The 421,227-nt window shown below is 67.2% G+C and carries 384 protein-coding genes and 9 pseudogenes; 215 read left to right on the top strand and 178 right to left on the bottom strand.

What is annotated here, in order from left to right; all coding sequences use genetic code 11:
- From HWX87_RS15135 to HWX87_RS15125, 3 genes and pseudogenes are all read left to right on the top strand, one after another.
- Positions 1-158 (top strand): annotated as a pseudogene (locus HWX87_RS15135) (3-hydroxybutyrate dehydrogenase); the annotation flags it as partial.
- The gene (locus tag HWX87_RS15130) at positions 155-1,372 is read left to right on the top strand and encodes a patatin-like phospholipase family protein (protein ID WP_176047854.1); all 1,218 of its coding nucleotides are present in this window, start codon (positions 155-157) and stop codon (positions 1,370-1,372) included. The pseudogene HWX87_RS15135 and the gene HWX87_RS15130, both read left to right, overlap by 4 nt.
- Positions 1,373-1,432: 60 nt before the next feature.
- The gene (locus HWX87_RS15125) at positions 1,433-1,897 is read left to right on the top strand and encodes a hypothetical protein (RefSeq protein ID WP_176047853.1); all 465 of its coding nucleotides are present in this window, start codon (positions 1,433-1,435) and stop codon (positions 1,895-1,897) included.
- A 43-nt stretch (positions 1,898-1,940) separates the two neighbouring features.
- Here the strand turns inward: HWX87_RS15125 and HWX87_RS15120 are convergent, their stop codons facing one another.
- On the bottom strand, positions 1,941-2,825 hold the full coding sequence (locus HWX87_RS15120; RefSeq protein ID WP_176047852.1) for a LysR family transcriptional regulator: 885 nt from the start codon (positions 2,823-2,825) through the stop codon (positions 1,941-1,943).
- A 122-nt stretch (positions 2,826-2,947) separates the two neighbouring features.
- Between HWX87_RS15120 and argC the strand changes: the two genes are divergently transcribed.
- Positions 2,948-3,889 (top strand): N-acetyl-gamma-glutamyl-phosphate reductase, encoded by a 942-nt coding sequence (argC, locus tag HWX87_RS15115; protein ID WP_176047851.1) that lies wholly within the window; start codon positions 2,948-2,950, stop codon positions 3,887-3,889.
- A 111-nt stretch (positions 3,890-4,000) separates the two neighbouring features.
- Here argC and HWX87_RS15110 read toward each other — a convergent pair whose 3' ends face one another.
- Positions 4,001-4,924, bottom strand: a complete 924-nt coding sequence (locus HWX87_RS15110) for a LysR substrate-binding domain-containing protein (RefSeq protein WP_176047850.1) — start codon at positions 4,922-4,924, stop codon at positions 4,001-4,003.
- A 117-nt stretch (positions 4,925-5,041) separates the two neighbouring features.
- Here HWX87_RS15110 and HWX87_RS15105 point away from each other — a divergent pair, with 117 nt between their 5' ends.
- The gene (locus HWX87_RS15105; RefSeq protein WP_176047849.1) at positions 5,042-6,127 is read left to right on the top strand and encodes a tartrate dehydrogenase; all 1,086 of its coding nucleotides are present in this window, start codon (positions 5,042-5,044) and stop codon (positions 6,125-6,127) included.
- A gap of 407 nt (positions 6,128-6,534) precedes the next feature.
- Here HWX87_RS15105 and HWX87_RS15100 read toward each other — a convergent pair whose 3' ends face one another.
- Both HWX87_RS15100 and HWX87_RS15095 read right to left on the bottom strand, forming a co-directional pair.
- Positions 6,535-7,014 (bottom strand): nuclear transport factor 2 family protein, encoded by a 480-nt coding sequence (locus HWX87_RS15100; protein WP_027781811.1) that lies wholly within the window; start codon positions 7,012-7,014, stop codon positions 6,535-6,537.
- Between the two features lie 63 nt (positions 7,015-7,077).
- Positions 7,078-7,683, bottom strand: a complete 606-nt coding sequence (locus tag HWX87_RS15095; RefSeq protein ID WP_176047848.1) for a TetR/AcrR family transcriptional regulator — start codon at positions 7,681-7,683, stop codon at positions 7,078-7,080.
- A gap of 169 nt (positions 7,684-7,852) precedes the next feature.
- Between HWX87_RS15095 and HWX87_RS15090 the strand changes: the two genes are divergently transcribed.
- Together HWX87_RS15090 and HWX87_RS15085 are read left to right on the top strand one after the other, a co-directional pair.
- Positions 7,853-8,491: a GNAT family N-acetyltransferase gene (locus HWX87_RS15090; RefSeq protein ID WP_176047847.1), complete on the top strand. Its 639-nt coding sequence runs from the start codon at positions 7,853-7,855 to the stop codon at positions 8,489-8,491.
- A complete protein-coding gene (locus HWX87_RS15085) occupies positions 8,488-8,904 on the top strand; it encodes a hypothetical protein (protein WP_176047846.1) in 417 nt (138 codons plus the stop codon). The genes HWX87_RS15090 and HWX87_RS15085 overlap by 4 nt, the downstream gene beginning before the upstream one ends.
- Before the next feature lie 394 nt (positions 8,905-9,298).
- Here the strand turns inward: HWX87_RS15085 and tdh are convergent, their stop codons facing one another.
- Positions 9,299-10,327 carry an L-threonine 3-dehydrogenase gene (gene tdh, locus HWX87_RS15080; protein ID WP_176047845.1) on the bottom strand — a complete coding sequence of 343 codons (1,029 nt, stop codon included), beginning with the start codon at positions 10,325-10,327 and terminating at the stop codon, positions 9,299-9,301.
- Between the two features lie 13 nt (positions 10,328-10,340).
- Positions 10,341-11,540: a glycine C-acetyltransferase gene (locus HWX87_RS15075; RefSeq protein ID WP_176047844.1), complete on the bottom strand. Its 1,200-nt coding sequence runs from the start codon at positions 11,538-11,540 to the stop codon at positions 10,341-10,343.
- 161 nt (positions 11,541-11,701) lie between these two features.
- Here HWX87_RS15075 and HWX87_RS15070 point away from each other — a divergent pair, with 161 nt between their 5' ends.
- The 3 genes from HWX87_RS15070 to HWX87_RS15060 all read left to right on the top strand — a co-directional run bounded on the left by HWX87_RS15070 (position 11,702) and on the right by HWX87_RS15060 (position 13,953).
- The gene (locus tag HWX87_RS15070) at positions 11,702-12,313 is read left to right on the top strand and encodes an XRE family transcriptional regulator (protein ID WP_176047843.1); all 612 of its coding nucleotides are present in this window, start codon (positions 11,702-11,704) and stop codon (positions 12,311-12,313) included.
- Positions 12,314-12,454: 141 nt separating this feature from the next.
- The gene (locus HWX87_RS15065; protein ID WP_176047842.1) at positions 12,455-12,832 is read left to right on the top strand and encodes a DUF2471 family protein; all 378 of its coding nucleotides are present in this window, start codon (positions 12,455-12,457) and stop codon (positions 12,830-12,832) included.
- Positions 12,833-12,933: 101 nt separating this feature from the next.
- Positions 12,934-13,953 carry a tyrosine-type recombinase/integrase gene (locus tag HWX87_RS15060; protein ID WP_176047841.1) on the top strand — a complete coding sequence of 340 codons (1,020 nt, stop codon included), beginning with the start codon at positions 12,934-12,936 and terminating at the stop codon, positions 13,951-13,953.
- A gap of 136 nt (positions 13,954-14,089) precedes the next feature.
- Here the strand turns inward: HWX87_RS15060 and HWX87_RS15055 are convergent, their stop codons facing one another.
- On the bottom strand, positions 14,090-15,271 hold the full coding sequence (locus HWX87_RS15055) for a DNA-binding protein (protein ID WP_176047840.1): 1,182 nt from the start codon (positions 15,269-15,271) through the stop codon (positions 14,090-14,092).
- Between the two features lie 1,822 nt (positions 15,272-17,093).
- Here HWX87_RS15055 and HWX87_RS15050 point away from each other — a divergent pair.
- Positions 17,094-18,461 carry a replication initiation protein gene (locus HWX87_RS15050; protein ID WP_176047839.1) on the top strand — a complete coding sequence of 456 codons (1,368 nt, stop codon included), beginning with the start codon at positions 17,094-17,096 and terminating at the stop codon, positions 18,459-18,461.
- 80 nt (positions 18,462-18,541) lie between these two features.
- On the opposite strand, the gene HWX87_RS15045 is transcribed toward HWX87_RS15050, so the two are convergent.
- Both HWX87_RS15045 and parA read right to left on the bottom strand, forming a co-directional pair.
- A complete protein-coding gene (locus HWX87_RS15045) occupies positions 18,542-19,603 on the bottom strand; it encodes a ParB/RepB/Spo0J family partition protein (RefSeq protein WP_176047838.1) in 1,062 nt (353 codons plus the stop codon).
- A gap of 23 nt (positions 19,604-19,626) precedes the next feature.
- On the bottom strand, positions 19,627-20,289 hold the full coding sequence (gene parA, locus HWX87_RS15040) for a ParA family partition ATPase (protein WP_059238301.1): 663 nt from the start codon (positions 20,287-20,289) through the stop codon (positions 19,627-19,629).
- A gap of 957 nt (positions 20,290-21,246) precedes the next feature.
- Here parA and arsC point away from each other — a divergent pair.
- Positions 21,247-21,606, top strand: coding sequence for an arsenate reductase (glutaredoxin) (arsC, locus tag HWX87_RS15035; RefSeq protein ID WP_176047837.1), 360 nt, complete (start codon positions 21,247-21,249; stop codon positions 21,604-21,606).
- Positions 21,607-21,730: 124 nt separating this feature from the next.
- Here arsC and HWX87_RS15030 read toward each other — a convergent pair whose 3' ends face one another.
- Both HWX87_RS15030 and HWX87_RS15025 read right to left on the bottom strand, forming a co-directional pair.
- Positions 21,731-21,946, bottom strand: a complete 216-nt coding sequence (locus HWX87_RS15030; protein WP_176047836.1) for a zf-HC2 domain-containing protein — start codon at positions 21,944-21,946, stop codon at positions 21,731-21,733.
- Positions 21,924-22,523, bottom strand: coding sequence for an RNA polymerase factor sigma-70 (locus HWX87_RS15025; RefSeq protein ID WP_176047835.1), 600 nt, complete (start codon positions 22,521-22,523; stop codon positions 21,924-21,926). Before HWX87_RS15025 ends, HWX87_RS15030 begins: the two co-directional genes overlap by 23 nt.
- A gap of 367 nt (positions 22,524-22,890) precedes the next feature.
- Between HWX87_RS15025 and HWX87_RS15020 the strand changes: the two genes are divergently transcribed.
- Positions 22,891-23,445, top strand: a complete 555-nt coding sequence (locus HWX87_RS15020) for an NAD(P)H-dependent oxidoreductase (RefSeq protein ID WP_176047834.1) — start codon at positions 22,891-22,893, stop codon at positions 23,443-23,445.
- A gap of 43 nt (positions 23,446-23,488) precedes the next feature.
- On the opposite strand, the gene HWX87_RS15015 is transcribed toward HWX87_RS15020, so the two are convergent.
- Positions 23,489-25,738 carry a hybrid sensor histidine kinase/response regulator gene (locus HWX87_RS15015; protein ID WP_176047833.1) on the bottom strand — a complete coding sequence of 750 codons (2,250 nt, stop codon included), beginning with the start codon at positions 25,736-25,738 and terminating at the stop codon, positions 23,489-23,491.
- 468 nt (positions 25,739-26,206) lie between these two features.
- On the opposite strand from HWX87_RS15015, the gene HWX87_RS15010 reads away from it, so the two are divergent.
- Genes HWX87_RS15010 through HWX87_RS15000 form a run of 3 tightly spaced genes read left to right on the top strand, consistent with a single transcriptional unit; the run spans position 26,207 to position 28,129 of the window.
- Positions 26,207-26,575, top strand: a complete 369-nt coding sequence (locus HWX87_RS15010) for a response regulator (RefSeq protein WP_034187557.1) — start codon at positions 26,207-26,209, stop codon at positions 26,573-26,575.
- Positions 26,568-27,194 carry a chemotaxis protein CheC gene (locus HWX87_RS15005; RefSeq protein WP_176047832.1) on the top strand — a complete coding sequence of 209 codons (627 nt, stop codon included), beginning with the start codon at positions 26,568-26,570 and terminating at the stop codon, positions 27,192-27,194. Before HWX87_RS15010 ends, HWX87_RS15005 begins: the two co-directional genes overlap by 8 nt.
- Positions 27,191-28,129: a diguanylate cyclase gene (locus HWX87_RS15000; RefSeq protein WP_176047831.1), complete on the top strand. Its 939-nt coding sequence runs from the start codon at positions 27,191-27,193 to the stop codon at positions 28,127-28,129. The genes HWX87_RS15005 and HWX87_RS15000 overlap by 4 nt, the downstream gene beginning before the upstream one ends.
- A gap of 16 nt (positions 28,130-28,145) precedes the next feature.
- Here HWX87_RS15000 and HWX87_RS14995 read toward each other — a convergent pair whose 3' ends face one another.
- On the bottom strand, positions 28,146-29,030 hold the full coding sequence (locus HWX87_RS14995; protein ID WP_176047830.1) for an alpha/beta fold hydrolase: 885 nt from the start codon (positions 29,028-29,030) through the stop codon (positions 28,146-28,148).
- A 192-nt stretch (positions 29,031-29,222) separates the two neighbouring features.
- Between HWX87_RS14995 and HWX87_RS14990 the strand changes: the two genes are divergently transcribed.
- The 5 genes from HWX87_RS14990 (at position 29,223) to HWX87_RS14970 (ending at position 34,635) form a co-directional block, all read left to right on the top strand.
- Positions 29,223-29,555 carry a hypothetical protein gene (locus tag HWX87_RS14990; protein ID WP_176047829.1) on the top strand — a complete coding sequence of 111 codons (333 nt, stop codon included), beginning with the start codon at positions 29,223-29,225 and terminating at the stop codon, positions 29,553-29,555.
- Between the two features lie 269 nt (positions 29,556-29,824).
- A complete protein-coding gene (gene hpnD / locus HWX87_RS14985; RefSeq protein WP_176047828.1) occupies positions 29,825-30,673 on the top strand; it encodes a presqualene diphosphate synthase HpnD in 849 nt (282 codons plus the stop codon).
- A gap of 13 nt (positions 30,674-30,686) precedes the next feature.
- Positions 30,687-31,940: a hydroxysqualene dehydroxylase HpnE gene (gene hpnE / locus HWX87_RS14980; protein WP_176047827.1), complete on the top strand. Its 1,254-nt coding sequence runs from the start codon at positions 30,687-30,689 to the stop codon at positions 31,938-31,940.
- 11 nt (positions 31,941-31,951) lie between these two features.
- Positions 31,952-33,925, top strand: coding sequence for a squalene--hopene cyclase (gene shc, locus HWX87_RS14975; RefSeq protein WP_176047826.1), 1,974 nt, complete (start codon positions 31,952-31,954; stop codon positions 33,923-33,925).
- Positions 33,926-33,927: 2 nt separating this feature from the next.
- Positions 33,928-34,635: a phosphorylase gene (locus tag HWX87_RS14970; protein ID WP_176047825.1), complete on the top strand. Its 708-nt coding sequence runs from the start codon at positions 33,928-33,930 to the stop codon at positions 34,633-34,635.
- Positions 34,636-34,751: 116 nt separating this feature from the next.
- Here the strand turns inward: HWX87_RS14970 and HWX87_RS14965 are convergent, their stop codons facing one another.
- Both HWX87_RS14965 and HWX87_RS14960 read right to left on the bottom strand, forming a co-directional pair.
- Positions 34,752-35,747 carry a VacJ family lipoprotein gene (locus HWX87_RS14965; RefSeq protein ID WP_176047824.1) on the bottom strand — a complete coding sequence of 332 codons (996 nt, stop codon included), beginning with the start codon at positions 35,745-35,747 and terminating at the stop codon, positions 34,752-34,754.
- Positions 35,740-38,373: an MMPL family transporter gene (locus HWX87_RS14960; protein WP_176047823.1), complete on the bottom strand. Its 2,634-nt coding sequence runs from the start codon at positions 38,371-38,373 to the stop codon at positions 35,740-35,742. Before HWX87_RS14960 ends, HWX87_RS14965 begins: the two co-directional genes overlap by 8 nt.
- Before the next feature lie 310 nt (positions 38,374-38,683).
- Between HWX87_RS14960 and HWX87_RS14955 the strand changes: the two genes are divergently transcribed.
- Entirely contained in the window at positions 38,684-39,280 is a 597-nt protein-coding gene (locus HWX87_RS14955; RefSeq protein ID WP_166955807.1) for an ABC transporter substrate-binding protein, read from the top strand.
- A gap of 414 nt (positions 39,281-39,694) precedes the next feature.
- Here the strand turns inward: HWX87_RS14955 and HWX87_RS14950 are convergent, their stop codons facing one another.
- The 11 genes from HWX87_RS14950 to glcD form a co-directional block, all read right to left on the bottom strand.
- Positions 39,695-40,030 carry a hypothetical protein gene (locus HWX87_RS14950; protein ID WP_176047822.1) on the bottom strand — a complete coding sequence of 112 codons (336 nt, stop codon included), beginning with the start codon at positions 40,028-40,030 and terminating at the stop codon, positions 39,695-39,697.
- Positions 40,031-40,274: 244 nt separating this feature from the next.
- Positions 40,275-40,868 carry a type VI secretion system amidase effector protein Tae4 gene (locus tag HWX87_RS14945; RefSeq protein WP_176047821.1) on the bottom strand — a complete coding sequence of 198 codons (594 nt, stop codon included), beginning with the start codon at positions 40,866-40,868 and terminating at the stop codon, positions 40,275-40,277.
- The gene (locus HWX87_RS14940) at positions 40,868-41,431 is read right to left on the bottom strand and encodes a PAAR domain-containing protein (protein ID WP_176047820.1); all 564 of its coding nucleotides are present in this window, start codon (positions 41,429-41,431) and stop codon (positions 40,868-40,870) included. Before HWX87_RS14940 ends, HWX87_RS14945 begins: the two co-directional genes overlap by 1 nt.
- A 162-nt stretch (positions 41,432-41,593) precedes the next feature.
- Positions 41,594-42,238 (bottom strand): response regulator transcription factor, encoded by a 645-nt coding sequence (locus HWX87_RS14935; protein WP_176047819.1) that lies wholly within the window; start codon positions 42,236-42,238, stop codon positions 41,594-41,596.
- Between the two features lie 32 nt (positions 42,239-42,270).
- Positions 42,271-43,653 carry a cache domain-containing protein gene (locus HWX87_RS14930; protein ID WP_176047818.1) on the bottom strand — a complete coding sequence of 461 codons (1,383 nt, stop codon included), beginning with the start codon at positions 43,651-43,653 and terminating at the stop codon, positions 42,271-42,273.
- 132 nt (positions 43,654-43,785) lie between these two features.
- The gene (locus HWX87_RS14925) at positions 43,786-45,351 is read right to left on the bottom strand and encodes a sensor domain-containing diguanylate cyclase (protein WP_176047817.1); all 1,566 of its coding nucleotides are present in this window, start codon (positions 45,349-45,351) and stop codon (positions 43,786-43,788) included.
- Positions 45,352-45,921: 570 nt separating this feature from the next.
- On the bottom strand, positions 45,922-48,096 hold the full coding sequence (locus tag HWX87_RS14920) for a malate synthase G (RefSeq protein WP_176047816.1): 2,175 nt from the start codon (positions 48,094-48,096) through the stop codon (positions 45,922-45,924).
- Between the two features lie 42 nt (positions 48,097-48,138).
- Positions 48,139-48,543 carry a heme-binding protein gene (locus HWX87_RS14915; RefSeq protein ID WP_176047815.1) on the bottom strand — a complete coding sequence of 135 codons (405 nt, stop codon included), beginning with the start codon at positions 48,541-48,543 and terminating at the stop codon, positions 48,139-48,141.
- Between the two features lie 20 nt (positions 48,544-48,563).
- Positions 48,564-49,784 carry a glycolate oxidase subunit GlcF gene (gene glcF / locus HWX87_RS14910; protein ID WP_176047814.1) on the bottom strand — a complete coding sequence of 407 codons (1,221 nt, stop codon included), beginning with the start codon at positions 49,782-49,784 and terminating at the stop codon, positions 48,564-48,566.
- Positions 49,785-49,808: 24 nt separating this feature from the next.
- Positions 49,809-50,885 (bottom strand): glycolate oxidase subunit GlcE, encoded by a 1,077-nt coding sequence (glcE, locus tag HWX87_RS14905; RefSeq protein WP_176047813.1) that lies wholly within the window; start codon positions 50,883-50,885, stop codon positions 49,809-49,811.
- Positions 50,885-52,384 carry a glycolate oxidase subunit GlcD gene (gene glcD, locus HWX87_RS14900; protein WP_176047812.1) on the bottom strand — a complete coding sequence of 500 codons (1,500 nt, stop codon included), beginning with the start codon at positions 52,382-52,384 and terminating at the stop codon, positions 50,885-50,887. The genes glcE and glcD overlap by 1 nt, the downstream gene beginning before the upstream one ends.
- A 218-nt stretch (positions 52,385-52,602) precedes the next feature.
- On the opposite strand from glcD, the gene glcC reads away from it, so the two are divergent.
- From glcC to HWX87_RS14870, 7 genes and pseudogenes are all read left to right on the top strand, one after another.
- Complete coding sequence (glcC, locus tag HWX87_RS14895; RefSeq protein ID WP_176047811.1) at positions 52,603-53,373, top strand: transcriptional regulator GlcC; 771 nt, start codon at positions 52,603-52,605, stop codon at positions 53,371-53,373.
- A 250-nt stretch (positions 53,374-53,623) separates the two neighbouring features.
- A pseudogene (locus HWX87_RS14890) lies at positions 53,624-54,058 on the top strand (DUF6306 domain-containing protein); the annotation flags it as partial.
- Positions 54,059-54,093: 35 nt separating this feature from the next.
- Complete coding sequence (locus HWX87_RS14885; RefSeq protein ID WP_176047809.1) at positions 54,094-55,542, top strand: DEAD/DEAH box helicase; 1,449 nt, start codon at positions 54,094-54,096, stop codon at positions 55,540-55,542.
- A gap of 474 nt (positions 55,543-56,016) precedes the next feature.
- Positions 56,017-58,917, top strand: coding sequence for a type VI secretion system Vgr family protein (locus tag HWX87_RS14880; RefSeq protein ID WP_176047808.1), 2,901 nt, complete (start codon positions 56,017-56,019; stop codon positions 58,915-58,917).
- 43 nt (positions 58,918-58,960) lie between these two features.
- On the top strand, positions 58,961-59,836 hold the full coding sequence (locus HWX87_RS38020; protein ID WP_244137676.1) for a hypothetical protein: 876 nt from the start codon (positions 58,961-58,963) through the stop codon (positions 59,834-59,836).
- Positions 59,821-60,444, top strand: coding sequence for an N-acetylmuramidase family protein (locus tag HWX87_RS38015; RefSeq protein ID WP_244137675.1), 624 nt, complete (start codon positions 59,821-59,823; stop codon positions 60,442-60,444). Before HWX87_RS38020 ends, HWX87_RS38015 begins: the two co-directional genes overlap by 16 nt.
- Before the next feature lie 28 nt (positions 60,445-60,472).
- Positions 60,473-61,105 (top strand): hypothetical protein, encoded by a 633-nt coding sequence (locus tag HWX87_RS14870; RefSeq protein WP_176047807.1) that lies wholly within the window; start codon positions 60,473-60,475, stop codon positions 61,103-61,105.
- Positions 61,106-61,419: 314 nt separating this feature from the next.
- On the opposite strand, the gene HWX87_RS14865 is transcribed toward HWX87_RS14870, so the two are convergent.
- The 5 genes from HWX87_RS14865 to ugpC form a co-directional block, all read right to left on the bottom strand.
- A complete protein-coding gene (locus HWX87_RS14865) occupies positions 61,420-62,271 on the bottom strand; it encodes a carbohydrate ABC transporter permease (protein ID WP_176047806.1) in 852 nt (283 codons plus the stop codon).
- Positions 62,272-62,292: 21 nt separating this feature from the next.
- A complete protein-coding gene (locus tag HWX87_RS14860; protein WP_176047805.1) occupies positions 62,293-63,237 on the bottom strand; it encodes a sugar ABC transporter permease in 945 nt (314 codons plus the stop codon).
- Between the two features lie 54 nt (positions 63,238-63,291).
- On the bottom strand, positions 63,292-64,551 hold the full coding sequence (locus HWX87_RS14855; RefSeq protein WP_176047804.1) for an extracellular solute-binding protein: 1,260 nt from the start codon (positions 64,549-64,551) through the stop codon (positions 63,292-63,294).
- A 67-nt stretch (positions 64,552-64,618) separates the two neighbouring features.
- Positions 64,619-66,604, bottom strand: a complete 1,986-nt coding sequence (locus tag HWX87_RS14850) for a beta-galactosidase (RefSeq protein WP_176047803.1) — start codon at positions 66,602-66,604, stop codon at positions 64,619-64,621.
- Positions 66,605-66,612: 8 nt separating this feature from the next.
- The gene (gene ugpC, locus HWX87_RS14845; RefSeq protein WP_176047802.1) at positions 66,613-67,764 is read right to left on the bottom strand and encodes a sn-glycerol-3-phosphate ABC transporter ATP-binding protein UgpC; all 1,152 of its coding nucleotides are present in this window, start codon (positions 67,762-67,764) and stop codon (positions 66,613-66,615) included.
- A gap of 188 nt (positions 67,765-67,952) precedes the next feature.
- Between ugpC and HWX87_RS14840 the strand changes: the two genes are divergently transcribed.
- Complete coding sequence (locus HWX87_RS14840; RefSeq protein ID WP_176047801.1) at positions 67,953-68,993, top strand: LacI family DNA-binding transcriptional regulator; 1,041 nt, start codon at positions 67,953-67,955, stop codon at positions 68,991-68,993.
- Positions 68,994-69,097: 104 nt separating this feature from the next.
- Here the strand turns inward: HWX87_RS14840 and HWX87_RS14835 are convergent, their stop codons facing one another.
- Entirely contained in the window at positions 69,098-69,739 is a 642-nt protein-coding gene (locus HWX87_RS14835; RefSeq protein ID WP_176047800.1) for a GntR family transcriptional regulator, read from the bottom strand.
- Positions 69,740-69,869: 130 nt separating this feature from the next.
- Here HWX87_RS14835 and HWX87_RS14830 point away from each other — a divergent pair, with 130 nt between their 5' ends.
- Positions 69,870-70,346, top strand: a complete 477-nt coding sequence (locus HWX87_RS14830; RefSeq protein WP_176047799.1) for an OsmC family protein — start codon at positions 69,870-69,872, stop codon at positions 70,344-70,346.
- 28 nt (positions 70,347-70,374) lie between these two features.
- Positions 70,375-71,019 carry a glutathione S-transferase family protein gene (locus HWX87_RS14825; RefSeq protein ID WP_244137674.1) on the top strand — a complete coding sequence of 215 codons (645 nt, stop codon included), beginning with the start codon at positions 70,375-70,377 and terminating at the stop codon, positions 71,017-71,019.
- Between the two features lie 182 nt (positions 71,020-71,201).
- Here the strand turns inward: HWX87_RS14825 and HWX87_RS14820 are convergent, their stop codons facing one another.
- The gene (locus HWX87_RS14820) at positions 71,202-72,152 is read right to left on the bottom strand and encodes a LysR substrate-binding domain-containing protein (protein ID WP_176047797.1); all 951 of its coding nucleotides are present in this window, start codon (positions 72,150-72,152) and stop codon (positions 71,202-71,204) included.
- Between the two features lie 114 nt (positions 72,153-72,266).
- Here HWX87_RS14820 and HWX87_RS14815 point away from each other — a divergent pair, with 114 nt between their 5' ends.
- From HWX87_RS14815 to HWX87_RS14785, 7 genes are all read left to right on the top strand, one after another.
- Entirely contained in the window at positions 72,267-74,018 is a 1,752-nt protein-coding gene (locus HWX87_RS14815) for an IlvD/Edd family dehydratase (RefSeq protein ID WP_176047796.1), read from the top strand.
- A gap of 130 nt (positions 74,019-74,148) precedes the next feature.
- The gene (locus HWX87_RS14810) at positions 74,149-75,078 is read left to right on the top strand and encodes a dihydrodipicolinate synthase family protein (protein WP_176047795.1); all 930 of its coding nucleotides are present in this window, start codon (positions 74,149-74,151) and stop codon (positions 75,076-75,078) included.
- A 25-nt stretch (positions 75,079-75,103) separates the two neighbouring features.
- The gene (locus HWX87_RS14805; protein WP_176047794.1) at positions 75,104-76,033 is read left to right on the top strand and encodes a Gfo/Idh/MocA family oxidoreductase; all 930 of its coding nucleotides are present in this window, start codon (positions 75,104-75,106) and stop codon (positions 76,031-76,033) included.
- An 83-nt stretch (positions 76,034-76,116) separates the two neighbouring features.
- Positions 76,117-77,130: an arabinose ABC transporter substrate-binding protein gene (locus tag HWX87_RS14800; protein ID WP_176047793.1), complete on the top strand. Its 1,014-nt coding sequence runs from the start codon at positions 76,117-76,119 to the stop codon at positions 77,128-77,130.
- A gap of 20 nt (positions 77,131-77,150) precedes the next feature.
- Complete coding sequence (gene araG, locus HWX87_RS14795) at positions 77,151-78,698, top strand: L-arabinose ABC transporter ATP-binding protein AraG (protein WP_176047792.1); 1,548 nt, start codon at positions 77,151-77,153, stop codon at positions 78,696-78,698.
- A 30-nt stretch (positions 78,699-78,728) separates the two neighbouring features.
- Complete coding sequence (araH, locus tag HWX87_RS14790; protein ID WP_176047791.1) at positions 78,729-79,748, top strand: L-arabinose ABC transporter permease AraH; 1,020 nt, start codon at positions 78,729-78,731, stop codon at positions 79,746-79,748.
- A 56-nt stretch (positions 79,749-79,804) separates the two neighbouring features.
- Complete coding sequence (locus tag HWX87_RS14785; protein ID WP_176047790.1) at positions 79,805-80,710, top strand: SMP-30/gluconolactonase/LRE family protein; 906 nt, start codon at positions 79,805-79,807, stop codon at positions 80,708-80,710.
- Positions 80,711-80,869: 159 nt separating this feature from the next.
- Here the strand turns inward: HWX87_RS14785 and HWX87_RS14780 are convergent, their stop codons facing one another.
- From HWX87_RS14780 to HWX87_RS14750, 7 genes are all read right to left on the bottom strand, one after another.
- Positions 80,870-81,829 (bottom strand): D-2-hydroxyacid dehydrogenase, encoded by a 960-nt coding sequence (locus tag HWX87_RS14780; protein WP_176047789.1) that lies wholly within the window; start codon positions 81,827-81,829, stop codon positions 80,870-80,872.
- A 29-nt stretch (positions 81,830-81,858) separates the two neighbouring features.
- The gene (tkt, locus tag HWX87_RS14775; protein WP_176047788.1) at positions 81,859-83,838 is read right to left on the bottom strand and encodes a transketolase; all 1,980 of its coding nucleotides are present in this window, start codon (positions 83,836-83,838) and stop codon (positions 81,859-81,861) included.
- 112 nt (positions 83,839-83,950) lie between these two features.
- Entirely contained in the window at positions 83,951-85,810 is a 1,860-nt protein-coding gene (locus tag HWX87_RS14770; protein ID WP_176047787.1) for a TRAP transporter large permease subunit, read from the bottom strand.
- A 4-nt stretch (positions 85,811-85,814) separates the two neighbouring features.
- The gene (locus HWX87_RS14765; RefSeq protein ID WP_176047786.1) at positions 85,815-86,858 is read right to left on the bottom strand and encodes a TRAP transporter substrate-binding protein; all 1,044 of its coding nucleotides are present in this window, start codon (positions 86,856-86,858) and stop codon (positions 85,815-85,817) included.
- A gap of 137 nt (positions 86,859-86,995) precedes the next feature.
- Complete coding sequence (locus HWX87_RS14760; RefSeq protein ID WP_176047785.1) at positions 86,996-87,760, bottom strand: SDR family NAD(P)-dependent oxidoreductase; 765 nt, start codon at positions 87,758-87,760, stop codon at positions 86,996-86,998.
- 57 nt (positions 87,761-87,817) lie between these two features.
- On the bottom strand, positions 87,818-88,819 hold the full coding sequence (locus HWX87_RS14755) for a transketolase family protein (RefSeq protein ID WP_176047784.1): 1,002 nt from the start codon (positions 88,817-88,819) through the stop codon (positions 87,818-87,820).
- Positions 88,816-89,661, bottom strand: a complete 846-nt coding sequence (locus HWX87_RS14750; RefSeq protein WP_176047783.1) for a transketolase — start codon at positions 89,659-89,661, stop codon at positions 88,816-88,818. Before HWX87_RS14750 ends, HWX87_RS14755 begins: the two co-directional genes overlap by 4 nt.
- A gap of 219 nt (positions 89,662-89,880) precedes the next feature.
- Between HWX87_RS14750 and gcvA (HWX87_RS14745) the strand changes: the two genes are divergently transcribed.
- The 8 genes from gcvA (HWX87_RS14745) to HWX87_RS14710 all read left to right on the top strand — a co-directional run bounded on the left by gcvA (HWX87_RS14745) (position 89,881) and on the right by HWX87_RS14710 (position 100,280).
- Complete coding sequence (gene gcvA, locus HWX87_RS14745; protein ID WP_176047782.1) at positions 89,881-90,771, top strand: transcriptional regulator GcvA; 891 nt, start codon at positions 89,881-89,883, stop codon at positions 90,769-90,771.
- A gap of 109 nt (positions 90,772-90,880) precedes the next feature.
- Positions 90,881-91,384, top strand: coding sequence for a MarR family winged helix-turn-helix transcriptional regulator (locus HWX87_RS14740; protein ID WP_176047781.1), 504 nt, complete (start codon positions 90,881-90,883; stop codon positions 91,382-91,384).
- A 218-nt stretch (positions 91,385-91,602) separates the two neighbouring features.
- Complete coding sequence (locus tag HWX87_RS14735) at positions 91,603-92,433, top strand: p-hydroxycinnamoyl CoA hydratase/lyase (protein ID WP_176047780.1); 831 nt, start codon at positions 91,603-91,605, stop codon at positions 92,431-92,433.
- 70 nt (positions 92,434-92,503) lie between these two features.
- The gene (locus HWX87_RS14730) at positions 92,504-93,952 is read left to right on the top strand and encodes an aldehyde dehydrogenase (RefSeq protein WP_176047779.1); all 1,449 of its coding nucleotides are present in this window, start codon (positions 92,504-92,506) and stop codon (positions 93,950-93,952) included.
- Positions 93,949-95,850: a feruloyl-CoA synthase gene (locus tag HWX87_RS14725; RefSeq protein ID WP_176047778.1), complete on the top strand. Its 1,902-nt coding sequence runs from the start codon at positions 93,949-93,951 to the stop codon at positions 95,848-95,850. Before HWX87_RS14730 ends, HWX87_RS14725 begins: the two co-directional genes overlap by 4 nt.
- A gap of 256 nt (positions 95,851-96,106) precedes the next feature.
- Positions 96,107-97,312 (top strand): 3-(3-hydroxy-phenyl)propionate transporter MhpT, encoded by a 1,206-nt coding sequence (gene mhpT, locus HWX87_RS14720; RefSeq protein WP_176047777.1) that lies wholly within the window; start codon positions 96,107-96,109, stop codon positions 97,310-97,312.
- Between the two features lie 66 nt (positions 97,313-97,378).
- A complete protein-coding gene (locus tag HWX87_RS14715; RefSeq protein ID WP_176047776.1) occupies positions 97,379-98,527 on the top strand; it encodes a porin in 1,149 nt (382 codons plus the stop codon).
- A 28-nt stretch (positions 98,528-98,555) separates the two neighbouring features.
- Complete coding sequence (locus HWX87_RS14710; RefSeq protein ID WP_176047775.1) at positions 98,556-100,280, top strand: tannase/feruloyl esterase family alpha/beta hydrolase; 1,725 nt, start codon at positions 98,556-98,558, stop codon at positions 100,278-100,280.
- Between the two features lie 73 nt (positions 100,281-100,353).
- Here HWX87_RS14710 and HWX87_RS14705 read toward each other — a convergent pair whose 3' ends face one another.
- Entirely contained in the window at positions 100,354-100,830 is a 477-nt protein-coding gene (locus tag HWX87_RS14705; protein WP_176047774.1) for an Lrp/AsnC family transcriptional regulator, read from the bottom strand.
- A gap of 182 nt (positions 100,831-101,012) precedes the next feature.
- Between HWX87_RS14705 and HWX87_RS14700 the strand changes: the two genes are divergently transcribed.
- Positions 101,013-102,245 (top strand): diaminopropionate ammonia-lyase, encoded by a 1,233-nt coding sequence (locus HWX87_RS14700; protein ID WP_176047773.1) that lies wholly within the window; start codon positions 101,013-101,015, stop codon positions 102,243-102,245.
- 29 nt (positions 102,246-102,274) lie between these two features.
- Entirely contained in the window at positions 102,275-103,450 is a 1,176-nt protein-coding gene (locus HWX87_RS14695) for a M20 aminoacylase family protein (RefSeq protein ID WP_176047772.1), read from the top strand.
- A gap of 21 nt (positions 103,451-103,471) precedes the next feature.
- Here the strand turns inward: HWX87_RS14695 and HWX87_RS14690 are convergent, their stop codons facing one another.
- On the bottom strand, positions 103,472-104,185 hold the full coding sequence (locus HWX87_RS14690) for a GntR family transcriptional regulator (protein WP_176047771.1): 714 nt from the start codon (positions 104,183-104,185) through the stop codon (positions 103,472-103,474).
- A gap of 172 nt (positions 104,186-104,357) precedes the next feature.
- Between HWX87_RS14690 and HWX87_RS14685 the strand changes: the two genes are divergently transcribed.
- From HWX87_RS14685 to HWX87_RS14665, 5 genes are read left to right on the top strand one after another with little or no spacing between them, the layout of a single operon-like run.
- A complete protein-coding gene (locus HWX87_RS14685) occupies positions 104,358-105,656 on the top strand; it encodes an MFS transporter (protein WP_176047770.1) in 1,299 nt (432 codons plus the stop codon).
- Between the two features lie 51 nt (positions 105,657-105,707).
- Positions 105,708-106,436 (top strand): aspartate/glutamate racemase family protein, encoded by a 729-nt coding sequence (locus HWX87_RS14680; RefSeq protein WP_176047769.1) that lies wholly within the window; start codon positions 105,708-105,710, stop codon positions 106,434-106,436.
- A gap of 10 nt (positions 106,437-106,446) precedes the next feature.
- Positions 106,447-107,859 (top strand): dihydropyrimidinase, encoded by a 1,413-nt coding sequence (gene hydA, locus HWX87_RS14675; RefSeq protein ID WP_176047768.1) that lies wholly within the window; start codon positions 106,447-106,449, stop codon positions 107,857-107,859.
- A 49-nt stretch (positions 107,860-107,908) separates the two neighbouring features.
- Positions 107,909-109,105: a serine hydrolase gene (locus HWX87_RS14670; RefSeq protein WP_176047767.1), complete on the top strand. Its 1,197-nt coding sequence runs from the start codon at positions 107,909-107,911 to the stop codon at positions 109,103-109,105.
- Positions 109,106-109,119: 14 nt separating this feature from the next.
- Positions 109,120-110,400, top strand: a complete 1,281-nt coding sequence (locus HWX87_RS14665) for a serine hydrolase (RefSeq protein ID WP_244137673.1) — start codon at positions 109,120-109,122, stop codon at positions 110,398-110,400.
- A gap of 137 nt (positions 110,401-110,537) precedes the next feature.
- On the opposite strand, the gene HWX87_RS14660 is transcribed toward HWX87_RS14665, so the two are convergent.
- Positions 110,538-111,896: an aspartate aminotransferase family protein gene (locus HWX87_RS14660; protein WP_176047766.1), complete on the bottom strand. Its 1,359-nt coding sequence runs from the start codon at positions 111,894-111,896 to the stop codon at positions 110,538-110,540.
- A 431-nt stretch (positions 111,897-112,327) separates the two neighbouring features.
- On the opposite strand from HWX87_RS14660, the gene HWX87_RS14655 reads away from it, so the two are divergent.
- Both HWX87_RS14655 and HWX87_RS14650 read left to right on the top strand, forming a co-directional pair.
- Complete coding sequence (locus tag HWX87_RS14655) at positions 112,328-112,906, top strand: hypothetical protein (protein WP_176047765.1); 579 nt, start codon at positions 112,328-112,330, stop codon at positions 112,904-112,906.
- 263 nt (positions 112,907-113,169) lie between these two features.
- Positions 113,170-115,167, top strand: coding sequence for a glycoside hydrolase family 28 protein (locus HWX87_RS14650; RefSeq protein ID WP_176047764.1), 1,998 nt, complete (start codon positions 113,170-113,172; stop codon positions 115,165-115,167).
- Between the two features lie 116 nt (positions 115,168-115,283).
- Here HWX87_RS14650 and HWX87_RS14645 read toward each other — a convergent pair whose 3' ends face one another.
- On the bottom strand, positions 115,284-115,793 hold the full coding sequence (locus tag HWX87_RS14645; protein WP_176047763.1) for a GNAT family N-acetyltransferase: 510 nt from the start codon (positions 115,791-115,793) through the stop codon (positions 115,284-115,286).
- A gap of 239 nt (positions 115,794-116,032) precedes the next feature.
- Positions 116,033-116,683 carry a glycine zipper 2TM domain-containing protein gene (locus HWX87_RS14640; RefSeq protein WP_059238436.1) on the bottom strand — a complete coding sequence of 217 codons (651 nt, stop codon included), beginning with the start codon at positions 116,681-116,683 and terminating at the stop codon, positions 116,033-116,035.
- Positions 116,684-117,147: 464 nt separating this feature from the next.
- Here HWX87_RS14640 and HWX87_RS14635 point away from each other — a divergent pair, with 464 nt between their 5' ends.
- From HWX87_RS14635 to HWX87_RS14625, 3 genes are all read left to right on the top strand, one after another.
- Positions 117,148-118,347, top strand: a complete 1,200-nt coding sequence (locus HWX87_RS14635; protein WP_176047762.1) for an amidohydrolase family protein — start codon at positions 117,148-117,150, stop codon at positions 118,345-118,347.
- 66 nt (positions 118,348-118,413) lie between these two features.
- A complete protein-coding gene (locus tag HWX87_RS14630) occupies positions 118,414-119,598 on the top strand; it encodes an amidohydrolase family protein (RefSeq protein WP_176047761.1) in 1,185 nt (394 codons plus the stop codon).
- A 56-nt stretch (positions 119,599-119,654) separates the two neighbouring features.
- The gene (locus HWX87_RS14625) at positions 119,655-120,128 is read left to right on the top strand and encodes a nuclear transport factor 2 family protein (protein ID WP_176047760.1); all 474 of its coding nucleotides are present in this window, start codon (positions 119,655-119,657) and stop codon (positions 120,126-120,128) included.
- A 106-nt stretch (positions 120,129-120,234) separates the two neighbouring features.
- Here the strand turns inward: HWX87_RS14625 and HWX87_RS14620 are convergent, their stop codons facing one another.
- A complete protein-coding gene (locus tag HWX87_RS14620) occupies positions 120,235-121,098 on the bottom strand; it encodes a LysR family transcriptional regulator (protein WP_176047759.1) in 864 nt (287 codons plus the stop codon).
- A gap of 185 nt (positions 121,099-121,283) precedes the next feature.
- On the opposite strand from HWX87_RS14620, the gene HWX87_RS14615 reads away from it, so the two are divergent.
- Entirely contained in the window at positions 121,284-121,958 is a 675-nt protein-coding gene (locus tag HWX87_RS14615; RefSeq protein WP_176047758.1) for an ankyrin repeat domain-containing protein, read from the top strand.
- A 3-nt stretch (positions 121,959-121,961) separates the two neighbouring features.
- Here the strand turns inward: HWX87_RS14615 and HWX87_RS14610 are convergent, their stop codons facing one another.
- Both HWX87_RS14610 and HWX87_RS14605 read right to left on the bottom strand, forming a co-directional pair.
- Entirely contained in the window at positions 121,962-122,651 is a 690-nt protein-coding gene (locus HWX87_RS14610) for a nucleotidyl transferase AbiEii/AbiGii toxin family protein (protein WP_176047757.1), read from the bottom strand.
- Entirely contained in the window at positions 122,648-123,127 is a 480-nt protein-coding gene (locus HWX87_RS14605) for a helix-turn-helix domain-containing protein (RefSeq protein ID WP_176047756.1), read from the bottom strand. Before HWX87_RS14605 ends, HWX87_RS14610 begins: the two co-directional genes overlap by 4 nt.
- A 464-nt stretch (positions 123,128-123,591) precedes the next feature.
- Between HWX87_RS14605 and HWX87_RS14600 the strand changes: the two genes are divergently transcribed.
- Entirely contained in the window at positions 123,592-124,395 is an 804-nt protein-coding gene (locus tag HWX87_RS14600) for an ABC transporter substrate-binding protein (RefSeq protein ID WP_176047755.1), read from the top strand.
- Positions 124,396-124,426: 31 nt separating this feature from the next.
- Positions 124,427-125,275, top strand: a complete 849-nt coding sequence (locus tag HWX87_RS14595; RefSeq protein ID WP_176047754.1) for a phytanoyl-CoA dioxygenase family protein — start codon at positions 124,427-124,429, stop codon at positions 125,273-125,275.
- A 73-nt stretch (positions 125,276-125,348) separates the two neighbouring features.
- Here HWX87_RS14595 and hutC read toward each other — a convergent pair whose 3' ends face one another.
- Together hutC and HWX87_RS14585 are read right to left on the bottom strand one after the other, a co-directional pair.
- Positions 125,349-126,086 (bottom strand): histidine utilization repressor, encoded by a 738-nt coding sequence (gene hutC, locus HWX87_RS14590; RefSeq protein ID WP_176047753.1) that lies wholly within the window; start codon positions 126,084-126,086, stop codon positions 125,349-125,351.
- Positions 126,087-126,116: 30 nt separating this feature from the next.
- The gene (locus HWX87_RS14585; RefSeq protein ID WP_176047752.1) at positions 126,117-126,659 is read right to left on the bottom strand and encodes an XRE family transcriptional regulator; all 543 of its coding nucleotides are present in this window, start codon (positions 126,657-126,659) and stop codon (positions 126,117-126,119) included.
- 134 nt (positions 126,660-126,793) lie between these two features.
- Between HWX87_RS14585 and HWX87_RS14580 the strand changes: the two genes are divergently transcribed.
- Genes HWX87_RS14580 through HWX87_RS14570 form a run of 3 tightly spaced genes read left to right on the top strand, consistent with a single transcriptional unit; the run spans position 126,794 to position 129,224 of the window.
- Complete coding sequence (locus tag HWX87_RS14580) at positions 126,794-127,576, top strand: aldolase (protein WP_176047751.1); 783 nt, start codon at positions 126,794-126,796, stop codon at positions 127,574-127,576.
- A gap of 50 nt (positions 127,577-127,626) precedes the next feature.
- Positions 127,627-128,523, top strand: coding sequence for a dihydrodipicolinate synthase family protein (locus tag HWX87_RS14575; protein WP_176047750.1), 897 nt, complete (start codon positions 127,627-127,629; stop codon positions 128,521-128,523).
- The gene (locus HWX87_RS14570; RefSeq protein WP_176047749.1) at positions 128,520-129,224 is read left to right on the top strand and encodes an MOSC domain-containing protein; all 705 of its coding nucleotides are present in this window, start codon (positions 128,520-128,522) and stop codon (positions 129,222-129,224) included. The genes HWX87_RS14575 and HWX87_RS14570 overlap by 4 nt, the downstream gene beginning before the upstream one ends.
- A gap of 17 nt (positions 129,225-129,241) precedes the next feature.
- On the opposite strand, the gene HWX87_RS14565 is transcribed toward HWX87_RS14570, so the two are convergent.
- Positions 129,242-130,003: an SDR family oxidoreductase gene (locus HWX87_RS14565; RefSeq protein WP_176047748.1), complete on the bottom strand. Its 762-nt coding sequence runs from the start codon at positions 130,001-130,003 to the stop codon at positions 129,242-129,244.
- A gap of 384 nt (positions 130,004-130,387) precedes the next feature.
- Here HWX87_RS14565 and HWX87_RS14560 point away from each other — a divergent pair, with 384 nt between their 5' ends.
- A complete protein-coding gene (locus HWX87_RS14560; protein WP_176047747.1) occupies positions 130,388-131,095 on the top strand; it encodes a YceH family protein in 708 nt (235 codons plus the stop codon).
- Positions 131,096-131,128: 33 nt separating this feature from the next.
- Here HWX87_RS14560 and HWX87_RS14555 read toward each other — a convergent pair whose 3' ends face one another.
- Genes HWX87_RS14555 through HWX87_RS14545 form a run of 3 tightly spaced genes read right to left on the bottom strand, consistent with a single transcriptional unit; the run spans position 131,129 to position 132,271 of the window.
- Positions 131,129-131,278: a hypothetical protein gene (locus HWX87_RS14555; RefSeq protein WP_176047511.1), complete on the bottom strand. Its 150-nt coding sequence runs from the start codon at positions 131,276-131,278 to the stop codon at positions 131,129-131,131.
- Complete coding sequence (locus tag HWX87_RS14550) at positions 131,266-131,688, bottom strand: hypothetical protein (RefSeq protein ID WP_176047866.1); 423 nt, start codon at positions 131,686-131,688, stop codon at positions 131,266-131,268. Before HWX87_RS14550 ends, HWX87_RS14555 begins: the two co-directional genes overlap by 13 nt.
- A 28-nt stretch (positions 131,689-131,716) precedes the next feature.
- Positions 131,717-132,271 (bottom strand): hypothetical protein, encoded by a 555-nt coding sequence (locus HWX87_RS14545; RefSeq protein ID WP_176047746.1) that lies wholly within the window; start codon positions 132,269-132,271, stop codon positions 131,717-131,719.
- A gap of 426 nt (positions 132,272-132,697) precedes the next feature.
- On the opposite strand from HWX87_RS14545, the gene HWX87_RS14540 reads away from it, so the two are divergent.
- The 3 genes from HWX87_RS14540 to HWX87_RS14530 all read left to right on the top strand — a co-directional run bounded on the left by HWX87_RS14540 (position 132,698) and on the right by HWX87_RS14530 (position 135,882).
- Complete coding sequence (locus HWX87_RS14540) at positions 132,698-133,996, top strand: lipase family protein (protein ID WP_176047745.1); 1,299 nt, start codon at positions 132,698-132,700, stop codon at positions 133,994-133,996.
- Positions 133,997-134,189: 193 nt separating this feature from the next.
- On the top strand, positions 134,190-135,320 hold the full coding sequence (locus tag HWX87_RS14535; RefSeq protein WP_244137672.1) for a 3-deoxy-7-phosphoheptulonate synthase: 1,131 nt from the start codon (positions 134,190-134,192) through the stop codon (positions 135,318-135,320).
- A gap of 133 nt (positions 135,321-135,453) precedes the next feature.
- Positions 135,454-135,882, top strand: coding sequence for a PRC-barrel domain-containing protein (locus tag HWX87_RS14530; RefSeq protein WP_176047744.1), 429 nt, complete (start codon positions 135,454-135,456; stop codon positions 135,880-135,882).
- Positions 135,883-136,016: 134 nt separating this feature from the next.
- On the opposite strand, the gene dapF is transcribed toward HWX87_RS14530, so the two are convergent.
- On the bottom strand, positions 136,017-136,847 hold the full coding sequence (gene dapF / locus HWX87_RS14525) for a diaminopimelate epimerase (protein WP_176047743.1): 831 nt from the start codon (positions 136,845-136,847) through the stop codon (positions 136,017-136,019).
- Positions 136,848-137,087: 240 nt separating this feature from the next.
- Between dapF and HWX87_RS14520 the strand changes: the two genes are divergently transcribed.
- Complete coding sequence (locus HWX87_RS14520) at positions 137,088-138,578, top strand: alanine/glycine:cation symporter family protein (RefSeq protein WP_176047742.1); 1,491 nt, start codon at positions 137,088-137,090, stop codon at positions 138,576-138,578.
- Between the two features lie 119 nt (positions 138,579-138,697).
- On the opposite strand, the gene HWX87_RS14515 is transcribed toward HWX87_RS14520, so the two are convergent.
- From HWX87_RS14515 to HWX87_RS14505, 3 genes are all read right to left on the bottom strand, one after another.
- On the bottom strand, positions 138,698-139,291 hold the full coding sequence (locus HWX87_RS14515) for a hypothetical protein (protein ID WP_176047741.1): 594 nt from the start codon (positions 139,289-139,291) through the stop codon (positions 138,698-138,700).
- A complete protein-coding gene (locus tag HWX87_RS14510; RefSeq protein WP_176047740.1) occupies positions 139,266-139,673 on the bottom strand; it encodes a hypothetical protein in 408 nt (135 codons plus the stop codon). Before HWX87_RS14510 ends, HWX87_RS14515 begins: the two co-directional genes overlap by 26 nt.
- A gap of 89 nt (positions 139,674-139,762) precedes the next feature.
- A complete protein-coding gene (locus tag HWX87_RS14505; RefSeq protein ID WP_176047739.1) occupies positions 139,763-140,161 on the bottom strand; it encodes a hypothetical protein in 399 nt (132 codons plus the stop codon).
- A 566-nt stretch (positions 140,162-140,727) separates the two neighbouring features.
- Here HWX87_RS14505 and HWX87_RS14500 point away from each other — a divergent pair.
- From HWX87_RS14500 to HWX87_RS14490, 3 genes are all read left to right on the top strand, one after another.
- Positions 140,728-142,806 carry a carbon starvation CstA family protein gene (locus tag HWX87_RS14500; RefSeq protein ID WP_122948294.1) on the top strand — a complete coding sequence of 693 codons (2,079 nt, stop codon included), beginning with the start codon at positions 140,728-140,730 and terminating at the stop codon, positions 142,804-142,806.
- Positions 142,807-142,818: 12 nt separating this feature from the next.
- Entirely contained in the window at positions 142,819-143,025 is a 207-nt protein-coding gene (locus HWX87_RS14495; RefSeq protein WP_006480280.1) for a YbdD/YjiX family protein, read from the top strand.
- A gap of 196 nt (positions 143,026-143,221) precedes the next feature.
- The gene (locus tag HWX87_RS14490) at positions 143,222-143,842 is read left to right on the top strand and encodes a hemolysin III family protein (protein ID WP_176047738.1); all 621 of its coding nucleotides are present in this window, start codon (positions 143,222-143,224) and stop codon (positions 143,840-143,842) included.
- Between the two features lie 24 nt (positions 143,843-143,866).
- Here HWX87_RS14490 and HWX87_RS14485 read toward each other — a convergent pair whose 3' ends face one another.
- From HWX87_RS14485 to HWX87_RS14475, 3 genes are all read right to left on the bottom strand, one after another.
- Positions 143,867-145,276, bottom strand: coding sequence for an MFS transporter (locus HWX87_RS14485; RefSeq protein ID WP_176047737.1), 1,410 nt, complete (start codon positions 145,274-145,276; stop codon positions 143,867-143,869).
- Positions 145,273-145,710 carry a nuclear transport factor 2 family protein gene (locus HWX87_RS14480; RefSeq protein ID WP_176047736.1) on the bottom strand — a complete coding sequence of 146 codons (438 nt, stop codon included), beginning with the start codon at positions 145,708-145,710 and terminating at the stop codon, positions 145,273-145,275. Before HWX87_RS14480 ends, HWX87_RS14485 begins: the two co-directional genes overlap by 4 nt.
- Positions 145,711-145,829: 119 nt before the next feature.
- Positions 145,830-146,183 (bottom strand): DOPA 4,5-dioxygenase family protein, encoded by a 354-nt coding sequence (locus HWX87_RS14475; RefSeq protein ID WP_176047735.1) that lies wholly within the window; start codon positions 146,181-146,183, stop codon positions 145,830-145,832.
- A gap of 497 nt (positions 146,184-146,680) precedes the next feature.
- On the opposite strand from HWX87_RS14475, the gene HWX87_RS14470 reads away from it, so the two are divergent.
- Together HWX87_RS14470 and HWX87_RS14465 are read left to right on the top strand one after the other, a co-directional pair.
- Complete coding sequence (locus HWX87_RS14470; protein WP_176047734.1) at positions 146,681-147,058, top strand: hypothetical protein; 378 nt, start codon at positions 146,681-146,683, stop codon at positions 147,056-147,058.
- A gap of 127 nt (positions 147,059-147,185) precedes the next feature.
- Positions 147,186-147,674, top strand: a complete 489-nt coding sequence (locus HWX87_RS14465; RefSeq protein WP_176047733.1) for a hypothetical protein — start codon at positions 147,186-147,188, stop codon at positions 147,672-147,674.
- 215 nt (positions 147,675-147,889) lie between these two features.
- Here the strand turns inward: HWX87_RS14465 and hpnH are convergent, their stop codons facing one another.
- Together hpnH and ispH are read right to left on the bottom strand one after the other, a co-directional pair.
- A complete protein-coding gene (hpnH, locus tag HWX87_RS14460) occupies positions 147,890-149,050 on the bottom strand; it encodes an adenosyl-hopene transferase HpnH (RefSeq protein WP_176047732.1) in 1,161 nt (386 codons plus the stop codon).
- 12 nt (positions 149,051-149,062) lie between these two features.
- Positions 149,063-150,004, bottom strand: a complete 942-nt coding sequence (gene ispH / locus HWX87_RS14455) for a 4-hydroxy-3-methylbut-2-enyl diphosphate reductase (protein WP_059238498.1) — start codon at positions 150,002-150,004, stop codon at positions 149,063-149,065.
- A gap of 402 nt (positions 150,005-150,406) precedes the next feature.
- Between ispH and HWX87_RS14450 the strand changes: the two genes are divergently transcribed.
- Positions 150,407-151,594 (top strand): glycosyltransferase, encoded by a 1,188-nt coding sequence (locus HWX87_RS14450; protein ID WP_176047731.1) that lies wholly within the window; start codon positions 150,407-150,409, stop codon positions 151,592-151,594.
- A 103-nt stretch (positions 151,595-151,697) separates the two neighbouring features.
- Here the strand turns inward: HWX87_RS14450 and HWX87_RS14445 are convergent, their stop codons facing one another.
- Both HWX87_RS14445 and hpnA read right to left on the bottom strand, forming a co-directional pair.
- Positions 151,698-153,101 carry a phage tail protein gene (locus tag HWX87_RS14445; RefSeq protein ID WP_176047730.1) on the bottom strand — a complete coding sequence of 468 codons (1,404 nt, stop codon included), beginning with the start codon at positions 153,099-153,101 and terminating at the stop codon, positions 151,698-151,700.
- 108 nt (positions 153,102-153,209) lie between these two features.
- Positions 153,210-154,217, bottom strand: a complete 1,008-nt coding sequence (gene hpnA, locus HWX87_RS14440; RefSeq protein WP_060315772.1) for a hopanoid-associated sugar epimerase — start codon at positions 154,215-154,217, stop codon at positions 153,210-153,212.
- Positions 154,218-154,371: 154 nt separating this feature from the next.
- On the opposite strand from hpnA, the gene HWX87_RS14435 reads away from it, so the two are divergent.
- The 3 genes from HWX87_RS14435 to HWX87_RS14425 all read left to right on the top strand — a co-directional run bounded on the left by HWX87_RS14435 (position 154,372) and on the right by HWX87_RS14425 (position 157,116).
- The gene (locus tag HWX87_RS14435; protein ID WP_166956050.1) at positions 154,372-154,668 is read left to right on the top strand and encodes an acylphosphatase; all 297 of its coding nucleotides are present in this window, start codon (positions 154,372-154,374) and stop codon (positions 154,666-154,668) included.
- Positions 154,669-154,684: 16 nt separating this feature from the next.
- The gene (gene rarD / locus HWX87_RS14430; RefSeq protein WP_176047729.1) at positions 154,685-155,584 is read left to right on the top strand and encodes an EamA family transporter RarD; all 900 of its coding nucleotides are present in this window, start codon (positions 154,685-154,687) and stop codon (positions 155,582-155,584) included.
- A gap of 407 nt (positions 155,585-155,991) precedes the next feature.
- Positions 155,992-157,116 (top strand): OpgC domain-containing protein, encoded by a 1,125-nt coding sequence (locus tag HWX87_RS14425; protein WP_176047728.1) that lies wholly within the window; start codon positions 155,992-155,994, stop codon positions 157,114-157,116.
- 46 nt (positions 157,117-157,162) lie between these two features.
- Here the strand turns inward: HWX87_RS14425 and HWX87_RS14420 are convergent, their stop codons facing one another.
- Positions 157,163-157,369: a hypothetical protein gene (locus HWX87_RS14420; protein WP_176047727.1), complete on the bottom strand. Its 207-nt coding sequence runs from the start codon at positions 157,367-157,369 to the stop codon at positions 157,163-157,165.
- 119 nt (positions 157,370-157,488) lie between these two features.
- On the bottom strand, positions 157,489-159,009 hold the full coding sequence (locus tag HWX87_RS14415; protein WP_176047726.1) for an oligopeptide:H+ symporter: 1,521 nt from the start codon (positions 159,007-159,009) through the stop codon (positions 157,489-157,491).
- 500 nt (positions 159,010-159,509) lie between these two features.
- On the opposite strand from HWX87_RS14415, the gene HWX87_RS14410 reads away from it, so the two are divergent.
- The 7 genes from HWX87_RS14410 (at position 159,510) to HWX87_RS14380 (ending at position 167,394) form a co-directional block, all read left to right on the top strand.
- Positions 159,510-160,091 carry a cupin domain-containing protein gene (locus HWX87_RS14410; RefSeq protein WP_021162455.1) on the top strand — a complete coding sequence of 194 codons (582 nt, stop codon included), beginning with the start codon at positions 159,510-159,512 and terminating at the stop codon, positions 160,089-160,091.
- Between the two features lie 179 nt (positions 160,092-160,270).
- Positions 160,271-161,881: a peptide ABC transporter substrate-binding protein gene (locus HWX87_RS14405; protein ID WP_176047725.1), complete on the top strand. Its 1,611-nt coding sequence runs from the start codon at positions 160,271-160,273 to the stop codon at positions 161,879-161,881.
- An 11-nt stretch (positions 161,882-161,892) separates the two neighbouring features.
- Positions 161,893-162,831 (top strand): ABC transporter permease subunit, encoded by a 939-nt coding sequence (locus HWX87_RS14400; protein WP_176047724.1) that lies wholly within the window; start codon positions 161,893-161,895, stop codon positions 162,829-162,831.
- Positions 162,832-162,844: 13 nt separating this feature from the next.
- Positions 162,845-163,747 carry an ABC transporter permease subunit gene (locus tag HWX87_RS14395; RefSeq protein WP_176047723.1) on the top strand — a complete coding sequence of 301 codons (903 nt, stop codon included), beginning with the start codon at positions 162,845-162,847 and terminating at the stop codon, positions 163,745-163,747.
- A gap of 1 nt (position 163,748) precedes the next feature.
- Positions 163,749-164,741, top strand: a complete 993-nt coding sequence (locus HWX87_RS14390) for an ABC transporter ATP-binding protein (protein WP_176047722.1) — start codon at positions 163,749-163,751, stop codon at positions 164,739-164,741.
- Positions 164,738-165,757: an oligopeptide/dipeptide ABC transporter ATP-binding protein gene (locus HWX87_RS14385; protein WP_176047721.1), complete on the top strand. Its 1,020-nt coding sequence runs from the start codon at positions 164,738-164,740 to the stop codon at positions 165,755-165,757. Before HWX87_RS14390 ends, HWX87_RS14385 begins: the two co-directional genes overlap by 4 nt.
- Positions 165,758-165,921: 164 nt before the next feature.
- Positions 165,922-167,394, top strand: a complete 1,473-nt coding sequence (locus HWX87_RS14380) for an OprD family porin (RefSeq protein ID WP_176047720.1) — start codon at positions 165,922-165,924, stop codon at positions 167,392-167,394.
- A gap of 55 nt (positions 167,395-167,449) precedes the next feature.
- Here the strand turns inward: HWX87_RS14380 and HWX87_RS14375 are convergent, their stop codons facing one another.
- The 3 genes from HWX87_RS14375 to HWX87_RS14365 form a co-directional block, all read right to left on the bottom strand.
- Positions 167,450-168,445 (bottom strand): DedA family protein/thiosulfate sulfurtransferase GlpE, encoded by a 996-nt coding sequence (locus HWX87_RS14375; protein ID WP_176047719.1) that lies wholly within the window; start codon positions 168,443-168,445, stop codon positions 167,450-167,452.
- 154 nt (positions 168,446-168,599) lie between these two features.
- A complete protein-coding gene (locus tag HWX87_RS14370; protein ID WP_034187650.1) occupies positions 168,600-168,869 on the bottom strand; it encodes a hypothetical protein in 270 nt (89 codons plus the stop codon).
- Between the two features lie 273 nt (positions 168,870-169,142).
- The gene (locus tag HWX87_RS14365; protein ID WP_176047718.1) at positions 169,143-171,494 is read right to left on the bottom strand and encodes a phospholipase C, phosphocholine-specific; all 2,352 of its coding nucleotides are present in this window, start codon (positions 171,492-171,494) and stop codon (positions 169,143-169,145) included.
- A 586-nt stretch (positions 171,495-172,080) separates the two neighbouring features.
- Between HWX87_RS14365 and HWX87_RS14360 the strand changes: the two genes are divergently transcribed.
- Complete coding sequence (locus tag HWX87_RS14360; protein WP_176047717.1) at positions 172,081-172,581, top strand: GNAT family N-acetyltransferase; 501 nt, start codon at positions 172,081-172,083, stop codon at positions 172,579-172,581.
- A gap of 249 nt (positions 172,582-172,830) precedes the next feature.
- On the top strand, positions 172,831-174,429 hold the full coding sequence (locus HWX87_RS14355) for a thioredoxin family protein (protein WP_176047716.1): 1,599 nt from the start codon (positions 172,831-172,833) through the stop codon (positions 174,427-174,429).
- Positions 174,430-174,468: 39 nt separating this feature from the next.
- Here the strand turns inward: HWX87_RS14355 and HWX87_RS14350 are convergent, their stop codons facing one another.
- Both HWX87_RS14350 and HWX87_RS14345 read right to left on the bottom strand, forming a co-directional pair.
- Positions 174,469-174,720: a DUF4148 domain-containing protein gene (locus tag HWX87_RS14350; RefSeq protein WP_176047864.1), complete on the bottom strand. Its 252-nt coding sequence runs from the start codon at positions 174,718-174,720 to the stop codon at positions 174,469-174,471.
- A 342-nt stretch (positions 174,721-175,062) separates the two neighbouring features.
- The gene (locus HWX87_RS14345) at positions 175,063-176,466 is read right to left on the bottom strand and encodes a GntP family permease (protein ID WP_176047715.1); all 1,404 of its coding nucleotides are present in this window, start codon (positions 176,464-176,466) and stop codon (positions 175,063-175,065) included.
- A 316-nt stretch (positions 176,467-176,782) separates the two neighbouring features.
- Here HWX87_RS14345 and HWX87_RS14340 point away from each other — a divergent pair, with 316 nt between their 5' ends.
- From HWX87_RS14340 to HWX87_RS14320, 5 genes are all read left to right on the top strand, one after another.
- Positions 176,783-178,270, top strand: coding sequence for a sigma 54-interacting transcriptional regulator (locus HWX87_RS14340; RefSeq protein WP_176047714.1), 1,488 nt, complete (start codon positions 176,783-176,785; stop codon positions 178,268-178,270).
- 54 nt (positions 178,271-178,324) lie between these two features.
- Positions 178,325-178,852 carry a BON domain-containing protein gene (locus HWX87_RS14335; RefSeq protein WP_176047713.1) on the top strand — a complete coding sequence of 176 codons (528 nt, stop codon included), beginning with the start codon at positions 178,325-178,327 and terminating at the stop codon, positions 178,850-178,852.
- A 61-nt stretch (positions 178,853-178,913) separates the two neighbouring features.
- Positions 178,914-179,186 (top strand): hypothetical protein, encoded by a 273-nt coding sequence (locus HWX87_RS14330; protein ID WP_176047712.1) that lies wholly within the window; start codon positions 178,914-178,916, stop codon positions 179,184-179,186.
- A 103-nt stretch (positions 179,187-179,289) separates the two neighbouring features.
- Positions 179,290-179,592, top strand: coding sequence for an H-NS histone family protein (locus HWX87_RS14325; RefSeq protein WP_176047711.1), 303 nt, complete (start codon positions 179,290-179,292; stop codon positions 179,590-179,592).
- A gap of 572 nt (positions 179,593-180,164) precedes the next feature.
- Positions 180,165-182,522, top strand: coding sequence for a GNAT family N-acetyltransferase (locus HWX87_RS14320; protein WP_176047710.1), 2,358 nt, complete (start codon positions 180,165-180,167; stop codon positions 182,520-182,522).
- A 643-nt stretch (positions 182,523-183,165) separates the two neighbouring features.
- Here the strand turns inward: HWX87_RS14320 and HWX87_RS14315 are convergent.
- Positions 183,166-183,717 carry a hypothetical protein gene (locus tag HWX87_RS14315; protein WP_034187659.1) on the bottom strand — a complete coding sequence of 184 codons (552 nt, stop codon included), beginning with the start codon at positions 183,715-183,717 and terminating at the stop codon, positions 183,166-183,168.
- Positions 183,718-183,904: 187 nt separating this feature from the next.
- Positions 183,905-184,726: an IclR family transcriptional regulator gene (locus tag HWX87_RS14310; protein WP_176047709.1), complete on the bottom strand. Its 822-nt coding sequence runs from the start codon at positions 184,724-184,726 to the stop codon at positions 183,905-183,907.
- 665 nt (positions 184,727-185,391) lie between these two features.
- Here HWX87_RS14310 and HWX87_RS14305 point away from each other — a divergent pair.
- Positions 185,392-186,240 (top strand): ureidoglycolate lyase, encoded by an 849-nt coding sequence (locus HWX87_RS14305; RefSeq protein ID WP_176047708.1) that lies wholly within the window; start codon positions 185,392-185,394, stop codon positions 186,238-186,240.
- Between the two features lie 187 nt (positions 186,241-186,427).
- On the opposite strand, the pseudogene HWX87_RS14300 reads toward HWX87_RS14305, so the two are convergent.
- Positions 186,428-186,715: pseudogene (locus tag HWX87_RS14300) on the bottom strand (VOC family protein); the annotation flags it as partial.
- Positions 186,716-186,923: 208 nt separating this feature from the next.
- The gene (locus HWX87_RS14295) at positions 186,924-187,907 is read right to left on the bottom strand and encodes a YafY family protein (RefSeq protein ID WP_176047707.1); all 984 of its coding nucleotides are present in this window, start codon (positions 187,905-187,907) and stop codon (positions 186,924-186,926) included.
- A gap of 120 nt (positions 187,908-188,027) precedes the next feature.
- Here HWX87_RS14295 and HWX87_RS14290 point away from each other — a divergent pair, with 120 nt between their 5' ends.
- Positions 188,028-188,636 carry a glutathione S-transferase family protein gene (locus HWX87_RS14290; protein WP_176047706.1) on the top strand — a complete coding sequence of 203 codons (609 nt, stop codon included), beginning with the start codon at positions 188,028-188,030 and terminating at the stop codon, positions 188,634-188,636.
- Positions 188,637-188,932: 296 nt separating this feature from the next.
- On the opposite strand, the gene HWX87_RS14285 is transcribed toward HWX87_RS14290, so the two are convergent.
- Together HWX87_RS14285 and HWX87_RS37885 are read right to left on the bottom strand one after the other, a co-directional pair.
- Positions 188,933-189,316, bottom strand: coding sequence for a VOC family protein (locus HWX87_RS14285; protein WP_059238558.1), 384 nt, complete (start codon positions 189,314-189,316; stop codon positions 188,933-188,935).
- Between the two features lie 61 nt (positions 189,317-189,377).
- A pseudogene (locus HWX87_RS37885) lies at positions 189,378-189,470 on the bottom strand (VOC family protein); the annotation flags it as partial.
- A gap of 96 nt (positions 189,471-189,566) precedes the next feature.
- Here HWX87_RS37885 and HWX87_RS14280 point away from each other — a divergent pair.
- The gene (locus HWX87_RS14280; RefSeq protein WP_176047863.1) at positions 189,567-190,208 is read left to right on the top strand and encodes an ABATE domain-containing protein; all 642 of its coding nucleotides are present in this window, start codon (positions 189,567-189,569) and stop codon (positions 190,206-190,208) included.
- Positions 190,209-190,253: 45 nt separating this feature from the next.
- Here the strand turns inward: HWX87_RS14280 and prpR are convergent, their stop codons facing one another.
- Positions 190,254-192,236 (bottom strand): propionate catabolism operon regulatory protein PrpR, encoded by a 1,983-nt coding sequence (gene prpR, locus HWX87_RS14275; protein ID WP_176047705.1) that lies wholly within the window; start codon positions 192,234-192,236, stop codon positions 190,254-190,256.
- 170 nt (positions 192,237-192,406) lie between these two features.
- On the opposite strand from prpR, the gene prpB reads away from it, so the two are divergent.
- The 4 genes from prpB (at position 192,407) to prpF (ending at position 198,485) form a co-directional block, all read left to right on the top strand.
- Positions 192,407-193,300 carry a methylisocitrate lyase gene (gene prpB, locus HWX87_RS14270; protein ID WP_166956116.1) on the top strand — a complete coding sequence of 298 codons (894 nt, stop codon included), beginning with the start codon at positions 192,407-192,409 and terminating at the stop codon, positions 193,298-193,300.
- A 115-nt stretch (positions 193,301-193,415) separates the two neighbouring features.
- Positions 193,416-194,588: a 2-methylcitrate synthase gene (gene prpC / locus HWX87_RS14265; protein WP_059238566.1), complete on the top strand. Its 1,173-nt coding sequence runs from the start codon at positions 193,416-193,418 to the stop codon at positions 194,586-194,588.
- A gap of 81 nt (positions 194,589-194,669) precedes the next feature.
- Entirely contained in the window at positions 194,670-197,267 is a 2,598-nt protein-coding gene (acnD, locus tag HWX87_RS14260; RefSeq protein WP_176047704.1) for a Fe/S-dependent 2-methylisocitrate dehydratase AcnD, read from the top strand.
- 24 nt (positions 197,268-197,291) lie between these two features.
- Positions 197,292-198,485, top strand: coding sequence for a 2-methylaconitate cis-trans isomerase PrpF (gene prpF, locus HWX87_RS14255; protein WP_176047703.1), 1,194 nt, complete (start codon positions 197,292-197,294; stop codon positions 198,483-198,485).
- Positions 198,486-198,543: 58 nt separating this feature from the next.
- Here prpF and HWX87_RS14250 read toward each other — a convergent pair whose 3' ends face one another.
- The 7 genes from HWX87_RS14250 to HWX87_RS14220 all read right to left on the bottom strand — a co-directional run bounded on the left by HWX87_RS14250 (position 198,544) and on the right by HWX87_RS14220 (position 206,064).
- Positions 198,544-199,482 carry an alpha/beta hydrolase gene (locus HWX87_RS14250; RefSeq protein WP_176047702.1) on the bottom strand — a complete coding sequence of 313 codons (939 nt, stop codon included), beginning with the start codon at positions 199,480-199,482 and terminating at the stop codon, positions 198,544-198,546.
- A 38-nt stretch (positions 199,483-199,520) separates the two neighbouring features.
- Positions 199,521-200,672: an acyl-CoA dehydrogenase gene (locus tag HWX87_RS14245; RefSeq protein WP_176047701.1), complete on the bottom strand. Its 1,152-nt coding sequence runs from the start codon at positions 200,670-200,672 to the stop codon at positions 199,521-199,523.
- A gap of 38 nt (positions 200,673-200,710) precedes the next feature.
- Positions 200,711-202,033: an MFS transporter gene (locus HWX87_RS14240; protein WP_176047700.1), complete on the bottom strand. Its 1,323-nt coding sequence runs from the start codon at positions 202,031-202,033 to the stop codon at positions 200,711-200,713.
- 10 nt (positions 202,034-202,043) lie between these two features.
- Entirely contained in the window at positions 202,044-203,096 is a 1,053-nt protein-coding gene (locus HWX87_RS14235; protein WP_176047699.1) for a porin, read from the bottom strand.
- A gap of 87 nt (positions 203,097-203,183) precedes the next feature.
- Positions 203,184-203,984 (bottom strand): enoyl-CoA hydratase-related protein, encoded by an 801-nt coding sequence (locus HWX87_RS14230; protein ID WP_176047698.1) that lies wholly within the window; start codon positions 203,982-203,984, stop codon positions 203,184-203,186.
- Positions 203,981-205,201, bottom strand: a complete 1,221-nt coding sequence (locus tag HWX87_RS14225) for a CoA transferase (RefSeq protein ID WP_176047697.1) — start codon at positions 205,199-205,201, stop codon at positions 203,981-203,983. The genes HWX87_RS14230 and HWX87_RS14225 overlap by 4 nt, the downstream gene beginning before the upstream one ends.
- 80 nt (positions 205,202-205,281) lie before the next feature.
- Positions 205,282-206,064, bottom strand: a complete 783-nt coding sequence (locus tag HWX87_RS14220) for a crotonase/enoyl-CoA hydratase family protein (RefSeq protein ID WP_176047696.1) — start codon at positions 206,062-206,064, stop codon at positions 205,282-205,284.
- Positions 206,065-206,198: 134 nt separating this feature from the next.
- On the opposite strand from HWX87_RS14220, the gene HWX87_RS14215 reads away from it, so the two are divergent.
- A complete protein-coding gene (locus HWX87_RS14215; protein WP_176047695.1) occupies positions 206,199-206,966 on the top strand; it encodes a helix-turn-helix domain-containing protein in 768 nt (255 codons plus the stop codon).
- A gap of 86 nt (positions 206,967-207,052) precedes the next feature.
- Positions 207,053-208,105: a CaiB/BaiF CoA-transferase family protein gene (locus HWX87_RS14210; protein WP_176047694.1), complete on the top strand. Its 1,053-nt coding sequence runs from the start codon at positions 207,053-207,055 to the stop codon at positions 208,103-208,105.
- A gap of 46 nt (positions 208,106-208,151) precedes the next feature.
- Here the strand turns inward: HWX87_RS14210 and HWX87_RS14205 are convergent, their stop codons facing one another.
- Positions 208,152-208,595 (bottom strand): PaaI family thioesterase, encoded by a 444-nt coding sequence (locus HWX87_RS14205; RefSeq protein ID WP_011353771.1) that lies wholly within the window; start codon positions 208,593-208,595, stop codon positions 208,152-208,154.
- A 270-nt stretch (positions 208,596-208,865) separates the two neighbouring features.
- Here HWX87_RS14205 and HWX87_RS14200 point away from each other — a divergent pair, with 270 nt between their 5' ends.
- Complete coding sequence (locus HWX87_RS14200) at positions 208,866-210,485, top strand: methyl-accepting chemotaxis protein (protein WP_176047693.1); 1,620 nt, start codon at positions 208,866-208,868, stop codon at positions 210,483-210,485.
- Here the strand turns inward: HWX87_RS14200 and HWX87_RS14195 are convergent.
- Positions 210,458-211,567 (bottom strand): AGE family epimerase/isomerase, encoded by a 1,110-nt coding sequence (locus HWX87_RS14195; protein ID WP_176047692.1) that lies wholly within the window; start codon positions 211,565-211,567, stop codon positions 210,458-210,460. The genes HWX87_RS14200 and HWX87_RS14195 overlap by 28 nt on opposite strands.
- 114 nt (positions 211,568-211,681) lie before the next feature.
- On the opposite strand from HWX87_RS14195, the gene HWX87_RS14190 reads away from it, so the two are divergent.
- From HWX87_RS14190 to HWX87_RS14175, 4 genes are all read left to right on the top strand, one after another.
- Positions 211,682-212,380, top strand: a complete 699-nt coding sequence (locus HWX87_RS14190) for an MgtC/SapB family protein (RefSeq protein WP_176047691.1) — start codon at positions 211,682-211,684, stop codon at positions 212,378-212,380.
- A gap of 92 nt (positions 212,381-212,472) precedes the next feature.
- Positions 212,473-213,798 carry a flagellar hook-length control protein FliK gene (locus HWX87_RS14185; RefSeq protein WP_176047690.1) on the top strand — a complete coding sequence of 442 codons (1,326 nt, stop codon included), beginning with the start codon at positions 212,473-212,475 and terminating at the stop codon, positions 213,796-213,798.
- Positions 213,799-213,972: 174 nt separating this feature from the next.
- The gene (locus HWX87_RS14180) at positions 213,973-214,128 is read left to right on the top strand and encodes a hypothetical protein (protein ID WP_167361908.1); all 156 of its coding nucleotides are present in this window, start codon (positions 213,973-213,975) and stop codon (positions 214,126-214,128) included.
- Positions 214,129-214,287: 159 nt separating this feature from the next.
- Positions 214,288-214,767 (top strand): GNAT family N-acetyltransferase, encoded by a 480-nt coding sequence (locus HWX87_RS14175; protein ID WP_176047689.1) that lies wholly within the window; start codon positions 214,288-214,290, stop codon positions 214,765-214,767.
- A gap of 171 nt (positions 214,768-214,938) precedes the next feature.
- Here the strand turns inward: HWX87_RS14175 and HWX87_RS14170 are convergent, their stop codons facing one another.
- A complete protein-coding gene (locus HWX87_RS14170) occupies positions 214,939-217,752 on the bottom strand; it encodes a heavy metal translocating P-type ATPase (protein WP_176047688.1) in 2,814 nt (937 codons plus the stop codon).
- Positions 217,753-217,943: 191 nt separating this feature from the next.
- Positions 217,944-218,267 carry a toxin-antitoxin system HicB family antitoxin gene (locus HWX87_RS14165; RefSeq protein ID WP_176047687.1) on the bottom strand — a complete coding sequence of 108 codons (324 nt, stop codon included), beginning with the start codon at positions 218,265-218,267 and terminating at the stop codon, positions 217,944-217,946.
- A 516-nt stretch (positions 218,268-218,783) separates the two neighbouring features.
- Between HWX87_RS14165 and HWX87_RS14160 the strand changes: the two genes are divergently transcribed.
- Positions 218,784-220,220: a DUF1254 domain-containing protein gene (locus HWX87_RS14160; protein ID WP_176047686.1), complete on the top strand. Its 1,437-nt coding sequence runs from the start codon at positions 218,784-218,786 to the stop codon at positions 220,218-220,220.
- A 148-nt stretch (positions 220,221-220,368) separates the two neighbouring features.
- Entirely contained in the window at positions 220,369-224,166 is a 3,798-nt protein-coding gene (locus tag HWX87_RS14155) for a DUF748 domain-containing protein (protein ID WP_176047685.1), read from the top strand.
- Positions 224,167-224,219: 53 nt separating this feature from the next.
- On the opposite strand, the gene HWX87_RS14150 is transcribed toward HWX87_RS14155, so the two are convergent.
- Positions 224,220-224,441, bottom strand: coding sequence for a hypothetical protein (locus HWX87_RS14150; protein WP_059238606.1), 222 nt, complete (start codon positions 224,439-224,441; stop codon positions 224,220-224,222).
- Between the two features lie 313 nt (positions 224,442-224,754).
- Between HWX87_RS14150 and HWX87_RS14145 the strand changes: the two genes are divergently transcribed.
- Positions 224,755-226,434: an alkaline phosphatase family protein gene (locus HWX87_RS14145; RefSeq protein WP_176047684.1), complete on the top strand. Its 1,680-nt coding sequence runs from the start codon at positions 224,755-224,757 to the stop codon at positions 226,432-226,434.
- Positions 226,435-226,515: 81 nt separating this feature from the next.
- Here the strand turns inward: HWX87_RS14145 and HWX87_RS14140 are convergent, their stop codons facing one another.
- Positions 226,516-227,412: a LysR substrate-binding domain-containing protein gene (locus tag HWX87_RS14140; RefSeq protein WP_176047683.1), complete on the bottom strand. Its 897-nt coding sequence runs from the start codon at positions 227,410-227,412 to the stop codon at positions 226,516-226,518.
- 162 nt (positions 227,413-227,574) lie between these two features.
- Here HWX87_RS14140 and HWX87_RS14135 point away from each other — a divergent pair, with 162 nt between their 5' ends.
- From HWX87_RS14135 to HWX87_RS14110, 6 genes are all read left to right on the top strand, one after another.
- On the top strand, positions 227,575-228,426 hold the full coding sequence (locus HWX87_RS14135; RefSeq protein ID WP_176047682.1) for an ABC transporter permease subunit: 852 nt from the start codon (positions 227,575-227,577) through the stop codon (positions 228,424-228,426).
- 7 nt (positions 228,427-228,433) lie between these two features.
- Positions 228,434-229,477, top strand: a complete 1,044-nt coding sequence (locus tag HWX87_RS14130; RefSeq protein WP_176047681.1) for an ABC transporter ATP-binding protein — start codon at positions 228,434-228,436, stop codon at positions 229,475-229,477.
- A gap of 26 nt (positions 229,478-229,503) precedes the next feature.
- Entirely contained in the window at positions 229,504-230,592 is a 1,089-nt protein-coding gene (locus HWX87_RS14125) for an extracellular solute-binding protein (RefSeq protein WP_176047680.1), read from the top strand.
- Positions 230,593-230,602: 10 nt separating this feature from the next.
- Entirely contained in the window at positions 230,603-231,433 is an 831-nt protein-coding gene (locus HWX87_RS14120) for an ABC transporter permease subunit (RefSeq protein ID WP_176047679.1), read from the top strand.
- A 76-nt stretch (positions 231,434-231,509) separates the two neighbouring features.
- Positions 231,510-231,965 (top strand): TIGR00725 family protein, encoded by a 456-nt coding sequence (locus tag HWX87_RS14115; RefSeq protein ID WP_244137677.1) that lies wholly within the window; start codon positions 231,510-231,512, stop codon positions 231,963-231,965.
- A gap of 98 nt (positions 231,966-232,063) precedes the next feature.
- A complete protein-coding gene (locus tag HWX87_RS14110; protein ID WP_048023552.1) occupies positions 232,064-232,258 on the top strand; it encodes a YqaE/Pmp3 family membrane protein in 195 nt (64 codons plus the stop codon).
- Between the two features lie 33 nt (positions 232,259-232,291).
- Here HWX87_RS14110 and HWX87_RS14105 read toward each other — a convergent pair whose 3' ends face one another.
- Positions 232,292-233,197: a LysR substrate-binding domain-containing protein gene (locus HWX87_RS14105; protein ID WP_244137671.1), complete on the bottom strand. Its 906-nt coding sequence runs from the start codon at positions 233,195-233,197 to the stop codon at positions 232,292-232,294.
- A 206-nt stretch (positions 233,198-233,403) separates the two neighbouring features.
- Between HWX87_RS14105 and HWX87_RS14100 the strand changes: the two genes are divergently transcribed.
- The gene (locus HWX87_RS14100; protein WP_244137670.1) at positions 233,404-234,006 is read left to right on the top strand and encodes a hypothetical protein; all 603 of its coding nucleotides are present in this window, start codon (positions 233,404-233,406) and stop codon (positions 234,004-234,006) included.
- Between the two features lie 73 nt (positions 234,007-234,079).
- Here HWX87_RS14100 and HWX87_RS14095 read toward each other — a convergent pair whose 3' ends face one another.
- The 3 genes from HWX87_RS14095 to HWX87_RS14085 are packed head-to-tail and all read right to left on the bottom strand — an operon-like array spanning position 234,080 to position 236,689.
- Positions 234,080-234,259, bottom strand: coding sequence for a hypothetical protein (locus tag HWX87_RS14095; protein WP_034187692.1), 180 nt, complete (start codon positions 234,257-234,259; stop codon positions 234,080-234,082).
- On the bottom strand, positions 234,231-235,238 hold the full coding sequence (gene cydB / locus HWX87_RS14090; protein WP_176047676.1) for a cytochrome d ubiquinol oxidase subunit II: 1,008 nt from the start codon (positions 235,236-235,238) through the stop codon (positions 234,231-234,233). The genes HWX87_RS14095 and cydB overlap by 29 nt, the downstream gene beginning before the upstream one ends.
- Positions 235,239-235,267: 29 nt before the next feature.
- On the bottom strand, positions 235,268-236,689 hold the full coding sequence (locus HWX87_RS14085) for a cytochrome ubiquinol oxidase subunit I (protein WP_176047675.1): 1,422 nt from the start codon (positions 236,687-236,689) through the stop codon (positions 235,268-235,270).
- Positions 236,690-237,190: 501 nt separating this feature from the next.
- Here HWX87_RS14085 and HWX87_RS14080 point away from each other — a divergent pair.
- The 3 genes from HWX87_RS14080 (at position 237,191) to ltaE (ending at position 239,213) form a co-directional block, all read left to right on the top strand.
- A complete protein-coding gene (locus tag HWX87_RS14080) occupies positions 237,191-237,517 on the top strand; it encodes a hypothetical protein (protein WP_176047674.1) in 327 nt (108 codons plus the stop codon).
- A gap of 13 nt (positions 237,518-237,530) precedes the next feature.
- On the top strand, positions 237,531-238,082 hold the full coding sequence (locus HWX87_RS14075) for a YMGG-like glycine zipper-containing protein (protein WP_176047673.1): 552 nt from the start codon (positions 237,531-237,533) through the stop codon (positions 238,080-238,082).
- Positions 238,083-238,199: 117 nt separating this feature from the next.
- Entirely contained in the window at positions 238,200-239,213 is a 1,014-nt protein-coding gene (ltaE, locus tag HWX87_RS14070; RefSeq protein ID WP_176047672.1) for a low-specificity L-threonine aldolase, read from the top strand.
- A gap of 114 nt (positions 239,214-239,327) precedes the next feature.
- Here ltaE and HWX87_RS14065 read toward each other — a convergent pair.
- Together HWX87_RS14065 and HWX87_RS14060 are read right to left on the bottom strand one after the other, a co-directional pair.
- Positions 239,328-239,538 (bottom strand): annotated as a pseudogene (locus HWX87_RS14065) (DUF1059 domain-containing protein).
- A 147-nt stretch (positions 239,539-239,685) separates the two neighbouring features.
- On the bottom strand, positions 239,686-240,591 hold the full coding sequence (locus HWX87_RS14060) for an HTH-type transcriptional regulator ArgP (RefSeq protein ID WP_176047671.1): 906 nt from the start codon (positions 240,589-240,591) through the stop codon (positions 239,686-239,688).
- A 143-nt stretch (positions 240,592-240,734) separates the two neighbouring features.
- Between HWX87_RS14060 and HWX87_RS38320 the strand changes: the two are divergent.
- Positions 240,735-241,007 (top strand): annotated as a pseudogene (locus tag HWX87_RS38320) (DNA adenine methylase); the annotation flags it as partial.
- 72 nt (positions 241,008-241,079) lie between these two features.
- Here the strand turns inward: HWX87_RS38320 and HWX87_RS14050 are convergent.
- The 5 genes from HWX87_RS14050 to HWX87_RS14030 form a co-directional block, all read right to left on the bottom strand.
- Positions 241,080-241,832, bottom strand: a complete 753-nt coding sequence (locus HWX87_RS14050) for an immunity 52 family protein (RefSeq protein ID WP_244137669.1) — start codon at positions 241,830-241,832, stop codon at positions 241,080-241,082.
- Positions 241,820-242,188 carry a Tox-REase-5 domain-containing protein gene (locus HWX87_RS38315; RefSeq protein ID WP_347880175.1) on the bottom strand — a complete coding sequence of 123 codons (369 nt, stop codon included), beginning with the start codon at positions 242,186-242,188 and terminating at the stop codon, positions 241,820-241,822. The genes HWX87_RS14050 and HWX87_RS38315 overlap by 13 nt, the downstream gene beginning before the upstream one ends.
- A gap of 106 nt (positions 242,189-242,294) precedes the next feature.
- A complete protein-coding gene (locus tag HWX87_RS14040) occupies positions 242,295-242,762 on the bottom strand; it encodes a hypothetical protein (RefSeq protein WP_176047669.1) in 468 nt (155 codons plus the stop codon).
- Positions 242,755-243,258 carry a DUF4123 domain-containing protein gene (locus HWX87_RS14035; RefSeq protein WP_176047668.1) on the bottom strand — a complete coding sequence of 168 codons (504 nt, stop codon included), beginning with the start codon at positions 243,256-243,258 and terminating at the stop codon, positions 242,755-242,757. The genes HWX87_RS14040 and HWX87_RS14035 overlap by 8 nt, the downstream gene beginning before the upstream one ends.
- 3 nt (positions 243,259-243,261) lie before the next feature.
- Positions 243,262-243,675, bottom strand: coding sequence for a PAAR domain-containing protein (locus HWX87_RS14030; RefSeq protein ID WP_176047667.1), 414 nt, complete (start codon positions 243,673-243,675; stop codon positions 243,262-243,264).
- 432 nt (positions 243,676-244,107) lie between these two features.
- Here HWX87_RS14030 and HWX87_RS14025 point away from each other — a divergent pair, with 432 nt between their 5' ends.
- The 3 genes from HWX87_RS14025 (at position 244,108) to HWX87_RS14015 (ending at position 246,736) form a co-directional block, all read left to right on the top strand.
- Entirely contained in the window at positions 244,108-244,761 is a 654-nt protein-coding gene (locus tag HWX87_RS14025) for a peroxiredoxin (RefSeq protein ID WP_176047666.1), read from the top strand.
- 124 nt (positions 244,762-244,885) lie between these two features.
- A complete protein-coding gene (locus HWX87_RS14020; protein ID WP_176047665.1) occupies positions 244,886-245,956 on the top strand; it encodes an MBL fold metallo-hydrolase in 1,071 nt (356 codons plus the stop codon).
- Positions 245,957-246,076: 120 nt separating this feature from the next.
- Positions 246,077-246,736, top strand: coding sequence for a glutathione S-transferase family protein (locus tag HWX87_RS14015; RefSeq protein WP_176047664.1), 660 nt, complete (start codon positions 246,077-246,079; stop codon positions 246,734-246,736).
- Positions 246,737-246,839: 103 nt separating this feature from the next.
- On the opposite strand, the gene HWX87_RS14010 is transcribed toward HWX87_RS14015, so the two are convergent.
- The 3 genes from HWX87_RS14010 to HWX87_RS14000 form a co-directional block, all read right to left on the bottom strand.
- On the bottom strand, positions 246,840-247,532 hold the full coding sequence (locus HWX87_RS14010) for a phosphatase PAP2 family protein (protein WP_176047663.1): 693 nt from the start codon (positions 247,530-247,532) through the stop codon (positions 246,840-246,842).
- A 519-nt stretch (positions 247,533-248,051) separates the two neighbouring features.
- Positions 248,052-248,690, bottom strand: a complete 639-nt coding sequence (locus HWX87_RS14005; RefSeq protein ID WP_176047662.1) for a 2-hydroxychromene-2-carboxylate isomerase — start codon at positions 248,688-248,690, stop codon at positions 248,052-248,054.
- 146 nt (positions 248,691-248,836) lie between these two features.
- Positions 248,837-249,655, bottom strand: a complete 819-nt coding sequence (locus tag HWX87_RS14000; protein ID WP_176047661.1) for an IclR family transcriptional regulator — start codon at positions 249,653-249,655, stop codon at positions 248,837-248,839.
- A gap of 172 nt (positions 249,656-249,827) precedes the next feature.
- Between HWX87_RS14000 and HWX87_RS13995 the strand changes: the two genes are divergently transcribed.
- The 4 genes from HWX87_RS13995 to HWX87_RS13980 all read left to right on the top strand — a co-directional run bounded on the left by HWX87_RS13995 (position 249,828) and on the right by HWX87_RS13980 (position 254,605).
- A complete protein-coding gene (locus HWX87_RS13995; RefSeq protein ID WP_176047660.1) occupies positions 249,828-250,814 on the top strand; it encodes a hydroxymethylglutaryl-CoA lyase in 987 nt (328 codons plus the stop codon).
- A complete protein-coding gene (locus HWX87_RS13990; protein WP_176047659.1) occupies positions 250,811-252,091 on the top strand; it encodes a CaiB/BaiF CoA-transferase family protein in 1,281 nt (426 codons plus the stop codon). Before HWX87_RS13995 ends, HWX87_RS13990 begins: the two co-directional genes overlap by 4 nt.
- Before the next feature lie 83 nt (positions 252,092-252,174).
- Positions 252,175-253,482, top strand: coding sequence for an MFS transporter (locus HWX87_RS13985; protein WP_176047658.1), 1,308 nt, complete (start codon positions 252,175-252,177; stop codon positions 253,480-253,482).
- A 1-nt stretch (position 253,483) separates the two neighbouring features.
- The gene (locus HWX87_RS13980; RefSeq protein ID WP_176047657.1) at positions 253,484-254,605 is read left to right on the top strand and encodes an amidohydrolase family protein; all 1,122 of its coding nucleotides are present in this window, start codon (positions 253,484-253,486) and stop codon (positions 254,603-254,605) included.
- A 15-nt stretch (positions 254,606-254,620) separates the two neighbouring features.
- Here the strand turns inward: HWX87_RS13980 and HWX87_RS13975 are convergent, their stop codons facing one another.
- The 3 genes from HWX87_RS13975 to HWX87_RS13965 all read right to left on the bottom strand — a co-directional run bounded on the left by HWX87_RS13975 (position 254,621) and on the right by HWX87_RS13965 (position 256,047).
- Positions 254,621-255,097 (bottom strand): SRPBCC family protein, encoded by a 477-nt coding sequence (locus tag HWX87_RS13975; RefSeq protein WP_176047656.1) that lies wholly within the window; start codon positions 255,095-255,097, stop codon positions 254,621-254,623.
- Between the two features lie 127 nt (positions 255,098-255,224).
- Entirely contained in the window at positions 255,225-255,710 is a 486-nt protein-coding gene (locus HWX87_RS13970) for an SRPBCC family protein (protein WP_176047655.1), read from the bottom strand.
- Positions 255,682-256,047, bottom strand: a complete 366-nt coding sequence (locus HWX87_RS13965) for a metalloregulator ArsR/SmtB family transcription factor (protein WP_176047654.1) — start codon at positions 256,045-256,047, stop codon at positions 255,682-255,684. The genes HWX87_RS13970 and HWX87_RS13965 overlap by 29 nt, the downstream gene beginning before the upstream one ends.
- A gap of 203 nt (positions 256,048-256,250) precedes the next feature.
- On the opposite strand from HWX87_RS13965, the gene HWX87_RS13960 reads away from it, so the two are divergent.
- Complete coding sequence (locus tag HWX87_RS13960) at positions 256,251-256,781, top strand: GNAT family N-acetyltransferase (protein WP_176047653.1); 531 nt, start codon at positions 256,251-256,253, stop codon at positions 256,779-256,781.
- Between the two features lie 11 nt (positions 256,782-256,792).
- The gene (locus HWX87_RS13955; RefSeq protein WP_176047652.1) at positions 256,793-257,578 is read left to right on the top strand and encodes a YhfC family glutamic-type intramembrane protease; all 786 of its coding nucleotides are present in this window, start codon (positions 256,793-256,795) and stop codon (positions 257,576-257,578) included.
- Positions 257,579-257,593: 15 nt separating this feature from the next.
- Here HWX87_RS13955 and HWX87_RS13950 read toward each other — a convergent pair whose 3' ends face one another.
- Complete coding sequence (locus HWX87_RS13950) at positions 257,594-258,511, bottom strand: DMT family transporter (RefSeq protein WP_176047651.1); 918 nt, start codon at positions 258,509-258,511, stop codon at positions 257,594-257,596.
- 259 nt (positions 258,512-258,770) lie between these two features.
- On the opposite strand from HWX87_RS13950, the gene HWX87_RS13945 reads away from it, so the two are divergent.
- Entirely contained in the window at positions 258,771-259,349 is a 579-nt protein-coding gene (locus HWX87_RS13945; protein ID WP_176047650.1) for a hypothetical protein, read from the top strand.
- Positions 259,350-259,370: 21 nt separating this feature from the next.
- Here HWX87_RS13945 and HWX87_RS13940 read toward each other — a convergent pair whose 3' ends face one another.
- Complete coding sequence (locus HWX87_RS13940) at positions 259,371-259,955, bottom strand: TetR/AcrR family transcriptional regulator (protein ID WP_176047649.1); 585 nt, start codon at positions 259,953-259,955, stop codon at positions 259,371-259,373.
- Positions 259,956-260,011: 56 nt separating this feature from the next.
- The gene (locus HWX87_RS13935) at positions 260,012-260,263 is read right to left on the bottom strand and encodes a hypothetical protein (RefSeq protein ID WP_176047648.1); all 252 of its coding nucleotides are present in this window, start codon (positions 260,261-260,263) and stop codon (positions 260,012-260,014) included.
- Positions 260,264-260,323: 60 nt separating this feature from the next.
- On the opposite strand from HWX87_RS13935, the gene HWX87_RS13930 reads away from it, so the two are divergent.
- Positions 260,324-261,028, top strand: a complete 705-nt coding sequence (locus HWX87_RS13930; RefSeq protein WP_176047647.1) for an SDR family oxidoreductase — start codon at positions 260,324-260,326, stop codon at positions 261,026-261,028.
- A 61-nt stretch (positions 261,029-261,089) separates the two neighbouring features.
- Here HWX87_RS13930 and fabV read toward each other — a convergent pair whose 3' ends face one another.
- On the bottom strand, positions 261,090-262,292 hold the full coding sequence (fabV, locus tag HWX87_RS13925; RefSeq protein ID WP_176047646.1) for an enoyl-ACP reductase FabV: 1,203 nt from the start codon (positions 262,290-262,292) through the stop codon (positions 261,090-261,092).
- Between the two features lie 161 nt (positions 262,293-262,453).
- Here fabV and HWX87_RS13920 point away from each other — a divergent pair, with 161 nt between their 5' ends.
- From HWX87_RS13920 to HWX87_RS13895, 6 genes are all read left to right on the top strand, one after another.
- On the top strand, positions 262,454-262,987 hold the full coding sequence (locus HWX87_RS13920; protein ID WP_176047860.1) for a MarR family transcriptional regulator: 534 nt from the start codon (positions 262,454-262,456) through the stop codon (positions 262,985-262,987).
- Positions 262,988-263,075: 88 nt separating this feature from the next.
- Positions 263,076-264,395, top strand: coding sequence for an SDR family oxidoreductase (locus HWX87_RS13915; RefSeq protein WP_176047645.1), 1,320 nt, complete (start codon positions 263,076-263,078; stop codon positions 264,393-264,395).
- The gene (locus tag HWX87_RS13910) at positions 264,392-264,862 is read left to right on the top strand and encodes a DUF2269 domain-containing protein (RefSeq protein WP_176047644.1); all 471 of its coding nucleotides are present in this window, start codon (positions 264,392-264,394) and stop codon (positions 264,860-264,862) included. Before HWX87_RS13915 ends, HWX87_RS13910 begins: the two co-directional genes overlap by 4 nt.
- Positions 264,863-264,964: 102 nt before the next feature.
- A complete protein-coding gene (locus HWX87_RS13905; RefSeq protein WP_176047643.1) occupies positions 264,965-265,834 on the top strand; it encodes a DUF393 domain-containing protein in 870 nt (289 codons plus the stop codon).
- Positions 265,831-267,330: a TIGR01777 family oxidoreductase gene (locus HWX87_RS13900; protein ID WP_176047642.1), complete on the top strand. Its 1,500-nt coding sequence runs from the start codon at positions 265,831-265,833 to the stop codon at positions 267,328-267,330. The genes HWX87_RS13905 and HWX87_RS13900 overlap by 4 nt, the downstream gene beginning before the upstream one ends.
- 72 nt (positions 267,331-267,402) lie before the next feature.
- Positions 267,403-268,026, top strand: a complete 624-nt coding sequence (locus HWX87_RS13895) for a glutathione S-transferase (protein WP_176047641.1) — start codon at positions 267,403-267,405, stop codon at positions 268,024-268,026.
- A gap of 88 nt (positions 268,027-268,114) precedes the next feature.
- Here HWX87_RS13895 and HWX87_RS13890 read toward each other — a convergent pair whose 3' ends face one another.
- Positions 268,115-269,527, bottom strand: a complete 1,413-nt coding sequence (locus HWX87_RS13890; RefSeq protein WP_176047640.1) for a serine hydrolase — start codon at positions 269,525-269,527, stop codon at positions 268,115-268,117.
- A 193-nt stretch (positions 269,528-269,720) separates the two neighbouring features.
- Positions 269,721-270,893, bottom strand: coding sequence for a hypothetical protein (locus HWX87_RS13885; RefSeq protein ID WP_176047639.1), 1,173 nt, complete (start codon positions 270,891-270,893; stop codon positions 269,721-269,723).
- 289 nt (positions 270,894-271,182) lie between these two features.
- On the opposite strand from HWX87_RS13885, the gene HWX87_RS13880 reads away from it, so the two are divergent.
- The 5 genes from HWX87_RS13880 (at position 271,183) to HWX87_RS13860 (ending at position 275,248) form a co-directional block, all read left to right on the top strand.
- Entirely contained in the window at positions 271,183-271,602 is a 420-nt protein-coding gene (locus HWX87_RS13880) for an HIT domain-containing protein (RefSeq protein WP_176047638.1), read from the top strand.
- A 253-nt stretch (positions 271,603-271,855) separates the two neighbouring features.
- Entirely contained in the window at positions 271,856-272,020 is a 165-nt protein-coding gene (locus HWX87_RS13875) for a hypothetical protein (RefSeq protein WP_176047637.1), read from the top strand.
- A gap of 156 nt (positions 272,021-272,176) precedes the next feature.
- Positions 272,177-272,836, top strand: a complete 660-nt coding sequence (locus tag HWX87_RS13870) for an isoprenylcysteine carboxylmethyltransferase family protein (RefSeq protein ID WP_176047636.1) — start codon at positions 272,177-272,179, stop codon at positions 272,834-272,836.
- A gap of 378 nt (positions 272,837-273,214) precedes the next feature.
- Positions 273,215-273,652: a hypothetical protein gene (locus HWX87_RS13865; RefSeq protein ID WP_176047635.1), complete on the top strand. Its 438-nt coding sequence runs from the start codon at positions 273,215-273,217 to the stop codon at positions 273,650-273,652.
- 759 nt (positions 273,653-274,411) lie between these two features.
- On the top strand, positions 274,412-275,248 hold the full coding sequence (locus HWX87_RS13860; protein ID WP_176047634.1) for a bifunctional allantoicase/(S)-ureidoglycine aminohydrolase: 837 nt from the start codon (positions 274,412-274,414) through the stop codon (positions 275,246-275,248).
- Positions 275,249-275,402: 154 nt separating this feature from the next.
- On the opposite strand, the gene HWX87_RS13855 is transcribed toward HWX87_RS13860, so the two are convergent.
- On the bottom strand, positions 275,403-276,329 hold the full coding sequence (locus HWX87_RS13855; RefSeq protein ID WP_176047633.1) for a LysR family transcriptional regulator: 927 nt from the start codon (positions 276,327-276,329) through the stop codon (positions 275,403-275,405).
- A 118-nt stretch (positions 276,330-276,447) separates the two neighbouring features.
- Here HWX87_RS13855 and HWX87_RS13850 point away from each other — a divergent pair, with 118 nt between their 5' ends.
- Positions 276,448-277,881 carry an aldehyde dehydrogenase family protein gene (locus tag HWX87_RS13850; RefSeq protein WP_176047632.1) on the top strand — a complete coding sequence of 478 codons (1,434 nt, stop codon included), beginning with the start codon at positions 276,448-276,450 and terminating at the stop codon, positions 277,879-277,881.
- A gap of 282 nt (positions 277,882-278,163) precedes the next feature.
- Here HWX87_RS13850 and HWX87_RS13845 read toward each other — a convergent pair whose 3' ends face one another.
- Entirely contained in the window at positions 278,164-278,961 is a 798-nt protein-coding gene (locus HWX87_RS13845; protein ID WP_176047631.1) for an aminoglycoside phosphotransferase family protein, read from the bottom strand.
- A gap of 241 nt (positions 278,962-279,202) precedes the next feature.
- Here HWX87_RS13845 and HWX87_RS13840 point away from each other — a divergent pair, with 241 nt between their 5' ends.
- Together HWX87_RS13840 and HWX87_RS13835 are read left to right on the top strand one after the other, a co-directional pair.
- Entirely contained in the window at positions 279,203-281,323 is a 2,121-nt protein-coding gene (locus tag HWX87_RS13840) for a PBP1A family penicillin-binding protein (RefSeq protein WP_176047630.1), read from the top strand.
- A gap of 8 nt (positions 281,324-281,331) precedes the next feature.
- Positions 281,332-281,943: a trimeric intracellular cation channel family protein gene (locus HWX87_RS13835; protein WP_176047629.1), complete on the top strand. Its 612-nt coding sequence runs from the start codon at positions 281,332-281,334 to the stop codon at positions 281,941-281,943.
- A gap of 31 nt (positions 281,944-281,974) precedes the next feature.
- Here the strand turns inward: HWX87_RS13835 and HWX87_RS13830 are convergent, their stop codons facing one another.
- The 10 genes from HWX87_RS13830 to HWX87_RS13785 all read right to left on the bottom strand — a co-directional run bounded on the left by HWX87_RS13830 (position 281,975) and on the right by HWX87_RS13785 (position 291,545).
- Positions 281,975-282,364 carry a VOC family protein gene (locus tag HWX87_RS13830; RefSeq protein WP_176047628.1) on the bottom strand — a complete coding sequence of 130 codons (390 nt, stop codon included), beginning with the start codon at positions 282,362-282,364 and terminating at the stop codon, positions 281,975-281,977.
- Between the two features lie 106 nt (positions 282,365-282,470).
- Positions 282,471-283,292: a heme ABC transporter ATP-binding protein gene (locus tag HWX87_RS13825; protein WP_176047627.1), complete on the bottom strand. Its 822-nt coding sequence runs from the start codon at positions 283,290-283,292 to the stop codon at positions 282,471-282,473.
- A gap of 19 nt (positions 283,293-283,311) precedes the next feature.
- A complete protein-coding gene (locus HWX87_RS13820) occupies positions 283,312-284,400 on the bottom strand; it encodes an iron ABC transporter permease (RefSeq protein WP_176047626.1) in 1,089 nt (362 codons plus the stop codon).
- Between the two features lie 15 nt (positions 284,401-284,415).
- Positions 284,416-285,333 (bottom strand): helical backbone metal receptor, encoded by a 918-nt coding sequence (locus HWX87_RS13815; RefSeq protein ID WP_176047625.1) that lies wholly within the window; start codon positions 285,331-285,333, stop codon positions 284,416-284,418.
- On the bottom strand, positions 285,330-286,421 hold the full coding sequence (locus HWX87_RS13810) for a ChuX/HutX family heme-like substrate-binding protein (protein WP_176047624.1): 1,092 nt from the start codon (positions 286,419-286,421) through the stop codon (positions 285,330-285,332). The genes HWX87_RS13815 and HWX87_RS13810 overlap by 4 nt, the downstream gene beginning before the upstream one ends.
- Before the next feature lie 49 nt (positions 286,422-286,470).
- Positions 286,471-288,741: a TonB-dependent hemoglobin/transferrin/lactoferrin family receptor gene (locus HWX87_RS13805; RefSeq protein ID WP_176047623.1), complete on the bottom strand. Its 2,271-nt coding sequence runs from the start codon at positions 288,739-288,741 to the stop codon at positions 286,471-286,473.
- 239 nt (positions 288,742-288,980) lie between these two features.
- Positions 288,981-289,208: a hypothetical protein gene (locus HWX87_RS13800; protein WP_176047622.1), complete on the bottom strand. Its 228-nt coding sequence runs from the start codon at positions 289,206-289,208 to the stop codon at positions 288,981-288,983.
- A 193-nt stretch (positions 289,209-289,401) separates the two neighbouring features.
- On the bottom strand, positions 289,402-289,794 hold the full coding sequence (locus HWX87_RS13795; RefSeq protein ID WP_176047621.1) for a DUF6232 family protein: 393 nt from the start codon (positions 289,792-289,794) through the stop codon (positions 289,402-289,404).
- A 124-nt stretch (positions 289,795-289,918) separates the two neighbouring features.
- A complete protein-coding gene (locus tag HWX87_RS13790; RefSeq protein ID WP_176047859.1) occupies positions 289,919-290,179 on the bottom strand; it encodes a DUF2866 domain-containing protein in 261 nt (86 codons plus the stop codon).
- 208 nt (positions 290,180-290,387) lie between these two features.
- On the bottom strand, positions 290,388-291,545 hold the full coding sequence (locus HWX87_RS13785) for a porin (RefSeq protein ID WP_176047620.1): 1,158 nt from the start codon (positions 291,543-291,545) through the stop codon (positions 290,388-290,390).
- Between the two features lie 592 nt (positions 291,546-292,137).
- Here HWX87_RS13785 and HWX87_RS13780 point away from each other — a divergent pair.
- A complete protein-coding gene (locus tag HWX87_RS13780; protein WP_176047619.1) occupies positions 292,138-292,944 on the top strand; it encodes a MetQ/NlpA family lipoprotein in 807 nt (268 codons plus the stop codon).
- A gap of 146 nt (positions 292,945-293,090) precedes the next feature.
- Here the strand turns inward: HWX87_RS13780 and HWX87_RS13775 are convergent, their stop codons facing one another.
- The 3 genes from HWX87_RS13775 to HWX87_RS13765 form a co-directional block, all read right to left on the bottom strand.
- The gene (locus HWX87_RS13775; protein ID WP_176047618.1) at positions 293,091-294,206 is read right to left on the bottom strand and encodes a succinylglutamate desuccinylase/aspartoacylase family protein; all 1,116 of its coding nucleotides are present in this window, start codon (positions 294,204-294,206) and stop codon (positions 293,091-293,093) included.
- 226 nt (positions 294,207-294,432) lie between these two features.
- Entirely contained in the window at positions 294,433-295,215 is a 783-nt protein-coding gene (locus HWX87_RS13770; RefSeq protein ID WP_176047617.1) for an ABC transporter substrate-binding protein, read from the bottom strand.
- Positions 295,216-295,441: 226 nt separating this feature from the next.
- Positions 295,442-296,362, bottom strand: coding sequence for a LysR substrate-binding domain-containing protein (locus tag HWX87_RS13765; protein WP_176047616.1), 921 nt, complete (start codon positions 296,360-296,362; stop codon positions 295,442-295,444).
- A gap of 46 nt (positions 296,363-296,408) precedes the next feature.
- Between HWX87_RS13765 and HWX87_RS13760 the strand changes: the two are divergent.
- Positions 296,409-296,762 (top strand): annotated as a pseudogene (locus HWX87_RS13760) (hypothetical protein); the annotation flags it as partial.
- 13 nt (positions 296,763-296,775) lie between these two features.
- On the opposite strand, the gene HWX87_RS13755 reads toward HWX87_RS13760, so the two are convergent.
- The 3 genes and pseudogenes from HWX87_RS13755 to HWX87_RS38010 form a co-directional block, all read right to left on the bottom strand.
- The gene (locus HWX87_RS13755) at positions 296,776-297,369 is read right to left on the bottom strand and encodes a hypothetical protein (RefSeq protein ID WP_176047615.1); all 594 of its coding nucleotides are present in this window, start codon (positions 297,367-297,369) and stop codon (positions 296,776-296,778) included.
- A gap of 216 nt (positions 297,370-297,585) precedes the next feature.
- Positions 297,586-298,974, bottom strand: a complete 1,389-nt coding sequence (locus HWX87_RS13750; protein ID WP_176047614.1) for an NCS2 family permease — start codon at positions 298,972-298,974, stop codon at positions 297,586-297,588.
- Positions 298,975-299,516: 542 nt separating this feature from the next.
- Positions 299,517-299,747, bottom strand: a pseudogene (locus tag HWX87_RS38010) (TetR/AcrR family transcriptional regulator); the annotation flags it as partial.
- Here HWX87_RS38010 and HWX87_RS38005 point away from each other — a divergent pair.
- Positions 299,742-299,987: pseudogene (locus HWX87_RS38005) on the top strand (O-methyltransferase); the annotation flags it as partial. The pseudogenes HWX87_RS38010 and HWX87_RS38005 sit on opposite strands and share 6 nt — an antisense overlap.
- 126 nt (positions 299,988-300,113) lie before the next feature.
- Here HWX87_RS38005 and HWX87_RS13740 read toward each other — a convergent pair.
- From HWX87_RS13740 to HWX87_RS13710, 7 genes are all read right to left on the bottom strand, one after another.
- Positions 300,114-300,632, bottom strand: a complete 519-nt coding sequence (locus HWX87_RS13740; RefSeq protein WP_176047613.1) for a DUF3455 domain-containing protein — start codon at positions 300,630-300,632, stop codon at positions 300,114-300,116.
- Positions 300,633-300,769: 137 nt separating this feature from the next.
- The gene (locus tag HWX87_RS13735; protein WP_176047612.1) at positions 300,770-301,732 is read right to left on the bottom strand and encodes a cyclase family protein; all 963 of its coding nucleotides are present in this window, start codon (positions 301,730-301,732) and stop codon (positions 300,770-300,772) included.
- A gap of 20 nt (positions 301,733-301,752) precedes the next feature.
- Positions 301,753-302,868, bottom strand: a complete 1,116-nt coding sequence (locus HWX87_RS13730; RefSeq protein ID WP_176047611.1) for an alkene reductase — start codon at positions 302,866-302,868, stop codon at positions 301,753-301,755.
- A 60-nt stretch (positions 302,869-302,928) separates the two neighbouring features.
- Positions 302,929-303,735, bottom strand: a complete 807-nt coding sequence (dkgB, locus tag HWX87_RS13725; protein ID WP_176047610.1) for a 2,5-didehydrogluconate reductase DkgB — start codon at positions 303,733-303,735, stop codon at positions 302,929-302,931.
- A 151-nt stretch (positions 303,736-303,886) separates the two neighbouring features.
- Positions 303,887-304,837 (bottom strand): LLM class oxidoreductase, encoded by a 951-nt coding sequence (locus tag HWX87_RS13720; protein ID WP_176047609.1) that lies wholly within the window; start codon positions 304,835-304,837, stop codon positions 303,887-303,889.
- A gap of 12 nt (positions 304,838-304,849) precedes the next feature.
- On the bottom strand, positions 304,850-305,173 hold the full coding sequence (locus HWX87_RS13715) for an adenylate cyclase (RefSeq protein ID WP_176047608.1): 324 nt from the start codon (positions 305,171-305,173) through the stop codon (positions 304,850-304,852).
- 28 nt (positions 305,174-305,201) lie between these two features.
- Positions 305,202-306,404 (bottom strand): MFS transporter, encoded by a 1,203-nt coding sequence (locus HWX87_RS13710; protein ID WP_176047607.1) that lies wholly within the window; start codon positions 306,402-306,404, stop codon positions 305,202-305,204.
- 101 nt (positions 306,405-306,505) lie between these two features.
- Here HWX87_RS13710 and HWX87_RS13705 point away from each other — a divergent pair, with 101 nt between their 5' ends.
- The gene (locus HWX87_RS13705; RefSeq protein WP_176047606.1) at positions 306,506-307,450 is read left to right on the top strand and encodes a LysR family transcriptional regulator; all 945 of its coding nucleotides are present in this window, start codon (positions 306,506-306,508) and stop codon (positions 307,448-307,450) included.
- A gap of 83 nt (positions 307,451-307,533) precedes the next feature.
- Here HWX87_RS13705 and zwf read toward each other — a convergent pair whose 3' ends face one another.
- Positions 307,534-309,009, bottom strand: coding sequence for a glucose-6-phosphate dehydrogenase (gene zwf / locus HWX87_RS13700; RefSeq protein ID WP_176047605.1), 1,476 nt, complete (start codon positions 309,007-309,009; stop codon positions 307,534-307,536).
- 202 nt (positions 309,010-309,211) lie between these two features.
- On the opposite strand from zwf, the gene HWX87_RS13695 reads away from it, so the two are divergent.
- Positions 309,212-309,790, top strand: a complete 579-nt coding sequence (locus HWX87_RS13695) for a TetR/AcrR family transcriptional regulator (RefSeq protein ID WP_176047604.1) — start codon at positions 309,212-309,214, stop codon at positions 309,788-309,790.
- Between the two features lie 163 nt (positions 309,791-309,953).
- Positions 309,954-310,829 carry an SDR family NAD(P)-dependent oxidoreductase gene (locus HWX87_RS13690; protein ID WP_176047603.1) on the top strand — a complete coding sequence of 292 codons (876 nt, stop codon included), beginning with the start codon at positions 309,954-309,956 and terminating at the stop codon, positions 310,827-310,829.
- A gap of 116 nt (positions 310,830-310,945) precedes the next feature.
- On the opposite strand, the gene HWX87_RS13685 is transcribed toward HWX87_RS13690, so the two are convergent.
- Positions 310,946-311,557 (bottom strand): NAD(P)H-dependent oxidoreductase, encoded by a 612-nt coding sequence (locus HWX87_RS13685; protein ID WP_176047602.1) that lies wholly within the window; start codon positions 311,555-311,557, stop codon positions 310,946-310,948.
- Between the two features lie 144 nt (positions 311,558-311,701).
- Between HWX87_RS13685 and HWX87_RS13680 the strand changes: the two genes are divergently transcribed.
- A complete protein-coding gene (locus tag HWX87_RS13680; protein WP_208456530.1) occupies positions 311,702-312,103 on the top strand; it encodes a helix-turn-helix domain-containing protein in 402 nt (133 codons plus the stop codon).
- 58 nt (positions 312,104-312,161) lie between these two features.
- Here HWX87_RS13680 and HWX87_RS13675 read toward each other — a convergent pair whose 3' ends face one another.
- On the bottom strand, positions 312,162-312,938 hold the full coding sequence (locus HWX87_RS13675; protein WP_176047600.1) for a hypothetical protein: 777 nt from the start codon (positions 312,936-312,938) through the stop codon (positions 312,162-312,164).
- 253 nt (positions 312,939-313,191) lie between these two features.
- Here HWX87_RS13675 and gcvA (HWX87_RS13670) point away from each other — a divergent pair, with 253 nt between their 5' ends.
- The 3 genes from gcvA (HWX87_RS13670) (at position 313,192) to HWX87_RS13660 (ending at position 316,880) form a co-directional block, all read left to right on the top strand.
- Entirely contained in the window at positions 313,192-314,109 is a 918-nt protein-coding gene (gene gcvA, locus HWX87_RS13670; protein ID WP_176047599.1) for a transcriptional regulator GcvA, read from the top strand.
- Positions 314,110-314,301: 192 nt separating this feature from the next.
- Positions 314,302-315,492, top strand: a complete 1,191-nt coding sequence (locus tag HWX87_RS13665; RefSeq protein ID WP_176047598.1) for a M20 aminoacylase family protein — start codon at positions 314,302-314,304, stop codon at positions 315,490-315,492.
- A 56-nt stretch (positions 315,493-315,548) separates the two neighbouring features.
- Positions 315,549-316,880: an MFS transporter gene (locus tag HWX87_RS13660; protein WP_176047597.1), complete on the top strand. Its 1,332-nt coding sequence runs from the start codon at positions 315,549-315,551 to the stop codon at positions 316,878-316,880.
- Between the two features lie 34 nt (positions 316,881-316,914).
- On the opposite strand, the gene HWX87_RS13655 is transcribed toward HWX87_RS13660, so the two are convergent.
- Positions 316,915-317,835 carry a LysR family transcriptional regulator gene (locus tag HWX87_RS13655; protein ID WP_176047596.1) on the bottom strand — a complete coding sequence of 307 codons (921 nt, stop codon included), beginning with the start codon at positions 317,833-317,835 and terminating at the stop codon, positions 316,915-316,917.
- A gap of 137 nt (positions 317,836-317,972) precedes the next feature.
- Here HWX87_RS13655 and HWX87_RS13650 point away from each other — a divergent pair, with 137 nt between their 5' ends.
- A complete protein-coding gene (locus tag HWX87_RS13650; RefSeq protein ID WP_176047595.1) occupies positions 317,973-318,746 on the top strand; it encodes a transporter substrate-binding domain-containing protein in 774 nt (257 codons plus the stop codon).
- A gap of 56 nt (positions 318,747-318,802) precedes the next feature.
- The gene (locus HWX87_RS13645; protein ID WP_176047594.1) at positions 318,803-319,918 is read left to right on the top strand and encodes a succinylglutamate desuccinylase/aspartoacylase family protein; all 1,116 of its coding nucleotides are present in this window, start codon (positions 318,803-318,805) and stop codon (positions 319,916-319,918) included.
- Positions 319,919-320,096: 178 nt separating this feature from the next.
- Here the strand turns inward: HWX87_RS13645 and HWX87_RS13640 are convergent, their stop codons facing one another.
- The gene (locus HWX87_RS13640) at positions 320,097-321,044 is read right to left on the bottom strand and encodes a LysR family transcriptional regulator (RefSeq protein WP_176047593.1); all 948 of its coding nucleotides are present in this window, start codon (positions 321,042-321,044) and stop codon (positions 320,097-320,099) included.
- Positions 321,045-321,186: 142 nt separating this feature from the next.
- Here HWX87_RS13640 and HWX87_RS13635 point away from each other — a divergent pair, with 142 nt between their 5' ends.
- From HWX87_RS13635 to HWX87_RS13615, 5 genes are all read left to right on the top strand, one after another.
- On the top strand, positions 321,187-322,167 hold the full coding sequence (locus HWX87_RS13635) for an amidohydrolase family protein (protein WP_176047592.1): 981 nt from the start codon (positions 321,187-321,189) through the stop codon (positions 322,165-322,167).
- A gap of 238 nt (positions 322,168-322,405) precedes the next feature.
- A complete protein-coding gene (locus HWX87_RS13630; protein WP_176047591.1) occupies positions 322,406-323,755 on the top strand; it encodes an aromatic acid/H+ symport family MFS transporter in 1,350 nt (449 codons plus the stop codon).
- Between the two features lie 85 nt (positions 323,756-323,840).
- Positions 323,841-324,917: a porin gene (locus HWX87_RS13625; RefSeq protein ID WP_208456529.1), complete on the top strand. Its 1,077-nt coding sequence runs from the start codon at positions 323,841-323,843 to the stop codon at positions 324,915-324,917.
- Between the two features lie 361 nt (positions 324,918-325,278).
- Positions 325,279-326,382, top strand: coding sequence for a PDDEXK nuclease domain-containing protein (locus tag HWX87_RS13620; RefSeq protein ID WP_176047589.1), 1,104 nt, complete (start codon positions 325,279-325,281; stop codon positions 326,380-326,382).
- 2 nt (positions 326,383-326,384) lie between these two features.
- Positions 326,385-326,561 (top strand): hypothetical protein, encoded by a 177-nt coding sequence (locus tag HWX87_RS13615; protein ID WP_176047588.1) that lies wholly within the window; start codon positions 326,385-326,387, stop codon positions 326,559-326,561.
- On the opposite strand, the gene HWX87_RS13610 is transcribed toward HWX87_RS13615, so the two are convergent.
- Complete coding sequence (locus tag HWX87_RS13610; RefSeq protein ID WP_176047587.1) at positions 326,562-327,350, bottom strand: IclR family transcriptional regulator; 789 nt, start codon at positions 327,348-327,350, stop codon at positions 326,562-326,564.
- 226 nt (positions 327,351-327,576) lie between these two features.
- Here HWX87_RS13610 and pcaF point away from each other — a divergent pair, with 226 nt between their 5' ends.
- Positions 327,577-328,779 (top strand): 3-oxoadipyl-CoA thiolase, encoded by a 1,203-nt coding sequence (gene pcaF / locus HWX87_RS13605; RefSeq protein WP_176047586.1) that lies wholly within the window; start codon positions 327,577-327,579, stop codon positions 328,777-328,779.
- Positions 328,780-328,878: 99 nt separating this feature from the next.
- On the opposite strand, the gene HWX87_RS13600 is transcribed toward pcaF, so the two are convergent.
- The 3 genes from HWX87_RS13600 to HWX87_RS13590 form a co-directional block, all read right to left on the bottom strand.
- Positions 328,879-329,406 carry a DUF523 domain-containing protein gene (locus HWX87_RS13600; RefSeq protein WP_176047857.1) on the bottom strand — a complete coding sequence of 176 codons (528 nt, stop codon included), beginning with the start codon at positions 329,404-329,406 and terminating at the stop codon, positions 328,879-328,881.
- Between the two features lie 74 nt (positions 329,407-329,480).
- The gene (locus tag HWX87_RS13595) at positions 329,481-330,041 is read right to left on the bottom strand and encodes an N-acetyltransferase (RefSeq protein WP_176047585.1); all 561 of its coding nucleotides are present in this window, start codon (positions 330,039-330,041) and stop codon (positions 329,481-329,483) included.
- On the bottom strand, positions 330,038-330,895 hold the full coding sequence (locus HWX87_RS13590; protein WP_176047584.1) for a class I SAM-dependent methyltransferase: 858 nt from the start codon (positions 330,893-330,895) through the stop codon (positions 330,038-330,040). Before HWX87_RS13590 ends, HWX87_RS13595 begins: the two co-directional genes overlap by 4 nt.
- Before the next feature lie 311 nt (positions 330,896-331,206).
- Here HWX87_RS13590 and HWX87_RS13585 point away from each other — a divergent pair, with 311 nt between their 5' ends.
- Both HWX87_RS13585 and HWX87_RS13580 read left to right on the top strand, forming a co-directional pair.
- Complete coding sequence (locus tag HWX87_RS13585; protein ID WP_176047583.1) at positions 331,207-332,751, top strand: PAS domain-containing methyl-accepting chemotaxis protein; 1,545 nt, start codon at positions 331,207-331,209, stop codon at positions 332,749-332,751.
- 409 nt (positions 332,752-333,160) lie between these two features.
- Positions 333,161-334,705, top strand: coding sequence for a PAS domain-containing methyl-accepting chemotaxis protein (locus tag HWX87_RS13580; protein WP_176047582.1), 1,545 nt, complete (start codon positions 333,161-333,163; stop codon positions 334,703-334,705).
- 116 nt (positions 334,706-334,821) lie between these two features.
- On the opposite strand, the gene gabD is transcribed toward HWX87_RS13580, so the two are convergent.
- The gene (gene gabD / locus HWX87_RS13575) at positions 334,822-336,291 is read right to left on the bottom strand and encodes an NADP-dependent succinate-semialdehyde dehydrogenase (protein WP_176047581.1); all 1,470 of its coding nucleotides are present in this window, start codon (positions 336,289-336,291) and stop codon (positions 334,822-334,824) included.
- A gap of 89 nt (positions 336,292-336,380) precedes the next feature.
- A complete protein-coding gene (locus HWX87_RS13570) occupies positions 336,381-337,664 on the bottom strand; it encodes a 4-aminobutyrate--2-oxoglutarate transaminase (RefSeq protein WP_176047580.1) in 1,284 nt (427 codons plus the stop codon).
- A gap of 126 nt (positions 337,665-337,790) precedes the next feature.
- Here HWX87_RS13570 and HWX87_RS13565 point away from each other — a divergent pair, with 126 nt between their 5' ends.
- Positions 337,791-339,299, top strand: a complete 1,509-nt coding sequence (locus HWX87_RS13565; protein ID WP_176047579.1) for a PLP-dependent aminotransferase family protein — start codon at positions 337,791-337,793, stop codon at positions 339,297-339,299.
- Positions 339,300-339,417: 118 nt separating this feature from the next.
- Here the strand turns inward: HWX87_RS13565 and HWX87_RS13560 are convergent, their stop codons facing one another.
- From HWX87_RS13560 to HWX87_RS13550, 3 genes are read right to left on the bottom strand one after another with little or no spacing between them, the layout of a single operon-like run.
- The gene (locus HWX87_RS13560) at positions 339,418-340,923 is read right to left on the bottom strand and encodes a YfcC family protein (RefSeq protein ID WP_176047578.1); all 1,506 of its coding nucleotides are present in this window, start codon (positions 340,921-340,923) and stop codon (positions 339,418-339,420) included.
- 29 nt (positions 340,924-340,952) lie between these two features.
- Positions 340,953-341,726 (bottom strand): IclR family transcriptional regulator, encoded by a 774-nt coding sequence (locus HWX87_RS13555; RefSeq protein ID WP_176047577.1) that lies wholly within the window; start codon positions 341,724-341,726, stop codon positions 340,953-340,955.
- Positions 341,723-342,622 carry an N-formylglutamate amidohydrolase gene (locus HWX87_RS13550; protein ID WP_176047576.1) on the bottom strand — a complete coding sequence of 300 codons (900 nt, stop codon included), beginning with the start codon at positions 342,620-342,622 and terminating at the stop codon, positions 341,723-341,725. Before HWX87_RS13550 ends, HWX87_RS13555 begins: the two co-directional genes overlap by 4 nt.
- 349 nt (positions 342,623-342,971) lie before the next feature.
- Between HWX87_RS13550 and HWX87_RS13545 the strand changes: the two genes are divergently transcribed.
- Positions 342,972-344,075 (top strand): porin, encoded by a 1,104-nt coding sequence (locus tag HWX87_RS13545; protein WP_176047575.1) that lies wholly within the window; start codon positions 342,972-342,974, stop codon positions 344,073-344,075.
- Positions 344,076-344,109: 34 nt separating this feature from the next.
- Here the strand turns inward: HWX87_RS13545 and HWX87_RS13540 are convergent, their stop codons facing one another.
- A complete protein-coding gene (locus HWX87_RS13540; RefSeq protein WP_176047574.1) occupies positions 344,110-344,946 on the bottom strand; it encodes a DMT family transporter in 837 nt (278 codons plus the stop codon).
- 115 nt (positions 344,947-345,061) lie between these two features.
- Here HWX87_RS13540 and selD point away from each other — a divergent pair, with 115 nt between their 5' ends.
- From selD to HWX87_RS13525, 3 genes are all read left to right on the top strand, one after another.
- Positions 345,062-346,126, top strand: coding sequence for a selenide, water dikinase SelD (gene selD / locus HWX87_RS13535; RefSeq protein ID WP_176047573.1), 1,065 nt, complete (start codon positions 345,062-345,064; stop codon positions 346,124-346,126).
- Between the two features lie 72 nt (positions 346,127-346,198).
- Entirely contained in the window at positions 346,199-346,789 is a 591-nt protein-coding gene (locus tag HWX87_RS13530; protein WP_176047572.1) for a LysE family transporter, read from the top strand.
- Positions 346,790-347,019: 230 nt separating this feature from the next.
- Entirely contained in the window at positions 347,020-348,099 is a 1,080-nt protein-coding gene (locus HWX87_RS13525) for a purine nucleoside permease (protein WP_176047571.1), read from the top strand.
- 208 nt (positions 348,100-348,307) lie between these two features.
- Here HWX87_RS13525 and HWX87_RS13520 read toward each other — a convergent pair whose 3' ends face one another.
- Both HWX87_RS13520 and ceoR read right to left on the bottom strand, forming a co-directional pair.
- On the bottom strand, positions 348,308-348,601 hold the full coding sequence (locus HWX87_RS13520) for a DUF4148 domain-containing protein (RefSeq protein WP_176047570.1): 294 nt from the start codon (positions 348,599-348,601) through the stop codon (positions 348,308-348,310).
- Positions 348,602-349,140: 539 nt separating this feature from the next.
- The gene (gene ceoR, locus HWX87_RS13515) at positions 349,141-350,145 is read right to left on the bottom strand and encodes a putative multidrug efflux transcriptional regulator CeoR (RefSeq protein ID WP_176047569.1); all 1,005 of its coding nucleotides are present in this window, start codon (positions 350,143-350,145) and stop codon (positions 349,141-349,143) included.
- 174 nt (positions 350,146-350,319) lie between these two features.
- Between ceoR and HWX87_RS13510 the strand changes: the two genes are divergently transcribed.
- From HWX87_RS13510 to opcM, 4 genes are read left to right on the top strand one after another with little or no spacing between them, the layout of a single operon-like run.
- Entirely contained in the window at positions 350,320-351,180 is an 861-nt protein-coding gene (locus HWX87_RS13510; RefSeq protein ID WP_176047568.1) for an alpha/beta hydrolase, read from the top strand.
- 32 nt (positions 351,181-351,212) lie between these two features.
- Positions 351,213-352,430, top strand: a complete 1,218-nt coding sequence (ceoA, locus tag HWX87_RS13505; RefSeq protein ID WP_176047567.1) for a multidrug efflux RND transporter periplasmic adaptor subunit CeoA — start codon at positions 351,213-351,215, stop codon at positions 352,428-352,430.
- Between the two features lie 45 nt (positions 352,431-352,475).
- Positions 352,476-355,661 carry a multidrug efflux RND transporter permease subunit CeoB gene (ceoB, locus tag HWX87_RS13500; RefSeq protein WP_176047566.1) on the top strand — a complete coding sequence of 1,062 codons (3,186 nt, stop codon included), beginning with the start codon at positions 352,476-352,478 and terminating at the stop codon, positions 355,659-355,661.
- 10 nt (positions 355,662-355,671) lie between these two features.
- Positions 355,672-357,207 carry a multidrug efflux transporter outer membrane subunit OpcM gene (gene opcM, locus HWX87_RS13495; RefSeq protein WP_176047565.1) on the top strand — a complete coding sequence of 512 codons (1,536 nt, stop codon included), beginning with the start codon at positions 355,672-355,674 and terminating at the stop codon, positions 357,205-357,207.
- A 104-nt stretch (positions 357,208-357,311) separates the two neighbouring features.
- Here the strand turns inward: opcM and HWX87_RS13490 are convergent, their stop codons facing one another.
- Positions 357,312-357,590, bottom strand: a complete 279-nt coding sequence (locus HWX87_RS13490; RefSeq protein WP_176047564.1) for a hypothetical protein — start codon at positions 357,588-357,590, stop codon at positions 357,312-357,314.
- Positions 357,591-357,636: 46 nt separating this feature from the next.
- Between HWX87_RS13490 and HWX87_RS13485 the strand changes: the two genes are divergently transcribed.
- The 6 genes from HWX87_RS13485 (at position 357,637) to HWX87_RS13460 (ending at position 364,721) form a co-directional block, all read left to right on the top strand.
- Positions 357,637-358,845: an RNA-guided endonuclease TnpB family protein gene (locus HWX87_RS13485; RefSeq protein WP_176047563.1), complete on the top strand. Its 1,209-nt coding sequence runs from the start codon at positions 357,637-357,639 to the stop codon at positions 358,843-358,845.
- A gap of 8 nt (positions 358,846-358,853) precedes the next feature.
- Positions 358,854-359,315 carry a Tautomerase enzyme gene (locus tag HWX87_RS13480; protein ID WP_244137666.1) on the top strand — a complete coding sequence of 154 codons (462 nt, stop codon included), beginning with the start codon at positions 358,854-358,856 and terminating at the stop codon, positions 359,313-359,315.
- 428 nt (positions 359,316-359,743) lie between these two features.
- Positions 359,744-360,169, top strand: coding sequence for a hypothetical protein (locus HWX87_RS13475; protein ID WP_176047562.1), 426 nt, complete (start codon positions 359,744-359,746; stop codon positions 360,167-360,169).
- A gap of 46 nt (positions 360,170-360,215) precedes the next feature.
- Entirely contained in the window at positions 360,216-361,850 is a 1,635-nt protein-coding gene (locus HWX87_RS13470; RefSeq protein WP_176047561.1) for a hypothetical protein, read from the top strand.
- Entirely contained in the window at positions 361,847-363,184 is a 1,338-nt protein-coding gene (locus HWX87_RS13465) for a DUF6765 family protein (RefSeq protein WP_244137665.1), read from the top strand. The genes HWX87_RS13470 and HWX87_RS13465 overlap by 4 nt, the downstream gene beginning before the upstream one ends.
- A 16-nt stretch (positions 363,185-363,200) precedes the next feature.
- Positions 363,201-364,721 (top strand): hypothetical protein, encoded by a 1,521-nt coding sequence (locus HWX87_RS13460; protein ID WP_176047560.1) that lies wholly within the window; start codon positions 363,201-363,203, stop codon positions 364,719-364,721.
- On the opposite strand, the gene HWX87_RS13455 is transcribed toward HWX87_RS13460, so the two are convergent.
- Both HWX87_RS13455 and HWX87_RS13450 read right to left on the bottom strand, forming a co-directional pair.
- A complete protein-coding gene (locus HWX87_RS13455; protein WP_244137664.1) occupies positions 364,684-365,601 on the bottom strand; it encodes an AraC family transcriptional regulator in 918 nt (305 codons plus the stop codon). The genes HWX87_RS13460 and HWX87_RS13455 overlap by 38 nt on opposite strands.
- A gap of 167 nt (positions 365,602-365,768) precedes the next feature.
- The gene (locus tag HWX87_RS13450; RefSeq protein WP_176047558.1) at positions 365,769-366,659 is read right to left on the bottom strand and encodes a LysR family transcriptional regulator; all 891 of its coding nucleotides are present in this window, start codon (positions 366,657-366,659) and stop codon (positions 365,769-365,771) included.
- 99 nt (positions 366,660-366,758) lie between these two features.
- On the opposite strand from HWX87_RS13450, the gene HWX87_RS13445 reads away from it, so the two are divergent.
- From HWX87_RS13445 to plcR, 3 genes are all read left to right on the top strand, one after another.
- The gene (locus tag HWX87_RS13445) at positions 366,759-367,208 is read left to right on the top strand and encodes a PACE efflux transporter (RefSeq protein ID WP_176047557.1); all 450 of its coding nucleotides are present in this window, start codon (positions 366,759-366,761) and stop codon (positions 367,206-367,208) included.
- A 349-nt stretch (positions 367,209-367,557) separates the two neighbouring features.
- Positions 367,558-369,711 carry a phospholipase C, phosphocholine-specific gene (locus HWX87_RS13440; RefSeq protein WP_176047556.1) on the top strand — a complete coding sequence of 718 codons (2,154 nt, stop codon included), beginning with the start codon at positions 367,558-367,560 and terminating at the stop codon, positions 369,709-369,711.
- Positions 369,711-370,310: a phospholipase C accessory protein PlcR gene (gene plcR / locus HWX87_RS13435; protein ID WP_176047555.1), complete on the top strand. Its 600-nt coding sequence runs from the start codon at positions 369,711-369,713 to the stop codon at positions 370,308-370,310. The genes HWX87_RS13440 and plcR overlap by 1 nt, the downstream gene beginning before the upstream one ends.
- Positions 370,311-370,390: 80 nt before the next feature.
- Here the strand turns inward: plcR and HWX87_RS13430 are convergent, their stop codons facing one another.
- From HWX87_RS13430 to HWX87_RS13410, 5 genes are all read right to left on the bottom strand, one after another.
- Positions 370,391-371,242 (bottom strand): alpha/beta hydrolase, encoded by an 852-nt coding sequence (locus HWX87_RS13430; protein ID WP_176047554.1) that lies wholly within the window; start codon positions 371,240-371,242, stop codon positions 370,391-370,393.
- 240 nt (positions 371,243-371,482) lie between these two features.
- Positions 371,483-371,812 carry a DUF3579 domain-containing protein gene (locus HWX87_RS13425; RefSeq protein ID WP_176047553.1) on the bottom strand — a complete coding sequence of 110 codons (330 nt, stop codon included), beginning with the start codon at positions 371,810-371,812 and terminating at the stop codon, positions 371,483-371,485.
- 25 nt (positions 371,813-371,837) lie between these two features.
- The gene (locus tag HWX87_RS13420) at positions 371,838-373,199 is read right to left on the bottom strand and encodes a sigma-54 dependent transcriptional regulator (RefSeq protein ID WP_176047552.1); all 1,362 of its coding nucleotides are present in this window, start codon (positions 373,197-373,199) and stop codon (positions 371,838-371,840) included.
- Complete coding sequence (locus HWX87_RS13415) at positions 373,189-375,075, bottom strand: ATP-binding protein (RefSeq protein ID WP_176047551.1); 1,887 nt, start codon at positions 375,073-375,075, stop codon at positions 373,189-373,191. Before HWX87_RS13415 ends, HWX87_RS13420 begins: the two co-directional genes overlap by 11 nt.
- Positions 375,076-375,205: 130 nt before the next feature.
- On the bottom strand, positions 375,206-376,570 hold the full coding sequence (locus tag HWX87_RS13410; protein WP_176047550.1) for a 2-hydroxycarboxylate transporter family protein: 1,365 nt from the start codon (positions 376,568-376,570) through the stop codon (positions 375,206-375,208).
- Between the two features lie 489 nt (positions 376,571-377,059).
- Here HWX87_RS13410 and HWX87_RS13405 point away from each other — a divergent pair, with 489 nt between their 5' ends.
- The 6 genes from HWX87_RS13405 to HWX87_RS13380 are packed head-to-tail and all read left to right on the top strand — an operon-like array spanning position 377,060 to position 383,211.
- Complete coding sequence (locus tag HWX87_RS13405) at positions 377,060-377,833, top strand: MetQ/NlpA family ABC transporter substrate-binding protein (RefSeq protein WP_226196178.1); 774 nt, start codon at positions 377,060-377,062, stop codon at positions 377,831-377,833.
- An 11-nt stretch (positions 377,834-377,844) separates the two neighbouring features.
- On the top strand, positions 377,845-379,263 hold the full coding sequence (locus tag HWX87_RS13400; RefSeq protein ID WP_176047548.1) for an LLM class flavin-dependent oxidoreductase: 1,419 nt from the start codon (positions 377,845-377,847) through the stop codon (positions 379,261-379,263).
- Between the two features lie 18 nt (positions 379,264-379,281).
- Positions 379,282-380,457: an ATP-binding cassette domain-containing protein gene (locus tag HWX87_RS13395; protein ID WP_176047547.1), complete on the top strand. Its 1,176-nt coding sequence runs from the start codon at positions 379,282-379,284 to the stop codon at positions 380,455-380,457.
- Positions 380,450-381,106 (top strand): methionine ABC transporter permease, encoded by a 657-nt coding sequence (locus HWX87_RS13390; RefSeq protein ID WP_152849614.1) that lies wholly within the window; start codon positions 380,450-380,452, stop codon positions 381,104-381,106. Before HWX87_RS13395 ends, HWX87_RS13390 begins: the two co-directional genes overlap by 8 nt.
- A 54-nt stretch (positions 381,107-381,160) precedes the next feature.
- Complete coding sequence (locus tag HWX87_RS13385) at positions 381,161-382,003, top strand: hypothetical protein (RefSeq protein WP_176047546.1); 843 nt, start codon at positions 381,161-381,163, stop codon at positions 382,001-382,003.
- Complete coding sequence (locus tag HWX87_RS13380) at positions 382,000-383,211, top strand: acyl-CoA dehydrogenase family protein (RefSeq protein ID WP_176047545.1); 1,212 nt, start codon at positions 382,000-382,002, stop codon at positions 383,209-383,211. The genes HWX87_RS13385 and HWX87_RS13380 overlap by 4 nt, the downstream gene beginning before the upstream one ends.
- Before the next feature lie 22 nt (positions 383,212-383,233).
- Here HWX87_RS13380 and HWX87_RS13375 read toward each other — a convergent pair whose 3' ends face one another.
- Positions 383,234-384,043: a hypothetical protein gene (locus HWX87_RS13375; RefSeq protein WP_176047544.1), complete on the bottom strand. Its 810-nt coding sequence runs from the start codon at positions 384,041-384,043 to the stop codon at positions 383,234-383,236.
- Positions 384,044-384,275: 232 nt separating this feature from the next.
- On the opposite strand from HWX87_RS13375, the gene zigA reads away from it, so the two are divergent.
- Genes zigA through HWX87_RS13350 form a run of 5 tightly spaced genes read left to right on the top strand, consistent with a single transcriptional unit; the run spans position 384,276 to position 388,971 of the window.
- Positions 384,276-385,484: a zinc metallochaperone GTPase ZigA gene (zigA, locus tag HWX87_RS13370; RefSeq protein ID WP_208456528.1), complete on the top strand. Its 1,209-nt coding sequence runs from the start codon at positions 384,276-384,278 to the stop codon at positions 385,482-385,484.
- A gap of 60 nt (positions 385,485-385,544) precedes the next feature.
- Positions 385,545-386,465, top strand: coding sequence for a GTP cyclohydrolase FolE2 (gene folE2, locus HWX87_RS13365; protein ID WP_176047542.1), 921 nt, complete (start codon positions 385,545-385,547; stop codon positions 386,463-386,465).
- Complete coding sequence (locus HWX87_RS13360; RefSeq protein WP_176047541.1) at positions 386,459-387,040, top strand: 6-carboxytetrahydropterin synthase; 582 nt, start codon at positions 386,459-386,461, stop codon at positions 387,038-387,040. Before folE2 ends, HWX87_RS13360 begins: the two co-directional genes overlap by 7 nt.
- Positions 387,037-387,597 carry a carbonate dehydratase gene (locus HWX87_RS13355; RefSeq protein ID WP_059238830.1) on the top strand — a complete coding sequence of 187 codons (561 nt, stop codon included), beginning with the start codon at positions 387,037-387,039 and terminating at the stop codon, positions 387,595-387,597. Before HWX87_RS13360 ends, HWX87_RS13355 begins: the two co-directional genes overlap by 4 nt.
- Positions 387,598-387,600: 3 nt before the next feature.
- The gene (locus HWX87_RS13350; protein ID WP_176047540.1) at positions 387,601-388,971 is read left to right on the top strand and encodes a dihydroorotase; all 1,371 of its coding nucleotides are present in this window, start codon (positions 387,601-387,603) and stop codon (positions 388,969-388,971) included.
- On the opposite strand, the gene HWX87_RS13345 is transcribed toward HWX87_RS13350, so the two are convergent.
- Positions 388,968-389,432 (bottom strand): Lrp/AsnC family transcriptional regulator, encoded by a 465-nt coding sequence (locus tag HWX87_RS13345; RefSeq protein WP_176047539.1) that lies wholly within the window; start codon positions 389,430-389,432, stop codon positions 388,968-388,970. The two genes, HWX87_RS13350 and HWX87_RS13345, sit on opposite strands and share 4 nt — an antisense overlap.
- Before the next feature lie 155 nt (positions 389,433-389,587).
- Here HWX87_RS13345 and HWX87_RS13340 point away from each other — a divergent pair, with 155 nt between their 5' ends.
- Positions 389,588-390,217, top strand: a complete 630-nt coding sequence (locus tag HWX87_RS13340) for a LysE family translocator (RefSeq protein ID WP_176047538.1) — start codon at positions 389,588-389,590, stop codon at positions 390,215-390,217.
- Between the two features lie 52 nt (positions 390,218-390,269).
- Here the strand turns inward: HWX87_RS13340 and HWX87_RS13335 are convergent, their stop codons facing one another.
- Entirely contained in the window at positions 390,270-391,118 is an 849-nt protein-coding gene (locus HWX87_RS13335) for a helix-turn-helix transcriptional regulator (protein ID WP_176047537.1), read from the bottom strand.
- Between the two features lie 196 nt (positions 391,119-391,314).
- On the opposite strand from HWX87_RS13335, the gene HWX87_RS13330 reads away from it, so the two are divergent.
- Both HWX87_RS13330 and HWX87_RS13325 read left to right on the top strand, forming a co-directional pair.
- Positions 391,315-392,259, top strand: a complete 945-nt coding sequence (locus HWX87_RS13330) for a DUF2167 domain-containing protein (protein WP_176047536.1) — start codon at positions 391,315-391,317, stop codon at positions 392,257-392,259.
- Positions 392,256-392,981, top strand: coding sequence for a site-2 protease family protein (locus HWX87_RS13325; protein WP_176047535.1), 726 nt, complete (start codon positions 392,256-392,258; stop codon positions 392,979-392,981). Before HWX87_RS13330 ends, HWX87_RS13325 begins: the two co-directional genes overlap by 4 nt.
- A 55-nt stretch (positions 392,982-393,036) precedes the next feature.
- Here HWX87_RS13325 and HWX87_RS13320 read toward each other — a convergent pair whose 3' ends face one another.
- Positions 393,037-394,431 (bottom strand): MFS transporter, encoded by a 1,395-nt coding sequence (locus HWX87_RS13320; RefSeq protein WP_176047534.1) that lies wholly within the window; start codon positions 394,429-394,431, stop codon positions 393,037-393,039.
- Between the two features lie 249 nt (positions 394,432-394,680).
- On the opposite strand from HWX87_RS13320, the gene HWX87_RS13315 reads away from it, so the two are divergent.
- A complete protein-coding gene (locus tag HWX87_RS13315) occupies positions 394,681-396,258 on the top strand; it encodes an aldehyde dehydrogenase (NADP(+)) (RefSeq protein ID WP_176047533.1) in 1,578 nt (525 codons plus the stop codon).
- A gap of 147 nt (positions 396,259-396,405) precedes the next feature.
- Here the strand turns inward: HWX87_RS13315 and HWX87_RS13310 are convergent, their stop codons facing one another.
- Positions 396,406-396,777, bottom strand: coding sequence for a type II toxin-antitoxin system VapC family toxin (locus tag HWX87_RS13310; RefSeq protein WP_176047532.1), 372 nt, complete (start codon positions 396,775-396,777; stop codon positions 396,406-396,408).
- Positions 396,774-396,971: a type II toxin-antitoxin system VapB family antitoxin gene (locus HWX87_RS13305; protein WP_069750386.1), complete on the bottom strand. Its 198-nt coding sequence runs from the start codon at positions 396,969-396,971 to the stop codon at positions 396,774-396,776. Before HWX87_RS13305 ends, HWX87_RS13310 begins: the two co-directional genes overlap by 4 nt.
- A gap of 268 nt (positions 396,972-397,239) precedes the next feature.
- On the opposite strand from HWX87_RS13305, the gene HWX87_RS13300 reads away from it, so the two are divergent.
- Positions 397,240-397,791, top strand: a complete 552-nt coding sequence (locus tag HWX87_RS13300) for a hypothetical protein (RefSeq protein WP_176047531.1) — start codon at positions 397,240-397,242, stop codon at positions 397,789-397,791.
- 148 nt (positions 397,792-397,939) lie between these two features.
- On the opposite strand, the gene kdgD is transcribed toward HWX87_RS13300, so the two are convergent.
- Positions 397,940-398,854 (bottom strand): 5-dehydro-4-deoxyglucarate dehydratase, encoded by a 915-nt coding sequence (gene kdgD / locus HWX87_RS13295; protein ID WP_176047530.1) that lies wholly within the window; start codon positions 398,852-398,854, stop codon positions 397,940-397,942.
- A 230-nt stretch (positions 398,855-399,084) separates the two neighbouring features.
- Between kdgD and garD the strand changes: the two genes are divergently transcribed.
- The 4 genes from garD (at position 399,085) to HWX87_RS13275 (ending at position 402,420) form a co-directional block, all read left to right on the top strand.
- Entirely contained in the window at positions 399,085-400,638 is a 1,554-nt protein-coding gene (gene garD / locus HWX87_RS13290; protein WP_176047529.1) for a galactarate dehydratase, read from the top strand.
- 211 nt (positions 400,639-400,849) lie between these two features.
- Positions 400,850-401,242: a nuclear transport factor 2 family protein gene (locus HWX87_RS13285; RefSeq protein ID WP_176047528.1), complete on the top strand. Its 393-nt coding sequence runs from the start codon at positions 400,850-400,852 to the stop codon at positions 401,240-401,242.
- Between the two features lie 79 nt (positions 401,243-401,321).
- Positions 401,322-401,777, top strand: a complete 456-nt coding sequence (locus HWX87_RS13280; RefSeq protein WP_176047527.1) for an RbsD/FucU family protein — start codon at positions 401,322-401,324, stop codon at positions 401,775-401,777.
- Between the two features lie 205 nt (positions 401,778-401,982).
- Positions 401,983-402,420, top strand: coding sequence for a DoxX family protein (locus tag HWX87_RS13275; RefSeq protein WP_176047526.1), 438 nt, complete (start codon positions 401,983-401,985; stop codon positions 402,418-402,420).
- A 99-nt stretch (positions 402,421-402,519) separates the two neighbouring features.
- Here the strand turns inward: HWX87_RS13275 and HWX87_RS13270 are convergent, their stop codons facing one another.
- Together HWX87_RS13270 and HWX87_RS13265 are read right to left on the bottom strand one after the other, a co-directional pair.
- Positions 402,520-403,830 carry an MFS transporter gene (locus HWX87_RS13270; protein WP_176047525.1) on the bottom strand — a complete coding sequence of 437 codons (1,311 nt, stop codon included), beginning with the start codon at positions 403,828-403,830 and terminating at the stop codon, positions 402,520-402,522.
- A 323-nt stretch (positions 403,831-404,153) separates the two neighbouring features.
- Positions 404,154-405,290, bottom strand: a complete 1,137-nt coding sequence (locus tag HWX87_RS13265) for a branched-chain amino acid ABC transporter substrate-binding protein (protein WP_176047524.1) — start codon at positions 405,288-405,290, stop codon at positions 404,154-404,156.
- Between the two features lie 629 nt (positions 405,291-405,919).
- On the opposite strand from HWX87_RS13265, the gene HWX87_RS13260 reads away from it, so the two are divergent.
- Positions 405,920-406,714 (top strand): AraC family transcriptional regulator, encoded by a 795-nt coding sequence (locus tag HWX87_RS13260; RefSeq protein ID WP_174940971.1) that lies wholly within the window; start codon positions 405,920-405,922, stop codon positions 406,712-406,714.
- Between the two features lie 88 nt (positions 406,715-406,802).
- On the opposite strand, the gene HWX87_RS13255 is transcribed toward HWX87_RS13260, so the two are convergent.
- Both HWX87_RS13255 and HWX87_RS13250 read right to left on the bottom strand, forming a co-directional pair.
- A complete protein-coding gene (locus HWX87_RS13255; RefSeq protein WP_006489463.1) occupies positions 406,803-407,066 on the bottom strand; it encodes a hypothetical protein in 264 nt (87 codons plus the stop codon).
- Between the two features lie 288 nt (positions 407,067-407,354).
- A complete protein-coding gene (locus HWX87_RS13250; protein ID WP_176047523.1) occupies positions 407,355-409,247 on the bottom strand; it encodes a sugar phosphate isomerase/epimerase and 4-hydroxyphenylpyruvate domain-containing protein in 1,893 nt (630 codons plus the stop codon).
- A 255-nt stretch (positions 409,248-409,502) separates the two neighbouring features.
- On the opposite strand from HWX87_RS13250, the gene aroQ reads away from it, so the two are divergent.
- Genes aroQ through HWX87_RS13235 form a run of 3 tightly spaced genes read left to right on the top strand, consistent with a single transcriptional unit; the run spans position 409,503 to position 412,182 of the window.
- Positions 409,503-409,958, top strand: a complete 456-nt coding sequence (aroQ, locus tag HWX87_RS13245) for a type II 3-dehydroquinate dehydratase (protein ID WP_176047522.1) — start codon at positions 409,503-409,505, stop codon at positions 409,956-409,958.
- The gene (locus HWX87_RS13240) at positions 409,955-410,809 is read left to right on the top strand and encodes a shikimate dehydrogenase (protein WP_176047521.1); all 855 of its coding nucleotides are present in this window, start codon (positions 409,955-409,957) and stop codon (positions 410,807-410,809) included. Before aroQ ends, HWX87_RS13240 begins: the two co-directional genes overlap by 4 nt.
- Before the next feature lie 32 nt (positions 410,810-410,841).
- The gene (locus HWX87_RS13235; protein WP_176047520.1) at positions 410,842-412,182 is read left to right on the top strand and encodes an MFS transporter; all 1,341 of its coding nucleotides are present in this window, start codon (positions 410,842-410,844) and stop codon (positions 412,180-412,182) included.
- A 102-nt stretch (positions 412,183-412,284) separates the two neighbouring features.
- Here HWX87_RS13235 and HWX87_RS13230 read toward each other — a convergent pair whose 3' ends face one another.
- Positions 412,285-413,394 carry a 2-aminoethylphosphonate--pyruvate transaminase gene (locus tag HWX87_RS13230; protein ID WP_176047519.1) on the bottom strand — a complete coding sequence of 370 codons (1,110 nt, stop codon included), beginning with the start codon at positions 413,392-413,394 and terminating at the stop codon, positions 412,285-412,287.
- Between the two features lie 258 nt (positions 413,395-413,652).
- Between HWX87_RS13230 and phnS the strand changes: the two genes are divergently transcribed.
- From phnS to HWX87_RS13195, 7 genes are read left to right on the top strand one after another with little or no spacing between them, the layout of a single operon-like run.
- Entirely contained in the window at positions 413,653-414,741 is a 1,089-nt protein-coding gene (gene phnS, locus HWX87_RS13225) for a 2-aminoethylphosphonate ABC transporter substrate-binding protein (RefSeq protein ID WP_176047518.1), read from the top strand.
- A gap of 34 nt (positions 414,742-414,775) precedes the next feature.
- Positions 414,776-415,879 carry a 2-aminoethylphosphonate ABC transport system ATP-binding subunit PhnT gene (phnT, locus tag HWX87_RS13220; RefSeq protein WP_176047517.1) on the top strand — a complete coding sequence of 368 codons (1,104 nt, stop codon included), beginning with the start codon at positions 414,776-414,778 and terminating at the stop codon, positions 415,877-415,879.
- Positions 415,857-416,777 (top strand): 2-aminoethylphosphonate ABC transporter permease subunit, encoded by a 921-nt coding sequence (locus tag HWX87_RS13215; protein ID WP_176047516.1) that lies wholly within the window; start codon positions 415,857-415,859, stop codon positions 416,775-416,777. Before phnT ends, HWX87_RS13215 begins: the two co-directional genes overlap by 23 nt.
- Positions 416,767-417,627 carry a 2-aminoethylphosphonate ABC transport system, membrane component PhnV gene (gene phnV, locus HWX87_RS13210; RefSeq protein WP_176047515.1) on the top strand — a complete coding sequence of 287 codons (861 nt, stop codon included), beginning with the start codon at positions 416,767-416,769 and terminating at the stop codon, positions 417,625-417,627. The genes HWX87_RS13215 and phnV overlap by 11 nt, the downstream gene beginning before the upstream one ends.
- Positions 417,624-418,931 (top strand): phosphonoacetate hydrolase, encoded by a 1,308-nt coding sequence (gene phnA / locus HWX87_RS13205; RefSeq protein WP_176047514.1) that lies wholly within the window; start codon positions 417,624-417,626, stop codon positions 418,929-418,931. Before phnV ends, phnA begins: the two co-directional genes overlap by 4 nt.
- Positions 418,928-420,382, top strand: coding sequence for a phosphonoacetaldehyde dehydrogenase (phnY, locus tag HWX87_RS13200; protein WP_176047513.1), 1,455 nt, complete (start codon positions 418,928-418,930; stop codon positions 420,380-420,382). Before phnA ends, phnY begins: the two co-directional genes overlap by 4 nt.
- A gap of 4 nt (positions 420,383-420,386) precedes the next feature.
- Complete coding sequence (locus HWX87_RS13195) at positions 420,387-420,938, top strand: phosphonate degradation HD-domain oxygenase (protein WP_176047512.1); 552 nt, start codon at positions 420,387-420,389, stop codon at positions 420,936-420,938.
- Positions 420,939-421,040: 102 nt separating this feature from the next.
- Here HWX87_RS13195 and HWX87_RS37880 read toward each other — a convergent pair.
- Positions 421,041-421,227: hypothetical protein (locus tag HWX87_RS37880; RefSeq protein ID WP_208456531.1), on the bottom strand; the 187-nt coding region annotated here is incomplete at its 5' end.

Raw genomic sequence — 421,227 nt, 5'->3', positions numbered from 1 at the left:
AAGAAGTGATCAAGAAGGTGATGCTCGGCAACACGGTCGACGGCGTGTTCACGACGGTGCAGGACGTCGCGCAGACGGTGCTGTTCCTGTCGGCGTTCCCGAGCGCCGCGCTCACGGGCCAGTCGTTCGTCGTCAGCCACGGCTGGTTCATGCAGTGAAGCCGCGCGCCCCCACCGAAAAGCAGGCCGTCGATGCGGCGGACCTGCATCACGAAGCCGGCGCGCCGGCCCCCGCGCGGTCGCTGCCGTACGAGACGATCGCGCTCGTCCTGCAGGGCGGCGGCGCGCTCGGCGCGTATCAGGCCGGCGTGTTCGAAGGGCTGCACGAAGCGGGCGTTCCGCTCGACTGGATCGCGGGCATCTCGATCGGCGCGCTCAACACCGCGCTGATCGCCGGCAATGCGCCCGAGCATCGCGTCGAGCGCCTGCGCGAATTCTGGGAAACGATCTGCCAGCCGGCGTTCTTTCCCACGATTCCGGCCGCGTTCGAATTCGCGCTGTTCAACAGCATCGACCAGATCCGCACGTTCTTCACCGCGTCGCAAGCTGCAAGCGCGATGATGCAGGGCCAGCAGGGCTTCTTCGTGCCGCGTTTCCCGCCGCCGCTGCCGGGCGTGTCCGACCATCCCGAGAAAATCAGCTGGTATGACACGTCGCAATTGCGCACGACGCTGCTGAAGCTGTGCGACTTCGACCGGATCAATTCGGGCGAAACGCGCGTGTCGGTCGGCGCGGTCAACGTCGGCACCGGCAACTTCGTGTACTTCGACAACTCGCGCATTCGTCTCGCGCCCGAGCACTTCATGGCGTCCGGTGCGCTGCCGCCCGCGTTCCCGCCCGTCGAGATCGACGGCGAGTACTACTGGGACGGCGGTGTCGTGTCGAATACGCCGCTGATGGAAGTGCTCCGCGCACGGCCGCGCCGCGACACGCTCGCGTTCCAGGTCGATCTGTGGAGCGCGCGCGGGCCGTTGCCGCGCACGATGGCCGACGTCGCCGAACGCACGAAGGACGTGCAGTATTCGAGCCGCACGCGTTTCGTGACCGACACGCTGCAGCGCGAGCAGCGCTACCGCAACGTGCTGCGCCATGTGCTCGACCAGGTACCGGACGAGCAGCGCAAGGCCGATCCGTGGTGCGTCGAGGCCGATGCGATGTCGTGCAGCAAGAAGTACAACATCCAGCACCTGATCTACCAGCAGAAAGCGTACGAGCATCACTACAAGGACTATCAGTTCGGTCTGTCGACGATGCGCGACCACTGGTCCGCGGGTCTCGACGACATCCGCAAGACGCTCGCAGTGAAGGACGGCCTCGCGCTGCCCAACAACGACGCGGGCTTCGTCACGCACGACATTCACCGCCGCCGGTAATGCCGTGTCCGGCGGCCCGGCGCGATGCATGCGCTGGGCCGTTCTCCTTTCAGATTCGACATGCCGATTTTCATTGCGCTATTCGCGCTCATCGCAATTGGATGGGGCGCGGTTCACCTGTTTCACGTCATCGCCGCACAGTTCGGCCAGCCGGTCGCGATCGCGGCCGCCGTGCTCGCCGCCGCAATCGTGATCGCACTGGTCGCGTGGTGGATCAAACGCCGCCGCGACATCGCACCGAATACGAAGGAAGAGGGCTGGACGCACATCGTGCATCGCGCGTGGGGCGAGTTGCGCCTGTCCGCGACACAAGGGCTGCTGTGGTTGTCACATGACGGCGCCGACGGCCGCTATACGCTGTCGCAGCTCGACGGCTGCCAGGTCGCGCCGATCGGCGGCCGCTGGCATCTCGTCGTGCGCGTGCGCGACGCCGTGCGCAGCGAATGGAAGCTGCCGATGACGGACAAGCGCGATGCACAGCGCTGGGCGCGCGTGCTGATGCTCGCGAAGGACAACCGGCTCTGAACGACGCGCGTTCGGCCCACACGGGCAACCGCGCCACAATCGGCTATCGCGCGCCGAGCGCCCCCAGCGCGTCGAGCACATGCTGCGTCGCCCGTTCGACGGGGCCGGCGCGATGGGCAATACCCAGTTCGCGCCACAACGCCGGGCGTAGCGGCCGCATGACGATGCGCGCATCCGGCAGCGGCGCACCGGCCTCGTGCGGCAGCAGCGTCGCACCATAACCTGCGGCGACCAGGCTCTTGATCGCATCGTTGTAGTTGAGTTCGATCCGCGGCTCGGGCCGGTGGCCGCCGAGCGCGAACCATTCCGTCGTGAGCCGTGACAGGCGCGTCGTCGCATCGTTGAGTATCAGCGGACGCGCTGCCAGATAGGACGGCGTCACGCGCGCCGGAAGCCGCCAGTCCGCGGGCAGGAAAGCCATCACCGGATCGCGCCGCCACGCGCGGATCGACAGCCCCGCGACCGCCGCCTGCGGCAACGCCACCAGACCGACGTCGAGCGTGCCCTGCGCAATGCGCGCCAGCGTGTCCTGCGACGTGAGCACCGCGATCTGGACGTCGATATCCGGATGCTGTTCGCGCAGCCGCGCCACCGCCTGCGGCAACAGGTGTGCGATCGCCCCGGTCGATGCGCCGAGGCGCACGCGTCCGGTCAACCCCTGCACCTGCCGCTGCACGTCGTCCAGCGTGGATTCGACCTCGGCCAGCAGACGCCGCGCCCGCTCCACCAGCACTTCGCCGATCGTCGACGGCCGCACGTTTCCGCGCGTGCGGGACAGCAATGGTGCGCCGACGCGGCTTTCCAGCTCGGCAATATGAAGACTGACGGTTGGCGGTGCGAGATGAAGCCATTGCGCCGCCGCGACAAAGGAACCCTGGTCGGCGATCGCGACCAGCGTACGCAGGCGGTCGAGACTGATCTCGCGCATCAAACACCTCTCGTTCAGGAAAGCTGAATCAGATAGTCAGTAAATTCAACTTTTCCTATTCTAGGCGTTCGGCGGACGATACGGCTTTCCCCCGACCACCGAACGCGAGGAACCCGACCATCATGAGCCTCCCCACTGTCTTCATCGACGGCGACCAGGGCACGACCGGACTGCTGATTCACGAGCGCCTGCGCGACCGTGCCGACTTGCGGCTGCTCACGCTTCCGGCTGCCGAACGCAAGGATCCCGTCCGGCGCACCGACGCGCTCAACGCATGCGATATCGCGATCCTGTGCCTGCCCGATGCGGCCGCGCGCGAAGCGGTCGGCTTCGTCCGGAACCCGTCGGTACGCGTGATCGATGCAAGTTCCGCTCACCGCACGCAGCCCGAATGGGTCTACGGCTTTCCCGAAATGGCCGAAGGACACGCGCAGAACATTGCACACGCAAAGCGCATCACCAATCCGGGCTGCTACCCGACGGGCGCGATCGGCCTGCTGCGCCCGCTGCAACAAGCCGGCCTGCTGCCGCGCGACTACCCGGTGAGCATCCATGCGGTCTCCGGTTATTCGGGGGGCGGAAGGGCGGCCGTCGAAGCGTTCGAATCGGGTGACGCCGCCGCACGCGGGCTGCCGCTGCAGGTGTATGGCCTGGCGCTGGAGCACAAGCATGCGCCCGAGATCCGGCTGCATGCCGGGCTCGCACACCGGCCGTTCTTCGTGCCGGCCTACGGTGCGTACCGGCAAGGCATCGTGCTCACCATCCCGATCGAACTGCGCCTGCTTCCGGCCGGCGTGACCGGTGAGCAGCTGCATGCGTGCCTCGCGCACCATTACGCCGGCGCACGTCACGTCGACGTCATGCCGCTTGCCGACGCACGCGCGATCACGCATCTCGATCCGCAAGCACTGAACGGCACCAATGACCTGCGGCTCGGCGTGTTCGTCAATGAAGACCACGGTCAGGTACTGCTGTCCGCCGTGTTCGACAATCTCGGCAAAGGGGCATCGGGCGCAGCCGTGCAGAATCTCGACCTGATGCTCGGTGCATCGAGCGCGGCCTGAGTCTCCCGCAGGCGCCGTCGAAGGTCCGCCCGTCGGGCCGCTCGGCGTCGCATCCAGCGCTGCTTCGGTGCCTGCGCACGCCCTCCCGCAAAAGCTCACCTTTAGACGATTTCAGGCCGTATCGTCGCCTGCTGCTGCGTTCAGGCCGGCCAGCGTCTCCACCAGAAAATCCACGCACACGCGCACCTTCGCCGACGCTGCGACGCGTTCCGGATACACGGCCCAGATGTTCGCGGGCTGGATCGCGTCCGGCAGCACGCGGCACAGGTCACCGCGCTCGATCAGCGGCGCGGCCTCCCAGATCGAGCGCAACACGATACCGCGTCCCGCCAGCGCCCACTGCACGGCCACCTCGCCATGATTCGTCGACAGCGCGCCGCCGACCTTCATCGTGACCGTCTCGCCGCGCACGTTCAATCGCCATACACCGAACGGATGGTCGCGCTCCTTGATTGCAAGACAGTCGTGCGACGCGAGATCCGCGAGCGAGCGCGGCGTGCCGCGTCGTGCGAGATAGTCGGGCGACGCGCACAGCACGCGATGGTTCGCGGCGAGGCGGCGCGCGATCAGGTGATCGGCGATCTCGTCGCCGATCCGCACGTCGAGGTCGTAGCCTTCTCCCGCGACATCGACGAGCCGGTCGAACAGATCGAGCCGCACGTTCAGTTGCGGATAGCGCGCGCTGAAGTCGAGCAGCGCCGGCGCAACGACATGCCGCCCGAAGCCGAAGCTGCTCGAGATGCGCAGCGTGCCGCGCGGCACCGTGCGGGTGGTCGACACGTCCTCGACGAGATGATCGACGTCGTCGAGAATCTTCTCGGCGCGCGCGAACACGCGTTCGCCTGCTTCGGTCGCGCTCACGCGACGCGTCGAGCGATGCAGCAGGCGCGTGCCGAGCTGCGCCTCGAGCAGCGCGATGCGCTTGCTGACGTACGCGGGCGACACCGCGAGCTGCTCGGCGGCCGCGCTGAAGCTCGCCAGGCGGACAACCAGGCTGAACACGCGCAGGTCGTCGAGATTCGGTGATTTGTTCACGATTCGTGGAAAGTCGATTAACCTTTCGCGTGATTTTAATCCGGATGGAAATAAATAGAATGACGTGACGGCCCGCTGCCTCCCTCGGCAGCCGGGCAACCAGCCAAGGAGATATGCATGACCGACAAGACCTACAGGATTGCCGTGATCCCCGGCGACGGCATCGGCCGCGAAGTGATGCCCGAGGGCCTGCGCGCGCTCGCCGCCGTCACCGCGCGCTTCGGCATCCGCTTCGACTTCGTCGAGATCGACTGGGCGAGCTGCGACTACTACGCACAGCACGGCAAGATGATGCCGGACGACTGGAAGGCGCAGCTGTCGGGCATGGACGCGATCCTGTTCGGCGCGGTCGGCTGGCCCGCAACGGTGCCCGATCACATCTCGCTGTGGGGCTCGCTGCTGAAATTCCGCCGCGAATTCGACCAGTACATCAACCTGCGGCCCGCGCGCCTGTTCGACGGCGTGCCGTCGCCGCTCGCCGGCCGCCGCGCGGGCGACATCGATTTCATGATCGTGCGCGAGAACACCGAGGGCGAATATTCGTCGGTCGGCGGCACGATGTTCGAAGGCACCGATCGCGAAGTCGTGATGCAGCAGTCGATCTTCACGCGGCACGGCACCGAACGCGTGCTGAAATTCGCGTTCGAGCTCGCGCAACGGCGCGCGAAGCGCCTCACCGTCGCGACGAAGAGCAACGGCATCGCGATCAGCATGCCGTGGTGGGATGCGCGCGCGGCCGAAATGGCCGAACGCTATCCGGAGATCGCCGTCGACAAGCAGCACATCGACATCCTGTGCGCACGCTTCGTGCTGCAGCCGGACCGCTTCGACGTGGTCGTCGCGTCGAACCTGTTCGGCGACATCCTGTCGGATCTCGGGCCGGCCTGTACGGGCACGATCGGCATCGCGCCGTCGGCGAACCTGAACCCCGACCGCACGTTCCCGTCGCTGTTCGAACCCGTGCATGGGTCGGCACCCGACATCGCGGGGCAATACATTGCGAACCCGGTCGCGATGATCTGGTCGGCGGCGATGATGCTCGACTTCCTCGGCAACGGCGCGGGCCGCGAACGTGAAGCGCACGACACGACCGTCGCCGCGATCGAGGACGTACTGCGCACGGGGCCGCATACGCGCGATCTCGGCGGTAATGCAGGCACGCAGGAAGTGGGCGAGGCGATCGCCGCGCGGATCGCGGGCTGAGCGCCGAGGGTCGAGGGTCGCGCCCGGCGCTCCGCCGGGCGGCACTTCACGCATCCGTCTGCGGTGAGCAACATGCGATGCGTTTGCGCACGCATGCAGATTCTTCGGAAGCGTGCGTGGTGATGTCGATCCGATCGGTGAGTGGCACGTCACGCTCACTCACACCGATCGTCAATGCTTCACCGGTGCGATCGGTGAGATGCATCACGCGGCAACGCACACCGCTCGCTGCGCGTCGACCTGTCTGCTTCACCCGTGCAATGACGCGTCGACCTGTTCGGAACACACAGTTCGACGCGACATTTCACCTCCTCCCGAAAAATCTCACCTTAGCGTTGCGACTCCCGAATTTCCTCACCATTGAACCTCGGTGAGGCGTTCACCGCTCCGCTGAATCGACGTGAACCTCACAGCCCGAGGTCGGACAGCCCCGGATGATCGTCCGGACGACGACCGAGCGGCCAGTGATAAAGACGGTCCGCCTCGCGAATCGGCAGATCATTGATGCTCGCGTGACGATGCGCCATCAGGCCGTTTTCGTCGAACTCCCAGTTCTCGTTGCCGTACGAACGAAACCAGTTGCCTGCGTCGTCATGCCATTCGTACGCAAAGCGCACCGCGATGCGATTGCCGCCGAACGCCCACAGCTCCTTGATCAGCCGGTAGTCGAGCTCGCGCGTCCATTTCCGCTGCAGCAGCCCGACGATCTCGTCGCGGCCCGTCACGAACTCGGCACGATTGCGCCATCGGCTTTGCGGCGTATAGGCGAGCGACACGCGTTGCGGGTCGCGCGTGTTCCATGCGTCCTCGGCGGCGCGCACCTTCTGGCGCGCCGTCTCGAGCGTGAAGGGCGGAACGGGCGGACGGACTTCGGGGGAAGCGGACATGGGTTGCTCCTGTTCAGGTTCTGGCTGCGAACGAACGCAGCCGGTTCGGATTCGCTGCACCGCCTACCGGGACACGGTATCGAGCAGCAGTTCGGCCGTCGCGCGCGCATCGCGCGCGGCGTTTGCATCGCCACTGACGAGCGCCACGCCGATCGCGCCGTCGATCAGCACGAGCCACTGGCGCGCGATGCGGGCAAGCCCGCGGCGCTCAAGGCCGACTTCATCGGCATACGCATCGAAGCGCTCGCGCACGAATGCCAGCAGCCGTGCCTTGTGCTCGCGCGCGACGACCCGCACGGGATCGTCGGCGTCGGGGATCTCGCCCGATGCGTTCAGGAACGCGCAGCCGTGAAAATCGGGCTGCCCGAACCAGTCACGCAACACGTCGAACATGCCGAGCAGCTGCGCGCGTGGCGCCTTGCCGCGCGCCAGCGTGGCGTCGACGAACCAGCGCATCCAGCGCGCGTCGCGACGTTCGAGCGCGGCAACCACCAGCGCCTCTTTCGATTCGAAATGCGAATAAAAGCTCTTTCGCGCCGCGCCGGATCGCTTGACGATCGCATCGACACCCGTTGCGTGGATGCCGCCCGAATAGATCAGCGCTTCGGCCGCGTCGAGCAGCCGGTCGCGAACGCCCGGTTCGCCGGAGGAGTCGTGAGGTGTGTTCATGGGTTTACGGTAGAACGATCGTTCTCCTTCGTCAATACCCATGTGAAAAAGCCCCATCGACGGGAGGGCTGAAGCGCGGCCTGGCGACGCGCGTTTACGACATTTTTTCTTGAAGCCGATACAGGACGCTCACTACACTTCGGTCACCCTGTCTGGGCACAAGGACATCATGCAGCGACCGGAATCTGCGCGCCCCGTGCGTGCCTATGCGGCTTATGCGAAGCGGCTCGACGGCCGCGTCGTCGTGCGGCGCTTCGACCCGCGCAGCGATTCGTACGATGCACTGACCGCGCTGCTGCATCGCGCGTTCGCCCCGCTCGGCGCACTGGGCTTCAATTGCCCGAGCATCGATCAGTCGGCGTCGGCGACGCGTGAACGCATGCTCACCGGCGAGTGCTTCGTCGCGCTCGGCAACGCGCATCTGGTCGCGACGATGACGATGCTGTCGCACGATCCCGATTCCCGCTGCGATCCGTATCGCAGCCGGTGCGTCGCGACGCTCGGCCAGCTGGCCGTCGACCCGGTCTGGCAGGATCGCGGCATCGGCCGCTCACTGCTCGCGTTTGCACAACATCGGGCCGCCGCGCGCGGCGCGACGCACCTCGCGCTCGACGCGCCGCATGCGGCGGTCCGGCTCGTCGATTTCTATCGCCGCGAAGGATTTCAGCCGGTCGACGTGATGCGTTTTCCGGGGCACAACTACGACAGCGTGATCCTGTGCAAGGCCGTCAGCATCGCGAACGACCGCATGCGTGCGTGCGGTACGACTCAGATCGAGGTCGCGCGGCACGCCGATGCGGTGTCATGAAACACGAGGTGCCGAAGCGCGAGGACGGCGAGGATCGCGCACAGCTCGACACCCGGCAGGCACGTGTGGGTGCAGCGCTTCGGCTGCGCGGTGTGATGAAGCTGACGATCGTCACGATCGCGGTTGCGCAGGCGCTGGCGTTCGCGTTCGAAGGCCTGCTGGGTGCCGCCGGTTTCGCGCCGGACGCCGCGACGGTACTGCTGTTCCGCTTCGTGACGTGCGCGCTCGTCAGCTTCTGGCTGCAAGCGGATGCGTTACGCGCGTATCAATTCGCGGCGCGGCACGGGTTCGTCACGGTTCCCGGCGCGCATGGCGATCCGGTCGACGTTGCGCCGCAATGCCCGAAGCGCTGGCTCGTCGTGTTGAATCTTCAGCTCGAACCGCGATGGTTGAAGGGTGAACGGAACAAGTAGCGATCTGCGCACCGTTGGACGCCGTGCGCGATGCGTATGAGTGAGTCGCAACGAGGCTCGTGCACTCACGGTTGATGTCGCGATTCAATTCGGTGTCGCATGCGGAGCGTCGCGAACGATCGCCCGGCCAGCGAAGCAGGGAAGCGTGTAGAAGGGGGAAAGCAAGCGCCGAACGGCGTGAAGAGGCAAAGCGAAGCAAAAGCTGACTGGTGAAGCAAACGTGCGATTGCAGGTCACCGATGTGCGATCGCGGCGTGATTCACGCATGCAAACACAGCTCCCGAATAATCTCACCTCAAGCGTCGCATCACGCGCTTCGATGTTGACGATGCGCGTGCAAACGAAAGCGGGGCAGGCGGCAAACGCGCCGCACTGCCCCGTCTCGACACTCGACTCAGGCCGTCCAGTCGAGAATCACCTTGCCGCTTTCGCCGGACAGCATCGCGGCGAAGCCTTGCTCGAAATCGTCGGCCGCGAAGCGATGCGTGATGATCGGCGACAGGTCGAGGCCGCTCTGCAGCATCGCGACCATCTTGTACCAGGTCTCGAACATCTCGCGGCCGTAGATGCCCTTGATCTCGAGCCCCTTGAAGATCACCTGGTTCCAGTCGATCGCCGTCTGCGCGGGCGGGATGCCGAGCAGCGCGACCTTGCCGCCGTGGTTCATCGCCTCGAGCATGCTCGTGAACGCGCTCGGCACGCCCGACATCTCGAGACCGACGTCGAAGCCTTCGGTCATGTGCAGGTCGGCCATCACGTCGCGCAGCGATTCGCGTGCGACGTTGACCGCACGCGTCGCGCCCATCTTGCGCGCAAGCTCGAGCCGGTAGTCGTTGATGTCGGTGATCACGACGTTGCGCGCGCCGACGTGCTTCGCGATCGCGACGGCCATGATGCCGATCGGGCCCGCGCCGGTGATCAGCACGTCTTCGCCGACGAGATTGAACGACAGCGCCGTGTGCGTCGCGTTGCCGAACGGATCGAAGATCGACGCGAGATCGTCGGAAATCTCCGGTGGAATCTTGAACGCGTTGAACGCCGGAATCGCCAGATACTCGGCGAACGCGCCTTCGCGGTTCACGCCGACGCCGACCGTGTTGCGGCACAGATGCCGGCGCCCCGCGCGGCAGTTGCGGCAGAAACCGCAGGTGATGTGGCCTTCGCCGGACACGCGATCGCCGATCGCGAAGCCGCGCACTTCCTGCCCCATCTCGACGATCTCGCCGACGTATTCGTGACCGACGTGCATCGGCACGGGAATCGTCTTCTGTGCCCAGTCGTCCCACTTCCAGATATGGATGTCGGTGCCGCAGATCGCCGTACGGCGGATCTTGATCAGCACGTCGTTGTGGCCGACTTCGGGACGCTTCACGCGCGTGAGCGTGAGGCCGGGGCCGCGTTCGAGCTTTGCCAGTGCTTTCATGGTCGCGTCTCCGTCAGATGATGCCGAGCGACTTGCCGACGCGCACGAACGCGGCGACCGTCTGGTCGATCTGCTCGGGTGTATGCGCGGCGCTCATCTGCGTACGGATGCGCGCGCGGCCGCGCGGCACGACCGGGAACGAGAAGCCGATCACGTAGACGCCTTCGCCGAGCAGCTTGTCGGCCATGTTCGTCGCGAGCTGCGCGTCGCCGAGCATCACCGGGATGATCGGATGCGCGCCGGGCACGAGCGTGAAACCGGCTTCGGTCATCTGCTGGCGAAACCGCGCGCCGTTTTCGCGCACGCGCTCGCGCAGCTTCGCGCCTTCATCGCTGCCGAGCAGTTCCAGCACCTTCAGCGAGGCCGCGGCGATGCTCGGCGTGAGCGTGTTCGAGAAGAGATACGGGCGCGAGCGCTGGCGCAGCAGCTCGATGACTTCGCGACGCGCGGCGACATAGCCGCCCGATGCACCACCGAGCGCCTTGCCGAGCGTGCCCGTGATGATGTCGACGCGGCCTTCGACGCCGCAGTGCTCGGGTGTGCCGCGGCCGTGCGTGCCGATGAAGCCGACCGCGTGCGAATCGTCGACCATCACGAGCGCACCGTAGCGATCGGCGAGATCGCAGATGCCTTTCAGGTCGGCGATGATGCCGTCCATCGAGAACACGCCGTCGGTTGCGATCAGCTTGTGGCGCGCGCCCGCCGCATCGGCTTCCTTGAGCTTCGCCTCGAGGTCGGCCAGGTCGTTGTTCTTGTAGCGCAAGCGCTTCGCCTTGCAGAGGCGAACGCCGTCGATGATGCTCGCGTGGTTCAGTTCGTCGCTGATGATCGCGTCGTTCTCGTCGAGCAGCGTCTCGAACAGCCCGCCGTTCGCGTCGAAGCAGCTCGAATAGAGGATGCTGTCCTCAGTGCCGAGAAACGCGGCCAGCGCGCTCTCCAGTTGCTTGTGGACGGTTTGCGTGCCGCAGATGAAGCGGACCGATGCCATGCCGAAGCCGTCCTGGTCGAGGCCGGCCTTCGCCGCGTCGATCAGGCGCGGATCGTTCGCCAGACCCAGATAGTTGTTCGCGCAGAAATTGAGCACGCCGGCACCGCCGGCGAGCCGCACTGCAGCCGCCTGGGGACTCGCGATCTCGCGCTCGGTCTTGTAAAAACCGTCCGCGCGGATCTGGTCGAGCGTCCCGCGCACCTGGGCGAGAAAGGCATCACGCATCGCAAAGCTCCTGACAGGGATTCGCATTCCGCAGCACACCGCTCGTGGCGGCGGCGCAACGGCCTGCTACTGTTATAGTCGGTCGTTCGGTTGACCGCATTTATCCGATATTCCGAACTAGAATTCGAAATATCGAACAACTCTAAGCGAACGGAATCCAAATGGCAAGTTCCTCCGGCTCGCGGCGCACACCTGCCGGCGCCGCACCGCAGCCGCCGGCCGTCACGCCGCCGCGTGTCGGCGAGCAGATCCAGCGGCTGCGCAACGAGCGCAAGCTGACGCTCGACGACCTGTCGCGCGCAGCCGGCGTATCGAAATCGATGCTCTCCGAGATCGAACGCGACAAGGCCAACCCGACGATCGCCGTCGCGTGGCGGCTGACGAATGCGCTCGGCATCACGCTCGACGAATTGTTCTCTCAGCCGAAGGCGCCCGAGACGATCCGGGTGGACGGCCCTCACGACATCCCGACGCTCGCCGGCCACGACGGCCGGTACCAGTTGCGCGTATGGGGCCCGATCGACCTCGCCGGCAAGTTCGAGTGGTACGAGCTGACGCTGCCGGGCGGCGGCGCATTGGTATCGAACGCACACGAACCCGGCACGCGCGAACACCTCACCGTGCTGCAAGGCGCGATGGAAATCGAGGCCGCGGCGGCCAGCCGGCGCCTGAAGGTGGGCGACACCGCACGCTACCCCGCCGACGAGCCGCACGCGATCCGCAACCCCGGCAAGGCCGAGGCGCGGGCATTGCTGATCGTGATCCATCGCTGACGGCGCGACTAGTCGGCCAAAAGGTCAATCGCAGGCCAGTTGCGGAAAACACTGTATGTTTGTACAGTATACGGACATTCCGCCATGCACGGGCCGGAGCCGGCGCACCGAGGCGCCCGCCCCGGTCGACAGGAGCCTGCAATGACAGAAGAACAAGATTTGGCCGCGCTCAGCTTCAAGGCTGCCGCGCACGATCTCGAGCTGATCGTCCGGCATATCGCCGGGCGCTACATCCGCCAGCGCGTGCCGCTGACGTGGCGCTTGCTGCACGCGATCGAGGCCGAGGCGCTCGCCGACCTCGGCTTTGCCAGCCGGCACGACGCCGGCATGCGTCAACTGTTCGAACGGCCGTCGGACATGACCTTTCCGGAAACGGACGATCCGATCGACTTCGGGCGCTCGAACGCGCTGCCCGCCGTCTTTTCGTTCGCGGTCCTCGCGTATGAAGCTGCAGCCACGTCGCACGACGCGGCGCCTCGCGAGCGCGCTCACCGTCAGTCCAAGGCGTGGGGCGACTGATGGCCAAGCCCCGGCTGCAGCGCACGGCGGCCGATCAGTCTCCAGCTGCCCGACATGTTGCGGAAAGGGCTACCATATACGCAACTAACGGAATAAACACCATGTCCCTTCCCGCCTCTCCCGACACCGCTGCACGCCCGGAAGAAAAGGATCTGTTCGACCGCGGCGCATCCGACTGGATCGTCTCGCCCGAAACCGCGTTCGACGCCTGGCTTGCCATGCAGGAGTATCGCCGCTCGTCGGCCGACGTCTATCGCGCGCAATGGGGCGCTTTTCTCACGTGGATGCGTGCGCATCAGAAGAATCTGGCAACGGTCGACACGGCCACCATCGCAAACTTCGTCGGCGAGTTGCCGATCAGGAAAACGCAGCGCATGCGCTATCTGCGACTGATCGAGCGCGTGCTCGATCACATCCGGCGCACCGAGTACGCATCGACCAACCCGGCCCGTTTCATTGCTCAGGATGGCGAAGCGAACTGGCGCAAGGCACGCGACAACGAGCCGACCGGTTTCCTCACGCCGGCCGAGCGCGCGACCTTGCTCGCCTATCTGTTTTCGCCGATCGGCGTGTCGGGTTCCGCTTACTGGAAAGAGCGGCGCGACCGCGCGCTCGTCGCCGTGTTTCTCGGTGCCGGCATCAAGACCGGCGAAGCGCGTGCACTCACGATTAGTTGCATCAATACGAGCGCCACGTCGTTGCAGATCGAGTCGACGCATCCGGATTACGCGCGCGAAACCCATCTGGCCTCGTTTGCGATCGCGCTGCTCGAAGCATGGCTGACCGAGCGCAAGCGCCAGGAGATTCCGGGAGAACTCGTGTTCCCCGCATCGCATGCCGGACGGCCGATGCACAAGGCGACGATGCTGCGCGCGATCGACGCGATCGTCGAATCGGCCGGGCTCACGTCATCGCGCACCGCGCGTGCCAGCCCGCAAACGCTGCGCAATACCTACGCGGCCGAGCTGTTCGAGCACGATGTGCCGCCCGAGCGCGTCGGCAAATGGCTGGGCTTCATGCGGCCGATCTCGTCGAACCGCTTGCATCGCGCGTGGAAAAACTGGCGCGACGGTTTGGCCGACCACAACGGTGACACAACCGACAGCGACGAAACTCACTGATCGGGAAACGGCTGCTCACGCACATGATCCGTGAGCAGCCTTGCGTGGCGCAGCCTCACCGTTTCACAGCTCCCGAAAAACCTCACCTCAAGCGTCCCGGATCGTCTCACCTGTGCAGGTGCTGCCGATCTTCGGGTCAGGAATGCGCAAAGCGCGCGACGGCTTCGAACCGGGACGGCCATGTGCCCGACGCGTGTTCACATTCCGGGCACGCCACTTCAAACCCCTCTTTACCGTGTGACAGCTCCGGCTCCCCGTCGCAATGCGGGCACTGGGTCGGCACCGGAATGTCGTGATCCAGCGCGGTGCCGATCGCGGAAAACGCTTCCGCATCCAGTTGCCCGGCATCGGCCAGGCGCCGGATCAGCGCGGAGACTTCCGGATTCATCCCTTGGCTCGCGCGCAGCGAGCTTACGTCGCGTGTCGAGCGTTCCAGCTCATCGCCTTGGGTGCGCAACTGTTCTTCGAGCCGATCCGCGCGGGCCTTGGCCGAACTCAATTGCTGCAGGAAATCGAATTCCTTGCGCTGAACGTCCCGCAAACCGCTCTGGTAGGTCGATGCCATGCTGCGCAACGAGTCGAGTTCGACCAGCATCGGTTTGACGCGACGTTCGGCTTCGGCCACGGCGTCCTTGATTTGCTGCGCATAGTGCTCGGTGCGCTGCTGCAATTCGGCTTGCAACGCATCGATCCGGTCGCGCAGCGTTGCGTTTTGCGTCTGCTCGGCGTCGATGCGGGCCGCTGCCGCAGCCAGTTCCTTCTCCAGTCGGGCGACTGTGGTGAGTAACGTCGCTTCGCTCGCCGAACCGTGCGTCGATTGCGACGCGAGTTGAACCTCGAGTTCGGTCACTCGGGCCTGCAACTGCTCGTTTCGGGTTTCGCCGCGGGCGAGCGCCCCTTCGAGCGTCTCCTGGCGGACGGTTGCGTCGCGCAACCGCTGTTCGGCGTCGGCCACGCCGGCGCGAACCTGCTCGCGATCGCCATCGAGACTGTCGCGGGCTGCTTTCAGCGCTTCTTCATAGAGTGCGCCGAGCAATGCGCCGGCTTTTTCCTCGACGGCCTTCGGAATGGCCGCACCGTCGAGCCGGATCTTGGACGCGGAACGGATGCGCTCCCAGAAATGGTCGATGTCTTTCGGAATGTCGCTGGCGCTGCCGGTCTGGGTGAGATCACGGACGTTGGCGGCCGACGGCCGGATGCCGAGATCGAAGAACAAACGCTTGCATGCATGCAGCGACAATTCCTGACGGCGTGCACCGCTGGCGCGCAGTGATTCCAGTTCGTCTCGAATGACTTGGCGTATTTCGTCCAGGGTCATGACCGTGCTCACAGACATTGAAGTGTGGCAATCATAACGAAATACGTATTTATTGATACTGGTTTTGTGCAGACGTGGTGAATTTACGTCGCTTCGCACAGAAATCGGATCTGTGAGCCGATCTGGTCGACTGTGCTCAAGGATTCCGTGAAACAAAGCGAAGAAGATCAGCCAAGTCCTTGTTGCACAAGCATTTTCCTGCAGACCCCGAATTTCGGTATTTGTTTCACATGACAGCGGATCCGATTGCCTGTGGGTGTTCAGGGGTTGGGGTGTCTGTGGAAAACTCGTCAGCCGATGTCTTGAGAGTATTAGAAGTAAACACCCTTGAACCCTTAGTTAAAAACGTTAACGCCACGGCACAGCCTTATGTAACAAGGCTTTCCGGCCGACAAGGTGAAGTTTTACGGGAGCCAAGGTGATCTTCTGCGGGAGCTGAAGTGATGGGGTTCAGGGAGCAGCGTGAGCCGTTGCAGGAAAGGTCGTGAGCGGATTCGGGATCACAGTGAAACACGAGATTTCCCAAAGGTGAGGTTTTTCGGGGCCGCACAGCCACAGAACCCGCGCGGTGCCTGACTGCACAGTTTTCTGCCTGTGCAGACACAGGTGAGCGTTTGCAGGACCTTCTTTGCGCCCCGATTCTGCCCATCTTTTGGGCAGTTTTGGCGAAAGGTGAGGTTTCACGGGACTCCGCGGGATTTTGCTGTGAGGATTTCCGGGAAACGAACGCCATTTTGCACAGCAAAAGTGCGCTCAGGGGCCTGTGATGCCCTAAAGGTGAGGTTTTTCGGGAGGGAAATGCGGGTTTTCCTGGCCTGATCCCGTTAAGGTGAGCTTTTTCGGGGCATGGATCACAGACTGTGTGCGCAGTCACAGGTGAGGCTTTTCGGGAATGGAATTTGCCCGAAAAATGGTCAAAGGTGAGGTTTTTCGGGACCTGTGAGCGGCCGGATTCGTCGAAAAGCCCACCAGGACTGGAAGAAATCTCGTTTTCGCTGTGCCACTTTTTGGCACAGGTGAGATTTTTCGGGGGCTGACATACCGTTGTCGTATGAAGGATTCCCGCCGAAAGGTGAGGCTTTTCGGGGGATGTCCGCGGCGCACAGCCAAATGCCGTCTGAGCATAAGTATCGGAACGCATTGAGGTTTTTGATACTGTGGCGGTTACGGTGAGGTTTTTCGGGAGCCACTTCCGTGCCCGTTGCGGCACAGCATTTTTTCGGAAAGGTGAGCACTTTCGGGATGCTTCGCCAGCCAATCCCGTGTGTATCGGGGATTCGTCGGCATCCGGACGAAAGAACAAGCTGTGCTCAAGGTGAGCATTTTCGGGACCTGATCCTGTTGGTGCGCTGTACAATGCGCGCCCGGGCCTGCAAATCAGGTTCGATCGGGCCGTGCGGGCCGGTTTCGGCAGCGTCTTTTCGTACGCCGGACCCAATCTCGATTCGCCCGCGAACCGTGCCTGTACATGCATACAGGCCGCCGCGGGGTGATCGGGAACGCACAGCGACGGACAATCGCAACCCTGTGCCGAACGCACGGCCGCGCAGTCGCAAAATTACGACAAATTGAAAGGTGAGCCGATACGGGAGCGAATTCCGCACGTGTCGTGCACAGGTGAAATTCTGTGAATCCGCGCATCCCGCGGCACGTCTGGAAGAGTCCGGAACGCTGCAATGGCGGACCGGTGAGGGTTTTCGGGAGTGGTTGGGGTGAGCACCGTTTTGCACGCGCGCTTCACCGGCTATGGTGAGCATGTCGTTCTGGACGCACATCACCGCAGGCGCTATCCTTCCGGGAAACTTCACCTCCGACCCGACGTATGGCCACGACGAAGCGCGCCAAGAAAACCGATGTGGATGTGGTGAGTGCCAGTTCAGCCGAATTGCGCAAGGCCGTCGAGGCGATTGCCATTCAGCCGAAAAGCGGCAAGATCACGCTCCTCACTCGCAAGCTGTTCAATGTCCTGCTGGCCGTCGCGCAGCAGGCCGACGACTCGGGCGATACGTATCGCGCGCTGCTGTCGGACATCGTCGCCAACTCCGCTTTCGACTCGAACGACACCGCGCTGGTGAAGGAACACCTGCGCCGCATGGTGTCGGTGCAGGTCGAATGGAGCACGGGGACGTCGAGCCAGAAGCCTGGCCGCAAGTGGGGGATCTCGACGCTGATCGCCGACGCGGAAATCCTCGAGGATCCGACGACCCGCCGCGTGTGGGTCGAATTCTCGTTCGCACCGAAGATCAAGAAGAAACTGCTGGACCCGGTCCAGTATGCGCGCCTGAGCCTGCAGTTCCAGAGCCAGCTGCGCAGCAGCGCCGGTCTCGCCCTGTACGAGATCTGCGTGCGCTACCTGACGAACCCGAGCCACCTGACGATGCGCGAACCGTGGGAATGGTGGCGGCCGATCCTGTCGGGTACGCCCGATACGGAAGCCGGCGACGAGGCAAAGCGCGAGTACAAGTACTTCAAGCGCGATTATCTGCGTCCCGCGATCGCGGAAGTCAACGCGGTCACCAACATCTTCGTCGAGCTGATCGAGCACCGCGAAGGGCGCCGGGTGGCCGAGATCCAGTTCCGCGTGACCGAACGCAAGCAGCCGATGCTCGCGCTCGACGAACACCCGAACGTATTCGACAGCACGCTGGTCGACCGGATGGTCAAGCTGGGGATCCCGCTGAAGGAAGCGCAGACGCTCTATGCCGACAGCGAGGAGAACCGGATTCGCGCTGCACTGCAGATGACCGAACAGCGGTTGCGCAGCACGACGCTGCCGCCGGTGCGCAGCGCGCCGGCGTTGTTCAAGGATGCGCTGAAGAAGGGCTATGCGCCGCCGGTCGAGTCGGTCGACGCGCTGCCTGCCGGCACGCCCTCTGCGAAGGTCGCAGCGGCCCAGCCGGACGATCTGAAGGCACGTCTGATGAGCGAGTTCGCGGCGTTCCGGCGCAAGGAAGCGAAGGTGCTGTACGAAGAGCAGGGCGACGCGGAGCGCGAAGTGGCGCGCGAGTCGTTCGAATCAGAGGCGCTGCCGACGATGGGCTCGCATCTGCGCGACGACTGGCGCAAGCGCGGCCTCGATTCCAAGCTGGCCGAGACGGCCTTTTTTGACTGGCTGGCCCAGAAGACCTGGGGCGAGCCGACCGACGGCGACCTGCTGTCGTTCACGCTGAATCAGTCGCGGGCCGCCTGAGGCCCGCTGACGGGCCGCTGCCGGCCTCGCCCTGAGCCGGCGGGCCCGGCGTCCTCACCGGGCCCTGCGGGCCGTTTCCATCACTCCGACAACAGCATCCGCTCGAGCTGCTCGAGGATCGCGTCGCGCTTGTCTTTCGGGAGACCGCGCAGGCGCAATTCGATGCGATCTTCGCCATACGACTTCAGGTCGCCGACCGATTTGCCGCCGAGCTTGATCTCAAGACGCTGCGCATAGCGCTGACGGCCTGCGACCTTCGGCGTCTCCTGAGCCGCAACGCGACCCTTGACGATGTCCGACACCTGGCGCGTGCTGAGATCGTCCGACACGATCTTGTTGATCAGCCGCAGCGTCGCCTCGGTACCGCGCGCGTTGTGATAGCGACCGACTTGATACGCCATGTTCGAGCCGAAGCGGTCGGGACGCACGACCATCTCCTGCATGATCGGCTCCGGCAGCTTGCCGATCGACAGTGCGACGGCCACCGTCGACTCGTCGAGGCCGAGATGCTCGGAGAGCTCCTTCTGGCTCTGGAAATGCTTGTCGTCGAGGAAGCGGCGCCACACGACGGCGTTGTCGAACACCGTCTGCGTATCGCGCTGGACGTTGAGATCGTAGCCGAGCTTGTAGCTCTGGATGCCGATCGGCACGTCGATCACGATCGCCTTGACCGACTCCTTGTTTGCTTCCTTCAACGCCCGCACGCGGCGACCGCCGTCGCTGACGAAATACGTGCCCGGGTTGTCGTAATCCGGAATCACGTGGATGGCCTGCTGTTGCCCCTGCTTCGCGAGGTTGACCGCGAGTTCGGCAATCGACGACTTCAGATAGAAGTGCCGCGGGTTGAACGGGCTATGCTTGATCGCCTTCAACGACAGCTCGATCACCTGGCCCGGTGCGTAGCGATTCTCCAGGCGCCACGCGCGATATTGCGGCGACTCGTCGATCGACGGATCGATCGTGAGCTCCGGAGCAGGCGGCGGCGCGATGTCTTTCTTTGCGGATTTGGTCGGCGCAGGCGTGGGCGTCTCGGACTTGACGATGCCGTCGATCGCGTTGAGCCGATCAAGCGCGGTGCGCTTCTCGCTCGTCGTGATATCCGGGCGCGCTTGGAATCCTTTGGCAAATTGGGAGGGTTTCATGTGACTCCTTTGTGCGCATAAAGTCAGGGCAGCATGGCGACGATTTCGTCGGCACATGCACGAATTTCGGCGGCGGCCAGCTTGCCGCCGCGATCGTTCATCTGCAGCACGGTCTGACCGAGCGCCATCGCCTGCTTGTACGCTTCCCGGGTCGGGATCTGCGTTTTCAGCAACGGGAAGCCGAGCTCCTCGAGCGCACGCTTTAGCTCGCGGGTCAGCATGCGCTTCTCTTCGGTCTTGTTCAGCAGGAAGACCGCGCGGAGGTCTTCGTTCATGACCTGCGCCTGCTGGATCAGCTTGACCAGCCCGACGCTCGACCAGTAATCGGCGGGCGACGACGAAGTCGGGATCACGGCAATCGATGCGGCCAGCAGGACGACGCCTGAGACTTTCTCGGTGATCGACGGCGGGCAGTCCACGACGATGATGTCGTAGTCGTTGATGAACTTCTTGATCTCGCGATGGATCTGGCCGTCGGCTTCGGCGAGGTTGACGACCGGAAACGGGATGCCGTTTTCGCTGTCGCCGGATGCGCTCGACCAGTGAACCAGCGTGTTTTGACGGTCTGCGTCGATGACGAGGACGCGCTTCCCTTTTTCATGGAACGCGGCGCCGAGGTGCATGGCAATCGTGCTTTTGCCGACGCCACCTTTTTGTTGAGTGACTGCAATGATTTCCGCGGCCAATTTTCACTCCTGTTTTGGTCGTTGGAATTCTACAGGACGATATTTGGATTTCAATGAAATTGTCGTTCGACAACTACGCATTAGCCATTCGGGCTATCGGTTTATGCGCATAAACGAGCCGGAGGAGATTGGTGGCTCGATTGGATCGTGTGGGCGATGCTTGGAGATGTCGATGGGCTGACGTTGGATGTGTCATCGCCAACGGTGTTGTCGGGGTGAATGATCGCCCTCCGCGATATCCCGATGCGCTGCCCTTTCGCTGGACGGGGGTGTCATGTCAGACGGCCGGCGAGTTTCTGCGCATAAACTCGGCAGAGGTTATGCGGTCAATCTCGTGGCGAAATGCCTGGGGCACGAGCGAGGGTTGTGCGCCGCTGCCTTGTCCATGCATGCCGCGTTGGTGGTGCGCGCCGTTGAACGCACGTCGATGTGCGTTCAACGGCGCGATGTTTATGCGCATAAACCAGCGACGCTCGATGGCGAGCAACGATGGGCCACGTGCAGCCCCGCCTGAATCCGATGCGCGATGATGCCGTGGCGAGGCTGCATGTCGATATAGCGCCCCCTCGGTGCCGTGATGTATCCACATGCGATCACGCGCCAAATTGCGACGCACCTCCCCCAGCGATCGCTGGCTTTATGCGCATAAACCACCTGGCTCACGCTATCCCCCGCACCACACGCTCACCTCGGAGGTAGTCACGATGCATTGGCTCGCAGAGACATAGCCTTCATCCCGCGATAGCGCACCGCCCGACTTTATGCGCATAAACACATCCATTCTTTGAAGCATGTGCCCCGGAGAGCGCTCCCCTCTCGCGGCTCCCTGCCATGATGCGCCGCCTCACCGACTGCCTCGGCGATACACCGAATCCACACCCGACTTCACCCCAGCCGCCCCCTCAGAACCCCTCGCACAGACTGGCTACAATACAGGGCTCTACCATCCAGGCCTGAATGATGATCACGATCTACCACAACCCCCGATGCTCGAAGTCGCGCGAGACGCTTGCGTTGGTCGAATCGCTGAATACCACCGGCACGCCGCTGAATGTCGTCGAGTACCTGAAGACGCCGCCGACGGTCGAGGAACTGGAAACGCTGCATCGGCAACTCGCCCGCCCGATGCGCGACATGCTGCGTGACGGCGAGGAGCCGTACAAGGCGCTGAATCTGGCCCGCGCGGATTTGACCGACGCCGAGGCCTATGCCGCGATTGCCGCGCATCCGATTCTGCTGCAGCGGCCCATCGTCGTGTATCGCGGCAAGGCGGCGATTGGCCGGCCGCCCGAATCGGTGAAAGCGCTGTTCGAATAATTCCTGGCCGGCGTATTTTTCTTATTGCATCAGTCCGACGCTCGCGCGGGCATTCGACGCCGACGCGATCGCCGGGCAATCCACCGCCTGCGACGCGAACGAGAGCGGCGACACGAACCGTATCCTAGCGTTCGCCGGACGACGTACCGTCATCGTCCGGCTCCTGCCCCGCCGCCGCTTTCGCGGCCGTCCGCAACAGCGAAATTTGCCCGCGATAGGCTCTGCATCCGCTGCAGGTCGGCAGATGAATGCGCACCTGCAGTCGTTCGTGCAGCGTCAGATGCCGGTCGAGCGCATCCGACAGCAGTCGCGTGATGTCAGTACATTTCCCCGGCAGCATCTTCGGTCGTCAGTCCTTTTTCACTCAGGCAGGTTCGCAGGCGCGTGCGCGCCCGATACAGCAGCACGCTGCAATGATTCGTCGTCATCGTCAGTTCGCTGCAGATTTCCGCAATCTCGACATCGAGAAATTCGCGCATCATGAACACGCGCCCGATCTGTTCCGGAAGGTGGTCGAGGCAGACCTGGAACAGCGTCCAGAACTGCTGCTGCTGCAACAGCGTCTCGGGCTTCGGCCATGGTCGCGGCTTCGCATGCGCGGCCCAATGCCCGTTCTCCTTGAACAGTTCTCGATCGAGCACCGATTCGCCGTCGAGTTCGGCGTCGAGCGCGGACAGGTTGACTGTCCGCTGCCGCGCGCGCAGCACGTCGATCAGCTTGTTGCGCAGGATGCCGAACACCCACGTCTTGTGGGCCGACAGCCCGGCGAAATCGCCCGCGTGCGACCACGCGGCGGCCAGCGCTTCCTGCACGGCGTCTTCGGCCGCGTCGGTATCGCGGAGCTGGAGTCGCGCGAAGCGCAGCAGGTCGCGCCGCAGTTGCGCGAGATAAACGGGATCGTCGTAGGCGGACGGCATGTCTGGGTTGCAGTGTTTCGAAACGATCGCGCTTGCGCCACCGGGCGCGCGCATCGCGGTGCGAGCAGCTTACTGGGCGCGCCGCCGGCCTGCAATGCATGTTCCGTCACGATTTCACGAAACCGGCCAGCGTGCTGCGCTATGCTTGCCGAACCCCGGCTTGCGCGTCGACGGCGTCGCGCGGCGGGCAATCTGTAACGTCAGAACATAACGGTCGAGTTATCCACAATTTCTGTGGAAAACCTTGTGGAAAGTCGGCCGGACGGCCCCGTGGGACGGCTCGCGGGCTGGCTTGCCTATAAACAGACCTTTATTGCCCGTTCGGAAGCAATTGATCCGATTCCTCACTCACCGGAAGGAGAATGCCATGTCCTATCGTATTGCGGTCGTCGTCGGCAGCCTGCGCCGCACATCGACGAACCGTGCGCTCGCGCATGCCGTGATTTCGCTCGCCCCCGCCGATTTTTCGTTCGAGTTCGTCGAGATCGGCGAGCTGCCGCTGTACAGCCAGGACTACGACGCGGATTTTCCGGAAGTCGCGAAGCGCTTCAAGCAGTCGATCGAAGCCGCCGACGCGCTGCTGTTCGTCACGCCCGAATACAACCGGTCGATTCCCGGCGTGCTGAAGAATGCGCTCGACTGGGGTTCGCGCCCGTGGGGTTCCAACTCGTGGTCGGGCAAGCCCGGTGCGGTCCTCGGCACGTCGCCGGGCGCCGTCGGCACCGCGCTCGCGCAGCAGCACCTGCGCAACGTGCTCGCATACCTCGACGTGAAGACGCTCGCTCAACCCGAGATGTTCATCAAGCACGATCCGGCACGTATCGACGATCAAGGCCAGATCGTCAGCGAAGACACCCGCAAGTTCCTGCAGGGCTTTGTCGATCGCTACGCGGGCTGGGTGCGCCTGCTGAAGTCGGCCTGAGCGTCACGCGTTCGGCCGTCGGCGCGGGCCCGCACGCAGCGGGTCACGCGCCGGCGTGCCGCGCGTCGCGCGCTTCGCGGATGCCCAGCAGGATTTCGTCGAGCAGCGCGATGTCGAACGGCTTCGACAGCACGCGGACGTTGACGGTGCGCGTGCGGTCGAGCTCCTCCGCGTAACCCGTGACGAGAATCACGGGCAGCTTCCCCGGCCGCTTGTCGACCGCTTCCGCGAGGTCGATGCCGTTCAGGCGGCCCGGCATGTGGATATCCGAAATCACGAGGTCGAACGCATCGTTCGCGGCCGCGCCCTCGATCAGGCGCAGCGCATCGTCGGCGCTGGGCGCATAGGTCACGCGGTGGCCGAGCAGCGACAGCAGCGCCTCCGTGCCGGCCGCGACTTCGCTGTTGTCCTCGACGAGCAGCACGTGCAGGCCCGCGAGTGCGCCCGTGCCTGCTTCGTGCGCGACGGCCGGCGGCCGCGCGACGACGTCTTCGGCGCGTGCGCGCGGCAGATAGAGGCGCACCGATGTGCCGGCCCCGACCGCGCTGTCGATCGTCGCCAGGCCGCCCGAGCGTTCGCAGAACGCGAACACCTGCGGCAGGCCGAGCCCCGTCCCCATCCCCTGCGCCTTCGTCGTGAACAGCGGTTCGAATGCGCGCGCGAGCACGTCGGGCGCCATGCCCGAACCCGTATCGTCGAGCGAGATCTGCACGAAATCGCCGGTCAGCGGGAAGCCGTCCTCACGACGCAGCGTCACGTTGCGCGCGCCGACCGTGAAGCGGCCGCCGGACGCCATCGCGTCGCGCGCGTTGACCGCGAGGTTGATCACCGCGAGTTCGAGCTCCGCGACGTCGACGCGGATCGGCCAGACGCCGGGCTCGATCGCGACGACCAGCGACGACTTCGAACCGAGCGACGTCTTCAGCAGTTCGCGGCACGTGCCGACCCATTGCCCGACGTCGATCGTCTCGTTGTGCAGCGGCTGCTTGCGCGCGACGCCGAGGAGCTGGCGCGTGAGCGACTGCCCGTTCTTCAGCGCGCGCTCGATCGCGCCGAGTTCCTTGTCGAGATGCTGGACGCCGCGCCGCCGTGCGATCTGCACGTTGCTCGAGATGATCATCAGCAGGTTGTTGAAGTCGTGCGCGACGCTGCCGACGAGGTTGCCGAGCGCCTGCATCTTGCGCGACTGCCGGTACGCCGACTCGATCGAACGCCGCATCGATGCTTCGGCCTGCCAGCGATCCCACGCCTCCTCTTCCGCCTTCAACCGCTTGAGCGACAGCCAGATCACCGACCACAGCGCGATCGACGGCGCGAACATCGAGATGAACAGCACGCTCAGGTGTTCGTACCATTCATGCCAGATCGCCGACGTGCGGTACGCGCACGTCACGTACACGGGATAGCTGCCGACCTGGCGGTACGCGACGATCTCGCTGCTCGCGCCGTCGTGGCGCACGCGCACGACGCCTGCGCGCGGATCGTTGCGCGCGTTGCCGAACGTGACCGAGCGATCGGTGTGTGCGAGCGACGGCGGCGGCGGATACGACGCGATCACCGCGCCGTCCGAGCGCGCGAGCGCCATCGTCATCGGCGTGCTCGCGCCGCCGAGGAGGTCGCGATAGAACGCATTGAAATACGACGACTTCAGCGCGATCGACACCATCCCGGCGAACGAACCGTCGCTGTGACGGCGCGCGACGCCCGTGTTGAAGACCGGAATGTTCTCGAGCTTGAGCGGCCCCATCATCAGCCGCGAGATGTGTTCGATGACCTTGCCGTCGCGGATGCCCGTGAAGTCGTCGCGGTTCGCGATCGACGCATACGGCGCCGGGTAGTAGAGGCTGTTGGCGAGCAGCATCCCGCTCGCGCCGAAGATCGACACGGCGGCCACCTGCGGATAACCGCCGCCGATCGTGTTCAGCGCTTCGTGGATGTCGGATTCCTTGGTGCGCACGGTGGCGTCGTCCATGTCCTGCACCAGGTCGACGATGCGCGCATCGAGTGTCTCGCTCAGGTCGAACACCTTGAGCGCGTGCTCCTCGGCAACCCGCACCGTGCGCATCGTCACGTCGCTCGCGGCGGCCTCGCGCGTATTCAGGTCGTTGTACGCCATCACCACCACGTAGATGCACGGCAGCACGATCGCCGCGACGAGCAGCACGATCAGCGTCACGCGGCGCACCGCGAAATCGTGTTCGGGGGCGCCGGACGCGTAGCTGCCGTCGTCCTGCCAATCGTCGGCGGGCGGGGAGGCGGGGGCGTGGGAGTCGGCAGGCCGGTCGGACGTCATCGAAGAAGCGGGTGAGGCGGAGGTGCCTGCCATCATAAACGAGTTGCGACGGCCCGCCGCGCAGCCCGCGGCGTCACGATCCTGTCGATTCCGACAGGGGGAAACTGTCAGATTGAAAACGCGACGAATCCGGCAGCGCAAACGTACACAAGGAAAAATTTTGCGTGCTTATCTCGAAAATGATCGCGGCTGTTTTCGGAATGGCGTGCGATCGGACCGATTCTGTTCGAAATGGTGAAAATGGCGAGTTGCATCGCCTCCGGTTTACTCCGAGAATCGCGCCTTGCTTTCCCTATGACAGATATATGCGCCCGCCGGCGATCGCCGCGCGGGCGTCGCGCGCACCTGCGTCGCGACGCCCGCGCACGGCCGCAAGGCGGTTGCCCGCGCCCGAACGCATGGCCCCTAAAGAAGTGCGCCGCGCGGTCGTTAACGCGAGAGAGACCATTCCGTATACCGCATCGCCCCATGCCTTTGCCGATTGTAATTGCCGACGATTCGCTGCTCGCTCGCAAACTTCTGACAAAGGCGCTGCCGGGAGACTGGGACGTTGAAGTCGCGTATGCAGCGAATGGTCGCGAGGCCTTGGCGCTCTATCGTGACGGCAAAGCTTCCGTGATGTTTCTGGACCTGACGATGCCCGACATGAGCGGATATCAGGTCCTGGAAACACTGCGCCACGAAGATCTGAACACGTTCGTGATCGTGGTATCCGCCGATATCCAGCCGCAGGCGCAAGCACGCGTGCGTGAATTGGGCGCGATCGCATTCGTTGCCAAGCCCGTGACGTCGGAGGCATTGCTGCCCATTCTCAAGGAGTATGGGTTGTATGCCTGAATCGGTGTTCACGGCGGAGCAACGCGACGCGTTGCAGGAGATCGCCAACCTTGCAATGGGCCGCGCCGCCGCGCGGCTTGCGTTGTTGCTCGGGCGCTTCATCGAGTTGTCGGTGCCGCGCGTGCGCGTCGTGCAAGCGGCCGACGCGGGCAACGCGCTGCGCGAGATGACGGGCATTCACGACAACGTGACCGCCGTGCGCCAGGGCTTCCGTTCCGACATCAAGGGCGAAGCGATCGTGCTGTGCCGCACGTCGGGTGTCGCGCGGCTCATGTCGGTCGTCGACCGCACGTTCGGCGACGGCGTCTACGGCGGGATGGCGACGCCCGACGAACTCGTGTTCGACGTCGCGAACGTGCTGATGGGCGCGTGCGTCGCATCGATCCTCGACGAGCTCGGCCGCAAGCCCGTGTTCTTCCCGCCGGGGTTGCTCGGCGCGAACGTGTCGTTCGACGACGTGTTCGAGCCGAACGTGCTCGCGTGGAGCGTCGCGCTGCTGCTCGAGGTGAATTTCGGGCTCGAGGACCACACGTTCCGCGCTCACTTCGTCATGCTGATGGCCGAGGATTCGATCCGGTTGATGGGCGACGCGCTCGACGCGTTGCTGTCCGCGCTATGACGGCCGCCGCCCCGTCGCTGAGCGACCTCGTGATCGAGCGGGTCGGCTTCGGGCTGTTCGTGCTCGACCGCTCGATGACCGTGCTGATGTGGAACCGCTTCATGCAGGATCACAGCGGCATTCCGGCGGCCGACGTGATCGGCCGCAACCTGTTCGACCGCTTTCCGGATCTGCCGCACACGTGGCTGTCGCGCAAGCTCGAGAGCGTGTTCCAGCTCGGCAGCTTCGCATTCAGTTCGTGGGAGCAGCGGCCCTACCTGTTCCGCTTCGAGCACGACCGGCCGATTACCGGCGGCGTCGACTACATGCAGCAGGACTGCACGTTCATGCCGCTCACGCGCGGCCGCGACGTCGAGGCCGTGTGCGTGACGATCTCGGACGTCACGCACGTGAGCGTGATGCAGCGCGAGCGCGAGGAAGCCGTCGCGAAGCTGCGCGAACACGCGAATCGCGACGGGCTGACCGGCATCGCGAACCGGCGCTTCTTCGAGGCGCGGCTCGGCGACGAATTCGCGCGCTGGCAGCGTTACGGCGGTGACATGTCGGTGCTGCTGTTCGACCTCGACCACTTCAAGACGATCAACGACCGCTTCGGCCATGCGGCCGGCGACGCCGTGCTGCGCGAGACGGCGCGCCGCGTCGCGTCGATCGTGCGCGCGCAGGATACGTTCGGCCGCTTCGGCGGCGAGGAATTCGCACTGCTGCTGCCGTGCACGAATCTCGACGAGGCGATGCTGGTGGCCGACAAGGTGCGCGACGCGATCGGCAGCCTGCCGGTCGATGCCGAGGGCGTCAGCGTGCCGGTGACGGCGAGCGTCGGCGGGGCATGCGCGAAGACGGGCGCGCCGACCAGCGACGTGCTGGTCAACGAGGCCGACGCCGCGCTCTATCGCGCGAAGCGGCTCGGGCGCGATCGTTCGGTGGCCTACGCGTAGACCGCGCCCGCCCCGCTCAGCTTTTCGCGATGTCGGCGAGCACGCCGGCCAGCACGGCCGGCTGCGACATGAACGGCGAATGGCTGCTGTCGAGCTGGTGCACGTGGGTCGGGTTGCCGGGCGCGAGCGCGTCGGCTTCGTCGATGAAGCGCTGCTGCAGCGCGGGCAGGATCACGCGATCCTCGAGACACTTGATGTAGTGACGGTCGATTGCGCCCCAGCGCGCGGCGGTGGTCGGGATCGCGGTCGCGAACGGAGCGGCCGGCACGTCGCAGGTCATCAGGTTCGCGACGGCGTCGAAGTCGGCCTGCGGCACGTCCTCATACAGCGCGCGCTTCATCGTGTCGCGATACGCGGCGTCGCCGCTGCGCGGATCGATGCGCAGCGCACCGGCGACGCGCGGACTCGCGAGCATCAGCGGGCCGAGCATCTCGCCCTTGTTCTCCGGCGCGCGCACGTAGTCGAGGCCCGGCACGCCCGAGCCCGGCATGAAGGCCGCGAGATAGACGATCTTCGCGATCTTCTCCGGTGCGCGCTCGGCGGCCGCCGTGATCGCGAGGCCGCCCATGCTGTGCCCGACGAGCACGACCCTGCCGCGGCCGAGCGCATAGGCGTCGTCGACGGCCTGCATCACTTGAGTCGCGTAGTCGTCGAGCGTCGTGTTCGCGACCGGCGACGGTTCGGCGCCGAACGCATCCTTGTCGAGCGGCCGTTCGAGATACGACGCGGGAAAGCGGGCGTTGATGCCGTGCGCGGGCAGGTCGCGCGCGATCGACAGGTGGCCGCGCGCGGCCAGCGCCGCCGCGACGTGCGCGTAGCACCAGGCGCCATGCCAGGCGCCGTGCACGAGCACGAAAACGGGATGGCCGGACTGCGGGGTGGCGGTGTCGTTCGTCTCCATGGTGTCCGTATTTTTTCGAGAAAGGTGTCATCTTAGACGAACCGGCCGGCATCCAGATGCGGACGCACGGTGCGGTTGCGTGGCCGGTCGCGGTCCGTCCCTCTTGTCTCGCGCAGGCCACATTTCGTCCGGATCTGATTTGAATTTGTGCCGAAGCACGCTAACTTGTTGCTTTGCTCGCGATTGCGCCCCATGAACGTCGACTATCTCTTCTACCGGAAGCCGGACAAACCCGGCCCCTATTCGCTCGACGACCTGGGCGACATCGCGCCGCCGATCGGCCCGGGCGACCTGGTGCGTGCGGGCATCGCACGCGTGTTCGAACAGATCGACTGGAAGGAATCGCCCGACGTGCCGGGCGCGTGGTTCGGCACCGGCGGCGCGGTGTTCCAGTTCACCGCGGAGCCCGACGGCCGCGTGACGAGCTTCATGGGCTCGCGCCTCGAACGCCGCACGATGCTGCAACTCACGCGTGAAATGGGGCTCATTGCGCTCGATCTGCAGCGCGACATCGTTTACGGCTGACGCGCCGCCGGCGCCGCGCGGCGCCGGTTCCCGCCGAGGCCGGCCGCACCGGGCTGCCGGCGGCCTCCGGTGCCCTGCCGGGCGTGGCGCGTGTCCGCCATCGAACTTCAAAGATTGCTATACTTTCGCCCAATTCCGGCTTCCGGCCGGTAATTTGTGCCTGTCTGCGTCGATCGTTCGCATATCTCGCACGCATTTGACACCCTGACCATCCCAGCCGGGCATGGCTTCTTCAATCGCCCCGCGTGGGTGTCTCCGTGGAGCTCGTCTTGGCCGTTTCCAATTCCGTCGTGGACGAACAAGAAACCGACGCCGCTGCCGTCACATCGGGCAGTTCTTTTTATCTGGCGATGCGCATCCTGCCGGCCGTGCAGCGCGACGCGATGTTCCAGGTCTACGCGTTTTGCCGCGCGGTCGACGACATCGCCGACAGCGACCTGCCGCGCGCGGAGCGCAATGCGGGCCTCGATCGCTGGCGCGCGGATATCGACGCGTGCTTCGCGGGCCGCCCGCCGCGCCACCTGGTTGCGCTCGACCGCGAGATCCGTGCGTTCAACCTGCAGCGCGCCGATTTCCACGCGATGATCGACGGGATGGCGATGGACGCGGTCGAAGACATCTGCGCGCCCGACGAGCCGACGCTCGACCTCTTCTGCGATCGCGTGGCGAGCGCGGCCGGCCGGCTGTCGGTGAGGATTTTCGGGATGCCGGAAGCCGAGGGGATCAAGCTGTCGCACCACCTCGGCCGCGCACTGCAACTGACGAACATCCTGCGCGACATCGACGACGACGCGGCGATCAACCGCTGCTACCTGCCGCGCGAACTGCTCGCGCGCGAAGGCATCGCGATCACCGATCCGGCGACGATCGTGCGCGATCCGGCGCTGCCGCGCGTGTGCGCGACGCTCGTCGAGCGCGCGCTCGAGCACTTCCGCCAGGCCGACGCCGTGATGGATACCTGCCCGCGTGCGCAGGTGAAGGCGCCGCGCATCATGTCGGGCGCGTATCGCTGCATTCTCGAAGCCGCGATCGCACGCGGCTTTGCCGCGCCGCGCGCGCCGCTGCGCAAGCCGAAAGCGCGCATGCTGATGATTGCCGCGCGCTACGCGCTGTTCTGAGTCGACCGAGTCGATGCCCAGAACCGTCCACGTGATCGGCGCCGGACTCGCGGGCCTGTCGGCCGCGGTCGAGCTGCAACGCCGCGGGCGACGCATCGTGCTGCACGACGCGCACGCGCATGCGGGCGGCCGCTGCCGCTCGTGGTTCGACGGGACGCTGAACACGACGCTCGACAGCGGGCTGCACACGGTTTTCGCGGGGCAAGCTGCGACGCAGCGCTACCTGCGCGCGATCGGCGCGGCCGATCAGCTCACGGGGCCCGCGTTGCCTGAATGCCCGGTCGTGGATATCGCGTCGCAGCAGCGCTGGACACTGCGCTTCGGCAACGGGCGCTGGCCGTCGTGGCTGTTCGATGCCGCGTCGCGCGCGCCGGGCACGACGCCGCTCGACTACCTCGCGCTCGCGCCGCTCGCGGTCGCGCGCACGGGCCGCTCACTCGCACAGACGATGCGATGCGATGGCGTGCTGTGGGATCGTTGGCTGCGGCCGTATTTCCTCGGTGTGCTGAACGTCGAGCCGCGCCATGCAAGCGCCGAACTCGCGCGCGCCGCGCTGTGCGGCACGTTTGCCGCGGGCGGCCCGGGCAGCCGTCCGCTCGTCGCGCGCCACGGGCTCGGCAGCGCATTCGTCGAACCGGCGCTGCGGATGCTGCAGCACGGCGGCGCGCAGATCCGGCTGAATTCGCGGCTCGACGCATTCGAATTCGGCGCGCACGGCAACGCGGTCGATGCGGTTTCGGTCGGCGGCGAGCGCATCGATCTCGCGCCGGGCGACGCGGTCGTGCTGGCCGTGCCGCCCGAGGTCGCGCGGCCGCTCGTGCCCGAACTCACCGCGCCCGACACGTTCAGCGCAGTTGTGACCGCGTATTTCGCGGTCGAATCGCCAGCCGGCCATCCGCAGCAGACGACCGTCGTCAACGGCATCGTCGACGCGGTGCGCACCGGCAGCGGCCAGCTCGCGGCGACGATCCGCGATGCGGGCCGCTGGCTCGACACGCCGCGCGACACACTCGCGCGGCGCATCTGGGAAGACGTCGCGCGCGTGACCGGCGCGAACCCGGAAACCATCCCCGCGTGGCAGCTCGTCGTCGAGCCGCGCGCGGGCTTTGCGGCGGTGCCGTCGCAGGAAATGAAGCGTCCGGCCGTGCGTACGCGCTGGACCAATCTTGTGCTGGCGGGCGACTGGATTGCCACCGGCTTGCCCGCCACGATCGAGGGCGCGATCCGTTCCGGCCAGCTGGCCGCGGACGTGCTCCAGACACAATAAGAGAGGGACCGATGAACGATCTCACCGAAATGGCTACCTTGTCCGCCGGCACCGCGCCGGCCGGCGTCGACGCGGCCGTCGCACGTGCGACCGATGCGCTGCTGGCCGCGCAGCAAGCGGACGGACACTGGGTCTACGAACTCGAAGCCGATTCGACGATTCCCGCCGAATACGTGCTGCTCGTCCACTATCTCGGCGAGACGCCGAACCTCGAGCTCGAACAGAAGATCGGCAAGTATCTGCGCCGCATCCAGCAGGCCGACGGCGGCTGGCCGCTGTTCACCGACGGCGCGCCGAACATCAGCGCGAGCGTGAAGGCGTATTTCGCGCTGAAGGTGATCGGCGACGACGAGAACGCCGAGCACATGCAGCGCGCACGCAAGGCGATCCACGCGATGGGCGGCGCCGAGATGTCGAACGTGTTCACGCGCATCCAGCTCGCGCTGTACGGTGCGATTCCGTGGCGCGCGGTGCCGATGATGCCGGTCGAGATCATGCTGCTGCCGCAGTGGTTCCCGTTCCACCTGTCCAAGGTGTCGTACTGGGCGCGTACCGTGATCGTGCCGCTGCTCGTGCTGAACGCGAAGCGCCCGATCGCGAAGAACCCGCGCGGCGTGCGCATCGACGAGCTGTTCATCGATCCGCCCGTCAACGCCGGGCTGCTGCCGCGCCAGGGCCACCAGAGCGCCGGCTGGTTCGCGTTCTTCCGTGTGGTCGACCATGCGCTGCGCGCGGTCGACGGCCTGTTCCCGAGCTACTCGCGCGAACGTGCGATCCGTCAGGCCGTGTCGTTCGTCGACGAGCGCCTGAACGGCGAGGACGGCCTCGGCGCGATCTATCCGGCGATGGCCAACGCGGTGATGATGTACGACGTGCTCGGCTACGCGGAAGATCATCCGAACCGTGCGATCGCACGCAAGGCGCTCGAGAAGCTGCTCGTCGTGCACGAGGACGAAGCGTACTGCCAGCCGTGCCTGTCGCCGGTGTGGGACACGTCGCTCGCCGCGCATGCGCTGCTCGAGACCGGCGATGCGCGCGCGGAAGAAGCCGTGCTGCGCGGCCTCGAATGGCTGCGACCGCTGCAGATCCTCGACGTGCGCGGCGACTGGATCTCGCGCCGTCCGCACGTGCGGCCCGGCGGCTGGGCGTTCCAGTACGCGAACGCGCACTACCCGGACGTCGACGATACGGCCGTGGTCGTGATGGCGATGGATCGCGCGCAGAAGCTCAAGCAGTCGGACACGTATCGCGATTCGATGGCGCGTGCGCGCGAATGGGTCGTCGGCATGCAGAGCAGCGACGGCGGCTGGGGGGCGTTCGAACCGGAAAACACGCAGTACTACCTGAACAACATCCCGTTCTCCGATCACGGCGCGCTGCTCGATCCGCCGACGTCCGACGTGTCGGGCCGCTGCCTGTCGATGCTGTCGCAGCTCGGCGAGACGCCGCTGAACAGCGAGCCGGCCCGCCGCGCGCTCGACTACATGCTGAAGGAACAGGAGCCGGACGGCAGCTGGTATGGCCGCTGGGGGATGAACTACGTGTACGGCACGTGGACCGCGCTGTGCTCGCTGAACGCGGCCGGCCTGACGCCGGACGATCCGCGCATGAAGCGCGGCGCGCAGTGGCTGCTGTCGATCCAGAACAAGGACGGCGGCTGGGGCGAGGACGGCGACAGCTACAAGCTGAACTACCGCGGCTTCGAGCAGGCGCCGAGCACGGCGTCGCAGACGGCCTGGGCGCTGCTCGGCCTGATGGCGGCCGGTGAAGTGAACAACCCGGCCGTGGCACGCGGCGTCGACTACCTGATCGCCCGGCAGAACGAAGAAGGCCTGTGGGACGAGACGCGCTTCACGGCGACGGGCTTCCCGCGCGTGTTCTACCTGCGCTACCACGGCTATCGCAAGTTCTTCCCGCTGTGGGCGCTCGCGCGCTACCGCAACCTGAAGCGCGACAACGCGACGCGCGTCACGGTCGGGATGTAACGGTGGGCGTATCACGACACAACGGCGCATTGCCCGTCATCGCGGTGACGGGGATGGCGTTCGAGGCGCGCATCGCGCGCGGTAACGGCGTCGAGGCTGTCTTCGCTGCGCGCGCCGACCGGCTCGAACGCGCGCTGGCGGACGCGACCGCGCGCGGCTGCGCGGGCATCGTCAGCTTCGGCACGGCGGGCGGGCTCTCGCCCGATCTGGTGCCTGGCGCGCTCGTGATCGCGAGCGCGATCGACGGGCCGTTCGGCCGCGTGGAGACCGATGCGGGCTGGAGCACGCGGCTCGTCGCCTCGCTGCACGACACGCCGGTGTGGGCGCGCGTCACGCGTGGCACGATCGCGGCCGTCGGTGCGCCGGTCGTCAGCGAGCAGGAGAAGACCTCGCTGCATCATGCGAAGGGCGCGCTGGCCGTCGACATGGAGTCGCACATCGCGGCGGCCTTCGCGGCGGCGCGCGGCGTGCCGTTCGCGGTGTGCCGCGCGATCGTCGATCCGGCGTGGCGCACGCTGCCGCGTGCGGCGACCGCCGGCCTGCGCGACGACGGCAGCACGGCGATCCTGCCGATCCTGCGTGAATTGCTGAAGCAGCCGTCGCAGCTCGGCCCGCTGCTGCAGGTCGCAAGCGACGCGCGCGCGGCACGCACCACCCTGATCCAGGCGCGCCACGCGTTCGAGCGTACGGGCGCGATGCGGATCGTCTGAGCGGCCTGCGCCGCGACTTTCTCCCCTCTTCCCGGTTTCCCCGTTTCGTACGGACAAAAAAAGAGCGCTGCATGTGATGCAGCGCTCTTTGTCTTTGCGCGGCTGCCGTCGCGGCGTTACTGCGCGGCCGGACTGCTTGCAGGTGCGGCCGGCGTGGCCGGCACGGCCGCCGAACCGGACGACGCCGGCACGGCGGCCGACGCCGCGGCCGGTGCGGCAGCAGGCGCACTTGCGGGCATCGCATTGTCCGCGCCCGGATCGTCGTACTGCGGCAACCCCGGCGCGGCCGGCGCGTTGTTCGGCGTCGTGCCCGATGCGCCGCCCGAGTCGCCCGGATCCTCGTAGTTCGGCAGCCCCGGCACGGCCGGCGTCGCGGCCGGCGCGGCGCCCGACTCACCCGGTTCGTTGTAGGTCGGCAGCGCGGCCGACGACGACTGGCTGCGGTACGTCAGCGACTTGCGCTGCTGCAGGTAAGCGTCGCGCACGAACGAATACGGATCGAGCGCGGCCTGCTTCAGCAGGTCGGTCGCGCCGAGCAGGTCCGAGCGCGCGCTGATGAACTGCGCGATGTACATCGGGTTGCGCGCGGCCGGCTCGATGTAGTTCAGCAGGTTGAAGCGCACGTCCACCGCGCGGCCGACGCCGTCGCGGATCGTACTCGGCCCGAACACGGGCAGCACGAGGTACGGGCCGGACGGCACGCCCCAGCGCGCCATCGTCAGCCCGAAATCCTGGTGGTGCTTCGGCAGCCCGGCCGGCGTCGCGATGTCGATCAGGCCGGCGACGCCGAACAGCGAGTTCATCGCCACGCGCATCAGATCCTGCGTCGCATCGGTGATGCGCAACTGCAGCAGGTTGTTCGCCATGTTGCCGAGATCGCCGAGGTTCGAGAAGAAGTTGCTGATCGCGGTCCGCACGGGTGTCGGCGTGATCTTCTGGTACCCCTTCGCGATCGGCTGGGCGATGTTCGTGTCGACCGTGTCGTTGAACGTGTACATCGCCCGGTTCATCGGCTCGAGCGGGTCGTTGGGATTGCGGTTCGGTCCCGTCGCGCAGCCGGACAGCATCGCGCTGGCGGCGACGGTCGCCGCAATGATTCGCACCTTATTCATTGATTCCTTGCGATTGGTTCTTGGCGCGTTTGACGCGCGGTTTGCCCATCAGGACGGGCTGGAACACCACGGCGCCGATCAGCGTGCAGGTCAGGGCCAGCGCGAGCAGCTTGCCCATGCTCGATGTGCCCGGATGGTGCGACAGCCACAGGCTGCCGAATGCGGTCGCCGTCGTCGCGGCGCTGAACAGCACGGCATGCGTGAGGCTCGAGTGCAGCAACCCCGTCTGCCCCGCGCGCCACGCCATCACGAAATACACCTTGAACGCGACGCCGACGCCGAGCATCAGCGGCAGCGCGATGATGTTCGCGAAGTTGAGCGGCATGCCGAGCACGACGCACATCTCGAGCGTCACGACGCCCGACACGAGCAGCGGCACCAGCGTGCGCAGCACGTCGCCGAAGCGGCGCAGCGTGATCCACAGCAGGATCGTGATCGAGATGATCGACCACAGCGCGGCATGCAGGAACGCGTTGATGATCGTGTCGGCCGAATGCAGGATCGAGATCGGCCCGCCGGTCGCGCCCGGTTCCGCGGCCTTCACCGTTTTCGCGAAACGGCGCAGCATCGTGTCGTCGTTCGGGTCGACGCCCTTCGGCACCTTCGGCGAGATCTGCACGAGCGCGTGGCCGTCCGGCGCGACCCAGTCGCGCACGAGTTGCGGCGGCAGCGATTCGCGCGTGATGTCCTGCGGCTGCAGCAGCGATGCGAGCTGGTTGAGCGCGAGGCGCAGCGTTTCGCCGAACGCGCGCTCGGCGCGATCGCGCGTCGCGCTGTCGGCGGCCGCGAGCTTCGCGAGCGATGCGGACAGGTGCTGCGCGGCCGCTGCGCCCGGGCCCGGGTGATCTTCGGCCGCGTAGCTCAGCAGGTCCGACACGCGCTTGAGCGCGGCGACGCGCTGCGCGTCGGTCGCGGGCGGCGCGGCCGGTTGCGTCAGCGCGGGCAGCAGGTCGCTCGCGGCGGCGGCGATCGCCGCGCGCTTGGCCGGCTGGTCGGCGGGGATGAAGGTCGACAGCGTGGTCGTGCGGCCGACTTCGGGCAGCGCGTCGAGGCGCTTCGCGGCCGCATCGGCTTCGGCGAGCGACGGTGCGAGCAGCGTGACGTCGTTGACGGCCGCTTCCGGCGAATCCTTCAGCGCGAGCAGCGTCGCCATCGATTCGCTGTTCGGATCCTTCAGGTGCAGCGGGTTGAAGTCGAAGCGCAGGAACGCGAGCAGTGGCAGTGCGCCGATCACGACGACGAGCGTGCCGATCAGGATCGGCTTGCGATGGCGATCGAGGTAGTCGTCGACCGGCGCGAGCCACGGGAAGCCCGGCGTCTTCGATTCGCCCGGCGGCGCGAACAGGCGCAGCAGCGCGGGCAGCAGCGTGAGCGTGGTCAGCAGTGCGACGAACATCCCGACGCCCGCGATCAGCCCGAGCTCGGACACGCCGCGATACGCGGTGGGGATGAACGAGAAGAAGCTCGCGGCGACGGCCGCGGTGGCCAGCGCGAGCGGCATGCCCATCGAGTGCGCGGCGCCGATCAGCGCGTGATCGATGCGCGGATCGCGGAAGCGTTCCTCGCGGTACTTCACGCCGTACTGGATCGAGAAGTCGACGCCGAGGCCGACGAACAGCACCATGAACGCGACCGAAATCATGTTCAGCGAGCCGACCATCGCGAGGCCGAGCGCTGCGGTCACGACGAGGCCGACGAACAGCGTGACGAGCACCGATCCGATCATCCGCTTCGAGCGCAGTGCCAGCCACAGGATCACGAGCACGGCGAGCAGCGTGAGCGCGCCGTTGAGCGCGGCGCCGTCCTCGACCGACGCGAATTCGTCGTCGGCGAGCGGCTGTTCGCCGGTCAGGCGCACGGCCGCGCCGTAACGCTTCTCGAGGTCGAGCGAACGCGCCGCGTCGCGGATCACCTGGCTCGTTTCCGCGCCGGCCTTCAGTGCGCCGTAATTGACCACCGGCTGCACGGTGACGAACGCGCGCGCGGGCTGCCGCGCGGCATCGCTGTCGACCAGCGCGCGCCACGAGAACGCGGCCGGCTTGCCGGCCAGCACGTCGTCGACCGTCGCCGCGCTGCGCGCGAGCAGCTTCGCCATCGTGGGCAGTTTCACCTGGCCGGTCAGCAGCGGCTGGCCGAGCGTGGTGGCCAGTGTGGTGGCGAGCCCGGTGAGGCTCGGGTTCTTCGCGAGTTCGTTGACGAGCGGGCGCGCGCTCGCGAGCTGCGACGTCGTATCGGAGACTTCCTGCGGCGACAGGAACAGCAAACCGTTGTGCTCGAAGAACGGCCCGCCGCCGGGCTCGGCGACCTGGCCGATGCGGCCGGCTTCGGCATCCTTCTGCAGCGCTTCGGTCAGCGCATGCGCGGCGGCGTTCGCGAACTCGGGCGCGGGCGCCTCGACGACCGCGAGGATCGTGCCGTTGCGTTGCGGGAACGCCTTGTCGACGGCCTCGCCGAGCGCGGCCCATTGGGGCTCCGCATCGACGAGCTTGCTGATGTCGGTGTTGATCTTGAAATGCTGCGCGACATAGACGCCGCTGAGCGCGGCGATGACGAGCGACAGGACGACGACCCAGACGGGGCGGCGCACCGACCATGCAACGAGTCGGACGATGAGAGATGTCACCATGTGGCGGTGGGGAGCGGCTGGCAAGGGCAAAGTAGCCAAGTATACCGGCGCGGCGTGGCGGCGGTCGTGACGTTGGGGGTTTCGGGGCGGGAAGGAGATTTGTTTGCGGTGGCGGAATCGGTACCGGTGACCGGTTCATTTGTATGGGGATATTTACATAGTCGGCGCGGGGCTGCGTTGCCTGTGACAAATGAAGCTGAAAGGTAACAGTCGGTCACCGTGCGGCAACCGGGCGTCAGGCCCGGTATACTTTGCCTCACCGGCCGATGCAAAGAGCCGGTCGTTTTTTCTCACCGAGTGCGATATCCGTATGAAACGTCATCTGTTTGCTTTCGTCGCGGCCGCCGCCGTGTCGGTTTCCGCTTTCGCGCAGAGCGCGCCGGTCGACATCGTCCGCAATGCGGTCGAGGGCACCGTCACCGCGATGAAGGCCGATCCGGCCGCACGCGGCGGTGATATGGCGAAGGTCACGCAGGTCGTCGAGCAGCGCTTCCTGCCCGCGACCAACTTCGAACGTACGACCCGCATCGCGGTCGGCGATGCGTGGAAGCAGGCCACGCCGCAGCAGCAGCAGGAGCTGTACAAGCAGTTCAAGCTGCTGATGACGCGCACTTACGCCGCGTCGCTCGCGCAGCTCGGCAGCCAGGACGCGAAGTTCTCGTTCAAGGCCGGCGGCGCGTCGGGCGCCGACGCGCTCGTGCAGTCGACGGTCTCGACGCCGGGCGACAGCCAGTCGGTCGGCTATCGCCTCGGCAAGGTCGGCAACGACTGGAAGATCTACGACATCGACATGTCGGGTGCGTGGCTGATCCAGGTCTACCAGGGCCAGTTCAAGAGCCAACTGGCGTCGGGCGGGATCGACGGCCTGATTGCGTACCTGCAGAAGCACAATTCGCGGACGAACTGACGGCCGTTGCAAGGCCTCGGTCCGGATGCATGAAGGGCGCCCTCGGGCGCCCTTTTTCGTTGCGGGTTGCACGCGTGATGTGACCGACTGGCAACGGATGCCGTAGTTCGTGATGACGGAGATCACGTCGATGCTGTTCGGGCGCATCGCGAGAATCGCGGCGATTGTCGAGAGGATGGAAGTCAGCCCCCATCCGACAAAGAAGGCATTCGCGATTTCAGGATTTGTATCGAAGAGACTGCCCGTTCGATGCAGTACGAATGTTCCGTAAGCGTGGAGTGCCCCCAACAGATCAGCGTCGCCAAAACGCTGCCTGCAAATGGGCTTGCTATAACGGCAACGATCGTCAATTGGAGGCGCGGGGTGAGGATCATGATGCGATGTCGCACGTCTTCCGGCGCTCATGCAATCGCGTTACCGAATCACATATGCGGCGATATGGATCAGCATCGTCGGGATAGCCAACGTGACCAGGGAAGACACCACTTTTTGCGGGGTGGCGCGGTGGCGGCTGATTCTCCAGCCAGCGAAAGCGAACACAAGCGATGGTCCGAACGAAAAACTGATCAGCAGAACAGTGATTGGCCACGGCTGCGGGCAGAGGTCGACTTCGCGGCAGTTACTTTTGATGAACTGCAGTCGTGAGCCGATATGAATGCGCCAATCGATTCGACTTCCTGTCCAGCAAGCAAGCCAAGTAGTAACCAGACCTGCGATCCAGTACAGGAACGAGAGTCCGGCACGTTTCATTTGAGCCACGTGTCTGGAAACTAACGCGATTTCCTGCGAGTCACGATAACCGCTGAGGCTATCGCGAAGATGGTGGTCAGCCCACCCCATCCTGCGAAAAATGCAATCGCGATCTCGGGGTTCGTATCGAAAAGACTGCCTCTTCCGTGCAGTACGAATGTTCCGTAAGCATAGAGAGATCCCCAACAGATCATCGTCGCGAAGACTCCGCCGACAAGTGCGCTCGCTATTGCGGCAACGATTTTCATTTGACAGGAAAGAACAAGATGGTTTTCGAGTTTCGGAGATCCGACCAGAAACCCGGTATGACAATATTCCATGAAACTCGAATGCCTGACGCGAAACCGGTGAGCTTGCTTCCGTTCCAGAGGTCGATATGGCCGCCGCTCAGATTGTCCGGCGAATCACCATCCTGCAACCAATAGCCGTTGAAAAAGACGATTCCGGTTCGACCGGTCACTTTGCTTGCCCAATCGGGCCCCGTAATGTTCTCCGGAGCCAACACGCCGGCGACCGGCCGCAGCTTCAACCACTCGGCGAACTCGTATGCGCGTGTGGCGGTTGCCTTACCGCCGATCAGAAGGCGACCCAGCGTCGGTTTTCCCGGCATCGGCCGAACCCGCTTCTGCGAAAACGACTTCATCTCGATGCCGACATTGTGCATCGTCACGCTCATCCGGATCGCGCATTGGTTTTGGTACTGCCCGTTCGGATCATCGTACGGATTCCCGTGAGCATAGTTGTTCCAGAGCTCGGAAAACGTCACGGACTTCAATTCGACTTCCTTGTGCGATTTCGGCACGGCAGTCGTCGTCACAGCTGTCCTTCCGTTCGGCATTACGCGTCCCCGCTCAATCGTGCGAGGGCTTCGTCGCCCCAGTAGACAAGGTATTCATCTTCGTTTGCGGTGTGAATGCGAGGCAGATACCCGCTGTCGTCCAGTTGACCCGAATGGATGCGGCCATCCGACGTTTCGATGACGTACGGATAGCCCGCCGACGCGCCACTTCCAACCGCGTGAACGGATTCGTCGTAAGTGCCCGCGATGATCGACACAACGCCCCCTTCCCGATTCTTCGCGGAGGCAACTACGCCGGCTGTTTCCACCATGTCGTCACACCATGATTCGCCGGCGAGCGTTGCCTTGATGCGTGGCGGTGTCGGGCAGCTGCACAAGACGACGTCTCCGTCGGCCGCGGTTTCACCCATGAACGTGAGGCGTCGTGGCCCGCCTGTCTTGGCAATTGGCCCGGTGCTTTGACATGTCTCGCAGTATGCGAGCCCGCCGATCAGCGCGACCTGGTGGCCGGAACGGCCGAATTTGAATGCCGGTCCCGCGTAGGCGAGAATGCTTCCCCCGGTTTCCAGCGCGTCGCCGACAACCGCGATACGGCGCATCATGATTTTTCCCCCCCGTTTGCGATCGCCAACCCATGTCGACGATGCCGTGTGCCGCTTGCCGCGACAAACGAAAGGATTCCATCGACCCGGGGGGCGGTCGATTGGACGAGTATGAAATTTGGACGACGTATTGCGAAGGTTCGGCGTCGTTGTCGCGCTGCCCTACCGCCGCCGATGCTCGACCGCGAACTTGATCAGCTCGGCCTGCCCTTCGATCTCCAGCTTGCGCTTCAAATTGAGCCGGTGCGTTTCGACCGTGCGCACCGATAGCCCCGTCTGCTGCGCGATCTGCTTGCTCGACAGCCCTTGCGCCAGCGCATCGAGGATGTCGCGTTCGCGTGGCGTCAGCCGATCCAGCGGCGACGCGGTCGCGCTCGCGTGGATCATCCGCGCGGCGAGCCCTTCGCTGAAGAACGTCTGCCCGGCCAGCACCGCGCCGATCGCGCGGACGATCTCGCTCGCGGGCGAATCCTTCAGCAGATAGCCGCTCGCGCCGGCGCGCACGGCCTGCGTCACGTATTCGGTGTTGTCGTGCATCGACAGCATCAGCACGCGGATGCCCGGAAACCGATCGTGGAACACGCCCGCGAGCGTGATGCCGTTCATCCCGTTCATGCCGACGTCCATCAGCGCGAGATCGGGTTCGAGCGACGCGGCGAGCGCGAGCGCCTCGTCGGCGTTGCCGGCCTCGCCGACCACCGACAGGTCGGCTGCTTCGAGCCGCATCCGCAAGCCGTCGCGCACGAGCGGATGATCGTCGACGAGCAGCAGTCGGGCGGCAGGCCGGGCGGTGTCGGGGGCGCTCATGCGTGAAAGGTCTCCTGTCATGGTGCGTGTCGTCACGCCACGCTGCGCAGCGGCACGCGCGCGGCGACGATCGTGTGGCCGACCTGCGACGTGATCGTCAGCATGCCGCCGAGCGCGTCGAGGCGCTCGCGCATGTTGCGCAGGCCGATGCCGCGGCGCGCGTCGGCCTGCGAGCGTTCGGCGTCGAAGCCGCAGCCGTTGTCGGCGATGGTGAGCGAGACGGCGTGCGCGCCGACGTCGAGCGTGACGGCCGCGCGCGACGCCTGCGCATGATGCACGATGTTGCTCAGCGCTTCCTGCGCGATCCGGAACAGCGCGGTGTTGACGGCCTCGGGCAGCGGCCGCGCGCCGCTGTGCGCGACCTGCGTATAGCCGATGTCGATGCCGCTTTCCGCGCCGAGTTCGCGCACGAGCTGTTCGAGCGCGGCCGCGAGGCCGAGATCGTCGAGCATCGACGGACGCAGCGCATGCGAGATGCGCCGCACTTCACGCAGCGTGTCGCCGAGCCGCCCGACACTCGTCGCGAGCGCCTGCTCGGCTTCGGGCACGCGCGCCGCGCCGCGCTCGAAGCGCGCGAGCGCGGATTCGAGCATCAGCTTCGCCGACACCATCATCTGGCTGATCCCGTCGTGCAGTTCGCGCGACAGCCGCGCACGTTCCTGCTCCTGCGATTCGACGACGCGCTGCGCGAGCAGCTTGAGCTTCGCGTCGGCGCTGCGCGACTCGCTGACGTTCAGTACCAGCGCGCACACGGCGATCGCCGCCGCGCCGGTCAGGGCGATCGCGGTGAGCCAGCTCATCGTGCGTTCGATGTTCGCGGAAGCGCGCGCGTCGATGCGTTGCAGCGCGGTGTCGACGTCGTCGAGATAGATGCCGGTGCCGACCATCCAGCCCCAGCGTTCGAGCGCGACGACGTAGCCGAGCTTCGGCGCGACGCGGCCCGTCGACGGCCGCTGCCATGCGTAGCGCACGTAGCCGCCGCCGCTCGACGCCGCGCCGATCAGCTTCTGGATCGTCAGCGCACCCTGCGGGTCGCGCATCGTCCAGTAGTTGTGGCCGACGCGCTCGGGCTCGCGCGGATGCATCAGCGAATTGCCGTGCAGGTCATACACGAAGAAATAGCCGTCCGGGCCGAAATCCATTTTCTGCAGCATCGCGAGCGCCTGCGTGCGCAGCAGCGCGTCGTCGCGTGCGTTGCGGCCGCTCGCGTCGTAGAGCGGCATGATCGCGCTCGTCGCGAGCTCGACGTAATGCTTCAGCTCGACTTCCTTGCTCGACAGATACGCGGCCTGGATCGTCGCGTGCTGCGTGCGCGCGAGCGACGTCGCCTGCTGGCGCACGCCGAAGCCGATGCCGGCGATCGCGAGCAGGAACGGCACGATGGCCAGAAGGAAGATCTTTGCCTTGAGTCTCATGGTGGTACGAGGCGGCCGCTTGCCGGCGCGGGCCGGCCGGGCGCGTCAGCCGCGCGGCGGCGCGGTGGCGTATCGAGCCGACATTGTCGGCGATTTTGCGCGCGGGCGGCAGCGGCCCGGGCACCCGGGCGCTCAGGCCCGGCGCGATTCGAGATGGCTGGCGGCCGCGGCCGTCTGCACGACGATGCGATTGCGCCCGGCTTCCTTCGCGCGATACAGCGCGTCGTCGGCGAGCTTCAGCGCGCCCTGCATGTCGTCGTCGCATTCGGGATAGCTCGTCGTCACGCCGATGCTCACGGTCAGGCGGCCGACCGTGCCGGCGTCATGCCGGATGCCGAGATCGAGGATGCCCGTGCGGATCGTTTCGGCGATCGTCACCGCGCCGTCCGTGTCGATGTCGGGCAACACGACGACGAACTCTTCGCCGCCGTAGCGCGCCGCATAGTCGGCCGGGCGGCGCAGGCAGCCGGCGATGCAGTGACCGACCGCGGCGAGCGCGTCGTCGCCGGCCTGATGGCCCTGCGTGTCGTTGTAGCGCTTGAAGTAATCGACGTCGATGAACAGCAGCGACAGCGCGTGCTGCGAACGGGCGGCGCGGCGCCATTCGCGCGCGAGCGTGACGTCGAGCATCCGGCGGTTGTCGAGGCCTGTCAGGCCGTCGGTGCGCGCGAGTGCCTGCAATTCGGTTTCCGCACGGTGGCGCTTGCGCAACTGTACGTCGAGCAGCAGCGACAGGCCGACGAAGCCGATCGCGAGCGCAGCCATCGCGGAGCCGATCGGGATCGCGCGGTCGTACCACGCGGCGTAGGTGTCCGCTTCCGAGCGCGCGACCATGATGATGAGCGGCAGGTGTTCGAGGTGCCGGAACACGTACAGGCGGCGCACGCCGTCGATCGACGCGGTGTCGGCGAAGCTGCCTTCGTTGGCCGTCATGAAGCGCCGGAACGTGCTGGCACGGCTGATGTCGCGGCCGACGATCTTCGGGTCGTACGGCTCGCGCGCGAGCATCCGGCCGTCGGTATTGATCAGCGCGATCGAGCCGCGATCGCCGAGCGACAGCCGCGAGAACAAGTTCTGGAAATATTCGAGCCGGATCGACATCACCGCGACACCGCCGAACGACCCGTCGGGTTTCGTGATCCGCCGGCTGAGCGCGATGCTCGGCGAGCCGCCGCGCAGCCGCGAATGATACGGCGGGCTGACGTACAGGCCGACGTCGGAGCGGTCTCGGTGCACGGCGAAGTACGGTTCGTTGCCGAAATTGGCCTTGCGCGGCACGTCGCTCTTGCCGTCGACCGCGATGTCGCCTTTCGCATCGAGCACGTAGATGCCGCCGAGGTACTTGGCCGTCGTCGCGCGGTCGAACAGCACCTGGCGGCGCAGCGCCATCGGCAGCTTGACGACCTCGGGGTCGTTCTCGCCTTCGACGACGGCCTGCAGCGACAGTGAATAGATCTCGATGTTGCGCTCGATGTCCCACGACGCCATCAGCGCCAGGTTCTGCTGCATCGCGATCGAGCGGTCGCGTGCGTCGATGCGGCCTTCGTACAGGACGATCCCGCACAGCAGCAGCAGGAGCAGCGCGATCAGCAGCCCGGTATAGAAGATCAGGTGCGGCAGCAGGAGCCTGCGCAAATGAGCGGCGACCCGGCTCGTCAGGCCGGATTCGCTGGGCATTGCGTAGTCGGTTTCTGCCATGGTCCGTGTGGATCGATGGGCATCGTCGCCAGGCGGCGGGCCGATGCGATTGTTCGTATGACGTGTCGGCGGCGATCCGGTGCGCGGCCCCTCCGGCGCCTCCCCGCCTTTCGGTGGAGAAAATGGGCACCGATTATCGGCAATCGCGGCCAGATAAACCGGTAAATCAACTATTCACCGGCGACATCTGCCGTGATTCGACGATCCGGCGAATCGGGCGGCGCGGATTCAACGGAGTATAACGCGCGTGTCCGCGTGCGCGGAAAATGTTGCGACCCGTTGATCCGGATCAAATTACCGTGAAATCCCGGACTTGCAAATATCGGGCAGAGCGTTGCAGCGTAAGGCTTTGCGGTATGGCTGACGCATCCGCGCCGCGCATGGCCGGCGATTCCGCCGGTTTAACGGCGGGCGCGCGCGAAACTTGAATGCGCGTGATACGTACCGATTATCGGATTCAACGGACGATTTCAACAGTCGTGTGAACGCGAATATGAAAACGGGCGGCCGCGAGGGCCGCCCGTTTCGTGACGCCGGCAGGCATGCGGGTCAGGCCCGCATGCGCGTGCTTCAGGCGCCGTGCTGTTGCGCCTTGAACGCGAGGCGGAACCGGTGCAGCAGCGGCTCGGTGTAACCGCTCGGTTGCGACGTGCCCTGCAGCGCGAGCGCGCACGCGGCCTTGAACGCGGTCGACTGGTCGTAGCCGGGCGCCATCGGGCGATAGTTCGGGTCGCCGGCGTTCTGCTGGTCGACGACGCGCGCCATCCGCTTGAACACGTCGAGCACGAAGGCCTCGGTGATCACGCCGTGGCGCAGCCAGTTCGCGATGTGCTGGCTCGAAATGCGCAGCGTTGCACGGTCTTCCATCAGGCCGACGTCGTGGATGTCGGGCACCTTCGAGCAGCCGACGCCCTGTTCGACCCAGCGCACGACGTAGCCGAGGATGCCCTGCGCGTTGTTCTCGACTTCGCTCAGGATCTCGGCCTCGCTCCACGCGGCGCGCTCGACGACCGGCACGGTCAGCAGGCCTTCGAGCAGCGTATCGCGTTCGCTCGCGTACGGCGTTTTCTCGAGTTCCTGCTGGACGGCCTGCACGTCGACGAGGTGGTAGTGCAGCGCGTGCAGCGTCGCGGCGGTCGGCGACGGCACCCAGGCGGTGTTCGCGCCGGCGCGCGGATGCGCGATCTTCTGCTCGAGCATCGCGTGCATCAGGTCCGGCATCGCCCACATGCCCTTGCCGATCTGTGCGCGGCCGCGCAGGCCGGCCGACAGGCCCGCGAGCACGTTGTTGCGCTCGTACGACTGGATCCACGCCGACGACTTCATGTCGCCCTTGCGGATCATCGGGCCCGCCTCCATCGCGGTGTGCATCTCGTCGCCGGTGCGGTCGAGGAAGCCGGTGTTGATGAACGCGACACGCGCGGCGGCGGCGGCGATACACGCGGCGAGGTTCACGCTGGTGCGGCGCTCCTCGTCCATGATGCCCATCTTCAGCGTGTTGCGCGGCAGGGTGTACAGATCCTCGATGCGTGCGAACAGCGTATCGGCGAACGCGACTTCGACCGGGCCGTGCATCTTGGGCTTCACGATGTAGATCGAGCCCGTGCGCGAATTGCGCTTCGCCTTCAGGTCGTGCAGCGAGCACAGCACCGTGACGACGCCGTCGAGGATGCCTTCCGGAATCTCGTTGCCGTCGCGGTCGAGCACCGCGCCGTTGGTCATCAGGTGGCCGACGTTGCGCACGAACAGCAGCGAGCGGCCGTGCAGCGACAGCGTGCCGCCGTCGGGCGTGGTGTACTCGCGGTCGGCGTTCAGGCGGCGCGTGAAGGACTTGCCGCCCTTCGCGACTTCCTCGACCAGCGTGCCTTGCATCAGGCCGAGCCAGTTGCGGTAGAGCTGGACCTTGTCGTCGGCGTCCACCGCCGCGACCGAATCCTCGCAGTCGATGATCGTGCTGACCGCGGCTTCGAGCACGACGTCCTTCACGTTCGCGAGATCGGCGCGGCCGATCGGCGTCGACGCGTCGATCTGGATCTCGAGATGCAGGCCGTTGTGCTTCAGCAGGATCGCGGACGGCGCGTCGGCCGCACCCTGGTAGCCGACGAACTGCGCCGGTTGCGCGAGGCCGACGATCCCCTTCGCGGTTTCGACGGCGAGCTGGCCGTCCTGCACGCGGTAGCGCAGTGCGTCGCGGTGCGAGCCGCTCGCGAGCGGCGCCGCGTTGTCGAGCACGTTGCGCGCGTAGTCGATCACGCGCTGGCCGCGCGTCGGGTTGTAGGTCGAGGTGCGTTCGGCGCCGCCGTCTTCAGGCAGCGCATCGGTGCCGTACAGCGCGTCGTACAGGCTGCCCCAGCGGGCGTTCGCGGCGTTCAGCGCATAGCGCGCGTTCGACAGCGGCACGACGAGCTGCGGGCCGGCCTGCGTGGCGATCTCGCTGTCGACGTTCGCGGTGGCTGCCGCGACGTTCGACGGGACCGGCACGAGGTAGCCGATTTGTTCGAGGAACGCGCGGTACGCGGCGTGGTCGCGTACGGGGCCCGGATGTGCGCGGTGCCACGCGTCGAGTTCCTGCTGCAGGCGGTCGCGTTCCGCGAGCAGTTCGCGGTTGCGCGGCGCGAGGTCGTGCACCAGGGCCGAGAAACCGCTCCAGAACGCGGCCTTGTCGATGCCGGTGCCCGGCAGCGCTTCGTTTTCAATGAACTGGCTCAGCGCTGGCGCGACTTGCAGTCCTGCTTGGTCGATCATCGTTAATCCTCCCGGGGAAAAATGCGCGCGCAGCTTGGCTGGCTAGGCCACGACGCTTTGTGTGCCGGCGCGGGCGATCTGCGCGTCCTGCTCGGACTTTACGCCAGACACGCCGATCGCGCCCGCGATCCGGCCGCCGACCGTGATCGGCACGCCGCCTTCGAGCAACCCCGTCAGCGGCACGCTGAGAAACGCGGTGCGGCCACCGTTGATCATATCCTCATACGCCTTCGTCTCGCGACGGCCGAGCGCCGCCGCGCGCGCCTTGTCCTGCGCGATATGGCTGCTGGCCGGCGATGCGCCGTTCAGCCGCGCGAACGCGAGCAGGTGGCCGCCATCGTCGACGACGGCGATCGACACGGCCCAGCCGTGACGCTCGGCTTCGGCGCGGGCGGCGGCGAGCATGCGATCGGCGTCGTCGAGTTCGAGTTCGGGTTTCGTTTGCATGGAGGTCCTCCGGAATCAGGTCAGTTGACGAGTCGGTTGTCGACGAGTTCGATCCAGTGGCGCACGGGCGTGCGCCCCGCGCCGTTCAGGTGAGTCTGGCAGCCGACGTTGGACGTGACAATCAGGTCCGGCTGCGCGGCTTCGAGCGCATCGAGCCTGTTGTCGCGCAGTGTCGTCGCGAGTTCGGGCTGCGTCAGCGAATACGTGCCGGCCGAGCCGCAGCACAGATGGCCGTCGGCGACATTCGTCAGATCGAAGCCGAGCCGCGTCAGGAGGCTCTCGACCGCGCCGCCGAGGCGCTGCGCGTGCTGCAGCGTGCACGGGCAGTGGACCGCGACGCGGCGCGGCGTCGCATCGGCCAGCGCGTCGAGCGGCTCGGCCGCAATGACTTCGGCGAGATCGCGCGCGAGCGCGCTGACACGCCGCGCCTTCTCCGCATAGACGGGGTCGGAGCGCAGCAGGTCGCCGTATTCCTTGACGAACGCGCCGCAGCCGCTTGCCGTCAGCACGATTGCTTCCGCACCGGCCTCGATCGCCGGCCACCACGCGTCGATATTGCGGCGCGCGCGGGCGAGGCCGGCATCCTGCGCGTTGAGGTGATATTCGGTCGCGCCGCAGCAGCCGGCTTCGCGTGCCGGCGTGACGCTGATGCCGAGCCGGTCCAGCACGCGCGCGGCGGCCGCGTTGGTGTTCGGTGACAGCGACGGCTGCACGCAGCCTTCGAGCATCAGCACGCGCCGCGCGTGACGCACGGCCGGGCGCGGTGCGGCTGCGGGAACGGCGGCCGGGATCTTGTCCTGCAGCGTGCCGGGCAGCAGCGAGCGCAGTGCGCGGCCGGCCTTCAGCAATGCGGCGAACGTCGCCGGGCGCGGCACGACGTGACGCAGCCCCGCGCGCAGCAGACGTTCGCGCGCGGGCCGTTGCACACGCTTCTCGGCTTCCGCGCGGCCGATGTCGAGCAGCGTGTGATAGCGCACGCCGGACGGGCAGGTCGTCTCGCAGTTCCGGCACGTCAGGCAGCGGTCGAGATGCTGCTGCGTGCGCTCGCCGCACGGCTCGCCTTCGAGCAGTTGCTTGATCAGGTAGATGCGGCCGCGCGGCCCGTCGAGCTCGTTGCCGAGCACCTGGTAGGTCGGGCAGGTCGCGTTGCAGAAGCCACAGTGCACGCACGCGCGCAGGATCGCTTCCGCTTCGTCGGCCCGGGCGAGGGCCTTGCTTGCTTCGCTGAGATTGGTTTGCATCGGCGGGTCGGGGTCGGGTTCGCGTCAGAAGTCGGCGTAGAGCCGGCCGGGATTGAAAATCGCGTGCGGGTCGAGCTGCGACTTGAGCTGCCGGTGGACGCGCAACAACGCGGGCGGCAGCGGCTGGAACGGCTCGCGTGTGACGCCCGGCGTGAAGCAGGTCGCGTGGCCGCCCCATTGCGCGGCGAGCCGCTGCACCTCGGCCGGCGCGGCGTCGCTCTTCAGCCAGCGCTGAGCGCCGCCCCAGTCGACGAGCTGCGCGCCCGGCAACGCGTCGAGCGGCGCGGCAGCAGGCACCGACACGCGCCACAGCGGGCGCGGATCGTCGAAGAACGGCAGCGTGAGGTCGCGCAGACGTACCCAGAACGCGTCGCCGGTGTCGTCCATCGGATCGCCGCCAATCGTGCCGCGCGCGGCCTTCACCGAGCCTTCGCCGCCTTCGATCCGTACGCGCAGCACGCCGTCCGCGTGGCATGCGCCCGCGAGCGGCAGCCCCGCGCGCCGCCATGCGGCGACCCGCTGCACGGCTTCGTCCGCTGCAAGCGGCAACGCGAGATCGCACGTCGCACGCGGTTTCGGCAGCACTTTCAGCGACACCTCGGTCACGACGCCGAGGCAGCCGAAGCTGCCCGCGAGCAGCCGCGACACGTCGTAGCCCGCGACGTTCTTCATCACTTCGCCGCCGAAACGCAGGTGCTTCGCGTGGCCGGTGATCACGCGGCAGCCGAGCACGAAGTCGCGTACCGCGCCGGCCCACGGGCGGCGCGGGCCCGACAGCGCCGCCGCGAACATCCCGCCGACCGTGGCGGCGCCGCCGAACGACGGCGGCTCGCACGGCAGCATCTGGCCGGCCGCGTCGAGCATCGCTTCGAGATCGGCGAGCGGCGTGCCCGCGCGCGCGGTGACGACGAGCTCGGTCGGGTCGTACGAGACGACGCCGCGATGCGTGCGTACGTCGAGCGTGCGGCCTTCGACGGGGCGGCCGAGGAATGCCTTCGTGCCGGCGCCGCGGATGTGCAGCGGCTGGCGGTCGTGAAGCGCGGCGTCGACCTGCGCAACCAGCGCCGCGCTGTCGTCGATCGATTCGATGTCGCGTCGCATCAGAAGCGCTCCAGTTCGGGAAACGGCAGCTTGCCGTGATGGACGTGCATCGCGCCGAATTCGGCGCAGCGGTGCAGCGTCGGGATGTTCTTGCCGGGATTGAGCAGGCCCTGCGGATCGAACGCGGCCTTCACCGCGTGGAAGAACGTGATTTCGTCGGCGTTGAACTGCACGCACATCTGGTTGATCTTCTCGCGCCCGACGCCGTGTTCGCCCGTGATGCTGCCGCCCGCCGCGACGCACAGCTCGAGGATCTTTCCGCCCAGCGCTTCCGCGCGGTCGAGTTCGCCCGGCCGGTTCGCGTCGAACAGGATCAGCGGGTGCATGTTGCCGTCGCCCGCGTGGAACACGTTCGCGACCGGCAGCCCGTATTCGGCGGACAGCGCGGCGATCCCTTCGAGCACGCGCGGCAGCTCGCGGCGCGGGATCGTGCCGTCCATGCAGTAGTAGTCGGGCGACATGCGGCCGACCGCGGGGAACGCGTTCTTGCGGCCGGCCCAGAAACGCTGGCGCTCGGCTTCGTCGCGCGCCACGCGGATCCCGGTGGCGCCCGCGTCGCGCAGCAGCGCGGCGACACGTTCGGCATCCTCGTCGACGTCGCTCGCCGCGCCGTCGAGTTCGCACAGCAGGATCGCCTGCGCATCGACCGGGTAGCCCGCGTGAATGAAATCCTCGGCCGCGCGGATCGCGAGGTTGTCCATCATCTCGAGCCCGCCGGGAATCACGCCCGCGCCGATGATCCGCGCGACCGCGGCGCCGGCCTCGGCGACGTCGTCGAAGCTCGCCATCAGCACCTTCACGCTCGGCGGTTTCGGCAGCAGCTTCACGGTCACTTCGGTGACGATGCCGAGCATCCCTTCGGAGCCGGTGAACAGCGCGAGCAGGTCGAAGCCCGGTGCGTCGAGCGCATCGGCGCCGAGCGTGAGCGTATCGCCGTCGATCGTCAGGATCTCGACCTTCAGGATGTTGTGCACCGTGAGCCCGTATTTCAGGCAGTGCACGCCACCCGCGTTCTCGGCGACGTTGCCGCCGATCGAGCACGCGATCTGCGACGACGGATCGGGCGCGTAGTAGAGGCCGTGCGGCGCGGCCGCCTGCGAGATCGCGAGGTTGCGCACGCCGGGCTGCACGCGCGCGATGCCGGCATCGGCGTCGATGTCGAGAATCCGGTTGAACTTCGCCATCACGAGCAGGAGGCCTTTTTCGAGCGGCATCGCGCCACCCGACAGCCCTGTACCCGCGCCGCGCGCGACGACCGGCACGCCGAGCGCGGCGGCGACGCGCAGCACCGCGCGCACCTGCTCGACCGTGTCGGGCAGCACGACCGCGAGCGGCACCGTGCGGTACGCGGCGAGGCCGTCGCATTCGAACGGCTTGAGCGCCTCGTGTTCGTGCAGCACGTCGAGGCCGGGCGCCGCCGCGTGCAGCGCGGCGACGAGCGTGTCACGGCTGACGGTCGCCAGCGGCCCGTCGATCCGTTCGTCGTAGATGAAACTCATCGATCTGTCTCCACCATGCGGGCGGCCGCGCGATGCGCGACACGCCGGAAGGAGGGGATTCTTGGCGGGCTGTGCCGGCGTGTCCAGACGTCTTGCAGGTGGTCATACCAGTTTTTATATCGGCGCTTGTGAGGTACTCCCGTCAGGTCATGGAATGCCAATCGGAACAAGGCATTGTGCGAAAATCACCGGTATCCGTCCAAAGTGGTCATACCAGTATGGAAATGCAGGATCGAGAAGGGCCGGCGCGGCGCGTGGCCGATGTCGTCGCCGAGCGGATCGAGCGGCTGATCGTCGACGGCGTGCTGAAGGCCGGGCAGGCGCTGCCGTCCGAACGCCGGCTGACCGAGAAGCTCGGCGTGTCGCGCACGGCCGTGCGCGAAGGGATGAAGCTGCTGCACGCGCGCGGGATCATCGACACGACGCACGGCAAGGGTTCGTTCGTCGCGAGCCTGACCCCGCAGCGCGAGATCACGCCGATGATGCATCTGCTCGGCTCGCAGCCGCGCACGCTGTACGACCTGTTCGAGGTGCGCGGGATGCTCGAGGCCGAGGCCGCCCGGCTCGCGGCGTTGCGCGGCACGCCGGCCGATTTCATCCTGATCCGGCGCCGCTACGAGGAAATGACGGCGGCCGACGCGCAGGATCTCGACCCTGCCGCGCGCGCGAAGCTCGATCACGCCTTTCATCTCGCGATCTGCGAGGCGTCGCACAACCCCGTGCTCGTCAACACGCTGCAGTCGCTGACCGACCTGCTGCTCAGTTCGGTGTTCGCGTCGGTGAACAACCTCTATCACCGCGAGCCGCTGAAGAAGCAGATCGACCGTCAGCATGCGCGGCTCTACAACGCGGTCACGGGGCGGCTGCCCGATCAGGCACGCAAGGCCGCGAGCGAACATATCCGCCAGTGCGTCGAGTATCTGCGCGAGATCGAGCAGGAAGAGCAGCGGCTCGTGCGTTCGACGTTGCGGCTCGAAGGGTGGACTTGAGCGGGCGCCGGTGCGTTCGTGCGATGACGTCGATCAAGCGAAGTACGTTGACGATGCGGCTTGATTGGTTATTGCATCATAATGTGATGTATTTGGCGGGCGGCATCCTCGGATATGCACGATCGTGCAACACGCGCCGTGTACCGTCGCATGTATTACGCCATCGATCCTGACAGGAGGATGCTGCATGTCGATTCCGACGCGTGGCGACGGGCCTGACGCCCGCGCCGACCCGACTCCGCATGAAGATCGCGCCGCGCTGCTGGCGACGCTCGACGAGCTGCTGGAGGCCGAGCGCGCAGGCGCGCGTGTCGCTTCCGAGACGGCGGTCGAGGTGCGCGACGATCCCGAACTGCATCGGCTGATCGCCCATATTCGCCAGGACGAGGCGCACTGGTGCAGCGTGCTCGTCGACGCGATCCGGTCGCTCGATGCGGTACCGACGCGCGCGACCGGCGCGTTCTACGAGCAGGCGATGGCGATCGACGATCTGGCGGAGCGGATGGCGTTCCTGAATCGGGGCCAGCGCTGGGTGGTTCGCAAGCTGCAGACGTTGCTGCCGACGCTCGCCGATCGGGACATGCACCACGCGCTGTCGTTGATGCTGGTGGCGCACGAGAAGAATATCGGGGCGGTCGATGTGCGGCTGCGCGGTGGAGCGGACGGGGCTCAACCCGCGCCGTAACCGCTAGAATTGCGGTTTTAGCCCGGAATACGTCCATGTCCTTTGCCTCGCTTGGCCTGATCGAGCCGCTGCTGCGCAACCTGCAGGGCCTCAATTACCAGACACCTACGCCGGTGCAGGCCAAGGCGATCCCTGCCGTGCTGAGTGGCAAGGACGTCATGGCCGCGGCGCAGACCGGCACGGGCAAAACGGCCGGTTTTGCGCTGCCGCTGCTGCAACGGCTGGTGCAACACGGCCCGGCGGTGTCGAGCAACCGCGCGCGCGTGCTGGTGCTGGTGCCCACGCGTGAACTGGCCGAACAGGTGCTGCAAAGCTTCGTCGAGTACGGCAAAGGCCTCGATTTGCGTCTCCTGGCCGCCTACGGCGGCGTGAGCATCAATCCGCAGATGATGAAGCTGCGCAAGGGCGTGGACGTGCTCGTCGCCACGCCGGGCCGTCTGCTCGACCTCAATCGCCAGAACGCCGTGCAGTTCGATCAGGTGCAGACGCTGGTGCTCGATGAAGCCGACCGCATGCTGGATCTCGGCTTTGCGCGCGAACTCGACGCCGTCTTCGCTGCATTGCCGGCCCGGCGCCAGACGCTGCTGTTTTCCGCGACGTTTACCGACGAGATCCGCGCGATGGCGGCCAACATCCTGCGCAGCCCGGTCGATATCAGCGTCAGCCCGCCCAATGCCACGGCCAGCAAGATCAAGCAGTGGGTGGTGACGGTCGACAAGCGGAACAAGCCCGATCTCTTCATGCACCTGGTGGCCGAGAACAACTGGGAGCACGCGCTGGTGTTCGTCAAGACGCGCAACGGCGTGGATTACCTGGCGGCCATGCTCGATGAAGCGGGCTATGCGGTCGACACCATCCACGGCGACAAGCCGCAGCCCGCGCGCCTGCGTGCGCTGGAGCGCTTCAAGGCACGCGAAGTCCAGATGCTGGTCGCCACCGATGTGGCGGCGCGCGGGCTGGATATCGACGATCTGCCGCTGGTGATCAACGTCGATCTGCCGATCGTCGCGCAGGACTATGTGCACCGTATCGGCCGTACCGGTCGCGCGGGTGCGAGCGGGGTGGCGGTGTCGCTGGTGTGTGCCGACGAGGCACCGCAACTGGCCGCGATCGAAGCGCTGATCCGGCAAACGCTGCGGCGAGAAGAAGAGCCGGGCTTCGAAGCCGAACACCGCGTGCCGGAAACGAGTGCGACGGGGCAGATCATCAAGAAGCCGAAAAAGCCGAAGAAGCCCAAGGTGCCGCAGGCGGTGCCGGTGGCCAAGCCGGTGGCCGGCAAGAAGCCGCGCGCGCAAGCGCTAGGCGGAGAAAGCAAGCGCAAGCTCGCCGCGCCGCACGCGAAGCCGGCCGGTAACGGACCGGACTACACGATCGGCAGCCCGTTCAGCGTGAAAAAGCCGCGCAGCAAACCTTCGGACAAAGCGGGTGGAGGTTCGGGCAGGCCGGCGGGCAAATCGGGTAGCCGTGGCAAAGCGTCCAAGTAGCATGGCGGATCCTCTGTGCACCGCCCCTTCAAAGCCTGTGTGCAGGTGATGTCGGCCTAGGCACCCGACTGTCCACGCCTGCCGGTACGATCATCGGTGCGACGATGGATGTCTGACCAATGTACGTCAGCAGAGAGTGTGGCGTATATATAGTTAGTTCTGCAACATTCTGTGATATTTAAAGTTGCCGTCCGATTTGAAGTACATGCCATGCAGGAAGGGGGCGGCTTTTAAATTGAGATAATTCCGGTGCGGAAACGGGGTTGCTGCGTTAATCTTTCTAAAATATTTGAGATTATGTATTGAGCGAAGAGGGATCCCCCTTTTCAGAGATAAACCACTTTCAAGTACTTGGCCGCATATATAGCTTCGCTCAATTCTGAATAGAATCGAGCGAGCGACTCATCGTCGCAATGGCTGACCGTCACCCGCGTCGCTTCCTTGGCGGTTGAACCTGAGAGACAAGGAAAGGAAATGGTTTTTCCACCCGTCGATCCCGCAAGATTGCGGGCGGCTACGCTATACGAATCGATACATCGTGGCTTGATGCAGCACGAGCGACTGCTTATGTTCCGCTCCTCGCTGGGGGCGCAAACGCTCATTCCAGTGCGCGCAAAGGGATGGTCCAGAGTCGGGCGAGGCTATCGCTGGGTGGTCGACGTCGTTTCGTTACGTGACGATATCGATAACCTGGAACTCGAGCATCAGCCTGTCACGCTGTTTATTCAGCAAATCTCCAAGCCATTTGTTGAATCAGTCTATCGACCGATTCATGGTTTCGTTCACAAATTCCACACGCTCGGGCAAGACGGAAATCTGACCGTCTACCAGGTTGAGTTCGAGTCGGCGCTTTTCTTTCTTGGCAAGGCGAGCAAGAACGATCATTGGTTCGACAGAGACTCACGGGAAATTCTCTCTGAGTTGCTGGGAGCCTATCCGCAGCTTGCCGGGCGAGTACGTTTCGTCCTGCGGGACGAGCCACGTGCGCGATCGTACACGCGGCAGAGCGAAACCGATCTGAACTTTCTCCATAGAATTCTCGAAGACGAAGGATGGTACTTTTATTTCGAACATGTGCCAGTCCAGTATGAGGACGATCCGCGCGTGTCAACACTCGTCATAGTCGACCGGCTTTCTGCCTTGCCTGATGCGAAGCCGGTCGAATTTTTCAACGGTGCAATTCGTGACGAGGTAGATGGCTTCACGCAATGGGCGGTGACTCAGACCGCACAAAGCCTCGCCTACGCGACAACCTCCTTCAATTACAAGAATCCGCAACAGAATTATTCGGTGCGCAGTGACCTGGGTGATAGCGCAAGCACCTATGTGACCGAAGAGCGACGTCAGCAGGTGAGGCGCAGCGTTCCCTATGCGCCCATGATCATTCGTGAAGCCCTGTCGTATGCCTACCCAAACTCGGACGACGGGCGACGACGTGCATCCAATCGGACCCAGGCTTGGACTTCCGCCGCCCGGCGATACATTGGCCTCGGCGGTGTGCGATGGCTCGACGCCGGATCGCGTTTCACGCTCGAGCATCACACGCGGCATATGACGGTCGATTCGAACCTTCGGGAGTTGATGGTCGTCGAGGTTGAGTGGATCATTGAGAACAATGTACCGCTATCCAATCATGCCGCGACCTATCCACTGAGTCTGCAGGGCGTATTGTCCGACTTGCGCCAGGACTATGGCACTCAGTTTGGCTCACGAGCCAATCCCGTCGATGGCTTTGGCGGCATCTACTTGGTCAAAGTAGAAGCGCAGCGGACCAACATCGAGTATCGCAGTCCGTTCGAGCATGGAAAGCCGCTGATGTATGCCGAGCACGCGCTCGTGAATGGTCCGGATAATGAGGAAGCATGGGCCGACGAGCGCAATCGCATTTACGTGATCTACCCGTGGGACGAGCGCGACGGAACGAACCAGACGCAAACGTCACCGCCACTGCTGGTGATGCAGGCCGACACCGGATATGGCTATGGTGGCGTTCATGTGCCGCGCAAAGACGAATGGGTCCTCGTCGACTACTTCCAGGGTGATTGCGACCGGCCGTATGTGCTCGGGCGCCTGCCGTCCCAAACGACGCTCCCGCAGTGGCATACCAACGTGCTCCTCTCGGGCCTCATGTCGAATGGCTTTGGTAAGAGTGGTGCTTACAACGCGTTCGTACACGACGATGCGACACATCAAGGGGCTACGCGACTGACCACCTACACGGGTAGGGTCGGGAACAGCTACAGCCTGTACCACCAAGGGGTTCTGATCGACCATGCGGGCAATAACAACGCTCGGGGCCGATACCTCGGAAAAGGAGCTTTGCTGCATACGGATGATTATCTCGGTATGCGGGCGAATCGTGGTGCATATATAGGAACGCACGCGAAGGCGCACAACGATGATCAGCTTGACGTCAAGGAAGCGCAGGGTCAATTGATTAGCGCCGAAAGCATCGTTGAGGCGCTGTCGAACGTTGGCGTGCAGCACCACGCGGACAGCTTGAAGGAGAGCCACGCTTCGCTCAAGCAATTCACGGACGCTACCCGGCAGTCGGAAACGCCGGAAGCCGGCGGCGGTCGTACTGCAGGGGGCGGGACTGGCAGTGCGAACGCGTTCAAGAAGGCCATTCTGCTACTCGCTAGTCCGTTCGGCATCGGCACGTCTACGCAAGACTCGCTGCACATGACGGCAGACCACCATATCAATTTGGTCAGCGGCCTGAACACGCATATCGGATCAGCAGGAGCATTTATCGTAAATGCCGCCAAAGCCATTGGGATGTTCTCACAGACTGCGATCAGGCTGTTCACCAAGGGACCCGTGCAGATCCAGTCACATGATTCAAATGTCGAGGTGATCGCTAAAGCAGTCCTCAAACTGCTGGCACGAGGTGACATCGAGATCGCAGCGGGTGGAAAGCTGGTGCTTACTGCGGGCGGCGCATCAATCACGCTTGAAGACGGCAATATCCGCGGGCATGCACCCGGGACCGTCGAGTTCAAGGGAGCGCAGCATGCGTTTAGTGGGCCGGCCAGTATGCGCTACTCCATCCCGCCGCTTCCTGTCAGCACGTTGCAGCAAAACCTGGCCCACGAGTATACGCAGACTTTCGACGTATCTTCGGTCATCGCCAATCTTGGTGTCGGGGAAGCGCTGCAAGCGCAGACATATCGCATCTATTTGCCGGACGGAACACTTCAGCAGCAGGGCGGGCTGCTCGACGGCGAAACGGCAGCTGTTCACACGCCTACGTCAACGAACGTGAAGTGTGAGATCGGTGACGGCGACTGGCACGCGATTGAAGATGCTTACGACCATGAAGAAGCAGTCGACGACGCGAGTGAGGACCAGGGCGATGAGCAAGAGGAAACTTGACCGATTCAACTTCTTATATCAGCGAAATCGATAGGGAGAATAAGTGTCGAAAGCACAACCCGCCGACGCACCGGCACCGAAGGCTAAGGCTCAACCCGTCGCTTCCGTGGTAGTAACCGTGGTCTTCCGGGATGTACTGCGAAAGCCCATCGAAGGCCTGTCCGTCCAATTGACGGCTGGCAAAGGCACCCCTCCCGCCCCTACTTGGCGAATCGGTCCGGACCCGACGACTGTCCAAGAGGCGCCTTCCGCATCGAACAAGGCCGAGGCAACGCCGCCCGCGCTGGCTCCTGCATCTGTACCAGCGTCCAGCCCGGCGCCCTCGAATGGCGAAACCGAACCGGCTACTCCGCCCTCGCCCCCGATTTTGGACAACAAAACGGAAGCCATCACCGACAAGGATGGTTTCGCGGTGACGGTCACAAATGCCGCTCGCAATCAGCCGATCGATGTGTTCGTGAGGAATCGTCGCGGAGAGTACGCCTGGAAAACAAAGATTGTCCCTACGAAGGATATCAGCGCGTTCACCATTGTCAGTCCCGAATATCATCTGGAGGCCACCACCAGACTCACGCCGAAGGATGAGTTTGAACAAGACCTCAATCTGCCGGTTGTAAAAGCGGGGGAAATCATGACGATCGAGAGGTTAATTTGTGATTTCGGTCCATATATAGGGTGGACTCAGAAAGTCACAGAGCAAGGTCGGGTAAATAAAGATTTCCCAAAGAAAAACAAGGAAGTTACAGTGGATCCGAAGTCTCATAAGAAGAAAACGAAGATCACAATTGAACACCGCTACAAAGTCGTCGATACGGGAAAGCCAAACACCGTAACGCTGAGCGTATTTGGCTCCAGGCTGAGTTATCCGAATCCGGATTTTTTTCTGATGCTCAGCAGCAGCATATGGCACGTGAGCTAAATGTCGAAGTTGCTGCAATTAAGGCAATTATCCAGCAAGAATCTCAGGGGTATCCATATTTGGACAACGGGTTGCCGTCCATTTTGTATGAGCGCACACTTTTTTATCGATTTTCAGTGCAAAAGATGGTCGACGCTGCGGCTGCAGCGGAGAAAATAGAGAAGAAAGACAAGAAATCAAAAGGGAGGAAGAAGGCCTTCGCTGTCATAAATCCATACCCGGCCCATCCGGATCTGTGCTTTCCAACACGAGCACCTTACGGAGTAGGTGGCCTGGGGCAGTATGAGAAACTTGCACGTGCATGTACTCTTGACTTTGAGCTTGCCTTGAGGGCTACCTCTTGGGGAGGTTTCCAAATTTTGGGAGATAACTTCAAGGCTTGCGGATACGCGACCGTCTTCGATTTCGTCAACGAATTCATGTCCGGAACGGATGGTCAAGTAAAAATATTTGTCGCATTTATGCAGAAGGTGAAGCCCCTGGCTCTTGCGGGACTGCGCGAACATGATTGGGTCAAAGTCGCTAGAGGCTACAACGGGAAATACTGGGAGACGGTGAATCCAGATTATCCGAAGAATCTTGGGAAATTTTATGATTCGTTTAAGTAGACGGCTGCTAATTGTAGCGATATTGACAATGTCTGGATCGGTATTTGCTGGGAGTGCTGTTCTATTTCAGCAACCATACTTGGTTGCGTTTGTGAATTCCAACCGTGTAACCGGGATTTACTCAAGAATCGGTGAAAATGGATCTTGCTATTTCTTATTCTATGGTGTGTTTGATGGAAAGTATCCTGGCAAGGCGGGTTACTCTGCCTTCAGGATCAACACCTTTCTTAGTGGAGATGGATCTCTCGATTTTGAAGATCGAGACAAAGATTACGACATCGATGGCTATTTATACAAAAAATATGAGGGATGGATTCTTAGAACAGTGAGCCCGCAGGCCGGTTGCAGCAGCGCGCAAGGCATCTTCTCTGCTGACCCACCGGATGTTTCGGCGCAGGAATTTTTCACTTCAAGTGAAGTTCCAGCATTAGGTATTCGATTGGTCACAAAAAAATCCCGCTTGCATGATATAAAAGGCGGAAAATTCATAGTCAAAAATTCTTACCTTGTAAGTGGCGATGCCGTCGTTGTTCTAAAAGTGAGCGGTGAGTTCTCATATATCCGCTACGTCAATACGGGGCCAAAGTTTGATGGTCGTGTCACGTTTGGATGGTTGCGCTCAAAGGATTTGGTTGATCCATTTCCCCGGGGAGCGCAATGAGGTCGACGCCGAAGGCCGTTCATTGAACCCCTTGCGTGGTGCACAAGCGGCGGATTCGGGTCACGGTCTTGCGGTTGATCTGGGGGCCAGTTGCAAGGTCGTGGATTGCAACCGATGGCTTGGGGCGTTGTGGTTGAGTGCTTATCCGATGCGGTAGGCCTGCACATTGTGATTGTTGAATTGGGTCTGTGGCGAAAGTTTGCGTCGCAGTGCCTGGCAACATCCACCCAACCTCGAAAAAATGAAAAAAGCCCGCCGAAGCGGGCAACCTCACGATGCGGAGGGGGAGATACGAAAACGCGTCCGGCGTGCGTTCAGCCTTTCGTCGCGCCGAACGTGAGCCCCGCGACGAAGTGCTTCTGCATCGCGAAGAACATCGCGACCGACGGCAGCGCCGCAAGAATCGACCCGGCCGAAACGAGATTCCACGACGTCGTCCATTGCCCCTTCAGCGCCGCGACGCCCGCCGTGATCGGCGCGGCTTCATCGCCCTGGGTGAGACACAGCGCCCAGAAGTAATCGTTCCACACGAACGTAAACACGAGAATCGCAAGCGCGGCCAACGCAGGCCGGATCAACGGCAGCACGATCCGCCAGAACACCGTCCATTCCCCGGCGCCTTCGATCCGCGCGGCCTCGATCAGCTCGAACGGCAACTGCTTGATGAAGTTGCGCAGGAACAGCGTGCAGAACCCCGTCTGAAACGCGACATGAAACAGGATCAGCGCTTCGACGGTATTGAACACACCGAGCCTCAGCGACAGGTCGCGCACCGGAATCATCAGCACCTGCACCGGCACGAAGTTGCCGGCGACGAACGTGCCGAACAGCGCGGCATTGCCGCGAAACCGGTAGGTCGCCAGCGCAAAGCCGGCCATCGCCGCGAGCGCGATCGAGCCGATCACCGACGGCACCGTGATCTGCACGCTGTTCCAGAAGTAATGCAGCATCGGCGACGTCGTCAGCGCGTCGCGGTAGTTCTCGACCATCGCGAAGTGCCGCGGCCAGCCCCAGTAGTGGCCTTCGACGAGTTCTTCCGTCGAGCGCACCGACGTGACGAACACGGCGATCATCGGCAATAGCCAGATCAGCAACGCGACGGGCAGCGACAGCTTGTACAGCCGGCGCGATACCGGCTTCCAGTGGGTAACGGGTGTCGGAAACATGATCGATGAATCCCCGGTAGGTCACTGCTCGTTGCGCAGCATGCGGCGCAACTGGAACACGATGTAGACGAGCATGATCGCGAACAGCACGACCGCGATCGATGCGGAATAGCCGAGCCGGTAGTACTTGATCGCCTGGTCGTACATGTAATACGCGAGCACGGTCGAACTCTCGAACGGGCCGCCGCTCGTCATCACCGAGATCAGGTCGAAGCTGCGCAGCGCGCCGATCACCGTGACGACGATCGCCATGAACGTGGTCGGCCGCAGCTGCGGCAGCACGACGTGCCACAGCAGCGCGAAGCCGCGTGCGCCTTCCATCCGCGCGGCCTCGATCTGTTCCGGGTTGATCGACGTGAGACCGGTCAGGTACAGGATCATGCAGTACGCCGTCTGCGGCCACAGCGCGGCGAACACGACGCCGAGCGTCGCGTAGCGCGCATCGCCGAGCACCGGGATGCCGTGCCCGGCGAGCAGCGCGAGCAGCCCGAACGTCGGATCGTAGAACCACGAGAAGATCAGGCCGACGACCACGCCGGACAGCACGAACGGCGCGAAGAACAGCGATTTCACGAGCCGGATGCCGGCGACCGCCTGGTTCAGGTACAACGCGAGCGCGAGCCCGAGCGGCGGCGCGAGCATGAAGAGCACGAGCCAGATCACGTTGTTGCGCAGCGCCGTGTAGAACGTCGGCGCCTGCAGCAGCTCGGCATAGTTCGCGAGGCCGACGAACGTGCGTTCGGTCATCCCGTCCCAGTTGTACAGGCTCAGCCACAGCGTCGACAGGATCGGCCAGATCACATAGACGGCAACCATTGCGCAGGCCGGCGCGAGAAACAGCCACGCGGCGCGTCGTTGCCGCCGCACGGCGGGCGACGGGCGGCGCGCGGGCAATGCGGTGGCGGATGTCCCGCGCGGCGGCGGCGCGGTGCCGGCGGGCGGGGTGGACGTGATCGGACTGGACACGGCAAGCCTCCTGAACGGACACGGCGGCACGCGGCCGCCGGTTGGGTCACGCGGTCACTTCTTGTAGATCCGCTTGCGGGTCTGTTCGAGTTGCGCGAGCACTGTATCGATCTGTGCGGGATTCGCGAGGAACTGCTGCATGCCCTTCATCCCTTCGTCGGCCATTTCCTTCGTCATGTCGCGGTCGTAGAACTGCGCGACGCCGCCCTTCGTGTCGGCGAGGATCCGGAAGCCGATGCGCGAGATCGGATCGGCCGGCTCGGGCGACTTGCTGTTCGCCGACAGCGAGCCGAGGCCCTCCGCGAGCTTCGCGCCCATCTCGGGCGTTTCGACGAATGCGAGGAACGTGTGCGCATCGGCCTTGTTCTTCGCCTTCGTCGGGATGTGCAGCGATTCGACCGGGCCGTCCTCGGCAGTCGGCACCTTCGGGTCGATGATCGGGAAGCGGTAGTAGCCCATTTCCTGCTTCACGTTCGGCGGAAAGCCCGCCGCGATGAAGGTGCCCATCAGCATCATCGCGGCCTTGCCCTGGAACAGGAACGGCTGCGCGCCGTCGAGATCGTAGGACAGCGCGTTGTCGATGAAGTAGCCGGCGTCGATCAGCGATTTCCACGTCGTGTAGACCTTCTTCACGCGCGGGTCGGTGTACGGCACGTCGCCGGCCATCAGCTGCTGGTGGAACGCGTTGCCGTTCAGGCGCAGGTCGAGATAGTCGAACCAGCCGGCGAGCGTCCATGCGTCGCGGCCGCCGATCGCGACCGGCGTGATGCCTGCGGCCTTCAGTTTCTTGCACGCGTCGAGAAACTGGTCCCAGGTCTTCGGTTCGTCGGCGATGCCGACCTTGCGGAACAGGTCCTTGCGGTAGAACAGGCCCCACGAGTAGTAGACGGTCGGCGCCGCGTACTGCTTGCCGTTGTACGACGATGCATCACGCGTCGACGCATACATCGCGCCCCAGCCATTTTTCGTCCAGTCGCCGCTCAGGTCCTCGAACAACCCGCGCTTCGCGTAGTACGCCATCCGCTCGCCCGCATGCCAGTTCACGACGTCCGGCGCGACGGTCGTCAGCCACGCGGGGAGCTGCACCTTGTACGCCTCCTCGTCGACGAAGGTCGCCTTCACGTCGATGTCGGGATGGGCCTTGTGGAATGCATCGAGCGTCGATTGCCAGACCGCGCGCTGGCTCGCGCCCTTGAACGCGATGTTGATCGTCAGCGTGCCGGCATCGGCGGGCGCCGTCATGCCGAGCGACGCGAAGGCGACGGCGGCGGCCGTGGCGAGCCGGGCGGCGGTGCGAAGGGGGCGATGTGTCATGCGTGTCTCCATTCCTGTGTGTCGTCTTGTGCGTGACCGGCCCGTCGTGGCGCCGGTGGCGGGGGGGCTATGAACGGCTTCGATACACGGCCACGTCCTGCGGCCCGACTTGCGCGGCGCCGAGCACGAACGCCGACGGCGGCACCGCGTCGATCGTGTGCGGCGCGTTGCCATAGTTGAAAACGTAGGTCAGGCCGCCGCGCCGGCTCACGCGCACGCCGTCGCCGAGCGGCGTCGGCACGAGGCCGGCTTCGGCCGCGACATCGGCGAACAGCTTCGCGGTGGTTGCATCGTCGAACAACGCGGCCCAGTAGTGCAGCGCGCCATGCGACACGCAGGCCGGATGACCGTCGGCGAAGCGTGCGCGCACGACGCTGCGCGTGTCGTCGTGCAGCTCGACGAAGTCGCGCCAGTGGCGCGCGTCGCCCGCGAACGGCGAACCGTCGCGCAGCGTGCCGTCGATCCGCTCGGTCACGTTCGGCCGCAGCGATTCGACGCGCCACACGCGCACCGGCAGGATCGACGCGAGCGCGCCGGGCGGCAGCGTCGGTGGAATCTGGAGGTCGACGGTCTTCGAGCCGGTACGCGGCCCGAACACCGCATGCGCGCCCGAGGCGGCGAGCCGTGCGGCGAAATCGTCCGGCACGACGGGCAGCGGCGGCACCACGACGAGACGGTAGCCGTCGAGCGGCGCGTGCGCTGAAACGATGTCGACGTCGAGGCCGAGCGAGCGCAGCGCCGAGTAGTACTCGAATGCGAAGCGCGGGTAGTGGAAGTCGGCGCCTTGCGGCTGCACTTCGAACAGCCACTTCGCTTCGTAATCGAAGACGAGCGCGACCGGTGCGCGCACCGGGCCGTCCGCATCCGCGCCGGCGTCGTGTACGGAAGCGATCTCGCGCGCGACGCGCTGCGCCTCGCGGCCGCCTTCGTCGAGCTGGTTGTCCGGCGTGTTCAGGCCCGCATGCATCTGCTCCTGCGCGAACGGCGCCTGCCGCCAGCGGAAGTACGACACGCAGCCGGCGCCGTGCGCGAACGCTTCCCAGCTCCACAGGCGCACCATGCCCGGCAGCGGCGCGGGGTTCCACTGCGCCCAGTTCACGGGCCCCGGCTGCTGCTCCATCACCCAGAACGGCAGCTTCGACATGCCGCGATACAGGTCGTGATTGAACGACGCGAAATCGGGATGGCCGGTGCGCAGCCAGCGCGCCTTCACGTCGGGCGCGAACCATTGCTCTTCGAGCGCGCCGAGCGGGTAGCTGTCCCACGTCGCGATGTCGAGGTCGCGTGCGACCTCGTAGTGATCGAACTCGGTGAACAGCTGCATGAAGTTGTGCGCGACGGGCCGGCCCGGCGAATGCGCGCGGATCACGTCGACCTGCATCCGGTGATAGCGCGCGACTTCGTCGGATGCGAAGCGCCGGTAGTCGAGGCGATGCGACGGATGGGCTTCGGTCACGGTGCCGACTGGCGCGTCGACTTCGTCGAAATGGCGATATTCCATGCTCCAGAACACGGTGCCCCACGCGCGGTTCAGCGCGTCGATCGTGCCGTAGCGCGCCTTCAGCCAGGCGCGGAAGCGCACGAGCGCGGCCGGCGAATAGCTGACGACCGTCTGGTGGCAGCCGAGTTCGTTGTCGGTCTGCCAGTAGCGCACGGCCGGGTGGCGGCCGTAGCGTTCGGCGACCGCCGTGCAGATCTGCCGCGACGCCTCGAGATAGGTCGGCGACGAGAAGTCGTAGTGGCGGCGCGAACCGAACGCGCGCGGCCGGCCGTCCGCGCCGATCGCGAGGATGTCGGGATGGCGGTCGACCAGCCATTTCGGCGGCGTCGCGGTCGGCGTGCACATCACGATCTCGAGGCCGGCCGCGCCGAGCACGTCGACCGCGCGGTCGAGCCAGCCCCAGTCGTATTCGCCCGGCGACGGCTCGATACGGCTCCACGCGAATTCGGCGATCCGCACCTGCTCGATGCCGAGCGCTTTCATCCGGCGGGCGTCGTCGGCCCACATCGATTCCGGCCAGTGTTCCGGGTAGTAGCAGACTCCGAGGCGCATGCCGATCCTTATGCGTAGTGGTGGTGGACGAGGACGTCGGCGCACGCGGGCACCGCGCGGCCGTCTTCGGTGAAGAGATGGCAGGCCGCGGCCGGCGCATGTACGTGCACGCGCTCGCCGGTGCGCACCTGTGCGTCGCCGGGTACTTTCGCGATCAGCGGTGCGCCGCCGGGCGTGTCGAGGTGCACGTAGGTCTGTTCGCCGAGGCGTTCGACGAGCGCGACGTCGCGTGCGAGCGTGGTCGCGTCGAGCGCGGCGCCGAGCGTCAGGTGTTCGGGGCGAATGCCGAGCGTCACGGCCACGCCGGCGCCGAGTGCCGAGCCGTCGCGCGGCAGCGTGAAGGTCTCGCCGGACGTCACGAGCGTGACGGTCGTGCGATGCGCGTCGCATGCCGTGACGACGGCCGGCAGGAAGTTCATGCGCGGCGAGCCGATGAAACCCGCGACGAAGCGGCTGGCCGGGTGGTGGTAGAGGTCGAGCGGCGCGCCGACCTGCGCGATGCTGCCGTGCTGCGCGGTGTCCGCGCCGGCGTGCAGCAGCACGATCTTGTCGGCGAGCGTCATCGCCTCGGTCTGGTCGTGGGTCACGTAGACGACGCTCGCGCGTTCGAACTGCCGGTGCAGCCGCGCGATCTCGATGCGGGTCTGGCCGCGCAGCGCCGCGTCGAGATTCGACAGCGGTTCGTCGAAGAGAAACACGCCGGGCTCGCGCACGATCGCGCGGCCGATCGCGACGCGCTGCCGCTGGCCGCCCGACAGCGCCTTCGGCTTGCGCTCGAGCAGTGTGTCGAGTTGCAGGATGCGTGCGGCGTCGCGCACCTTGCGGTCGATCTCGGCCTTCGGCACCCGTGCGAGCTTCAGGCCGAACGCCATGTTCTCGTACACCGTCATGTGCGGAAACAGCGCGTAGCTCTGGAACACCATCGCGACGCCGCGCTCGGCGGCCGGCACGTCGTCGACGCGGCGGCCGTCGATCGACAGCTCGCCCGCGCTCAGATCCTCGAGGCCGGCAATCATGCGCAGCAACGTCGACTTGCCGCATCCGGACGGCCCGAGGAACACGCAGAACTCGTGCGCGCCGATCTCCAGATCGACGTCGCGAATGACCGGCGCGTGATCGCCATAGGCTTTCTGCACGCGCCGCATCGAGATGCTCGCCATTGTCTCCGCTCCATGTTTTAATGCGCCGTACTGCTTGCTTAAGCGCTTAATCATCGCGATCAAAAAAAGGGGCGATGCGATCGCGGCCGAGTCGCGCCCGTCGGACGGGCGGCAAGGTGTGCGGCGATAGTGCGCCGCTTCGGTGAGCGAAGCAAATACTGGATCGACGTCTCATATAGTGAGCAAACATGGCGACACTGGATGAAGTTGCGCGCCGGGCCGGCGTGACGGCCGCGACGGTATCGAACGTGCTGCGCGACCGCGGCCGGGTGGGCGAAGCCACGCGCGCACGGGTGCTGGAGGCCGTCGAGGCGCTCGGGTATCGGCCGCATCTCGCCGCGCGGGCGCTGGCGGAAGGGCGCGCGCCGACGGTCGCGCTGATGGTATCGAGCATCGCGAACCCGTTCTATCCGGAATTCGCGCTGGCGGTCGAACGCGCGGTGCGCCGCAACGGGCAGTTCCTGATCGTCTGCAATACGAACGAAGATCCGTTGCAGGGGCGCGCTTATCTCGACCAGATTGCCGGCACGATTTCCGAGGGCATTCTCGTGACCAACGCGAACCTGCACCTGCCGGATCTGCTCGACGTCGCGCGGCGCGGCGTGCCGGTCGTGCTGTGTCTGTGGGAGCGGCCCGAGGCGCCGCCCGAAGGATTGCCGTGCGTGGCCATCGATTTCCGCGAGGCGGGACGGATCGCGACGCGGCATCTGGTCGAACTCGGTCACGAGCGGATCGGCGTGATCGTCGGCGGATCGGCGAGCGGCGTGCAGGCGGCGCGCTACGACGGTTTCGTCGACGTGATGCGCGCAGCGGGGCTCGACGCGTCGATCGTCGCGGCCGAGCCCGATTCGATCGAAGGCGGCGTGCGCGCGGCGGGGCGGCTGCTCGACGCGCATCCGCAGTTGACTGCGCTGGTGGCCACCAACGACCTGCCGGCGATCGGCGCGATGCATGCGGCGGCCGATCGCGGCAGGCGCGTGCCGGACGATCTGTCGATCGTCGGGATCACCGACATTCATCTCGCCAGCGACACGCGGCCCACGTTGACGACCGTCGCGATCCCGACCGCCGAGGCTGCGGGTCTTGCGGTCGAACTGCTCAATGCGCTGCGCGAGGCGGGCGAGCGCAGCGACGCGGCGTCACGCGTGCGGATAGCGTCGCTGCCGAAACTGGTGGTGCGTGGGACGACCGGCCGCGCACCTGACGGGAGCGTGGCGCGGTCGGATTGATGTTTGGATGCGTTGAATGTCGCGAGGGAGGTTGCCGGAATCGGCGCGGCAAGGCACGGCGCGGCCCACGCGCGGTGCAGCGAGCGGCAAATACAGCCCCGGCTTCAATCGCCTTCGACAAGCCGCATCACGATGTTTCTGGCCGATTCGAGATGCGCGACCGTCATCGAACGTGCCGCGCGCGCATTGCGTTCGCGGCACGCCTGCAGGATCTCTTCGTGCTCGACCTGGAACGACGGCGTATCGGCGAGCAGCGTCGTCTGCAGGCGCTCGTAACGTTCGACCTGGCTGCGCAATTCGGCAATCGACTTCAACTGCCTCGCGTTGCCGCAACACGAATACAGCAACGCGTGGAATTCGCGGTTCAGCTCGCCCTGCCGGCGCGGCACGCTCGCATCGCCGAGCAGGCGATGCACGAGCTCGGCGCGCGCGAGCGTCTCGTCGTCGAGCCGCTTCACGCTGCGATAGATCGCGTCGCCTTCGAGCAGCACGCGAAGATCGTAGATCTCCTGCACGTCGGACACACTCAGCATCCGCACGACGGCGCCGCGATTCCTGAAGATATCCAGCAAGCCTTCGCGTTCCAGCCGCTGGATCGCCTCGCGCATCGGAATCCGGCTGATGCCGAATCGCTCGGCCAGGTCGCGTTCGACGAGCCGTTCGCCGGCCGCAAGCTCGCCGTTGATGATCATGTCGCGCAGCGAGGCGGCGACCGCGTCCGCCGTGGAGTCGAGTTTGGCTTCCATACCTGCGTGTTTCGTCAATTTGGAATAATGGTATACCAAACGGAAATCCGGTGCCACAATGGCGACCACCGGCAGGCGCCGCACGTCGGCGTCCGGCAGGGTCGAAGCACCGACATCAATGGAGAGCGAGATGGCATCTGGCGAACACAAGTATCGCGTCGCAGTGGAGTGGACGGGCAATCGTGGCACCGGCACGTCGGGATATCGCGAGTACGGCCGCGATCACGTGATCCGCGCAGGTTCGAAGCCGGACATCCCCGGCTCGTCGGACGCGTCGTTTCGCGGCGATGCGGCACGCTGGAATCCGGAAGACCTGCTGCTCGCGTCGGCATCGGCGTGCCACAAGCTCTGGTATCTGCATCTGTGCTCCGATGCGGGCATTCGCGTGCTCACCTATGTCGACGATGCGGAAGGCACGATGGTCGACAGTTCCGAGCCGGGCCGCTTCACCGAAATCGTGCTGCGCCCGCACGTGACCATTCAGGCCGGCGACGATCTCGAGCGGGCAGAACATCTGCATCATGATGCGCATGCGAAGTGTTACATCGCGAACTCGGTCAATTTCCCGATCCGCTGCGAACCGGTGATCGAGTTCGCCGCCGCCTGACGCCGACACCAGCCGAATGAAATCGACGATGAAGCTTTTCTACTACCCCGGCAACGCCAGCATGGCGCCGCACTTCGTGCTCGAGGAAATCGGTGAGCCGTTCGAGCTTGAATACGTCGACCGCACGCACGATCAACACAAGTCGCCGGATTACCTCGCGCTGAATCCGAACGGACTCATCCCGGTGCTGGTCGACGGCGATCTCGTGCTGTACGAAGCCGCCGCGATCTGCCTGCATCTCGCCGATACGCATCCGCAGCAGCAGCTCGCGCCCGGCCTCGGCACGCCGGAACGTGCGCAGTTCTACAAGTGGCTCATGTGGCTCACCAACACGCTGCAGGCAACGCTGATCGCGTATTTCTATCCGGAGCGCTGGGTCGACGCGGGCAACGCGTCGGGCGCCGCGCAGGTCAAGGCGCATGCGGAGGCAAAGATCGCGACGCTGCTGGATCAGCTCGAGCATCAGCTGGAAACGACGGGCGGCCCGTGGCTGCTCGGTGAGCACTACACGGTGCTCGATCCGTATGCGCTGATGCTGTGCCGCTGGACGCGCGGCTTTGCCGAGCCGGCGCGGCAACGGCCGGTACTCGGCGGGTATCTGCAGCGGGTGCTCGCGCGCCCGGCGATCCAGCGGGCTTTGAAGACGGAAGGGCTCGCAGCGCCCTGGGTGTAACGCGTAACAGGGGCCGCATGCGCGTCACGCGGCGCGCATGCTTCCCGGGCAACCCGGGCAACCCGGGCAACCCGGCAACCCGGCAACCCGGCAACCCGGCAACCCGGCAACCCGGCAACCCGGCAACCCGGCAACCCGGCAACCCGGCAACCCGGCAAGGCAACCAGACCGCCGCCGCATCGTCACAATGCGACGCCGTACACCTCCCGCGCAGCCGCGCGAATCGCGTCGGCCATCACCGCGACGGCCGGCGAATGCAGCCGGTCGGTGCGCGTGATGATCCCGAAATCGTCCATCCGGCAATCCATCTCCAGCGGCAACACCGTGACGATCCCGTGCCGCGCGTAGTAGCGCGCGACGTCCTCGGCCAGCACCGCGATCATGTCGCTCTGCTCCAGCAGCTGCGTGATGAACAGCAGCGCGGCCGTTTCGACGAGGTTTGCCGGCGGCGCGAGGCTGGCACGCTGGAACACGAGTTCGAAGCGATGCCGCAGCACGCTGCCGGCCGGCGGCACGACCCACGCGGCGCGTTGCACGTCCGCGAGCGACAGCGGCGCCTGCGCGAGCAGCGGATGGCCGGGCCGCACGACGGCGGCCACCGGCTCGCCGGTCAGCGGCTCGTAGCGCAGGCGCAGCTTGTCGTGTTCGGCGGAGAGCCGGCCGAGCACGATGTCGATCTTTTCCTGCGCGAGATGCTCGAGCAGCACGTTGCTGGTGTCGATCTCGACCGACACGTGCAGGCCCGCGTGCGTGCCCTTCACCGCGGCAACGGCCGGCGGCACGAGCCGCAGCCCCGGCGACGTGATCGCGCCCACCGCCACGTGGCCGAGATGGCCGGCCTTCAGTGCGGCCAGTTCCTCGTGCGCCTGGTCGAGACTGCCGAGCGCCGCGCGCGCGTGGCGGATCAGCGCGTCGCCGTACAGCGTCGGCCGCATCCCGCGCGGCAGGCGCTCGAACAGCACCGCGCCGATCGATTCCTCGAGTTCGCGCAGCAGCTTCGACGCGGCCGGCTGCGTCATGTTCAGCGCGGCCGCCGCGCGGTGAATGCTGCCTTCGTCGGCAAGCGCGACGACCAGCAGGAGCTGGCGCGTCTTCAGGCGGCCACGGTTTCCCCACGGACTGGCTTCGGGCATCGTACGGGTTTATATCGATATCGGAATCGATATCGTAATCGCCAAAAACGTCATTAGCCAGTTATCAAAATTCTGCCTAGACTGCGCCGGTATCCCGTCACCACAGGACTGACGATGTCGGCAACAAAACCCAGGCTGCGCTCCGCCCAATGGTTCGGTACGAACGACAAGAACGGCTTCATGTACCGGAGCTGGATGAAGAACCAGGGCATCCCCGATCACGAGTTCGACGGCCGGCCGATCGTCGGCATCTGCAATACGTGGTCCGAACTGACGCCGTGCAACGCCCACTTCCGCAAGCTCGCCGAGCACGTGAAGCGCGGGATCTCCGAAGCAGGCGGTTTCCCGGTCGAGTTCCCGGTGTTCTCGAACGGCGAATCGAACCTGCGGCCGTCGGCGATGCTCACGCGCAACCTCGCGTCGATGGACGTCGAGGAGGCGATCCGCGGCAACCCGATCGACGCGGTCGTGCTGCTCGCCGGCTGCGACAAGACGACGCCCGCGCTGCTGATGGGCGCGGCGAGCTGCGACGTGCCGGCGATCGTCGTGTCGGGCGGCCCGATGCTGAACGGCAAGCTCGAAGGCAAAAACATCGGGTCGGGCACGGCCGTGTGGCAGCTGCACGAAGCGCTGAAGGCCGGCGAGATCGATCTCCATCACTTCCTGTCGGCCGAGGCCGGGATGTCGCGCTCGGCCGGCACCTGCAACACGATGGGCACCGCGTCGACGATGGCGTGCATGGCCGAGGCGCTCGGCGTCGCGCTGCCGCACAACGCGGCGATTCCGGCCGTCGATTCGCGTCGCTACGTGCTCGCGCACATGTCGGGCATCCGCATCGTCGAGATGGCGCTCGAAGGGCTCGTGCTGTCGAAGATCCTGACGCGCGCGGCGTTCGAGAACGCGATCCGCGCGAACGCGGCGATCGGCGGCTCGACGAATGCCGTGATCCACCTGAAGGCGATCGCGGGCCGCATCGGCGTGCCGCTCGAACTGGAAGACTGGATGCGCATCGGCCGCGACACGCCGACGATCGTCGACCTGATGCCGTCGGGGCGCTTCCTGATGGAGGAGTTCTATTACGCGGGCGGGCTGCCGGCCGTGCTGCGCCGGCTCGGCGAGGGCGGGTTGCTGCCGCATCCGGACGCGCTGACGGTGAACGGCAAGTCGCTGTGGGACAACGTGCGCGAAGCGCCGAACTACGACGACGAGGTGATCCGCCCGCTCGACCGGCCGCTGATCGCGGACGGCGGCATCTGCATCCTGCGCGGCAATCTCGCGCCGCGCGGCGCGGTGCTGAAACCGTCGGCGGCAAGCCCCGAATTGCTGAAGCATCGCGGCCGCGCGGTCGTGTTCGAGAACCTCGACCACTACAAGGCGACGATCAACGACGAAGCGCTCGACGTCGACGCCAGCTCGGTGCTCGTGCTGAAGAACTGCGGGCCGCGCGGTTATCCGGGCATGGCCGAGGTCGGCAACATGGGGCTGCCGCCGAAGCTGCTGCGCCAGGGCGTGAAGGACATGGTGCGGATTTCGGATGCGCGGATGAGCGGCACCGCGTACGGCACGGTCGTGCTGCACGTCGCGCCGGAGGCCGCCGCCGGCGGGCCGCTCGCGGCCGTGCGCAACGGCGACTGGATCGAACTCGACTGCGCGGCCGGCACGCTGCATCTCGACATTCCGGACGACGAACTGCAGCGCCGCCTGTCGGACGTCGATCCGAACGCGGCGCCGGGCGTGGCCGGCCAGCTCGGCAAGGGCGGGTACGCGCGGCTGTACATCGATCACGTGCTGCAGGCCGACGAGGGGTGCGACCTCGACTTCCTGGTCGGCACGCGCGGCGCGGACGTGCCGAGCCATTCGCATTGAGCGGCGGGCGGCGGGCGGCGAGCGGCGCGAGGTGCGGCGCAGCCGGTTGCGGACCTTGCCGGTCCGCGCTTCGTGAAACCGTGAACGCAAGACGGCCGGTCGCTACCGAAGCCGGCGCAGGACGCGAAACATGACATCGAGCAGCACGCCGCGCTATCGCGGCATCTTCCCCGTCGTCCCGACGACGTTCACCGATACCGGCGAGCTGGACCTCGCAAGCCAGAAGCGCGCGGTCGATTTCATGATCGACGCGGGCTCGGACGGGCTGTGCATCCTCGCGAACTTCTCCGAGCAGTTCGCGATCACCGACGACGAACGCGACGTGCTCACGCGCACGATCCTCGAACACGTCGCGGGCCGCGTGCCGGTGATCGTCACGACGTCGCACTACAGCACGCAGGTGTGCGCGGCGCGCAGCCTGCGCGCACAGCAGCTCGGCGCGGCGATGGTGATGGCGATGCCGCCGTATCACGGCGCGACGTTCCGCGTGCCGGAAGCGCAGGTCTTCGCGTTCTATGCACGCGTGTCCGATGCGATCGCCATCCCGATCATGATCCAGGACGCGCCCGCGAGCGGCACCGCGCTGTCCGCCCCGTTCCTCGCACGGATGGCGCGCGAGATCGAGCAGGTCGCGTACTTCAAGATCGAGACGCCCGGTGCGGCGAACAAGCTGCGCGAGCTGATCCGGCTCGGCGGCGATGCGATCGAAGGGCCGTGGGACGGCGAGGAGGCGATCACGCTGCTCGCCGACCTGCATGCGGGCGCGACCGGTGCAATGACGGGCGGCGGGTTCCCGGACGGCATCCGGCCGATTCTCGAAGCCTTCCGCGAAGGCCGCCACGACGACGCGTACGCCCGCTACCAGGCGTGGCTGCCGCTGATCAATCACGAGAACCGCCAGTCCGGGATCCTCACCGCGAAGGCGCTGATGCGCGAAGGCGGCGTGATCGCGTGCGAGCGGCCGCGGCATCCGATGCCGGAACTGCACCCGGACACGCGCGCGGAACTGCTCGCGATCGCGCGCCGGCTCGATCCGCTCGTGCTGCGCTGGGCGCACTGAGCGATTCGCGAAGGAGACAGGCACGATGAGTGATCCGATTTCGCTGGGTGTCGTCGGGATCGGCAAGATCGCGCGCGACCAGCATCTGCCGGCGATCGCCGCCCATCCGGGCTTTGCGTTGACCGCGTGCGCGAGCCGCCACGCGGAAGTCGCGGGCGTCCGCAACTATCAGGATCTGCGCGCGCTGCTGGCCGCCGAACGCGCGCTCGACGCCGTGTCGCTCTGTGCGCCGCCGCAGGTGCGCTACGCACAGGCGCGCGCCGCGCTCGAAGCCGGCAAGCACGTGATGCTCGAGAAGCCGCCGGGCGCGACGCTCGGCGAAGTGGCCGCGCTGGACGCGCTTGCGCGTGAACGCGGCCTCACGCTGTTCGCGACCTGGCATTCGCGCTGCGCGAGCGCGGTCGAGCCCGCGCGCGCGTGGCTCGCGACGCGGACGATCCGCGCGGTGCAGGTGCGCTGGAAGGAAGACGTGCGGCGCTGGCATCCGGGGCAGCAATGGATCTGGGAGCCCGGCGGCCTCGGCGTGTTCGATCCGGGCATCAACGCGCTGTCGATCGTCACGCGGATCTTGCCGCGCGAGCTCGTGCTGCGCGAGGCGACGCTGTTCGTGCCGAGCGACGTGCAGACGCCGATCGCGGCCGAACTCGATTGCGCGGATACCGACGGCGTGCCGGTGCGCGCGGAATTCGACTGGCGGCACGGCCCCGTCGAGCAATGGGAGATCGCGGTGGACACGGCCGACGGCGTGCTCGCGATCAGCCGCGGCGGCGCGCAATTGTCGATCGCGGGCGAGCCGGTCGAGATCGGGCCCGAGCGCGAGTATCCGGCGCTGTACGCGCATTTCCATGCGCTGATCGCGCGGGGCGAAAGCGACGTCGACGTGCGGCCGCTGCGGCTCGTCGCCGATGCTTTCCTGTTCGGCCGGCGCGTGCAGACCGACGCGTTCGGCCGCTGAGCGTGCGCGCTTCGCGCCGAAGCGCGCACGACGAATCATTACCGCATACATCACGGCACAAGCCGACACCCAGGAGACACCGCATGAACCGCACGACTCACACGATTCGCCGTCATACGTTGCGCGCGCTGCTGGCCGCGCTCTGCATCGCACCGCTCGGCATGCAGGGCGCCGCGCGCGCCGACGCGCCGCTGAAGATCGGCTTCCTCGTGAAGATGCCCGAGCAGGCGTGGTTCATCAACGAGCAGAACGCGGCGTCCGCGCTCGGCCAGAAGGAGAATTTCTCGGTCGTGAAGATCGGCACGCCCGACGGCGAGAAGGTGCTGGCCGCAATCGACAACCTCGGCTCGCAAGGTGCGCAAGGCTTCGTGATCTGCGCGCCCGACGTGCGTCTCGGCCCGGCGATCGCCGCGCGTGCGAAGCGCTACAACATGAAGTTCGTGACGGTCGACGACCAGCTCGTCGATTCGACCGGCAAGCCGCTCGTGAACGTGCCGCACCTCGGGATGTCGGCGACCAAGATCGGCAACCAGGTCGGCCAGGCGATCGCCGACGAGATGAAGCGGCGCGGCTGGAAGCCCGAGGAAGTCGGCGCGCTGCGGGTCACGAACTACGAGCTGCCGACCGCGAAGCTGCGCACCGACGGGGCGACGCAGGCGCTGCTCGCGAGCGGCTTCCGCAAGGAGAACATCTTCGACGCGCCGCAGAAGACGACCGACGACGAAGGCGGCTTCAGCGCGGCCGCGCCCGTGCTCGCGCGTCATCCGAACATCAAGAAGTGGGTGGTCTACGCGCTGAACGAGGAAACCGTGCTCGGCGCGGTGCGCGCGACCGAACAGCTGCACATCCCGTCGGCCGACGTGATCGGTGTCGGCATCAACGGTGCGGGCGAGGCGTTCGCCGAATTCCAGAAGAAGGAGCCGACCGGTTTCTACGGGACGATCGCGGTCAGCTCGACGAACCACGGCAAGGACAGCACCCAGAACCTCGTCGACTGGATCCGCAACGGCAAGACGCCGCCGGCCGACACGCAGACGAGCGGCAAGCTGATGACGCGCGCGAACTGGCAGGCCGTGCGCACCGAGCTCGGCATCTGAGCGCACGAGACGAGAACGCGATGACGATGCAGACGATGACGGCCGTGTCCGGCAGCAACGCCGAGGCGGTCACGCCGCCGGACGGCCCGCTGCTCGCGCTCGACGGCATCACGGTGACGTTCCCGGGCGTGCGTGCGCTCGATGGCGTGTCGCTGTCGGTGCGCGCGGGCGAGGTGCACGGGCTGATGGGCGAGAACGGCGCGGGCAAGTCGACGCTGCTGAAGGTGCTGTCCGGCGTGAACCAGCCGCAGGCCGGCACGCTGACGCTGAACGGCGCCGAACAGCGCTTCGCGTCGACGCGCGCGGCGCTCGAGGCCGGTATCGCGATCATCTACCAGGAGCTGCATCTGGTGCCCGAGCTGACAGTCGCGGAGAACCTGATGCTCGGGCAGTTGCCGAGCCGGCTCGGCGTGGTCGACGAGCGTTCGCTCGCCGCGCGCGCACTCGATGCGCTGGAGCGGCTCGGCGAGCACATCGATCCGGGCATTCCGGTGAAGTACCTGTCGATCGGGCAGCGCCAGATGATCGAGATCGGCAAGGCGCTGATGCGCGACGCGCGCGTGATCGCGTTCGACGAGCCGACGAGTTCGCTGTCGGCGCGGGAAACCACCCAGCTGTTCCGGATCATCCGCGCGCTGCGTGCGGAAGGCCGCGCGATCATCTACGTCACGCACCGGATGGAAGAAGTGTATGAACTGTGCGACCGCGTGACCGTGTTCCGCGACGGCCGTCGCATCGACACGTTCGATTCCGTCACCGATCTCGACCGCGACCGGCTGATCGGCTGCATGGTCGGCCGCTCGATCGAGGACGTGTACGGCTACCGGCCGCGCGCGGCCGGCGACGTGCTGATCGAGGCGAAGGGGCTGGCGGGGCCGGGGCTTGCCGAGCCCGTGTCGTTCACCGCGCGGCGCGGCGAGATCGTCGGCTTCTTCGGGCTCGTCGGCGCGGGCCGCTCGGAGCTGATGAAGCTGCTGTACGGCGCCGCGCGCCCGAGCGCCGGGCACGTCGAGCTGAACGGGAAACGCGTTGCATTCGGGAGCCCGCGCGACGCGGTGCGCGCCGGTCTCGCGCTGTGCCCGGAAGACCGCAAGCAGGAAGGCATCGTCGCGATCGCGTCGGTGGCCGACAACCTGAACATCAGCGCGCGCCGTCATTTCAGCCCGGCGCGCGTGCTGCTCGACGGGCGGCGTGAACGTGAACTCGCGCAACGCTACATCGAGCGGCTCGCGATCAAGACCCGCGATGGCGATACGCCGATCGGCGCGCTGTCCGGCGGCAACCAGCAGAAGGTCGTGCTCGCGCGCTGGCTGGCCGAGCGCATCGACGTGTTCCTGATGGACGAGCCGACGCGCGGCATCGACGTCGGCGCGCGCGCGGAAATCTACAACCTGTTCTACGAACTCGCGGAAGCGGGCCGCACGGTGATCCTCGTGTCGAGCGACCTGGCCGAGGTGATCGGCGTGTCGGACCGGATCATCGTGATGAAGGAAGGACGGATCGCGGGCGAGGTCGCGAAGGCGCAGGCGACGCCCGACGCGCTGATCAAGCTCGCGCTGCCGCGCTAGCGGCCTGCAGTCAACCGGAAAGCAAACGTTATGAGCCAGGCAATGCAACCCCAACGCACTTCCCCGTCCCCCGATGCCGCTGCCGCGCCCGTGCGAGCGCGCGGCGGCGTGTGGCAACTGATCAACCGCTCCGGCATCGTGATGGTGTTCCTCGTGCTGTTCGCGACGCTGTCGCTGACGGTGCCGGACTTCCTCACGCCGCGCAACATCCAGGGCCTGCTGCTGTCGGTCACGCTGATCGGCTCGATCGCGGTGACGATGATGTTCGTGCTCGCGCTCGGTGAGGTCGACCTGTCGGTCGCGTCGATCGTCGCGTTCTCGGGTGTCGTCGCGTCGACGCTGATCACCGCGACGCACAGCGTCGTGCTCGGCATCGCGGGCGGCGTGCTCGCGGGCGGTGCGGTCGGGCTCGTCAACGGCGTGCTGATCGCGCGCTGGCGGATCAATTCGCTGATCGTCACGCTCGCGATGATGGAAGTCGTGCGCGGGCTCGCGTTCATCACGTCGAACGGCGACGCGGTGATGATCTCCGAGGAGCGCTTCTTCGATCTCGGCGGCGGGTCGTTCCTCGGCATCTCGTATCCGATCTGGAGCAACATCGTCGGCTTCGTCGTGTTCGGCTTCCTGCTGCGCAAGACCGTGTTCGGCAAGAACGTGCTGGCCGTGGGCGGCAACGGCGAGGCCGCGCTGCTCGCGGGGCTGCCGGTGATGCGCATCAAGATCGCGGTGTTCGTGCTGCAGGGGCTCGTGACGGGTTTCGCCGGCGTGATGCTCGCGTCGCGGATGAGCCTCGGCGACCCGAAGACGTCGGTCGGGCTCGAACTCGGCGTGATCTCCGCGTGCGTGCTCGGCGGCGTGTCGCTGACGGGCGGCGTCGCGACGATCTCCGGCGTGCTGGTCGGCGTGTTGATCATGGGCTCCGTGCAGGACGCGATGAGCCTGCTGAACGTGCCGACGTTTTACCAATATCTGATACGCGGCGGAATTCTGTTGCTCGCGGTGCTGTTCGACCAGTATCGTCGCAACCAGCGGCGCGCGATGAAGATCTGACCCTGACGGACGCGCGGCCGCGGGCGAAGGCGACAGATCAGACATCGGGAGACGGCATGCAACAGATTCATCCGGGCGCGGCGGCGCTGCTCGTGGACAGCCGCAACACGCTCGGCGAAGGCGCGACGTGGTGCGACGCGACGCACGCGTTGTACTGGACGGACATCGAAGGCGCACGCTTGTGGCGCTGCCGCGCGGACGGCTCGGACGTCGCGCAGTGGCCGATGCCGGAACGGCTCGCGTGCTTCGCGCTGACCGATGAACCGGACGTGCTGCTCGTCGGGCTCGCCACGCATCTCGCGTTCTTCGACTTGCGCAGCGGCGCGTTCACGCGGATCGTCGACGTCGAGCCCGAGCTGCCGACGCGGCTGAACGACGGGCGCTGCGATCCGTCAGGCGCATTCGTGTTCGGGATGAAGGACGAAGGCAGCGAGCCGCCGCAAGCGGTCGGCGGGTTCTACCGGCTCAATGCTGACCTCACGCTGGAGCGGCTTGCGCTGCCGGCGGCGGCGATCGCGAACAGCATCGCGTTTTCTCCCGATGGTTCGAAGATGTATTTCTGCGATTCGCTGGTGCGCGAGATTCTCGTGTGCGATTACCGCGCGGGCGGCGATGTGGCCAACGTGCGGCCGTTCGCGCGGCTGACCGATGCGGACGGCGACCCGGACGGCTCGACGATGGACCGCGACGGCGGGCTGTGGAACGCGCAGTGGGGCGGCCGGCGTGTCGTGCGCTACGGGCCGGACGGCGTCGAGACGGAGCGCGTGGCCGTGCCGACCGCGCAGCCGAGCTGCGCAGCGCTCGACGGCGAAGGCCGGTTGTACGTGACGAGTGCGCGTGTCGGCTTGAGCGACGCCGCATTGGCGAGCGATGCCGATGCCGGCGGCGTGTTCGTCGCGCAGACGCGGCATGCGGGGATGCCGGCTGCGCGGTTCTCGTTCAGGCGGGCGGTGAGCGGCTGATTTCCCGGCGGACGAACCGTCGTGCATCCGCGCCAGGCCCACGAAGGCGGGCCGGTGCCGCGTGCGGTTGCCGGTTGCGTTCCACGTAACGCGGCCGCGCGGCCCGCGCAGCGCCGAACCGGCGTCGCACCACTCACCGCGCACCGCGCGCAGCCGTCGTCACGCCTGCACCAGATTCCTCGGCGATCCTGCGATAAACCGCTCGATGTTCCCGATCAACTGATCCGCGAGCGCCTGTTGCGCGTCGTCCGACGCCCACGCGACATGCGGTGTCAGGATCACGTTCGGGCGGCCGGCGATGCGCATCATCGGATCGTCGCCGGCCGGCGGCTCCGCCGACGCGACGTCGAACCCGGCGCCGCCGATCAGCCCTTCGTCGAGCGCCTCGACCAGATCGTGCTCGTTGACGAGCCCGCCGCGCGCGGTGTTGATGATCAGCGGCTTGCGTTTCATCGCGCGGAATTCCGGCGCGGCGATCAGGTTGCGCGTTTGCGGCGTGAGCGGGCAATGCAGCGTGATGATGTCGCTGGTTTCGAGCACGGTTTCCCACGGCGTGTAGAGCATGCCGGCCGTGCCGCCGCCCTTGTGCGCGGCGAACAGCGGGCGCATCCCGAACGCTTTCGCGAGTTCGGCGACGCGCTGCCCGAGCACGCCTTCGCCGACGATGCCGAGCGTCGCGCCCGACAGGTCGCGGATCGGATGGTCGAAGAAGCAGAACTGCCCCGATTGCTGCCAGACGCCGCGCAGCACGTCGTCGCGATACGCGACGAGGTTGCGCTGCAGCGCGAGGATCAGCGCGAACGTGTGCTCCGGCACGGTGTCGATTGCGTAGCCGCGGATGTTCGCGACCGCGATGCCGCGTTGCGCGCACGCGGCCTTGTCGACGCAGTCGGTGCCGGTCGCGGCGACGGCGATCAGCTTCAGGTCGGGTAGCTCGGCGAGCATGTCGGCGGTGATCGCGACCTTGTTGGTGATGGCGATGGTCGCGCCGGCGAGGCGTTCGACCACCTGTTCGGCGCATGTGCCCGGGTATTCGACGAGACGATGCGCGAATGCCGGCGCGGGCAGGGTGATCTGCGGCGCGAGCGTCGCGCGGTCGAGGAAAACGATCGTATGCATGGCAGTGGCTGGATGAATGACGTGACGGTTCACAGATGCCGCTTCGCGGCGGCGACGATGTGCTCGGGCGTGATGCCGAAATGCGCGTACAGCGTGTCGGCCGGCCCCGATGCGCCGAAGCCGCTCATGCCGACGAATTCGCCGGCGCTGCCGAGGTAGCGGTCCCAGCCGAAGCGCACGGCGGCCTCCACCGCGACGCGCACCGTGCCCGTGCCGAGCACGTCCTGCCGGTACGTGGCGTCCTGTTCGTCGAACAGTTCGCAGCATGGCATCGACACGACGGCGGTGCCGATGCCGTCCCGTTGCAGCCGCTCGCGCGCGGCCAGCGCGAGCGCGACTTCGGAGCCGGTCGCGATCAGCGTCACGCGCCGCGCGCCCGCGTCCGCTTCGGCGAGCACGTACGCGCCGCGCTCGCACGCATTGCCGGGGCCGGCCGACCGGCGCACGAGCGGCAGTGCCTGGCGCGCGAACACGAGCGTGCTCGGCCCGCTGCGATGCCGATACGCGAGCGTCCAGCATTCGGCGGCCTCGACCGCATCGGCGGGGCGGAACACGCGCATGTTCGGCATCGCGCGCAGCGACGCGAGAATCTCGACCGGCTGGTGCGTGGGGCCGTTGCGGCCAACGCCGATCGAATCGTGGCTGAACACGAACTTGACCGGCAGGCCCATCAGCGCGGCCATCCGCATCGCCGGCCGTTCGTAGTCCGAGAACGCGAGATACGTGACACTGAGCGGAATCACGCCGCCGTGCGCGGCCATCCCGTTCGCCATCGCGCCCATCAGGTGCTCGCGGATCCCGCAATGCACGTACGCGCCGGCCCGATCCGCGGCGGTGAACGCGTGCAGGCTGCGCTTGTGGCTCGTCGGCGCTTCGAGGTCGGCACAGCCGACCATGCGCTCCGGCAGCACCGGCGCGAGCAGGTCGTTGATCTCCGCGGAAATGACGATGCCGGCCTGCGCTTCGCCGGAATCGATCGCGTTGCGCTGGTAGCGCTCGAGGGTTTCCTGCCAGCCGTCGGGCAGTTCGCCCGCGATCACCCGCTCGAATTCGGCGCGCTCGGCGGCCGGCAGCGCGGCGACGCGCGCGCGCCACGCGAGATATTCGCCTGCGCTGCGCCGTCCGGCCGCACGCCACGCGGACAGCACGTCGTCCGGAATCTCGAACGACGCATGCGGCCAGCCGCGGTCGCGGCGCGCGGCATCGGCGTCGGCGTCGTACAGGCGTCCGCTATGCCCGCCGCGCTGGCCCTGCAGGCGCGCGATGCCACGCGCGATGTCGGTGCGGCACGCGATCATCGACGGCCGCGGGTCGGTGCGGGCGAGGGTGAGCGCGGCCGATACCGCGTCGATGTCGTGACCGTCGACGTCGACCACGTGCCAGCCGGCGATGCGGAACCGCTCGGCGACGTCCTCGGAAATCGACAGCGCGGTACTGCCGTCGTCGGTGATGCGGTTGTCGTCCCAGCACAGGATCAGCTTGCCGAGCCGCAGATGGCCGGCCAGCGAGATCATCTCCTGCCCGATGCCTTCCTGCAGGCAGCCGTCGCCGACAAACGCGTACGTGTAGTGATCGACGATGTCGTCGCCGAAGCGCGCGTTCAGGTATGCCTCGGCCACCGCCATCCCGAACGCGTTCGCGATCCCCTGGCCGAGCGGCCCGGTGGTGACCTCGATGCCGGCGGCCGGATCGTATTCCGGGTGGCCCGCGCAGTGCGAGCCGAATTCGCGGAACGTCCGGATCGCGTCGAGATCGATGCGCCGGTAGCCGGTCAGGTGCAGCAGCGCGTACAGCAGCATCGAGCCATGGCCGTTCGACAGCACGAAGCGATCGCGATCGGGCCACGCGGGATCGGCCGGATTGAACTTCAGGTGGCGTGTGAACAGCGCGGTCGCGATTTCGGCCATGCCGAGCGGCACGCCCTGGTGGCCTTCGCCGGCGCGCACGATCGCGTCGATCGCGAGAAAGCGGATCGCATCGGCGAGCGGCGGGGTGGCGGGAACGGACATGATGCAGGACTCCTCGGCGCCGTCCGGTCGTGGACGGCGCACACGATATGCGTTGCGGGGAAAGGGAAGCGGAGGTCCTCGCGCGCCGCGTCGGCAGCGCGAGGACGCGGGATCAATGCAGCAGGCCGATCGAGATCCACGGCACCGCGGCGACCACGATCAGGCCGACGATCAGCGCGGCGATGTAGCCGACGATCGGTTTCATCCCTTCGTCGGGATTGATGCGGCTGACCGCGCAGGCCGAGTAGTAACCGACGCCGAACGGCGGCGCGAACAGGCCGACACCCATCGCCAGGATCACGACCATCGCGTAGTGGACGTCGTGAATGCCCATCTGCCGCGCGATCGGGAACATCAGCGGGCCGAACAGCACGATGGCCGGGATGCCTTCGAGCACGCTGCCGAGCACGATGAACGCGACGATCGACGCGGCCATGAACATCGCGGCGCCGCCCGGCAGGCCGCCCATCGCGCTTGCAAGCTGGCTCGAGAAGCCGGACTGCGTGAGCGCCCACGCCATGCCGGTGGCCGCGCCGATGATCAGCAGGATCGCGCCCGACAGCGCGGCGGTGTCGACCAGCATCGGCTTGATCCGCCGCCAGTCGAAGCGACGGTAGATCAGCAGGCCGGCGACGACCGAATACGCGATGCCGATCGTCGACACCTCGGTCGCGGTCGCGATGCCCTCGACGACGGCCGCGCGGATCACGAACGGCAGCGCCAGCGCGGGCACCGCGACGAGCAGCTTGCGCAGCACCTCGGCGCGGCTCGCGCGCTTCACGTTCGACAGGTCGTCGCCGCGGTAGCGCCACCAGACGACCGCGCACAGCGTGATCGCGAGCACGATGCCCGGCAGCATGCCGCCGGTGAACAGCGCGGAGATCGACACGCCGGTGACCGAGCCGAGCGTGATCAGCACGAGGCTCGGCGGGATCGTCTCGGTCTGCGCGCCGGTCGCCGCGAGCAGCGCGACGAGGTCGCCGGGTTTCGCGCCGCGCGCCTTCATCTCGGGGAACAGCACCGGCGCGACGGCCGCCATGTCGGCCGCCTTCGAGCCGGAGATGCCCGATACGAGGTACATCGCGCCGACCAGCACGTAGGACAGGCCGCCGCGCACGTGGCCGAGCAGGCTCGCGAGGAACGCGATCATCGCCGCGGCCATGCCGGTCATCTCGATCAGCTGGCCGAGGAACACGAACAGCGGCACCGACAGCAGGATCAGGTGCGACATCCCTTCGTCCATGCGGCCGACGACCACGACGAGCGGCGTGCTGGTCGTGAGCGCGAGATAGCCGAACGTCGCGAGCCCGAACGAGAACGCGATCGGCACGCCGGACAGCACCGCGACCGCGACGAGGCCGACGAAGAAGATCAGCAGGTTCACGTTGCCGAGGTTCTGCAGCAGCGGCGCGGCGACGACGAAGCCGCCGGCGATCGCCGCGACTGCCGCGATCGCGCCGAGCGTCAGGTGCCAGTTCGCGCTGCGGATCAGCCGCAGGCACGCGACGAGCGCCATCAGCGTCGTGCCGACCGGCAGCGCGGCCGCGCGCCAGCTGTTCGGGATCTCCAGTGCGGGCGACGTGATGAACGCCTCGTCCTGCGCGAAATCGACGGCCGGCCCGATCACCAGCACGAGGAACGCGAGCGGCGCGGCGATCGCGACGACGTCGAGGAACGCGCGCACGCCCGGCGACGCCTTGCCGACGAGCGCGGTCATCCGCATGTGCTCGCCGCGCCGCAGCGCGACGACCGCGCCGAGCATCGCGAGCCACAGGAACAGCATCGACGCGAGTTCGTCGGACCAGACGAGCGGCGCGTGCAGCAGGTAGCGGCTCGTGACGCCGGCGAGCAGCACGACGATCTCGGCGACGACCAGGATCGCGGCGGGAATCTCGACCAGGTGGCCGAGCAGCGTGTCGAGGGCACCGGCGATGCGGCGCGGCGCCGGGTGCGGGAGCAGGATCGTCGTCATGGGGTTACACCAGCTTGCCAACGTTCTTTTCGAGCAGCGCCCAGGCTTCGGTGCCGTACCTGGCCTTCCAGTCGCTGTAGAAGCTCGTCTTGCGCAGCGTGTTGCGGAACGCGTCGTGATCGACGTCGACTACCGTGACGCCCTTGGCCGCCAGGTCGGCGCGCAGCGACGTGTTCAGGCGCGCGATGTCCGCGCGCTGCAACAGCGCCGCACGCTCGAACTCGCGCGTGACGATCGCGCGCATGTCGGCGGGCAGGCGCTCCCATGCGCGGCGGTTGCCGAGCATCCAGTACGCGTCCCACACATGCGACGTCAGGCTGATCGACTTCTGCACCTCGTACAGCTTCGCGGTCGCGATGATCGGCAGCGGGTTCTCCTGGCCTTCGACGACGCCCGTCTGCAGCGCGGAATACAGCTCGTTGAAGTTGATCGGCGCGGGGCCCGCGTCGAGCGCCTTGAACATCGACGTCAGCATCGGCGCCTGCGGCACGCGGATCTTGAAGCCCTTCAGGTCGTCCGGCTTGCGGATCACGCGCGTCGACGAGCTGATCTGGCGGAAACCGTTGTCCCACGGGCGCGACACGGACACGATGCCCGACTTCTCGATCTGCGCGCGCACGAACGCGCCGAGATCGCCGTCCATCGCGCGCCACACCGCGTCGTAGTTCTGGAACGCGAAGCCCGTGTTGACGATGCCGGCGGCGGGCGTCAGCGTCGCGAGGATCGACGACGCCTGGTTGAAGAACTCGACGCCGCCGCTTCGCACCTGCGACAGCAGGTCGGTGTCGGAGCCGAGCTGGTTCTGCGGAAACAGCTTGATGTCGAGCCGCCCGCCGGTCGCTTCGCGGATGCGGTTCAGCGCTTCCTGCGCGCGCACGTTCACCGGGTGCGTCGGGTCCTGGCCGGTCGCGAGCTTGTAGTTGAATTCGGCCGCGAACGCGCGACGCGTCGACACGCCCCAGAGCGGCACCGTCGCAGCCGCCGCGGCGCCTGCCTTCAGGAACGTGCGCCGGCCGATGCCTTTGGCTGCTTTCGAATCGATCGTCATGATGTCTTCCTCCAATGTGGTTTCGTTATCGTGTCGTCCGAGGCAACGCGCTCTGCGGCGGGTTTGCCGGGCGGCGCGCCGTCGGGGCGCGCTGGCGGCGGCCCCGCGCTGCCGGCGCGGGGTCGCGGCTCGGCTCGTCAGCCGTGGATCAGCATCCCGCCGTTGACGTCGATCACCGCGCCCGTCAGGTACGACGAAATGTCGGACGACAGGAACAGGAACGCGCCCGCGACGTCGTCCGGCACGCCGAGGCGGCCGAGCGGAATGCCCGCGAGGATGTCGCCGCGCTTGTCGTCGGGGATCTTGCCGGCGTTGATGTCGGTCTGGATCAGGCCCGGCGTCACGCAGTTCACGCGGATGCCGGCCGGGCCCAACTCGCGCGCCATCGCTTTCGCGAGGCCGAGCACGCCGGCTTTCGCGGCCGAGTAGTGCGGGCCGCCGAGGATGCCGCCGCCGCGCTGCGCGGACACCGACGACATGCACGAGATCGCGCCCGAGCGCTGCTTCTTCATCTGCGGCACGACGGCTTGCGACAGGTACAGCACGCCGCGCAGGTTCACGTCGAGGATCCGGTCCCAGCTTTGCGGGTCGATGTCGAGCAGTTGCGCCGGCTGCGTGATGCCCGCGTTGTTGATCAGCACGTCGATCTGGCCGAAATCGGCGACGATCTGCTCGGCCGCCTGCCTGCACGCGGGCTGGTCCGTCACGTCGCACGCATAACCGCGATGCTCGGGCCCGATCGACGCGGCGGCGTCGCGCGCGGCTGCCGCATCGAGATCGAGGATCGCGACGCGTGCGCCGTGTTTCGCGAACATGCGCGCGGTAGCCATGCCGATCCCGCGCGGGGATGCGGCACCGGAAATGACGGCGACCTTGCCGTCGAGAAGACGCGATTCGGACATGATGGGTTCTCCTGATAGGGGTAGATCGTTTTGATTGCGTGTCGGGTGGCGCGGCGTTCAGCCGAGCCAGCCCTTGATCGTGTCGCACATCGCCTGCGTGGAAATGCCGTAGCGGTCGTGCAGCGTCGGCAGCGCGCCGGCGTCGAGGAACGCGTCGGGCAGCGCGATCTGCCGGAACTGCGGCGTGACGCCGGCCGTGAGCAGCGCGGTGGCGACCGCCTCGCCGAGCCCGCCGATCACCGAATGGTTCTGCGCGACGACGACGAGGCGTCCGCTGCGCTTCGCTTCGCGCAGGATCGTCGCGGTGTCGAGCGGCTTGATGGTCGGCACGTGCAGCACGCCGACGTCGACGCGGTCCGCCGCGAGCGCCTTCGCCGTTTCGAGCGCGCGCATCGTCAGGATGCCGGACGAGATGATCAGCACGTCCGTGCCGTCGCGCAGCAGCTTCGCCTTGCCGAGCTCGAAGCGGTAGTCGTATTCGTCGAGCACGACCGGCACGTTGCCGCGCAGCAGGCGTGCGTAGACGGGGCCGCGGTGCGCGGCGATCGCGGGCACCATCTGCTCGATGTCGAGCGCGTCGCACGGATCGATCACCGTCATGTTCGGCATCGCGCGCATCAGCGCGAGATCCTCGCTGGCCTGATGGCTCGGCCCGTAGCCGGTCGTGAGGCCGGGCAGCGCGGCGACGATCTTCACGTCGAGGTTGTCCTCGGCGATCGCCTGGTGCATGAAGTCGTACGCGCGCCGGGTCGCGAACACCGCGTAGGTCGTCACGAACGGCTGCGCGCCTTCGTGCGCGATGCCGGCCGCCGCGCCCATCAGCAGCTGCTCGGCCATGCCCATCTGGTAATAGCGCTCGGGGAACGCCTTCGCGAAGATGTGCAGGTCCGTGTACTTGCCGAGGTCGGCCGTCATGCCGACGACGTCGGCGCGCTCGCGCGCGAGCTCGACGAGCGCGTGGCCGAAGGGGGCTGCGCGGGTCGCCTGCCCTTCGGCGGCGATCGACGCAATCATCGCCGAGGTCTTCAGGCGCGGTTTGGATGCGGTCGTGCTGCTCATGCGTGTCTCCCTGCATCCAGCGCGTCGAGGGCGAGCTGCCATTCGTGCGCGTCGACACGGATGAAGTGGTTTTTCTCGCGGGCTTCGAGGAACGGCACGCCGCAGCCCATCTTCGTATCGCAGACGATGATCCGCGGCTGCGCGCCCGGATGGCTGCGTGCGGCGTCGAACGCGGCGGCGACCGCGTCGATGTCGTTGCCGTCGATGCGCTGCGTGAACCAGCCGAACGCTTCGAGCTTGTCGACGAGCGGCTCGAACGCCATCACCTGCGTCGACGGGCCGTCCGCCTGCTGGTTGTTGACGTCGACGATCGCGATCAGGTTGTCGAGCTTCCAGTGGCTCGCGGACAGCATCGCCTCCCACACCGCGCCCTCGTCGAGCTCGCCGTCGGAGAACAGCGTGTACACGAATGCGTCGGCGTGCTTCCGCTTCAGGCCGAGGCAGCGGCCGACCGCGATGGTCAGGCCCTGGCCGAGCGAGCCGCCGGACATTTCCATGCCGGGCGTGTAGCTCGCCATCCCGGACATCGGCAGGCGGCTGTCGTCGCTGCCGTAGGTGTCGAGCTCCTCGGGCGGCAGCACGCCGGCTTCGAACAGCGCCGCGTACAGCGCGATCGCATAGTGACCGTTCGACAGCAGGAAGCGGTCGCGCCCTTCCCATTCGGGATCGTCGGGCCGGTAGCGCATCGCGTGGAAGTAGGCGACGGCGAGCACGTCGGCGATATCGAGGGCCTGGCCGATATAGCCCTGCCCCTGCACCTCGCCCATCCGCAACGCGTTGCGGCGGATGCGGTAGGCGCGTTCTGCGAGATGGGCGGCGTGCCCGGCTTCGCGCGTATTCAAGCGAGTCTCCTTGCTGCGGCGCACCGTCGAGCGGCGCGGCCGTCATGGGTTCGGTCTGGCCGGCCGCTGCGTCGGGGCGGCGGCCGTCGTCTGCCGCGGGTCGGGATAAACCCTCGTTTCCGGTGTGCGGCAGGTACGAAACAGCGTATCGACTTGAATTGGCGCGCTCAAACGAATTAAATAGGCCGACAGTTGAATTGAATTCATCCGGATCTTGCGATGCACAATCGGGTCACGCTCAAGTCCATACAAGCGTTCGAGGCGGCCGCGCGGCTGTCGTCGTTCGCGCTTGCAGCAGAAGAACTGTTCGTGACGCCGTCCGCGATCAGCCATCAGATCAAGCTGCTCGAGGAGCAACTGGACGTGCGGCTGTTCCATCGCGTGCATCGCGCTGTGATCCTGACCGATGCGGGCCGTGAATACGCGGAGGAAATCGCCGCGGCGTTCGCGCGCATCGACACGGCCACGCGCAACATCGGCCGCACGACGAAAAGCGACATCCTGACCGTGCATTCGACACCGAGCTTCGCGACGCAATGGCTGATGTCGCGGCTCGCGCGCTTCAGCGCGCTGAACCCGGATATCGACGTGCGGCTGAACGCGTCGGCGGAGTATTGCGACCTGACGACCGAAGCGGTCGATATCGACATCCGCTACGGCGCGCGCAAGCTGCAGCCGGCGGGCACGATGGTGCTCGAGCTGCCGGCCGAGACGATCGTGCCGCTGTGCTCGCCCGCGCTGATGGAAGGCGAGCACCCGATCCGCACGACGGCCGACCTGCAGCATCACGCGCTGATCCACAGCGAAGGCTGTCTGGTCGGCTGGCGCGACTGGATGCGCCAGCATCGCAAGGTGCGGCTCGACATCACGCGCGGCCCGCGCTTCGACCGGTCGTTCATGGCGATCAGCGCGGCGGCGGACGGCATGGGCGTCTGCCTCGAAAGCCTGCTGCTCGTGCAGCGCGAGCTGGAGACGGGGCGGCTCGTCGCGCCGCTCGGGATGGACGGGCTGCGGATCAACGGCTACACGCTGAACCTGCTGAAATCGCGCGCCGATCTGCCGAAGCTGAAGCATTTTCAGGACTGGCTGTTTGCGGAACTCGGCGCGTGAGGCGGCGGGCGCGATCGCGGCGCTCCGGGATCGTGGCAGCGCGTTCGGCATCGCCGGCCCGCGCGCGGTGTGCTGGTAAGATGGCCCGCAATCCCATCCTGCCCGCGCCATGAGCTCCACCCCGACCAAGCCCGCGAACCCGAAAAGCCCCGCGAAGCACCCCGCCCGCGCGACGGGCGACAAGCCGAAGGCGCGCGTGCGGCAGCGCCTGACCTACGTGATCGGTGGCCTCGACCGGCTGCTGCGCCGTCACATGACCGACGCGCTCGCGCCGCTTGGCATCACGCTTGCGCAATACACGGCGCTGTCGGTGCTCGAGGCGCGCGGCGCGTCGTCGAACGCGCAACTGGCCGAGCGCTCGTGGATCACGCCGCAGTCGGCGAACGAAGTGATGAGCGTGATGGCCGCCCGCGGTTTCGTCACGCGCGAAGCCGACCCGTCGCACGGCCGCATCATCCTGCTGACGCTGACCGACGAAGGTGCGGCGATGCTGCGCGAATGTGAAGCCGTCCTGCGCCCGCTCGAAACGCGGATGCTTGGCGACGTCTCCGCCGACGACGCCGCGCACGTGCAGCGCGCGCTCGAACTGTTCTCGCGCAACCTGCGCGGCTGATCCCTTCCTGACGCTTCCCGACGCGGGCCGTCCGGCCTGCGTCTGCTTCCGCGGCCCGCGCGGGTCACAACTTCTTTCCCCATTTCCCCGCTTTCCGCTCCGGGTTTACACCGCCGCTCGTGCCGCTTGCAATATCAGGTAGCCTGATATTAAATGAAGCCGTCCGCAGCAGGAATGCTGCGCACCGAATCGCACTGGAACGAACGACAGGAACAGACATGAGCAAGTACGACAACCGCTGGCAGACCGTGGAAGTGAACGTGGAGGCCGGCATCGCGTGGGTGACGCTGAACCGTCCGGACAAGCGCAATGCAATGAGCCCGACGCTGAACCGGGAGATGCTGGAAGTCCTCGACGCGGTCGAGTTCGACGACGAAGCGAAGGTGCTGGTGCTGACCGGCGCGGGCGCCGCGTGGACGGCCGGCATGGACCTGAAGGAATATTTCCGCGAGATCGACGGCGGCTCCGACGCGCTGCAGGAAAAGGTGCGCCGCGACGCATCGGAATGGCAATGGCGCCGCCTGCGGATGTACAACAAGCCGACGATCGCGATGGTGAACGGCTGGTGCTTCGGCGGCGGGTTCTCGCCGCTCGTCGCGTGCGATCTCGCGATCGCCGCGGACGAAGCGGTGTTCGGGCTGTCGGAGATCAACTGGGGCATCCCGCCGGGCAACCTCGTCAGCAAGGCGATGGCGGACACGGTCGGGCATCGCCGTGCGCTGCACTACATCATGACCGGCGACACGTTCACCGGTGTGGACGCGGCCGAAATGGGCCTCGTGAACAGCAGCGTGCCGCTCTCCGGCCTGCGCGACGCGACGATCGCGCTCGCCGCGCGGCTGATGGACAAGAACCCGGTCGTGCTGCGCGCGGCGAAGCATGGCTTCAAGCGTTCGCGCGAACTCACGTGGGAGCAGTGCGAGGATTACCTGTATGCGAAGCTCGACCAGGCGCAGCTGCGCGATCCGGAGCGCGGCCGCGAGCAGGGGCTGAAGCAGTTCCTCGACGACAAGACGATCAAGCCGGGCCTGCAGGCATACAAGCGCTGACACGAGCGTAGACGAACCGCCAACGCAACCGCCAACGCAACCGCAAGAGACAGGCAAGGCAGGAGACGACATGACCGACAGACGGATGCTGATCGCCGGCGAGTGGTGCACCGCCCGCGACGGCAGGACCTTCGACCGATTCAACCCCGCGACCGGCGCGCTCGCGTCGCGCGCGCCGGCGGCAGGCCTCGCCGACGCCGACGCGGCGATCGACGCCGCGCACCGCGCGTTCCCCGCGTGGGCGGCGCTCGCGCCGACCGAGCGGCGCCGCCGGCTGCTGAAGGCGGCCGACCTGATGGACGCGCGCATCGACGAGATCACCGCGACTGGCGTGGCCGAAACCGGCGCGACGCCGGGCTGGCTCGGCTTCAACGTGACGCTCGCGGCGAACATGCTGCGCGAGGCCGCGTCGATGACGACGCAGATCGCCGGCGACGTGATCCCGTCCGACGTGCCCGGCAACCTCGCGCTCGCGATGCGCGTGCCGTGCGGCGTGGTGCTCGGCATCGCGCCGTGGAATGCGCCGGTGATCCTCGGCACGCGTGCGCTGGCGATGCCGCTCGCGTGCGGCAACACGGTCGTGCTGAAGGCATCCGAAGCGTGCCCCGGCGTGCATGCGCTGATCGGCGCGGTGCTGGACGAAGCGGGGCTCGGCGCGGGCGTCGTCAACGTGATTACGCACGCGGCGGCCGATGCACCCGAACTCGTCGAGCGGATGATCGCGCATCCGCACGTGAAGCGGATCAACTTCACCGGGTCGACGCACGTCGGGCGCATCATCGCGCGCCACGCGGCCGCGCACCTGAAACCCGTGCTGCTCGAACTCGGCGGCAAGGCGCCGGTGCTCGTGCTCGACGACGCCGATCTCGATGCGGCCGTCGACGCGATCGCGTTCGGTGCGTTCTTCAACCAGGGGCAGATCTGCATGTCGACCGAGCGCGTGATCGCCGCGCGGCCGATTGCCGATGCGCTCGTCGAGCGTCTCGCCGCGAAGGCGCGTACGCTCGTCGCGGGCGACCCGCTCGCAGGCCATCCGCTCGGCACGATGGTCGACGCGGCCGCCGCCGCGCGCGCGGCGTCGCTCGTCGAGGACGCTCGCGCGCATGGCGCGCAGCTGCCGCTCGGCTGCCGTGTCGAAGGCGCGACGATGCAGCCTGCGATCGTCGACGGCGTCACGCGCGACATGCGTCTGTATCGCGAGGAATCGTTCGCGCCGGTCGTCGCGATCCTGCGCGCGGACAGCGACGACGAAGCGGTCGCGCTCGCGAACGACAGCGAGTTCGGTCTGTCGGCGAGCGTGTTCAGCCGCGATGTCGCGCGTGCGATGGCGGTGGCGCGCCGGATTGAATCGGGGATCTGCCACATCAACGGCCCGACCGTGCACGACGAGGCGCAGATGCCGTTCGGCGGCACGAAGGCGAGCGGCTATGGCCGCTTCGGCAGTCGCGCATCGATCGCCGAATTCACCGAGCTGCGCTGGATCACCGTGCAGACCACGCCGCGTCACTATCCGATATGAGCGAGCCGACGATGAATGGTGCGATGCCCGCGAGCGGGCCGGTGAACGACACGGGCGGCGTGCGCTATCGCGCGGCGGCCGTCGCCGTCGGTGCGGCCGAGATTCGTCGCGCGGATAACGGCGCGTGGTACCTGCGCTCGCACGAACCGCTCGGCGACTACCCGACGCGCCTGACCGACTGCCTCGTGCGCGGTGCGCAGGCGCACCCCGACCGCGTGCTGGCCGCGCGGCGCGGCGCCGACGGCCGCTGGATCGAGATCACCTATGCGCAGATGCTCGAACGCGCCCGCGCGCTCGGCCAGGGCCTCGTCGATCTGGGGCTGTCGGCCGACCGTCCGCTCGCGGTGTTGTCCGGCAACGATCTCGAGCATCTGCAGCTGATGTTCGCGGCGATGCTGGCCGGCGTGCCGTACTCCCCGATCTCGCCCGCGTATTCGCTGGTGTCGACCGACTACGGCAAGCTGCGTCACACGCTCGGCGTGCTGCGTCCGGGCGCGGTGTTCGTCGCCGAACGCACGCCGTTCACGCGCGCGCTCGACGCGACGCTGCCGGCCGATGCGGCGCTGATCGTCGCGCACGATGGCGACGTCGATGCCGAGGGCCGCGCGGTGCCGCTGTCACGCCTGCTTGCCACCGTCCCGCGCACGATCGATGCAATCCACGCGGCGGTCGGCCCCGACCATCTCGCGAAGATCCTGTTCACGTCGGGCTCGACGAAGCAGCCGAAGGCCGTGCCGACCACGCACCGGATGCTGTGCAGCAACCAGCAGATGCTGCGCCAGACGATGCCCGAGCTGACGCGCGAACCACCGGTGCTGGTCGACTGGCTGCCGTGGAATCACACCTTCGGCGGCAGTCACAACCTCGGCATCGCGCTGTACAACGGCGGCACGCTGTACATCGACGACGGCCGCCCGGTGCCCGGCCGCTTCGACGAAACCGTGCGCAACCTGCGCGAGATCGCGCCGACGATCTACTTCAACGTGCCGAAGGGCTGGGAAGAGCTGACCGCCGCACTCGAAAGTGACGCCGCGCTGCGCGACACGTTCTTCTCGCGCGTGAAGCTGTATTTCTTCGGCGGCGCGGGGCTGTCGCAGGCCGCGTGGGACCGGCTCGACCGCGTGACCGACGCGCATTGCGGCGAGCGCATCCGGATCATGGCCGGCCTTGGGATGACGGAGGCGTCGCCGTCGTGCCTGTTCACGACGGGGCCGCTGATGCGCGCCGGTTATATCGGGCTGCCCGCGCCCGGTTGCGACGCGAAGCTCGTGCCGTGCGGCGGCAAGCTCGAACTGCGCTTCAAGGGGCCGAACGTGATGCGCGGCTACTGGCATGCGGACGTCGATCCGCGCGACGTGTTCGACGACGAAGGCTATTACCGCAGCGGCGATGCGGGCGTGTTTGCCGATCCGGAGCGGCCGGAACTCGGGCTGCTGTTCGACGGCCGGCTGACCGAGGATTTCAAGCTGAGCAGCGGCACGTTCGTGAGCGTCGGGCCGTTGCGCGCGAACGCGGTGTCGAGCGGGGCGCCGTACGTGCAGGACGTGGTCGTCACCGGGATCAATCGCGACGACATCGGTTTGCTGGTGTTTCCGCGTGTCGATGCGTGTCGTGCGCTGGCGGGGCTCGCCGCCGAAACACCGGTCGCCGACGTGCTGCGCGCGCCGGCCGTGCGCGCGGCGTTCGCGGCGTGGCTTGCCGCGCTGAACCGGCATGCGAGCGGCGGCTCGACGTTCGTCGCGCGCATCCGGTTGATGGACACGCCGCCGTCGCTCGATCTCGGCGAAGCGACCGACAAGGGTTCGCTGAACCAGGCGGCCGTGCAGAAGCATCGCGCGGCGACGATCGACGCGCTGTACGACCCGGCGCGGCGCGATCCCGACGTGATTTACGCGTAAGCAGTTGGCAGGAGTCAGCAAGTACAAGCAGGCGTAACGACCGGCCGGCCACGGGACCGGCAGGCACGCTTGCGGCCACTGAATCAGGCTGCCTGATAAAAGCGGCCGTTCGGACGACACCTCGCGCGCCGCTTCGCCACTGGCCGGCGGCGGCGCGCGGCGGTCGTTGCAGGGCGAACGACTACAAGACATGGGAATGCGGTGCATGGGGCTGTGCTGAAGCACTCACTCCAGCCGACCGGAGACAGGAGACAGAATGAACACTTACGTTGCTGAAAAACCCACGGTCGCGACCACGCTCGCACTGTGTTTCGCGATCGCCCTTCTCGAAGGGCTCGACCTGCAGTCGGTCGGCGTCGCCGCGCCGCGCATGGCGCGCGAATTCGGGCTCTCCGTATCGCAGATGGGCATCGCGTTCAGCGCGGGCACCTTCGGGCTGCTGCCGGGCGCGATGCTCGGCGGTCGGCTCGCCGACCGGATCGGCCGCAAGCGCGTGCTGATCGCGTCGGCCGTGCTGTTCGGGCTGCTGTCGATCGCCACCGCGCAGGTGTCGACCTTCGCGATGCTCGTCGTCGTGCGCGTGCTCACCGGCATCGGGCTCGGCGGCGCGATGCCGAACCTGATCGCGCTGTCGTCCGAAGCGGTCGAGCCGCGCTCGCGCAGCAGCGCGGTGGCGACGATGTACTGCGGCATCCCGTTCGGCGGCGTGATCGCGTCGCTGATCGGCGTGCTGCTCGCCGGCGATACCGAATGGCGGCACATCTTCTACGTCGGCGGCGCGGGGCCGCTGCTGCTCGTGCCGCTGCTGGTGTGGTGCCTGCCGGAGTCGCGCGCGTATCTCGACGTCGCCGGCACGCAGGCCGCGCGCGCGAGCGTCGCCCGCACGCTGTTCGGCGACGGCCGCACGACGTCGACGGTCGCGCTGTGGGTCAGCTACTTCTGCACGCTGATCGTCCTCTACTTCCTGCTGAACTGGCTGCCGTCGCTGATGGCCGCGCGCGGGCTCGATCGCGAGCACGTCGGCCTCGTGCAGATCGCGTTCAACGTTGGCGCGGGGCTCGGCGCGCTCGGCATCGGCGCGGCGCTCGACCGGATGCGCGCGTCGCGCGTGGTCGGCGGCATGTATGTCGGGATCGTGCTGTCGCTCGCCGCGCTTGCCGCCGCGCCCGGCTTCGCGTCGCTCGCGGCGGCCGCGTTCGCGGCCGGGATGTTCGTGGTCGGCGGGCAGTCGGTGCTGTATGCGCTTGCCGCGATCTACTACCCGACCGCGATGCGCGGCACGGGCGTCGGCACGGCGGTGGCCGTCGGCCGGCTCGGTTCCGTCGTCGGGCCGCTCGCGGCCGCGACGCTGCTCGCCGCGGGCCGCAGCGCGCCCGTCGTGATCGGCGCGAGCATCCCCGTCACGCTCGTCGCGGCCATCGCCGCGCTGGTGCTGATTCGCCGCCCGCAAGCCGGCGACTGAAGTTTCGGTTTTTTCAATGCGCGCCGTCAGAGCGCGCAACTCACCAAGGTCTGGAGACGCAACGACATGAAGACGAAGACAAGGAACGGCCTGCTGGCCGCCGGCGCGTGCTGCGCGCTTGCCGCGCCGGCGGCGCACGCGCAATCGAGCGTGACGCTGTACGGGATCATCGATACGGGCGTCGAGTTCGTGTCGCACGCGAACGCGGCCGGCGACCACGTGGTGCGCATGCCGGGCGTGACGGGCGAGTTGCCGTCGCGCTGGGGGCTGCGCGGCGCCGAGGATCTCGGCGGCGGCTACCAGGCGGTGTTCACGCTCGAAAGCGGCTTCAACGTGCGCGGCGGCGATCTCGGGCAGGGCGGCCGGCTGTTCGGGCGGCAGGCATTCGTCGGGCTGAAGGGCGGCTTCGGCACGCTCGCGTTCGGCCGCCAGTACACGATGACCTATCTCGCGCTGCAGGGCGCGGACATCATCGGCCCCGACATCTACGGGCTCGGCTCGCTCGACGCGTACGTGCCGAACGGCCGCGCCGACAACGCGGTGACCTACGTCGGCACCTATCGCGGCGTGACGCTCGGCGCCGCGTATTCGTTCGGCCGCGACGGCGCGGGCACTGGCAACTCGCCGGGCCAGGGCACGTGCGCGGGGCAGGTGCCGGGCGACGCCACGCAGTGCCGCGACTGGTCGGTGATGCTCAAGTACGACAGCGCGTATTTCGGTGCGGCGGCGTCGTACGAGGAGCAGCGCGGCGGCACCGGCGCGGCCGCGAACTTCTTCGACGGCATTGCGCCGGTCGCCTTCACCAGCAGCGGCGGCAAGGACGCGCGCACGCACGTGAGCGCCTATGCGCAGGCCGCCGGCGCGCGGATCGGCGCGGGCTGGATCGGGCGGCGCGTGTCGACCGGTTCGCCGGCCGCGCCGGGCGCGCATTCGGACCTGTTCTTCGTCGGCGCGTCGTATGCGGTGAAGCCGGATTTCGTCGTCGACGGCGAGGGCTACCGGATCGTCAACAGCGCGCACGACACGCGCGCGACGATGGCCACGCTGCGCGCGACCTATCTGCTGACCAAGCGCACGGCCGTCTATGCGCAATCGTCGTATCTGTGGAACAGCGCGCATGCGCGCTACGCGGTCAGCGGCGGCGGGGCCGGCACGACACCCGGCGAAGGGATGGGGCAGCTCGGCGCGATGGTCGGCGTGCGGCACATGTTCTGATCCGGCAGCCTGACGAACGGGAGATACCTTGAACAAAAAATCTGCATTCCTCTGTATTGCGCCGCTGTCCGCGGCGGCCATGCTCGCCGGTTGCGGCGGCGACGATTCGGTCAGTTCCACGCCGACCCACCTGAGCGCCGCGACACCGGCCGCCATGGCGCAGACCTGCGACGCGCTTGCCGCGAAGCTCGCGTATGCGAACACGTCGTTCACGTCGGTGACGACCGCGGCCGCCGGCGCGCTGACGGTGGCCGGCAAACCGATCGCCGAGCACTGCGTGATCGATGGGAAGATGAACGAGCGCGTGAGCGCGGTCGACGGCAAGACCTACGCCATCGGCTTCGAAATGCGTTTGCCGAAGGCGTGGAACGGCCGCTTCTTCTACCAGGCGAACGGCGGGCTCGACGGCAACGTCGTGACCGCGACCGGCGAGATCGGCGGCGGCGGGCCGTTGAACGATGCGCTGAACCAGGGCTTCGCCGTGATCAGTTCGGATTCAGGGCACAGCGCCGCGCAGAATCCGCTGTTCGGCCTCGATCCGCAGGCGCGCATCGACTACGGCTACGGCGCGGTCGACGCGCTGACGCCGATGGCGAAGCAGGTGATCCGGCTCGCGTACGGCAAGGCGCCCGACCGCAGCTATTTCGGCGGCTGCTCGAACGGCGGCCGTCATGCGATGGTCACGGCGGTGCGCAACCCGGCCGACTACGACGGGATCATCGCGGGCGATCCGGGCTTTCATCTGCCGAAGGCGGCGATCGGCGAGATGTACGGCGCGCAGCAGTTCGCGAAGATCGCATCGGCGACCGGGACGAACGGGCTGCCGGACATCCGCAGCGGCTTCACCGATGCGGAGCGGCAGTTCGTCGGCGCGAAGATCCTCGAGAAATGCGATGCGCTCGACGGCGCGGCCGACGGCATGGTGCAGGACGTTGCCGCGTGCCAGGCGCACTTCAGCGTCGAGTCGGATATCCCGGCCTGCGCGAACGGCGCGCGCACGGGCGCCTGCCTGACGCCTGCGCAGAAGACCGCGCTCGAGAACGTGTTCACGGGCGCACGCAACAGCGCGGGCACGGCACTCTACGCGGGCTTTCCGTACGATCCGGGCATCGCCGGCAGTGGCTGGGCCGCGTGGAAGCAGTCGAATTCGATCACGCTCGATCCGGCCGCGATGGCGTTCACGTTCATGACGCCGCCGAAGACCGCCGCGACGCTCGCCAACCTGGCCGGTTTCGCGCTCGGCTTCGACATGGACAACGATGCGCCGGCGATCTTCGCGACCAACGGCACGTACACGCAATCCGCGTGGACGTTCATGACGCCGCCGGACGAGACCAACCTGTCCGCGCTGAAGTCGCGCGGTGCGAAGCTGCTCGTCTATCACGGCACGGGCGACCCGGTGTTCTCGTTCGACGACACGCGCGACTGGTACGCGAAGGTCGCGCAGGCGAACGGCGGCGATGCGTCGGATTTCGCGCGCTTCTATCCGGTGCCGGGGATGAACCACTGCTCGGGCGGGCCGGCGGCCGACCAGTTCGACCTGCTGACGCCGCTCGTCGCGTGGGTCGAGCAGGGGCAGGCGCCCGGCGCGGTGGTGGCCGCCGCGCGCGACGCGACGAACGTGGTGCCGAACGCGGACGTGCCCGCGTCGTGGGGCGCCGGGCGCACGCGGCCGCTGTGCCCGTATCCGCAGGTCGCGCGCTACAACGGCTCGGGCGACGTGAATTCGGCCGCGAGCTTCAGTTGTCGTTGAGGTAGCCGTCGATGGGAAGCGGCCGGCGCGTGCGATTGCGTGCCGGCCGCTTCATGTGTGTGCAACCGCTCACTTACTCGCCGGAATCGACCGGTACCTCGAGCCCGACCTTCACGCGGCTCATGCTCACCAGCGTCTTGAACCGCTTCACGTTGTTGTTCGCGAAGAACAGCTCGCGCGTGAGCGCGTTGTACTGATCCATGTTGCGCACGGCCAGGATCAGCACGAAATCCCATTCCCCCGTCACGTAGTAGCACTGCTGGATCTGCGGGCAGCGCTCGAACGCGCGCTTCATCGCGTCGAGCTGGTCGATCTGCTCGCTCTCGACCTCGACGTTCACGACGATCGTCAGCGGATGATCGACCTTGTCCGGCGCGATCACGGCCGTATAGCGCTCGATCACGCCGTCTTCCGCGAGACGTTTCAGCCGCCGGTTCACGGCCGCGGTCGACAGGTTGACGCGCGTGCCGAGTTCGCTCTGCGGCGTTTGCGCGTCGCGTTGGAGTTCCATCAGCAGCTTGCGATCGAACGCATCGAGTGGGGTCGTCATGATGGCGCGTGAAACCTCGAAAGAATGAGAAATTTTTGCGTCTGAGCGGTCGATTTGGCGATTTTGTTGACCGGCGTGCGCAATATTATTTTTCCAACCGACGGCGAGCGCAACCCGCGCTTGCCCGATCCGACCCACTCGCCAGGCCGCCCGCGCGCGGCCCTGCCCAGGAGCCACCCGCCATGCTGATCGCCAACCCGCGCGCGTCGCGCACCGCCTACCCGAACGCGCTGCGCCGCGTGATGAACATCGCGTCGGCCGATGAAAGCGGCGCATGGCTGTCGCACTGGCCGCTCGTCGGCAACGCGCGCACGCCGCTGCGCGCGCTGCCCGACCTCGCCGCGCGGCTTGGTGTCGCGAGCGTCAGCGTGAAGGACGAATCGTGCCGCTCGCCGCTCGGCAGCTTCAAGGCGCTCGGCGCGCCGATCGCGCTGGTGCGGCTCGTGAAGCGGCTGCGCCGCACGCAGGATCTCGATCCGCAAGGGCTCGTCACCGGCCAATACGCGTCTGAACTGGCCGACCTGACGGTGATCAGCGCGACCGACGGCAATCACGGCCGCGCGCTGGCCGCCGCCGCGCGCGCGATCGGCTGCGGGTGCGTGATCGTGCTGCACGCGAATGTCGACGCCGAGCGCGAACGCGCGATCTCGGCATACGGCGCGCGGATCGTGCGCATCGCGGGGAACTACGACGAATCGGTCGTCTGCGCCGCGCAGCTCGCGCAGGCGAACGGCTGGTATGTCGTGTCGGATACGTCGTACGACGGCTACGAGGCGATTCCGCGCGACGTGATGCAGGGCTATGGCGTGATCGCCGCCGAAGCGGCCGCGCAGGCGGCGCAGGACGACGGGCGGCCGTTCACGCACGTGTTCCTGCAGGGCGGCGTGGGCGGCCTCGCGGCGGGCGTCGCGAGTTATCTTTGGGAGCGCGACGGCGTGCAGCGGCCGCGCTTCGTCGTCGTCGAGCCGCGCCAGGCCGATTGCCTGTACCAGAGCGCACTGGCGGGGCGCGCGACGAAGGCGACCGGCAGCGTCGATTCGGTGATGGCCGGGCTCGCGTGCGGCGAGGCGTCGCCGCTCGCGTGGGATTTCCTCGAGATGTGCATCGACCACTTCATGCTGATCGACGACGAAGACGCGGTGCAGGCGATGCGCGGCCTCGCGGCCGGCAGTGAACGCGACGTGCCGGTCGTCGCCGGCGAATCGGGCGCGGCCGGCGTGGCGGGCCTGGCGGCGCTGATGCGCGACCCGGCGCTCGCGCGGCAGGTCGGGCTCGACGCGAACGCGCGCGTGCTGGCGATCAATACGGAAGGCGCGACGGCGCCGTCCGTGTACCGGAACTGCGTCGGCGAGACGGCCGACGCGGTGCTCGCGCGGCAGCGCGACTGGCTGAACCGCGCGGCGGTGGTGGCCTGAACGACATGACGACCGACGAGGCGAACGCAATGGACGCAATCGAAGAAAGCACGCTGCAGGGCCAACTGAAGACCTGGCGCCGCCATCTGCACCAGTATCCGGAAACGGGTTTCGAAGAAGTGAACACGTCGGACTACGTCGCGCGCATCCTGACGACGCTCGGGCTCGACGTGCATCGCGGGATCGGCGGCACGGGGCTCGTCGCGAACCTGACGGCCGGTACGGCCAGGCGCGCGATCGGCATCCGCGCGGACATGGACGCGCTGAACATCGCCGAGCACGCGCCGGGGCGCGAGCATGCGTCGCGCACGCCCGGCAAGATGCATGCGTGCGGACACGACGGCCACATGTCGATGGTGCTTGGCGCCGCGCAACTGCTGGCCGAGCGCAAGGATTTCGACGGCACGGTGCGCTTCATTTTCCAGCCGGCCGAAGAGCATGGCCGCGGCGCGAAGGCGATGATGGCCGACGGCTTGTTCGAGCGCTTTCCGGTCGACGCGATCTTCGGCGCGCACAACATGCCGGGCATGCGCGCAGGCACGTTCGCGACGCGCGCGGGCGGCATCATGGCGAGCGAGGACAATTTCGTGATCCGGATCGACGGGCGCGGCACGCATGCGGCGCGGCCGCACATGGGCATCGATCCGATCGTGATCGGCTCGCAGATCGTGCTCGCGCTGCAGACGATCGTGTCGCGCAATCTCGACCCAGGCCAGCAGGCCGTGATCTCGTGCACGGAGTTCATCACCGACGGGCTGCGCAACGTGCTGCCGTCGACGGTGACGATCAAGGGCGACACGCGCAGCTATTCGCGTGACGTGCAGGCGCTGCTGGAGACGCGGATGCGCGAGATCAGCGAAGGGATCTGCCGCACGCACGGCGCGGCCTGCACGTTCGAGTACACGCACGAGTTCGCGCCGACGGTGAATTCCGCGGAATGGGTCGACACGGCCGTGCAGGCGGCCGCACAGATTGCGGGCGCCGGCGGGGTGAACGCCGACGTGCAGCCGATGATGATCTCGGAGGATTTCGGCGCGTTCCTGCAGGCGGTGCCCGGCAACTTCGTGTTCATCGGCAACGGCGAGGCGGCCGGCCACGGCGGCGTGCCGCTGCACAACGCGACGTACGATTTCAACGACGCGATCCTGCCGGTCGGCGCGCGGTATTTCGCGGAAGTGGCGCGGCGCGCGTTGCGGGCGGCCTAGCGGAGCGTCAGTCGGCAGCCTTCACGCGCCGGCCGAGCGCTGCGCCGGCGCGTCGGCCGCGCGCGTGCGATCGAGGATCGCGAGCACCTCGCGCGCGGTGTTTTCCGAATGGCTGCGCAATACCTGCGGCAGCACCGCATGGTCGGGGTCGGCAAGCGCGGCCATGATGTCCTCGTGCTCGTGCAGCGACTCGGCCCAGCGCATCGTGTCCGTGTTCGCGGCGCCCCGTGCGCGGTGCACCTTCGACATCAGCGACGCATAGATGCCCGACAGCACGGGGTTGCCGGCCGCGTCGACGATCATCTGATGAATCTGCTGGTTCAGCCGGAAGTATTCGACGCGCTTGCCGGCTTCATGACACTCGACCATCTTCCGGTGCTTCGCCTGCAGCGCGGCGAGCGTCGCCGTGCCGATCCGCTGGCGCAGCAACTCGCCCGCCATCGCCTCGAGCCCGTGCAGCAGTTCGAACGTCGAGACCAGGTCGTCGAGGTCGATCGACGCGACGCGATAGCCGATGTACTGGCGATGCGTGACGGCGCCTTCCGCGACGAGCACCTTCAGCGCTTCGCGCAGCGGCGTTTTCGACACGTCGAACGCGAGGCTGAGTTCCTTTTCGTCGATCCGCGCGCCGGGCGGCAATTCGCCCTCGTCGATCATCACGCGCAGGCGTGCGGCGATCTCGGCGGCCATGCCGCGCGTGCGCAGAAGCAGGGGATTGCGGGGTGTCTGGCTCATGATGGTGCGAGCTTATCACGATATCGGGGCTTACCCTGCACCAACAGTGTGATGTGATAATCTCAATCAAACCAAGCGTTTACGATAACGGTAATTATAAATTTCTAATCTTATACTCGGCTCCACGTTGCGCGACGTCCTGACCATCCTCGTTCACTCCTGGAGTCCGTCCATGTCTTCAACCTCCGGTGTCGCCGCCCTGACGGTCGGCAAATCCGCTGTTCGCTGGAAGATATTCGTCGTCATGCTGAGCCTCATCGCGATCAACTACGTCGATCGCGCGTCGCTGTCCGTCGCCATGCCTTACATCTCGCAGGAGTTCAATATCGGGCCCGCGATGGAGGGTCTGATCCTCAGTTCGTTCTTCTGGACCTATGCCGTGATGCAGATCCCGGGCGGGATGCTGGCCGACCGGTTCAAGCCGCGCATCGTGATCGCGACGGCGACCGTGTTCTGGGGTTTCTTCCAGGCGATCGCCGCGCTGTGCACGAACGCACCGTCGCTGCTGCTCACGCGCCTCGGCCTCGGCGCGGCCGAAGCGCCGATCTACCCGGCCGGCGGCAAGCTCAACGCGATCTGGATGACGCAGACCGAGCGCGGCCGCGGCGCCACGCTGCTCGACGGCGGCGCGCCGCTCGGTGCGGCGCTGGGCGCGGTGCTGATCGCCGGGCTGATCGCGGTGCTCGGCTCGTGGCGGCTCGCGTTCGCGGTGGCCGGCGTCGGCACCGTGCTGGCTGGACTGCTCGCATGGCACTACATCCGCAACTCGCCGCGCGAGCATGCGGGCGTCAACGATCTCGAAGCCGAATACATCGAGGCGTCGCATGCGAGCGATCTCGCGGCCGAGCCGGCCGGCGCATCGGGCCGTTCGCGCGACTTCTTCAAGTACCGCTCGGTGTGGTGCATGTTCTTCGGCTGGATGTGCTTCAACAGCGTGTTCTACGGGCTGCTCACGTGGATGCCGAACTACCTGCACAAGGTGCACGGTTTCGACATCAAGCAGATGGGCGGCTCGACCTTCATCATCTTTTTCAGCGGCTTCGTCGGCGAACTGCTCGGCGGCTGGATCGCCGACAAGTGGAAGGCCGCGGGCGGCCGCCCGAACGTCGTGATGCGCACGCTGTTCGGCATCGCCGCGGTGATCGCCACGGTGTCGATCTTCTCGGTCGCGTATGTGAAGGACCCCGTCGTGTGCGTCGCGCTGCTGTCGTCGACGCTGTTCTTCCTGCGCTGGTGCGGGCTGTACTGGTGCATCCCGTCGTCGCTCGGCACGCGCAACAAGATCGGCTTCCTCGGCGGCCTGATGAACCTCGGCGGCAACATCGGCGGCGTCACCGTGCCGATCGTCGTCGGCGCGATCGTGCAGTTCACCGGTTCCTACTTCCTTGCGCTGATGGTGTTCGCGGCGGCCGGCGTCGGCCTGCTCGTGTGCTCCAGCGCGATCGACTACGAAAACAAGCTCCCCGTCTGACCGGCCCCTTTCATTGCATCGACTGCATTCACTGGTAGAGAGAAACCCATCATGAAGAAACGTACCCTGCTCGGCATGCTCACCCCGTCCTCCAACACGTCGCTCGAACCGCTGACGAGCGCGATGGTCGCCGGCCTGCCGGGCGTGTCCGCGCACTTCGCGCGCTTCCCGGTCACCGAGATCTCGCTGACGGGCCAGGCGCTCGGCCAGTTCGACGACGACAAGATCATCCAGGCCGCGCTGCTGCTCGCCGACGCGAAGGTCGACGTGATCGCGTGGAACGGCACGTCGTCGGGCTGGCTCGGCTTTGAGGCCGACGAGCGGCTGTGCGAGCGCATCACCGCGGCGACCGGCATTCCGGCCACCACCTCGGTGCTCGCGCTCAACGAGATCCTGAAGAAGACGAACGCGCACGAGTTCGGCCTCGTCACGCCGTATCTCGACGACGTGCAGACGAAGATCGTCGACAACTATCGCCGTTCGGGGCTGAACTGCATCGCCGAGCGCCACCTGAACCTGAAGGTCAATTTCTCGTTCTCCGAAGTAACGGGCGACGAGATCGGCCACATGGTGCGCGAAGTCGCGGCGGCCGGCCCGCGCGCGATCTCGATCTTCTGCACGAACCTGAATGCCGCGCACCTGGTGCCGGCGCTCGAGGAGGAAACGGGCATCCCGATCTACGACACGATCTCGACCGTCGTGTGGAAGTCGCTGCAGCTTGCCGACTACGACACGCGGCAGGTGAAGGGCTGGGGCCGTCTCTTCAGCGAAGTGATTTGAGGCGGTCGCCATGTCGAACGATCTCGATTTCGTGATCCGTCACGCCGACGTCGTCACGGCGGCGGACCGGTTCTCGTGCGACATCGGCATTCGCGCGGGGCGCGTGGCCATGCTCGGCCACGGGCTGCCGCGCGCGCCGCGCGAGCTCGATGCGAGCGGCATGCTCGTGATGCCGGGCGGCGTCGATGCGCACTGCCACCTCGACCAGCCGATGCCCGACGGGCTGCGGATGGCCGACGATTTCCTGTCCGGCACGCGCTCGGCGCTGTGCGGCGGCACGACGACCGTGATCCCGTTCGCCGCGCAGGCGAAGGGGCAGTCGCTGCAGGCGGCCGTCGACGACTATCACCGGCGCGCCGACGGGCGCGCGCTGGTCGACTACGGCTTTCACCTGATCGTCGCCGATCCGACGCCGCACGTGCTGGCAGAAGAATTGCCGCGGCTGATCGCGAACGGCTACACGTCGTTCAAGGTGTACATGACCTACGACGACCTGAAGCTGAACGACCGCCAGATGCTCGACGTGCTGTCGGTCGCGCGCGAGCACGGCGCGCTCGTGATGGTGCATGCGGAGAATTCGGACTGCATCGGCTGGCTCACCGAGCGGCTGCTCGGCGACGGCCACGTCGCGCCGCGTTTCCATGCGCATGCGCGGCCGGCCGTGGTCGAACGCGAAGCGACGCATCGTGCGATCGCGTTCGCGGAACTCGTCGACGTGCCGATCCTGATCGTGCACGTATCGGGTGCGGAGGCGATCGAGCAGATCCGCTGGGGGCAGTCGCGCGGGCTGCCGATTCTCGCCGAAACGTGCCCGCAATACCTGTATCTGACGGCCGCCGATCTCGGCCATGACGATCACGGCTATGAAGGCGCAAAGTGCGTATGCAGCCCGCCGCCGCGCGATCCGGCGAACCAGCAGGCCGTGTGGAAGGCGCTGAAGCAGGGCGTATTCTCGGTGTTCTCGTCCGACCATGCGCCGTTCAACTACGACGATCCGTGCGGCAAGCATCCGGGCGGGCAGGCCGTCTCGTTCGACCACATCCCGAACGGGATTCCGGGGCTCGAGACGCGGCTGCCGCTGCTGTTCGACGGCGTGCGTCAAGGGCGGCTGTCGCTGCACCAGTTCGTCGAGCTCACGTCGCTGCGCCCCGCGAAGCTGTACGGGCTGTATCCGCGCAAGGGGACGATCGCGGTCGGCGCCGATGCGGACATCGTCGTGTGGGATCCGGACAAGCGCGTGCGGATCGCGAATGCGTCGCTGCATCATGCGGTCGACTACACGCCGTACGAAGGGATCGAGGTGACGGGCTGGCCGCGTCATTGCTTCTCGCGCGGCGAGTTGCTCGTCGAGGACGGCCGGCTGCTCGCGGCCGAACCAGGGCGCGGACAGTTCGTGCCGGCCGGCAAGCCATGCCTCGATTGAGGTGCAGGCCCGCGCGCTGCCGCGGGCGCAGGTTTCAACAGGAGCGAGAATGAGCGTTTCCCACGCAATGCGCGGCATCGCGGCCGCGGCGATCGTCGCCGGGTCATGCGGCGGCCCGGCGCAGGCCGCCGGCGGCGCGCCGCAGGACATGCCGAGCGTCGTGCCCGAATCGGTCGGCGTCGATTCGGCGCCGCTCGTGCGGCTGTCGGCATGGCTGCGCCACGACCGGATGGACGTGCGCAGCCTCGTCGTCGTGAAGGACGGCAGGATCGTGTTCGAGCGCTACGGCGAAGGCCTCACGCGCGACCACAACTACGAGCTGTATTCGGTGACGAAGACGATTACCGCGCTGCTCGCCGGCGTGCTCGACGGCGAGGGCAAGCTCGGCCCGTCGACGAAGGTCGCGCCGCTGATCGCGGCCGCGCGGCCCGATCTCGCGCGTGAACTCGCGGACAAGCGGGACATCGAGCTGCGGCACCTGATGTCGATGTCGAGCGGATTGCACTACACGACGCGCGAAGGTACCGATCCGCTGTACTACGAAGCACCCGACCGGCTGAAAGTTGCCGTGACGAGCCGCGCGGCGCAGCCGCCCGGCACGCGGTTCGACTACATCGACGTGAACCCGGTGCTGGTCGGCACGGCCGTGTCGATCGCCGCGCGCGAACGCGAGGACGAGTTCGCGCGCAAGCGGCTGTTCGAGCCGCTCGGTTTCGCGCACTACCGCTGGAGCGGTGCCGACGGCACGGGCGCGGTGGCCGGCGGCTGGGGGCTGCGGCTGCGCGCGATCGACATGGCGAAGATCGGCATGCTGCTGCTCGACCACGGTCAGTGGAACGGCAAGCAGGTCGTACCGGCCGGCTGGGTGCGGCAGATGACGACACCGTCGCCGGCCGCGGACGATTACGGTTACTACTGCTGGATTCACCACGTGGTCGAGCACGGCACGCCCGAATTCGGCGCGATGGGCTTCAAGGGGCAGTTCATCACGGTGCTGCCCGCGCAGCGCGCGGTCGTCGTGATGACGAGCCTGTTGCCGACCGACGGCGGGCTGCGCGATGCGACCTACCTGAACCTGTATCGCCGGATGGTGAACGACTACATCCTGCCCGCGCTGACGCCGGCGCAGCCGCCGGTCGAGCGCGCGGAAACGACGCAGGCGCTGCGCGACGAGCTGGCGCGCAGCCGCGAGACGAAGGGCGTGCCCGGCACGGCCGCCGCATTCAACGATGCGCCGGGGATTTGATGAGGATGACGAACATGATCGCCAATCCGGATGCATGGCCCGGTTCGCGACGGCCCGCGTCGCGCGCCGTGCCTTTCGTGCGCCGGCTGCTCGCGCGGCTTGCGACGCTGCTGATCGGCAGCGGTGCGCTCGCGCCGGTGCCGGCGATGTCGGCGGCGCAGGCGGCCGATGCACGGCCGCCGCTGCATGAAACGGGCATCGAAGCCGCTGCGCCGGAGGACGTCGGCGTCGATTCGCGCAAGCTCGTCGAGCTGTCGCGCTGGATCCGCGAGCAGCAGCTCGACGTGTACAGCCTGCTCGTCGTGAAGGACGGCAAGCTGATCTTCGAGCGCTATGGCGCGAAGGCATCGCGCGATGCGACCTACGAGCTGTATTCGGTGACGAAGGCCGTGACGTCGCTCGTCGCGGGCATCCTGGTCGACCAGCATGCCGTGCAGCTCGACGATCCGGTGGCCGCGCGGCTCGCCGCGTGGCGTCCCGATCTGGCCGGCGCGCTCGCGGACAAGCGCGATATCGCGCTGAAGCATGTGCTGTCGATGTCGAGCGGCCTGCACTACGACTTCAGCCCGAAGGACGATCCGATCTATTACACCGCGCCCGACCGGCTGAAGCTTGCCGCGTCGGCCGCGCCGAAGGTCGCACCCGGCACCGCGTTCGAATACACCGACGTGAACCCGATCCTCGCGGCCGCGATGTTGAGCGCGGCCGCCGGCGAGCCGGTCGAGCGTTATGCGCAGACGCACCTGTTCGGCCCGCTCGGCATGCAACGCGCGGCGTGGGAGCGCGCGGATCGCACGGGGCTCGTGTCGGCCGGCTGGGGCTTGCGGCTGCGCGCGGTCGACATGGCGAAGATCGGCATGCTCGTGCTCGACGGTGGGCGCTGGCAGGGGCGGCAAGTCGTTCCGCAGCAATGGATCGCGGAGATGACGACGCCGCGCGTGTCGCCGCATTTCGGCTACTACTGGTGGATCAACAACATCGTCGAGAGCGAGCCCGAATTCGACGCGATGGGCTTCAAGGGGCAATTCATCACGGTGCTGCCGAAGCGCAACACGGTGATCGTGATGACGGGCGTGCTGCCGATTGACGGTGGCCTGCGCGATGCGGAGAACGTGAAGCTGTTCCGGCGGATGGTGAACGCCTACATCCTGCCGGCGCTCGATGGCGGGCGGGCGTCGGGGCCGGGCTCGGGCGGCGTCGACACGCGGGCGGCGCTGCGCGACGAGCTTGAAGTGAGTGCGCGCTCCACAGGCGTGCCCGGTACGCAGGTCGATCCGACGGATCTGCCGAAGTAGCCGCGGCGATACGCGTGACGCGCTGCGTGTGGAGCGGGAAGTGAGCGCGCGCTCCGACTGATCTGCGGAAGTCGCGCCGGGCGTGCGTCCGGCAGCGCCGCTGCGGGCGCGCCGGACGCGCGGTGCATCACGTCACGTCACACCAGTTCGCCGAGGCATGCGTCGAACTGCGCGACGAGCCGGTCGACATCGTCGGCCGTCGTCTGCGGGCACACGAGCATCATGTTGTGGAACGGCGTGATCAGCACGCCGCGATTCAGCAGGTACAGGTGCACGATGTGTTCGAGTTCGCTATCGAGCTGCGCGCCGGCCAGCGTGCCGTTGCGCGGCGGCACCGGCGCGAACTGAAACTCGGTGCGCGCGCCGATGCGCGTCACGCACCACGGCAGCCCGTGCTTCGCGATCGCCTGTTCGAGGCCCGTCGCCAGCCGCGCGGCGAGTTCGAACATGTGCGCATACGCGGCGTCGGTCGCGACTTCGGCGAGCGTCGCGCGCATCGCATGCATCGCGAGCATGTTCGCGGTGAGCGTCGTGCCGATGCCCGAATGGCCGGGCGGCGCGTTCAGCTTCGCCTGCTTCGCGCGTTCCGCGAAGTCGGCGCTGAAGCCGTACACCGCACAGGGCACGCCGCCCGCGATCGGCTTGCCGACCACCAGCAGGTCCGGTTCGAGATCGTGCGCGACCGCGTAGCCGCCGGGACCGCTGCTGATCGTGTGCGTCTCGTCGATCACGAGCAACGTGCCGTAGCGGCGCGTCAGTTCGCGCGCGGCTTCCCAGAAGCCCGCGTCGGGCAGCACCATCCCGATGTTCGTCATCGCGGGCTCGGCGAGCACGCATGCGACCTCGCCGTCCTTCAGTGCCGCTTCGAGCGCGGCCAGGTCGTTGAATTCGACGACGCGCGTGTTGGCGAGCAGGTCGTAGGACTGCCCGAGCAGGCTGTCGCGCTGCACCGGGCGGCCGTCGACGAGATCGACGAACACGTCGTCGACCGTGCCGTGATAACAGCCGTTGAACACGACGATCGTGTTGCGGCCGGTGGCCGCGCGCGCCCAGCGCAGCACGAAGCGGTTCGCGTCGCTGGCGCTCAATGCGAATTGCCAGACCGGCAGCTTGAAGCGGCGTGCGAGTTCGCGCGAGACCCATGCGGCGTCTTCGCTCGGCAGCATCGTCGTATAGCCGCGTGTGGCCTGTTCGACGAGCGCGCGGGCGACCGGTTCGGGCGCGTGGCCGAACATCGCGCCCGTATCGCCGAGACAGAAATCGACGTAGCGATGGCCGTCGACGTCGGTGAACGTTGCGCCGCGCGCCTCCTTCACATACAGCGAGAACGGTGTCGACCAGTCCTGCATCCAGTGCAACGGCACGCCGAACAGCAAGTGCTCGGATGCTTCCGCGGACAGGGCGCGGGAGACCGGCATGGCTTCGGTGAACGCTTGGCGCTCGCGATCGAACAAGGCGCGGGCGCGGATGAGGTCGACTCCGTGGCGGGAAGGCAAAGGCAGCTCCTGGGCTGTGAAGAAGGGGAAACGATAGCGCGGGCGGCAGGGGGCTGAACAGACGCGGAATTACCGAGGCGGGTGGGTGGCAGGGATTCGCCGGTGTGTCCAGTTTGATTTCAAGATGGCACAGGTGAATGAAAGACGCACCGGGACGTGAAGGTTTCCATGAATGTCTAACGGGTCTTTCGCGACCTATCGTTGTTGCATGCCGTGGCGCGACGGGTTCGCGCGAGCAGGCCGGTATTGGCCTGCGCGCGAGCCCGGTGCGTGGTCGCGATCGACTCGGGCCGACTCGATCGCGCGCGCACACGGCTGGGCGCAGCGAATTCGACGGGGATGTTGCCGGCTAATTTCGGGATAGTTGGATCCCGGATTGGCCGGTGATGGGGGGCGCCCGATTACAACTCTCCAGCATGCGGGGCAACACAATGAAAATCCGAACCCATCTCGCCGCATTCGTCGCCTGCAGCGCCTTGACCGGCATCGCACACGCAGGCCCGACGTCGCCACAAATGGTCGTCAAGAAAATCACGCTGACCGCGCATATCGGCGACAGCCTGTTCGCGTCGAAGCCGGACAACACCGCGTACGACGTGGTCGAGCTGACCGCGACGGACGGCGCGCAGCAGACGTTCGCGGCGACGCTTCCGATCCGCGTGCGCACGACGTATCCCGATTTCAACGTCATGTTGCTGCAGCCGCTGCGGCTGTCGAACGGCCGCGAAGACATGGCTAACGCAAAGGTCGTGCTGATGGCGGGCGGCGCAGGCAAGGCGGACATCGCGCCGGGTGACGCTCGCCCGATCACGCTGGTGAGCCGCGGACACGACGGATTCGACGGCTACGACGAAACCCGCAACGTGAAGATCAGCGCGCAAGCGCCGGTCGCCGGTGACGCGGCGTCACCCAATGGGCGTTATCGCGGCGACCTCGTGCTGGTGTTCGAGCCGGCGGCATCAGCGGGACGCGAGCCGGCGGCGGGGGCCGTCGCGGCGGCCGGCGAGTAGGAAAATCACCCCGGCGGGCATCGCCTGCCGGGGATTTTTAGTTGAAGTTTTTGCGCATAAACATACGACAACGTATCTCTAAAGAAGCGCATTCAAATGTGAGTGGGCGCACACATTCGTGGCGTTGAATCAATAGAAGTGGGGTAAACGACAAATACGTGTTCCGTACAGGTCGCGACTAGACTGCGCGATGTAGTACGACGACGTATGAATAGAGATCCGCCGCCCGGCGCATCGATACCCCCTACACTGAAGGAGTGCCCATGGCCGCCCACCGCCGCCGTTCGTCTTCATCCGCCCTGTCATCTTCGTCGAAGCGGGTGTCGCGCCGCGCCTTCATCGGCTGGACCGGCGCACTCGCCGGCGGCGCCATGTTCGGTGGACCGTTCTCGGCGACCCGGGCGCTGGCCGGAGGCCCCATGTCCGATACGTCGGCGGTCGATCTCGTGTGGGGCGAGCATGGCGCGGCGGCGCGCATCGCCGCGTCGCTCGCGCACGTGTCGCGGCTCGCCCGGCGCGGACGCGATTTCGACGTGACGCATTACGGCGCGCGCCCCTGCACGACGGTCGCGCAGACGTCGCCGTACCCGGCCGCGAAATCGCCGGTCAGCCCCGGTTCCGAACTGACGACCGCGCCCGGCGCGTTCGATTCGCGCCCGGCGTTCCTCGCGGCGATCGACGCGTGCCGGCGCGAAGGCGGCGGCCGGGTCGTCGTGCCGTCCGGCACCTGGTACTGCGCGGGGCCGATCGTGTTGCAGAGCAACGTCACGTTCCACCTGAGCGCGAACTGCACGATCTATTTCAGCCCGAACCCGGCCGACTACGCGAAGGACGGCCCGGTCGATTGCGGCGCGAACGGCCGCCTGTACTACAGCCGCTGGCAGGCGAACGATTGCCTGAACTACGGCGCGCCCGTCTACGCGCGCAACGCGACGAACATCGCGCTGACGGGAGAAGGCCCGACGTCGGTGCTCAACGGGCAGGCGATGACGCCGTTCTCCGGCAGCGGCGCGAACAGCGTCTGCTGGTGGACCTACAAGGGCTCGTCGGGCGCGTACGGCGCGAGTGCGTCGGTACCGAGCCAGGCGTACCTGAATCCGGGCAACGTCGACCTGCGGATCGTCGCGCCCGCGATTCCCGACGCGCTCTATGCGCTGCTGACGTCGCCGGTCACGCCGTGGCAGCAGGACCAGAACTACCTGCCCGCGCTGTCCGAGGCCGGCGTGCCGGTCGAGAAACGCATCTTCGGCCTCGGCCACTACCTGCGCCCGTGCATGGTCGAATTCATCGGCTGCACGAACGTGCTGATGGCGAACTACCAGACGCAGAACACGCCGTTCTGGCAGCACCATCCGACCGCGAGCCGCAACGTCGTGATCCGTGGCGTGACGACCAACAGCATCGGCCCGAACAACGACGGCTTCGATCCGGACGCATGCACCGACGTGCTGTGCGAGGACTGCACGTTCAACACCGGTGACGACTGCATTGCGATCAAGTCGGGCAAGGACCGCGACACCGAATACGGCCCCGCCCGGCGGCACCTGATCCGCAACTGCACGATGAACAGCGGGCACGGCGGCATCACGCTCGGCAGCGAGATGGGCGGCGGCGTCGAGCAGATCTATGCGACGAACCTGTCGATGCTGAACGCGAACTGGCAGACCAACCCGCTGAACATCGCGATTCGCGTGAAGACCAACATGAACCGTGGCGGCTACGTGAAGGACTTCCACGTGAAGGGCGTCACGTTGCCGAACGGCGTGACGCTGAAGGGCGGCGGCTACGGGAGCGCGCTACTCGCGGGCAGCCCGGTCAACGCGAGCGTGCCGCTCGGCGTCGTGACGCCGTCGGCCGGGAACCCGTCCGCGGCGCAGGGCGGCATCGTCACGTTCGACTGCGACTACCAGCCGGCGAACGATGCCGTGCGCACGCGTCCGCCGGTCGTGCAGAACGTGACGATCTCGGACGTGAAGGCGAGCAACGTGACGCTGAACGGCGTGACCGCGTCGTGCTTCCAGGCAATCGTCGCGCAGGGGCCCGTCGCGTTCGACTACAACGGCACGCCGCCCACGCCTGCCGTGCAGCCGATCTCCGGCGTGACGATCAGCAATTGCGACTTCGGCACGCCGGTCGCGTCGGGCACGCCGACGGTCACGTCGCCGGGGCCGATCTATGCGTTCAACGTGAGCGCGATGACGCTCACGAACGTGACGATCGCCGGGCAGGCCGTCAACACGACGATCACCGACAAGCGGTGACGCAATGAGGTGAGCGAGGAAGGGCGTTCGCGTGCGGGATGGTCGGTCGATGCACGCGAACGCAGCAGCAAAAGCAGAAGCGAATGCAGCAGCAAAAGCGCGCGAACGCGAACGCGTTACGCGAGCGTCTTGACCATGTAGTGCTCGTCGTAGAACTTGCCATCGACGAACAGCGAGCGCGGTTCCGTGCCGAACCGCACGAACCCTTGCGACGCATACAGCCGCTCCGCGGTGCCGTTGACCTCGTTCACGCACAGCATCAGCTGCTTGCACTGCCACGCCTGCGCGGCATGCCCGGTCGCACTTTCGAGCAGCGTCTGCGCGATGCCCTGCCCGCGATACGCGGGATCGACGAACACGCCCCAGATCGTCGCCTTGTGCGCGATCTTCGTGCGCGCATCGCGGCGCACGCCGGTGATGCCGACGAGCGTATCGCCGTCGAACGCACCGAACACGGCACGTTCGTGGGTCGGCGTGATGCGCGTCGCGAATTCGTCGACCGGCACCTGCGATTCCTCGTCGAGCGTCGGCAGGAAGGACGTGGGCGCGGTGTCGACCGCACGCAGGCGAACGGTCTGGAAGCGGGCGGCGTCGGCCGCATCGAGCAGGCGGGTCGTGATCGTCATCGGGTGAATTCCGGTTGAGGGTCATGCATGCCGGTGCGGGCTGCCGTAGCCGCAGGATGCATCGTCCTTATCGTAATAGGAATCCGGATGTCGCGTGGCGGTGTTCGGTGCAGTTGCGCATTCCGGCGGCGCCGGAACGTTGTGGTCGTGTGCGCGTGACGGTCACGCAGCCGTGCCGGCGTGACGAAAGGGGAGACGTGAGACGTGCGCGCGATCAGGTCACGCGCACGCAACGGAGATCAATAACGCGACAACTGATTGCCGTTGATCTGCACGCGGTCGCCCGGACGCAGGTTGCCCGGCGACTGCACGTCGAACGAGCGCATCGAGCCGTCGCTGACCTGCACGTCGATCCGGTAGCTGCTCGGGCCCTGCGCCGCGCCCATCTGCTGACCGATCTGGTTGCCGGCCACCGCACCGCCGAGCGCGCCGATCACGGTCGCCGCATCGCGGCCGTGACCGCGGCCGACCTGGTTGCCGAGTACGCCGCCGATGAGTGCGCCGACGACGGTGCCGGCCACGCCCGACGGGCCGACCGAGCCGTTGACCGGCTGGATGTTCGCGACGGTGCCGTATTGCGCGCCGTACGGGTTCGCGTATTGCTGTTGCTGATTGCCGTACTGGTCATACGGCTGCGTCCCGTACTGCGACTGGTTGCCATACTGATCGTACGGCTGCGGCGCCTGGTTCGGATACGCCGGTTGCTGCTGCACGTAGCCCGGTTGCGAGTACGCGGGCTGCGCGTAGCCGGGCGTCGCGTATTGCTGCTGCTGGGGATAGCCCGGTTGCGCGCCGTAGTAGCCGGGCGCGACACAGGCGGTCAGCGGAAGCGCCGCCACGGCGACGAGCGAGGCGAACAGAACGGTCTTCGTGGAAGGCATGCGCATCATGATGTTTCCTGCATCGGCAACGTGTCCGCCGACTGATTCCCGGATGGGTGGCGAACTCGGCGTGAGTATAAGGAATGGCCGGATGCGCGTCCGGTGCCGCCGGGTAACAACGTGTAAAGTCTGTTGCCGCGTAACTCGCCACCCGGGCGGGGCGTTCGAGCCATGCCCGACAAGGGCGCGAGACGGCTGCCGGCCGGCCGCGCGACGGTGATGCGGCCCACGTGTTTCGGGCGATGATTCCGTCGTCGCCACTGCGATCGAACCCCGTCGCCGCGTCACGCCCGGCGGGCGTGCGCGCCGCGCATCGCGAAATCGAATGCGCGGCATCGCGACATTTAATTGGTCTCGGGCGGCAGCGTCCGATATCGTGGCCGCATTCCCTGCCCAGGGTCGCGCCGCGCCGGCTGCGGTTCCTTCCCCTGTCCGCGCCGGTGGCGCGCCGCGACCGCCCCACATTCCAAGCCATGACCGAACGTTTCTTCATCAACGCCGTCGATGCCGGCGGCCAGCCCGTCAACCTCGTCGTCCGTGACGGCCGCTTCACCGCGATCGGCGCCGATTGCGCAGCCGCGCCCGGCGCTCAGACGATCGACCTCGACGGCCGCGTCGTGCTGCCCGGTTTCGTCGACGGCCACATCCACCTCGACAAGAGCTTCGTCGGCGATCGCTGGGTGCCGCACGAATCGGTCGGTTCGCTGCGCGAGCGGCTCGCGGTCGAGAAGCGCCAGCTCGCCGCTGCGCCGCCGATCGTGGAGCGCGCGAACGCGCTGATCGCACAGGCCGCCGCATTCGGCACGATCGCGATGCGCAGCCACGTCGACGTCGATGCGACGACGGGCCTGTCGAACCTGCAGGCCGTGATGGCCGCGCGCGAACAATGGCGCGGGATCGTCGACATCGAACTGGTCGCGTTTCCGCAGGCCGGCGTCGTGACGTGCCCGGGCACGGCCGAGATGCTCGACGCGGCCGTACGCGAAGGCGCGGACGTGGTCGGCGGGATCGACCCGACGACGCTCGACGGCGACGCGGACGGCCAGCTCGACATCGTGTTCGGCATTGCCGAGAAGCGCGGCGCGAAGATCGACATCCACCTGCACGAGCCGGGCGAAACCGGCATCGCGCAACTGCTGCGGATCGCGGCGCGCACGCGCGCGACCGGGCTCGGCGGGCGCGTGAACGTGAGCCATGCGTACGCGCTCGGCCAGGTGAGCGACGACGACGTGCAGCGCACTGCCGCGGCACTGGCCGAAGCCGGCGTGTCGATCCTGACGAATGCGCCGGGCGACTGCGCATTTCCGCCGGTGCAGCAACTGCGCGACGCGGGCGTGCACGTGTTCGCGGGCAACGACAACATCCGCGACGCGTGGTGGCCGTACGGCAACGGCGACATGCTGCAGCGCGCGATGATGGTCGGCTACCGGTCGGGTTTCTACACCGACGAAGCGCTCGGCGTCGCGCTCGACATGGCGACGCACGCCGGCGCACGCGCGATCGGCAAGGCGCACTACGGCATCGCGGTCGGCTGCGACGCGAGCTTCGTCGCGGTGCGCGCGCCGAACGCGGCGGCGGCCGTCGCGGGCGTGCCGGCCGAGCGCTGGGTATTCCGCCGCGGCGAAAGCGATACGGGTGCGCCGTTCGCCCCGTCGCTGCGCTTCACGCGCTGACCGACTGACCGGCGGCACGGCATGCGCCGTGCCTGCTTCGCACTGACCGACCACACCGGAACCGACATGACGAACCTGCTGATCCGCAACGTCCGCACGAGCGCCGACACTGCGCACGACATCCTGATCGAGGGCGACCGCATCGCGCGCGTCGGCCCGTCGCTCGACGCACCCGCCGGCTGCGCGATCGAGGACGGCGCGGGCGCGCTCGCGCTGCCTGGCCTCGTCGAAGGCCACACCCATCTCGACAAGACGCACTGGGGGATGCCGTGGTATCGCAACCAGGTCGGGCCGCGCCTCGTCGATCGCATCGAGAACGAACGCCACTATCGCGCGACGAGCGGCCATGACGCGGGCGCCGCGTCGCTCGCGCTGGCACGCGCATTCCTCGCGGCCGGCACGACGCGCATCCGCACGCACGTCGACGTCGATACCGAAGCCGGGCTGCGCCATCTGCACGGCGTGCTCGCGACGCGCGAGACGCTGCGCGGGCAGGTCGAGATCCAGATCGTCGCGTTTCCGCAATCGGGCGTGCTCAAGCGGCCGGGCACCGATGCGCTGCTGTCCGACGCGCTCGGCGCCGGCGCCGACTTGCTCGGCGGGCTCGACCCGTGTGCGATCGAAGGCGATCCGGTCGAGGCGGTGGACGTGCTGTTCGCGATCGCCGAGCGTCACGGCCGCGGGCTCGACATTCACCTGCACGAGCGCGCGTCGATGGGCGCGTACTCGCTCGACCTGATCCTGCAGCGCACGGCTGCGCACGGCATGCAGGGGAAGGTCACGATCAGCCACGGCTTCTGTCTCGGCGATATCGCCGAACGCGAGCGCGATGCGCTGCTCGCCCGGATGGCCGAACTCGGCGTGGGCATCGTCACGACCGCGCCGGCGGCGGTGCCGGTGCCGTCGGTGGTCGCGTGCCGCGCAGCGGGCGTGACGGTGATCGGCGGTAACGACGGCGTGCGCGACACGTGGTCGCCGTACGGTTCGCCCGACATGCTCGAACGCGCGATGCTGATCGGCATGCGCAACGATTTCCGCCGCGACGATGCGCTCGAAGTCGCGCTCGACTGCGTGACGCACAGCGCGGCGCGCGGCTGCGGTTTCGCGGATTACGGGCTGCAGCCGGGCAGCCGCGCGGATGTCGTGCTCGTCGATGCGCTGACGTTCGCCGAGGCCGTCGTCGCGCGGCCGGTGCGACGTCTGGTCGTGTCGTCCGGGAGGATCGTCGCGCGCAACGGCGCACTCGTCTGAGCGGGGCGTCGCCCCGGTATGATCCGGTTTTCAGCCGGATTTCCGGGGAGACGACGATGCGATGCACGACAGCGGCACGGGCCGCACGATGGATGGCGGCGGCCCTGTTCGCCGTGACGGCCGCGCATGCGGCGGCGGCCGGCCCGACCGACGCGCAGCAGGAAGCCAACCGGCGGACGGTGCTCGCGTTCTACGAGAAAGGCCTGAACGAAAAGGACGCCGATGCCGCGCTCGCGTATGTCGGCGATCGCTACGTGCAGCACAACCCGAATGCGGCCGACGGCCGCGACGGCTTTCGCAAGTTCGTCGCCTTTCTGCGCGACAAATATCCGCAGTCGCATAGCGAGATCAAGCGCTCGTTCGTCGACGGCGACTACGTGATCCTGCATGTGCACGCGGTGCGCGAACCGGGTACGCGCGGCAGCGCGATCATGGACATCTTCAAGCTCGAGAACGGCAAGATCGTCGAGCACTGGGACGTCAACCAGCCGGTGCCCGAGCAGGCCGCGAACGGCAACACGATGTTCTGACGGGTATCGGGCGCGCGGACGTGCGAGGCCCCCGCGATCGCGTCGCATCGGCCGTGCCCGCGGCGTCGCGCCGTCCGTTCCCTCGGCGCATCCGGCTTTCTCTTTCTTACTGCTCCTCGTGCTCCAGCATCGCCGCGAGCGTCTTCGTCAGTTCGCTGACCATCGGGTCGGCCGTCGGCCGGTGCAGGATCGCGATGTCCATGTGCTCGATCGGCGCGAAGCCCTGCTTCGCGGTCAGCACGACATGCTCGTCGGTCACCACGCGCGCGGGCAGCACGCTGATGCCGAGCCCGTCCGCGACGGCCGCCTGGATGCCGCTCAGGCTCGACGTCGTGAAGCTGATCCGCCAGCGGCGGCCGCGCTCCTCGATCGCCTTGATCATGTCGTCGCGGTAAAGCCCGCGCGGCGGAAACACGACGATCGGCACCGGGTCGAGATCGATCGACGGATGCTTCGCGCTGTCGATCCAGCGCAGCTTCTCGGGCCAGCGCACGACGGCCTCGCGGCTGTCGCGCCGCTGCTTGATCAAAACGAGGTCGAGTTCGCCGCGGTCGTACGCGGCGCTGATGTCGCGGCTCAGGCCGCACATCACTTCGAGCTTGACCTGCGGATGCTCGCGCTTGAACGCGGCGAGCGCATGCGTCGTGCGGCCCGCCGCGAAATCGTCGGGCACGCCGAGCCGGATCGTCAGCGCAACCGTGGCGCCCGACAGCGCCTCCAGCATTTCGTCGTTCAGCGCGAGCATGCGCCGCGCATAGCTGAGCACCGTCACGCCCGCGTCGGTCGGCCGGACGTCGCGCGTGCCACGATCGAGCAGGCGGTGGCCGGCGATTTCCTCGAGCCGGCGCACCTTCTGGCTGACTGTCGACTGCGTCGAATGCAGGCGTGCGGAGGCCGTCGTGAAGCTGCCGCAGTCGGCGACCATCACGAGCGCGCGCAGCAGGTCGATGTCGAACAGGGGTCTATTCATTTCTGCACTTTTGCGGATTCGAACATTTCATTTCCAAATGCGTGCGACGACTTTTAACATGACCGGACGCCGCGGGCAATCGCGGTTTCGCCGGACCCGGCGCGGCGTGGTGCGGCGCCGGGCCGGCGCCTGACGCATTGCATCGGCCGCGCATCGGCGTGCGCGGCGCGCAAGGAGGAAACGGAATGTTATTCAAACGGATCGCGATCATCGGCTCGTTTGCGTTGACCACGCTGACGTCGGCCGTGGCTGCCGCCGACGGCGGCGCGCCCGAGGGCCGGCTGCGCAGCGCGGCCGACCGCGGCGACGCGGGTGAGGTGCGTACGCTGCTCGAGCGCGGCGCGCGGATCGATTCGCGCGACGGGCAGGGCCGTACCGCGCTGTTGATCGCGACGCACGGCAATCACGTCGAGGCGGCGCACGTGCTGATCGACGCGGGTGCGGACGTCAACGCAAAGGATGCGATCCAGGATAGTCCGTACCTGTATGCCGGCGCGCGCGGCTATCTCGACATCCTGCGGATGACGCTCGCGCACGGCGCCGATCTGCGCAGCACGAACCGGTATCGCGGCACCGCGCTGATTCCGGCGGCCGAACGCGGCCATGTCGATACGGTGTGCACGCTGATCGACGCGGGCGTGAACGTCGATCACGTGAACCGGCTCGGCTGGACCGCGCTGCTGGAGGCGATCATGCTCGGCGACGGCAGCGAGCGCTACGTGCGGATCGTCCAGTTGCTCGTCGACGGGCACGCGAACGTCAATCTGGCCGATTCGAACGGTGTGACGCCGCTGCAGCATGCGCGGCAGCGCGGGTATGGCGCGATCGAGCGGGTGCTGGTGGCGGCGGGGGCGCGGTAGGGTTTAGCGGCGGCGCGATTTTGGTTCGGGCGTGCCGCCAGGAAGTTTCCGCAGGAATGCTTCGGCCAGTTCGACGCAATAGTCGAAGGACGGCGTGTAGCCGAGTGTCTGGATGTCGTCGAAACGCGGTTGTACGAAGGCGCGATGCTCGTTGAGCAGGCGCAGAAACGTGTCGCGATGCCGAACGAGGAACGCACCGGCCTCCATCAGGCTTTCCGGCTCGCGCTCGATGATCAGGCACAGATCGAACAGGTCCCGCGCGGTCGGACGATCACCACGATGCCACATCTTCTTGGCGACGATTTCCGCGGAAGTCTCGACCTTGACGATGCGATCCATCAGCATCCATTCGTCGTAGCCGGGAGACGTCAGATTCCGGGAGACCACAAAGTCGATTTCGCCGTCGGGCAGTACCAGCTTCACGAACCCGGCGTGTTCCTCATAGTTCGTCGTGACGTCGGATGCGGCGTCGCTGATGCGGGGATTCACGTATCCAAGATATTGCGGATCGGGTACGAAGATGTCGACGTCTTTGCTGACGCGATGGCCATGGCGCAGCATGAGAACGGTGCCCCCGCCAAACGTCCAGAACGGATTCGACGTGCCATGCTTCCGTATCTCTTCGATCAGTGTCAGTGCGTGGCGAAACAGACCTCGCCATGGGCCGTCGGGCAACGTAGATGGTGCGGTCATGCCCACACCTCCCTATACAGATGAAGGTCCTTCGACCAAGCGGCAAGATTTTTCCAGATGGCCCGAAGCGGGGTGCCCGAGCGCTCGGCGGCTTCCTCGGCCGCCTTCACCACGACGGGGAGCGGCACCTCGTCGAGGATGACGGAAAACTGCGATTCGTAGCCTTCCGGAATATGTCCGCTGATCAACGCGTCGGCCAGCAAGCGTTCGGTCAATTCGCCCTTGTAGCTCACGTTCGCGCTCACGACGGCCTTGTAGAGACCGTTTTGCGGCTGCCGCGGGAGTGCCAGGAGTTCGATACCGAGCACGCCGAGCAACGGGATCAGCTTGTTGATGCCGAGATCCTTGACCTTGCCGGCCTCGAGCTGATTGACGGTGAGGCGAGACAACCCGGCGAGCTTTGCGAGTTGTGCCTGCGTGAGGTCGAGTTCGGCACGCCGTTTCGCGACGGCCTGACCGATTTCATAGAGTTGCATGGCGACCTCCCGACGAGGATTCAGTGCTTCATGATGTAAGGTATATCTTACATCTCGAAGCGAGCGTTCGTCGCTGAAAAATGCCGTAGCGGTATAGGGCGCAATGCCTGTCGGGTCGAATGAACATCGGTCGGCGCATCGCCGCGGTCACCGGTATAGACATCCACAATTCGCGAACATCCGGAAAAACACGCTCTACGGCGGCCCTGCGTCTCGCAGGGTAAACACCCGGATCACCCGCTGAAAGGCCGTCAATCAAGCGTCACCCCATCTTCTCGGCCCCCATCTCCCCCCAATCCGCCGCGCCTCCTCGTTCCCCCGCTTGCGCTCGAAAATTGAGCGGTCTAGACTGCATCGCAGCTTCATCGAAGTCCCGTCTTTCGCGCACCGTGCCGGCGTCCCGGCGCGGCGCCTCCACCGGACGCCGGCGTCGCCCGCCGCGTCGAGACTTTCAAGGACACGCCATGAACCGCACTGCAAAGCTCCTCGTTACCGCGCTGGCGTTCGCGCCGCTCGTGTCGTTCGCACAGGACGCGTCGACGATCCGCTGGGGTATCGACCCCACGTATCCGCCGTTCGAGGCGAAGCAGCCCGACGGCTCGCTCGCCGGCTTCGACATCGACCTGCGCAATGCGATCTGCGAGCAGCTCCATGCGAAGTGCGTGTGGGTCGAGCAGGGCTTCGACGGGATGATCCCGGCGCTGCGCGCGCGCAAGTTCGACGTGATCATGTCCGCGATGACGGCTACCGACGAGCGGCTCAAGCAGATCGACTTCTCGAACAAGCTGTATGCGTCGCCCGGCGCGCTCGTCGCGCCGGCCGGCTCGAAGCTGCTGCCGACCGCCGCGTCGCTCGCGGGCAAGCGCATCGGGATCGACCAGGGTACGACGCAGGAGGCCTACGCGAAGGCCGAATGGGCGACCAAGGGCGTGACGATCGTCTCGTACCAGAACCAGGACCAGGTGTACCAGGATCTCGTCAACGGTCGCCTCGACGCAACCTTCCAGGACAAGACGCAGGCCGGCTACTCGTTCCTGAAGACGCCGCGCGGCAAGGGTTACGCGTTCGCGGGCCCCGACGTGACCGACGTGCGCATCACCGGCTACGGCGTCGCGATGGGCGTGCGCAAGGGCGACGACGCGATGAAGAAGCGGCTGAACGACGCGATCGTCGCGATCCGCGCGAACGGCACGTACCAGAAGATCGCCGCGAAATACTTCGACTTCGACATCTACGGCACGAAGCAGCAGCTGACGTCGGCGCCGTGACTCCATGACTCATTCCATCGACAGGCACACCATGACGAGCATCCACGACCGCGTCGCGCAAGCCGTGACGCCCGAACTGATCGCCGCGTTTCGCGAGGAAGGCGCGGTCTGCATCAAGGGCATCTTTTCGCCCGACGAAGTGGCCGCGCTGCGCGCCGGCATCGACGCGAATCTCGCCCAGCCGAGCGAGCGCGCGAAAGTGGCGAGCCGGCCCGACGATCCCGGCTGGTTCTTCGAGGATTTCTGCAACTGGCAGCACAACGACGCGTATCGCGACTTCATCGTGCGCTCGCCGGCGCCGTCGGTCGCCGCCGCGCTGATGGGGACCGAGAACGTGCGGCTGCATCACGACCACCTGCTCGTGAAGGAGCCCGGCACGCGGCAGCGCACGCCATGGCACCAGGACCAGCCGTACTACAACATCGAAGGCGACGACAACGTCAGCATGTGGATTCCGGTCGATCCGGTGCCGCTCGAATCGACGCTGGAATTCGTGGCGGGCTCGCATCGCGGGCCGTGGCTGATGCCGCGCACGTTCATGGACAAGGAGGCGAAGTGGTTCCCGGAAGGCAGCCTGGCGGACCTGCCCGACATCGAAGCCGACCGCGCGGCGTTCCCGATTCGCCACTGGGCGCTCGAGCCCGGCGACATGGTGTGCTTCCGGATGCTCACGCTGCACGCATCGGGCGGCACGCAGAACCGCCGGCGCGCGTTCTCGATCCGCTTCGTCGGCGACGATATCCGTCACGCGCCGCGCCGCTGGAAGACGTCGCCCGAGTTCCCCGGGCTCGCGGAACAGCTGGCCGATGGCGCGGCGCTCGACCACCCGCTGTTTCCGGTCGTGTGGTCGCGTGGCGCGGGGCAGGTTGGCGCGATCTGAGCCGTGCAGTCACGAACCCGGCGGGCGTTTCATCGCGAAACGGCCGCCGTGTGCTTGTTGCGGGTGACAAAGGTCAGGTCGGGTGGCGCCCGGCGCCCGGCTTGAAGCGCGAGCCGAGCCGGTAGCGGTTGCCCGGATGCAGGAAATGCACGAACGTGACGGGCAGCCCGTCCGTCCAGGTGCGGCGCGTGAGCGTGAGGCACGGCTCGTCGGCGCGCATGTCGAGCAGCCGCGCCTGCTCGACGGTCGGCAGCGACGCGTCGACCACGTGCTCGATTTCCAGTTCGTAGTGCGACACGTTGTTGTACAGGTATTCGGACGGCGGTTCGGTCTGGAAATCCTGGTCGATGAAGCCGGGTGCGGCGGCCGGGTTCACGTAGCGGTCCTCGAGCTGGATCGGGCGGCCGTTTTCCTCGTGCACGCACACCACATGAAAGACCGGCGTATTGACCGGCAGCCCGAACGCGGCCGCGACGTCGAACGACGCGGGTTCGCTCGACCGGCTCATTACGCGGCAGCGATATTCGTGCCCGCGTGCGCGGATTTCATCGCGGATATGCGCAATCATCAGCAGGTTCGATTGCGGCTTCACCTCGGCGACGAAGGTGCCGACGCCCGCGATGCGCTTCAGCACGCCTTCCTCGGTCAGCTCGCGCAGCGCGCGGTTGACCGTCATGCGCGCGACGCCGAACTGCGCGGCGAGATCGAGTTCCGACGGAATGCGGTCGCCCGGGCGCCAGTCGCCGGATTCGACGTTCTGGCGAACGAGCGTCTTGATCTGCTGGAACGGTGCGGTGGCCTTGGTGACCATCGGGGGTCCTTGCGCGAAGAAGTGACGAGGCTAGTCGTCGTGACTGACGATGACCAGGATCTCCGCCTGCGCGGTGCCGAGGCTGCGCGTGCGGTGCGGGATGAGTGCGTTGAAATAGACTGAATCGCCGGTCTTGAGTTGCACTGTCTCGTTCGGAAATTCGATTTCGACGCGCCCCTTGTGCACGAACAGGAATTCCTCGCCTTCGTGCTCACGGAACGTCGACGCGACGAACTCGTGCGGCGGGTGCACGACGAACGGCAGCATCTTCTTCGGCGCGACGCCGGCCGCGATGCTTTCGAAGCGGTGCGCGTGGCGGTCGGCCGACGCACCCATCGCCGTGCGCTCGCCGGCGCGCGTGACCGTGATCAGCTCGCGGTTGTGGCTTTCCGAGAACAGTTGCTCGACGTCGACGCTCAGCGCCTTCGACAGCTTCAGCGCGACCGCGATCGACGGCACGCTCAGGCCGCGCTCGACCTTCGACAGGTAGCTCTTGGTGAGGCCCGTCTCGTCGGCCAGCACATCGAGCGTCCAGCCCTTCTGTTTTCTGAGCAGCTTCAGGCGAATCGTCATGGGGCGCCAGGTGTCCTTCGAAAAACCGATTGTAACGCATGACACAAAGTGTCCTATGGTGTATTGTGTGTCTCGTGATGCCGGGGAAACGACCGTGGACGGCGCGGCGAACCCGATCCAGTCAGGAGGCGAACATGGCGGAAACGCTGAATTTGACGAAGGAAGCGCTGGTCGCGCTGGCCGAGCGGCGGCTTGAAAACGAGGTGGGCGACAGCGGCTGGTCCGCGCGGCAGAAGCTCGCGCTCACGTGCCGGATCCTGTTCGATGCCGGTCACGACTCGGGCCTGGCCGGGCAGATCACCTGCCGCGCGGGCGACGCCGGCACGTATTACACGCAGCGGCTCGGGCTCGGGTTCGACGAGATCTCGGCCGCGAACCTGCTGCGAGTGAACGAGGATCTCGACGTCGTCGATGGCGAAGGCATACCGAATCCGGCCAACCGGTTCCATACGTGGATCTATCGCGAGCGCCCGGACGTGAACTGCATCATCCACACGCATCCGGCGCATGTCGCGGCGCTGTCGATGCTCGAACAGCCGCTCGTCGTGTCGCACATGGACACCTGCCCGCTGTACGACGATTGCGCGTTCCTGAAGGACTGGCCGGGCGTGCCGGTCGGCAACGAGGAGGGCGAGATCATTTCGAAGGCGCTCGGCAGCAAACGCGCGATCCTGCTGTCGCATCATGGCCAGCTGGTGGTCGGCAAGACGATCGAGGAGGCCTGCATGCTCGCGCTGCTGATCGAGCGGGCCGCGAAGCTGCAACTGCTCGCGATGTCCGCCGGCGAGATCAAGCCGGTGCCGCCGGCACTGGCGCGCGAAGCGCACGACTGGATTTCGAAGCCGAAGCGCGACGCGGTGACGTTCGACTATTACGCGCGCCGCGCGCTGCGTACGCATCAGGACTGCGTCGCATGAATGCGTGCGTCATTTCAATCTCGTCAGTCAATCATTGAGGAATACACATCGTGTCCATCCTGCTGCAAGGCATCATTGCCTACCCGGTCACGCCGTTCTCCGCCGACGGCGGCGTCGACCTGAAAGCGCTCGATGCGCTGATCGAGCGGCTCATCGCCGATGGCGTCCACGCGATCGCCCCGCTGGGCAGTACGGGCGAGAGCGCGTACCTGTCCGACGCCGAATGGGAGGCGGTCGCCATCGCGTCGATTCGCGCGGTGCGCCGCCGCGTGCCGACCGTCGTCGGGATTTCCGATCTCACCACGGCAGGCGCGGTGCGCCGCGCGCGCATGGCCGAGCAGGCAGGCGCCGATGCGGTGATGGTGCTGCCGGTGTCGTACTGGAAGCTCGGCAACGACGAGATCGTCGCGCACTATCGCGCGATCGGCGATGCGATCGGTATCCCGATCATGCTGTACAACAACCCGGCGACCAGCGGTGTCGACATGTCGCCCGACCTGATCGCGACGATCTGCCGGACCGTCGACAACGTGACGATGGTCAAGGAGAGCACCGGCGACATCGGCCGGATGCATCGGCTCGCGCAGTTGAGCGACGGGACGATCCCGTTCTACAACGGCAGCAACCCGATGGCGCTCGCCGCGCTGGCCGCGGGTGCGGCCGGATGGTGCACGGCCGCGCCGAACCTGAATGCCGCGTTGCCGCTCGCGCTGGTCGACGCGATGCGATCGGGCGACCTGACGCGCGCCAGGTCGGTATTTCACGCGCAGTTGCCGTTGCTGCAATTCATCGTCAACGGCGGGTTGCCGGTGACCGTGAAGGCCGGGCTGCGGCTGCGCGGCTTCGACGCCGGCGAGCCGAGGAGGCCGCTGCTGCCGCTGGGTGACGCACGCACGCGCGAACTCGAACGCCTGCTCGCGGCACTGCCGGACGGCGTAGCGGCATGAGCGGTCACGCACGGCCGGCGATCGCGGCCGCCATCGGCGCGGTGCGGGTCGGCACGAGCCGGCCGCTGGCCGGCACACCGCATGCGAGCGCGATCGACAAGCAGCCGGTCGATGCGCGTCTGTGGCTGGGTACGCTCGGTTTTCCCGGCGACGAGCAGGCCGATGCGCGGCATCACGGCGGCCCTGACAAGGCCGTTCACCACTATGCCCACGACCACTATGCGTGGTGGTCGGCGCAGATCGGCGCGCGCGACGTGCTCGCGCAGCCGGGCGCATTCGGCGAGAACCTGTCGACGCACGGCGTGACCGAGCGCGATGTCTGTCTCGGCGACGTGTTCACGCTAGGCCTTGCGGTGCTTCAGGTGACGCAGTCGCGGCAGCCGTGCTGGAAGCTCAACGCACGCTTCGATCATCCGCGAATGGCCGCGCTCGTGCAGCAGAGCGGCCGGACCGGCTGGTATTACCGTGTGCTGCAGGAAGGCTGGGTAGAGGCGGGCGATGTGCTGACGCTGCATGAGCGCCCGTATCCACAATGGCCGCTGTCGGCGGTGCTCGATGTCCTGTACCGGCGCACGCTCGACATGGCCGCGCTCGATGCGCTGTGCGACGTGCCGCTGCTGCCGCCCGGCTGGCGCAAGATGCTTGAAAAGCGCCGGACGGAGCGGCAGGTCGAAGACTGGACGAAGCGGCTCGAAGGGTGACGGGCCGCGTTTGCAGCTTATCGGGCCGGCAGGTTCCGCACGTCGGCCGTCGGCTCGGCGCCGAACGCGTCGCTCAGCGCATAGCCGATCAGTTGCCGCGCGGCTGCCTCGGGCGTCGCGAGCGCGCCGCTCGACTTCAACTCGTCGAACTTCTCGCGCATCGGGAAGTTGTCTTCGCGGGTCGCGCGGATCGTCGCCTGCATGCCCGTGTCGACGACGCCCGGCGCGACGCTGCAGATCCGCAGCGCGCCGTTCGCGTCGAGCGCGACTGCGCGTGCATGGTGATCGAGCGCGGCCTTGGTCGCGCAGTAGATGCTCCAGCCCGCGTATGCGTTGCGGGCTGCGCCGCTCGACAGATGCAGGATCCGGCATTCGGTCGTGGCCGAAGCCGCTTGCGCGAGCGCCGCCGACAGCATCAGCGGTGCCGCGACGTTCAGGCCGACCGCACGCGCGACGATCGCCGGGTCCTGCGCGGCGAGCGGGCTGATCGGATCGACGATGCCCGCGTTGTTGAACAGCAGCACGAGCGACGCGCCGTCGACGAAGCGGCGCAGCGTGTCGCCGGCGAGCCAGGTTGCGACGGCCGCGGAATCGGACAGGTCGATCTCGACTTCGGAGAAGCGGTCGCCGGCTTGCGACGCGAGCGACGGATGACGGCTGCGCGACACGCCGAGCACGGCGACGCCCTCCAGCAGCAGTTGTTCGGCGAGCGACGCGCCGAGGCCGCGCGTGTGTCCGGTGACGATGGCGCGCACGTGCGCGGAAGAAGATGCAGTCATGGCGGTGAACCGGTGAAGAGGTGAACGGTGTTGACGAGCGGCGGGCATGCGTGGCGGCAGCACGCCAAGGGCGGGCGATGCGTGGAACCGGCGTGCGAAGACGGTCGCACGCGGCGCTACGGATATCGGAGTGAACGCATATCGTAGCGCCGGCGCGCGCATCGCGCAAACGCCGGGGGCGTGCGCGCATGCATCGCCGTGCGGCACCGTGCGCTATCGGGCCCGCCGACAGGTTGGACGAAAGCCGGCTGCGGCAAGTGCGCACGCCGGCGCGGCGAGCGGCGCGGGGCCACGCGTCGCGAGCTATCATATGGCTCGCCCGTGCGCGATGCCGGACGGGCCGCGATCGTTTCCCTTCACCTGCTGCACGCTGCGACGCCACTCATGAACACCACGCCGGATACGCCCACGCCACGCGCCCTTCGCGAACTCACGCCCCTCGAGGCCCGCATTCTCGGCGTGCTCGTCGAGAAACAGCACACGGTGCCGGATACCTACCCGCTATCGCTGAACGCGCTGACCGCGGGCTGCAACCAGAAAACCGCGCGTGCGCCGGTGATGAGCGTCAGCGAGGACGAAGTGACAACCGCGCTCGACGAGCTGAAGCGCCTGAGCCTCGTGATGGAGGGCAGCAGCAGCCGCGTGCCGCGTTTCGAGCACAACATGAACCGCGTGCTCGGCATCCCGAGCCAGGCGATCGCGCTGCTGACGATCCTGCTGCTGCGCGGCCCGCAAACGGCCGCCGAGCTGCGCCTGAACAGCGCACGCCTGCACGGCTTCGCGGATATCTCGTCGGTCGAGGCGTTCCTCGACGAACTCGCGGCGCGCGCGCAGGCGCTCGTCATCCGGTTGCCGCGTGCGCCGGGCGCGCGTGAGAACCGCTGGATGCACCTGATGTGCGGCGAGGTGAACGTGGCCGACTTCGCGAGCGCGGATGCCGGCGGTGCGGATTCGGTGCCGCCTTCCGAGTTCGAGGCGCTGAAGGCCGAGCAAAAGCGCCTCGCGGATGAAGTGGCGCGGCTGAGTGCGCTGGTTCAGCGGATGGCGAGCGAGCTGGGAATCGACGTCGACGCGCAAGGCGACGCGTCCTGAAGCAAATGAAGGCGGTGCTTGCGCACCGCCGCGTTACTTCAGCTTCACGCCCGGCACGAGATGACGTGCACCCTCCGATCTCACGATCGGCGCGTCGAGCAGCGGCCCGAGACAGGCTCCCGCCGCATAGCCGATCCCCGACACGGCGAATGACAGTTTCGCCGGGTACATCACCAGCGACACCCGGTTCGCTCGGACGCGTCGACATCCAGTGCGCGGCCGAACGAAGTCTTCTTGCCGGTGCGCGCGGAGGTGTAGACCATCGAATAGATCATCGCGCCCTGACTCATCATTTCGTAACGCCCGTTGATCCTGCCGTCGACCAGTTCGACCCAGGTCGTCGTGTACTGATGCGGGCGATCTTCCGCGAGCACTTCGTCCTCTTCATGTTCGATCACCAGAGGGAGCGCTGTTTTCGCGTTCGCGTACCGGACCATGCCTCCCGACCATTTGACTGCATCGTCGTAGTAGGTGCGCATCTCGAAGCGCACGGGTTTGTCGCCATCCGACTTGAAGCAAAACACTTCGGTGGACACCGTGGCGAGTGCCGGGAACGAGCTGCACAGCAGCAGTGCGGCGAGCGCTTTCTTCATGAGCGTGCGTGAACGATGAAGCGCCATTTCAACCAACGCTGATCCGCGAAGCACCCGCATCGACGAGCCGGAACAGCAGATCCTCGACGGCCGTCCCGGGTGCGGAACCGAGATCTGCATTGACGCGCCATCCGTGTTCCGTGCGAACCGGTTCCGACAGGTAGTGCACGATGCCGTGCAGGCCGTCTTCGGCCGGCTCGTTATCGTCGTCGGCATCGAACCACGCGAGGAACCACGCCTTGAACGCATCGACCGCCACGCTTTCGTCGAGACCGTCAGCCTCGATCGCGGCCCAGTCCCACACGAACGGGCGGATTGACACGGCCGCGGATTCGAGATCGAACTCGAACGGGTCGAAATCCAGCTGCGTGGTCGAATCGATCATCACGGGCTGGCCGGCCGCTTCACCTTCGGCCGTGATGGTGTCGGCGCGACACGGCAGCGCGAGCGGCCCTTCGGTGGCGAGCGCGCCGTCGGCCTGTCGGTAGGCCGGCTCGACGATCGCCGACGGTTGCGTGGCCGCTTTCGCGAGCAGGTCGGCGTAGGGTTGGCGGATGGCGCGGAGCAGTTCGGATACGGTCATCGTGGCGTGTCGGTCGGGCAGGCAGGGAACGATCGGTTGCAGGCAGGCGGTGCACGGTGTGTCCGGCGTCGCACGACGGGCCGCTTCGTTACCGGACAGACGTGATCGTACGGTACTTCGGCGACACGCGAACAGTCGGCCGAACGGCCGGTGCGTTCGCATCGATCGGCCAGGGTTTTAGACGTTTACCTTCAAACAATCGAAAACGCCCATCGAACGTGTTCGCATTGTGCTTCAATTAATCCGGTTTGTACTCCTACTAAAATTACGAATTCAGAACAGGCCGGATCATTTACTCACAGGAGACAGTCGATGGCATGGAAACGGTTTTGATGCGGCAAGCACGATGGTCTGCAATACCGCCGAACTTCCTTCGATGAAAGCAGGTTATCCCAGGGGCCCCCACCCATGTTCTCCAGACGACTCATGACTGTCGCGGCCGCCGTGTGCGCCGCGCTGGCCATTGCCGCACCGTCGGCCGGCGCCGCTGCGCCGACCGTGTCCGATCCGTTCTACACGTACACCGGCGCCACGCCGCTGGCATCGATTCCACCGGGCACGGTGCTGAAGACGCGCAACGTCACCTATCACGTGGCCGGCATTCCGACCGCCGTGACCGCGCAGCAGTTGCTGTACCGCACCAACAACGCGCAGAACCAGCCCGTCGTCAACGTGACGTCGGTGATCCGCAGCCAGGTCAGCAACGGCCAGGCCATTTCGTACCAGTCGGCCTACGATTCGCTGAACCCGTACGACGAGCCGTCGCAGGTGATCGCCGGCGACCGCGACGTGACCAAGGTCATCAACGTCGGCACGCTGCTCTACAGTGCGGAGTCGATCCCGCTGTCGACGCTGCTGCTGCTCGGCTACAACATCATCGTGCCCGATACCGAAGGCCAGACGGCGGACTTCGCGGCCGGCCCCGAATACGGGATGACGACGCTGGATTCGATCCGCGCGGCGCTCAATACGCCGTCGACCGGCCTGAATCCGTCGAGCAAGGTCGCGATGATCGGCTATTCGGGCGGCGCAATCGCGACGAACTGGGCCGCGCAGCTCGCGCCGAGCTATGCGCCCGACATCAACAAGCAGCTCGTCGGCGCGGCGGAAGGCGGCGTGCTGGTCGATCCCGCGCACAACCTGCGCTATGTCGACGGCAGCATCGTGTGGGGCGGCGTTGCGGCGGCCGCGCTGGCCGGGCTGTCGCGCGGCTATGCGTTCGACCTGACGCCGTATCTCAGCGATACGGGCGTCGCCGTGTTCAAGGACATCCAGAACCAGTCGCTCGCGTACATCCTGCCGAAGTACACGGGGCTGCACTGGAGCACGCTGTTCAAGCCGCAATACGCGAACGACATCAACAGCATCCCGGCGTACGTGACGTATGCGAACAAGGTGAATGCGGGGCTGGCCGCGTCGCCGACGATCCCGATGTTCATCGGCCAGGGCACGGCAGGCGCGCTCGACGGCACCTTCAGCAGCCAGGTAGGCGACGGCGTGATGCTCGCGTACGACGTGCGCGCGCTGGCGCAGAAGTTCTGCGCCAGCGGCACGCCGGTCACGTACACCGAGTATCCGCTGGAGCATGCGGGCGCGATCGTGCCGTGGGTGGCCGGGATGCTGCCCTGGCTCTACGACCGCTTCAACGGGAAAACCGCGCCGAGCAATTGCTGGCTGACCTCGCTGCTGCCGAGCAATTCGCTGGCGCCCGAGACGCTGCACTAGACGCGACGGCGTACGACTCGACGAATGGCCGGGCGACCCGTTTGCGGTCGCCCTTTTTTTCGACGTCTCGACGCTCGTCGCGCGGCGGCGGTTGCCACGCGCCCGCGTTCCGCCGCCGTCACCCTCTGCCGCCTTCTCCGGGTGCCATAATCGAGGCTGCCCATCATTTGAGACGTCCCCCCGGAGAATCACCATGCAGAACCTCGACAATCCTTCCCATGATCGCGAGGTAGGCAGCGCCGACGCGACGCAGGACACCACGCGCATCGACGACGTCCGCATCGGCGCCGTGCGCCCGCTGATTTCGCCGGCGCTGCTGCTGGACGAGCTGCCGGTGCCGGCTGGCACGCAGACGCTCGTCGAGGATACGCGCCGCGCGATCGGCGACATCCTGCACGGCCGCGACGACCGGCTGCTGCTCGTCGTCGGCCCGTGCTCGATCCACGATCACGACCAGGCGCTCGACTACGCGCGCCGCCTGAAGGTCGCCGCCGACGCGCTGAAGGACGACCTGCTGATTACGATGCGCGTCTACTTCGAGAAACCGCGCACGACGGTCGGCTGGAAGGGCTACATCAACGATCCGCGTCTCGACGGCAGCTTCCGCATCAACGAAGGGCTGCGCGCCGCGCGGCAGCTGCTGCTCGACATCAACGCGCTCGGCCTGCCGGCGTCGACCGAATTCCTCGACCTGCTGAGCCCGCAGTACATCGCCGACCTGATCGCGTGGGGCGCGATCGGCGCGCGCACGACCGAGAGCCAGAGCCATCGCCAGCTCGCGTCGGGCCTGAGCTGCCCGATCGGCTTCAAGAACGGCACGGACGGCGGCGTGCAGGTCGCGTCGGACGCGATCGTCGCGGCCGCTGCGAGCCATGCGTTCATGGGGATGACGAAGATGGGGATGGCCGCGATCTTCGAGACGCGCGGCAACGACGACGCGCACGTGATCCTGCGCGGCGGCAAGACGGGCCCGAACTACGACGCCGAGCATGTCGAGGCGTGCTGCGCGGTGCTGCGCAAGGCCGGGTTGCGCGAGCAGGTGATGGTCGACTGCTCGCATGCGAACTCGAACAAGTCGCACGACCGGCAGGTCGACGTCGCGCAGGATCTCGCACGGCAACTGTCGCAGGGCGAGCAGCGGATCGTCGGCGTGATGGTCGAGAGTCATCTCGAGGCCGGGCGGCAGGATTTGAAGCCGGGCGTGCCGCTGAAGTACGGCGTGTCGATCACGGATGCGTGTTTGAGCTGGACGCAGACGGAACCGGTGCTCGATGTGCTGGCGGAGGCCGTGCGGCAACGGCGCGCGCAGTCGCGCGGCGCGTGACGCGGGCTGCGTCATCGCGTCCGATGCAGCGTTGCACGAGTGGCGCTAACATGGGCCGGTGCGCAGCGTCGCGCACGGCGGCGGCGAGGCCGGCCGCCGATACCGACAACAATTCACCGGAGTGCATAACAGCATGGCTTTCTACAAGACCCTCATCGCAGCAACCGTCCTCGCTTCGAGCGTCAGCGCACACGCGCAGATCGCGGGTGCGCAGCCGATCAGCGTGACCGTCGAGCAATCGCAGGCGCTGCTCGAAGGCTGGAGCGTGAAGAAGAGCGTGCTCGGCAAGACCGTGTACAACGACGACAACCAGAAGGTCGGCACCGTGCGCGACCTGATCGTCGCACCGGACGGCTCGGTGTCGGCCGCGATCGTGTCGGCCGGCGGCTTCCTCGGCGTGGCCGCGCATGACGTCGCGGTGCCGATCGCGTCGCTCGACGTGCGCAAGGGCAACATCTACCTGCCGGGCGCGACGAAGGAAGCGCTGAAGGCGACGCCGGCGTTCCAGTACGCGAAGGTGCCGTCGCCGCCGAAGCCGAAGAATCTCGACGACAAGCACTGATCGTCGATTCGATGCATCGCAGCCCGGCGCGCGTTGCGCCGGGGCTGGCGACCGCCGTCCGTCGGTTGCCATGCGAGCCGGCATTCACGGCGTGGTGATCCGCAACACGCCGTGAATGCCGCGCATTCCGCCGATCAGGTCGCCGGATTCTCTCCGTCTACCCACACCCCGTCGAAACCGAACGCGACCGGCCCGCTCAGGAACACGCTGCCGGTACCGTCCCATCGAACGGTGACGTCGCCGCCGTCGCAGGTCACCCGTACCGTATCGTCGAGCAGCCCGCGCCGGATGCCGTTGACGACCGCACCGCACGAACACGATCCCGAACCGAGCGGCACGCCGCCGCCGCGTTCCCAGATGCGCAGGCGAATATGCGTGCGATCGACGACCTGCACGAAATGCACGTTGGTTTTCTGCGGAAACAGCGGATGCGTTTCGATGGCCGGGCCGAGCGCCGCGACATCGATCGTGCGGAGATCGTCGACGAAGAACGTGCAATGCGGATTGCCCATGTTGCAGGCGGCCGGCGCGCCGGGCAGCGGCAGTGCGAGGGTGTCGAGTGCTTCGGCGACCGGCACGTCCCGCCAGCCGGTGAGCGGCGTGCCCATCTCGACGGTGATCAGGCCGTTCGCCTCCGTCGAACACACGAGATACCCGCGGCGGGTCCGCAGCACGAGCGACGCCATGCCGGTTTCCCGCATCAGTTGCCACGCGACGCCGCGCGTCGCGCTGCCGCAGGTGTCGAGCGGCGAGCCGTCGGCGTTCCAGAACGCGACGCGGGCGGCCGCGTCCTCGCAGTCCGACACGACCGCGAGCTGGTTGAAGCCGATGCCGTTGTGCCGGTCGCCCATGCGCCGTACGAGGTCGCGGTCGATCGTGTGCACGCGATCCTGATCCTGGCTGCGTACGTCGACGATGACGAAGTCGTCGCCATTCGCGTTCATCTTCTGAAATCGGATCGGCATGGCGGTTCCGGAATCGGGGCAGGCGAACCACTGTACGTGGCTTGCCGGGGCGGATCAATCGGCGCGGGACGGGGCCGGCGCATCGCTTGGGGCTCACCCCGATTCCGAAGCGAACCGTAAGGCATGTAATATAAATGAAAGATTCGGTTCGAATCTGTCCGCAGCCGGGTATCCCGTGGGCGCTTGCGCAGCGGTTCCGGCCCACCGCCACGCGTCCCCGGTCATCAACAGAAACGCCTCATGGAACAACTCGTCGATTCGATCAACGGTGTCATCTGGAGCCCCGCGCTCATCTTTCTCTGCCTTGCCGCGGGCCTGTACTTCTCGCTGCGCACGCGCTTCGCGCAGGTCCGCCACTTCATCGAGATGCTGCGCCTGATGCGCGGCAGCAAGGCATCGGCGGAGGGCGTGTCGTCGTTCCAGGCACTGGCGCTGTCGCTGTCGGGGCGCGTCGGCACGGGCAACATCGCGGGTGTCGCGACGGCCATCACGTTCGGCGGTCCCGGCGCGATGTTCTGGATGTGGCTGGTCGCGTTCCTCGGCGCGAGCACCGCGTTCGTCGAATCGACGCTGTCGCAGATCTATAAGGTACGGCGCGAAGGCCAGTATCGCGGCGGTCCCGCGTATTACATCGAGAAGGGGCTCGGCATCCGCTGGTACGCGGTGGCGTTCGCGATCGCCACCGTGCTCGCGTGCGGGCTGCTGCTGCCCGGCGTGCAGGCGAACGGGATCTCGTCCGCGATCGAGAACTCCTTCGGCATCGCAAAGCCCGTGACCGGCGCGGTGCTCGTGCTGCTGCTCGGCCTCATCATCTTCGGTGGCGTGAAGCGGATCGCGCGCGTCGCGGAAATCGTCGTGCCGTTCATGGCGCTCGGTTACATCCTAATCGCGTGCGTCGTGATCGCGCTCGACATCGAGCGCCTGCCCGGCGTCGTCAGGCTGGTGTTCGAAAGCGCGTTCGGCTTCGAGGCCGGTTTCGGCGCGGTGCTCGGCATGGCGATCCAGTGGGGCGTGAAGCGCGGTGTGTATTCGAACGAAGCGGGGCAGGGCACGGGCCCGCACGCGTCGGCGGCCGCCGAAGTGAAACACCCGGCACAGCAGGGGCTCGTGCAGGCGTTCTCTGTCTATGTCGATACGCTGTTCGTCTGTTCGGCGACGGGTTTCATGATCCTGATCACCGGCGCCTACAACGTGGTCGCGCCGAACGGCCGCGCGCTGTTCTCGGGCGCGGCCGGCATCGAGGCCGGCCCCGGCTATACGCAGATGGCCGTCGAATCGGTACTGCCCGGATTCGGCGCGGCGTTCGTCGCGATGGCGCTGTTCTTCTTCGCGTTCACGACCATCCTCGCGTACTACTACATCGCGGAAACCAACGTCGCGTACCTGAGCCGCGCGCGCAGCAGCGCCGCCGGCACGTTCGTGCTGCGCGCGGTGATCCTGCTCGCGACGCTGTACGGCGCGGTGAAGAGCGCGAGCGTCGTGTGGGCGCTGGGCGACATCGGCGTCGGGCTGATGGCGTGGCTGAACATCGTCGCGATCCTGTTGCTGCAGAAGCCGGCACTCAAGGCGCTGCGCGACTACGAGGCGCAGAAGCGCGCGGGACGCGAGCCGTCGTTCGATCCGGCCGCGCTCGGCATCGAGAATGCGACGTTCTGGGAGAAGCGGGTGGCGGCAAATGGCGAGCCGGACGGTCGAACCGCGTCGGTGGTGACCGCGGAACGGCAATCGTAGCGCTTGCACGGCGCGGCCGCGGGGCCGCCTGATCACGCATAAGCTCGTCGACAGGACCGAACTACAAGGAGCGCTGCCGACCACAGCATGCGAGTTTGGCTGATTGGGCGCGTCGCCTGCTACTTCTTGGTTTGAGTGAACGTGCTGCCGTTGTAGCGGTACTCGCGCGTCACGTGCGCAGTCTGGTCAATGAAACTCCAGTTGATCTTGAACCCGAGCGGATCGTCAAGCCACTCGATTGCAAGCCACGGTGATCGATTGTTCACGTAGGTATCGAGCGACACGGTGTGTAGGCAGCTTTGCACGGGCATTGAGTACCTCGAAACCGCGGCATTCCCATTGATCTGGATTGCGTACAGTGTGCTTTCCTCCCCTGCCCCACAATAACCCATCGGATTGTTGCTCGACGATTGACTCACGACAACCAGCACGAACTCCTTTCCGTCGACAACTTTTGAGTTTGCCGATGGAAATCCAATGCTCGACGCGGAGGTGACGGCCCGACGAAGTGCGGTCGGCAACTGCAACTTGATCGTGCGGTGATGGGCAGCGTCCACCTCAACCAGCCGCTTTCCATCTTCATCCTGCCGCAACTCGCGTCCATTCGACAACCGAACTGAGGTAGGTGCCTCTTCATCCGCGAACGCATTCACTGCACCGGCGAGAGCGACAGAAATGACGCAACATTTAATTACCGAAGATATGATCGACATAGCAGATTCCGGAATACATCCATCGATGGTCTTTGCCCTGACCGCCCTTCATTTTCTTGTACTCGTCCTTGTCACGGTCGTGTAGCTCCGCTTCAGTTTTCCCCACGTTCGTCGGATCTTTCATGTCCCAACCGATATTACCCGTCTGCGTGTCGCACTGCACGTCTCGACGTTCAAGCGTCTGCGTTTTCGTGTTCGCCTTGTAGTAGCTCCCGCCATTCCAGCGAGTGAACGTCTCGCGCCTCAATTGCTCTTCCGTGTAGGGCACCCCGTCGAAGCTGGCAATTGCAGCCTGTTGCTTCAACTGCCTCAGCGCAACCCCGGCCTTGATGTTCTCCTTCCAGCTCCAGACTTGTTCATACGTGGGCGCGGGATTCGTCATTTGGGTCATCCCGAAACCCTTGTCGCCCGCGACAACGGGTTCATTGCCGGCATTGATGAAGTTCTTGAAGCGACTTTCTTGCTCGAGAATCAGGTCGATAGGGGATGATGGATTTCGATATTTCTGAGAGTCCCACTCTGAGAAATCGGCTGCGGATAAACGTGCAGACGAGTAGTCACTCGAAGGATGGCGAGAATCTCTCGCATGCAAACTCCATTGAGGCAAACAACCGACGAGCGGGACAGCGCTTCGTGAAGTGCACGCGAGAGGTCAACCGTTCTCAGCGCTTTGACATACTCGCCCTGCTCGCGAACAACGTAGTGATTGAGCTCCAATCCGATCGCACCGAGTCTTTCGCAGACTTGGATGCAGGTCGTCGATTTGTCCGCCAGCGGACATCGATCAAAGGTGACGAGCCTCGCTTGCACCTGCCGGATGGCTGTTTCGAGTGTGTCCAATGAATGCACCTCAATGCGCGGGTGGCTCATCTCGTTCGCTCGTCAGGACAAACTAATTTGACGTGGGTCCCGCTGTGGCACGCCTCGCCGGCGTCACTTCCGTCGCGGCCCTGCGTATGCGAGCGATCACGGGGACTTCTACATCTTTGACCGTTAGCGCAAAGTCGAATGCCTCTAGTCCGTCTCGCTTGAGAGTCGGAATCGGCTCCCACACCGGCTTCCAACCGAGCTTCGTCGTGCGCGCGATCAACTGCCGTTTCGTTAATCCCGGCACGCACTGCGCGATGAACAGTGACACCGGTTTCGGCACCGATTCCGGTGGAAAACCGCACCTGACTAGATGTGGTAGTGCGCCATTCATCCACCTCAAAATACGGATTCCCCTTTTCCTTTCTTTCGAACGGCGAAAGTGTGCCTACGTAATTCTACGTAGCTCCGCATACGTAGTTAACCGCTTGTAAGCCGCCCCCATCGCGCGGAATACTACGGCCCATTGTCGCGGCCTCTGCGAGACTGCGGCACGACGCATCGACGTCACGTGTGTGCGGCTCCTGCGCCGCACGCCATCAAAACCACATTGGAGACCAGGAGACGCCATGAATCGGGCTTCCAGTACCCTGCTCTGGATCGCGGTCGCGCTGCTCGGCGCGTTCTCGTTCGGAACGATCGCACTCGCACACGGCGAGCGCGTGAGTGCCCTCTGGATCGTGATCGCCGCAGTCTGCGTGTATCTGATCGCGTATCGCTTCTACAGCCGTTTCATCGCCAGCAAGGTCATGCAGCTCGACGGGCTGCGGATGACGCCGGCCGTCAAGTACAACGACGGCCTCGACTACGTGCCGACCAACAAGTACGTGCTGTTCGGCCATCACTTCGCCGCGATCGCCGGCGCGGGGCCGCTGGTCGGCCCGGTGCTCGCCGCGCAGATGGGCTACATGCCCGGCATGCTGTGGATCCTGGCCGGCGTCGTGTTCGCCGGTGCGGTGCAGGACTTCATCGTGCTGTTCATCTCGACGCGCCGCGACGGCCGCTCGCTCGGCGATCTCGTCAAGATGGAACTTGGCACGGTGCCCGGCGTGATCGCGCTGTTCGGCGCGTTCCTGATCATGGTGATCATCCTCGCGGTGCTCGCGCTGATCGTCGTGAAGGCGCTGACCAACTCGCCGTGGGGCACGTTCACCGTCGCCGCGACGATTCCGATCGCGCTGTTCATGGGCGTCTATACGCGCTACATCCGCCCGGGCCGCATCGGCGAAGTGTCGATCATCGGCTTCGTGCTGCTGATGGCGTCGATCGCGTTCGGCCAGCACGTGCACGATTCGCCGACGCTCGCCGCGTGGTTCACGTTCACGGGCACGCAGCTCACGTGGATCCTGATCGGCTACGGCTTCGTCGCATCGGTGCTGCCGGTGTGGCTGCTGCTCGCGCCGCGCGACTACCTGTCGACGTTCCTGAAGATCGGCACGATCCTCGGTCTCGCGATCGGCATCCTGGTCGTCGCACCGGAACTGAAGATGCCCGCGCTGACGAAGTTCGTCGACGGCACGGGCCCGGTGTGGTCGGGCGGCCTGTTCCCGTTCCTGTTCATCACGATCGCGTGCGGTGCCGTTTCGGGCTTCCACGCACTGATCTCGTCGGGCACGACGCCGAAGCTGATCGACAACGAAACCAACGCGCGCTTCATCGGTTACGGCGCGATGCTGATGGAGTCGTTCGTCGCGATCATGGCGCTCGTCGCCGCGAGCGTGATCGAGCCGGGCATCTACTTCGCGATGAACGCGCCGGCCGCCGTGCTCGGCACGACGCCTGAAGCCGTCGCGAACACCGTCACGCAATGGGGCTTCGTGCTGACGCCCGACATGCTGACGCAGACCGCGAAGGCCGTCGGCGAAACGACGATCATCGCGCGCGCGGGCGGCGCGCCGACGCTGGCCGTCGGCATGGCGCACATCCTGCACCAGGTGATCGGCGGCGAAGCGATGATGGCGTTCTGGTATCACTTCGCGATCCTGTTCGAGGCGCTGTTCATCCTGACGGCTGTCGACGCCGGTACGCGCGCGGGCCGCTTCATGCTGCAGGATCTGCTCGGTACGTTCCACCCGGCGCTCAAGCGCACCGAGTCGCTGCCCGCGAACCTCGTCGCCACCGCGCTGTGCGTGGCTGCGTGGGGTTACTTCCTGTACCAGGGCGTGGTCGATCCGCTCGGCGGCATCAACACGCTGTGGCCGCTGTTCGGCATCTCGAACCAGATGCTCGCCGCGATCGCGCTGGTGCTCGGCACCGTCGTGCTGTTCAAGATGAAGCGCGAGCGCTATGCGTGGGTGACGATCGTGCCGACCGTGTGGCTGCTGATCTGCACGCTGACGGCCGGCTGGCAGAAGATCTTCGACGCGAACCCGAAGGTCAGCTTCCTCGCGCACGCCGCGAAGCTGCAGGCCGCGGTGGACGAAGGCAAGGTGCTGGCCCCGGCGAAGTCGATCGCGCAGATGCAGCGGATCATCTTCAACGACTACATCGATGCGGCGCTGGCCGGGCTGTTCATCTTCGTCGTCGTGGCGATCGCGGTGTACGGCGTGATCGCCGTGCTGCGCGCGCGTCGCGAGTCGAAGCCGACCGTGCGCGAGACGCCGTACGAAGCGATGCCGGCCGCGCAAGCGCTCGGCAGCGGACGCTGAGCGGAGGCCGCGATGTTCAGCGATCTTGGCAGCGACCTGCGCAGCGCGGGGCGTTACCTCGGGCAGGCGTTGCGGCTGATGGTCGGCCTGCCCGACTACGACACCTACGTCGCGCACATGCGCGAAACCCATCCGGACCGCGAGCCGATGACGTACGAGGAATTTTTCCGCGAACGCCAGAATGCGCGGTACGGGTCGGGAGCAGGGAAGTGTTGCTGAACCAGGCTGTTCAAGCCGTTCGGTAATCGAAAGGGAAGCGCCGCGATGGAGATCGCGGCGCTTTTTCTTTGGGGCCGCGGCGGCACGCATCGTGCGGCGGCCGCTTCGCCGTTTGCCCAGGCGCAGCACGGCGAAATCCGGCCGCCGGTATCATAGGGTTCTCTCTTTTCCCGATGGACCCGCAGGAGAACACGTCGTGCATGTCGGTGAGCGTTTCAACAGCATTTCCCACCTCGTCGGCGCGGTGCTGTCGGTGGCGGGCCTCGTGGCGCTCGTGACGATGGGCGCGCTCGAAGGCGATCCGTACAAGGTGGTGAGCTTCAGCGTGTACGGCGCGATGCTGTTCCTGCTCTACGCGATCTCGACGCTGTATCACAGCGTGCGCAACCCGCGCCTGAAGGCGATCCTGCAGAAATGCGACCATTCGGCGATCTACCTGCTGATCGCCGGCAGCTATACGCCGTTCACGCTGGTCACGTTGCGCGGCCCGTGGGGCTGGTCGCTGTTCGGCGTGAGCTGGGGGCTCGCCGTGTTCGGCATCGTGCAGGAGCTGACGCTCGGGCGCCGCACGCGCATGCTGTCGATGATCCTGTACGTGCTGATGGGCTGGCTCGCGCTCGTCGCCGTGCGTCCGCTGATCCACGCGCTGCCGCCGGTCGGCACCGCATGGCTCGTGGCGGGCGGCCTGATCTACAGCGCGGGGATCTACTTCTTCATCAACGACGAACGCATCCGCCACGGGCACGGCATCTGGCACCTTTTCGTGCTGGCCGGCAGCCTGTGCCAGTTCGTCAGTGTCGCGATGTATGTCGCGTGAACGGCGCGTCCGCCGCGCAATGCGCTAGCGGCGTGTGGCGGCCGCCTGCAGGTGCGCGGCCGATTCGCCGGTTGCCGGTGTCGACCGCGTCGTGATCCACCACGTTACCGCGGCGAGCGCCGACAGCGCGATCGCCAGGACCAGCGCCACCCGCATCGCAACCGGAAACGGCTGCAGCGTCGCGATGCACGCACCGAAGATCGCCACACCGAGCGCCGATCCGCTCTGCCGCGCCGCGTTCAGCGCTGCTGCCGCCACGCCGGCGCGGCGCCGGTCGACCGTTCCGAGCGCCGGCGACGTCGCGGCCGGCGAGATGAATCCCGATGCGAAGCCGATCGCGAGCATGGGCGCGACGGCGAGCCACGCGGGTGTCGTCGCCCCGATGGCCGTCATACCGAGCGCGCCGGCCGCATAAAGCCCGAACGCCGCGCACATCGTGCCGCGCGCGCCGAAGCGCGCCACCAGCCGCCCCGAACACAACCCGCCGAGTGCGACCATCGCGGTCATTGGCAGGAACGCAAGCCCCGTGTCGAGCGGGCTCGCGCCGCGAACCTGTCGATAGAACAGGCTGAGCACGAACAGCAGGCCGTAGAACACGAACGCCGACACCATCGACACGAACGTCGATCCCGCGAACAGCCGGTTGCGGAAAAACGCGAGCGGCAGCATCGGTTCGCGGCGCCGCGTTTCGATCGCGACGAACGCGATCCACGCGACGATGCTCGTCACGGCACCGCCGAAGATCGGCGCCGAGCGCCAGCCGAGTGACGGGCCTTCGATCAGCGTGCCGATCAGCGCCGCGATCGCGACGATGGCGGCTGCCTGTCCGCCCCAGTCGAACCGCCGCGACACGTCGGCGGCGCCGCGCGCGATCCTGCGGCCGAGCCAGATGCCGGCGAGCCCGAACGGCAGGTTCACGAAGAAGAGGCTGCGCCATCCGAACAGATCGATCAACAGCCCGCCAATCAGCGGGCCCGACGCCATCGCGATGCCGCCGCAGCCCATCCACAGGCTGATCGCCGATGCGCGCGCGGCCGGAGCGGGGAATGCCCGGTTGATCAGCGCGAGCGAGCAGGGCACCAGCATCGCGCTGCCGACGCCTTGCAACGCGCGGGCGGCGGCGAGTGCCGGGAGGGTCGGCGCGAGGCCGCACTGTGCCGACGCGGCGACGAATACCGCGAGCCCCGCGACATAGACGGTGCGGTCGCCGAGCCGGTCGCCGAGCGTGCCGCCCGTCAGCAGCAGGCTCGCGAACGCGAGCGTGTAAGCGTTCACTATCCATTGCAGGCCGGCCACGCGGCTGCCGAACGTGTGCGCGATGTCGGTGAGCGCGACGTTGACGATCGACGCGTCGAGCAGCACGAGCGTGTAGCTCACGCAGGTCGCGGCGAGCACACGGCGGGCCGCGGCCTGGTTCGGTGCGGCGGCCGTCATGCGCGGTTCGGCGCCGGCGCGGCGGCCCGCAGCGCGAGAAAGCCGACCCATCCCCAATACACGCGATGATGGACGATCAGCCCGTCGCGGAGATCCATCACCTCGACGAGATCGACCTGATCGCCTTCCGGCGTTTCGCGCGGATATTCCCACGTGAGCTGGCGGCCGTTCGAGAAGAACAGCCCGGTGCGGTACCAGCGCCCGAGCCTGTTGCCCGGATTGCGCAGGCCGGCCGTGAAGAACGCGCCGATCGCGGCCTTGCCGTGCAGTACGCCCGAGCCGTGCGCGGGCAGCGTGACGACGACGAGCGGTGTTTCGAGCACCGCGTCGTCGGTATACAGCGCCATCAGCGCATCGAGGTCGCGCGCGACGACGGCTGCGTGCCAGTCTTCATGGATGCGCCGGGCGTCGGCGTCGGTTTCTGCGGGTGTCATGGCGGGCGTCCGGAAGCGTCGTTGGCGGAAACCCACTGTATGGGCGCACCGCCGCGAGACGTTTCACGTCAACCCGAAACGTGGATGAAGCCTTGGGATGGCTGCACCGTGGACCGTGCTTACCCCGCCAGCGCGTCGAGATTCAGCCCATACGATTTTCCGATCCACACCGCGCAATCGCGGTGATCGCGCAGATCGTCGCCCGTATTCGGATGCAGGAAGATATCGAGCGCACCGTGGTTCAGCACGAGCCACGGCACGATCTCGTCGAAGCGCGCGGCATCGAACGCGATCTGGTACGACCAGGCCGGATGCGGACCGACGAGGCGCTCGTGAAAGCGGCCGAGCTCGATGACGGCGCCGAACCGCTCGTCGACGACCTGGCGAAACGCCCAGGCCGCGTCGCGGCTGGCCGCATCGAAATAGACGTGCGCGTGCCAACTGTCGATGGCGGTGGTGTCGAGGGCAGCCATGGAAGGACTCGATGAAAAAGGGAATGCATGAGAGGCCGTGCGAAACGATGCGAATGGCCGATGCGTGATTATCGCGCGTCCTGGCCGGGCACGTCGTGTCGCAATCCGGCAATTCGGCGCCGATGACTTGTCCTGTATCAGGGCACCGCTGATCCGACGAATTGGTTTCTGCGGTATCCGCGTGCGCGATATCACGCCGGAACCCTTGCCGGCAGGGGCGCAGACGGGGATCGCACCGGCAACACGTCATTTCGGAAATTGAAAAAGCGCGATGTGCGCCGCTTCCGGTCGCGCGTATAAACGCGATCAGGTCGTTGAATGAAATAAAGAAATTCCCGTTCGAAGCGATTCGCGAATGACGCGCTCGCATGCCGGCTTGCGAAGCTGAAAATATCAATTGCGGAATCGGCTATTCAAGTGGCATGCGGCACGACATACGATGATTTCAACGCATCGACGATCACGATCGATGCGGGGACAACCATCTGGAGGCCACTATGCGATCCCTCGTTCCCGTTGCTGTTTTTTCCTGCGCACTCGTTGCGCTGCCTGCCGTCAGCTTTGCGCAGTCTGCCGGCCCGGACTGGTCGTCGAATGCCGCGCAGTCGACCTGGTCGGCGGCGCGTGCCGAAACCAATGCGCAACTGATGCAGATGACGCGTGTCGGCTATCGCGCGACGACGGCCGGCAACCAGGACTATCCGCTTGCGATGCAGCGAGCGCTCGACCGTGTCCACAATCCGGTGCCTGACCGGTCGCGCGAGGAGCGCGCCGCGATGGAAGCGCGCGCCGCTCGCGACGCGCAGAGCGGCCATCCGGTGAAGGCGTTCTTCGTGAAGACCGCGTACTACCTGAAGGGCGAGAACACGTTCTGATGCAGGAGACGAGCATGGCATGCCCGAACCGATTGGCCGGCGACGTGCGCGCGTTGGCGCTGCGCCGGCTGCCGGACGCGCGAGCGGCGTCGCCACGCAGCGAAGCGCCCGCAAGCGGGCGCGAATCATGAAGGCCGCCCGGAAACACCGTCGCCACGTGCCGCTGACGCGCGAGTGGCTACTGCCGCTGCCCCCCGCGCATGCACGCGACATCTCGCTGAAATGCCACATGGCGCTCGTCGCGCTGCGTGGCGAGCACGGCAACGAAGCGCTGCTGATGCGGTTGCGCACGAGCGTCTACCTGGTGTTCCTCGCGCTCGACGATACGCGGTATGCCGAAGCGGACATCGACCTGTGCGTCCACGCGGAGCGCGCGCTCGAAGCCAGTGCGGCGCGCGCGGCGCAAAGCGGCGCATGGACGCTGCACGATGACGAATGCGCGGTGCTCGAGCGTGTGCTTGCCGCGCACGACGCCTGCGTTGCGACGCTCACGCGGCATCGGCTGGCGGAGCTGTGGCGTCATGTCTGCACGTTCGCGTCATGCGGCCAGCCGGCGCTCGTCGCGAGCGCGGCGGAGAAGATGCGCGCACACATGATCGACCCGCTGGCCGCATAGCGCCGCACACCGGTTTTGCAGGGAAGGTGGAGGAGACAGGGCCGGCCGCACCGGCACGGTCGATGCAATCGCGCGGCTTCGACGATTGCGCGGCCGTCGCGGCGACAGGGTGACGGCAAAACGCAGGCCCAAAGCAAAAGCGCCACGGAGCGAATCCGTGGCGCCTTATTTTTGTCACCTGCGCGGAGGCACAGCCCCCGCGTGGCGCAACGCGCTTAAGCCGCTGCTGCCGGCTTCGCCGGCTTCTGCAGCTTGCCCTTGCCGGCGCGCTGGATTTCCTCGAGCTTGATCTCGACGTGGCGCGAGAACACGTACTCGGCCGGACGCTGCTTCGCGATCGAGATGTCCGGTGCGAACGGACCGTCGGTCTTGATGCCCTTGCGGCTCACCTTCAGCGCCTTCAGCGGGTTCGAGATCGTGTCCATCACGGCCGTCGCCTCGAAGCCGCAGTGGACCATGCAGTCCGCGCACTTCTCGTAGTTGCCGACGCCGTAGTTGTCCCACTCCGTCGTTTCCATCAGTTCCTTGAAGGTCTTCACGTAACCTTCGCCGACCAGGTAGCACGGCTTCTGCCAGCCGAACACCGTACGCGCCGGGTTGCCCCACGGCGTGCACTTGTACGTCTGGTTGCCGGCCAGGAAGTCGAGGAACAGCGACGACTGGCTGAACGACCAGCGCTTGCCGCCTTCGCCGCGCTTCAGGATTTCGCGGAACAGGTTCTTCGTCTTGTCGCGGTTCAGGAAGTGCTGCTGATCCGGCGCGCGTTCGTACGCGTAACCCGGCGACACCGTGATGCCGTCGACGCCGATCGGGCCCAGCGTGTCGAAGAACTTCGCGACGCGCTCCGGCACTGCATCGTTGAACAGCGTGCAGTTGATGTTCACGCGGAAGCCGCGGCGCTTCGCTTCCTTGATTGCCGCGACGGCCTTGTCGTACACGCCATCCTGCGACACCGAGTGATCGTGCGCTTCCTTGTCGCCGTCGAGGTGGACCGACCAGACGAAATACGGGCTCGGCTCGTAGTCGTCCATCTTCTTTTCCATCAGCAGCGCGTTCGTGCACAGGTACACGAATTTCTTGCGCTTCATGATGCCCTTGACGATTTCCGGCATCTCCTTGTGGAGCAGCGGTTCGCCACCGGCGATCGACACGACGGGCGCGCCGCACTCGTCGACGGCCTGCAGGCATTCCTCGACGGACAGGCGCTGGTTCAGGATCGGATCCGGATAATCGATCTTGCCGCAGCCGTTGCACGCGAGGTTGCAGCGGAACAGCGGCTCGAGCATCAGCGCGAGCGGATAGCGTTTGTTGCCGGACAGGTGCTGGCGCACGATATAGGCGCCGACACGGACTTGCTGGAGCAGCGGAATAGACAAGGGATGTCCTCCTTAAACTTCGCGGGCGACAGCTTGCGTGAGCTTCGCCGGCAGCTTGAATTCGACTTTTTCCTCACGGCCCGCCATCGTCGCGACATCGACGGGCCCCAGCGCGCGCAGCGCGCCAATTACATCTTCGACCATCTCTTCGGGCGCCGACGCGCCGGCCGTCAGGCCGACCGTCTGCACACCCGCGAACCATTCGGCCTTCACTTCCGAGCCGTCGGCGACGAGGTAGCTCGGCACACCGCTTTCGGTGCCGATCTCGCGCAGGCGGTTCGAGTTCGAGCTGTTCGTCGCACCGACGACGAGCAGCACGTCAACCTGTTCGCTCAGCTCGCGCACGGCGGCCTGACGATTTTGCGTGGCGTAGCAGATGTCACGCGTGTCCGGGCCGACGATGTCGGTGAACCGGCGCTGCAGCGCTTCGATGATGCCGCGCGTATCGTCGACCGACAGCGTGGTCTGCGTGATGTACGCAACCGGCGTGTCGACGGGCAGCGTCAGCGTATCGACTTCGGCTTCGCTCTGCACGAGGATCACCTCGGCCGGAATCTGGCCGATCGTACCCTCGACTTCCGGGTGGCCCGCGTGGCCGATCAGGATCAGCCGGCGACCCGCCCCGACATACTGACGGCCCTGCACGTGCACCTTCGTGACGAGCGGGCAGGTCGCGTCGAGCACGTCGAGCCCGCGCGTTTCCGCGTCGCGCTCGACCGTCTGGGCGACACCGTGCGCGCTGAAGATCGCGACAGCGCCGTGCGGCACCTCGTCGAGTTCCTCAACGAATCGTGCCCCTTTATTACGCAGATTTTCTACGACGTGCCGGTTATGCACGATTTCATGGCGTACATAAACCGGCGCACCGTGCTGTTGCAGCGCGCGATCGACGATCTCGATCGCACGGACAACCCCCGCACAAAAGCCGCGGGGCTGGGCAAGGATGACTCGCATAGGTGAGCGAACTCCGACGACAGACACCGGGGTTCGAGGAGCTGGCACTCGCTCGCTCGCCCCGGCTTGATGTTATGAAGGCAGGAACGAACCGGCCGGCCAGGCCCCGGAACCCCGAATTAATCGCGCATTTTAACCCTATCGCGCCGTCCGTGCTTCGGTGCTGTATCGGCGCTGTTGCAATTGCGGGAGAGCCGCGTCGGCGCTGGCGCGCGCGGAACCCAGTAAACTACGCGGTTTCGCGGGCAGCCGCTCCGGCGGCCCGGCGTCGCGCTCATTTCAAGGCCATTCGATGACCGTCGATTTTTTTGCGTATTACCCGGCCGCCCGTGCGGTTTCGGGTGTTTTGTTCCTGACCCTTATTGAAATCGGGCAAGCCGGCGCCCGGCAGGAGGCATGCCGATGATGCTGGTGCTTGCTTTCCTGGTGTCCGGCCTGTCGCTGATGATCTGGATCGTGCTGCTCGTCGCGCGCGGCGGTTTCTGGCGCGCCCAGCCCGCGCGGCCGCTGCCGCCCGAGGCGCGCGGGGCGGCTGCCGAGGCCGGCTGGCCGGCCGTCGTCGCGGTCGTGCCGGCGCGTAACGAGGCCGACGTGATCGCCCGCGCGGCGACTTCGCTGCTCGAGCAGGATTACCCGGGCGAATTTCATCTGATCATCGTCGACGACCACAGCGACGACGGCACCGCCGATGCGGCCCGCGCGGCCGCACTCGCGATCAACCGCGCCGACCGGCTGACGGTGCTGAGCGCGAAGCCGCTGCCGTCCGGCTGGTCGGGCAAGGTGTGGGCGCAGTCGCAGGGGATCGCCGCAGTGCAGACGCTCGGCCTGCCAGCCGATTACCTGCTGCTGACGGATGCCGACATCGGCCACCCGCCCGACGCCGTCGCGCAGCTGGTCACGCGTGCGCAGGCCGAACATCGCGATCTCGTGTCGCTGATGGTGCGGCTGCGTTGCGATTCGTTCTGGGAAAAGGCGCTGATCCCGGCGTTCGTGTTCTTCTTCGCGAAGCTGTACCCGTTCTCGTGGATCAACAACCCGCGCAACCGCACGGCCGGCGCTGCCGGCGGCTGCATGCTCGTGAAGCGCACGGCGCTCGAGGAAGCGGGCGGCATCGAATCGATCCGCGGCGCGCTGATCGACGACTGCAGCCTGGCCGCGCAGATCAAGCATCGCGGCAGCGGCCGCCATCCGATCCGTCTCGACCTGGCCGATCGCAGCGTGTCGCTGCGCCCGTACGACAGCTGGCGCGACATCTGGAACATGATCGCGCGCACCGCGTTCACGCAGCTGCACTATTCGCCGTTGCTGCTGGCCGGCACGCTGCTCGGGATGACGATCATCTATCTCGTGCCGCCCGTCGCGGCGCTCGCGTACGGCGCGCGTGCATGGCCGGCCTGGCTCGCGTGGGCGTCGATGTGTGCCGCGTATGCGCCGATGCTGCGCTACTACCGTCGCTCGCCGCTGTGGGCGCCCGCGTTACCGCTCGTCGCGCTGTTCTATGTGGGCGCGACGTTCGCGTCCGCGTGGCGCTACTGGCGCGGCAAGGGCGGTCAGTGGAAGGCGCGCGTGCAGGCGCCGGTGGATCGCTGAGCGCGTTCCGGGAGGCGTGCCTCCCGGCGGCCGGAAAACAAACAGCCCGACCGGTGGAAACCGGTCGGGCTGTTTCGTTTCGGGCGAGGCGGCCTGCCGGCGCTTACCGCTGCGTCAGCATCATGTACATCTGGACCACGACGTCCGGCGAGAACGTGAACGGCACCCAGCCGTAGCCGGTGTGGCGGGCCACCAGCAGGCGGTCGCCGTTCGACTGCTTCTGCACGGCCATCATCGGGTTCTTCGTCGTCACGAAACGCCAGCCGGACGGGATGCCGGGCGGCGGCTCCGGCTGCATCGACGCGCGTGCGTGCGCGAGTTCCTCGATCAGCTGGCCCAGTTGCTCCGGATGCAGCGTGATCGACTGGCCGTTGACGGTCAGCGTGAGTTCGTTCTGCGTCGGACGCGACACGTGCAGCGTCGCCTTGTCGGCCGGCACGGGCGCGGCCTCGACCTCGACCACGGGTTCGGCTTGCGCCGCCGGCACGCGTGCGGTTTCGGCAACAACCGGTGCGTCGATGACGTCGAGCGTTTCGGTCGCAGCCGGCGAGGCCGCGTTCACGACCGCCTCCGCCGCCGGCGTATCCGCCGGTGCCGGGTCGACGACTTCGGCCGCTACCGCCCCGGCGGCAACCACGTTCGTCGCGGCTTCCTTGACGACGGCCTCGACCAGCGCCTCGGCGTCGGCGATGGCCTTCGCGTGATGCTGCGCGGCCGCTTCGGCCTGCGCGATCGCTTGCGTATGGCGCTGCGTGACGGCCTCGGCTTCGGCGGTCGCGTCGGCATGGCGTTGCGCAGCGGCTTCGGCCTGCGCGATCGCTTCGGCGTGGCGCTGCGTGACGGCTTCGGCCTCGGCGGCCGCAGCGGCGTGACGCTGCGCGGTAGCCTCGGCTTCGGCGATCGCCTGCGTGTGACGTTGCGCGAGCGCTTCGGCCTCGGCAATCGCGGCCGTGTGGCGTTGCGCGGCGGCTTCGGCTTCGGCGGTCACTTCCGCGTGGCGCTTCGCGGCGGCCCCGGCCTCGACGGTCGCGGCCGCATGACGTTGCGCGGCCGCATCGGCGTCGGTCGCGGCGGCGTGATGACGCTGCGCGGCGGCCTCGGCTTCGGCGATCGCAGCCGCGTGGCGCTGCGAGGCGGCTTCGGCATCCGCGTGACGCTGCGCGAGCGCTTCGGTCAGCGCGGTGGCTTCCGCATGGCGCTGCACGGCCGCTTCGGCCTGCGCGGCGGCATCCGTATGACGTTGGGCGGCAGCTTCGGCCGTGGCGGTCGCGTCGGCGTGGCGCTGCTGCGCGGCTTCCGCGTCGGCGGCAGCGGCCGTGTGGCGCTGCGCGGCGGCCTGCGCTTCGGTTTCCGCGGCGGCGTGACGTTCGGCCGCGGCCTGGGCTTCCGCCGCGGCGGCGCGCGCGAAGGCTTCCGCGCTGCGGGCCGCCTGCTGTGCGGCGTGGTGATCGTGGAGGAGCTGATCGACGCCCGTGGTGAGCGAAGCGATCTGATCGTTCAGGTTCATGCGTGTCTTCTCTGCGTAAGACCCGCGATTTTACCCGCTGCGCCGGCGCCGGTCCGCGCGGGACGTGTAACAAAGTGCGCAAAGCGGCGCGAGCAGCGCCGCTTTGTGTTACTTCAGGTAGCCCGCCGAGCCGAACCAGTCGAGCGCGTCGCGCAGTCCTTCGCGGTACGGACGCGCACGGTAGCCGAGCTCGCGCTCGGCCTTCGCCGACGTGAAATACATCTTGTTCTTCGACATCCGCAGCCCGTCCACGGTGACGAACGGTTCCTTCTTCGTGAACTTCGCGACGGCTTCGGCGCCGATCGCGAGCGGGTACAGCGGCCAGCGCGGCAACGCGATCGTCGGCGCCTTGCGGCCCGTCATCTGTGCGATGTCGGCGAGCATCTGCTGCAGCGGCAGGTTCTCGCCGCCGAGGATGTAGCGTTCGCCGATCCGGCCGCGCTCGAGCGCGAGGAAGTGGCCGTGCGCGACGTCGTCGACGTGCACGAGGTTCAGCCCCGTGTCGACGAACGCGGGAATCTTGCCGAGCGCGGCTTCGACGATGATGCGGCCGGTCGGCGTCGGCTTCACGTCGCGCGGGCCGATCGGCGTCGACGGATTGACGATCACGGCCGGCAAGCCTTCGTCGGCGATCATCCGCTCGACCGCGCGCTCCGCGAGCACCTTGCTGCGCTTGTACACGCCGATCGCCTGCTCGGCCGTGAGCGGCCGGTTCTCGTCGGACGGATCGCCGGCGCTCGTCACCTTCAGCGTTGCGACGCTGCTCGTGTAGACGATCCGCTCGACGCCCTCCGCGCGGGCCGCGCGCATCGTCGCGACCGCGCCCTCGAGGTTCGCGCGCTCGATCTCGTCGGGGTCCGGCGCCCACAGCCGGTAGTCGGCCGCGACGTGCAGCAGGTAGCGCACGCCGCGCAGCGCGGCGCGCATCGACGCCTCGTCGCGCATGTCGCCGGTGACGATCTCGGCGTCGAGATCCGCGACGTTCGTGCGCGGGCTGGTCGGGCGCACGAGCACGCGCACCGCATAGCCTTTCTGCTGCGCGATGCGTGCGACGGCCGAGCCGACGAAACCGGACGCGCCGGTGACGAGAACGAGATCGCGGGAGGTATCAGTCATGCGTTTCCTTCAGGGCCGCGCGCGGACGGCGCGGCGGTTGAGCGTCGGCGAGATTGTACGTGGTCGGCGCGCGCGGCGACGCCTGGCCGGCGCGTGTGCGAAGCGGCCGACGCGACTACAATGCCGGGCTTGAATGCAACGGGAGGGCGACGCGATGAGCCGCAATGAACTGGACGAACGGATCGAGACCTACTACGTGCGGGTGCGCGGCGTCGTGCAGGGCGTCGGTTTCCGTCACGCGACGGTGCGCGAGGCGCATGCGCTGAAACTGCGCGGCTGGGTCGCGAATCTCGAGGATGGCACCGTCGAGGCGATGATCCAGGGGCCCGGCGCGCAGATCGACCGGATGCTCGCGTGGCTGCGTCACGGGCCGCCGGCCGCGCGCGTGACCGAAGTGACGTTCGAGGAGCGCCTGACCGAAAGGCGCTTCGAGCGTTTCCAGCAGCAGTAAGAGGCGCAGAACAATCATGACGGGGTATCCGGAAGCCGGGCGCGGCCTCATGCTGTCGGTGATGGCGTCGACGCTGTTCGCGCTGATGTCGGCTTACGCGAAACTGCTCGCGCCGCTCACGGGGCTCGACATCTTCGCGTGGCGCGTATTGTGGACCGCGCCGGGCGCACTCGCGCTGATCGCGCTGCGCGGCCGCTGGCCGGCGCTCGTCGAACTCGCGCGGCGCACCGTGCGCGACTGGCGCCTGCTGATCGCGCTGCCGGTGAGCGCGGCGCTGCTCGGCGTGCAGCTGTGGCTGTTCCTGTGGGCGCCGCTGCACGGCCGCATGCTCGAAGTGTCGCTCGGCTATTTCCTGCTGCCGCTGACGATGGTGCTCGTCGGCCGCTTCTACTATCACGAACGGCTCGACCCGCTGCAGTGGGCGGCGGTTGCGTGCGCCGCGCTCGGCGTCGCGCACGAAGTGTGGGCGACGCGCGCGTTCGCGTGGCCGACGCTTGTCGTCGCGCTCGGCTATCCGCCGTATTTCGTGTTGCGCCGGCGGATCAACGCCGATTCGCTGGCCGCGTTCGCGGTCGAGATCGCACTGCTGTGCCCGATCGCGTTCGCGATGGTCGCGACGAGCACGACCCGCGTCGCGGAGCATCCGGTGCTGTGGGCGGTGTTGCTGCCGGGGCTCGGCGTGCTCAGCACGCTCGCGCTCGCCAGCTACCTCAAGGCGAGCCGGATGCTGCCGATGGCGCTGTTCGGGATCCTCGGCTACGTCGAACCCGTGCTGCTCGTCGCCGTGTCGCTGCTGCTGCTCGGCGAGACGCTGAGCGTCGCGAAGCTCGCGACGTACGGGCCGATCTGGGTCGCCGTCGCGCTCACCGCGTGGCACAGCGCGATGCTGATGCGGCGTCTGCCCGCACGCGGATAAGCGCCGGTCGCGATGCCGCGGCCGCACGGAACGCGCCGCGCATCGCGAATCGACCGACGATCGAACCGCGGTCGTTCAGCGGTCGAATGCATCGAGGCTGACCGCAAACTGGCGTCGCGCTGACGTGAATCTGGCGACGCCGACCGCTTTGCTCCACAAGGCTCGCGCGTGTAATCGAACAGAAGATTCGGTTGCACTTTGTTACTTAGGGTCTCCCCCGATCGGCCATTAGACTGGCCTGACCGACTTCCCTTCGTATGCAGCTTTTCAATGAACGGTCATCTCCGTGCCTGGCCAGCCGGGTTGGCGCGATGCGAGCATACGCGTATCGCCGCCGATCGCGCTCGCCTTCTTCTTCCCGATCCCTTCCACGGTGCGTGCCGCACCGCCATCGTGCCGGTGCGCTCATGTCGTTGAGCCCGCCGTCTTCCGCCGCGGTCCAGCCGTCACGCAGCGGCCGCCTGATCGAAATCGACTTTTTCCGCGGACTCGTGCTGTTGATGATCGTCGTCGATCACATCGGCGCGAGCGTGCTGTCGCGCGTGACGCTGCACGCATTCGCGCTGTGCGATGCAGCCGAGGTGTTCGTGTTTCTCGGCGGCTTCGCGACCGCGAGTGCGTACGGCGCGATCGCCGAGCGGCATGGCGCGCGCGCCGCGCAGCGGCGGTTCGTGCGTCGCGCGATGCAGATCTACCGCGCGTTTCTCGCGACGTCGACGCTGATGCTGGTCGTGTCGGCCGTGCTCGACCACTACGGAATCGATGCGCCGAACCTCGCGCTCGACGACGTCAGCGTGATGCTCGCGTCGCCGCTCACGGGCCTCGCCGAATTGCTGACGTTCCAGCGCCAGCCGTATCTCGCGTCGGTGCTGCCGATGTACGTGCTGTTCGCGCTCGCGTCGCCGGTGCTGGTGCCGTTCGCGCGCCGTCATCCGTGGCTGCTCGTCGCGCTCGGCGTCGCGTCGTGGATCGCGGCGGGCTGGCTCGGCCCCGAGCTGCTGGACACGGACGGTTTCCGCTGGAGCTTCAACCCGTTCGCCTGGCAGCTGATGTTCGTCGCCGGCGTGCTCGCGCGCTGCCAGCCGTTCTACCGGCACGTCGCGCTCGGGCGCTGGGGCGCGGCGGCGACCGGGCTCGCGTGCGCGGTCGTGCTCGGTTGCGCGAGCTACAAGCTGTTCTCGGGATTGCCGCTGCCCGAGGGCGTGTTCAAGCGCGACCTCGCGCTGCCGCGCGTCGTGAGCTTCGCGGCCATCGCGTGGCTGATGGCCGATTGCGTGCGCTTCGGCTGGATCGCACGGATCGCGCAGGGTGTGCGGCCCGTCGTGGCGGTCGGCCAGCGCGGGTTGATCTGCTTCGTGGCGGGCGCGGCGATTTCGCTCGTCATCGATTCGCTGCTGCATCCGGTCGTGCGCAGCGCCGATCTGCGGCATGTCGGCGTGGGCCTCGTGGCCGACGCGTGCGCGCTCGGGCTGATGATGGCCGTGGCCGGTTCGGGAACGTGGATCGCGCGGTGGCGCAGTGCGGCCGCGTAAGCGGCGCGGGAGGCGGTGCGTGCGGCACGGCGTGTGCCGCGCGGCGTCAGTGAGGTGAGCCGATACGGGAGCGGGGCACTGTGGGTGGGTCGTCGGATTCGGCGTCGTCGCGTTCGTCCTGCGCGGGATCGTCGTGTTCCGCGAGTACCGCGTCGGCTTCGGCTGCGGCCCGGGCGGCGCGCATCGCGGTGCAGCGCTGAGCGTGCCGGATGTCCGACAGTATTCTCAGCAGCCTCGTTGTCTTGCTTTTCATGGTTTTCTCCCGCCAGGCGCATCGCGCGAAGCGGATGCATGTCCTGCAACCAGTGTAGGACGCGTTCGCGTGCCTGGCGGGAGAATGTGGCGTGCAGGCCGCACGCCGAGGGATAGTACTTACTGGGCCGCTGCGACGCCTTGCGTCTGCAGCGCTTCTTCGCGACGCTCTTGCGCGCAGCGCTGATGCTGGCGCGACAGGCGGTTCATCAGCGGCAGCAGCAGCAGGGCGAGCACCATGCCGATCGCGGCGAGCCAGCCGAGCTTCTCGAACAGCGACAGGTAGAGCGGCAGCGAATCGGTGGCCGGCAGTTCGTGCGACGGCATCTGCGCGAAGTTCGCGACGACGCTGCCCAGATACTGCGACACACCCGTCGCGACGAAATACGCACCCATCATGAAGCCGCTCATGCGCGCCGGCACGTAGCGCGCGATCATCGCGAGGCCGAGGCCGCTCACCAGCAGTTCGCCGAGCGAGTAGAGGCCGTAACCCCACACCATGAACCACGACGACACGCGGCCGTCCACCGCATAGCGGCCGCTGATCGTGAACACCAGGTAGCCCGCGGCAACCGCGCCGAAGCCGAGCGCGTACTTCGCGGCGACCGGCAGGTCGCGGCCGCTTTTGGCGACGGCGTTGTAGACCCACACGAGCAGTGGGCTCAGCAGCATGATCCAGATCGGGTTCAGCGCCTGGAACTGCGCGGCGCTCCACGTGAACAGCGTCGTGTCGAACAGGATGAAGCGCGGATCGACGTTGCGCAGCGCGAACAGCGTCAGCGACGTCGACATCTGCACGTAGAAGATGAAGAACAGGATCACCTGGCCGATCAGCACGAGTGCCGCGATCAGGCCTGCGCGCTCCGAGCGTTCCGACTTCGCGATCATGTATGCGAAGATCGCGAGAATCGCGAACGCTGCCGTCCACACGCTGGCCACGGCGAGCTGCTTGTGCTGCAGCACGTACAGCGTGACCAGTGCGAGCGCGACGCCACCCAGCGCGACCGCGCCGAGGCGCTTCCAGCGGATCGGTTCGTCGTCCGGCTGCGAGCCGACGTGTGCGAGCGTGCGATGCATCAGCATGAAGTTGAGGATCGCGAGCAGCATGCCGCCGCAGCAGACCGCGAATGCGGCGTGCCAGCCCCAGTGATCCTTGATCCACGGCGTCGCGAGCATCGACACCGTCGAGCCGATGTTGACCGCCATGTAGTAGATCGTGAACGCGCTGTCGATGCGCGCGTCGTCGCCTTCGTAGATGCGGCGCACGAGGTTCGCCGCGTTGGCCTTGAACAGGCCGTTGCCGACGACGATGACGCCGAGCGACGCGTACATGTACGTCAGTTGGTCGTTCGGTACCGCGAGCATCAGGTAGCCGGCGCACAGCACGGTCGCGCCGATGATCATCGTGCGGCGGGCGCCCAGCACCTTGTCGCCGATCCAGCCGCCGATCGACGGCGCCGCATAGACGAGTGCGGTGAACGCACCCCAGGTCAGGTTCGCATGGCTGTCGGTGAAACCGAGCCGGTCGACCATGAAGAGGACCAGGAGCGCGGCCATGCCGTAGTAGCCGAAGCGCTCCCACATTTCGATGAGGAAGACCGTCGTGAACGATCGGGTTTGTGAAACAGGTGAATGCATCATCAATCTCGGTTGAAACGGACGGCACGGATCGCGCGTCGTCTTGGGGTCGAACTGGCGCCGTTGCGCAATTGGCCGGGTAAGCTTTGCGCTGGCGATGGAACAGTCGGGCGGGTTAGCCCGGGCCGGGGTCGGACACCGCCAGGTGGGGCGGGGAAGGTCCCCGACCGGCGCGCGCATGGTAACGGTTGCCGGTCCGGTGCGACAGGTGTGCGCCACCTAGGGAAACTCCCGATGTGGCAGCAGCTTTCAGGAACATTCGTCTCATCATCTATTTGTAAGAATCCGCGCAGGTCCTCCGAAGATTCCCGGAGAGCCGCTTGCAGCTTGCCTGTGAAGCCGGCGAGTCTGGCAAGATAGCGCGTCGTTTCGCTCGCCTCGTGCCCCGTTTAGTGCACCGGGCTCAACACCGAAGACGTGTGCGAACCCGAAGACTAAGCTATATCGATCTAACTTAGTTATTTTCCATCAAACATTTTTTGACGATCACTTTTCGGCCTGCTATGGTTCCCCCCACTGAAAACTCGCGGTCCGCAGACGCTGCCGCCGCACTGGGCAGCAAGATTCGCGCGTTGCGCCAACGACTCAAGCGCACGCTCGACGACACCGCTACCGCCGCGGGGATTTCGAAGCCGTTTCTGTCTCAAGTCGAGCGCGGGCTCGCGTCGCCGTCACTGACGTCGCTGGCCGGTATCGCGCACGCGCTCGGTGTGACGGTGCAGTACTTCGTGGATACGCCGAGTGAAGAACGCTCGGTCTGCCGAGGCGAGCAGCTGCGCTTCTTCGGGTTTGCCGATTCGGCGAACCTGTTCGCGAGGCTGACGAACGTGTCCGAAGGGCGCCAGCTGGAGGCGATCCTCGTGAGGATGCCGCCGGGGCAGAAGCGGTCGGAGGTGACGACCCATGCAGGAGAGGAGTTCCTGTATGTGATTGAAGGGGAAGTGTCGCTGACGCTGGAAGGCAAGACGTTCGTCCTGCAGGCCGGCGACAGTTCGCACTATCAGTCGACGGTGCCGCACAGCTGGGTCAACACCGCGAAGATCGAGTCGGTGGTGGTCTGGGTGGGTACACCGAGGCTGTTCTAACGCACAGGTATTCCTTCGTTTCGAAGACGGGATGCCTGTCGAAAGAAACGTAAGGAATACTAAAATGCTACACGAGAATCACGGGCCTCCTCAATCGCTGCACCCGTCAGCGTCTCACGCGTAATCCGCGGCATCCGCCGCGCGACGCTCACCGAACAACCCTTCTCAAGACTGCCACGATGAAATCCTTGCATGCCATGTCGGCCGTGCTGGCCGCGCTCGCCCTGACGCCTGTCGCCCACGCCGTTTCCGTTCCGTCGAACGTCGCGCTCGCTCCTCAACAGGACCTGACGCGCCAGGTGCCCGCCGAAGTCGAGTCGCTCGACCCCGCGCACATCGAATCGTGGACCGGCAACACGATCGGCCTCGACCTGTTCGAAGGGCTGGCCCGCATCGACGCAGCCGGCCAGGTCGTGCCGGGTGTCGCGCTGTCGTGGGAACGCAAGACGCCGACGACGTGGATCTTCAAGCTTCGCCATGACGCGAAGTGGAGCAACGGCCAGCCGGTGACGGCCGCCGATTTCGTCTATTCGTGGCAGCGCCTCGTCGATCCGAAGACGGGCTCGAAGTACACGATCCTCGTCGAGTTCGTGAAGAACTCGAAGGACATCATCGCGGGCAAGGCCGCGCCGTCGACGCTCGGCGTGCGCGCCGTCGATCCGTACACGCTCGAAGTGACGACCGACGTGCCCGTCGCGTTCTTCCCCGAGTTGACGGCGATGGTGCCGCTCGCGCCGGTGAACAAGGACACGGTGACGAAGCTTGGCGACGCATGGACGCGCCCGGGCAACATCGTCAGCAACGGCGCGTACCAGCTCGTCGACTGGCAGCCGAACAACCGCATCGTGATCTCGAAGGATGCGAAGTACTGGAATGCGCCGAAGGTCGTGGTCAACAAGGTCACGTACCTGCCGATCGAGAGCGACGAGACGGCGATGCGCATGTACCAGGCCGGCCAGATCGACTACAGCTACTCGATCCCGTCGGGGATCTTCCAGCAGGTCAGCAAGCAGTTCGGCGGCGAACTGCGCCAGGGCCTGCAGCTCGCGACTTACTACTACTACCTGAACAACAACGATCCGGCGCTGAAGGACAAGCGCGTGCGCCAGGCGCTGTCGATGGTGCTCGATCGCGACGTGCTGACGCAAAAGCTCACGCAAGCCGGCGAGAAGCCGATGTACGGCCTGATGCCGAACGGCACGAAGGGCGTGCAGCCGTTTACGCCGGACTGGGCGTCGTGGCCGATGGCCAAGCGCGTCTCGGCCGCGAAGGACCTGCTGAAGCAGGCCGGCTATTCGGATGCGAAGCCGCTGGCGTTCACGCTCACGTACAACACCAACGACCTGCACAAGAAGGTCGCGCTGTTCGCGGCGTCGGAATGGCGCACCAAGCTCGGCGTCAACACGAAGCTCGAGAACGTCGAGTTCAAGGTGCTGATGAAGGAGCGTCATGACGGCAAGGTGCAGATCGCGCGCGACGGCTGGTTCGCCGACTACAACGACGCGATGACGTTCTTCGACCTGCTGCGCTGCGGCAGCGCGCAGAACACCGTCGGCTACTGCAACAAGCAGGCCGACGCGCTCGTCGAGGAAGGCAACCAGAAGCTCGACGACAAGGCGCGCGCCGCGCTGCTCACGCAGGCGCACGACCTGGCGCTGAACGACACGCCGATGGTGCCGCTGTTCCAGTACTCGGCCGATCGTCTCGTGAAGCCCTACGTGGGCGGCTACTCGCTGAAGAACGTGATCGACATGCGTGCTTCGCAGGACATGTACCTGATCAAGCACTGAGCGGAGCGATCATGCTGGCCTACGCATTGAGGCGCACGTTGTGGGCGGTGCCGACGATCCTCGCGGTCGTCACCGTCTGCTACCTGCTGCTGCATTTCACGCCCGGCGGTCCGTTCGATACGGAAAAGCAGTTGTCCGCCGCGACGCTCGCGAACCTGAACGCGAAGTACCACCTCGATCAGCCGTTGTGGAAGCAGTACCTGATGTACCTCGATTCGCTGCTGCATGGCGATCTCGGTCCGTCGTTCCGCTACGTCGACTGGTCGGTGAACGACCTCGTGATGAAGGCGCTGCCCGTGAGCCTCGGCGTGGGCGGCGTGTCGATCCCGATCTCGATCGGGCTGGGCGTGCTGCTCGGCACCGTCGCGGCGGTGCGCCGCGACAGCTTCATCGACCGCGTCGTGATGCTGGTCGGCAACGTCGGCAACGTCGTGCCGCCGTTCGTGCTCGGCCCGGTGCTCGTGTGGATCTTCGCGATCCTGCTGAAGACGTCGGCCGGCAACGGCTGGCTGCCGGCGGGCGGCTGGGGCGACGGCGGCTGGCAATACCGGCTGCTGCCGATCGTGCTGCTGACCTTCATCAACATGTCGCTGCTCGCGCGCGTGATGCGCGGCTCGATGATCGAGACGCTGTCGAGCAACTACATCCGTACCGCGCGCGCAAAGGGCCTGCCGGGCTCGACGATCGTGCTGCGCCATGCGCTGAAGCCCGCGCTGATGCCGGTCGTGTCGCTGTTCGGCACGGTCTGCATCTCGTCGATCACGGCGGCCGTCGTCACCGAATCGGTGTTCGCGCTGCCGGGCCTCGGGCAGCTCGTCGTGAACGGCGCCATCAACCGCGACTACACGCTGGTGCTCGGCCTCGTCGTACTGACCACCGTCTGCGCAGTGCTGTTCAACCTGCTGGTCGACCTCGCGTATGCGTGGCTCGATCCGCGCATCCGTTATTGAGCGAGGCACCGCGATGACTCCGACTACTCCCGTCGTCGGTCTGCCCGTGCAGACCGATTCGCCGCCGCGTTCGCGCTCGCCGCTCGCGCTCGCGATGGCGCGTTTCCTTCACAACCGCGCAGCCGTGTTCAGCCTCGTGCTGCTGGCGCTGGTCACGCTCGCCTGCTTCGTCGGCCCGTGGCTGCTCGCGGCCGATCCCGCCGCGAGCGACTGGGGCGCGATCAGCCTGCCGCCGACCTGGGCGAACCAGCACTGGTTCGGCACCGACGAGCTCGGTCGCGACCTGCTCGTGCGCACGCTGATCGGCGGCCGCGTGTCGATCGAGGTCGGCGTGCTCGGCACGCTCGTGTCCGGCCTGTTCGGCGTCGCATGGGGCGCGACCGCGGGCTTCGCGGGCGGCCGCGTCGACTCCGTGATGATGCGCATCGTCGACATGATGTACGCGATCCCGTACCTGCTGATCGCGATCCTGATGATGACCCTGTTCGGCCGCTCGTTCATGCTGGTCGTGCTGACCATCAGCGCGTTCTCGTGGATCGACATGGCGCGTGTGGTGCGCGGCCAGACGCTGTCGCTGCGCAACCGCGAGTTCGTCGATGCGGCGCGCGCGATCGGCGTGACGCCGGCCTCGATCGTGCTGCGCCACATCGTGCCGAACCTGCTCGGCGTGGTCGTCGTGTACGCGACGGTCTCGGTGCCGGGCATCGTGCTGACCGAATCGGTGCTGTCGTTCCTCGGCCTCGGCGTGCAGGAGCCGATGACGAGCTGGGGCGTGCTGATCCAGGACGGCGCGCAGAAACTGGAATCGATGCCGTGGCTGCTGCTGGCCCCGGCCGTCATGCTGTGCGTGACGCTTTATTGCGTGAACTTCGTTGGCGACGGCCTGCGTGACGCGCTTGACCCGAAGGATCGCTGAAATGGCTGCACTGCTGGAAGTAGACAACCTCGGCGTGCGCTTCACGCGCAAGGACGCACCGCCGATCGACGCCGTGAGCGGCGTGTCGTTCTCGCTCGAAGCCGGCAAGACGCTCGGCATCGTCGGCGAATCGGGCTCGGGCAAGAGCCAGACCGTGATGGCGCTGCTCGGCCTGCTGGCCGGCAACGGCACGACGACGGGCGCCGCGCGTTACCGCGGCGACAACCTGCTCGACATGGACACGCGCGCGCTGAACGCGGTGCGCGGCGACCGGATCGCGATGATCTTCCAGGATCCGATGACGTCGCTCAATCCGTTCCTGACGATCGAGCGGCAGATGACCGAGACGCTGCAGCTGCATCGCAAGCTGTCGCGCAAGGAAGCCACGAAGCGCGCGATCGAGGCGCTCGAATCGGTGCGCATTCCCGACGCGGCGCGGCGCATCCGCATGTATCCGCACGAGTTCTCGGGCGGCATGCGGCAGCGCGTGATGATCGCGATGGCGCTGCTCTCCGAGCCGGAAATCCTGATCGCCGACGAGCCGACCACCGCGCTCGACGTGACCGTGCAGGCGCAGATCATCGACCTGCTGCGCGAACTGAACCGCGAGCGCGGCACCGCGATCGTACTGATCACGCACGACATGGGCGTGGTCGCCGGCCTCGCGGACGACGTGATGGTCATGTACTCGGGCCGCACCGTCGAATACGCACCGGCCGAATCGATCTTCTCGGCGCCGTCGCATCCGTACACGATCGGCCTGCTCAATGCGCTGCCGCGCCTGACGGATGCGGACGATGCGCCGCTCGTCGCGATTCCCGGCAACCCGCCGATGCCCGGCACCGCGCCGGCCGGCTGCGCGTTCGCGAAGCGCTGCACGTATGCGGAAGAACGCTGCGGCGCGGCGCGCCCCGCGCTCGAAACCTATGGCGCCGTGGGCGCGGTGCGCGCCTGCCACCGCCCGGTGGCCGATCTGACGGGAGGTTTGCGATGAGCGTCAATGAACGCCGCGATGCCGGCGCGACGGGCGACACGCTGCTGTCCGTCGACAATCTGAAGGTGCATTTCCGTGTGCCGCTCGGCGGCTATCCGTGGTCGCCGAAGGGCACGCTGCGCGCGGTCGACGGCGTGTCGTTCGACGTGAAGCGCGGCGAGACGGTCGGTCTCGTCGGCGAATCGGGCTGCGGGAAGTCGACGCTGGCGCGCGCGCTGATCGGCCTCGTGCCGATGACGGCCGGCACGGTGAAGTGGCGCGGCGACGCCGTCACGCCCGATCACCTGCGCGGCACCGCGATGCGGCGCGAAGTGCAGATGATCTTCCAGGATCCGCTCGCGTCGCTCGATCCGCGCATGACGATCGAACAGGTCGTGGCCGAGCCGCTCGTCACGCACCAGGCCGGCCTCGGCCGCGCCGAAGTGCGCCGCCGCGTGGTCACGATGCTCGAACGCGTCGGCCTGAATGCGCATCACCTGCTGCGTTATCCGCATGAATTTTCGGGCGGGCAGTGCCAGCGCGTCGGCATCGCGCGCGCGCTGATCGGCGAGCCGAAGCTCGTGATCTGCGACGAACCGGTGTCGGCGCTCGACGTGTCGATCCAGGCGCAGATCGTGAACCTGCTGCGCGATCTTCAACGCGAACTGTCGCTGTCCTATCTGTTCGTTGCACACGATCTCGCCGTGGTGAAGGCGATCAGCCAGCGTGTGCTCGTGATGTATCTCGGCCGCGTGATGGAGTTCGGCACGCGGCATGACGTGTATGGCGTGCCGCAGCACCCGTACACGAAGGCGCTGCTCGACGCGGCGCCGACGCCGGAGCCGGCGCGCGAGCGTGCTCGCCGTCCGATGCTGCTGGCGGGCGAGATGCCCTCGCCGCTCAACCCGCCGTCCGGCTGCGCGTTCCGCACGCGTTGCCCGGTCGCGATCGACGCGTGCGCGCAGGACGTGCCGCTGCCGGAGGTTCGGCAGGGGTCGGCGGCGCGTGTCGCGTGCATCCGTGCGGGCGCGGCGTGAAGTGAAGTAACGCGGCAAATAAAACCAGGCAGGTCAACAGGGGCAGTGGCGGCGCGAATGATCTTCGCGTCGCGGGTAAAGGCGCGTCCTTAACCGGGCGCGCCGGGGGGCCGGGAGCGGATCGCGACCGGCGTGGACGGATATCAAACAAGACGAGAATGACGATGAAAAAACAGAAGACGATCGGGACGGCATCGAAGATGCTGCTTGCATGGGGACTGCCGGCACTCGCAGGCGTCTCGCTGACGGGCGTGGCGCACGCCGACGACGCGGCGCCCGCGCCGCTGACGGTGGCGCAGGCCGCACCGGCCGCCGGTGCGGCCACGACCGTTGCGCAGGCATCGACCCCGAACGCCATCATCAATGCCGAAGCGAACCAGGCCGTCACGCCGCCCGACGAGCCGTCGGCGCAGTCGAAGTCGAAGGGCTTCATTGCCGACAGCCATCTCGACTTCCTGTTCCGCAACTACTCGGACGTGCTCGACAGCAAGGGCGGGCCGCATCGCCACGCGTGGGTCCAGGGCGCGATGGCGAACTTCGAGTCGGGCTATACGACGGGCCTGATCGGCATCGGCTTCGACGCATCGCTGTATGCGGCGCTGAAGCTCGACGGCGGCCAGGGCGCCGGCAGCATGGTGCACATCGCGAAGGGCGGCGGCGGCGGCAACCAGCTCGCGTGGGCCTACCCGGGCATCTACGACATCAAGGCGCGCATCTCAAACACGGTGATCAAGTACGGTCTGCAGGCCGTCGACAACCCGTTCATGGAGCAGCACGACAACCGTGCGCTGCCGCCGACGTTCCTCGGCACGACGATCGTCAGCAATGAATTCAAGAACGTGATGCTCGAGGCCGGCAGCTTCACGAAGACCAACGCGCGCGGTCATACGACGCTCACCAACCTGACGACGCAGTACGGCGGCACGCGCATCAATCGCCTGTCGTATGTCGGCGGCACGTGGGACTACTCGCCGAACGGCGAAGTCGCACTGTACGCGAACCAGGCCGACGACGTGTGGCACCAGTACTACGCGTCGGTGAAGCACAGCATCGGCAGCCCGCAGACGATCAAGTGGACCGGCTTCGGCAACGTCTACTCGACGCACGACACGGGCGATGCGCTGCAGGGCAAGATCGACAACAACGCATACAGCCTGTCGGTGGCCGCGCAGCACGGCCCGCACGAGCTGCTGCTCGGCTTCCAGCAGGTGCTCGGCGACCAGTTCTTCGACTACCTGAACGAAACGAACGGCATCTTCCTGACCAACTCGATGGACGTCGACTACAACGCGCCGCACGAAAAGTCGCTGCAGCTGCGTTACACGTTCTACGGCAAGGAAGCGGGCCTGCCGGGCTTCAAGGCGATGGTCTGGGGCGTGACGGGCTGGGGTGCGGACGGCAGCGCGGGTGCGGCCAACGACCCGAGCAAGTCGAGCATCTACTGGAGCAACGGCGCGCCGGTGCAGGGCCGTCACCACGAGTTCGGCTTCATCCCGTCGTACACGTTCCAGAGCGGCAAGCTGAAGGACACGAAGGTCACGTTCATCGCGATGTGGCACAACGGTTCGGCTCACTACTCGGACGCGACGAACCGCGAGTACCGTCTGGTCGTGAACCTGCCGCTGCACGCGTTCTGATCGAAGGGGGACACCGGTTCCCCCGCATCGCGCAGCCGGCCTGCCAGCAGTGCGCTCAGGCCGGCTTGTGCAGTCCCGCGACGGGATCGTTCGCAGCGGGCATCTCTTCCACGAGCGACGTGAGCTGGCGGCCCGTATCGCGCCATGCGTCGAGGCCGCCGCGCAGCGCGAGCGCATCGGTGAAGCCTGCGTCGAGCAGGCGCTTCGCCATCAGCGCGGCTGTCACTTCGTTCGGGCACGAGCAGTACACGACGAATTTCTGCGAGAGCGGATAGCGCGCGACGATGTCGCCGATCTTCCGGTCGTCGGCGAATTGCGCGCCGGGAATCGTGAACGGGTCGAGCTTGCGGTGCTCGGGCGAACGCACGTCGAGCACGACCGGCGCGGTGGTGTCGCGCAGCAGCAGGTCGAGTTCGTCGACACTGATCCGCGCGTTGGCGAGCTGGCGGATCAGCGCGCGGCGGCGCATCCAGCGCACGGCCGCATAGATCGCCAGCAGCGCGACGATGACCAGCAGCACCGCGCGGCCGAGATGGCTCGCGCCGGCGAACAGCCAGTCGATCTGCTGGCAGAACACGATGCCGGCGATCAATCCGACGATCGTCCACAGCGCGGCGCCGAGCGCGTCGTAGCCGGCGAACGTGCGATAGCGCGTGCCGAGCGCGCCGGCCATCGGCACCGACACCAGCGACAGGCCGGGAATGAAGCGCGCGACCGCGAGCACGCGCACGCCGTAACGGCCGAAGAAGCGTTCGGTCTTCCTCACGCAGGAATCGCGCGACAGCGACAGCCGGCAGATCGTCTTCAACGTCGTGCCGCCGTAACGCCGCCCGGCGACGTACCACACGGTGTCGCCGATCAGCGCGCCAAGTACCGACAGCGCCACCACCGTCACGAGCTGCGAGCCGATCATCTCCGGGTGCATCCCGGCCATCGCGCCGAACAGCACGAGCGTCGGCATCGCGGGCACCGGCAGGCCGATGGCCGCCGCGAGCACGTTGGCGAACACGAGAAGCGGCCCGTACTGGGCGACGAGGTCACGTAGGAGCATGACGGCTGGCCGAAAAGGAAACGCGTGGGCAGGAAACGCAGATGGGCCGATTATCGGCCTTTTTCAAGACAACGGCGGGAATGACCGAAAGCGCCTGACGGCGGCAGGGGGATGTTGGTGAGCCAGCGCGCTGCGCGCGGCTCACCGATCGGAATCAGGAGAGGGTGCGGGCGAGCGAGGCGGCGCCGTGGTTTTCGCCGGGCAGCTCGGCGCCGTGCGAGCGGATCGCCGCGATCAGTTCGGCCGGCGTGATCTCGTAGCGGACCTCGCGATGGATGCCGGGTTTGCGTTCGTCGATCTCGATCAGCAGCACGCTTTTACCGTCGCCCGTTGCTTCCAGCCGCAGCGAGCGCAGTTCGCGGCCGTCGGCCGGGTCGTGTTCGGTGAGCAGGGTCATTGCCCCGGATGAGCCGGTAGTGCGCATCGAACCTATCCTCGTATCGTGTCGTGGATGCCGTAACGGCAAAGATGTCTTTGTTGAATACAGCTTGACGCAGTTTAACGCGAACGGGCCGCAAGACGGAGCATTTTCGTGCGGCGAAATGAGGGCTACACCACCGATCCTTCTGATGTTTGAGCCAAGCCGGGCGGGCGTTTCAGCCGGATCGGCCGCCGCCGCGGCCAGCGCTTGACCGGCGTTCGCGGCCGCGACGGTGCGGGCGGCGACACGCGGTGCGATGCGTGTCGCCGGGAGGCGTCAGAAGCGGTCGGCGAGCCCCATCGCCGGGTCGCTGACCGAGTGGCGGCCGGTCTCGACGCGGCCGGCCATGCGGCGCGAGAAGCTCGCGTCGCTGTCGGCGGTGACGATGAAGTCGTACCAGTGGCCGGTCGAGTCGAGTTTCCAGTGCAGCTCGGCCTGGTCGCCGGCGCGGACCGTGACGGTCCACGTGGTACCGGTACCGTGGCCGTTACCGCGGCCCTGGCTGTTGCCGTCCTCGTTGCCGTGGCCATGACCGTGGCCGTCATTGCCGCCGCGGCCGGACAGCGGGCCGTAGACCTGGTTCGACTTCACCGTGAAGCGCACCGTGCCGCCGCCGTCGTTGCGCAGCCGCAGGTGGAGGTTACCGCTTGCGCCCGCGTAGCCGACACGCACTTCCGGCTGCGGCGCGCGGGCACCGGCGAGGCGGCTCAGGTCGCCGGTGAAGCGGCGGTGATAGCCGTTCGGACCGAGCACCCACAGGTCATATTTACCGCCGTTGTCGGCGCGCGCGGCCCAGTCGCCGTGCAGCGTCTTGCCCGGCTCGACGACGTAGCGCTGCGGCAGGCGGTCGAGGTGCAGCTTGTCATAGACATGAAACACGGCGGCGGCGCGGCCCGTGTTCGCGAACTTCAGCGTGACCGTCCCGGCGCCGGCATCGGTGCGCGCGCTCGCATGCAGCTCGTAGGGCAGCGCACGCGACGGGCGCACGCCGGTGGTCTGGGCGGGCAGGGCCGGGGAGGTCGGCGGCACGATCTTCGGCGCGGCCTGCTGCGCGGCGCTCAGCGCGTCGACCTGGCTTTTCGTCGTATGGCCCGCGAGCGTCGGCAGCGGTTCGTTGTTCGGCGAGCGGAAGTTGAATGCGCTCGTCAGGTCGCCGCACACCGCGCGGCGGTACGCGCTGATCTGCGGCTCCGCGACGCCGAAGCGCTTCTCGAGGAAGAGCAGCGTCGACGTGTGGTCGAACACCTGCGAGTTGACCCAGCCGCCGCGGCTCCACGGCGACACGACCCACATCGGCACGCGCGGGCCCGGGCCGTACGGACGGCCGTCGCTGGCCGGCTGGCTCGACGTGGCCGGCGTGAAGTCGTGGTATTCGACGGCGACGTCGGTATCGCGCAGCGTATGGCCGCCCGCGAGCGTGCCGTCGGCGTTGCGCGACGGCACGGCCGGCGACGGCATGTGGTCGAAGAAGCCGTCGTTTTCGTCGTAGTTCACCAGCAGCACGGTCTTGCTCCACACCTCCGGGTTCGCCGTCAGCGCATCGAGCACGGCCTGCACGTACCAGCCGCCCTGCGCGGGGCTCGACGGCCCCGGGTGTTCGCTGTACGCGGACGGCGGGATGATCCACGACACTTCCGGCAGCGTGCCGTTGCGGATGTCGTCGCGGAACGTTTCGAGAAAGCCGTACGGCATCGTGTTGCCGAAACCCTTCGCGAGCGGGCTCAGCGGATCGTCGATCGCCGGGTCGTAGAACGCGCCGGCTGCCGTCACCGGTTGCGTGATGTCCGTCGATGCGACGTATGCGGGCCGGCGCGCGGCCGGCATCTGCTCGATCGCCGCGCGCCAGTGGCGGAAGCTCATCATCTCGTTGCAGCCGAAGTTGTCGATCAGGCTCTGGTAGACCTTCCAGTTCACGCCGGCCTGCTGCAGCCGGTCGGCATAGGTCGTCCAGGTCCAGCCCTGGCTCGACGGGCCGATGTCGTTGCCGCCGTTGAACTGGTTGTTCAGCGCCGCGATCTTCACGCGGCTGCCGTCGGCCGGGCTGATGCCGTTCGGGCCGTTGGTGCCGCTCCAGTAGAACAGTCGGTTCGCGATCGTGCCCGTGTGCATCCCGCAGTGGTAGTGGTCGCACAGCGTGAACGCATCGGCGAGCGCGCGCTGGAACGGCACTTCCGCCGCGTCGTAATAGCCCATCGACAGCGGGGTTTTCGCGTCGGGCCAGCGGTTCATCCGGCCGTGATCCCATGCGGCCTGCGCATCGGCCCACGTGTGCGGCGTGCCGCCCGCGCGCTGCGCGTTGCCCTGGCTCGCGTCGAGGTGATACGGCGTCACGGTCGTGGCGGGCGTCGCCTTCGTGTACGACTGGTAGAACACGTCGCGGCCGTTCGGCGACGGCACCGCGAAGCGGTCGCCGTAGCCCCGCACGCCCTTGAACGTGCCGAAGTAGCTGTCGAACGCGCGGTTCTCCATCATCAGCAGCACGACGTGCTTGACGTCCTTGATGGTCCCCGTTTCATGAAACGCGGGAATCGCGAGCGCGCGGCGGATGCTCGGCGGAAACGCGGACAGCGCGGCGGCAGCGAGGCCGGAAGTGGCGGTCTGCTGAAGGAATTTACGGCGTGACGTCATGGCGTTCGGATCCTGTGATGGTGGGAGCGTTCGTGACTTCGTCTGGGGCGCCCGTGCGTCGTCCCCCTGGGACGATCCGCGCTGCGTGTGCGTTCGGGTGCGTCGGCTGCGTGTGGCGGAGGTGCGCGCATCGCGTTCGACACGCGGTGTCGAGCGAAGGCAGCGGCCGTCGTCGTGATCCCGTGCGCCGCGCGCTCGTGATGCGCGGTGCAGGGTGTCGGTGTCGGCACACACCGGCCCGGCGCATGCCGGGCTGGGCGGCGCCCAGTCTAGGGAGACGACATGACGTCGACGTGATGAAGGCGTGACACCACATGTCGCGTTTATGACGTTGCGTGCGCAACGATTCGCCCAGGCGCGATGCGTGATCGAAAAAGGCAAGAAATTACCGGGTGGAGTACGCGCGACCGGTCAGAATTTTCCGGATTCCGCTCGAATCACCGGGCCACGTTCGTTGCGGATGCAACTTGAAGTGAGTCGACGTGACACCCATGTTTCAAATGCGTGAAATCGGATAAGCTCGACACATTGCTGCGCACACGCGCAGTCCGCGCCTTCAGCGCGATTTTTCTGAACCGGCCCACCCATGACCGACATCACGATCCGGCACAGCGAGACGCACGACGTCGACGCGATCCGGCAAATCGCCGCGCATCCCGCGGTGTACAGGAATACGCTGCAGTATCCGTTTCCATCGCTCGAGAAATGGCAGAAGCGGCTCGCAAACGCGCACGAGCGCGGCGTGAGCCTCGTCGCCGAAATCGACGGCGCGGTGGTCGGCCATCTCGGCCTGGCGTTCGAACCGAATCCGCGCCGGCGCCATGCAGCGGGGCTTGGCATGATGGTCGACGCGGCCCGTCACGGGCACGGCATCGGCACACGGCTGCTCGCGGCCGCGATCGATCTCGCGGAAGGCTGGCTGAACCTCACGCGTCTCGAGCTGACCGTATTCACCGACAACCGCGCGGCAATCGCGCTCTACGAGAAGCACGGCTTCCGGATCGAGGGCGAATCGCCGGGCTATGCGTTGCGTGACGGCGTGCATGCATCCGTGTATCACATGGCGCGGGTCAAGGGCCGGGAGTGATGCGCGTGCGGACGCGCGCGCCGGTGCGATGCCGCGCGTCATATTCATTCGAGAATTCGTTCGTTTTCCACTGGTTTCACGCGTCGTATCGTTGAACGATTTGCCGGCCGTTTCGGCCGGCGTTCGCGTTTCCGATTCGACGCCGGCGTGGCGTTGCACGACGCGCCGGCTTCATCGTCGTCGCTTCACGGCCATCGTTTCGCGCGCCGCACTGTCCCGCAACCGTCTCTTTCAACGGAACCCGCTTCGATGAAAACCGCTCTCCGGAATCTGACCGCCGCCTGCCTGTTCGCCACCGCCGCGGGTGCGGCGTTTGCCGCTGCCACGCCCGCCGGCGCGCCGGTGGCGAGCGCATCGCCCGATGGCGCACATTTGCCGCCCGGTATCGCGTGGCAGCACGGCGACGTCGATGCCGCGTTCGCGCTCGCGAAACGCACCGGCAAGCCGCTGCTGCTGTACTGGGGCGCGGTGTGGTGCCCGTCGTGCAACCAGGTGAAGTCGACGATCTTCAGCCAGCAGGCCTTCAAGACGCGCTCGTCGTTCTTCGTGCCCGTGTATCTCGACGGCGATACCGAAAGCGCGCAGAAGCTCGGCGAGCGTTTCAAGGTGCACGGCTATCCGACGATGATCCTGTTCCGCCCGGACGGTACCGAAGTGACGCGGCTGCCGGGCGAAGCCGATCTCGACCGCTACATGCAGGCGCTGTCGCTCGGGATGACGGCTGCCCACCCGGTGCGGCAAACGCTGGCGACGGCGCTGAAGAACGGCGCGTCGCTGACGCCGGACGAATGGCGTCTGCTGGCCGACTATTCGTGGGACACCGACGGCGCGCTGCCGGTGCCGGCCGATCGCGTCGCCGAGACGTTGCAGTCGCTCGCTCAACGCGCGCGGGCGGCCGGTGCGAAGGCCGAAGCGGCACGCTTCGCGTTGAAGTCGGCGGTGGTCGCCGCATCGGACGATCCGGCGCAGGCCGGTGCGCTCGACAAGGCGGCGCTTGCCGATTCGCTGCGCACCGTGCTGCACGATCCGGTGCTGTCGCGGGCCGATTCGGACGTGCTGGTCGCGGCGCCCGCGCGCGTGGTCGCGTATCTCGGCAGCGACGACGCGCAGCGCGCGAAGCTGCGCGGCGCGTACGATACGGCGCTCGCGCGCCTGTCGACCGACACGACACTGTCGTCGATCGACCGGCTGATGGCATTGCACGGCCGCGTGCTGCTCGCGCGCGACGACGCGCGCAAGGGTGCGCCGCTCGCCGCACCGGCGCTGGCCGATACCGCACGCAAGCAGATCGCCGCGTCGGTGCAGGGCGCCGCGAACGCGTACGAGCGGCAGGCGCTCGTCAGCGAAGGCGCGGACACGCTGACCGACGCGGGGCTGTACGACGAGTCGGATGCATTGTTGAAGGCCGAGCTGCCGCGTTCGTCCACGCCGTACTACTTCATGTCCGGGCTGGCCGCGAATGCGAAGGCGCGCGGCGACAAGGCCGCCGCGCTCGACTGGTATCGCAAGGCATACGACGCGGCGAGCGGGCCGGCGACGAAGCTGCGCTGGGGCGCCACCTACTTTGCGAATGCGGTCCAACTGGCGCCGGACGATTCGGCACGTATCGAGGGGATTGCCGCGAGTGTGCTCGCGCAGGCCGACAAGACCCGCGACGCGTTCTACGGCGCGAACCTGCGCGCGTTGACCAAGGTCGTCACGCAACTGAATCGCTGGCGCGGCAGCGGCGCGCACGATGCGTCGGTCAGGTCGGTCGTGAAGCAGTTCGACGGCGTATGCGGCAAATTGCCCGCGGGCGATCCGCAGGCAGCGGCGTGCGCGAAGCTGATCCAGCCCGTGAAGGCGTAACGACGCAGGGATGCATCGTCGAGCGGGCCGGACGCTGGATTACTGGCCCGACTCCGACGACGCGCCGCGATCGCTGCCGTATCCGGCGTCGTGCTGGCGGGCAATCTTCGCTTCGGCGGACACGATGCTGGCCGGGTAGAACCAGTCGCTCGACTGGAAGCCGGCCTGCTTCAGCGCCTTGACTTCGGCGCGCACCTGCGCGCGCGTCAGCGGCTGGTTCGACTGGGCTTGCGCGGCGAGCGGGGTCGAGATGGCGAGGGTAATGGCAACGGCTTGGATCAGGCGCTTCATGATCGGGACCTCCAGGATTCCGGTGAATCGCTGCACTTCGTTCATCGAAGCGCCGTGCGACGTTGAACCCAGTGTAGGCCGGAGCACGCGTGCGAAAAATGCGATCGCGCCCAACGCAGTGTTTTGTTGCGGGTAACAATGGGTGCGCGCAGGCGGGCGCCCGGAGGCGGCGCGGGCGCTGCGCAAGCGCCCGGCGGGTACGGATTCGACCGGGTTCGCGAGCGGGAAAATGAAATCGGACCGGATGCGAATTCCGGAATCCATTCCGGTTCGCATGCGGTCCGATCCTGAAGCGCAGGTGCGGCGGGAGGCGGCGGACGAAACGCCGCCTCGGGCAGGCACTTACACGAGCCCCGTCGTGTAGTACACGGCGATCACGAAGAACACCGCGAGCGTCTTGATGACGGTGACCGCGAAGATGTCGCGATACGACTCGCGGTGCGTGAGGCCGGTGACCGCGAGCAGCGTGATGACCGCACCGTTGTGCGGCAGCGTGTCCATGCCGCCGCTGGCCATCGCGACGACCCGGTGCAGTACGTCCATCGGAATGTTGGCGGCCTGTGCGCCCTTGATGAACAGGTCCGACATCGCGGCGAGCGCGATGCTCATGCCGCCCGACGCGGAACCCGTGATGCCGGCGAGCGAGCTGACCGACACGGCTGCGTTGACGAGCGGGTTCGGGATGCTCTTCAGCGCATCGCTGACGACGAGGAAACCCGGCAGTGCGGCGATCACGCCGCCGAAGCCGTATTCCGACGCGGTGTTCATCGCGGCAAGCAGCGCGCCGCCGACGGCGGCCTTCGAACCGGCGGCGAAGCGGTCGCTGACGCGCTTGAACGCGGTCAGCACGACCAGCACGATGCCGAGCAGCAGTGCGGCCTCGACCGACCAGATCGCGACGACGGTCTTGATCGACGCCGTGACCGGAGCATGCACGCCCGGCAGCACGTCCGGCGCGACCGTGTACGACGCGGCGCCGTACCACTGCGGGATCAGCTTCGTGAACGCGAAGTTCGACACGCCGACGAGGATCAGCGGCAGGATCGCCAGCGCGGGATTCGGCAGCGACGTCGCCTCGACGCGCTCCGGCTCGTTGACGAGCGACGTGCCGTAGCCTTCGCCCTTCGCCATGGCCGACCGGCGGCGCCATTCGAGGTACGTGAGGCCGACGACGATGATGAACAGCGAGCCGATCGTGCCGAGCGCGGGCGCGGCCCAGGCAGTCGTCTTGAAGAACGTGGTCGGGATGATGTTCTGGATCTGCGGCGTACCGGGCAGCGAATCCATCGTGAACGAGAACGCGCCGAGCGCGATTGCGCCGGGCATCAGCCGCTTCGGGATGTTGCTCTGGCGGTAGAGTTCGGCGGCGAACGGATAGACCGCGAACACCACGACGAACAGCGAGACACCGCCATAGGTGAGCAGCGCGCACACCGCGACGATCACCGCATTCGCGCGCGAGCGGCCGATGTAGCGGATCGCCGCATGGACGATCGACTCGGAGAACCCGGACAGTTCGATCACCTTGCCGAACACGGCGCCGAGCATGAAGACCGGGAAATACAGTTTGACGAAGCCGACCATCTTCTCCATGAAGATGCCGGAGAAGACCGGTGCGACGGCGGCGGGTTCGGTCAGGAGCACCGCGCCGAGCGCGGCGATGGGCGCGAACAGGATCACGCTGTAGCCGCGATACGCGGCGAACATCAGGAACGCCAGCGCGGCGAGGACGATCACGAAAGACAAGGGAGTCTCCTAATGGCTTTGGTTGTTGTTCGATCGCGCGATGCGCCGCGGACCGGCTCAGGTTCGTGCAGGTTTCGTGCCATCGGCCGGATTGCGCCGCCGGACATGGGTCCGCCGGAGGCTGGCGGGCCCGCGCCGGCCTATGTCTGACGATTCTACATAAAACGTCTCCATCCGGAGACGAAATGGCCGTCCGGCCGACCCTTGGGATCGTGCAGGTCTTTCCCGGACAACGTATTGCGGCGTGTCTCCAGAGTGAGATAATCCGTCTCGTTCCGGAGACATCCGGTCGAAAATACACGGAGACGAAGACACGATGATGAACGACTGGGCCCGCCTGCCCGTCAACTACGGCGATGTGCTGCGGCGCGCCGCCGAGTCGCTGTTCCGGACCTTCGAGGATTCGAGCGCGGGCACGGTGGTCGTCGATCGCGATGCGCGCGTCGTGTGGATGAACGATCGTTACGCGGCCCGCTTCGGCTTCGCCGATCCGCAGCAGGCCGTCGGCCTCGACTGCGAAGCCGTGATTCCGAACAGCCTGATGCGCGAGGTCGTGTCGACCGGGCAGCCGATCCTGCTCGACATCATGGAGACGGGCCGCGAGCCGCTCGTCGTCACGCGCCTGCCGCTGAAGAACGAGGCGGGCGAGACGGTCGGCGCGATCGGCTTCGCGCTGTTCGACCAGTTGAAGACGCTCACGCCGATCATTTCCCGCTATGCGCAGCTTCAGCAGCAGCTGATCGCGACGCAGCGTTCGCTCGCGCAGGCGCGCCGCGCGAAATACACGTTCGCGAGTTTCGTCGGCACGAGCGCCGCGAGCCTCGAAACCAAGCGTCAGGCGCGGCGCGCTGCGCAGGTCGATTCGCCGGTGCTGCTGCTCGGCGAGACGGGCACCGGCAAGGAACTGCTCGCGCACGCGATCCACGCGGCGTCGGCGCGTGCGCTCCAGCCGCTCGTGACGGTCAACGTCGCGGCGATTCCCGATACGCTGCTCGAAACCGAATTCTTCGGCGCGGCGCCCGGCGCGTATACGGGCGCCGACCGCAAGGGGCGCATCGGCAAGTTCGAGCTGGCCGATCGCGGCACGCTGTTTCTCGACGAGATCGGCGACATGCCGCTGCCGTTGCAGGGCAAGCTGCTGCGCGTGCTGCAGGACAAGGAGTTCGAGCCGGTCGGCTCGAACCGCATCGTGCGCGCGGACGTCCGGATCATCGCCGCGACGTCTGCCGACCTGCCGGCGCTCGTCGCGGCCGGGCGTTTTCGCGCGGATCTCTATTACCGGCTGAACGTGCTGACGATCCACGCGCCGCCGCTGCGCGAGCGCGCATCCGACATCGCGGCGCTCGTCTACGCGACGCTCGAGGAACTGGCCGCGCAGCACGGGCGCGCCGCGCATTGCGAACTGACCGACGATGCGCTGCGGATGCTGTGTGCGTATCCGTGGCCCGGCAACGTGCGCGAATTGCGCAATACGCTCGAACGCGCGCTGATGCTGTCGGACCGTTCGGTCATCGATGCACGCGCGCTCGCGCCGTTTCTCGGGCCGGTGCGCATCTCGTCGGATGGCGCGGTGGCCGCGCAGCGGGTGACCGCGACGCCGGTCGAGCCGCGCGCGGGCGATGCATCGGGTGCATCCGGTGCGCCGGTCGCGTCGTATGCCGATGCGTTGGCGGCATGGGAGCGCCAGTTCCTGACCGATGCGCTGGCGGCCTGCGACGGGAAGGTCGTCGAGGCGGCCGCGCGCATCGGGATCGGCCGTGCGACGCTTTACAAGAAGCTGGCGGCGCTGGGCATCGACCGATAGGCCGATCGGCGATGCCGATCCGGCCGGACGTGAAACATCGAACAGGAGATCACGATGAAGCGGATCGGCATCGCAGGGTGGCTGACCATGTTGCTGGCGACTTCCGCGTTCGCGCAGTCCGGCGACGCCGACGCGCCGGAGGCGCGGCGCAACTGGTACAACGATCCGTTCGTCGCGCTGTCGCGGGACGTGGCCGAATGCCCGCTGCCGCTTGGCCCGTGGATGACGCACGCCGAGATGTCGGACGACGCGCATTACCGCGCCGAGCGCGGCACGACCTGCTGGCTCGCCCACCGCTGCACGAAGCCGAACTCGTATATGTATGACGCGTCGATCGCCGATGCCGCGAAGGCGCATTTCGCCGGTTCGGATCGCCTGCGCGGCACGAGCCTGTGGATCACCGTGCAGCGACGATTTATCTACGTCGAAGGATGCGCGGAGACGGCGTTCGATCGCCAGGCGCTGCAGCGCGAATTCGAGGCGCTTCCGGACGTCGAGCAGGTTTTCGTTCGCATCACCGACGATCCGCGCCGGAGCTTGCCGTACAAGGCGCGTGGGCAACCGGACCGTGCGCCGAACTGACGGTGGAAGGGCCGCGCATGGCATACTCGCGACATTCAAAAAAAGGTTGACGGGAAGAACAATGAAACACATGCTTACGTCGGTCTGTCGGCGGTCTCGGGCGGCCGCATTGTTGGCTCTGGTTGCCGGGCTCGGCGGGTGTGGCGGCAGCGCGCCGCTGTTCACTTCCGACGGGCGTCCGACGACCCAGGTGCAATGCACCGGCAGCGACTGGAGCAATTGCACGGACAATGCCCGGGCGATGTGCAACGGGGATTTCGAAGTGATCCAGCAATCGACTGATGACGCTGTGCGAAATCTTCTCTTCGCATGCAAGAAGAAAAGCGGTTATTGATCCTGGAATGACCGGCTGAGGCGACCGCGATCGGGCGAAGCGCTTTTCTGTTTGCTTGGTGTTACCTATTTTTCACGAATAACACTCACGGAGTCCCATCCATATGGCGACCTACAGGCAACTGTCCGTACAGCTCGAACGGCTTCAGCAAAAGATCGACAAGGAACGTGAAAAGGCGATTGCCGACGCGATTGCCGAAATCCGCGCGAAAATCGAGGAATACGACATTACGCCGGAGGAGCTCGGTTTTCGTCCGATAGGGTCCGCCGTCGCTGCCGCCGCGAAGCCGAAGCGGTCGCTGCCGCCGAAGTACCTGAATCCGAAGACCGGCGAAACGTGGAGTGGCCGCGGGCGGGCGCCGACCTGGCTTGGCAAGAATCGCGCGCGTTTCCTGATCAAGGACTGACTCCCGAAAATCCTCACCTTTGGTGTGCCGGCTGACGGTGCGAATGGCCATGCGGCCGTCGCACCGTTTTGTTTTTGCGCAGTCGCCGTGCGATTTTTCCTGGCGAATGGATGCGCAATGCCGCGCAATTAACGGATCCCGTTTTGCGAATTCGCCGCGATCCGGCCGCTTATCGCGGCGAATTCCCGTAAACAAACGTGCAATTACGCAGCGCATGTGCGTTGGCATTCGCGATTTTCGCGGTGCATGCGTGCCGCGGATTCTCATCACCTTTCGCGTGTTCGCGTGTTGCGTCGTGCAAATCCCGAAGATACTCACCATGGCTCCTGTAAATCCTCACCTTTGAGGAAGCGGCCGCAGCGTCGTGCCGCGTTGTCTGCGTCGTGCGGCGATGCGTTGCCGCGTGTGTTGCCGATCCATGGTGCGAGCGTTGACGCTCGTCGAATAGTCAGCCGTTCGGCATATAGGCAGCCGCATGCGCTTCGCCTATGCTTGGGGTTCGCGTCGATCGGCGCACGGCCTCTCAGGCCGCATGCCGATCGTGTCGTCTTTCGTCACCGCAGGGAGCCGATGTGACCGTTCGCCATCTCGATGCGTTGTTCCAGCCCAAGTCCGTTGCAGTCGTCGGCGCGTCATCGCGTGCGGGCAGTATCGGCGCGATGGTGTGGTCGCGCGTGCTCGACGGCGCGTTCCAGGGGCCCGTGTGGCCCGTCAATCCGAAGTATCGCGATTTGAACGGGCATGCGGTCGTGGCGGATGTCGACCGGCTGCCCGCGCCGCCGTCGGTTGCCGTGATCTGCACGCCGCCCGCGACCTGGGCCGGCATCGTGCGCAAGCTCGGCGAGCTCGGCACGCGCGTCGCGGTGATCGTCGGCGAGGCGCGCACGGATGCCGATCGCGCGGCGGTCGATCGCACGCTGAAGGCGGCGAAGCCGTTCGTGCTCCGTATCGTCGGGCCCGGTAGCCTCGGTGTGTTGTCTCCCGCGCGGCATGCGCATTTCGGTGCGCCGGCGTATACGGCGCGATCGGGCGGCGTCGCGTGGGTGTCGCAATCGAACGCGCTGACGAACGCGGTGCTCGGCTGGGCCGATGCGCGCGGCCTCGGCTTTTCGCATGTCGTCGCGCTAGGCAGCGAGTCCGACGTCGATGCGGGCGACGTGCTCGATTATCTGGCGAGTGATCCCGGCACGCGCGCGATCCTGCTCGAACTCGATACCGTACGCGCCGCGCGCAAGTTCATGTCGGCCGCGCGTGCGGCTGCGCGCAACAAGCCGGTCCTCGCGTTGCGCACCGGGCGTGCCGATCCCGGCGATGCACTCTATACGGCGGCGTTCCAGCGCGCGGGCATGGTGCGTGTCGATGCACTCGACGATCTGCTCGACGAGATCGAGACGCTGGGCGTCGGCCGCGTTACCGCGCGTGGCGCGGCGACGCTCGTCACCAGCGATGCAGGCGTCGCGAAGCTGGCGGTCGATGCGGTTGCGGAGGTGCGCGTCGCGCTGGCCGACTGGTCGCCGGCGGCAACGTCGGCCGTATCGGCCGCGCTGCCGCATCTGGCTGCGCCCGGCAATCCGCTGACGCTGGGCGACGATGCACGTCCCGAGCACTTTGCCGCGGCGATCAAGGCGCTTGCGCCGTTCCCGCAAACGGGCGCGCTGTTCGTCGTCCATTCGACGTCCCACAGTGCGCCGGCCGATTCGGTCGCACGCACGCTGATCGACTCGCGGCAGTACGCGCATCGCGGCATCCTCGCGTGCTTCTTCGGTGCGGTCGACCCGGCGACGCGCGATGCGCTGCACGCGAACGGTATTCCGGTCCATACGACACCGCAGCGGCTCGCGCGCGCGTATGCGCGTCTCGTCGACTACAACCTCGGGCGGCAACTGCTGATGCAGACACCCGAAGGCACGCCGCCGCAGCCGGCCGAATGCGTCGCTTCCGCGCAGGCGGAAGCACGCCGGATGGTCGAAGCCGGCCAGCATGAACTGGCTGGCGACGCCGCGTTGCGCTGGCTGTCCCATTTCGGCTTGCATGGCGAGCAGGCTGCCGAGCCGGCCGGTAGGAAAGTCGTCGATGTCACGGTCGACATGTACGACGATTCGAACTTCGGTCCGGTGTTTCGCTATGCCGTGCCGCCTGCGGACGGCGTCTCGGCGCCATTCGTCGTCTACGGCCTGCCGCCGTTGAATACCGTGCTCGCGCGCGCGGTGATGGAGCGCTCGCCGTATGCGCGCAGCACGCCCGTCGAGCCGACGCTCGACGCGTTGACGGCGCTGTCGCAGGTCGTTTGCGACGTGCGGGAAGTCGTCGCGCTGTCGGTCACGCTGCGCGTGCTGTCCGATGGCGCGCGCGTGATCGCGCCACGCATCACGCTGGCCACGGGTCGCAGCCGGCTCGCGATCATGCCGTATCCGCGGCACCTCGAACAGACGCTCGAGTGGCGCGGCGAGACGGTGACGATCCGCCCGATCCGTCCGGAAGACGAGGCCGCGCACAACGAACTGCTCGGCGCGATGACGCCGGACGATTTGCGGATGCGTTTCTTCGGCGCGGTGCGCAGCTTCGATCATTCGCAGGTGGCGCGCATGACGCAGATCGATTACGACCGTGAGATGGCTTTCATCGTGTCGTTCACCGATGTGTCCGGGCGCGACCACACGCTCGCGGTGGCGCGCGCGGTCGCCGATCCCGACAACGAGACGGCGGAGTTCGCGATCGCGGTACGCCCCGATCAGAAGGGCAAAGGGCTCGGCAGGCTGATGATGGCCCGCATCATCGACTACGCACGCTCGCGCGGAACGGCCTGGATGATCGGTGAGGCACTGCGCGAGAACTCGGCGATGATCTCGCTCGCGAAGTCGTGCGGTTTTGCGGTATCGAGCACGGAGGAGCCAGGCGTCGTGGGCTTCAGGATGAAGTTGCAGCCGTAGCGGTTGTCGGCTGCGTGAAGCCAGGAGGCATCGTATGCAGATGGATGTCTCCGGTCATTCACCGTGTTTCGAACGTATTCGATAAGGAATGCAAATCTTTTGAGCGGGCTTCTGAATAAGGCATCTGAGCGTATCGAACTGGCTTGTCACGCCGATCCAGGTGGCGTCCGAAGGGGCTTGCGGAGCGCCGCGTTGCCTTCCCGCGTGGCCGTTTTATGCGATGTCTTCAAGCGTTTTGCGTACCGCATTCCGGCCTCGCCAATTCGGATCGACCGTAAAGGTGAGATTTTTCGGGAGCTGCAAGTGAGCGTTTCCGGGAACGTGTGGTGAGCCGATACGGGAGCATGCGGTGAGCCTTCCCGGGAGCAGTCGGTGAGCCCCTGCGGGAGCCGCTGGTGAGCCTTTCCAGGACACATTGGTGAGCGCTTGCGGGAGCATCCGGTGAGCACATTCGGGAGACGTTGGTGAGCGTCTTCGGGAGCCTTCGGTGAGCTTGTTCGGGAGGTGTCGGTGAGCGCTTGCGGGAGGCTGAGGTGAGACTTTTCGGGAGCAGCTGGAGGCACTGCTCCCGGGAGCGCGGCACCAGCCAATGCGGGCGTCGCGCCGGGGTTCGGGCACGCATGAACCGTGCCCGAGGCCGCATTTATGCGGCGAGTTTCGACGCCGCGTCGTTCACCTGATCGCGCGAAATCGCGAGTTCCTCGAGGTGCGGATCGGCATAAACGGCGCCGGTTTCACGCTCGAGGCGGGCGATCGTCAGCGCACAGCGTGCGGTGTCTTTCGGCATCGCGATGAAGCGCTTGACCGACTCGCCGGACGTGAATGCGTCGAACAGTGCGCCGCGCACGTCGTCCGGAAGCGTCTTGGTCCATTGGTACGGCTTGCCGTTGAACGTGATCGACGGCGGCAACGTGCGTTCCTTCTTGGTCGCCGTGATGAGCCCGTAGGTGCGGGCCGCGTCGCCGATCTGTTCGGGCGAGAAGAGTTCGTCGGGCGTGATGTCGAACTGCTCGATGTAGTTTTCGATCGCCTGCATTGCGGCGGCACGATCGTCGCGCTTCTGCTGTGCGCGCGCGACGATATCGCGCAGCTCGTCCGCTTCGTCGGGCGTGATCGTGAAGCTTGCCTGCTTCTGCTGAAGTTCGGAGAAACGCTGGAATTCTTGATCGTTCAGAAGTTTGGCCATGACATCCATCGGACACGACGGCCGCGACAACCGGCCATCGTAGTTTTTGAGAGGGCCGCTATTTTAGCGTAGCGCCGCCGGCGCACGATATGGCACCGCATATGCGCCTCGCACGATGCATCGCACGAGCATCGCATGCAACCGGGGGCGGCGTCGCTGCGCCGCGCCCGGTGCGCTTCGTGGAGGAGTCAGCGGGTCAGCAGATCTCGGTGCGGCCCATCGACAGGTCGGCGGCCGTGTCACGCAGCCCTTCGACGACGAGGTCGACGGACGGGGCCATGTGCGCATCGATCCGGCGCATGAACGGGCAGGTCAGCACCGCAATTGCATGGCCGGACGGCCCGAGGATCGGCGCGGTCAGGTCGGTCACGCCATAGGCCTGGCGGCTGTCCTGGCGCAGGTAGCCATCCTGCCGGATGGACTGGCACGCATACGCGAGTTCCTGCTCGTTCAGCGGCGCCTCGCCCTTGACCTTGCGATGCTCGGTCAGCATGTGCGCGCGCTGCTCTGGGCCCTGGAACGACAGCATCACGCGTCCCGACGCCGTATCGGCGAGCCCGACGCGCGAGCCGAGCCGGACCGACACGCCCCACGAGCCGGGGCCGTCGACCTGGGCGATCACGAGCAGGTTGCCGCGATCGTAGACGGACAGGTGGCACGATTGTTCGGCCGCATCGGCGAAGCGCTGCATCGGCGGCAGCGCTTCGGCAATCAGCCGGTTCATCGGCGGATGCCGGTGCGCGAGCGCGAACAGCTTGAGGCTGAGCATGTAGCGATCGCCGCCGGTCGAGCGCATCACGTAGCGGCGTGCGACGAGGCGTTCGAGCATCCGGTAGATCTCGCTCGCGTTGCGGCCGAGTTCCTTCGTGATTTCCGTGCGGGTGAGTCCTTCTTTCTGCTCGGACAGGAGTTCGAGAATGTCGAGTCCCTTGTCGAGCGCGGGGGCGCGATACCGGTCGATAGCGGCCATCGATTCCCGAGCGTCGCAGCCGGGAAGCGGGTCGTTGGTTGTCTGCATTGTCGGTGTGAGGTTGGGGGATTACCGTCGATCGGCTGGCGACGCACGCTGGCCGGTTCTGCACGCGCATAAGGCGGGCCCGCGTATGGCGATGAAAGCCATTCGTGCGAGCTTAGCAATAAACATACAGTGTGCAATGCAGCGTCTTTTTACCGATCGTTACCGGATAAGAACGGATTGGCAAACGTTCTCGATGACAGGGGCACCCCGAATACCCAGTATCCATGGTCTGATGGCAGGCGATGCCGGTAATCCCGGCCGGTCGGTCAGTGCATGCGCATCCAATGCTGCGCCGCAGCGTCTGCAGGCGCACCAATAGTCGGTATCCGTCGCGTGTCATTTCAAGGCGCGCGGCCGATGGTACAAAGGCTGGCGGGCCAACGACGGCACGGCCGCGCGTGGAGCCGGCCGGCATGGGCCGGCACGCGTCGCGGGTGCCGGGCCGTCGTCGCCGATGCGCAGACCGGCGGCCGCCCGTTCGATGCGCGCCGTACTGTTCGTGCGGCGCCGCGATCGCTGCGCCCGCGCGACCCTCGCGCGTCGAATCGCCCGCCGGATGCGGTGTCGACGCGCGCATTCGACGATCGACAATCAGTCCGGCGCGCGGCCGCGAAAGGCCGCGTCGGCCGGTATCCTGTCCCATTCGACAACAGAGGTTGAGCACGATGAAACTGCTTCGCTATGGCCCGTCCGGCCAGGAAAAGCCCGGGATTCTCGACGCGGACGGCCGGATTCGCGACCTGTCCGCGCATGTGCCGGATCTTGCCGGCGATGTGCTGTCCGACGCGGGTCTCGCGCGGCTGCGCGCAATCGATCCGGCCACGCTGCCGCTCGTGTCGGGCGAGCCGCGCATCGGCGCGTGCGTCGGGCACGTCGGCAAGTTCATCGGCATCGGCCTGAACTATGCCGATCACGCGGCCGAAGCCGGCATGCCGGTGCCGAAGGAGCCGGTCGTGTTCGGCAAGTGGACGAGTTCGATCTGCGGCCCGAACGACGGCATCGATATCCCGAAGGGTTCGGTCAAGACCGACTGGGAAGTCGAGCTGGGCGTCGTGATCGGCGCCAAGTGCAAGGACGTCGCCGAAGCGAACGCGCTCGATTACGTCGCGGGCTATTGCGTCGTCAACGACGTGTCCGAGCGCGAATGGCAGATCGAGCGCGGCGGCCAGTGGGACAAGGGCAAGGGTTTCGACACGTTCGGCCCGATCGGCCCGTGGCTCGTCACGCGTGACGAGGTGCCCGATCCGCAGCGTCTCGACCTGTGGCTGGAGATCGACGGCCATCGCTATCAGAACGGCAACACGCGCACGATGGTGTTCACCGTCGCGCAGCTGATTGCCTATCTGTCGAGCTGCATGACCCTGCAGCCGGGCGACGTCATCACGACCGGCACGCCGCCGGGCGTCGGGATGGGCATCAAGCCGTCGCCGGTGTTCCTGAAGGCCGGCCAGACGGTGCGCCTCGGGGTCGAAGGGCTCGGCGAGCAGTTGCAGAGCACGCGCAACGCGCAGTAAGCATGTGCCCGGCGCGGGCTGGCTCGCGGGTGCAATCAGTCGCAACCCGGCCGGGCCGCCCGGTCATTGGCGTGCCTGTCTGCGGCGAGCGTCGCGAACCGAACCTCGATGCAGCAAACACAAGGGCCCGATTCCGCGGGATGCGGAATCGGGCCCTTGTCATTCACCCGCGTGCTTTCGAACCGGATCAGACGATGTTGTCCAGTTCGCAATGCGCTTCCAGCCGGTATCCGTCGGGATCGACGACGAACGCGGCGTGGTAGCCGGGGCCGTAGTGCTCGCGCTTGCCGCGCCCGCCGTTGTCCTGGCCGCCGTGCTCGAGCGCGGCGCGGTAGAACGCGTCGACCTCGACGGGCGAAGCGGCCTTGAACGACAGGTGCAACCCGGACTCGGGATCGGCGGCGATGGGGCGGGCAGCGTGCTGCAACCGCAGCTCTGGTTCGGTCGTGCCGTACCCGATGGCGCCGTCGTCACTAGTCGCCGGGTATTTCCAGGAAAGACTACGACGCCATGTCGGCCGCCGACAAGCTGAAGGTCGCCGAGAAAGTGTCATTGATGATGCTGCAGCTGTCCAAGGCCGACCAGGCCAAGCTGGCCAGCTGACCTCCTTACGGGGGTGACGCCACGTCAGTTCCGCCTTTCGGCACGACGTCAGCCTCCATTTCGGCGAGCCGGCTGCGCGCTCAAGTCTGGCCGCCCGTCTCGCGCCGTTGCAGCATGCGGGCGACACGTTCGCCCGCCGCCTGAAAGCGCAGCGCCAGCGAGTCGGGCGCCAGCACCTCGAATTCCACTTCCAGCGCCATCAGCCAGTACGTCAGCGATTCCAGCGATTGCCCTGTGCAGCGCAGCAGGCAGCGGCTGTCGTCGTCCAGCGCCTCGACCTGGCCGGCCGATGCGGGAATGCGCGCCGCCATCACCGCACGGGGCGCATGCAGCACGATGCGGGCTTCTTCGGCATTGGGCGCCTGGCCCACGGAACGCGCCACATACGCGCGCAGGTCGCCGCCTTCCGGGGGCGGCCGCGGCGCGAAGTGCGCGCCCAGCGCCACGGGGCCGGCAATACGGTCCAGCCGGAAGGTGCGCCAGTCGTCGCGCGCCGGGTCCCACGCCACCAGATACCAACGCCATCCCGTGTGCGCCAGCCCTTGCGGCTCGACCTGGCGCGTGCTGGCCTGGCCGCGGCTGTCGGCGTAGTCGAAATTCACGCGCAGTTGATCGCGGCAGGCGGCCGCCAGCGTGGCCAGCTGGCCGGCGTCCACCAATGGGCCGGCGCGCGGCAGCGGCACGATGGCCGAGCGCAGCGCATCCAGTTTGTGGCGCAGCCGCGTGGGCATGACCTGTTCCAGCTTGACCAGGGCGCGCAGCGCGGCCTCTTCCACCCCGTCGATCGACCCGGTGGCCGCCGTGCGCAGCGTGATGGCCACCGTCATGGCCTCGTCGTCGTCCAGCAGCAGGGGCGGCAGCGTGTTGCCCGCGCGAAACGCGTAGCCGCCCGCCACGCCGCTGCTGGCCTGGATCGGGTAGCCCAGTTCGCGCAGCCGGTCGATGTCGCGCCGCAGCGTGCGCGGGTGCACCGCCAAGGCTTGCGCCAGCTCGGCGCCGGCCCAATGGCGGCGGGTCTGCAGCAGGGAAAGCAGGCGGAGCAGGCGGTTGCTGGAAGTGAGCATGATGGGGCGACGATACCTCGTATCGAGGGCGGAAACTGTCCGCAATGGATTCTACAGTTCGTCCGTCGTCAGCGGCCACGGGGCCGCGGCACTCACCCCCCGAAATCCGGAGCCTTTTCCATGTCTATCGTTTTCTATTGGCACCCCCAGTCCAGCGCCTCCCCCATCGCCTGCGCGCTGGCCGAATTGCAGGTCCCGCACGAACGCGTCAAGGTGGATATCCGCGCGGGCGAACAGCGCCGCCCCGAATTCCTGGCCCTCAATCCCAATGGTAAGGTGCCCACGCTGACGGTGGACGGCGCACCGATGTTCGAGGCCCTGGCGATCCATCTGTGGCTGGGCGAGAACTGGGGCGTCAAGCAAGGCCTGTGGCCCGTCGCCGGTACCCCCGAGCGGCTGGCCGCCCTGTCGTGGTGCGCATGGGCCTACGTGACGTATGGCGCGGTGCTGTCGCGCCTGTTCCTCACGACCCACGGCGATGAACAGATTCGCGATGCCGGCCAGGCCGCGCGCGCCACCGCCGAACTGGATTCCCTGCTGGGGCTGCTGGACGCGCACCTGGCGCGCCAGCCCTGGATGCTGGGCGGCGAATACTCGCTGGCGGACCTGGTGGTCGGGTCGGTGGTCGGATATTCCGCCATGGTGGGCGCGCCGGTGGCCGCGCACCCGAAGGTGCAGGCCTGGCTGGGCAAGGTCAAGAGCCGCCCCGCGATGCAGGGCGACGTCTGAATGTGAAAACGCCGCGCCAGGCCGCTCGCTTGCCAGCCCCAGCAGGTGCCGGCGGCGGGCTTGCCGCAAGCGCGGTAGTTCACCGAATACCACAGCTTGCCTGCGGTGCGCCTCGGCATCGAAGGGCTCGGCGAGCAGTTGCAGCGCACGCGCGGCGCGCAATAACCGCGCATGCCACGATCCCGCTGGACGACCGCCTGCGGCGGTCGTCGGCAACCGGACGGCGATGATTCAAAAGCGAGGGCCCGATTCCGCATCAAGCGGAATCGGGCCCTTGGCGTTCGTACGCGAACGGGTCACACGATGTTGTCCAGTTCGCAATGCGCTTCCAGCCGATACCCGTCGGGATCGACGACGAACGCCGCGTAATAGCCGGGGCCGTAGTGCTCGCGCTTGCCGGGCCCGCCGTTGTCCTGGCCGCCGTGCTCGAGCGCGGCGCGGTAGAACGCGTCGACCTCGACGGGCGAAGCGGCCTTGAACGACAGGTGCAACCCGGACTCGGGATCGGCGGCGATGGGGCGAGCCGCATGCTGCAGCCACAGCACCGGTTCGGTCGCGCCGTAGCCGATCGAGCCGTCGTCGCTGTACAGCCGCTTGTAGCCGAGCGCGCCGAGCGTGCTGTCGTAGAACGTGCGGCTGCGGCCGATGTGGGCGACGCCGAAGGAAAGGTGATCGATCATCTGTGGGCTCCTTGAACTGAGGGGGACGTCAGTGCGGCAAACCGGCTTACAGGCACCAAGCCAGCCGCTTGTAGCGAAGCGCGCCGAGCGTGCTGTCGTACGACGCGCGGCTGCGGTCGTTGTGGATAACACCGAAGGAAAGTCGATCGATCATCTGTGTCTCCTTGATCCGAAGGGGGCAGTGCAGTCAATCCGTTCATAACCACCATGCTGGTTATGTTAGAAAGCGGCCGGAAGCTTGTCAACCGGCATGATGGTTAGATACGATCGCGTCATGAGCAAAACGCAACCTTCCGTCATGACGGACTGCCTGATTCCGGCGCCGCCGGAAACGCTGAGCATCGATTTCGCGAACACGCTGTACTGGCGCGGCGCCGACGCGCCGACGGAAACCCTCGGGACGCTGGACGACCTGGTCACGTGGTGCCGCGAGCAGGCGGGCGTACCGATCGGTCTGGCCGAAGCGTGTCGCATACGGGAGAGGGGTGAGGAACCGGCGACGCTCGCTCGCGCGCTCGCGTTGCGCGAGGCGCTGTATCGGCTCTTTCATGCGCAGGCCGAGCAGCGCGAGCCGCACGCCGACGACCTGGCGCTGCTCGGCGGTTTTCTTGCAGAAGCGGCGCCGCGCGTCGCGCTGGCGCGCATCGACGGCGCCTATGGGTGGCGGATCGGCGGCATGGGCGCCACGCTCGCGGCGCTGCTGAGCCCGGTCCTGTGGTCGGCGATCGACCTGCTCGGCGGGGCGCGGCTCGCGAAGGTCAAGCGTTGCGCGAACGACGCCTGCCAGTGGCTGTTCATCGACGACAGCAAGAACGGCAGCCGCCGCTGGTGTTCGATGTCGTCGTGCGGCAATCGCGCGAAGGCGTACCGCCACTATCACAAGGCCGAGTGACGGGCCTCTTCAGGCAAGCCCGCCGGCGCGTCGAATCCGGCCTGCCTATTTCACCGACAACTTTCGCCACAGCGTCGTCTTGCTGATGCCGAGCATCGCGCACGCGCGGTCGCGGTCGCCGCCGCACGCGTCGAGTACCGCGCGGATCTCGTCGGCTTCGGCGCGACGGCGGCGCGCGTGCAGCGTCTGCGCATCGTCGGTGTCGGCCGCGTCGGGCGGCGCCGCGAACAGCTCGGGCGCGATCGCCTGCAGCGCGTCGGGATCGAGCGCGCCGCAGGCGGCGGCCGGATCGTTTTCGTCGGCTTCCTCGGCCAGCTCTACCGCGATCCGTTCGATCACGTTCTGCAGTTCGCGGACGTTGCCGGGCCACCGATAGCGCGCGAGCGCGGCCTGCGTCGCGCCGAGCACGCGCGCGGCATCGGCGGCGTCGCGCAGGCGTTCGGCGAGGCGCGGCTCGCGTCGTGCGGCCTGCACGAGCAGCGTGGCCGCGAGCGCGGGGATGTCGGCCGCGCGCTCGCGCAGCGGCGGCAGGCCGACGTTCAGGATGTTGAGCCGGTAATAGAGATCCGCGCGGAAGGTGCCGGCCTCGACGGCCGCGAGCAGCGGACGGTGTGTCGCGGCGATCACGCGCACGTCGATGCGGATCGGCTCGGTCGAGCCGAGGCGGATCACCTCGCGCTCCTGCAGCACGCGCAGCAGCCGGCTCTGGAGCGACGGCGGCATCTCGCCGATCTCGTCGAGAAACAGCGTGCCGCGGTGCGCGGCCTCGAACAGGCCGGTCTTGCCGCCGCGCCGCGCGCCGGTGAACGCGCCTTCCTCATAACCGAACAGCTCGCTTTCGAGCAGCGCTTCCGGAAACGCGCCGCAGTTGACCGCGACGAACGGGTAGCTGCGCCGCGCGGACAGCGCGTGCAGGCTCTGCGCGATCATTTCCTTGCCGGTGCCGCTTTCGCCGAGCACGAGCACGGTCGCGTCGGATTTCGCGTAGCGGCGCACGAGGTCGCGCACGCGCGTCATCGGCGCGGAGGCGCCGACCACGTCGTCGAGCGCGTAGCGCGCGGCGAACTGCTGCGTGGTCGGCTGCGAACGCAAGGCGCGATCGAGCCGTTCGACCGCGCGCGATTCCTGGAACGTCAGCACGCTGCCCGACGTCACGCCGCGATCGACGAGCGGCCCGCGATGCACGACGTAACGCACGCCGCGTACGGTCGCGAGCGCGTCGCCGTCCTCGCCGCGCAGCGTACGCAGCTCGGGCCGCAGGTCGACGAGCGCGCGGCCCACGGCCGCCGCGGGTTCGACCCCGAGCGCCGACGCGAGCCGCTCGTTGATCGCCTCGACTCGGCCGCGCGCGTCGAGCGCAACGACGCCGTCGCGCAAGTGCTGCAGCAGCGTGTCGAGCCGCTGGCGGCGGAACGCCTCGGCGTGCGTCGCATACGCGACTTCGAGCGCCGTCTCGACGGCCTTGCGCACCGACGCATGCGAATACAGGAACACCGCGCCCATACCGGCACTCGCCGCGAGATCGGTGACGAGGCCCGGGCCGACGATCGTTTCGATGCCGCGATCGCGCAGGTCGTGCACGCAGGCTTCCGCTTCCTGCGCGGACTGATATGACGCAAACTGCACGTCGAGGCCGTACGCGGCGACGAAGCGACGCACTTCCGGCGGCGTTTCCCCGGCGCTGACGAGCGCGATCCGCGACGCGTCGCGCCGTGCGCGTGCGAGCGCCTGCATCACGTCGAAGCCGGTCGGCGATACCACCACCACCGGCACCTGCGCGCGCGTTTTCAGGAAGCCGCCGTTCGAGCCGGCCGCGACGATCACGTCGGGCCGCGTGGTGCCGGCCTCGGCGATCGCGCTGAGCGCATCCTCATAGGCGCGCGTCACGATGCGCACGTCGGCGCGTTCGTCGAATTCGCCGGCGATCTCGCGAAACAGGTCGCGCAGGCGGCTGATGCCCATCGCCCAGATGCGCGGGCGCACCGTGCGATCGGCCGGGCCGACGGGCTTGGTCGAGGAGAGGTCCATGACGATCGATTATGCGCGTGCGATTTCATTTTTGAAACACGAAATTGCCGAATTGAAATATCAGGTCGCAGCATCGCTCGTGCCGGTTGCTTAAGAATCAGTGGGTTAGCGACGTTTCGCGAGCTGGCCCGGTCCTTGCTGTTATCGGGCATTCCATCAGGAGGCCGTTCATGAGCAATACGCATCTTCAGAGCGCCGGCGCGAAATTCCGCGCGGCAGTCGCGGCGGAACAGCCGCTGCAGGTGGTCGGCGCGATCACCGCGTACGCGGCCAAGATGGCGCAGGCCGTCGGCTTCAAGGCTGTGTACCTGTCGGGTGGCGGCGTTGCCGCGAACTCGCTCGGGATCCCCGACCTCGGCATCAGCACGATGGAAGACGTGCTGATCGACGCGAACCGGATCACCAATGCGACCGACCTGCCGCTGCTGGTCGACATCGATACGGGCTGGGGCGGCGCGTTCAACATCGCGCGCACGGTGCGCTCGTTCATCAAGGCCGGCGTCGCGGCCGTGCACCTGGAAGACCAGGTCGGCCAGAAGCGCTGCGGCCACCGTCCGGGCAAGGAAGTCGTGCCGACCGACGAAATGGTCGATCGCGTGAAGGCCGCGGTCGATGCGCGTACCGACGACCAGTTCGTGATCATGGCGCGCACCGATGCGGCCGCCGCCGAAGGGATCGACGCGGCGATCGAGCGCGCGATCGCTTATGTCGAAGCCGGCGCGGACATGATCTTCCCGGAAGCGATGAAGTCGCTCGACGACTACCGCCGCTTCAAGGCGGCCGTGAAGGTGCCGATCCTCGCGAACCTGACCGAGTTCGGCTCGACGCCGCTGTTCACGCTCGACGAACTGCGCGAGGCGAACGTCGACATCGCGCTGTACTGCTGCGGCGCGTATCGCGCGATGAACAAGGCCGCGCTGAACTTCTACGAAACGCTGCGCCGCGACGGCACGCAGAAGGCGGCCGTGCCGACCATGCAGACGCGCGCCGAGCTGTACGACTTCCTCGGCTATCACGAATACGAACGCAAGCTCGACGAGCTGTTCGCGCAGGGCAAGAAGTAACGCGGCCCGCGTGCCGGGCACGGTTCCTGGAGCGCTTTGCATCGGTCGGGCCCGGCGCCGCGGCGCCGGTTCAACCGACCGCTGATACCCCCGATACAAATTGGAGAACGGAAACATGAGCGAGACGAAAGACGCAGCAGCACCGGCCGCCGCAGGCGCATTCAAGCCGAAGAAGTCGGTGGCGCTGTCGGGCGTGACGGCCGGCAACACGGCGCTGTGCACGGTCGGCAAGACCGGCAACGACCTGCACTATCGCGGCTACGACATTCTCGACGTCGCCGAATCGTGCGAATTCGAGGAAATCGCGCACCTGCTCGTACACGGCACGCTGCCGAACCTGACCGAACTGGCCGCGTACAAGACCAAGCTGCGCGCGCTGCGCGGCCTGCCGAGCGCGCTGAAGGTGGCGCTCGAGCAGATCCCGGCGTCCGCGCACCCGATGGACGTGATGCGCACGGGCGTGTCGGTGCTCGGCACCGTGCTGCCGGAAAAGGACGACCACAACCTGCCGGGCGCGCGCGACATCGCCGATCGCCTGATGGCGTCGCTCGGCTCGATGCTGCTGTACTGGTATCACTTCTCGCACAACGGCAAGCGCATCGAGACGGAAACCGACGACGACTCGATCGGCGGCCACTTCCTGCACCTGCTGCACGGCAAGACGCCGTCGAAGTCGTGGGTCGAGGCGATGCACACGTCGCTGATCCTGTACGCGGAGCACGAATTCAACGCGTCGACGTTCACGGGCCGCGTGATCGCGGGCACGGGCTCGGACATCTACTCGGCGATCACCGGCGCGATCGGCGCGCTGCGCGGGCCGAAGCACGGCGGCGCGAACGAAGTCGCGTATGAAATCCAGAGCCGCTACAGCTCGCCGGACGACGCCGAAGCCGACATCCGCCGCCGCGTCGAGAACAAGGAAGTCGTGATCGGTTTCGGCCACCCGGTCTACACGATCTCCGATCCGCGCAACAAGGTGATCAAGGGCGTCGCGCACAAGCTGTCGAAGGAAGCGGGCGACGTGAAGCTGTACAACATCGCCGAGCGCCTCGAATCGGTGATGTGGGACGCGAAGAAGATGTTCCCGAACCTCGACTGGTTCAGCGCGGTGTCGTATCACATGATGGGCGTGCCGACCGCGATGTTCACGCCGCTGTTCGTGATCTCGCGCACGTCGGGCTGGAGCGCGCACATCATCGAGCAACGCGTCGACAACAAGATCATCCGCCCGAGCGCGAACTACACCGGTCCGGAAGACCTGCAGTTCGTGCCGATCGAGAAGCGCTGATCGCCCGCCGCGCATGCCGGCGCCCGTGATGCGGGCCGCCGGCGCGTGCGGAACGTCATACCCAGATTCCCGCCCCACATCATGAATACCGCCAACCGCAAACCCCTGCCCGGCACGTCGCTGGACTATTTCGACGCGCGTGCCGCGGTCGACGCGATCGCGCCCGGCGCCTACGACACGCTGCCGTACACGTCGCGCGTGCTCGCCGAAAACCTCGTGCGCCGCTGCGACCCGGCGACACTCGCCGATTCGCTGACGCAGATCATCGAGCGCAAGCGCGAACGCGACTTCCCGTGGTTCCCGGCGCGCGTGGTGTGCCACGACATCCTCGGGCAGACGGCGCTCGTCGATCTCGCCGGCCTGCGCGACGCGATCGCCGACGGCGGCGGCGACCCGGCGAAGGTGAACCCGGTCGTGCCCGTGCAGCTGATCGTCGATCACTCGCTCGCCGTCGAATGCGGCGGCTTCGATCCGGACGCGTTCGCGAAGAACCGCGCGATCGAGGATCGCCGCAACGAGGATCGCTTCCACTTCATCGAGTGGACGAAGAAGGCGTTCGAAAACGTCGACGTGATCCCGCCGGGCAACGGCATCATGCACCAGATCAACCTCGAGAAAATGTCGCCGGTGATCCAGGTCAGCGACGATGGCGTCGCGTATCCGGACACCTGCGTCGGCACCGACAGCCACACGCCGCACGTCGACGCGCTCGGCGTGATCGCGATCGGCGTCGGCGGCCTCGAAGCCGAGAACGTGATGCTCGGCCGCGCGTCGTGGATGCGCCTGCCCGACATCGTCGGCGTCGAGCTGACCGGCAAGCGCCAGCCCGGCATCACCGCGACCGACGTCGTGCTCGCGCTGACCGAGTTCCTGCGCAAGGAAAAGGTGGTCGGCGCGTACCTGGAATTCCGTGGCGTTGGCGCGGCGAGCCTCACGCTCGGCGATCGCGCGACGATCTCGAACATGGCGCCCGAATACGGCGCGACGGCCGCGATGTTCTTCATCGACGGCCAGACGACCGACTACCTGCGCCTCACCGGCCGCAGCGACGAGCAGGTGAAGCTGGTCGAGACCTATGCGAAGGCGGCGGGCCTGTGGGCCGATACGCTCGCCAACGCGCAATACGAGCGCACGCTGACGTTCGACCTGTCGAGCGTCGTGCGCAACATGGCCGGCCCGTCGAACCCGCACAAGCGGCTGCCGACGTCCGATCTCGCCGCGCGCGGGATCGCCGGCCAGTGGGAAGAGAAGGCGGGCGAGATGCCCGACGGCGCGGTGATCATCGCCGCGATCACGAGCTGCACGAACACCAGCAACCCGCGCAACGTGATCGCCGCGGCCCTGCTCGCGCGCAACGCGAACGCGCGCGGCCTCACGCGCAAGCCGTGGGTGAAGAGCTCGCTCGCGCCCGGCTCGAAGGCGGTCGAACTGTATCTGGAAGAAGCGAACCTGCTGCCCGAACTCGAGAAGCTCGGCTTCGGCATCGTCGCGTTCGCGTGCACGACCTGCAACGGGATGTCGGGCGCGCTCGATCCCAAGATCCAGCAGGAGATCGTCGATCGCGACCTGTACGCGACGGCCGTGCTGTCCGGCAACCGCAACTTCGACGGCCGCATCCACCCGTATGCGAAGCAGGCGTTCCTCGCGTCGCCGCCGCTCGTCGTCGCGTATGCGATCGCCGGCACGATCCGCTTCGACATCGAGAAGGACGTGCTCGGTCACGATCAGGACGGCAAGCCCGTCACGCTGAAGGACATCTGGCCGACCGACGAGGAGATCGATGCGATCGTCGCGTCGAGCGTGAAGCCCGAGCAGTTCCGCAAGGTCTACGAGCCGATGTTCGCGCGCAGCGCCGATGCGGGCGAGCGCGCGGCGCCGCTGTACGACTGGCGCGCGCAGAGCACGTACATCCGCCGTCCGCCGTACTGGGAGGGCGCGCTTGCAGGCGAGCGCACGCTGCAGGGGATGCGCCCGCTCGCGGTGCTCGGCGACAACATCACGACCGACCACCTGTCGCCGTCGAACGCGATCCTGCTGGATAGCGCGGCGGGCGAATACCTCGCGAAGATGGGCCTGCCGGAAGAAGACTTCAACTCGTACGCGACGCACCGGGGAGACCACCTGACCGCGCAGCGCGCGACCTTCGCGAACCCGACGCTGATCAACGAGATGGCGGTCGTCGACGGCGCGGTGAAGAAGGGCTCGCTCGCGCGCGTCGAGCCGGAAGGCAAGGTCATGCGGATGTGGGAAGCGATCGAGACGTACATGAATCGCAAGCAGCCGCTGATCGTCGTGGCCGGCGCCGACTACGGCCAGGGCTCGTCGCGCGACTGGGCCGCGAAGGGCGTGCGGCTCGCGGGCGTCGAGGCGATCGCCGCCGAAGGCTTCGAGCGGATCCACCGCACGAACCTGATCGGGATGGGCGTGCTGCCGCTCGAGTTCAAGCCGGGCACGAACCGGACGACGCTCGGCATCGACGGCACCGAGACCTTCGACGTGATCGGCGAGCGCACGCCGCGCGCCGACCTGACGCTCGTGATTCACCGCAAGAACGGCGAGCGCGTCGAGGTGCCGATGACGTGCCGGCTCGATACGGCCGAGGAAGTGTCGATCTACGAAGCGGGCGGCGTGCTGCAGCGTTTCGCGCAGGACTTCCTCGAATCGTCGCAGGCGGCTTGACGGGCGCACAACGGGAACACAGACATGGCTCACATTCCTCAAATCAGGATTCCCGCGACCTATATCCGCGGCGGTACCAGCAAGGGCGTGTTCTTCCGGCTGCAGGACCTGCCGGACGCCGCACAGGCGCCGGGCGCCGCGCGCGACGCGCTGCTGCTGCGCGTGATCGGCAGCCCCGATCCGTACGGCAAGCAGATCGACGGGATGGGCGGCGCGACGTCGTCCACCAGCAAGACGGTGATCGTGTCGAAGAGCACGCGGCCCGGCCACGACGTCGACTACCTGTTCGGCCAGGTCGCGATCGACAAGGCGTTCGTCGACTGGACCGGCAACTGCGGCAACCTGTCGGCGGCCGTCGGCCCGTTCGCGATCAGCGGCGGGCTCGTCGATCCGGCGCGCGTGCCGCGCGACGGCGTCGCGACCGTGCGGATCTGGCAGGCGAACATCGGCAAGACGATCGTCGCGCATGTGCCGGTCACGAACGGCGCGGTGCAGGAGACGGGCGACTTCGAGCTGGACGGCGTCACGTTCCCGGCCGCCGAAGTGCAGCTCGAATTCATGGACCCGGCCGCCGAGGAAGAAGGCGCGGGCGGCTCGATGTTCCCGACCGGCAACCTCGTCGACGATCTCGCGGTGCCGGGCGTCGGCGCGCTGAAGGCGACGATGATCAACGCGGGCATCCCGACGATCTTCGTCGAGGCGGAAGCGATCGGCTATACGGGCACCGAGTTGCAGGATGCGATCAACGGCGATGCGAAGGCGCTCGAGAAGTTCGAGACGATCCGCGCGCACGGCGCGCTGCGCATGGGCCTGATCGATACGCTCGATGAAATCGCGACGCGGCAGCACACGCCGAAGATCGCGTTCGTCGCGAAGCCCGCCGATTATGTCGCGTCGAGCGGCAAGCGCGTGAACGCGGGCGACGTCGACCTGCTGGTGCGCGCGATGTCGATGGGCAAGCTGCATCACGCGATGATGGGCACGGCGGCGGTCGCGATCGGTACGGCCGCGGCGATCCCCGGCACGCTCGTCAATCTGGCGGCGGGCGGCGGCGAACGCAACGCGGTGCGCTTCGGCCATCCGTCGGGCACGCTGCGCGTCGGCGCGGAAGCGCAGCAGCAGGAGAACGGCGAGTGGACCGTCACCAAGGCGATCATGAGCCGCAGCGCGCGCGTGCTGATGGAAGGCTGGGTGCGGGTGCCGGGCGACGCGTTCTGATCGTTGCGGGCGGTATCGATGGAGATGCGGGCGGCTTCGGCCGCCCGCGTCGTTTTCGTCAGCCGTGCAGGAAGCGGCGCAGCGCATCGTGGCTCAGCCGGCGCGCCGTTTCGGACACACGTGCGCCGGGCACGATGTCGAAACCGTGCACGCCGCCGGGCAGCACGTGCAGTTCGGTCGGCACGCCCGCGCGCAGCAGGCGCTGCGCATAGTCGAGATTTTCATCGAGGAACAGGTCGAGCGAGCCGACCGACAGGAACGCGGGCGGCAGGCCGTCGAGGCGCGTGGCGCGTGCGGCGGCCGCGTAGGGCGACACGCCGTCGATGCCCGGCGCGTGACCGAGCAGCGAGGTCCAGCCGAACCGGTTGTTGGCCGCGTGCCAGACGAATTCGCCGGCATGCGGATGCGGCGTGCGCGTGCAGGTGCGATCGTCGAGCATCGGGTAGACCAGATGCTGGAACGCGAGCCGGTATTCGCCGCGGTCGCGAGCCAGCAGCGCCAGCGCGGCGGCGAGCCCGCCGCCCGCGCTTTCACCTGCCACGCCGATCCGCGATGCGTCGATGCCGAGCGTATCGGCGTGGCGGAAGACCCACGCGAGCGCCGCATAGCAATCCTCGATCGCGCCGGGAAACACGGTTTCCGGCGCGAGGCGGTAGTCGATCGAGATCAACGCGCAGCCGAGCTGCGTCACGAGTGACCGGTGCACCGCCTCCAGATCCTTCGCCTTGCCACGCACGAAGCCGCCGCCGTGCATGTGAACGATTGCCGGGAGCGGGCGCGCGTGATGGTCGGGCAGGTAGACGAGGACCGGGACGTCCGGTGCGCCGGCGGGGCCGGTTACCGCGCGGCGCTCGAGCGTGCTGCCGGCGAGGTCGGGCGGCGGCAGCGGCAGCACGCGTTCGCGCGACTGTGCGAGGTTGTCGGCGCCGAGCGTGACGGTCGGCCAGGTTTCGAGCAGCGGGCGGATTTCAGGATCGACGAGATGCAGGGTGTCCAACGCGTAGCTCCATCGTGAAGGTGGGCGGTGCACCGCGGTCAGAGCACGCTGCGCGCGATGACCCAACGGTGCACCTCGGTCGGGCCTTCGAAGATGCGCATCAGCCGCGCTTCGCCGGCCATCTGCTGCAACGGCATTTCCTTCGTCATGCCCATCGCGCCGAGCGTCTGCATCGCATGATCGATGACGCTCGACGCCATTTCGGTGGCGAACACCTTGACCATCGAGATCTGCGTGCGCGCATCCTGCCCGGCATCCACGCGCGCGGCCGCTTCGTAGGTCATCAGGCGGCACGCGTGGATCTGCGTGAGCGCGTCGGCGACCCACCACTGGACCGCCTGGCGTTCCGCGAGCGGCACGCCGAAGGTCTTGCGCTGTTTCGCATGGTCGCACAGCATCGCGACCGCGCGCTCGGCGCGGCCGACGCACCATGCGGCCATCTCCAGCCGCCGGTTCGCGAGCCGTGCCTGCATCGGCGCGAAGCCGGCGCCTTCCTGGCCCAGCAGGTGCGCGGCAGGAATGCGACAGTCGTCCAGCACGATTTCGTAGGTCGACAGACCGCCGATCATCGGGATCCGCCGTTCGATGACGAAGCCGGGCGTGCCGCGGTCGACGATGAACGCCGACATGCCGCGCTTGCCCTTGCTTCGATCGGTGAGCGCCATCACGATCGTCCAGTCGGCTTCGGGCGCGTGGCTGATCCAGATCTTCCGTCCGTTCAGCACCCAGCTGTCGCCGTCGCGTACGGCCGTCGTCGACAACGCGCCCGGATCCGAGCCGGCGCCCGGTTCGGAGATCGCCATCGCGGCACGCGTGAGTCCGCGTGCGTACGGTTCGAGATAGCGCGTGCGCTGCGCATCGTCGGCCACTTCGCACAGCATCCGCAGGTTCGGTGAATCGGGCGGCAGGATGTACGGCGTCACGGTCGTGCCGATCGCTTCGTTGACGCCGACCATCGCGACGGCCGGCAGGTCCGAGCCGCCGGCGTCGAGCGGCGCGTCGAGGCCCCACAGGCCGAGCTGCCGGGAACGCTCGTCGAGGTGGGCGCGTTCTTCGTCGAGCAGCCCGAAGCGCTGGCCGTCGGCCTCGCGGGCCATGACCGCTGCTTCGAGCGGAATCAGCTCGTCCTGCACGAAACGTGCGACGAGGTCGCGGATCATCCGGTGTTCGAGTTCAAGGTCGAAATTCATGGGAGTCGATGCGTGTGAGAAAAGGGAAGCCGATGCCGTCAGCCGGCGTGCGCGCGCGACACAGCGCGGGTGCGCAGCGTGCCGAGCAAGGCGATGGCGCCGGCCACGAGCAGCACGGCGTTGAAATAGAGCCCGCCGCGCATCGACCCGGTGGCCGTGTTGAGCACGCCCATCAGGAACGGACTCGCGAACCCGCCGATCGCGCCGGACATCGTGATCGCCGCGATCGCAACCGCCATCGAGCGCTTCGGCAGCGCGAGCCCCGGCAGCACCCAGAACGCGGGCAACGCCGCGGCATGCGTGGCGACCGCGACGCAGAGCGCGATCATCAGATGCGATGTACCGGTGGCGCTCGCCAGCCCGGCGAGCGCGGCCGCGCACGCGAGCATCGCGACTGCGCCGTGCCCGCGCCATTCACGCCGGCGTTCGGTGCGCCAGCCCATCGCGAGCATGCCGACGATGCCGCACAGGTAAGGCAGCGCGGATAACAGCCCGATCTGCATCGCGCCATGCAGGCCGCCGCGATGCAGGATCACGGGCATCCAGAACACGAGCGCGTAGCCGGCTGCCGCGATCGCGAAATTGGCCGCGCACAACAGCCAGAAGTCGCTGTGCGCAAGCAGCGGCCGTGCCGTGTTCACGTCCGGCGAGCCGGATTCGGCGTGGACGTGCGCGGCGCGCAGTGCGGCCTTGTCGGCGTCCGACAGCCAGCGCGCGTCGTCCGGCCGGTCGTCGAGAAAGCGCAGCGCGACGAGGCCTAGCACGCTGCTCGGCAGCCCTTCGACGACGAACAGCCACTGCCAGCCGCTCAGGCCGGCGGCGCCGTCGAAGTACGAGAGGATGGCGCCCGACACCGGGCCCGCGATCAGTCCCGCGAGGTACAGCGCGGTCATGAACAGCGCGAACGCCTTCGCGCGCTGCCGCGGCGGATACCACGCGCCGAGATAGAACAGGATGCCGGGGAAGAAGCCGGCCTCGAACACGCCGAGCAGGAAGCGGCACGCGTAGAACTGCGCGGGCGTCGTGACGAACATCGTCGCGGCCGAGCCGAGCCCCCACAGCACCATGATCCGGGCGATCGTCTTGCGTGCGCCGATTCGCGCCAGCAGCGCATTGCTCGGAATCTCGAACGCCATGTAGCCGATGAAGAAGATGCCCGCGCCGAGCCCGTACACGGCGTCGGAGAAGTGCAGTTCGGCGGCCATCTGCGCGTGCGCGAAACCGATGTTGATCCGGTCGATGAACGACAGCGTGTAGCAGAGGATCAGGAACGGCAGCAGCCGGCGCGAGATCCGGCGGTAGAGCGCCGGCGTCGCGCGATCGTCGACGGCGGCCAGGTGAGTGGAAAGGGTCGGGGTCATGGGCACTCCGTCAGAAGCGGTGAACGATGCCGAGCGCGAGCACCTGCTCGGTGCCGCCCGGTTGCGGCTGCATGCCGACGACGATCGTGTTGCGGGCGTCGCCGCCGTTCTTCATGTACAGGTAGCGCGCATAGAGCGACGTGCGCTTCGACAGCGGATGGTCGTAGCCGACGCCGAGCGCGGTCGCGTCGTTCGCCGAGCCTTTCACGTCGCGGCGCACGACCGAGACGAGCACGCGATCGAGCGCGCCGACGTTGATCGACGCGCCGACGCTCGCCGTCGAGAACGCGGGCAGGTGCGGCGCCGTGACGACGCCGTACAGAAACGCGGCGTACAGCTTGACGCGTGCGAACGCGTAGTTGGCCGCGAGCACGTAGTGGCGCGTCGTGGACGGCGCGACGACGGGCGTCAGGTTGCCGGCCGACGTGTCGCCCTGGAAGCCGGCGCCGAGGTAGAGCCCGCCGATCCGGTACTGAAGCCCGGCGCCGTAGTTGCGCCCGGCCTGCGTGGACAGCGTGTTCGGTGTCGGAAAGCCGTACGTGGCCATCACGCGCAGGCCGTTCCAGTCCGGGCTCAGATACGACGCCGCCTGGTTGAAGCGCGGAATCGGCGGCGTCGTGTTGCTCGTGATCGTGTCCGTCGACGTCGCGAGCAGCGCGAGCGGGGACAGCCGTTCGTTGAGCCCGAACGGATCGCCGTCATAGACGATGTAGAACGCGGGCGTGTATTGCCGGCCGAGCCGGAGGTTGCCGTAGCGCGTGTTCTGCAGCGACACGTAGGCTTGCCGGTAGAACAGCGTGCCGCCCTGGAACGATCCGTCGGCCGGCGAGAAGCCGCTTTCCAGCACGAACTTCGTCGATGTGCCGCCGCCGAGATCCTCGACGCCCGTCAGTCCGAACCGGCTCGTCGACGATCCGCCGCCGCTTTGCCGCAGGGTCGACAGGCTGCCGATGCGATCGAATTCGACGTAGCTGTCGACGATCCCGTACAGCGTGACTGACGACGCGTGCGCCGACGTGGCGCACAGCACGCACGCGCCGATCAGGAGTGCTTTCCGTTGCATGAAGGTGTCTCCGTTCCATGTCTTTTTTGTGGCGCGCCCGCGTTCTGGGAGCGGTTGCGCGCGTGGTGTGGCCTTGCGGTGCCGGGGTCAGCGTCCCTTGAACACCGGCTTGCGCTTCTCGAGAAACGCGCGGGCGCCCTCGATCCGGTCCTCGCTCGCGTAGACGTCGGGGCCGACGTCCAGCCGCAGCGCGGCGGCCACCGGCAGCCCCTGGCTGCGCGTCGCGGTTTCCTTGATGCGGCGGATCGTGAGCGGCGCGTTCGCGGCGATCGTCTGCGCCAGTTCGCGCACGGTGCCGTCGAGCGCGGCGTGGGGGACGACGCGGTTCAGCAAGCCGGCGCGCTGCGCCTCGTCCGCGTCGAAGCGGCGGCCCGTGAACAGCAGCTCCATCGCGATCGCGCGTGGCAGCATGCGCGGCAGCAGCACGCTCGCGAAGTTCGCCCCCATCCCGACCCGCGCTTCGGGCAGCGCGAAGGTCGCGTGATCGGCGGCGATCCGCAGGTCGCAGGCGAGCGCGATTTCGCAGCCGCCGCCGATGGCGTGGCCGTTGATTGCCGCGATCGTCGGCTTGCGCAGTTCGAGGATCAGCTCGTGCACGTTGCGGGCGGGCCCGCGCATCGGCTGCATCCCGCGTATCTCGGGATCGCCGAGATCGACGCCCGCGCTGAACGCGCGTTCGCCCGCGCCGCGGATCACGATGACGCGGATCGACGGGTCGTCGTCGAGCGTGACGAGTTCGTCGCACAGGCGCCGGATCGCTTCGGCGGACAGTGCATTGGCGACGTGCGGGCGATGGATCGTCAGCCACGCGATGCCATTGTCGTCGTTGCGCAGGATCGACGGCGCGTCGTCGTCCGTCAGCGAGGAAAGCGAGCTCGGTGCGGTCATGACGTGCTCCCGGTGGCGTCCGCGCGCGTGTCGTGGAGCACGCCTGCCTGCCGCAACGCGTCCCGGCGCGCCGCGTCGATACCGAATGCGTCGAGCACGGCGTCCGTATCGGCGGCGAACGGTTGGGGCGGCCTGCGTATCGAGCCGGGCGTGCGCGACAGCCTGGCGGGGATGCCTGCGCCGGTGTACGTGTCGGTGTCGACGAACATCGCATTGCGCGCGGCCTGCGGGTGGCCGAATGCATCGGCGACGGTATTCACCGGCCCCGTCGCGACGCCGGCCTGTAGCAGCCGCTCGACGACGTCGTCGGCACGCAGCTCGGCGGTCAGCTGGCCGAGCAGCGTGTCGAGCGCGTCGCGATGCGCGACGCGCTGCGCGTTGGTCGCGAATCGCGGATCGCGCGCCAGCTCGGGCACGCCGAGCGCGTCGACGAGCCGTGCGAACGTGCGGTTGTTGCCGGCGCCGGTCGCGACCGGCTTGTCCTTGCACGGATAGACGCCGTACGGCGCGATGGCGCCGTACACGTTGCCGGTCGCGACGGGCACCTCGCCGGTCGCCATCCAGCTCGTGCTGACCGGATGCAGCATCGACAGCGCCGTGCTGAACAGGTCGATGTCGACGTGCTGGCCGAGGCCGGAGCGCGTCCGTTCGACCAGCGCGAGCAGGATGCTCGAGACGGCGCTCAGGCCGGCCGCAAAATCGACGACCGGAAACGGCACCTTGAGCGGCATGCCGCCCGGCTCGCCGTTGATCGACATGAAGCCGGCGAGGCCTTGCGCGACCGCGTCGTAGCCCGGAAACCGCGCGAGCGGGCCGTCGGTGCCGTATCCGGAGATCGAACAATGAACGAGGCGCGGAAAGCGTTCGCGCAGGCAGTCGTCGTAGCCGATGCCCCAGCGTTCGAGCGTGCCCTGCTTGAAGTTGTCGATCAGCACGTCGGCCGTTTCGAGCAGTCGGAACAGCACGTCGCGTCCGTCGGGATGCGACAGGTCGAGCGCGAGATTGCGCTTGTTGCGGTTGAGCCCCCAGTAGTAGCTGGAGAGGCCGTTCGGCATCGCGGGCCCCCAGTCGCGTGTTTCGTCGCCCTGCGGCGGTTCGATCTTGATGACGTCCGCGCCGTGGTCCGCGAGCGTTTGCGCGCAGAACGGCCCCGCATAGACGCGGCTCAGGTCCACCACGCGCACGCCGGCGAGCGCGCCTTCGTTACTGCTGGTCATGACGATGTCTCCTTCGATGTGAATTCGATGCGCCGGCAGGCCGGCACGCGCCGGCTGCACGGCCGTGATGGGTCACGGGTTCAGCCGCGCGCGGCGAACAGCGCGTTCACCGCCGCGCGATGTTCGGGCGTCGCGTGCGCGAACGCCTGGTACGACGCCGACAGGTCGAGCAACGTGTCGAGGCTCGCGTGGCGGCCTTCGCGCAGCAGCCGCTTGGTCAGGCGCAACGCGGTGCCCGAGTGACGGGCGATGCGGCTGGCCAGTTCATGTGCGTGTGCCAGAAGGTCGCCGTCGGGCACGACGCGCGACACGAGCCCGCAGCGCAGCGCGGCTTGCGCGTCCAGCGCATCGCCCGTGAACGACATTTCCGCGGCGACGGCGGCGCCGACGATCCGCGGCAGGAACCATGCGCCGCCGTCGCCGGGCACGAGTCCGAGGGCGATGAAGCTCTCGGCGAAGCGCGCGCGGCCGGCAGCGATGCGGATGTCGCACATGCATGCGAGATCGGTGCCGGCGCCGATCGCCGGGCCGTTGACCGCCGCGATGGCCGGCACTTCGAGTTGCTGGAACGCCTGTGCAAGGCGCTGAATGCCGCGGCGGTAGCGGGTCCGGATCGCGGCAGGATCGTGCGGGTCCGATTCCATGAGCGCGCGCATTGCCTTCACGTTGCCGCCCGACGAGAACGTCGTGCCGGCGCCGGTCAGGACAAGCACGCGGATCGATTCGTCGCGGTTCGCGTCGTCGCAGCATTCGGTCAGCGCGTCGATCGCATCGGTGTCCGAAATGGCGTTGCGGGTTTCGGGACGGTTCATCGTGACGGTCAGGATCGTGCCCTGCCGTTCACGGATCAGAAAGGCTGCCATGGTGTCTCCGTGTGTTCTGTGCCGCGGGACTTCACGCCGCGGGCCGAAGCCTAGTATCGTCACGACGGTTGGCGGCGGGAAATTCCGTTCCACGTATGTGGAAGGCCCGTCCCGGTAGCTGCGGAGAGGGCGGGATGAGCGGAAACGTGGTCAAGAGCGCGGCGCGCGTGTTCGAGGTGCTGGAACTCTTCAGCGCATTGCAGCGGCCGCTGAGCGTGCGCGAGATCGCCACGCGGTGCGGGTATCCGGGGTCGAGCGCGGCGGCGCTGCTGACCAGCATGAAGACGCTCGGCTATCTCGCGTACGACGACGCGACCCACGCGTATGCGCCCACCGCACGGCTCGTCAATCTCGGCGAAGCGCTGGTCGATTCGGCGGCCGGCAGCCGGCGGCACTGGCATGCCGTCGCGAAGCGGCTGGCGGCACGCACGCATGAGGCGGTCGTGATCGCGGTGCAGAGCGATCTGTACGTGCAGTACATCGATGCGGTCGAGGGCTCGCATACGATTCCGATCCAGTTTTATGCGCCGATCGGCACGCGTCGCGAGATGTGCATGTCGGGGCTCGGCTGGGCGCTGCTGAGCCTTCAGCCGGACAGCACGATCCGCCGGCTCGTGTCGCGCAGCATCCGTCGGATCGGGAAGTCGGGCAGGACGATCGACGAGGACGTCGTGCTCGACAAGGTCGAGCAGACGCGCCGGCTCGGCTATTCCTATTCGGCGCATACGGTCACGCAGGGCGCCGCGATGATCTCGATGGTGATCGCGGACGGCTGGAACGGCCTGCCGCTGGCAATGGGGGTGGCCGGGCCCGTCGAGCGGATCGACGCGCGTCGCGATGCGATCGTGCGGGCGATGCGGGAGGCGCTGGACGCGCAGCGCCCGGAGGCGGCCGCCGGCTAGCCGGACGAGGCCGGCGCGCGCAGGCATTCGCATAGAATCGGGAGGTTTCGCCGCTCCTGTTCCGGCTGCATTCCAGCGAGGTCGCCATGTCATTGAACGCGCCGCTTTCCGGCATCCACATCGTCGAATTCGAAGGTCTCGGCCCCGGCCCGCTCGCGGGCTGGATGCTGGCCGGAATGGGCGCACGCATCACGCTGATCGCGCGCCCGTCCGGCCGTACGAGCGCACCGGACGCGCTGCGAGCCCGCGAAGGCGACCTGCTGCGCGAAGGCAAGACGATCGTCGAGCTCGACCTGAAGTCACCGGCCGGCCACGCCGCGGCGCTCGACCTGATCGCGCAGGCCGATGCGCTGATCGAGGGCCTGCGGCCCGGCGTGATGGAGCGGCTCGGTCTCGGCCCCGACGATTGCGCGCGCCGCCACCCGAAGCTCGTGTACGGGCGGATGACCGGCTGGGGCCAGCATGGCCCGCTCGCGGCCGCGGCCGGGCACGACCTGAACTACGTCGCGCTGACGGGGCTGCTGTCGCTATCGGCACCGAACGACGGCCGGCCGGGCTTGCCGCCGACCGTCGTCGGCGATGCAGGCGGCGCGCTCGGGCTCGCGTTCGGGATCGTCTGCGCGCTGTTCGACGTGCGCGGCGGCGGGCCGGGGCGCGTGGTCGACGGCGCGATCGTCGACATCGTGTCGATGCTCGGCTCGCTTGCGCTGTGGGCACGCGCGAACGGGCAGCTCGACGGCGCGCAGCCGAGCCTGTTCCACGATGCGCCGTTCTACGACGTGTATCGCTGCGCGGACGGCGAATGCGTGACGATCGGCGCGCTCGAACCGCCGTTCTATGCGTTGCTGGTCGAACGGCTCGGGCTGACCGACGTCGATCCGGCCTCGCAGTACGACCGCGCGCGCTGGCCGGCGCTGAAGGCGCGTTTCGCCGACGTGTTCGCGCGGCAGCCGTCCGCGCACTGGCGCGCGCTGCTCGAAGGCACCGACGCGTGTTTCGCGCCGCTGCTGAGCGTGGCCGACGCGGTCGCGCATCCGCATAACGTGGCGCGCGGGATCTATCGAACTGACGAGCACGGGAACGTGCGGGCGCGCGTGGCGCCGCGGTTTTTGCCGCTGGCGGGGGATGAGGCGGTCTAGCGGCGCGACTCACGCGCCGGACCGCCGGAAATCGCGTGCCGGCCGTTCAGGCCGTCTCTTCCGGCGCATCCGGCATCTTGCCGTCGCCGACGCGGTTGATCGTGCCTTGCGCGATCGCGACGAGCCGTTCGTGATCGCCGTCGATGACGAACACGTGACACTGGCAGGTCGCCTGGTGCCGGCCCGCGTAGACGAGCTTCGCACGCGCGACGAGCGTGCCGTTCACGGCCGGCCGCAGGTAGTTGATCTTGTATTCGGCGGTGATCACGCGCGGGCCGAGCACGAGCGCGCCGGCGAACGTCAGCGCGTTGTCCGCGAGATAGCTGATGACGCCGCCGTGCACGAAACCGTGCTGCTGCCGCAGTTCTTCGCGCACGGGCAGACACAGCGACACTTCATTGTCGCCGATATGCATCAGCTCCGTACCCAGCAGCATGCTGAACGGTTGCGCGCGCAATGCGCCGCGCGCGTGGTCCGTGATGTCGGTCATCGAACTTCCCTCGAAATGAGTGCCCGCTTGCGCTGAACTCTAGGAAGGGGGCTGCGGATAAGCAAGGAAATTCGTCCACGTTTCCTGCAAATTCCGGTGCGATGCGACGAGATTATTGCGTCAAATACCGAAGATCTCCCGGTTTGCGGGCGATTCCGCGGGAATGCGCGGGCAACGCGCACTTTGCCGCCTTCCGTTCCTAAAGTCCGACGAAGAAATGCCGCTAATGCCGGGGCATTGCCTCATCGTCCGCTCTCCAGGAATCTCCCCATGTTCGGAAAAATCAAGCTCGCGTCGGGTCTGCTCGGCGTGTTGACCGTGTTTTGCCTCTTCCTGCTCGCGATCGAAGCGCTCGGCTTCTGGGCGCTCACGTCGACGCGCAGCGGTGTCGACGACCTGTCGAACGTCGCGATCGCGCAGGTCGACGCGGCCAGCCGGGCGACCGAGCAGTTGCTCGACGCGCGCATCAACCTGTCGCGCGCCGGCACGCGGATGGTGCGCGGCGGCCCCAAGCCGGAAGACATCATTCGCCATGCGGGCGCGTCGCTCGCGGAAGCCGACAAGGCGTTCGCCGTGCTGACGGCCGCGCAGGCGGTCGACGACACGAACCGTGCGCGCGTCGCGGCGCTTGCCGAGCGCTATCGTGCGCTGCGCGGCGCGCTGGGCGAACTCGTGCAGTTCCTCGACGCCGACAACATCCAGGCCTTCCTCGACCAGCCGACGCAAAGCATCCAGGACGCCTATATCGCCGAACTGCACCGCTTCACCGACTACGGCGGCGCATCGAGCCGCGCGGCCCTCGACACGATCGACGGCGGCATGCTCTGGTTCAAGTCGGTCGGCATCGTGCTGCTGGTGGCGATGCTCGCAGCGAGCGCGGCGATCTACGCGGCCGCCCGGCGCGCGGTCGTCGCGCCGCTGGAGGAAGCCGGCCGCCATTTCGAGCGGATCGCGCAGGGCCGGCTCGACGAAGCCGTGCGTGCGGGCGGCGTGTTCGAGATCGACCGGATGCTGCGCGGCCTCGCCACGATGCAGACGAGTATCGCGGGCACCGTGCGCACGGTGCGCCACGCATCCGATGCGATCCACCTCGGCGCGGGCGAGATCGCGGGCGGCAACGCCGACCTGTCGGCGCGCACGGGCACGCAGGCCGCGTCGCTGGAGGAAACGGCCGCCAGCATGGAGGAACTGACCGCGACCGTCCGGCAGAACACCGACAGCGCACGCGCGGCGAGCGCGCTGGCCGATGCGGCGCTCGAAGCGACGGGCCACGGCGGCGGCGTAGTCGACAGCGTGATCGACCGGATGCGCGGCATCGCGCAGAGTTCGGGGCGGATCGCGGAGATCATCTCGGTGATCGACGGCATCGCATTCCAGACCAACATCCTCGCGCTGAACGCGGCGGTCGAGGCTGCGCGCGCCGGCGAACAGGGGCGTGGTTTCGCGGTGGTCGCGGGCGAAGTGCGCTCGCTCGCGCAGCGCAGCGCGCAATCGGCGAAGGAGATCAAGGCGCTGATCGAGGATTCGGTCGCGCAGATCAACGGCGGCGCGGAACTCGTCGAGCGCGCCGGCGACGCGATGCGGACGGTGTCGGCGTCGATCACGCGCGTCGTGCAGACGATGTCGGAGATCACCGCGGCGTCGGTCGAGCAGAGCGTCGGGATCGAGCAGGTGAACCAGGCCGTCACGCAGATGGATCAGCTCACGCAGCAGAACGCGGCATTGGTCGAGGAGGTCGCGGCGGCGGCCGCGTCGCTGAACGACCAGACCGCGCACCTGATGCAGGCGGTGTCGGTGTTCGACCTGGGCGACGGACGGGCCGCACGCGGCGAGCGCGCGGCGCCGTCATTCGCCGGCACGGGTTACGAACCGGCCGGCAGCGCCGCGTAGGCGGTCGCGAGGTGGTAGGGCGTCGTCGACGGCATGTCGGCGCGGGCTACCTGCCCGTCGGCGGTCTTGCACTCGAACCAGCCGCGCGGATGCAGGAAGCGCGCGGCGAAGCGTTCGATCTGCCGCGCGAGCGGCGCGGAGGTGGGCGTGCCGCCGTGCGTCGCGAGCGCGCGCAGGTATTCGGTCTGCGCCCAGATCCGTTGCGTGCCGTCGACGCACGCGCCGTGCGCGTCGAGCGCCGCGCAGACGCCGCCCGTCTGCGGATCGACGCCATATTGCTCCGCGAACGTGAACGCGCGCGACAGCGCGGCGGGGAGCCCCGTCCGCGCGAGCCGCGCGCCGGCCGCATCGACCAGGTAGAACCATTCGAACTGATGGCCGGGCTCGAAACGGTTGTCTGCCGCGCCGAGCGGCAGCTCGGCCACGCAGCCGGTCGCCGTGTCGACGAACGTGCGCTCGACGGCTTGCGCAGTGTGCGCGAGCGCATCGTCGAATGCCGCGTCGCCGAAGGCATCGGCGGCCGCGAGCCACGCTTCGGTCAGGTGCATCAGCGGATTCTGCAGCGCGCCGCTGCCGGATGACGAGAAGTCGGCGTGGCGTGCCGCGTCGAGCAGCGCGTCGCCGGGGCGCGGCGCGAAACGATCCCGGATCAGCGCGGCGGTCTCCTCGGCCACCGTGCGCGCGGCGGCGTCGCCCGACGCCGCAAACCACGCGGCGCACGCGAACACGATGAACGCGTGCGTATAGAGATCCTTGGTCGTATCGAGCGGCGCGCCCTGCGCGTCGACGCTGTAGATCCAGCCGCCGTGGCGCGTGTCGCGGAAGCGCCGGCACAATGCGTCGAACAGCGTGGCCGCGTGTGCGGTGTCGCCGGCCTGCGCGAACACGAACAGTTGCCGCGCGCACGCCATTGCGCGATAACGGGTCACGGGCAGCGGCGCGTGGGTGGCCGGATCGACGGCCTCGAACGGCAGTTGTAATGTCTGGTCGAACCCTGAACCCCGCCAGATCGGCAAGACGACGTGCGCGAAATGGTGGCGCAGCTGGGCGGCCTGGGCGGAAGCGGAGTCGGAAACGGGCATGACGGGGTTGAGCGCTTGGATCGAAACGTGTCGGCGCGGCCCGGAAGATCGGCGCGGCCGGGGCCAAGGATAAAACATTCCGCGCGGCCGGCACCAAAAAAGGAGAGAAATCGGATGCTCAGCAACCTGGAACTCGTGATGCGGCTGGTTCTCGCCGCGGCGCTCGGCAGCGTCATCGGCTTCGAGCGCGAGCGCCTGTCGTGGGCGGCCGGCCTGCGCACGCACATGCTGGTGTGCGTCGGCTCGACGCTGATCATGATCGTGTCGGCGTTCGGATTCGCCGACGTGCTCGGCAGCAGCGACCACATCGTGCTCGATCCGTCGCGGATCGCCGCGCAGGTTGTGTCGGGCATCGGCTTCCTCGGTGCGGGCTCGATCCTGCTGCGCGGCGAGATCGTGCGAGGGCTGACGACGGCCGCGAGCCTGTGGTCGGTCGCGGCGATCGGCCTCGCGGTGGGCGGCGGGCTCTACGTCGCGTCGATTTCGGCGACGATCATCATCCTGATCATCCTGGCCGGCATCAAGCCGCTGGAGCGCCGCTACTTCACGGTGCGCCAGCGGCGCCAGCTCGCGCTGACGGTCGTGAGCGGCACGCTGAACTTCGATTCGCTGCATGCGGCGCTCGGCCCGGACAGTGCGCGCGTGAAGCAGTTCATCGTGCAGCGTGCCGACGACACGGGCGAGCACGACGAAGTGCGCATCGCGCTCGCGCGGGTGTCGGAGCTCGAATACCAGGCGATCTGCGACAAGCTACGTACGCTGAAGGGCGTCACGCGTTTCGAAGAAGGCAACGGGCTGTCGGGCGACGAATAGGCTGAATCGGCAACGGAGCATGCGACAATGGCCGACCACCGATTCCGTTCGACATCCGGCTCCGCGCCTGCGGGCCCCGCCATCCGATTTCCATGACCGAATCCGTTTCCTCGCCTCGCCCCCGCTCCCGTTCCAGTCGTTCGTCGTCCCGTTCCCGCCAGCGCTCGGCCGCTGCCGCGGGCAGCACGTCCGCGAGGGCGACGGCGCGGCCCGGCAACGCGCCGGCCGGCGATGCGCCGCGCGACGAACGGACGCTCGACCTGTTCGGCGATCCGGTGCTCGAGCCGGGCGAGCGTGCGCCGGTTGCGGCGCGCGACGAGACGGTAGCGGAAGCTGAGGCGGCGGCCGCCGCGGACGGGCGACAGGCTACGCTGGACGGGTTCATCGCGCCGGACGGCGCGACTGCGGCCGGGCACGGCGCAGCTGAAGGCTCGGCGCCGCCGGAGGTAGGGGTGGCGGTCGAAAGTGTTTCGGTACCTGAAGGCGGTTTCGCTGCGAGCGTCGACGGCGCATCTGCCGGTGGTGGTGACGCGAAGGCAGCCGATTTGCCTGCGGTCGACGGCGCCGTAAAGGCGGCGACCGCGCTGCAAGCAGCCGACGGCGTCGCGGCGAAGGCAGCCGAATCGCCAGCGGCAGGTGCTGAAGTCGCGAAGTCCGCAGCCGAGGTTGCGGCCGTCAAATCCCGCGAAGGGAAATCTTCCGGCGACGCCGTGAAGGAGCGCCGCCCATCGTCGGGCGGCAAACGCCGGGCGGCTGCCGGCGCGAGCGAAGCGGCGGCGATGCAATCCGCGCCGGCTGCGACGAGCGTCGACGCGGTACCGGAAGCGGCTGAATCGACCGGCTCGCCGGAGGTTGTCGCTGCGCCTGTCGAGCCGCAGGCGCCGGTACAACCCGCCGAGCCGGCAATTGCCACGAATTCCGCGATCCCCGGTGAAGCGACCGCGCAGCCCCATGTTCCGCCGCCACTCGTTACGCAGCCGGTGGCTTCCGCTGCGTCCTTCGTGACGAAGCCGTCGGCGGAACGCGTGCAACCGGCCGCACCGGTCTTCGACCCGGACACGCACCTGCGCCCGCTGACCGACCGGTTCGCCGCGTTGCAGGCCGACGTGGACGGCTTGCAGCGCACGGCCGATCGCGAGATGCGCCGCGTCAATCGCCTGCTGTTGGCGCTGGCCGTCGTCGTGCTGGCCGGGCTCGTCGCGCTGGTGCTGCAAACGCGGCAGATCTCGCACCTGAAACAGGACGCGGCCGCCAAGCAGCAGCGGATCGATCGCCTCGCGGCCGATCTGTCGACGCAACAGGCGACGCTGATGACGCTCGAGGAACACCACGAAGCGCTCCTGTCGCAAGTCGACCGGCTGCAGCGTACGGCGAACCGCGAGGCGGCCGTCGCGAAGCGAACCCGTCGGGCGCGTTAATCGCTCCGACCCTATCCTGGAAGCCTTGCGGGACAAGGGGCGCTGTTTCGCGCCCGCGATCGGTGTCGCACGCATGCGGCAAACTGATGCGGTTCACTGGCAGAGTTCAGGGGAAACCCTTAGAATGGAGTCCATCTCAGGGAAAACCCTAGCCACATCTGTCAGGAGTCTCACATGAGCTTCATCTTCGCCCTGCTGCAAAAGATCGACGACCTGTTCGTGTCGCCGCACCTGCCCCTCGACGCCGAATACTCGTACGCTGCGCGTCGCGCCGAAGCCGAGCGCGTGCGCCGTGCGCACCTCGTGCCGATCGTCCTGTACCGTCGCTGATTCGCTGATTCGCTGATTCGCTGATTCGCTGATTCGCTGATTCGCTGATTCGGCGCGGCGCTCGCCGCACCTGCCTGCCCGCTTTCCACCGCCGCATTGCGCGCCGGTGCGACCGTCCCGCTACACTGGAAGTCTGAGTGTCTTTACGGTGACCGGGCCATGCTGCAGATGCGGCCGATGACGGCCGGCGAATTCCATGCGTACCGCACGCGAGCCATCGACGGCTACGCGCGCGATCTCGTTTCATCCGGACAGAACGCTGTCGAAGACGCTGCCGATCGTGCGCGCGCCTGTTTCGACATGCTGTTGCCGGACGGCCTGCTGACCGCCGGCCAGACCCTCGTGATGCTCATCGACGGCGCCAGCGGCGACGCGGTGGGCGACCTTTGGTACGCGATCGTGCCCGAAGGGCCGAACCACACGCTGTTCATCTACGATCTCGACATCGTCCCGTCCCGGCGCCGCCAGGGTTGGGCCACGCGCACGCTCGACGCACTCGACGCCGAGGCGCGCCGGTACGGCGTCACCGAGATCGGTCTGTCGGTTTTCAATCACAACACGGCGGCCCGTGCGCTGTATCGTGCGTGCGGCTTCGCGCCGATCACGACGACGCTGATCAAACCGGTCGTATCGGACTGACTTCACCGGGCCGGCGCCACGTCGTTGCGCAACGCCGGTTCGTCACGCTGCAACCGGCATATGCCGGCAATCCTCCCGATCCTTCCTGTTGGCCGATGGCCGATGGCCGATGGCCGATGGCCGATGGCCGAACGGCCATTCTGCCGTCCGGCCATCGGCCATCGGCATGCATCAGCGTGCGCGGCCTTTCCATCTCCGCAACAGCAACGCGTTGGTCACGACGCTGACGCTGGAAAACGCCATCGCCGCGCCCGCGATCACCGGGTTCAGCAGGCCGAGCGCCGCGAGCGGCACGCCGACCAGGTTGTAGACGAACGCCCAGAACAGGTTCTGCTGGATCTTCCGGTATGTGCGTTTCGAGATGTCGATCGCGTCGGCGACGAGCGCCGGGTCGCCGCGCATCAGCGTGATGCCGGCCGTGTGCATCGCGACGTCCGTGCCGGTTGCCATCGCGATGCCGACATCGGCCGCGGCGAGCGCGGGCGCATCGTTGATCCCGTCGCCGACCATCGCGACGACCCCGCCGTGCGTGCGCTTCAGCTCGGCGACGACGCGTGCCTTGTCGTCGGGCAGCACCTGCGCATGCACTTCGCCGATGCCGAGCGACGCCGCGACGGCCGCCGCGCTGCCGCGGTTGTCTCCGGTCACGAGCGCGCTGACGACGCCGCGTGCCGACAGCGCCGCGATCGCGTCGCGGGCGCCCGGCTTCACGGTGTCGCCGAATGCGATCAGCGCGAGCAACGCGCGCGGCGCATCGGCACGCATCAGCCACGAGATCGTGTTGCCGGCGCGTTCGAGTTCGGCCGCGCGGGCGTTCAGCTCGGGCGGCACCGCGATGCCGAGCTCGTCGCGCCAGCGTGTGCTGCCGAGCGCGAGCAGCTGCCCGCCGACGCGCGCTTCCACGCCGCGTCCGGCTACCGCGCGTGCATCGGCCGCGACGGCCAGCGGCGCGGTATCGCCGCGTGCGACAACGTCCGCATCGTGCGCGGCGACGACGGCACGCGCGAGCGGGTGGTCGCTCTGGCGTTGCACGGCCGCCGCGAGCGCGAGCGCCTCGTCGCGCGGCACGCCCACGGCCTCGAACGCCGTCACGGACGGCTTGCCTTCGGTCAGCGTGCCGGTCTTGTCGAATGCGATCACGGTCGTGCGCTGTGCGAGTTCGAGCGCCTGCGCATCCTTGATCAGCACGCCGTGCCGCGCCGCGACCCCCGTGCCGGCCATGATCGCGGCGGGCGTCGCGAGCCCGAGTGCGCACGGGCAGGCGATCACGAGTACCGCGACCGCGTTGAGGATCGCGGTTTCCATCCCGGCGCCGGCGATCAGCCAGCCGACCAGCGTCAGCACTGCGATGCCGAGGATCGCCGGCACGAACACTTCGCTGACCCGATCGACGAGCCGCTGGATCGGCGCCTTCTCGGCCTGCGCGGATTCGACGAGGCGGATGATGCGCGCGAGCGTCGTTTCCGCGCCGATCGCGGTGGTTTCGACGACGAGCGCGCCTTCGCCGTTGATCGAGCCGGCCGTGACGGCGTCGCCGTCGTCCTTCGGCACGGGCAGGCTTTCGCCGGTGATCAGCGATTCGTCGATGTGCGAGCGGCCCGACACGATCCGGCCGTCGACGGGTACGCGTTCGCCCGGGCGGATGCTGACCTGTGTGCCGACGCGCACCTGCGCCAGCGGTACGTCGCGCTCGACACCGTGCTCGATGACGCGCGCACGGTCGGGACGCAGCGCGTTCAGCGCACGGATCGCCTCGGTGGTCTGGCGCTTCGCGCGCGATTCGAGCCATTTGCCGAAGCGCACGAGGGTGACGATCACGGCCGACGCCTCGAAATACAGGTGGCCGGGATGCGCGGGATCGCGCAGCAGCATCCACAGGCTCAAGCCATATGCGGCCGACGTGCCGAGCGCGACGAGCAGGTCCATGTTGCCGGTGCGCGCCTTCACCGCGTGCCAGGCTGCACGGTAGAAGCGCGCGCCGAAGCCGAACTGCACGATCGACGCGAGCACGAGCTGGAGCCAGCCGGGCAGCATCAGGTCGATGCCGAACGGCGCGACGAGCATCGGCGCGATGAGCGGTGCGCTCAGCACGGCGGACCAGATCACGAGGTTGCGTTCGCGCACCGCTTCGCGGCGCTTGCGGGCGTCGGGGTCCGGCGCGGCGCTGGCCGGTTGCGCGTCGGCGCCGGCCGTTGCGCCGGCTGACGGCGCGGCGGCGAGCGATGCACGGTAGCCGGCTGTGGTGACCGCCGCGATCAGCGTGGCGGCGTCGAGTGCGCCGGCGCCATGCACCGACGCGCGCTCGGTCGCGAGATTGACGGAAGCGCGCGCGACGCCCGGTACGGCGGCCAGCGCTTTTTCGACACGGCCGGCGCAGGACGCGCAGGTCATGCCGCCGATGTCGAGTTCGAGGTCGAGGTCGGTGGAGGCGGCTGCAGGTGGCGGGGCAACGGCGACCGGAGTCGCACCGTAACCGGCTTGTTTTACCGCTTCGGCGAGCCGCGCGGCGGATACGTCGGCCGACGCGTCGACGGTGGCGCGTTCGGTCGCCAGGTTGACCGATGCGCGCGTGACGCCTGGCACCTTCGCCAGCGCCTTCTCGACGCGCGACACGCATGATGCGCAGGTCATTCCGTCGATATCGAGCGCGATTGTGGCGGCGGGGGGCGGAAGCGTGGCTGCTGCGGACGGCGTTTCGTTGCGCGGTGGATGTGCCGCAGGCGCGGTCGCGACGGCTTCCACGGCCGCGTCGCGCACGGTGGCGCGGTAGCCGGCCTCACGGATTGCGTCGACGAGCCGGCCGGGTTCGACCGTGTCCTGCGCGGTGACCGTCGCCGCCTGCGCGTCGAGGTCGACTGCCGCATCGACGACGCCCGGCACGGCGGCCAGCGCGCGCTGCACGCGGCCCGTGCAGCCGCCGCAATGCATGCCGTCGACGCTCAGTTCGATCGTTTGCAGCGCTGCGGAGGCAAGTGGTTCAGTCATGTCGGATTCCCCAAAAGCGCGGTTCGTGCCGCGAATGGTTCCAGTATCAACATTCCCATGATGGTAAGGTCAAGCGTCGGCGACAATGCGACGCATGTTGATGTCCACAGGGTGTCACAACGCGAAAGAAACAAGCGCCCGGCTTCCAGACGGATAGCCGGGCGGTCGCACCGTTGCGCTTGATTACGTGGTCAGGAACAGAGCTTGGCGCTCGCGAGGCGATTCAGGCTGACGCCTTGCTCGGCGGCCTGGATGACCAGCGCACGGTGCGTCTGCGGCGGGATGCGAACCTTGAATTCACCGCTGTAGGTCCGGTCGGCGATCGGTTCGGGCACCTTCCCGCCGTTTGCGGTCATGTCGCGCACGACATCGGCGACGAGCCGGCGAATGCCCGCGAGCGCGTCTTCCGGCGTGGCGTCGAGCCACGAAAGAGACGGGAACTCCGCACAGAGGCCGACGTGCTCCCCGTTCTCCGGGGACCACGTTACGCGGTACGTAAAGTGGTCTTGGGTCATGATTTCCGTTCCTTCAGTCGATCGGTCGCGTCGAGAACCTGCCGCACCTGATACGCGTTCGCTTCCCGCGATCATTCTGGATGTTCACTCGAGGATCGCCTTGCCACGGTGTCTTGAAAATGGCGTGGCTGGAACCCGATTGGCGGGCCGCTCCGAAGCGTGCCGCTCAGGCCTCGAACAGATCGTTGAAACGCACGTTCGCCGGCTCTCGCCTCATTTGATCGAGGATCTTCCATCCGCTCGCGCAAATGAATGGTGTCAATAATGACACCATTTGTCCGAGCTGGCCACGAACCCTCGGCCGCAGTTTTTCCCGACGGCAACCGAACCAGCGCCCGACCTGCTATTCGGCGTATTAGGGATTGCCCCGAGGCGCTATGATACCGGCCTGACATCAGCGCCCACCGTTGCGAAATGTAGCGAAACGGCATCCGGGCAGGCTGGGGTGCCTTGCATTCGCCGTTCGCAAGACGAACAAGGCGTTGACTGAAAAGAACGATATTCGGCCAGTAATCGATGATTGAAAACCTGCAGGAATCAGTTTCTCTGCGGCGCGCGTGCGCGTCGCTGGCCATGGCGGCGTTGCTCGCGGGGTGCGCGTCGCAACCGGACGCGATCCAGCGGAAAACCGGCTGGATGCGCGCGGAAGTCGCCGACTCCTATGTCTATGCGTATCCGCTCGTGCTGATGGACGTCGCGAAGGAAGCGGCGACGGGCGGCGACGGCGCGCAACCGGGGCAGGCGCCGCTCAACACGCTGCGCCATGCGCAGGCGCTGCCGCCTGTCGGTGCGGTCAATCCGCCGCTGCCGGGCGTCGATACCCTCGACTCGACCGGCTGGCTCGACATCGCCGCCGAACCCGTGATCGTCACGCTGCCCGACACGCGCGGCCGCTACTGGGACGCGCGCGCGCTCGACATGTGGACCAACGTGCTGTGGTCGTCGTCGAGCGTGGCCGCACGCGGCGCCCGCGGCGGCGCGCGATCGCAAACGATTGCCTTCGTCGCGAAGGACTGGCAGGGCGCGCTGCCGAAGGGCGCGCTGCGTGTCGACGTGCCGTCCGGCAACGCGTGGCTCGAAGTGCGGCTGCAGACGAGCGGCGGGCGCGACCTGACGAACGTGAAGAAGCTGCAGCGCGCGATCCGCGTGGTGCCGCTGTCTGTTTACACAGGCGCCGCGCGCGGCGCGTCGGTCGCGGTCCATGCGGGCAGCGCACCGTCCGAAGCGGTAGGCGGCGGCACGCCGGCCGAGCAGGTGGCCGCACTCGACCCGAAGGCGTTCTTCACGCGCTTCGCGCAGGCGCTGCAGGACAACCCGGCGCCGGTCGACGACGCGCATGCGCTGGAACTGCTCGGCGACATCGGCGTGACGGCCGGCTACCCGGTGCTGTGGACGGGCGACCGCCTGACGGCCGCGACGGCCGGCGTCGCCGAGGCGCGCGCGCGGCTCGCGACGCCGCCGTCGAACCTGCTGAACGCGAACGGCTGGAGCTGGATCGGCGACACGGCCGGCAAGTACGGCCAGGACTACACGCTGCGCGCCTACGCGGCTTACACGCAGTTCGGCACCGCGACGCGCGACGACGAGACGCTCGCGGTCGTTCGCGTCGACAGCGACGGCCATGCGCTGAACGGCGCGAACCGCTACGTGCTGCATTTCGCGCCGGGCGCGCTGCCGCCGGCCCGCGCGTTCTGGACGCTCACGCCCTACACGACGAACGGCGCGCTGCCCGACGTCGGGTCGGCGCGCCGCTCGCTCGGCGATCGCGACCGGCTGCGCCGCAACCACGACGGCTCGATCGACGTCGTCGTGTCGGCGTCGCCGGGCGGCGCGCATGCGGGCAACTGGCTGCCGGCGCCGCGCACCGATTTCGCGCTCGCGTTGCGCCTGTATGCACCGAAGCCGCAGGCGAGCGACGGGTCGTGGATGCCGCCCGTCGTCGTCCGGAAATGAACGGATGACCGGCGGCGCTGTCCGACCGGCGGGCGCGACAGCGCCCGAATCCCGTACCGTCACCTCCTGAGCCTATACTTTCGGGATAGCGTGCGCGGCCGTCCGGTTCTCCGGCGCGGCCCGGCATCCATTCCCGAGGCATTCAAGCATGGCAAGCGCAGACAAAGAAACCGTATCCTCGACCCTCCATGCCCTCGGTGGCGTTGCACGCTCGCGCCGGACCCGGCGTATCGGCATCGGCGTGCTGATCTTCCTCGTATTGTTCGGACTGCTCGGGTTCTTCGCGGCGCCGCCGCTGATCCGCCACGTCGCCGAACAGCAGTTGAGCAAGCAGCTCGACCGGCCGGCCACGATCCAGCGCATCGCGCTGAACCCGTACACGCTGAACCTCGAAGCCGACGGCATCCACCTCGGCGAGCGCGGCGGCCAGGGCGACTTCATCGACATCGGCAAGCTCGTCGTCAGGCCGTCGTGGTCGTCGCTGTTCCGCGGCGCGCCGATCGTCAACGAAATCCGGCTCGATTCGCCGCGCTTTCACATCGTCCGCTACGACGCGCAGCGCTTCAACTTCACCGACCTGATCGAGAAGTTCTCCGCGCCGTCGCCGAAGCCCGAAAGCAAGCCGACGCAGTTCTCGGTGTCGAACATCCAGGTCAACGACGGCCGGATCGACTTCGACGACCGCCTGCTGAATGAAAAGCACGTCGTCGACAACTGGACGCTCGGCATTCCGTATATCGCGACGCTGGCCTCGAAGACCGACATCTTCGTCGAGCCGAAGCTGCGCGCGCGCTTCGACGGCAGCCCGATCTCGATCGACGGCAAGACCAAGCCGTTCGCGCAGTCGCGCGAATCGGAGATCGCGCTGAAGTTCGATCGCCTCGACGTGCCGAAGCTGATCTCGTACGTGCCGGCAAAGCTGCCGGTGGCCGTGACGAGCGGCCTGCTGAGCAGCAACCTCACGGTCAATTTCGTGATGAGCGGCGAGACGCCTGCGCTGCGCGTGTCGGGTACCGTCGACCTGAACGATGCGAAGGTGACGGACCACGCGGCCGCGCCGCTGTTCGCCGCGCGCGGCGTGCACGTCGCGGCGGCCAGCCTCGAGCCGCTGCGCAACGCGATGCACTTCGACGAAATCAGGATCGACCAGCCGGTGGTCGACCTGGCGCGCGACAAGCAGGGCGTGCTGAACGTCGAGAAGCTCGTCGCGCAGCCGGCCGCTGCCCCGAAGGCCGAACCCGGCAAGCCGGCCGCGTCGGCCGCCGCCGCGTCCGGCGCCGCCGTCGCCGCAGCCAGCGGCGCGCAGGCCGAAACCGCCGCCGCCGCGAAGGAAGCGCCGCCGCTCGATCTGACGATCCGTCATTTCGCGATCGACGGCGGCACGGTCAACGTCGACGACCGCGTGCCGGCGACGCCGACCGCGATGTCGCTGACGAAGCTCGCCGCGACGCTCGACGGCTTCTCGCTGCTGGGCAAGACACCCGCGAAATACACGCTGTCGACGTCGCTGTCGCGCGGCGGCGACGTGACGGCCGAAGGCGCGTTCAATCTTGCCGACAAGCAGGCCGACACGAAGCTGACGGTTGCTGCGCTCGCGCTGCCGGCGCTGCAGCCGTATCTCGGCGAGGCGACGCGCGCACGCGTGCTCGACGGCACGCTCGGCGCAACCGTCAACGCGAAGACCGACTGGGGCAAGACGCCGCTCGCCGCGGAAGTCGCCGACAGCACGATCAGCCTGAAGTCGCTGAAGCTCGCGACGCCCGACAGCAAGGCGCCCGCGATCGTGCTGCCCGACGCGAGCGCGAAGATCGCGAAGGTCGACGTCGCCGCGCGCACCGCGGAGATTGCGAGCGTCGACGCGAGCGGGCTCGCGCTCGACGTGAAGCGCCTGAAGGACGGCAAGATCGACCTCACGTCGCTGGCCGGCCCCGCGCAGGCATCGGTGCCGAAACGCACGGTCGCGCGCAAGGCCGAGGCCGCCGCGCCGTCGTGGCACTACCGGATCGACGCGCTGAACGTGAAGGATTCGTCCGCGAACTTCACCGACCTGTCGACGCCGCGCCCGGTGAAGCTGGCGATCAAGCCGCTGGAGCTGTCGGTGCAGAAGCTGAGCGACGACATGACGAAGCCGCTGCCCGTGCAGTTGAAGGCGACCCTGAACCGCAAGGGCTCGCTGAACGTGACGGGCGACGTGACCGCGCAGCCGCTGAAGCTCGGCCTGAAGATCAACGGCAACCGCCTCGACGCCGCCGCGTTCGAGCCGTACTTCGGTAGCGCGCTGAACGCGACGATCGCGAGCGCGCTGCTCAACGCGCAGGGCAACCTGACGTTCGCGCAGGTGAAGGACACGCCGCGCGCGACCTATCGCGGCGACGTCGCGCTGGTCGACGTGCGGATGCTCGACAAGGCGACGTCCGACCCGTTCGCGGGCTGGCGCTCGCTCGCGCTGTCGAACCTGAAGGCGAACTACGACGAGAAGGGCACCGACATCGACGCCGCGCGCGTGACGTTCTCGAACTTCTACGGCCGCGTGCTGCTCGACGCGCAGGGGCGGTTGAACCTGAAGGACGTGGTCGCGAAGCAGTCGGGCCCGGCGCAGTCGCTGACGCGTGACGCGAGCAAGGGCGAGCCGGTGCCGCTGTCGCCCGGCATGACACCGCCGGCCGCCGCGCAAGCTGCGTCGGCTGCTGCGGCGTCCGCGCCGGCCGCTGCGTCGGCGACGGTCGTCGTGAAGGCCGCGACGCCGCCGCAGAATCCGGTGCGGATGCACTTCGGCCAGCTCGTGCTGCAGGATGGCCGCGTCACGTACACGGACAACTTCATCAAGCCGAACTACACGGCGAACCTCGTCGCGATCAAGGGCACGGTCGGCGCGTTCGGCACCGATTCGACGACGGCCGCGCCGGTCGACGTCGCCGCGAACCTCTCGGGCAACGGGCCGATCTCGATCAAGGGTTCGGTGAACCCGCTGATCGAGAAGCCGGCGCTCGACCTGACGGCCACCGCGCACGACATCGAGCTGACCAACCTGACGCCGTATTCGGCGAAGTACGCCGGTTATCCGATCACGAAGGGCAAGCTCAACGTCGATCTGCATTACGCGCTCGAGAACGACCAGCTGAAGGCGAACAACCACATCTTCATCGACCAGCTCACGTTCGGCGATCACGTCGACAACGACACCGCGACGAAGCTGCCGGTGAAGCTCGCGATCTCGCTGCTGAAGAACACGCGCGGCCAGATCGACGTGAACCTGCCGGTGTCGGGTTCGCTGTCGAATCCGGAATTCAGCGTGGGCGGGCTGATCTGGCGCGCGGTGCTGAACCTGATCGCGAAGGCCGTCACGTCGCCGTTCTCGCTGCTCGCGAACGCGTTCGGCGGCGGCGGCGAGGATCTCGGCTACGTCGAGTTCGCGCCGGGCTCGTACGAGCTGGCCGATGCGCAGCAGAAGAAGCTCGATACCGTCGTGAAGATGCTGACCGAGAAGTCGTCGATCCGTCTCGACCTGATCGGCCGCGTCGATCCGGCGCAGGACACGCCGGGGCTGCGCGACGCATACGTCGAGCGCCTGGTGCGCCAGCAGAAGCTGAAGGACGTGGTCGGCCAGGGCGAGAGCGTCGATCCGATGTCGGTGAAGGTCGACAAGGCCGAATACTCGAAGTACCTGACGCGCGCGTACAAGGCCGCCGACTTCAAGAAGCCGCGCAACCTGGTCGGCCTGCAGAAGACGCTGCCCGACGCGGACATGAAGCAGGCGCTCGCCGATCACGCGCCGGCCGACGACAATGCGCTGCGTGCGCTCGCGCAGCAGCGCGCGCAGGCCGTGCGCCAGTACCTCGACGGGAAGATCGATTCGAGCCGCGTGTTCGTCGTCGCGCCGAAGCTCGACGCGAAGGGCATCTCGGACAAGGGCGCGACGACCCGCGTCGACTTCGGGCTGCAGTAAGCCTTGCCGTCATCCGCCGCCGCGTCCGCACCTGCCGGGCGCGGCGGTTTTTTTCAGCGCGCGGCGATCGCCGGTTCGCGCTTGTCCAGTTCCTTCCTCGCGGCCAGCGGCAGACGCGCATCGTCCCACTGCGTCAGCCATTCGATTTCCTTCGCGGTGAACACCTGTCCGTAGTTGCGCAACGCGTACTGCAGCGCGTCGACGACGTGGTGGCGAATGATTTCGGGGGTGCGTGCATCGTCCAGCACGAACCGGAGAGCTTCCAGGGTCGACATTCTCGTGCTCCGGGTCAGGGAAAACCCTTTATCACACGCCAATAGTCGCGGGCCAAGCCGAAAAAAAATCGCGGCGGGGGCCGGTGACTCGACGGACGGTTTGACCGATGCACCGGCGCGGTGCCCGCCGGTGAGCACGCACGTCGCAACGTGCGCCAGGTCACGTTGCTTTGCGACCGCGTCGTGTCGCTTGCGATTGGTTACGTTTGACAGAAAACAGAAAGCCCCGCTTCATCCGAGCGCCCCACGATCCGGCGATATTTTGCGCGCCTGATGGCAAGTCACGCAGTTCAACATCAATCGATGAGGTGGGGTGATCATGTCTTTCCTTGGTAAGCAGCGGAAGTTGGTGGCGATGGTGGCGGGCGCGCTGGCGCTCGCAGGCGCAGGCGCGCACGCGGCGCAGCAGGACGGCAACAGTCAGGGCGAGGACCGCGGCCACGCGAACCGCGTCGTGAAGCACGTGCTGCTGCTGAGCGTCGACGGTCTGCACGAGCAGGATCTCGCGCGCTGCATCGGCGCGAACACGTGCCCGAACATCGCGGTGCTCGCAAAGAGCGGCGTGACGTACACGAATGCGTATACGCCGGGCCTGTCGGATTCGTTCCCGGGGCTCGCGGCGCTCGTGACGGGCGGCTCGCCGAAGACGGCCGGCCTGTTCTACGACGTGTCGTATGACCGCAACCTGTATGCGCCGGGCGATACGACGTGCTCGGGCAAGCAAGGCTGGAACGTCGTGTTCGACGAAACGACCGGCGTCGACGCGATCAACGGCGGCAAGCTCGTGCACCTCGACGGCGGCGGCGCGTTCAACCCGCAGGCGATTCCGCACGCGCGCGTGAACGGCCAGTGCGTGTCCGTTTATCCGCACAACTACGTGAAGACCAACACGGTGTTCGAAGCCGTGAAGGCCGGCGTGCCGAACGCGCACACCGCGTGGGCCGACAAGCACGCATGGGGCTACGACTGGCTGAACGGCCCGTCGGGCAACGGCGTCGACGACATGATGCGCACCGAGATCAACTCGATCGACCCGGCGACGAACACCGACTACACGGACGTCTATTCGCACACCGCGCGCTTCGACAACCTGCACGTGCAGGCGCTGATCAACCAGATCGAAGGCCGCGACTCGACGGGCACGAAGAGCGCGCCGGTGCCGACGCTGTTCGGCGGCGACTTCCAGACGCTGAGCGTCGCGCAGAAGTCGCCGGTCGCGAAGGGCGGCGGTTATCTCGATGCCGACTTCACGCCGAACGGGCAGGTCGCGAACGCGATCACGTACATCGACAACTCGATCGGCCATATCGTCGCGGCGCTGAAGCAGGCGAACCTGTATTCGTCGACGGCCGTGATCGTCACGTCGAAGCATGGCCAGTCGCCGTCCGATCACACGAAGCTCGTGAAGAACGGCGATACGCTGACGAAGCTGCTCGAAACGAACAATTACCTCGACCCGAACGGCAACTTCGGCCAGAACAACACGACGACGGGCAACCTGAACGACGGTTCGGGCCTGGTCGGCACGGGCTTCGTGCAGACCGACGACGTCGGCCTGATCTGGCTGCGCGACCGCAGCCAGCGCACGGCCGTGGTCGAGACGCTGAAGGCGAACCTCGGCTGCAACGCGCCGGGGATCTGCGCGGACGGTGCGCAGGCGTACGTCCTGTACGGCGCGGCGCTGGCCGACCGCTTCGGCGATCCGGCCAACGGCCGCACGCCGGACATCATCGTCCAGCCGAATCCCGGCGTGATCTACACGTCGAGCACGAAGAAGGACGAGGAACACGGCGGCAACGCACCGGACGACAGCCACCTCGGCCTGCTCGTGTCGTATCCGGGAGTCCATCGCGCGCGCACCGTGAACGATCTCGTGGGCACGAAGCAGGTCGCGCCGACGATCCTCGAGCTGCTCGGCGCCGACCCGCACCTGCTGCATGCGGTCGTGGCCGAGAACACGCGCGTGCTGCCGGGGCTCGGTATCGGGCGCTGACGCAGCGTGCCGGATGCCGCCGTCGGGCGGCGTCCGGCGCAGGGCGCGCGCGGCCGTGCGGCGGCGCGCGCCGTTGCCGCCCTACGCGCGCGCCGATTCGTCCAGCATCCAGTCCCTGAACCGCCTCAACGCATCGCTCGTGTCGAGACGCTCCGGCGCGTAGCAGAGGTAGTGGCCCTGCGCGTCCACGTCGACCGGCGCGTCGAACGGCTCGACCAGCGTGCCGGCCGCGAGATTGTCGAGAATCAGGAAGCGCGGCACGAGGGCGATCCCGAGCCCGGCCTGCGCGGCCTGGATCAGCACCGAATACTGCTCGAAGCGCGGCCCGGCCAGCGCGTTCATCTGCGACGCGCGGTGACGCTCCGCCCATGCGGACCAGGCGATCTCCGCCTGCTCGTGCACGAGGCGCGGTGCGGCCACGACATCGGCGGGCGCGTGCAGCACATGCCGGTCGGCGAATTCGCGCGAGCAGACCGGCACGAACGTCCGCCCGCCCAGATAGTCGCTTCGCACGCCTTCCCATCCCCCGTCGCCGTAGCGGATCGCCGCGTCGAGCCCGAACGGAAACACGTCGCCGGGCGCGAGGTGGCGGCGAAAACTCAGCGTGACATCCGGCGCCGTGGCGAGAAAGCGCGTGAGCCGCGGCAGCAGCCACTTGGTCGTGAACGTCGGCACGCTCGCGATCGTCAGCAGGTCGCTGTTCTCGCGTGCGCTCAGCAGTTCGATCGACGCGTTGCCGATTTCGCGCAACGGCCCGACGACGCGCGCGTGATACACCTGGCCCGCCCGCGTGAGCGCGAGGCCGCGCCCCTCGCGCACGAACAGCTTCACGCCGAACAGTGCCTCGAGGTTCGCAATCTGGCGGCTGACCGCGCTCGGCGTCAGGCCCAGTTCGCGGGCCGCGTAGGAGAAGTTCAGGTACTTCGCGGAAGCGGCGAATGCGTGCAGCTCCGCCACGTTCGGATACAGGTGCTTCATGGCGGGCTGTTCCGTCCTTGCACAGATCGATGCGCGCTTTTTACGTTTTTTTCATGACGATGCCATGTCGAAACCGCACACTGCGCCGGCTTCGACAACGCATGCGGACCACGTCCGGCGGGCGTTGTGCGATGTTTTCCCCGATCGTCAGCGAGTGTGTTCATGCATCCGTCAACCGCCCCGGCATTGGCCGACGGTGTTCCGATTCGTCGTAACAGACCGGCGCATCCGCGTGTCGGCCGCCTGTTGCTGCAGGCGCTGCTCGCGGTGTTCGCGCTCTACCTGCTGCTGCCGATCGTGTTGCTGCTGATCGGCGCCGTGGGCGAATCGTGGACGAACACGTTGCTGCCCACCGGTGTCACCGGGCACTGGTTTGCCGATCTGGCCGCGAACCGGAGCTTCACCCGCGCGTTCGGCACGAGCTTCATCGTCGCGCTGGCGTGCTGTGCGCTCAACGCGGCGATCGGCCTGCCGCTCGCGTACGCGCTGCACCACCGCGCGCAGGCCGGCGGCGGGTTTGCGACGCGTGTCGTGATGCTGATGCCGGTTGCCGTGCCGGCGCTGACACTCGGCTTCGGCTACATCGCGATCTTCAGCGGCGACACGCTGCCGTGGCTCGGCACGTTGCCGCTGATGATCGCGGCGCACGCGGTGCTGACGTTGCCGTATCTGCTGCAGACGCTGCTCGGCGACCTGCGTCACCTCGGCCTCGCGCGGCTCGAGGCCTGCGCGGCGACGCTCGGCGCGACGCCGCTGCGCCAGTTCGTCACGATCGTCCTGCCGAACCTGCGGCACAGCCTGTTTTCCGGCCTCGTGATGGTGGCCGCGCTGTCGATCGGCGAATTCCAGATCTCGAACCTGATCGCCGGCTTTCGCTACCGGAATTATCCGATCGTGTTGCTGCAGGCGTTCTACGGTGCGACGGGGATGGCGTGCGCGGCCACCGTCGTGCTGCTCGTGCTCGCCGTGCTCGCGACGCTCGTCTCCGTCGGCACCGTGCAACGTCTGAAGTGAGTCATCCATGAGTCTCGAATTCGAACACGTCAGCTTCCAGTATCCGGGCGCCCGTCATGGCGTCGACGACGTCACGCTGTCCGCCGCGCAGGGTGAACTGCTCGCGGTGATGGGGCGCAGCGGGTCCGGCAAATCCACGCTGCTGAGGCTCGCGGCCGGGCTGCTCGACGGCTGGCGCGGCCGCATCGCGATCGGCGGCGACGACGTGGCCGGCGTGCCCGTGTGGCGGCGCGAAGTGGGGATGGTGTTCCAGCACTACGCGCTGTTCCCGAACCTGTCGGTCGTCGACAACGTCGCGTACGGGCTGAAGATGCGCGGCGTGGCGGCCGACCTGCGGCGCCGGCGCGCGCTCGACATGCTCGAGCGGGTCGGGTTGTCGGCCCATGCGACGCGCGGCGTCGCGATGCTGTCCGGCGGCCAGCAGCAGCGCGTCGCGCTTGCACGGGCGCTCGTGATCGAGCCGAAGCTGCTGCTGCTCGACGAGCCGCTGGCGGCGCTCGATGCGGGCATCCGCCATCAGCTGCGCGACGAGATCCGTGCGCTGCAGCGCGCGTGCGGCGCGACGACGCTGTTCGTCACGCACGACCAGGACGAAGCGCTGAGCATGGCCGACCGCGTCGCGATCGTCGACGGCGGTCGCGTGCTCCAGGCCGGCACGCCGCGCGACCTGTACGAGCGTCCGGCCACCGCGCAGGTCGCGCGTTTCGTCGGGCATTCGACGCTGCTGCGCGGGCGGGTGCTCGCGCACGGCGAAATCGACGTGCGTTTCGCGACGCTGCGCGCGGACACGGGAGCGCATCGACCGGGCGAGGAAATCGCGGTGCTGGTGCGGCCCGAGCATGTGCAGGCCGATCCGCCGGCGCAGGGCACGAATCGCATCGAGGGCCGTTGCGGGGAAGTGCGTTATTTCGGCGCGACGCAGCGCTATGACTTCATGCCGGACGGCTCGGCCGACGTGTTGCTGTGCGAGGGGCGCGAGCCCGCCGCGCACAGCATCGCGATCGACCCGCGTCATCTGCTCGTGCTGCCGGCATCGCCGGACGCGCACTGATTTCTTTCGTTCAACGGAGATTCACGATGCTTGCAGGCTCCCCCCTTGTGAAGGCCATGCGCGCCCGCGTGCTGGCGCTGTGCGCGCTCGCGGCGCTCTCTTGCGCGGCAGCGCAGGCCGCGCCGCTGTATCCGGGCGAAGACGCGCTGTACGCGAAGGCGGCCGACGAAGGGCTCGTCGTGTCGTTCGATACCGGCCCCGAGTGGGCGAACTGGAAGGCGCTGTTCGCCGAATTCCGCAAGCGCTACCCGAAGGTCGAGATCACGTACAACGACATCGGCTCGGCCGCGACCGTCGTTGCGCTCGACAAGTCGCGCCGCCGTCCGCAGGCCGATACCGCGTACTACTTCGCGGCGTCGGCGCTCGATGCCGCGGGCAAGGACGTCGTCGCGCCGTTCCGGCCGGTCAACTTCGACAAGCTGCCGGGCGTGTTCCGCGCGACCGACGGCCGCTGGTTCGCCGTGCATTCGCTGAACATCGCGTTCCTCGTCAACCGGAAGCTCGTCAAAAACGTGCCGCAGCGCTGGTCCGACCTGCTGAAGCCCGAGTATCGCAACGCGGTGGTCTATCTCGATCCGCGTTCGACCGGGCAGGGCCAGGTCGCGGTGTTCGCGGCCGCGTATGCGAACGGCGGCAGCGTCGACAACCCGAAACCGGGCGCGGACTTTTTCGGCAAGCTGAAGCAGGCCGGCAACGTGCTGCGCGTCGAGGGCACGACGCCGTACGCGAAGTTCGTGAAGGGCGAGATTCCGATCCTGATCGGCTACGAGAACGACGGCCTCAAGGCGAAGTACGCGGACGGCATGGGCGATGCGGCCGACGTCGTGATTCCGCAGGACGGCAGCGTGTCGGCGCCGTATGCGATGAGCCTCGTGAAGAACGGCCCCAACCCGTCCGCCGCGCAGCTCTGGCTCAACCTCGTGATGAGCGACGTCGGGCAGGCGCTGTTCGCGCAAGGTTATGTGCGCCCGGCGGTGCCCGGCACGCCGGTCGCACCGGAGGTCGCGGCGAAGCTGCCGAACGCGCCGCAGGTGCGCCCGCTCGATGTCGCCAAGGCAGCGGGGCGCAAGGCCGAGGTCGACCAGCTCTGGTCGCAGGCCACGCTCGGCCAGTAAGGGGCGCGGGATGCAGGCTTCCTTGACGCAACGCGGCGTACTGCGCCGCTTCGGCGCGCTGCCCGCCGCGGCCTTGCTCGCAGTGTGCTTCGTGCTGCCGCTGGCCGCGCTGGTCGAGGCGGCGTGCGCGGACGGCGGTCGTGCGTTCGCGGCGGTGTGGCGCGATCCGCTCGTCGTCGATGCGATCGCGCGCTCGCTGATGCTGGCGATCGGCGCCGGCACGCTGTCGGTCGGCGTGGGCGTGCCGGTCGCTTTCGCGCTGGCCGGGCAGTCGCCGGCGCGCCGCCACTGGTCGCTCGCGCTGCTCGGCGTGCCGCTGGCGTTTTCCGGGCTGGTGATCGCGTACGGCTTCATCCTCGCATTCGGCCGCGCGGGCTTCGTGACCACGCTGCTGGCTGCGCTGGGCGCCGATCCGACCGTGGTCGGCGGCGCGATCTACACGATGCCGGGGCTCGCGGTCGCGTATGCGTACTACCTGATTCCGCGCGTCGCGCTGATGATCTACCCGGCGCTCGCGAATCTCGACAGGCGGCCGCTCGAGGCGGCGCTGACGCTCGGCGCGCGGCCGTGGCGTGCCTGGCTCGACGTTGCGTGGCGCGAGCTGTGGCCGTCGGTCGCGTCCGCATGGTGCCTCGTGACCGCGATCGCGCTCGGTACCTACGGCACGGCGATTGCGCTGGCCGGCACGCAGATCAACATCCTGCCGCTGCTGATGTACCTGAAGCTGTCGGACGGGCAAACCGATTTCTCGCAGGCGGCCGTGCTGTCGATCGTGCTGACGGCCATCTGTACCTGCGTTCTGGCACTGGGGGAAGGTCTTGTTCGCCAACGACGTCATTGAATCCGCGTGGTCCGGGCCGGCGCGCGACGCGCTCGCGCGACTCGCGCAGCGGCAACGCGGCGCACGCCGGCACCGGATGCCGGTCGGCCTGATCGGCCCGCGCGACGCGACGGATGAGCAGATGCGGGTCGCGGAACGGATTGCGCACGCGGTGGCGTCGACGGGCGTTGCGCTGGTCGGCGGCGGCAAGCAGGGCGTGATGGAGGCCGCCGCGCGTGGTGCGCACGCGGCTGGCGGCTGCGCGATCGGGCTGTTGCCCGAAGACGATGCGACGCTTGCGAATCCGTACCTGAGCGTCGCACTGCCGACCGGACTCGGCATCACGCGCAATGCACTGGTCGCGCGTGCGTCGCTGTGCCTGATCGCAGTCGGCGGCGGGCTCGGCACGCTGTCCGAAATCGCGCTCGGGTTGCAGTGGGGCAAGCCGGTATTCACGATTTGCGGTGCGCCACAGGTCGCGGGCGTCGAGCGCTTCGACGACGCGGACGCGCTCGTCGCGCGCGTCGCGCAGTGGCTGGCCGATTCGGCGTAGCGCCGGCGCGCGCGTCGGGCACGGGCTTGAAATGAGGCGCGCAACCCGCCATATTAGGTGCGCATCACCCGTTCAACGACGTACCGAGAGGATTGTTCATGCGCCTTCTGCTTGCCCTGCTGCTGCCGTGGTTCCAGTTTTTCACGATCGGCCGCCCGATCGCCGGGATCATCTGCCTGGTCCTGCAACTCACGATCATCGGCTGGCTGCCGGCCGCGATCTGGTCGGTGTATGCGCTGAGCCAGTACAAGACCGACCGCAAGATCGACGCGGCGTTGCGCGAGCGGCGGTGACGCAGGCGTTACCGCCCAACTGCCCGTCGCCGGTTACTGCGGCGGCGGCCCATCCAGCGCCTCGGCCCGCGCGAACAGCCAGTCGATGAACGTGCGCAGCGCCGGATCGTCGTCGTTGCGATACAGGCAATGAAACGGCGGCCCTTCCAGGTGGACTTCCGGAAACAGCGCGACGAGCCGGCCGCGGGCGAGATCGTCGCGCACCACCGCGCGCGGCGCGAGGCATACGCCGAGCCCGCTCGCGGCGGCCTGGACCAACAGGAAAAACTCGCGATAGAACGGCCCGCGCAGCGTCTCGGTGGCGTCCGTGCCGGCCTGGTGGAACCAGTATTGCCACGCCTGCGGCAACCCCGCGTAGTGGAGCAGCGGCGCATCGCGCAGGTCCGCCGGCACGCGCACCCGTTCGAGAGCGGGATGGCCGGGCGCACACACGGGTAACGCGACATTCGCGAGCAGCGGGCGCGACACGAAACCCTTGCGACGCAGCTCCGGCGTATAGCGGCGGATCACGATGTCGCACGTCTCGTCGAGCTGGTCGCGCTCCATGTCGGCGCTCGTGACGAGCTGCACGTCGATGTCGGGATGCGCGGCCTGGAACACGGCCAGTTGCGTCAGCAACCATCCATGCGCGAATGACACGGATGCATTGATGCGGATCGAATGGCCGCCGACAGGCTCGAACATCTGCCCGGTCGCCTGCGCGAGCCGGCCGAGACAGCTCGCGACGTCGACGAGGTAATGCCGCGCGCGCGGCGTGAGCCGCAGCGAACGCCCGTCGCGTTCGAACAGCTTCTGCCCGAAGAACGATTCGAGCACGCGGATCTGCTGCGCGATCGCGCTCTGGGTCACGTTCAGTTCCTCGGCAGCGAGGGTGAGGCTCTGCAGGCGGCCGGCGGCTTCGAAGCTGCGCAGCGCGTTCAGGGGCGGCAATCGGCGCATCGTGAGATCGCGAAGAAAAGCTACACAGTGGGTCAAAAAATGTCGTTTGTGGCGGCTGCGGCGCGTCCCTATGATGGCGCCGACAGGAGAAAACCGCGATGACGATCATAGCGCCACCCGATTGCCGATCAACCGGAATTCGCCGCCGTCTTCACGAGCGGCGAGCGGCGCGGCGCGCGACGCGTCACGTGGCAGCGGTGCCGCCGGTGTCATCGCTGCCATCGATGCGCGGCCGCGGCGCGCTGGCGCTCGCCTGCGCCGGGCTGCTCGCGATGCTGACGGGGTGCGCGGCGAAGCCGCAAAACGAACGCCAGACCGGCAGCGGCGGATCGCTGGTGCGCTACAGCTCCAGCCAGACCGAAGTCGACCTGACGGACAACGAGCAACAGACGCTGCGCATGATCACCGATCGCCGCTATGCGGGCGCGACGCAGGCGCGCGCGCTCGACGCGGTGGCGGCCGTGCTGCGGGCGCAAGGTTATGCGCCGGTGACGGTCGACCGCGATATGGGGCTGATCGAAGGCGGCCGCAGCGACACGCTGATTCCGAAGTGGCGGCAACTGCTGCGCGGCGCGCTGAAGGCGAAGATCGGCGGCTTGCCCGCGAAACCGGATCACGAGCGCGTGGCGGCCGTCGTCTCGGTCCGCGTGACGTCGGCGCGCGACGCGATCGTGCGGGCGCGCTTCGACCGAACGGTGTGGGACAGCAACGGCGATTCGAGGATGAAGACCGTCGTCGAGCCCGATTACTACCAGACCTTCTTCAGTGCAATGGACAAGGCGATGTGTACGACGTCGTGCGAACGGTGACCGGTGCGAAGCCGCGGCCGTGAATGAGAAAACGGCCGCCCGGATCGTCTTTCGACCGGGGCGACCGTTTCGGTTATTTCACTGCAAACAGCGTCAGGTTCATGAAGATCTTGAACGCATAGCCGAGCGTGACGGCGCCGATCACGCCGCCCGCCCACAGAACGACGAACCACATCCAGCCGCGCATGCGCGGCCGTGGCGCCTCGGGCGGGCGATCGGCGGAATCAGTGGTGGTAGTAATGCTGGTCTTCATGGCGCACCTTGCCTCGGAATACCCAGTAACCCATCGTCGTGTAGGCGATGATGATCGGGAGGATAACCGCTGCGCCGACCAGCGTGAAGGTCTGGCTCGAACGCGGCGCGGCCGCTTCCCAGATCGTCATCGTCTGAGGAATCGCATACGGGAACAGCGTGACGAGCAGGCCGACGTAGCCGAGCAGCACCAGCGCAAGCGCGAGCACGAACGGCGTCATGTCGTGCCGGTTACGCACTGCGCGGCGCATCCATACCGCGCACGCGGCGACCAGGAACGGCACCGGCAGCAGGCGCCAGAACAGCCCCGAATCGAACCAGCGCTGCGCGATGGCAGGATCCTGCAGCGGCGTCCACAGGCTGACGACCGCGATGAAGCCGAGCAGCACGACCGTCAGCGGCCACACGACGCGATGCAGGCGGCGCTGCAGGTCGCCTTCCGTCTTCGCGACGAGCCAGCAGCAGCCGAGCAGCGCATAGGTCACGATCAGGCCGAGGCCGGTCAGCAGGCTGAACGGCGTGAGCCAGTCGAACGCGTCGCCGGCGAACACGCCGTCCTTCACGTTGATGCCCTGCAGGAACGCGCCGAGCGCGATCCCCTGGAACAGCGTCGCGCCGGCCGAGCCGCCGATGAACGCGAGATCCCACAGCTGCTTGGTGCGCCGCGCCTTCGCGCGGATCTCGAACGACACGCCGCGGAAGATCAGGCACACCAGCATGAAGATCAGCGGCAGGTACAGCGCGGACAGCACGGTCGAGTAGACGATCGGGAACACCGCGAACAGCCCGGCGCCGCCGAGCACGAGCCACGTCTCGTTGCCGTCCCACACGGGGGCAACCGTGTTCATCATCAGGTCGCGTTCCTTCTCGTCCGGGAAGAACGGAAAGACGATGCCGATGCCGAGGTCGAAGCCGTCGAGCACGACGTACATGAAGAGCCCCAACGCGATGATCGCGGCCCAGATTACGGTGACGTCCATAGGTTTTCTCGTATGCGGAATGGGTGGGCTCAGACGGTCTCGAGCGGCTCGTCGACGGCCGACAGCGGGCGGCGCGCGGTGTGATCCGGGCGCGTGTCGGGCATGTCGTGTTTCGGGTCGTGCTTCACGTCGGGCAGCGCGGGGCCGGCCTTCATCAGCTTCAGCATGTAGTACACGCCGGTGCCGAACACGAGGAAGTACACGATGACGAACGTCATCATCGACAGGCTGACCTGCTGCACCGACAGCGGCGACACGGCCTGCGCGGTGCGCATCACGCCATAGACCACCCACGGCTGACGGCCCGCTTCGGTCGTCACCCATCCCGCGAGCAGCGACACGAAACCGGTCGGGCCCATCACGAGCGCGAAGCGCTGGAACCACTTCGATTCATACAGGCGGCCGCGGCGGCGCAGGAACCACGCGAGCGCGGCGAGGCCGATCATCGCGAAGCCGAGGCCGACCATGATCCGGAAGCTCCAGAACACGACCGTCGAGTTCGGACGGTCTTCCGGCGGGAAATCCTTCAGCCCGCGGATTTCGCCGTCCCAGCTGTGCGTGAGGATCAGGCTGCCGAGGTGCGGCACCTTCACCGCGTAGCGCGTCGTTTCCGCCTTCATGTCCGGGATGCCGAACAGGTTGAGCGGCGTGCCGCCCTTTTCGGTTTCCCACAGCCCTTCGATCGCGGCGATCTTCGCGGGCTGGTGTTTCAGCGTATTGATGCCGTGCTGGTCGCCGATCACGGCCTGCAGCGGCGCGAGCACGAGCAGCAGCCACAGCGCCATCGAGAACATCTTCTTCACGCTCTTGTCGCGGCGGCCCTTCAGCAGGTGCCATGCGCCCGTTGCTGCCACCACGAGCGCGGCGACGATGAACGCGGCGATCGCCATGTGGAACAGGCGGTACGGGAACGACGGGTTGAAGATGATCGCGAACCAGTCGGTCGGCACGACGCGGCCGTCGACGATCTCGAAGCCCTGCGGCGTCTGCATCCAGCTGTTCGATGCGAGGATCCAGAACGTCGAGATCAGCGTGCCGATCGCGACCATCAGCGTCGCGCCGAAGTGTGCGCGCGGGCTCACGCGGTTCCAGCCGAACAGCATGATGCCGAGGAAGCCGGCTTCGAGGAAGAACGCGGTCATGACCTCGTACATCAGCAGCGGCCCGGTGACGGCGCCGGCGAAGCTCGAGAAGCCCGACCAGTTCGTGCCGAACTGGTAGCTCATCACGACGCCGGAGACGACGCCCATCCCGAACGCGACCGCGAAGATCTTCGACCAGAACAGGCAGAGGGTTTTGTAGTACTGCTTGCCGGTTTTCAGCCAGCGATATTCGAGCACGGCGATGAAGCTGGCGAGGCCGATGCTCAGCGCCGGAAAGACGATGTGAAAGGAGACGGTGAACGCGAATTGCAGGCGGGCCAGATCGAGGGCCGAAAGTGCGGTGTCCATACAGATGACCGAAGCTGACGATACCCGCCGGCGGGTGCCGGCGGACCCCGGCAGACAGGCGTCGGGGTTGGCTGGAGTATGTGCCGCGATGTTGCACCGCGAAATGCGCCAACTCGTCGCAGATGTCCAGCCCGCCTCGTGCGATTTCGGGATAAATCGTTGATTCGTATCAAGAAGGCCGTTCGCGGCGCGCGCGGGCGCGGCGTGGCGGTCTGACGCACGTGCGGCAATATGGCGCGTCGCATCATCGGAACGGTTTCGCGCATGCGGACGCGGGCTCCCGGCCGGCCGCCGCGCCGCCGCCGGCGGCCGATCCGTTGCGACGCGTTAGCCGCGTAACACGCGTGTCCGTGCGGCCGGGGTGTCGCAGGTGGGGTCTGTCACGGTGGTAACGTCGCGCAACATTCGCGTGACGGCCCGTAATGGATGGCGGATCGCGCGCGGCGTAGCGTTCCGGGTGTCGGGTTCGCATCGGCGAACCGGCCTGACGGAGAACGTGACGTGAATGGATCGAAGCTCGCGCTGGGCGCGGCGGCCGCGGTGGTGCTCGCGACGGGCGGCGTGGCGCATGCCGCCCGCGTCGGGGTCTACATCGGCCCCGGCTACCCGTATTACTACCCCGTCGTTCCCGCGCCGTATTACTACCCGCCGCCCGTCGTCGCGGTGCCCGTCGATCCCGGCCCGCCGCCCGAGTATGTCGAGAAGGGACAGCCGCAGGGCGACGGCGACGCGAACCTCTGGTACTACTGCGACGCGTCGAAGCACTACTACCCGCATGTGAAGACCTGCAAGTCGGGCTGGCGATCGGTGCCGGCGCGGCCGCAATAATGGAGCCGCGACGATGACATCCGCATTTCGATTCTTGCGCGTGCCGGCCGCGCTGGCGCTGGCCGGCCTGCTCGGTGCCTGCGCGTACCTGCCGACCGGGCCGAGCGTGATGGCGCTGCCCGGCACCGGCAAGTCGTTCGACCAGTTCCGCGCCGACGACGGCAGTTGCCGCCAGTACGCGTTCGAGCAATCGGGCGGCGTGAGCGCCGGGCAGGCGTCGACCGCGAGCGCGGTCGGCAGCGCGGCCGTCGGTACCGCGCTGGGCGCGGCGGCCGGCGCCGCATTCAACGGCGGCACCGGTGCGGCTGTCGGCGCCGGTGCGGGGCTGCTCGCGGGCAGCGTCGTCGGCGCGGGCGCCGCGCAGGGCTCGGCCTACGACGTCCAGCGCCGCTACGATTACGCGTACCTGCAATGCATGTACGCGACGGGCAACCGCGTGCCGGTGCCGGGTGGAATGAGCGGCGGCAGTGGCGGCGGGTATGGCGGTGGCGGATACGGCGGTGCGCCGCGCGCGGCGCCGCCGATGCCGCCGGCAGGCGTTCAGCCGCCGCCGCCGCGATACTGACGCGTGCGATTGCGGTGCTGCGGCCGGCACGCGCTGCGTGAATTGCGTACACTCTGAGTCTCGTTTCGGCAGGGCCGGGCGCAGGGATGCCGGCCCGCGTTTACTCAGGGCATAGCGATGATCGATTTACGCAGCGATACCGTGACACGTCCGAGCCAGGCAATGCTGGCCGCAATGACTGCCGCCGAGACTGGCGACGACGTCTGGGGCGACGACCCGACCGTGCTGCGCCTGCAGGCGGTGACGGCCGAGCGGGCCGGCAAGGAAGCCGGCCTGTTCTTCCCGAGCGGCACGCAGAGCAACCTGGCCGCGCTGATGTCGCATTGCGAGCGCGGCGACGAGTACATCGTCGGCCAGCTCGCGCATACCTACAAGTACGAAGGCGGCGGCGCGGCCGTGCTCGGCAGCATCCAGCCGCAGCCGATCGAGAACGCACCGGACGGCACGCTGCCGCTCGCGAAGATCGCCGCGGCGATCAAGCCGCTCGACAATCACTTTGCCCGCACGCGCCTGCTCGCGCTCGAAAACACGATCGGCGGCCAGGTCTTGCCGGAAGGCTATGTGCAGGAAGCCGTCGCGTTCGCGCGCAGCCGCGGGCTGTCCGCGCACCTCGACGGCGCGCGCGCGTGCAACGCGGCCGTCGCGTCGGGGCGCCCGATCGCGGAGCTGTGCGCACCGTTCGACACCGTGTCGATCTGCTTCTCGAAAGGGCTCGGCGCACCGGTCGGTTCGGTGCTGGTCGGCAGCCGTGCGCTGATCGAGCGCGCGCAGCGCTGGCGCAAGGTGCTCGGCGGCGGGATGCGGCAGTCGGGCATTCTCGCGGCCGCATGCCTGTATGCGCTCGACCACAACGTCGAGCGTCTCGCCGACGATCACGCGAATGCCGCGCATCTCGCGGCGGGCCTCGCGCGCATCGATGGTGTGAAGGTGCTGTCGCATGCGACGAACATGGTGTTCGCGCAATTCCCCGAAGCCGATTGCGCGCCGCTCGAGGCGTGGCTCAAGGAACGCGGGATCCTCACGCAGATGCTGTACGCGTCGCGCTTCGTCACGCACTGCGACGTGTCGCGCGCGGACATCGATACCTTCATCGAAGCGGTCGGCGCGTATTTCGCACAGCGCCGCGCGTAAGGTGGAATGCGCCGGCCGGCGGAGGCGCCGGCGCGACGTGGCGCGAAGCAGGGAGCGAAGAGGCGACGGGGGCGACGTGGCAACCCGTCTGTCGATATCGGGCGAGCCGGCGGGTTACGCTTGCCGGGGTGCGTCGGCCGGCGGCGTACCGTCGCGGAACAGCGCTTTCAGTTGCGTGCGCAGTTCGGCGCTGTCGGTGTGCTGGTGCACCAGCACTGCATGTTGCACGGCGGCTTCCAGCAGTTCGTTGTCGGAGTCGGCGGAAATCGCGACCGAGCAGTTCATCGCTGGGAAACTCGCGGCAATCGATATAGCGGCGGGACATGATGTTCTCCTTGCGGGAAAGGGAACGGGCGGATTGGCTTGATCGGCCGCGCGGCGCGTTCGCGAGGCCGATGGAAAAAGTATAGGCGGCGCGGCAGGGATTCTCGCCGCGTCGCGTACCGCGTCGGCGGTGTCGATCATCCGCGCGTCACGGCAGCGGCGCGAGCAACCGGCGCGCCGCCTCGACGACGCGTTCGGACAGCGACGCCATCGTCGGCGACTGCACCGTCCATGCGTGCCAGTACAGCGTGACGTCGGTCGGATGCGCGGGCGCGAGATCGACGAGCCCCTGTGCATCGAGCGGCGTCGCGCCGATCAGCGGCTCCGGCACCATCGCGTAGCCGAGCCCGTGCCGCACCGCCGCAAAGTGCGAATGCGTGCCCGGCACGTAGTGGCACGGGTAGGCGCCGTCCGGCAACCCGAACTTCTCCTTCAGGAACGACGACTGCAGCGTGTCGCGCCGCGAATACGCGACGACGGGCGCCTTGCGTGCGCTCGCGCGGTTCAGCCCGCGCGGAAACCAGCGCACCGCGAACGCGGCGGCCGCGAGCAGCCGGTAGCGCATCGTGCCGAGCGGCGTCGCGATGCAGCCGCGCATCGGCTTCGGCTCGGTCGTCACGCAGCCGACCGCCATCCCGCTTTCCAGCAGCGCGAACGTGTGGTCCTGGTCCTCGATGATCAGCTCGAACAGGATGCGCTCGCCCGCGAGCACGGACGTCAGCGCGGGCAGGAACCAGGTGCCGAGGCTGTCGGCGTTCAGCGCGATCGTCACGGAGATCGGCGATTCGCGCTCGGTCGCGAGCGTGCTCTGCAGGTCGGCCTGCAGCAGCGCGACGCGGCGCAGGTGCTGCAGCACGCGCTGGCCGGCCACCGTCGGGCGGCACGGCCGCGTGCGCAGCACGAGCGGCGTGCCGAGGCTCGCCTCCAGTGCGCGGACCCGTTGCGTGACGGCGGATGCGGTCACGTGCAGGCGCACGGCCGCCTGCTCGAAGCTGCCGGTGTCGGCGACGGCCAGCAGCGCGGCGGCCTGCTTCGGATCGATCGTCAGAGACATGTATTAGGTGGACCGAGACAGAACATGATGCTCAAAATGATGAAGTCTTGCTAGTCATGGCGTTGTGGCCAGTCGCGAAACTTGGTGATCAAGTGTGGCATGGAAATCCAACCCGCCTTGGGGCCAAACCGGATTGCACGGCCTGTATCGATCGATACGACTGGCCGCATATGCTGTTCTATTTGGGCCCGCCGTATTACGAGACTGAAGAGTAAGGCGCGGCGCTTCCGCTCGCGGTGTACGAGGAGATGGCGCAGCGCTTGTGATCGATCAAGGAGCATGCGATCGTGAGCCTCAACGACCGTCCCGACATTCGGCGCGTGTTCTACGGATTTCATATCGAGACCGTGCCCGTTCAATACGTGGTCGGTGATGGGAGGGGCGTCGAGAGAAATCAGTTGATCCTCTTCAGTTGAGACGACGCTGCGCAGCCTGTGGGGCTGTTCTAACCGACGGTGACGACGCGGACTCTCGCGCCGGCACCGTGCTTACAAGTCAGCGAAGTTGGGCAGAAGATCCTGGTCGACGAGCCGAATTTCGATACGGTTGGCAACTTCGACGTGTTCGGCGTTGTCCACTGAAAAAACGGCATCTGGGACGCTCACAATGATCGTGCCAGTCTGCTTCCGACCGGCTTCGGGAACCGGAATTAATTCGCGTGCTTCCGGGACTTGCTGAGCCGTGAGGAGCTTCGGGAGATACAGCATCCAGCCAACGCCAGGCTTGTCATCAAATACCTGCCGGGGAAAATACTCTCGTGGTGAAACAGAGACATACATCGGGTCATATACCGAGACCATCGCGGCTACTATCTTAGCCACGCCGTCACAGCTGCGCTCGTTCGCCGAGACAGCACCCTGTGCCGGTAGCCCAATTTCTACCTCGCTGGGCCGCCCCTTCGCATCGATGGCTAACTTCAGCCTCGCGCTGTCAGCCGCGTCCATGCGGCCATTCCAGAAGCCAAATACTTTAGAACGGTCCATCTTTTTTTCGTACCGTTGCGCCAAGACTGCCAACACTGCCGTCGAAGGTATGCCGGGTGCTTCGTACATCGGATACAGACGCGCTTCTTCCTCGGTATCCGCCTTCAGCCACCACTGTCCTAAACGTTCGTCCTCGCGTGACATGACTTCAACCACCGGCCATAGACGGACAAGATGAGCCGAAAAATCTCCAAGCTGGGCGAAATCGGCAGGGCTACGAAATTGCGTGACTATTTCCATGTTTTTCAGGGCACCCATTCTGATTCGACTTGAAGACGGATAAGCGGCGTTCTCATGTATTTCCAAGTCCGCTCCGTCTGAAAATACCATTTCAACCTGGCAGGAGGATGATCGCGTATAGCGTCGACCTGCTCTCCAGCCTGCTCCTCCATGTCATCAAAGGCTTTGGTGTACGGTACATCGAGCTTGTTCAAGAACTGATCGTATTTTCCCTTTGCTTCTATCAACAAACAGCTTTCCGGTCGAAAGCCGTCGAAGTCGCGCTTCCAGATCCACTCCATGCTCCACGCTTCTTCAACGCTGTAGGGGAATCCAGTAATTCGCCCTTGATACTCTCGGGAATTCGCACTCATGCTCCAGTTGCGGCGCTGCATGCTCCCCGCCTCAGGTGGGCACTTTTTGCAACTCTCTCCTGTACGCGGTATGGCACGGACGGCAGGCTCCGCCTTACTTGTGTCTTTCGATGTGTCTCCCGACAGACTAGCCGTCCCGGCCGCTGCGGCCCCGCCCAATAAGGCGGTTCCAGCGCGAGCCAAGACTGGTCCAAGTTCCACTATCGCCGCTTCGATCGCCGGCACCGCCAATCCCCCCATGCTCAGCCTCCCCCTTGTCGTCCTGATGTTCGATGCGCCATTTCATGACGCGTAGATAATCGTGAAAACGTTCGTCGGCCGAGCGTCCGGACCGAGTCAGCCACGCGCGCGTCGCAGGTCTCTCGTAAAACTTCGGAGCGTATGCCTCGATACGAAGAAACGCAGCGACATTCTCGTCGGACTGAATGCCGAGCCGTCGAGCGGCGATGTATGCGTTCCATAGGCGCGTCGATAGCGTGCCGTCTTCGGCCAGCTTCGGGTCCGCTTTGACGAGATCCTGCCGAGCGTGTTCGACATATCCGCGTGCGTCGATCTCGGCAAGGCCGGCGACCTGTTCGCTTGTCAGCTCAAGCATGCGGGTGCACTCCCTTCAGTTTTCCATTGGTTTCGACGAGCCAGTCGAATGTCGCCACGAAGAACTGCATGCGCTGTGTGAATTCCATCAGTGACGTCATGTCGGCCATGATGCGGGCATCGTAGAAGCGGAGCAGAGCCGTGCTTCCATCCGGCAAGCGTACGTCGAGGCGGCTGCGCAGCTCGTCAGCGAGTGATTCGATCGGATATGCGCTGATCAGCCAGGACACGCCGGTGGAGCTGCTGGCCATTATGGAGAGAGTTCGCCGGATATTGCCGGCCGCAGCCTCGTAGGCAAAAAGCCATGGGCCGGCGTCGGCGAGTGATGCGTCCTGCGTGCCGTCGAACACAGCTATGGCCGACCGCGATCGTTGGGGCGATGAACTGCCGGCCGCATCAGCGTATAGAAGGCCGTCGACAAGGGCGTACAGATGCACCTGCATGGTCAACTGCTGTTGACGCTTGACGAAGAAAGCCTCGATCGAATTTTCGGTCATGGGCTATCCGCGCGCGATCATCGTCGCGGCGTTCTCGGCCGCAGCTTTCAGGCATTCGAGACAGAGCGTGGGTGAGGGGGCAAGCGCTGCAGCCGTGGGTGCGACAGCTGCGACTGCGCCGCCAGACGTCGCTTCGCCTGATCCTACGTCGTCGAATGTCGCGGACGACTGCGAGGCGATCAACGTCGCTCCGCAGGCGGTTTTCATGCCCTCGATGGCGGTTTCTCGTCCGTTGAACGTGTGCGAGTATTGCCGCCCCGTCGGCAGGATCGGAAAGACGCCTTTGCACTGCGGGCAAAGTACCTTGTGCCCGACGCCGGCAATGGGCTTTCCATCAATGGTCGCGGTCGCGCTGCCCTCCAGCACGCGGCCGCCATGCGTCGTCGTGTCGCCGACGCAAATCATGGCTCGGGCCATATGTTCTCTCGTAGGTGTGGTTTTCGTATGAATTTACCATTTCCGGGAGAACGGCTGACTGTTGGCTAACTCGCGCGTGAGACTAATGGTTAAAGATCATTGGCTTATATACCTTTGTCCGTGACCGATCGTCATCGACATGTCGATGGCATTCCTGTGAACGTAAGACGAGAACAGCCGCTAGTGTAAGGCAGCCCGCACACGCGCCCGGTCGGGCGCATCGTGCAGCTGTGCCGCATTCGTCATTGGAATCGGCCGGGGGATGACGCATGCCGTACGCCGCATGCCGGTAGTGCGCGCATTTTGAACTAGGCTATATAAACGCGCGAAACCCGGCATGTGCCATGCCTGCCCTTCGTGCGTGGACGATCGCGCGTCGCGCGCAAGCCGCGGCGCGGGCGTCGTGACGATTCCCATTTGACGGAGACGAACATGTCGATTCGACTAGGCGAGGACGCGCCCGATTTCACCGCGGAGACCACCGAGGGAACGATCCGCTTTCATGAATGGATCGGTGACCACTGGGCGATCCTGTTTTCCCATCCGAAGGATTTCACACCGGTATGCACGACCGAACTCGGTTACATGGCCGGGCTCAAGCCGGAATTCGACAAGCGCAACACGAAGATCATCGGGCTGTCGATCGATCCGGTCAGCGATCACCGGAAGTGGGTGGCGGATATCGCCGAGACGCAGGGTCACGCGGTCAACTATCCGCTGATCGGCGACGACGAGCTGAAGGTCGCGAAGCTGTACGACATGATTCATCCGAATGCGGGCGGCGGCCCGCGCACGGCGGTCGACAACGCGACCGTGCGCTCGGTGTTCGTCATCGGGCCGGACAAGAAGGTCAAGGCGATGCTCGTTTATCCGATGAGCGCGGGACGCAATTTCGACGAGGTGCTGCGGCTGCTCGACGCGTTGCAGCTCAACGCGCAGCATACGGTGGCGACGCCGGTCAACTGGCGGCCCGGCGACGATGTCATCATTCCGACGTCGGTGTCGGACGATGCGGCGAAGCAGAAGTATCCGCAAGGCTTCCGGACGCTGAAACCGTACCTGCGCTACGTGAAGCAGCCGGGCTGACGCGCCGTGCCGGCCGGATGCCGGCAGTGCAGGACCACGACGGGGCGGCCCGCGCGGCAGCCGCAGCGATAGCGGTGGCGCGGGCCGGACAATACGCATCAACCTGCGACGGAGCACCTTCGCGATGATCTTCCGGCAACTTTTCGACCCGCAATCGTCGACGTATACGTACCTGCTCGCCGACCGCGCGTCGCGCGAAGCGCTGCTGATCGACCCCGTGTTCGAGCAGGTGCGCCGCGATGCGGCGCTGCTCGACGAACTCGGGCTGCGGCTCGTCGCGACCGTCGACACGCACGTGCATGCCGATCACGTGACAGGCGCGTGGCTGCTGAAGCAGCGCACGGGCAGCGCGATCGCGATCTCGGCCGCGAGCGGCGCGCAGGGCGCCGACCGCTACCTGAACGACGGCGACCGCTGCGCGTTCGGCGCGCGCTACCTGACCGTGCGCACGACGCCCGGCCACACGAGCGGCTGCATCAGCCTCGTGCTCGACGACGAATCGACGGCCTTTACCGGCGATTGCCTGCTGATTCGCGGCACCGGCCGCACCGACTTCCAGCAGGGCGACCCGCGCGCGCTGTATCGCGCGGTGCACGGCCGGCTCTTCACGCTGCCGGCCGCGTGCCTGCTGTATCCGGCGCACGACTATCGCGGGCTCACGGTGACGAGCGTGGGCGAGGAGCGGCGCTTCAATCCGCGCCTCGGCGGCGATCTCAGCGAAGACGATTTCGCCGGTTACATGCGCAACCTCGGGCTCGCGCACCCACGCCAGATCGACGTCGCGGTGCCGGCGAACCTGCAGTGCGGCGTTGCCGCGAACGCGCCCGACGTGCAGGCGGCGCCCGACTGGGCGCCGCTCGTCTATACGTTCGCCGGGTTCTGGGAAATCGATCCGCAATGGCTCGAGGATCATCTGCCGGCCGTGCAGGTGGTCGACGTGCGCGAGCCGGACGAATTCACGGGCCCGCTCGGCCACCTGCCCGGCGCGACGCCGATCCCGCTCGGCGAGCTGGCCGCGCGTGCCGGCGAGATCGCGCGCGACCGGCCGGTCGTGACCGTGTGCCGGGCCGGCGGGCGCTCCGCGCAGGCGACCGTGATCCTGCTGAAGGCCGGCTTCGACGCGGTCGCGAATCTCGGCGGCGGGATGCTGCGCTGGCGTGCCGAAGGGCGCGTCGTGAGGGACGGCCGGTCGTAGCGATCCGAAGCAGAAAACAATTTCCGGACCGATGTCGAAACGGCCCGGCGCCGTTCGTCGTCAAGGTATCCGACCACATGGCGCCGCATGACGCGACGCCGCAACCCTGAGAGACACGCGATGATGCCGACGCTTTACGCCCATCCCTTTTCGTCCTACTGCCAGAAGGTGCTGACCGCGCTGTACGAGAACGGCACGCCGTTCGAGTATCGCCTGCTCGCGCACGACGATCCGAAGCCGATGCAGGAGCTGACCGCGCTGTGGCCGCTGAAGCGCTTTCCGGTGCTGGTCGAGGCCGGCCGTACGGTGATCGAGGCGTCGATCATCATCGAGTATCTCGGCCTGAACCATCCGGGCCCCGTGCGCCTGCTGCCCGACGATCCGCACGCCGCGCTCGAGGTGCGGATGATGGATCGTTTCTTCGACAACTACGTGTCGACGCCGCAGCAGAAGGTCGTGCACGACGCGCTGCGCCGGGAAGCCGAGCGCGACGCACGCGGCGTCGCCGATGCGCGCGCGATGCTCGATACGTCGTATGCGTGGCTGGACAACAAGATGGCCGATCGCGAATGGGCGGCCGGCGATCATTTCAGCCTCGCCGATTGCGGCGCGGCGCCATTCCTGTTCTACGCGGACTGGACGCACCGCATCGATCCGAAGTTTGCGAACGTGATCGCGTACCGCAAGCGTTTGCTGGCGCGGCCGTCGTTTGCGCGCGCGGTCGACGAGGCACGCCCGTTCCGCTCGTTCTTTCCGCTCGGCGCGCCCGATCGCGACTGACGTTCGCGGCCGTCGCGCGGCGTGCTGCCGCCGCGCATGGCCGGCAGCGCGTACCAGGGCGACGGAACGACAGCAGCAGGGGCAGCATCGCGGCACCGGTCCGTTACATCGTATGCGTGACCGACTGCGCAAGCGTCAGCAGTTCGTCGAACTGCGTGATCAGCTCGAAGCACAGCAGGAACGCGAGCGTATAGGCCGGCGCGGGAAAGCGCCGGATCATCTCCAGCACCTGCGGCGCAAAGCGTGACCGGATCGCGTCGCGCGTCAGCAACCACGCGATCGCGATGCCGATCGCGGCGCCCGCGATCAGGTCGGTCGGGTAGTGAAAACCGAGATACGCGCGCGGCAGGCAGATGAAGACGACCGAATACAGCAGCGCGACGATGCCGATGCGGCGCGCGATGATGAAGATGCCGGTCGCGATCGCCATCCACAGCATCGCGTGATCGCTCGGAAACGAACTCCATGCCTGCAACGTCGCGGCGCGCAGTCCGGCCGACGGGAAGTGCAGGTGCAAGTCGGGGTTGTAGATCGGCCGCACGCGGAACGGCAGCACCTGGGCAAGCACCCGGCCGATGGCGAGCGCGACGAGCCCGCTCGCGATCGTCGCGACCACCAGTTCGCGTTGCCGCTCGCGGTGCGGGCCCGGCTGGAACCATAGCCAGCACAGGACGGGAATGAGCACGAAGCCCTTGAACGTGTACAGGCCGGCGATCACGCGGATCGCGTGATTCATCAGCGGGCCGAACGTCACGTGGGTGAGGAAGATCTGGATCGTGGTGTCGAAATTGTTCATGTTCTGCGACCCCGGCGGACCGCAGCGCATGACGCGCGGCCGGCAGGATCTGGAAGCGCGCTCGCCCGGAGCGCAACGGGGGGCAAGTATGTCACCCGTTATTTCGAAGAAAATGCGAAAAAATACCGGGAATCCCCTGATAAAACGGGGCTGTGTGGTGGGGACGGATGGGAGAGCGCCGTGCGGTGCGGCAGGGTCGAATCGTCCGACGTTTGCGCGCGAACGGGTACGACCGTTGTAAAAATAATTGGTTGAACTGGACAATTCGTCAGGGCGGCGCGGACCTTGCACCGGATGAACGATTGCCGTGCGCCGTGCGAGCGAATCTGCCGGGCCGCGCGGAGTCATGCATGCGCCGATCGAAAATAAAAGAAAAGGCGGGCAAGCCCTGTGGGCCTGCCTGCCCGGCTGCGCGACGGGCTCGCGCGGTGCGCAGCATTGATGTGCGAGGTCGTACGGCTCGCATCGATGGACGCGACGTTCGAGGCAGGAGAAGAAGGCGGCTCCGGATGGCTGCCGTCAGCCGCGCCGGATCCCTTCCGGCAGCGCGCTGATGCGGCGCACCTCGGGCGAATCGAGCCACGTGCGCGACGTCGCGCAGTCGACGAACATGTCGGTCGCGTCCTCGCCCCAGAACAGGTCGCCGTCGAGGGCGAAGGTCGGCACGCCGAATACGCCGTCGGCGATCGCCTGATCGGTGTTCGCGCGCAGGGCATCCTTCACGGGCTGGGCTTCGACGGTCGTCACGCCGTCCGGAAAACCGACGGCTTCGCACAGCGCGGCGAAGCCTTCCGGCGTCGACACGTCGTGGCCGTCGCGCCAGATATGACGGAAGATCCGCTGGATCGCGTCGCGCGAACTGCCCATCGCGATCGCGAGGCGCAGCGGCTTGATCGGGTTGAACGGGTGCGCGGGCGGCATCCGGAATGCGATGCCGAGCTTGCCCGCGCGGTATTGCGCGTGGCGATAGGTGAAGACGCGCTTGGCTGCGATCTCAGCCGGCGCTTTCTGCCCCCAGTGCGTGAGCAGCGCGCCGAGCACGATCGGCCGCGGTTCGAACGCGGCGGCCGGCGGCAACCGGTCGAACTGTTCCTGCTGCAGATAGGCGAACGGCGAAACGAAATCGAAATACCAGGTGGCGGGGCGTGCGGCGCTCATCGAGCGTGTCTCCTCGTGCGGGTCCGGTTGACGGTGGCACGCGTGGTGCGCTCGCAGGCGGCGCGCGCGATGCGTGCATCGGCGGCCAGTGTCGCATGCTGCCGCCATTCGCGTTGCCTCATTGGCGGCCGGGCGCAGCCGGCTCCCTACGACCGTGCCGCGTCGTCCGCTGACGACGCGAGCCGCGCGAGACTGTCGCGCACGGCCGCTGCGTCGTAGCGTGCGCCCGCGCCACCGAGCGCGACGGTCGCCTTCTGTGCGAGCGGCAGCAGCATCGCAAGCGCCGCGGCCATCGCTGGCGCGGCGGCGAGCCGCGACTTCGGGCCCGACACCGTCAGCGCGCCGACGCATTCGCCGGCCGCGCCGAACACGGGCACGGATGCCGATGCCGTCTCGGGGTCGCGCTCGCCGTACGACACGGCCCACAGCTGTTCGCGCACGTCATCCCAGCGGGCGTCGTGCGTGTCGGTGAAGGCCAGCAGCACTTTCCCGGACGCCCCCTGGCGAACCGGAAATTCCTCGCCGACGCGAATCGACACGCGCACCGCGCGGGCGGGCTCGACGCGATAGAGCACCGAACGCATGTCGCCCTGGCGCACGTAGAACGACGCCGTTTCGCCGAGTTCGCGGCTCAGCGTCTCGAGCAGCGGCTCGACCACCGGGCCGACACGGAACGAACGCTGGTACAGCGCGGCGAGCCGCAGCGGCTCGTGGCCGATCGCGTACTGGCCGTCGTCGAGCTTGCGCATGAAGCCGCCATGCTCAAGCGCGGCGAGCAGCCGCAGGATCGTGCTCTTGTACAGCCCGGTGCGGCGCGACAGCTCGGCGAGCGACAGCCGGTCGTCGGTCTGGCCGAACGCACGGAGGATCGCGAACGCGCGATCGAGCACGGCGACGCCGCTGGACGCTTCTTCGGCCGCCGGATCGGGTCCGTCGCCGGCGTGATCTGCTTGATTCGTGGGCACTGCCTGTTTCCTTCGAATGATGATCGGTCGACTATATCGTTCTGTCTGACAGAACTCAAGTTCCAGAAAATCGCAATTTAGCGGGTATACCCCGCTTACCGCTTACTCACTGTGCGCCTAAAGTTCTGTCAAACAGAACGATGTTCTTTCAGATAGAACGATGAGGTGTCGAATGAATGTTTCCGAAATGCCGAAGGTGCTGGTCAGCGAGGTCGGTCCGCGCGATGGATTGCAGAGCATCAAGGCCGTGATGCCGACGGCCGGCAAGCTGCGCTGGATCACCGCGCTGGCCGCGGCCGGCCTGCGCGAGATCGAGGTCGGGTCGTTCGTGCCGGCCCGGCTGTTGCCGCAAATGGCCGACGTGCGCGAAGTCGTCGCGCATGCACTGGCGATCCCCGGGCTGCACGTCGCCGCGCTTGCGCCGAACCTGCGCGGTGCCGAGGGCGCATTCGAAGCGGGCGTGCACAAGCTGACGCTGCCGGTCTCGGTCACGGAAGCACATTCGCTGGCGAATATCCGCAAGACGCCGGCGCAGATGATTGACGAGGTGCGCGCGATCGTCGCGCTGCGCGATGCGCGGTTTCCGTCGGTGCAGATCGAGGCCGGCGTGTCGGTTGCGTTCGGCTGCACGATCGCGGGCGCCGTCAGCGACGACGAGACGATCGCGATGGCAGTCGCGATGGCTGAATGCGGTGTCGACGAGATCGGCTTGTCCGACACGAGCGGCTATGCGAACCCGGCGCAGGTGCGCCGGCTGTTCACGCGCCTGCAGCGCGAGGTCGGCGACAAGGCCGGCGGCGCGCATTTCCACAACACGCGCGGGCAGGGTCTCGCGAACGTCGTTGCGGCGCTCGATGCAGGCGTGACGACGATCGACGCGAGCCAGGGCGGCCTCGGCGGTTGCCCGTATGCGCCGGGCGCGACCGGCAATATCGTCACCGAGGATCTCGTGTTCCTGCTCGAAGCGATGGGGGTCGACACGGGCATCGACGTCGACGCGTTGCTCGCCGCGCGCGCGATCCTGCACGCGGCGCTGCCGCTCGAGGCGCTGTACGGCCACGTGCCCGACGCCGGGTTGCCGAAGGGGTTCCGCTATGCGGATGGCCGCGCGCCGACGGCGGCGCAACCGGAAGGATGCCTGGCGGGAGCCGCGCAATGAACGATCGCCAACCAGCTTCGGCGCTGCCGTACGCAGGCGTGCGCGTGATCGAGATGACGCACATGGTGATGGGCCCGACCTGCGGGATGCTGCTCGCGGATCTCGGCGCGGAAGTGATCAAGATCGAACCGATCGCGGGCGACAGCACGCGGGCGCTGCGCGGTTCCGGCGCGGGCTTCTTCGGGATGTTCAACCGCAACAAGAAGAGCCTCGCGGTCGACGTGAAGGATCCGCGCGGGCTCGAGATCGTGCTGCGGCTCGTCGCGACGGCGGACGTGTTCAGCGAGAACTTCAAGAGCGGCACGATGGAGCGCATCGGCCTGGGTTATCCGGCGCTGTACTCGCTGAATCCGCGCCTCGTGTACGTGTCGCACAAGGGTTTCCTGCCGGGGCCGTACGAGCATCGCACCGCGCTCGACGAGGTCGTGCAGATGATGGGCGGCCTCGCGTACATGACGGGCCCGGAAGGGCGGCCGCTGCGTGCGGGCGCGAGTGTGAACGACATCATGGGCGGCATGTTCGGCGCGATCGGCGCGATGGCCGCGCTCGCGCAGCGCGAGCGCACCGGCCGCGGCCAGCAGGTGCAGAGCTCGCTGTTCGAGAACAACGTGTTCCTCGTCGCGCAGCACATGATGCAGTTCGCGGTGACGGGCCAGGCCGCGTCGCCGATGCCGAGCCGGATTTCCGCGTGGGCCGTCTACGACGTGTTCTCCGTCAAGGACAACGAACAGATTTTCCTCGCGGTCGTGTCGGACACACAGTGGGCGCTGTTCTGCGATGCGTTCGGCCTGGCCGCGCTGAAGGACGATCCGCGCCTCGCGACCAATAACCTGCGCGTGCAGGCGCGCGAATGGCTGCTGCCCGAGTTGCGTGCTTGGCTGGCGTCGTACTCGGCCGCGGAGATCGGCGCGATCTTCGAATCGACCGGCCTGCCGTACGCACCGATCACGAAGCCGCAGGACCTGTTCGACGATCCGCATCTGCTCGCCACGGGCGGCCTCGAGGCCGTGACGCTGCCGGCCGATGCGAGCAGCGCCGGGCGACCGGTCGACACGCGCACCGCGCTGCTGCCGCTGACGCTCGCGGGCGAACGCCTGCGGTTGCGCTCGGCACCGCCCGCGCTCGGCCAGGACACGTGTGCGCTGCTCGGCGAGCTCGGCTACACGCCGGAAGACGCGCGTGCGCTGATCGATGCCGGTGTCGTCGCGGGTCGCCATGGCGCGGACGATGCCGCGCCGGGCGGCGCGCCTTCGGCGAACGAAGTGGCGAGTGCGTAGCGCGGCCGCGATCCCCCGAACGAACAAAGGCGTCCCGGCCGCGCACCGCGCGGACGCGGATCGCCGTATCCACGGAGACAACCATGACATCCGCTTCCCCGGCGCTGGCCGCCGATCGCGAGACCGACGCATCGGTCGAGCAGCGCGCCGTGCGCAAGGCCGCGTGGCGCTTCATCCCGCTGCTCGCGCTCACGTATTTCTTCAACTATCTGGATCGCACGAGCGTCGGGTTCGCGGCGCTCACGATGAACCGCGATCTCGGGCTGACCGCGACGCAGTTCGGCTGGGGCGCGGGGATCATGTTCGCGGGCTACTGCGTGTTCGAGGTGCCGAGCAATCTCGCGCTGTACCGCTTCGGCGCGCGGCGCTGGCTCGCCCGCATCATGATCACGTGGGGGCTGATGGCGGCCGCGACCGCGCTCGCGACCGGGCCGACGAGCTTCTACGCGATCCGGCTGCTGCTCGGCATCGGGGAAGCCGGGTTCTTTCCGGGCGTGATCTTCTTCCTCGCCGTGTGGTTTCCGGCGAGCTACCGCACGCGCGTGCTGGCGTGGTTCACCGTGTCGACGCCGCTGTCGTCGCTGATCGGCGGCCCGCTGTCGACGTGGCTGCTGCAGCTCGACGGCACGCTCGGGCTCGCCGGCTGGAAGTGGATGTTCATCGTCGAAGGGCTGCCCGCGTGCGCACTCGGTTTCCTCGTACTGAAGCTGCTGTCCGATTCGCCGGCGAATGCCGCGTGGCTGTCGGACGACGAACGCACCGCGCTGCAGCGGGCGTTCGAGCGCGAAGGCGCGGCAGCCGGCCGCAAGAAGCGCTTTGGCGTCGCGCTGCGCGACGTGCGCGTGTACGTGCTGGCGCTGATCTCGTTCGGCTTCACGATGGGCTCGTACGGGATCGGCATCTGGCTGCCGCAGATGCTGAAGGCGCACGGCATGTCGACGATGCAGACGGGCTGGGTGTCCGCGGTGCCGTACTTCTTCGCGACGGTCGCGCTGCTGTGGTGGGCGAAACGGGTGGACCGTCGAGGCGGGCCCGTCGCGAACCTGGCGGTCGGGCTGTTCATCGGCGCGGTGGCGCTTGGCGTGTCGACGCATTTCCTGACGCTCGGGCCGGCGCTCGTCGGCATCACGCTCGCGCTGATCGGCACGATTGCCGGCCGTACGATCTTCTACACGTTGCCGTCGCGCTTCCTGTCCGGCCAGGCGGCGGCCGGCGGGCTGGCGCTGATCAACTCGATCGGTGCGCTCGGCGGCTTCGCGGGCCCCTATCTCGTCGGCTACCTGAAGGACAGCTTCGGCACCTTCACGGCCGGCATGCTCGGCCTCGCGGTCGTGCTGGCGATCACGACGCTGCTCACGCTGTCGCTGTACGCGTTCGACCGGAGCGAATGACATGGACACGATTTCGACCAAGCGACGCCGGCTGCTCGGCGCGGCCGCGGCCTCGTTCGCGCTGCCCGCGTTCGCCGAGACGCCGGCCCACGATGGAGCTTCCCGCATGACGACGCAAGGCAACTATCTCGCCGTCCGCCCCGACTGGCTCGCGTCGGCGCTCGAACCCGCGCTCGAGCCCGACCTGCCGATCGTCGACGCGCATCATCATTTCTATGAACGGCCGGGCTGGATCTACATGCTCGACGACTATCTGCAGGACGCGCGCTCGGGCCACGACATCCAGGCGTCCGTCTACATGCAGGCGCAGACGCGCTATCGCGACTCGGGCCCGGCCGAACTGAAGCCGGTGGGCGAGACGGCCTATGTCGCCGGCGTGACCGAGCCGCTGCAGCACGGCCCGGTGGCCGTCGCGAAAGGTATCGTCGGCCATGCGGACCTGCGGCTCGGCGCACGCGTGCGCGACGTGCTGGAGGCGCATCTCGAAGCCGGGCGCGGACGGTTTCGCGGTGTCCGGCACCTCACCACGTGGGATGCCGATCCGACGCTCGCCAATCCGTTGTCGGCGGTGCCGCGCGGGTTGCTGCTCGATCCCGCCTATCGGGCCGGCGTCGCTCAGCTCGCGCCGCTCGGGCTGTCGTACGATGCGTGGCTGTTCTTTCCGCAACTGCCCGAACTGTTCGATCTCGCGAAGGCGAACCCCGACACGCGCATCATCGTCAATCACTGCGGCGGCGTCGTGCGGATCGCCAGCTATGCGGACAAACGGCCGGAGGTGTTCGAGCGCTGGTCGGCGTCGATGCGCGCGCTCGCGAAACTGCCGAACGTGTACGTGAAGGTCGGCGGCCTGGGGATGCGCATCAACGGGTTCGATTTCGAGAAGGGCGCGAAGCCGCCGTCTTCCGTGCAGCTCGCCGACGCGTGGAAGCCGTGGATGATGACCTGCATCGACGCGTTCGGCCCCGGGCGCTGCATGTTCGAGGGCAATTTCCCGGTCGACAAGGGCTCGTATTCGTTCGTGAACGGCTGGAACGCGTTCAAGCGGCTGACCGCGCAGGCCAGCCCGGACGAGCGCGACGCCTTGTTCCGCGGCACGGTCACGCGCGCCTACCGGCTCGGCTGACGCGCGTGCGTGCGGTCACCCGGCTTCCACCAGCGCCGCGAGCCGCGCCAGCGCCATCTGCCAGCCCGTTTCGTTGTCGGCGGCCGGCACGCCGGGCGGTACGCCGTCGTGCACGGCGTCCACGCGCGTGCCGCCGGCTTCGTCGGACAGCGTGATCGTGATCGTCATGGCGCCGCGCAGCATCGGATCGTCGGTTTCGAACACGTCGATCTCGACGATCTGCTCGTCCGGCACGAGCGTGACGAAGCGGCCGTGATACGTGTCGGTGCGCGCGCCGGACTTGCCGGTGCCGGCCGACGGCGCGTCGTAGCTCAGCGACACGCGCAGCGCGCCGCCTTCGCGCGCATCGTACGCATGCACGCGGCACGTCATGCCGTCGGGCACCTTCCACTGCTCGACCGCGTGCGGATCGAGCAGTGCGCGGTAGACGCGCCCGCGCGGTGCGTTCAGGTGCTGGCTGACCCGGGTCGAATGTGTGTGCGTGTGCAACATGTGGCCTCCCGCGGAATGTGCGCGACGGTGCACGCCGGCGGCCGGCGTGTCGTCATGCTTCCTTCAGGAATCCTAGGCGCGGGCGCGGCGGCATGCAATGGCCGCCTGCGCGGGCGCGCTCAGCCGCTCAGCGCAGATCGGCGGCGAAGGCGTCGAGCTGCGTGATGCAGGTGTTCCAGCCCTCGAAAAATCCGAGCGCTTCGTGACGCTCGCGCGTCGCGGCATCGGGGTGCATCACGCGCGCCTCGTAGCGGCTGCCCGCATCGTCGTCGGCCATCGTGATGATTGCCGTGAAGCCCATCCACGGCGCCTGCGGCCGCCAGCCGCCGGTGAGCATCGACGTGAACGCGATGCGCGATTCCGGCACGATGTCGAGGAAGCAACCAGGATTGTCGCTCGTGCCGCCGTCGGGGCCGCGCATGAACGTGTGGAAAGCGCCGCCCGGCCGCAGGTCGAATGCGCGCACCTCGGTGGTCCACGGCTTCGGGCACCACCATTCCTTCAGCAATTCGGGGTCGGTCCACGCGCGCCACAGTGCGTGGCGCGGCGCGCGCAGCGTGCGCGTGATGACGAGATCGTGGGCTTCAACGGGTTCGACGTGGCTTGCTGACATCGTGCTCCTCCTGATGGTGGCGTTCGACGAATTCGACGAGACGGTCGGAGCGCGCTTCCCACAGCGCGCGTTGTGCGGCGAGCCATGCCTCGGCCTCGGTCAGCCGGCTGCCGACCAGCGCGCAGGTGCGCGAGCGGCCGGTTTTCCGGGTCTGCACGAGGCCGCTGCGCTCGAGCACGGCGACGTGCTTCATGAACGACGGCAGCGCCATGTCGAACGGCGCGGCCAGCGCGGAAACGGTCCGCTCGCCCTGGCCGAGCGCGCTGACGATCGCGCAGCGCGTCGGATCGGCGAGGGCGTGGAAGACGTCGCTGATGCCGGGTTGAAAGTTAGCCATATGGCTAAGTGTAGACGATGCCAGCGCCGATGCAGCGGAAATTTTCGTCGCGTAGGATGAAGGGGCGGTAACGCGCGCCGACCGGGCGCGACGTTGCCGGACGCCTGCCGTCGGTGTGCACGCTTCGACGATCGGGTGGCGCGCTTTCTATCCCGGCCCATGCCGAACCCGTGCATGCGGCCCGCCTGACTACTGGAGATGGCATGACCGAATCCGTTACCGTCCGCCGCGTCGATGCGCGCGAAGCGATGGCCTGTGTCGACGCGTTGGCCGACGTGCTGATCGATTGCGTGGAGGGCGGCGCGTCCGTCAGTTTCATGTTGCCGATCGAGCGTTCGACCGCTGTCGCGTTCTGGACGCGCGTGGCCGAGGGTGTCGCGAACGACGAGCGCATCCTGCTCGTCGCCGAGGATGCGGCCGGCCGGATCCTCGGCACCGTGCAGGTCGTGACCGCGCAGCCGGAGAACCAGCCGCATCGCGCGGACATCGCGAAGATGCTCGTGTCGCGGCACGCGCGCCGGCAGGGCATCGCCGCGCGGCTGATGGCGGCGGCCGACGCGGCCGCGCGCGACGCCGGCAAGACCGTGCTCGTGCTCGACACCGTGACGGGCGGCGACGCCGAGCGGCTGTACGAGCGGGCCGGCTGGCAACGCGTCGGCGTCGTGCCGAACTTTGCGCTGATGCCCGACGGCGCGCCGTGCGCGACGACGTACTTCCACAAGCAGCTCGCGTAGCGGCAGCCGTCATGCATCCGGTCGCCCCGGTGCTGTTGTGCTTCACGCTCGCGGCGGGTGTCGTGGCGCTGATCGCGCCGGTGTGGCTCGCGGCCGCGTGGCGGCGCCGCACGCAGGTGCCGTGGCGCGTGTTTTGCTACGGCATGCTGACCTTCTTCGTGTTCCAGCCGGTGCTGCGCCTGTCGTGGCAGGCACCGCTGTTCCACTGGCTCGGGACCGATCCGCGCTGGCACCTGCCGATGCTCGTGTTTGCGGCATTGACGGCCGGGCTCTTCGAGGAGTGCGGACGCTGGGTCGCGTTCCGGTATCTGCTGCCGAAGCGGCGCGATGCGCAGACGGCCGTCATGCTCGGGCTCGGGCACGGCGGGCTGGAAGCGATGCTGCTGGTCGGCGTCGGGTTCGTCGCGCTCGGCACGGGCTACCTGCTCGCGCATGCGGGTGTCGTCGTGCCTGTCGGCATGCAGTCGCTGATCGGGTCGCAGTTCGCGGGCATGACGCTCGTGTCGCCGTTTCTCGCACTGTTCGAGCGCGTGAGCGCGATGGCTGCGCATGTCGGGCTGTCGTTGATCGTGCTGCAGGCGTTCGTTCGTGGCACGAAGCGCTGGCTTGCGTATGCGATCGCGTGCCATTTCATGTTCGACCTTGCCGCGGTGCTGCTGACGCGCTACTGGCATGTCGAGACCGTGCTGGTCGAGATGCTCCTGTTCGTGTGCAGCGTCGCCTTGCTGTGGCTGGGCGTGCGCGTGAGCCGCAGGGGAGCGGGTGCCGGCGCTACGCGCACGGGGCATGCCGCGTGACGCGTGTGGCGCGTTTCAGCCGTGCGCGATGGGGTTCGGTCGACGGATGGGCGTGCGTTTTCCCGAGCGCCACCGGCTCACGAGACTCAAGCCCATCCCGACCGTGACGATCGCGATGCCCGCGAGCGCCGCTGCATGGGGTCGTTCGCCAAGCAGCAGCATCGCTTCAAGCGTGGCAAGCAGCGGCATCAGCGCGGCGAAGGTCGCGCCGATTGCCGGGCCGAGCGCGACGACCGCCTGGCTGAAGCAGTAGAGCGCCAGCACCGACATCAGCACACCCTGGTAAATCGCCTGTGTGGCGATGGCCGCGACCGGCGCATGCAGCACGGCGCCGCCGCGCATCGCCAGATAAAACGGGCAGTAGAGCACCGCGGAGCCGACCGCCACGATGGCCGTCGCGTGCAGTGCGCCGGTGGCGGCGCGTTTTGCCGTGACGTTATAGAGGGCCCACAGCAGGCCGCCGAGCGCGAACAGCAAGAGGGCCGGCAGCCCGATCGCACCGTGCAGTGCATCGGACGCGGTCAGCGCGATGCCGGCGAGGATTGCGACGATGCCGGCGACCTGCACGGCGTTCAGCCGTTCGTGCGCGACGTGCCGGCCGAGGATGGCCGTGAACGCGATCATGCTGCCCGGCGTCAGCGCGAAATAGCCGACCGGCGCGCGGCTGAGTGCCGCCGCGACGGTCAGGATGTACGGCGCACCGGCGCCGATCACCATCAGCGCGACCGCTGCCGGGCGGAGCGTGCCGAGGCCATGACGCAGCAGGACGGGCAGCAATAGCGTGCCCGATACGGCGAAGCGAATGAACGCGATGTCGTAAGCATCAAAGGCAGCGTGCGTGACGCCGACGCGCGTGACGACCGGGAAGCCGCCCCAGATGAGCGCCGCGAGCAATCCGTAGCCGATGCCGGCGAGCCGTTCGTTGCTGTTCATGTGCAGTCCTTGCCGTGTCCGTGTGGCCGCTGCGTGAGCGGTGGAGCGAGCCGATAGGGGGCAAGGATGCGGCGCTTCGAATCATGCGTCCAATATATTATTCAGCCGCTATTAGGTCGAAAAAGATCTTTATCGAGTTGCGATCGTGAACCTCGGCGACCGGGATCTCGGCGGAAATAAAATCCGGGCCGGAAGCGTCGCCGGTCCGATATATTCACGCCAGAAGACTTCGACGAAACGCCACGGAACCGCCGCCTCGATGAAACGCTCCCACGTCGCTTTTGCCCTCACGGGCCTGCTTGTCGCGCTGCCGATTGCCGCATACGCGCTCGTCAAGCCGCTGCGCATCGTCGCGCCCGCGCTGATCCCCGGCGTGTCGTGCCCGAGCGCCGACATCTGCACGGACGATGCCGCGAAGCTCGGCGATGCACAGCAGCTCTATCGCGACGGCTATGCGCGTGCGGCGGCGGCCGTGGGCCCGTTTCACGAGGCGCCGCGCGTCGTGTTCTGCTCGACGCGTGCGTGCGCCGACGCATTCGGCCTCGGCGCGCGCGCGGCGCTGACGCTCGGCAATTTCGGGGTGGCCGTGGCGCCGCGCGGCTGGACGACCTACTTCATCGCGCACGAGCTGATCCATCATCGCCAGGCCGAAGTGCTCGGCAACCTGGCTGTCGCGACCAAGCCGCGCTGGTTGATCGAAGGGATGGCGTATTCGCTCAGCGACGATCCGCGCCATCCGCTCGCGCAGCCATTCGAAGCATGGCGCACGCGTTTCGACGCCTGGCATGCGGCGCTCGGCGGGCAGCCGCTGTGGGATGCCGCACGGGCGGTCGAGTAGCGCGGGAGGGGCGGTGCGGCGTTACGCAGGCGTGCCCGGGCCGGTGCGTCCGCCGGCCAGCGTCTGCCGTCCCGCGTCGAGGATCTCGTCGGCGAGCGCGGAATCGGTGCCCGCGATCGCGCGCGACAGCACGAGCGCGCCGACCATCTGGCTGAAGACCGCGAGCGCGTCGCGACGCGTCTGTTCCGGCGTCGCGCCTTCGGTTGCCACCATCGGTTCCAGCCGGTCGAGATAGGCGGCCAGGCCGTGCGCGTAACATGCGCGCGCTGCGTCGGTCAGTCGCGGCGCGTCGCCGGCGAAGCCGGACAGCGGGCAGCCGGCTTCGACGTTGTCGCGATGCGCGGCGGACAGATACGACGTTACCTGCGCGTCGAGACTGCCGGCGTTCGGCGAATCGGCGCGGTCGTGCATCGCCTTTTCCATTACTTCGGCGACGAGTGCGTCTTTCGACTTGAAGTGGTTGTAGAAGCCGCCTTGCGTGAAGCCGGCTTCCTTCATCAGCTCCGTCAGCCCGACGGCATCGACGCCGCGCACGCGGAACAGCCGCTCGGCGGCCGCGACGATCGCGCTCCGGTTCTCGGCAGCCTGCTGTCTTGAAACGCCCATCGATTCCTCCCTGATTTTGCCGACCGCGTCTGGCCGACCGCGTCTGGCCGATCGCGTCAATTGAAAAACACAATGGCAATCACCATTGACATGCCGGTGTGGCGCGAACACAATGCATCGCAAAGACAATGGTGATCGACATTGATATCGAGTGTAGCCGACTTGGCAGGCAATGCAAAGCCACGGCCCGGACACGGATGGCAATCGGTCGGCGTCTTTGGCGCTGCGGGACAACGGGCAGCGGACGGCTCGCCGTCTGCCACCGGCGGCGCACCGGTCAGGTACGCAATGACAACCTCGTTTTCCACCGGATCTCATGCGCGCGGCGAGCCGGCGCGCAGGCGATTCATCATGCGAAAGGAAAGATCATGAAGATCGAAGGAGCAGTCGTGTTCGTGACGGGCGCAAACCGCGGGCTCGGGCTCGAGTTTGCGAAGCAGGCGCTCGCCCGAGGGGCGCGCAAGGTCTATGCGGCGGCGCGCGATCCGGCCAGCGTGACGCTGCCGGGCGTCGTACCCGTCAAGCTCGACGTGACCGATCCGGCGGCCGTCGCGGCGGCCGCCGACGCGGCGCGCGACGTCACGCTGCTGATCAACAACGCCGGCATCGCGCGGTTCGGCAGCCTGACGGACGACGGTGCGCCCGACGCGTTGCGCGACCACTTCGAAACGAACGTGTTCGGGATGCTGGCGACGTCGAGGGCGTTTGCGGGCATCCTCGCCGGCCATGGCGGCGGCGCGATCCTGAACATCCTGTCCGTCGCGAGCTGGGTGAACCGGCCGATCCTGTCGGGCTACGGTGTGTCGAAATCGGCCGCATGGGCGCTGACCAACGGGTTGCGCCATTCGCTGCGCGAGCAGCACACGCAAGTCGTCGGGCTGCATGCAGGGTTCATCGATACCGACCTGACGGCCGGTCTCGACGTGCCGAAGGCGACGCCGGCCGACGTCGTGCGCCAGGCGTACGAAGCGATCGAGGCGGGAGAGGAAGAAGTGTCGACCGACGAGTTCACGCGGCAGGTGAAGGCCACGTTGTCGTCGGGCGTCTATCTGGAAGAACCGGCGCCGCGTTGACGCCGGCAGTAACGCGAACCCGCCGGCCGCCCGGTGAGCGCAGCGGCGGCGGGGCGTTTCGTCAGACCGTCGTGTCGATGATGCCCGGGATCTTCACGTCCGGGTTCACGTCCGCGTCGTAGTCGACGCCGGCGATCTCGAAGCCGAACAACCGCAGGAAGTCGGTCTTGTAGCCGGCGAAGTCGGTCATCTCGTACAGGTTCTCGTTCGTCACGTGGTCCCACATCGCGACGACCTTCGCCTGCACCTGCGGATCGAGTTCCTTGTAGTCGGCGCGCAGGCGGCCTTCTTCGTCGATGTGCGGCGTCGCGCCGTACAGGCTGTCCTTCAGGAGCCCGTACACCTGCTCGATGCAGCCTTCGTGCGTACCGGTTTCCTTCATCACCTTGAACAGCAGCGACAGGTACAGCGGCATCATCGGGATCGCCGAGCTGGCCTGCGTGACGACGGCCTTCAGCACCGACACGCGTGCATCGCCGCCATGCGCGGCCAGCTTGTCGCGGATCGACAGCACCTTCTTGTCGAGATCCTTCTTCGCTTCGCCGATCGAGCCGTTCCAGTAGATGTCGTGCGTGATCTGCTCGCCGAGATACGTGAACGCGGTGGTCTTCGCGCCGTCGGCCAGCACGCCGGCTTCAGCCAGCGCGTCGATCCACATCTGCCAGTCCTCGCCGCCCATCACGGCCACGGTGCCGTCGATCTCTTCCTGCGTCGCCGGTTCGAGCGCGACGTCGCGGATCACTTCCTTGTCGGTGTCGAGGCCACGGAACGTGACGGCCTTGCCGATCGGCTTGAGCGTCGAGCTGATGGTTTCGCCCGTCTTCGGATGCGTGCGACGCGGTGCCGCGAGGCTGTAGACGACCAGGTCGACCTTGCCGAGATCCTGCTTGATGGTGTCGATCGTGACCTGCTTGACCTTGTCGGAGAATGCGTCGCCGTTGATGCTGCGCGCATAGAGCCCCTTTTCGGCGGCGAATTTCTCGAACGCGGCGCTGTTGTACCAGCCGGCCGTGCCGGGCTTCGTTTCGCTGCCGGCGCGCTCGAAGAACACGCCGAGCGTGTCCGCGCCCGAGCCGAATGCGGCCGAGATCCGGGCGGCCAGGCCGTAGCCGGTCGACGCGCCGATCACGAGCACCTTTTTCGGGCCGTTGGCGATCGGGCCGTGCGAAGTCACGTAGTCGATCTGTTCCTTGACGTTGGCTTCGCAGCCGACCGGATGAGTCGTCACGCAGATGAAGCCACGCACGCGCGGTTTGATGATCATGGAAACCCTCTAGTCAGAAAGGCAGAAACGGCCTGAAATCGGAAAAATCCCGCGCATTGTAATGGAAGCGGCCGATCGCGGGCGGGCGCGGCCGGAACCTGGCCGATCGTCCAGTTATTTCTCTCTTGACAGAAATAACTGAAATGCCTAAATTTCACGGCATGGAACTCACACCGATAGCCGAACGATTCATTCTCCACTGGGGCGAAATGGGCTCGCGGTGGGGCGTCAACCGCACCGTCTCGCAGATGCACGCGCTGCTCTACCTGGCCGGCCGGCCGGTCGCGGCCGACGAGATCGCCGAGACGCTCAACGTCGCGCGCTCCAACGTCAGCACGAGCCTGAAGGAACTGCAGGCGTGGCGGCTCGCGAAGGTCGTGCACGTGCTGGGCGACCGCCGCGACCACTTCGAGACGTCGACCGACATCTGGGAGTTGTTCAAGCTGATCGTCGAAGGGCGGCGGCAGCGCGAGATCGAGCCGACGCTCACGGTGCTGCGTGATTGCCTGACGAATCCGGAGATCGCGAACGAGAGCCGCGAGACCGAACAGCGCATCCGCGACACGCTGCAGTTCGTCGAGACGCTCACGACCTGGTCGGACGAGATGCTGCGGCTCAAGCCCGATACGCTGATGAAGGCGCTCGGCATCGGCGCGAAGATCAGCCAGACGGTCAGGCGCAAGCCGTCGAAGTAAGCGGTGACGGAAGTGCGGGCGGACAGCCCGCTTTTTTCGGGGTTGATATTTCTGTCTGTACAGAAATAACTGTAAATAGAGGATGAAAATGAACGCAGTCCTGCCGTCGACCTGCCAGCACGATCGCACCGGCGCGCGCAGCATGACCGTCCTCGTCTGTGGCGCGAACGGCTTCATCGGGCGGGCGCTGTGCGCGCAGCTCGAAGCCGGCGGCCATCGCGTGCTGCGCGGCGTGCGTCATGCGGACGGCCCGCGCGACATCGCGATCGACTTCGCCAGGGACGTCGATCCGCAAGCGTGGCTGGCGCGGCTGAACGGCGTCGACGTGGTGATCAATGCGGTCGGCCTCCTCGCCGATCGACGCGGCGCGACGCTCGACGCCGTGCACCGCGCCGCGCCGTGCGCGCTTTTCACCGCGTGCTGCCGCGCCGGCGTGCGGCGCGTGATCCAGATCTCGGCGCTCGGCGTCGAGCGCGGCGATACGCGGTACTTCGCGAGCAAGCACGCGGCCGACTGCTTCCTGCAGACGCTGCCGATCGATTTCCGGATCGTGCGTCCCGCGCTTGTCTACGGTACGGACGGCACGTCGGCGCGTTTTTTCCGGATGCTCGCGAGCCTGCCGGTGCAGGTGCTGCCGGCGGGTGGCCGTCAGCGGCTGCGCCCCGTGCATGTCGACGATCTCGCCGAAGTCGTCGCGCGGCTCGTCGTGCAACCGGGCGATGCGCAGCCGGCCGGTAGCCAGGTGATCGACGTGGTCGGCCGCGACGAAGTCGAATACCGCGAGATGCTGGCCGGCTACCGTGCCGCGCTGGGATTTGCGCCGGCTGCCCGCGTGTCGCTGCCGGGCCCGCTGGCCGGCGCGGCGGCCGTGCTGTCCGGCGTGCTGCCGGGCGCGATGTTCACGCGCGACACGTGGACGATGCTGCGTGGCGGGAACACCGGCGACCCGGCGGCGACCGCGGCCGTGCTTGGCCGGCCGCCGCGCGGCATCGACAGCTTCATTGGCGCGCAGGCCGCCGCGCTGCGCCGCGATGCGCTCGCGATGTGGCGGCGCCCGTTGCTGCGGGGCGCGCTCGCGATCGTGTGGATCTGGACGGCGATTGCGAGCGCGTTCATTCATCCGCTGCATGCGAGCCTCGCGCTGCTCGCGCCTGCGCACCTGACGGGGCTGCCGGCACTGATCGCGCTCTACGCGGCCAGCGCGCTGGACTTCGCGTTCGGCATCGCGACCGTCGCTGCACCGTCGCGGCGCCTGTGGGCCGCGCAAGCGGCGCTGATCGTCGCGTATGCGGCCGTCATCGCGGTCACGATGCCGGGCCTGCTGGCCGAACCGTTCGGCCCCGTGCTGAAGAACGTGCCGATTCTCGCCATCCTGTTGATCCTCTTTTCAGAAGAAGAACAAGCATGAATACCTATCTCGTCATCAAGGCGCTTCACATCCTGTCCTCGGTGCTGCTGGTCGGCACGGGGTTCGGCACCGCGTTCTACCTGTTCTTCGCGAACCGCACGCGGTCGGTGCCCGCGATCGCGGCCGTGTCGCGGCTCGTGGTGCGCGCGGACTGGTGGTTCACGACACCGGCCGTGATCTTTCAGCCGGCGTCCGGGCTGTGGCTCGCGCATACGGCCGGCTGGTCGTGGGATACGCCGTGGCTGCTCGCGTCGATCGTGCTGTACACGATCGCCGGTGCGTGCTGGCTGCCGGTCGTGTGGCTGCAGCTGGAACTTGCATCGATGGCGAAGCTCGCGCATGCAAACGGCGACGCCGCGTTGCCCGAGCGCTACTGGCGCTATGCGAAGCGCTGGGAGCTGCTCGGCTATCCGGCGTTCTTCGCGATGCTCACGGTCTACTTCCTGATGGTGGTCAAGCCGATGTAAGCATGTCGCCGCCGCGCGGAAGCGGCGCGAGGGCGATACATGCGTGAAAGCAGTCAATCGATCGATTCATGATGCTTGCGAAAACAGGAAGGAGTGCAAAGCATGAGCGCAAGTGAATTGGTTCTTTACTTCGACGGACGCTGTCCGTTATGCGTCGCGGAAATCCGGCGTCTCGAGGCTCGCGACGTGCGACACCGGCTCGCGTTCGTCGATATCGCCGAGCCGGGCTTCGACCCGGCGCCGCTGGGCGTCGGCCTGCCCGCGCTGAATCGCGAGCTGCACGCACGCCTGCCCGACGGGCGCATGCTGACCGGCGTCGACGGCATCGTGGCCGCCCATGCGCTGGTCGGGCGCCGCTGGCTCGTCTGGCTGCTGCGCGTGCCGGCCATGCGCGATGCGCTTGCGCCGCTGTATCGCCGCTTCGCACGCAACCGTCATGCCGTTTCGCGCTGGCTCGGGTATCGCGCCGACGCGCGCTGCGACGATGCGGCGTGCGGTACCGGCGAGGCCGGCGAAAGCAGGGAAGCGGGCCGCCCCGCGCGCGACACGCTGCGCCGCATCGTCGTGAACTGGATGGCGGCGGTGGCGATCGCGCACCTGCTGATCGGTGCGGCCGTGCCGTGGGTGGCCGGCGCGCCGTGGCTCGACGCGTATCACCGCGGCATCGAGCTGCATTTCCGGGCGGGAGTGGCGCCCGACGCCGCGCGTGCCCAGCAGATCTGGTGGATGTCGCTGATCGGCGCGACGGTGCAGTGCGCGTCGGTCTGGATGCTTGCGCTCGTCCATCTCGGCAACCGGTTGCGGAAACGGGAAGTGTGGGGCTGGCTGCTGGCCGGCCTGTTGATCTGGGCGCCGCAGGACATGCTGTTGTCGTGGCAGGCGCAGGTGTGGGGCCACGTGGCGATCGACATTGCCGCACTCGTCGCGATGGTGCCGCCGCTTGTCTGGCTGTGGAGGAGGGATTCCGTATGAACACGTTGCCTGCTTTCGACTGGGCGCTCAACCTGCTGATCGTGCAGGGCGCGATGGGCGCGTTCGACACGCTTTATCACCATGAACTCACGCAGGACCTGCCGCACAGCCCGCGCGCGCGGCTCGAACTGGCGATTCATGCGGTGCGTTCCGTGCTGTACGGCCTCGTGTTTGCATCGATCGCGAACGTCGCGTTTCACGGCGCATGGGTTGCGGCGCTCGCGGCGGTCGTACTCGTCGAAGTGGTACTGACGTTGTGGGATTTCGTTGTCGAGGATCAAAGCCGCAAGCTGCCGGCGACCGAGCGTGTGCTGCACACGCTGCTGGCCGTCAACGGCGGCGCGCTGTTCGGAATGATCGCGATGCAGCTGGCCGTGTGGGCGCACGAACCGACCGCGCTGCGGTCGATCGATCTCGACTGGCGCGGCTGGCTGCTCAGCCTGTTTGCCGTCGGCGTGACGGTGTCGGGTATTCGCGACGGGATTGCCGCGTGCCGGATCGCGCAACGTGCGCCTGCCGCCAATCCGTTCGCAGGGCAGCCAGCCGGCAATGTGCTCGTGACCGGCGGGACCGGCTTCATCGGCGAAACCCTCGTGAACCAGCTGCTCGACGCAGGCCATACGGTCACGTTGCTGGCGCGCGATCCGCTGCGCGCGGCCTACCTGTTTCACGGCCGCGTGCGCAGTGTGACGTCCGTCGAACAACTGCAGCCGCACGAGCGTTTCGACACGGTCGTCAATCTCGCCGGCGCGCCGGTGCTGGGCGCGCGCTGGAGCAAGCGCCGGCAGGCGGTGCTGCTCGCGAGCCGCGTCGGCGTCACGCAGGCGCTGATGCGCTGGGTCGACTCCGCGGAGGTCAAGCCGCGCACGTGGATCCAGGCTTCGGCGATCGGCTACTACGGCGTGCGTCCGGCCGACGAGCGGCTCGACGAGGGCAGCAGTGCCGGCGCCGGCTTCATGTCCGACCTGTGCGGGCAGTGGGAGCAGTCCGCGCATCCGCTCGAGCGTTACAGCGTGCGCACGGTCGTGCTGCGGCTGGGCATCGTGTTCGGCCCCGGCGGCGCGTTGCGCCCGATGCTGCTGCCGCATTACTTCGGGATGGGCGGACGATTCGGCGACGGCGCGCAGGTGATGAGCTGGATTCACCGTGACGACGTGCTGCGGATCGTCGCACGCGCGATGTCGAACGCAGGCATGCACGGCGCCTACAACGCGGTCGCGCCGGTGCCTGTGACCCAGCGCGAGTTTGTGCAGGTCGTGACGAAGGTGCTGCGCCGCCCCGCGTGGCTGCACGTGCCGGCCGCGCCGCTGCGCGTCGCGATGGGCGAGATGGCCGAGCTGCTGCTGGACGGGCAGCGCGTGATGCCGGCGCGGCTGCATCGGGACGGCTTCATGTTCCGCTTCCCGACGGTCGAGCACGCGCTGCGTGACCTGACGAATCGGCCGCATGGCGATTTTGCGCACGCGGCCTGTCGTTTGCCGCGAGGTCGTGTATAAATTCGGCGTGAACGTGTCCGGGACGCGTCGTGCGCCCCGGACACTCCGCATCCGACCTCACAAGGAGACTGCATGCTGCACATCCTCGGCAAGATTCCGTCCATCAACGTCCGCAAGGTGCTGTGGCTGTGCACCGAACTGAACCTGCCGTTCGAACAGGAAGACTGGGGCGCGGGCTTCCGCACGACCAACGATCCGGCCTATCTCGCGCTGAATCCGAACGCGCTCGTGCCCGTCATCAAGGACGACGACTTCGTGCTCTGGGAATCGAACACGATCATCCGCTACCTCGCGAACCGCTACGGTGGCGATGCGCTGTATCCGGCCGAGCCGCAGGCGCGCGCACGGGTCGACCAGTGGATCGACTGGCAGGGCGCGGACCTGAACCGCTCGTGGGTCGGCGCGTTTCTCGGCCTCGTGCGCAAATCGCCCGATCATCAGGATCCGGCCGGCATCGCGCAGTCGATTGCAGGCTGGACGAAGCACATGCACGTGCTGAACGCGCAGCTCGAAAAGACGGGCGCGTACGTGGCCGGCAACACGTTCACGCTCGCGGACATTCCGATCGGCCTGTCGGTGAACCGCTGGTTCGGCACGCCGTTCGAGCATCCGGATCTGCCGGCGGTGTCGCGCTACATCGAACGTCTCGCGACGCGCGAGGGCTTCAAGCAATACGCGGGCAGCGCGAATCCGTAAGGCCAGGCGGGTCGCACGTGAAGCGGCAGTGCTGCGATCGCTGCCGCTTCACGCCTGATGCATCGATCCACGTACCCGCCGTCACACGTCACGCGCCTGGCGCCGGCACCGCATCGAGCACGCGCGCGAGAAACGCCTCGTGATTCCACGCGGATTCCGGCCGCGACAGCCCGAGCCGCACGACCACCAGCTGACGGCTCGGCACCACGCTCACGAACTGGCCTTCATGGCCGACCGCATGAAACGCGTCGGCCGGCATCGCGCGCGCTTGCGGATCGCGATCGTTGAACGGCTCCGGCACCTTGACCCACAGCTGCGCGCCGAACTCCTGCCGCTCCGACTGCGGCGTCGCGCGCGTCAGGTAGCGCACCCAGCCTTCCGGCAGCAGCCGCTGCCCGTTCCACGCGCCGTCCTGCAGCAGAAGCTGTCCGAAGCGCGCCCAGTCGCGCGCGCTCGCATACATGTACGACGGGGCGACGAGCGTGCCGGACGCATCGGGCTCGAACACCGCGCTGCGCATCCCGAGCGGCGCGAACAGCGCGCGGCGCGGATACGCAAGGTAGTCGTCCTCGCTGCCGCCCAGCGCTTCGCGCATCACGCGCGCGATGATCGCGCTCGTGCCGCTCGAGTAGTACCACTGCGTGCCGGGCGTCGCGGCGAGCGGTTTTGCCGCAGCGAACCGTGCCATGTCGGGCTGCGTGAACAGCATCACGGCGACGTCGGACAGCGGGTCGTCGTAATCCTCGTTGAATTGCAGGCCGCTCGTCATCCGCAGCAGTTCGTCGAGCGTGATGGCCGTGCGCGGGTCGCCGCTGCCGCGCCAGTCGGGCAGCAGTGCCGACGCGTCGGGCGACAGCTTGTGCTGCGCAACCAGCGTGCCGATCAGCGCGGCCGTCACGGTCTTCGTCATCGACCAGCCGGGCAGCGGCGTGTCGGCCGTGAAGCCGGGCGCATAGCGTTCGGCGATCACCTGGCCGCGCCACATCACGACGACCGCGCGCGTGCGCCGCGGCCGTGCCGGATCGGGTTCGTCGAACGCGCGGTCGAGCGCGGTCTGCAGCTTGCGCGCATCGATGCCGGCGGGCGGCGTGGCCGGCGCGGGCGGATCGGACGGCGGATCGGCGAGCGGCGGCAACGCGGCCGGCAAGGTGGCCGACGTCGCGCCGGGCGAGGCGCCGGGCGCGAGCGTGCAGCCGAGCCCCGGCCGGAAGTCGGCTGCGCGTTCGGCGAAACCGGCGAAGGTCGCCGTCGCGCGATGGTGGTCGCGGTCGAGCGACGGGCGCACCAGCTTCAGCAGCGGATGGACGCCGGCCATGATGTCGACGTCGATCACGGACGCGGCTGGCCGGCCCGACACGAACACGCCGGAACACAGCGCCTTCGCCGCATAGCCGGTCGCGATCGGCGCGAGCCGGGACAGCATGTAGCCGGTGTAGCCGACCGCGGCAACGAGCGCGAGCGTGACGCCGCGCAGAATCAGCTTCTTGAGGGGGATCGTCATGCGCGAGCGTCCTCGGTTGTCTGCAGGCAGGCCAGGAACCGGCAGTGTCGCAGGTTCGGGCAAGCGGTGGCAATCGCGGGGGCGGGCGACGCCGGGCCGTGTCAATCGTGCGCATGGTGCCCGGCGTGTGCGACCCGGTTGTGTCGGTCGCGGAGGGGCGAACGGGCCGCGTGCGGCCCGTTCCGGCGACGTGTCATTGCATGTTGCTGTCCGGTCGCAGGGTCCAGACCGTCGCGGTATTCGTGTTGTCGTCGACGGCCGCGAACTGCGGCTGGCCTTTGCTGCTTTGCCCGAACGCCAGGCCGAATGCCGACCCCGGCGCGGTATCGACCTGCATTTGCGCGATGAAGCGGCCGTCCACCGTGAATTCGACGATCTCGCTCGGCTGCAGCGGGTCGGGATTGACCGCGTCGCCGTTGGCGGTCACGAGATGGCCGTTCGGCGCGAGCGCCAGCGCGAGCGGCCCGTGCAGGTGTGCCGCGTCGAAGTAGATCATCCGTCCGACGCCGCCGTTACGGTTGGTCGACGCGGCGTTCTGGATCGCGAATACCGCGTTGTCGCCGGTGGAGGCGACATACAGCACGTCGCTGTTCGGGTCGTACGCGAGACCGGTCGGGCCGACGACGAGCGCGCTGGGATCGGTCCGGTTCACGTAGCCCGACGCGATGATGCGCGAGCCCGGCAGCATCGTGACGCCGTCGCTGCCGATCGCCAGCTCGATCCGCGCGACCGTCCCGTTCAGCACGTTCGACACGAATGCGGTGACGCGCTGGCCGCGATCGATCACGGTCATGTCCCACGGCCCGTCGAGCAGCGTGGCGCTGACCAGTTGCGTGACGAGGCCGCCTTGCGGATTGATGACGAGCAGCGAGCCCGGGGGGACCACGGTCTTGCCGTCCGGCGCCGGGACGTTGCCGACCAGCACGAAGCCGCTGCGCAGCACCGCGAGCGCGGTCGTCAGACCGACATTGCTGCCCTGGAAGAACGTCGCCGGCGTATGGCCGGGCGACAGCTTCACGATCGTCGTGCCGGTGCCTTGCGCGTTCGACGCCGAGTTGAAGTTGGACACGACGACGTCACCCGGTTTCAGCGTGCTCCACGACGGCACGCCGCGCGGCACGAACGCGATGCCGTACGGATTGACGTCGCCGTTGGCGGGCACGGTCGACGCGGTGACCGACGAAATCGGCAGGATGACGTCGTTGCCGCCGGCCCATGCGAAAGCCGACGACAACGCGACGAGTCCGGCGCCGCAAGCCGCGCGGCATAGCGTGCGCGCCATCGTGCGACAGGCACGCGCGACGCTTGGCCGATGAGCGGTGAAGTCGGTCGGGGCGGGCGAACGACAGGAAGGGAGAGGGTCCATGGCATGTCTCCGGTTGATGATCGCGAGCAGTCATCCCGGCTGCCGGCCTGCGCAGCCGACGGGTGTCCGGTGCGGTTGCGCGCGCTTGCCGAGCGAAACCGCACTCGAAATAAACGGATGGCGCCGGCCGGATATTCCATTCGGCGACACACGTTGCGCGCGCGTCGTCGTCGATTGTTCGCTGCGTTGACGCCACGGCCTGACAAGTTGAAATCCGGCCCGCCATCGGTCGATAATCGTCCGGCATTGCACTCCCGGTCCCACTGTCCAACCGATATCGGAAAACGCCATGTCCTATGACAACAACAACCCGTTCGCCAGGATCCTGCGCGGCGAACTGCCTTGCGTGAAGGTCGCGGAAGACGACGCGACGCTCGCGATCATGGATCTGATGCCGCAGGCCGACGGTCACGTGCTCGTGATCCCGAAGGAGCCGGCCGCGCAGATCTTCGAGCTGTCCGGCGACGCGGCCGCGGCCGGCATCCGCATGACGCAGCGCGTCGCGGCGGCGGTGCGCGCGGCGCTCGAGCCGGACGGCGTGTTCATCGGCCAGTTCAACGGCGCGGCGGCCGGCCAGACGGTCGCGCACGTGCATTTCCACGTGATCCCGCGCTGGGAAGGCGCCGAGTTGCGGATGCACGCGCGCGAGATCGCCGACGCGGCGACGCTCGAAACGCTCGCGCAGCGCATTCGTGCGCGTTTCGTGTAACGGGTCGATTGCACGCGGCACGGCAATGGCCCGCCGGCCGGACGCCGCGCCGCCCCCGGTTGTTTCAGCGGTCACGCGAGGTAACACGTGTAACCGCTGGCGAAACTCGGCCGGCCAGGCCCGGCGCTAGACTCCGCGCATTGCATCATCGAGCGACAGGAAGGGCGGATTGCCTCTTCGTGCCGGCCGCCGCCAGTTGCGGCGGTGCGGCTTTCGCGAGGTGCCATCCGTCTTTCGCGCCGGGAATCGAGCCATGACCAGACTTCTCATCACGCTTGCCCTGATCGGCGGCCTGTCCGGCTGCTACATCGCGCCGCCGTACGGCTACGCGCCCGCGCCGGGCTACTACGGCTATGCGCCTGCGTATTACGCGCCGCCCGTCAGCGTCGGGATCGGCGGCAACTTCCGCATCCGCTGATCCGGCATCGCGCGCGAGCCTTGGCCGCACCGGCCCGGTTCGCCGCCTTGCGCCGGAGGATTCGTACGGATTCGCGCGCCGCATGACGGCCGCGCACGGCACTTCGTGCGCGCACTTCCTATACTTCACAGGAAAGCGCATCCCCGCGAGGCCGTCATGACCGTCACCCGCAAGGTCGCCGTCCTGTCGGGCGTCTCCACGCTCGTCTATCTCGGGCTCGCCGTGCTCGGCAGCGGCGGGTTCAACGCGTTCTTCTCGCATCCCCCGCTGACCGTCGTCGTGATCGCGACGCTCGTGATGGCCGTCGCCGCGCTGTTCACCGAAGGCAACCTGAGCAGCGGCGAGCGCGAGAATCGCGACAACCGCTGGGTGCTCGCCGCATTCGCGGTGAGCGGGTTCCTGCTCGCGTACCTGCCGGCGCTGACCGACCGGCTGGAGGTCTGGACCTTCGGCGGCGACACGGTGCGCTGGATCGGCGTCGTGCTGTTCATCGCGGGCGGCGCGCTGCGGATCTGGCCCGTGTTCGTGCTCGGCAAGCGCTTCAGCGGGCTCGTCGCGATCCAGCCGGGTCATACGCTCGTGACCGACGGCATCTACCGCCACATCCGCAATCCGAGCTACCTCGGCCTGCTCGTCAATTCGGTCGGCTGGGCGCTCGCGTTTCGCTCGGGCGTCGGCGTGCTGCTGGTCGTGCTGACGCTGGTGCCGCTCGTCGCGCGCATCCGCTCGGAGGAGGCGCTGCTGCGTGCGCAATTCGGCGCCGAATACGATGCCTATTGCGCGCGGACCTGGCGGTTGCTGCCCGGCGTGTACTGACCCCGTCATCTCTCCCTGATCGCCGCCCGGGGCGCACGCTTGCGACGCGTGCCCGATGTGTTGCCACGTGTGTCTCGAACGCGCGACGCCGCGCATGGCGGGACTGTCGCCGCACGGGTCCGGCCCCTTGCCGGAGTCAATGCCGGCGCGGGTTTCAGGCGATTTCGGGGTGCCCGTCCGACATCCTGTATTCGTAAACAACTTGTTACCAGAATGTCCACGGCAAGGGGGCGGGACCGGTGCTATTCTTCGCCGCAAGCTCATTGAAATGAATTGGTCCGCGGTTCGGCACAATGCCTGACCGGATGTCGATCGATTCAGATCGTCGTACCGAGCGGACCTTCAATAACCAGATCGTGAACAAGGAAGAATACGGGAATGTGGAAGAAAATCGCCCCCACTCTCGTCGTCGCCGTGCTGACCGGCGCGACGTCGTTGCCGGCACTGGCCGGTGACCTGAACAACGCACTTGGCGGCGCGCTCGGCGGGGTTGCCGGCGCAGCAGTCGGTGGTGCAGTCGGCGGCAGCACCGGCTCGGTGATCGGCGGCGCGATCGGCGGCGGCGCCGGCGGCGCGGTGACGTCGAATCGTCGCGAGCGCACCGGTGCGATCATCGGCGGCGCACTCGGCGGCGGTGCAGGTACCGCGGCGGGCAACGCGATGGGCGGCCGCACGGGCGGCCTGCTGGGCGCGGCCGTCGGCGGCGGCGCCGGCGCGGCACTCGGCGGCAACATGTCGCGCAGCTCGTACGAGCGCGATCACGGCGACCGCGGCTATCGTCACCGCAAGCATCGTCATCACCGCGACTGGGACTGATCGCCGCGGGCGCAGCACGGTGCGCGACATGCGCACCGGCGCGCCGACGGCGTCGGCACCCGACGCGAGATTCGGCCCGGCGGCCTGCCGGGCCGTCATCGCCGGCCTCACCGGCGATCCCTCCCGGCTTCATCAGCCGCTGCCATCCGCCCGATCGACGGGCCGGCAATCACCCTCCCGCAGCGCTTCCCCATTGCTCGACGACCTGACCTGCCGCGTATGAACGCGCCCGGGCAGAATCCGCGTGCGTCATCACGAATCGTTCATCCGTCCGTTCCGGCCTGACGACCCCGTCGCTTCCCTCTCGATTCGCACGGCCGGATGGGTCGCGGCCCCAGCGCGGCCGTCAGGATTTCCCTGATAGCCAGCGCGCCTCGTAACGCCCCTTCGCCGCGCATCGCGGGCGCCGGCAGGTAGTGGGAAATCGAATGGATATCATCGCAACATTTAATTGGTCGATCTCGATCGACTTCGCTATCGTCAACGATGCCCGCGTACGGAGTCGAACGTGCCGCCGGCCGCGCCTCGCCGCATGATCGCGAGCGCCGCGGCCCGGCCACCGGACCCAACAACCTGGGCCGCCGCGTCCGATGAACCGGACGGACCCGACGCGAAGCCTGGCCGACCGAACGAAGGCGCATGCGCTTTCAAGCCACCCCGGCAACGATGTCCCGCCGCCGCATGCGTGCCCCACGCGCGTGCGAACCGCCCGATGCCGTTTGCGCCAGGGGCCGGACCAACCCATTGCCTGGATGCAATATGTCTAAGACAACGTATTACGCGCCGCATGGCGGCCACCCGCCGCAGACGGATCTGCTGACCGATCGCGCGATGTTCACCGAGGCGTACGCGGTGATCCCGAAGGGTGTGATGCGCGACATCGTCACGAGCTGGCTGCCGTTCTGGACGAACACGCGCCTGTGGGTGATCGCCCGCCCGCTGTCGGGTTTCGCCGAAACCTTCTCGCAGTACATCGTCGAAGTGAATCCGGGCGGCGGCAGCGACAAGCCCGAGCAGGACAAGAACGCCGAAGCCGTGCTGTTCGTCGTCGAAGGCGAAGCCGAGCTGACGCTGCAAGGCACGAAGCACACGCTGAAGCCGGGCGGCTACGCGTTCATTCCGCCGGGCGCGGACTGGACGCTGCACAACGTGAGCGATGCTGCCGTGCGCTTCCACTGGGTGCGCAAGCATTACCAGGTCGTCGACGGCATTCCGCTGCCGGAAGCGTTCGTGACCAACGAGCAGGACGTCGAGCCGATCCCGATGCCGGGCACCAACGGCGCATGGGTGACGACGCGCTTCGTCGACATGAGCGACATGCGTCACGACATGCACGTGAACATCGTGACGTTCGAGCCGGGCGGCGTGATTCCGTTCGCGGAAACGCACGTGATGGAGCACGGCCTGTACGTGCTGGAAGGCAAGGCCGTCTATCGCCTGAACCAGGACTGGGTCGAGGTCGAAGCGGGCGATTTCATGTGGCTGCGCGCGTTCTGCCCGCAGGCATGCTATTCGGGTGGCCCTGGCCGCTTCCGCTACCTGCTGTACAAAGACGTGAACCGTCACATGAACCTGACGCTGAACCCGGCGCGCTAAGCGCTGCGTCCGCGGTCGAATGTGAAAGCCCGCCGGTGCATGCCGGCGGGCTTTTTTCATGGGCGGCGGTTGTACGCCGCGCCGGGACGCGCATGTCGATGGCAACGCCGTAACCGTGCCGTCGCCCGAACGGTGGCGCGCGCCACCCCGTGCGTCATCCCTTGTGCCCGTCGCGCAACGGTGCAGCGGTCAGGCGCAGCTCATGCGCCAGGTCGATCAGCGCGCGCAACCGCGCGGGCACGAAGCGATGGCCCGAATAGTAGAGCCGCAGCCCGCCGAACGACGGGCACCACGGCTCGAGCACCGGCACCAGCGCGCCGCTCTCCAGTTCTTCCTCGATGAACCATTCGGAGATGAAGCCGATACCGAGCCCGAACAGGGTCGCCTGCTTGATCGCCGCCATTTCGTTGAGCACAAACCGCACGGGCAGGTCCATCTGCAGCTTCTGTCCGTGGCGTTCAAGCTCCCAGTGGTAGATGCCGCCGTGGGCCATGCGCATGCCGATGCTCTGGTGCTCGAGCAGGTCGCGCGGATGGCGCGGCGTGCCGTGGCGCTTCAGGTACTCGGGCGTTGCGACCACCAGCATGCGGATATCGCGCGACAGCGCCACGGCGATCATGTCCTGCGGCACGGCTTCGGCCAGGCGGATGCCGGCGTCGAACCCCTCGGCGACGATGTCGATCAGGCGCGACTCGCTCACGATGTCGATGCGAACGTCGGGGTAGCGCTGCGCGTACGGATGGAACAGCGGCCCCAGCAACAGATGCGCGGCCCCCTGTGGCGCGTTGATGCGCAGCGTGCCGCTCGGCGTGTCGGGCCCGGTGGCGGCTTCCTCGCCGGCGCTCCTGATCTCGGCAAGCGCGGGCGCGATGCGATCCACGTAGCGCTGGCCCGCATCGGTCAGTGACACGCTGCGTGTCGAGCGGTTGAAGAGGCGCACCTTCAGGCGCGCTTCCAGTCCGGCCACGGCGCTGCTCACCGCCGTCGTCGACATGCCCAGCTCCAGCGCCGCGCCGCGAAAGCTTGCGCGGCGCGCGACGGCCAGGACCACTTCCAGCTCGGTCATTCCGGTGCGGTGCATTGATTGTCCTGATTTTCGGGATGAGTCATCAGCGATAAGGCGGCTTATCAGAACAGTAATGTATTCCTAGACTGCGTGTCATGACGGCTTGTCGGATACGCACACAGGAGTACGCACCATGCAACGCATCGAACAGATCTACATCAACGGCGAATTCGTGACGCCGCACGGCCAGGAATGGTTCGACCTGCACGACCCGAGCACCGAGCAGGTCGTCGGGCAGGTCCGCCTCGGCGATGCGCAGGATGCCGAGCGGGCGATCGCCGCGGCCAAGGCTGCGTTTCCGGGCTGGTCGCGCACCACGCGGGCAGAACGGATCGCCGCGCTCGAGCGCATGCGCGACGCCGTCGTCGCGCGGGAAGACGACCTGATGGAGGCAGTCGTGACCGAATACGGCGCGCCGGCCGAGCGCGGCCGCTGGATGGCGACCTATCCGGCCGACACCATCCGGCAGGCCATCGCCGCGCTGGAGACGTTTGCATTCGAGGAGCAGGCCGGCTCGGCCCGCGTGATCATGACGCCCGTCGGCGTGGCCGGCCTGATCACGCCGTGGAACAGCGATGCGGGGTTCATCTGCAACAAGCTGGCTACTGCGCTGGCGGCCGGCTGCACCGCGGTCATCAAGCCCAGCGAGATGAGCGCGATGCAGACGCAGGTCATCACCGAGGCGCTGCATGCGGCGGGCTTGCCCAAGGGGGTGTTCAATATCGTCAACGGGCGCGGCGACGTGGTCGGCGATGCGATCTCGCGCAGCCCCGACGTCGCGAAGATTTCGTTCACCGGCTCGTCGGCGGTGGGCCAGCATCTGGTGAGCGCCGGCGCGGCCACGATGAAGCGCGTGACGCTGGAACTCGGCGGCAAGTCGCCGACGGTGGTGCTCGACGATGCGGATTTCGCGAGCATCATGCCGCTCGTGCTGCAGGCGGGATTCATGAACAGCGGCCAGGCATGCATCGCAGGTACGCGCGTGCTGGTGCCGCACCATCGGCTCGCGGAATTCGAACACGTGATCACGCAGGCGGTGGCGCGCGTGCGCTCCGGCAATCCGCGCGATGCCGGTACCGACATCGGGCCGATGGTCAGCGCGAAGCAATGGGAACGGGTGCAAAGCTACATCCGCATCGGGCAGGAAGAGGGCGCGGTGCTGCTGGCGGGCGGCGAAGGGCGACCCGAAGGCCTGCAAGCCGGGTGGTTCGTGAAGCCCACGGTGTTTTCTCGCGCGAACAACCGGATGCGGATCGCGCAGGAAGAAATCTTCGGCCCCGTGCTGACCATCATCCCGTACGAAGACGACGCCGATGCGATCGCCATCGCCAACGATACGCGCTACGGCCTGAGCGCAATGGTGCTGGGCAAGGACCCCGAACGCTGCGAGCGCGTGGCGCTGCAGATCGATTCCGGCCGTGTGCTCGTCAATACGCTGGCCCACGAGCCGCTTGCGCCGTTCGGCGGCTTCAAGCATTCGGGGCTCGGGCGGGAAATGGGCCGATGGGGCATCAGCGCTTATCTGGAACCCAAGACCCTGATCGGGAGCGCAAGCCGCGGTGCGTGAGCAGGTACTCGCATTCGATGCCCCTGTACGCCGTGCAGGGGCGTTTGCGTGTCTCATACTGCTGCATCACACACGTATCGCCGGTGATCGGGAGCGCGAGCCGGGTCGCGTGAGCCGGCACTCGCATTCAATGCCCCTGTACGCCGTGCAGCCGCGTTTGCGCATCTCATGCGGCTGCATCCCGCACGTATCGCAGGTGAAAGGGCGCTGCCGGTGATTGCAAGTCTCGGCGGTGGAACGGGCGCATGCGGCGCGTCCTGACGATGCGCGTGCGTTGCGTGCCTACAAGCCGGATGCGCGCGCGGCGAGTTGCGCGACCGCCAGCGACGTATCGGGCGGCAGCCCGTCTTCCATCGACCACACGGCCGACAGGCCCGCCCACGCGAGAATCCATTGCAGCAGCCGTTGCCGTTCAAGCTGCGCGGCGTCGGCCACGAGCGCGACGCGCCGCTCGAAACGCACGGGATCGACCGCAATGTCGCGCGCGGGATTGCAGAACAGGTTCGCGTAGTCGAACGTGCGCTCGCCGCGCAGCGCTTTCGGGTCGATCGCGAGCCAGCCGCGATCGCCGAAATGCAGGATGTTGTCGTGATGGATGTCGCCGTGGAGGACGGTTTCGTCGAGCGTCGGCGCTGCCAGCAGCGTGCTCGCCGTTGCGGCCGACCGGCGCAGCACGCCGTCGGGGCCGCCGTATGCCAGCAGTGCGCGAAACCAGTCGTGCAGCGGCACGACCTGCGAAGGCGGCTGCGGCGCACGATACGCGTGCAGCCGTGCGACGACATCGCATGCGATGTGCATCGTGTCGTCGTCGTGGCCCGCTGCCGACAAGACGGCCAGCGACGGCGACGGCTGCGCGCGTTCGAGCAGGATCGCGTCGCCGTCGTGCTGCCACACGCGGGCGGCGCCGTGCCCGTTCCACCACGCCATCAGTGCGTTGCCGCGCCGCTCTTCGTCACAAGTGGCGACCTTCAGCATCGCCGGCCGGCCTTGCCAGGCGACGGGCAGCAGGCCGCCGTTCGCGGTCAGGATCGGGCCGCCGTCGGGAACGAGGCTCCACAGGCCGAGGTATCGATCGAACATCGCACGATGGTACAAGCGAACCGGATCGCTTGCCGCGTGCTTTGCCGCGACGACATGCCGCAGGCCCGCACATGCCGCGCGAACGGCCCCGGGCGCGCCTTCCTAAATAAAATTTAGCCAGCCAAACTTTGGCTAAAGAATGTTCCGGTTTCGGGCCATCCCTTCGACAATGCGCGCCTTCCGTGACCGGTCGGCGCCCATCTTGCGCCGGCCGTCGCGGGCACTGAAGAAGGAGCCCGACATGACCGACCACACCGCCAACTCTCCCCCGCAACCCGCGCCGCCGCCGCGCCGCCGACGCGTGTGGCGCACGCTCGCGGGCGCGCTGCTGGGCCTGACGCTCGCGTGCGCGGGCATCGGCGCATGGACGATCAATCGCATCTGGACGCAACTGCCGTCCGTCGAGCATCTGGCCGTCTATCGTCCCGCGCTGCCGCTGCGGATTTTCTCGCGCGACGGCGACTTGCTCGCCGAATACGGCGTCGAGCGGCGCGAGTTCGTGCCGCTCGAACGCATTCCGCCGCTGATGCGACACGCGCTGCTCGCGGCCGAGGACGCGAAGTTCTACGAGCACGGCGCGGTCGATATCGGCGGCCTCGCGCGCGCGACGTTCGCGAACGTCGTCACGGGGCAGCCGGGGCAGGGCGGCAGCACGATCACGATGCAGGTCGCGCGCAACTTCTACCTGACGCGCGACAAGTTGCTGAGCCGCAAGCTCGCCGAGATACTGATGGCGGCGAAGCTCGAACGCGAATACAGCAAGGACAAGCTGCTCGAGCTGTACATGAACGAGATCTACCTGGGCGAGCGCGCGTACGGTTTCGCGGCTGCCGCGAACGTGTATTTCGGCAAGCCGCTCGACGCGCTGAGCGCGGGCGAAGCGGCCGTGCTCGCGGGGCTGCCGAAAGCGCCGTCCGCGTTCAACCCGGTCGTCAATCCGGCGCGCGCGACCGCGCGGCGCAACTACGTGCTCGGGCGCATGCATGCGCTCGGCCAGCTCGACGACGCGACCTATCGCGCGGCCGTCGACGCACCGATCGCGCTGGCGACCACGCCGCCGCCGGGGATCATCGCGGCGCCGTACGTGGCCGAGCGTGCGCGCCGGATCATGGTCGAGCGGTTTCATGACGATGCATACACGCTCGGCCTCGACGTGACGACGACGATCTCGATGCGCGACCAGCGCGCGGCCGAAGCGGCGCTCGAGCGTACGCTGAACCGGCAGCCACGCGCGAAGCGCGATGCGCGCAACGGGCTCGAAGGCGCGCTCGTGTCGCTCGATGCGGCCACCGGCGACATGCTTGCGCTGGTCGGCGGCGCGGATTTCAATCGCAACGTGTTCGACCATGCGCTGCAGGCGTATCGCCAGCCGGGTTCGAGCTTCAAGCCGTTCGTGTATTCGGCGGCGCTGGAGAAGGGCTACTTCCCCGGCGTGCTGGTCGACGACACGCAGCGCACGCTCACACGTGCGGAAACCGGCGCGCAGCCGTGGCGTCCGCGCAATTTCGGTAACCACTACGAAGGCTTCATCCCGGTGCGGCGCGGGCTCATGCGCTCGAAGAACCTGGTTGCGGTCAGCCTGATGCAGGCCACCGATGCGCGCTACGTGCAGCAGCACGCGGTGCATTTCGGCTTCGACGCGCAGCGCAATCCGGCGTCGCTGCCGCTCGCGCTCGGCGCGGGCGCCGTGACGCCGCTCGAACTCGCGAGCGCCTACGGCGTGTTCGCGAACGGCGGCACGCGGATGGAGCCGCGCCTGATCCTGTCGGTGAAGCAGCGTCACGGCGGCGCGATGTACGAAGCGACCGCGCCGTCGGGCGAGCGCGTCGTATCGGCGCGCAACGCGTTCGTGATGGACAGCATGCTGCGCGACGTCGTGCGAGCCGGCACCGCGCGCGGTGCGCTCGCGCTGCGCCGCGACGACGCGGCCGGCAAGACGGGCACGTCGAACGGTTCGAAGGACGTGTGGTTCGCCGGCTACTCGTCGGGCATCGTCGCGGTCGCATGGCTCGGCTACGACACGCCGCGCCCGATGGGGCGCGCGACCGGCGCGACGCTGGCGCTGCCGGTCTGGCTCGACTACATGAAGACGGCCGTCGACGGACGGACGCCGGTCGCTACGACGCCGCCGCAGGACGTCGCGCTCGTCGACGGCGATTTCGTCTACGCCGAATACACGCGCGGTACCTGCACGGCCAACGTGCCGGCGTATATCCGCAGCCGCTTCGCGTGCGGCGGCATGGCAGCGGCCGATGCGCTCGACGCATCGGGCGACAGCGGCAAGCATGACGAACCGATGCCGGCCGCCGTCGATGCGGCCGAGCGCGAACGCGTGCTCGACCTGTTCCGGACCGACGATTGACGCGCACCATGCATACGCTTTATCTGATTGCAATCGTCGCGGAAGCGATGTCGGGGGCGCTGATGGGCATGCGCCGCGGGATGGACCGCTTCGGGCTCGCGCTCGTCGGCGCGGTGACGGCGCTGGGCGGCGGCACCGTGCGCGACGTGCTGCTCGGCCACTATCCGCTCGGCTGGATCGCGCATCCGGAATACCTGATGATCACGCTGGTCGCGGCGACTGTCGCGTCGTGGGTGGCACGGCATGTCGCACGGATGAAGACGCTGTTCGTCGCCGTCGACGCGATCGGCCTTGCGGCGTTCACGATCATCGGCTGCGACGTCGGCGCGTCGACCGGCACCGCGCCGATCATCGTCGTGCTGGCCGGCGCGATCACGGGCGTCTGCGGCGGGATGCTGCGCGACCTGCTGTGCAACGAAATGCCGCTGATCCTGCGCGAGGAGCTTTATGCGAGCGTCGCGTTCGTCACGGGCGCGCTGTATGTCGGCATGCAGCATCTCGGCATCGACGCAGGGTTCGCGACGATCGTCGCGCTGGCAGCCGGGTTCTCGATGCGGATGCTCGCCGTGCGGTTCGGATGGAAGATGCGAACGTTCGGCGCGGCGGACCTGGAGCACTGAGTGCTCGCGGCCGCGCCTGCCGTGCCGGCGTTCAGTCGGGCTGCATCACCTGAAAGACGTTCCCTTCCGGATCGATGCCGTCGAGCAGCTGGTACGGGAAGCCGTCGAAGCGCTTGATGTCGCGCACGGTGACGCCGTCGCGGGCGAGCCGGTCGCGATATGCGTCGATGTCGATGTCGGCGTCGATCCGGAAGACGAGTTTTACGTTGTTCGTCACCGGGTTCGCATTCGCCGGCGCGGCCGCATGGCGGAACGCCGGGCCGGCCAGATGCAGTGCGAGTTCGATTGCGCCGGCGTCGAGCACGGCCCATTCACCGTCGATTTCCTCGATGACGGGCAGATCGAAATGGCGCTGATAGAACGCCTTCAGCAGCGTGACGTCCTGGACGTACAGGATGATGCGGGTCATCGGAGCGGGCATGCGAGGTTTCCTCGAAGGGGATGCGCGAAGCGCGCATGACGCTGCCTGAAAGTTCGGCATGCTGATCGAAGGCCGTGTAACGGCCGCTCGGCGTACGCCCGCAGCGTCATGCCGGGACCATCACCGGCGGTGCTCCGTCGCCGGTTTCCACCATCTTCACCGCGAATCCATAGCACTGCGCGATATGCGCGGGCGTCATCACGTCGCGCGGTGCGCCGTGCGCGACGATCGTGCCGTCGGCGAGCATCGCGATCGTATCCGCGTGCCGTGCGGCGAGGTTCGGATCGTGGACGATCGCCAGCACGCCGAGCTGCCATTCGCGCGCGACCGCGCGCACGGTGTCGAGCAAACGATGCTGGTGCGCGAGATCCAGCGCGGCAGTCGGTTCGTCGAGCAGCAGGTAGCGCGGGCCGTTTTCCGTCGCCTCGTCGTCCGGCCACAGCTGCGCGAGCACGCGGGCGAACTGCACGCGTGCGAGTTCGCCACCCGACAGCGTGGTGACGTCGCGGCCGACGAGCGCATCGGCGCCCGCGCGTTCGAGTGCGCGCCACGCGATGTCGCGATCGTGGTGCGACGTCGCGCCGCTGCGTCGCGCATGCGGATAGCGGCCGAGCAGCACGATTTCGTCGACGCTGAACGGGAAGGCTGGCTGGGCGGCCTGCGGCAGCACCGCGCGCAGGCACGCGAGCCGCGGCGCATCGATGCGCGCGAGCGGTTCGCCGTTCAGCGTGATGTCGCCCGTCACGCGCACACCGGTCGGCGCGACGCTGCCGGTCAGTTCGCCGGCGAAGGTCTTCAGCAGCGTGCTCTTGCCCGCGCCGTTGCGGCCGAGCAATGCGGTCACGCGGCCGGGTTCGATCGACAGCGACAGGTCGCGCAGGATCGCGTTGTGCCGGCGGGCAACGTCGAGGTGATGGGCAGTCAGCATGGTCGTCGTGAAGAAAGGATTACCCGCCGAGCGCGCTGCGGCTCTTCCACAGCAGCGCGAGGAAGAACGGCGCGCCGAGCAGCGCGGTCAGCACGCCGAGCGGAATTTCGGCCGGTGCGGCGACCGTGCGTGCGGCGAGATCGGCGGCGAGCGTCAGCAAGGCGCCGAGCAGTGCGGCGCCGGGCAGCACGATGCGCTGGTCGGGGCCGCATGCGAGCCGGACGCAATGCGGCGCGACGAGCCCGATGAAGCCGATGATGCCCGCGCACGACACCAGTGCGCCGACCGCAAGCGCGACCGCGACGAGCACGCGCCGCTTCAGCCGTTGAACGGGCACGCCAAGATGCAGCGCTTCGGTTTCGCCGAGCTGCAGGGCGTTCAGCGCGTCGCGTTCGCGCGCGAGCAGCACGCAGCCGATCGCGACGCACGGCGTGACGGCCGCCAGCGCGGACCATTGCGCGCCGCCGAGGCTGCCGAGGCTCCAGAAGGTCAGCGAGCGTAGCTGGGCGTCGTCGGCGACGAACGTGAGCAGCCCGATCGCCGCGCCGACCAGTGCGTTGATCGCGATGCCGGCAAGCAGCAGCAGCGGCAGCGCAAGCCGGCCACGCGACGCGGCAAGCCGGTAAACGAGCGCGGCGACTGCGAGCGCGCCCGCGAACGCGGCGACGGGCAGTGCGGCCGCGCTCACGTGCGTGGCAAAGAGCGCGGGGCCGAGCACGATCATCGTCGTCGCGCCGAGTGCGGCGCCGCTCGACACGCCGACGAGGCCCGGATCGGCGAGCGGATTGCGGAACAGCGCCTGCATCGCGGCGCCGGTCGCGCCGAAGCCGCCGCCGACCAGCAGCGCGAGCGCGACGCGCGGCGCACGGATGTCGAACAGCACCGCGCGCGCCTGCTGCGCGGCGGCATCGCCGGTCAGCGCGGCCCAGGCTTGCGCAAGCGGAATGCGATACGCGCCGACACACAGCGCGACGACGGACATCGCGCACACGAGCACGGCGAGCGCGGCCAGTGCGAACGGCGCAAGGCGGCGCGACGTGCCGACGCGCGCGGCGCCGGAGCGCGAGGCGGGCGACGGCGCGGAGAAGGGCGAAGCGTGAGCGGGCATCGGGGGGATCCGGAATCAGGCGAGCGCATCCGACAGGCGTCGGTGCAGGGTCGTGACGGCGAGCGGCAGGCGCGGGCCGAAGCCGAGCAGGAACAGCGCATCGAGTGACACGACGCGTTGCGCGCGGCCGGCCGGCGTCGCGCTGAAGCCGGGTGTGGCGAGCAGCGCGGCACGACCGCCGACGGCGGCGAGCCCTTCATCCGAGATCAGCACGATGTCGGGCGCGGCTGCCGCAAGCGCCTCGGTCGTCAGCGGCTTGTAGTGATCGAAGCCCTGCATCGCGTTGCGTGCGCCCGCGTAGCGGATCATCGCGTCGGCAGCGGTGCGCTGGCCGGCGACGAGCGCCTGGTTGCCGGTATGGTTCAGCACGAACAGCACGCGCGGCGGCTGCGCGCCGCCGGGCACGCGCGCGGCGACCGTGTCACGCGCGCCCTGCCAGTCGCGATCGAAGCGTTGCAGCAACGCGGTACCGGCATCGCGTACGTCGAGCGCCTGCGCGACGCCGGTGATCTTCGCGCGCACCGATTCGACGTCGTGGCGTTCGTCGAACGTCGTGACCGCGACGCCTGCGCCTTTCACCTGCGCGATCGCGGTGGGCGGGCCGGCTTCCGCCGACGCGAGCACGAGATCGGGCCGCAGCGACAGCAGCCCTTCGGCCGACAGCGCGCGCTGGTAGCCGACCTTCGGCAAACGCTTCGCGGCGTCGGGATACGTGCAGGTCGTGTCGGCGCCGACGAGCCGGTAGCGCGGCGTCTCGGCGCCGCCGAGCGCGAACGCGGTTTCCGCGAGCGCGCCGCCGATCACAACCACGCGCTTCGGAGCAGCTTGCGCAACCTGGGCGAGCACGCCGGCGGGCAGCGCGCCCGCCAGCGCACCGGCCGCCGCGCCTGCGAGGACTGCGCGGCGGCGCGGATCGAACGACCGCGCGCTCACCGCGCGTCACCGTATGCGGCTGCCGGCAGCGTCGCGACGAGCGCGCGCCAGTCGTCACGTTCGACCTTGCCGGGCTTGCGTTCGCCGAACAGCAGCGCGACGTGGTCGCCCTGCCGGTCGAACAGTTCGAGCGACGTGACGATGCCGTCGCTCGTCGGCTTCTTCACGACCCAGGCGGCGGCGATCAGGTCTTCGCGCACGTGCAGGTTGAAGTTCGGATCGAGCACGTTGATCCACGCGCCGACTTCACGCACGTTCGCGACGGGGCCCGTGTGGATCTGGATCATCCCCGCGTTGCCGACGAACACCATGATCGGCTGGCCGCTTTGCGCTGCCTGCTGGAGCACGTGGCGCAGCGCGTGCGCGGTCTCGACCGGATACGCATATTGCGGATCGGCGAGGCGCAGCGCCTGCATGCGGCTCACGCCGAAGCGCTGCGTGATGCCGAAGAACTGGTGCGTGTCGGTCATCGCGTCCCACGCGGCGCGAAAGCCCGCGACGTCGATCTCGGTGTCGGCGCGCTCGGGTGTCTTCGGTGCGGCGGGCGCGACGTCGAGGCCCGGCTCCTGCGATGGCGCGCGCCAGCGTTCGACGAACGCGTCGTACGCGGCGTGGTCGCTGTGCGCGCGCAGGTAGACCTTGTGGATCGCATGGCCCTGCGCGTCGAAGAACTGCAGGCTCTTGAGCGGGCCGTGCGCGGTCTCGTCGCGCACCGCGAACGCCGACACCCAGTGACGATAGAAGATGCGCAGGTCGATGTCGCCGAGCGCGAGGCCGACGGGCCCGTCATGGCTCATCTGCGCATATTCGCCGTCCTTCTCGTGGACGGCCGTGTCGTTGCGCGTGAGCGCCATCACACGGCCGAGGCGCGGCATTTCCTCGAACATCGCCGGAAAGCGCGCGTCGAGCCGCACGACATGCTCGCCGACGAATGCGGCGAGCGCCTCGCCTTCGCTGACGCCGAGCGCCTGCGCGACATCGCGGTTGCGCAGCTGACGCTCGGTCTTGAGCTTGATGAACGCGTCGCGCAGCGCGGCGGCTGCGCGGGCCGGGCTGGCCGATTGACCGGGAAGGGCGGATTGCATCATGTCGGACTCCTTCAAGTAACGGTTGGGGTGGTTGCGCGGGCGGCGCGCATCAGAAATCCACTTTCATGCTGACGGCGACCGTGCGGCCGGGCGACGAATACGCATCGAGCACCTGAGAATCGGCCGCGATGCCGCGCACGTCCGACCAGTTCCAGTACTTGCGGTCGAACAGGTTGCGGATGCCGATCGTCGCGCTCACGTGCTTGTTGAAGCGGTAACCGCCGCGCAGGTCGACGACGAACGACGACGGCGGCGTGAAGCAGGCCTTGTTCGAGCAGTCGGACTTGTCGATGTCCTTGTCGCGTTTCGCGGCCTGGAACAGCAGGTCGGTCTGCACGTACCAGCGTTCGGTCGGCTCATAGCGCACGCCGAACACGGCGGAGAACGGGTTGACGGTGTTCAGCGGCTGGCTGGCCGCGCCGTTGTTCTGCGTCGAGCCCTTCGTGAACGCCATCGCCGTCTTCAGCGTGATGCCGTTGGGCATCACCCATTCGGCGCGGCCTTCGAGGCCGTGAATGCGCGCATCGGCGAAGTTCACGTACTGGAACACGAACGGGTCGGCCGGCCGGCCGCTGCCGGCGATCGTCGTGCGCGAGATGAAGTTGCGGTAGCGACCCGTAAACGCGGCCGCGCTGTAGCGCACCACGCCGTAGCCGGTGCCGGCCTTGCCGCGCAGGCCGGCTTCGAACGTGTCGCTCGTCTCGGGCTTCAGGTTCGGATTGCCGATCGACGTGTAGCCGTACACCGGGTTCGAGAAGCTGCTGTTCACCTGGTCGGGCGTCGGTGCGCGGAAGCCGTGCGCGTACTGCACGTACGGAATGACCGCCGGCGTGATCTCGTAGAGCACGGCGACGCGGGGCGACAGTTCGTTCGCGCTCGTCGACACGGCCTTGCCGGTGAACAGCGGATCGTTTTCGGTCGGGCTCAGCCGGTACGTGTCGAAGCGCAGGCCCGGCGTGACGAGCAGGCGGCCGTAGCCGATCTGGTCCTGCACGAACGCGCCGAACAGCGTGTAGTCGGTGTCGGGGAACGCCTTGTTCGGGAACGCCTCGCCCACGCCCGGCACCGTGCCGTCGCGCAGGTTCGTCACGCGCGACAGGCTGCCGTCGACGCCGTACAGCAGCTTGTGCGCGAACGGGCCGGTCGCGAAGCCGCTTTCGGCGAACGCGGAGCCGCCGAACGTGCGTTCCTTGTACTGGTTGTCGCGCGAACGCGATTTCAGCGGCGCGCCGCGCGTCTCGAACGCGTACTGGTCCTGCTTCGCGTCCTGGTAGTAGAACTGCACGTGCGCGGTCTGGAACCAGCGGAACGCGTCGTCGCGGAAGTCGTAGTCGACGCTGAAGCGGTTGCGCTCGAGCCGGTCGTTCGTCGTGAGGCCGAGCGTGTTCGGCGGATTGATCGCCGACAGCACATCGGTGCTTACGCGCCGCTGCACCGTTTCCGCAGTGAACTTGATCGTGTCGCGCGTGGTGGGCGTCAGCACGAGCTTGCCGAGCAGCGATTCCGAGTAGACGTCCTGCGGATTCGACGTGGTGCGCAGCGTGCTCGCCGAGTTGTTGCTGCCGCGCGTGTCGACTTCGTGGCCGCGCCGGCCGTCGGCGATGATCATCCCCTGGATGCGATCGTTGCCGCCCGCGGCCGACACGGTCGCGCCGACGCTGCGGTCGGTCGAGTCGTAGCTCGGCCGGAACGAGAAGTAGTAAGGCTTGTTGTAGATCGACAGCAGGTCGCGCGGATCCTTCGTGATGAAGTTCACCGCGCCGGTCAGGCCGTCGCTGCCGTACAGCGCCGACGCCGGGCCGAGCAGGATCTCGATGCGCTTGAGCGTGTCGAGATCGGCGTAGTCGCCGCGCCCCGCTTCGAGCGGGCCGAACGAAAACGCGTTCGGCAGGCGGATGCCGTCTTCCATCAGCAGCACGCGATTGCCTTCGAGGCCGCGGATGTTGATGCTCGAATCGCCGTCGCGGCCGCCGCCGAGCGCGGCGCTGCCTGGCCGGTACGCGGTGCGGCGCACCGTGATGCCCGGCTCGTAGCGCAGCGCGTCCTTGATGTTGGTGGCCTGCTGTTCCTCGATATCCTCGTCGGTGATCACCGACACGGACGCCGCCGTGCGGCTCACAGCGCTGGCCGTACGGGTGGCCGTGACGGTGACGGGGTCGAGCAGCGCCGCATCGCCGCGTGGAGACGCGGCGACGAGGACGGTGGAAGGCGGGGTGGCGCCTTGCGGCGACGAATCGGCGTGAGCCGTGGCGGCGGACAGGCCGAACGCGCCGAACAGCGCGGCACAGATCGGCCGCCGCGCCAGCGTATAGCAATGCACAGGTGGTCTCCCATTGACGATAACAAGCCCGAAGGCTGGCTGGGTGACGCGTTCACCTGGCTGGCCCGTTCGCGCGCGACAGGCGGCAAACGGCAAATTGAAAGGCAACTGACAACTTTACCAGTGTAAATGAGAATTATTATCAATACAAGAACGAAACGCGGTGCGCGTGAGTGAGCGCTCGCCTGCGCGGCTCGTGCGAGCCGCGGCGGGAATTTCGGGAGAAATGTGCGGGCCGGTCAGGCCAGCGCTTCGATGCGGATCAGCAGGTTGCGCGCATGCGAGATGAACGCGTCGTGCGTCGCGCGATCGCTGTGAATATCGAGGCCCGCCTGTTCGGCGAAGACGATCTGCTCGGTGTAAAGGTCGACGAGCGCACGTCGTGCGTCAGGGGGAAGCGCGCGGATCATCGACACGATCAGCAGCTCCTGCGCGCGAAGCATGCCGGACAGCGATTGAGCGTTCATGCTGGCCTCCTCGGACGATGCGGCGGCGAGCCGCTCTTTCCATACTAGGCGGTCGGCGGTCGCAGCGCAGGTGCGGGACGGGAGATGACGCGCGGGAATACGATTCGACGAGGCACCCGCACGCACGCGCCGAAACGCGCCGCGTGCGTACCGCCGCAGCCGCGAATCAACGCGTGCAGCCGGGAGCACGGAATCAGCTGGCGGTACTGGCGCTCTTGGCGGCCTGCGCATCGCGCACGACCTGCGCGACGCGTTCGACGAACTCGGCGTCGGTGCTCGACAGCGCTTCGCGCTTGCCGTCGGGCATCTCGACCATCAGTCGGTACGTGACGTCTTGCGTGGCCCAGGCGAGGTAGCCGACGACGGCGAGCATCACGCCGACGACGAGCGCGGCGCTCGATGCGCCGATGCCGCCTGCGACGGCGATGGCCGCGCCGATCAGCGAGATCAGCGACGGAACGAGGCGGTTCTTCGGAATCTTGACGACATCGACGTGGCGGATGTCACGCAGTGCGAATACCTGCCCGGCGGCCGACAGGCCGTTGCGCGTGACCATGACGCCACGTTCGTTGAATGCGTTTTCCATCGTGTGTTGCGTGGACGAAAACGCGCAGCGTAGCAGGTTTCGTTGCCGCGTCAAACGAGACCGACTGCCGCACGACGCGTGCGGCATGGCCGAAAGACGGGAAGCGGGTGGCGGGGGAACGCGTTCAGAACTGCAGCCGGCCGTCGCCGTAAAGCCGGCCCGGCATGTGCGAGGCGACGACCTCGGCGATCTCTTCGTCGGTCGATTCGGCCGGCACGATCTGGCGCCGCGCGGGCGCGTCGAGATGCATCGTCCATTCGACGAGACGATACGGGCGGCCCCATGGACGCTGCATTTCGACCGATACGCGGCAACTCTGGACCGGCATCGAGTGTTGGCACGTCAGAATCGCGTGCAGATGGCTGAAAACGGTATCTTCGATCATCATGGCCTCCGATCCTGTCTTGTGGGCAATCGATGGTGGCGCCGTCGGCGTGTCTAAAAAAAAAGCCGCCGATGCTCAGGCGGCCAACAGGGGGGGTGAGAGCATCCTCTCAGCCCAGAATTAAGCGAAACTTAAAAGCACATAAAAAAGCGCCCCGCGTGGAGCGGGGCGCTTCTTGCCGTCGTGATCCGCGAGTTAAGCGGATGCTTTAGAACTTGTGACGGATACCGATACGTGCGGCGATCTGGTTCTTCGAACCCGTGCCCGACGTGTTGAAGTAGCTCGTGCTCGAGCCGATCTGCGCTTGCACGCCCTTGCCCGAAGCTTGCTGGTACACGACCAGGCCGTACACGTCCGTACGCTTGCTGAGTGCGTAGTCGGCGATACCGTTGACCTGGTTCCAGTGCCACGAGTTGCCGCTCTGCGTCGCGTTCGTGTACGTGTAGCCGAGGCCGCCCGACAGAGCCGGCGTGAACGCGTACTTCGCGCCTGCTTCGTACGCGTTGTAGAACGTGCCGCCCGCGCCCGACACCGTCGAGAACTGCGTACGCGTCCACAGCAGCCATGCCGTTGCCGGGCCCCACACGTAACGGCCACCGACGCCGTACGTACGCAGGTCGCGGACGTTGCCCGTGCTGATGTTCGCGATCGTCGTCGAGAATGCCGGCGACGACTGGCTCGGGAAGCGGATGTCCGTGTACGCTGCGCCGACCGACAGCGGGCCGTTCGCGTAGTTCAGGCCGAAGCTGTATGCGCGCGACGAGCCTGCGGTCGTCGTCGTGCCCGACGTCGTCGCGGCTGCGCCGGCGAAGTCCGTCGAGTTCGAGAAGCCGTACAACGCGCCGAACGTGAAGCCCGAGTAGTTCGCGCTCTGGAATTTCACGGCGTTGTTGATGCGGCTCGACGTGAGCTGGTCGATGTCGTTCACGTGGTACGCGTAGTTACCCGCGACCGTGTTGCCACCCGTCGAGTAGTTCGAACCGAGGATGTCGGTCGAGAACGAGTACTGGCGGCCGAACGTGACCGTGCCGTATTGCGACTGGCTCAGGCCGACGTAAGCCTGGCGGCCGAAGATCGCGCCACCCTGGCCGAGCGTGCCGTTGCCGCTGTTGAAGCCGTTTTCGAGCACGAAGATCGCCTTCAGGCCGCCACCGAGGTCTTCGGTGCCGCGCAGGCCCCAACGGCTGCCCTGGGCAACGCCGTCGTCATACTTGAACAGCTTGCCCGAGCCGCCGTTGGCGGTCTTGCTGTGGTTCACGTAGCTGATACCGGCATCGATGACGCCGTACAGCGTCACGCTGCTTTGTGCGTGCGCCGTGCCGGCCGTTGCTGCCAGGGCGGCGATGGTCAACAGTTTCTTGTTCAAAGGATTCTCCGAGCGAATAAATGGCGTGTCCAGTTGCGGTTCCGGCGCTCTCTGTGGGCGCTTTCACGTACCGGACGCAACTTTATCGAGAGGCCACGTAATGAATATGACAGCGACTGTCATATGAAGAATGTGTGGCGTCGATGCGACATTAGGGCCTGCTTGCATATGGAACGTGCATGCGTTGCCACGAGAACGGCCGCTCGCGAGGCGCGTGACGCCGCGAATACTTGTGTATTCGCAAGGAGCGCAACGCGGCGAGCGGCCGTTCTCGTGGCAACCCCAAACTAAAAATTCAATCCACGGGAATGCCCGAAATCGCCCGCATGGCGGCGTCGCTCGTCGCTTGTTTGGCGCGGCCAAACGGCGCTCCTCACTTCTTGCCCTGCGAGCGATTTCGGGCATTCGCATGTACGTTCCATATGCAAGCAGGCCCTAAATTCTGCCCGCTTGTATAGCCGGTGGTTATACCGATTCAGACTGAGATTCGATCGGAATCAGGAATATGCACATGAAATAAGCTTGGTTGGTCGCGTTCGGGCCCCATGCCACGATCCGTGTTCCAACAAACGACACGGGACAAGAGGACACCATGCGACGTTCATTCCTGACCGGCCTCGGCGCGCTCGCCGCAGCGCTGGCATTCGCGGCGCCCGGCGCGCACGCCGATTCGCAAACGCTGAAGATCGGCACGATGAGCGGCCCCGATGCGCAGATCTGGACCGAGGTGACGAAGGTCGCCGCGCGCGAAGGGCTCGCGATCAAGGTCATCGAATTCAACGACTACGTGCAGCCGAACGCGGCGCTCGATTCCGGCGATCTGGACGCGAACGGCTTCCAGCACCAGCCGTTCCTCGACAGCCAGATCAAGCAGCGCGGCTACAAGATCGTGAACGTCGGGCTCACCTATACGGCGCCGATGGGCTTCTATTCGAAGAAGATCAAGTCGCTGAAGGATTTGCCGGTGGGCGCGAAGGTCGGGATCCAGAACGATCCGTCGAACGGCAACCGCGCGCTGCTGCTGCTGCAGAAATACGGCGTGATCAAGCTGAAGCCGGGCGTCGGCACGAACGGCGTGAATGCGACGCCGCTCGACGTCGCGGAGAACCCGAAGAAGATCAAGATCGTCGAACTCGACTCCGCGCAGTTGCCGCGCGCGCTGCCCGATGTCGACGCCGCGTCGATCAACACCGACTACGCGGTGAAGGCGGGGCTCACGCCGGTGAAGGATGCGATCGCGATCGAGGACCTGCGCGGGCCGTATGCGAACCTGATCGCCGTGCGTGCGCAGGACAAGGACAAGCCGTGGGTGAAGAAGCTCGTCGCGGCCTATGAATCGGACGACGTGCGCAAGTTCATCGACCAGAAATTCGGTGGCGCGATCGTGCCGGCATTCTGAGCGGTCTCACGCTAAACGTCCGGCGGCCGATCGCCGGCCGCCGACGCACCCTCCGGAAAGCAAATCGCCCGCGCAAGCGGGCGATTTCGTTGGTGCGTGCGGGGAGCGCGCAGTACGCGCCGTGCCCCGGCGCGCGGGCCGGCCGCTCAGGCCGACAGCAGCGAGCCCGTGCGGATCGCGGTCGCGCCGGCGATTCGCGCGACTTCCATGCCGGCCGTCGCGAAGCGCACGATCTGGCGCGCGTACAGCACGCCCGATACGCTGCTCTTCAGCGTGACGACGCGATCGGTCAGCGGGTCGACGATGTCGGCCACGGCCTGGCCAACCTCGATCATCGCGCCGACCGGCGTGCGGAACACGATCACGCCCGATACGGGGGCGACGAGCGGATCGGTGCCCGCGAGCGGCGTGGCCGGATGCGCGAGCGGCGGCAGCGGCGCCGGCGTGCCGTCGACGACGCCGCGCTCGGTCAGGTATTCGACGATCGCCTGCGCGTCCTTTTCGGCGAGCTCGTACGACACGTCGCGTTCGCTGCGCAGTTCGACCGTGACGGAAATCGCGCCGTTCGGGATCGGGAAGCGGTCGCCGAAGCGGTTGCGCAGATCCGACCAGCAGAAGCTGTGGATTTCGTCGAACGGATTGCCGACCGAATTCAGCGCGAGCAGCGACGCCTGTGCGTCGAGATAGCGCGACAGCGGCTCGACGTCCGGCCACAGGTCGGGATTCGTGTAGAGGTGCATCACCGCATCGCTGTCGCAATGCAGGTCGAGCACGATATCGGCGTCGAACGACAACTTCTGCAGCGCGAGGCGCTGCGAATCGAGCTCGGTGCGCGGCTTCTGCTCGTCGAGCGCTTCGCGCATCGCGGCGCGCACGGCGACGAGGTTGCGCTGCGCGTCGTTCGTGAGGTGGTGTTCGACGCGCGGCAGCACCAGCGCCGCGAGATCGTAGAAATTGCGGTTGAAGTTCTGCATCGAGCCGAGCTCGAAGCGGCCGAGGTGATCGCCGAATACGTGTTGCGACAGGCCGATCGGGTTCGGCACGGGCACGATCACGACTTCGCCGCGCAGCTTGCCGGCCGTCTCGAGCGCGGCGATCTTGCGGCGCAGCAGCGTGGCGACTAGCATGCCGGGCAGTTCGTCCGCGTGCAGCGACGACTGGATGTAGACCTTCTTGCCGCCGCGCGGGCCGTAGTGGAAGCTCGTGATCTGGCGTTCGGTACCGACGGCGGGGGAAATCAGCGGATGGGTCTGCGTTTGCATGATGAGGGGAGTGCGGCGCAGCCGCGAATGATCCGGTGTGCGTGGAAGATCGATTGTACGTTGCCTTCCTCACCGCCATCAAACCGGCGCCAGAGCATGCCGTTTTCCGTTGAGAATCATCAGGTTGGCACGGAAAAAATAACGTTGCGCCCGCCGCGCGCGCAAAAAAAACGGGCTCCTCGCGGAGCCCGTTCGGTTGCGGCGCGTGGTGCGCCGGCTGGCCGTATTACTTGCCGTAGACGTCGAAATCGAAGTACTTCTTCGCGATCTTGTCGTACGTGCCGTCCTTGCGCATGCCGGCGATCGCGCCGTCGATCTTCGACTTCAGGTCGGCGTCTTCCTTGCGCAGGCCGATGCCGGCGCCGTTGCCGAGCGTCTTCGGATCGTCGATATCCTTGCCGGCGAAATCGAAGTTCGCGCCGCGCGGCGTCTTCAGGAAGCCGATCTCGGCCTGCACCGCGTCTTGCAGCGCGCCGTCCAGACGGCCCGAGATCAGGTCGGCGTAGACCTGGTCCTGGTTCTGGTAAGGCACGACGTTCACGCCCTTCGAGGCCCAGTACGTCTTCGCGTAGGTTTCCTGGATCGTGCCCTGCTCGACGCCGACCGACTTGCCCTTCAGCGATTCAGCCGTCGGCATCAGGCCCGTGCCCTTCTTCGTGACGAGGCGCGTCGGCGTGTTGAACAGCTTCGCCGAGAAGGCGATCTGTTCCTGACGCGCCGGCGTCATCGACATCGACGACAGCACGCCGTCGAACTTGCGGGCCTTCAGCGCCGGGATCATCCCGTCGAAGTCGTTTTCGATCCACACGCACTTAGCGTTCATGCGGCGGCAGATTTCGTTGCCGAGATCGACGTCGAAACCCACAACCTTGCCGTCAGCGCCTTTCGATTCGAAAGGCGGGTAGCTTGCGTCGACGCCGAACCGCACGGTCGACCAGTCCTTCGCATACGCGCCGCCAGCCGATACGGCGAGCAGGGCAACGGTCACAGCCGCAAGAATCTTTTTCACCAGGTGACTCCTCGTTTTGTTCGATGGGTGCGCGGTTGTGCCGCGCCGTAAGCCTTCGGCCCGCCGCGGCTTCGCGTCGGACTGTCCGTTTCGCCCACCCGATGCGGGCGCGCGACGTGCGCAAGATTATCAAGACAAAATACCGGCAGGGCGCCTAGGACAAGCCCCGATACCGGGCCCGGCGGCGGTGCGTTGCGGGCGCCGCCGTTTCAGACACAGGAACGATTCAGCCGAGCGTTTCGTTGACCGCGCGCTGCAGGCACGTGACGAATTGCGTGACGGCGGGCGTGGGCAGCAGGTCGCGCCGCGCGATGATCGACAGGTCGAAGCGCGGCATGCTTTCGTCGAGTTCGGCCGTGCGGATGCCGAGCGGCGCGACCATCTCGGCCAGCGGGCGCGTGAAGCAGCCGATCACGTCCGAGCGCGCGACGAGCCCGAGCGTCACCGCGAACGACATCGGCGAGCGCAGCAAACGTTTCGGCAGCGGCAGCCCGTGCGCCTCGAACATCCCGACCATCACGCTGTGCGGAAACTGCTCGGCGCCGACGGTGACGATCCACTCGGCATCGAGCAGTTCCTCCAGACGGCGCGCATGCGCGAGCGGGTGGCCGTCGCGCATCACGATCGTGAATTCGGTCGACAGCAGCGGCGATTGCGTGAAATCGCGGTCGAGCGCGGGCACATGGTGCATTGCAGCGATGTCGAGCGTGCCGTTGCGCAACTGCGCGAGCGCGTCGGGCACCGTCACTTCCACCAGATGCAGGCTCACGTTCGGCATCGACTGGCGGAACGCCGTGACCGCATGCGGCAGCGCGGTCAGCGCGATCGACGGCATCGTGCCGACCGCGACGCGCCCCGACATCTCGCCTTTCACGTGCTCGACGGCCTCGACCGTGCGGCGAATGTCGCCGAGCAGTTGCTCGGCGCGCGGCAGCAGCGCCTGACCGCACGCGGTCAGCTCGACGCCGCGCACGCTGCGCGCGAGCAGCTCCGCATTGAGCGCCGTTTCGAGTTCGCGGATCGTGTGCGTGATCGCGGGCTGCGTGACGCCGAGTTCGCGCGCGGCGGCGCGCAGGCTCTTGAGGTGCGCGGCGGAGACGAACGCCTGGAGCTGCGCGATGTTCAGGGGGTTGCGGATGCGGGTCATCGGTCAGGTCCGGTTGGCGCGAAAGGGGGCAGCGGTTCGATGCTTCAGGATCGCGAACCTCGTCGTGCATCGCGCGGTGCAGCGCCGGGATCGCACGGCGACGGCGCCTGCCCTCGCGATCGTCTGGATCACGGGGATCGCGATCGCGCTGCGCGGTTACTGGTTCGGCGTGGCGTGGCTGTCGGTGAAGCTTGCGGTCGCTGCCGCGCTGTCGGCGCTGCCGCCCTGCCGCCCTGCCGCGCTGTCGCGCTGTCGGCGCTGCACGGCGCTGCACGGCGCGCTGCGGCGCATGGAGCGCGACGATCTCGTCGTCGTGCCGACACCGTGGCTCGGGCCGGCAGCGGTCGCGGTCGTGGCTGCGACGGCGCTCGTCGTCGGGCTGGCCGTGATCAAGCCGTTCCGACGGCGTGCGCCTAAGCCAGCGCCATCTCGACCGCCGCCAGCGTCCGGCGCCGGATCCAGCCGCTTCCCAGCCGGATCGTGAGCCAGTACGGCGTGAACAGCCAGCGCGCCCGTGCGCTCGGGCAATGAACGAAGGTTTCGGTGCGCAGCATGTGCGCACCCGATGCGAGCCCGACGACCTCGAAGCGCAGCACCAGCTTCGCATCGAGCGGGTCGTCGTGGCGCACGAAGGCCGTTGCATCGGCGATCGTTCGCACGTCGGGTGTCGGACGCCAGAAGCGGCCGACGAGGCCGAGCGACAGCGACGTGTCGTCGCGATGGAGCAGCGTGAACGAGTCGAAGCCGAAGCGTGCGCGTTCGGGGCGGACCGGCCCGTTGCGAAGCGCGCCGGCGACGGCGGCCGGGAATTCGCGCACCATCATCAGCGCGTCGATGACGGGATCGGCGCGCATGTCGAGCGACGCGACGGCGTCGATGATGCGCGCGGGCGGCGCGCCGATCGGCTGCGATTCATGCACTTCGTGAAACCCGAACGACGGAATGAACGGCGGCTTGCGCGCCGAGGTCCGGGTGCTCGATTCGGAGACGATGCCGAGCGCGTTCATCGCGGCTCCTGAAGGGGCAAAAGCGCGATCGTAGCACCGGGCGCGGATTTGCGTCGCGCCGTTGCGACGACGCGCATCATGCTGCGCCGCACGCACAAAAAAAGCCTGGAAACTTGCGTTCCCAGGCTTGGAGACCATCAACGATGATGGTGGAGGAGACGTTGTCGTCCCGATGCGCGCCGCCCTTCTGCAGGCGACGTCGCGCATGTCTCGCGGTCAGATCGCCCAGCCGCCGAGATAGAAGGTGACGAGCACGGCCGCGATGAGCACGGTGCCGACGTTGAGCTTGCGGAATTCGCCGCTGGCGATGCGGCCGATCACGAGCGTCGAGAAGCCGAGCATGATGCCCGTCACGATGTTCGCGGTCAGCACGATGAACACCGCGCACACGAGGCCCGACATCGCGTCGACCATGTCGTCCATGTGCAGCTTGCTCACGCTGCCGAGCATCAGCAGGCCGACGTACATCAGCGCCGGTGCGGTGGCGTACGACGGCACGAGGCCCGCGAGCGGCGAGAAGAACATCACGACGAGGAACAGCAGGCCGACGACGGCGGCCGCGAGGCCCGTCTTCGCGCCGGCGGCCACGCCGACGCTCGACTCGATGTAGGCCGCCGCCGGCGCGCCGCCGAGGAAACCGGAGAAGATCGAGCTGATCGAATCGGCGGTCAGCGCGCGGCCGCCGTTGATGATGCGGCCGTTCTCGTCGAGCTGGCCGGCTTGCCCGGCGACCGCGCGGATCGTGCCGGTCGCGTCGAACACGGCGGTCATCACCAGCGCCAGCACGCTCGGCAGCACGGCCATCGACAGGGCGCCCTTGATGTCCATCGCGCCGATCAGCGATGCGTGGCCCGGTGCGCTCAGCGACGGCAGCGCGAAGATGCCGTGGTACTTCACGGCCGGATCGAAGATCAGGCCGAAGATCGAGATCGCGATCACGACGAGCAGGATGCCGCCCGGCACGCGACGCTTCTCGAGGCCGAAGATCGCGGCGAGGCCGATGACCGACATGATGACCGGGAGTGCGGTGATCTGGCCGAGCGAGACCGGCAGGCCGGCGCCCGGGTTCTTGATCACGAGGCCGACGTCGTTCGACGCGATCAGCAGCAGGAACAGGCCGATGCCGATGCCCGTGCCGTGCGCGACGCCCGCGGGCAGGTTGCGCAGGATCCACGAACGCACGCCGGTGACCGAGATGCCCGTGAACACGAGGCCCATCAGGAACACGGCGCCGAGCGCGACCGTCGGATGCAGGCCCTTGCCGAGGACCAGGCCGAACGCGGTGAACGCGGTCAGCGAGATCGCGCAGCCGATCGCGATCGGCAGCTTCGCCCACAGGCCCATCAACAGCGAGCCGAACGCGGTGGTGAGGCAGACCGCGACGAACACGGCGCTCGTGTCGAAGCCCGCCTTGCCGAACATGCCGGGCACGACGAACACGGAATAGACCATCGCGAGGAAGGTGGTGACGCCGGCAACGATCTCGGTGCGCTGCGTGCTGCCGCGCGACGAAATGCCGAAGTACCGGTCGATGACTCCCTTGGTGCCAAAGTCCGTTTCTGCCGAGCCGACGTCGACCGTCGGCTGCACCGGGGTATCACTCATGAGCTTGCTCCTTTATCAGCATGCTGAAACGGCCCGTAGCGAGCCGTCGTCAGGGTGTCTCGTATCTAGTTGGGATTTGTCGGCAACGTCGTGGGGACGAATGACGCGTGATGCGTGTCGTTACGTGCGAATCGAAACGATCGCGAGGGTGTCGCGTCGGACGACGCGTGGTGTGGTCGACCCCGTCACGTGTGCTTTGCCGTAGCGAAGGTTAGGCGAGCCGCCCATCACGTCCCATCGGGGGAAGAGCATGCAGCGCATGTCGCAGCGCTTATATCGGCGTGCAACGGGGCTTCGTTGCGACGACACGCGTGTATACGCCTAGTTCGAATCCGTTAAGGCGACTATTTGAATGCGGGGTCGGCGGGCAGGGCGGAAGCGGGTGAGGCATTGAATCTTACGAATATCTTTCATTGAGGCTGCGCACGCGCGTGAAAACGGCGGCGTGCGACACGATGCGCGGCCGTGCGCCAGCGGCACCCGGATGATACCGGTGCCGCGCGCCGGCTGCGCTCGCGCTCGTTCCGGCCTTCGTCGCGTCGATCGCCCGTGAGATGTGCAAGGTACGCGCAGAACAGGTCGGCCATCGCGGTCGGATTGGCGTCGATTTCCGCCGGCGTGCGCGCGGTTTCGGAGAACGCCTTGCCGCCCGAGGTAAGGGTCGTCTTGATCAGCTCGCAGGCGAGCGCATGCGTGGTGCCGGGCACGCCGGGCAACGCTTCGCGCATGAACGCGCGGAAGACCCGGTCGCCTGCGGCTCTCACTGCCTGCGCACGCTGGCCGCCGATCTTCCGGATGCGGTCGACCTGTTGTTGCTCGGCGGTGCGAAGGCGCTGTATCCGGAGATGCCGGCGTTGGTCGAACCGCCCCTGAGGGCGGGGGTGTTCGTCGCGGCCGACAACGCGGAATACAGCCTCGATTACCTCGCTTGCCTCGCTTACGTGCGCGCACCGGAACACGGCTATCTGTCGGTGCCGTTCGGCGGCGACGTCGAGTTGTCGATGCGGGTACGCCGAGCAGCGCGGAACGCAGGTGCCGACGATTTCACGCGCCCACGCATGAAAAACAGGAAGGCTGACTGAGTGGAGGCATGAGGGAAGGCACCGCGAAGACGCCCGGTGCCGGTGAAGCCGCGCACGTCACTTCAGGAACACGTAGCGCGCGAAGTACGGAAAGCGGCCGACCGCATGCTCGGTCGCACACGTCGTGGCCGGCGGCGTGCCGCCCGCCGTGTCGAGCCGTTGCACGAAGCGCACGCCGGCGAGCGTGCCCGTGGCGGCCGGCGTCGTCGCGAGCAGCAGTTGCGGAATGCTGGCCGGGCTCGCGCTCGGTGCTTCCGCGAGTTTCTTGCCGGTAATGCGGCTGCCGTCCAGCGCTTCCCACGACGGCCCTGCGCCGTGCCGCACGACGAGCGTGCCGCTGCCGTCGAACAGCATCGCTTCCGGGCGTTGGAAGGCCCACGCGAGCCGGTGGTCGGCATCGTATTCGCACGAGTAGATCTGCGCGCCGGTCGCGGTGGTCGCCAGCACCGGCGTGGCCGGCGCCGGCGGCGTGAGGCCGGCGGCCTCGTCAGCCTGCGCGGGCGCGGTGAACGCCGCCAGGGAAAGACCGGCCGCAACGGCCAGCAGCATGTCGCGTGTCGGGGAGCGGCTTGGCATGGCGGGGCGTCCTTTCAGGTCGGGTGACGGTCGGGCGGAGTCGATCCCGTCAACGTTAGACGCCGAATGCGCCGGCTGCAATTCGGAAATGACAATCGCGGCGATAGCGGCCGCGATTGTCGCGGGCGGATGCGCGATCAGCGGATCGCGACCGGGTTGATGTTGACCTGCGTGGAGCCGACGTACAGCGGCTGGCCGAGCACGAACAGGAATTCCCACGCCTTGTCGCGCACCAGCGCACGGCTGTCGATCAGCTCCAGGTTGTAGATGCCGCGCTTCGCGAGCATGTACTGGTTGATCGGGAATTCGTCCTGCGTGTGCGGATTCGGATAGACCTCCGACGCCCACGTGTCGCCGCCGAACGCGACGATCCCCTGGTCGGCCAGCCACTTCGCGGCTGCCATGCCGATGCCGGGCTCGACTTCGAGGAACTGCTTGTTGTCCTTGCCGATCAGCTCCAGCCAGCCGGTGTTGAACAGCACGACGTCGCCCTTGCGCAGCGTCAGCCCCTGCTTCTTCAGCACGGCCTGGATGTCGGCGACCGTGAACTCGGTGCCGCCCGGCACGATCGGCTTGCCGTAGTAGGCGGTCATGTCGAGCACGACGCCGCGCGTGACGATCGGCGGCACCTTCTCGACGCCGAGCTTCTTCACGCCGTCGACGGTCACGAAATCGGCCGCCTGGTTGCCGTTGTAGTACACGTTGTCGATGCCGATGTGGCCGATGCCGTTGAGCTGCGTGCCGACGCCGGTCCACGCGTTGACGAGCTCGTCGTTGAACGTGAACTTGTTCGGGCCGAGGCTCTTGCCGGCCTGCTGGCCGACCTGCACGTTGTACAGCCGGAAGCTGCGGTGGCGGAACGCCGGCAGGTTCTTGTCCACCGGCACGGCCAGCGGGTAGGTCTTGCCGGCCTTCACGAGGCCGACGGCCTGCTTGACGACGTCGGGCGTCAGCAGGTTGGCCGCGCCGATTTCGTCGTTCGCGCCATAGGCGGATGGATACCAGTCGGCCGCCGGTGCGGACGGGGCGGCGTGGGCCGCCTGCGCGGCCGCGAACGGCAGGATCGCGGCGAGTGCGAGCCGGGCGAGCGTTGCTTTCATGTTGGATTCCAGTAAATCGTTCAGGCCGCGGCTTGCGCGAGCGCCGGATAGTCGGTCAGGCCCTGGGCGCCGCCGCCGAACAGCGTGTTGCGGTCGTGCGGCGCGAGCGTGGCGCCGGTGCGCAGGCGCTCGGGCAGGTCGGGGTTCGCGACGAACGGCCGGCCGAAGGCGACGAGGTCGGCCCAGCCGGCGGCGATCGCTTCGCGTGCGCGCTCGGCGGTGTACGCGCCGGCGTAGATCAGCACGCCCGGGTAGGCGGCGCGCAGTTGCTGCTTGAAGGCGACCGGCATCAGCGGCGCGTCGTCCCAGTCGGCTTCCGCGATGTGCAGGTAGCCGACGCCGAGTTCGCCGAGCAGCGTCGCGGCCGCGAGGTAGGTCGTTTCCGGATCGTCGTCGACGCAGCCGTTCAGCGTGGTCAGCGGCGCCAGGCGGATGCCGACGCGCGATGCGTCGCCGGTGCCGTCGATCAGCGCCTGCGTGACTTCGCGCAGGAAACGCAGTCGGTTCTCCAGTGAGCCGCCGTATTGGTCGGTACGCGTGTTCGCGTTCGAATCGATGAACTGGTTCACGAGGTAGCCATTCGCGCCGTGCAGCTCGACGCCGTCGAAGCCGGCCTCGATCGCGTGGCGCGCGGCGGCGCGGTACTGGTCGACGATCTCGCGGATTTCGTCGACGGACAGTGCGCGCGGCTCGGAGGCCTGCACGAAGCCCGGCGTGCTGCCGTCTTCACCGGCGACGAACACGTTCACGCCCTTCGCCTGGATCGGCGACGACGAGACGGGTTGCGCGCCGCCGAGCAGGCTCGTGTGGCTCAAGCGGCCGACGTGCCACAGCTGCGCGAAGATGCGGCCGTGCGCGGCATGCACGGCGTCCGTCACCTTGCGCCAGCCGGCGACTTGCGACGGCGTGTGAATGCCGGGCGTCCATGCATAGCCCTTGCCGAGCGGCGCGATGTAGGTGCCTTCGCTGACGATCAGGCCCGCACTCGCGCGCTGCGCGTAATACGCGGCCATCAGTTCGTTGGCTTCGTCGCCGGGCTGGCTCGCGCGCGAACGCGTCATCGGCGGCATCACGATGCGGTTCGGCAGCGTCAGCGCGCCGAATTGCAGCGGTTGGAAAAGCGGGTCCTGGGTCATGATGGTGTCCTGTCGGTGCCGCGGCCGGCTGGCCGCGGACGGGTCTGTTAAGAGGGGCGCTTAGTCCCACTTCGGCGCGAGGCCGGCCGGGTCGACTTCGCGGCCGTTGCGCTCGAGCGCGGCGATCTGCGCCATGTCGTCGTCGGTCAGGCGCAGCGTCTGCGCGAGCAGGTTGCTTGCGAGGTTCTCGCGCTTCGTCGACGACGGGATCACCGAGTAGCCGAGCTGCAGCGCCCAGGCCAGTGCGACTTGCGCCGGCGTCGCGTTGTGACGCTGCGCGATCGCGCCGATCACCGGGTCGCCGAGCACCTTGCCGTACGCGAGCGTCATGTACGACGTCACGTGGATGCCTTCGGCGTTCAGGAACTCGACGAGCTTGCGGTTCTGCAGGTACGGGCTCAGTTCGATCTGGTTCGTCGCGATCGCATCCTTGCCGACGGCCGCGATCGCTTCCTTCGTCAGTTCGATGTTGAAGTTCGAGATGCCGATCTGGCGCGTGAGGCCCTTCGCCTTTGCTTCAGCCAGCGCGGTCATGAACGCCTGGATCGACACGCCGTTGCCCGGGGCCGGCCAGTGGATCAGCGTCAGGTCGACATAGTCGGTGCGCAGCTTGCGCAGGCTTTCTTCCAGGCTTGCAGCCAGCTTTTCCGGTGCGTAGTTGTCGACCCAGATCTTCGTGGTCAGGAACAGGTCTTCGCGGCGCACGCCCGAAGCGGCGATCGCTTCACCGACTTCGGCTTCGTTGCCGTAGATCTGCGCGGTATCGATCGCGCGGTAGCCGACGTCGAGGCCATTGCGGACCGAGTCGATGACAACCTGGCCTTGCAGGCGGAAAGTACCGAGGCCGAATGCGGGAATCTTGCTCATCGTGTGCTCCTGGGGGAGGTGGAACGGTTGTGGTATGGGAGTCATTCTGGCGCTTGAGACTGATGAGATAAACGCCTTTAGAGGTCAAAAATATTTGATTTAAATTCAAATATCGGTCGTGCCGCGGGCTCGCCGAAGGCCGTTGCCGGCCTTATGCGGCGCGCGTCTGTGCGTTCATCTTCGGATGGAATTCGGGCAGCACGTCCGACGCGATCTCGGCCATCGTCTCGTCGAGCGGGCGGCGGTTGCGGCGGAAATGCAGGCCGATGTGCCGTACGCCCGCGTCGCGCATCGCCGCGAGTTCTTCCGTCAGCGCGAGGCGGCCCGCACGGGCGCCGAAGCGGTGCCGCTGCAGCGGCTCGTGCGGATCGTCCGCGAGGTCGAGGTGGATGAAGCTCACGTATGGCTTGTCGCCGGCCACCGCGCGCCAGTTCGCCGCGCGCTGCGCGTGGTCGGCAGGCGTGCCCGGATACGCGAGGCAGCCGTCCATGTGCTCGCCGATCCACGCGGGCGTCTGCTGCGCGAGACCCGCGACGAGCAGCGGCACCGGCGAACGGGCGGCCGGCAGCACGTCCAGGCCCGGCGGCAGGTGTCCGCGCGCGCCGTCGCGCAGCAGCGCGACCTGGTCGCGGAAATTCGCGCCGCGCGTCGCGAAGTCGCGGCCGAACAGCGGATATTCGACCGGCCGGTCGCCGCTCGCGACGCCGAGCATCAGGCGCCCGCGGCTCAGCTCCTGGATCGTCGCGGCCGATTTCAGCGTCAGCAGCGGCTCGCGCAGCGGCAGCACGACGGCTGCCGTGCCGAGCAGGATGTCGTTCGTGATGCCGGCGAGGTAGCCGAGATACGAGAACGTTTCGAACACCTGCGCGGCGTCGCCGAACGACGGGTCGTACACCGGCACGTCGCGCACCCAGAGCGCGCGGAAGCCGAGCGTGTCGGCCAGCTGCGCGAGCTCCGCGTGGATCTCCAGGTCGGGCACGCCGGGGCGGCGGCCCTGCTGCTGGCGTTTCGCGTCGCCGGCCGGCGACCAGTCGTTGTCGAGCGGCAGCTCGATGCCGACGCTGAAGCCGCCGTCGGCGAGTTGGTCGAGTGAAGTGGACATGTCGGGCTCCGTTCAGACCGCGCGCAGGCTGCCTTCGAGGCGGTAGAAATCGAGCGACGCCGCGGTGAAGAACGAGCGCGACGTGCCGGCGGCGAAATCGTCGATGTGCACGACCGTCGCGCGGTCGGCTTCCTGCCACGAGATCGCGTAGGTGTCGCCGGCGACGGGCTGCCACGTGTATTCGACTTCACCCTGCGCGCCCGCGTACGGGCCTTCGGTGATCTCGTAGCGCATGTGGCGGCCGTCTTCGTCGTACGCGTTGAGCGCGGTGAGGCCGTCGTAACGGACTTCGAAAGTCTTGCCGGCGAACGGCGGACGTTGGGTCGATGCGTTCATGCTGGTTGGCTCCTGCAAATAGTGATGTTCAATGGGCGAGTTCGACTGGTTCGGCCGTGCGTTCCGGCAGCCCGTGGCGGTGGTCGAGACGGCCGCTCAGCGCGGTGAGCGCGAATGCGCCGAGCGTGACGACGGCGGCGATCCACGGCGTGTGGCCGAGGCCGGCGTTCGCGACGATCAGGCCGCCGAGCGACGAACCGCCGGCCACGCCGAGGTTGAAGGCGGCGATGTTGAAGCCCGATGCGACGTCGGTGGCGTCCGGCGCGAAGTGGCGCGCCTGCTTGACGACGTACACCTGCAGCCCCGGCACGTTGCCGAACGCGACCGCACCCCAGGCGAGCATCGTCAGCACCGCGAGCCATTTCACGTGGATCGTGAAGGTCAGCGCGAGCAGCACGATCGCGAGGAGCAGGAAGATCCGCTTGAGCGCCTTCACGGGGCCGACGGCGTCCGCGAGCTTGCCGCCCCACACGTTGCCGAACGCGACCGACACGCCGTAGCCGACGAGCACGAGGCTGACCTGCGACGGCGTGAAGCCGGCGATCTGTTCGAGCAGCGGCGCCATGTACGTGAACGCGATCAGCGAGCCGCCGTAGCCGACGGCCGTCATCGCGAAGACGAGCAGCAGGCGCGGCTGGGCCAGCACGCGCAGCTGGCGGGCGAGCGGCGCCGGCGGCGTCTGCGGCAGCCCGCGCGGCACGAAGGCGACTGCGCCGAGGAACGCGACGAGGCCGAACAGCGCGACGATCAGGAACGTCGCGCGCCAGCCGAAGTGCTGACCGATGAAGGTGCCGAGCGGAATGCCGGCGACGAACGCGACGGTCATCCCGCTGAACATCGTCGCGATCGCGCTGGCGGCCTTGTCCTTCGGCACGAGCGTGGTCGCGATGATCGAGCCGACCGAGAAGAACACGCCGTGCGCGAGGCCGGTGAGGACGCGCGCGACGATCAGCGATTCGTAGCTCGGCGCCTGCCAGGCGACGAGGTTGCCGACGGTGAAGAGCGCCATCAGCCCGGCGAGCAGCGTCTTGCGCGGCACGCGGCCGGTGAGGGCGGTGAGCAGCGGCGCGCCGATGGCGACGCTCAGTGCATAGAGGCTGACGAGCAGGCCGGCCGACGGCAGGCTGACGCCGAGATCGGCGCCGATCGTCGGGATCAGCCCGACGATCACGAATTCGGTCGTGCCGATGGCAAAGGCGCTGATGGTCAGCGCGAGCAGGGCGAGTGGCATGATGGGATCCAGGTTCCAGTAAGGATGGATCGCAGTGTGCCGGCTTTACTTTTGCGGAAAAACTGGTCTATAAACCAAATAGTTTTGATTTCAGATCAACAATGAAGATCACGCTCGACGAACTCCAGGCCTTTGCCGCCGTGGTCGACACCGGTTCGATCACCGCCGCGGCCCAGCATCTCGACCTCACCGTGTCGGCGACGAGCCGCACGCTCGCGCGGCTCGAGGAGAAGCTGAAAACCACGCTGCTGCGCCGGACCACGCGCCGGCTCGAACTGACCGAGGAAGGGCGTGCGTTCCTGCAGGACACGCGCGCGATCATCGAATCGGTCGAGAACGCGGAGGAGCAGATGCTCGCGCGGCGCGAGATGCCGTCGGGGCGGCTGCGCGTCGACGCCGCGACGCCGTTCATGCTGCACGTGATCGTGCCGCTCGTGCGCGGCTATCGCGAACGCTTCCCGAAGGTCGAGCTGGAGCTGAACAGCAACGAGGGCATCATCGACCTGCTGGAGCGACGCACCGACGTCGCGATCCGGATCGGCCGGCTGAAGGATTCGACGCTGCACAGCCGGCGCATCGGCAACAGCCGGCTGCGCATCCTCGCGAGCCCCGCGTATCTCGAAGCGCACGGCCAGCCGCGCAAGGTCGAGGATCTCGACAAGCACGCGCTGCTCGGCTTCACGCAGCCCGAATCGCTGAACGTGTGGCCGATCCTCGGCACCGACGGCGAAGCGTGCCGCATCGAGCCGGACGTCTGTTCGTCGAGCGGCGAGACGCTGCGGCAACTCGCGCTGGAGGGCGCGGGGGTCGTCTGCCTGTCGGATTTCATGACCGCGCAGGATCGCGAAGCGGGGCGGCTCGTGCAGGTGCTCGCGCGCCACACGCTCGAGGTCGAGCAGCCGATCCATGCGGTGTACTACCGCAATACCGCGATCTCGTCGCGGATCGCGTCGTTCGTCGACTACATGATCGAGGTGCTGGGCGGCGGCAGCGGCAGCAGCGATGCGCCGGCGCGGCGCAAGGCCGCGTGGATGGAGCCGCGGTAGCCGCGGGCCCGCAGGGAAGACGGGGCCGGCGACACCCCGGGTGATCGGGCGTGCCGCGCGGGCGGCACGCCGTCGTGCAGCCGTTACGCCTCTTCGGCCCAGGACATCCCGTCGCGCGCGAGCAGCGCCGACGAAGCGGCGGGCCCGAACGTGCCGGCCGTGTACAGGCGCGGCCGGTCGCCGAGCTGCTTCCAGCCGTCGAGGATCGGCTCGACCCACGTCCAGGCGGCTTCGAGTTCGTCGCGACGCATGAAGTGCGTGAGGCGGCCGCGGATCACGTCGATCAGCAGCCGTTCGTACGCTTCCGCGCGCCGCTCCGGAATCGCCTGCTGCAGGTCGAGGTTGAGGTTGACCGGCACCATGTTCATCCCGCTGCCCGGTTCCTTCGCGAGCATCTGCAGCTGGATCGACTCTTCGGGCTGGAGCTGGATCACGAGGCGGTTGCCGTAATGACGCGGGCCGGTCGGGATGATCGAGAACGGCATGTCGGCGAACTCGACCACGATTTCCGACTGGCGGCGCTGCAGCCGTTTGCCGGTGCGCAGGAAGAACGGCACGTTCGCCCAGCGCCAGTTGTTGATGTGCGCGCGCAGCGCGACGAAGGTTTCCGCGCGGCTCTCCGCCGGCACGTTGTCTTCCTCGAGATAACCCTTCACCGGCTGGCCGTCGACCGCGCCGGCCGTGTACTGGCCGCGCACGGTGTCGCGCGCGACGTCCGACAGCGACATCGGCCGCAGCGAGCGCAGCACCTTCAGCTTCTCGTCGCGCACCGCGTCCGGATCGAGCGACACGGGCGGCTCCATCGCGACGATGCACAGCAGCTGCAGCAGGTGGTTCTGCACCATGTCGCGCAGCGCGCCCGTGTGGTCGTAGAAGCCCGCGCGGCTGCCGACGCCCACCGTTTCCGCCACCGTGATCTGCACGCTGCGGATGTTCGGCGCCTGCCACAGCGGCCCGAAGATCGGGTTGCCGAAGCGCAGGACCATCAGGTTCTGCACGGTTTCCTTGCCGAGATAGTGGTCGATCCGATAGATCTGCGATTCCTCGAAGTGCTTGCCGACCGCATTGTTGATCGCCTTCGCCGATGCGAGATCGTGGCCCAGCGGCTTCTCGAGGACGACGCGCGAGCGCGCGTCGACGAGGTGCGCGGCCGACAGGTTGTCGCAGATCGTCGTGAACAGCTCCGGCGACGTCGACAGGTAGAACACGCGGATCGCATCGCCGCGCGCCGCTTCGGCGAGCCGCAGGTAGTCTTCCGGCGCGTTCACGTCGATCAGCACGTACTTGAAGAGATCGAGGAAGCGGCTCCACGCGTCGGCGTCGAACGCCTTCTCGTCGATGAAGGGGCGCGACTGCTCGTCCATGAACGCGCGATAGCCGTCTATACCCCAGTCGCGGCGGCCGACGGCGATGATGCGCGTCTCGGGCGGAAGGTTGCAGTGCAGGTGCGCCATGTACAGCGCGGGCAACAGCTTGCGGGCGGCCAGGTCGCCGCCGCCGCCGAAGATGATCATGTCGACAGGCCGGTCGGCCGCGGTCTGGGTAGGCTGATTCGTCATGGGAGGTTCGCGGTTTGAAACGGTGAACGTGAAACGAACGTCGAGGCACCGGGCGCCGATACGTGAACGCACCAGTACGTGAAAACGCTAATAGTGCACGGTTTTGACGGTTTGCGTATGCGTTCCCCCGGATGTAACAGGGCTTGCATTCCACATGTTCGCTCTATTATGATTGAGCGCTCACTCATTAAAGGAATCGAACGTGGCCCGACCGCGCAGCCCCGACAAGCACGAAGCCATCCTCGCCGCCGCCGCCCGCGCGCTCGCCGAGGACGGCGCGACCGCGACGACCGCGCGCATCGCGCGGCTCGCCGGCGTGGCGGAAGGCACGGTGTTCACGTACTTCGAGACCAAGGATGCATTGCTGAACGCGCTGTACCTGAGCCTGAAGGCCGGGATGCGCGAAGCGATGATGAGCGGGTTTCCGGAGCACGCGCCGGTCGAGCAGGCCGTGCGGCATGCGTGGAACGGCTACGTGTCGTGGGGCGTCGCGAATCCGGACGGGCGGCGCGCGCTGCAGCAGCTCGGCGTGAGCGGGCGTATCGACGACGCGCATCGTGCGGCCGGCGCCGAAGGCTTCGGCGGAATCAACGCATTGCTGCGCGAGCAGGTTGCTGCGACGGGTGCGCTGAACCGCGACGAAGCGTATGGGTTCTGCGCGGCGCTGTTCATGTCGATCGCGGAAACGGCGATGGAGTCGATCGCGCGCGATCCGGCGCGGGCCGATGCGTACCGGGAATCCGGGTTTCGTGCATTGTGGGCCGTGTTGCACGCGGTGTGAGTCAAGGATTGCCGCCGTGGCGGTGCGTGCGGTTGCGCGCCGCGGCGGCGGGAAGTGAGTGCTAGGCAGGGCGATGCAGGTCATGAAGGACCGGTACGTCGCCCACATTAATGAGTGAGTAATCATTCATTTTTTTGATTTCACCACGATCAAGGAGTGGAAAATGTCGAAAGTCTGGTTGGTAACGGGGGCCGCGCGCGGCCTGGGGCGAGCGATTTCGGAAGCGGTTCTCGCGGCGGGCGACCGGCTGGTGGCCGGCGCACGCGATCCCGCGCGGCTGGCCGATCTGGTCGAGCGGTATGGCGACCGGCTGCTGCCGGTCGCGCTCGACGTCACCGACGAAGCGGCGGCCGAGCGGGCGGTCGCGACGGCACGTGCGACGTTCGGCCGTATCGATGTACTGGTGAACAACGCGGGTTACGGCCATACGGCACCGTTCGAGCAGATGGGCGCCGACGACTTCCGCGACCAGATCGAAACGAACCTGTTCGGCGTGGTCAACCTGACGCGCGCGGTGCTGCCGACCATGCGTGCGCAGCGCGCGGGGCACATCTTCCAGGTGTCGTCGGTCGGCGGGCGCACGTCGATGGCCGGATTGTCCGCGTATCAGGCGGCGAAGTGGGCGGTCGGCGGCTTCAGTGATGTGCTCGCGAAGGAAGTCGCGCCGTTCGGCGTGCGGGTCTGCACGCTCGAGCCGGGCGGGATGCGTACCGAATGGGCGGCGGAGGCGAAGCGCGGCATCGACGATCTGCTGCCCGACTATCAGCCGTCGGTCGGCGCGATACTCCAGTTGCTTGGCGCGTATGGCGGCCAGGAGATCAGCGATCCCGTGCGGATCGCGAAGCTGATCGTCGACCTGTCGCGTCGCGACGACGTGCCGCTGCGTCTGTTGCTCGGCGGCGATGCGCTGTTCGTGTGCGAGCAGGCGGAAACGCAGCGCGCGGAAGAAGCGGCGCGGTGGCGCGATGCGACGCTGTCGACGATGTTCCCGGATGCGAAGCTGCCGGACGGGCTGGATGCGCTGAAGGCGATCGACTGAGCGAGGACGTTCGCGCTGCTGCCCGGGCCGCGCGAGCGGCTGACCGATGCCGGCGCGAGCGTGCGCGCCCGCCTCGGCCGGCAGCGGCCGCCCGATCGACGGGCGCTGCCCTCGTATCAGCCGGCCTGTTCCACCAGCGCTTGCAATTCCTGTCCGGCCTTCGCGATCGCCGCTTTGGCGTCCGATACGGTGCCTTCCACGCGCACTTCGCGAACGTCGGTCAGGCCGATGAACCCGAGCAGATGCTTCAGGTAGCCGGACTGGTAGTCGAAGGGGGCATACGGGCCTTCGGAAAAGACGCCGCCGCTGGCCGTGACCAGGTAGACCTTCTTGCCTTCCAGCGCTCCGGCGACGCCGCTTTCGTCATAGCGAAACGTGACCTGCGGCCAGATCACGTGATCGAACCACGCGCGCAGCTGCGTGGACGGGCCGAAGTTGGTCATCGCGGAGCCGATCACGACGATGTCGGCGGCGCGCAGTTCGTCGATCAGCGTTTCCGCCAGCCCGACGGCCCGGGCTTGTTCCGCGCTGCGTGTCGCGGGCGGCAGCGTGCGGCCGACGATGTATGCGTCGTCGATATGCGGCAGCGGATCGGAGGACAGGTCTCGAACGGTTACCGTGTCGTCGGCGTCGCGCGCCGCGAGGTGCCGCGCGAGGTAGTGCGCAAAGCGCGTGGACACGCTGTCGGCGGTGCGGGGGCTGGACGTGATCAGCAGAATGCGGCTCATGAGCGCTCCTTCAGGGCTAAGATGAGCACCTGGTAACTTTTGATAACTCGGTTACCGAAATGCATGTGGAATGCTAGGGTTCGCGCCCGAACGCCACAAGAACGCACAGGGTTGTGCCTCAGTCACATCGATGTACCTGCCACCATGCCCCGACCCAGCGACAACGAATGCCAGACGACGCGCCAGATCCTCGACCGGATCGGCGACAAGTGGAGCCTCTACATCATCGCGACGCTCAACGACGGGCCGCGGCGCTTCAACGAACTGAAACGCGTGATCGACGGGGTTTCGCAGCGCATGCTGACGCTGACCTTGCGCGGGCTGGAGCGCGACGGCCTGGTGACGCGGACGGTGTTCCCGACGATTCCGCCACGCGTCGACTACGCGCTCACGCCGCTCGGCGAAACGCTGCTGGAGCCCGTGATGGCGCTCGTCATGTGGGCCGAGAAGAACACGCAGCCGATCGCACAGGCGCGCGCGCGCTTCGACGATGCGGCCGATGCGGTGCGGGCGCCGGGCGACGGCGTCGTCTATCGGCATCGATAGAGGCGGCGACGGACGTCGACAGGCGGGCGCGACGCACCGTCCCGCCAACGAGTCGGGCTTACTCGATCGGCACGGCGACCGGCACGCGCATCCGGTACAGCGACACGCCCTGGATCGCGAGCGTGCAGACGATCGCGAGGCCGTAGGCGGGCGCGAGGTCGAGCCGCGTGAGTGTCAGGCTCAGCACATGGAAGAACGCGGCGAAGCCGAGCAGCCCCGTGGCCATCCCGCGCATCAGCTGTTGCGCGGCCGCAGGGCCGCTCGTCCGGTGCGCGAACACGGCGAGGATGATCACCATGAACGGGAACGAGGCCAGCACGCCGCTCGTTTCCGGCCCGACGTACGGCGCGATCATCGTCACGCCGACCACGAGGCCCGCAATCAACGCCATGCGCAGCGGCAGGTCCCAGCGCGGTGAATCGAGCCGTGCGGCCCTGACCGGGGCGGCGGGCACGACGCTCAGCACGAGCGCGACCGCGAGGATCGCAATCAGGAACAGGCCGGTTTCCGGCAATGCGCTGGCCTTCAGCAGGAACGCAACGACGGAAAACGCGGCGGCGGCGCCAGCCAGTGCGGCGGGCCAGCCGCGTTTGGCCAGCCTGCAATACGCGATACAGAAGGCCGCCTGCCCGGCGGTAGCGACAAGCGAACCGGCCGTTGCATGCGCGGCGAACGCAGGGCCGTGTTCCAGCGCGAGAAACACCGAAACGGGCCCCGACGTGAGCGGCAATCCGACCAGCAATCCGCCAATCGCTTCACCCCAGCGGCGCGCGGCGAGCGTGGCGGCCGCCAGCAGCAGCGGGGTGGCGACCAGTTTGAAAAGCAGATGATCCATGATGAGCGGCACGGCCCGGGCAATGCCCGCCTCGAACGAAGCGCGCGCCGGGCGTCGCGGCTTCAGGCATGACGCGCGGTCGGGATCCAGGTGAAGAAGTCTCGCCGAATCGCCGCGCAGGGATGCACGCGGAAGGCCGGTCGCAGCGGCTGGCCGGCCTGCACGTGCGCTCCCATATTGCGAGGCGCCGCGGGCGCTGACAAACCATTTGTCGTCATATAATGCGTGAGTACAACTCACACGTAGCGCCATCGTGTTCGACCGGCTCCCCCCATTGCAAACGCTGCGCGCCTTCGAGGCGACCGGCCGGCTGTTGAGCATGACGCTGGCCGCCGAGGAGCTGCATGTCACGCATGGCGCGGTGAGCCGGCACATCAAGCATCTCGAAACCCATCTCGGCGTCGCGTTGTTCCAGCGCCTCACCCGGCGCATCGTGCTGACCGAGGCCGGCGCGGCGTTCCTGCTCGACGTGAGCCGCACGCTGGGCGACCTGACGAAGGCAGCCGACCGGCTGCGCGCGCACGATCGCCACGACAGCGTCGCGCGGCTGAAGATCAACGCGAGCGTGTCGTTCGCGAACAAGTGGCTCGCACCGCGGCTGCATCGGTTCAAGGCGTTGCATCCGGAACTCGACATCCATCTCGACGTGACCGACACGCATGTGGACCTGAACGAAGGCGAAGCCGACGTCGCGATTCGGTACGGCAGCGGGCGCTATCCGCGCGTGCTGGCCGAGCGGATCCTCGAGGAAACGGTGACACCCGTCTGCAGTCCTGCCTATCGCGAGAAGATGGGCGGGCTCGCTTCGGTGGAGCGTATCGTCGGCTGCACGCTGCTGCACGAGGACCGGATGCTGGCGAACTGGGAGCAGTGGTTCGCGCTCGCCGGCATTCGCAGCGCGCGCAGCGATCGCGGGCCGGCGTACAGCCACGGGAGCATCGCGATCGAGGCGGCGATTCGCGGCGAGGGTATCGCGCTCGGACGCAGCGTGATCGTCGCGGACGACATCGCCGCCGGGCGTCTGGTCGCACCGTTCCCGCAATACGCGCTGCAGGCCGAACGCGGGCATGACCTGGTGTACCGGATCGGCAGCAAGGACGACCCGAAGGTGTGCGCGCTGCGCGACTGGCTCGCGGCGGAAATCCGCGCGTTTCTCGGGCAAGCCGGCTGAGCGGCACGCATTCCGGCGCGGCGAATCGCGTCGCCGCCCCGGCATCCCCGTATTAACCCTGATTAAAAAACCTTATCGCGGTGAAAAATTCCGCATCTTATTGAACCGATATCGGCTCGATATAGTGGCTCGCTTTCCCGCACGCACCGTCCGCGTGCGGCTGACACGCTGACACTCAGCAGGAGCCGCTTGATGACCACCGACGTCCGCTTCACCGCAATCGAGGATCTGATGCCCGCCGCCGGCGGGCTGCGCGAGATCCGTCACCACATCCATCACCATCCCGAACTCGCGTACGAAGAGCACGACACGGCCGCGCTCGTCGCGGACAAGCTCGAGCAATGGGGCTGGCAGGTGACGCGCGGGGTCGGCAAGACGGGTGTCGTCGGCACGCTGCGCGTGGGCGACGGCACGCGCAGCATCGGCATTCGCGCCGACATGGATGCGCTGCCGATCGTCGAGGCGACCGGCCTGCCGTATGCGAGCGGCACGCACGGCAAGATGCACGCGTGCGGCCACGACGGCCACACGACGATGCTGCTCGGCGCCGCGCAGCATCTCGCGAAGACGCGCAACTTCTCCGGCACCGTGCACCTGTATTTCCAGCCGGCGGAAGAGCACGGCGTCGACAGCGGTGCGAAGAAGATGATCGACGACGGCCTGTTCGAACGCTTCCCGTGCGATGCCGTGTTCGGCATGCACAACCATCCTGGCGCAGCGCCCGGCGTGTTCCTCACGCGGCGCGGCCCGTTCATGTCGGCCGGCGACAAGGCGATCATCACGATCGAAGGCGTTGGCGGCCACGCGGCGCGGCCGCACCTGACGGTCGATCCGGTCGTCGTCGCGGCGAGCATCGTGATGGCGCTGCAGACGATCGTCGCGCGCAACGTCGACCCCGCGCAGCCGGCGGTCGTCACGGTCGGCTCGATGCACGCGGGCACCGCGAACAACGTGATTCCGAACGGCGCGCGTCTCGAACTCAGCGTGCGCTCGTTCAGCCCCGAAGTCCGCGCGCTGCTCAAGCGCCGCATCACCGAGCTGGCCGAGACGCAGGCCGCGAGCTACGGCGCGACGGCCAACGTCGAGTACATCGAAGGCTACCCGGTCGTCGTCAATTCGGATGCCGAAACGGATTTCGCCGCGCAGGTCGCACGCGAACTCGTCGGCGACGCGCACGTGGTCGAGCAGACCGACCTGCTGATGGGCAGCGAGGATTTCGCATTCATGCTGCAGCAGCGGCCGGGCTCGTTCGTGCGGCTCGGCAATGGCGAAGGCGAGGACGGCTGCATGGTGCACAACCCGAAGTACGACTTCAACGATCGCAACCTGCCGATCGGTGCGGCGTACTGGACGCGTCTCGTGGAGCGTTACCTCGGGCAGTGAGCGTGGCGGCGGCGCGCGGCCGGCGCTTCCGGCCGCATTGAGAGGAGACGACAACGATGCAGAAAGACCATCTCGCGCTGCACCCCGCGTCGACGGGGGCCGCCGAAACCGGCGTGCCCGGCGCGCCTGCCGTCACGCGGCGCGGCGCAATTGCCGCGGCCGTGATCGGCAACTGGCTGGAGTTCTTCGATTTCACCGTGTACGGGTTCTTCGCGGTGCTGATCGGCAAGCTGTTCTTCCCGTCGAGCGACGCGACCACGTCGCTGCTGCTGTCGGTCGCGACGTTCGCCGCCGGCTTCTTCACGCGGCCGCTCGGCAGCGTCGTGCTGGGCGTCTACGCCGACCGCAAGGGACGCAAGGCCGCGCTGAACCTGACGATCATGCTGATGGCGCTCGGCACGGGGCTGATCGCGATCGCACCGACCTATGCGCAGGTCGGCGTGGCCGCGCCGCTGCTCGTCGTGTTCGCGCGGCTGCTGCAGGGCTTCTCGCAGGGCGGCGAATTCGGCGCGGCGACGACGACGCTGCTCGAACAGGGCGGCACGTCGCGCCGCGCGTTCCGCGCCAGCTGGCAGCTGGCGACACAGGGCGGCGCCGCGCTGATGGGCTCGGGCTTCGCGGCGCTGCTGTCGAACACGATGACGAAGGACGCGCTGGAAAGCTGGGGCTGGCGGCTGCCGTTCCTCGTCGGCGTACTGATCGCGCCGGTCGGCATGTATCTGCGCCGCCGGCTCGCGGACGACGCACCCGGCGACAGCCATCACGGGATCGAGCGCGGCGTGCTGCACGAGCTGTTCTCGAAACACACGCGCACGGTGCTGCTGCTGATGCTCACGGTGATGGGCGGCACGGTGTCGACCTACATCCTGACGTTCTACATGCCGACTTACGCGATCCACACGCTCGGCCTGCCGATGAAGCTGTCGATGTTCGTCGGCGTCGCGTCCGGCTGCGTGATGCTGGTGACGTGCCCGTTGTTCGGCTGGTTGTCGGACACGCTCGGCAGCCGGCGCCTGCCGATCTTCGTCGGCCGCGGCGTGCTGGTCCTGCTGCTGTTCCCGGCGTTCTGGCTGATGAACCATCACCCGACGCTGTCGGTGATCCTGCCGCTGACCGCGCTGATGCTGCTGTTCTATTCGCTCGGCTCGGCATCGGAAATGGCGCTGATGTGCGAATCGCTGCCGCGCCACGTGCGGGCGACCGGCATCTCGATCGCGTATGCGCTCGCGGTGACGATCTTCGGCGGCACCGCGCAGCTGATCGCGACCTGGCTCGTGAAGACGACCGGCAGCAAGCTCGCGCCGGCCGGCTACGTGGCCGCGTGCGTGGTGCTGTCGCTGATCGCAGTCGCGATGCTGCGCGAGACGGCCCAGGAGTCGCTCGACTGACGCGCGGGGCGGGCGGCGGTGCGGCCCGTCGTGCCTACCGCCCGCGCACCATCCTCAGGTACGACGCGAGCATCGTCGCGAGTTCCTGCGCGGCCGGCGTCAGCGGCACGGCCGCGCGCTGCAGCAGGCAGATGTCCTGCGACTCGGCCTGCTCGCGCACCGGCACCTTCGCGAGCGCGCCGGCGAACGGCCCGTGGCGCGTGATGGCCTCGGTCTCGAGCGCGAGGGAATCGGTCTGCGTGACGATCTGCAGCGTCTCGAACATCCCTTCGACGGTGGCGAGAACCTTCGGCGGCGGCTGGCCGTGCGCGTCGAAGTAGGCGAGCAGCCGGTTCACGACCGGGTCGGCGCTCAGGTTCGGCGAGCGCGTGGACACCCACGCGTAGCCGGCCAGCTCGGCGAGCGATTGCGCGTGCATCGCCGGATGCCCGTGGCGGCAGACGACCACCGGCGCCGATGCGCGCAGCGGCGTGACCGCGAGATCGGTCGTATCGGTCTGCTTCGCGACCAGCGCGATCGCGAAATCGACCGCGCTTTCGCGCAGCCAGCCGACCATCATCCGCGACGTGCCGGTACGCAGGTGCACGTCTACCTTGTCGAAGCGCGCGCGAAACGCGGTCAGCACCGGCGCGAACGCGTCGATCAGCGGCTCGGTCACGAGCCCGAGCGTGACGGTGCCCTCGTACGCGCCGCTCAGCTGGCGGATTTCCCGCTCGACCTGTTCGCATTCACCGAGGATCGAACCGGAGCGCGCGAGCAGCCGCTGGCCGACGGCCGTCGGCACGATCCCGCGATTGGTGCGCGTGAGCAGCGTCGCGCCGAGCGTCGCCTCGAGGCTTTGCAACTGCTGCGTGACGCCGCTTTGCGCGAGATCGAGCGCGCGTGCGGCGGCGCGCAGGCTGCCGTGCTCGACGACGGCCTGGAAGATGCGGAGCTGGGACAGCGTGAACGCCATGGGCAAGCGGCGAGGCCGGTGATCGGAAATACCGATCATGATAAGGCAGTCGATGGTTCCGGCGGCGGCCGGTGCCGCCTACGATCGCAGGCAGTCCGGCTGATGCCGTTTGCCCTTCTTCCTGCCCTCCGTCGACCATGAAACGTTTCCTCGTCCCGCTCGTTTCCCTGTGCCTTGGCCTGGCTGCCACGTCCGCGTTTGCGCTCGACGCGCACGTCGTGCGGCTCGGCATCGACCCGACCTATCCGCCGATGGACGCGAAGGCGCCCGACGGCAGCCTGAAAGGCTTCGACGTCGATCTCGGCAACGAGATCTGCCGCCGCGCGCAGTTGCGCTGCCAGTGGGTCGAGCTCGAGTTTTCCGGGATGATCCCGGCGCTGCAGGCGCGCAAGATCGACGCGATCCTGTCGTCGATGGCGATCACGGAGAAGCGCGAGAAGCAGATCCTGTTCTCGTCGAAGCTGTTCCGCTTCAAGTCGCGGCTCGTCGCGCGGCCCGACCTCGGGCTCGGCAGCACGACCGCCTCGCTGGCCGGCAAGCGCGTCGGCGTGCAGTCGGGCACGCAGTTCGAATCGTGGGCGCTCGCGCACTGGGCGACGGCCGGCGTGAGCGTGGTGCCGTACAAGAGCCAGGACGACGTGTTCGCCGATCTCGTGAACGGCCGCCTCGACGCGGCGCTGCTCGGCACGGTGGAAGCCGACTACGGGTTCCTGCGCCAGCCGCGCGGCAAGGGCTTTGCATTCGTCGGCGCACCGCTCGACATGGGCGATCGCGGCGTCGGCATCGGCATGCGGCAATCCGATACGGCGCTGAAGGCGTCGATCGACGGCGCGATCGCATCGATGCTGAAGGACGGCACGTACGACCGGATCGCCAAGCGGTACTTCGATTTCAACCCGTACGGCGACTGAGCGCCGTGCAGGCCGATTCCTCCGATTCCCCTGTTTTCTTCCGTTCGAGATCATCGATGCAGATTCGCACCACGCCGCTCCTGTCGCCGTCGATCGGCACGCAGCGCACGCTGACGAGCTTTCATTTCGGGCCGGCCGATTCCGGCCGCAAGATCTACCTGCAGGCCGCACTGCACGCGGACGAGACGCCCGCGATGCTCGCGGCGTTCGTGCTGAAGCAGCGCCTCGCGCAGCTCGATGCCGACGGCCGGCTCGCGGCCGAGATCGTGCTCGTGCCGGTGTCGAACCCGGTCGGCCTCAATCATCATCTGCTCGGGCAGTTCATCGGCCGTTTCGACCTCGCAAGCGGCCGCAACTTCAATCGCGGCTTCCTGCCGCTCGCGGAGATCGCCGCGCGGGCGCGCGACCGGCTCGGCGACGACGGCGAACGCAATCGCGCGATCGTGCGCGAATGCGTCGGCGCGGCGCTCGACGACATCGCGCCGCGTACCGAATTCGACGCGCTGCAGCTTGCGCTGCTGAAGCTGTCGCACGACGCCGACGTCGTGATCGACCTGCATTGTTCGCTCGAAGCAGTGATGCACGTGTACACGAGCGATACCGCATGGCCGGACATCGAGCCGCTCGCGCGTTATCTCGGTGCGGAGGTGTCGCTGCTCGCCGAGGATTCGGGCGGACATGCGTTCGACGATGCGCATCACCTGCTGTGGTCGCAGTTGCCGCAGCATTTGCCGGAAGGCACGCCGATGGCGGCCGGCACGGTGGCCGTGACGGTCGAGTGCCGTGGCCAGCGCGACGTGACGTACGAATACGCTGAACGCGATGCCGGCGCGCTCGTCGACTATCTCGTCTGGTGCGGCGCGGTGCACGGCGAACGCGCGCCGCTGCCGCCGCTGGGCGCACCGGCCACGCCGCTCGCGGGCAGCGAGCAGTTCTACGCGCCGGTGAGCGGGATCCTCGTGCATCGCGCGGCGATCGGCGCGACGATCCGCGCCGGCGATCCGCTGTTCGATATCGTCGATCCGCTGACGGATGCGATCACGACGATTTCGAGCGGGACCGACGGCGTGTTCTACATGCGCCGCGCGATACGTTTCGTGACGGCCGGCGCGCCGCTCGGCCGCGTGACGGGCACGGTGCCGGTGCGCAAGGGGATGTTGCTCGGGGCGTGAGCGGCGTGGTGTCCTACAGGCTCATGGAACAGTTTCGTCCTTGTCAAATTGACCGCGTTGCCACGCATCACTAGATTGTGAGGCGCGGAGTTCGCTCCGCGTTCCGTGAGAAGAACGCTGGAACCAAGTGGAGTTGATACGGGCAGCCCTGGGTTGCCCGTTTTTTTTTGTGGTGAGCTTACGGCAACGCACTGAGGCGAAGGTCGTGAAACAGGTCGTAGACGAGCGAGCGCAGCCACTGATGCCCTTCGTCACGCTGGTAGCGTTCGTGCCAGAACTGCGCGATGTCGGCCGGCGCCGTGTCGAACGGCAACGGCACGGCACGCACGTCCTGCAGCCGCGACAGTACGCGGGCGAGGCGGCTTGGAATGCACGCGACGAGGTCGCTCGACGACACGATGCGTTCCAGTCCGAACGAATGTGCGAGCTGCAGCACGACATGGCGCGTGCTGCCGGCATGCGGCGACAGCGCATAAAGCGCCGCTTCGAAGTGCGCGTGGCTGCCGGCCGTCGGCGTGTAGCTCACATGGTCGGCCGCGAAGAACTGCTCGGCTGTGAGCGTCGAGCCGATCGTCGGATGGTCGTTGCGCACGAGTGCCACGTAGGTTTCGTGGAACAGCCGCTGCTGATGGAAATCGGCGTGCAGCCCGGTGAACATGCCGAGCGCGAGGTCGATCTGCCCGAGCTTCATCATCTGCTGCGCGGCATCGAGCGGCGGATCGGCCGTGACGATCCGGATGCCGGGTGCCACCTGGCGCAGGTGCGCGACGAGTGGCGGCATGAAGATCGCCTGCCCGAGATCGCTCGTGTACAGGCGGAAGGTGCGGGTCGACGTGGCCGGGTCGAATGCGCGGCCGGCCTGCAGCGCGGTGCGCAGCGAGGCGAGCCCTTCGTCGACGCGTGCTGCAATCGCGTCCGCGCGCGGCGTGGGCTGCATGCCGTCGGCCGTTTTCACGAACAGCGCGTCGTCGAACAGCGTGCGCAGCCGCTTCAGCGCGTTGCTGACCGACGGTTGCGTGAGGTGCAGCGCGTCCGCCGCGCGCGTCGTGCTGCGTGTGCGATACAGCACATCGAACACGAGCAGCAGGTTCAGGTCGATGTTGCGCAGATCGGGGTCGTGTTCCATCGCGTCGGTCGGTAGGCGGGTATAGATGCCGTGAATGACGGTATTCAACGTCGCAATTTAACAGGGCGCCGCGGCCCTCCTATGCTGGTTCCGATACGCCGCGCCACAGTGGCGCGGCGGCCCGGACATCACAGGAGGCAGCATGCGGGACAAGATCGCACTCGAGGAGCACTTTGCCACGCCGGACACGATCGGCGATTCCGAACACTACTTTACCGCCGACATCTGGCCGGCGCGACGCCGTCAACTGCTCGACGTGCAGGAGGAGCGCGTCGAGCGCATGGATGCATGCGGGATCGGCTACGCGATCCTGTCGCTGAACGCGCCGGCCGTCCAGGCGATCACCGACACGGGCCGTGCGATCGACGTCGCGCGGCGCGCGAACGACCTGCTAGCCGAACAGGTCGCGCGCCGGCCGGACCGCTTCGGCGCGTTTGCCGCGTTGCCGCTGCAGGACCCGGATGCCGCCGCGCGCGAGCTGGCGCGTGCGGTGACCGAACTCGGTTTCAAGGGCGCGCTCGTCAACGGCTTCTCGCAGATCGGCCACGCCGATAACGCGACCTACTACGATCTGCCGCAATTCCGGCCGTTCTGGGCCGAGGTTGCGCGGCTCGACGTGCCGTTCTACCTGCACCCGCGCAATCCGCTGCCGAGCCAGCAACTGGCGATCGAAGGCCATCCGTGGTTGATGGGGCCGGCGTGGGAGTTTTCACGCGAAACGGGTGTGCATGCGCTTCGCCTGATCGGCAGCGGCCTGTTCGACGAGCACCCGAACCTGACGGTGATCCTCGGTCATCTCGGCGAGCTCGCGCTGCACAACATCTGGCGCACGTCGCACTGGGCATCCCCGAACGGCAAGAATCCGATGGGCGTGAAGGCGAAGCGATCCTTCATCGATACGTTCCGCACGCATTTCTACGTCACGACGAGCGGCAATTTCCGCACGATCGCGATGCGCAACGCGATCGACGAGATCGGCAGCGACCGCGTGCTGTTCTCTGCCGACTATCCGTTTGAATCGATGGAGGAGGCGAGCGCATGGTTCGACGCTGCCGAGATCGGCGACAACGACCGGGAGAAGATCGGGCGGGACAACGCGAAGCGGTTGTTCCGGCTGGACTAAGAGGCGCGGGTGCCGCCGATTCGCCGGAACAATCCGGCGATATGTGGCGGCGCGCGATTCGGTGGTATCGAAAGGAGTTCGTAGTGCGAATGAATGATTGAAGTTGATCGGGACGATTGGCAACGGCCGCGGCAGACGGGCGTGCCGCGTCGTCCGCCGCGGCCGATGCCCAATGCCCGATGCATGGACCCGGCACAGGCCGTCCGGTCCGTCAGGATAAAACGAAGGAGACACCCTCTTGCAACCCACACCCACATTCGACGTGCAGCGCTGGATCGACGCGCTGCCGTTCTCACGCTTCCAGCTGGCGATTGCCTTGCAGTGTTTCGCCGTGGTTGCGCTCGATGGTCTCGACACAGCGCTGATCGGCTTCGTCGTGCCCGCGCTGCGCGGCGACTGGCATGCCGGTACGGCAGGCATCACGCTGCTGTTGGCGTCCGGCCTGGTCGGTCTCGCGGCGGGCGCGTTCTTCGCCGGGCCGCTCGGCGACCGGTTCGGCCGCAAGCGCCTGCTGGTTGGCTCGGTACTGTCCTTCGGCCTCTTCAGCACGCTGTGCGCCATCGCGCCGGATATGCATTCGTTGACGGCGCTGCGTTTCCTGACTGGCGTCGGCCTGGGCGCGGCGATGCCGAACGCGATCGCGATGACGTCCGAGTACAGCCCGCGCGCCCGCCGTGCGCTGGTCGTCACGACGATGTTCTGCGGTTTCACGTTCGGATCCGCGGCGGCGGGATTCATCGCCGCGCACGTGATTCCGCGTTACGGCTGGCATGCGATGTTCGTCATCGGCGGCGTGCTGCCGATCGCGCTCGGGCTCGTGATGCTTGCAGCGTTGCCTGAATCGATCCGTTTCCTGATTTATCGGCGCGCGCCGGCCGCGCAGATCGCGGTCGTGCTGCGCCGCATGTCGCACGATGCGCCGGACGGCGCGCAGTGCTTCGTCGCGGACGAGCCGGCGAGCGTCGCGGCGCGCTCGCCCGTGTCGCAACTGTTCGCGCGGCCGCTGCGGTTCGGCACGCTCGCGCTGTGGTGTGCGTTCTGGATGAACCTGCTGATCGTCTATCTTGTCACCAACTGGTTGCCGAGCCTGTTTCGCGAAGCGGGCTTCGATCTCGCCCAAGCGGCGATCGTCACCGCGATGTTCCAACTGGGCGGCACGGTCGGCGCGATTCTACTCGGGCGTGCGATGGACCGTTTCAATGCATACGCGGTGCTGGTGGCTGCCTATCTCGCCAGTGCGCTGTGCGTGTTCCTCGTCGCGTGGCACTACGACGACCTGCCGTCGCTGTGCATCGGCATCTTTGGAATCGGCTTCGGCGTCGCCGGCTCGCAAACCGGGGCCAATGCGCTCGCGGCCGATTTCTATCCGACCGGCAGCCGTGTGACGGGCGTGAGTTGGGCGCTCGGTGTCGGCCGGCTCGGCGCGATCGCGGGCTCGTTCGTCGGCGCGCTGGTGATGGCGAGTGCGATGGGGCTGTCGGGCGTCTTCATGATACTGATCGTGCCGATCGTCTGTGCCGCCGTCGCGATCAGTGCGATGGGGCTGCGTTACACCCGTGTGGGCGGCTATGCGAAAGCCGTCGAGTAAGCGCAAGCGATTGCATTCCCCATGCAACGAGGAGACCCCGATGCAGACGTCGGCACGCCGCCGCCGCGTGGCCATGATTTTCGTAATGCTGAATACTGTGGCCACAAGCGCCGCCCATGCACAGAGCAGCGTGACGCTGTACGGCAGCCTGGACGCCGGCGTTGCGTACGTGAACAATCGCGCGGGCAGCCCACAGGTCGCGATGCTGCAGGGCGTGATGCAGCCCGACCGCATCGGCTTTCTGGGCAACGAGGAACTTGGCGCCGGCTGGCGCGCGGTGTTCCGGCTCGAGAACGGCTTCGCGACCAACACGGGCGCGCTGATGCGCAGCGGCACGCTGTTCAACCGGCAGGCGTACGTCGGAGTATCGTCGGAGCGGGCCGGGACGATCACGCTCGGCCAGCAGACCGCGTTCAACTATGACTGGCTCGCGCCGATGGGCAGCGGCTTTCAGTCGTCGAACCTGCTCGTGGCGCATCCGGGCAACCTCGACGGGCTGGTCGAGACGATGTCGGCGCAGGAGAGCAATGTCGTGAAATACCGTTCGCCCGCGTTGTCGGGGGTGAGGGTCGGGCTGCTGTTCGGGCTCGGTGGCGTGCCCGGCAATTTTTCGAGCGGACGCATTGCGGGGGCGGGTATCGATTACGTAAACGGACCGGTCGGGCTGGCCGCCGCTTACGTCAACGAGCACGACCGCGCGCTCGGCCCGATGCTCGGCGATACGACCGCGGGCCTCGGCCTGTCGACGTTCCAGGGGCGCCCGGCACTGTCGTACGTGGCTGACAAGGTCGAGAACGCGGGCATCGGCGCACGCTACGACTGGGGCAAAGTGCGGCTGCACGCGCTGTACACCTACGTGAGGCTGAAGGCCGGCACGCAGACGGATTCGTACCGCACGTTCGACGCGGGCGCCACGTGGCAGGCGGCGCCGGCCAATGCCGTGGGCGGGGGACTGTCGACGACGTCGTTCATCGGCCGCCGCTATCTGTCAGCCTCGCTAGGGGATGTGCATGCGCTGTCGAAGCGTACGCAGGGGTACCTGCATGCGATTGCGCAGCAGGCGACGGGGAGCGCGGCGGCGCGCGCCTCGATCTTCGCGATCGGCGCGTCGGGCACGCAGCGGCAGCTTGCAATTGTCGCGGGTATTCATCACTTGTTTTGAGCGGGCAGTAGCGAGCCGCTGTCGACGGCGGGGATACGGCGTTCGCTCAACCGTGGGTTGCCACCCGTTCTGAAACCGTCTGTTCCACCTGACGAACATCCGGAACGTGACGCTGATGCACTCGCCGAGGTGGCGTGAGGCGACGTGGAGCGCGGCGATCACGCGCCGCTCGACCGCGTGTCGGGCACGGTGCTGGTACGAGCGAGCAGGGTGCTTGGCGTGCGGGCGGTATGGTGTCCTACAGGTGTAGCACAATTTCGTTCGTGTCAGATAGACCGGGTCTTGTCCCCTCACTAAATTGTGTTGCGCGGTTATTTCCGTGTTCCGCGGAGGTGACCGCATGGGCAACAGGACGCTTTCTATGACAACCACGAAAAGAGCTGTCGTGCCGGCCGGCTATGCCGGCGTCCATGGTGGCATCGTCGAATTGCTAGAGGCCGCACGCCATGCGGCAGCCCGCAAGGTCAATGCGCTGATGACGGCGAGTTATTGGGAAATTGGTCGCCGCATCGTGGAGGCCGAACAGCAGGGGCGGCGGCGTGCAGGTTACGGCGAGCAGTTGATCGAGCGGCTGGCGAGTGACCTCACCGGACGGTTCGGTCGCGGGTTCAGTCGCCAGAACTTGCAGCAGATGCGGTCGTTCTTCCTGACCTGGCCAATTCGCCAGACAGTGTCTGGCGAATCTTCCCCTGTATTGGTACACCCGAGACGTCTCGACGAACTGGCGCAGTTATTCACGCTGCCGTGGTCGGCCTATGTGCGGCTGCTGTCGGTCAAGGACGACGAGGCACGCCGGTTCTACGAGGCCGAAGCCCTGCGTGGTGGATGGAGCGTACGCCAGCTCGACAGGCAGATCGGCAGCCAGTTCTACGAACGCACGGCGCTGTCCAGGGACAAGGCCGCGATGCTGGTCAAGGGTGGGATACGCAAGCCGGCGGATGTTGTCACACCCGACGACGCGATCAAAGACCCTTATGTGCTGGAGTTTCTGAACCTTAAGGACGAGTATTCGGAGTCCGACCTTGAAGGTGCGCTGATCGAGCGGCTGGAAGATCTTCTGATCGAGCTTGGCGAGGGGTTTGCCTTTGTCGGGCGCCAGCGCCGGTTGCGTATCGACCAGACCTGGTATCGGGTGGACTTGCTATTTTTCCATCGCCGGCTGCGCTGTCTCGTCGTCGTCGACTTGAAGCTCGGCAGCCTGACCCATGCAGACGTGGGCCAGATGCACCTGTATTGCAACTACGCCAAGGCACACTGGACGCTTCCCGACGAGAACCCGCCGGTGGGTTTGATCCTCTGCGCGGACAAGGGGCATGCACTTGCGCGGTATGCGCTGGAGGGCTTGCCTACCAAGGTCATGGCAGCAAATTATCGAACCATGCTGCCGGATGCCGAATTGTTGCAACGAGAACTGGAGAACACGCGACGCATGCTGGAGTCTCGCATCATGCCGCCACGACGATAGCGATGCGCGCTGATACGGCCGGTGGCGTTGGTCTGGCGGAGTGTGCCGGTCCGTATCGGAACGACACCTTTGCCGGCTCGGTGCTGGCGACGATACCAGGCGCCGATGCCGCGCCGCCCGTGTCGAAGAACCGGAGGGGCGGCAACGGTTTCATCGTTGCCGAGCGTGACAGCTCGTAATCACCCCCGCCGCGCCACCAGCTCCGACACCGTCTGCGCGGCCTGCTGCAGCGGCCCGAGAAACTCCTTCACCATCTGCTTCGCGGTGTGCCGCTGCGCGTTGCCGCTGATGTTCATCGCCGCGATGATCTGCCCGCGCCGGTTGCGGATCGGCGCGGACAGCGACATCAGGCCCACTTCGAGTTCCTGGTCGACCACGGCCCAGCCCTGCTGGCGCACCTGCGCGATCGTCGCCTTCAGTTCGCCGAGATCCGTGATCGTGCGCGGCGTATGCGCGCGGATGCCGCTCTGCGCGAGCGTTTCGTCGAGCGCCGCGTCGTCGAGCGCGGACAGCAGCACGCGACCCATCGACGTACAGTACGCGGGCAGCCGGCTGCCGATCGACAGGTTGATCGTCATGATCTTGTGCGTCGGCACGCGCAGCACGTAGACGATCTCGGTGCGGTCGAGCACTGCGGCCGAGCAGCTTTCGTGGATCTGTGCGGACAGCTGCTCCATCACCGGGTCGGCCAGATTCCAGAACGGCATCGACGTGAGATACGCGAAGCCGAGCTCGAGGATCTTCGGCGTGAGCCGGAACAGCCGGCCGTCGGCCTCGACATAGCCGAGCGTCTGCAGCGTGAGCAGGATCCGGCGCGCGCCCGCGCGCGTGAGCCCGGTGGCCGACGCGACTTCGGTGAGCGTCTGCTCGGGGCGTGTCGCGTCGAACGCGCGGATCACCGCGAGGCCGCGTGCGAACGACTGCACATAGGAGTCGCCGGGTTTCGTCTGAGTGTCTTCGGTTGTCATGAGCGCCAGGAATGTCGTGCAGCCGAGAAGATAGCGCATGGGGCCTGACACGCCAACCGCGCGACGGACCGCGCGCTTGACAGGTCGTCCCTGCACTCCCTATGATGCGTTGAACGTTCGATACACGACCTTATGTTCGTATATAGAACATTTAAGCGCATCCCGGCGGGCAATGCAAGGGGCGCGCCCTGTTCATTTCCCAGCCTTCATGGGACCGGAGACACTGATGACCGAAGCTTTTCTGTGTGATGCGATCCGTACGCCGATCGGGCGTTACGGCGGTGCACTGTCCGGCGTGCGCGCCGACGACCTGGGCGCGGTGCCGCTCAAGGCGCTCGTCGAGCGCAACCGCGACGTCGACTGGACGGCGATCGACGACGTGATCTACGGCTGCGCGAACCAGGCCGGCGAGGACAACCGCAACGTCGCGCGCATGTCGGCGCTGCTCGCGGGCCTGCCGCAGGGCGTGCCGGGTTCGACGATCAACCGCCTGTGCGGGTCCGGGATGGATGCGGTCGGCGTGGCCGCACGCGCGATCAAGTCGGGCGAAGCCGCGCTGATGGTTGCAGGCGGCGTCGAGAGCATGACGCGCGCGCCGTTCGTGATGGGCAAGGCCGCCAGCGCGTTCGCGCGCCAGGCCGACATCTTCGATACGACGATCGGCTGGCGCTTCGTCAATCCGCTGATGAAACAGTTGTACGGCGTCGATTCGATGCCGGAGACGGGCGAGAACGTCGCCACCGATTACAACGTCAGCCGTGCCGACCAGGATCTGTTCGCGCTGCGCAGCCAGCAGAAGGCCGCGCGCGCGCAGCAGGACGGTACGCTCGCCGAGGAAATCGTATCGGTCACGATTCCGCAGAAGAAGGGCGATCCGGTCGTCTTCTCGCGCGACGAGCATCCGCGTGAAACGTCGCTCGAAGCGCTCGCGAAGCTGAAGGGCGTCGTGCGCCCGGACGGCACGGTGACGGCCGGCAACGCGTCGGGCGTCAACGACGGCGCCGCCGCGCTGCTGCTCGCGAACGAGGAAACCGCGAAGCGCTTCGGCCTGACGCCGCGTGCACGCGTGCTCGGCATCGCGACGGCTGGCGTCGCACCGCGCGTGATGGGTATCGGCCCGGCACCGGCCACGCAGAAGCTGCTCGCGCGGCTCGGGATGACGATCGACCAGTTCGACGTGATCGAGCTGAACGAGGCGTTCGCGTCGCAGGGCCTCGCGGTGCTGCGCATGCTCGGCGTCGCCGATGACGATCCTCGCGTGAACCCGAACGGCGGCGCGATCGCGCTCGGCCACCCGCTCGGCGCATCGGGTGCGCGCCTCGTGACGACCGCGATGTACCAGCTGCATCGTACGAACGGCCGCTTCGCGCTGTGCACGATGTGCATCGGCGTCGGCCAGGGCATCGCGATCGCGATCGAACGCGTCTGATCGGCGTGACGGGGTAAAGCGGCCGGACATGTGCAGCTTCACCGCCGTTTTGCTTCGCAACGATGGGCGGCACGAGGACTCTCGTGCCGCCCATCGTCGTTAACCGGCTTCCGATAGCTGCCTGAGGCGCGCGTCGAGCGCATCGATCTCGGTGTCCGCGAACACCTCGATACCGTGCCCGCGCAGCAACGCCGCCGTCACCCCGGCGCCCGCATGCCGCCGGTTCGCGAAACTTCCGTCATAGATGAACGTGCTGCCGCACGACGGGCTGCCGTCGGCGAGGATCGCGAAGCGGCAGTCGTGCGCTTGCGCGAGTGCCAGCGCGGTGTGCGCGCCGGAAACGAACGGCGCCGTCACGTCGGTGCCGTTCATGTCGACGATGCGTGCGGCACCCGACAACACCTGCTGCCCCGATTCGCCGCCGGCGATTTCGGCAGGCGGGCGCGGCACGCTGAAGCCGCCCGCCAGTTCCGGGCAGACGGGTACGAGACGCCCTTCGCGCTGCCACCGTTCGAGCGCCTCGTGCGCGGCGGTCTTCGCCGAACCGTTGTAACGGACCGGATGGCCGACCACGCACATGCTGACGAGAATTTTCGGCGTGGCGTGCGGCTGCGGGTCGTTCTTCAATGTCATGCTCCGTGACGTCTGATGGCGGCTGCGGCAGAGCGGGAAATTCTACGCTTCATCCGCGCGCCGGACCGTCAGGCCGCCGGCCCTTCCAGATGAATGTCCTCGGGTTCGAGCGCGTAAAGCTCGGGGTCGGGCGAAGCGCTGACCGTGAAGCCGAGCCGCAGGTAGAAGTCGATCGTGCGCTGCGACGGCGTGGCCGACACGTACAGGCGTTGGGCACCCATCGCGCGCGCCTGTGCCTCGGCCACGCGATAGAGCTGCTCGCCGAGCCCGCAGCCGCGCCAGTCGTGGCTCACGTGCAGGAACTTCAGCTGCAGCATGTCGCGTTGCGGGCCGAGCGGCCGGCTGTCGATGATCACCGCCGCGACGAGCCGCGCATCGTCGAACCTGCCGAGGAACCAGCCGCCGCGATCGTGGCAGTCGAGCAGGATCGGGGTGTAGTGGTCGGCTTCGCCGTCGGGCCAGCCGGCGACGTCGTAGAACTCGGGCACGAGGTGCAGCGCGCCGTCGCGCAGCACATACAGGTGCTCGATGATTTCGCGCCGGTCGATGGTCCACACGAGCGACACATCGTCGCGCGCGAGCGGGCGGGCGGACAGCGCGTCGCGCGCGGCGGCGGTGCGGCGCGTCATGCGGCCACCCGGTGCGCGGCGATCGCGTACATCAGCGGCAGGCGTGGCATGCCATCGGGCGGCACCATCCGGTGGCCGTCCAGCTCGCGCATGCCGTCGAAGCCTTTCCAGCCGTTCGCGTACGGATATTCGTTCAGGCGGTCGATCGCGAGCCCGGCCGACACGAGCGCATTCACCACGTCGCCGATGCCCCACATGAACTCGTAGCTCGGATGCGGGTTCGCGAAATCGACGACACCCGGGTGGTCGTGCTGCGCGCCGAGCCCCGTGCCGGACGCCGCGACGTAATCGCCGATGCCGGTGGGCTCCTCGGTCGCATCGCGCTTGAAGTAGTCGTAGTGCGGCTGCCAGTGTTCGTCGAAATACAGTGCGAATGGATGGAACTCGACCATCGCGAAGCGGCCGCCCGGCGCGAGCAGCGCGGCGATCCCGCGGGCCCACGCGTTCAGGTCGGACAGCCAGCAGATCGCGCCATACGACGTGAACACGCGATCGAAGCGCTCGCCGCGCGCGGCCGCTTCCGGCATCCAGTCGAGCACGTCGGCGCGCTCGAACCGCGCGGGCAGGCCCGCGTCGGCCGACAGTTGCCGTGCGAAGCCGATCGCCTCGTCGGAGATGTCGACGCCGGTGGCATCCGCGCCTGCGCGCACGAGGCTCAACGTGTCCTGACCCGCGTTGCATTGCAGGTGCAGAAGTCGCACGCCCGCGAGATCGCCGAGCAGTTCACGCTCTTCCGGAAACAGCGTCGAGCCGCCATCGCGGAAAAACGCGGCCTGATCGCCTTTATGGCTGTTATGCGCGACTGTCGCCGTATTCCAGGACAGCCGATTCAGTTCGTGCAATGCCTTTTTCATCGAATTCGAATTCCGGTGGAATGGAGCAGGATAGGTCAAATCGTTTCGCCGCGCGCAACGGATGCCGGCACTGGCACGCCGGACGGCGCGTTGTGACAGGCGGACAAACGCGCGCGGCGATTATCGCCGGTTTATTTGATCGAAATCATGGTAATGACCGGATTGCATATTTTATGCACGGCAGGATTAAGGTTTTCCGCCGAATTGCCGACAGTAGGGACGAGAGTGTCGTAAAGCGATCAACCGTTTTTCGGCTACTGAGCGTGATTTCAGCGCGGCGCGGACAACAGATCCGCCTTTCGGAGCCTTGCATGCGCAATAACCAGCCCGTTACCCAACAGGAATTCGATTTTCCCGACGACGTCACGCTGATGTCGACGACCGATGCCGACAGCTATATCACCTACGCGAACACGACGTTCTCGCAGGTAAGCGGCTTCTCGAACGAGGAACTCGTCGGCCAGCCGCACAATGCCGTGCGCCACCCGGACATGCCGCGCGAGGCGTTCGCCGACATGTGGGCGACGCTCAAGCGAGGCGAGCCGTGGACCGCGCTCGTGAAGAACCGCCGCAAGAACGGCGACCACTACTGGGTGCGTGCGAACGCGATTCCGGTGATGCGCAATGGCGAGCCGCAGGGCTACATGTCGGTGCGCACGAAAGCCCCGAGCGACGAGGCCGAGGCCGCCGAAGCGCTGTATCGCGCGTTTCGCGAAGGCAAGGCCGGCCAGCGCCGCTTCCACAAGGGGCTCGTGATCCGCACGGGGCTGCTGCGTATCGCTTCGTTGCCGCAGACCATGTCGGTGCGCGCGCGCGTGCATTCGGCGCTGTGCGTGCTGGCGCCGGCCGTCGTCGGCGCGGGCTGGGCATGCGGGCTGACCGGCGGCGGGCTCGCGGCGTTCGCCGGTGCGACGGTCGGCGCGGCGGCCGCGGCCGGCTGGTGGCTCGATGCGCAGATCGTGCAACCGTTGCAGCGCTTGCACGAGCAGGCGCTGAACGTCGCGACCGGTGAAAGCCGGCGCGGCGTGCGGATGAACCGCGTCGACGAGATCGGCATGACGCTGCGCACGATCAACCAGCTCGGGCTGATGTTCCGCTGGCTCGTCGACGACGTCAGCGAGCAGGTACACAACGTGCAGCGCGCGAGCAACGAGATCGCGCAGGGCAACAGCGACTTGAGCGCGCGCACCGAGCAGGCCGCGTCGAGCGTGCAGCAGACGGCCGCATCGATGGCCGAGATGACGGCGACCGTGTCGAGCAATGCGGAGACGGCGCTGCAGGCGAATCAGCTGTCGGTGTCGGCGAGCGATGCGGCCGAGCGCGGCGGGCAGGCGGTCAGCGAGGTCGTCACGACGATGAGCGACATCACCGACAGCTCGCGCAGGATCGCGGACATCATCGGCGTGATCGACGGCATCGCATTCCAGACCAACATTCTCGCGTTGAATGCGGCCGTCGAGGCCGCGCGCGCGGGCGAACAAGGGCGCGGTTTCGCGGTCGTTGCGGGCGAGGTGCGCGCGCTCGCGCAGCGCAGTGCGAACGCGGCGAAGGAGATCAAGACGCTGATCGGCGCGAGCGTCGAGCGCGTGGAGTCGGGCGCGCGGATCGTCGATGGCGCGGGCAAGACGATGGAGGACATCGTCACGCAGGTACAGCGCGTGTCGGATTTGATCGCGGAGATCAGCTCGTCGACGGCCGAACAGAGCACGGGCGTGGCGCAGGTCGACCAGGCGGTCGTGCATCTGGACAACATCACGCAACAGAACGCGGCGCTCGTCGAGCAGAGCACGGCGGCGTCGGAGAGCCTGAAGCAGCAGGCGACGCGTCTCGTGGACGCGGTGAACGTGTTCAGGTGATCGCCGCAAGCGTGCGCGACGGGCGGACCCGATTGATGAATCCCGAACGTCGCGCGCAATGCGCATTCAGGTTTTCGATTCAATCAAATCGAGTCAAACGAGAAATATTCGTATTCCGGATTTGCGGTTGTGCATTAAATCGAAGTGAATGAATTGCGATCAATGGTCAGACGAATGGTCGTCAAACCGTTGCCCAGTATGGTGTTTCGTTTCATCCATAAACAAATCATTCGGTAAAAACAAGATGATGCATATTTAATGCATATTTTCCCGAATACACCATAATGTTTTCGTAAAATTTGCCGAAAGCGCAGGAGCCAGGCCAGCGCGCATGCGGATCGACCGACATGCGCGGGCCTCGAATCAATCGACAAGCGGACGCAAGATCCGTTACCCGGAGCTCCTCACCATGCGCAACAACCAGCCCGTCACGCAACGCGAATTCGATTTTCCCGATGACGCGACGCTGATGTCGACGACCGATGCCGACAGCTACATCACGTACGCAAACGCGGCATTCATCCAGGTCAGCGGATTTTCTCCCGAGGAGATCGAAGGTCAGCCGCACAACGTCGTGCGCCACCCGGACATGCCGAAGGAGGCATTCGCCGACATGTGGGCGACGCTCAAGGGCGGCGAGCCGTGGACCGCGCTCGTGAAGAACCGCCGCAAGAACGGCGACCACTACTGGGTGCGCGCGAACGCGATTCCGGTGATGCGCAACGGCCAGCCGAAAGGCTATATGTCGGTGCGCACGAAGGCGACGCGTGACGAGATCGCGGCCGCGGAGGCGCTGTATCGCGATTTCCGCGAAGACAAGGCCGGCAATCGCCGCTTCCACAAGGGGTTGATCGTCCGCACGGGCGTGATGCGTGTCGCGTCGCTGTTCCAGACGATGTCGGTGCGTGCGCGCGTGCATTCGACGCTGTGTGTGCTGGCGCCGGCCGTCGTCGGCGCGGGCTGGGCATGCGGGCTGACCGGCGGCGCACTGGCCGTGTTTGCCGGCGCGGCGGTCGGCGTGACGGTGGCCGCCGGCTGGTGGCTCGACGCGCAGATCGTGCAGCCGCTTCGACAGTTGCGCGACGAGGCGCTGCGCGTTGCGACCGGCGAGAGCCGTAGCAGCGTGCGTATGAATCGCGTCGACGAGATCGGCATGACGCTGCGCACGATCAACCAGCTCGGGCTGATGTTCCGCTGGCTCGTCGACGACGTCAGCGAACAGGTGCTGAACGTGCAGCGCGCGAGCAACGAGATCGCGCAGGGCAACAACGACCTGAGCGCGCGCACCGAACAGGCATCGTCGAGCGTGCAGCAGACGGCCGCGTCGATGGCCGAGATGACGGCGACCGTGTCGAGCAATGCGGAGACGGCGCTGCAGGCGAATCAGCTGTCGGTTTCCGCGAGTGAAGCGGCCGGGCGCGGTGGGCGGGCAGTGAGCGAAGTCGTGACGACGATGAACGACATCACCGCCAGCTCGCGGAAGATCTCGGACATCATCGGCGTGATCGACGGCATCGCGTTCCAGACCAACATCCTTGCGCTGAACGCGGCCGTGGAGGCGGCGCGGGCTGGCGATCAGGGGCGCGGCTTCGCGGTGGTTGCCGGTGAGGTACGGGCGCTCGCGCAGCGCAGCGCGAACGCGGCGAAGGAGATCAAGACGCTGATCGGCGCGAGCGTCGAGCGCGTGGAGTCGGGCGCGCGGATCGTCGATGGCGCGGGCAAGACGATGGAGGATATCGTCACGCAGGTACAGCGCGTGTCGGATTTGATCGCGGAGATCAGCTCGTCGACGGCCGAGCAGAGCACGGGTGTGGCGCAGGTCGACCAGGCGGTCGTGCATCTGGACAACATCACGCAGCAGAATGCGGCGCTCGTCGAGCAGAGCACGGCGGCGTCGGAGAGCCTGAAGCAGCAGGCGACGCGGCTGGTGGATGCGGTGAACGTGTTTCGGTGATCCGGGGGGGAGAGAAGTGACGCGGGCACGACGGAGAGGGACGCCGGCCCGCGTCGGACCGCCCGGTTCCGGCCGGGCGGTCAGGGCCTGCCGCCGAAGCGGCAGGCCCTGAACCGTCAGACGGCGAGGCAGAGGTACTTGATCACGACGTAGTCGTCGATGCCGTAGTGCGAGCCCTCGCGGCCGAGGCCCGATTGCTTCACGCCACCGAACGGCGCGACTTCGTTCGAGATCAGGCCCGTGTTCACGCCGACCATCCCGTATTCGAGCGCTTCCGCAACCTTCCACACGCGGCCGATGTCGCGGCTGAAGAAGTACGCGGCCAGGCCGAATTCGGTGTCGTTCGCGAGGCCGATCACCTCGTCGTCGCTGCTGAACTTGAACAGCGGCGCGAGCGGCCCGAACGTCTCTTCCTTCGCGACCTTCATCGCCGGCGTGACGCCCGTCAGCACGGTCGGCTCGAAGAAGCCGTGGCCGAGCGCGTGGCGCTTGCCGCCCGTCACGACGGTCGCACCCTTCGCGAGCGCGTCCTCGATGTGCGCCTCGACCTTCAGCACGGCCGCTTCGTTGATCAGCGGGCCCTGCGTGACGCCCGGCTCCGTGCCGCGGCCGACCTTCAGCTGGCCGACTGCCGCCGCGAGCTTCTGCGCGAACTGGTCGTACACGGCTTCATGCACGTAGAAGCGGTTCGTGCACACGCACGTCTGGCCGCTGTTGCGGTACTTCGACGCGATCGCGCCCTGCACGGCCGCGTCGAGATCGGCGTCGTCGAACACGATGAACGGCGCGTTGCCGCCCAGCTCCAGCGATACCTTCTTGACCGTCGCAGCGCATTGCGACATCAGCAGGCGGCCGACCGGCGTCGAGCCGGTGAACGACAGCTTGCGCACGATCGGGTTCGACGTCATTTCACCGCCGATCGCCTTCGGGTCGCCCGTGACGACGCTGAACACGCCGGCCGGCACGCCCGCGCGCTCGGCCAGCACGGCCATCGCGAGTGCGGAGAACGGCGTGGCCTCGGCCGGCTTCACGACGATCGGGCAGCCTGCCGCGAGGGCCGGGCCGACCTTGCGCGTGATCATCGCCGCCGGGAAGTTCCACGGCGTGATCGCCGCGCACACACCGATCGCTTCCTTCGTCACGACGATGCGCTTGTCGCTCGCCGGCGTCGGGATCGTGTCGCCGTATACGCGCTTGCCTTCTTCAGCGAACCACTCGAGGAACGATGCCGCGTAGCCGATCTCGCCCTTCGCTTCGGCCAGCGACTTGCCTTGCTCGGTCGTCAGGATCAGCGCGAGGTCGTCGGCGTTTTCCATCATCAGGTCGTGCCACTTGCGCAGGATGACCGCGCGTTCCTTCGCGGTCTTCTTGCGCCACGCCGGCCATGCGGCGTTCGCGGCGTCGATCGCGTGACGCGTCTCGGCCGTGCCCATCGCCGGCACGGTGCCGAGCAGGCCGCCCGTCGCCGGGTTGCGGACTTCGAACGTCTCGCCGTTCGTCGCGCCTTGCCATTCGCCGTTGACGTACGCCTGCTGGCGGAACAGCGACGGATCTTTCAGTGCCAGGGTTTCCTGAACAGTGCTCATATGAATCGCCTGCTTTGAAAAGGACGGGTAAAACGGCCGCCGCCGTCGTGAAGACGGCGGCGGCGCATTCAATTGGAGTCGACGGGAACTCAGGCCGGCACGCCGACCGTTTCCTTCAGCACTTCCTCGAGGATCACGAGCGCTTCGTTGAACACGGCCTCGGGAATCGTCAGCGGGAACAGGAAGCGCACGACGTTCGAGTACACGCCGCACACGAGCAGCAGCAGGCCGCGCTCGAGCGCACGCGTCTGCACGCGCTTCGTGAACTCGGCATCCGGCTCGCCCGAACCCGGCTTCAGGAACTCGACCGCGATCATCGCGCCCGGGCCGCGCACGTCGGCGATCTGCGGCACGTCGGCCTGCAGCGCGTTCAGCTTCGCCTTCAGCACGTCGCCGAGTTGCGTGGCGCGCTCGCACAGCTTCTCTTCGTCGATGATTTCGAGCACCGCGTGCGCCGACGCGACGGCCAGCGGGTTGCCCGCGTACGTGCCGCCGAGGCCGCCCGGCGCCGCCGCGTCCATCACGTCCGCACGGCCGACGACGCCCGACAGCGGCATGCCGCCTGCGAGGCTCTTCGCCATCGTGATCAGGTCGGCCAGCACGTCGTAGTGCTGCATCGCGAACAGCTTGCCGGTACGCGCGAAGCCCGTTTGCACTTCGTCGGCGATCAGCAGGATGCCGTGTTCGTTACAGATCTTGCGCAGCGCGCGCACGAATTCGGCCGGCGCCGCGTAGAAGCCGCCTTCGCCCTGGACCGGTTCGAAGATGATCGCGGCGACGCGCTTCGGATCGATGTCGGCCTTGAACAGCATCTCGATCGCCTTGATCGAGTCGGCCGTCGTCACGCCGTGCAGCGCGTTCGGGTACGGAGCGTGGAAGACGTCGCCCGGGAACGGGCCGAAGTTCAGCTTGTACGGGGCGACCTTGCCGGTCAGCGCCATGCCCATCATCGTGCGGCCGTGGAAGCCGCCCGAGAACGCGATGACGCCCGGACGGCCGGTCGCTGCACGCGCGATCTTGACCGCGTTCTCGACGGCTTCGGCGCCGGTCGTGAAGAACGCGGTCTTTTTCGGGAAGTCGCCCGGCGCGCGGGCGTTGATCTTCTCGGCCAGCTCGACGTACGACGCGTACGGGACGATCTGGTAAGCGGTGTGCGTGAAGCTGTTCAGTTGGTCCGAGATCGCCTTGACGATCTTCGGGTGGCGGTGGCCCGTGTTCAGCACCGCGATGCCGGCGGCGAAATCGATGAAGCGGCGGCCTTCGACATCCCACAGTTCCGCGTTCTCGGCGCGGGCTGCGTAGAAATCGCACATCACGCCGACGCCGCGCGGGGTGGCGGCGTTCTTGCGGGCCTGCAGGTCGGCATTCTTCACGGTCATCTCCTTGATGTTCTTTCCGGTGAGGTGAAAATCGGGCGCCTTGGCAGCCCATGGAGGCGACTATAATCACATTTGGCTCTGGCAATCAGAGCCATTTCAATAAATATTCAGGAGCCAATCATGCGCGCGAGCGTGTTGTCGGACTGGCTGGCGCAGCGCCTCGTGCGCGGCGGCGAACAGCCGATCTACCGGCAGCTTCACCGGCTGCTGCAACAGGCGATCCTGTCGCGCGAACTGCCGGCCGGCACGCGTGTGCCGTCGTCGCGGCTACTGGCCGCCGAGCTCGGGATCGCGCGCAACACGGTCACGCAGGTTTACGAACAGCTTGCGCTCGAAGGTTATGTGAACTCGGCGACCGGCCGCGGCACCTTCGTCGCCGACAGCGCGCCGGACGAGATCGTCGGCGCAACGCCCGACGCGGCCGCGGGCCCGGCCATCGTGACGACGTCCGCGCGGCGGCTGTCCGCGCGCGGCACGCGGCTCGTCGAAGGCGCAGGCGTATCGAAGCGCCAGGGCGGCGCGTTCATGCCGGGCGTGCCCGATGTGTCGCGATTTCCGGCGCGCGTGTGGACGCGACTGCACAACAAGTACTGGCGGCGTCTGCGCCCGGACCTGCTGACCTATGCGCCGGGCGGCGGGCTCGCGCTGCTGCGCGAGGCGCTGGCCGACTACCTGCGCACGTCGCGCTCGGTGCGCTGCACGCCCGAGCAGATCGTGATCACGACCGGCATCCACCAGTCGATCGACCTCGCGGTGCGGCTGCTGACCGATCCGGGCGACGCGATCTGGACCGAGGACCCGTGCTACTGGGGCGTACGCAGCGTGCTGAACGTGTCGGGGCTGACCACGCGGCCGATTCCGGTCGACGAGGAAGGCATTGCGCCGTCGGCCGCCGATCTCGCCGAACCACCGAAGCTGATGCTCGTCACGCCGTCGCACCAGTATCCGCTCGGGATGGTGATGAGCCTCGCACGGCGGCGGATGCTGCTCGAATACGCGCGCCAGCACGGTTGCTGGATCATCGAGGACGACTACGACAGCGAATTCCGCTACGGCAGCCGGCCGCTCGCGTCGCTGCAGGGTCTCGATACGGCCGGGCAGGTGATCTACGTCGGCAGTTTCGGCAAGACGCTGTTCCCGGGGCTGCGGGTCGGCTATCTCGTCGCGCCCGAGCCGCTCGCGGAAAGCTTCGCGACCGCGAGCGCCGAGCTGTATCGCGAAGGGCAGTTGCTGCAGCAGGCCGTGCTCGCGGAATTCATCGCGGAAGGGCACTTCGTGTCGCACATCCGCAAGATGCGCACGCTGTACGGGCAGCGCCGCGAGGTGCTGCTCGACGCGGTCGCGCGCCGCTACGGCGACACGCTGCAGGCGCTCGGCAGCGACGCAGGGCTGCATCTGGTCACGCAATTGCCGGAAGGCGTCGACGATCGCGTGGTCGCGCAGGCTGCGCTCGAACGCAATATCGTCGTGCGGCCGCTGTCCGGTTACTACGCGGATCGCGAGCGCGCGGCGTCGGGGCTGCTGCTCGGTTATGCGTGCGTGCCGGAGGACGAGATCGCGACCGCGTTCGCGACGCTCGCCGAGGCGATCGACGAGCGGGCGTTCGGTGGGGCGGTGGCGGTGGCTTGAACGGCGCTTCCGGTGGCGGCAACGGGTGGCGATGCTCGCCGCCGCCATCGAGACCGGACGGCGTCATGTTCGGCGCACCGCCGAGCGCACGCGCGTTTCGCAGTACCTGCCGCGAACCTCAATACCCGATCCACACCGCGAACGTCAGCACGACGCACGACAACGCGAGCAGCGTCAGGAACAGCGGCAGCACGAAGCGGATCCACGCGCCGAAGTCGACGCGTGCCGTTGCCAGATACGCGAGCAGCATCCCGGACGTCGGCGTGACGAGGTTCGTCAGTCCGCCGCCGAGCACGAACGCGAGCACCGACGTTTGCCCGCTCACGCCGGACAGCTGCGCGATCGGCCCGATGATCGGCATGCTCACCGCGGCCTTGCCCGACACCGACGGAATGAACACGTCGAGCACCATCTGCACGCCCATCAGCCCGTTCGCGACCCACACCGGTGATTGCCCGTCGGCGAGCCGCGTGAAGAAGTTGATCAGCGTGTCGAGCACGAGGCTGTTCTGCAGCAGCAGCTCGACCGATGCGGCGAGCCCCATCAGCAGCGCGGCGAGCATCATGTTCTTCATCCCGTCGACGAACGCATCGGCCGCGCTGCGCGAATCGAGCCGGCCGATGACGGCCGTCGCGATGCTCACGGCCGCGTAGAACGCCGCGAGTTCGACGTTGCCCCATTTCAGTTCGCGTGTGCCGTAGATCAGCATCGCGACGGCCGCGGCGAACACGAGCAGCGTGGCCTTGTGACGCAACGACAGCTTCGCGGCCGCGTGCGCGGCGTGGCCGATGGCGGTCTGCCCGGCCCGGTAGCCGGTATTGCGCACGTAGCGCAGCAGGTACAGGATGCCGATCGTCAGGAATACGACGAATACGGCCGCGCGCAACGCGACGCCGCTGAACAGCGGCACGCCGACGAGCGGCTGCGCGACGGCGAGCGCGAGCGGGTTGGTGACCGACGCGATATAGCCGATCTTCGCGGCGAGCGCGACGAGCGCGACCGCGAACAGGTCGGAGAGCCCCAGGCGCCGGGCGATCACGACGACCATCGGAATGATCACGAGATACTCGGAGATGAAGCCGAGCAGCGTGCTGCCGAGCCCGATCAGGATCATCAGCATCGGCGTGAGCAGATACGCGTTGTTGCCGGTAAGCTGCAGCAGCCGGTCGATGCCCGCATCGACGACGCCCGTGCGGCGCATCACGCCGAACATCCCGCCGACGAACATCACCATCACGATCAGCGGCGCGTTCTTCAGCAGCCCCTGCGGCACCACGACGAACGCGGAGACGAGGCTCGCCGGCATGGCCTGCGTGGGCGTGCTGCGGCTGACGGCCGGCGCGACGAGCGTCGTGAGTGCAGTCGTCTTCGGCACCACGTGATAGGTGCCCGGCACGACGAGCCGGCCGTCGCGGGCGAACTGGCCGGAGTCGACGAGCCACGTGAGCGCGATCGCGGCGGCGAGCACCCACAGCATCATCACGACGGGGTGCAGCATCTTGCCGTGCGGATGCGGCGCATGAGCGGCGGTCGCTGCCGGACCGCCGGCCGCCGGATTGTCGGCTGCGAGGGCGGTGGTGTCGGTGCCGGGCGCGCCGGCCGGATTCGGGGAAGAGGCGGACATCGGATCCTCGTCGAAGAAGAAGCGGGCCGTTAGGCCGGTTGCAGCGCGGCGCGCGCCGGGACGTAGCCGAGTTCGGCGGAAATGGCGAGGCTGCACGCCTGCAGGCGTTCGAGATAGTCGGGAATGTCGGCATGGCTCACGCGCACCTCTGGCCCCGTCACGCTCACCGACGCGACCGTCGCGCCCGTCAGGTCACGCACCGGCACCGCGATCCCGACCGCGCCGGGCGTCACCTCGCCGCTGCTGACCGCGTAGCCCTTGCGCGCGACCGCGTCGAGTTCGCCGGCCAGTTTCGCCGGATCGTCGGCCTGCCCGTTGCGGCGCAGCTGCGCGAGATATTCGTCGCGCACGGCATCCGGCGCGAACGCGAGCAGCACCTTGCCCGACGCGCCGAAGTTGATCGGCCGGCGGTTGCCGACCGCGCCGACGGTGCGCACCGCGTGCGTCGTTTCGCAGCGCGCGACGCACACCGATTCGAGCCCTTCGCGCACGCGCAGCACGATCGTTTCGTTGATTGCCTGGTTCAGCGCGAGCATGTGCCGGTGCGCGGCGCGCACGAGCGCGTTCTGCTGCGACGCGGCCACGCCGATCACGAACGCCTGCGGGCCGAGCGCATAGGTGGACGTGCGTGCGTCCTGCACGACGAAGCGGTGCAGTTCGAGCGTGCACAGCATCCGGTACGTGCGCGACTTGTTGATGCCGAGTTGCGACGCGAGTTCGGTCACGCCGAGGTTCGGGTGCTCGGCCACGTAGGTCAGCAGCTTCAGCGCGCTGTCGACGGCGTCGACGATGTAGGTCGTCATGCGGCATCTCCCTGCGGCGCGATGCGTGCGCGGACGTAATCGGCGAGCGCGTCGAGATACGCGTCGACCGAGCGCTTCAGCGCGGCGAAGCCCGCGTGTTTCGCGAACGCGGCTTCGTCCATGTAGAGCGCGCGGTTGAATTCGATCTGGATGCTGTGGCGCTGCCGCGCCGGGTTGGCGAGCGCGGTCAGCAGGTCGCCGCCCTGGTACGGGTCGTTGATCTGCACGCGATAGCCGGCGTCGGCGAACCATTGCGCGGTCCATGCGGTGAAGGCCGGGTCGGCGGTCGTGCCGCGCCGGTCGCTGACGACGACGTCCGGCCGCAGCGCACCCGCATCGACGTTCATCGCGTTGCCGCGCGACTTCATCGAGTGGCAGTCGATGTGCCACAGCGCGCGATGCGCGGCATGCAGCGGCTCGGCGATGCCGGCGAGCGCGCGGCGGTACGGCAGGTAGTACGCGTCGATCCGGTGGCGCACTTCCGCGAGCGACAGCTTGCGGTCGTACAGCGGCACGCCCGGCAGTGCATCGCGCCGGATCAGCCCCATGCCGCGCTGCGTGTACGGCTGAGGTGCGAGCGGCGCGGGCCACGGCTCGGCGAGCAGCGTTTCGTCGATGTCGGTTTCCGCGCGGTTCGGATCGATGTAGGCGCGCGGGAACGTCGCGGCGAGCAGCGTGCCGCCGCGCGCGGGGGCGCCGGCCCACAGTTCATCGATGTAGGCGTCCCACGTCGTGCGGATCGCGTCGTCCGGCGCGACGGTCGCGAAGTCGGGCGGATACGCGATGCCGCTGTGCGGCGAATCGACGACGATCGGCAGCGCGGGTGCCGTCGGCTGCGCGATGAAATACGCGGGCGATGCGCCGGCGGTCGCGTTGTTGCAATTAAACGTCACCATGGGGATCAGGTTCTTTACCTAGTTTCTCGAAGCGTCTCGTTCGTTTGTTTTAATCATTAAAACGGCGTATCAATATTTCACAACGGCAGAAAATTGCGGTCAAGGGCTTTTTTCAATGCCGGCATTACGCATTGAGATTAGCCTGTAAATCCCGTGGGTATTGGCTTCGTTTCATTCTTCGAAACGCCTGGCGATAGAAGGTGGTTTGACTCCCTTGGGTGATTTTTGGCGGTGCTTGACGCTGTAAATCGCCAAATTCAACAATAAATAAGACGATGTTTTATTCAATAAAACACGTCATGGGCGAAATAAATCGCTCCCCATATTCAATCGACAAAAGGGGTCGGAGATGAAACGGAAGGAAATGGCGATCACGCTGGCAGGCATCGCAATCGCGGCGGGTGCGACGCATGCGCACGCGCAATCGAGCGTGACGCTGTATGGCGTCGTCGATTCGGGGATCACGTACACGAACAACCAGAACGGTCATGCCGCGTGGCAGGCGACCGGCGGCAACGAGCAGGGCACGCGCTTCGGGCTGCTCGGCAAGGAGGATCTCGGCGGCGGCACGCGCGCGGTGTTCCGGCTCGAGAACGGTTTCAACATCGAGACCGGCACCGCGAGCCAGGGCGGCCGGCTGTTCGGGCGCCGCGCGTACGTGGGGCTGGACAACGACCGCTGGGGCACGCTGACGATGGGCCGCCAGTACAACGCGGCGCAGGAAGTGCTGGAGCCGCTGCAGATCGGCGCGACCACCGCGCTCACGCAGTACGCGCTGCATCCGTTCGACACCGACGACCTGAACAACACGTTCCGCACCAACAACTCGGTGCAGTACCAGACGCCCACGTGGTACGGGCTGCGCGCGGTCGGCCTGTACGGCTTCTCGAATTCGACTTCGTTTGCGCAAAACCGCGTGTGGAGCCTCGGTGCGAGCTACGAGAACGGGCCGCTGCAACTCGGTGCGGCCTACGTGCGCGTCGATCATCCGGCGCTCGACACGACCGGCGCGGCGGCGTCCGACAACTACTACACGTTCATCAAGGGCGTGACGCGCCAGCAGATCTGGGGCGCGGGCGGCGCGTATGCGTGGGGGGCCGCGACCTTCGGGTTGCTGTACACGAGCTCGCTGTTCAACCTGCAGACGGGCGGCGCGATGCGGTTCAACAACTACGAGGGCAGCGTGCGCTACCTGATGACGCCCGCGCTGCAGTTCGCGCTCGGCGAAACCTACACGCAGGTGCTCGCGTCGCAGGGGCCGAAGCCGAGTTCGCATTACCTGCAGACGAGCGTCGGCGCGCAGTATTTCCTGTCGAAGCGCACCGACGTCTACGTGAATGCGTTCTACCAGCGCGCGTCGTCGAACGCGGTGGCCGCGATCGAAGGGATCTCGAACCCGTCGAGCACGCGTACGCAGATCGTTGCGGTGACGGGCATCCGCCACAAGTTCTGACGCGGCGGCAGGCCGCGGGCGGGTGTTTTTCCGGCTACAGCCGGATCAGCGCCGCGCCCGCGACCACCAGCGCGCACGCGACGAGCCGCTGCGCGCCGGGCTGCTCGCGCATCACGAGCCAGCCGATCGCGACCGCGAAGATCGAGCTGGTTTCGCGCAGCGCCGACACGGTGGCGACCGGCAGGTGCCGGTACGCGAGGATCACGATCCCGTAGGCGGCGAGCGAGATCGTGCCGGCGATTGCGCCCTGCGTGAGCGCGGTGCGCGACGCGAGCACCGCGCGCGGGCCGCCGCGCAGCGCGCAGACGAGCACGAGCTGCGGCACGCTCCACAGCACGTACACCCACGCGATGTAGCCGAGCGCGCTGCCGGACAGGCGCGAGCCGATCCCGTCGCAGATCGAATAGGCGGCGATGAACACGCCCGTGAGCAGCGCATACGGCACGCCTTCCCCGGAGAACCGGAAGCCGCGCCGCAGCGCGAGCGACATGATCCCGAACGACACGAGCGCGATGCCCGCGAAGCCGAACGGCGTCGGCCGCTCGTGCAGCATCGCGAATGCCAGCGCCGACACGAGCAGCGGCGAGATCCCGCGTGCGATCGGATAGATCTGCCCGAACTCGCCGCTGCGGTACGCGCGCGCCAGCGTGAAGCAGTACGCGACCTCGAGCGCGGCAGACGCGGCGATGTACGGCCACGCGGCGGGCGCCGGCGCGGGCAGCAGCGCGGCGCCGGCGACGCCGAACGCGAGATACGGCAGCGACATCGTGCCGAGCTGCACGAGCCGGTCTTCGCTGACGTGGAGGAAGGCATTCCAGATGGCGTGCAGCAGCGCGGAGCACAGCACGAGGCCGATGAACAGGTGATCCATGAGCGAGGGTGTGGACGGGAGCGGGAGAGGGGCAGCGCCGTCAATTATGTGGGTATCCGGCGCGCTCGCGCGGAATTGCCGATAATAGAACGTTGTTATTCACCGGATGCCGACGATGACCGAAGCCACCCAAGCCCAGCCTGCCGTTCCGCGCCTCACGAGCCTGTCGCACGGGGGCGGCTGCGGCTGCAAGATCGCGCCGGGCGTACTGTCCGAGCTGCTGAAGCGCGCGACGCCGCCCGCGTTGTTCCCGGACCTGCTGGTCGGCACCGAGACGTCCGACGACGCGGCCGTCTACCGGCTCAACGACGAGCAGGCGATCGTCGCGACCACCGATTTCTTCATGCCGATCGTCGACGATCCGTTCGACTTCGGCCGCATCGCGGCGACCAACGCGCTGTCCGACGTGTATGCGATGGGCGGCAAGCCGATCCTCGCGCTCGCGCTGGTCGGCATGCCGATCAACGTGCTGCCGCACGAGACGATCGCGGCCGTGCTGCGCGGCGGCGAATCGGTGTGCGCGGACGCCGGCATTCCGGTCGCGGGCGGTCATTCGATCGATTCGGTCGAGCCGATCTACGGGCTCGCGGCGATCGGCGTCGTGCATCCGTCGCGCGTGAAGCGCAATGCGGCCGCGCGCGCCGGCGACGTGCTCGTGCTCGGCAAGCCGCTCGGCGTCGGCGTGCTGTCCGCCGCGCTGAAGAAGAACCAGCTCGACGCCGACGGTTACGCGCAGATGGTCGCGACGACCACCAAGCTGAACCGGCCGGGCGCCGAGCTCGCCGCGCTGCCGGGCGTGCACGCGCTGACCGACGTCACGGGCTTCGGGCTGCTCGGCCACACGCTGGAACTCGCGCGCGGTGCGCAACTGACCGCGCGCGTGCACTATGCGTCGCTGCCGTGGCTCGCCGGCGTCGAGGCATTCGTCACCGACGGCGTGTTCACCGGCGCGTCGGGCCGCAACTGGGCCGCATACGGCGCCGACGTGCGGCTCGCCGACGGCCTGCCGCCCGTCGCGCAGGCGCTGCTGACCGATCCGCAGACGTCGGGCGGCCTGCTGGTTGCGTGCGCACCGGAGGCCGTCGATGACGTGCTCGCGTGCTTCCGTGCCGACGGTTTCGACCGCGCGGTCGTGATCGGCGAGATGGTGGACGGCCCCGCACGCGTCGACGTCGCCTGACGCCGGCTTCATCCGCCGGATCGTTTTGACGTCGCTAGAATCGATGCCTTCCCTCGAAGGCATCGACGACCGATGAATGACTTCCTGTTCGGGCTGATGATCGCGCTGTCGGTCGGGCCCGTCGCGCTGATGATCGCGAACTACGGCATGCGTGCCGGCACGGCGACCGGCGTGCGCGCGGCAATCGGCGTTGCCGCGGCGGACGGCTGTTATGCCGTCGTCGCGTTCACGATCGGCGCGATGCTTGCGAGCACGCTCGCGTCGCATCTGTCGCTGTTCCGTATCGTCGGTGCGCTCGTGTTGCTCGCGATGGGCGCGCGGATGCTGTGGCAGGCGCTGCGGGACCGCCGGCGCACGCTCGACGGCGACCTGCCGCCGCCGGGCACTCGCCCGTTCATTTCGATGTTCTTCGTCACGCTCGCGAACCCGCTGACGATCCTGCTGTTCTATGGCTATGCAACGGCTGCCGCCGGTGTGCACCGGCATTGGCTGACCGGTGCCGCGTGCGTGTTCGCGGGCAGCCTCGCGGGGCAGCTTGTGTTCGCGTTCGGCGGCGGTGCGATCGGCCGTTTCGTGAAGTCGCCCGGGTGGCTCGCGGCGAGCCATGTGGTCGCCGCGCTCGTCGTGCTCGGTTACGGCGTCGCCGGGCTGGTGCGCGTATAGCACGGCGCGACGTGGCCGACGTCGCACGTGGCGGCCAACCCGATAGCATTCCTGATGTTTGCAATGCAGCGGCGAACTCGCGAATTCCGTCACGCAACGCGCGTCCATTCGCACGAAACACCGCCAGCCGTTTCGTAGTCGGGTTCCGCATCGCGTACGCGCGTTTTATACTCCCTCGCGCAGTCTCCGACAGCCGTTCTCACCCAACATCATCGAAACAAGGAACGCCGATGCTGACTCGCTCCATTCTTTCCGCTGCTGCATTCTCGCTCGCCGCCTGTGCGACCGCGCCGTCGATCGCGCAGGACAACCAGGGCAACAACGCGGGCAACAATGCATTCGCCGAGACCGGTGCACAGGGCCGCCCGGTCAAGGTCATGATCATCACGATGTTCGGACCGGAGGGCCAGGCGTGGCTCGACCGGCTCGGCCCGTGGCGTGACATCACCGTGCCGGGCCTGTCGCCCGACTATCCGGCCGTTCACTGCAACAAGCAGGACGTGTGCGTCGTGACGACCGGCATGGGCTATGCGAACGCGTCGGCGACGATCATGGCGCTCACGTTCTCGCAGCGTTTCGATCTGCGCCGCACGTATTTCCTGGTCTCCGGCATCGCGGGCGTCGACCCCGCGCAAGGCACGGTCGGTTCGGCCGCGTGGTCGAAATATCTCGTCGATTTCAGCCTGCAGTGGGAGCTCGACGCACGCGAGATTCCGGCCGGCTGGAATACGGGCTTTCTCGGCATCAACACGAAGAGCCCGAACGACAAGCCGCCGCTCGACTATCGGACCGAAGTGTTCCAGCTCAACCCGCAGCTGACCGACGCCGCGGTCGCGCTGTCGCGCAACGTCGTGCTCGCCGACAGCGCGCAGGCGCAGGCCGCGCGCGCGAAGTTCACGTATGCGCCGGCGAACCGGCCGCCGACGGTGATCCAGTGCGACACGTCATCGGGCAACACGTGGTTCTCGGGCACGCTGATCGGCGAGCGCGCACGTCAGTGGACGAAGATCCTGACCGACGGCAAGGGCACGTACTGCATGACCGCGCAGGAAGACAACGCAACGTATGAAGCGCTCAAGCGCGCGGCGAGCGTGAAGCGGGTCGACCTGTCGCGCGTCGCGGTGCTGCGGACGGGTTCCGATTTCGACCGCCCGTATGCGGGGCAGACGAGCGCCGACAACCTGCTGAACTACGCGGACCAGGGCGGCTTTGCCCCGGCGACCGAAAACCTGTACCGCGCGGGCAATCCGCTCGTTCAGGAAATCGTGACGCACTGGGGCGAATGGCGCGACGGCGTGCCGCGCCGGTAAGGGCCGGGCGACGGCTCAGCCGGCGGTCAATGCGAGTGCGGGGCCGAACGGAAAGGCGTCCAGACCGGCGTGGTGTCGTCCCAGTGATCGAGCGGCGAGGGAAGTTGGTCGTTCATGATGTGCTCCTGCAACTAACTGACTCAGCGAGTCGTCGATAGGTGTGTCGCGACGCCGCGCACGGGGCAACCCGCTGCGCGGCGTTGCGCGTTTACCGGCCCCCGCCGGCGAGCTGGTTGCTTTCCGGCATCGAGCGATACGGGCCTTGCGCGAGTTCGAGCCCTTGCGGATACGAAGTCGCCTTGCGCAGGTACGCGAGCGTGCCGTCCTTGCGCGCTTGCTCGACTTCCGCGTTTACTTCGGCGCGTGTACGCGGGCCGTAGTGCTGCGAGTACCACGACGTGTTGCCGTAGTCGCCGGCGTGCGGCGTGGCCGAATCGGCGAAGGCCGGTGCGGACACGGCGAGCGTGAGGGCGAGGGCGGAAAGAAGGTTGCGGCGGTTCATGGCGTAACTCCTGTGTCGATATGAGTTAGCGCTTCAGCGCTTACTCATATCCCATGCTTTGCGGGCGATATGAGTTAGCGCTTCGGCGCTTACTCGGATCCCATGCTTGGCGGTTTCGGAGCTGGCGGCTGAGCGCTTGCTCCGGTCCCATCGAGCGGGATCTGTTCGATGCGCAACGAGGTGCGCGACAGGGTTTACTCTAGGTATCTGTTCCGTCGCGATAAATGCGGCAGACGCGAATTGATTTGTCGTCGCAAAGGAACAATCGACATCCGCACGGACGGCAGGGTTATGCGGAAATCGCGGGCAGCCCCGTGCAGCGGGGCTCGCGCGGATGCGGCGGCCACGCGCGACGGCGCACGCGGGCGATTGCTGCTCGCGACACAAAGGTTTGCTGCGGAATCGGGAAGGATCGGCTGCGCCGCGCGGAATGGCGGCTTGAAGGCGGGTGAGGCGGGTGAGGCGGGTGAGGCGGGTGAGGCGGGCGAGGAGGCGGGACCACGCGCGGGCCTCGCGGCCCGCGCGCGCAGTTCAGACGATTACGCGACCCATTCGTTGATGACCGGCGTGTCGAGCGCCGGCGCGCGTTCGGCTTCCTCGAACGTGCGCTTGCTGCACGTCGCGTCGAGGCTGCCCTTGCCGCTCAGCAGCGGGCAACGGTCGAACACTTCGGCCACCCAGTCGACGAACACGCGCACCTTCGGCGACAGGTGGCGGCTGTGCGGATACACGACCGAGATCGGCATCGGCAGCGGCTTGATGCCGGGCAGCACTTCCCTGAGCCGGCCTTCGCGCAGGTGCGGCAGCACCATGAACAGCGGCGGCTGGATCAGCCCGAAGCTTTCGATCCCGCAGGTCACGTACGCATCCGCGTCGTTCACCGACACGATGCTGTCCATCTTCATCTCGACTTCCTTGCCGTCGGTCAGGAACGTCCAGTCGATCGTGCGGCCGGTGCGGCTCGAGAAGTAGTTGACGGCCTTGTGCTGGCTCAGGTCGTCGATCGTCTGCGGTTCGCCGTGGCGCTCGAGGTAGTCGGGCGACGCGACCGTCACGCATTCGAACAGGCCGACGCGGCGCGCGACGAGCGACGAATCCTGCAGCGCGCCGACGCGGATCACGCAGTCGACGCCTTCCTGCAGCAGGTCGACCGGCCGGTCGGACAGGCCGAGCTGCAGGTCGATGTCCGGATAGCGCGTATGAAATTCGCACAGCGACGGAATCACGAGCAGCCGCCCGATCGAACCGGGCATGTCGATACGCAACTTTCCGTGCGGCTTCCGGTTGTTGGCCTGGAAGCTTGCTTCGGTTTCCTCGACGTCCGCGAGGATCCGCACGCATCGTTCGTAGTACGCGGCGCCGTCCGGCGTGAGCGACAGCCGGCGCGTGGTCCGGTGCATCAATCGCACGCCGAGGAAGGCTTCGAGATTCTGGATGATCGTCGTGACGGACGCCCGCGGCAAGCTGAGCGTTTCTGCTGCCTTGGTGAAGCTGCTTGTATCGACGACGCGAGTAAACACCTGCATGGCCTGAAGCCGGTCCATCACAACCTCCGCAATCTAATTTGCCGCCGGAACAAGAAGGCTGCGCTACCTCGTGGGTAAACGCAGCCTCGGATTGTTCGGGGGCGTTGAATTGTGTTGCCGGATTATAGGCATTTATCCCAATGTCTGCCGGACCCAGAATTCGTTCCATCTCGAAATGGATGCTGCATCGTCATGGACGCTTCTGAATTCAGCAAATTCCTGAAAGCCGCACTGCCCGCGCAAGCCTTGGCAGGCACGGCGCTGACGGTCGCCGAAGTGGAAATTCCCGGCTACGCACAGGACATCGTGCTGCGCCTCTACCGCCGCCCGGACAAGACCGGGTTGCCAGTAGTGCTTTATTTCCACGGCGGCGGCTTCGTCCGCGGTTCGCTCGAAGACGCGGATTTCGCCGCGCGTTTTTTAGCAGAACGCTTACCAGCTCTCGTAGTGTCGGTCGATTATTCGCTCGCGCCGGCCTTTCCTTTTCCGGCCGCGCCGGAGGATGCGTATCGCGCGGCCGTGTGGGCCGCGACGCGTGCCCGCGCGTTCGGCGGCAACCCGAAGAAGATCGGGGTCGCGGGCCACGACGCGGGCGGCCAGCTCGCGAACTGCCTGGCATTCATCGCACGTGACCGCGGTGAAGTGTCGATCGCCGCGCAGGCGCTGTTCGGGCCGATGCTCGACCCGAGCATGACGCGCATCGGCGACGCCGAACGCCTCGCATCCGACATCACCGCGCGCGAATGCGCGGCCTGTTATCGCGCGTATTTGCCGCAGGCCGCGCAGCGCATGCACCCGTACGCGGCGCCGCTCGAATCGGTGCGCCTGGCAGGCCTGCCGCCGACGCTCGTCGTCACCGCGCAGAACGACGTGCTGCACGTCGAAGCGGAGAAATATGCGGGCTGCCTGATCTCGTCGGGCGTGCTCACGCAGGTGATCCGCTATCCGGACATCACGCACGCCGCGCTCGCGACGCACGAAGCCGCCTTCGAGGAAGCCGTGCGCTTCTTCCAGTGCCGCTTCCAGGCGCGCCAGCCGAACCGTTCCGAATAACCAAAACCAATCCACGTTTACTGGAGATCCACATGGCCATCCTACGCACCTCCCGCTCGCGAATCGCCACCGCGGCGATCGTGACGCTCGCCGTCGTCGGCCTCGGCACGTTCGGCGCGATGCGCGTCAACGCAAACGCGCCCGAGAAATCGGCCGCGCCGCTGCCTGAAGTCGACGTCGCGACCGTCGTGCCGCAGACCGTGACCGACTGGCAAAGTTATTCGGGCCGCCTCGAAGCGGTCGAGAAAGTCGACGTGCGCCCGCAGGTATCGGGCACGATCGTCGCGGTGAATTTCAAGGACGGCGCGCTCGTGAAGAAAGGCGACGTGCTGTTCGTGATCGATCCGCGCCCGTACCAGGCCGAAACCGACCGCGCGGCCGCCCAGCTTGCCGCCGCGCAGGCGCGCAACGGCTATGCGCAGACGGACTGGCAGCGCGCGCAGCGCCTGATCGGCGACAACGCGATCGCGAAGCGCGATTACGACGAGAAGCAGAACGCGGCGCGCGAGGCGGCGGCGAACCTGAAGGCCGCCGACGCCGCGCTGGAAACGGCGCGCATCAACCTCGGCTATACGCGGATCACCGCGCCCGTGTCGGGCCGCGTGTCGCGCGCGGAAATCACGCTCGGCAACGTCGTGTCGGCCGGCGCGTCGGCCGCGCCGCTCACCACGCTGGTGTCGGTGTCGCCGATCTACGCCTCGTTCGACGCGGACGAACAGACCTACCTGCAATACATCAACGGCGCGCGCAGCGGCCGCAAGGTGCCGGTCGAGCTCGGCCTCGCGAACGAAACCGGCTACTCGCGCAGCGGCGAGATCGATTCGGTCGACAACCGGCTCGACACGTCGTCGGGCACGATCCGCGTGCGCGCACGCTTCGACAATGCGGACGGTGCGCTCGTGCCAGGCCTGTACGCACGCGTGAAGGTCGGCGGCAGCGCGCCGCACGACGCATTGCTCGTCGACGATGCGGCGATCAACACCGACCAGGACAAGAAGTTCGTGTTCGTCGTCGACCAGCAGGGCCGTGTGTCGTACCGCGAAGTGCAGCAGGGGATGCAGCACGGCAACCGGCGCGTGATCGTGAGCGGCCTTTCGGCAGGCGACCGCGTGGTCGTGAACGGTACGCAGCGCGTGCGCCCCGGCGAACAGGTGAAGCCGCACATGGTCCCGATGACGGGCGGCGATGCGCCGTCCGCGCCGCTCGCGAACAACGCGAAGCCGGCCGCACCGGCGAAGGCGGATTCGTAAGCGGCCCGCCGCTTCGCATCCGCGTTCAACCAGACAGAGCCACACATGAACATTTCAAAATTCTTTATCGACCGGCCGATCTTCGCAGGAGTCCTATCGGTGATCATCCTGCTCGGCGGGGTGATCGCGATGTTCCTGCTGCCGATTTCGGAATATCCGGAAGTCGTGCCGCCTTCCGTGATCGTGAAGGCGCAGTACCCGGGCGCGAACCCGAAAGTGATCGCCGAGACGGTCGCGTCGCCGCTTGAAGAGCAGATCAACGGCGTCGAGGACATGCTCTACATGCAGTCGCAGGCGAACAGCGACGGCAACATGACGATCACCGTCACGTTCAAGCTCGGCACCGATCCGGACAAGGCCACGCAGCTCGTGCAGAACCGCGTGAACCAGGCGCTGCCGCGCTTGCCGGAAGACGTGCAGCGGCTCGGCATCACGACGGTGAAGAGCTCGCCGACGCTGACGATGGTGGTCCACCTGATCTCGCCGGACAACCGCTACGACATGACCTACCTGCGCAACTACGCGCTGATCAACGTGAAGGATCGCCTGTCGCGGATCCAGGGCGTCGGCCAGGTGCAGCTGTGGGGTTCGGGCGACTACGCGATGCGCGTGTGGCTCGATCCGCAGAAGGTCGCGCAGCGCGGGCTGTCGGCCGAGGACGTCGTGCAGTCGATCCGCGAGCAGAACGTGCAGGTCGCGGCCGGCGTGATCGGCGCATCGCCGTCGCTGCCCGGCACGCCGCTGCAGCTGTCGGTGAACGCGCGCGGCCGTCTGCAGACGGAAGACGAATTCGGCGACATCGTCGTGAAGACGACGCCGGACGGCGGCGTCACGCGCCTGCGCGACATCGCGCGGATCGAGCTCGACGCATCCGAATACGGGCTGCGCTCGCTGCTCGACAACAAGCCGGCCGTCGCGATGGCGATCAACCAGTCGCCGGGCGCGAACTCGCTGCAGATCTCGGACGAAGTGCGCAAGACGATGGCCGAGCTGAAGCAGGACATGCCGGCGGGCGTCGACTACAAGATCGTCTATGACCCGACGCAGTTCGTGCGCTCGTCGATCAAGGCCGTCGTGCACACGCTGCTCGAAGCGATCGCGCTGGTCGTGATCGTCGTGATCGTGTTCCTGCAGACCTGGCGCGCGTCGCTGATTCCGCTGATCGCGGTGCCGGTGTCGATCATCGGCACGTTCTCGCTGCTGCTGGCGTTCGGGTATTCGATCAACGCGTTGTCACTGTTCGGGATGGTGCTCGCGATCGGGATCGTGGTCGACGATGCGATCGTGGTCGTCGAGAACGTCGAGCGGAACATCGAGAGCGGGATGAACGCGCGGCAGGCGACCTACAAGGCGATGCAGGAAGTGAGCGGGCCGATCATCGCGATCGCGCTGACGCTCGTCGCCGTGTTCGTGCCGCTGGCATTCATGTCGGGCCTGACCGGCCAGTTCTACAAGCAGTTCGCGATGACCATCGCGATCTCGACGGTGATCTCGGCGTTCAACTCGCTGACGCTGTCGCCGGCGCTGTCCGCGATCCTGCTGAAGGGGCATGGCGAGAAGGAAGACTGGCTCACGCGCGTGATGAACCGCGTGCTCGGCGGGTTCTTCCGCGGCTTCAACAAGGTGTTCCATCGCGGCGCGGAGAACTACGGCCGCGGCGTGCGCGGCGTGCTGTCGCGCAAGACGGCGATGCTGGCCGTGTACCTCGTGCTGGTGGGCGCGACCGTGCTCGTGTCGAAGGTCGTGCCGGGCGGCTTCGTGCCCGCGCAGGACAAGGAATACCTGATCGCGTTCGCGCAGCTGCCGAACGGTGCGTCGCTCGACCGTACCGAGAAGGTGATCCGCGACATGGGCTCGATCGCGCTGAAGCAGCCGGGCGTCGAGAGCGCGGTGGCGTTCCCGGGGCTGTCGGTGAACGGCTTCACCAACAGCTCGAGCGCGGGCATCGTGTTCGTCACGCTGAAGCCGTTCTCGGAGCGGCATGGCAAGGCGTTGTCGGCGGGCGCGATCGCGGGTGCGCTGAACCAGCAGTACGGCGCGATGAAGGACTCGTTCGTCGCGGTGTTCCCGCCGCCGCCGGTGCTGGGCCTCGGTACGCTCGGCGGGTTCAAGATGCAGATCGAGGATCGCGGCGCGGTCGGCTATGCGCGGCTCGCGGATGCGACCAACGATTTCATCAAGCGTGCGCAGCAGGCGCCTGAACTCGGCCCGCTGTTCACGAGCTACCAGATCAACGTGCCGCAGCTCAACGTCGACCTCGATCGCGTGAAGGCGAAGCAGCTCGGCGTGCCGGTGACCGACGTGTTCAACACGATGCAGGTGTATCTCGGCTCGCTGTACGTGAACGACTTCAACCGCTTCGGGCGTGTGTACCAGGTGCGCGTGCAGGCCGACGCGCCGTTCCGCCAGCGCGCGGACGACATCCTGCAGCTGAAGACGCGCAACGACAAGGGCGAGATGGTGCCGCTGTCGTCGCTCGTCACGGTGACGCCGACGTTCGGCCCGGAAATGGTCGTGCGCTACAACGGCTACACGGCGGCCGACATCAACGGCGGCCCGGCGCCGGGCTTCTCGTCGGGTCAGGCGCAGGCCGCGATCGAGCGCATCGCGCATGAAACGCTGCCGCGCGGCGTGCGGTTCGAGTGGACCGACCTCACGTACCAGCAGATTCTTGCGGGCGATTCGGCGATGTATGTGTTCCCGATCAGCGTGCTGCTCGTGTTCCTCGTGCTCGCGGCGCTGTATGAAAGCCTGACGTTGCCGCTCGCGGTGATCCTGATCGTGCCGATGAGCATTCTGTCGGCGCTGACGGGCGTGTGGCTCACGCAGGGCGACAACAACATCTTCACGCAGATCGGCTTGATGGTGCTGGTGGGGCTGTCGGCGAAGAACGCGATCCTGATCGTCGAATTCGCACGCGAGCTCGAACACGACGGCAGAACGCCGTTCGAGGCCGCGATCGAGGCGAGCCGGCTGCGGCTGCGCCCGATCCTGATGACGTCGATCGCCTTCATCATGGGTGTCGTGCCGCTCGTCACGTCGACGGGGGCCGGCTCGGAAATGCGCCATGCGATGGGTGTCGCGGTGTTCTTCGGGATGCTCGGCGTGACGCTGTTCGGGCTGATGCTGACACCGGTGTTCTACGTCGTGCTGCGCACGCTCGCGGGCGGCAAGATCCATGTTGCCGGCAAGGATTCGGCGGGTTATGGCGTGCCGGCTCCGGATGCTTGAGGACAAGAAAATGAATGACTTGCACAACACGAACGGCCTGATGCGCTTTGCGAAGGTGGCGGCCGCGAGCACCCTGCTCGCGACGCTGCTCGCCGCGTGCGCGGTGGGCCCCGACTACAAGCGTCCGGATGCCGCGGCGCCCGCCGCATTCAAGGAAGCGCCGACGCTCGCCGCCGGCGAGCAGGCCGGCACGTGGAAGACGGCCGAGCCGGCCGACGGCGAACATCGCGGCGAATGGTGGAAGGTGTTCGGCGACCCGGTACTCGATTCGCTCGAGACTCAGGCGCTCGCCGCGAACCAGAACCTGAAGGCCGCGGCCGCGCGGGTCGAGGAAGCGCGTGCGGCGACACGTTCGGCGCGTTCGCAATGGTTCCCGCAGGTCGGCGCCGGGTTCGGGCCGACGCGCGAGGGGTTGTCGTCGGCCTCGCAGTTCCAGCCGCAGGGCACGGGCCCGACCAACGCGACGCTGTGGCGCGCGCAGGGCACGGTCTCGTACGAGGCCGACCTGTTCGGCCGTGTCGGCCGCAACGTCGAAGCGTCGCGTGCGGACCAGGCGCAGAGCGAAGCGCTGTTCCGTTCGGTGCAGCTCGCGCTGCAGGCGGACGTCGCGCAGAACTACTTCGAACTGCGCCAGCTCGATTCCGACCAGGACCTGTACCGCCGCACGGTGGAGCTGCGCGACCAGGCATTGAAGCTCGTGCAGCGCCGCTTCAACGAGGGCGACATCAGCGAGCTCGACGTGTCGCGCGCGAAGAACGAGCTGGCCAGCGCGCAGGCCGATGCGGTCGGCGTCGCGCGCCGGCGTGCGGCGTCCGAGCATGCGCTCGCGATCCTGCTCGGCAAGGCGCCGGCGGATTTCGGGTTCAAGGAAACGCCGATCGTGCCGGTCGCGGTGAAGATTCCGCCGGGCCTGCCGTCCGCGCTGCTCGAGCGCCGTCCGGACGTGTCGGCGGCCGAGCGTGCCATGGCGGCCGCGAACGCGCGGATCGGCCTCGCGAAGTCGGCGTACTTCCCGAAGCTCGATATCACGGGGGCGTTCGGTTATGAAGCGTCGACGCTCGGCAGCCTGTTCATGTGGTCGAGCCGCACGTTCCTGCTCGGGCCGTTCGCGGGCACCGCGCTGACGCTGCCGCTGTTCGACGGCGGGCGCCGTGCGGCCGGCGTGCAGCAGGCGCGCGCGCAGTACGACGAGCAGGTCGCGAACTACCGGCAGCAGGTGCTCGTCGCGTTCCGCGAGGTCGAGGACAATCTCTCCGACCTGCGCCTGCTCGACGACCAGATCCGCGCACAGGACGCGGCCGTCAACGCGTCGCGCCGTGCGGCGACGCTGTCGCGCACGCAGTACCAGGAAGGCGAAGTCGCCTATCTCGACGTGATCGACAGCGAGCGCTCGGTGCTGCAGTCGCAACTGCAGGCGAACCAGCTCACTGGCGCGCAGGCCGTGTCGACCGTCAACCTGATCCGCGCGCTCGGCGGCGGGTGGGGCGCGGCGCCGGCAGCGGTCGGCGATGCGGCGGCCGTCAAGGCGGAGGTCGCCGCGCGTTGAAGCAACGGCCCGCCAAGGGCCGTTCAGGCAGGTAGCTGATCGAAGAGACGAACCCCGGTCCGCGGCAACGCGGATCGGGGTTTTTTATTGGCCGCTCTTGCTCGTCATGCCTGCTGCTCGGGCTTCACGTCCGTACGCTCGGCGATGACGACCGCGTAGCGGCCGACCGCATCGGCGATGCGCTGCGCCAGTTCGGGATCGCGCACCGCGCGCGCGAGCGTGACGCCGCCCGACAGCAGCGCGAGGAATGCGATCGCGCGGTCGCGCGGTCGTCGTCGGGCGTGTCGCCGAGCCCGGAGGACACTTTGATGACTGGCCCTAGTGCGCGACAAGCGTCGCGATTCAGGGTGGGGGAGGATAGTGCGGACGTCATAGCCGTCCATGCCGGATCTTGCTGCCATCGCTCATAGACATGGGTACGATTGGATCATGCAACGACTTCAAGCCTACAAGATCGAGCTACGCCCAAACGGCCAGCAAGAGCGGCAAATGCACCGCTTCGCAGGCTCGTGCCGGTTCGTGTTCAACCGGGCATTGGCGTTGCAGAAGGAGCGTCATGCGCAGGACAAAAAAAAATTGGGCTATGCCGAGCTGTGCAAGCTGCTCACGGAATGGCGCAACAGTGATGAAACTGCGTGGCTGGCCGATGCTCCGGTTCACCCGCTGCAACAGTCGCTCAAGAATTTGGAGCGGGCCTATGCCAACTTCTTCGCCAAACGGACCGACTTTCCGCGTTTCAAAAGGAAAGGGCAAAGCGACAGCTTCCGCTATCCTGACCCGAAGCAGGTCAAGCTTGATCGGACCAATAGCCGCCTGTTCCTGCCCAAGCTCGGCTGGCTGCGCTATCGCAACAGCCGGGATGTACTGGGTACGGTGAAGAACATCACCGTGAGCCAATTGTGCGGCAAGTGGTATGTGTCGATTCAGACCGAGCGCGAGGTCGAGCCGCCGATTCCGCACGGCGATGCAGTTGGTATCGACATGGGTGTAGCGCGTTTCGCTACGCTCTCGAACGGCACGTTTTACGCGCCGCTTAACAGTTTCAAGCGACACGAAGCCGCGCTGCGCCGTGCGCAGCAGGCGATGAGCCGCAAGCTGAAATTCAGCAACAACTGGAGGAAGGCGAAAGCACGTGTACAGCGGATTCATTCCCAGATCGGTAACGCTCGCCGCGACTACCTGCACAAGGCCACGACCACGATCAGCAAAAACCACGCGATGGTGTGTATCGAGGACTTGCAGGTGCGGAGTATGTCCAGGTCGGCGGCCGGCACTATCGAGAAGCCGGGCAGGCAGGTTCGGGTCAAGGCTGGCTTGAACAAGGCGATCCTCGATCAGGGGTGGTTCGAGTTCCGTCGCCAACTTGACTACAAGCTGGCGTGGAACGGCGGCTGGCTCATTGCCGTGCCGCCGCGGTACACGAGCCGTACTTGTCCGTGTTGCGGGCATGTCTCGCCGGACAATCGCCGTACGCGATCGCAGTTCGAGTGCGTGGCGTGCGGGGTCAAGGAGCACGCCGATGTCGTCGGTGCGATTAATGTTCTCAGGGCGGGACACGCCCGTTGCGCCTGTGAAGTGAGCGGTGCAGTAAGGTCGCCAGCAGCAGGAACCCACCGAAGCGACTCAGGGGTGGCCTAATGCCATGCTTGAGCGCTGCCGGAATTTCCGGCTTTCAAGCCGAGAAGGATGTCAAAGTATCCGAAGGGGTTTTCAAGGCGGACGACGAGGGGCCGGTGTTTGCCGAGCTGACCGATGCGCTGCTGGACGTCGAAGGATTGACCGGGAACGGGTTCCTGGCGCCGAACGTGGTGGGCACGCTCAACGTGCTGCCGCGCAACCGGACCTTCGTGCATGGCCGCGCGGAGCCCGCGGCGTTCGTCGAGCTGAAGCTGCCGGCCGTGGCGCTCGCGGCGCCCGACAAGCAGCGGCAATTCGTCGAACGGGCGACCGAGATCGTGCTGCATCGCGCTGGCGGGCGGCTGACGCCGGCGCAAGTGTGGGTGAACGTCGTGCATGCCGTCGATGGCGGATGGGGCATTGCCGGGCGACGGTATGACAACGCTTCGCTCGTCGATTCGATCCAGAGTGCGGCGACTGGCTTTCGTTAATCGCAACTAACGGTCAAGCCGTCGGGCATCGACCGGCGGTGCGGCCGTGACCGCCGCCGCACCGGTTATCTGTCGTTGGCTGCAATGGGCCGCGCGTTGTTGCGTGTGTCCTGGTTCGTTGGCTGCGTTACAGCATCTTGCGTTCAGTCGGCAGACAGCCTGTCGCCGCCATCGATGCGATCCCCGGGCGACACGTCCCGGCAGATTCCTGTTTTCTTTCCCGCCACCCGCCACCCGCCACCCGCCGAAACGACCTCGGCGCGGGCCTTCATCCGCCGCCGCTACTCGGGTTACTCGGTACGCAATTTCTCGACAGTCCGCAATAAGCCGATATCTCGCCGCGGCACCGATCCCTACCATCCATCGATATCAAATCCGCCCGATTGACGGGCGGCCTGACGGAGCCACGACGTGTGGCACGAACGCTCATGGAACGAAGCACGAGTATCGAGGCAGGGCGCCTGCCGCGGCGAAGCCGGGCGCTTGCATGGATCGCGATCGCGCTAACGCTGCTGCTTGCCTATGGCGTCGCGCGGCATGTGTCGCGGGCATCACCGGTGCCGCCGGAGCGACAGCATTTCTCCGTCTACGTGGACCGCGACAGGGCGCCGTGGGAGCGGCCCGTGATCGCGATTCGCGAAGGCGTGCCGGTGCATCTCGACGTGCGTGCGCAGGAAGACGGCGTGCTGATGGCGCACGAAATACCGGGTGCGTTCGCGGCGTGTGCGTCCGGGCGCACGCAGTCGCTGGACATTTTCCCGGTCGGTATCACCGGGCGTTTCTCGCTGCATTTCCACACCCGGACAGGCGACCCGATCGAAGTCGCCGTGATCGAAATCTATCCGGGGCCGTGACCGTAACGCAATTCCATCACGACAAACAAGACGGAAGGAGACAACGATGCAATTCCCGATTCGCGCAGCGATTGCGCTGTCGCTCGGCATGTTTGTACTGGCCGGCTGCGGCGGAGAAGCCGACGACACGCCGGCGGCCGCATCCACCGTATCGGTGGCCGACTATGTCGTGCCGCGCGTGCCGAGCTGCAGCCCGGGCGATACGCCCGAGACCGCGCTGCAAGGGCAGGTGCCGGCCGCGCTCCGGCAGGCCGGATTCGGCGGCTTCAACTGCAACCTGAAGCGCGTCAGCCAGGTGCAGGGCGAAGGCGCGTCGTGGTCGGCCGCCACCTACACGGACAAGAAAGGCCAGACCTGCTTCTATCACGCGACGATGGGCGCCAACGCGCTGTTCAACAATCCCGACGCACCGCCGCGCGTGAACCCCGGCGTGCCGGTGATCGACATCACCAACCCGGCGCAGCCGGTGCGCGTGAGTTCGCTGACGTCGACGTCGATGATCGATCCGTGGGAGTCGCTGCGCGTGAACGTCGCGCGCGGGATCCTGGCCGCCGACAACGGGCTCGGTGGGGGCGGCGGCCCCGAGATCGACCTGTACGACATTGCTTCGGATTGCACACGGCCGCAACTGCTGGCCAGCGTGCCCGTCGGCACCGGCGCGGACGGCGGTATCGTGCCGACCACCAAGCCGCTCGGTCACGAAGGCGGATTTTCGCCTGACGGGCTGACTTATTACGTCGGCGGCGCCTTCACGAAAGCCTATTACGCAATCGACCTGACCGTGCCGACCCGGCCGAAGATGATCTCCGCCATCAGCGTGGCGGATCTGGGCATGGGCAACATTTCGCACGGCCTGTCGGTGAGCCAGGACGGAACCCGCGCGTACTTCGTCGCGTCGGGCAACGGCGGCACGGCCATCGGCATGGGCGCGCCGCCGCTGAACGACGCGAACGCGACCGGCGACAACGGCTTCTTCGTCGTCGATACCAGCGAAGTGCAGAGCCGGCGTCCCAATGCGCAGATGCACCGGATCGCGACGGTACCCGTGCGGGACGGCAGCATTGCGCAACATACGATCTCGTTCGCCGTGGCGGGGAAACCGTATCTGATCGAAGTCGACGAAGGCGGGGCCGGCGGCCTGCAGGATCCCGGCGCCACGGCCGTCAAGGCCGCGTGCAATGCCGGCGTGGCGCCGTTCCCGATGGGGCACATCTACGACATGTCCAGCGAAGCCACGCCGAAGCTGGTGTCGGAACTCCGGCTCGAAACGCACGCGATCGCGAACTGCAGCAAGGTCATTCCCGATATCGCGGGCCTGTCCACGTTCACGTACGGCGCGCACTACTGCAGCGTCGACAACCGGCAAAACGCGACCGCGCTGGCGTGCAGCTACTTCAACTCCGGCATTCGCGTGTTCGACATTCGCGACCCGTCGAAGCCGAAGGAGATCGCCTACTACAACCCGGCTTCCGCGAAGTCGCCGGGGGCGGGCTCGGCACATCTGATGTTCGGCCAGTACCGCGCGGGCGGGCCGGACTGGTGCGCGTCGCGCCTCGATTTCGACTTCGACCGCCATCTGCTGACCACCGCGTGCCAGGACAACGGCATGCTCGTCCTGTCGTTCGAGAGCGGCAGCTGGCCGTTCCCCGAAAGCACGAAGGCGACGGAGATCGGCAATTGACGCACCTCCGCCGTTGCCTGCTGGTCTGCGCGACTGCGCTCGCGATGCCGCTGACGTGTGCTGGTTTCGAAGCCGATGTGCACTTCGGCCTCACGCTGTGGCTCGCGCGGCAGGCCGGCTTCGCGCCGCGCGACGCCGAGGCCATTGCGCTCGCCGATCAGCGCATCGATGCGGGGTCGATCGAGTACATGACGTCGCCGCTGCAGTACGCGTGCCTGTCGCGCTTCGTCCCGGATGCCGACGATGCCCAGGCGCGTCACTATCCGGCCGAGCGCAAGGTGCCGGCCGACGCACCGGCCCGCGCCGTGGTGCCGGGCGGGCCGGCCGCGCTGGCGCAAGTCGACGCGGCGCTCGGCAAGGCCGGCGGTGGCAAGGCCGCGTTCATGCTCGGCGAATTCGGCCGCGCGCTCCATGCGTGGCAGGATTCGTGGGCCCATCGCGGCACGCCTTCGGTGCCGGACTGGCGCCGCGACGGGATCGAATGCGATGGCGGTCTGGCGATGGCCGCGCCGCTCGATCAAGGCGCACCGTCGAGCCACGCTGAGGACCTGACCTGGCGTCGGCCCGCCGACGTGGAGGAGATGGCGAAGGAGACCTACCTTCAGATGATCAGGTATCCGAAGATAGATGGATCGGCCCGGCAGGCGACTCCTTGGGATCAGGTCCGGCAACGGCTTCCGGTCTTTGTCGATGCGCGAACGAAACGGGCCAAGTCGGACTGGTTCATCGCGAACGGCGTCGCGGATACGTCGTTTCTCGACGGAATCAGCCTGCCGGACGGGCCCGCGTGGAAAGCTGTCCGATGGCACGGCCGGCGCGACCTGCCGACGCCGCTGCCACCGACGACGCAGGCGGGTGTCGACAAGGATCTCGTCGACTTCTACACGGGCTTCTTCAACGACTGGGTCACGACATCGCCGGTCGACAAACGCTGGCTGCCCGCTCTTTCGGCCGGGCGCGGGCACAAGCCCGACGATGCGCTGGTCGACGCGCTCGTCGGATGGCGGTCGAGGGATCACGGCAGCTATCTGGCCGTTGAAGGAGCGCCGCATTCGGCGGCACGTTCTTCCACACCGGCACGCAGCCGCGTATCGTTCGAGGTGTTCAAGTCGTTGAATGACGCCGTGCTGCCGCTGATCGTGGAGGGCGACAAGCCGTCTCCCGTCCTGCCTTTCCTGGTGTTTCCGTTACCGCGTTCGAGCGATGGCAGTCCGCGCGCCGTCGCGCTGATCAAACTGCTCGACTCACCGTACGACACCGTGGGGATCGTGTCGGAGAAGCGCAATGGCGCCGGCTGGAAGGTGACGGGATGGGTCTCGTCTGCGGACTACTAAGCGGGAAGACGTTGAAATGCCTGACGATAGCGCGCATGAATCGGCCCGCGCGAGGGGCCGCGTCGAAGCCCCCGCGTGGCACAGAAAGGGATGGCCGACCGCATGGCTCGCGTGGTTTGTCGCGTGCCTGCCGACCGCGGCGAGCGCCCACGCGTGGAATATTCCGTATTACCTGCCGGTGCCGTTGTGGCTCTATGCGTATGCCGCCGCGGGCACGCTGATGGTGTCCTTCATGATCCTGGCGTTTGCATCGGGCACGCATGCGCCTGATTCGGCAGGGCGATCGGGAACATGGAAGACAGCGCTGCGCATCCCGGCTTCGCTCGTGAGCGCCGGGCAAGTCGCGAGTGCGGTGTTCGTCGCGCTCATGATCGTCGCCGGCATCGCGGGAACCGCGAACCCGTTCCTGAACCTTGCGATGTCGGGCTTCTGGATCTGGTTCTATCTGGGCTCGCTGTATGTCAGCGCGATACTGGGCGACGTTTATGCGTTCACCAACCCGTTCGCGCTGCTGTTGCGAATCGCCGCGCGTTGTTTCCCCGCACTGGAGCGCGGGCGCTATCGCTATCCGCAACGCCTCGCATCGTGGCCTGCGCTGGGCGGCTACGTCGCACTCATCGCGCTGGAACTGTTCGGGGCGGGGCGGCCGCGAGACGTCAGTCTGTTCCTCGTCGCGTATGTCGCGTATGCGCTGATCGGTGCCTTCTGCTTCGGGCGCGAGCGATGGCTCGCGTGCTTCGATACGTTCGGCCTGCTATGCAGGCTTTGCGCGAAGCTGTCGCCGCTCAGGTGGCGTCGGGGCGAGAGCCGTCACGCGATCGTCGAACCGAGGAACCCGATTGCGGACATGTCGCACGACGCACCGGCGGACGCCAGCATCGTCGCCTTTCTGTCGTTCATGCTGTCGTCGACGGCCTACGACGGGTTGCGCGATACGGCCACGTGGAACACGTTTTTCTGGCGCAGCATCTATCCACACATCGTCGATCTGCTTCCGACGCTCGGGAAGAACTATGCGTATTCCGCGGAGATTCTGCTGACGTGGCAATGGCTCGCATTCGCGGCCGTCGGCGTCGTGTATTACCTGCTGTTCCGCGGTTGCTGCACGCTGGGCGCGATCAGCGCGCGGTCATCGTCCGGCGGTGCGTCCTTCTCGCGGCAGTTCTGCCTGATACTGCTGCCGATCGCGTTCTTCTACAACGTCTGCCATTACTTCACGCTGTTCTGGGATCAAGGGCGGCAGATCGTCCGGCTCGTGTCCGATCCGCTTGGTCTCGGCTGGACGCTGTTGCCGGTGGCGGCCCTGGACGATCAGCTATCGGCGGCGCAGGCGCTCATCAACGTCGGTTACATCTGGCATGCGCAGGTGCTGCTGATTCTCGCCGGGCACATCCTGAGCGTGATGCTGACTCACGCGATCGCCCTCAGGCGCGGCCATCCTGCCGGCAGGCCGATCGTCGGTCAGCTGCCGCTTCTGGTCCTGACGATCGCATTGACGATCAGCGGCCTGTGGATTCTGTCGCTTCCTCTGGCATGACGATCGCGGCACGCGGCTTGAGTTCCGACGGCGACACGCCCCACCGCTTGCGGAACGTCGCCGAAAAGTGACTGGCCGACGAGAAGCCGCAGTCGAGCGCGGCTTCCGTGATGTCGCATTGTCCGCGCTCGATCAGGGCTCGCGCCGCCTGCAGGCGGCTCTCGATGATGTACTGGTGCGGTGTCAGCCCGTTGGCCTTCCTGAAACTCCGGATGAACGAATAGAGATCGCCCGGGTAGCCGACGGCATCGGCCACCATCATCAGCGTCAGCGGGCCCTGGAAATTGTCGCGGATGTACTCGCAGGCCTGGCGCATCATGCCGGCATGCGCATATTGCTTCGCCTGCGGCCGCGCCTCCAGGTGCAGCATGCGGTGCAACGCGGCTGACCCGAGCGCTTCCGCATAGGTCGGGCCCTGCGGCATTCCCGCGACGGCGTCTTCATGGAGGCTGCGGACGATCTGTGTGAGCAGGTCGTCGATCACGTCCATCCGGAGCGCCGCCGACGCGAACCAGACGTCGGTCTGCAGGCCCGTTCGCGACAGCCACGACGGGTCGAAGTGCACGGAGATCCACTCGATTTCGTCGGACCATCGGCCGGAAAACGAAAATCCGGGCGGCACATAGGCCAGCGGCCCGCGAATGCGGGTCGGCGCCCACCGGCCGCCGTTCGTTCGCATCTCGAGCGTCGCGGGCGCCTGCAGGTACATGCCGAGGATCGGGCCGGTCGTTTCCAGATCGATGACTTCCGTGGCGCCGGCAATGTAGTGCTCGATCGAGACCGCGGCGAACGACGGCGCAACGGGCTGCCTTCTCCACTTCTGCGGCGGATGCCAGCTGACGCGGCTTCCGTTCGGCGCAATCGCGCAGACGTCCCTCATGGCTGGCCGGCTGACCACGCGTTCTCCTTTCGTCTGATCTGGCGAGCGACGGCTGGAGTGCGGCCGATGCGGCCGCCGTGTCGCTTGAACGAACTCACTGTAGGCCGCGATGCTTACTCGATTCTTACCTGGCCGCGAGGAGTGTGGTCGAGCACTGATGTGCCGGGCTAGATCTGGTCGGCGGCCGCGCGCAGCGCGCGCACCAGTTCGCTCGCCGCCTTGCCGAGCCCCGTGTGCTTCTGGCGACGCAGATAGACGGGCAACGGCAGCCCGTTGCGGATGTTCGCGAACACGAGCGGCGCGAGTTCGCCGTCGGCGACGTAGCGGCCGATCATCGATTCCGGCAAGTTCGCCCAGCCATGCCCGGCCTTCACGAGCGCGATCGCGGTCGCCATGTCGGTCACCTTCCACGTGCGGTTGCCGATCAACGGCCGCACGTCGGTCAGCGGCCGCTCGGGATCGGCGATCACGATCTGCCGGAACCCCGACAGCCGCTCGATCGCCTCGGGTTGCGCGCATTCGGCGATGGCCGGATGGCTCGGCGCGGCGACGGCGACGAGTGTTTCGGTCCACAGCGCGTGAATCTGTTCCTGCGGATGCAGGTCGAGCCCGCCGTATGCGACGCACAGATCGACGGCCGAACGATGCAGCGCGTCGACGATCGCGTCCTGCGGCGCCGTGACGATGCTGATCGCGAGCGCCGGATATTTCGCGGCCACGGCCGTCAGCGCGCGGGCGACCGGCGCGCCGTCGAGTTCGGCCGCGAGCCCGAGCCGCAGCGTATCTTCGACGCCTTCCGACAAATGCTGCGCATGCGCACGCAGTGCGTGCAGCCGTTCGGCGATCGCGCGCGCGTCGGGCAGCAGCGCGGCCATCGCGGCGGTCGGCGTCGGTTCGCGCGTGCCGCGGTCGAACAGTACGAGGTCGAGTTCGGCCTCGAGGTTCGCGATCGCCATGCTGATCGCCGACGGCGTGCGGCCGAGCGCTCGAGCGGCTGCGGAAAACGAGCCTTTGTCGATGACCGTCAGCAGCATGTCGATGTGGTCGCTGGTCAGCATGCACGGGCCTCCTGTCAGAAAAATTGAAAGGACCTGACTTTGGCGGACGGGGGCCCGCTGATAGTCTCGCCACCTTGTTCGAGATGAAGGTGGATGGTCATGCAAGGGTGGAAGAGACGCATAGTGTATGTCGTGATGTTCGAGTTGCTCGGCATCCTGGTCGCGTCGTCGGTGCTCGGCATGCTGAGCGGTGCGAGCGCCTCGGCAAGCGGCCTGCTGGGCGTGATGATCTCGACGACGGGCGTCACCGTCAATTTCCTGTACAACCTCGCGTTCGAGGCATGGGAGCGCCGCAGCGCGGCGACGACGCGCACGGTCGGTCGCCGCGTGCTGCATGCGATCGGGTTCCAGGTCGCGCTCGTGACGTTCCTGATTCCGCTGATCGCGTGGTGGCTCGACGTGTCGCTGCTGCAGGCGTTCCTGTACGACGCGGTGCTGATCGTGTTCTTCCCGATCGTCACGTTCGCATACAACTGGGCGTTCGACGCCGTGTTCGGTTTGCCGGATTCGGTCACGCGCAAGGCACAGCCGGAGCCGGCCGTGTGGTAGGCCGCACGAGCCGAGCGGCGTGACAACGAACGGTGGACGCGCAAGCGTCCGCCGTTTTTCGTTGGTGCGGCACATGTCATCGATGTCGGGAGCATGACGAAACAAATTGTAGAGGACTTCTAATGTCGCAATCGTCTGGTTTTTTGTCGCGTCTTAACAAAACTGTCCGATTTCGCTTTCTAGAATCCAACAGATCGATGACACGCGCGGCGGGCATGAGGGGGCCGTCGACGCGCCGCGCGCCTGTTCGGACCGCATTGCGGCGCCGGGGCCGCGCATCGCCCGCACGCGGCGGATGCCGCCTGCATGACCATCCCCGTCCGGCCAGAAAAACGAGGAGGGATTGCCGATGTCGCGTATCGATCGCCGTACGTTCCTGACCCGCTCGGCGCAGGCGGCCGGCGCTGCCGCGCTCGCGGCGGCGTTGCCCGAAAGCATTCGCCGCGCGCTTGCCGTCGAGCCGGCCCGCGTGACCGGCACGATCCGGGACGTGGAGCACATCGTCGTGCTGATGCAGGAAAACCGCGCATTCGACCATTACTTCGGCACGTTCCCGGGCGTGCGCGGTTTCAACGATCCGCGCGCGGTCGCGCGTCCCGACGGCAAGGCCGTCTGGTATCAGAACTACAAGGGGCGCGACTACGTGCCCTGGCATCTCGACACGTCGAAGACGTGGGCGCAGTGGATGATGCCGGAGAACCACGAGTGGGATGCGTTCCACAAGTTGTGGAACGAAGGGCGCAACGACCAGTGGATGGCCGTGCAGTGGCCCGACGCGATGGGCTACTTCAAGCGCACCGACCTGCCGTATTACTACCCGCTCGCGAGCGCGTTCACGATCTGCGACGCGTATCACCAGTCCATGATGGGGCCGACCAATCCGAACCGGCTCTACCTGATGACGGGACGCTCGTCGCCGAACGCCGACGGCAGCCAGGTCGCGATGTCGAACTGGATGGGCGACCGTTCGGGCACGGTGTCGTGGAAGACCTTCCCCGAGCGGCTGCAGCAGGCCGGTATCGACTGGCGCGTGTATCAGGAAGGCGGCGTCGGCTCGTTCAACGTCGCATGGAATTTCCTGTCGAGCCGCTACTGGATCGACAACACCAACAACTACGATTGCAACGCGCTCGCGTGGTTTTCGCAGTACAAGTCGGCTGCGTCGAATTCGCCGCTCAACCAGCGCGGGCTGACCGCGCGCGGCATCGCGTCGCTGCGCGACGACGTGCTCGCGAACCGGCTGCCGCAGGTGTCGTGGATCGTACCGCCGTTCTCGTCGTCCGAGCATCCGTGGTGGGGGCCGTCGTTCGGCGAGGAATTCGTGTCGCGGATTCTCGATGCGCTCACGTCGAACCCCGACGTATGGGCGAAGACGGTATTCCTGATCTGCTACGACGAAGGCGACGGCCGTTTCGATCACGTGACCGCACCGGTGCCGCCGTGGAAGGCCGGCAAGGGGCTGTCGACGGTCAGCGTCGAAGGCGAGATCGAGCAGGCTTCCGGGTTGCCGATCGGGCTCGGCACGCGCGTGCCGCTGCTCGCGATCTCGCCGTGGTCGAAGGGTGGCTGGACCTGCTCGGAAGTGTTCGATCACACGTCGGTGATCCGCTTCATCGAGAAGCGCTTCGGCGACGATCATCCGGACGTCTACGAATCGAACATCACGCCGTGGCGTCGCGCGGTATGCGGCGACCTTACTTCGGCCTTCGACTTCGCGGGTGATGCGGACCGCACGGTGCCGCCGGCGGTGCTCGACCTGACCGCGACGAAGGCGCAGCTCGACAACGCGTACTGGGTGCAGTACTACCTCGCGAAGCCGAGCTATCCGTCGAGCTATCCGGCCGAGAACGCGCCGCTGCCGGTGCAGGAACCGGGGCAGCGCAAGCTGCGCGCGGTGCCGTACGAGCTGTTCGTCGAAGCGGCGCTCGATACGCGCGCCGGCGTGCTGAACGTGAGCTTCGCGAACAACGGCAAGGCCGTGCCCGGCAACGCGGCAGGAACGTCGGCGGCGGTGTTCCATGTGCACGACGCGATCGCGCAGAACGGCCCGCGCTTCTACACGATCCAGAGCGGCCGCGTGCTGAGCGACCAGTGGTGGCCGGTGCGTGACACGCAGGGGCGCTACGACCTCGCCGCGTACGGGCCGAACGGCTTCTTCCGCCGCTTCAAGGGCGGTGCGACGACGAGTGCGCCGCTGTTCGACGTGACGGTCGCGTATCGCCCGGACGGCAATCTCGCCGTGCGAATGCGCAATGGAGGCCGCACGCCGCTGGTCGCGACGCTCACGGACAACGGCTACGGCGCCGCGCCGCGTTCGGGCACGGTCGCGGCGGGTGCCGCCGTCGACACGGTGCTGAACCTGTCGGCAAGCGGCGGCTGGTACGACTTCAGCGTGACGATCGATGCGGATGCCGGTTATCTGCGTACGCTGGCCGGCCATGTCGAAACCGGTGCGGCGAGCGTGACCGATCCGCTCTTCGCGCGTGTGACAGGAGCCGCATGATGAGCCGAACCATCATCGTCTGGGGCACGGTCGCGCTGGCGGCAGGCGCCGTCGCGTCGGCCGTCGTGTGGTGGAGCGGCCGCCCGGGCGGCGCGCCGCAAGCCGCTTCTTCCATCGTTGTCAGCCAGGAATCCGCCATGACGAATCAAGCGGCCGCGTCGCCGGTCAATTTCCGCGCGCAGCTCGACGGCTATGCGCACGAACGCGACGCGCTGAACGCGTCCGACCGTCAGGCGCGCGCCCGTTCGTTGCTCGCGCAACTGCGTGCGGATGCCGATGCGGGCAGGCTCGATCCGCGCGAGGCGTCGGGCCTCGCCGATCTGCTGTTGCAGGATGCGGAACCGGATGCCGCCGCACGCCAGGCCGCGAGCGACGCGTTGCGCGACCACCTGCGCGATCTCGCGATGGGCGAGCGGCCGGCTTCGCCCGCGCGCGAACGGCAGGATGCCGACTATGTCGCGCAGAGCCGCAAGATCATCGACGAGGTGGTGCGCACGGTGCCGGACCGCGAGCAGCAGCGCGTGGCGCTCGATACGCGGCTGGCGGAATTGCGCAGGCAGATCTACGGGACGGACGCGCCGGTGACGCACGGCGGTTGAGGAGGACGCGATGCGGCGCGTATCCGCATCGTCGTTGGACAACGAGGAGAACGGGCGGTGCAGAAGCCGCCCGAGCGCACTTACGCGGCGACGAACTCGTGCACGTAACGGTTGAACACGGCGGGGCTCGCGGCGTTCATCCCGTGCGACGCGCCGGCGACGGTCTGTCGTTGCGCATTGCCGATCCACTGCGTCAGCGTATCGACGTTGTTGCGGAACATCTTCGGGCTGCGCTGGCCGTCGATCAGCAGCGTGCGGCATGCGATATCGCCGGCCGTGTGCTGCGAATACGCGGGCAGCGGGTCGCGCAGTTGCTTCGGCAGCGTGCTCGCGTTGTCGATCGCCATCGTGCGGAAGCGCGACGTGCTTTTCTTCCACGCGCCCGGCAGGCTCACGGAATCGACGAACATCTCGAGGCCGGATTCGACGTCGCCTTGCCCGATCAGGTTCACGGCCTTCGTGCGCAGCGCGAGTGCGGCGGCCGGCAGCGCGGCTTCGCGCACGCCCGGCTGTTGCAGCGGGCCGCCCGGATCGGCGAGCGTCAGCGATTCGACGAGGTGCGGATGCTGGCGTGCGACGTTGAATGCGACGCTGCCGCCACGCGAATGGCCGACGAGATGCACGGGGCCGAGATCGAGCGCGTCGATGAATTCGGCGAGCTCGTCGACGTGGTTCTGCCAGCTGAACTCGTCCTGGATGCCCGCTTCGACGGCCGGCCAGTAGTGGCTGAGGCTCGGCGCGATGCAGCGGTAGTGGGCCGACAGCGCGGCGAGTTGCGGATCCCAGTAGCGGTAGTCGCACAACGAGCCGTGCACGAACACCATCGGCGCACCGCTGCCCCGCTCGACATACGGCAGGCTGATGCCTGACGAAAGCGTCGCAAATTGCAGGTCGGGGTTCGCGAGCACGGAAGGCTCGATTCGCATGTTCATGACTGAAGGACTCAAAGGTGCGTCAACACGACGCAACTATGCATCACGGCAACCTGCAAGGAAAACGCATAATTTTCATCGTGACGATCAATTTTTTTGATGGCTGCGCCGGGAACCCTTGTCGCAGCGTGGTCATGTGTCGAACCCTTCAATCGTCTGACGATTCATTTCGCGGATGAAAGGGCGTGCGGCGGCCTGCGCGCACGCGCCTTCGCAGCGAAAAAGGGGAGGGCTCGCGCGTCAGCGCACCGTCAGCGCGGGCGCGGTCTGAAGCACGACGGGGAGGTCGTTGTCGGCGGCGAACTGCATCGCGAAGTCGAATGCGTCCGCGCAGACGGTGCGCAATTCGTCCGACACAAAGAGGCATTTGACGTTGCCGTCGACGACGGGCATCGCGAGCCGCGACAGCGCACACGGATAGCCGGGCCGCCGCTCGCCGACGAACAGCGTGATGACGCCCGCGAGGCGCTCGGGCCAGTCGCTCGGCCGGAAGGTTTTCTGCGCGTGCGTGACGCCGCGGATCAGATGGCCGGTGACGCGGCCGTGTTCGGTGACTTCGATGCGATCCATGCTGTTCTGCGTATCCTCGTTCGCGTCATTCGCCGCCATCGGCCGCCGCGTCGCCGCGCGCGGGAATCCGCAGGTTGCGCAGCTTGTGATAGAGCGTTTTCTTCGGCATGCCGAGCGCAACGCTGGCATCCGCGACGTTGCCGTTGTGACGCTGCAGCATGTCCTCGATCAGCATCCGCTCGAAATACGCGAGCTGTTCCGCGAGCGTGTCGCCCACGGCCGGCGCTTCGCCGGACGACAGCAGGCTGTCGCCGGTCAGCCCGAGCACGAAGCGGTCGGCCACGTTCTGCAGCTCGCGCACGTTGCCGGGCCATGCATGCGTCATCAGTTCGGACACCTGCGCAGCCGTGACGACCGGCGCCGGCTGCCCGAAGCGCCGCGCGGCCGCGAGCACGAAGTGCTCGAACAGCAGCGGCACGTCCTCGCGCCGCTCGCGCAGCGGCGGCAGCTCGATCTGCGCGACGTTGAGGCGATACAAGAGATCCGCGCGAAAGCGCCCGTCGGCCGCGAGTTCGGCAAGATCGGCCTTCGACGCGGCCACCACGCGACAGTCGACCGGAATCAGCTCGTTCGCACCGAGCCGCTCGACCACACGCTCCTGCAGCACGCGCAGCATCTTGATCTGCAGCGTAATCGGCATCGTCTCGATCTCGTCGAGGAACAGTGTGCCGCCGTCCGCCCATTCGATCTTGCCGATGCGCTTCTTGATCGCGCCGGTGAATGCGCCGGCTTCATGGCCGAACAGTTCGCTCTCGAAGATCTGCTCGGGCAGGCCGCCGCAATTCAGCGCAACGAAATGCGCGTCGCGCCGGCCGCCGAAGTCGTGCAGGCTGCGCGCGATCAGTTCCTTGCCGGTGCCCGTTTCGCCGGTGATCAGCACCGACACCGACGTATCGGCGAGGCGCAGGATCTTCTTGCGCACGTCGGCCATCGCGGGCGACTTGCCGAGCACGAACGCCTCGATGCCCTGCCAGTTGTTCAGCGCCGCGCGTAGCCCCTGCACCTCGAGCGTCAGGCGGCGCTTCTCGACTGCGCGCGCCACGCGTCCTGCGATCACGTCCGACGAGAACGGCTTCTCGATGAAATCGTATGCGCCGACCTGCATCGCGCCGACGGCCGTGGAAATGTCCGCGTGGCCGCTGATCAGCACGACCGGGATCTGCGCATCGATGGCCATCACGCGGTCGAGCAGCTGCAGCCCGTCGATGCCGGGCATCCGCACGTCCGACACGATCACGACCGGCGCGCCGGGCGCGACGTGATGAAGCGCGTCGGCGGCCGACGCGAATGCGTCGACCGGGAACCCGGCGAGCGCGACGGCCTGCTCGACGCCGATCCGGACGTTTTCATCGTCCTCGACGACCAGCACGCGAATCTCATCTTCCATGCTCTATCCTCTGTTGCGGCGTTGCCGCCGCGAATTCGATACTGAACTGCGCGCCGCCTTCGTCGCGGTTCGTCGCGGCGATCTTCGCGCCGAACGCCTCGACGATGCGCGACGTGATCGCGAGGCCGAGCCCGAGGCCCTGGCCGCGCGGCTTGGTCGTGACGAACGGCTCGAACAGGTGCGGCAGCACGTCGGGCGCGATGCCCGCGCCGCTGTCGGCCACCGTGAAGCGCACGTGGCCGGCGTCGTCCGGCCCGGTGGCTTCGATGACGATGCGGCGCACCGGCGCGTCGTGCACGGCGTCGAGCGCGTTGCCGAGCAGGTTCACGATCACCTGCTGCAACTGGCTCGATTCGGCCGACACCGTCGTGCCGGGCGCAATGTTCACGTCGAGCCGCACACCTTCGTCGCGGATCCGCGCGTCGTAGATCAGCCGCGCATGCGCGACGGCCTCGTTCAGCGACACCGCGACGCGCTCGACGTCGGGCTTGCGCGCGAAGGTCTTCAGCTCGCCGGTGAGCACGGCCATGCTGTCGACCAGCTTGCCGATCCGTTCGAGGTTCGCGAGCGCCGGCGCCGGCTGGCCGCGCTCGAAGAAGGTGCGCGCGTTGTCGCACAGCGTGCGGATCGCGACGAGCGGCTGGTTCAGCTCGTGTGTGAGGCCGGCGGCCATCTGCCCGAGCACCGCGAGCTTGCCCGCATGCACGACCTCCTGTTGCGACGCGCGCAGCCGCTGCTCGGTGCGCTCGCGCTCGACGATCTCGCGCTGCATCCGTTCGTTGGTCGCCGTCAGCGCGGCCGTGCGCTGCACGACGGTCAGTTCGAGCCGGTCGTTCGCGCGGCGCAGCGCATCCTGCGCGTTCAGCCGCGCGACGATGGCCCGGCGGCGCTGGATCGCGTAGCCGGCCAGCAGCGCCGCGATCAGGAACGCGCCGGTGACGAACACGAACGCCGTCTGCTGCTGGCGCCGCGCGCCCGCGATGTCGAGCAGCACCATCAGCGAATCGCCGGCCTGCGGCGCGGGGCGCGACATCACGAGATAGCGCGTGGTGCGGCCGGTGTGGCGCGGATCGGGGAACGTGCCGAACCACGCGGCCGAGCTGCGGTCGCCGATGCGGCGGTACGGCAGCGCGTCGACGGTGCGGCCCGCGTATTGGCGCGACGCCTGGATGTCGCGCTGCTGCTGCGCGGTGATCGTGCGCAGCGCGGTGAATTTCCATGCGGGCTCGGTCGAGATCACGACCACGCCGTTGCTGTCGGCGACCATCGCGGCGACGCCCGGCGCGCGCCATGCCGATTCGAGCGAATCGACGCTGATCTTCACGGCGGCCACGCCGATCGGCACGCCGTCGTCGCGCACCGCGCTCGCGAAGTAGACGCCCGGCACGCCCGTGTTGGTGCCGATGCCGAAGAAGCGGCCGCTGCCGCGCGCGAGCGCGTCCTTGAAGTACGGACGGTACGACACGTTGGTGCCGACGAAGCTGATCGTCTCGTTCCAGTTGCTGGCGGCGATCACTTCGCCCTGCAGGTCGATCACGTCGACGGCGCCGCTGCCCGCGTCGCGGTTCACGGCTTCGAGGTAGGTGTTCACCGAGTGCACGAGTGCGGGCGCGTCGTGCGGTGCGGCCTTCAGCATCGCGCGCACGCCGTCCTGCCGCGCGACCAGGCCCGGCAGGATCTCGAAGCGGCCGAGTTCGCTCTTCAGGCTCGACGCATAGAGGTCGAGCCGGTGCGCGCCGGTTTCCTCGAGCGCGTCGATCGCGCGTTCCCACGCGAAATCGACGGCTGCGCCGGCCACGCCGACATACAGCGCGGCGGCCGATGCCCAGCCCCACCACGGGATTCCCTTGAAGCCTTTTTGCACGTTCGCCCTCATCGAAGCCCGCTACCGGTCGTCCGCTACCGGTCGTCCCTTACCGCCTGCCGTAACGACGCGCGCCGCGCGCCGGCAAGGCCGGCGGCGGCGCGTGCGAAGCAGCCTGCGCGACGGTGCGCGCGGCGGCGCATCATCCGAAGTGCGCGACCAGGATCAGCGTCACCGTGACGACGATTGCGCCGCCGATCCGCGTCGCGATCTGCGCGAACGGCATCAGCTGCATCCGGTTCGCGGCGGTCAGGATCGCGACGTCGCCGGTGCCGCCTTGCCCGCTGTGGCAGGCGTTCACGATTGCGGTGTCGATAGGGTACATCTTCAGCAGGCGGCCGACCACGAAACCGGTGCCCATCAGCGTCGCGACGGTCGACACGATCGTGACCACGTTGACGATCGTGAAGGCGGCGGTCAGCTTGTCCCACGGCGTCATCGCGACGCCGATCGCGAACAGCAGCGGATACGTGACGGCGGTCGAGAAGAACTTGTAGACGACGAACGCGCCTTCCTGCAGCGGCGGCGACACGGCGCGCGCGAGCTTCACGAGCACCGCGAGGAACAGCATCGCGACCGGCGCGGGCAGGCCGAACAGCTTGAACGCCATCAGGCCGACGAGGTACAGCGTGATCGCCGTGATGCCGGCGCCCGCAATGTGCGTGACGTCGACGTGGCCGCGGATCTCTTCGCTTGCCGGCGTCATGTCGCCGCTTTCGCCGACCTGCAGGCGGCCGTTGCCGGTCAGGTGCGGCAGGCGCTTGCCGAGCATGTCGAGTGCGCCCGACAGGATGATCGCGGTCAGGCTGCCGAGCATCACCGGCGGCAGCACCATCGCGAACATTTCGCCCTGCGGCAGGTGCATCAGTTCCGAATAGCCGATCGACAGCGGAATCGCGCCTTCGCCGACGCCGCCGGCCATGATCGGCACGACGATGTACAGCAGCGTGTGGCGCGCGCCGAGGCCGAGCGCGGTGCCGACGGCCGTGCCGACGATCGCCGCGGCAACCGAGCCGGCCGCGAGCGGGATGAAGATCTTCACGAAGCCCTGGATCAGAACGCGGCGATCCATGCTCAGGATGCTGCCGACGATGATCGACGCGATGAACAGGTACAGGAAGTTGGTCGACTTCGTGAATTCGACCGTCAGGTTCAGCACCGGCTTCGGCAGCAGGTGATAGTACGTGAGCGCCGACGGCACGAAGGTCGCGAAGATCGCGGCCGCGCCGATGTTGCGCAACAGCGGCAGGCGCTTGCCCAGTTCCGCGCAGGTGAAGCCGAAGAATGCGAGCACGGCGATCGCCATCGAGATCTCGCCGGGCACCTTGCCCGTCACCGAGAAGCCGACGATCAGCGCGAGCAGGATGAAGTAGACGGGCAGCGGAATGATGCCGATGCGGATTTCCATCAGTTTCCACCAGCCTTCCGGCCAGAAACGCTCGCGCGGGGTGGCGACGGCGTCGGAAACCGGCTCCGGATGGGACGGGGTATGGATAGAGGTCTGCAAGACGTGTCTCCTGATGTTGGAATGCCTGCATTGCTTCGCGGCATCGTGTGCCCTCTATTACGCAACCCCCGTGCCAGAAATCCGGCCTGCCGGAATATTTCCAATGCATTGATTTATAAGGAATTTGTTTCGTCTGCGGAAAGGGTTGGCCGACCGGCTGGCCGAGATTTCGGAATTCGCCCGGCGCCCAGGCCGAGATTTCGGCCAGATGCCCGGTCAGGGGGCCAGGCCAGCCCCCGGTCCAGTCCGGCCGCCCGCCATATCGCCGCGCGCGATTTTCTTCGCACAATCGCTTCGTAGACCGCCCCCGCGCCGCTCTCTATCATCGGCTGATCCTTTTCCGATGCGACGACGACTGTCCGGAGAACGCCCGCGCGTTCGCCGCGGCGTCGCTCATCCGTCGATACCGTCTTTGGACAGGAGAGTGGTTTCATGCTGCATCCCGTTTTTACCGCCCGCTTTTCCGCCGGCCGCGCGGCCCGCGTGCTGATGGCCGCGTTGCTCGGCGTCGTGCTGCTGAACGGCGCGCGCGCCGACACCGCGCCGCTGAAGGTCGGCATCTCGACCAGCCCGCAGATCGAGGCGCTGAAGATCGCCGCGAAGGAGGCGAAAGAGCAGGGTCTCGACGTGAAGATCGTCGAGTTCACCGACTGGAATACGCCGAACGCGGCGCTCGCGAACAAGGACATCGACGTCAACTACTTCCAGCACATTCCGTTTCTCGAGAACGCGAAGAAGCAGGGCGGCTACAACTTCATCTCGATCGCACCCGGCACGATCATGAAGATCGGCCTCTATTCGAAGAAGGTGAAGAGCTTTGCCGAGCTGAAGGATGGCGCGCGCGTCGCGATCGCGAACGATCCGGTGAACGGCGGGCGCGGGCTGTTGCTGCTGCAGCGCGCCGGGCTCATCACGCTCAAGCCGGGCACCGACTACCGTGCGACCACGCACGACATCGTGGCCAACCCGAAGCACCTGAAGATCATCCCGCTCGAGGCGTCGCAGCTCGCGCGCTCGCTCGACGACGTCGATCTCGCGCAAGGCTACCCGAGCTTCATCAAGCTCGCCGGCACGACCGACCCGAACAGCGCGCTGCTGTTCGACGGCACCGAGAACAAGAGCTTCGCGATCCAGTGGGTCGTGCGCCCCGAAAGCGCGAACGATCCGCGCATCCGCAAGTTCATCGCGATCTACCAGCACTCGCCGGCCGTGCGCCGTGCGCTCGACAACGCGTTCGGCTCGCTGTACGCGATCGCGTGGTGACGGAGGCAGGCATGACGACGGCGAACCGCAAGAAGATCCTGCTCAACGCGTTCAACATGAACTGCGTCGGGCACATCAACCACGGGCTGTGGACGCATCCGCGCGACCGCTCCGCGCACTACACCGATCTCGACTACTGGGCCGATCTCGCGAAGACGCTCGAACGCGGCAAGTTCGACGGGATCTTTCTCGCGGACATCGTCGGCGTGTACGACGTATTCGGCGGCGGCCCCGACGCCGCGCTGCGCGAATCGGTGCAGGTGCCCGTCAACGATCCGCTGCTGCTCGTGCCCGCGATGGCGCAGGTCACGCGGCATCTCGGCTTCGGCGTGACCGCGAACCTGACCTACGAGCCGCCGTACCTGTTCGCGCGCCGCATGTCGACGCTCGATCACCTGACGAAAGGGCGCGTGGGCTGGAATATCGTCACGGGCTACCTCGACAGCGCCGCACGCGGGATGGGCCTCGCGCAGCAAATCGGCCACGACGACCGCTACGAGCGCGCGGACGACTACATGGACGTCGTCTACAAGCTGTGGGAACAGAGCTGGGACGACGACGCGGTGATCCGCGACGCGCAGGCGCGCGTGTTCGCGCAACCGGGCAAGGTGCGGCGCGTGAAGCACGACGGGCCGTTCTATTCGCTCGATGCGATCCACCTGAGCGAGCCGTCGCTGCAGCGCACGCCGGTGCTGTACCAGGCCGGTTCGTCCGCGCGCGGCGTCGAGTTCGCGGGCCGTCACGCCGAATGCGTGTTCGTGAACGGGCAGAGCAAGGCGGCCGCGCGCGCGGCGGCGCTCGATATCCGCGCGGCGGCCGCGCGGCAGGGGCGCGACCCGGCATCGATCAGGATCTTCGCGGGCGTGAGCGTGGTGACGGCGGAGACCGAACGTCTCGCACGAGAGAAGTTCGACGAATACCGGCGCCATGCGAGCCCGGAAGCCGGCCTCGCGCATTTCGCGAGCTCGACCGGCATCGACTTCGCGCAGTACGGCCTCGACGAGCCGATTTCGTACGTGAAGACCGATTCGATCCAGTCGGCCGTCGACGCGATCTCGCGCAAGAGCACCACCGGTACGTGGACCGTGCGCCGCATGCTCGAACAGATGTCGCTCGGCGGCCGTTATGCGCCGATCGTCGGCTCGCCGTCGCAGGTCGCGGACGAACTGCAGTCGTGGATCGACGAGACCGGCATCGACGGTTTCAACCTGACGCGCACCGTGATGCCCGAATCGTTCGAGGATTTCGTCGACTGGGTCGTGCCCGAGCTGCAGAACCGCGGCGTCTACAAGGAAGACTACGATCCCGCGCCGACGCTGCGCGAGAAGCTGTTCGGCGCCGGCCCGCGCCTGCCTGCGTGGCACACCGGCGCGCAGCACCGGCCGGCAGCCGCGCCGGCAACGGAACCCGCGCATCCCGCGCATGCCTGAACGTGACGGAGCGAAGCGATGACGCAATTGTTCGATACGCTGGGTTTCATCGAGCCGTCGGCCGTGCTTGCCGGTGCGGGGGCAACGACACGTGTGGAAGCGGCCGTGCAACCAGGCGGCGTGGCCGTGTCGCTGGAGCAGGTCGGCAAGGTATTCGCGACGCCGCGCGGCCAGGCCGCCGCGTTGCGCGACGTGACGCTCGATGTACGGCGCGGCGAGGTGTTCGGGATCATCGGCCGCAGCGGCGCGGGGAAGTCGACGTTGCTGCGGCTCGTGAACGGGCTCGAGCGGCCGAGTTCGGGCCGCGTGCGCGTGCAGGGCGTCGACGTCGGCGCGCTCGACGAGGACGGGCTCGTCGCGCTGCGCCGCCGCACCGGCATGGTGTTCCAGCATTTCAACCTGCTGTCCGCGAAGACGGTGTTCGAGAACGTCGCGCTGCCGCTGAAGATCGCCGGCGTGCCGAAGGCCGAGCGCGTGCGCAAGGTCGAGGCGCTGCTCGACCTCGTCGGGCTTGCCGCGAAGCGCGACGCGTACCCGGCGAGCCTGTCGGGCGGGCAGAAGCAGCGCGTGGGCATCGCGCGCGCACTCGTGCACGATCCCGAGGTGCTGCTGTGCGACGAGGCGACGTCCGCGCTCGATCCCGAGACGACGCAATCGATCCTCGCGCTGCTCGCCGACATCAACCGCCGTCTCGGGCTGACGATCGTGCTGATCACGCACGAGATGGAAGTGATCCGTGCGGTGTGCGACACGGTCGCGGTCATCGAACAGGGGGAAGTCGTCGAAACGGGCCCCGTGTGGCGCGTGTTCGGCGATCCGCACCACGGCGCGACGCGCGCGCTGCTCAGCACGCTGCAGCACGACCTGCCGGCCGAACTGGCTGCGCGCGTGCAGCCGTTGCCCGAGCAGGCCGCGCTGCCCGACGGCGCGCAGGTCGTGCTCGACGTTCGTTATACGGGCGAGAGCGGCGGCGAGCCGGACGTCGGCGCGCTCGCGGCGGCGCTCGGCGGTTCCGTGCGATTCCTGCACGGCGGGATCGAGCGTATTCAAGGTCATGCGCAGGGGCGGCTCGTGATCGCGGCCGCGCCTGGCGTGGACGACGGGGGCGCCCGGCATGCGCGCGATGCAGTCGCCGCGCTGCTCGAACGCGCGCGCCGCCACGCGAATCACGCCGAGGTGCTCGGCTATGTTTGAACTCTGGTGGCCCGAACTGCTCGACGCGATCCGCGACACGCTGTCGATGGTCGCCGCGTCGGCCGTGATTGCGGCGCTGATCGGCATTCCGCTCGCGGTGATCCTCGTCACGACCGCGCCCGGCGGCATCTACGCGCGGCGCGGCGTGAACGCGGTGCTCGGCGCGCTCGTCAACGTGTTCCGCTCGACACCGTTCATCATCCTGCTCGTCGCGCTGCTGCCGTTCACGCGCGTGCTGATCGGCACGACGATCGGCGTGTGGGCGGCCGTCGTGCCGTTGTCGATCGCCGCGATCCCGTTTTTCGCGCGGATCGCCGAGGTGAGCCTGCGCGAAGTCGATCGCGGGCTGATCGAGGCCGCGCTCGCGATGGGCGCGAAGCGCCGCCACATCGTCTGGCACGTGCTGCTGCCGGAGGCGCTGCCCGGCATGCTCGGCGGCTTCACGATCACCGTCGTCGCGCTGATCGGCTCGACTGCGATGGCGGGCGCCGTCGGCGCGGGCGGGCTCGGCGATCTCGCGATCCGCTACGGCTATCAACGTTTCGACACCACCGTCATGGCGACCGTGATCGTGATCCTGATCGCGCTCGTCTCGGCCGTGCAAATCACGGGCGACCGCCTGGTCCGACGCGTGACCCGGCGTACCTGAGCGACGCCACAAGCGTCCGCTCGCTTCATTCATGATCCTGAGAGAACAAAACCCATGACCTTTCCCATCGGCGCACCGCGCGAATGGAACGGAGCATTCGAGGAAGCGCTGTTTCTCGACGTGGCGCGACGCCATCGTCCGGGCTTCCCGGCCAAGCTCGCGACACCGCCGCGCGAGCCGCGCAATGACGACGAACGGGCCGCCGTCGCCGACTACTACACGAAGATGGCGTCGCACGACCTGTTCATCGTGCAGGTCGTCGCGAAGGCGATCGACACGCTGTTCCGCGACGATCCGCATTTCCAGCTGATCCTGTCGCGCCAGCTCGGCGACGACGGCGCGCACGCGGTGATCGGCCGCGAACGCGTGACCGAACTGACGGGGCGCGATCCGCTGCCGGAAATCGACCGGCTCGTCGCCGCGCACTGGGCGCGCATCGGCGACATCGCGGTGCGCGACGTCGCGGGTTTTCTCGCCTTCGAATGGCATTACGAACTGCACATCCTCGCGAAGCTGTGGATCCAGCGCAAGACGGGCCGCATCGGCGACGGCGCGATGCGCGAGCACGGCGAGAACCGGATCCGGCCGGACGAGGAGTGGCATCGCGTGCAGATCGTCCAGTGGTGGTTCGATACGCTGAAGGCGTTGCCGGCCGCCGAACGCGACGCGCTGATCGATCGCGTGATCGCGGCGGACGAGCAAACGCAGGCGCGGCTCGACGGTTATCTGCACGACGAGTATGCGCACACCGCACACGTGTTCGGCGCGGACATCGCCGAATACCGCGCGATTTACGACGACTGGCGGCGCGAGATCCTGTCGCGGCTGACCGGCCGCCCGCTCGGCGCGCTCGTGCCGCTGTCGGGCGAAACCGTTGCACAGGAAGCCATTGCATGAACGATCCACGCGGCCCGGCGACCTTCGCGCCGGATACCGATGCCCCGGCCGTCGATCGCGAGGCGCTGGCGCGCGCGATCGACGCGCTGCGCGCGACCGCCGCCGTGCGCGACCGCACGGGCGGCCACGCGGCGCAGGAGAAACAGTGGCTTGCCGACGCGGGCTTGCTGACGCTCGCGGTGCCGCACGCGTTCGGCGGGCAGGAAGCGGGGTGGCCCGCGATCTACGACGCGATCCGGCAGGTCGCGCGCGTCGACAGCGCGCTCGCGCATCTCGTCGGGTTCCAGTGCCTGCAGGTCGTGAGCGTCGACGTATGGGGCAGCGCCGCGCAGCGCGAACGTTATTTGCGCGGCACCGTCGAGCACGGCTGGTGGTGGGGCAATGCGGTCAATCCGCTCGACCCGCGGCTCGTGGCCACGGCGACGCCCGATGGCGGCTACCGGCTCGACGGCGTGAAGGGCTTCTGTTCGGGCACGCGCGGGTCGCAGCGGATGACGGTGTCCGCGCACGATCCGGCGACCGGCCGCACCGTGTTCGGCGTGGTGCCGACCGATCGCGCGGGGATCACGGTCAACGAAGACTGGGATCCGATCGGCCAGCGCCAGACCGACAGCGGCAGCGTGAACTTCGACGGCGTGACGCTCGCGGCGGACGAGGTGCTGCACCGCTCCGAGACGCCGCCGACACCGCGCGCGACGCTGCGCACGCTCGTGTCGCAACTCGTGCTGACGAACCTGTTCGTCGGGCTCGCGGAAGGTGCGCTGGCCGAGGCGCGCGATTACGTGCGGCAGCGTGGCCGCCCATGGATTCATGCGGACGTCGCGCAGGCAGAAGACGATCCGTACACGTTGCAGCGCTTCGGCGACATGCACGTGCGCGCGATTGCCGCGGCGGCGCTGGCCGATCGCGCGGCCGAGGCGTTGCAGCGCGCGTGGGCGCAGCAGGATGTGCTGACGGCCGACGAGCGTGCCGACGTCGCGCTCGCGGTATCGGAAGCGAAGATCGTCGCGCAGCGCGCGGCGCTCGACAACGGCGAGGCGCTGTTCGATGCCTGCGGCGCGCGCGCGACGGCCGCGTCGCTCGGCCTCGACCGCTTCTGGCGGAATGCGCGCACGCATACGCTGCACGATCCGCTCGACTACCGGCTGCGCGATGTCGGCCGGTTCGCGCTGACCGGCGAATTGCCGCCGGCGTCGCTCTATACGTAAGTGGGCGCGCGCGCCGTCTGCGTCATTGATCGCCGGGAGGCGGGCCTTCCAGCGGTGCGGAGGCGTGTGCGGGCGCGGCGGCCAACGGCGTGCCGGTGTCGGTGCCGGCACGCTTGTACGACGCCAGTTCGTTCGAATAGCGCGCCGTCCGCACGCCGTTCGTGTCGTAGTATTCCTCGACCGACTTGACCCAGCGGCCCACCGCCGGCACGTACCAGAACGCCTTGTAGGTCTTGCCGGTCTGTTCCGCCGTGCCGTTGTTGCGGCTCTGCATCACGATCGTCGACCCGCCCGCGTTGCGGGATACGCCGGACGTGATCGACTGTCCCGGCGCGGCTTGCGCCTTCCACGTGCCTTCGGCCTCGATCTTGATCGCGTCGAACTTGCCGCCCGTCACGGTGACGGTATCGGGGCCGACGACCTTGTAATGCGTGTCGTACGTTTCCGACGCATGCTGCGGATTCGGGTGTGCTTCGCTGTACTTGATCGTCCAGGTCTTGCCGACCGTCAGCGGAAACGCCAGCGGGCGGTTCACGACGGTTTCGGTGCCGTTGACGCTGCGCGAACGGCTCCAGTCCGAATCGACGACCAGTTCGCGCGGCGCCTGCGTCGCGCCGCTTTGCTGCGTTTCGACATAGATGTGGTCGGACGTGGTGCGCTGCACGGAAATCTGGTCGCGCGTCTGGCGCCAGCCGTTCGGGCCGATTTCGACGGTGTTGATGTAGGTCCAGGTATCGCCCGGCTTCAGCGCCGGGGCCGCGATCGATTGGGCGAGCGCGATGCCGGGCAGCACCGCGCAGAGTGACAACACTGCAAGGTTTTTGTTTTTCATGGTCGGGTGTGGGCAAGCCAGCGGTCTCGCCGCCGAGCTTATCAAGCACACCTTTCATTCGGCATGACATGCGCGGCGCCGCGGCCGCCTTCCGTTCGCGGCGAATCGGCGCCCGACGGGGTCATGAATCGCGCACCGTGCAACCGGCGTGCTGGACGTCCAGAATGATATGTTATATCGTTGCGATACAATATATCATTCGCTCCTCAACGTCTTCTTCCGGAATCGCCCGATGCGTACCGCACTTCATCCGTCCACGCGGCTTCCCGTGACCGTCCTGTCCGGCTTCCTCGGCGCGGGCAAGACGACGCTGCTCAACCACATCCTCAACAATCGCGAGGGCCGGCGCGTCGCGGTCATCGTCAACGACATGTCCGAGGTCAACATCGATGCGGCGCTCGTCCGCGACGGCGGCGCGGGCCTGTCGCGCACCGACGAGAAGCTGGTCGAGATGAGCAACGGCTGCATCTGCTGCACGCTGCGCGAGGACTTGCTGATCGAGGTCGACCGGCTCGCGCGCGAAGGGCGCTTCGACCAGCTCGTGATCGAATCGACCGGCATCTCCGAGCCGCTGCCGGTGGCCGAGACGTTCACGTTCGAAGGCGAGGACGGCCGCAGCCTCGGCGAAGTCGCGCGCCTCGACACGATGGTGACGGTGGTCGACGCATTCAATTTCCTGCGCGACTACGCGTCGCGCGACAGCCTGCAGTCGCGCGGCGAATCGATGGGCGACGAGGACGCGCGCACCGTTGTCGATCTGCTGATCGACCAGATCGAGTTCTGCGACGTGATCGTGATCAACAAGATCGACCTGATCGACGGCACCACGCGCGAGCGGCTGGTCGCGCTGCTGCGCGGGCTGAACCCGCGTGCGCGGATCGAGATCGCCGAGTTCGGCAAGGTGCCGCTCGAGCGCGTGCTCGACACGGGCCTGTTCGATTTCGACGCGGCGTCGCGCGCGCCGGGCTGGCTGCAGGAGATGCGCGGCACGCATACGCCGGAGACCGACGAGTACGGGATCCGCAGCTTCGTCTACCGCGCGCGGCGGCCGTTCCATCCACAGCGCTTCTTCGATCTCGTCGAAAGCGAGTGGCCGGGTGTCGTCCGCTCGAAGGGGTTCTTCTGGCTGGCCACGCATCCGACCGTTGCGGGTTCGTGGTCGCAGGCCGGCGCGGTCGCGCGGCACGGGCCGGCCGGCCACTGGTGGGCGGCTGTGCCGCCCGAGCGCTGGCCGCAGGACGCCGAAGCGGTTGCGCAGATCCGCGCGCGCTGGGACGAGCGTGTCGGCGACGCACGCCAGGAACTCGTGCTGATCGGCATGGACATGGACGAGCCCGCGCTGCGCGCGCGCTTCGACGCGTGTCTGCTGACCGACGCCGAGATGGCCACCGGCCCCGAACGCTGGACCACGTGGGACAACCCGTTTCGCGACTGGTCCTGACCTGAACGCGCGCTTCCTGCATCGATCCGGATGGAGACGGCGCGCCACCGGATTCCGAGCATGAATGCCCCCCTTCCCGATGTATCCCTGACCGATGCCGCGCCGGGCCGACGCCCGCTCGACTGGGTCGGCATGCAGGGCATCGACTTGCCCGTCGTGGTGGCCGAGCCCGGCTGCCGGCGCGACGTGCATGCGCGCGCCGACGTGCAGGTCGATCTGCCTGCGCCGCATGTGAAGGGCATTCACATGTCGCGTCTGTACTGGCTGCTCGACTGGCTCGCCGACGGCGAAGCGTTGTCGCCGGCCGGCCTGCGGCGCGTGCTGCGCGCGATGGTCGACAGCCATCGCGATTGCGACACGCGCAGCGCACGCGTGCGGCTGCGCTTCGACCTGCTGGCCCGCCGCCCGGCGCTCGTCACCGAGGGGCTGGCCGGGTGGAAAGCGTATCCGGTTCGGATTGATGCGACGCTGGCCGGCGAAGCGTTCGAGCTGCGCGCGCAGGTCACGGTTGCCTATTCGTCGACGTGCCCGTGCTCGGCCGCGCTGTCGCGGCACTGGGTCGAACAGGCGTTCCTGACGGCGTTCGGCAGCGAGGATCGCGTGGAGCCGGCGGCGGTTGCCGCATGGCTGAAACAGCATGGAACGGCCGCCACGCCGCACAGCCAGCGCAGCGAAGCCGTCGTCAGTGTGGCGTTGCCCGCCAATGGCGCGACGCTGGGGCTGATCGACCTGATCGATCGTGTCGAGCACGCGCTCGGCACGCCGGTGCAGACTGCCGTCAAGCGCGCGGACGAACAGGCGTTCGCGGTGCTGAACGGCGGAAACCTGATGTTCGTCGAAGATGCCGCGCGCCGCGTGCAGGCCGCGCTGGAAGGGCATCATGCGAGCCCGCGCATCCGCGTGCGCCACCTGGAAAGCCTGCATCCGCACGATGCGGTCGCCTGGGCCGCGCCGGTTCCCGAAGGCGCCGACGCATGCTGATCCGCAAGCTGTTCCGGTTCGAGAACGCGCACGTCGTGCGCGGCTGCAGCACGCGGCGCTGCTCGCATTCGATCCACGGCCATTCGTACCGCGTCGAGCTGCTGCTCGAGGCGCATGCGCTGGATCACGGGCAGATGATCTACGACTTCGGACTGCTCAAGGGCGACGTGCGCGACCTGATCGATGCGTTCGACCATGCGGTGACGCTGTGGTCGGATGACGATCCGCGCTACGTCGAGAGCATGCGCCGCCATTCCGAACGCTGGGTGTTGCTGCCCGTGTCGCCGAGCGCCGAACAGTTCTCGCGCGTGTTCTTTCGTCTCGTCGACGCGGCGTTGTCCGGCACACGCATGTCGAACGGCGAAGCCGACGTGCGGCTGCATTCGGTCATCGTGCACGAGACCGAGACCGGCTACGCGCAGTGCTTTCGCGACGATGCCTTCAATCCGCGCATGGGCCGCATCGACCTCGATGCGATCGTGTTCGCACCGGCCATCGCCGCGCAGTGGCGCGATCCGGGCCTGTTCGAGCGGCTCAAGCGCGGTCATCTCCTTTCCCAGCAGGAATCCTCATGATCCGAAAGAACCCGCGCGGCGACCTGCCGCAGATTCATCCGAACGCGTTCGTCGACCCGACCGCCATCCTGTGCGGGCTCGTGATCGTCGAGGAGAACGTGTTCATCGGTCCGTACGCGGTGATCCGCGCCGACGAAACGGATGCCGACGGCCAGATCGCGCCGATCGTGATCGGCGCGCATTCGAACATCCAGGACGGCGTCGTGATCCATTCGAAGTCGGGTGCGAGCGTGACGATCGGCCGGCACACGTCGATCGCGCACCGCGCGATCGTCCACGGGCCGTGCAAGGTCGGCGACGGCGTGTTCGTCGGGTTCAACAGCGTGCTGTTCAACTGCACGATCGACGACGGCTGCGTCGTGCGCTACAACGCGGTCGTCGACGGTTGTCACCTGCCGCCGGGCTTCTACGTGCGTTCGACCGAACGCATCGGGCCGGAAACCGACCTCGCCGCGTTGCCGCAGGTAACGGCCGACGCGAGCGATTTCTCCGAGGACGTCGCGCGCACGAACAATGCGCTGGTGCTCGGCTACAAACACATCCAGAACGAGTTCTGAGTCATGGGCGAGTGGAGCGGGCGTGAAGCAACCGGCGCGCCGACGCGACGCCACGTCGACCTGCTCGTGCAGGGCGGCACGGTGATGACGCCCAACGGCGCAGAACGGATCGACGTCGCGTGCGCGGCGGGCCGCGTGGTCGCGCTGGGTGTATTGCAGGGCGCCTGGAGCGCCGACCTCGTGCTCGACGCCGGCGGATTGCATGTGCTGCCGGGCGTGATCGACAGCCAGGTGCATTTTCGCGAACCGGGGCTGACGCACAAGGAGACCATCGAGGCCGGCACGCGCGGCGCGGTGCTCGGCGGCGTCACGACGATCTTCGAGATGCCCAACACGCATCCGCTGACGCTGAGCGGGCAGGATCTGCAGGCGAAGCTGGTTCTCGCGCGCGGCCGCGCGTGGTGCGACTACGCGTTCTACATCGGCGGCTCGGCCGTGAACGCCGAACGGCTGCCGGCGCTCGAGCGCCTGCCCGGCTGCGCGGGCGTGAAGGTCTTCATGGGGAGTTCGTTCGGCGATCTGCTGGCCGACGACGAAACCGTGTTGCGCCGGATCCTGCGCAGCGGGCGGCGGCGCATGGCCGTGCACGCGGAGGACGAGGCGCGGCTGCGCGAACGCAAGGCGATCGTGGAAGCGAGCGGCGACGTGCGCGACCATCCGCGCTGGCGCGACGAGGAAAGCGCGCTGGCCGCGACGCGGCGCATCGTCGGGCTCGCTGCCGAGACCGGCCGCCGATTGCACGTGCTGCATGTATCCACGGCGGACGAGATGGCGTTTCTGCAACGGCACCGGCGGCGCGTGACGGTCGAGGTTACGCCGCATCACCTGAGCCTGCATGCGCCCGATTGCTACGAGCGGCTCGGCACGTTCGCGCAGATGAATCCGCCCGTGCGCGACCGGCATCATCGGGAGGCGCTGTGGCAGGCTGTCCGCAACGGCGTGGTCGATGTGATCGGCAGCGATCACGCGCCGCATACACGCGACGAAAAGCGCCGCCCGTATCCGCAGTCGCCGAGCGGGATGACCGGCGTGCAGACGCTGTTGCCGCTGATGCTCGACCACTTGCATGCGGGCCGCCTGAGCCTCGAACGGCTGGTCGACCTCACCAGCGCCGGTCCCGCGCGCATTTTCGGCATCGAAGGGAAGGGGCGCATCGCGGCCGGCTACGACGCCGATTTCAGCATCGTCGACCTGCGCGCGCAGCGGATCATCCGCGACGAGTGGATCGCCAGCGTGAGCGGCTGGACGCCTTACGACGGGTGCACGGTCACGGGGTGGCCGGTGCATACGGTCGTGCGCGGGCAGGTCGTCGTGCGCGACGGTGCGTTGAACGGGCAGCCGGCCGGGGAGGCCGTGACCTTCCTCGACACCTAGATCGGCAGGCGAACCGTCTGCTTGATACGCTTCAGCGGAATCTCGGTCTCGACGTTGCGGACGCCTTCGATCTGCGTGAGCGTCTCCATCTGGAAGCGTTGGTAGTCGTCGAGATCCCGCGCGATCACGCGCAGCAGATAGTCGTAGCTGCCGGCCATCAGATGGCATTCGAGCACTTCGGGCGCCTGCTCCATCTCGCGCGCGAAGCGTTCGACCGTCGTCTTGTCCTGGCGCTCCAGCGTGACGCGCACGAACGCGGTGAATCGCAGGTCGACGGCGGCGGGATTCAGCAGCGCGACATAAGCGTCGATCACGCCCTGTTCCTCGAGCAGATGCACGCGGCGCAGGCAGGGCGTGGCCGACAGTCCGGCCTGTTGCGCGAGTTCCGCATTCGTCTGATTCGAATTCCGTTGTAATGCACGCAGAATCTGCCGGTCGATCGCGTCCAGTTTGGTTGACATTTTTGACTACCGAAATCGTGAAGACTAGAGAATAGCTCCAAGTCGACTGTCTTAAATAGCCAAATACGCATCCAATCTCCACGGAAGGACGCCGATAATCTGACGACCGGCCGGGCGATTCCCGCCCGTCGGCCATCCCGTTCAGGAGCTATCCCATGTCGCATCTATCCTGGCTGCCGTTCATCGCAACGTCGCTTCTGATCATCGTCACGCCGGGCCAGGACATGGTTCTCGTGATGTCGCGCACGCTGTCCGGCGGCACGCGCGCGGGCCTCGTGACGGCCGCGGGCGTCAGCGTCGGGCTGCTTGTGCATACGATGCTCGCGACGCTCGGGCTGGGCGCACTTCTTCAGGCATCCGAATGGCTGTTTACGGCGCTGAAGGTGATCGGCGCGCTGTACCTGTTGTACCTCGGCATCACATTGCTGCGTTCGTCGGGTGAGCTGACGCTCGCGAGCGGCAGCGACGGCGCGCCGCCATCGCGGCTTCGCACGTTTGCACAAGGCGCACTGTCCAACGTGTCGAATCCGAAGGTCGCGCTCTTCTATCTGGCGTTCCTGCCGCAATTCGTGCCGGCGGGCGCCGCGCATCCGATGCTGTCGCTGTTCGTGCTGGGCGCGACGTTTGCCGGCCTGACGTTTCTCGTCAAGGGGCCCGTCGCGTTGTTCGCCGGCCTGCTGTCGGCGTCGATCCGCCGCAACCCGCGCATCCTGACGCGCATGCATCGCGTCAGCGGCGTGGTCCTGCTGGGGCTCGGCGTGAAGCTGGCGCTCGAGCGCCGATGATCGGCGTTAACTCGTACGCGTGCCGCCGGCGCGATGGCGCCGACAGCATGCGTTACTGCACCGGCAATGCGTCTGCCAGTGCGCGCATCGCATCGACCGTCTCCGGATTAGCCGGAAAGAATGCCTCGATCGCGAGTTCCGACAGTGTCACGTCGACCGGCGTGCCGAACACGGTCGTCGTGCTGAAGAACGTCAGCTCGCCGGCCGCCGTGCGCAGCCGCAGCGGCACGGCGATATCCGCGAAGTCGGCGCGCGCCGGCGGGTCGTCGGGCTGCCCGGCCGGCGCCGGATAGGCGGCCAGTTCGTCGCGCAGCGCATGCAGCGTGCGGTCGCCGCTTGCATCGATCTGCCGCTGCAGCCGATGCAGGATATGCGTGCGCCATTCATGCCAGTTGACGATCTGCGACGCGATTCCATCCGGATGCAGGCTCAGCCGCAGCACGTTGACGGGCGGCTGCAGCAGCGCCGGATCGGCCTGCGCGACCAGCGCGCCGAGCATCCGGTTCGCGGCGAGCAGCGTCCAGTGACGGTCGACCGCGAGCGCCGGGTACGGCTCGTGGCCGCGCAGCACGGCTTCGACCGCGTGGCGCGCGGCGTCGAGCTGAGGATCCGAAAACGGCCGTTCGCGAAACAGCGGCGCGAAGCCGGCCGCGACGAGCAGCGCGTTGCGTTCGCGCAGCGGCACGTCGAGGCGCTCCGCAAGATGCAGCACCATCTCGCGGCTGGGCTGCGCGCGGCCCGATTCGACGAAGCTCAGGTGACGCGCGGAGACTTCCGCGTCGAGTGCGAGCGCCATCTGGCTCAGGCGCCGGCGCTGGCGCCACGTGCGCAGCAGCGGGCCGATGCCGGACGCGCGGCTGGCGGACGGGGAGGGCGAATGGACGGCGGCGGTCGAGTTCATGACGCTGATGATAGGCAATCTCGCGCACCTTGGGCATTACCTGCCAGGTAAGCATCGTGCCGCTTCCCGGGCGTATCGCGGCGCTGCGTTACCATAGCCCCCGTGCCAACTGAGAGACGACGCCGGACCCGCGATTGAAAGCGCATGGGCCGACGCCGTGCATATTTACGACAAGGCATTCCAGGGGAATCCAACAATGAAAAAACTTGCCGTCCGGCTCGCCTGCGTGGCGACGCTCGCACTCGCCGCGACCAGCGGTCACGCGCAGACCGAAGCTGCGCAGGTGGAAATGAGGGCCGCTGCCGCGGCCGCCAACGAAGCGGTCGTGAAAGGGCCGACCGACATCGACGTGAAACACGAAGCCGTGCTGAAGCTGAAGGCCGGCGAGTCGTTCGTGCCGGCTGCCGAAGCCGGCCGGTACCTGCGCTCGATGGGGAACTCGATCGACGAATCGAAGCTGGTCGGCCTCGTGCTGCCCGACGACCCCGACGCCGACTGGATTTCCGTCGTGTCGTTCGAGCCGAGCGGCTATATCCGCGACGACGACGCGAAGGACTGGAAGCCCGACGAACTGCTGAAGAGCCTGCAGTCCGGCACCGAGGAAGACAACCCCAGGCGCAAGGAACGCGGCCTGCCGGAAACCGAGGTGGTCGGCTGGGCGAAGGCGCCCGCGTACGATGCGGCCACGCACCGGCTCGTATGGTCCGCGATCATCCGCGACAAGAGCGCGGCGCCGAATGCCGGGCATGACGGCGTGAACTACCGGACGCTCGTGCTGGGCCGCGACGGCTACCTGTCGCTGACGATGGCGTCGACGCTTGCCGACCTGCCGAAATACAAGGCATCGGCCGACGACCTGCTGTCGAACATCAGTTTCAACGACGGCAAGCGCTATGCCGATTTCAACAAGTCGACCGACCACGTTGCCGAGTACGGCCTCGCGGCGCTGATCGTCGGCGTCGGCGCGAAGAAGCTCGGCCTGCTCGCGCTGATCGGCGCGTTCGCGGTGAAGTTCTTCAAGATCGGCGCGGTCGCGCTGCTCGCCGGCGGCGCGGCGCTGAAGCGCTTCTTCGGGCGCAAGCCGAAGGCGGCTGCGGTGCCGGCCGTCGCCGACGCGTCCGACGCGGAGCGCAAGGAATGACGAAGCTGTTGCTGCTGATCTTCGGCGGCCTCAAGCTCGGCAAGGTGCTCGTGTCGGCGGGCACCATGCTCGCGTCGATCGCGGTTTACGCGGTGTTCTACGGCTGGCGGTTCGCGGCCGGGTTCGTCGCGCTGCTGCTGGTGCACGAAGCGGGTCACTACCTCGCCGCGCAGCGGCGCGGGCTCGATGTCGGGCTGCCGACCTTCATCCCGTTCGTCGGCGCATGGATCCAGCTGAAGGAGATGCCGCACGACGCGGAAACCGAGGCGTACGTCGGGCTCGCCGGGCCGTTCGTCGGCACGCTCGGCGCGCTGGCCTGCTACGCGGCCGCGCGCCACTACGACAGCAACCTGCTGCTCGCGCTGTCGTACACGGGCTTCTTCCTGAACCTGTTCAACATGATTCCGCTGTCGCCGTTCGACGGCGGGCGGATCACCGCGGTGCTGTCGCCGCGCATCTGGTTCGCGGGCGTGCCCGTGCTGATCGCGCTGTTCGTGTACCGCCCGAGCCCGCTGCTGATCGTGATGGCGATCCTCGCGCTGCCTCAGTTGAAGCGCGCGTGGCGCTACGATCCCGACGCGCCGGAAAACCGCGTGTATTACGCAACGTCGATCGAGACGAAGACGACGTACGCGCTCTGCTACGTCGGCCTGCTCGCGTTTCTCGCGCTGATGACGTCGGGCGTGCACGACATGCTGCGCGTCGCGCATTCCGCGGCCTGACGCAAAAAACGGCGGCCGTTTTCGCGGCCGCCGTCGTTTTCCTTTTCGTCGAACCTCACGCGTCGCGATGGCGCAATTCGACGCGCTTGATGTCCTTCACGATCACGAGATAGCTGAACACGGTGACGAGCGCATTCAGCCCGACGAACACGAGCGCGCCGTTGAACGAGCCGCTCGCGCCGACGAGGTAGCCGATCGCGATCGGCGCGACGATGCCGGCCGTGTTGCCGAACATGTTGAACAGGCTGCCCGACAGGCCGATCGCTTCCTTCGGCGCGGTGTCCGCGACGACGGCCCAGCCGAGCGAGCCGATGCCCTTGCCGAAGAACGACACGGCCATCAGCACGATCACGAGCGCTTCGCTGTCGACGTAGTTGCAGCCGATGATGACCATCGACAGTGCCATCCCGCCGACGATCGGGATCTTGCGCGCGAGCGTCAGCGACACGCCGCGCCGGATCAGCGCGTCCGACAGCATCCCGCCGAGCACGCCGCCGAGGAACCCGCAGATCGCGGGCAGCGAGGTCATGAAACCGGCCTTCAGCAGCGACATCCCGCGCGCCTGCACGAGGTAGATCGGAAACCACGTGAGGAAGAAGTAGGTGAGCACGTTCACGCAGTACTGGCCGAGGTAAACGCCGATCAGCATCCGGTTCGACAGCAGCTGGCGCACGTAATACCAGCCGGCGACGCGGCTGCTTTCCGAGCGCGTGCCGCCCGCGCCGCTTGGCCCGGCTGGCCGGCCCGTCGACCGCACGAGGCCGCCGCCCTGTTCGATATGGTCGAGCTCCGCGCGGTTCACGGCCGGATGGTCGGCCGGGTCCTTCATCACGCGCAGCCACAGGAACGCGAGCGCGATGCCGGCCAGGCCGAGCCACAGGTACACCTGGTGCCAGCCGTATGCATGCGTGAGCCACGCCATCAGCGGCGAGAACACGACGGCCGCGAAGTACTGCGCGGCGTTGAAGATCGCCGACGCGGTGCCGCGCTCGGCGGTCGGAAACCAGCTCGCGACGACTTTCGCATTGGCGGGGAACGCGGGCGCCTCGGCGATGCCGACCGCGAAGCGCATCGCGAACAGCGCGGCGACCGCGAACGCGGCGCTGCCGCCGAGGCCGATCGTGCTCTGCAACAGCGTGAACGCCGACCACAGGAAGATGCTCGCCGCATACACGCGCCGCGCGCCGAAGCGGTCGAGCAGCCAGCCGCTCGGCAGTTGCGCGAGCACGTACGCCCAGCTGAACGCCGAGAAGATGTAGCCCATCGTCACCGGATCGATGCCGAACGCCTTGCGGATCGGCGTGCCGGTGATCGACAGCGTCGCGCGGTCCGCATAGTTGAGCGTCGTGACGACGAACAGCATCGCCAGGATCCAGTAGCGCACGGCGGTCCGGCGCGCGGTGCGCGCGAGATCGAGCGGAAGATCGCGAGGGGTGGTCTGATTAGGCACTTTAATGTACGTCGTCGTATGACATGGGCCGCAGTTTATGAGCAATGTCCGCATGCAGAAACCTCGGGTTTTCCCTCTGGAGGGTGACGCGAGGCGGTCAGAATTTCGCGGTTAGACTGGCGGGGTAAGGATTTTGAGCCTGCCGGCAGTTGCCCGGTCGGCGGTCCAAAACATGAAATGATGTCGGCAGACATCGTATCTGTTGGGCTACAATGAGCAATCCATTCCCGAACCACGGAGCACACCCCCATGCAACTGACAGGAGAGATGCTGATCGGCGCCGACGCGGTGGCCGGCTCGGCCGGAACCTTGCGCGCGTTCGACCCGACGAAGGGCGCGCCGATCGACGCGCCGGCGTTCGGCGTCGCGACGCAGGCCGACGTCGACCGCGCGTGCGAACTCGCGCGCGACGCGTTCGATGCGTACCGTGCGCAGCCGCTCGCGGCCCGCGCGGCGTTTCTCGATGCGATCGCCGATGAAATCGTCGCACTCGGCGACGCGCTGATCGAGCGCGCACACGCCGAAACGGGCCTGCCCGTCGCGCGGCTGCAGGGTGAGCGCGGCCGCACCGTCGGCCAGCTCCGGCTGTTCGCGCGCGTCGTGCGCGACGGGCGCTTCCTCGCCGCGTCGATCGATCCCGCCCAGCCCGCGCGCACGCCGCTGCCGCGTTCGGACCTCCGTCTGCAGAAAGTCGCGCTCGGGCCCGTCGTCGTGTTCGGCGCGAGCAACTTCCCGCTCGCGTTCTCGGTGGCCGGCGGCGATACGGCGTCGGCGCTCGCGGCCGGCTGCCCGGTGATCGTGAAGGCGCACGAGGCGCACCTCGGCACGTCCGAGCTGGTCGGCCGCGCGATCCGCGCCGCCGTCGCGAAAACCGGCATGCCGGCCGGCGTGTTCTCGCTGCTGGTCGGCCCCGGCCGCGTGATCGGCGCGGCGCTCGTCAGCCACCCGGCGGTCCAGGCCGTCGGCTTCACCGGTTCGCGGCAGGGCGGCATGGCGCTCGTGCAGCTCGCGAACGCGCGCCCGCAGCCGATTCCCGTCTACGCGGAAATGAGCAGCATCAACCCGGTCGTGCTGTTCCCGGCCGCGCTCGCCGCGCGCGGCGACGCGATCGCGACGGGCTTCGTCGATTCGCTGACGCTCGGCGTCGGCCAGTTCTGTACGAACCCGGGCCTCGTGCTGGCGATCGACGGCCCCGATCTCGACCGCTTCGAAGCCGTCGCCGCGCAGGCGCTCGCGAAGAAGCCGGCCGGCGTGATGCTCACGCGCGGCATTGCCGATGCGTACCGCAATGGCCGCGGCAAGCTGGCCGAACTGCCGGGCGTGCGCGAAATCGGCGCGGGCGAGGCGGCGCAGACCGAATGCCAGGCGGGCGGCGCGCTGTACGAAGTCGGCGCGCAGGCTTTCCTGGCGGAGCCGGCGTTCAGCCACGAGATGTTCGGGCCGGCGTCGCTGATCGTGCGCTGCCGCGATCTCGACGAAGTCGCGCGCGTGCTGGAGGCGCTCGAAGGCCAGCTGACGGCCACGCTGCAGATGGACGCCGACGACAAGCCGCTCGCGCGCCGGCTGCTGCCGATCCTCGAACGCAAGGCCGGGCGCTTGCTCGTCAACGGCTACCCGACCGGCGTCGAGGTGTGCGATGCGATGGTGCACGGCGGGCCGTTCCCCGCGACGTCGAACCCGGCCGTCACGTCGGTCGGCGCGACGGCGATCGAGCGTTTCCTGCGGCCCGTGTGCTATCAGGACTTCCCGGACGACCTGCTGCCGCAAGGGTTGCAGGAAGGCAATCCGCTCGCGATTCCGCGGCTGCGGGACGGGAAGGGCGAGTAACGGGCCGGATCGACTGAAGGCGCGATCCCCGGCGGCTGGTGCGCCGGGGCGCGTGCCGGCACCGGGAAACGAAAAGGCGGAAGGGGCTCGCGAGTCCCTTCCGCCTTTTTGCATGGCGCGGCCTTTCGCGCCGCCGGTCTCGCCGGGTCAGTGAGCGGGGTGAGCGGCGAGTTGCAGGCGTTCGGCTGCGGCGAGCAGGCGACGGTCGCGCGTCCACAGCTTGCTGCCGCTGGTCAGTCGGACCGACGCGAGCAAGTGGGCGTCGACGTAACCGATGCCGAGCCCGTGAAGCGGCGCGATCTCGATCATGCGTTGGACCTCGTCGTCGGTCGCCGAGGTGGAAGCGGGAAGGTCGCGCAGCGCGTCCAGCACGGTCTGGCGATCGCGCAGGCTGCCGAGCGAAAGCTCGCCGACGACGAACGGATGGATCAATACCCGCTCGGCTTCGAGCAGCGAGGTGAGCGTTGCATCACCGGCTCGCAGGTGATCGATCCAGACGGAGGTGTCGACAAGAATCATGCTGGCTCCGATGGGCGGCGCGGGATGGATTCGAGATCGGGTTCGGTGCCGCCGAGACGGGCCAGCCGACGTGCGCTTTCGCGGGCAATCAGCGCGCGCAGTGCTTCTCTGACCAGCGCCGACTTTTCGGTGACGCCAGTCAACTGCTGGGCTTTGGCGAGCAGGGCGTCGTCCAGGGACAAGGTGGTACGCATGATCGGCTTCCGAAAGATGGGTGCATCAATTATGTCATCAATTGATGTCGATTGTGATGCATTGTGCTGGCCGGGAGATGGCCCGGCGCCGTGTCGGAGCAGCATGATGAGTCGGGCGGCCGGCGTGGCGGCACTGGAAACGCAAGGTAGCCGCCGATCTTGCCGCCTTCCACGTCCCGCGAATTTCTCCTACAGTAGCGAAGCCCCGGACCGCGCGGTCCGCGGGCGAACCTGAGAGACCGACAAAAGACAACGAGGGAACCCTCCAATGAACATCAACAAGCGTGGCGATCACCTGTTCGCGGCCGGATTGTGGAAAGCGATCGGCGACGTCGCGAAATCCGTGCGCACCCAGGTCGGCCAGTACAGCGAAGGGCGCGTGCTCGCGAACGCGCTGCAGGAATTCCAGCGCGACCTCGGCGGCAGCGAATTCGATGTGACGATCAACCAGGGGCGGCTCGTCACGGGCGCCGACGCGCATTCGCTCGTGTTCGGGCAGGCCGTGCGCCGTTTCCGCGAGGACATGGAGGCGCTGGTGTTCGCGCTCCAGTACCGGCGCGGCATCGACGAACGCGACCCGAGCCTGCGCACCGAAGCGCTGACCCAGGCGAACAGCCAGCTCGCGACCGCGAAGCAGTCGGCGACGATCACGGTCGGCCGGTTCTTCGACGCGGTCGTCGACCGGGACGTGCTCGGGCAGATCCTCGACGGCGAATCGAATGCGCGTGCCCGCACGGGCGCGCAGGGCCAGATCGAGGCGACGCGCGTGAAGCTCGCGAACGTGCGCTACCGGATCGTCGGGATCATCGCGCAGATGTGACGGCGCTCGCATGCATCGCAGCGGATGCGTGCGTCATTGCGGAAAGGAAAGCGCAGGCAACAAACGATCGCGGCCGGCGAGTGCCGGCCGCGATGCAGGACTGCCGGCCGCGGCGCCGATGAAAACCCGCGCCGCCGGCCATGCCCGCTTACTGCGGGCCCATCTTCTTGATCAGCACGTCGAGCTCGGCCGCTTCGGCTTCGGTGAGGTCGATGAGCGGCGCACGCACCGGGCCCGCGTCGTGGCCGACGAGCTTCGCGCCGGCCTTCACGATGCTGACCGCATAGCCCGCGCGGCGGTTGCGGATCTTCAGGTACGGCAGGAAGAAGTCGTCGATCAGGCGGCCGACCGTCGCGTGGTCGTCCTTAGCGATCGCCTCGTAGAAGTCCATCGCCGTCTTCGGGATGAAGTTGAACACGGCCGACGAGTACACCGGCACGCCGAGCGCCTTGTACGCGGCCGCATAGACTTCCGCCGTCGGCAGGCCGCCGAGGTACGCGAAGCGGTCGCCGAGGCGGCGGCGGATCGTGACCATGCTCTCGATTTCGCCGACGCCGTCCTTGAAGCCGATCAGGTTCGGGCAACGGTCGGCGAGGCGCTCGAGCATGTCGGCATTCAGCTTCGAATTCGCGCGGTTGTACACCACGACGCCGATCTTCAGCGCGCGGCACACCTGCTCGACGTGCTCGGCGATCCCTTCCTGGCTCGCTTCGGTCAGGTAGTGCGGCATCAGCAGCACGCCGCTCGCGCCGAGGCGCTCGGCTTCCTGCGCATACTCGATTGCGACGCGCGTCGCGCCGCCCGCGCCGGCGAGGATCGGCACCTTGCCCTTGCAGGTTTCCGTCGCGACGCGGATCACGTCCGAATACTCGCGCTGCGTGAGCGAGAAGAATTCGCCGGTGCCGCCGGCCGCGAACAGCGCGCTCGCGCCGTACGGCGCGAGCCATTCCAGGCGCTCGGCATAGGTGCTCGGGCGGAAGCTGCCGTCGGCGTCGAAATCCGTCAGCGGAAACGACAGCAGGCCGTGGGAGATGATCTGTTTGAGTTCTTGCGGTGAAGTCATGGTTGGGGTCGTCCGTCTAGCGCGAGTGCTGGGTTCGTCGGGAACGGCATACGAGCCGAATTGGCGATGTCGTTGTATGTCATCGTACAACGAGGGAAAGGGTGGCGCAAGCGGTTTGCTGGTCGTTAAAGGGTAGGGTCTTTCCGGATAAGGGTTTACGCAGCATCGCCGGTTGAGGTTGAATGTCGTATGATGACTAACGATATGGCCGATAGCCCTCAGGAATTGCAATGACTGCTTCCCCGCTCTACATCCGCGTGCACCCGGACGACAACGTCGCGATCGTCGTCAACGACGGCGGCCTGCCCGAAGGTGCGACGTTCGCCGACGGGCTGACGCTGTGCGAAGGCGTGCCGCAGGGGCACAAGGTCGCGCTCGTCGATCTCGCGGCCGGCGACCCGGTCGTCCGCTACAACGTGGTGATCGGCTACGCGCTGGCCGACCTGCGGCGCGGCAGCTGGGTCAACGAGCGCACGATGCGCATGCCGGAGCCGCCGGGGCTCGACGACCTGCCGCTCGCGACGCGCGCCGCGCCGCCGCTCGAGCCGCTCGACGGCTATACGTTCGAAGGTTTCCGCAATGCCGACGGCTCGGTCGGTACGCGCAACATCCTCGCGATCACGACGACCGTGCAGTGCGTGTCGGGCGTCGTCGAGCATGCGGTGAAGCGGATCAAGGACGAACTGCTGCCGCGCTATCCGAACGTCGACGACGTGGTCGGGCTCGAGCACACGTACGGCTGCGGCGTCGCGATCGACGCACCCGACGCCGACATCCCGATCCGCACGCTGCGCAACATCAGCCTGAATCCGAACTTCGGCGGCGAGGTGATGACCGTCAGCCTCGGCTGCGAGAAGCTGCAGCCCGAGCGCCTGCTGCCGCCGGGCGCGATTCCGCTGACCGCCGACGGCGCGGCCGACAACGGCGGCGTCGTGTGCCTGCAAGACGCCGCGCACGTCGGTTTCAACTCGATGATCGACTCGATCATGAAGATGGCCGAATCGCATCTCGAGCGGCTGAACCGCCGCCGCCGCGAGACGTGCCCGGCGTCGGATCTCGTCGTCGGCGTGCAGTGCGGCGGCAGCGACGCGTTCTCGGGGCTGACTGCCAATCCGGCCGTCGGCTTCGCGGCCGACCTGCTGGTGCGGGCTGGCGCGACGATCATGTTCTCGGAAGTGACCGAAGTGCGCGACGGCGTCGCGCAGCTCACGTCGCGTGCGGCGAACGAGGACGTTGCACGCGAGATCATCCGCGAGATGGACTGGTACGACCGCTACCTGGAGCGCGGCCGCGTCGACCGCAGCGCGAACACGACGCCCGGCAACAAGAAGGGCGGCCTGTCGAACATCGTCGAGAAGGCGATGGGGTCGATCGTGAAGTCGGGCAGCGCGCCGATCGCCGGCGTCGTGCGTCCCGGCGATCGTGCGCGGCAGAAGGGGCTGCTGTACGCGGCGACGCCCGCGAGCGATTTCATCTGCGGCACGCTGCAGCTCGCGGCGGGGATGAACCTGCACATCTTCACGACCGGCCGCGGTACGCCGTACGGCCTCGCGCAGGTGCCGGTGATCAAGGTCGCGACGCGCAGCGATCTCGCGCGCCGCTGGCACGACCTGATGGATCTCGACGCGGGACAGATCGCGACCGGCGCGGCGACGATCGAGGACACGGGCTGGGAACTGTTCCGGCTGATGCTCGACGTCGCGAGCGGCAAGCGCCGCACGTGGGCCGAGCAATGGAAGCTCGCGAATGCGCTGACGCTGTTCAATCCGGCGCCGGTGACCTGACCCGCGCGGGCGTGGCCGGCAAGACGATGCGGGCGCCTTCGGGCGCCCGTTTTCATTGCGGCGGCGCAGGCGTGCCGGTCGTGGCCGGTGCGATTTCCTTACCTGTCACGTAATCGACCGCCCGCGCGAGACCGGCGACGATGACTGCACGCGAATACGAAACACGCAACCTTCGCGACCTCGCCCCCTCATCGACACAAGGAGCCTCGCCATGAACACCGCCCAGTCCGCTTCGTCCGTTCATACCGACCTGATCGACCGCTACTTCGACGCATGGAACGAATCCGACGTCGCGCGCCGCCGCGCGCTGATCGATGCGACCTACGCGAGCGATGCGGCGTATCGCGATCCGCTGATGGCCGGCGACGGCCACGCGGGCATCGACACGATGATCGCGGCCGTGCAGGAACGCTTCCCTGCATACCGTTTCCGCCGCACGACCGACGTCGACGCATTCGGCCAGCACCTGCGGTTCTCGTGGGCGCTCGTGTCGCCCGACGGCGCGGCGATCGTGAAGGGTTCGGACTTCGGCACCGTCGACGCATCGGGCCGCCTCGCGACGGTCACGGGTTTCATCGACGAAATGCCGGCCGCAGCGTCGTGACGCGAGCGGTGCGTGCACAACTGCCGCCGGGATCGGGTAACGTTATGCGGTTTGTTCCTGATCCCGGAGACTAGCCGACATGCTGAAGAATCTCGACCCGCTGCTGCACGCCGACATCCTGCACACGCTGCGCGCGATGGGCCACGGCGACGAAATCGCGATCTGCGACGCGAATTTCCCGGCGGAATCCGTCGCGGAGCACACGGTGGTCGGCCGCGCGCTGCGGATCGACGGTGCCAATTCGGCGCGCGTCGTGCGCGCGGTGCTGTCCGTGCTGCCGCTCGACACGTTCGTCGACACGCCGGCATGGCGGATGGAAGTCGTCGGCGATGCGGCCGCGGTGCCGCCCGTGCAGCGCGAAGTGCAGGCCGAAATCGATCGCGCGGAAGGGCGCGCGGTGCCGCTCGCGGGCATCGACCGATTCGCGTTCTACGAGCGCGCGCAGCAGGCCTACGCGGTGATCGTCACCGGCGAGCTGCGTGGCTACGGCTGCTTCATCTTCAAGAAAGGCGTGTTGTTGGGCGACGCGGGCTAAACGCGGCTTTTGCCGCTGTTTCGTGCCGCTGCCGGCGGGCCGTGCCGCCGCCGCCGTGTAAAGATTTGCTACAACCTTTTTCTTGGACACGGCCGAAAGACCCTCTATGCTGGCCCATTTGCCGCGGGCCCCGCAGGGCCGCGCGGCCCCGAGCCGGATGGGCGCGCCCCGTGCGGCCGGCCGAATTGCATACGAGGAGAGAGGCATGACGCGTTCCGTCGATTCCGGCGTCATTTTTTTCGCACGCCTGGCGCTGGCGGCGTTGTTCCTGTGGGGCGGCGTGATGAAGCTGCTCGGCTACAGCGATTTCGTGGGCTACCTGCACGGGCTGAACGTGCCGTATCCGCAGGTGATCGGGCCGATCGTCGTTGCGATCGAGGCGCTCGGCGGGCTGCTGCTGATCGTCGGCTACAAGGTGAAGCCGCTGGCGCTCCTGATGGCGTTCTATACGGTCGCGACCGCCATGGTCGGACACAATTTCTGGGACGCGACGGACGCTGCCGTCCAGCATGACATGGTGATCCATTTCTGGAAGAACATCGCGATCGCCGGCGGGTTCCTGCTGCTGTACGTGACCGGCGCCGGCGGCGCGAGCATCGACGGTCTGCGCCGGCCGAGCTCGTCGTACGGCGGCCTGCGCTGATCGCACGCGCACCGTTACGCGGAAGCAAAATGAAAAGGGCCGAATCCCGCGGGATTCGGCCCTTTGTTCATGGAACGGGCGCGAGCGCCGGCGTTCCGCTCAGTGTGCGTCCTTCACGTCCTTCGCATCCTTCGAGAACTGCACGGCGATCGCGCCGAGCACGCAGATCGCCGCGACGTACACGACCGGCGCGAGCGGATTCGACTTCATCATCAGCGACACGATCACCGGCGTGAGGCCGCCGAAGATCGCATACGCGACGTTGTACGAGAACGAGATGCCCGAGAAGCGCACGACGGCCGGGAAGCTCTTGACCATCACGAACGGCACCGCGCCGATCGTGCCGACCATGAAGCCCGCGATTCCGTAGTAGAGCGGCAGCGTCGATGCGTCGGCGGCGACCTGCACGAACAGCAGGTAGTAGCACGCGGCGAGCCCGAGGCCGCCGATGCCGAGCACGCGCTTCGCGCCGATCCAGCCCGCGAGCGAACCCGCGGTGATGCAGCCGGCCGTCAGGCACAGCGTCGCGACGCTGTTCGCGAACAGCGTCGTCGCGGGCGTCAGGTGGAACTGCTTCTGCAGCAGCGCGGGCGTCATCAGGATCACGACGACGATCGCGGCCGACAGCATCCACGTGAGCAGCATCGACACGATCACCGCGCGGCCGTGGTCGCGCAGCACGGCCTTCAGCGGGATCTCGGCCGCGAGCGCCTTCTTCGCCTTCATCTCGGCGAACACCGGCGTTTCGTGCAGCCAGCGGCGCAGGTACACGGAGAACAGCCCGAACACGCCGCCCAGCAGGAACGGGATGCGCCACGCGAACGCGCCGACTTCGGCGGCCGAGTAGCGGCTGTTGATGCCGGCGGCCACGAGCGAGCCGAGCAGGATGCCGGCCGTGAGGCCCGCCGTCAGCGTGCCGCACGCATAGCCGATGTGGCGCGACGGCACGTGCTCGGACACGAACACCCACGCGCCCGGCACTTCGCCGCCGACCGCCGCGCCTTGCAGCACGCGGAACAGCAGCAGCAACACCGGTGCGAGGATGCCGATCGAGTCGTAGGTCGGCAGCAGGCCCATCAGCAGCGTCGGCACCGACATCATCAGCACGCTCAGCGTGAACATCCGCTTGCGGCCGAACAGGTCGCCGAAGTGCGCCATGATCACGCCGCCGAGCGGGCGCGCGAGATAGCCGGCCGCGAAGATGCCGAACGTCTGCAACTGGCGCAGCCAGTCGGGAATGTCGTGCGGGAAGAACAGTTGCCCAATCGCCGGCGCGAAGAACACGAAGATGATGAAGTCGTAGAACTCGAGGGCGCCGCCGAGTGCGGCAAGGCCAAGGGTCTTGTAGTCGCTGCGCGTGAGCGCGCGTTCGGCGGCGCGAGGCACGCCGCTCAATTCGGAAGCTTGCATGGTCAGGACGATCGGTTTTCGAATGTTGTTGTCGGTGCTGCGTCTCCAGGGCCCGCTATCGGCATGGACTGACAAGGCGCGGCTTGCATCGTCGAAACGTGCCGCGTGCCGGGTGAGGCACGAAACACGCGCCGCCGCACCGGGATGGGGCGCGGCGGAGACGAAGCGTCAAAGCGGGTTGGGCGATTCTACAGGAGCGCGAAATGCGTGCGCGCGAGTGCGAGCCGAGGAGGGCTTCGGACCATGCAGCCGAAGCGTGCGCGGCGGGACGGCCGGTGAGCCGTCCGCGCGCCGTGCGAGAGGGAGGTTGCGTATCAGCCGGCTCAGTTGCCGGCGATCGTGTCGACCGGCTTGAACGCGCCGTGCTCGACCTTGTAGATCGTCACCGGCGCATCCTTCAGGTCGCCCTTCGTGTCGTACGCGATGCTCGGGGCCGACACGCCCTTGACCGACACCTTGCCGAGATACGGCGTGTACACCTTCGGATCGGTCGAGTTCGCGTCCTTCATCGCGGTGAGCAGCGCGATCGTGCCGTCATACGAGTACGGCGAGTAGGTGATCACGTCTTCGTTGAAGCGCGCCTTGTAGCGTGCCGCGTAGCCGGAGAAACCCGGCATCTTTTCCTTCGGCAGCCCGCCCATGTAGACGATCGCGCCTTCGGCCGCTTCGCCGCCGACCTTCAGGAACGTCGGCGAGCGCGACATCTCGCCCGTCACGAATGCCGACTTCATCCCGAGCTGGCGCATCTTGCGGATCATCGGCGACGATTGCGCGTCACCGCCGCCGTAGAAGATCGCGTCCGGATTGACGCCCTTCAGGTTGGTCAGGATCGCCGAGAAATCGAGCGCCTTGTCGTTCGTGAAGTCGCGCTTGACGATCGTGCCGCCCGCCGCTTCCACGGCTTTCGCGAATTCGTCGGCGATGCCCTGGCCGTAGGCCGTGCGGTCGTCGATGATCGCGATGCGCTTGAAGCGCAGCGTCTTCACCGCGTACATGCCGACGATGCGGCCGGCCTGCGCGTCGCTCGTCAGCAGGCGGTAGGTCGTCTTGTAGCCGCGCGCCGTGTATTGCGGCGACGTCGCCATCGAGATCTGCGGCAGCCCCGCGCGATCGTACAGGTCGGATGCCGGAATGCTGGTGCCCGAGTTGAAGTGACCGATGATCCCGCGGACGTTGTCGTCGATCAGCCGCTGCGCGACGGTCGTGCCGGTGCGCGGGTCGGCCTGGTCGTCCTGCGAGTCGAGCTGGAACGTGACGGGCTTGCCGCCGATCGTCGGATGCGTCGCGTTGAAATCGGCGATCGCGAGCTGCACGCCCTTCTGCATGTCCGTGCCGTAATTCGACTGCGGGCCGGTCAGCGGTGCGGCGAAACCGATCTTGACGACGTCGGCGGCGATGGCGTTCGCGCCCGACAGTGCGCAGGCGACGGCCAGCGCGACGTGCGATACCTTCAGCTTCACTTTCACTTCCCCTTGATGGCGTGGTTGGGCCGCCGCCGGCATGCGGGCCGGCGCCGGTAAACCGGGCGAGACGTATCGGTCGGCAGGCCGATGCGATGGCGGCGCAGGTTCGCCGCGTGCTGCCCGCGCTGTGCCGGAATCGGCGTGCGCGACGGCGGGTGCGGCGGGCCGTGCATGCCGATTGCTGCAGCGGCGGGATGTCGTCTCGTGACCGTGAAGCGAAGTCTAGGTAGCGAAAATGCGGGCGTCTTGCGTGTTCGATGCGCAGCCGGCGACGATATCGGCATATCGTCGATAACCCTGATATATGCCGAAATCGTCACGCCGAATGCGCAATCGCGCCAAGACGCGGGGCCTTCGCATTTTTAGGATGGTGGATTCGGCGGCGCGTTGCCTGAACGTCGACGCGGCACGCCGGCAGCAAGCGAAGGCGTAACCGTGGCCGGCCGCGCACACGTGTCGTAGTGGTTGCGCACGCAACCTGTGTCGCTGGCCGATGCTTGCCGGTCGCGATGTGCGACGCGACCGTCCGTCTGCCGTCTGCCTGACCGTCCCGCACCCGGCGCGCCGCGATCGAAGGGGCGCTTCTATAATCGACGTCATCTGCCACTCGCTTCGCGGTTGCCGGGATGACGACCTTGCTTGCCGTACCGCCCATGAGCCTGTCCGAACCGTTGCGCTACCAGCCCGACAACGCCGATCTCGGCGCGATGCTCGCGCACTTCCGCCTGCTCGAACCGGTGTTCGATGCGCTGCCGGACGTCGCGTTCTTCGTGAAGGATGCGAGCGGCCGCTACGCGATCGTCAACCGCACGCTGGCGATGCGCTGCGGCTACAAGGACAAGCGCGACCTGCTCGGCAAGACCGCCGACGAAGTATTTCCGCGCCGCTTCGGCCGCAGCTATTTCGAGCAGGACATGGCGACGATCAACGCCGGCCAGCAACTGATGGACCAGCTCGAGCTGCACCTGTATCCCGGCCGCCAGCCGGGCTGGTGCCTGACCTGCAAGGAGCCGCTGCGCGACGCCGCGGGCAGGGTGGTCGGCCTCGCGGGCATCTCGCGCGACCTGAAGGCGCACGAGGGATCGCACCCGGCGTACAGCCGGCTCGCCGACGTGGTCCAGCACATCCAGGATCACTACGTGCAGCCGCTGAACCTCAAGCAGCTCGCGCAGATGGCCGGGATGTCGGTCGCGCAGCTCGAACGCTACTTCCACAAGGTGTTCCACCTGACGCCGCGCCAGGTGCTGCTGAAGACGCGGCTCGATGCGGCCACCGCGCTGCTCGTCACGCACGACAAGGTCACCGACGTCGCGGCGCTATGCGGCTATACGGATCACAGCGCGTTCACGCGCCAGTTCAAGGCAACGGTCGGCGTGACGCCGACGGAATACCGGTTGATGCTGCAGGAGCGGGCAGGATGACGCGATTCGCCGGCCGGGCCGGCGCATCGCAGGGATCGGGGTACTGCGGGGTACCGTGGGGAAACGGGGAAGCCGTGAAAACGGCGGCTCAGCGGTAGCCGAGCCCTTTCAGGACGGCCGTGCCGTCTTCGGTCAGCCGGAAGCTCGGGGCCGTATCGGGGTCGAGCTTGACCATCTCGACGAGACCGGCTTCCTGCAGCGCAGGCAGTTCGGGTTTGGCGTTTGCGCCGATCGGTGCATGCAGCAGCACGAGCAGCGTCGCGATTTCATGATGACTGAGCAGGCGGCGCAGCATCGTCTTCTTTGCAGGGGGCGCGGCCGGGCGGCCCGCGGGTGCTTCTACGGCGCTCATCGCTTTCCTCCTTTTCGAGATAACCATCGGGTACTGGTTGCGGATGGTGCCGTCGAAGACTTAAGCGATTCTTAAAACCGTGGCGGGCGACGGGATGCTGCGCTGCGGTACGGGTTACGGGATGTAACGCCATGCGCAGTGCGGCTCCCGGCCCGATCGCGGTCAGCCGCGCGGGCTGGTCCGCGGCCGTCCGATTCACCACGATGGTGCGCGCGGAATGCGGTCCTTTGCATCAACCGCGGATCCCGTCCACGGTTCGGCCCGCGATGCCCGATTCGCTTCCTTCCCTTATTTTCTGCGCTGCGCCTGCGCGGCGAGCCGCACGGCCGCGTTCGTCGCGCCGTAGCCGTCGTATCCGCCGCGCCGCTCGACGATTTCGAGCGAGAAGCGGTTGTCGACCAGTTCCGTATACGCGTGCAGGAATTCGCCGCCGTGCTCGTCGCGGTCGTACAGCAGGTGGTGCGCGCTCAGCGTGTCGATCAGCTCGTCCGGCAGCGCGTAGCGCGCGGCGAGATCGTCGTAGTAATTGGGCGGAATGCGCAGGAACGGTACGCCGTCGGCCGCGAACGCGGCAACCGTCTTCACGATGTCGTCCGTGCGGAACGCGACGTGGTTCAGCCCCGTGCCGTGGTACCGGTCGAGCGATTCGGCGACGGCCGTGTGACGGTCGACCGACGCGTTCAGCGCGATCCGCACCGAGCCGTCGGCGCTGCGCACCGCGCGGCTGCGCATCAGTCCGTACGGGTCCGGCACGAGCCAGCTGCGCTCGGCCTCGAAGCCGAATGCCGTCTTGAAGAACAGGATCCACGTGTCGAGTGCGTCGGCCGGCAGCGCGAGGCACACATGGTCGATGCCCGTCAGCGGACCGACTTCGCTCGGGCCGTCGATGTCGGTCAGCACGAAGTCCGATTCGTACAGCGTCGGCGCGTTCGGCGCTTCATCGACGAAATACTCGAGGCTGCCGTCCGGCGCCTTTACGCTCGGCAGCACGCGTTCGCTCGGCCCGACGCGGCCGGAGAACGGCGCATAGCCGAAGCCGGCCGCGCGCTCGAACGCCACTTTCGCGTCGTCGACGCGGAATGCCGAGGCACACAGCGACAGCCCGTGCTGCTGGAAGAACGCGTCGGCGAACGAGTCGCGCTCCGCGTTCAGCACGATCGACGCGGCGCCGTGCTGGAACAGCGTCACGTCCTTCGAGCGATGCCGGCCGGCGAGCCGGAAGCGCATCCGGCCGAGCCATTCGCCGACGGTTGCCGCCGCCTGCGCGTCGACCGCAAATTCGATGAACTGGAACCCGACGTGCGCGGGCGGCGCCGGCGGCGCGAACAGCGGCTGGCCGGCGGCCGGCGCGCGGCCGTCCTGCGCGAGCCGCTCGCGCGTCAGTTCTTCCAGATAGAGCAGCGAGCGATGGCCGTCGGCGGCGGTGGCCGTGGTCGGCGCGGCGCGGAAGCCGTCGTTGAAGATCTCCAGCGAAAGCGGCCCCGTGTAGCCCGACTCGATCACCCGCGCGGTGAAGCGCGCGAGGTCGAAATCGCCCTGGCCCGGGAACGAGCGGTAGTGGCGGCTCCATTCGAGCACGTCCATCGCGAGCTTCGGCGCGTCGGCGATCTGCACGAACGCGATCCGGTCGCCGGGGATGTCGGCGATCGCGTCCGGAGAATCGTCGAGCGACAGCGTATGGAAGCTGTCGAGCGCAAGGCCGAGGTGCGGACTGTTCACGGCATTCACGAGTTTCCACGCATGGCCGTACCGCTTCACGACGCGGCCCCAGGCGAGCGCTTCGTACGCGGCGACCACGCCGGCCTGTCGCGCCGCTTCGGCGAGTGCGCCGAGCTGGTCGACGAGCAGCCCGTCGTCGGCGATCGTGTCGGCCGACACATTGCTGCAGACGAGGATGCGGTCGGTGCCGAGCGCGTGCATCACGTCGAACTTGCGCTTGACCCGGTCGAGGTTGCGCGCGAGCTGGGCCGCGCTGACGCCTTCGAAGTCGCGAAACGGCTGGAACAGCACGATGTCGAGGCCGAGGTCGGCGGCCATGCGCCGGACGTCGGCCGGCGATCCGTCGAAGTAGACGAGGTCGTTTTCGAAGATTTCGACGCCGTCGAAGCCCGCGGCCTGGATGGCGGCGAGTTTCTCGGCGAGCGTGCCGGACAGTGACACGGTGGCGATCGAGCGCTGCATGGCGATTCCTGCGGATGAGCGGGGCATGGCGTCGGTCGAACCGGTCCTGAATGAACCAGTCGTTGAGTCCCGGGCGAACGCCATATCCCGAATTTACTGGGGTAGTGGCGTGTATTGTACAAACTAACTAGGTGGTACAAATTAGCGAAAACCCGAAAAGACAGCGCGCTTTCACGGGCGCACACTAGCGCCAAATTCCGATGTTTTCGGGGCGATGCCGTCACGGTCCGCCCCTGTTTTAGGAGCAGAATCACCATGAGCAAGCACAAGGTGCTGGTGCTGAACGGCCCGAACCTGAACCTGCTGGGGACGCGCGAGCCCCATATCTACGGCGCGGAAACGCTCGCCGACGTCGAGCAGCGCTGCCGTACGGCGGCCGAGGCGCTCGGGCTGGAAATCGAGTTCCGCCAGTCGAACGCCGAGCATCAGCTGATCGACTGGCTGCATGCCGCGCGCCTCGACACGGACGGCATCGTGATCAACCCGGCTGCCTATACGCATACGTCGGTCGCGCTGGCCGACGCGCTTTCCGCGATCGCGAAGCCGGTGATCGAAGTCCATATCTCGAACGTGCATCGCCGCGAGGCGTTCCGCCACCATTCCTATGTGTCGGCGGTTGCCGAAGCCGTGATCTGCGGCTGCGGCACCGAAGGCTACGTGTTCGCGCTGCAGCGTCTGGCGACGCTGTTTGCGCAGGGAGCCGCACGATGAGCCGCCCGTCGTTTCTGATCGGCCTGATCGGCCAGGGCATCGGCGGTTCGCTGTCGCCCGCGATGCACGAGGAAGAAGGTTTCCGCCAGGGGTTCGGCTACGTGTACCGGCGCATTGATCTCGACGCGCTCGGCGTGACCGTCGACGCACTGCCGCAACTGCTCGATGCCGCGCAGCGGATGGGCTACAACGGGCTGAACATTACGCACCCGTGCAAGCAGCGCGTGATCGAACACCTCGACGCGCTGTCGGACGACGCGCGCGCGCTCGGCGCGGTGAACACCGTGCTGTTCAAGGACGGCAAGCGGATCGGGCACAACACCGACTGGTCGGGCTTCGCGAAATCGTTTCGCCGCGGGTTGCCCGACGCGAAGCTCGACAGCGTCGTCCAGCTCGGCGCGGGCGGCGCCGGTGCGGCCGTGGCGCACGCGGCGCTGCAGATGGGCGCGGCCGAACTGAAGATTTTCGATGTCGACGGCACGCGCGCCGCCGCGCTCGCGGCCGAACTGCAGCAACGCTTCCCCGCCGCGCGGATCATGCCGGGCGGCGATCTCGCTGCCGCGATGCGCGCTGCGACGGGCCTGATCCACGCCACGCCGACCGGCATGGCCAAGCATCCGGGCCTGCCGCTGCCGGCCGAACTGCTCCACGCGGCCATGTGGGTGGCCGACATCGTGTATTTCCCGCTCGAAACCGAACTGATCCACGCCGCGCGCGCGGCCGGCTGCGCCACGCTGCCGGGCGGCGGGATGGCCGTCTACCAGGCCGTCGACGCGTTCGAGATCTTCACCGGACGCACGCCCGACGCCGAGCGGATGTTCGATCACTTTCAGTCGCTCGTCGCGCGCTGACCCCTTACAGAAAGAGAGACCAGGAGACGACCATGCAGCACACCACCCACACGAGCGCCGCGCCGGCGCAGGCCGGCACGGTCCGGCGCACCTCGGCGCGCTACAAGATTCTCGCGCTGCTCGCGATCGGCACGATGATCAACTATCTCGACCGCACCGTGCTGGGGGTGGCTGCGCCGCAGCTCACCAAGGAGCTCGGCATCAACGCGGCCGTGATGGGCATCATGTTCTCCGCGTTTTCGTGGACCTACGTTGCGATGCAGGTGCCCGGCGGCCTGTTCCTCGACCGCTTCGGCAGCAAGATCACCTATTACTGGTCGATGACGCTGTGGTCGCTGTGCACGTTCCTGCAGGGCTTCGTGCCGGGCATCGCGACGCTGTTCGCATGCCGGCTCGGGCTCGGCGTGACGGAGGCGCCGTGCTTCCCGACCAACAGCCGGGTCGTCGCGACGTGGTTCCCGCAGAACGAACGCGCGATGGCGACGGGCACTTATACCGTCGGCGAGTACATCGGCCTCGCGTTCTTCAGCCCCGTGCTGTTCGCGCTGATGGGCGCGTTCGGCTGGCGTTCGCTGTTCTGGGTCGTCGGCGCGATCGGCATCGTGTTCGGCCTGGTCTGGTGGAAGTTCTATCATGAGCCGCGCAACCATCCGGGCGCCAACTCGGAGGAGCTCGCGTACATCGAGGCGGGCGGCGGTCTCGTGCACAGCGCACGCAAGGATGGCGACAAAGGCGGCAAGGGCGAGCAGAAGAAGTTCAGCTGGGCGATGGCCGGCAAGCTGCTGAAGAAGCGCCAGCTCGCGGGCATCTGCCTCGGCCAGTTCGCAGGCAATTCGACGCTCGTGTTCTTCCTGACCTGGTTCCCGACCTACCTCGCCACCGAGCGCCACATGGGCTGGCTGAAGATCGGCTTCTTCGCGGTGATGCCGTTCATCGCCGCGTCGGTCGGCGTGATGTTCGGCGGAATCTTCTCCGACTGGCTGCTGCGCCGCGGCAAGTCCGCGAACCTCGCGCGCAAGCTGCCGATCATCGCGGGCCTGCTGCTCGCGTCGACGATCATTCTCGCGAACTACGTGAAGAGCAACGAAGCCGTGATCGCGATCATGTCGGTGGCCTTCTTCGCGCAGGGGATGGCCGCGCTCGGCTGGACGCTCGTGTCGGACATCGCGCCGGACGGCCTGCTCGGCGTGACGGGCGGCATCTTCAACTTCGCGGCGAACCTCGCGGGCATCGTCACGCCGCTGGTCGTCGGTTTCATCGTCGCGTCGACCGGCTCGTTCGTCGGTGCGCTGGTGTTCATCGGCGTGATCGCGCTGGTCGGTGCGCTGTCGTACATCTTCGTCGTCGGCGACATCAAGCGGATCGAGCTGTAAGCACCGCCTCCACGCACATCCAGTGCGTTAGCCCGGCGGCCAATCGGCCGCCGGGCTTTTTTGTTTGCGGCGCCGGCCGGCGTGCCGGTCGGCGCACGGCGCTTACGCGCGCTGCACGGCGATGCCGAGCGATTCGACGGCCTGCGCGATCGCCGCGACCGCACGCCGGATATCGCCCGAATCGATCGCGCCGATGCAGCCGACGCGGAACGTCTCGAGTTGCGTGAGCTTGCCCGGATACAGGATGAAGCCCGCGTCGCGCACCGCGTCGTAGAAGCGGCGGAAATCGTAGGCCGGATGGTCGGGCGCATGGAACGTGACGATCACCGGTGCCTGCACGCTCGCGTCGAGGAACGGCACGAAGCCGAGCGCGCGCATCGACTCGACCAGCGTGCGGCAGTTGTCCACGTAGCGCGCACCACGCGCCGGCTGCCCGCCTTCGGCGAGGTACTGGTCGAGCGCGGCGCGCAGCGCGGCGATCACGTGGGTCGGCGGCGTGAAGCGCCACTGGCCCGTCTTGCGCAGGTACGCGTACTGGTCGTGGAGGTCGAGCGCGAGCGACGGCGAGTTGCCTTCGCACGCGTCGAGCGCGTCGCGCCGTACGATCGCGAACCCCATCCCCGGCACGCCTTCGAGGCATTTGCCGCTCGCCGAGACCAGCGCATCGATGCCGCTGTCCGCGAGCGCGATCGGCAACGCGCCGAACGAGCTCATCGCGTCGACGATCAGCCGCTTGCCGTGGCGCCGGCACGCGGCTGCGATCGCATCGAGCGGATTCAGGATCCCGGCGCTCGTCTCCAGATGCACGAGTGCGACGTGCGTGATGCGCGGCTCGCGCGCGAACGCGGCCTCGACCGCCGCCGCGTCGACGGCCGCGTCCTCGCCGAACGGCAACGCGATCGCGTCGATGCCGAGCCGGCCGAGGATCTTCAGGATGCGTGCGCAATACGCGCCGTTGTCGGGCACCAGCACGACGCCGTCGCGCGGCACCAGCGTGCCGAGCGCGGCTTCGACCGAGAACGTGCCGCTGCCCTGCATCGGTACGCACACGTACTCGTCGCCACCGTGCGCAATGGCGACGAGATCCGCGCAGACGCTGGCCGTCAGTTGATTGAAAGCGGCATCCCACGACCCCCAGTCATGTTGCATTGCGTGGCGCGTTGTGGCGGACGTGGTGAGCGGGCCGGGCGTGAGCAGAATCGGGTCGGACATGGTTTTTCTCCAGCAGAGGTCGAACGAAACGCCGGGCGGCATTTCTGAATGACTTGCATGATATTGGCAAAATGTGTCATTTTTTGGAAATTGTGGCATTCGTCACGGGTTTGTCATCGAACGCTGTGATCCTTCGGTTGCCGCGCGAAACCAACCGCAGCGCGGCGGCGAGGCGGGCCGTCGATCGGCCTGCCCGGAGATAACAGGAGAGCCGGATCGTGCCCCGGCCGTTTGGTGTTCCGCCTACGGAGAAGTGAGATGACACTGCAGAATTCCTCGCGCGCCGCTGCCGGCGCGTTCCGCAAGCTTGCGCTGGCCGCCAGCGTCGCCGGTCTGATGGGCGCCGCGTTGCCCGCGCATGCGGCGAGCGCGGTCGTGCTGTATACGGCGGACGGTCTCGAGAACCTCTATCGCGATGTGCTGCCGGCCTTCGAGAAGAAGGAAGGCGTCAAGGTCAACATCGTGACGGCAGGTAGCGGCGAGGTCGTGAACCGCGCGAACATCGAGAAGAATTCCCCGAAGGCCGACGTGATCGTCACGCTGCCGCCGTTCATCCAGCAAGCCGGCCAGATGGGCCTGCTGCAGCCGTACCAGAGCGTGAACTACAAGAACGTGCCGGCCATCGCGAAGGCCGAGGACGGCACGTGGGCGACGTTCGTGAACAACTACTTCTCGTTCGCGATCAACCCGGACGTCGTGAAGAACCAGCCGAAGACGTTCGCCGACCTGCTGTCGCCGGCCTATGCCGGCAAGGTCGCGTACTCGAACCCGGCCACGGCCGGCGACGGGATGGCCGTGCTGATCCTGACGACGTCGCTGATGGGCGAGGACAAGGCGTTCGACTACCTCGCGAAGCTGTCGCAGAGCGTGAAGTTCCACACCAAGGGCACGGGCTACCTGAACGTGCTGCTCTCGCGTAACGAAATCAGCGTCGCGAACGGCGACCTGCAGATGGACCTCGACGACGCCGAACACGGCGCGCTGTCCGTCAAGCCGATCTTCCTGGCAGCGAAGGACGGCGACCAGCCGACCACGTTCCAGCTCCCGTACGGCATTGGCCTGATCAAGAGCGGCCCGAACCAGGACGCCGGCAAGAAGCTGATCGACTACCTGATGTCGACGGACGTGCAGTCGAAGGTGCCGGACATGTACGGCATCCCGGGCCGCACGGACGTGCCGCTGGCCGGCAAGAACGGCGAAGCGGTCAAGAAGGCGATCGCGGGCGTGAAGCTGATCCCGGTCGACTGGACCCAGGTGATGGCGAAGAAGCCGGTGTGGATCGAGCGCTGGAAGAAGGACGTGATCGGCAGCTCGGGCAAGCAGCTCGACGTCGTCAAGCCGAAGTGATCGGCACACGCCGCCTGTATTAGTGAGCAAGAGGATGAACCCGGTGGAAACCACCCTGACCCATCCCGGCGCATTCGGCGCCGCCGAACCGCACGCGACGCTGCGGTCCGGCGCGCCGGGCGGCGTGCAGATCGAACACCTGAGCGTGCGCTACGGCGCACGCACGGTGCTGGAAGATCTGTCGCTGTCGATCGGTGCCGGTGAATTTCTGACCGTGCTCGGCAAGAGCGGCTGCGGCAAGACCACGCTGCTGCGCTTCATCGCCGGGTTCGTGAAGGCCGATGGCCTGACCGGCACGCTGACCGTTGCCGGACGCGACCTGACCTATGCGCCGCCGCACAAGCGCAACCTCGGTCTGCTGTTCCAGAATTACGCGCTGTTCCCGCACCTGTCGGTGTTCGAGAACGTCGCATTCGGGCTGCGCGCGCGCGGCATGGCGTCGTCGGAAGTGACGCGACGCGTCGCCGACGCGCTGAAGCTCGTGCAGCTCGGCGATGCGGGCCATCATCTGCCCGCGCAGCTGTCGGGCGGGATGCAGCAGCGCGTCGCGCTGGCGCGCGCGCTCGTGATCGAGCCGGACGTGCTGCTGCTCGACGAGCCGCTGTCGGCGCTCGACGCGAACCTGCGCGCCTCGGTGCGCAGTGAACTGAAGGCGCTGCACGAGCGCCTGCCGAACCTGACCGTCGTCTGCGTGACGCACGACCGCGACGACGCCCTCGTGCTGTCCGACCGCGCGCTGCTGATGCGCGACGGCCACATCGCGCAGCTCGGCACGCCGCAGCAACTGTACGACGCGCCGCAGGACGGCTACGTCGCACGCTATCTCGGCCCGGCGAACCTGCTGCCGCCGCACGTGATCTTCCCGCTCGGCGATCCGCGCCACGACGTGCGCGGCAAGGTCGCGTGCGTGCGCCCCGAGCGCCTGACCGTGATGCCGCCGGCGGCCGGCGGCCTGCACGGCACGGTGGCGTCCGTCGAATGGCAGGGCGCGGACCTGTCGATCGCGGTCGTGATCGACGCGGCGCCCGACGAGCCCGTGCGCGTCACGATGCAACGCGGCCGCGGCGCGGCCCCCGAGCGCGGTGCGCGCGTGTCCCTGCAATGCGAGGCAGACGATGTCGTCCTTATCGAGCCCTGAAGCCGGCCTGCCGCCGCACGTGCTCGCGTCGGCCGCCGCGCACGCTGCCGCCGCGCGGCGCCGCAAGCGCATGGGCGACCTGCACCTGGCCGCGCTCGCGATCGTCCTGCTCGGCCCGCTCGTCGTCTATCCGCTGGTGCGGCTCGTGCTGCTGAGCGTATCGGGCGATCACGGGCTGAGTTTCGCCGCGTACCGTACCTTCTTCGGCAATCCCGACACGCGCAGCGTGATGATGACGACGCTCGGCGTGCTGTTCGCGAGCGCCGGCACCGCGTCGGTGCTCGGCGTGCTGCTGGCCGCGCTGCTGTTCTTCAAGCCGTTCCCGGGCGCATCGCTCGTCACGCGCTTCCTGGAGCTGTACGTCGCGTTCCCGTCGTTCCTCGTCGCGTTCACGTTGATCTTCCTGTACGGCTCGCAAGGGTCGATCAGCATCGCGCTGCAGCACCTGTTCCATCTCGAGAACCCGCCGCTCGATTTCCTGTTCGGCATCGGCGGCGTGATTCTCGCGCAGACCGTGTTCTATACGCCGTTCGTCGTGCGGCCGACGCTCGCGTCGTTCGCGACGCTCGACCTGCGTCTGATCGAAGCCGCCCGCAGCCTCGGCGCGCCCGGCTGGATGCTCGCGCGTCGCGTCGTCCTGCCGATCGCGTGGCCGGGCATCGCCGCCGGCACCGTGCTGTGCTTTCTGCTGACGCTGAACGAGTTCGGGATTCTGCTCGTGCTCGGCAGCGCGCGGCTCGTCACGTTGCCGGTCGCGATCTACAGCAGCGCGACCGTCGATCTCGATTTGCCGACCGCGTCGGCCGGCGCGGTCGTGATGCTGGCGTTGTCGCTGGCGCTGTATGCGGTTTATCGCCGGGTGAACCGGCGTGCGACGGGAGGGAACGATGTCCGCTGAATTTCGTATCGGGCAAGCCGTGCCGCGCCACCAGATCGGCTGGAGCGACGCGCTGCTCAAGCACGCGTCGCGTGTCGCGCTCGCGCTGGCCGCATTCGCGTGCTTCTGGTTGTTCGTGCTGCCGGTCGTCGTCGTCGCGCTGTCGAGCGTGTCGACCCAGTGGTCGGGCACGATCTTGCCGGCCGGCTACAGCCTGCGCTGGTTCGAACGGCTCGGGTCGCCGGAGTACGACGCGCTGCTGACGAGCCTCGAAATCGGCTTCGGCGTATCGGCGATCGGCACGATCCTTGGGCTGTGGCTCGCGCTGGCGCTCGAAGGGCGCGACCGGCGCGGCCTCGGCGCAGTGGTCGACGCGCTCGTGATGGTGCCGAACGGTGTGCCGAGCGTCGTGCTCGGGCTCGCGGTGCTGATCGCGTATCACCAGAAGCCGCTCGACCTGTCGAGCTCGGCGGCGATCGTCGTGCTCGTGCAGCTCGCGCTGATCCTGCCGTTCTGCTATCGCTGCGCGGCCGCCGCGTTGCGTCCGGAACTGACCGTGCTGCGCGAAGCCGCGGCGAGCCTCGGTGCGCCGCCCGCGATGGTGCTGCGCCGTGTGCTGCTGCCGCAGCTCGTGCCGGCGCTGCGCGCGAGCCTCGCGCTCGGCTTCGCGCTGTCGCTCGGCGAGCTCGGCGCGACGCTGACGGTGTATCCGCCGGGCTTCGCGACCGTGCCGATCGTCGTGATCGGCCAGGTGGAGCGCGGTTACTACCTTCCGGCATCGGCGCTGTCGCTGCTGATGCTCGGCGCGTCGCTCGCGGCGCTGCTGCTGATTGCCGCGCGCGTGCCGCGCGGCAAGCGGGCGGCATCATGAACGCCGCGTTCGCATTGCGCCATCCCGGTGACGCGTCGGCGGCCGGCACCTCGACGGGGCTGGCGGGTCGCTCGGTCGACGTCAACGGCCGGCGCTACCGGCTGCCGGTCGAGCCGACCGTCGTCGTCTGCGTCGACGGCTGCGAGTACGACTATCTCGAACGGGCAGTGGAAGCGGGCGTCGCGCCGTTCATCGGCCGGATGATCGCGGAAGGCACGGCGTGGCGCGGCGATTGCGTCGTGCCGACCTTCACCAACCCGAACAACCTGTCGATCGTCTGCGGCGTGCCGCCGTCGGTCCACGGGATCTGCGGCAACTATTTCTGGGATCCGGCCGCCGACGGCGGGCGCGGCGCCGAAGTGATGATGAACGACCCGGCCTACCTGCGGGCCGGCACGCTGCTCGCGGCGGCGTCCGACGCCGGCGCGCGGGTGGCCGTCGTGACCGCGAAGGACAAGCTGCGCCGGCTGCTCGGCTGGCAGATGCGCGGCATCTGCTTCTCCGCCGAGAAGGCCGCGCAGGCGAATCTCGCGGAAAACGGGATCGTCGACGTGCTCGACTGGGTCGGCCTGCCGTCGCCGGACGTCTACAGTGCGGCGCTGTCCGAGTTCGTGTTCGCGGCCGGCGTGCGGCTCGCGCAGACGCGCCAGGTCGACCTGATGTATCTGTCGACTACCGACTACGTGCAGCACAAGTGCGAGCCGGGCAGTGCGGGCGCGAACGCGTTCTACGCGATGATGGACGGCTACCTTGCGCAGCTCGACGCGCTCGGCTGGGCGATCGGCCTCACGGCCGACCACGGGATGAACGCGAAGCACGATCCTGCGACGGGCCACCCGAACGTGATCTATCTGCAGGACGCATTCGATGGCTGGTACGGCGCGCAGGCTGCGCGCGTGATCCTGCCGATCACCGATCCGTACGTCGTGCACCACGGCGCGCTCGGCTCGTTTGCGACGATCTACCTGGCGCCGGGTGTCGACCGGGCTGAAGCGATGTGGCGTGTCGGCGGCCTGGACGGCGTCGAGCTCGTGCTGGACAACGCGGAAGCCGCCGCACGTTTCGAACTGCCGGCCGACCGGATCGGCGATCTCGTCGTGATCGGCCGCCGCGACATGACGCTCGGCACGCGCGAGCGCGAACACGACCTGTCGGGCCTCACGGTGCCGCTGCGTTCGCACGGCGGCGTGTCGGAGCAGGAAGTGCCGTTGCTGTTCAACCGGCGTATCGAGCGGGACGATCCCGCGCGTCGCCCGCGCAACTTCGACGTGTTCGATTTCGTGTTGAACCGGGTCACGACATGATGGCGCATCCTCGACACGATCATCCGGCGTTTCGCGCAGAGGCGTTGCGCTGGTGCGGTACACGCGCGACGCGCGAACGCACGCTCGACGTCACGGACCCGTACACGGGCACGCGCGTCGGTACTGTGCCGCTTGCGAGCGTCGACGACGTGCGCGCGGCGTTCGACTACGCGATGGCCTACCGGCCGAAGCTCACGCGCTACGAGCGGTCGCAGATCCTCGAACGTGCGGCCGCGCTGCTGCGCGAACGCACCGAGGAAGCGTCCGACCTGATCACGCTCGAATCGGGGCTGTCGAAGCAGGATTCCCGCTACGAGATCGGCCGTGTCGCCGACGTGCTGAAGTTCGCGGCGATCGAGGCATTGCGCGATGACGCGCAGAGTTTCTCATGCGACCTGACGCCTCACGGCAAGGCGCGGCGCGTGTTTTCGCAGCGGCAGCCGCTTGACGGCGTGATCGTCGCGATCACGCCGTTCAATCATCCTATGAACCAGGTGGCGCACAAGATCGCGCCGGCGATCGCGACGAACAACCGCGTGATCGTGAAACCGTCGGAGAAGGTACCGTTGTCGGCGTTCTATCTGGCCGACCTGCTGGTCGAAGCCGGGCTGCCTGAGCCGATGCTGCAGGTGCTGACCGGCGATCCGGCCGAGATCGCAGACGAACTCGTCACGCATCCGCATGCGTCGCTGATCACGTTCACGGGCGGTGTGGCGATCGGCAAGGCGATTGCCGCGCGGGCCGGCTACCGGCGCATCGTGCTGGAGCTGGGCGGCAACGACCCGCTGATCGTCCTCGACGACGCCGATCTCGAACGCGCGGCGTCGCTGGCGGTGCTCGGCTCGTACCGGAATTCGGGCCAGCGCTGTACGGCCGTCAAGCGGATGCTGGTGCAGCGTTCGATCGCACCCGCATTCACCGAATTGCTCGTCGAGAAGACGCGTGCATGGAAGTACGGCGATCCGTTCGATCCCGCAAATGAAATGGGCACGGTGATCGACGAGGCGGCGGCGCGGCTGTTCGAGGCGCGCGTCGAAGAGGCCGTTGCGCAGGGGGCGCGCCTGCTGACCGGCAACGTGCGGCGCGGCGCGCTGTATTCGCCGACCGTGCTCGACAACGTCGATCCGTCGATGACGATCGTGCGCGAGGAGACCTTCGGGCCCGTGTCGCCGGTGATCACGTTCGATACGATCGACGACGCGATCCGGATCAGCAACGGAACGGCGTTCGGGCTGTCGTCGGGTGTGTGTACCGACAGCACGGCGGCGGTCGTGCGGTTCGTGAACGAACTGAACGTCGGCACGGTGAATGTATGGGAAGTACCCGGCTACCGGATCGAGCTGTCGCCGTTCGGCGGGATCAAGGATTCGGGGCTCGGTTACAAGGAAGGCGTTCAGGAGGCGATGAAGAGCTTCACGAACCTGAAGACGTTTTCGTTGCCTTGGGAGTAAACGGATGGCATTGACGGTGGAAGAGATCCACGGCCTGTATCGCGAGCATGGCCATGTGGCCTATAGCGGCGAACCGGTCACGCAGCTCGAGCATGCGTTGCAGAGCGGATTGCTGGCGGAAGAGGCGGGCGCGGACGAGGCACTGGTCGCGGCGGCGTTCCTGCACGACCTCGGTCATCTGCTGAATCGCCAGGGCGAGACGCCGAGCGCGCGCGGAATCGACGATCTGCATCAGTATTACGTGCTGCCGTTCCTGCGGCCGCTGTTTTCCGACGCGGTGCTGGAGCCGATCCGGCTGCACGTCGACGCGAAGCGCTGCCTGTGCCGCACGGACGCCGGCTACTTCGAAAGCCTGTCGCCGGACTCGGTGCGCAGCCTCGCGCTGCAGGGCGGCATCTTCAGTGAAGAGGAGACGGCGGCGTTCCTGCGGCGCCCGTTCGCGGAAGATGCGCTGCGTCTGCGCCGCTGGGACGATTCGGCGAAGGAGGAAGGGAAGGTGACGCCTGACCTCGATCACTATATGGAGATCGTCGCGCGCCAGGTGCGTGCAGGCTGACGGGTCAGGTTGCTTCTATATATAAGGCCCCGCACGCGGCAGCGTGCGGGGCCTTATATTTTTTGCGAAACCCCTTGCGCAGTTCGAAGAGGCTGCCTACAATCACGCCTCTTTCGCGCTAACGGAAACGCGGCGCGGGAGGAAGGGAAGCGGTGCTGTTGAGGCTTGGTGGTAGCGGCCTCGGTGGTGCAGGAAGTTGAGCCCCGCAGTCGCAACGATGTCGTGTAAAAAGTTGTTGACGAGCTGCGAAACACGGTTCATAATCTCGCTTCTCTGCTGCTGAAAACGC

This window comes from Burkholderia sp. BCC1644, from assembly GCF_902833225.1.
Classification (GTDB): Bacteria; Pseudomonadota; Gammaproteobacteria; order Burkholderiales; family Burkholderiaceae; genus Burkholderia.
This window is presented reverse-complemented; position numbering and strand designations above follow the sequence as displayed.

Excerpts from the sequence above, each read along its gene's own strand:
- HWX87_RS15125 (WP_176047853.1), top strand. The coding sequence starts at position 1,433 with ATGCCGATTTTCATTGCGCTATTCGCGCTCATCGCAATTGGATGGGGC.
- HWX87_RS15120 (WP_176047852.1), bottom strand. The coding sequence starts at position 2,825 with ATGCGCGAGATCAGTCTCGACCGCCTGCGTACGCTGGTCGCGATCGCC.
- argC (WP_176047851.1), top strand. The coding sequence starts at position 2,948 with ATGAGCCTCCCCACTGTCTTCATCGACGGCGACCAGGGCACGACCGGA.
- HWX87_RS15105 (WP_176047849.1), top strand. The coding sequence starts at position 5,042 with ATGACCGACAAGACCTACAGGATTGCCGTGATCCCCGGCGACGGCATC.
- HWX87_RS15100 (WP_027781811.1), bottom strand. The coding sequence starts at position 7,014 with ATGTCCGCTTCCCCCGAAGTCCGTCCGCCCGTTCCGCCCTTCACGCTC.
- HWX87_RS15095 (WP_176047848.1), bottom strand. The coding sequence starts at position 7,683 with ATGAACACACCTCACGACTCCTCCGGCGAACCGGGCGTTCGCGACCGG.
- HWX87_RS15090 (WP_176047847.1), top strand. The coding sequence starts at position 7,853 with ATGCAGCGACCGGAATCTGCGCGCCCCGTGCGTGCCTATGCGGCTTAT.
- HWX87_RS15085 (WP_176047846.1), top strand. The coding sequence starts at position 8,488 with ATGAAACACGAGGTGCCGAAGCGCGAGGACGGCGAGGATCGCGCACAG.
- tdh (WP_176047845.1), bottom strand. The coding sequence starts at position 10,327 with ATGAAAGCACTGGCAAAGCTCGAACGCGGCCCCGGCCTCACGCTCACG.
- HWX87_RS15075 (WP_176047844.1), bottom strand. The coding sequence starts at position 11,540 with ATGCGTGATGCCTTTCTCGCCCAGGTGCGCGGGACGCTCGACCAGATC.
- HWX87_RS15070 (WP_176047843.1), top strand. The coding sequence starts at position 11,702 with ATGGCAAGTTCCTCCGGCTCGCGGCGCACACCTGCCGGCGCCGCACCG.
- HWX87_RS15065 (WP_176047842.1), top strand. The coding sequence starts at position 12,455 with ATGACAGAAGAACAAGATTTGGCCGCGCTCAGCTTCAAGGCTGCCGCG.
- HWX87_RS15060 (WP_176047841.1), top strand. The coding sequence starts at position 12,934 with ATGTCCCTTCCCGCCTCTCCCGACACCGCTGCACGCCCGGAAGAAAAG.
- HWX87_RS15055 (WP_176047840.1), bottom strand. The coding sequence starts at position 15,271 with ATGACCCTGGACGAAATACGCCAAGTCATTCGAGACGAACTGGAATCA.
- HWX87_RS15050 (WP_176047839.1), top strand. The coding sequence starts at position 17,094 with ATGGCCACGACGAAGCGCGCCAAGAAAACCGATGTGGATGTGGTGAGT.
- HWX87_RS15045 (WP_176047838.1), bottom strand. The coding sequence starts at position 19,603 with ATGAAACCCTCCCAATTTGCCAAAGGATTCCAAGCGCGCCCGGATATC.
- arsC (WP_176047837.1), top strand. The coding sequence starts at position 21,247 with ATGATGATCACGATCTACCACAACCCCCGATGCTCGAAGTCGCGCGAG.
- HWX87_RS15030 (WP_176047836.1), bottom strand. The coding sequence starts at position 21,946 with ATGCTGCCGGGGAAATGTACTGACATCACGCGACTGCTGTCGGATGCG.
- HWX87_RS15025 (WP_176047835.1), bottom strand. The coding sequence starts at position 22,523 with ATGCCGTCCGCCTACGACGATCCCGTTTATCTCGCGCAACTGCGGCGC.
- HWX87_RS15020 (WP_176047834.1), top strand. The coding sequence starts at position 22,891 with ATGTCCTATCGTATTGCGGTCGTCGTCGGCAGCCTGCGCCGCACATCG.
- HWX87_RS15015 (WP_176047833.1), bottom strand. The coding sequence starts at position 25,738 with ATGACGTCCGACCGGCCTGCCGACTCCCACGCCCCCGCCTCCCCGCCC.
- HWX87_RS15010 (WP_034187557.1), top strand. The coding sequence starts at position 26,207 with ATGCCTTTGCCGATTGTAATTGCCGACGATTCGCTGCTCGCTCGCAAA.
- HWX87_RS15005 (WP_176047832.1), top strand. The coding sequence starts at position 26,568 with ATGCCTGAATCGGTGTTCACGGCGGAGCAACGCGACGCGTTGCAGGAG.
- HWX87_RS15000 (WP_176047831.1), top strand. The coding sequence starts at position 27,191 with ATGACGGCCGCCGCCCCGTCGCTGAGCGACCTCGTGATCGAGCGGGTC.
- HWX87_RS14995 (WP_176047830.1), bottom strand. The coding sequence starts at position 29,030 with ATGGAGACGAACGACACCGCCACCCCGCAGTCCGGCCATCCCGTTTTC.
- HWX87_RS14990 (WP_176047829.1), top strand. The coding sequence starts at position 29,223 with ATGAACGTCGACTATCTCTTCTACCGGAAGCCGGACAAACCCGGCCCC.
- hpnE (WP_176047827.1), top strand. The coding sequence starts at position 30,687 with ATGCCCAGAACCGTCCACGTGATCGGCGCCGGACTCGCGGGCCTGTCG.
- shc (WP_176047826.1), top strand. The coding sequence starts at position 31,952 with ATGAACGATCTCACCGAAATGGCTACCTTGTCCGCCGGCACCGCGCCG.
- HWX87_RS14965 (WP_176047824.1), bottom strand. The coding sequence starts at position 35,747 with ATGAATAAGGTGCGAATCATTGCGGCGACCGTCGCCGCCAGCGCGATG.
- HWX87_RS14960 (WP_176047823.1), bottom strand. The coding sequence starts at position 38,373 with ATGGTGACATCTCTCATCGTCCGACTCGTTGCATGGTCGGTGCGCCGC.
- HWX87_RS14955 (WP_166955807.1), top strand. The coding sequence starts at position 38,684 with ATGAAACGTCATCTGTTTGCTTTCGTCGCGGCCGCCGCCGTGTCGGTT.
- HWX87_RS14950 (WP_176047822.1), bottom strand. The coding sequence starts at position 40,030 with ATGAAACGTGCCGGACTCTCGTTCCTGTACTGGATCGCAGGTCTGGTT.
- HWX87_RS14945 (WP_176047821.1), bottom strand. The coding sequence starts at position 40,868 with ATGCCGAACGGAAGGACAGCTGTGACGACGACTGCCGTGCCGAAATCG.
- HWX87_RS14940 (WP_176047820.1), bottom strand. The coding sequence starts at position 41,431 with ATGATGCGCCGTATCGCGGTTGTCGGCGACGCGCTGGAAACCGGGGGA.
- HWX87_RS14935 (WP_176047819.1), bottom strand. The coding sequence starts at position 42,238 with ATGAGCGCCCCCGACACCGCCCGGCCTGCCGCCCGACTGCTGCTCGTC.
- HWX87_RS14930 (WP_176047818.1), bottom strand. The coding sequence starts at position 43,653 with ATGAGACTCAAGGCAAAGATCTTCCTTCTGGCCATCGTGCCGTTCCTG.
- HWX87_RS14925 (WP_176047817.1), bottom strand. The coding sequence starts at position 45,351 with ATGGCAGAAACCGACTACGCAATGCCCAGCGAATCCGGCCTGACGAGC.
- HWX87_RS14920 (WP_176047816.1), bottom strand. The coding sequence starts at position 48,096 with ATGATCGACCAAGCAGGACTGCAAGTCGCGCCAGCGCTGAGCCAGTTC.
- HWX87_RS14915 (WP_176047815.1), bottom strand. The coding sequence starts at position 48,543 with ATGCAAACGAAACCCGAACTCGAACTCGACGACGCCGATCGCATGCTC.
- glcF (WP_176047814.1), bottom strand. The coding sequence starts at position 49,784 with ATGCAAACCAATCTCAGCGAAGCAAGCAAGGCCCTCGCCCGGGCCGAC.
- glcE (WP_176047813.1), bottom strand. The coding sequence starts at position 50,885 with ATGCGACGCGACATCGAATCGATCGACGACAGCGCGGCGCTGGTTGCG.
- glcD (WP_176047812.1), bottom strand. The coding sequence starts at position 52,384 with ATGAGTTTCATCTACGACGAACGGATCGACGGGCCGCTGGCGACCGTC.
- glcC (WP_176047811.1), top strand. The coding sequence starts at position 52,603 with ATGGAAATGCAGGATCGAGAAGGGCCGGCGCGGCGCGTGGCCGATGTC.
- HWX87_RS14885 (WP_176047809.1), top strand. The coding sequence starts at position 54,094 with ATGTCCTTTGCCTCGCTTGGCCTGATCGAGCCGCTGCTGCGCAACCTG.
- HWX87_RS14880 (WP_176047808.1), top strand. The coding sequence starts at position 56,017 with ATGGTTTTTCCACCCGTCGATCCCGCAAGATTGCGGGCGGCTACGCTA.
- HWX87_RS38015 (WP_244137675.1), top strand. The coding sequence starts at position 59,821 with ATGGCACGTGAGCTAAATGTCGAAGTTGCTGCAATTAAGGCAATTATC.
- HWX87_RS14870 (WP_176047807.1), top strand. The coding sequence starts at position 60,473 with ATGTCTGGATCGGTATTTGCTGGGAGTGCTGTTCTATTTCAGCAACCA.
- HWX87_RS14865 (WP_176047806.1), bottom strand. The coding sequence starts at position 62,271 with ATGTTTCCGACACCCGTTACCCACTGGAAGCCGGTATCGCGCCGGCTG.
- HWX87_RS14855 (WP_176047804.1), bottom strand. The coding sequence starts at position 64,551 with ATGACACATCGCCCCCTTCGCACCGCCGCCCGGCTCGCCACGGCCGCC.
- HWX87_RS14850 (WP_176047803.1), bottom strand. The coding sequence starts at position 66,604 with ATGCGCCTCGGAGTCTGCTACTACCCGGAACACTGGCCGGAATCGATG.
- ugpC (WP_176047802.1), bottom strand. The coding sequence starts at position 67,764 with ATGGCGAGCATCTCGATGCGGCGCGTGCAGAAAGCCTATGGCGATCAC.
- HWX87_RS14840 (WP_176047801.1), top strand. The coding sequence starts at position 67,953 with ATGGCGACACTGGATGAAGTTGCGCGCCGGGCCGGCGTGACGGCCGCG.
- HWX87_RS14835 (WP_176047800.1), bottom strand. The coding sequence starts at position 69,739 with ATGGAAGCCAAACTCGACTCCACGGCGGACGCGGTCGCCGCCTCGCTG.
- HWX87_RS14830 (WP_176047799.1), top strand. The coding sequence starts at position 69,870 with ATGGCATCTGGCGAACACAAGTATCGCGTCGCAGTGGAGTGGACGGGC.
- HWX87_RS14825 (WP_244137674.1), top strand. The coding sequence starts at position 70,375 with ATGAAGCTTTTCTACTACCCCGGCAACGCCAGCATGGCGCCGCACTTC.
- HWX87_RS14820 (WP_176047797.1), bottom strand. The coding sequence starts at position 72,152 with ATGCCCGAAGCCAGTCCGTGGGGAAACCGTGGCCGCCTGAAGACGCGC.
- HWX87_RS14815 (WP_176047796.1), top strand. The coding sequence starts at position 72,267 with ATGTCGGCAACAAAACCCAGGCTGCGCTCCGCCCAATGGTTCGGTACG.
- HWX87_RS14810 (WP_176047795.1), top strand. The coding sequence starts at position 74,149 with ATGACATCGAGCAGCACGCCGCGCTATCGCGGCATCTTCCCCGTCGTC.
- HWX87_RS14805 (WP_176047794.1), top strand. The coding sequence starts at position 75,104 with ATGAGTGATCCGATTTCGCTGGGTGTCGTCGGGATCGGCAAGATCGCG.
- HWX87_RS14800 (WP_176047793.1), top strand. The coding sequence starts at position 76,117 with ATGAACCGCACGACTCACACGATTCGCCGTCATACGTTGCGCGCGCTG.
- araG (WP_176047792.1), top strand. The coding sequence starts at position 77,151 with ATGACGATGCAGACGATGACGGCCGTGTCCGGCAGCAACGCCGAGGCG.
- araH (WP_176047791.1), top strand. The coding sequence starts at position 78,729 with ATGAGCCAGGCAATGCAACCCCAACGCACTTCCCCGTCCCCCGATGCC.
- HWX87_RS14785 (WP_176047790.1), top strand. The coding sequence starts at position 79,805 with ATGCAACAGATTCATCCGGGCGCGGCGGCGCTGCTCGTGGACAGCCGC.
- HWX87_RS14780 (WP_176047789.1), bottom strand. The coding sequence starts at position 81,829 with ATGCATACGATCGTTTTCCTCGACCGCGCGACGCTCGCGCCGCAGATC.
- tkt (WP_176047788.1), bottom strand. The coding sequence starts at position 83,838 with ATGTCCGTTCCCGCCACCCCGCCGCTCGCCGATGCGATCCGCTTTCTC.
- HWX87_RS14770 (WP_176047787.1), bottom strand. The coding sequence starts at position 85,810 with ATGACGACGATCCTGCTCCCGCACCCGGCGCCGCGCCGCATCGCCGGT.
- HWX87_RS14765 (WP_176047786.1), bottom strand. The coding sequence starts at position 86,858 with ATGACGATCGATTCGAAAGCAGCCAAAGGCATCGGCCGGCGCACGTTC.
- HWX87_RS14760 (WP_176047785.1), bottom strand. The coding sequence starts at position 87,760 with ATGTCCGAATCGCGTCTTCTCGACGGCAAGGTCGCCGTCATTTCCGGT.
- HWX87_RS14755 (WP_176047784.1), bottom strand. The coding sequence starts at position 88,819 with ATGAGCAGCACGACCGCATCCAAACCGCGCCTGAAGACCTCGGCGATG.
- gcvA (WP_176047782.1), top strand. The coding sequence starts at position 89,881 with ATGCACAATCGGGTCACGCTCAAGTCCATACAAGCGTTCGAGGCGGCC.
- HWX87_RS14740 (WP_176047781.1), top strand. The coding sequence starts at position 90,881 with ATGAGCTCCACCCCGACCAAGCCCGCGAACCCGAAAAGCCCCGCGAAG.
- HWX87_RS14735 (WP_176047780.1), top strand. The coding sequence starts at position 91,603 with ATGAGCAAGTACGACAACCGCTGGCAGACCGTGGAAGTGAACGTGGAG.
- HWX87_RS14730 (WP_176047779.1), top strand. The coding sequence starts at position 92,504 with ATGACCGACAGACGGATGCTGATCGCCGGCGAGTGGTGCACCGCCCGC.
- HWX87_RS14725 (WP_176047778.1), top strand. The coding sequence starts at position 93,949 with ATGAGCGAGCCGACGATGAATGGTGCGATGCCCGCGAGCGGGCCGGTG.
- mhpT (WP_176047777.1), top strand. The coding sequence starts at position 96,107 with ATGAACACTTACGTTGCTGAAAAACCCACGGTCGCGACCACGCTCGCA.
- HWX87_RS14715 (WP_176047776.1), top strand. The coding sequence starts at position 97,379 with ATGAAGACGAAGACAAGGAACGGCCTGCTGGCCGCCGGCGCGTGCTGC.
- HWX87_RS14705 (WP_176047774.1), bottom strand. The coding sequence starts at position 100,830 with ATGACGACCCCACTCGATGCGTTCGATCGCAAGCTGCTGATGGAACTC.
- HWX87_RS14700 (WP_176047773.1), top strand. The coding sequence starts at position 101,013 with ATGCTGATCGCCAACCCGCGCGCGTCGCGCACCGCCTACCCGAACGCG.
- HWX87_RS14695 (WP_176047772.1), top strand. The coding sequence starts at position 102,275 with ATGGACGCAATCGAAGAAAGCACGCTGCAGGGCCAACTGAAGACCTGG.
- HWX87_RS14690 (WP_176047771.1), bottom strand. The coding sequence starts at position 104,185 with ATGAGCCAGACACCCCGCAATCCCCTGCTTCTGCGCACGCGCGGCATG.
- HWX87_RS14685 (WP_176047770.1), top strand. The coding sequence starts at position 104,358 with ATGTCTTCAACCTCCGGTGTCGCCGCCCTGACGGTCGGCAAATCCGCT.
- HWX87_RS14680 (WP_176047769.1), top strand. The coding sequence starts at position 105,708 with ATGAAGAAACGTACCCTGCTCGGCATGCTCACCCCGTCCTCCAACACG.
- hydA (WP_176047768.1), top strand. The coding sequence starts at position 106,447 with ATGTCGAACGATCTCGATTTCGTGATCCGTCACGCCGACGTCGTCACG.
- HWX87_RS14670 (WP_176047767.1), top strand. The coding sequence starts at position 107,909 with ATGAGCGTTTCCCACGCAATGCGCGGCATCGCGGCCGCGGCGATCGTC.
- HWX87_RS14665 (WP_244137673.1), top strand. The coding sequence starts at position 109,120 with ATGATCGCCAATCCGGATGCATGGCCCGGTTCGCGACGGCCCGCGTCG.
- HWX87_RS14655 (WP_176047765.1), top strand. The coding sequence starts at position 112,328 with ATGAAAATCCGAACCCATCTCGCCGCATTCGTCGCCTGCAGCGCCTTG.
- HWX87_RS14650 (WP_176047764.1), top strand. The coding sequence starts at position 113,170 with ATGGCCGCCCACCGCCGCCGTTCGTCTTCATCCGCCCTGTCATCTTCG.
- HWX87_RS14645 (WP_176047763.1), bottom strand. The coding sequence starts at position 115,793 with ATGACGATCACGACCCGCCTGCTCGATGCGGCCGACGCCGCCCGCTTC.
- HWX87_RS14640 (WP_059238436.1), bottom strand. The coding sequence starts at position 116,683 with ATGATGCGCATGCCTTCCACGAAGACCGTTCTGTTCGCCTCGCTCGTC.
- HWX87_RS14635 (WP_176047762.1), top strand. The coding sequence starts at position 117,148 with ATGACCGAACGTTTCTTCATCAACGCCGTCGATGCCGGCGGCCAGCCC.
- HWX87_RS14630 (WP_176047761.1), top strand. The coding sequence starts at position 118,414 with ATGACGAACCTGCTGATCCGCAACGTCCGCACGAGCGCCGACACTGCG.
- HWX87_RS14625 (WP_176047760.1), top strand. The coding sequence starts at position 119,655 with ATGCGATGCACGACAGCGGCACGGGCCGCACGATGGATGGCGGCGGCC.
- HWX87_RS14620 (WP_176047759.1), bottom strand. The coding sequence starts at position 121,098 with ATGAATAGACCCCTGTTCGACATCGACCTGCTGCGCGCGCTCGTGATG.
- HWX87_RS14615 (WP_176047758.1), top strand. The coding sequence starts at position 121,284 with ATGTTATTCAAACGGATCGCGATCATCGGCTCGTTTGCGTTGACCACG.
- HWX87_RS14610 (WP_176047757.1), bottom strand. The coding sequence starts at position 122,651 with ATGACCGCACCATCTACGTTGCCCGACGGCCCATGGCGAGGTCTGTTT.
- HWX87_RS14605 (WP_176047756.1), bottom strand. The coding sequence starts at position 123,127 with ATGCAACTCTATGAAATCGGTCAGGCCGTCGCGAAACGGCGTGCCGAA.
- HWX87_RS14600 (WP_176047755.1), top strand. The coding sequence starts at position 123,592 with ATGAACCGCACTGCAAAGCTCCTCGTTACCGCGCTGGCGTTCGCGCCG.
- HWX87_RS14595 (WP_176047754.1), top strand. The coding sequence starts at position 124,427 with ATGACGAGCATCCACGACCGCGTCGCGCAAGCCGTGACGCCCGAACTG.
- hutC (WP_176047753.1), bottom strand. The coding sequence starts at position 126,086 with ATGGTCACCAAGGCCACCGCACCGTTCCAGCAGATCAAGACGCTCGTT.
- HWX87_RS14585 (WP_176047752.1), bottom strand. The coding sequence starts at position 126,659 with ATGACGATTCGCCTGAAGCTGCTCAGAAAACAGAAGGGCTGGACGCTC.
- HWX87_RS14580 (WP_176047751.1), top strand. The coding sequence starts at position 126,794 with ATGGCGGAAACGCTGAATTTGACGAAGGAAGCGCTGGTCGCGCTGGCC.
- HWX87_RS14570 (WP_176047749.1), top strand. The coding sequence starts at position 128,520 with ATGAGCGGTCACGCACGGCCGGCGATCGCGGCCGCCATCGGCGCGGTG.
- HWX87_RS14565 (WP_176047748.1), bottom strand. The coding sequence starts at position 130,003 with ATGACTGCATCTTCTTCCGCGCACGTGCGCGCCATCGTCACCGGACAC.
- HWX87_RS14560 (WP_176047747.1), top strand. The coding sequence starts at position 130,388 with ATGAACACCACGCCGGATACGCCCACGCCACGCGCCCTTCGCGAACTC.
- HWX87_RS14550 (WP_176047866.1), bottom strand. The coding sequence starts at position 131,688 with ATGAAGAAAGCGCTCGCCGCACTGCTGCTGTGCAGCTCGTTCCCGGCA.
- HWX87_RS14545 (WP_176047746.1), bottom strand. The coding sequence starts at position 132,271 with ATGACCGTATCCGAACTGCTCCGCGCCATCCGCCAACCCTACGCCGAC.
- HWX87_RS14540 (WP_176047745.1), top strand. The coding sequence starts at position 132,698 with ATGACTGTCGCGGCCGCCGTGTGCGCCGCGCTGGCCATTGCCGCACCG.
- HWX87_RS14535 (WP_244137672.1), top strand. The coding sequence starts at position 134,190 with ATGCAGAACCTCGACAATCCTTCCCATGATCGCGAGGTAGGCAGCGCC.
- HWX87_RS14530 (WP_176047744.1), top strand. The coding sequence starts at position 135,454 with ATGGCTTTCTACAAGACCCTCATCGCAGCAACCGTCCTCGCTTCGAGC.
- dapF (WP_176047743.1), bottom strand. The coding sequence starts at position 136,847 with ATGCCGATCCGATTTCAGAAGATGAACGCGAATGGCGACGACTTCGTC.
- HWX87_RS14520 (WP_176047742.1), top strand. The coding sequence starts at position 137,088 with ATGGAACAACTCGTCGATTCGATCAACGGTGTCATCTGGAGCCCCGCG.
- HWX87_RS14515 (WP_176047741.1), bottom strand. The coding sequence starts at position 139,291 with ATGTCGATCATATCTTCGGTAATTAAATGTTGCGTCATTTCTGTCGCT.
- HWX87_RS14510 (WP_176047740.1), bottom strand. The coding sequence starts at position 139,673 with ATGACGAATCCCGCGCCCACGTATGAACAAGTCTGGAGCTGGAAGGAG.
- HWX87_RS14505 (WP_176047739.1), bottom strand. The coding sequence starts at position 140,161 with ATGAGCCACCCGCGCATTGAGGTGCATTCATTGGACACACTCGAAACA.
- HWX87_RS14500 (WP_122948294.1), top strand. The coding sequence starts at position 140,728 with ATGAATCGGGCTTCCAGTACCCTGCTCTGGATCGCGGTCGCGCTGCTC.
- HWX87_RS14495 (WP_006480280.1), top strand. The coding sequence starts at position 142,819 with ATGTTCAGCGATCTTGGCAGCGACCTGCGCAGCGCGGGGCGTTACCTC.
- HWX87_RS14485 (WP_176047737.1), bottom strand. The coding sequence starts at position 145,276 with ATGACGGCCGCCGCACCGAACCAGGCCGCGGCCCGCCGTGTGCTCGCC.
- HWX87_RS14480 (WP_176047736.1), bottom strand. The coding sequence starts at position 145,710 with ATGACACCCGCAGAAACCGACGCCGACGCCCGGCGCATCCATGAAGAC.
- HWX87_RS14475 (WP_176047735.1), bottom strand. The coding sequence starts at position 146,183 with ATGGCTGCCCTCGACACCACCGCCATCGACAGTTGGCACGCGCACGTC.
- HWX87_RS14470 (WP_176047734.1), top strand. The coding sequence starts at position 146,681 with ATGCGATCCCTCGTTCCCGTTGCTGTTTTTTCCTGCGCACTCGTTGCG.
- HWX87_RS14465 (WP_176047733.1), top strand. The coding sequence starts at position 147,186 with ATGAAGGCCGCCCGGAAACACCGTCGCCACGTGCCGCTGACGCGCGAG.
- ispH (WP_059238498.1), bottom strand. The coding sequence starts at position 150,004 with ATGCGAGTCATCCTTGCCCAGCCCCGCGGCTTTTGTGCGGGGGTTGTC.
- HWX87_RS14450 (WP_176047731.1), top strand. The coding sequence starts at position 150,407 with ATGATGCTGGTGCTTGCTTTCCTGGTGTCCGGCCTGTCGCTGATGATC.
- HWX87_RS14445 (WP_176047730.1), bottom strand. The coding sequence starts at position 153,101 with ATGAACCTGAACGATCAGATCGCTTCGCTCACCACGGGCGTCGATCAG.
- hpnA (WP_060315772.1), bottom strand. The coding sequence starts at position 154,217 with ATGACTGATACCTCCCGCGATCTCGTTCTCGTCACCGGCGCGTCCGGT.
- HWX87_RS14435 (WP_166956050.1), top strand. The coding sequence starts at position 154,372 with ATGAGCCGCAATGAACTGGACGAACGGATCGAGACCTACTACGTGCGG.
- rarD (WP_176047729.1), top strand. The coding sequence starts at position 154,685 with ATGACGGGGTATCCGGAAGCCGGGCGCGGCCTCATGCTGTCGGTGATG.
- HWX87_RS14425 (WP_176047728.1), top strand. The coding sequence starts at position 155,992 with ATGTCGTTGAGCCCGCCGTCTTCCGCCGCGGTCCAGCCGTCACGCAGC.
- HWX87_RS14420 (WP_176047727.1), bottom strand. The coding sequence starts at position 157,369 with ATGAAAAGCAAGACAACGAGGCTGCTGAGAATACTGTCGGACATCCGG.
- HWX87_RS14415 (WP_176047726.1), bottom strand. The coding sequence starts at position 159,009 with ATGATGCATTCACCTGTTTCACAAACCCGATCGTTCACGACGGTCTTC.
- HWX87_RS14410 (WP_021162455.1), top strand. The coding sequence starts at position 159,510 with ATGGTTCCCCCCACTGAAAACTCGCGGTCCGCAGACGCTGCCGCCGCA.
- HWX87_RS14405 (WP_176047725.1), top strand. The coding sequence starts at position 160,271 with ATGAAATCCTTGCATGCCATGTCGGCCGTGCTGGCCGCGCTCGCCCTG.
- HWX87_RS14400 (WP_176047724.1), top strand. The coding sequence starts at position 161,893 with ATGCTGGCCTACGCATTGAGGCGCACGTTGTGGGCGGTGCCGACGATC.
- HWX87_RS14395 (WP_176047723.1), top strand. The coding sequence starts at position 162,845 with ATGACTCCGACTACTCCCGTCGTCGGTCTGCCCGTGCAGACCGATTCG.
- HWX87_RS14390 (WP_176047722.1), top strand. The coding sequence starts at position 163,749 with ATGGCTGCACTGCTGGAAGTAGACAACCTCGGCGTGCGCTTCACGCGC.
- HWX87_RS14385 (WP_176047721.1), top strand. The coding sequence starts at position 164,738 with ATGAGCGTCAATGAACGCCGCGATGCCGGCGCGACGGGCGACACGCTG.
- HWX87_RS14380 (WP_176047720.1), top strand. The coding sequence starts at position 165,922 with ATGAAAAAACAGAAGACGATCGGGACGGCATCGAAGATGCTGCTTGCA.
- HWX87_RS14375 (WP_176047719.1), bottom strand. The coding sequence starts at position 168,445 with ATGCTCCTACGTGACCTCGTCGCCCAGTACGGGCCGCTTCTCGTGTTC.
- HWX87_RS14370 (WP_034187650.1), bottom strand. The coding sequence starts at position 168,869 with ATGCGCACTACCGGCTCATCCGGGGCAATGACCCTGCTCACCGAACAC.
- HWX87_RS14365 (WP_176047718.1), bottom strand. The coding sequence starts at position 171,494 with ATGACGTCACGCCGTAAATTCCTTCAGCAGACCGCCACTTCCGGCCTC.
- HWX87_RS14360 (WP_176047717.1), top strand. The coding sequence starts at position 172,081 with ATGACCGACATCACGATCCGGCACAGCGAGACGCACGACGTCGACGCG.
- HWX87_RS14355 (WP_176047716.1), top strand. The coding sequence starts at position 172,831 with ATGAAAACCGCTCTCCGGAATCTGACCGCCGCCTGCCTGTTCGCCACC.
- HWX87_RS14350 (WP_176047864.1), bottom strand. The coding sequence starts at position 174,720 with ATGAAGCGCCTGATCCAAGCCGTTGCCATTACCCTCGCCATCTCGACC.
- HWX87_RS14340 (WP_176047714.1), top strand. The coding sequence starts at position 176,783 with ATGATGAACGACTGGGCCCGCCTGCCCGTCAACTACGGCGATGTGCTG.
- HWX87_RS14335 (WP_176047713.1), top strand. The coding sequence starts at position 178,325 with ATGAAGCGGATCGGCATCGCAGGGTGGCTGACCATGTTGCTGGCGACT.
- HWX87_RS14330 (WP_176047712.1), top strand. The coding sequence starts at position 178,914 with ATGAAACACATGCTTACGTCGGTCTGTCGGCGGTCTCGGGCGGCCGCA.
- HWX87_RS14325 (WP_176047711.1), top strand. The coding sequence starts at position 179,290 with ATGGCGACCTACAGGCAACTGTCCGTACAGCTCGAACGGCTTCAGCAA.
- HWX87_RS14315 (WP_034187659.1), bottom strand. The coding sequence starts at position 183,717 with ATGGATGTCATGGCCAAACTTCTGAACGATCAAGAATTCCAGCGTTTC.
- HWX87_RS14310 (WP_176047709.1), bottom strand. The coding sequence starts at position 184,726 with ATGCAGACAACCAACGACCCGCTTCCCGGCTGCGACGCTCGGGAATCG.
- HWX87_RS14305 (WP_176047708.1), top strand. The coding sequence starts at position 185,392 with ATGAAACTGCTTCGCTATGGCCCGTCCGGCCAGGAAAAGCCCGGGATT.
- HWX87_RS14295 (WP_176047707.1), bottom strand. The coding sequence starts at position 187,907 with ATGCTCACTTCCAGCAACCGCCTGCTCCGCCTGCTTTCCCTGCTGCAG.
- HWX87_RS14290 (WP_176047706.1), top strand. The coding sequence starts at position 188,028 with ATGTCTATCGTTTTCTATTGGCACCCCCAGTCCAGCGCCTCCCCCATC.
- HWX87_RS14285 (WP_059238558.1), bottom strand. The coding sequence starts at position 189,316 with ATGATCGATCACCTTTCCTTCGGCGTCGCCCACATCGGCCGCAGCCGC.
- HWX87_RS14280 (WP_176047863.1), top strand. The coding sequence starts at position 189,567 with ATGATGGTTAGATACGATCGCGTCATGAGCAAAACGCAACCTTCCGTC.
- prpR (WP_176047705.1), bottom strand. The coding sequence starts at position 192,236 with ATGGACCTCTCCTCGACCAAGCCCGTCGGCCCGGCCGATCGCACGGTG.
- prpB (WP_166956116.1), top strand. The coding sequence starts at position 192,407 with ATGAGCAATACGCATCTTCAGAGCGCCGGCGCGAAATTCCGCGCGGCA.
- prpC (WP_059238566.1), top strand. The coding sequence starts at position 193,416 with ATGAGCGAGACGAAAGACGCAGCAGCACCGGCCGCCGCAGGCGCATTC.
- acnD (WP_176047704.1), top strand. The coding sequence starts at position 194,670 with ATGAATACCGCCAACCGCAAACCCCTGCCCGGCACGTCGCTGGACTAT.
- prpF (WP_176047703.1), top strand. The coding sequence starts at position 197,292 with ATGGCTCACATTCCTCAAATCAGGATTCCCGCGACCTATATCCGCGGC.
- HWX87_RS14245 (WP_176047701.1), bottom strand. The coding sequence starts at position 200,672 with ATGAATTTCGACCTTGAACTCGAACACCGGATGATCCGCGACCTCGTC.
- HWX87_RS14240 (WP_176047700.1), bottom strand. The coding sequence starts at position 202,033 with ATGACCCCGACCCTTTCCACTCACCTGGCCGCCGTCGACGATCGCGCG.
- HWX87_RS14235 (WP_176047699.1), bottom strand. The coding sequence starts at position 203,096 with ATGCAACGGAAAGCACTCCTGATCGGCGCGTGCGTGCTGTGCGCCACG.
- HWX87_RS14230 (WP_176047698.1), bottom strand. The coding sequence starts at position 203,984 with ATGACCGCACCGAGCTCGCTTTCCTCGCTGACGGACGACGACGCGCCG.
- HWX87_RS14225 (WP_176047697.1), bottom strand. The coding sequence starts at position 205,201 with ATGACCAGCAGTAACGAAGGCGCGCTCGCCGGCGTGCGCGTGGTGGAC.
- HWX87_RS14220 (WP_176047696.1), bottom strand. The coding sequence starts at position 206,064 with ATGGCAGCCTTTCTGATCCGTGAACGGCAGGGCACGATCCTGACCGTC.
- HWX87_RS14215 (WP_176047695.1), top strand. The coding sequence starts at position 206,199 with ATGAGCGGAAACGTGGTCAAGAGCGCGGCGCGCGTGTTCGAGGTGCTG.
- HWX87_RS14210 (WP_176047694.1), top strand. The coding sequence starts at position 207,053 with ATGTCATTGAACGCGCCGCTTTCCGGCATCCACATCGTCGAATTCGAA.
- HWX87_RS14205 (WP_011353771.1), bottom strand. The coding sequence starts at position 208,595 with ATGACCGACATCACGGACCACGCGCGCGGCGCATTGCGCGCGCAACCG.
- HWX87_RS14200 (WP_176047693.1), top strand. The coding sequence starts at position 208,866 with ATGTTCGGAAAAATCAAGCTCGCGTCGGGTCTGCTCGGCGTGTTGACC.
- HWX87_RS14195 (WP_176047692.1), bottom strand. The coding sequence starts at position 211,567 with ATGCCCGTTTCCGACTCCGCTTCCGCCCAGGCCGCCCAGCTGCGCCAC.
- HWX87_RS14190 (WP_176047691.1), top strand. The coding sequence starts at position 211,682 with ATGCTCAGCAACCTGGAACTCGTGATGCGGCTGGTTCTCGCCGCGGCG.
- HWX87_RS14185 (WP_176047690.1), top strand. The coding sequence starts at position 212,473 with ATGACCGAATCCGTTTCCTCGCCTCGCCCCCGCTCCCGTTCCAGTCGT.
- HWX87_RS14180 (WP_167361908.1), top strand. The coding sequence starts at position 213,973 with ATGAGCTTCATCTTCGCCCTGCTGCAAAAGATCGACGACCTGTTCGTG.
- HWX87_RS14175 (WP_176047689.1), top strand. The coding sequence starts at position 214,288 with ATGCTGCAGATGCGGCCGATGACGGCCGGCGAATTCCATGCGTACCGC.
- HWX87_RS14170 (WP_176047688.1), bottom strand. The coding sequence starts at position 217,752 with ATGACTGAACCACTTGCCTCCGCAGCGCTGCAAACGATCGAACTGAGC.
- HWX87_RS14165 (WP_176047687.1), bottom strand. The coding sequence starts at position 218,267 with ATGACCCAAGACCACTTTACGTACCGCGTAACGTGGTCCCCGGAGAAC.
- HWX87_RS14160 (WP_176047686.1), top strand. The coding sequence starts at position 218,784 with ATGATTGAAAACCTGCAGGAATCAGTTTCTCTGCGGCGCGCGTGCGCG.
- HWX87_RS14155 (WP_176047685.1), top strand. The coding sequence starts at position 220,369 with ATGGCAAGCGCAGACAAAGAAACCGTATCCTCGACCCTCCATGCCCTC.
- HWX87_RS14150 (WP_059238606.1), bottom strand. The coding sequence starts at position 224,441 with ATGTCGACCCTGGAAGCTCTCCGGTTCGTGCTGGACGATGCACGCACC.
- HWX87_RS14140 (WP_176047683.1), bottom strand. The coding sequence starts at position 227,412 with ATGAAGCACCTGTATCCGAACGTGGCGGAGCTGCACGCATTCGCCGCT.
- HWX87_RS14135 (WP_176047682.1), top strand. The coding sequence starts at position 227,575 with ATGCATCCGTCAACCGCCCCGGCATTGGCCGACGGTGTTCCGATTCGT.
- HWX87_RS14130 (WP_176047681.1), top strand. The coding sequence starts at position 228,434 with ATGAGTCTCGAATTCGAACACGTCAGCTTCCAGTATCCGGGCGCCCGT.
- HWX87_RS14125 (WP_176047680.1), top strand. The coding sequence starts at position 229,504 with ATGCTTGCAGGCTCCCCCCTTGTGAAGGCCATGCGCGCCCGCGTGCTG.
- HWX87_RS14120 (WP_176047679.1), top strand. The coding sequence starts at position 230,603 with ATGCAGGCTTCCTTGACGCAACGCGGCGTACTGCGCCGCTTCGGCGCG.
- HWX87_RS14115 (WP_244137677.1), top strand. The coding sequence starts at position 231,510 with ATGCCGGTCGGCCTGATCGGCCCGCGCGACGCGACGGATGAGCAGATG.
- HWX87_RS14110 (WP_048023552.1), top strand. The coding sequence starts at position 232,064 with ATGCGCCTTCTGCTTGCCCTGCTGCTGCCGTGGTTCCAGTTTTTCACG.
- HWX87_RS14105 (WP_244137671.1), bottom strand. The coding sequence starts at position 233,197 with ATGCGCCGATTGCCGCCCCTGAACGCGCTGCGCAGCTTCGAAGCCGCC.
- HWX87_RS14095 (WP_034187692.1), bottom strand. The coding sequence starts at position 234,259 with ATGAAGACCAGCATTACTACCACCACTGATTCCGCCGATCGCCCGCCC.
- cydB (WP_176047676.1), bottom strand. The coding sequence starts at position 235,238 with ATGGACGTCACCGTAATCTGGGCCGCGATCATCGCGTTGGGGCTCTTC.
- HWX87_RS14085 (WP_176047675.1), bottom strand. The coding sequence starts at position 236,689 with ATGGACACCGCACTTTCGGCCCTCGATCTGGCCCGCCTGCAATTCGCG.
- HWX87_RS14075 (WP_176047673.1), top strand. The coding sequence starts at position 237,531 with ATGACATCCGCATTTCGATTCTTGCGCGTGCCGGCCGCGCTGGCGCTG.
- ltaE (WP_176047672.1), top strand. The coding sequence starts at position 238,200 with ATGATCGATTTACGCAGCGATACCGTGACACGTCCGAGCCAGGCAATG.
- HWX87_RS14060 (WP_176047671.1), bottom strand. The coding sequence starts at position 240,591 with ATGTCTCTGACGATCGATCCGAAGCAGGCCGCCGCGCTGCTGGCCGTC.
- HWX87_RS14050 (WP_244137669.1), bottom strand. The coding sequence starts at position 241,832 with ATGGGTGCCCTGAAAAACATGGAAATAGTCACGCAATTTCGTAGCCCT.
- HWX87_RS38315 (WP_347880175.1), bottom strand. The coding sequence starts at position 242,188 with ATGCAGCGCCGCAACTGGAGCATGAGTGCGAATTCCCGAGAGTATCAA.
- HWX87_RS14040 (WP_176047669.1), bottom strand. The coding sequence starts at position 242,762 with ATGCTTGAGCTGACAAGCGAACAGGTCGCCGGCCTTGCCGAGATCGAC.
- HWX87_RS14035 (WP_176047668.1), bottom strand. The coding sequence starts at position 243,258 with ATGACCGAAAATTCGATCGAGGCTTTCTTCGTCAAGCGTCAACAGCAG.
- HWX87_RS14030 (WP_176047667.1), bottom strand. The coding sequence starts at position 243,675 with ATGGCCCGAGCCATGATTTGCGTCGGCGACACGACGACGCATGGCGGC.
- HWX87_RS14025 (WP_176047666.1), top strand. The coding sequence starts at position 244,108 with ATGTCGATTCGACTAGGCGAGGACGCGCCCGATTTCACCGCGGAGACC.
- HWX87_RS14020 (WP_176047665.1), top strand. The coding sequence starts at position 244,886 with ATGATCTTCCGGCAACTTTTCGACCCGCAATCGTCGACGTATACGTAC.
- HWX87_RS14015 (WP_176047664.1), top strand. The coding sequence starts at position 246,077 with ATGATGCCGACGCTTTACGCCCATCCCTTTTCGTCCTACTGCCAGAAG.
- HWX87_RS14010 (WP_176047663.1), bottom strand. The coding sequence starts at position 247,532 with ATGAACAATTTCGACACCACGATCCAGATCTTCCTCACCCACGTGACG.
- HWX87_RS14005 (WP_176047662.1), bottom strand. The coding sequence starts at position 248,690 with ATGAGCGCCGCACGCCCCGCCACCTGGTATTTCGATTTCGTTTCGCCG.
- HWX87_RS13995 (WP_176047660.1), top strand. The coding sequence starts at position 249,828 with ATGAATGTTTCCGAAATGCCGAAGGTGCTGGTCAGCGAGGTCGGTCCG.
- HWX87_RS13990 (WP_176047659.1), top strand. The coding sequence starts at position 250,811 with ATGAACGATCGCCAACCAGCTTCGGCGCTGCCGTACGCAGGCGTGCGC.
- HWX87_RS13985 (WP_176047658.1), top strand. The coding sequence starts at position 252,175 with ATGACATCCGCTTCCCCGGCGCTGGCCGCCGATCGCGAGACCGACGCA.
- HWX87_RS13980 (WP_176047657.1), top strand. The coding sequence starts at position 253,484 with ATGGACACGATTTCGACCAAGCGACGCCGGCTGCTCGGCGCGGCCGCG.
- HWX87_RS13975 (WP_176047656.1), bottom strand. The coding sequence starts at position 255,097 with ATGTTGCACACGCACACACATTCGACCCGGGTCAGCCAGCACCTGAAC.
- HWX87_RS13970 (WP_176047655.1), bottom strand. The coding sequence starts at position 255,710 with ATGTCAGCAAGCCACGTCGAACCCGTTGAAGCCCACGATCTCGTCATC.
- HWX87_RS13965 (WP_176047654.1), bottom strand. The coding sequence starts at position 256,047 with ATGGCTAACTTTCAACCCGGCATCAGCGACGTCTTCCACGCCCTCGCC.
- HWX87_RS13960 (WP_176047653.1), top strand. The coding sequence starts at position 256,251 with ATGACCGAATCCGTTACCGTCCGCCGCGTCGATGCGCGCGAAGCGATG.
- HWX87_RS13955 (WP_176047652.1), top strand. The coding sequence starts at position 256,793 with ATGCATCCGGTCGCCCCGGTGCTGTTGTGCTTCACGCTCGCGGCGGGT.
- HWX87_RS13950 (WP_176047651.1), bottom strand. The coding sequence starts at position 258,511 with ATGAACAGCAACGAACGGCTCGCCGGCATCGGCTACGGATTGCTCGCG.
- HWX87_RS13945 (WP_176047650.1), top strand. The coding sequence starts at position 258,771 with ATGAAACGCTCCCACGTCGCTTTTGCCCTCACGGGCCTGCTTGTCGCG.
- HWX87_RS13940 (WP_176047649.1), bottom strand. The coding sequence starts at position 259,955 with ATGGGCGTTTCAAGACAGCAGGCTGCCGAGAACCGGAGCGCGATCGTC.
- HWX87_RS13930 (WP_176047647.1), top strand. The coding sequence starts at position 260,324 with ATGAAGATCGAAGGAGCAGTCGTGTTCGTGACGGGCGCAAACCGCGGG.
- fabV (WP_176047646.1), bottom strand. The coding sequence starts at position 262,292 with ATGATCATCAAACCGCGCGTGCGTGGCTTCATCTGCGTGACGACTCAT.
- HWX87_RS13920 (WP_176047860.1), top strand. The coding sequence starts at position 262,454 with ATGGAACTCACACCGATAGCCGAACGATTCATTCTCCACTGGGGCGAA.
- HWX87_RS13915 (WP_176047645.1), top strand. The coding sequence starts at position 263,076 with ATGAACGCAGTCCTGCCGTCGACCTGCCAGCACGATCGCACCGGCGCG.
- HWX87_RS13910 (WP_176047644.1), top strand. The coding sequence starts at position 264,392 with ATGAATACCTATCTCGTCATCAAGGCGCTTCACATCCTGTCCTCGGTG.
- HWX87_RS13905 (WP_176047643.1), top strand. The coding sequence starts at position 264,965 with ATGAGCGCAAGTGAATTGGTTCTTTACTTCGACGGACGCTGTCCGTTA.
- HWX87_RS13900 (WP_176047642.1), top strand. The coding sequence starts at position 265,831 with ATGAACACGTTGCCTGCTTTCGACTGGGCGCTCAACCTGCTGATCGTG.
- HWX87_RS13895 (WP_176047641.1), top strand. The coding sequence starts at position 267,403 with ATGCTGCACATCCTCGGCAAGATTCCGTCCATCAACGTCCGCAAGGTG.
- HWX87_RS13890 (WP_176047640.1), bottom strand. The coding sequence starts at position 269,527 with ATGACGATCCCCCTCAAGAAGCTGATTCTGCGCGGCGTCACGCTCGCG.
- HWX87_RS13885 (WP_176047639.1), bottom strand. The coding sequence starts at position 270,893 with ATGGACCCTCTCCCTTCCTGTCGTTCGCCCGCCCCGACCGACTTCACC.
- HWX87_RS13880 (WP_176047638.1), top strand. The coding sequence starts at position 271,183 with ATGTCCTATGACAACAACAACCCGTTCGCCAGGATCCTGCGCGGCGAA.
- HWX87_RS13875 (WP_176047637.1), top strand. The coding sequence starts at position 271,856 with ATGACCAGACTTCTCATCACGCTTGCCCTGATCGGCGGCCTGTCCGGC.
- HWX87_RS13870 (WP_176047636.1), top strand. The coding sequence starts at position 272,177 with ATGACCGTCACCCGCAAGGTCGCCGTCCTGTCGGGCGTCTCCACGCTC.
- HWX87_RS13865 (WP_176047635.1), top strand. The coding sequence starts at position 273,215 with ATGTGGAAGAAAATCGCCCCCACTCTCGTCGTCGCCGTGCTGACCGGC.
- HWX87_RS13860 (WP_176047634.1), top strand. The coding sequence starts at position 274,412 with ATGTCTAAGACAACGTATTACGCGCCGCATGGCGGCCACCCGCCGCAG.
- HWX87_RS13855 (WP_176047633.1), bottom strand. The coding sequence starts at position 276,329 with ATGCACCGCACCGGAATGACCGAGCTGGAAGTGGTCCTGGCCGTCGCG.
- HWX87_RS13850 (WP_176047632.1), top strand. The coding sequence starts at position 276,448 with ATGCAACGCATCGAACAGATCTACATCAACGGCGAATTCGTGACGCCG.
- HWX87_RS13845 (WP_176047631.1), bottom strand. The coding sequence starts at position 278,961 with ATGTTCGATCGATACCTCGGCCTGTGGAGCCTCGTTCCCGACGGCGGC.
- HWX87_RS13840 (WP_176047630.1), top strand. The coding sequence starts at position 279,203 with ATGACCGACCACACCGCCAACTCTCCCCCGCAACCCGCGCCGCCGCCG.
- HWX87_RS13835 (WP_176047629.1), top strand. The coding sequence starts at position 281,332 with ATGCATACGCTTTATCTGATTGCAATCGTCGCGGAAGCGATGTCGGGG.
- HWX87_RS13830 (WP_176047628.1), bottom strand. The coding sequence starts at position 282,364 with ATGCCCGCTCCGATGACCCGCATCATCCTGTACGTCCAGGACGTCACG.
- HWX87_RS13825 (WP_176047627.1), bottom strand. The coding sequence starts at position 283,292 with ATGCTGACTGCCCATCACCTCGACGTTGCCCGCCGGCACAACGCGATC.
- HWX87_RS13820 (WP_176047626.1), bottom strand. The coding sequence starts at position 284,400 with ATGCCCGCTCACGCTTCGCCCTTCTCCGCGCCGTCGCCCGCCTCGCGC.
- HWX87_RS13810 (WP_176047624.1), bottom strand. The coding sequence starts at position 286,421 with ATGATGCAATCCGCCCTTCCCGGTCAATCGGCCAGCCCGGCCCGCGCA.
- HWX87_RS13800 (WP_176047622.1), bottom strand. The coding sequence starts at position 289,208 with ATGAACGCTCAATCGCTGTCCGGCATGCTTCGCGCGCAGGAGCTGCTG.
- HWX87_RS13795 (WP_176047621.1), bottom strand. The coding sequence starts at position 289,794 with ATGGAAAACGCATTCAACGAACGTGGCGTCATGGTCACGCGCAACGGC.
- HWX87_RS13790 (WP_176047859.1), bottom strand. The coding sequence starts at position 290,179 with ATGATCGAAGATACCGTTTTCAGCCATCTGCACGCGATTCTGACGTGC.
- HWX87_RS13780 (WP_176047619.1), top strand. The coding sequence starts at position 292,138 with ATGCGACGTTCATTCCTGACCGGCCTCGGCGCGCTCGCCGCAGCGCTG.
- HWX87_RS13775 (WP_176047618.1), bottom strand. The coding sequence starts at position 294,206 with ATGCAAACGCAGACCCATCCGCTGATTTCCCCCGCCGTCGGTACCGAA.
- HWX87_RS13765 (WP_176047616.1), bottom strand. The coding sequence starts at position 296,362 with ATGACCCGCATCCGCAACCCCCTGAACATCGCGCAGCTCCAGGCGTTC.
- HWX87_RS13755 (WP_176047615.1), bottom strand. The coding sequence starts at position 297,369 with ATGAACGCGCTCGGCATCGTCTCCGAATCGAGCACCCGGACCTCGGCG.
- HWX87_RS13750 (WP_176047614.1), bottom strand. The coding sequence starts at position 298,974 with ATGAGTGATACCCCGGTGCAGCCGACGGTCGACGTCGGCTCGGCAGAA.
- HWX87_RS13740 (WP_176047613.1), bottom strand. The coding sequence starts at position 300,632 with ATGCCAAGCCGCTCCCCGACACGCGACATGCTGCTGGCCGTTGCGGCC.
- HWX87_RS13735 (WP_176047612.1), bottom strand. The coding sequence starts at position 301,732 with ATGAAAGCAACGCTCGCCCGGCTCGCACTCGCCGCGATCCTGCCGTTC.
- HWX87_RS13730 (WP_176047611.1), bottom strand. The coding sequence starts at position 302,868 with ATGACCCAGGACCCGCTTTTCCAACCGCTGCAATTCGGCGCGCTGACG.
- dkgB (WP_176047610.1), bottom strand. The coding sequence starts at position 303,735 with ATGAGCAAGATTCCCGCATTCGGCCTCGGTACTTTCCGCCTGCAAGGC.
- HWX87_RS13720 (WP_176047609.1), bottom strand. The coding sequence starts at position 304,837 with ATGTCCACTTCACTCGACCAACTCGCCGACGGCGGCTTCAGCGTCGGC.
- HWX87_RS13715 (WP_176047608.1), bottom strand. The coding sequence starts at position 305,173 with ATGAACGCATCGACCCAACGTCCGCCGTTCGCCGGCAAGACTTTCGAA.
- HWX87_RS13710 (WP_176047607.1), bottom strand. The coding sequence starts at position 306,404 with ATGCCACTCGCCCTGCTCGCGCTGACCATCAGCGCCTTTGCCATCGGC.
- HWX87_RS13705 (WP_176047606.1), top strand. The coding sequence starts at position 306,506 with ATGAAGATCACGCTCGACGAACTCCAGGCCTTTGCCGCCGTGGTCGAC.
- zwf (WP_176047605.1), bottom strand. The coding sequence starts at position 309,009 with ATGACGAATCAGCCTACCCAGACCGCGGCCGACCGGCCTGTCGACATG.
- HWX87_RS13690 (WP_176047603.1), top strand. The coding sequence starts at position 309,954 with ATGTCGAAAGTCTGGTTGGTAACGGGGGCCGCGCGCGGCCTGGGGCGA.
- HWX87_RS13685 (WP_176047602.1), bottom strand. The coding sequence starts at position 311,557 with ATGAGCCGCATTCTGCTGATCACGTCCAGCCCCCGCACCGCCGACAGC.
- HWX87_RS13680 (WP_208456530.1), top strand. The coding sequence starts at position 311,702 with ATGCCCCGACCCAGCGACAACGAATGCCAGACGACGCGCCAGATCCTC.
- HWX87_RS13675 (WP_176047600.1), bottom strand. The coding sequence starts at position 312,938 with ATGGATCATCTGCTTTTCAAACTGGTCGCCACCCCGCTGCTGCTGGCG.
- HWX87_RS13665 (WP_176047598.1), top strand. The coding sequence starts at position 314,302 with ATGACCACCGACGTCCGCTTCACCGCAATCGAGGATCTGATGCCCGCC.
- HWX87_RS13660 (WP_176047597.1), top strand. The coding sequence starts at position 315,549 with ATGCAGAAAGACCATCTCGCGCTGCACCCCGCGTCGACGGGGGCCGCC.
- HWX87_RS13655 (WP_176047596.1), bottom strand. The coding sequence starts at position 317,835 with ATGGCGTTCACGCTGTCCCAGCTCCGCATCTTCCAGGCCGTCGTCGAG.
- HWX87_RS13650 (WP_176047595.1), top strand. The coding sequence starts at position 317,973 with ATGAAACGTTTCCTCGTCCCGCTCGTTTCCCTGTGCCTTGGCCTGGCT.
- HWX87_RS13645 (WP_176047594.1), top strand. The coding sequence starts at position 318,803 with ATGCAGATTCGCACCACGCCGCTCCTGTCGCCGTCGATCGGCACGCAG.
- HWX87_RS13640 (WP_176047593.1), bottom strand. The coding sequence starts at position 321,044 with ATGGAACACGACCCCGATCTGCGCAACATCGACCTGAACCTGCTGCTC.
- HWX87_RS13635 (WP_176047592.1), top strand. The coding sequence starts at position 321,187 with ATGCGGGACAAGATCGCACTCGAGGAGCACTTTGCCACGCCGGACACG.
- HWX87_RS13625 (WP_208456529.1), top strand. The coding sequence starts at position 323,841 with ATGCTGAATACTGTGGCCACAAGCGCCGCCCATGCACAGAGCAGCGTG.
- HWX87_RS13620 (WP_176047589.1), top strand. The coding sequence starts at position 325,279 with ATGACAACCACGAAAAGAGCTGTCGTGCCGGCCGGCTATGCCGGCGTC.
- HWX87_RS13615 (WP_176047588.1), top strand. The coding sequence starts at position 326,385 with ATGCGCGCTGATACGGCCGGTGGCGTTGGTCTGGCGGAGTGTGCCGGT.
- HWX87_RS13610 (WP_176047587.1), bottom strand. The coding sequence starts at position 327,350 with ATGACAACCGAAGACACTCAGACGAAACCCGGCGACTCCTATGTGCAG.
- pcaF (WP_176047586.1), top strand. The coding sequence starts at position 327,577 with ATGACCGAAGCTTTTCTGTGTGATGCGATCCGTACGCCGATCGGGCGT.
- HWX87_RS13595 (WP_176047585.1), bottom strand. The coding sequence starts at position 330,041 with ATGACGCGCCGCACCGCCGCCGCGCGCGACGCGCTGTCCGCCCGCCCG.
- HWX87_RS13590 (WP_176047584.1), bottom strand. The coding sequence starts at position 330,895 with ATGAAAAAGGCATTGCACGAACTGAATCGGCTGTCCTGGAATACGGCG.
- HWX87_RS13585 (WP_176047583.1), top strand. The coding sequence starts at position 331,207 with ATGCGCAATAACCAGCCCGTTACCCAACAGGAATTCGATTTTCCCGAC.
- HWX87_RS13580 (WP_176047582.1), top strand. The coding sequence starts at position 333,161 with ATGCGCAACAACCAGCCCGTCACGCAACGCGAATTCGATTTTCCCGAT.
- gabD (WP_176047581.1), bottom strand. The coding sequence starts at position 336,291 with ATGAGCACTGTTCAGGAAACCCTGGCACTGAAAGATCCGTCGCTGTTC.
- HWX87_RS13565 (WP_176047579.1), top strand. The coding sequence starts at position 337,791 with ATGCGCGCGAGCGTGTTGTCGGACTGGCTGGCGCAGCGCCTCGTGCGC.
- HWX87_RS13560 (WP_176047578.1), bottom strand. The coding sequence starts at position 340,923 with ATGTCCGCCTCTTCCCCGAATCCGGCCGGCGCGCCCGGCACCGACACC.
- HWX87_RS13555 (WP_176047577.1), bottom strand. The coding sequence starts at position 341,726 with ATGACGACCTACATCGTCGACGCCGTCGACAGCGCGCTGAAGCTGCTG.
- HWX87_RS13550 (WP_176047576.1), bottom strand. The coding sequence starts at position 342,622 with ATGGTGACGTTTAATTGCAACAACGCGACCGCCGGCGCATCGCCCGCG.
- HWX87_RS13545 (WP_176047575.1), top strand. The coding sequence starts at position 342,972 with ATGAAACGGAAGGAAATGGCGATCACGCTGGCAGGCATCGCAATCGCG.
- HWX87_RS13540 (WP_176047574.1), bottom strand. The coding sequence starts at position 344,946 with ATGGATCACCTGTTCATCGGCCTCGTGCTGTGCTCCGCGCTGCTGCAC.
- selD (WP_176047573.1), top strand. The coding sequence starts at position 345,062 with ATGACCGAAGCCACCCAAGCCCAGCCTGCCGTTCCGCGCCTCACGAGC.
- HWX87_RS13530 (WP_176047572.1), top strand. The coding sequence starts at position 346,199 with ATGAATGACTTCCTGTTCGGGCTGATGATCGCGCTGTCGGTCGGGCCC.
- HWX87_RS13525 (WP_176047571.1), top strand. The coding sequence starts at position 347,020 with ATGCTGACTCGCTCCATTCTTTCCGCTGCTGCATTCTCGCTCGCCGCC.
- HWX87_RS13520 (WP_176047570.1), bottom strand. The coding sequence starts at position 348,601 with ATGAACCGCCGCAACCTTCTTTCCGCCCTCGCCCTCACGCTCGCCGTG.
- ceoR (WP_176047569.1), bottom strand. The coding sequence starts at position 350,145 with ATGGACCGGCTTCAGGCCATGCAGGTGTTTACTCGCGTCGTCGATACA.
- HWX87_RS13510 (WP_176047568.1), top strand. The coding sequence starts at position 350,320 with ATGGACGCTTCTGAATTCAGCAAATTCCTGAAAGCCGCACTGCCCGCG.
- ceoA (WP_176047567.1), top strand. The coding sequence starts at position 351,213 with ATGGCCATCCTACGCACCTCCCGCTCGCGAATCGCCACCGCGGCGATC.
- ceoB (WP_176047566.1), top strand. The coding sequence starts at position 352,476 with ATGAACATTTCAAAATTCTTTATCGACCGGCCGATCTTCGCAGGAGTC.
- opcM (WP_176047565.1), top strand. The coding sequence starts at position 355,672 with ATGAATGACTTGCACAACACGAACGGCCTGATGCGCTTTGCGAAGGTG.
- HWX87_RS13490 (WP_176047564.1), bottom strand. The coding sequence starts at position 357,590 with ATGGACGGCTATGACGTCCGCACTATCCTCCCCCACCCTGAATCGCGA.
- HWX87_RS13485 (WP_176047563.1), top strand. The coding sequence starts at position 357,637 with ATGCAACGACTTCAAGCCTACAAGATCGAGCTACGCCCAAACGGCCAG.
- HWX87_RS13475 (WP_176047562.1), top strand. The coding sequence starts at position 359,744 with ATGGAACGAAGCACGAGTATCGAGGCAGGGCGCCTGCCGCGGCGAAGC.
- HWX87_RS13470 (WP_176047561.1), top strand. The coding sequence starts at position 360,216 with ATGCAATTCCCGATTCGCGCAGCGATTGCGCTGTCGCTCGGCATGTTT.
- HWX87_RS13460 (WP_176047560.1), top strand. The coding sequence starts at position 363,201 with ATGCCTGACGATAGCGCGCATGAATCGGCCCGCGCGAGGGGCCGCGTC.
- HWX87_RS13455 (WP_244137664.1), bottom strand. The coding sequence starts at position 365,601 with ATGAGGGACGTCTGCGCGATTGCGCCGAACGGAAGCCGCGTCAGCTGG.
- HWX87_RS13450 (WP_176047558.1), bottom strand. The coding sequence starts at position 366,659 with ATGCTGACCAGCGACCACATCGACATGCTGCTGACGGTCATCGACAAA.
- HWX87_RS13445 (WP_176047557.1), top strand. The coding sequence starts at position 366,759 with ATGCAAGGGTGGAAGAGACGCATAGTGTATGTCGTGATGTTCGAGTTG.
- HWX87_RS13440 (WP_176047556.1), top strand. The coding sequence starts at position 367,558 with ATGTCGCGTATCGATCGCCGTACGTTCCTGACCCGCTCGGCGCAGGCG.
- plcR (WP_176047555.1), top strand. The coding sequence starts at position 369,711 with ATGAGCCGAACCATCATCGTCTGGGGCACGGTCGCGCTGGCGGCAGGC.
- HWX87_RS13430 (WP_176047554.1), bottom strand. The coding sequence starts at position 371,242 with ATGAACATGCGAATCGAGCCTTCCGTGCTCGCGAACCCCGACCTGCAA.
- HWX87_RS13425 (WP_176047553.1), bottom strand. The coding sequence starts at position 371,812 with ATGGATCGCATCGAAGTCACCGAACACGGCCGCGTCACCGGCCATCTG.
- HWX87_RS13420 (WP_176047552.1), bottom strand. The coding sequence starts at position 373,199 with ATGGAAGATGAGATTCGCGTGCTGGTCGTCGAGGACGATGAAAACGTC.
- HWX87_RS13415 (WP_176047551.1), bottom strand. The coding sequence starts at position 375,075 with ATGAGGGCGAACGTGCAAAAAGGCTTCAAGGGAATCCCGTGGTGGGGC.
- HWX87_RS13405 (WP_226196178.1), top strand. The coding sequence starts at position 377,060 with ATGGCCGCGTTGCTCGGCGTCGTGCTGCTGAACGGCGCGCGCGCCGAC.
- HWX87_RS13400 (WP_176047548.1), top strand. The coding sequence starts at position 377,845 with ATGACGACGGCGAACCGCAAGAAGATCCTGCTCAACGCGTTCAACATG.
- HWX87_RS13395 (WP_176047547.1), top strand. The coding sequence starts at position 379,282 with ATGACGCAATTGTTCGATACGCTGGGTTTCATCGAGCCGTCGGCCGTG.
- HWX87_RS13390 (WP_152849614.1), top strand. The coding sequence starts at position 380,450 with ATGTTTGAACTCTGGTGGCCCGAACTGCTCGACGCGATCCGCGACACG.
- HWX87_RS13385 (WP_176047546.1), top strand. The coding sequence starts at position 381,161 with ATGACCTTTCCCATCGGCGCACCGCGCGAATGGAACGGAGCATTCGAG.
- HWX87_RS13380 (WP_176047545.1), top strand. The coding sequence starts at position 382,000 with ATGAACGATCCACGCGGCCCGGCGACCTTCGCGCCGGATACCGATGCC.
- HWX87_RS13375 (WP_176047544.1), bottom strand. The coding sequence starts at position 384,043 with ATGAAAAACAAAAACCTTGCAGTGTTGTCACTCTGCGCGGTGCTGCCC.
- zigA (WP_208456528.1), top strand. The coding sequence starts at position 384,276 with ATGCGTACCGCACTTCATCCGTCCACGCGGCTTCCCGTGACCGTCCTG.
- folE2 (WP_176047542.1), top strand. The coding sequence starts at position 385,545 with ATGAATGCCCCCCTTCCCGATGTATCCCTGACCGATGCCGCGCCGGGC.
- HWX87_RS13360 (WP_176047541.1), top strand. The coding sequence starts at position 386,459 with ATGCTGATCCGCAAGCTGTTCCGGTTCGAGAACGCGCACGTCGTGCGC.
- HWX87_RS13355 (WP_059238830.1), top strand. The coding sequence starts at position 387,037 with ATGATCCGAAAGAACCCGCGCGGCGACCTGCCGCAGATTCATCCGAAC.
- HWX87_RS13350 (WP_176047540.1), top strand. The coding sequence starts at position 387,601 with ATGGGCGAGTGGAGCGGGCGTGAAGCAACCGGCGCGCCGACGCGACGC.
- HWX87_RS13345 (WP_176047539.1), bottom strand. The coding sequence starts at position 389,432 with ATGTCAACCAAACTGGACGCGATCGACCGGCAGATTCTGCGTGCATTA.
- HWX87_RS13340 (WP_176047538.1), top strand. The coding sequence starts at position 389,588 with ATGTCGCATCTATCCTGGCTGCCGTTCATCGCAACGTCGCTTCTGATC.
- HWX87_RS13335 (WP_176047537.1), bottom strand. The coding sequence starts at position 391,118 with ATGAACTCGACCGCCGCCGTCCATTCGCCCTCCCCGTCCGCCAGCCGC.
- HWX87_RS13330 (WP_176047536.1), top strand. The coding sequence starts at position 391,315 with ATGAAAAAACTTGCCGTCCGGCTCGCCTGCGTGGCGACGCTCGCACTC.
- HWX87_RS13325 (WP_176047535.1), top strand. The coding sequence starts at position 392,256 with ATGACGAAGCTGTTGCTGCTGATCTTCGGCGGCCTCAAGCTCGGCAAG.
- HWX87_RS13315 (WP_176047533.1), top strand. The coding sequence starts at position 394,681 with ATGCAACTGACAGGAGAGATGCTGATCGGCGCCGACGCGGTGGCCGGC.
- HWX87_RS13310 (WP_176047532.1), bottom strand. The coding sequence starts at position 396,777 with ATGATTCTTGTCGACACCTCCGTCTGGATCGATCACCTGCGAGCCGGT.
- HWX87_RS13305 (WP_069750386.1), bottom strand. The coding sequence starts at position 396,971 with ATGCGTACCACCTTGTCCCTGGACGACGCCCTGCTCGCCAAAGCCCAG.
- HWX87_RS13300 (WP_176047531.1), top strand. The coding sequence starts at position 397,240 with ATGAACATCAACAAGCGTGGCGATCACCTGTTCGCGGCCGGATTGTGG.
- kdgD (WP_176047530.1), bottom strand. The coding sequence starts at position 398,854 with ATGACTTCACCGCAAGAACTCAAACAGATCATCTCCCACGGCCTGCTG.
- garD (WP_176047529.1), top strand. The coding sequence starts at position 399,085 with ATGACTGCTTCCCCGCTCTACATCCGCGTGCACCCGGACGACAACGTC.
- HWX87_RS13285 (WP_176047528.1), top strand. The coding sequence starts at position 400,850 with ATGAACACCGCCCAGTCCGCTTCGTCCGTTCATACCGACCTGATCGAC.
- HWX87_RS13280 (WP_176047527.1), top strand. The coding sequence starts at position 401,322 with ATGCTGAAGAATCTCGACCCGCTGCTGCACGCCGACATCCTGCACACG.
- HWX87_RS13275 (WP_176047526.1), top strand. The coding sequence starts at position 401,983 with ATGACGCGTTCCGTCGATTCCGGCGTCATTTTTTTCGCACGCCTGGCG.
- HWX87_RS13270 (WP_176047525.1), bottom strand. The coding sequence starts at position 403,830 with ATGCAAGCTTCCGAATTGAGCGGCGTGCCTCGCGCCGCCGAACGCGCG.
- HWX87_RS13260 (WP_174940971.1), top strand. The coding sequence starts at position 405,920 with ATGACGACCTTGCTTGCCGTACCGCCCATGAGCCTGTCCGAACCGTTG.
- HWX87_RS13255 (WP_006489463.1), bottom strand. The coding sequence starts at position 407,066 with ATGAGCGCCGTAGAAGCACCCGCGGGCCGCCCGGCCGCGCCCCCTGCA.
- HWX87_RS13250 (WP_176047523.1), bottom strand. The coding sequence starts at position 409,247 with ATGCAGCGCTCGATCGCCACCGTGTCACTGTCCGGCACGCTCGCCGAG.
- aroQ (WP_176047522.1), top strand. The coding sequence starts at position 409,503 with ATGAGCAAGCACAAGGTGCTGGTGCTGAACGGCCCGAACCTGAACCTG.
- HWX87_RS13240 (WP_176047521.1), top strand. The coding sequence starts at position 409,955 with ATGAGCCGCCCGTCGTTTCTGATCGGCCTGATCGGCCAGGGCATCGGC.
- HWX87_RS13235 (WP_176047520.1), top strand. The coding sequence starts at position 410,842 with ATGCAGCACACCACCCACACGAGCGCCGCGCCGGCGCAGGCCGGCACG.
- HWX87_RS13230 (WP_176047519.1), bottom strand. The coding sequence starts at position 413,394 with ATGTCCGACCCGATTCTGCTCACGCCCGGCCCGCTCACCACGTCCGCC.
- phnS (WP_176047518.1), top strand. The coding sequence starts at position 413,653 with ATGACACTGCAGAATTCCTCGCGCGCCGCTGCCGGCGCGTTCCGCAAG.
- phnT (WP_176047517.1), top strand. The coding sequence starts at position 414,776 with ATGAACCCGGTGGAAACCACCCTGACCCATCCCGGCGCATTCGGCGCC.
- HWX87_RS13215 (WP_176047516.1), top strand. The coding sequence starts at position 415,857 with ATGTCGTCCTTATCGAGCCCTGAAGCCGGCCTGCCGCCGCACGTGCTC.
- phnV (WP_176047515.1), top strand. The coding sequence starts at position 416,767 with ATGTCCGCTGAATTTCGTATCGGGCAAGCCGTGCCGCGCCACCAGATC.
- phnA (WP_176047514.1), top strand. The coding sequence starts at position 417,624 with ATGAACGCCGCGTTCGCATTGCGCCATCCCGGTGACGCGTCGGCGGCC.
- phnY (WP_176047513.1), top strand. The coding sequence starts at position 418,928 with ATGATGGCGCATCCTCGACACGATCATCCGGCGTTTCGCGCAGAGGCG.
- HWX87_RS13195 (WP_176047512.1), top strand. The coding sequence starts at position 420,387 with ATGGCATTGACGGTGGAAGAGATCCACGGCCTGTATCGCGAGCATGGC.